The sequence below is a fragment of the Devosia algicola genome (genome assembly GCF_028816455.1).
Classification (GTDB): Bacteria; Pseudomonadota; Alphaproteobacteria; order Rhizobiales; family Devosiaceae; genus Devosia; species Devosia algicola.
This window is the reverse complement of the sequence record NZ_CP118246.1, coordinates 1,652,346-2,105,000: the sequence shown is the minus strand read 5'-3', so window position 1 is coordinate 2,105,000 and position 452,655 is coordinate 1,652,346. Positions and strand designations below refer to the sequence as shown.

The 452,655-nt window shown below is 56.9% G+C and carries 387 protein-coding genes, 4 tRNA genes, 2 rRNA genes, 1 other RNA gene and 72 pseudogenes (2 of these 466 running past the window's edge); 252 read left to right on the top strand and 214 right to left on the bottom strand.

Annotated elements, in window-relative coordinates; all coding sequences use genetic code 11:
- Both PSQ19_RS11120 and rrf read left to right on the top strand, forming a co-directional pair.
- Positions 1-2,141, top strand: a 23S ribosomal RNA gene (locus tag PSQ19_RS11120); it begins 587 nt to the left of the window's first position.
- A 250-nt stretch (positions 2,142-2,391) separates the two neighbouring features.
- Positions 2,392-2,507, top strand: a 5S ribosomal RNA gene (rrf, locus tag PSQ19_RS11115).
- A gap of 380 nt (positions 2,508-2,887) precedes the next feature.
- Here the strand turns inward: rrf and PSQ19_RS11110 are convergent.
- Together PSQ19_RS11110 and PSQ19_RS11105 are read right to left on the bottom strand one after the other, a co-directional pair.
- Positions 2,888-3,865: a transporter substrate-binding domain-containing protein gene (locus PSQ19_RS11110; RefSeq protein WP_282217785.1), complete on the bottom strand. Its 978-nt coding sequence runs from the start codon at positions 3,863-3,865 to the stop codon at positions 2,888-2,890.
- A gap of 3 nt (positions 3,866-3,868) precedes the next feature.
- Entirely contained in the window at positions 3,869-4,006 is a 138-nt protein-coding gene (locus PSQ19_RS11105) for a hypothetical protein (RefSeq protein ID WP_282217784.1), read from the bottom strand.
- Positions 4,007-4,713: 707 nt separating this feature from the next.
- On the opposite strand from PSQ19_RS11105, the pseudogene PSQ19_RS11100 reads away from it, so the two are divergent.
- From PSQ19_RS11100 to PSQ19_RS11065, 8 genes and pseudogenes are all read left to right on the top strand, one after another.
- Positions 4,714-6,022 (top strand): annotated as a pseudogene (locus PSQ19_RS11100) (nucleotide sugar dehydrogenase).
- Positions 6,022-7,083, top strand: coding sequence for a Gfo/Idh/MocA family protein (locus PSQ19_RS11095; protein ID WP_282217783.1), 1,062 nt, complete (start codon positions 6,022-6,024; stop codon positions 7,081-7,083). The pseudogene PSQ19_RS11100 and the gene PSQ19_RS11095 overlap by 1 nt, the downstream one beginning before the upstream one ends.
- A gap of 42 nt (positions 7,084-7,125) precedes the next feature.
- Positions 7,126-8,229, top strand: a complete 1,104-nt coding sequence (locus PSQ19_RS11090) for a DegT/DnrJ/EryC1/StrS family aminotransferase (protein ID WP_282217782.1) — start codon at positions 7,126-7,128, stop codon at positions 8,227-8,229.
- Between the two features lie 37 nt (positions 8,230-8,266).
- Positions 8,267-8,845, top strand: a complete 579-nt coding sequence (locus PSQ19_RS11085) for an acyltransferase (protein ID WP_282217781.1) — start codon at positions 8,267-8,269, stop codon at positions 8,843-8,845.
- A gap of 282 nt (positions 8,846-9,127) precedes the next feature.
- Entirely contained in the window at positions 9,128-9,973 is an 846-nt protein-coding gene (locus tag PSQ19_RS11080; RefSeq protein WP_282217780.1) for a glycosyltransferase, read from the top strand.
- Positions 9,951-10,400 (top strand): glycosyltransferase family protein, encoded by a 450-nt coding sequence (locus tag PSQ19_RS11075; protein WP_282217779.1) that lies wholly within the window; start codon positions 9,951-9,953, stop codon positions 10,398-10,400. Before PSQ19_RS11080 ends, PSQ19_RS11075 begins: the two co-directional genes overlap by 23 nt.
- Positions 10,401-10,488: 88 nt before the next feature.
- Entirely contained in the window at positions 10,489-11,241 is a 753-nt protein-coding gene (locus tag PSQ19_RS11070; RefSeq protein WP_282217778.1) for a DUF2793 domain-containing protein, read from the top strand.
- Positions 11,228-11,812, top strand: a complete 585-nt coding sequence (locus PSQ19_RS11065) for a hypothetical protein (RefSeq protein ID WP_282217777.1) — start codon at positions 11,228-11,230, stop codon at positions 11,810-11,812. The genes PSQ19_RS11070 and PSQ19_RS11065 overlap by 14 nt, the downstream gene beginning before the upstream one ends.
- 139 nt (positions 11,813-11,951) lie before the next feature.
- On the opposite strand, the gene PSQ19_RS11060 is transcribed toward PSQ19_RS11065, so the two are convergent.
- From PSQ19_RS11060 to PSQ19_RS11005, 12 genes and pseudogenes are all read right to left on the bottom strand, one after another.
- Entirely contained in the window at positions 11,952-13,325 is a 1,374-nt protein-coding gene (locus PSQ19_RS11060; RefSeq protein ID WP_282217776.1) for a hypothetical protein, read from the bottom strand.
- Positions 13,326-13,404: 79 nt separating this feature from the next.
- On the bottom strand, positions 13,405-14,271 hold the full coding sequence (locus PSQ19_RS11055) for a hypothetical protein (RefSeq protein WP_282217775.1): 867 nt from the start codon (positions 14,269-14,271) through the stop codon (positions 13,405-13,407).
- A gap of 57 nt (positions 14,272-14,328) precedes the next feature.
- Positions 14,329-14,640, bottom strand: a complete 312-nt coding sequence (locus PSQ19_RS11050; RefSeq protein ID WP_282217774.1) for a hypothetical protein — start codon at positions 14,638-14,640, stop codon at positions 14,329-14,331.
- Positions 14,641-14,733: 93 nt separating this feature from the next.
- Entirely contained in the window at positions 14,734-15,435 is a 702-nt protein-coding gene (locus tag PSQ19_RS11045; RefSeq protein WP_282217773.1) for a glycosyltransferase family 4 protein, read from the bottom strand.
- A 597-nt stretch (positions 15,436-16,032) separates the two neighbouring features.
- Positions 16,033-16,590 carry a sugar transferase gene (locus PSQ19_RS11040; RefSeq protein ID WP_282217772.1) on the bottom strand — a complete coding sequence of 186 codons (558 nt, stop codon included), beginning with the start codon at positions 16,588-16,590 and terminating at the stop codon, positions 16,033-16,035.
- Positions 16,587-17,594: an NAD-dependent epimerase/dehydratase family protein gene (locus PSQ19_RS11035; protein ID WP_282217771.1), complete on the bottom strand. Its 1,008-nt coding sequence runs from the start codon at positions 17,592-17,594 to the stop codon at positions 16,587-16,589. The genes PSQ19_RS11040 and PSQ19_RS11035 overlap by 4 nt, the downstream gene beginning before the upstream one ends.
- 54 nt (positions 17,595-17,648) lie before the next feature.
- Positions 17,649-19,515 (bottom strand): annotated as a pseudogene (locus tag PSQ19_RS11030) (polysaccharide biosynthesis protein).
- Positions 19,516-19,791: 276 nt separating this feature from the next.
- Complete coding sequence (locus tag PSQ19_RS11025; protein WP_282217770.1) at positions 19,792-20,784, bottom strand: LacI family DNA-binding transcriptional regulator; 993 nt, start codon at positions 20,782-20,784, stop codon at positions 19,792-19,794.
- A gap of 79 nt (positions 20,785-20,863) precedes the next feature.
- Positions 20,864-22,057, bottom strand: a complete 1,194-nt coding sequence (locus PSQ19_RS11020) for a sulfatase-like hydrolase/transferase (RefSeq protein WP_282217769.1) — start codon at positions 22,055-22,057, stop codon at positions 20,864-20,866.
- Between the two features lie 123 nt (positions 22,058-22,180).
- A complete protein-coding gene (locus PSQ19_RS11015; RefSeq protein ID WP_282217768.1) occupies positions 22,181-23,017 on the bottom strand; it encodes a carbohydrate ABC transporter permease in 837 nt (278 codons plus the stop codon).
- Positions 23,017-23,904: a carbohydrate ABC transporter permease gene (locus PSQ19_RS11010; protein WP_282217767.1), complete on the bottom strand. Its 888-nt coding sequence runs from the start codon at positions 23,902-23,904 to the stop codon at positions 23,017-23,019. Before PSQ19_RS11010 ends, PSQ19_RS11015 begins: the two co-directional genes overlap by 1 nt.
- 163 nt (positions 23,905-24,067) lie before the next feature.
- On the bottom strand, positions 24,068-25,228 hold the full coding sequence (locus tag PSQ19_RS11005) for an ABC transporter substrate-binding protein (RefSeq protein ID WP_282217766.1): 1,161 nt from the start codon (positions 25,226-25,228) through the stop codon (positions 24,068-24,070).
- Positions 25,229-25,782: 554 nt separating this feature from the next.
- Between PSQ19_RS11005 and PSQ19_RS11000 the strand changes: the two genes are divergently transcribed.
- Positions 25,783-26,543 (top strand): IS5 family transposase gene (locus PSQ19_RS11000; RefSeq protein ID WP_282217765.1). Its coding sequence is split into 2 segments (ribosomal slippage): positions 25,783-26,116 and positions 26,116-26,543, totalling 762 coding nucleotides; the frame shifts between segments, so codons are not numbered across the junction.
- A gap of 9 nt (positions 26,544-26,552) precedes the next feature.
- Here PSQ19_RS11000 and PSQ19_RS10995 read toward each other — a convergent pair.
- The 5 genes from PSQ19_RS10995 to PSQ19_RS10975 form a co-directional block, all read right to left on the bottom strand.
- Positions 26,553-27,287 carry an AprI/Inh family metalloprotease inhibitor gene (locus tag PSQ19_RS10995; protein WP_282217764.1) on the bottom strand — a complete coding sequence of 245 codons (735 nt, stop codon included), beginning with the start codon at positions 27,285-27,287 and terminating at the stop codon, positions 26,553-26,555.
- A 73-nt stretch (positions 27,288-27,360) separates the two neighbouring features.
- Positions 27,361-28,116: a hypothetical protein gene (locus PSQ19_RS10990; RefSeq protein ID WP_282217763.1), complete on the bottom strand. Its 756-nt coding sequence runs from the start codon at positions 28,114-28,116 to the stop codon at positions 27,361-27,363.
- A 31-nt stretch (positions 28,117-28,147) separates the two neighbouring features.
- Entirely contained in the window at positions 28,148-28,654 is a 507-nt protein-coding gene (locus PSQ19_RS10985; RefSeq protein ID WP_282217762.1) for a hypothetical protein, read from the bottom strand.
- A gap of 172 nt (positions 28,655-28,826) precedes the next feature.
- Positions 28,827-29,972, bottom strand: coding sequence for a CsgG/HfaB family protein (locus tag PSQ19_RS10980; RefSeq protein ID WP_282217761.1), 1,146 nt, complete (start codon positions 29,970-29,972; stop codon positions 28,827-28,829).
- Between the two features lie 15 nt (positions 29,973-29,987).
- Positions 29,988-30,431: a curli assembly protein CsgF gene (locus PSQ19_RS10975; protein ID WP_282217760.1), complete on the bottom strand. Its 444-nt coding sequence runs from the start codon at positions 30,429-30,431 to the stop codon at positions 29,988-29,990.
- An 817-nt stretch (positions 30,432-31,248) separates the two neighbouring features.
- Between PSQ19_RS10975 and PSQ19_RS10970 the strand changes: the two genes are divergently transcribed.
- The gene (locus tag PSQ19_RS10970; protein ID WP_282217759.1) at positions 31,249-32,472 is read left to right on the top strand and encodes a hypothetical protein; all 1,224 of its coding nucleotides are present in this window, start codon (positions 31,249-31,251) and stop codon (positions 32,470-32,472) included.
- A gap of 193 nt (positions 32,473-32,665) precedes the next feature.
- Here PSQ19_RS10970 and PSQ19_RS10965 read toward each other — a convergent pair whose 3' ends face one another.
- Positions 32,666-32,932 (bottom strand): hypothetical protein, encoded by a 267-nt coding sequence (locus tag PSQ19_RS10965; RefSeq protein ID WP_282217758.1) that lies wholly within the window; start codon positions 32,930-32,932, stop codon positions 32,666-32,668.
- On the opposite strand from PSQ19_RS10965, the gene PSQ19_RS10960 reads away from it, so the two are divergent.
- Positions 32,922-34,133: a hypothetical protein gene (locus tag PSQ19_RS10960; protein ID WP_282217757.1), complete on the top strand. Its 1,212-nt coding sequence runs from the start codon at positions 32,922-32,924 to the stop codon at positions 34,131-34,133. The genes PSQ19_RS10965 and PSQ19_RS10960 overlap by 11 nt on opposite strands.
- Positions 34,134-34,309: 176 nt before the next feature.
- Here PSQ19_RS10960 and PSQ19_RS10955 read toward each other — a convergent pair whose 3' ends face one another.
- Together PSQ19_RS10955 and PSQ19_RS10950 are read right to left on the bottom strand one after the other, a co-directional pair.
- Positions 34,310-34,741: a nuclear transport factor 2 family protein gene (locus PSQ19_RS10955; protein ID WP_282217756.1), complete on the bottom strand. Its 432-nt coding sequence runs from the start codon at positions 34,739-34,741 to the stop codon at positions 34,310-34,312.
- A gap of 80 nt (positions 34,742-34,821) precedes the next feature.
- The gene (locus PSQ19_RS10950; protein ID WP_282217755.1) at positions 34,822-35,457 is read right to left on the bottom strand and encodes a sulfotransferase family protein; all 636 of its coding nucleotides are present in this window, start codon (positions 35,455-35,457) and stop codon (positions 34,822-34,824) included.
- 113 nt (positions 35,458-35,570) lie between these two features.
- Between PSQ19_RS10950 and PSQ19_RS10945 the strand changes: the two genes are divergently transcribed.
- A complete protein-coding gene (locus tag PSQ19_RS10945; protein ID WP_282217754.1) occupies positions 35,571-36,527 on the top strand; it encodes a LysR family transcriptional regulator in 957 nt (318 codons plus the stop codon).
- 326 nt (positions 36,528-36,853) lie between these two features.
- On the opposite strand, the gene PSQ19_RS10940 is transcribed toward PSQ19_RS10945, so the two are convergent.
- From PSQ19_RS10940 to PSQ19_RS10910, 7 genes are read right to left on the bottom strand one after another with little or no spacing between them, the layout of a single operon-like run.
- Positions 36,854-37,255, bottom strand: coding sequence for a carbohydrate kinase family protein (locus PSQ19_RS10940; protein WP_282217753.1), 402 nt, complete (start codon positions 37,253-37,255; stop codon positions 36,854-36,856).
- On the bottom strand, positions 37,222-37,788 hold the full coding sequence (locus PSQ19_RS10935; RefSeq protein ID WP_282217752.1) for a carbohydrate kinase family protein: 567 nt from the start codon (positions 37,786-37,788) through the stop codon (positions 37,222-37,224). Before PSQ19_RS10935 ends, PSQ19_RS10940 begins: the two co-directional genes overlap by 34 nt.
- Before the next feature lie 4 nt (positions 37,789-37,792).
- Positions 37,793-38,809 carry an SIS domain-containing protein gene (locus PSQ19_RS10930; RefSeq protein ID WP_282217751.1) on the bottom strand — a complete coding sequence of 339 codons (1,017 nt, stop codon included), beginning with the start codon at positions 38,807-38,809 and terminating at the stop codon, positions 37,793-37,795.
- On the bottom strand, positions 38,806-39,618 hold the full coding sequence (locus PSQ19_RS10925; RefSeq protein ID WP_282217750.1) for a 2-hydroxyacid dehydrogenase: 813 nt from the start codon (positions 39,616-39,618) through the stop codon (positions 38,806-38,808). The genes PSQ19_RS10930 and PSQ19_RS10925 overlap by 4 nt, the downstream gene beginning before the upstream one ends.
- On the bottom strand, positions 39,593-39,802 hold the full coding sequence (locus tag PSQ19_RS10920) for a hypothetical protein (protein WP_282217749.1): 210 nt from the start codon (positions 39,800-39,802) through the stop codon (positions 39,593-39,595). Before PSQ19_RS10920 ends, PSQ19_RS10925 begins: the two co-directional genes overlap by 26 nt.
- A gap of 1 nt (position 39,803) precedes the next feature.
- Positions 39,804-40,868, bottom strand: a complete 1,065-nt coding sequence (locus PSQ19_RS10915; protein WP_282217748.1) for an ABC transporter ATP-binding protein — start codon at positions 40,866-40,868, stop codon at positions 39,804-39,806.
- 1 nt (position 40,869) lies between these two features.
- Positions 40,870-42,180 (bottom strand): class II D-tagatose-bisphosphate aldolase non-catalytic subunit, encoded by a 1,311-nt coding sequence (locus PSQ19_RS10910; protein ID WP_282217747.1) that lies wholly within the window; start codon positions 42,178-42,180, stop codon positions 40,870-40,872.
- 347 nt (positions 42,181-42,527) lie between these two features.
- Between PSQ19_RS10910 and PSQ19_RS10905 the strand changes: the two genes are divergently transcribed.
- The 6 genes from PSQ19_RS10905 (at position 42,528) to PSQ19_RS10880 (ending at position 47,345) form a co-directional block, all read left to right on the top strand.
- Entirely contained in the window at positions 42,528-43,799 is a 1,272-nt protein-coding gene (locus PSQ19_RS10905) for an ABC transporter substrate-binding protein (RefSeq protein WP_282217746.1), read from the top strand.
- Positions 43,800-43,847: 48 nt separating this feature from the next.
- Positions 43,848-44,822 (top strand): carbohydrate ABC transporter permease, encoded by a 975-nt coding sequence (locus tag PSQ19_RS10900; protein WP_282217745.1) that lies wholly within the window; start codon positions 43,848-43,850, stop codon positions 44,820-44,822.
- Between the two features lies 1 nt (position 44,823).
- Positions 44,824-45,720: a carbohydrate ABC transporter permease gene (locus PSQ19_RS10895; RefSeq protein ID WP_282217744.1), complete on the top strand. Its 897-nt coding sequence runs from the start codon at positions 44,824-44,826 to the stop codon at positions 45,718-45,720.
- A 3-nt stretch (positions 45,721-45,723) separates the two neighbouring features.
- Positions 45,724-46,020, top strand: a complete 297-nt coding sequence (locus PSQ19_RS10890) for a hypothetical protein (protein ID WP_282217743.1) — start codon at positions 45,724-45,726, stop codon at positions 46,018-46,020.
- Between the two features lie 393 nt (positions 46,021-46,413).
- Positions 46,414-46,710, top strand: coding sequence for a polysaccharide deacetylase family protein (locus PSQ19_RS10885; RefSeq protein WP_282217742.1), 297 nt, complete (start codon positions 46,414-46,416; stop codon positions 46,708-46,710).
- Positions 46,711-46,754: 44 nt separating this feature from the next.
- Positions 46,755-47,345 (top strand): polysaccharide deacetylase family protein, encoded by a 591-nt coding sequence (locus PSQ19_RS10880; RefSeq protein ID WP_282217741.1) that lies wholly within the window; start codon positions 46,755-46,757, stop codon positions 47,343-47,345.
- A 10-nt stretch (positions 47,346-47,355) separates the two neighbouring features.
- Here the strand turns inward: PSQ19_RS10880 and PSQ19_RS10875 are convergent, their stop codons facing one another.
- From PSQ19_RS10875 to PSQ19_RS10865, 3 genes and pseudogenes are all read right to left on the bottom strand, one after another.
- Complete coding sequence (locus PSQ19_RS10875) at positions 47,356-47,961, bottom strand: hypothetical protein (protein ID WP_282217740.1); 606 nt, start codon at positions 47,959-47,961, stop codon at positions 47,356-47,358.
- Positions 47,962-47,971: 10 nt separating this feature from the next.
- The gene (locus PSQ19_RS10870) at positions 47,972-48,787 is read right to left on the bottom strand and encodes a family 4 glycosyl hydrolase (RefSeq protein WP_282220683.1); all 816 of its coding nucleotides are present in this window, start codon (positions 48,785-48,787) and stop codon (positions 47,972-47,974) included.
- Positions 48,788-48,847: 60 nt separating this feature from the next.
- Positions 48,848-49,341 (bottom strand): annotated as a pseudogene (locus PSQ19_RS10865) (family 4 glycosyl hydrolase); the annotation flags it as partial.
- Between the two features lie 166 nt (positions 49,342-49,507).
- On the opposite strand from PSQ19_RS10865, the gene PSQ19_RS10860 reads away from it, so the two are divergent.
- Both PSQ19_RS10860 and PSQ19_RS10855 read left to right on the top strand, forming a co-directional pair.
- Complete coding sequence (locus PSQ19_RS10860) at positions 49,508-49,711, top strand: DeoR family transcriptional regulator (protein ID WP_282217739.1); 204 nt, start codon at positions 49,508-49,510, stop codon at positions 49,709-49,711.
- A 10-nt stretch (positions 49,712-49,721) separates the two neighbouring features.
- Positions 49,722-50,264, top strand: a complete 543-nt coding sequence (locus PSQ19_RS10855; RefSeq protein ID WP_282217738.1) for a DeoR/GlpR family DNA-binding transcription regulator — start codon at positions 49,722-49,724, stop codon at positions 50,262-50,264.
- Between the two features lie 5 nt (positions 50,265-50,269).
- On the opposite strand, the pseudogene PSQ19_RS10850 reads toward PSQ19_RS10855, so the two are convergent.
- From PSQ19_RS10850 to PSQ19_RS10840, 4 genes and pseudogenes are all read right to left on the bottom strand, one after another.
- Positions 50,270-51,011, bottom strand: a pseudogene (locus PSQ19_RS10850) (SDR family oxidoreductase).
- Positions 51,008-51,121: pseudogene (locus PSQ19_RS20130) on the bottom strand (hypothetical protein); the annotation flags it as partial. The pseudogenes PSQ19_RS20130 and PSQ19_RS10850, both read right to left, overlap by 4 nt.
- A 62-nt stretch (positions 51,122-51,183) precedes the next feature.
- A pseudogene (locus PSQ19_RS10845) lies at positions 51,184-51,662 on the bottom strand (4-hydroxy-2-oxovalerate aldolase); the annotation flags it as partial.
- Positions 51,663-51,706: 44 nt separating this feature from the next.
- Positions 51,707-52,612 carry an acetaldehyde dehydrogenase (acetylating) gene (locus PSQ19_RS10840; RefSeq protein WP_456077510.1) on the bottom strand — a complete coding sequence of 302 codons (906 nt, stop codon included), beginning with the start codon at positions 52,610-52,612 and terminating at the stop codon, positions 51,707-51,709.
- A gap of 157 nt (positions 52,613-52,769) precedes the next feature.
- Between PSQ19_RS10840 and PSQ19_RS19840 the strand changes: the two genes are divergently transcribed.
- The 3 genes and pseudogenes from PSQ19_RS19840 to PSQ19_RS10830 all read left to right on the top strand — a co-directional run bounded on the left by PSQ19_RS19840 (position 52,770) and on the right by PSQ19_RS10830 (position 54,277).
- On the top strand, positions 52,770-52,925 hold the full coding sequence (locus PSQ19_RS19840; RefSeq protein ID WP_407648981.1) for a tyrosine-type recombinase/integrase: 156 nt from the start codon (positions 52,770-52,772) through the stop codon (positions 52,923-52,925).
- Positions 52,926-52,998: 73 nt separating this feature from the next.
- Positions 52,999-53,265, top strand: a complete 267-nt coding sequence (locus PSQ19_RS10835; RefSeq protein ID WP_282217737.1) for a hypothetical protein — start codon at positions 52,999-53,001, stop codon at positions 53,263-53,265.
- A gap of 122 nt (positions 53,266-53,387) precedes the next feature.
- Positions 53,388-54,277 (top strand): annotated as a pseudogene (locus PSQ19_RS10830) (IS481 family transposase).
- 123 nt (positions 54,278-54,400) lie between these two features.
- Here the strand turns inward: PSQ19_RS10830 and PSQ19_RS10825 are convergent.
- The 3 genes from PSQ19_RS10825 to PSQ19_RS10815 are packed head-to-tail and all read right to left on the bottom strand — an operon-like array spanning position 54,401 to position 56,231.
- On the bottom strand, positions 54,401-55,420 hold the full coding sequence (locus tag PSQ19_RS10825; protein WP_282217736.1) for a zinc-dependent alcohol dehydrogenase: 1,020 nt from the start codon (positions 55,418-55,420) through the stop codon (positions 54,401-54,403).
- A 59-nt stretch (positions 55,421-55,479) separates the two neighbouring features.
- Positions 55,480-55,695 carry an FCD domain-containing protein gene (locus PSQ19_RS10820; protein WP_282217735.1) on the bottom strand — a complete coding sequence of 72 codons (216 nt, stop codon included), beginning with the start codon at positions 55,693-55,695 and terminating at the stop codon, positions 55,480-55,482.
- Positions 55,696-55,727: 32 nt separating this feature from the next.
- The gene (locus PSQ19_RS10815) at positions 55,728-56,231 is read right to left on the bottom strand and encodes a GntR family transcriptional regulator (protein WP_282217734.1); all 504 of its coding nucleotides are present in this window, start codon (positions 56,229-56,231) and stop codon (positions 55,728-55,730) included.
- Positions 56,232-56,942: 711 nt separating this feature from the next.
- Here PSQ19_RS10815 and PSQ19_RS19835 point away from each other — a divergent pair.
- From PSQ19_RS19835 to PSQ19_RS10795, 4 genes and pseudogenes are all read left to right on the top strand, one after another.
- Positions 56,943-57,425, top strand: a complete 483-nt coding sequence (locus tag PSQ19_RS19835) for a sugar phosphate isomerase/epimerase family protein (protein WP_407648980.1) — start codon at positions 56,943-56,945, stop codon at positions 57,423-57,425.
- Positions 57,426-57,638: 213 nt separating this feature from the next.
- Positions 57,639-58,482 (top strand): annotated as a pseudogene (locus tag PSQ19_RS10805) (phosphogluconate dehydrogenase C-terminal domain-containing protein).
- Between the two features lie 70 nt (positions 58,483-58,552).
- A complete protein-coding gene (locus PSQ19_RS10800; RefSeq protein ID WP_282217732.1) occupies positions 58,553-59,578 on the top strand; it encodes a Gfo/Idh/MocA family protein in 1,026 nt (341 codons plus the stop codon).
- 115 nt (positions 59,579-59,693) lie between these two features.
- Positions 59,694-60,473, top strand: a complete 780-nt coding sequence (locus PSQ19_RS10795; RefSeq protein WP_282217731.1) for an SDR family NAD(P)-dependent oxidoreductase — start codon at positions 59,694-59,696, stop codon at positions 60,471-60,473.
- Positions 60,474-60,544: 71 nt separating this feature from the next.
- On the opposite strand, the gene PSQ19_RS10790 is transcribed toward PSQ19_RS10795, so the two are convergent.
- The 10 genes and pseudogenes from PSQ19_RS10790 to PSQ19_RS10750 all read right to left on the bottom strand — a co-directional run bounded on the left by PSQ19_RS10790 (position 60,545) and on the right by PSQ19_RS10750 (position 67,155).
- Positions 60,545-61,552: a succinylglutamate desuccinylase/aspartoacylase family protein gene (locus PSQ19_RS10790; RefSeq protein ID WP_282217730.1), complete on the bottom strand. Its 1,008-nt coding sequence runs from the start codon at positions 61,550-61,552 to the stop codon at positions 60,545-60,547.
- A gap of 39 nt (positions 61,553-61,591) precedes the next feature.
- On the bottom strand, positions 61,592-62,050 hold the full coding sequence (locus tag PSQ19_RS10785; protein WP_282220682.1) for an oligopeptide/dipeptide ABC transporter ATP-binding protein: 459 nt from the start codon (positions 62,048-62,050) through the stop codon (positions 61,592-61,594).
- Positions 62,051-62,071: 21 nt separating this feature from the next.
- Positions 62,072-62,628, bottom strand: a pseudogene (locus tag PSQ19_RS10780) (ATP-binding cassette domain-containing protein); the annotation flags it as partial.
- A 16-nt stretch (positions 62,629-62,644) separates the two neighbouring features.
- Positions 62,645-63,382, bottom strand: coding sequence for an ABC transporter ATP-binding protein (locus PSQ19_RS10775; RefSeq protein ID WP_282220681.1), 738 nt, complete (start codon positions 63,380-63,382; stop codon positions 62,645-62,647).
- 7 nt (positions 63,383-63,389) lie between these two features.
- A complete protein-coding gene (locus PSQ19_RS10770; protein WP_282217729.1) occupies positions 63,390-63,620 on the bottom strand; it encodes an ATP-binding cassette domain-containing protein in 231 nt (76 codons plus the stop codon).
- A gap of 123 nt (positions 63,621-63,743) precedes the next feature.
- Positions 63,744-64,064 (bottom strand): ABC transporter permease subunit, encoded by a 321-nt coding sequence (locus PSQ19_RS10765; RefSeq protein ID WP_282220680.1) that lies wholly within the window; start codon positions 64,062-64,064, stop codon positions 63,744-63,746.
- 346 nt (positions 64,065-64,410) lie between these two features.
- Positions 64,411-64,515 (bottom strand): annotated as a pseudogene (locus tag PSQ19_RS10760) (hypothetical protein); the annotation flags it as partial.
- A complete protein-coding gene (locus tag PSQ19_RS10755) occupies positions 64,512-64,853 on the bottom strand; it encodes an ABC transporter permease (RefSeq protein ID WP_282220679.1) in 342 nt (113 codons plus the stop codon). The gene PSQ19_RS10755 and the pseudogene PSQ19_RS10760, both read right to left, overlap by 4 nt.
- A gap of 19 nt (positions 64,854-64,872) precedes the next feature.
- Positions 64,873-65,493: pseudogene (locus tag PSQ19_RS19830) on the bottom strand (ABC transporter permease); the annotation flags it as partial.
- A 90-nt stretch (positions 65,494-65,583) separates the two neighbouring features.
- Complete coding sequence (locus PSQ19_RS10750; protein WP_282217728.1) at positions 65,584-67,155, bottom strand: ABC transporter substrate-binding protein; 1,572 nt, start codon at positions 67,153-67,155, stop codon at positions 65,584-65,586.
- A 466-nt stretch (positions 67,156-67,621) separates the two neighbouring features.
- Between PSQ19_RS10750 and PSQ19_RS10745 the strand changes: the two are divergent.
- Positions 67,622-68,017 (top strand): annotated as a pseudogene (locus PSQ19_RS10745) (DDE-type integrase/transposase/recombinase); the annotation flags it as partial.
- Between the two features lie 1,032 nt (positions 68,018-69,049).
- Here the strand turns inward: PSQ19_RS10745 and PSQ19_RS10740 are convergent.
- Positions 69,050-69,139 (bottom strand) — tRNA-Ser (locus PSQ19_RS10740).
- A gap of 244 nt (positions 69,140-69,383) precedes the next feature.
- On the opposite strand from PSQ19_RS10740, the gene PSQ19_RS10735 reads away from it, so the two are divergent.
- From PSQ19_RS10735 to PSQ19_RS10715, 5 genes are all read left to right on the top strand, one after another.
- Entirely contained in the window at positions 69,384-69,710 is a 327-nt protein-coding gene (locus PSQ19_RS10735; protein WP_282217727.1) for a hypothetical protein, read from the top strand.
- Positions 69,711-69,761: 51 nt separating this feature from the next.
- Positions 69,762-70,415 carry a peptide-methionine (S)-S-oxide reductase MsrA gene (msrA, locus tag PSQ19_RS10730; RefSeq protein ID WP_282217726.1) on the top strand — a complete coding sequence of 218 codons (654 nt, stop codon included), beginning with the start codon at positions 69,762-69,764 and terminating at the stop codon, positions 70,413-70,415.
- Between the two features lie 3 nt (positions 70,416-70,418).
- Positions 70,419-70,994 (top strand): MmcQ/YjbR family DNA-binding protein, encoded by a 576-nt coding sequence (locus PSQ19_RS19395; RefSeq protein ID WP_328517644.1) that lies wholly within the window; start codon positions 70,419-70,421, stop codon positions 70,992-70,994.
- Positions 70,995-71,082: 88 nt separating this feature from the next.
- Positions 71,083-71,157, top strand: a tRNA-Gly gene (locus PSQ19_RS10720).
- 600 nt (positions 71,158-71,757) lie between these two features.
- A complete protein-coding gene (locus PSQ19_RS10715; protein WP_282220678.1) occupies positions 71,758-72,906 on the top strand; it encodes an MFS transporter in 1,149 nt (382 codons plus the stop codon).
- A gap of 71 nt (positions 72,907-72,977) precedes the next feature.
- On the opposite strand, the gene PSQ19_RS10710 is transcribed toward PSQ19_RS10715, so the two are convergent.
- The 10 genes and pseudogenes from PSQ19_RS10710 to PSQ19_RS10665 all read right to left on the bottom strand — a co-directional run bounded on the left by PSQ19_RS10710 (position 72,978) and on the right by PSQ19_RS10665 (position 80,639).
- Positions 72,978-74,066: a Gfo/Idh/MocA family protein gene (locus PSQ19_RS10710; protein WP_282217725.1), complete on the bottom strand. Its 1,089-nt coding sequence runs from the start codon at positions 74,064-74,066 to the stop codon at positions 72,978-72,980.
- Positions 74,063-74,917 (bottom strand): sugar phosphate isomerase/epimerase family protein, encoded by an 855-nt coding sequence (locus PSQ19_RS10705; RefSeq protein ID WP_282217724.1) that lies wholly within the window; start codon positions 74,915-74,917, stop codon positions 74,063-74,065. Before PSQ19_RS10705 ends, PSQ19_RS10710 begins: the two co-directional genes overlap by 4 nt.
- A 3-nt stretch (positions 74,918-74,920) precedes the next feature.
- Entirely contained in the window at positions 74,921-76,327 is a 1,407-nt protein-coding gene (locus PSQ19_RS10700) for a CehA/McbA family metallohydrolase (RefSeq protein ID WP_282217723.1), read from the bottom strand.
- Complete coding sequence (locus PSQ19_RS10695) at positions 76,324-77,295, bottom strand: ABC transporter ATP-binding protein (RefSeq protein WP_282217722.1); 972 nt, start codon at positions 77,293-77,295, stop codon at positions 76,324-76,326. Before PSQ19_RS10695 ends, PSQ19_RS10700 begins: the two co-directional genes overlap by 4 nt.
- Before the next feature lie 43 nt (positions 77,296-77,338).
- Positions 77,339-77,437, bottom strand: a pseudogene (locus tag PSQ19_RS10690) (ABC transporter ATP-binding protein); the annotation flags it as partial.
- A 6-nt stretch (positions 77,438-77,443) separates the two neighbouring features.
- Entirely contained in the window at positions 77,444-78,163 is a 720-nt protein-coding gene (locus PSQ19_RS10685; RefSeq protein ID WP_282217721.1) for a carbohydrate ABC transporter permease, read from the bottom strand.
- Positions 78,129-78,275: a hypothetical protein gene (locus tag PSQ19_RS10680; protein ID WP_282217720.1), complete on the bottom strand. Its 147-nt coding sequence runs from the start codon at positions 78,273-78,275 to the stop codon at positions 78,129-78,131. The genes PSQ19_RS10685 and PSQ19_RS10680 overlap by 35 nt, the downstream gene beginning before the upstream one ends.
- A gap of 5 nt (positions 78,276-78,280) precedes the next feature.
- Positions 78,281-79,219: a carbohydrate ABC transporter permease gene (locus PSQ19_RS10675; protein ID WP_282217719.1), complete on the bottom strand. Its 939-nt coding sequence runs from the start codon at positions 79,217-79,219 to the stop codon at positions 78,281-78,283.
- A 69-nt stretch (positions 79,220-79,288) separates the two neighbouring features.
- Positions 79,289-80,029, bottom strand: coding sequence for an extracellular solute-binding protein (locus PSQ19_RS10670; RefSeq protein ID WP_282217718.1), 741 nt, complete (start codon positions 80,027-80,029; stop codon positions 79,289-79,291).
- Complete coding sequence (locus tag PSQ19_RS10665; protein ID WP_282217717.1) at positions 79,974-80,639, bottom strand: ABC transporter substrate-binding protein; 666 nt, start codon at positions 80,637-80,639, stop codon at positions 79,974-79,976. The genes PSQ19_RS10670 and PSQ19_RS10665 overlap by 56 nt, the downstream gene beginning before the upstream one ends.
- Before the next feature lie 290 nt (positions 80,640-80,929).
- Between PSQ19_RS10665 and PSQ19_RS10660 the strand changes: the two genes are divergently transcribed.
- Complete coding sequence (locus PSQ19_RS10660; RefSeq protein WP_282217716.1) at positions 80,930-81,970, top strand: LacI family DNA-binding transcriptional regulator; 1,041 nt, start codon at positions 80,930-80,932, stop codon at positions 81,968-81,970.
- A 10-nt stretch (positions 81,971-81,980) separates the two neighbouring features.
- Positions 81,981-83,906, top strand: coding sequence for a DUF5054 domain-containing protein (locus tag PSQ19_RS10655; RefSeq protein ID WP_282217715.1), 1,926 nt, complete (start codon positions 81,981-81,983; stop codon positions 83,904-83,906).
- Between the two features lie 62 nt (positions 83,907-83,968).
- On the opposite strand, the gene nanR is transcribed toward PSQ19_RS10655, so the two are convergent.
- Together nanR and PSQ19_RS10645 are read right to left on the bottom strand one after the other, a co-directional pair.
- Positions 83,969-84,691 (bottom strand): transcriptional regulator NanR, encoded by a 723-nt coding sequence (gene nanR, locus PSQ19_RS10650; protein WP_282217714.1) that lies wholly within the window; start codon positions 84,689-84,691, stop codon positions 83,969-83,971.
- A gap of 91 nt (positions 84,692-84,782) precedes the next feature.
- Positions 84,783-85,709 carry an SMP-30/gluconolactonase/LRE family protein gene (locus PSQ19_RS10645; RefSeq protein WP_282217713.1) on the bottom strand — a complete coding sequence of 309 codons (927 nt, stop codon included), beginning with the start codon at positions 85,707-85,709 and terminating at the stop codon, positions 84,783-84,785.
- Positions 85,710-85,853: 144 nt separating this feature from the next.
- Between PSQ19_RS10645 and PSQ19_RS10640 the strand changes: the two are divergent.
- The 13 genes and pseudogenes from PSQ19_RS10640 (at position 85,854) to PSQ19_RS10580 (ending at position 102,566) form a co-directional block, all read left to right on the top strand.
- A pseudogene (locus PSQ19_RS10640) lies at positions 85,854-86,874 on the top strand (substrate-binding domain-containing protein).
- 87 nt (positions 86,875-86,961) lie between these two features.
- A complete protein-coding gene (locus tag PSQ19_RS10635) occupies positions 86,962-87,756 on the top strand; it encodes an ATP-binding cassette domain-containing protein (RefSeq protein ID WP_282217712.1) in 795 nt (264 codons plus the stop codon).
- Between the two features lie 149 nt (positions 87,757-87,905).
- Entirely contained in the window at positions 87,906-88,499 is a 594-nt protein-coding gene (locus PSQ19_RS10630; protein WP_282217711.1) for an ATP-binding cassette domain-containing protein, read from the top strand.
- Positions 88,411-89,448: an ABC transporter permease gene (locus PSQ19_RS10625; protein ID WP_282217710.1), complete on the top strand. Its 1,038-nt coding sequence runs from the start codon at positions 88,411-88,413 to the stop codon at positions 89,446-89,448. The genes PSQ19_RS10630 and PSQ19_RS10625 overlap by 89 nt, the downstream gene beginning before the upstream one ends.
- Positions 89,445-90,503 (top strand): ABC transporter permease, encoded by a 1,059-nt coding sequence (locus PSQ19_RS10620; protein WP_282217709.1) that lies wholly within the window; start codon positions 89,445-89,447, stop codon positions 90,501-90,503. The genes PSQ19_RS10625 and PSQ19_RS10620 overlap by 4 nt, the downstream gene beginning before the upstream one ends.
- 216 nt (positions 90,504-90,719) lie before the next feature.
- Complete coding sequence (locus tag PSQ19_RS10615) at positions 90,720-91,958, top strand: hypothetical protein (RefSeq protein WP_282217708.1); 1,239 nt, start codon at positions 90,720-90,722, stop codon at positions 91,956-91,958.
- Positions 91,858-92,598 carry a hypothetical protein gene (locus PSQ19_RS10610; protein WP_282217707.1) on the top strand — a complete coding sequence of 247 codons (741 nt, stop codon included), beginning with the start codon at positions 91,858-91,860 and terminating at the stop codon, positions 92,596-92,598. The genes PSQ19_RS10615 and PSQ19_RS10610 overlap by 101 nt, the downstream gene beginning before the upstream one ends.
- Positions 92,595-93,827: pseudogene (locus PSQ19_RS10605) on the top strand (ribulose-bisphosphate carboxylase large subunit family protein); the annotation flags it as partial. The gene PSQ19_RS10610 and the pseudogene PSQ19_RS10605, both read left to right, overlap by 4 nt.
- Positions 93,828-93,851: 24 nt before the next feature.
- Positions 93,852-95,237 carry a four-carbon acid sugar kinase family protein gene (locus tag PSQ19_RS10600; RefSeq protein WP_282220677.1) on the top strand — a complete coding sequence of 462 codons (1,386 nt, stop codon included), beginning with the start codon at positions 93,852-93,854 and terminating at the stop codon, positions 95,235-95,237.
- Positions 95,238-95,249: 12 nt separating this feature from the next.
- Positions 95,250-96,098: a phosphogluconate dehydrogenase C-terminal domain-containing protein gene (locus tag PSQ19_RS10595; protein WP_282217706.1), complete on the top strand. Its 849-nt coding sequence runs from the start codon at positions 95,250-95,252 to the stop codon at positions 96,096-96,098.
- A 175-nt stretch (positions 96,099-96,273) separates the two neighbouring features.
- Positions 96,274-97,254: a hypothetical protein gene (locus PSQ19_RS10590; protein ID WP_282217705.1), complete on the top strand. Its 981-nt coding sequence runs from the start codon at positions 96,274-96,276 to the stop codon at positions 97,252-97,254.
- 25 nt (positions 97,255-97,279) lie between these two features.
- A complete protein-coding gene (locus tag PSQ19_RS10585) occupies positions 97,280-98,680 on the top strand; it encodes a hypothetical protein (RefSeq protein ID WP_282217704.1) in 1,401 nt (466 codons plus the stop codon).
- Between the two features lie 202 nt (positions 98,681-98,882).
- Positions 98,883-102,566, top strand: a complete 3,684-nt coding sequence (locus PSQ19_RS10580) for a VWA domain-containing protein (protein ID WP_282217703.1) — start codon at positions 98,883-98,885, stop codon at positions 102,564-102,566.
- A gap of 120 nt (positions 102,567-102,686) precedes the next feature.
- On the opposite strand, the gene PSQ19_RS10575 is transcribed toward PSQ19_RS10580, so the two are convergent.
- Positions 102,687-103,814: a hypothetical protein gene (locus PSQ19_RS10575; protein WP_282217702.1), complete on the bottom strand. Its 1,128-nt coding sequence runs from the start codon at positions 103,812-103,814 to the stop codon at positions 102,687-102,689.
- Positions 103,815-104,196: 382 nt separating this feature from the next.
- Between PSQ19_RS10575 and PSQ19_RS10570 the strand changes: the two genes are divergently transcribed.
- Genes PSQ19_RS10570 through PSQ19_RS10560 form a run of 3 tightly spaced genes read left to right on the top strand, consistent with a single transcriptional unit; the run spans position 104,197 to position 109,329 of the window.
- Complete coding sequence (locus PSQ19_RS10570) at positions 104,197-104,787, top strand: ImuA family protein (protein WP_282217701.1); 591 nt, start codon at positions 104,197-104,199, stop codon at positions 104,785-104,787.
- Positions 104,702-106,183, top strand: coding sequence for a Y-family DNA polymerase (locus tag PSQ19_RS10565; RefSeq protein WP_282217700.1), 1,482 nt, complete (start codon positions 104,702-104,704; stop codon positions 106,181-106,183). Before PSQ19_RS10570 ends, PSQ19_RS10565 begins: the two co-directional genes overlap by 86 nt.
- An 8-nt stretch (positions 106,184-106,191) precedes the next feature.
- Positions 106,192-109,329, top strand: coding sequence for an error-prone DNA polymerase (locus PSQ19_RS10560; protein ID WP_282217699.1), 3,138 nt, complete (start codon positions 106,192-106,194; stop codon positions 109,327-109,329).
- A 197-nt stretch (positions 109,330-109,526) separates the two neighbouring features.
- Here PSQ19_RS10560 and PSQ19_RS10555 read toward each other — a convergent pair whose 3' ends face one another.
- From PSQ19_RS10555 to PSQ19_RS10530, 6 genes are all read right to left on the bottom strand, one after another.
- Positions 109,527-111,725 carry a hypothetical protein gene (locus PSQ19_RS10555; protein ID WP_282217698.1) on the bottom strand — a complete coding sequence of 733 codons (2,199 nt, stop codon included), beginning with the start codon at positions 111,723-111,725 and terminating at the stop codon, positions 109,527-109,529.
- Positions 111,676-111,927, bottom strand: coding sequence for a hypothetical protein (locus PSQ19_RS10550; protein ID WP_282217697.1), 252 nt, complete (start codon positions 111,925-111,927; stop codon positions 111,676-111,678). Before PSQ19_RS10550 ends, PSQ19_RS10555 begins: the two co-directional genes overlap by 50 nt.
- Before the next feature lie 62 nt (positions 111,928-111,989).
- Positions 111,990-113,168: a hypothetical protein gene (locus tag PSQ19_RS10545; RefSeq protein ID WP_282217696.1), complete on the bottom strand. Its 1,179-nt coding sequence runs from the start codon at positions 113,166-113,168 to the stop codon at positions 111,990-111,992.
- Positions 113,169-113,422: 254 nt separating this feature from the next.
- Positions 113,423-114,163, bottom strand: a complete 741-nt coding sequence (locus PSQ19_RS10540) for a hypothetical protein (RefSeq protein WP_282217695.1) — start codon at positions 114,161-114,163, stop codon at positions 113,423-113,425.
- Positions 114,156-116,003 (bottom strand): RICIN domain-containing protein, encoded by a 1,848-nt coding sequence (locus tag PSQ19_RS10535; protein WP_282217694.1) that lies wholly within the window; start codon positions 116,001-116,003, stop codon positions 114,156-114,158. The genes PSQ19_RS10540 and PSQ19_RS10535 overlap by 8 nt, the downstream gene beginning before the upstream one ends.
- A 327-nt stretch (positions 116,004-116,330) precedes the next feature.
- Positions 116,331-116,981 carry a GntR family transcriptional regulator gene (locus PSQ19_RS10530; RefSeq protein WP_282217693.1) on the bottom strand — a complete coding sequence of 217 codons (651 nt, stop codon included), beginning with the start codon at positions 116,979-116,981 and terminating at the stop codon, positions 116,331-116,333.
- 252 nt (positions 116,982-117,233) lie between these two features.
- Here PSQ19_RS10530 and PSQ19_RS10525 point away from each other — a divergent pair, with 252 nt between their 5' ends.
- The 5 genes from PSQ19_RS10525 to PSQ19_RS10505 all read left to right on the top strand — a co-directional run bounded on the left by PSQ19_RS10525 (position 117,234) and on the right by PSQ19_RS10505 (position 122,667).
- Complete coding sequence (locus tag PSQ19_RS10525; protein WP_282217692.1) at positions 117,234-118,577, top strand: ABC transporter substrate-binding protein; 1,344 nt, start codon at positions 117,234-117,236, stop codon at positions 118,575-118,577.
- A 70-nt stretch (positions 118,578-118,647) separates the two neighbouring features.
- Positions 118,648-119,568, top strand: coding sequence for a carbohydrate ABC transporter permease (locus PSQ19_RS10520; RefSeq protein ID WP_282217691.1), 921 nt, complete (start codon positions 118,648-118,650; stop codon positions 119,566-119,568).
- Positions 119,568-120,458, top strand: a complete 891-nt coding sequence (locus PSQ19_RS10515) for a carbohydrate ABC transporter permease (protein ID WP_282217690.1) — start codon at positions 119,568-119,570, stop codon at positions 120,456-120,458. The genes PSQ19_RS10520 and PSQ19_RS10515 overlap by 1 nt, the downstream gene beginning before the upstream one ends.
- A gap of 46 nt (positions 120,459-120,504) precedes the next feature.
- Positions 120,505-121,551, top strand: coding sequence for a mannonate dehydratase (locus PSQ19_RS10510; protein ID WP_282217689.1), 1,047 nt, complete (start codon positions 120,505-120,507; stop codon positions 121,549-121,551).
- 36 nt (positions 121,552-121,587) lie between these two features.
- Positions 121,588-122,667 (top strand): ABC transporter ATP-binding protein, encoded by a 1,080-nt coding sequence (locus PSQ19_RS10505; protein WP_282217688.1) that lies wholly within the window; start codon positions 121,588-121,590, stop codon positions 122,665-122,667.
- Positions 122,668-122,712: 45 nt separating this feature from the next.
- Here PSQ19_RS10505 and PSQ19_RS10500 read toward each other — a convergent pair whose 3' ends face one another.
- The 5 genes from PSQ19_RS10500 to PSQ19_RS10480 are packed head-to-tail and all read right to left on the bottom strand — an operon-like array spanning position 122,713 to position 128,500.
- Entirely contained in the window at positions 122,713-124,293 is a 1,581-nt protein-coding gene (locus PSQ19_RS10500; protein WP_282217687.1) for a peptide ABC transporter substrate-binding protein, read from the bottom strand.
- A gap of 40 nt (positions 124,294-124,333) precedes the next feature.
- Positions 124,334-125,368 carry an ABC transporter ATP-binding protein gene (locus PSQ19_RS10495; protein ID WP_282217686.1) on the bottom strand — a complete coding sequence of 345 codons (1,035 nt, stop codon included), beginning with the start codon at positions 125,366-125,368 and terminating at the stop codon, positions 124,334-124,336.
- Positions 125,365-126,393 carry an ABC transporter ATP-binding protein gene (locus PSQ19_RS10490; protein ID WP_282217685.1) on the bottom strand — a complete coding sequence of 343 codons (1,029 nt, stop codon included), beginning with the start codon at positions 126,391-126,393 and terminating at the stop codon, positions 125,365-125,367. The genes PSQ19_RS10495 and PSQ19_RS10490 overlap by 4 nt, the downstream gene beginning before the upstream one ends.
- Positions 126,390-127,574, bottom strand: coding sequence for an ABC transporter permease (locus tag PSQ19_RS10485; RefSeq protein ID WP_282217684.1), 1,185 nt, complete (start codon positions 127,572-127,574; stop codon positions 126,390-126,392). Before PSQ19_RS10485 ends, PSQ19_RS10490 begins: the two co-directional genes overlap by 4 nt.
- Positions 127,571-128,500 carry an ABC transporter permease gene (locus PSQ19_RS10480; protein WP_282217683.1) on the bottom strand — a complete coding sequence of 310 codons (930 nt, stop codon included), beginning with the start codon at positions 128,498-128,500 and terminating at the stop codon, positions 127,571-127,573. Before PSQ19_RS10480 ends, PSQ19_RS10485 begins: the two co-directional genes overlap by 4 nt.
- A 391-nt stretch (positions 128,501-128,891) precedes the next feature.
- Between PSQ19_RS10480 and PSQ19_RS10475 the strand changes: the two genes are divergently transcribed.
- Positions 128,892-129,644 (top strand): SH3 domain-containing protein, encoded by a 753-nt coding sequence (locus PSQ19_RS10475; RefSeq protein ID WP_282217682.1) that lies wholly within the window; start codon positions 128,892-128,894, stop codon positions 129,642-129,644.
- A gap of 71 nt (positions 129,645-129,715) precedes the next feature.
- Here PSQ19_RS10475 and PSQ19_RS10470 read toward each other — a convergent pair whose 3' ends face one another.
- Positions 129,716-130,828: a Gfo/Idh/MocA family protein gene (locus PSQ19_RS10470; protein WP_282217681.1), complete on the bottom strand. Its 1,113-nt coding sequence runs from the start codon at positions 130,826-130,828 to the stop codon at positions 129,716-129,718.
- Positions 130,829-130,923: 95 nt separating this feature from the next.
- Between PSQ19_RS10470 and PSQ19_RS10465 the strand changes: the two genes are divergently transcribed.
- From PSQ19_RS10465 to PSQ19_RS10415, 11 genes and pseudogenes are all read left to right on the top strand, one after another.
- A complete protein-coding gene (locus PSQ19_RS10465; protein WP_407648979.1) occupies positions 130,924-131,763 on the top strand; it encodes a MurR/RpiR family transcriptional regulator in 840 nt (279 codons plus the stop codon).
- A 144-nt stretch (positions 131,764-131,907) separates the two neighbouring features.
- Positions 131,908-133,842, top strand: a complete 1,935-nt coding sequence (locus tag PSQ19_RS10460) for a bifunctional 5-dehydro-2-deoxygluconokinase/5-dehydro-2-deoxyphosphogluconate aldolase (RefSeq protein WP_282217679.1) — start codon at positions 131,908-131,910, stop codon at positions 133,840-133,842.
- 129 nt (positions 133,843-133,971) lie between these two features.
- A pseudogene (gene iolD / locus PSQ19_RS10455) lies at positions 133,972-135,817 on the top strand (3D-(3,5/4)-trihydroxycyclohexane-1,2-dione acylhydrolase (decyclizing)).
- 17 nt (positions 135,818-135,834) lie between these two features.
- Entirely contained in the window at positions 135,835-136,752 is a 918-nt protein-coding gene (iolE, locus tag PSQ19_RS10450) for a myo-inosose-2 dehydratase (RefSeq protein WP_282217678.1), read from the top strand.
- Positions 136,753-136,786: 34 nt separating this feature from the next.
- A pseudogene (gene iolB, locus PSQ19_RS10445) lies at positions 136,787-137,585 on the top strand (5-deoxy-glucuronate isomerase).
- 20 nt (positions 137,586-137,605) lie between these two features.
- Positions 137,606-138,610, top strand: a complete 1,005-nt coding sequence (gene iolG, locus PSQ19_RS10440; RefSeq protein WP_282217677.1) for an inositol 2-dehydrogenase — start codon at positions 137,606-137,608, stop codon at positions 138,608-138,610.
- Positions 138,611-138,697: 87 nt separating this feature from the next.
- On the top strand, positions 138,698-139,564 hold the full coding sequence (purU, locus tag PSQ19_RS10435) for a formyltetrahydrofolate deformylase (protein WP_282217676.1): 867 nt from the start codon (positions 138,698-138,700) through the stop codon (positions 139,562-139,564).
- Between the two features lie 82 nt (positions 139,565-139,646).
- Positions 139,647-140,669: an Ldh family oxidoreductase gene (locus PSQ19_RS10430; protein ID WP_282217675.1), complete on the top strand. Its 1,023-nt coding sequence runs from the start codon at positions 139,647-139,649 to the stop codon at positions 140,667-140,669.
- A 1-nt stretch (position 140,670) separates the two neighbouring features.
- Positions 140,671-141,899: pseudogene (locus PSQ19_RS10425) on the top strand (iron-containing alcohol dehydrogenase).
- Between the two features lie 12 nt (positions 141,900-141,911).
- Positions 141,912-143,389: pseudogene (locus tag PSQ19_RS10420) on the top strand (NAD-dependent succinate-semialdehyde dehydrogenase).
- A gap of 1 nt (position 143,390) precedes the next feature.
- Positions 143,391-144,071: a GntR family transcriptional regulator gene (locus PSQ19_RS10415; protein WP_282217674.1), complete on the top strand. Its 681-nt coding sequence runs from the start codon at positions 143,391-143,393 to the stop codon at positions 144,069-144,071.
- On the opposite strand, the pseudogene PSQ19_RS10410 reads toward PSQ19_RS10415, so the two are convergent.
- Positions 144,068-145,463: pseudogene (locus PSQ19_RS10410) on the bottom strand (L-serine ammonia-lyase). The gene PSQ19_RS10415 and the pseudogene PSQ19_RS10410 overlap by 4 nt on opposite strands.
- Positions 145,464-145,604: 141 nt before the next feature.
- Between PSQ19_RS10410 and PSQ19_RS10405 the strand changes: the two are divergent.
- From PSQ19_RS10405 to PSQ19_RS10395, 3 genes are all read left to right on the top strand, one after another.
- Positions 145,605-146,225 (top strand): alpha/beta hydrolase, encoded by a 621-nt coding sequence (locus tag PSQ19_RS10405; protein ID WP_282217673.1) that lies wholly within the window; start codon positions 145,605-145,607, stop codon positions 146,223-146,225.
- Positions 146,226-146,369: 144 nt separating this feature from the next.
- Positions 146,370-147,650 carry a HAMP domain-containing protein gene (locus tag PSQ19_RS10400; protein ID WP_282217672.1) on the top strand — a complete coding sequence of 427 codons (1,281 nt, stop codon included), beginning with the start codon at positions 146,370-146,372 and terminating at the stop codon, positions 147,648-147,650.
- Between the two features lie 34 nt (positions 147,651-147,684).
- Complete coding sequence (locus PSQ19_RS10395; RefSeq protein WP_282217671.1) at positions 147,685-148,110, top strand: GGDEF domain-containing protein; 426 nt, start codon at positions 147,685-147,687, stop codon at positions 148,108-148,110.
- 86 nt (positions 148,111-148,196) lie between these two features.
- Here PSQ19_RS10395 and PSQ19_RS10390 read toward each other — a convergent pair whose 3' ends face one another.
- Both PSQ19_RS10390 and PSQ19_RS10385 read right to left on the bottom strand, forming a co-directional pair.
- Positions 148,197-148,490 carry a GNAT family N-acetyltransferase gene (locus tag PSQ19_RS10390; RefSeq protein ID WP_282217670.1) on the bottom strand — a complete coding sequence of 98 codons (294 nt, stop codon included), beginning with the start codon at positions 148,488-148,490 and terminating at the stop codon, positions 148,197-148,199.
- The gene (locus tag PSQ19_RS10385; RefSeq protein WP_282217669.1) at positions 148,487-149,215 is read right to left on the bottom strand and encodes a DedA family protein; all 729 of its coding nucleotides are present in this window, start codon (positions 149,213-149,215) and stop codon (positions 148,487-148,489) included. Before PSQ19_RS10385 ends, PSQ19_RS10390 begins: the two co-directional genes overlap by 4 nt.
- Before the next feature lie 137 nt (positions 149,216-149,352).
- Between PSQ19_RS10385 and PSQ19_RS10380 the strand changes: the two genes are divergently transcribed.
- On the top strand, positions 149,353-149,730 hold the full coding sequence (locus PSQ19_RS10380) for a RidA family protein (protein ID WP_282220676.1): 378 nt from the start codon (positions 149,353-149,355) through the stop codon (positions 149,728-149,730).
- Positions 149,731-149,768: 38 nt separating this feature from the next.
- Here PSQ19_RS10380 and PSQ19_RS10375 read toward each other — a convergent pair whose 3' ends face one another.
- From PSQ19_RS10375 to PSQ19_RS10365, 3 genes are all read right to left on the bottom strand, one after another.
- Entirely contained in the window at positions 149,769-150,620 is an 852-nt protein-coding gene (locus PSQ19_RS10375) for a fumarylacetoacetate hydrolase family protein (protein ID WP_282217668.1), read from the bottom strand.
- 87 nt (positions 150,621-150,707) lie between these two features.
- The gene (locus PSQ19_RS10370; RefSeq protein WP_282217667.1) at positions 150,708-151,139 is read right to left on the bottom strand and encodes an RbsD/FucU family protein; all 432 of its coding nucleotides are present in this window, start codon (positions 151,137-151,139) and stop codon (positions 150,708-150,710) included.
- A 35-nt stretch (positions 151,140-151,174) separates the two neighbouring features.
- Entirely contained in the window at positions 151,175-151,930 is a 756-nt protein-coding gene (locus PSQ19_RS10365) for a GntR family transcriptional regulator (RefSeq protein WP_282217666.1), read from the bottom strand.
- A gap of 131 nt (positions 151,931-152,061) precedes the next feature.
- On the opposite strand from PSQ19_RS10365, the gene PSQ19_RS10360 reads away from it, so the two are divergent.
- The 4 genes from PSQ19_RS10360 (at position 152,062) to PSQ19_RS10345 (ending at position 154,971) form a co-directional block, all read left to right on the top strand.
- A complete protein-coding gene (locus PSQ19_RS10360) occupies positions 152,062-153,612 on the top strand; it encodes a UxaA family hydrolase (RefSeq protein WP_407648978.1) in 1,551 nt (516 codons plus the stop codon).
- 56 nt (positions 153,613-153,668) lie between these two features.
- Complete coding sequence (locus PSQ19_RS10355; protein WP_282217665.1) at positions 153,669-154,280, top strand: pyridoxamine 5'-phosphate oxidase family protein; 612 nt, start codon at positions 153,669-153,671, stop codon at positions 154,278-154,280.
- Between the two features lie 117 nt (positions 154,281-154,397).
- Entirely contained in the window at positions 154,398-154,769 is a 372-nt protein-coding gene (locus PSQ19_RS10350; RefSeq protein WP_282217664.1) for an NnrU family protein, read from the top strand.
- Positions 154,753-154,971 (top strand): NnrU family protein, encoded by a 219-nt coding sequence (locus PSQ19_RS10345; protein WP_282217663.1) that lies wholly within the window; start codon positions 154,753-154,755, stop codon positions 154,969-154,971. The genes PSQ19_RS10350 and PSQ19_RS10345 overlap by 17 nt, the downstream gene beginning before the upstream one ends.
- Before the next feature lie 33 nt (positions 154,972-155,004).
- Here the strand turns inward: PSQ19_RS10345 and PSQ19_RS10340 are convergent, their stop codons facing one another.
- From PSQ19_RS10340 to PSQ19_RS10330, 3 genes and pseudogenes are all read right to left on the bottom strand, one after another.
- Complete coding sequence (locus PSQ19_RS10340) at positions 155,005-155,514, bottom strand: DUF305 domain-containing protein (RefSeq protein ID WP_282217662.1); 510 nt, start codon at positions 155,512-155,514, stop codon at positions 155,005-155,007.
- Between the two features lie 152 nt (positions 155,515-155,666).
- Entirely contained in the window at positions 155,667-157,571 is a 1,905-nt protein-coding gene (locus PSQ19_RS10335) for a diguanylate cyclase (protein ID WP_282217661.1), read from the bottom strand.
- A gap of 136 nt (positions 157,572-157,707) precedes the next feature.
- Positions 157,708-158,626 (bottom strand): annotated as a pseudogene (locus PSQ19_RS10330) (SMP-30/gluconolactonase/LRE family protein).
- A 140-nt stretch (positions 158,627-158,766) separates the two neighbouring features.
- On the opposite strand from PSQ19_RS10330, the gene PSQ19_RS10325 reads away from it, so the two are divergent.
- A complete protein-coding gene (locus PSQ19_RS10325; protein WP_282217660.1) occupies positions 158,767-159,930 on the top strand; it encodes an alpha-hydroxy acid oxidase in 1,164 nt (387 codons plus the stop codon).
- Positions 159,931-159,934: 4 nt separating this feature from the next.
- Here the strand turns inward: PSQ19_RS10325 and PSQ19_RS10320 are convergent, their stop codons facing one another.
- The 3 genes from PSQ19_RS10320 to PSQ19_RS10310 all read right to left on the bottom strand — a co-directional run bounded on the left by PSQ19_RS10320 (position 159,935) and on the right by PSQ19_RS10310 (position 161,649).
- Entirely contained in the window at positions 159,935-160,735 is an 801-nt protein-coding gene (locus tag PSQ19_RS10320; protein ID WP_282217659.1) for an anti-sigma factor family protein, read from the bottom strand.
- The gene (locus PSQ19_RS10315; RefSeq protein ID WP_407649151.1) at positions 160,732-161,148 is read right to left on the bottom strand and encodes a sigma-70 family RNA polymerase sigma factor; all 417 of its coding nucleotides are present in this window, start codon (positions 161,146-161,148) and stop codon (positions 160,732-160,734) included. The genes PSQ19_RS10320 and PSQ19_RS10315 overlap by 4 nt, the downstream gene beginning before the upstream one ends.
- A gap of 114 nt (positions 161,149-161,262) precedes the next feature.
- The gene (locus PSQ19_RS10310) at positions 161,263-161,649 is read right to left on the bottom strand and encodes a COG4315 family predicted lipoprotein (RefSeq protein ID WP_282217658.1); all 387 of its coding nucleotides are present in this window, start codon (positions 161,647-161,649) and stop codon (positions 161,263-161,265) included.
- A 255-nt stretch (positions 161,650-161,904) separates the two neighbouring features.
- Here PSQ19_RS10310 and PSQ19_RS10305 point away from each other — a divergent pair, with 255 nt between their 5' ends.
- Both PSQ19_RS10305 and PSQ19_RS10300 read left to right on the top strand, forming a co-directional pair.
- Positions 161,905-162,423, top strand: a complete 519-nt coding sequence (locus PSQ19_RS10305) for a type 2 periplasmic-binding domain-containing protein (protein ID WP_282217657.1) — start codon at positions 161,905-161,907, stop codon at positions 162,421-162,423.
- Positions 162,395-162,931 (top strand): type 2 periplasmic-binding domain-containing protein, encoded by a 537-nt coding sequence (locus PSQ19_RS10300; protein WP_282217656.1) that lies wholly within the window; start codon positions 162,395-162,397, stop codon positions 162,929-162,931. The genes PSQ19_RS10305 and PSQ19_RS10300 overlap by 29 nt, the downstream gene beginning before the upstream one ends.
- Before the next feature lie 149 nt (positions 162,932-163,080).
- Here the strand turns inward: PSQ19_RS10300 and PSQ19_RS10295 are convergent.
- Positions 163,081-164,471, bottom strand: a pseudogene (locus tag PSQ19_RS10295) (TRAP transporter large permease).
- Positions 164,471-165,034, bottom strand: a complete 564-nt coding sequence (locus PSQ19_RS10290; RefSeq protein ID WP_282217655.1) for a TRAP transporter small permease subunit — start codon at positions 165,032-165,034, stop codon at positions 164,471-164,473. The pseudogene PSQ19_RS10295 and the gene PSQ19_RS10290 overlap by 1 nt, the downstream one beginning before the upstream one ends.
- A 224-nt stretch (positions 165,035-165,258) precedes the next feature.
- Here PSQ19_RS10290 and PSQ19_RS10285 point away from each other — a divergent pair, with 224 nt between their 5' ends.
- From PSQ19_RS10285 to PSQ19_RS10275, 3 genes are all read left to right on the top strand, one after another.
- On the top strand, positions 165,259-166,233 hold the full coding sequence (locus PSQ19_RS10285) for a carbohydrate kinase family protein (RefSeq protein WP_282217654.1): 975 nt from the start codon (positions 165,259-165,261) through the stop codon (positions 166,231-166,233).
- A 66-nt stretch (positions 166,234-166,299) separates the two neighbouring features.
- Positions 166,300-166,698, top strand: a complete 399-nt coding sequence (locus PSQ19_RS10280; RefSeq protein WP_282217653.1) for a hypothetical protein — start codon at positions 166,300-166,302, stop codon at positions 166,696-166,698.
- A complete protein-coding gene (locus tag PSQ19_RS10275) occupies positions 166,676-167,179 on the top strand; it encodes a c-type cytochrome (protein WP_282217652.1) in 504 nt (167 codons plus the stop codon). The genes PSQ19_RS10280 and PSQ19_RS10275 overlap by 23 nt, the downstream gene beginning before the upstream one ends.
- On the opposite strand, the pseudogene PSQ19_RS10270 reads toward PSQ19_RS10275, so the two are convergent.
- Together PSQ19_RS10270 and PSQ19_RS10265 are read right to left on the bottom strand one after the other, a co-directional pair.
- A pseudogene (locus PSQ19_RS10270) lies at positions 167,180-168,767 on the bottom strand (L-aspartate oxidase).
- Between the two features lie 23 nt (positions 168,768-168,790).
- Complete coding sequence (locus PSQ19_RS10265; RefSeq protein ID WP_282217651.1) at positions 168,791-170,104, bottom strand: chloride channel protein; 1,314 nt, start codon at positions 170,102-170,104, stop codon at positions 168,791-168,793.
- 206 nt (positions 170,105-170,310) lie between these two features.
- Between PSQ19_RS10265 and PSQ19_RS10260 the strand changes: the two genes are divergently transcribed.
- Complete coding sequence (locus tag PSQ19_RS10260) at positions 170,311-170,763, top strand: hypothetical protein (protein ID WP_282217650.1); 453 nt, start codon at positions 170,311-170,313, stop codon at positions 170,761-170,763.
- On the opposite strand, the pseudogene nadA reads toward PSQ19_RS10260, so the two are convergent.
- Positions 170,760-171,828, bottom strand: a pseudogene (gene nadA, locus PSQ19_RS10255) (quinolinate synthase NadA). The gene PSQ19_RS10260 and the pseudogene nadA overlap by 4 nt on opposite strands.
- A gap of 136 nt (positions 171,829-171,964) precedes the next feature.
- On the opposite strand from nadA, the pseudogene eda reads away from it, so the two are divergent.
- The 8 genes and pseudogenes from eda to PSQ19_RS10220 all read left to right on the top strand — a co-directional run bounded on the left by eda (position 171,965) and on the right by PSQ19_RS10220 (position 177,440).
- Positions 171,965-172,599: pseudogene (gene eda / locus PSQ19_RS10250) on the top strand (bifunctional 4-hydroxy-2-oxoglutarate aldolase/2-dehydro-3-deoxy-phosphogluconate aldolase).
- 1 nt (position 172,600) lies between these two features.
- On the top strand, positions 172,601-172,918 hold the full coding sequence (locus PSQ19_RS10245) for a winged helix-turn-helix domain-containing protein (protein ID WP_282217649.1): 318 nt from the start codon (positions 172,601-172,603) through the stop codon (positions 172,916-172,918).
- Between the two features lie 118 nt (positions 172,919-173,036).
- Positions 173,037-173,255 (top strand): hypothetical protein, encoded by a 219-nt coding sequence (locus PSQ19_RS19390; RefSeq protein ID WP_328517642.1) that lies wholly within the window; start codon positions 173,037-173,039, stop codon positions 173,253-173,255.
- On the top strand, positions 173,233-173,787 hold the full coding sequence (modA, locus tag PSQ19_RS10240) for a molybdate ABC transporter substrate-binding protein (protein WP_328517766.1): 555 nt from the start codon (positions 173,233-173,235) through the stop codon (positions 173,785-173,787). The genes PSQ19_RS19390 and modA overlap by 23 nt, the downstream gene beginning before the upstream one ends.
- 3 nt (positions 173,788-173,790) lie before the next feature.
- The gene (gene modB / locus PSQ19_RS10235) at positions 173,791-174,486 is read left to right on the top strand and encodes a molybdate ABC transporter permease subunit (RefSeq protein ID WP_282217648.1); all 696 of its coding nucleotides are present in this window, start codon (positions 173,791-173,793) and stop codon (positions 174,484-174,486) included.
- A gap of 76 nt (positions 174,487-174,562) precedes the next feature.
- Positions 174,563-175,534: an SPFH domain-containing protein gene (locus PSQ19_RS10230; RefSeq protein WP_456077519.1), complete on the top strand. Its 972-nt coding sequence runs from the start codon at positions 174,563-174,565 to the stop codon at positions 175,532-175,534.
- A 10-nt stretch (positions 175,535-175,544) separates the two neighbouring features.
- On the top strand, positions 175,545-175,994 hold the full coding sequence (locus PSQ19_RS10225; protein ID WP_282217647.1) for an NfeD family protein: 450 nt from the start codon (positions 175,545-175,547) through the stop codon (positions 175,992-175,994).
- A gap of 177 nt (positions 175,995-176,171) precedes the next feature.
- Positions 176,172-177,440: a DUF5777 family beta-barrel protein gene (locus PSQ19_RS10220; RefSeq protein WP_282217646.1), complete on the top strand. Its 1,269-nt coding sequence runs from the start codon at positions 176,172-176,174 to the stop codon at positions 177,438-177,440.
- Here the strand turns inward: PSQ19_RS10220 and galU are convergent.
- Positions 177,437-178,321, bottom strand: a complete 885-nt coding sequence (galU, locus tag PSQ19_RS10215; protein WP_282217645.1) for a UTP--glucose-1-phosphate uridylyltransferase GalU — start codon at positions 178,319-178,321, stop codon at positions 177,437-177,439. The two genes, PSQ19_RS10220 and galU, sit on opposite strands and share 4 nt — an antisense overlap.
- A 96-nt stretch (positions 178,322-178,417) precedes the next feature.
- Here galU and galE point away from each other — a divergent pair, with 96 nt between their 5' ends.
- Positions 178,418-179,404: a UDP-glucose 4-epimerase GalE gene (galE, locus tag PSQ19_RS10210; protein WP_282217644.1), complete on the top strand. Its 987-nt coding sequence runs from the start codon at positions 178,418-178,420 to the stop codon at positions 179,402-179,404.
- A 12-nt stretch (positions 179,405-179,416) separates the two neighbouring features.
- Here the strand turns inward: galE and PSQ19_RS10205 are convergent, their stop codons facing one another.
- The 4 genes and pseudogenes from PSQ19_RS10205 to PSQ19_RS10190 form a co-directional block, all read right to left on the bottom strand.
- Positions 179,417-180,484, bottom strand: a complete 1,068-nt coding sequence (locus tag PSQ19_RS10205) for a quaternary amine ABC transporter ATP-binding protein (protein ID WP_282217643.1) — start codon at positions 180,482-180,484, stop codon at positions 179,417-179,419.
- Positions 180,481-181,352: pseudogene (locus PSQ19_RS10200) on the bottom strand (ABC transporter permease). Before PSQ19_RS10200 ends, PSQ19_RS10205 begins: the two are co-directional and overlap by 4 nt.
- A gap of 75 nt (positions 181,353-181,427) precedes the next feature.
- A complete protein-coding gene (locus PSQ19_RS10195) occupies positions 181,428-182,057 on the bottom strand; it encodes a glycine betaine ABC transporter substrate-binding protein (RefSeq protein ID WP_282217642.1) in 630 nt (209 codons plus the stop codon).
- On the bottom strand, positions 182,029-182,445 hold the full coding sequence (locus PSQ19_RS10190; RefSeq protein WP_282217641.1) for a glycine betaine ABC transporter substrate-binding protein: 417 nt from the start codon (positions 182,443-182,445) through the stop codon (positions 182,029-182,031). The genes PSQ19_RS10195 and PSQ19_RS10190 overlap by 29 nt, the downstream gene beginning before the upstream one ends.
- Before the next feature lie 488 nt (positions 182,446-182,933).
- Between PSQ19_RS10190 and PSQ19_RS10185 the strand changes: the two genes are divergently transcribed.
- The gene (locus PSQ19_RS10185; protein ID WP_282217640.1) at positions 182,934-183,293 is read left to right on the top strand and encodes a DUF6481 family protein; all 360 of its coding nucleotides are present in this window, start codon (positions 182,934-182,936) and stop codon (positions 183,291-183,293) included.
- Here the strand turns inward: PSQ19_RS10185 and PSQ19_RS10180 are convergent.
- Positions 183,290-183,961, bottom strand: coding sequence for a spermidine synthase (locus PSQ19_RS10180; RefSeq protein ID WP_282217639.1), 672 nt, complete (start codon positions 183,959-183,961; stop codon positions 183,290-183,292). The genes PSQ19_RS10185 and PSQ19_RS10180 overlap by 4 nt on opposite strands.
- Positions 183,962-184,171: 210 nt before the next feature.
- Here PSQ19_RS10180 and ugpB point away from each other — a divergent pair, with 210 nt between their 5' ends.
- The 6 genes from ugpB (at position 184,172) to PSQ19_RS10150 (ending at position 190,872) form a co-directional block, all read left to right on the top strand.
- Positions 184,172-185,500, top strand: a complete 1,329-nt coding sequence (gene ugpB / locus PSQ19_RS10175; RefSeq protein ID WP_407648976.1) for a sn-glycerol-3-phosphate ABC transporter substrate-binding protein UgpB — start codon at positions 184,172-184,174, stop codon at positions 185,498-185,500.
- A gap of 69 nt (positions 185,501-185,569) precedes the next feature.
- Entirely contained in the window at positions 185,570-186,454 is an 885-nt protein-coding gene (gene ugpA / locus PSQ19_RS10170; protein ID WP_282217638.1) for a sn-glycerol-3-phosphate ABC transporter permease UgpA, read from the top strand.
- A gap of 10 nt (positions 186,455-186,464) precedes the next feature.
- Positions 186,465-187,313 (top strand): sn-glycerol-3-phosphate ABC transporter permease UgpE, encoded by an 849-nt coding sequence (gene ugpE, locus PSQ19_RS10165; protein ID WP_282217637.1) that lies wholly within the window; start codon positions 186,465-186,467, stop codon positions 187,311-187,313.
- A 2-nt stretch (positions 187,314-187,315) separates the two neighbouring features.
- Positions 187,316-188,368 carry a sn-glycerol-3-phosphate import ATP-binding protein UgpC gene (locus PSQ19_RS10160; RefSeq protein WP_282217636.1) on the top strand — a complete coding sequence of 351 codons (1,053 nt, stop codon included), beginning with the start codon at positions 187,316-187,318 and terminating at the stop codon, positions 188,366-188,368.
- Between the two features lie 68 nt (positions 188,369-188,436).
- Positions 188,437-189,645: a lytic murein transglycosylase gene (locus PSQ19_RS10155; protein WP_282217635.1), complete on the top strand. Its 1,209-nt coding sequence runs from the start codon at positions 188,437-188,439 to the stop codon at positions 189,643-189,645.
- 72 nt (positions 189,646-189,717) lie between these two features.
- Positions 189,718-190,872, top strand: coding sequence for an SGNH/GDSL hydrolase family protein (locus PSQ19_RS10150; RefSeq protein WP_282217634.1), 1,155 nt, complete (start codon positions 189,718-189,720; stop codon positions 190,870-190,872).
- A gap of 39 nt (positions 190,873-190,911) precedes the next feature.
- Here the strand turns inward: PSQ19_RS10150 and PSQ19_RS10145 are convergent.
- From PSQ19_RS10145 to PSQ19_RS10130, 4 genes and pseudogenes are all read right to left on the bottom strand, one after another.
- Positions 190,912-192,340 (bottom strand): annotated as a pseudogene (locus tag PSQ19_RS10145) (glutamate synthase subunit beta).
- An 11-nt stretch (positions 192,341-192,351) separates the two neighbouring features.
- A pseudogene (gltB, locus tag PSQ19_RS10140) lies at positions 192,352-197,069 on the bottom strand (glutamate synthase large subunit).
- A 552-nt stretch (positions 197,070-197,621) separates the two neighbouring features.
- On the bottom strand, positions 197,622-198,170 hold the full coding sequence (dps, locus tag PSQ19_RS10135) for a DNA starvation/stationary phase protection protein Dps (protein ID WP_407648975.1): 549 nt from the start codon (positions 198,168-198,170) through the stop codon (positions 197,622-197,624).
- A gap of 60 nt (positions 198,171-198,230) precedes the next feature.
- Positions 198,231-198,687 (bottom strand): annotated as a pseudogene (locus PSQ19_RS10130) (Hsp20 family protein).
- A gap of 390 nt (positions 198,688-199,077) precedes the next feature.
- On the opposite strand from PSQ19_RS10130, the gene PSQ19_RS10125 reads away from it, so the two are divergent.
- Complete coding sequence (locus PSQ19_RS10125; protein ID WP_282217633.1) at positions 199,078-200,052, top strand: alpha/beta hydrolase; 975 nt, start codon at positions 199,078-199,080, stop codon at positions 200,050-200,052.
- Here the strand turns inward: PSQ19_RS10125 and hisN are convergent.
- Together hisN and PSQ19_RS10115 are read right to left on the bottom strand one after the other, a co-directional pair.
- Positions 200,049-200,867, bottom strand: coding sequence for a histidinol-phosphatase (gene hisN, locus PSQ19_RS10120; protein ID WP_282217632.1), 819 nt, complete (start codon positions 200,865-200,867; stop codon positions 200,049-200,051). The genes PSQ19_RS10125 and hisN overlap by 4 nt on opposite strands.
- A gap of 50 nt (positions 200,868-200,917) precedes the next feature.
- Positions 200,918-201,811, bottom strand: a complete 894-nt coding sequence (locus tag PSQ19_RS10115) for an N-formylglutamate amidohydrolase (protein WP_282217631.1) — start codon at positions 201,809-201,811, stop codon at positions 200,918-200,920.
- Between the two features lie 190 nt (positions 201,812-202,001).
- Between PSQ19_RS10115 and cpdR the strand changes: the two are divergent.
- From cpdR to msrB, 5 genes and pseudogenes are all read left to right on the top strand, one after another.
- Positions 202,002-202,362, top strand: a pseudogene (cpdR, locus tag PSQ19_RS10110) (cell cycle two-component system response regulator CpdR).
- 96 nt (positions 202,363-202,458) lie between these two features.
- A tRNA-Val gene (locus PSQ19_RS10105) sits at positions 202,459-202,534 on the top strand.
- A gap of 91 nt (positions 202,535-202,625) precedes the next feature.
- A tRNA-Val gene (locus tag PSQ19_RS10100) sits at positions 202,626-202,701 on the top strand.
- A gap of 127 nt (positions 202,702-202,828) precedes the next feature.
- The gene (locus PSQ19_RS10095; protein WP_282217630.1) at positions 202,829-203,281 is read left to right on the top strand and encodes a PACE efflux transporter; all 453 of its coding nucleotides are present in this window, start codon (positions 202,829-202,831) and stop codon (positions 203,279-203,281) included.
- 74 nt (positions 203,282-203,355) lie between these two features.
- Entirely contained in the window at positions 203,356-203,760 is a 405-nt protein-coding gene (gene msrB, locus PSQ19_RS10090) for a peptide-methionine (R)-S-oxide reductase MsrB (RefSeq protein ID WP_282217629.1), read from the top strand.
- A 41-nt stretch (positions 203,761-203,801) separates the two neighbouring features.
- Here the strand turns inward: msrB and hrpB are convergent, their stop codons facing one another.
- Positions 203,802-206,264, bottom strand: a complete 2,463-nt coding sequence (gene hrpB, locus PSQ19_RS10085) for an ATP-dependent helicase HrpB (RefSeq protein WP_282217628.1) — start codon at positions 206,262-206,264, stop codon at positions 203,802-203,804.
- Positions 206,265-206,357: 93 nt separating this feature from the next.
- Here hrpB and PSQ19_RS10080 point away from each other — a divergent pair, with 93 nt between their 5' ends.
- Positions 206,358-207,227: an aldose 1-epimerase family protein gene (locus tag PSQ19_RS10080; protein ID WP_282217627.1), complete on the top strand. Its 870-nt coding sequence runs from the start codon at positions 206,358-206,360 to the stop codon at positions 207,225-207,227.
- Positions 207,228-207,250: 23 nt separating this feature from the next.
- On the opposite strand, the pseudogene PSQ19_RS10075 reads toward PSQ19_RS10080, so the two are convergent.
- Positions 207,251-208,761, bottom strand: a pseudogene (locus PSQ19_RS10075) (helicase HerA domain-containing protein).
- Positions 208,762-208,946: 185 nt separating this feature from the next.
- Here PSQ19_RS10075 and PSQ19_RS10070 point away from each other — a divergent pair.
- The 4 genes and pseudogenes from PSQ19_RS10070 to PSQ19_RS19825 form a co-directional block, all read left to right on the top strand.
- Entirely contained in the window at positions 208,947-209,426 is a 480-nt protein-coding gene (locus PSQ19_RS10070) for a GNAT family N-acetyltransferase (protein WP_282217626.1), read from the top strand.
- Between the two features lie 73 nt (positions 209,427-209,499).
- Entirely contained in the window at positions 209,500-210,177 is a 678-nt protein-coding gene (locus PSQ19_RS10065) for a GntR family transcriptional regulator (RefSeq protein WP_282217625.1), read from the top strand.
- Between the two features lie 95 nt (positions 210,178-210,272).
- Complete coding sequence (locus PSQ19_RS10060; RefSeq protein WP_282217624.1) at positions 210,273-213,182, top strand: insulinase family protein; 2,910 nt, start codon at positions 210,273-210,275, stop codon at positions 213,180-213,182.
- A 4-nt stretch (positions 213,183-213,186) separates the two neighbouring features.
- Positions 213,187-213,294, top strand: a pseudogene (locus tag PSQ19_RS19825) (UvrB/UvrC motif-containing protein); the annotation flags it as partial.
- A gap of 67 nt (positions 213,295-213,361) precedes the next feature.
- Here the strand turns inward: PSQ19_RS19825 and PSQ19_RS10055 are convergent.
- Both PSQ19_RS10055 and PSQ19_RS10050 read right to left on the bottom strand, forming a co-directional pair.
- The gene (locus PSQ19_RS10055) at positions 213,362-213,892 is read right to left on the bottom strand and encodes a MerR family DNA-binding protein (RefSeq protein WP_282217623.1); all 531 of its coding nucleotides are present in this window, start codon (positions 213,890-213,892) and stop codon (positions 213,362-213,364) included.
- On the bottom strand, positions 213,889-215,604 hold the full coding sequence (locus tag PSQ19_RS10050; protein WP_282217622.1) for a long-chain-fatty-acid--CoA ligase: 1,716 nt from the start codon (positions 215,602-215,604) through the stop codon (positions 213,889-213,891). Before PSQ19_RS10050 ends, PSQ19_RS10055 begins: the two co-directional genes overlap by 4 nt.
- Before the next feature lie 324 nt (positions 215,605-215,928).
- Between PSQ19_RS10050 and PSQ19_RS10045 the strand changes: the two genes are divergently transcribed.
- The 11 genes and pseudogenes from PSQ19_RS10045 to ykgO all read left to right on the top strand — a co-directional run bounded on the left by PSQ19_RS10045 (position 215,929) and on the right by ykgO (position 227,936).
- A complete protein-coding gene (locus PSQ19_RS10045) occupies positions 215,929-218,397 on the top strand; it encodes an acyl-CoA dehydrogenase (RefSeq protein WP_282217621.1) in 2,469 nt (822 codons plus the stop codon).
- 9 nt (positions 218,398-218,406) lie between these two features.
- Positions 218,407-219,201, top strand: a complete 795-nt coding sequence (locus tag PSQ19_RS10040; RefSeq protein WP_282217620.1) for an enoyl-CoA hydratase-related protein — start codon at positions 218,407-218,409, stop codon at positions 219,199-219,201.
- A complete protein-coding gene (locus PSQ19_RS10035; protein WP_282217619.1) occupies positions 219,128-220,372 on the top strand; it encodes a 3-hydroxyacyl-CoA dehydrogenase family protein in 1,245 nt (414 codons plus the stop codon). The genes PSQ19_RS10040 and PSQ19_RS10035 overlap by 74 nt, the downstream gene beginning before the upstream one ends.
- Position 220,373: 1 nt before the next feature.
- Entirely contained in the window at positions 220,374-221,654 is a 1,281-nt protein-coding gene (locus PSQ19_RS10030; RefSeq protein ID WP_282217618.1) for an acetyl-CoA C-acetyltransferase, read from the top strand.
- 9 nt (positions 221,655-221,663) lie between these two features.
- Positions 221,664-221,831, top strand: coding sequence for a hypothetical protein (locus tag PSQ19_RS10025; protein ID WP_282217617.1), 168 nt, complete (start codon positions 221,664-221,666; stop codon positions 221,829-221,831).
- Positions 221,832-222,061: 230 nt separating this feature from the next.
- A pseudogene (locus PSQ19_RS10020) lies at positions 222,062-223,676 on the top strand (peptide ABC transporter substrate-binding protein).
- A 105-nt stretch (positions 223,677-223,781) separates the two neighbouring features.
- Complete coding sequence (locus PSQ19_RS10015) at positions 223,782-224,705, top strand: ABC transporter permease subunit (RefSeq protein ID WP_282217616.1); 924 nt, start codon at positions 223,782-223,784, stop codon at positions 224,703-224,705.
- Positions 224,705-225,625: an ABC transporter permease gene (locus PSQ19_RS10010; protein ID WP_282217615.1), complete on the top strand. Its 921-nt coding sequence runs from the start codon at positions 224,705-224,707 to the stop codon at positions 225,623-225,625. The genes PSQ19_RS10015 and PSQ19_RS10010 overlap by 1 nt, the downstream gene beginning before the upstream one ends.
- A gap of 2 nt (positions 225,626-225,627) precedes the next feature.
- A pseudogene (locus tag PSQ19_RS10000) lies at positions 225,628-226,612 on the top strand (ABC transporter ATP-binding protein).
- Complete coding sequence (locus PSQ19_RS09995) at positions 226,612-227,631, top strand: ABC transporter ATP-binding protein (RefSeq protein ID WP_407648973.1); 1,020 nt, start codon at positions 226,612-226,614, stop codon at positions 227,629-227,631. Before PSQ19_RS10000 ends, PSQ19_RS09995 begins: the two are co-directional and overlap by 1 nt.
- Positions 227,632-227,809: 178 nt before the next feature.
- A pseudogene (gene ykgO, locus PSQ19_RS09990) lies at positions 227,810-227,936 on the top strand (type B 50S ribosomal protein L36).
- A 179-nt stretch (positions 227,937-228,115) separates the two neighbouring features.
- On the opposite strand, the gene pyk reads toward ykgO, so the two are convergent.
- Together pyk and PSQ19_RS09980 are read right to left on the bottom strand one after the other, a co-directional pair.
- Positions 228,116-229,552 carry a pyruvate kinase gene (pyk, locus tag PSQ19_RS09985; protein WP_282217612.1) on the bottom strand — a complete coding sequence of 479 codons (1,437 nt, stop codon included), beginning with the start codon at positions 229,550-229,552 and terminating at the stop codon, positions 228,116-228,118.
- Positions 229,549-230,151, bottom strand: a complete 603-nt coding sequence (locus PSQ19_RS09980; protein ID WP_282217611.1) for a DUF1036 domain-containing protein — start codon at positions 230,149-230,151, stop codon at positions 229,549-229,551. Before PSQ19_RS09980 ends, pyk begins: the two co-directional genes overlap by 4 nt.
- Before the next feature lie 144 nt (positions 230,152-230,295).
- On the opposite strand from PSQ19_RS09980, the gene PSQ19_RS09975 reads away from it, so the two are divergent.
- On the top strand, positions 230,296-230,562 hold the full coding sequence (locus PSQ19_RS09975; protein ID WP_282217610.1) for a DUF2312 domain-containing protein: 267 nt from the start codon (positions 230,296-230,298) through the stop codon (positions 230,560-230,562).
- Between the two features lie 42 nt (positions 230,563-230,604).
- Here PSQ19_RS09975 and dxs read toward each other — a convergent pair.
- The 5 genes and pseudogenes from dxs to PSQ19_RS20125 form a co-directional block, all read right to left on the bottom strand.
- A pseudogene (gene dxs, locus PSQ19_RS09970) lies at positions 230,605-232,537 on the bottom strand (1-deoxy-D-xylulose-5-phosphate synthase).
- A 150-nt stretch (positions 232,538-232,687) separates the two neighbouring features.
- Complete coding sequence (locus PSQ19_RS19820; protein ID WP_282217609.1) at positions 232,688-234,280, bottom strand: DUF882 domain-containing protein; 1,593 nt, start codon at positions 234,278-234,280, stop codon at positions 232,688-232,690.
- Positions 234,281-234,538: 258 nt separating this feature from the next.
- Positions 234,539-234,883 (bottom strand): L,D-transpeptidase family protein, encoded by a 345-nt coding sequence (locus tag PSQ19_RS09960; protein ID WP_282217608.1) that lies wholly within the window; start codon positions 234,881-234,883, stop codon positions 234,539-234,541.
- Positions 234,852-236,234, bottom strand: a complete 1,383-nt coding sequence (locus PSQ19_RS09955; protein WP_282217607.1) for a L,D-transpeptidase scaffold domain-containing protein — start codon at positions 236,232-236,234, stop codon at positions 234,852-234,854. The genes PSQ19_RS09960 and PSQ19_RS09955 overlap by 32 nt, the downstream gene beginning before the upstream one ends.
- A 127-nt stretch (positions 236,235-236,361) precedes the next feature.
- Positions 236,362-237,858 (bottom strand): sigma-54-dependent transcriptional regulator, encoded by a 1,497-nt coding sequence (locus PSQ19_RS20125; protein ID WP_456077509.1) that lies wholly within the window; start codon positions 237,856-237,858, stop codon positions 236,362-236,364.
- A gap of 193 nt (positions 237,859-238,051) precedes the next feature.
- Between PSQ19_RS20125 and PSQ19_RS09945 the strand changes: the two are divergent.
- From PSQ19_RS09945 to PSQ19_RS09925, 5 genes and pseudogenes are all read left to right on the top strand, one after another.
- A pseudogene (locus PSQ19_RS09945) lies at positions 238,052-239,880 on the top strand (M3 family oligoendopeptidase).
- A 60-nt stretch (positions 239,881-239,940) separates the two neighbouring features.
- Entirely contained in the window at positions 239,941-240,102 is a 162-nt protein-coding gene (locus PSQ19_RS09940) for an aa3-type cytochrome c oxidase subunit IV (RefSeq protein ID WP_282217606.1), read from the top strand.
- Positions 240,103-240,157: 55 nt separating this feature from the next.
- Positions 240,158-241,295 (top strand): annotated as a pseudogene (locus PSQ19_RS09935) (Re/Si-specific NAD(P)(+) transhydrogenase subunit alpha); the annotation flags it as partial.
- 342 nt (positions 241,296-241,637) lie between these two features.
- On the top strand, positions 241,638-242,000 hold the full coding sequence (locus PSQ19_RS09930) for a proton-translocating transhydrogenase family protein (RefSeq protein WP_282220670.1): 363 nt from the start codon (positions 241,638-241,640) through the stop codon (positions 241,998-242,000).
- Positions 242,001-242,007: 7 nt separating this feature from the next.
- Positions 242,008-243,411: an NAD(P)(+) transhydrogenase (Re/Si-specific) subunit beta gene (locus PSQ19_RS09925; protein ID WP_282220669.1), complete on the top strand. Its 1,404-nt coding sequence runs from the start codon at positions 242,008-242,010 to the stop codon at positions 243,409-243,411.
- A 27-nt stretch (positions 243,412-243,438) separates the two neighbouring features.
- Here PSQ19_RS09925 and PSQ19_RS09920 read toward each other — a convergent pair whose 3' ends face one another.
- Positions 243,439-243,795: a glyoxalase superfamily protein gene (locus PSQ19_RS09920; RefSeq protein ID WP_282217605.1), complete on the bottom strand. Its 357-nt coding sequence runs from the start codon at positions 243,793-243,795 to the stop codon at positions 243,439-243,441.
- A 12-nt stretch (positions 243,796-243,807) separates the two neighbouring features.
- The gene (locus PSQ19_RS09915) at positions 243,808-244,026 is read right to left on the bottom strand and encodes a SlyX family protein (protein WP_282217604.1); all 219 of its coding nucleotides are present in this window, start codon (positions 244,024-244,026) and stop codon (positions 243,808-243,810) included.
- A gap of 180 nt (positions 244,027-244,206) precedes the next feature.
- Between PSQ19_RS09915 and PSQ19_RS09910 the strand changes: the two genes are divergently transcribed.
- Positions 244,207-244,848 (top strand): DsbA family oxidoreductase, encoded by a 642-nt coding sequence (locus PSQ19_RS09910; RefSeq protein WP_282217603.1) that lies wholly within the window; start codon positions 244,207-244,209, stop codon positions 244,846-244,848.
- Positions 244,849-245,667 carry an alpha/beta hydrolase gene (locus PSQ19_RS09905; RefSeq protein WP_282217602.1) on the top strand — a complete coding sequence of 273 codons (819 nt, stop codon included), beginning with the start codon at positions 244,849-244,851 and terminating at the stop codon, positions 245,665-245,667.
- 186 nt (positions 245,668-245,853) lie between these two features.
- On the opposite strand, the gene rpsU is transcribed toward PSQ19_RS09905, so the two are convergent.
- The 4 genes from rpsU to PSQ19_RS09885 form a co-directional block, all read right to left on the bottom strand.
- On the bottom strand, positions 245,854-246,138 hold the full coding sequence (rpsU, locus tag PSQ19_RS09900; RefSeq protein WP_282217601.1) for a 30S ribosomal protein S21: 285 nt from the start codon (positions 246,136-246,138) through the stop codon (positions 245,854-245,856).
- 200 nt (positions 246,139-246,338) lie between these two features.
- Positions 246,339-247,424 (bottom strand): 5-(carboxyamino)imidazole ribonucleotide synthase, encoded by a 1,086-nt coding sequence (locus PSQ19_RS09895; RefSeq protein WP_282217600.1) that lies wholly within the window; start codon positions 247,422-247,424, stop codon positions 246,339-246,341.
- Positions 247,425-247,430: 6 nt separating this feature from the next.
- The gene (gene purE / locus PSQ19_RS09890; protein ID WP_282217599.1) at positions 247,431-247,925 is read right to left on the bottom strand and encodes a 5-(carboxyamino)imidazole ribonucleotide mutase; all 495 of its coding nucleotides are present in this window, start codon (positions 247,923-247,925) and stop codon (positions 247,431-247,433) included.
- A gap of 74 nt (positions 247,926-247,999) precedes the next feature.
- Positions 248,000-248,206 carry a YdcH family protein gene (locus PSQ19_RS09885; protein WP_282220668.1) on the bottom strand — a complete coding sequence of 69 codons (207 nt, stop codon included), beginning with the start codon at positions 248,204-248,206 and terminating at the stop codon, positions 248,000-248,002.
- Between the two features lie 172 nt (positions 248,207-248,378).
- Between PSQ19_RS09885 and PSQ19_RS19815 the strand changes: the two genes are divergently transcribed.
- Complete coding sequence (locus PSQ19_RS19815; protein WP_407649150.1) at positions 248,379-248,549, top strand: DUF465 domain-containing protein; 171 nt, start codon at positions 248,379-248,381, stop codon at positions 248,547-248,549.
- A gap of 60 nt (positions 248,550-248,609) precedes the next feature.
- Here the strand turns inward: PSQ19_RS19815 and PSQ19_RS09880 are convergent.
- The 4 genes and pseudogenes from PSQ19_RS09880 to PSQ19_RS09865 all read right to left on the bottom strand — a co-directional run bounded on the left by PSQ19_RS09880 (position 248,610) and on the right by PSQ19_RS09865 (position 253,169).
- Positions 248,610-249,364 (bottom strand): annotated as a pseudogene (locus PSQ19_RS09880) (sulfite exporter TauE/SafE family protein).
- 17 nt (positions 249,365-249,381) lie between these two features.
- Positions 249,382-251,217, bottom strand: a complete 1,836-nt coding sequence (locus PSQ19_RS09875) for a monovalent cation:proton antiporter-2 (CPA2) family protein (protein ID WP_282217598.1) — start codon at positions 251,215-251,217, stop codon at positions 249,382-249,384.
- Between the two features lie 49 nt (positions 251,218-251,266).
- Positions 251,267-251,995 carry a DUF1013 domain-containing protein gene (locus PSQ19_RS09870; RefSeq protein WP_282217597.1) on the bottom strand — a complete coding sequence of 243 codons (729 nt, stop codon included), beginning with the start codon at positions 251,993-251,995 and terminating at the stop codon, positions 251,267-251,269.
- 118 nt (positions 251,996-252,113) lie between these two features.
- On the bottom strand, positions 252,114-253,169 hold the full coding sequence (locus PSQ19_RS09865) for a zinc-binding dehydrogenase (RefSeq protein ID WP_282217596.1): 1,056 nt from the start codon (positions 253,167-253,169) through the stop codon (positions 252,114-252,116).
- 33 nt (positions 253,170-253,202) lie between these two features.
- Here PSQ19_RS09865 and PSQ19_RS09860 point away from each other — a divergent pair, with 33 nt between their 5' ends.
- The gene (locus PSQ19_RS09860) at positions 253,203-253,385 is read left to right on the top strand and encodes a DUF1192 domain-containing protein (protein ID WP_282217595.1); all 183 of its coding nucleotides are present in this window, start codon (positions 253,203-253,205) and stop codon (positions 253,383-253,385) included.
- A 536-nt stretch (positions 253,386-253,921) separates the two neighbouring features.
- Positions 253,922-254,482: a protease adaptor protein RcdA gene (rcdA, locus tag PSQ19_RS09855; protein ID WP_282217594.1), complete on the top strand. Its 561-nt coding sequence runs from the start codon at positions 253,922-253,924 to the stop codon at positions 254,480-254,482.
- 87 nt (positions 254,483-254,569) lie between these two features.
- On the opposite strand, the gene rpmE is transcribed toward rcdA, so the two are convergent.
- Entirely contained in the window at positions 254,570-254,794 is a 225-nt protein-coding gene (gene rpmE / locus PSQ19_RS09850; RefSeq protein ID WP_282210422.1) for a 50S ribosomal protein L31, read from the bottom strand.
- Positions 254,795-255,050: 256 nt separating this feature from the next.
- Between rpmE and PSQ19_RS09845 the strand changes: the two genes are divergently transcribed.
- Positions 255,051-256,877, top strand: coding sequence for an ABC transporter transmembrane domain-containing protein (locus PSQ19_RS09845; protein ID WP_282217593.1), 1,827 nt, complete (start codon positions 255,051-255,053; stop codon positions 256,875-256,877).
- Positions 256,878-256,898: 21 nt separating this feature from the next.
- Here PSQ19_RS09845 and PSQ19_RS09840 read toward each other — a convergent pair.
- The 10 genes and pseudogenes from PSQ19_RS09840 to tkt all read right to left on the bottom strand — a co-directional run bounded on the left by PSQ19_RS09840 (position 256,899) and on the right by tkt (position 267,985).
- Positions 256,899-257,925: pseudogene (locus PSQ19_RS09840) on the bottom strand (peptidoglycan -binding protein).
- 3 nt (positions 257,926-257,928) lie between these two features.
- Positions 257,929-258,925, bottom strand: a pseudogene (locus PSQ19_RS09830) (flagellar motor protein MotA).
- Between the two features lie 202 nt (positions 258,926-259,127).
- Positions 259,128-259,895 (bottom strand): inositol monophosphatase family protein, encoded by a 768-nt coding sequence (locus PSQ19_RS09825; RefSeq protein WP_407648970.1) that lies wholly within the window; start codon positions 259,893-259,895, stop codon positions 259,128-259,130.
- Positions 259,896-259,926: 31 nt separating this feature from the next.
- Positions 259,927-260,494: pseudogene (efp, locus tag PSQ19_RS09820) on the bottom strand (elongation factor P).
- Positions 260,495-260,611: 117 nt separating this feature from the next.
- A complete protein-coding gene (locus PSQ19_RS09815) occupies positions 260,612-261,637 on the bottom strand; it encodes a tetratricopeptide repeat protein (protein WP_282217590.1) in 1,026 nt (341 codons plus the stop codon).
- A complete protein-coding gene (locus tag PSQ19_RS09810) occupies positions 261,634-262,230 on the bottom strand; it encodes a thiamine phosphate synthase (RefSeq protein ID WP_282217589.1) in 597 nt (198 codons plus the stop codon). The genes PSQ19_RS09815 and PSQ19_RS09810 overlap by 4 nt, the downstream gene beginning before the upstream one ends.
- A 172-nt stretch (positions 262,231-262,402) precedes the next feature.
- Positions 262,403-263,431: a class I fructose-bisphosphate aldolase gene (locus PSQ19_RS09805; protein ID WP_282217588.1), complete on the bottom strand. Its 1,029-nt coding sequence runs from the start codon at positions 263,429-263,431 to the stop codon at positions 262,403-262,405.
- Positions 263,432-263,572: 141 nt separating this feature from the next.
- Positions 263,573-264,778 (bottom strand): phosphoglycerate kinase, encoded by a 1,206-nt coding sequence (locus PSQ19_RS09800; protein ID WP_282217587.1) that lies wholly within the window; start codon positions 264,776-264,778, stop codon positions 263,573-263,575.
- A gap of 182 nt (positions 264,779-264,960) precedes the next feature.
- Positions 264,961-265,968 carry a type I glyceraldehyde-3-phosphate dehydrogenase gene (gene gap / locus PSQ19_RS09795; protein ID WP_282217586.1) on the bottom strand — a complete coding sequence of 336 codons (1,008 nt, stop codon included), beginning with the start codon at positions 265,966-265,968 and terminating at the stop codon, positions 264,961-264,963.
- 45 nt (positions 265,969-266,013) lie between these two features.
- Positions 266,014-267,985, bottom strand: a pseudogene (tkt, locus tag PSQ19_RS09790) (transketolase).
- Positions 267,986-268,283: 298 nt separating this feature from the next.
- Between tkt and PSQ19_RS09785 the strand changes: the two are divergent.
- From PSQ19_RS09785 to PSQ19_RS09775, 3 genes are all read left to right on the top strand, one after another.
- Positions 268,284-268,559, top strand: a complete 276-nt coding sequence (locus PSQ19_RS09785; RefSeq protein ID WP_282217585.1) for a DUF4164 family protein — start codon at positions 268,284-268,286, stop codon at positions 268,557-268,559.
- Between the two features lie 25 nt (positions 268,560-268,584).
- Entirely contained in the window at positions 268,585-268,962 is a 378-nt protein-coding gene (locus PSQ19_RS09780) for a cell division protein ZapA (RefSeq protein WP_282217584.1), read from the top strand.
- A gap of 75 nt (positions 268,963-269,037) precedes the next feature.
- Positions 269,038-269,823, top strand: a complete 786-nt coding sequence (locus PSQ19_RS09775) for a potassium channel family protein (protein ID WP_407648969.1) — start codon at positions 269,038-269,040, stop codon at positions 269,821-269,823.
- Positions 269,824-269,832: 9 nt separating this feature from the next.
- Here the strand turns inward: PSQ19_RS09775 and PSQ19_RS09770 are convergent, their stop codons facing one another.
- The gene (locus PSQ19_RS09770; protein WP_282217583.1) at positions 269,833-270,705 is read right to left on the bottom strand and encodes a lytic transglycosylase domain-containing protein; all 873 of its coding nucleotides are present in this window, start codon (positions 270,703-270,705) and stop codon (positions 269,833-269,835) included.
- 168 nt (positions 270,706-270,873) lie between these two features.
- Here PSQ19_RS09770 and ssrS point away from each other — a divergent pair.
- The 4 genes from ssrS to PSQ19_RS09750 all read left to right on the top strand — a co-directional run bounded on the left by ssrS (position 270,874) and on the right by PSQ19_RS09750 (position 273,308).
- Positions 270,874-271,032: non-coding RNA, 6S RNA (gene ssrS / locus PSQ19_RS09765), on the top strand.
- Between the two features lie 28 nt (positions 271,033-271,060).
- Entirely contained in the window at positions 271,061-271,648 is a 588-nt protein-coding gene (locus PSQ19_RS09760) for a 5-formyltetrahydrofolate cyclo-ligase (protein WP_282217582.1), read from the top strand.
- On the top strand, positions 271,645-272,460 hold the full coding sequence (locus tag PSQ19_RS09755; protein WP_282217581.1) for a TIGR00282 family metallophosphoesterase: 816 nt from the start codon (positions 271,645-271,647) through the stop codon (positions 272,458-272,460). Before PSQ19_RS09760 ends, PSQ19_RS09755 begins: the two co-directional genes overlap by 4 nt.
- An 80-nt stretch (positions 272,461-272,540) precedes the next feature.
- Entirely contained in the window at positions 272,541-273,308 is a 768-nt protein-coding gene (locus PSQ19_RS09750) for a YebC/PmpR family DNA-binding transcriptional regulator (protein ID WP_282217580.1), read from the top strand.
- A 153-nt stretch (positions 273,309-273,461) separates the two neighbouring features.
- On the opposite strand, the gene PSQ19_RS09745 is transcribed toward PSQ19_RS09750, so the two are convergent.
- Together PSQ19_RS09745 and PSQ19_RS09740 are read right to left on the bottom strand one after the other, a co-directional pair.
- Positions 273,462-274,175, bottom strand: coding sequence for a GGDEF domain-containing protein (locus tag PSQ19_RS09745; protein WP_282217579.1), 714 nt, complete (start codon positions 274,173-274,175; stop codon positions 273,462-273,464).
- 83 nt (positions 274,176-274,258) lie between these two features.
- Positions 274,259-275,011 carry a GGDEF domain-containing protein gene (locus PSQ19_RS09740; protein WP_282217578.1) on the bottom strand — a complete coding sequence of 251 codons (753 nt, stop codon included), beginning with the start codon at positions 275,009-275,011 and terminating at the stop codon, positions 274,259-274,261.
- Between the two features lie 161 nt (positions 275,012-275,172).
- Here PSQ19_RS09740 and ruvC point away from each other — a divergent pair.
- The 4 genes and pseudogenes from ruvC to PSQ19_RS09720 all read left to right on the top strand — a co-directional run bounded on the left by ruvC (position 275,173) and on the right by PSQ19_RS09720 (position 277,733).
- A pseudogene (gene ruvC, locus PSQ19_RS09735) lies at positions 275,173-275,678 on the top strand (crossover junction endodeoxyribonuclease RuvC).
- Positions 275,675-276,292, top strand: coding sequence for a Holliday junction branch migration protein RuvA (ruvA, locus tag PSQ19_RS09730; RefSeq protein WP_282217577.1), 618 nt, complete (start codon positions 275,675-275,677; stop codon positions 276,290-276,292). Before ruvC ends, ruvA begins: the two are co-directional and overlap by 4 nt.
- Positions 276,289-277,332 (top strand): Holliday junction branch migration DNA helicase RuvB, encoded by a 1,044-nt coding sequence (ruvB, locus tag PSQ19_RS09725; RefSeq protein ID WP_407648967.1) that lies wholly within the window; start codon positions 276,289-276,291, stop codon positions 277,330-277,332. Before ruvA ends, ruvB begins: the two co-directional genes overlap by 4 nt.
- Positions 277,329-277,733, top strand: a complete 405-nt coding sequence (locus PSQ19_RS09720; RefSeq protein WP_282217576.1) for a YbgC/FadM family acyl-CoA thioesterase — start codon at positions 277,329-277,331, stop codon at positions 277,731-277,733. Before ruvB ends, PSQ19_RS09720 begins: the two co-directional genes overlap by 4 nt.
- 48 nt (positions 277,734-277,781) lie before the next feature.
- On the opposite strand, the gene PSQ19_RS09715 is transcribed toward PSQ19_RS09720, so the two are convergent.
- Positions 277,782-278,225 (bottom strand): CHRD domain-containing protein, encoded by a 444-nt coding sequence (locus PSQ19_RS09715; protein ID WP_282217575.1) that lies wholly within the window; start codon positions 278,223-278,225, stop codon positions 277,782-277,784.
- A 280-nt stretch (positions 278,226-278,505) separates the two neighbouring features.
- Here PSQ19_RS09715 and tolQ point away from each other — a divergent pair, with 280 nt between their 5' ends.
- From tolQ to denD, 12 genes and pseudogenes are all read left to right on the top strand, one after another.
- Positions 278,506-279,204, top strand: coding sequence for a protein TolQ (gene tolQ, locus PSQ19_RS09710; protein WP_282220665.1), 699 nt, complete (start codon positions 278,506-278,508; stop codon positions 279,202-279,204).
- A 12-nt stretch (positions 279,205-279,216) separates the two neighbouring features.
- Positions 279,217-279,660 (top strand): protein TolR, encoded by a 444-nt coding sequence (gene tolR, locus PSQ19_RS09705; RefSeq protein WP_282220664.1) that lies wholly within the window; start codon positions 279,217-279,219, stop codon positions 279,658-279,660.
- A 7-nt stretch (positions 279,661-279,667) separates the two neighbouring features.
- On the top strand, positions 279,668-280,834 hold the full coding sequence (locus PSQ19_RS09700) for a hypothetical protein (protein ID WP_282217574.1): 1,167 nt from the start codon (positions 279,668-279,670) through the stop codon (positions 280,832-280,834).
- Between the two features lie 29 nt (positions 280,835-280,863).
- Positions 280,864-282,187, top strand: a pseudogene (gene tolB, locus PSQ19_RS19810) (Tol-Pal system beta propeller repeat protein TolB).
- Between the two features lie 193 nt (positions 282,188-282,380).
- Positions 282,381-282,867: pseudogene (gene pal, locus PSQ19_RS09685) on the top strand (peptidoglycan-associated lipoprotein Pal).
- A 328-nt stretch (positions 282,868-283,195) separates the two neighbouring features.
- Complete coding sequence (locus tag PSQ19_RS09680; RefSeq protein ID WP_282217571.1) at positions 283,196-283,714, top strand: hypothetical protein; 519 nt, start codon at positions 283,196-283,198, stop codon at positions 283,712-283,714.
- Positions 283,715-283,723: 9 nt separating this feature from the next.
- A complete protein-coding gene (locus PSQ19_RS09675) occupies positions 283,724-284,065 on the top strand; it encodes a tetratricopeptide repeat protein (RefSeq protein ID WP_328517764.1) in 342 nt (113 codons plus the stop codon).
- Positions 284,050-285,093 (top strand): tRNA lysidine(34) synthetase TilS, encoded by a 1,044-nt coding sequence (gene tilS, locus PSQ19_RS09670; RefSeq protein ID WP_282217570.1) that lies wholly within the window; start codon positions 284,050-284,052, stop codon positions 285,091-285,093. Before PSQ19_RS09675 ends, tilS begins: the two co-directional genes overlap by 16 nt.
- Positions 285,094-285,237: 144 nt before the next feature.
- Positions 285,238-287,170: pseudogene (gene ftsH, locus PSQ19_RS09665) on the top strand (ATP-dependent zinc metalloprotease FtsH).
- A gap of 145 nt (positions 287,171-287,315) precedes the next feature.
- Positions 287,316-288,660 (top strand): annotated as a pseudogene (gene glmM / locus PSQ19_RS09660) (phosphoglucosamine mutase).
- 207 nt (positions 288,661-288,867) lie between these two features.
- The gene (locus PSQ19_RS09655; protein WP_282217569.1) at positions 288,868-289,614 is read left to right on the top strand and encodes an outer membrane protein; all 747 of its coding nucleotides are present in this window, start codon (positions 288,868-288,870) and stop codon (positions 289,612-289,614) included.
- Positions 289,615-289,721: 107 nt separating this feature from the next.
- Entirely contained in the window at positions 289,722-290,711 is a 990-nt protein-coding gene (gene denD / locus PSQ19_RS09650) for a D-erythronate dehydrogenase (RefSeq protein ID WP_282217568.1), read from the top strand.
- A gap of 133 nt (positions 290,712-290,844) precedes the next feature.
- Here denD and PSQ19_RS09645 read toward each other — a convergent pair whose 3' ends face one another.
- A complete protein-coding gene (locus PSQ19_RS09645) occupies positions 290,845-291,399 on the bottom strand; it encodes a DUF1697 domain-containing protein (protein ID WP_282217567.1) in 555 nt (184 codons plus the stop codon).
- A gap of 349 nt (positions 291,400-291,748) precedes the next feature.
- Here PSQ19_RS09645 and PSQ19_RS09640 point away from each other — a divergent pair.
- Positions 291,749-292,925: pseudogene (locus tag PSQ19_RS09640) on the top strand (phosphoserine transaminase).
- 117 nt (positions 292,926-293,042) lie between these two features.
- Positions 293,043-294,626: a phosphoglycerate dehydrogenase gene (gene serA, locus PSQ19_RS09635; protein ID WP_282217566.1), complete on the top strand. Its 1,584-nt coding sequence runs from the start codon at positions 293,043-293,045 to the stop codon at positions 294,624-294,626.
- A gap of 78 nt (positions 294,627-294,704) precedes the next feature.
- Here serA and PSQ19_RS09630 read toward each other — a convergent pair whose 3' ends face one another.
- Positions 294,705-295,667 (bottom strand): DMT family transporter, encoded by a 963-nt coding sequence (locus PSQ19_RS09630; protein ID WP_282217565.1) that lies wholly within the window; start codon positions 295,665-295,667, stop codon positions 294,705-294,707.
- A 154-nt stretch (positions 295,668-295,821) separates the two neighbouring features.
- On the opposite strand from PSQ19_RS09630, the gene PSQ19_RS09625 reads away from it, so the two are divergent.
- The 4 genes from PSQ19_RS09625 to PSQ19_RS09610 all read left to right on the top strand — a co-directional run bounded on the left by PSQ19_RS09625 (position 295,822) and on the right by PSQ19_RS09610 (position 299,368).
- Positions 295,822-297,111, top strand: a complete 1,290-nt coding sequence (locus PSQ19_RS09625) for an adenylosuccinate synthase (RefSeq protein WP_282217564.1) — start codon at positions 295,822-295,824, stop codon at positions 297,109-297,111.
- 46 nt (positions 297,112-297,157) lie between these two features.
- Complete coding sequence (locus tag PSQ19_RS09620) at positions 297,158-298,585, top strand: hypothetical protein (RefSeq protein ID WP_282217563.1); 1,428 nt, start codon at positions 297,158-297,160, stop codon at positions 298,583-298,585.
- Between the two features lie 344 nt (positions 298,586-298,929).
- The gene (locus PSQ19_RS09615) at positions 298,930-299,178 is read left to right on the top strand and encodes a hypothetical protein (protein ID WP_282217562.1); all 249 of its coding nucleotides are present in this window, start codon (positions 298,930-298,932) and stop codon (positions 299,176-299,178) included.
- Positions 299,168-299,368, top strand: a complete 201-nt coding sequence (locus PSQ19_RS09610) for a hypothetical protein (protein WP_282217561.1) — start codon at positions 299,168-299,170, stop codon at positions 299,366-299,368. The genes PSQ19_RS09615 and PSQ19_RS09610 overlap by 11 nt, the downstream gene beginning before the upstream one ends.
- Positions 299,369-299,390: 22 nt before the next feature.
- On the opposite strand, the gene PSQ19_RS09605 is transcribed toward PSQ19_RS09610, so the two are convergent.
- The 3 genes from PSQ19_RS09605 to PSQ19_RS09595 all read right to left on the bottom strand — a co-directional run bounded on the left by PSQ19_RS09605 (position 299,391) and on the right by PSQ19_RS09595 (position 302,504).
- A complete protein-coding gene (locus PSQ19_RS09605; RefSeq protein WP_282217560.1) occupies positions 299,391-300,029 on the bottom strand; it encodes an ATP-binding cassette domain-containing protein in 639 nt (212 codons plus the stop codon).
- Positions 300,016-301,611, bottom strand: coding sequence for an ABC transporter permease family protein (locus PSQ19_RS09600; protein WP_282217559.1), 1,596 nt, complete (start codon positions 301,609-301,611; stop codon positions 300,016-300,018). The genes PSQ19_RS09605 and PSQ19_RS09600 overlap by 14 nt, the downstream gene beginning before the upstream one ends.
- Positions 301,612-301,676: 65 nt before the next feature.
- The gene (locus PSQ19_RS09595) at positions 301,677-302,504 is read right to left on the bottom strand and encodes a thiamine ABC transporter substrate-binding protein (protein ID WP_328517640.1); all 828 of its coding nucleotides are present in this window, start codon (positions 302,502-302,504) and stop codon (positions 301,677-301,679) included.
- 372 nt (positions 302,505-302,876) lie between these two features.
- Between PSQ19_RS09595 and PSQ19_RS09590 the strand changes: the two genes are divergently transcribed.
- A complete protein-coding gene (locus PSQ19_RS09590) occupies positions 302,877-303,647 on the top strand; it encodes a thiamine diphosphokinase (RefSeq protein WP_282217558.1) in 771 nt (256 codons plus the stop codon).
- On the opposite strand, the gene rpoH is transcribed toward PSQ19_RS09590, so the two are convergent.
- The gene (gene rpoH / locus PSQ19_RS09585) at positions 303,607-304,491 is read right to left on the bottom strand and encodes an RNA polymerase sigma factor RpoH (RefSeq protein WP_282217557.1); all 885 of its coding nucleotides are present in this window, start codon (positions 304,489-304,491) and stop codon (positions 303,607-303,609) included. The two genes, PSQ19_RS09590 and rpoH, sit on opposite strands and share 41 nt — an antisense overlap.
- A 168-nt stretch (positions 304,492-304,659) precedes the next feature.
- On the bottom strand, positions 304,660-305,625 hold the full coding sequence (locus PSQ19_RS09580; RefSeq protein WP_282220662.1) for an RluA family pseudouridine synthase: 966 nt from the start codon (positions 305,623-305,625) through the stop codon (positions 304,660-304,662).
- A gap of 70 nt (positions 305,626-305,695) precedes the next feature.
- Here PSQ19_RS09580 and PSQ19_RS09575 point away from each other — a divergent pair, with 70 nt between their 5' ends.
- Positions 305,696-306,043, top strand: coding sequence for a DUF6476 family protein (locus PSQ19_RS09575; RefSeq protein ID WP_282220590.1), 348 nt, complete (start codon positions 305,696-305,698; stop codon positions 306,041-306,043).
- Here the strand turns inward: PSQ19_RS09575 and PSQ19_RS09570 are convergent.
- Entirely contained in the window at positions 306,040-307,191 is a 1,152-nt protein-coding gene (locus PSQ19_RS09570; protein ID WP_282220589.1) for a coiled-coil domain-containing protein, read from the bottom strand. The genes PSQ19_RS09575 and PSQ19_RS09570 overlap by 4 nt on opposite strands.
- Before the next feature lie 180 nt (positions 307,192-307,371).
- A complete protein-coding gene (locus PSQ19_RS09565; protein WP_407649149.1) occupies positions 307,372-307,884 on the bottom strand; it encodes a DUF1134 domain-containing protein in 513 nt (170 codons plus the stop codon).
- Positions 307,885-308,126: 242 nt separating this feature from the next.
- On the opposite strand from PSQ19_RS09565, the gene PSQ19_RS09560 reads away from it, so the two are divergent.
- The 4 genes from PSQ19_RS09560 to PSQ19_RS09545 all read left to right on the top strand — a co-directional run bounded on the left by PSQ19_RS09560 (position 308,127) and on the right by PSQ19_RS09545 (position 309,807).
- A complete protein-coding gene (locus PSQ19_RS09560) occupies positions 308,127-308,555 on the top strand; it encodes a YHS domain-containing (seleno)protein (RefSeq protein WP_282220587.1) in 429 nt (142 codons plus the stop codon).
- Positions 308,556-308,765: 210 nt separating this feature from the next.
- Complete coding sequence (locus tag PSQ19_RS09555) at positions 308,766-309,107, top strand: hypothetical protein (RefSeq protein ID WP_282220586.1); 342 nt, start codon at positions 308,766-308,768, stop codon at positions 309,105-309,107.
- Positions 309,016-309,369, top strand: a complete 354-nt coding sequence (locus PSQ19_RS09550; RefSeq protein WP_282220585.1) for a histidine phosphotransferase family protein — start codon at positions 309,016-309,018, stop codon at positions 309,367-309,369. The genes PSQ19_RS09555 and PSQ19_RS09550 overlap by 92 nt, the downstream gene beginning before the upstream one ends.
- Positions 309,370-309,441: 72 nt before the next feature.
- The gene (locus PSQ19_RS09545) at positions 309,442-309,807 is read left to right on the top strand and encodes a response regulator (protein ID WP_282220584.1); all 366 of its coding nucleotides are present in this window, start codon (positions 309,442-309,444) and stop codon (positions 309,805-309,807) included.
- Between the two features lie 173 nt (positions 309,808-309,980).
- Here PSQ19_RS09545 and ctrA read toward each other — a convergent pair whose 3' ends face one another.
- Complete coding sequence (ctrA, locus tag PSQ19_RS09540; protein WP_282220583.1) at positions 309,981-310,688, bottom strand: response regulator transcription factor CtrA; 708 nt, start codon at positions 310,686-310,688, stop codon at positions 309,981-309,983.
- A gap of 426 nt (positions 310,689-311,114) precedes the next feature.
- Between ctrA and fliI the strand changes: the two genes are divergently transcribed.
- Positions 311,115-312,476, top strand: a complete 1,362-nt coding sequence (gene fliI, locus PSQ19_RS09535) for a flagellar protein export ATPase FliI (protein ID WP_282220582.1) — start codon at positions 311,115-311,117, stop codon at positions 312,474-312,476.
- 24 nt (positions 312,477-312,500) lie between these two features.
- Positions 312,501-312,919 (top strand): annotated as a pseudogene (gene fliJ / locus PSQ19_RS09530) (flagellar export protein FliJ).
- An 8-nt stretch (positions 312,920-312,927) separates the two neighbouring features.
- Here the strand turns inward: fliJ and PSQ19_RS09525 are convergent.
- The 4 genes from PSQ19_RS09525 to PSQ19_RS09510 all read right to left on the bottom strand — a co-directional run bounded on the left by PSQ19_RS09525 (position 312,928) and on the right by PSQ19_RS09510 (position 316,424).
- Positions 312,928-313,854, bottom strand: a complete 927-nt coding sequence (locus PSQ19_RS09525; RefSeq protein ID WP_282220581.1) for a PRC-barrel domain-containing protein — start codon at positions 313,852-313,854, stop codon at positions 312,928-312,930.
- A gap of 194 nt (positions 313,855-314,048) precedes the next feature.
- Complete coding sequence (locus tag PSQ19_RS09520; protein ID WP_282220580.1) at positions 314,049-314,390, bottom strand: PRC-barrel domain-containing protein; 342 nt, start codon at positions 314,388-314,390, stop codon at positions 314,049-314,051.
- Between the two features lie 70 nt (positions 314,391-314,460).
- Complete coding sequence (locus tag PSQ19_RS09515) at positions 314,461-315,015, bottom strand: PRC-barrel domain-containing protein (protein ID WP_282220579.1); 555 nt, start codon at positions 315,013-315,015, stop codon at positions 314,461-314,463.
- A 335-nt stretch (positions 315,016-315,350) separates the two neighbouring features.
- Positions 315,351-316,424 carry a zinc-binding metallopeptidase family protein gene (locus PSQ19_RS09510; protein ID WP_282220578.1) on the bottom strand — a complete coding sequence of 358 codons (1,074 nt, stop codon included), beginning with the start codon at positions 316,422-316,424 and terminating at the stop codon, positions 315,351-315,353.
- A gap of 199 nt (positions 316,425-316,623) precedes the next feature.
- Here PSQ19_RS09510 and PSQ19_RS09505 point away from each other — a divergent pair, with 199 nt between their 5' ends.
- On the top strand, positions 316,624-316,935 hold the full coding sequence (locus PSQ19_RS09505) for a YciI family protein (RefSeq protein WP_282220577.1): 312 nt from the start codon (positions 316,624-316,626) through the stop codon (positions 316,933-316,935).
- A gap of 70 nt (positions 316,936-317,005) precedes the next feature.
- Here the strand turns inward: PSQ19_RS09505 and flhA are convergent.
- From flhA to PSQ19_RS09445, 13 genes and pseudogenes are all read right to left on the bottom strand, one after another.
- Positions 317,006-319,137 (bottom strand): annotated as a pseudogene (gene flhA / locus PSQ19_RS09500) (flagellar biosynthesis protein FlhA).
- A gap of 12 nt (positions 319,138-319,149) precedes the next feature.
- A pseudogene (gene flbD / locus PSQ19_RS09495) lies at positions 319,150-320,517 on the bottom strand (sigma-54-dependent transcriptional regulator FlbD).
- Positions 320,518-320,529: 12 nt separating this feature from the next.
- Positions 320,530-320,820, bottom strand: coding sequence for a flagellar motor switch protein FliN (gene fliN, locus PSQ19_RS09490; protein ID WP_282220661.1), 291 nt, complete (start codon positions 320,818-320,820; stop codon positions 320,530-320,532).
- 62 nt (positions 320,821-320,882) lie between these two features.
- Positions 320,883-321,305, bottom strand: coding sequence for a FliH/SctL family protein (locus PSQ19_RS09485; RefSeq protein WP_282220576.1), 423 nt, complete (start codon positions 321,303-321,305; stop codon positions 320,883-320,885).
- Complete coding sequence (locus PSQ19_RS09480; protein WP_282220575.1) at positions 321,253-321,525, bottom strand: FliH/SctL family protein; 273 nt, start codon at positions 321,523-321,525, stop codon at positions 321,253-321,255. The genes PSQ19_RS09485 and PSQ19_RS09480 overlap by 53 nt, the downstream gene beginning before the upstream one ends.
- A 2-nt stretch (positions 321,526-321,527) precedes the next feature.
- The gene (gene fliG / locus PSQ19_RS09475; RefSeq protein ID WP_282220574.1) at positions 321,528-322,616 is read right to left on the bottom strand and encodes a flagellar motor switch protein FliG; all 1,089 of its coding nucleotides are present in this window, start codon (positions 322,614-322,616) and stop codon (positions 321,528-321,530) included.
- Between the two features lie 5 nt (positions 322,617-322,621).
- Positions 322,622-322,810 carry a hypothetical protein gene (locus PSQ19_RS19370; RefSeq protein ID WP_328517755.1) on the bottom strand — a complete coding sequence of 63 codons (189 nt, stop codon included), beginning with the start codon at positions 322,808-322,810 and terminating at the stop codon, positions 322,622-322,624.
- Positions 322,770-324,194 carry a flagellar basal-body MS-ring/collar protein FliF gene (gene fliF / locus PSQ19_RS09470; RefSeq protein WP_328517754.1) on the bottom strand — a complete coding sequence of 475 codons (1,425 nt, stop codon included), beginning with the start codon at positions 324,192-324,194 and terminating at the stop codon, positions 322,770-322,772. Before fliF ends, PSQ19_RS19370 begins: the two co-directional genes overlap by 41 nt.
- Positions 324,195-324,545: 351 nt before the next feature.
- Complete coding sequence (gene sciP / locus PSQ19_RS09465; protein WP_282210485.1) at positions 324,546-324,824, bottom strand: CtrA inhibitor SciP; 279 nt, start codon at positions 324,822-324,824, stop codon at positions 324,546-324,548.
- A 159-nt stretch (positions 324,825-324,983) separates the two neighbouring features.
- Entirely contained in the window at positions 324,984-325,559 is a 576-nt protein-coding gene (locus PSQ19_RS09460; protein WP_282220573.1) for a flagellar hook assembly protein FlgD, read from the bottom strand.
- The gene (locus tag PSQ19_RS09455; protein ID WP_282220572.1) at positions 325,525-325,749 is read right to left on the bottom strand and encodes a flagellar hook capping FlgD N-terminal domain-containing protein; all 225 of its coding nucleotides are present in this window, start codon (positions 325,747-325,749) and stop codon (positions 325,525-325,527) included. The genes PSQ19_RS09460 and PSQ19_RS09455 overlap by 35 nt, the downstream gene beginning before the upstream one ends.
- A gap of 9 nt (positions 325,750-325,758) precedes the next feature.
- On the bottom strand, positions 325,759-326,202 hold the full coding sequence (locus PSQ19_RS09450) for a flagellar hook-length control protein FliK (protein ID WP_282220571.1): 444 nt from the start codon (positions 326,200-326,202) through the stop codon (positions 325,759-325,761).
- A gap of 178 nt (positions 326,203-326,380) precedes the next feature.
- Entirely contained in the window at positions 326,381-327,238 is an 858-nt protein-coding gene (locus tag PSQ19_RS09445; protein WP_282220570.1) for a hypothetical protein, read from the bottom strand.
- A gap of 228 nt (positions 327,239-327,466) precedes the next feature.
- On the opposite strand from PSQ19_RS09445, the gene mnmA reads away from it, so the two are divergent.
- The 5 genes and pseudogenes from mnmA (at position 327,467) to PSQ19_RS09420 (ending at position 333,489) form a co-directional block, all read left to right on the top strand.
- Positions 327,467-328,615 carry a tRNA 2-thiouridine(34) synthase MnmA gene (gene mnmA, locus PSQ19_RS09440; RefSeq protein ID WP_328517763.1) on the top strand — a complete coding sequence of 383 codons (1,149 nt, stop codon included), beginning with the start codon at positions 327,467-327,469 and terminating at the stop codon, positions 328,613-328,615.
- 393 nt (positions 328,616-329,008) lie between these two features.
- Positions 329,009-329,572, top strand: a complete 564-nt coding sequence (locus PSQ19_RS09435) for an RNA polymerase sigma factor (protein WP_407649126.1) — start codon at positions 329,009-329,011, stop codon at positions 329,570-329,572.
- A 215-nt stretch (positions 329,573-329,787) separates the two neighbouring features.
- Positions 329,788-331,599: a vWA domain-containing protein gene (locus PSQ19_RS09430; RefSeq protein ID WP_282220569.1), complete on the top strand. Its 1,812-nt coding sequence runs from the start codon at positions 329,788-329,790 to the stop codon at positions 331,597-331,599.
- Positions 331,600-331,805: 206 nt separating this feature from the next.
- A pseudogene (locus PSQ19_RS09425) lies at positions 331,806-332,814 on the top strand (hydroxyacid dehydrogenase).
- Positions 332,815-332,841: 27 nt separating this feature from the next.
- A complete protein-coding gene (locus PSQ19_RS09420) occupies positions 332,842-333,489 on the top strand; it encodes a ThuA domain-containing protein (RefSeq protein WP_282220568.1) in 648 nt (215 codons plus the stop codon).
- Between the two features lie 45 nt (positions 333,490-333,534).
- Here the strand turns inward: PSQ19_RS09420 and PSQ19_RS09415 are convergent, their stop codons facing one another.
- Entirely contained in the window at positions 333,535-334,485 is a 951-nt protein-coding gene (locus PSQ19_RS09415) for a ring-cleaving dioxygenase (protein WP_282220567.1), read from the bottom strand.
- Positions 334,486-334,688: 203 nt separating this feature from the next.
- Positions 334,689-335,099 (bottom strand): helix-turn-helix domain-containing protein, encoded by a 411-nt coding sequence (locus PSQ19_RS09410; protein WP_282220566.1) that lies wholly within the window; start codon positions 335,097-335,099, stop codon positions 334,689-334,691.
- A 1-nt stretch (position 335,100) separates the two neighbouring features.
- Here PSQ19_RS09410 and PSQ19_RS09405 point away from each other — a divergent pair, with 1 nt between their 5' ends.
- The 6 genes and pseudogenes from PSQ19_RS09405 to melA (PSQ19_RS09380) all read left to right on the top strand — a co-directional run bounded on the left by PSQ19_RS09405 (position 335,101) and on the right by melA (PSQ19_RS09380) (position 343,208).
- Positions 335,101-335,490, top strand: coding sequence for a hypothetical protein (locus tag PSQ19_RS09405; RefSeq protein ID WP_282220565.1), 390 nt, complete (start codon positions 335,101-335,103; stop codon positions 335,488-335,490).
- A gap of 290 nt (positions 335,491-335,780) precedes the next feature.
- Entirely contained in the window at positions 335,781-337,868 is a 2,088-nt protein-coding gene (locus tag PSQ19_RS09400) for an ABC transporter substrate-binding protein (protein ID WP_282220564.1), read from the top strand.
- A 73-nt stretch (positions 337,869-337,941) separates the two neighbouring features.
- Positions 337,942-338,958, top strand: coding sequence for an ABC transporter permease (locus tag PSQ19_RS09395; protein ID WP_282220563.1), 1,017 nt, complete (start codon positions 337,942-337,944; stop codon positions 338,956-338,958).
- 49 nt (positions 338,959-339,007) lie between these two features.
- Positions 339,008-340,145: pseudogene (locus PSQ19_RS09390) on the top strand (ABC transporter permease).
- Between the two features lie 15 nt (positions 340,146-340,160).
- Positions 340,161-341,822, top strand: a complete 1,662-nt coding sequence (locus PSQ19_RS09385) for an ABC transporter ATP-binding protein (protein ID WP_282220562.1) — start codon at positions 340,161-340,163, stop codon at positions 341,820-341,822.
- A gap of 18 nt (positions 341,823-341,840) precedes the next feature.
- Positions 341,841-343,208, top strand: coding sequence for an alpha-glucosidase/alpha-galactosidase (melA, locus tag PSQ19_RS09380; RefSeq protein ID WP_282220561.1), 1,368 nt, complete (start codon positions 341,841-341,843; stop codon positions 343,206-343,208).
- A 67-nt stretch (positions 343,209-343,275) separates the two neighbouring features.
- Here melA (PSQ19_RS09380) and PSQ19_RS09375 read toward each other — a convergent pair whose 3' ends face one another.
- Positions 343,276-344,820: a tryptophan 7-halogenase gene (locus tag PSQ19_RS09375; protein WP_282220560.1), complete on the bottom strand. Its 1,545-nt coding sequence runs from the start codon at positions 344,818-344,820 to the stop codon at positions 343,276-343,278.
- 84 nt (positions 344,821-344,904) lie between these two features.
- Positions 344,905-346,360, bottom strand: a pseudogene (gene melA, locus PSQ19_RS09370) (alpha-galactosidase).
- Between the two features lie 104 nt (positions 346,361-346,464).
- Here melA (PSQ19_RS09370) and PSQ19_RS09365 point away from each other — a divergent pair.
- On the top strand, positions 346,465-347,340 hold the full coding sequence (locus PSQ19_RS09365; protein ID WP_282220559.1) for an AraC family transcriptional regulator: 876 nt from the start codon (positions 346,465-346,467) through the stop codon (positions 347,338-347,340).
- Between the two features lie 34 nt (positions 347,341-347,374).
- Here the strand turns inward: PSQ19_RS09365 and PSQ19_RS09360 are convergent, their stop codons facing one another.
- On the bottom strand, positions 347,375-348,151 hold the full coding sequence (locus PSQ19_RS09360; RefSeq protein ID WP_282220558.1) for an SDR family NAD(P)-dependent oxidoreductase: 777 nt from the start codon (positions 348,149-348,151) through the stop codon (positions 347,375-347,377).
- Positions 348,152-348,341: 190 nt separating this feature from the next.
- On the opposite strand from PSQ19_RS09360, the gene PSQ19_RS09355 reads away from it, so the two are divergent.
- The 8 genes from PSQ19_RS09355 (at position 348,342) to PSQ19_RS09320 (ending at position 357,993) form a co-directional block, all read left to right on the top strand.
- Positions 348,342-349,547, top strand: a complete 1,206-nt coding sequence (locus PSQ19_RS09355) for an efflux RND transporter periplasmic adaptor subunit (RefSeq protein WP_282220557.1) — start codon at positions 348,342-348,344, stop codon at positions 349,545-349,547.
- Entirely contained in the window at positions 349,544-351,493 is a 1,950-nt protein-coding gene (locus PSQ19_RS09350; RefSeq protein ID WP_282220556.1) for a MacB family efflux pump subunit, read from the top strand. Before PSQ19_RS09355 ends, PSQ19_RS09350 begins: the two co-directional genes overlap by 4 nt.
- 254 nt (positions 351,494-351,747) lie before the next feature.
- Positions 351,748-353,646, top strand: a complete 1,899-nt coding sequence (locus tag PSQ19_RS09345; protein WP_282220555.1) for an autotransporter assembly complex protein TamA — start codon at positions 351,748-351,750, stop codon at positions 353,644-353,646.
- Positions 353,647-353,678: 32 nt separating this feature from the next.
- Complete coding sequence (locus tag PSQ19_RS09340; protein ID WP_282220554.1) at positions 353,679-354,494, top strand: hypothetical protein; 816 nt, start codon at positions 353,679-353,681, stop codon at positions 354,492-354,494.
- On the top strand, positions 354,400-355,824 hold the full coding sequence (locus PSQ19_RS09335) for an AsmA family protein (protein WP_282220553.1): 1,425 nt from the start codon (positions 354,400-354,402) through the stop codon (positions 355,822-355,824). The genes PSQ19_RS09340 and PSQ19_RS09335 overlap by 95 nt, the downstream gene beginning before the upstream one ends.
- Positions 355,742-356,140 carry a hypothetical protein gene (locus PSQ19_RS09330; protein WP_282220552.1) on the top strand — a complete coding sequence of 133 codons (399 nt, stop codon included), beginning with the start codon at positions 355,742-355,744 and terminating at the stop codon, positions 356,138-356,140. Before PSQ19_RS09335 ends, PSQ19_RS09330 begins: the two co-directional genes overlap by 83 nt.
- Complete coding sequence (locus tag PSQ19_RS09325) at positions 356,088-356,678, top strand: translocation/assembly module TamB domain-containing protein (RefSeq protein ID WP_282220551.1); 591 nt, start codon at positions 356,088-356,090, stop codon at positions 356,676-356,678. Before PSQ19_RS09330 ends, PSQ19_RS09325 begins: the two co-directional genes overlap by 53 nt.
- Positions 356,679-356,871: 193 nt before the next feature.
- Positions 356,872-357,993, top strand: coding sequence for a translocation/assembly module TamB domain-containing protein (locus PSQ19_RS09320; protein WP_282220550.1), 1,122 nt, complete (start codon positions 356,872-356,874; stop codon positions 357,991-357,993).
- 59 nt (positions 357,994-358,052) lie between these two features.
- On the opposite strand, the gene PSQ19_RS09315 is transcribed toward PSQ19_RS09320, so the two are convergent.
- The 4 genes and pseudogenes from PSQ19_RS09315 to PSQ19_RS09300 all read right to left on the bottom strand — a co-directional run bounded on the left by PSQ19_RS09315 (position 358,053) and on the right by PSQ19_RS09300 (position 363,839).
- The gene (locus tag PSQ19_RS09315) at positions 358,053-359,906 is read right to left on the bottom strand and encodes an extracellular solute-binding protein (protein ID WP_282220549.1); all 1,854 of its coding nucleotides are present in this window, start codon (positions 359,904-359,906) and stop codon (positions 358,053-358,055) included.
- 76 nt (positions 359,907-359,982) lie between these two features.
- The gene (locus PSQ19_RS09310) at positions 359,983-361,596 is read right to left on the bottom strand and encodes an ABC transporter ATP-binding protein (protein WP_282220548.1); all 1,614 of its coding nucleotides are present in this window, start codon (positions 361,594-361,596) and stop codon (positions 359,983-359,985) included.
- Entirely contained in the window at positions 361,593-362,735 is a 1,143-nt protein-coding gene (locus PSQ19_RS09305) for an ABC transporter permease (RefSeq protein WP_282220547.1), read from the bottom strand. The genes PSQ19_RS09310 and PSQ19_RS09305 overlap by 4 nt, the downstream gene beginning before the upstream one ends.
- Positions 362,732-363,839: pseudogene (locus PSQ19_RS09300) on the bottom strand (microcin C ABC transporter permease YejB). Before PSQ19_RS09300 ends, PSQ19_RS09305 begins: the two are co-directional and overlap by 4 nt.
- Positions 363,840-363,998: 159 nt before the next feature.
- Between PSQ19_RS09300 and PSQ19_RS09295 the strand changes: the two are divergent.
- Positions 363,999-364,334: a cupin domain-containing protein gene (locus PSQ19_RS09295; RefSeq protein ID WP_282220546.1), complete on the top strand. Its 336-nt coding sequence runs from the start codon at positions 363,999-364,001 to the stop codon at positions 364,332-364,334.
- Here PSQ19_RS09295 and PSQ19_RS09290 read toward each other — a convergent pair.
- Complete coding sequence (locus PSQ19_RS09290) at positions 364,329-364,958, bottom strand: hypothetical protein (RefSeq protein ID WP_282220545.1); 630 nt, start codon at positions 364,956-364,958, stop codon at positions 364,329-364,331. The genes PSQ19_RS09295 and PSQ19_RS09290 overlap by 6 nt on opposite strands.
- Positions 364,959-365,050: 92 nt before the next feature.
- Between PSQ19_RS09290 and PSQ19_RS09285 the strand changes: the two are divergent.
- From PSQ19_RS09285 to PSQ19_RS09265, 5 genes and pseudogenes are all read left to right on the top strand, one after another.
- Positions 365,051-365,667: pseudogene (locus PSQ19_RS09285) on the top strand (trimeric intracellular cation channel family protein).
- A 92-nt stretch (positions 365,668-365,759) separates the two neighbouring features.
- Entirely contained in the window at positions 365,760-366,974 is a 1,215-nt protein-coding gene (gene uxuA, locus PSQ19_RS09280) for a mannonate dehydratase (RefSeq protein ID WP_282220544.1), read from the top strand.
- 90 nt (positions 366,975-367,064) lie between these two features.
- Positions 367,065-367,796 (top strand): hypothetical protein, encoded by a 732-nt coding sequence (locus PSQ19_RS09275; protein WP_282220543.1) that lies wholly within the window; start codon positions 367,065-367,067, stop codon positions 367,794-367,796.
- Positions 367,774-368,979: an ATP-binding response regulator gene (locus PSQ19_RS09270; protein WP_282220542.1), complete on the top strand. Its 1,206-nt coding sequence runs from the start codon at positions 367,774-367,776 to the stop codon at positions 368,977-368,979. Before PSQ19_RS09275 ends, PSQ19_RS09270 begins: the two co-directional genes overlap by 23 nt.
- A 27-nt stretch (positions 368,980-369,006) precedes the next feature.
- On the top strand, positions 369,007-369,402 hold the full coding sequence (locus PSQ19_RS09265) for a response regulator (protein WP_282220541.1): 396 nt from the start codon (positions 369,007-369,009) through the stop codon (positions 369,400-369,402).
- A gap of 180 nt (positions 369,403-369,582) precedes the next feature.
- Here PSQ19_RS09265 and PSQ19_RS09260 read toward each other — a convergent pair whose 3' ends face one another.
- Together PSQ19_RS09260 and PSQ19_RS09255 are read right to left on the bottom strand one after the other, a co-directional pair.
- Positions 369,583-369,972: a response regulator gene (locus tag PSQ19_RS09260; protein WP_282220540.1), complete on the bottom strand. Its 390-nt coding sequence runs from the start codon at positions 369,970-369,972 to the stop codon at positions 369,583-369,585.
- Positions 369,973-369,990: 18 nt separating this feature from the next.
- Positions 369,991-371,352: an aminotransferase class I/II-fold pyridoxal phosphate-dependent enzyme gene (locus PSQ19_RS09255; protein ID WP_282220539.1), complete on the bottom strand. Its 1,362-nt coding sequence runs from the start codon at positions 371,350-371,352 to the stop codon at positions 369,991-369,993.
- A gap of 341 nt (positions 371,353-371,693) precedes the next feature.
- On the opposite strand from PSQ19_RS09255, the gene PSQ19_RS09250 reads away from it, so the two are divergent.
- From PSQ19_RS09250 to PSQ19_RS09240, 3 genes are read left to right on the top strand one after another with little or no spacing between them, the layout of a single operon-like run.
- A complete protein-coding gene (locus PSQ19_RS09250) occupies positions 371,694-372,572 on the top strand; it encodes a hypothetical protein (protein WP_282220538.1) in 879 nt (292 codons plus the stop codon).
- Complete coding sequence (locus tag PSQ19_RS09245) at positions 372,550-372,996, top strand: GGDEF domain-containing protein (protein ID WP_282220537.1); 447 nt, start codon at positions 372,550-372,552, stop codon at positions 372,994-372,996. The genes PSQ19_RS09250 and PSQ19_RS09245 overlap by 23 nt, the downstream gene beginning before the upstream one ends.
- Positions 372,989-374,041, top strand: coding sequence for a putative bifunctional diguanylate cyclase/phosphodiesterase (locus PSQ19_RS09240; RefSeq protein WP_282220536.1), 1,053 nt, complete (start codon positions 372,989-372,991; stop codon positions 374,039-374,041). Before PSQ19_RS09245 ends, PSQ19_RS09240 begins: the two co-directional genes overlap by 8 nt.
- Here the strand turns inward: PSQ19_RS09240 and PSQ19_RS09235 are convergent.
- The 3 genes and pseudogenes from PSQ19_RS09235 to PSQ19_RS09225 all read right to left on the bottom strand — a co-directional run bounded on the left by PSQ19_RS09235 (position 373,998) and on the right by PSQ19_RS09225 (position 376,153).
- The gene (locus PSQ19_RS09235; RefSeq protein WP_282220535.1) at positions 373,998-375,014 is read right to left on the bottom strand and encodes a sensor histidine kinase; all 1,017 of its coding nucleotides are present in this window, start codon (positions 375,012-375,014) and stop codon (positions 373,998-374,000) included. The two genes, PSQ19_RS09240 and PSQ19_RS09235, sit on opposite strands and share 44 nt — an antisense overlap.
- A 62-nt stretch (positions 375,015-375,076) precedes the next feature.
- A complete protein-coding gene (locus PSQ19_RS09230; protein WP_282220534.1) occupies positions 375,077-375,241 on the bottom strand; it encodes a DUF1328 domain-containing protein in 165 nt (54 codons plus the stop codon).
- 115 nt (positions 375,242-375,356) lie between these two features.
- Positions 375,357-376,153, bottom strand: a pseudogene (locus PSQ19_RS09225) (response regulator).
- A gap of 96 nt (positions 376,154-376,249) precedes the next feature.
- Between PSQ19_RS09225 and PSQ19_RS09220 the strand changes: the two are divergent.
- The 7 genes from PSQ19_RS09220 (at position 376,250) to PSQ19_RS09190 (ending at position 381,222) form a co-directional block, all read left to right on the top strand.
- Positions 376,250-376,507 (top strand): NepR family anti-sigma factor, encoded by a 258-nt coding sequence (locus PSQ19_RS09220; protein WP_407649125.1) that lies wholly within the window; start codon positions 376,250-376,252, stop codon positions 376,505-376,507.
- Positions 376,500-377,078 carry an RNA polymerase sigma factor gene (locus PSQ19_RS09215; RefSeq protein ID WP_282220533.1) on the top strand — a complete coding sequence of 193 codons (579 nt, stop codon included), beginning with the start codon at positions 376,500-376,502 and terminating at the stop codon, positions 377,076-377,078. Before PSQ19_RS09220 ends, PSQ19_RS09215 begins: the two co-directional genes overlap by 8 nt.
- Before the next feature lie 218 nt (positions 377,079-377,296).
- Positions 377,297-377,680, top strand: a complete 384-nt coding sequence (locus PSQ19_RS09210; RefSeq protein WP_282220532.1) for a CHASE3 domain-containing protein — start codon at positions 377,297-377,299, stop codon at positions 377,678-377,680.
- The gene (locus PSQ19_RS09205) at positions 377,680-378,603 is read left to right on the top strand and encodes a sensor histidine kinase (RefSeq protein WP_282220531.1); all 924 of its coding nucleotides are present in this window, start codon (positions 377,680-377,682) and stop codon (positions 378,601-378,603) included. The genes PSQ19_RS09210 and PSQ19_RS09205 overlap by 1 nt, the downstream gene beginning before the upstream one ends.
- Positions 378,604-378,907: 304 nt before the next feature.
- A complete protein-coding gene (locus PSQ19_RS09200) occupies positions 378,908-379,597 on the top strand; it encodes a diacylglycerol/lipid kinase family protein (RefSeq protein ID WP_282220530.1) in 690 nt (229 codons plus the stop codon).
- A 109-nt stretch (positions 379,598-379,706) separates the two neighbouring features.
- Positions 379,707-380,729, top strand: coding sequence for a GAF domain-containing protein (locus PSQ19_RS09195; protein WP_282220529.1), 1,023 nt, complete (start codon positions 379,707-379,709; stop codon positions 380,727-380,729).
- Positions 380,686-381,222: a sensor histidine kinase gene (locus PSQ19_RS09190; protein ID WP_282220528.1), complete on the top strand. Its 537-nt coding sequence runs from the start codon at positions 380,686-380,688 to the stop codon at positions 381,220-381,222. The genes PSQ19_RS09195 and PSQ19_RS09190 overlap by 44 nt, the downstream gene beginning before the upstream one ends.
- 12 nt (positions 381,223-381,234) lie before the next feature.
- On the opposite strand, the gene PSQ19_RS09185 is transcribed toward PSQ19_RS09190, so the two are convergent.
- The 7 genes and pseudogenes from PSQ19_RS09185 to PSQ19_RS09155 form a co-directional block, all read right to left on the bottom strand.
- The gene (locus PSQ19_RS09185; protein ID WP_282220527.1) at positions 381,235-381,675 is read right to left on the bottom strand and encodes a hypothetical protein; all 441 of its coding nucleotides are present in this window, start codon (positions 381,673-381,675) and stop codon (positions 381,235-381,237) included.
- Between the two features lie 3 nt (positions 381,676-381,678).
- On the bottom strand, positions 381,679-382,023 hold the full coding sequence (locus PSQ19_RS09180) for a DUF883 family protein (RefSeq protein ID WP_282220526.1): 345 nt from the start codon (positions 382,021-382,023) through the stop codon (positions 381,679-381,681).
- 205 nt (positions 382,024-382,228) lie between these two features.
- Entirely contained in the window at positions 382,229-382,381 is a 153-nt protein-coding gene (locus PSQ19_RS09175) for a DUF3309 family protein (protein ID WP_282210524.1), read from the bottom strand.
- A 37-nt stretch (positions 382,382-382,418) separates the two neighbouring features.
- A complete protein-coding gene (locus PSQ19_RS09170) occupies positions 382,419-382,586 on the bottom strand; it encodes a hypothetical protein (RefSeq protein ID WP_282220525.1) in 168 nt (55 codons plus the stop codon).
- 137 nt (positions 382,587-382,723) lie between these two features.
- The gene (locus tag PSQ19_RS09165) at positions 382,724-383,602 is read right to left on the bottom strand and encodes a transglutaminase family protein (RefSeq protein ID WP_282220658.1); all 879 of its coding nucleotides are present in this window, start codon (positions 383,600-383,602) and stop codon (positions 382,724-382,726) included.
- Positions 383,603-383,607: 5 nt separating this feature from the next.
- Positions 383,608-386,020 (bottom strand): annotated as a pseudogene (locus tag PSQ19_RS09160) (circularly permuted type 2 ATP-grasp protein).
- Positions 386,021-386,024: 4 nt separating this feature from the next.
- A pseudogene (locus PSQ19_RS09155) lies at positions 386,025-389,382 on the bottom strand (transglutaminase family protein).
- A gap of 280 nt (positions 389,383-389,662) precedes the next feature.
- Here PSQ19_RS09155 and PSQ19_RS09150 point away from each other — a divergent pair.
- The 4 genes from PSQ19_RS09150 (at position 389,663) to PSQ19_RS09135 (ending at position 394,792) form a co-directional block, all read left to right on the top strand.
- On the top strand, positions 389,663-390,922 hold the full coding sequence (locus PSQ19_RS09150) for an imelysin family protein (RefSeq protein WP_282220524.1): 1,260 nt from the start codon (positions 389,663-389,665) through the stop codon (positions 390,920-390,922).
- 159 nt (positions 390,923-391,081) lie between these two features.
- A complete protein-coding gene (locus PSQ19_RS09145; protein WP_407649123.1) occupies positions 391,082-392,590 on the top strand; it encodes a di-heme oxidoreductase family protein in 1,509 nt (502 codons plus the stop codon).
- Positions 392,590-393,699 carry an imelysin family protein gene (locus tag PSQ19_RS09140; RefSeq protein WP_282220523.1) on the top strand — a complete coding sequence of 370 codons (1,110 nt, stop codon included), beginning with the start codon at positions 392,590-392,592 and terminating at the stop codon, positions 393,697-393,699. The genes PSQ19_RS09145 and PSQ19_RS09140 overlap by 1 nt, the downstream gene beginning before the upstream one ends.
- Before the next feature lies 1 nt (position 393,700).
- Positions 393,701-394,792, top strand: coding sequence for a DUF1513 domain-containing protein (locus PSQ19_RS09135; protein ID WP_282220522.1), 1,092 nt, complete (start codon positions 393,701-393,703; stop codon positions 394,790-394,792).
- Here PSQ19_RS09135 and PSQ19_RS09130 read toward each other — a convergent pair.
- Positions 394,771-395,812 (bottom strand): annotated as a pseudogene (locus PSQ19_RS09130) (substrate-binding domain-containing protein). The gene PSQ19_RS09135 and the pseudogene PSQ19_RS09130 overlap by 22 nt on opposite strands.
- Before the next feature lie 463 nt (positions 395,813-396,275).
- On the opposite strand from PSQ19_RS09130, the gene PSQ19_RS09125 reads away from it, so the two are divergent.
- The 6 genes and pseudogenes from PSQ19_RS09125 (at position 396,276) to PSQ19_RS09100 (ending at position 402,520) form a co-directional block, all read left to right on the top strand.
- A complete protein-coding gene (locus tag PSQ19_RS09125; protein ID WP_282220521.1) occupies positions 396,276-397,541 on the top strand; it encodes an ABC transporter substrate-binding protein in 1,266 nt (421 codons plus the stop codon).
- An 83-nt stretch (positions 397,542-397,624) separates the two neighbouring features.
- Complete coding sequence (locus PSQ19_RS09120) at positions 397,625-398,605, top strand: carbohydrate ABC transporter permease (protein ID WP_282220520.1); 981 nt, start codon at positions 397,625-397,627, stop codon at positions 398,603-398,605.
- Positions 398,606-399,436 (top strand): carbohydrate ABC transporter permease, encoded by an 831-nt coding sequence (locus PSQ19_RS09115; protein ID WP_282220519.1) that lies wholly within the window; start codon positions 398,606-398,608, stop codon positions 399,434-399,436.
- A 3-nt stretch (positions 399,437-399,439) separates the two neighbouring features.
- Complete coding sequence (locus tag PSQ19_RS09110; RefSeq protein WP_282220518.1) at positions 399,440-400,444, top strand: ABC transporter ATP-binding protein; 1,005 nt, start codon at positions 399,440-399,442, stop codon at positions 400,442-400,444.
- A gap of 155 nt (positions 400,445-400,599) precedes the next feature.
- Positions 400,600-401,383 (top strand): annotated as a pseudogene (locus tag PSQ19_RS09105) (ThuA domain-containing protein).
- Between the two features lie 85 nt (positions 401,384-401,468).
- Positions 401,469-402,520 (top strand): annotated as a pseudogene (locus tag PSQ19_RS09100) (Gfo/Idh/MocA family protein).
- Positions 402,521-402,589: 69 nt separating this feature from the next.
- On the opposite strand, the gene PSQ19_RS09095 reads toward PSQ19_RS09100, so the two are convergent.
- Positions 402,590-403,135: a hypothetical protein gene (locus PSQ19_RS09095; RefSeq protein WP_282220517.1), complete on the bottom strand. Its 546-nt coding sequence runs from the start codon at positions 403,133-403,135 to the stop codon at positions 402,590-402,592.
- A 192-nt stretch (positions 403,136-403,327) separates the two neighbouring features.
- Here PSQ19_RS09095 and PSQ19_RS09090 point away from each other — a divergent pair, with 192 nt between their 5' ends.
- Positions 403,328-403,579, top strand: a complete 252-nt coding sequence (locus PSQ19_RS09090) for a GlsB/YeaQ/YmgE family stress response membrane protein (RefSeq protein WP_282220516.1) — start codon at positions 403,328-403,330, stop codon at positions 403,577-403,579.
- A gap of 60 nt (positions 403,580-403,639) precedes the next feature.
- Here the strand turns inward: PSQ19_RS09090 and PSQ19_RS09085 are convergent, their stop codons facing one another.
- Positions 403,640-405,247 carry a bifunctional metallophosphatase/5'-nucleotidase gene (locus tag PSQ19_RS09085; RefSeq protein ID WP_282220515.1) on the bottom strand — a complete coding sequence of 536 codons (1,608 nt, stop codon included), beginning with the start codon at positions 405,245-405,247 and terminating at the stop codon, positions 403,640-403,642.
- 229 nt (positions 405,248-405,476) lie between these two features.
- On the opposite strand from PSQ19_RS09085, the gene PSQ19_RS09080 reads away from it, so the two are divergent.
- The gene (locus PSQ19_RS09080; RefSeq protein ID WP_282220514.1) at positions 405,477-406,124 is read left to right on the top strand and encodes a ThuA domain-containing protein; all 648 of its coding nucleotides are present in this window, start codon (positions 405,477-405,479) and stop codon (positions 406,122-406,124) included.
- 62 nt (positions 406,125-406,186) lie between these two features.
- Here the strand turns inward: PSQ19_RS09080 and PSQ19_RS09075 are convergent.
- Both PSQ19_RS09075 and PSQ19_RS09070 read right to left on the bottom strand, forming a co-directional pair.
- Positions 406,187-406,777: pseudogene (locus PSQ19_RS09075) on the bottom strand (DUF1109 domain-containing protein); the annotation flags it as partial.
- On the bottom strand, positions 406,774-407,298 hold the full coding sequence (locus tag PSQ19_RS09070) for a sigma-70 family RNA polymerase sigma factor (protein WP_282220656.1): 525 nt from the start codon (positions 407,296-407,298) through the stop codon (positions 406,774-406,776). The pseudogene PSQ19_RS09075 and the gene PSQ19_RS09070, both read right to left, overlap by 4 nt.
- Positions 407,299-407,495: 197 nt before the next feature.
- On the opposite strand from PSQ19_RS09070, the gene PSQ19_RS09065 reads away from it, so the two are divergent.
- The 6 genes and pseudogenes from PSQ19_RS09065 (at position 407,496) to PSQ19_RS09040 (ending at position 412,077) form a co-directional block, all read left to right on the top strand.
- Complete coding sequence (locus PSQ19_RS09065) at positions 407,496-407,828, top strand: hypothetical protein (protein WP_282220513.1); 333 nt, start codon at positions 407,496-407,498, stop codon at positions 407,826-407,828.
- Positions 407,829-407,923: 95 nt separating this feature from the next.
- Complete coding sequence (locus PSQ19_RS09060; RefSeq protein WP_282220512.1) at positions 407,924-408,772, top strand: cytochrome b/b6 domain-containing protein; 849 nt, start codon at positions 407,924-407,926, stop codon at positions 408,770-408,772.
- Positions 408,769-409,561 (top strand): annotated as a pseudogene (locus PSQ19_RS09055) (molybdopterin-dependent oxidoreductase). The gene PSQ19_RS09060 and the pseudogene PSQ19_RS09055 overlap by 4 nt, the downstream one beginning before the upstream one ends.
- Positions 409,562-409,577: 16 nt before the next feature.
- The gene (locus PSQ19_RS09050; RefSeq protein ID WP_282220511.1) at positions 409,578-409,994 is read left to right on the top strand and encodes a GFA family protein; all 417 of its coding nucleotides are present in this window, start codon (positions 409,578-409,580) and stop codon (positions 409,992-409,994) included.
- A 297-nt stretch (positions 409,995-410,291) separates the two neighbouring features.
- The gene (locus PSQ19_RS09045) at positions 410,292-411,818 is read left to right on the top strand and encodes a DEAD/DEAH box helicase (RefSeq protein ID WP_282220510.1); all 1,527 of its coding nucleotides are present in this window, start codon (positions 410,292-410,294) and stop codon (positions 411,816-411,818) included.
- A gap of 106 nt (positions 411,819-411,924) precedes the next feature.
- Positions 411,925-412,077: a hypothetical protein gene (locus PSQ19_RS09040; RefSeq protein ID WP_282220509.1), complete on the top strand. Its 153-nt coding sequence runs from the start codon at positions 411,925-411,927 to the stop codon at positions 412,075-412,077.
- A gap of 3 nt (positions 412,078-412,080) precedes the next feature.
- Here PSQ19_RS09040 and PSQ19_RS09035 read toward each other — a convergent pair whose 3' ends face one another.
- The 4 genes from PSQ19_RS09035 to PSQ19_RS09020 all read right to left on the bottom strand — a co-directional run bounded on the left by PSQ19_RS09035 (position 412,081) and on the right by PSQ19_RS09020 (position 414,682).
- Entirely contained in the window at positions 412,081-412,704 is a 624-nt protein-coding gene (locus PSQ19_RS09035) for a nucleoside deaminase (RefSeq protein ID WP_282220508.1), read from the bottom strand.
- A 51-nt stretch (positions 412,705-412,755) separates the two neighbouring features.
- A complete protein-coding gene (locus PSQ19_RS09030; protein ID WP_282220507.1) occupies positions 412,756-413,532 on the bottom strand; it encodes an META domain-containing protein in 777 nt (258 codons plus the stop codon).
- Between the two features lie 117 nt (positions 413,533-413,649).
- Positions 413,650-414,135: an ureidoglycolate lyase gene (locus PSQ19_RS09025; protein WP_282220506.1), complete on the bottom strand. Its 486-nt coding sequence runs from the start codon at positions 414,133-414,135 to the stop codon at positions 413,650-413,652.
- A 211-nt stretch (positions 414,136-414,346) separates the two neighbouring features.
- A complete protein-coding gene (locus tag PSQ19_RS09020) occupies positions 414,347-414,682 on the bottom strand; it encodes an ArsR/SmtB family transcription factor (protein WP_282220505.1) in 336 nt (111 codons plus the stop codon).
- Positions 414,683-414,733: 51 nt separating this feature from the next.
- Between PSQ19_RS09020 and PSQ19_RS09015 the strand changes: the two genes are divergently transcribed.
- Positions 414,734-415,195 (top strand): SRPBCC domain-containing protein, encoded by a 462-nt coding sequence (locus PSQ19_RS09015; protein ID WP_282220504.1) that lies wholly within the window; start codon positions 414,734-414,736, stop codon positions 415,193-415,195.
- Positions 415,196-415,206: 11 nt separating this feature from the next.
- Here PSQ19_RS09015 and puuE read toward each other — a convergent pair.
- Positions 415,207-416,623: pseudogene (gene puuE / locus PSQ19_RS09010) on the bottom strand (allantoinase PuuE).
- A gap of 155 nt (positions 416,624-416,778) precedes the next feature.
- On the opposite strand from puuE, the gene uraH reads away from it, so the two are divergent.
- The 11 genes and pseudogenes from uraH (at position 416,779) to PSQ19_RS08955 (ending at position 431,282) form a co-directional block, all read left to right on the top strand.
- Positions 416,779-417,135, top strand: a complete 357-nt coding sequence (gene uraH / locus PSQ19_RS09005; protein WP_282220503.1) for a hydroxyisourate hydrolase — start codon at positions 416,779-416,781, stop codon at positions 417,133-417,135.
- A 1-nt stretch (position 417,136) separates the two neighbouring features.
- Positions 417,137-418,603: a xanthine dehydrogenase small subunit gene (gene xdhA, locus PSQ19_RS09000; RefSeq protein WP_282220502.1), complete on the top strand. Its 1,467-nt coding sequence runs from the start codon at positions 417,137-417,139 to the stop codon at positions 418,601-418,603.
- Positions 418,603-420,930: a xanthine dehydrogenase molybdopterin binding subunit gene (gene xdhB, locus PSQ19_RS08995; RefSeq protein ID WP_282220501.1), complete on the top strand. Its 2,328-nt coding sequence runs from the start codon at positions 418,603-418,605 to the stop codon at positions 420,928-420,930. The genes xdhA and xdhB overlap by 1 nt, the downstream gene beginning before the upstream one ends.
- Positions 420,927-421,793, top strand: coding sequence for a xanthine dehydrogenase accessory protein XdhC (xdhC, locus tag PSQ19_RS08990; RefSeq protein WP_282220500.1), 867 nt, complete (start codon positions 420,927-420,929; stop codon positions 421,791-421,793). Before xdhB ends, xdhC begins: the two co-directional genes overlap by 4 nt.
- A pseudogene (locus PSQ19_RS08985) lies at positions 421,780-423,331 on the top strand (ABC transporter ATP-binding protein). Before xdhC ends, PSQ19_RS08985 begins: the two are co-directional and overlap by 14 nt.
- Positions 423,315-424,400, top strand: coding sequence for an ABC transporter permease (locus PSQ19_RS08980; RefSeq protein ID WP_282220499.1), 1,086 nt, complete (start codon positions 423,315-423,317; stop codon positions 424,398-424,400). The pseudogene PSQ19_RS08985 and the gene PSQ19_RS08980 overlap by 17 nt, the downstream one beginning before the upstream one ends.
- Positions 424,397-425,326 carry an ABC transporter permease gene (locus tag PSQ19_RS08975; protein WP_282220498.1) on the top strand — a complete coding sequence of 310 codons (930 nt, stop codon included), beginning with the start codon at positions 424,397-424,399 and terminating at the stop codon, positions 425,324-425,326. Before PSQ19_RS08980 ends, PSQ19_RS08975 begins: the two co-directional genes overlap by 4 nt.
- Before the next feature lie 22 nt (positions 425,327-425,348).
- A complete protein-coding gene (locus PSQ19_RS08970) occupies positions 425,349-426,428 on the top strand; it encodes a BMP family ABC transporter substrate-binding protein (protein WP_282220497.1) in 1,080 nt (359 codons plus the stop codon).
- Positions 426,429-426,533: 105 nt separating this feature from the next.
- Positions 426,534-427,760 (top strand): urate hydroxylase PuuD, encoded by a 1,227-nt coding sequence (locus PSQ19_RS08965; protein ID WP_282220655.1) that lies wholly within the window; start codon positions 426,534-426,536, stop codon positions 427,758-427,760.
- Positions 427,757-429,068: pseudogene (guaD, locus tag PSQ19_RS08960) on the top strand (guanine deaminase). The gene PSQ19_RS08965 and the pseudogene guaD overlap by 4 nt, the downstream one beginning before the upstream one ends.
- A 33-nt stretch (positions 429,069-429,101) precedes the next feature.
- A complete protein-coding gene (locus PSQ19_RS08955; RefSeq protein ID WP_282220496.1) occupies positions 429,102-431,282 on the top strand; it encodes a malate synthase G in 2,181 nt (726 codons plus the stop codon).
- Here the strand turns inward: PSQ19_RS08955 and ade are convergent.
- A pseudogene (ade, locus tag PSQ19_RS08950) lies at positions 431,279-432,989 on the bottom strand (adenine deaminase). The gene PSQ19_RS08955 and the pseudogene ade overlap by 4 nt on opposite strands.
- A gap of 110 nt (positions 432,990-433,099) precedes the next feature.
- Here ade and PSQ19_RS08945 point away from each other — a divergent pair.
- On the top strand, positions 433,100-433,267 hold the full coding sequence (locus tag PSQ19_RS08945; protein WP_282220495.1) for a hypothetical protein: 168 nt from the start codon (positions 433,100-433,102) through the stop codon (positions 433,265-433,267).
- Here the strand turns inward: PSQ19_RS08945 and PSQ19_RS08940 are convergent.
- Both PSQ19_RS08940 and PSQ19_RS08935 read right to left on the bottom strand, forming a co-directional pair.
- Positions 433,264-434,520, bottom strand: a complete 1,257-nt coding sequence (locus PSQ19_RS08940; protein WP_282220494.1) for a putative bifunctional diguanylate cyclase/phosphodiesterase — start codon at positions 434,518-434,520, stop codon at positions 433,264-433,266. The genes PSQ19_RS08945 and PSQ19_RS08940 overlap by 4 nt on opposite strands.
- A complete protein-coding gene (locus PSQ19_RS08935; RefSeq protein ID WP_282220493.1) occupies positions 434,420-435,496 on the bottom strand; it encodes a CHASE4 domain-containing protein in 1,077 nt (358 codons plus the stop codon). The genes PSQ19_RS08940 and PSQ19_RS08935 overlap by 101 nt, the downstream gene beginning before the upstream one ends.
- Before the next feature lie 231 nt (positions 435,497-435,727).
- Between PSQ19_RS08935 and PSQ19_RS08930 the strand changes: the two are divergent.
- From PSQ19_RS08930 to PSQ19_RS08920, 3 genes and pseudogenes are all read left to right on the top strand, one after another.
- Positions 435,728-436,778, top strand: a pseudogene (locus PSQ19_RS08930) (NAD(P)-dependent alcohol dehydrogenase).
- Positions 436,779-436,884: 106 nt separating this feature from the next.
- The gene (locus PSQ19_RS08925; RefSeq protein ID WP_282220492.1) at positions 436,885-437,460 is read left to right on the top strand and encodes an MgtC/SapB family protein; all 576 of its coding nucleotides are present in this window, start codon (positions 436,885-436,887) and stop codon (positions 437,458-437,460) included.
- Positions 437,396-437,582, top strand: a pseudogene (locus PSQ19_RS08920) (DUF3008 family protein). The gene PSQ19_RS08925 and the pseudogene PSQ19_RS08920 overlap by 65 nt, the downstream one beginning before the upstream one ends.
- Before the next feature lie 15 nt (positions 437,583-437,597).
- Here PSQ19_RS08920 and murD read toward each other — a convergent pair.
- From murD to PSQ19_RS08900, 4 genes are all read right to left on the bottom strand, one after another.
- A complete protein-coding gene (gene murD, locus PSQ19_RS08915; protein WP_282220491.1) occupies positions 437,598-438,899 on the bottom strand; it encodes a UDP-N-acetylmuramoyl-L-alanine--D-glutamate ligase in 1,302 nt (433 codons plus the stop codon).
- A complete protein-coding gene (locus tag PSQ19_RS08910; RefSeq protein ID WP_282220490.1) occupies positions 438,889-440,214 on the bottom strand; it encodes a hypothetical protein in 1,326 nt (441 codons plus the stop codon). Before PSQ19_RS08910 ends, murD begins: the two co-directional genes overlap by 11 nt.
- A 70-nt stretch (positions 440,215-440,284) precedes the next feature.
- Positions 440,285-440,854 (bottom strand): metallophosphoesterase family protein, encoded by a 570-nt coding sequence (locus PSQ19_RS08905; protein WP_282220489.1) that lies wholly within the window; start codon positions 440,852-440,854, stop codon positions 440,285-440,287.
- Complete coding sequence (locus PSQ19_RS08900; RefSeq protein ID WP_282220488.1) at positions 440,802-441,176, bottom strand: metallophosphoesterase family protein; 375 nt, start codon at positions 441,174-441,176, stop codon at positions 440,802-440,804. The genes PSQ19_RS08905 and PSQ19_RS08900 overlap by 53 nt, the downstream gene beginning before the upstream one ends.
- A 110-nt stretch (positions 441,177-441,286) precedes the next feature.
- Here PSQ19_RS08900 and PSQ19_RS08895 point away from each other — a divergent pair, with 110 nt between their 5' ends.
- Positions 441,287-441,763, top strand: coding sequence for an NUDIX domain-containing protein (locus tag PSQ19_RS08895; RefSeq protein ID WP_282220487.1), 477 nt, complete (start codon positions 441,287-441,289; stop codon positions 441,761-441,763).
- Here the strand turns inward: PSQ19_RS08895 and PSQ19_RS08890 are convergent.
- The gene (locus PSQ19_RS08890; protein WP_282220654.1) at positions 441,760-442,716 is read right to left on the bottom strand and encodes a glutathione S-transferase family protein; all 957 of its coding nucleotides are present in this window, start codon (positions 442,714-442,716) and stop codon (positions 441,760-441,762) included. The genes PSQ19_RS08895 and PSQ19_RS08890 overlap by 4 nt on opposite strands.
- Before the next feature lie 334 nt (positions 442,717-443,050).
- Between PSQ19_RS08890 and PSQ19_RS08885 the strand changes: the two genes are divergently transcribed.
- From PSQ19_RS08885 to PSQ19_RS08875, 3 genes are all read left to right on the top strand, one after another.
- Entirely contained in the window at positions 443,051-443,602 is a 552-nt protein-coding gene (locus PSQ19_RS08885) for a GNAT family N-acetyltransferase (protein WP_282220486.1), read from the top strand.
- A gap of 67 nt (positions 443,603-443,669) precedes the next feature.
- A complete protein-coding gene (locus PSQ19_RS08880) occupies positions 443,670-444,335 on the top strand; it encodes a CoA pyrophosphatase (RefSeq protein ID WP_282220485.1) in 666 nt (221 codons plus the stop codon).
- On the top strand, positions 444,332-445,525 hold the full coding sequence (locus tag PSQ19_RS08875) for a CCA tRNA nucleotidyltransferase (protein WP_282220484.1): 1,194 nt from the start codon (positions 444,332-444,334) through the stop codon (positions 445,523-445,525). Before PSQ19_RS08880 ends, PSQ19_RS08875 begins: the two co-directional genes overlap by 4 nt.
- A gap of 20 nt (positions 445,526-445,545) precedes the next feature.
- On the opposite strand, the gene PSQ19_RS08870 is transcribed toward PSQ19_RS08875, so the two are convergent.
- The 3 genes from PSQ19_RS08870 to PSQ19_RS08860 all read right to left on the bottom strand — a co-directional run bounded on the left by PSQ19_RS08870 (position 445,546) and on the right by PSQ19_RS08860 (position 447,152).
- Complete coding sequence (locus PSQ19_RS08870) at positions 445,546-445,740, bottom strand: DUF1059 domain-containing protein (protein WP_282220483.1); 195 nt, start codon at positions 445,738-445,740, stop codon at positions 445,546-445,548.
- A gap of 72 nt (positions 445,741-445,812) precedes the next feature.
- Positions 445,813-446,685 carry an oxygen-dependent coproporphyrinogen oxidase gene (gene hemF, locus PSQ19_RS08865; protein WP_282220482.1) on the bottom strand — a complete coding sequence of 291 codons (873 nt, stop codon included), beginning with the start codon at positions 446,683-446,685 and terminating at the stop codon, positions 445,813-445,815.
- On the bottom strand, positions 446,682-447,152 hold the full coding sequence (locus tag PSQ19_RS08860) for a tRNA (cytidine(34)-2'-O)-methyltransferase (protein ID WP_282220481.1): 471 nt from the start codon (positions 447,150-447,152) through the stop codon (positions 446,682-446,684). Before PSQ19_RS08860 ends, hemF begins: the two co-directional genes overlap by 4 nt.
- A gap of 249 nt (positions 447,153-447,401) precedes the next feature.
- Between PSQ19_RS08860 and petA the strand changes: the two genes are divergently transcribed.
- From petA to PSQ19_RS08835, 5 genes and pseudogenes are all read left to right on the top strand, one after another.
- Positions 447,402-447,926 carry a ubiquinol-cytochrome c reductase iron-sulfur subunit gene (petA, locus tag PSQ19_RS08855; protein WP_282220480.1) on the top strand — a complete coding sequence of 175 codons (525 nt, stop codon included), beginning with the start codon at positions 447,402-447,404 and terminating at the stop codon, positions 447,924-447,926.
- A gap of 14 nt (positions 447,927-447,940) precedes the next feature.
- A pseudogene (locus PSQ19_RS08850) lies at positions 447,941-449,192 on the top strand (cytochrome b).
- Positions 449,193-449,209: 17 nt separating this feature from the next.
- Positions 449,210-450,052, top strand: coding sequence for a cytochrome c1 (locus tag PSQ19_RS08845; RefSeq protein ID WP_282220479.1), 843 nt, complete (start codon positions 449,210-449,212; stop codon positions 450,050-450,052).
- A 146-nt stretch (positions 450,053-450,198) separates the two neighbouring features.
- Complete coding sequence (locus PSQ19_RS08840; protein WP_282220478.1) at positions 450,199-450,393, top strand: hypothetical protein; 195 nt, start codon at positions 450,199-450,201, stop codon at positions 450,391-450,393.
- Between the two features lie 17 nt (positions 450,394-450,410).
- Positions 450,411-450,944, top strand: a complete 534-nt coding sequence (locus PSQ19_RS08835) for an adenine phosphoribosyltransferase (RefSeq protein WP_282220477.1) — start codon at positions 450,411-450,413, stop codon at positions 450,942-450,944.
- A gap of 2 nt (positions 450,945-450,946) precedes the next feature.
- Here PSQ19_RS08835 and PSQ19_RS08830 read toward each other — a convergent pair whose 3' ends face one another.
- From PSQ19_RS08830 to PSQ19_RS08815, 4 genes are all read right to left on the bottom strand, one after another.
- The gene (locus PSQ19_RS08830; protein ID WP_282220476.1) at positions 450,947-451,327 is read right to left on the bottom strand and encodes a GFA family protein; all 381 of its coding nucleotides are present in this window, start codon (positions 451,325-451,327) and stop codon (positions 450,947-450,949) included.
- Between the two features lie 59 nt (positions 451,328-451,386).
- Positions 451,387-451,779 carry a VOC family protein gene (locus tag PSQ19_RS08825; RefSeq protein WP_282220475.1) on the bottom strand — a complete coding sequence of 131 codons (393 nt, stop codon included), beginning with the start codon at positions 451,777-451,779 and terminating at the stop codon, positions 451,387-451,389.
- Positions 451,780-451,874: 95 nt separating this feature from the next.
- Positions 451,875-452,051 (bottom strand): hypothetical protein, encoded by a 177-nt coding sequence (locus PSQ19_RS08820; protein WP_282220474.1) that lies wholly within the window; start codon positions 452,049-452,051, stop codon positions 451,875-451,877.
- Between the two features lie 315 nt (positions 452,052-452,366).
- A protein-coding gene (locus PSQ19_RS08815; RefSeq protein WP_282220473.1) for a hypothetical protein crosses the window boundary here: on the bottom strand, positions 452,367-452,655 show its 3' portion. 80 nt of this gene lie beyond the right edge of the window; only the last 289 of its 369 coding nucleotides appear in the window; its start codon lies beyond the right edge, outside the window — the gene reads right to left on this strand; it ends in the stop codon at positions 452,367-452,369.

Here is a 452,655-nt window from a genome sequence, read left to right as displayed (position 1 = left end):
GGCGCAGCGAAAGCGAGTCTGAATAGGGCGTTAAGTTAGTCGGATTAGACCCGAAACCGAGTGATCTAGGTATGAGCAGGCTGAAGGTAAGGTAACACTTACTGGAGGGCCGAACCCACGTCTGTTGAAAAAGACGGGGATGACTTGTTCCTAGGGGTGAAAGGCCAATCAAACTCGGAAATAGCTGGTTCTCCGCGAAAGATATTTAGGTATCGCCTCGAGCGAATACTCTGGGGGGTAGAGCACTGGATGGGCTAGGGGGTCTCACCGACTTACCAAACCTAACCAAACTCCGAATACCCAGAAGTACTACTCGGGAGACAGACGGCGGGTGCTAAGGTCCGTCGTCAAAAGGGAAACAGCCCTAACCTACAGCTAAGGTCCCCAAGTGATAGTTAAGTGGGAAAGCATGTGGGATTGCTTAGACAACCAGGAGGTTGGCTTAGAAGCAGCCATCCTTTAAAGATAGCGTAACAGGCTCACTGGTCAAGCGATCCTGCGGCGAAGATGTAACGGGTCTGAAACTATCCACCGAAGCTTAGGGTTTACAACTTTGTTGTAAGCGGTAGCGGAGCGTTCCGTAAGCCTGCGAAGCGGTACCTGTGAGGGGCCGTGGAGGTATCGGAAGTGCGAATGATGACATGAGTAGCGACAAAAAGTGTGAGAGACACTTTCGCCGAAAGTCCAAGGGTTCCTGCGCAATGCTAATCAGCGCAGGGTTAGTCGGCCCCTAAGGTGAGGCAGAAATGCGTAGCCGATGGGAATCACGTTAATATTCGTGAACCAGATGGTAGTGACGGATCGCGCAGGTTCGTATCCCCTTAACGGATTGGGGGTGCGATGAGCCGGTTCCAGGAAATAGGCTCCATCGATATTGACCGTACCCTAAACCGACACAGGTGGACTGGTAGAGTATACCAAGGCGCTTGAGAGAACTATACTGAAGGAACTCGGCAAATTGCATGCGTAACTTCGGGATAAGCATGACTTCTATCGGGGCAACCCTTTAGAAGTGGCACAAAAGAGGGGGTGGCGACTGTTTACTAAAAACACAGGGCTCTGCGAAGTTGCAAAACGACGTATAGGGTCTGACGCCTGCCCGGTGCCGGAAGGTTAAAAGGAGAGGTGCAAGCCTTGAATTGAAGCCCCGGTAAACGGCGGCCGTAACTATAACGGTCCTAAGGTAGCGAAATTCCTTGTCGGGTAAGTTCCGACCTGCACGAATGGCGTAACGACTTCCCCACTGTCTCCAGTATAGACTCAGCGAAATTGAATTCCCCGTGAAGATGCGGGGTTCCTGCGGTCAGACGGAAAGACCCCATGCACCTTTACTATAGCTTTACGCTGGCATTTGTGTCGGCATGTGCAGGATAGGTGGTAGGCTTTGAAGCAGGGACGCCAGTCTTTGTGGAGCCAAAAGATGAGATACCACCCTTATCGTCATAGATGTCTAACCGCGGCATAACAGTGTCCGGGACAGCGTATGGTGGGTAGTTTGACTGGGGCGGTCGCCTCCCAAAGAGTAACGGAGGCGCGCGATGGTGGGCTCAGACCGGTCGGAAATCGGTCGACGAGTGCAATGGCATAAGCCTGCCTGACTGCGAGACTGACAAGTCGAGCAGAGACGAAAGTCGGTCATAGTGATCCGGTGGTCCCGCGTGGAAGGGCCATCGCTCAACGAATAAAAGGTACGCTGGGGATAACAGGCTGATAATGCCCAAGAGTCCATATCGACGGCATTGTTTGGCACCTCGATGTCGGCTCATCACATCCTGGGGCTGGAGCAGGTCCCAAGGGTATGGCTGTTCGCCATTTAAAGTGGTACGTGAGCCTGGGTTTAGAACGTCGTGAGACAGTTCGGTCCCTATCTGCCGTGGGTGTAGGAATATTGAGAAGAGCCTGACCCTAGTACGAGAGGACCGGGTTGGACGAACCTCTGGTGGACCTGTTGTGGCGCCAGCCGCATTGCAGGGTAGCTAAGTTCGGACGGGATAACCGCTGAAAGCATCTAAGCGGGAAGCCTCCTTCAAAACTAGTATTCCCTTGAGAGCCGTGGAAGACCACCACGTCGATAGGCCGGGTGTGGAAGCGTAGCAATATGTGAAGCTTACCGGTACTAATAGCCCGATTGGCTTGATCGTTCTCATTAATCAATGCTCGTAACGGCCTTGCCGTTACCATCTCTCTGCCTCACGGGTCAAAGACCCGCCGGTGGGGCGGCCAAAAAGTTGGCCGGGGTCGTTCGCTGCGCTCCTCCAGGAGCGCTGATGAAAGACCTGATACGCATTGTCGAAAACATCGGTCACAAAAACACCAGACCAACGCTTCTTGCATGGGAAAGCGTAGGTCCAAATAATATAACCAGAATTCACCTCAGCTGTTTTTCGCCGATCTGGTGGTTTTTGCGCGATGCTCAAAACCCGATCCCATCCCGAACTCGACCGTTAAACACCGCTGCGCCGATGGTACTAAGTCTTAAGGCTTGGGAGAGTAGGTCGCCGCCAGGTCTGCCAAAAACAGCTCAGTCTCTTTACAATCTCGAAATCAAAAACCCCGCCAGTGAAAACTGACGGGGCTTTTTTGTGCCCAAAAACCCCAAAATATAGCCAAATCCCCCATGTAGATAACGCGCAAAAGGCGCGCTGCTTAAGCACCGAGCGAAGGGAATGCCCTCGAGCGCCGCTATATCCATCCAATGGCCTCTGCAAAATCTGCCCGCCCCTTTGAGCCTGCAAGCCAACGAAAGCAATGAAGTCAAACCGCGGATGCCAATTTCGCGATATGATGGCGATAACCATAATTGGCGATGATCTGATCTGGCTGGGCGCGGGTGTTTAAGCGCCTGCTAATGGCTCCGTGAGGGTACTCGTCCGGTGAACCAGAGAATTTACTCGCCGAAATACTTCCTGTTCAAATCGCCTAACAGCCCATCCTCGTGAGCGCCGACCACCTCTACCGTCAGTGCCTTGCGCAGAACCGTGTCGGGCGACAGCGCGAAGGCATATTTGTCGGGATGAAAGACACTGCCCACAACCGACAGCGGCAGTTCGGGATGGATATGGGCATAATATTCGAGTACAGGCTTGTCGCCAATCAAGGCATCAATTTTGCCATCAGTCAGTGCCTTTGCCAACTCGGTCATGCCGCTGAACGGCACTGCGGTCAGGTTTGCCGCCTGAATAAAGCTCTGGGCTGTGCTGCCCTGGGCGACGCCGATGGTCTTTCCAGCCAAATCATCAAGACTGTGAATGTGATTGTTGAGAGAAAGAGTGGTCATAACGCTAGTAATACTGGAGGTCACATAGGCGAAAACCGCAATGCCGCAAACCAGCCATATGCCTTGCCAAAAGCGGCCAAGCCACCCGAAGAGATTTTTGCGGGAAGGGGGCCGGCCAGAGGTCGCGATGGACATGACTGTATAAAAACTTTCCGCCAGTCCCGCAGGCCAGTGTCTGGTAAAATTCTTGTCAAATCGGCGGTCAAAGAAGGTGAAACCGACAGTTGCCAGCACGATGACCAATGCAAGCCAGCCATAGGCCTGCAGATAGCCTGAATCGCGCAGTCCCGCCCATAGTCCCGTAAGACCGGGACCCTGATCCTCATTGACCATAATACGCAAGCCGGCATCGAACCAAGGCTGGGTGAAATCAATGCGGGCGGCGCGATCCTCGGTGACTGTCAAATTGGTCACGGCGACGTTGACCTGATTTTCCGCCGTCGCATCGACCAGATCACTCAGCTTTTCAAACGGTTTATAGTCATATTCAAGATTGAGGTTTTGGGCGAATGATTGCCATAGATCGATGGCCATGCCGGAGACCTGATCACCATCGATCATGACAAAGGGGGCTTTCGTATACGCCAACCGTCAGTCGCGGGCCTGGTTGGGGGTGCCCTCGTTTGGCGTAGAAGTTTGGGCCAGCGTGGCGTCGATATTGGCCAAGCCCAAAATAAGTGAAATGATAATGACCGCGAGAGCGCGAATTGGCATTGAATTATAGGTCATGGTTCGCCGACTAAAGAGGAACGGGGGTGGGCAGATGTCGCAATTGATCGGCTGCCGAACTCGGTACACCCCCGTATGACGGCTTGGGCGCCGCGTCGTAGCAGGCGAGTGATGGCGCAGATACACGTTTGGTGAAGTCAACATCCGGCATCATTACGTCCAGACCCCGGGGGATCAACCGATTTCGGTGAAATTCCGCCGCCATGATGAAGCTGGTGCTCATAAAGTCAGCGGTATCAAACCCATCCGCAATCGTTGACTCGGCATGGGTGTCAACTATCGCGCCTCCTGCCCCGCCGTGCCTGAGTAGTTAGTACAGCGACATTGTTGGCGAGCCTTTGCCTCTGCGTCCCACAGTGTACGGTCGAAAGTCGATACCAACGATTGCGGTGCCATTGGGATAACTCAAGAACGTCAGAGCCTTGGCGGGCGGATGTTGCGGAGGCGACGGCGAGGCGCCCATTGGCATGAGCCTATGGTCATTAAAAAATGGCGGCACTGGCGGCATTGGCGGCAACTCTGAAGGCAAATAGCTTGTCTAGGTCTGCGGTAAGCCGACGAAATCCTGGTTCGTTACGCCGACACCAAGTGCATGAACTGCCACATGGTGCCTAGGCACAGAATTAAGCGATCAGAGCGTTGATCTAACACACCAAATGATGCACTAACGATATCGAGCGTAGCCTCATATTTAGTTAAGGAATAATGTGCTTCAAACATTTATTGACAGGGTGGTTTCCCGTAAGTCGGTGATCGGTATTGTTGGCCTTGGCTATGTTGGTTTGCCGTTGGTTTTGCGTTTTGCCGAAGTCGGCTTCAAGGTCATTGGACTTGATATTGACGACAGCAAAATCGCCGCACTCGACGCCGGTCGTAGCTATATTGAGCATATTTCTGCCGGGCGTATCGCCAATGCAAAAGCCGCCGGTTTTGAGGCCACCAGCAATTTTTCCAGGGCACGGGAAGCCGACGTCCTGATATTATGTGTTCCCACCCCACTCGACAAGCACCGCGAACCTGATCTGAGTTATGTGACGGACACGACCGATTCCCTGTTGCCCCATTTGCGCCAAGGGCAATTGCTGTCGCTGGAGAGCACGACTTTCCCGGGCACGACGGATGAGGAATTACTGCCGCGCGTTCAATCGGTTGGTCTTCATGTCGGCGAGGATTTTTTCCTGGTCTATTCGCCCGAACGTGAAGATCCGGGCAATTCGAAATTCACCACTCAGACGATTCCCAAAGTCTGCGGCGGGGTTACTGAAAACTGCCTGAAGGCGGGTGTTGCGCTTTATAGCACCGTGATCGACAACGTCGTGCCGGTCAGTTCCACCCGCGCTGCCGAGCCTAACCAAACTGCTCGAAAATATCCACCGGGCCGTCAATATTGGTCTGGTCAACGAAATGAAAATTGTCGCGGACACAATGAACATTGATATTCATGAAGTGATCCGCGCTGCCGCCACCAAGCCCTTTGGCTTCGTGCCTTACTATCCGGGCCCCGGCCTTGGCGGACACTGTATCCCGATCGATCCGTTCTATTTGACCTGGAAAGCGCGCGAATTTGGGGTCAATACCCGCTTCATCGAGTTGGCCGGAGAGGTGAATGCCTCGATGCCCAATTATGTGGTGTCCAAAATCAGCACGGCGCTGAACCGTGCCAAAAAATCAATCAATGGCGCATCCATACTGGTGCTCGGCGTTGCTTATAAGAAAAACGTCGATGACATGCGCGAATCGCCTTCGGTGGTCCTGATGGAAAAGCTGTGCGACCTGGGCGCTGAGGTTTCTTATAGCGACCCTCACGTTCCGGTATTCCCCAAATTGCGCCATCACGCCCACTTTGATCTAAGCAGCGTGGTGTTATCCCCCGAGGTCGTTGCCAGCTACGATTGTGTGTTATTGGCCACCGGACATGACTTATTTGACTATGAGATGCTCAAGGCCAACTCCCGTCTCATTGTCGATACCCGCGGCAAATATCTTGAACCGGCCGACAATGTGGTGAAGTCATAATGTGGAATTATCCAGCACCGATCACCGATCGTAAAATCCGCTTCGCTTTGATTGGGTGCGGACGCATTGCTCAAAACCATTTTGGCGCGCTTCAGACGCATAGCGACAATGCCGAAATCGTTGATGTGTGTGACATCAATGAAGATGCCGCTGGTGCAGCCGGCAATTTAACTCGCGCCAAGACCTGGACAAATCTTAACGACATGCTGGCCAATAGTGCCGCCGATATCGTGATTGTCACCACGCCTAGCGGTATCCATGCCGAACAAGCCATGACCATTGCACGCAGCGGCAAGCACGTCGTTTCCGAAAAGCCAATGGCAACGCGTTGGGAAGATGGTTTGGCCATGGTAAAAGTCTGCGACGATGCTGCGGTTCGCCTGTTTGTTGTTAAGCAGAACCGGCGCAATGCCACGCTACAATTGCTCAAAAATGCCGTGGAGCAGGGGCGTTTTGGCAAGATCTATATGGTCAATATCAACGTTTTCTGGACGCGCCCGCAAGACTATTATGATGCCGCCAAATGGCGCGGCACCTGGGAGTTTGATGGTGGTGCGTTTATGAATCAGGCCAGCCACTATGTTGATTTACTTGATTGGATCGTCGGCCCGATTGAATCCCTGTGCGCTGATACAGCAACTCTGGCCCGCAAAATCGAGGCCGAAGATACCGGTGTCGTTTCCATTCGCTGGCGCTCGGGCGCACTGGGGTCGATGAATGTGACCATGCTGACCTATCCCAAAAATCTGGAAGGCTCGATCACCATTTTGGGCGAAAAGGGAACGGTGCGTATCGGCGGTGTTGCCGTCAATCAAATCGAGCATTGGGCGTTTGAAACCCCTCATGCCGATGATGCCAAGGTCGCCGATGCCAGCTATGCAACAACGTCGGTCTATGGATTTGGCCATCCGCTTTATTACGCCAATGTCATTGACGTGTTGCGGGGGCACGCCGAGCCTGAGACCGACGGCCGTGCTGGTCTGCGCTCGCTTGAGGTGTTGACTGGCATTTATCGATCGGCGCGTGATGGCAAACGGGTGCATTTGCCGCTCGACGTCTAAACTAGGCCAAATTTTTCGCCTCATTTATGGAGCGGTATTCAAGTGTCTGCTCGCCTCGCATTTATCGACCTTAAGGCCCAATATGCCCGGCAAAAGGCCAAAATTGATGCCCGTATTCACGCGGTGCTCGACCATGGCCAATATATCATGGGGCCCGAAGTGGCCGAGTTGGAAGAAAAACTTGGTCACTATACGGGCGTCGACTATTGCATCAGCGTGTCGTCGGGCACCGAGGCGTTGCTGATCGCGCTGATGGCCTTGGGCATTGGGCCAGGTGATGAAGTGATCACCTCGCCCTTTACTTTTGTCGCCACCGCCGAAGTTATTGCGCTGGTCGGGGCCATCCCGGTTTTTGTCGATGTCGAACCTGATACCTGCAATATCGACGTCAATCTGGTCGAGGCCGCAATCACCCCCAAAACCCGCGCCATCATGCCGGTGTCGCTTTATGGTCAGCCCGCCGATATGGCTGAACTCAACGCACTGGCGGCGCGCTACGGCAACATCGCCATCATCGAGGACGCTGCCCAAAGCTTTGGCGCGACCTATCAGGAACGGCGCAGCTGTGGCCTGTCCTCGGTTGGCTGTACCAGCTTTTTCCCCAGCAAGCCCTTGGGCTGCTATGGCGATGGTGGGGCAATTTTTACGACCGATCCCGACTTAGCCAAGGCCATACGTGAAATTCGCGTTCATGGTCAAGAGCGCCGCTATTACCATACCCGCATTGGCGTTGGCGGTCGTATGGATACAATTCAGGCCGCCGTTGTGCTTGCCAAGCTCGAAGAGTTTGATTGGGAAGTTGAACGGCGCCTTGACATTGGGCAGCGCTATCTGGACCTATTAAGCGGCATCAACACTGTGCAATTGCCCGTCATACGCGCTGACCGCACCTGCGTCTGGGCCCAATTCACCCTCCAGGTCGATGATCGCGACGCCGTTCTGGCCAAGCTAAAAGCTCAAAATATTCCAACCGCAGTGCATTACCCCGTGCCCTTGCACAATCAGCCCGCCTATCGCGATCTCTGCCGCATTTCCGGCAGCTTGGCGCGCACCGAATACGTCGCCAACCGCGTCTTTAGCCTACCCATGCACCCTTTTCTGGCCCCCGACGCCCAAGACCAAATCGTTGCAGCCCTCAAGGCGTAAATACGCAAAATGCTGATTAACGGCTAAGGACAACATTATGCCAGCCACAATCCATCCAACAGCCATTGTCGATGCCGGTGCAACTTTAGGTGAGGGCACGCAGATCTGGCACTGGGTCCATGTTTGCGCTGGCGCTCAAATTGGCGATCAGTGCAGCCTTGGGCAGAATGTTTTTATCGCCAATCGCGTGGTAATCGGCAATCGGGTCAAAATCCAAAACAACGTGTCGGTCTATGACAATGTGACGCTGGAAGACGATGTTTTTTGCGGCCCCAGCATGGTTTTTACCAATGTCTATAACCCGCGCGCCGCCGTTCCGCGAAAAGCTGAATATCGCGACACACTTGTCGGGCAGGGCGCCACACTCGGTGCCAATTGCACCATCGTTTGCGGCGTCACTATTGGCCGCTATGCCTTTGTTGGCGCTGGAGCCGTGGTTAACCGCAACATCCCCGATTTTGCGCTGGTCGTCGGTGTTCCCGCCCGCCAGATCGGCTGGATGAGCCGCCATGGCGAGCGGTTGGACCTACCTGTCAACGGCGTCGGCGATGCCCAATGCCCCGCGACCGGCGAGACCTATCGCCTTACTGGTAACGAACTTCATTTGGCCGATTAACGCACACCATAGATGTCAAAGAATATATCATGACGATCATGGAAAATATTGTTGGCGCCCAACCCCAGTTTATCAACGTTGCCTCGGTTAGCCAGGCATTGTGGCGCGGTGACAAATAGGCGCGATCATGGTGCATACTGACCAGCATTTCGTGCCAATTTGTGAGACGCTACGCCGGACCCGGTCGCCGTATATGGCGACATCAATTCAACCATTGCCGAGTTTTTGACCTAGCCGCGATTTTCCGTGGCCCACTACTTTTTAACAGGATCATATTTTCCAATGAATATCTGGTATTTTCATCATTACGCTGGCGGCCCCGGTATGGGCCGATTGACCCGCCCCTACCACTTGTCGCGCGCTTGGGCGCATACTGGACATACAACGACCAATTTTGTCGCAAGTTTTCACCATATGCTGGACATTAAGGAACCACTGCCACCTGAATTGACTGTGGACGGTGTGCGCTATGTGGCGCTGCCGGCACGTCCCTACTCGGGCAACGGGCTGGGCCGGATCAAAAACATGGGCGATTATTGCCGGGCAGTGCTTCACCTGCCCGCGCGGGTGCCGTCTGATTTGGCCAAACCCGACGCGATCATTGTCAGTTCGCCTCAGCCATTTGCGATCTTTCCGGCGGCCAAATTGGCCCGTCAATTTGGTGCGCATTTAACCTTTGAAGTGCGCGATTTATGGCCGCTGTCGCTGATCGAAATCAATGGTACCAGCAAGTTTCATCCCTTCGCGATATTGACCGCCTTTACAGAATGGTTCGCGTATCGCAAAGCCAACCTCGTCTCCTCGGTACTGGGTGGCGCAGAAGCGCATATGCGCGCCCATGGGCTCGGCCCGAACAAATTTGTTCATGTCCCTAATGCTGTTTCGCTCGCCCGCTTGACGATGCCCGAAGTGCCCACAACCGCGGCAGGGCTGACAGCAGCTGCCCAAATCGCTGCCTGGAAGGCCGAGGGTCGGCTGGTTGCGATTCATCCCGGTGCCCAGGGCGCGCCGAATGGACTGGATAAATTGCTTGAGGCCATGAGCCTTGATGAATGCGCAGGGGACAGAAGGCCGGTTCGGCGTTTTGCTGGTTGGTACTGGCGGTATGGCAGAACAACTCAAGGCTGATGCCGCACAACGACGATTATCTAATGTGCGTTTTGTCGATCCCGTGCCAAAAGCAGAGGCGCTTTGGCTCGTTGACGCGTGCGATATTGGCTATGCTGGCGGCAAGGACTTCCCCAGACTTTATAAGTTTGGCACGAGCTTTAACAAGATCGTGGACTTTATGAGAATGGGCCTTCCGGTGTTGCTTCCGTTTAGTTCTGCCAATGGTCCGGCTGCCCGATCAGGTGCCGGAATTTGTGCGGATAATGGCGAAGCAGAATCTGTCGCCAAGGTATTCACGCAATTGCTCGATATGTCGCCTGAAGACCGCGCTGCAATGGGCGAAAGGGGCCGCGCCTTTGTTGCTGAACAGCTCAACTATGACAAAGTCGCTGCTGACTATATTGCCGCGATAGAACGGACCCAAAAGCGTCGATCTGGAGCCTGACCGCGGGCTATGGTGGTTTGTCCCGCTTATGCCCGCTTCGTTGAAAGGCACTAATCTTGGTTGAAACCCATCAGCCAGGATCCGCGCCATGGACAGTACACCGCATCTTAGCCTTCCTTACATCATGCCAGGGCAGGCACAAAAATTCATCACCCATAATCAGGCGCTCAATGCGCTCGATGGGCTGGTTATGCTGGCCGTTTCCAGCCGCAACCTTTCGGTGCCACCCGCGACTCCTGCGTCGGGCGCCCGCTATATTGTTGCCAGCGCGCCTACCGGGGACTGGAGCGGCCATGCTAATGCGATTGCGCTATTCCAAGATGGTGCCTGGTCGTTCCTGACTCCGCAGGAAGGGTGGTTGGCATGGTGCAGCGACGAAACGCAAATGCTGGTTCTTACCGCCGACATCTGGACGCCATTGCGGCCCGACCAATATACCCATCTAGGCATCAATACAGAAGCGGATCTGAGCAATCGTCTGGCGGTCGCCGCGCCCGCCACGCTATTAACCCATGAGGGCAGCAGTCACCGTCTGGTGATCAACAAAGCCAGCCAAAGCGATACGGCAAGCCTGGTTTTTCAAGACAATTTTTCGGGTCGTGCCGAACTGGGCCTGACGGGCGATGATCGTCTTTCGTTCAAGGTGAGTGGCGACGGCAGCACGTTTGTCGAGGCCATGAGCGTTGATCCTACTACCGGCATTCCCAGCTTCCCCCAGGCCAAATACCTGTCCAACTATGCGCTCAATCTTTATCAGGATAGTGGCCGCTTTGGCGGCAATGGGGTCACGGGTACCGGCGTTGGGGCGTTTGCCTTTCCGAGCCTATTTGACGCCCTATAATGGCGCCGCTATCACCGGCCTGGCCAAATATATAACCAACAATAATGATTATGGCGGCAGCGCTGGCGCGCTCAATACGCACATTCGGAATTTGATCGATACAATTCGTGACGTCAGCTATCGTCGCTACGGTCCCGAATTTTGGGTGGCCCAGATCACCATGGGCAGCGGCACAGCGGTTGGTCCCGCTAGCGTTGATGGCCTTACGGGATATTATTGTCTGTTCGGCGCCTTGGCCGTCCAGGCACCCGCCATGACCTTTCATGCCTATCTGCGCGCTTTGGACCAGGCCATCCTTATCAAACTCTATCCCGGCCAAACCGCCAGCGTGAATGGCACAATCCACGACGAAACCTTTGCCATCGCCCCCGCCGACGATTGGGTGTCAGTGACGATTTTCCACGAACTGAACCCGCGGAGCAACTTTGGCTACAATCCGCCGCCTATTGGCATTTATGCCCAAGCGTCTGGCGACAAGTTTCTGCTCGCCTGCCCAGCGCTCATGGGCGGCATAACACCAATCGACGACAATATCGGCGTTGTTGCGGGCTATAATAGTTGGCCTGGATGATATAGAGGGGCAAAACTACCCAATGACTTCAGCATAGAACCGCAATAGCTTTTGCTCTTCTATGCCCCAATTATAGCGCTCAGTCACAGCCTTTCGGCCATTTTCGCCCAATCGCTGTGCCAGCGCCGGGTTATACTCATCATTGTTCTTGAGGTTTATTGAATATGCTGGCCGTAGTGCCCGCAATAAGCAGCCCAATAATGGCAATGCCAATACTGTTTTTCGGCAGGGCAGCCAACACGGAAACCATGCTGCCGGAAATCGCCTTAAACATGAAACCAACGCTCAATGCATAAATCAGCGCCGCGCCTGGATCAAAATTCGATGATTTGAGCCATTCATAGAGCGTGCGCCACATGGCCCCGAACAGCAGCGAGATAAAAACCACGCCGAACACGCCAAAATTCAGATAGGCCTCACTCAACCAGAAAAACTGCCGACCAATTTCAAGACTGCCTTCCTGCCCATAGTATTTTCGCACGTACCAGTGCGCAATCGTTTCTGGCCGGTCGGCCCAAATTGCCCTGGGCACCAGAAACAATGGCGATTCCAGATATGTTTTGCCGAATTTATAGCTGGTGTCAGTGCTGGTTGATTTGACTATCTGTGGCAATGTCTCGAACGGTGCCACGAATTCGCCAACCGTCAGCGTATAGAAAAAGCTCGAGCCCGGATTGATCAGACGTTGTTGTAACTTGCTCGATGTCTTTGCGACGAAATCGCCAAAATCATTGTACCCTGATCCTCTGGTTACCCCCAATAGATTGAGCGCCAAAAAACCGACGAGTACAAAGGCAATGATCGTCCGCGCCTTGAATCGGTAAATCTTGAGCAAGAAAAAAGTGCCAAAGCAGGCCAGAATATACAAAATTTCGGCGCGGCGTGCGATTACGACATTGAGTGCCAAATCGGCCATTAGTGCCAGTATGGCGACAGCCAAGACAATTTTATTGCCTGAGATCGCATAGGCGACAAACAAGAACATCACCGCGACAAACAACCAACCAAAACCAACGGCAAACAGTGCATTGTTGACCATCACCTTGGTTATGCCATAGCCATGCAGCAGGAGATCGCCAATTTGGTGTGGTCCCCCGGCCAGCGCTGCGATCATTGCCAGACTTATTGCCGCGATGATCGCCGCGGCAATGATGCTGCGCCTGGCCGACCTGGTTTCAATAGTTGGAATGTATCCCGCAATGGTTTGCGGTATCCGCGTGTAATAGCCAACGGTAAACATCAAAACTGCTATCGCCGAAAATACGACGCTAATGGGAATATAATCGACAAAATCAAGCAAGAAGGGTGAAACATTTCCCTCGATCTTGTTGGTAAATACAACTCTGATCGCCAATGGCAGCGTGAACAAGCTATTGAAGATCAAAAATTGTGAAAGTGGCTCAACCAGCGACAGTTGCCGTCGTTTTATTGCCCATCCGGCAACAGCTGTGACCACGACGACATAGGCTACGCACGCCCAAAATGCAGCCGGGTTAATTATCAATGTGCTCACGTCCCAACATCTCTTGATCTACTCTAAAACGAACCATAAGTGCTTATTTGGCCTTCATCTAATCGCATGGACAACCGATTTATGTAAACTCAGTGCGGTGCTTTCGTCTGGATATTTCAATTGCAGTGCCCGCAGACGCCGCCCACTCGCCAATCAGCCAGGCCGATGCGGCGGACACCACGAGACCCCAGCCAGATGCAATGAGTGCGCATAGCACTCCAATTGACACCACGAGCCGCAGCAACGACATGGTGGCAACCAATTTCGCCTGGCCAATGCCGTACAGCGCAGGGGTTATGACCCGGCTATAAAACAGCGCTGGTAATGCCAATGTTGTTAGTTGCATGGCGAAAATTGCGGGGGAATAGCGCGTGCCCAATATTGTTGGGACGAGAAATGGCACGAGTGGAATCACCAGCACGCAAAGTAGGACGACCAGCGCACTCAGCAGAAAAACCCTGGCTTCCAACCCAAAAAGTTGATGTGCCGCCAAACTTTTGCTCCACCGATTATAAAAGATCGGCGCGGCCATCGCGAATAGAGCGTTTCCGGCGACCATTGATAGTGTCGATATATTGACAAATCCGATATCAACGGTCGTCCCGCCAAACGAGCGCACAATGTAGTAGATCAGCACCGGTTGCGCAGCCGTCAAAACATTTTGGCTAAACATATTTCGCGATTGTGTCAGCAGCTCCCTAAACGGGATCCCGAGGTTTCCCAAGTCGGTGGCATGGCTTTGGATTCTACGGGAAACCGCCACGCTCGCGACGCCGCTCAAGCCAGCGGCGGCCAAAAATGCATACTCCAGCTTCGTGATGCCCCCGAGCAAACTTGCAGCAATTCCTGCAAACAGCAATATCGCCGGCACAATCGAGAAGAATGCGAACCCGGCCCCGTCGTTTTCAGTAAGCAAGAGACCGCGGATAAACCGGTGATAGATCAATAACGCACAGATTGCCCCGATCGTCAGAGCCTTCCAGCGCGATCATGTTATTACTGCTCAGGGTGACCACGCCGCTCCATAGGGTAATCGCGGTAACGATGGCCGCGCCCAGGGCCGTTGCCAAGGCGTATCGGGACGACCAATTGGCAAGTTTTTTCTATCTGCAAGGCCTTTGTTGACGACGTAAATAAACCCTTGCGGGATACCAAACTGTCCAATCACCACCATAAAGTCGATCCAGGCCTTCAGGCTTGCATATTCGCCCTGCAGTAGCGGTCCGCCGAACCGCGCAATGACAGCCAAAAGTGCGAACGAACTTAGTGTTCCTAGACTTTGTATGAGAACACTAAGTATAAGAATTTTACTCAAATCCCGGCACCATAATTGCGGCGGTGTGCATGAAGACTTCCTCGCGAACGGTCGGGATAGCACCGCCCGCGGCGTGCTACACATACACCGGATTTACTCTGCATGACCGCGCAAATAACGAGCAAGATAAGACAGGTTGGTTCTACTCGACGCCAGCTTTTCAACAATTGCCCGGTTGCGCTCAATTGCGTTAGCGCGTCTGGTCATGCCTCCATGCACCCGTTGAAGCGCCTCAGCGAGGGCGTCAACAGCGCCAACAGACACAAGCTCAATGTCGCAACCATGGTCAAGCCACTCTCGGTTTGCCGGTATGTCACTCACCACCGGGAAGCAACCCATTGCCATCGCCTGCAACAGTGCGGTCGACGCGCCGTCTGACAGCGACATGGAGACGTAAATCTCGGACGACGCGAACAAGCGCCGCAGGTGATCTGCATCGACCCCACCACCAATGAACTCAATCGATTTAGCCCCGTGTGGCGCAACCTCCGCCGCCAATTTCCGCGCGCCCTCTAGCAAGGTGCCATCGGCGGTAAAGGTAAGGGATAGACCCTGGCCACTGTCATGGCACTGGCCGAATGCTCTAATAATGGTGTCATTGTCGTAAATCGGTTCAAATCGTCGGGCGCACACTATCATGCCATGTTGTTTGTCTGCCCCGTTGGACCAGTATTGCGTGTCAATACCATGATAAAGCGGTAGCACGTTTTTGACACCAAACTGGTCTTTGGCCTTCCCAGCCAGCACACCGCCATTGGCGATATTGAAACGCGCATTGCGAGCCATAATACTCATTATCAGCCAGCGCGCCCGGCACGATATATTTACATCGCTCCCCACCCAGTAAATTGAGTAGGGGCGTATTCCTGACAGCCAAGCGGCAAGGGCAAAATTTCCACCATAAAGCGTTAGCAAATCATACTGTCCCAACGAGCCTTCGCAGCTGGCGCAGACCCATCGCCATACGGACGGAATTTGGTAGCAACGAATGCTGTTTTGGCAACGCAATCGTCGGCACGCCTATAGATTCCAACGCCCCCAAATTAGCCGCGACCGCAGCGCTAACATTGGCGTCTGCCGTATCCGGGTATGCAACCGCAATCTCCATTCCAGCATCCGCCAAGCCCTTAACGATATCGAATGACCAGGGCGAAAGAGCCGACATGAGGATGACTAGCATGGGATTATCGTTAGTTTTTTTGCAATATTCATCAAATTGTCTTTGTTTTGATATAGATTCACAAGTGTGTATAATCCAATATATATTCACACTATATTTGTGATCTCAAATTTGTGTTGTTGTTATATTTGTCAGACAATACCGTGTGATTGTATTAATTACGTCTTATGCTCACAATTGTCTACAATCGTAGAATTCCGAATAACTATAACTCAGGGTCGGGCGACCCTGTCCCCGCGCCCGGCGCCTGTTGCGGTGGCCCATATCAGGGCCATGTCGGCTTTAAGGGACATATCATCCAAATATGTCGCATCAAGTTTGGCTAGCCTCTCGGGGTCAGACATATCAACGCCTGCGATCTGGGCAATGCCGGTAATGCCAGGACGGACTTTGTCGAGGCCCTGAACGCGCCGCGCTTCGATAAGTTGGGTTTGGCTGGGCAGGCAGGGACGGGGCCCGACAAAGCTCATATCCCCGATCAAAATATTCCAGATTTGTGGCAGTTCGTCGATTTTAGTGCCGCGCATCAATCGACCCACCTTGGTGATTGCTGTGACACCGATTTCGTGACTGGGGGCGTCAGGTGTATCAATCCGCATGGTGCGAAGCTTCAGGCAGGTAAAGGGAACCTCGTGGTAGCCGATCCGTGTTTGCCTGAAAATTGCAGGTCCTGCCGACGTCAAGCGCACGAGGATGCCAAATATCAGCACAATCACCAGTACAAACGGGGCAGCGATCAGCGCCAATAATACGTCAAACAGGCGTTTCATCGCATGTCCTGGCGGTGTGAATTTGTTGATCTGGCTAATGAATTAAACCCTGCCCCGGAGATGCGAATAGCTTCATCCAGCGATAGCGTAGATTCGAACTCAAAAGTCTGGTTAAATCGTGTGGCGTCAATATGCAACGGGCCAGTCAGAGCCGCCAATTGCCGCCGCCGCCCAGTTGCGGCGCCAATCCAGTCAAACACAAATGGCGGGCAGGAGAACAGGCGCGGACCAAGCCCCATGCCGCGACGCAACTGGGTGATCAACGCGGGCAGGGTAATCGGTTGCGGATCCGCAATGCAATAGTTGCCCGATTGGTCGGGTCTTGCTGGTCGATCCAACAAATGACAAAGCGCCTCGATCAGCGTTTGAATGCTCAGATAATGGCGTTGATTGCGAATTGAGGCGAAAGGTAGCGGCAGACCCGAACGCGCCAGTTTTTGTAAGTTGGCCCAATTGCCTCTGGCGTCGGCACCAACAATCAGCGGTGGACGGAGCGAGATAGCCATGCAATGTCGTCCAAGTTGCTCGCTCACAATTCTCTCGGCGGCTAGTTTGGACTTCCCGTATTCGCCGTCAGGCGCTGGATTGGTGTCGTCGGTTATATAAACCGCAGACGTGTTTCCGGCCACGGATCGTATAGAACTAATATTGATGAATGTACGTAAGTCGTGCCGAAGTGACTCCATAACCAGCGATTTCGTCGCTGCGACATTGGCCTTTTCAAACTTGGCCGCGGCGCTATCCGCATCGGCTTTGGCGACATGGGCAAGCCCCGCCACATGTACGACCCGGTCAATATCGGTGAATGCCGACGACAACTCCGCATCCGCTAAATCGCCACAGCATATAACGCGCACCAATTCGTTAGACCGCACAATTGGGTCTACCCTTTGATCGCTTCGAACTGCGAGCGACAAGTGACTGCCGCGCGCCAGTAGCGCCGCCACCAAGTGACGACCGACAAATCCAGTCGCGCCAGTAACCAATATTCTCTTATTAGTCACTTAGAATCTCCCAAGATACGCGCGATCCGAGTACTGGCATCGGGATTGTCGCTCTCATCCTTGAATCAACTCAAACAATATCTGCCGTGCGTCCTGTTCGTTTTGCGCAACTAGGGCATTTTTGAGACTATCAATGCCTCCAACAATGTCCCGGTCAGTGGCGCCGCTGCGGGGCGAGCGCAATATTTTGGTGTGCAGGGTCTTTTCGGCGCTGGCGTCGTCGTAAAATAGGCTCTTCATAGAGCTTTTCGCCGGGACGTTTGCCCGTTTCAACAATTTCAATATCGCCATCGGGATTGTCTGGGTTGCGCAAGCTAAAGCCTGCCAGCTTGATCATGTTTTCTGCAAGGTCGCGGATCTGTATGCTCTCACCCATTTCAAGCAGGAACACATCCCCGCCCTTGGACAACGCACCGGCTTGAACAATTAACTCGGATGCTTCGTGGATGGACATGAAAAACCGGGTCATGCGATTGTCGGTCAAGGTGATTGGTCCACCGCGGGCAATCTGCTCCTTGAAGAGCGGCACGACCGAGCCGTTTGAGCCCAGTACATTGCCAAACCGGACCGCACAAAACAGCTGACCACTATTGGCACTGAACGCTTCCATTGCCCGCTCGCGCACAATCAGTTCGGCCCAGCGCTTGGTCGCACCCATTACGTTGGTGGGGCGAACGGCCTTATCGGTCGAGATCAGTACAAAGTTCTTGACCCCCAGATCGAAGGCCGCGTCGGCTACTGTTTTGGTGCCGAACACATTGTTCTTGATCCCTTCCAGGGCATTGGCCTCCACTAGCGGCACATGTTTGTGGGCGGCTGCATGAAATACGACATCAATGCGATTGTGCGTGATTGTATGTTCAACCAACGCCCTGTCGGTTACTGAGCCCAAAACGGGGACCAGCGACAAATCCCGACGCTCCGATAGTTCCTGGTCAATACGGTAAAGCGCAAACTCATTGGCTTCAAACAGCACCAGCCTTTGGGGGCGCCACTGAGCAATCTTGCGACACAATTCCGAACCAATAGACCCTCCCGCACCGGTGACCATAATGGTGCGGCCAACAATCATTTGGCGAACAAGCTCAAGATCCGGTGGTACCGATGAGCGACCAAGCAGGTCGTCAATATCAATCTCGCGCACTTGATTGATCAAATATTTGCCGGTGACCAAGTCCGTTATGGGGGGCAATGACTGCACCTTGATGCCTTGCCCACTTACATTTTCGACGATTTCCTTGCGGCGCTGGGCGCTGATGCTGGGTATCGACAGAATTACCTGTTTCACACCATAGTCACGTATGAGGGTGGGCAGGAAACTGGGCGGGAAAACCCGAATGCCGCTGACCTCGCGTTTGTGCAGCGCCGGATTGTCGTCCAAAAAGCCCGCAACATAATGGTCGGCTTTGAGCGAATTGGCCAGTTGCATACCCGCTTCACCGGCGCCATAGACCACCACCGCTTGCCGTTTCAACGCCGATTTTCGTGCCGTGGGCAGTAGCAACCACTTTGCGATAAAGCGGCTGCCGATAATCACGATCGCAGATAGGGCCCAGTAGATGATTGGCACGGAACGAGGAACAATGCCGCGTCCGGTCATTTCGGTCAAAAACGCCACGAACAACCACAGCAGGGTTGCTAGCGTAACAGCCTGAATCATGGTCCAAATGGCGCGTTCCGGCAGATACCGAACGACGGCTCGATATAATCCCATTCTGATAAAAATCGGGATAGCTACCAGCGGCGCGGAAAACGCGATTGCCCAATCATCCAGATAAAATAGGGAGTTCCAACTACCGAAGCGCAATCCAAAACTAAGCCACATGACAAAGGCGAGCGCAAAAAAGTCGAAGCCGATCAGAATCAATCGCTTCCACCGTCTTGGCAGACCGAGCAATCTTGTTCTGACGCTACTCGTCATCGGTTCAACAGACTTAAAATACCGCATTACCAGTCGCGTCCCAAAAATGTCGTAAAAGGTCAAACGACTGCCGACCCCATATCACAGCGTCATATCGGGTTGTAGTCGGTCACGCGCCCCAACAGAAGTAGTCTTTGCCGTCGCCGGTGTCGGCGCAGCGTATATTTCAACTAAATCCTCGAATCGGCTTGCGTCGTCAAGTTGGCGTCAGCACACGCGCAGAAGCGCGTACGATGAGGGCCGCGGTCGTACAATGACTATCACAGTCATTCGGAATCAGGCGCTTTCTCGTACATACAGTGTCCACGGTACGGTGAATTTGTGCGGGGTGGACCTGGTACTCCTGTCCAGGGCATTGATCAGATGCTCGCTGGCCTCGGTCAGCGAAAGGCCTCTCGGGCCGATTGTGGTGAGCCGGGGATTGGCATAATAGCCTTCAATCGCATTGCCGCAACCGATGACGGCGATATCGTCGGGTACCGAGACGCCGAGACGCGAAAATTCCTCAAGGACCGAAACGGCGCTGAAGTCTGACTCCAAAACAAGGGCGCTCGGTCGCTTGGGCATGGCGAGGATTTCTCGGGCGCGACTGGTCGCGGTGTCACGCGAGTCAGCGCCATCGAACATCGAAAAATGTAACTGCCCATTTGATTGGGCCGCGCGTTTTACTAGTGATTGCGTGCGAGAATTGACCAAGACCCCGCTGTTTTCCATATAGGCGATGTGACGGTGCCCGCGCGCCAGCAAGTGATCGATTGCCAAGTGCAGCGCGGCTTCGCGCTCATGGCAAAGAACTGAATAGGACCGTGGGGTGGCGGTAGGATGAATAATGAGGCAGGGGCGAGTGGAGCGGGTGTAGGGTCCAAAAATCTCATCGAGTTCAGCAAGTGTCAGACCATCGGCCTCAGCGATAAGCCCGTCAGCGAGCCCGGCTTCGACTTCGGCAAGAACACGTTGAAAGCCATTTTTGTCATTGCCCGTCAAGATAATGGTCAAAAGGCCGTGGCGTCTGGCAACGGTCTCTATATCGCTTGTCATCTTGTCGGCAAAAGGGGTGCCTAGCCTGGACAGCAGAATGCATATACGCTCGGTCCGTTGTCGGCGCAAATGACGCGCCGTCTTGTTTTGCACATAGCCCAGCTGGCTGACCGCTTGCTGAATACGTTCGCGCGCGGCAGGGCCAACGCGCAACACGTGCTCTTCCTGCTCGCTGAAGAAATAGGAAACGGCGGCCGTTGACACCTGCGCGAGCCGGGCAACATCTGCCATGGTAGGGCTGCGCGTCGCGGCGGTGGCGTTATTTTTAGTATAATCCAAACCCACCCGATCCAATGTTCAGGCGCCCGATTTATGCCTCACCGGGCACAATTTCGGGACGCTGTTGTTCTGCTCGATCAATGCGATCCAGTAGTCTTGCTCTTAGTTCCGCCCGCCTTGGCGCAAAATCGGGGACGCTCACCAGATTATTGAGTTCATAGGGATCAGCGACCAGATCGTAAAGGTGAGTTTCGACATAGCGCTGGCTATTGGGATGCAAATTGCCGTCCATGCCGGGCACGCCAACTTCATATTTCCATTGAGATGTACGCAGCGCCCGTCCCACATGATCTTCGCTGATCTGGACAAATACATCCTGATCATGGCGTTCATCCCAAAGTGATGCATTGAGCAGGGAGCGTCCCTGCATCTCCTCTGGTATTGGTAGGCCGGCTGCGTCGAGCAGGGTTGGCGGCAGGTCGATCAGGCTCACCATACCGTCAAATTCACCCTTGCCGGAAAACCCGGGGCCGTGCAGCAAGCTGGGTACGCGGATCGAGGCGTCGTGGCAGGACCGCTTATACTCACTATTTCGGGTCTTGAAATGACAGCCATGATCGGCGCTGAACAAAATGATGGTGTTGTCGAGCATGTCGAGGCTGTGCAGGGCGTCGACCAGGCGCCCGAACGCTTCATCCAGGCGCTGGACCATTCCCATATAACCGGGGAAATGGGCTTGGCTGGTACCGCCTAAAGCGGCCAGATCTGGCGGCAGGGTCATGGTGCGGCGAATGCGTTCCTCATAGCCAATCGGAGCGGGGTAGTCATCGTTCTGGTTCTGGTGATGAGGCTCCAGAAACGACAGGAACATGAAAAACGGACTGCCGTGTTGTTGGGCGACATAGCGGATCGCCGCATCAGTCAGGGCGTCCACCCGATAGCCGGGCAGTTTGATCTGATCATTATTGTCGTCATAGGCGACGGCGTCATAGGCCCAGGACGTAAATTCGAGAATATTGGCGGCGAGCCAATGCTTGTACCCGCCGCGTTCCGACTTGGGCACGGGTTCATTGTCAGCTAAATGCCATTTGCCAATATAAGCGGTGTCGTACCCTGCATCACTAAAGTGGTGTGCCAGCGTTCTGGACTCTTTCGGCAAGGGGATGCCGTTGCGGAAGCAACCGGTGGTGGTTGGATATTTTCCAGTCTGGAAGGCCGAGCGTGCCGGTCCGCACACGGGCTGGCAGGTATAGGAGTGGCGCAGAAACTGACCGGCTTTGGCCATGCGGTCAAAGTTGGGCGTGAGCCTGCATTGGACTGCCGTGAATGCCCACTGAATCCCAGCGTTGCTGGTCGGTAAAAAAGACGATGACGTTGGGTTTGGAACTCATTAGCGGCCCTCCAAGCGTTATTTCATGCCCGTCGTCATCACGGAGCGGACAAAATAGCGTTGCATGAAAATAAAGAGCAAAAGACTGGGTAAAAACAGGATGACGCCGCCCGTGGCGGTCAAATTCCACTGTGTGAAAAATTCGGAATTGAACAGAGTCAATCCAGTAGTGATTGGGCGCATTTCGGTGGTGCTGACGACAATCAACGGCCACAAAAATTCATTGAACTGGAAAACGAAGGTCAACAGGCCCAGGGTTGCGAAGGCTGGTCTCAACTGGGGCAGCACGATCGCTGTATAAATCTTTAGATCCGACGCGCCATCGATCCGCGCCGCGTCGATGAGTTCATTGGGAATTGGTAAAATGAATTGGCGCATCAAAAAGATGCCATAGGCGCTCATCGCAAAGGGCATGATGAGCCCTTGATATGTATTCAGCCATCCCATTTTGGCCGTCAGAATATAGAGGGGGATCATGCGAATGAAGAATGGCAGCATCAATGTCGATAGTAGCATGACAAACAATGGGCGTTTTCCGGGAAACTCCATTTTGGCAAATACATAGCCGATCAGCGGATCAAAAATCAGATGCAGGGCGGTGATGCCGCCGGCCAGAATGAAGCTGTTGAGAATGAAACGGGCAAAGGGCGCCTTTTCCCAGATGGTTAGATAGTTGGAAAATTGTAGAACCGAGGGAAACAGCACAGGCACGCCGCTATACATGTCCGCGTCGCTCTGGAGCGAGAGCGAGAGCATGTAAAAGAAGGGGAAAAGCGCCAAAATCACGCACAATCCCAAAACGAGATACATGCCGGCCTTAAGCCCGATAGGCGTTTGGTTTCTGCGTCGAGCCATTAGTACCTGACCTGTTTGTTGAGCAGGCGAAACTGCAGAAAAGTGATGAGAAGAATGGCAAGGAGCATCAAAAACGAGAGTGCCGAGGCGTAACCGATATTAAGTTCGGTAAAGGCTGTTTCATACACATGAAGCGAGAACAGCCGCGTCGCATCGGCCGGGCCACCGCCGGTGAGTAATATGGGGGCCGATACATCCTGCAAATGCCCAATGGTGGTGATAACCGCCAGGAACAAGGTGGTCGGCACCAGCAGAGGAACAGTGATTTCGAGGAACATTTGGTGACGCGATGCACCATCAAGTTCTGCCGCTTCATATAGATTTTCTGGAATGCCCTGGATAGCGGCAATGTAGATCAACATGGCATAGCCAATGTCTTTCCACACCACTATGCCAATCATCGCCGGCAGCGCGGTGGCCGGATTGCTCAGCCAGTTCTGAGTGGGCAAATTAAAGCTGATCAGAATATTGTTAAGAATGCCGGAATAGGGATCGAGAATGTTCTTCCACATCAGTGCGACGATCACGAACGAGATGATATAGGGGAAAAAGATCATTGCCCGTATGGCATTACGGCCCTTAATTGGCCCAGCCAGAATGGCGGCCAGGCCCAAGGCGGGGATAAGGGTGAGTATGGTGGCAGATACGCCAAAAATGATCGTACGAATAAAGGCGTCGCGCACTCGGGCGTCAGTAAACGCTTCGACATAGTTCGACAGGCCTGCAAACTGTGCGTCACCAATCAGGGGCTGTCCGCGAAAGAAGCTGGCGAAAAACTCAACGACGATTGGATAGAAAAAATAGAGACCGAAATAAATTATTGCGGGCATCAGAAGCGCATAGGCCAACAGCGCCTGACGCACTCTCCAATTGCGAAGCGAAGCCATGAACAGCACCTTTACAAGCCAGGTCCAACCACTAGAGGGCGCCATACCGCGACCTAGGGCGCGGTATGGCTGGGCTGTTTATTGGCCGGCCAGCACCTTGTTGGCTTCGGCTGCATAATGGGTAAGTACTTCCTGGGCGGGTTTGTTGTTGTAGAGAATGTCCTCAATCGCCGTGCCAAAGAGCCTCATCAACCCTGGCGCTCTTGCCGGTGAGGCGCAAGTCGGCAGTCGTATCGCGAGCATAGGCCAGGCATTGACCGAACTTACCCAAGATCGGGTCCGCCTGAATGTCCGCATCTGCGGCCCACGATTTGCGCGGCATGGTCATGCCGTTAGCCTTGGATGCCTCCAGCTCAGTTTCTAGCGACACAAACCGCTTAAGCAGATCCCATGCCTGATCGGGATGTTTGGCCGCTTTGGGAATCATCAAGCTAACCCCACCGGCGCTGGTGGCTTGAATTTTTTGGGTGAGAGCGGGCGCAATGTCCCAGTTCAGGTTGGGGTTGCCAGTTCTGATGGGGCCAACATCCCAAGGACCTGTAAGAATCATGGCGGCGCGCCCAGCGGTAAAGAGCTTTTGCGGGCCTTCATAGTCGGCGCCCGCAACAGGTAACGGCGCGGCTTTGTCTTTATGTATGAGGTCGGCTACAAACTGCACCGCCTCGGCGGCCTCAGGGCTGTCGAACAGTACCTTGTTGGTTTTGGGGTCGTAATAATCGCCGCCATTTTGATAAATCCAAGGCCAGTAATAACTGGCTACCTGGTTCGGCGCGAAACCGAATTTACCATTTTTGGCGGCTGCCATGGCAAAGTCCCGGAACTGGGTCCAGTTAGTGGGCGCCGCATCAAGACCAGCCTCTTCTAGCATGTCCTTGTTGTAGACCAGCGCCACGCAGGTCAGGTGAATTTGTACGCCGTAATAGGTGCCATCGACCATGTTGCGCGATACCGAAAAATCCTGCCAATCATCGGGATAGCCCATATCCGCGCCGTCCCGGGCGATGTAATCGTTTAACGGGGTCAAAAGGCCCTGCTGGCCAAATTCCTGTACCCAGCCACCGGGCTCGGCAACCAGATCCGGGGTATTGCCAACGGAGAAATCGGCAACCAGCTTGGTCCGCATATCGGGCCACTGAAAGCGCTCCCATTGCACATTCCAGCCCGGATTATCGGCTTCAAATTGCTTGATGACATTGGCATAAGCATCATATGCGTGCCCGGCATTCCAGTAGACCTTCAAGGTCTCTGCATTGGCCGCGCTTACCATTGCCAAGGCGGAGACGCCGATAATAGCGAGGCGCTTTACGTTAGTGGCATATCCCATAATTCCCCCTCCCAGGGTTTGCACAGGTAGACGTTATACGATTAACTTGTTTCTCTATCTTAATCGGTAATCATCGAAAAAGAAGGTTACTTACTCTGTTATAGCCTAAGTTAATGGATTAACTAAATGCAATTTCGAAGTCAATCCCCACAGCCAATCGCGCTGACAAGTCCATGCGTTCACACTCATCGGTGCGTTTTAAAGGTCAATATGCTTGTCGCGTTATTTTCGATGGCTCTGTCATCGCGTGCCACACGGGCAGGTTCTGGCGCGATCGCCATACGAGCCTTAGCAAGGCCCTAGGACGTCACGCGACCAAGGTGGATCGGGTGAGCGGTTGGCGCTCGTAGATGCGGCAGCCTGAACTAGATGGAAATAAAACCGAAGGCCATTGGGCCGGAGGCGAGCAGGCGTGAATCTCGCTATTCTGCCGATACGGGCCGGAAGCGCTACCACTGGTCGACAAAATAGAAATAGCCTAGGCTCAGGACCTATTAAATTGCTTGCAGAGCGGGCGATGAGTTGATTCATTGGCAGCGCGAGGAGGCGTTGCCATGAGTGACCTGATCTGGCTGTCGGAGGCGCAGATGCACCGGATCGAGCCATATTTTCCGTTGTCGCACGGAGTGCCGCGGGTTGATGACCGACGGATCATCAGCGGCATCATCTTTGTGATCCGCAACGGTCTGCGGTGGCGTGATGCGCCTGCGGCTTACGGTCCGCCGAAGACGATCTACAACCGGTTCATTCGCTGGAGCCGGATGGGCGTTTTCAACAAGATATTCGCGGCATTGGCGGCGAAGGGCGGCAAGCCGGAGCAACTGATGATCGACGCTACCCATCTCAAAGCGCACCGCACGGCGGCCAGCCTGCTTAAAAAGGGGCTGTTCCCAGACGTATCGGACGCACCAAGGGTGGCCTGAATTCCAAGCTGCACGCTGTCTGCGATGGCAAGGGCCGACCACTGGTCATGCTGCTCAGCGAGGGGCAGATGAGCGACTACAAGGGCGCAGCGCTGATGATCGACGCCTTACCCAAGGCCAAGACGCTGCTGGCAGACAGAGGCTACGATGCCGACTGGTTCCGAGCCGCCTTGGCCGAGCGCGGCATTGCCGCCTGCATCCCGTCAAAGATCAACCGCAAGGTCCCGATCGCTCACGACGCAGGGCTCTACCGCCAGCGCCACAAGGTCGAGAACATGTTCGGCAAACTCAAGGACTGGCGACGAATCCACACCCGCTACGACCGATGCGCACATACCTTCATGTCCGCCATCTGCATCGCTGCAACCGTCATCTTCTGGCTCAATCAATGAGTCCTGAGCCTAGTTGCTGGCTTGTTTGCAGGTATTGGCGAAGGCGACTACTGGCCAGCGATTTTGACGCAAGGTCAGTTTACGCAACCAACCCGTCGTGTCGCCAAATTTTGCCCGGCACCACGGCCCGTCGGAGGCCATGGTGCAACTGTCTACAACTACACAAGTGTCTTTTTGCGCTGTGCCAACAACATTTGCATCATTGCGAGGTTCGGTATGGACGGCCAAATTGGCTTGAAGCTGAATATGGACGCGACCGTCGGGGGCAGGAGCGGGCTCACCCAGTTCCGTGCGGGGTGCACAGGTTTGACTGTAGCCCAAATAATAGCATCCGCTCGCATTGTAGGCCGCCTGCAGCGTCGCTGCCATGCCGTCACCCCCCGCGCGTTCAATGATCAGCGGCATTTGGTCAGCGGTTTCGCCCGTAACGCGTTTCTGGTTGCCGCCGAGTGTCGCCACCTTGCTACCATCGGTCGCATAAAATACCAACTGACCGTCCTCGATCGACCAAGAGACGGTCGATGCCACAGGCTGCGCACAATGGCTGGTTGAGAGTTGAAGGTGCTCGCCTTTTTTTTCGGTCGAAAGCTCCAGCTTGCACATATTCGACCCATCGCCAAGGCGCTGTTCGTAAAGCTGCCAGCTCCCCGAAAAAGCGCTGACAAAATCTGCTTGCGATTGCGCCAGCGCAGGCATTGCGCCGGCACCAACAAGAGTGATCAGTGCACAGGCAAGTCGCTTCAATCCGGCCTCCATCGATAGTCAAATAAGCGGCGATCATACCGTCGGTGGCCCTACCGCTTTGGTATGCAGGTGTTTAAAAACTAATCTTGGTTACGTTGACGGAGCGCGTTGTCGAAATTGCGACGGGCGCCGCACTGGAACCATAGGATGCGTTGGCGCCGATCTGGGTGTACGACGAGACGGTGCCAGGAGCGGCGGTAATATCTAGACCGATGGTGTTGTTGATGCCGATCTGGTTGAGCGTAACGGTCGCGATCAAGGCCGAGGGTGTTAGCGGGGAGACATTGAGGCTCGCAGAATTGCCCAGACCGATTTGGTTTATGGCGCCGCTTGCGTCGTTGGCCACAATCTCAGCCTGATTGCCATAGCCGTATTGGCTGATGCTGGCAGCGGCATCGCCCCCGACGCCAATCGTCGCGGCATTGCCACCAAATGAATTGGCTGCTGCGTTCAGCGCTCCCGTAACAATCGGGGCATACCATTTCCCCTCAAGCCGCTCGCCAACCGCCGCAACATAGTCATTGTCCTGGGTCAGTTCCACGTGGCCGCAACTTGTCGAAACGAGCGCACACTGGCTGTCAATGGTGATGCGGGCGACGTCATTGGGGCCGCGCTGTACTGCCGGCGTGAGCGGTGTGCCAATCGACGAGAAATTGGACGTGCTTTGATCTGATGAAAAAGAGGCTCCGTCGGGCACCAGGCCGGATGATTCCTGAACGAGATAGAGGACATTGCCATTGCCGGCCATGCTGACCGGGGCTGCTGCCAAAGATATCCCGGAAGCCGCAATTACAGCAACGATGGCGGATCTGTTCAGCACCAATACCACTTTAGCATCCTCCAATAGCACGTTCGCATATTCAATATGCGCGTTGTATCACCGTCAAACTATTTCCGTTGCCATTTTGAGAAAACGACAAACTATTCCCGTATCCGGTTTGAGACACGGCTGATTGATTATTATTCCCCATCACCGAAGCGGTCAACATGTTGTGCGACCCAACTTGGCTTGCAGCAAATAAATTCCCCGTTCCCCGAATTGACATCGCCACACTATTGTCGTGGCCGGTTTGCACAATTTGACCTGGCTGCAGGCCGATCTCGGCGACTGTCGGTTTGAACGCGCTGGTAAGCGGTCCGCCGTTCAGATCGCCGATAATGTCGATATCCAAGCTGTTGGCGCCGCCCCGACCAGTGAAAATCTGTTGAACAGCGATGGCATTATCATCGCCCAGCGCGCTGACGCTCGCTACATTTCTGCTCGTTGATGCGTAATAGTCCGACGTAATATAAAGTGTGTCACTTGCTTTGGCCTGGCCGATAATTGCTGAACCGAGAAGTGCAAGTACTGCAAATATCTTGATCATATTTAATACCCCCTAATGATGGGAGCATCCTGACCGGTGCTTCTAAAAACATACCTCGAAGATTGAGTAAAATTTTATGCTTTTGGCTTCTTTCTGTCCTATTAGCAGTCTAGCGGCCCGCAACGGTTAAAATTTATACAAATTCGACCGAAACGAGGTCAAATTTCCTCATCTAGTTGAGCGTTTCGCCGTCAGCGCCTTGGGCTGGCGGCAGCGCCTTGTCGGCTGGCGCAGCGCCCGCGGTCGAGGGCGCCCCACCGGCTGGCGCTGGATAGGTCGTAACGCTGGCCACCGGCGCGGCCTTTGGCTGCGGTGTGCGGAAGCGGATCGGCTGGGTCTGAACAACTGCCGCCGCATTGCGTGTTACCGGCAAGGCTTGCGGCCGTGTGTCGGCAACCGCTGTTTCGCCGTATTTCTCAACATTATATTGAGCGATCAGTGCATTGCCCGCTGCCTTGTCCTTGAACGACCAGATATGAAGCTGCGCGCCTTCAATGATCAGAGACTTGACGGCTTTTTCGATGGCGCCTTGTACTGCAATTTGCTTGGGCTCGTTTTGAGTGTAGCCGGTTTCAGCCTGCAACAATTTGTCCATCTGAACATAGAGGAACATGTTGCCATCAAGGGCCACCGAAGCGATAACCTTGTTGACTGTTACACTTGCAAGCACTTCGCTGGTTTTTGTCGATACGGCCCGTAGCGTTACCGTGATCGTGTCCTGGGTCCATTTTGTACTGCCGCCAATACCGAGGAAGTTGGCTCCGGCGCCACCGGTCTGCACATTGGTGTCATAGCCGGTGATGCCGCCCTCGAGAATGATCGAGGCACTATTGAGCGGTGGCAAGACACCTGGATTGATGTTTTGCTCGCCGCGATAGACCTTGCGCATTTCGGTGACAATCTGGCGTTCCTTGAGCAGATCGTTGAGCGCGGCGCGGTCGAGAACGGTAAACCAATGCCGCTGCCCGGCGTCCTGCAACGCATTGATCAGCATCGACGAGCCGCCCTGACTGACCGCTTTTGACAGCGACTGAAAGTTGGTCTGATCCTTGAACTGGCCCGTAAGATCAGGAAAATCATAGACGGACACAGTAACCCGCTGGCTTGGCGGCGGGAGCGCGCGCAAATCGGCATTGATCGGCGTAATTGGCGCCAGCACGGGCTGATATCTGCCGGCAGTCAATGAGCCTTTCTGATCGAAAGGAGAGGCAACGCAACCGGTCAACACCACAACAAGCGCGGTACCCAACACGGCCATGGCGAGTTTGCGGGCAGACTGTAATGTATCCGTGACATGCACTTCACTAATATAAGACAATTTCAGCATCCTCGATCAGGGCGTCACAACCAACTGCGGCACGGAAATTACCGTAACGCCCGTCGGATCGGTGATGGTCAGGTTAATGGCGGAGCCCGTATTATCGAACACAACGGTGGTGTCGCCAAAAGTGACAGTCCCATGATTTTGCGGGTTGGCGCCGAAAATGGCATCAGTGACCTGACTGGCCAACGCGGACAATAACCGTCCCTGCAATTGAGAAACAAACAGCGACGCGCCGCTGGTGCTGGAGCCCGAACCGCTGCCTGACGAGCCGCCGGTGCTGGTCGATGTGATCGGCGCGTCACTCGCTGTTGCGGTTTTTTGCGCACCGGCAACGCTTAGCAGATGCGACGAATTGCCAGGATTGCCGCCAAACGCGGGATTGATGGGGGTATAGACCAGATCAGCAGCGAAGGCGCCGCTACTCATGCCGGCGACACATAACAATGTCAGCAAGCAACCACTCAGGACTCTATTCAATTTAACCCCCACAAAACTCAGCGGCGCGAACACGCCAAAATATACGCCGTTTTGTTCAGTCACGAACGCGCAGGCAAGCGCCGAATATCAATGTCGGTCTTTTGAAGCTACACCCCGGAAGTGTCGAGGCCTAACCCTACTGATGCTTAATTGACGTCAGAAATACAATACGCATTGTGACGCGGACTCTGCTGGCATCGCAAGCAAATTCTCGCCAATGGGGACATGGATGCCCGCGTTTTTGCTTCTTTGCGGCCAGCTGTGATGGCAAAGTCACAGAGTCCAAGCCATCAGGACGCCCGGAATCAGAGTTATCCCGGTACTGGCGACAATGAATATCAGAACAATGCCGAGACTTTCTTGTCATCGATGAAAAGCGCACTTGACGTTAATTTACTATTAATAGATTATTGACCTTGCCGTTTAAGTGTTTGTTGACCTAAAAAATGGGGGCGCACCGGGTTTTCTGGGGGCGACGTAGCGATACGAAGCGACGGCAACGAGGTTTTTTAAGTCATTGCGCCGGCCAACTATTTTGTAAGCCGACCAATTTGGGACTTGCTGCATCGGTCGTCGGCAGGGGGAATATTGACGACCACGATTGATGGAATGACAGGCCCCGCCGGGGCTTGGGAATGACGATATTGATGACTGATTACGCGGCAATCATTGGTGTTTTACCGGTGAGGTGCCGAGACTCTTCCCGCAACAATTGCTTTGGCGAGAACGATCTCTCGGTTTGCCCCAATTCATTGCATCGGCAGCGATGCCGCACAATTTGGAGAACAGAGAAATGAAACTCAAACTTGTATTCGTGGCTGCAACAGCGGTCGGTCTAATCATGTCGGCCCAGGCATTCGCCGACCCGAACACCTTGTATTTGACACAGACTGGGGCAGGCAACCAAGCTACGGTGCAGCAAGATGCCGGAAGTGGTGGCAACGATATTGCGAATTCGGGCGCGCACGCGCTGCAGCAGGGCGACAACAACAGATTTTCCGAGTTGCAGTTTACTGGCGGCGGGTTCAGTGGTGGCGACAACGACATTCTTGCAATGAAGCAGGTTGGGGACGGCAACGTGTTCGGTTCGTCCTATTCTAATCAACATTCTGGCGGTGATCGCATCAACAGCTTTTTGCAAAAGGGTAACTTGAACTGGGCTTCGATTGGTCGAAACGGCGCTTCCAGCGCGACTGTGGGGACATTCAATCAGACCGGCAGTTCAAACGCAGCTAAAATTGTACAGCAATCAGGTGCCAGCAACACCGTCACGCTGCTTCAGCAAATTGGCAGCAATAATGGCGTCGCGTTTGGATCTGGCGGCCCGCAAAATGCGAACCAGTGGGCAACATCAATTCTTCAGTCAGGAAGTAACAACTTAGTTAAAGAGTCCAGCATTTACGGTGATAACAATAAAAATAATTCACCTGTGAACAGCATCGTTCAAATCGGTGACTACAATGGTCGCACGAATTCGGTCGCGCGTACTCGTGGTTCTGTCGGCAACTTCATTCATGTCTCAGAAACCGGAAATTGGAACAATTTCAATGTTCTCCAGGGGATCAACACATCCTCGACCGGGAATCAAGTTACGCTTACCCAAATGGGTAGTTATAACTCGGGAAGTGTCACTCAATTTGGCAACGATAACTGGTTGACTGCGACCCAGATTGGCGACGGAAACACTGCCACCGCCAATTTTAGCGGCGACAGGAACGGAAATGGGGCGTTTTCGCTTTTTAACGGCCTACACCAGCCCGTCTTGCCCGTAAACGCTTACCTTGTTCAAGGCACAATCTATCAGGACTCAACCGGCGGCGCAGGCAACAGCGTCACTTACAATGTAACAGGATCGGACAACCTGTTTGCGATGGCCCAACTCGGTGGTTCAAACTCCATTACGGGCAAGGTTAACTCTGATAGCAACGAAGTTGCTGTGCTGCAGACTGGAAATAGCAACGTCACAAATTTTGTGCAGCAGGGCGGCAGCGCCAACGCTATTTCTGTTAGCCAATAACTGGCTAATTAGGGTCGAGCGGATATGTTCGACCCCAACTTTACATGATAGAGCGCTGGACCGCGGCGAAGTACGTCGCGGTTTTGCATTCTAAACTCAAATCCATGACCACGAGGCACGAGCGATGCAGCGGGCAATATCCATTCTCAACGCCAGTATTGTCGCATCGTTGCTCTTACCCTTCTCGGTTGCCCTAGCTGACGCCAACTATCTCAACATCATCCAGGACGGCAATACCCACGCTGGTGTTGTGGTTCAGACGGGACTTGGCAATAGTTCTGGTCGGTCGGATTTGCCGGTCCATCAGGAAGGGGTATTTAACGATCTGACCCTGACCCAATCCGGTGATGACAACGATATTGGCACCGCCGGGCGGGGGCTTGTGCAGCAGGGCACGGCATCGCTCGATGCGAGTGCTGCCAACAGGGCGACCATTGTCCAGAATTCCAATGACAATCATATTGGCGAGCCTGGTGCAAATGACGTTGGGTATCCATCCAACGACGGGCAACACGCTCGAAGTTACCCAGGATCTCAAGGGCACCAACACCATCGCCTCAATCGAGCAAATTCAGGACAATGCCAATTCGGCCAATTTTGCCACGATTACCCAAACCGGCCTTGGCAACTGGCTGCAGCAATTGTCCCAGCGCACAATTTCCGGCGAGGGGCCCAATCGGGTCACGCTGACTCTAACCGGCGACTATAATGGCATAAATGGTAGCACGCTTGCCGGGGCTGGGCCGCTGGCAATTTTGGCTGCCAGCGTGGGCGCTGCCGCCAGCGAAATTATCCAGAAGGGCGACCTGAGTGGTGGCGCCGGCAATATTGTCGAGTTGGCCGTCACCGGAGACTATAATCAATTTGGCGTGGTCCAGTGGGGTAGCGACAATAGCGTGTCGGAAACAATCACCGGCAGCGACAATTCCTTCGCCAGTTTTCAGTTAGGGCAACACAATCAAATCGTTTCGGGCGGCATTGCGGGCGATAGCAATGACATTGGTATTCGCCAGGTCGGTAACGCCAACAGCGCTTCGGCAGTGTTGAATTGGTCGAGCAGCGACAATCAGGTTGGCATCGGCCAAAATGGCGACGCCAATGATGCTCATGTTTCCGTAAAAGGCGATCATGCCCTGATCGGCGTCAGCCAGAGCGGCAATGGTCACGTGGCGGGCATTAATGCGGTGGGGCAGAATAATGTTGCCCTGGCAATTCAGATCAATGACGGCGCCACATCCAGCATTGGGAACACTTTGAATGTCGACATCAATGGTTCGGGCAATAATGCAACGGTAGGCGGCCGCGCAGCGTCATTCACAGGCGCGGCGCTAACCGCTTTGCCACTGATGCCGGCGTTGCCGCGCTCAAGGCTGATCTCGCCCGATGCAACATTGCTTGTTTCGCTGCACGGTGGCAACATCGAGGTCGTTCCAGGGCTGTTGGCGCAATGGGGCAGCGGCAATAGTATCGACATCAAGATTGGCGACGCGATTGCCTCAAATGACAATCTGTTTGCTGTCCTGCAACGCGGCAACGGCAATGCAATGTCGGCGCGCGTCAATGGCAATGGCAACCAGTTCCTTGTCGCCCAATTGAGCGACGCCAATATTGCCGCAATTGAACAGACTGGCAGTCAGAACGTGGCAATAATCTCGCAATAGCAATGTCCGTCAGCTGCATCTTTGTAACAGTCAGCTTCTGGCTCAATCACTGAGTTCTGAGCTTGAATCAGTGTGCCAACTGCAACTATTGGCAGAAGGGATGGGCTTGGTGTCTGACTTTCACTCGATTGAGAGAAGGGCGGTTTTCACCGCCCATTCCCGTTCAACAGATCCCTTCACGCCGCCTCGCTCAGACGCTTCAAGATATCCATCATGGCCTGGGACTGATCCGTGTGGTGATGGGACAGTTTCCAGTCCGCATTCACCAACCGATAGACGTTTGTCACCCGCTGATTGATCTGGGCCGTGTGGCCGCCGATGACAAGCGTTCCGACCTCGACGCCGGTCTCGACCCCCATGTCGGATCCGGCGACGATTTTTTGCTCCAGAAGCTCGAGTTTGCCGCCACCCGCGATCTCGGCGACCTTGGCGAAGCTACCAACAACGGCGTCATATCCCTGATCGCGCCCGCCGATTGGATGCTGTGCGGATACATCGTCGCTTTGGAGCCAAACGTCCGCCATCGGCGCGGCGTCGCCGGCAGCCATGCGGTTAAGGGCGCCGTAGAACCGGGCGGACGCGGCGCTGATCTCGTTCATTGCAGACATGGTTTGTTTCCTTTCCTGAGTGTGTGCAGAGTTGTTCCCGGTCTAAACCGGGTTCCCGTCATTCACATGAGCGGGATTGGTCAGTCGGCGATTTCTTTCGCGCCGGCCTTTGCCGCGGCGAAAAATTCCGCACGCGCGTTAGTCTTTGGGTACGGCTCGTCCGGAACCTCGACGCCGAGGAAGTCGCAAAGCGGCTTCCAGCCATCGCTGGAATGGAACACAAGTGCCCGCCCTTCAGAGGCGAGTTCACGGGCAGCCATCACGTTGGCCCTGTAGGCGGCAAGGACGCCGTCCCGATCTGTCCGCCCGCCAAGAGCCTTTCCGATGATCACCTTGTTGATCATTTCAAACCAGGGGCGACGCGCCTCGGGCCAGGATGCCTTGTCCAGGATCAGCGGCAGGATTGTCTGCGAAAAACTGGCATACCACTGGTCGGGATCCCGGTCCGACAGGATGACCCTGCCACCGGGCATTGCCGCGAGGACGTCCTTCCAGAAGGCTGAAACCGGGAAATCGACGGCAGCGCGGTATCCCTTGAATATCCGAGCGAAATCGGGGCGGCCCTCGGCGACTTCGCACCAGAGCCTGATCTGCTCGGCCCGGTCGATCACTTCGGACATGTGATGGCAGGGTCCGAAACCTAAACGTTCCAGCGCCGCCTTCAGGGAATAGGTGCCGGTACGGCCAAATCCCGCGCCGATAATTTCGAGTGTCATGGACCCTGATCTCCTGTATGAATATGATCTATCAAGACCATGAAATTCTCTGACCTTGAGGAGAATTTGGCAAAAAATGGCTTAATTTGTCCAACGAAACCATTTCATAGATCATGAATGAAATTGATCTTCATCGCGTCGACCTCAATCTGCTAGTGGTCTTCGAATCTCTTATGGAGACCCGCAGCGTCACCGCGACAGCCGAACAGATCGGGCGCACACAATCCGCCGTCAGCCATTCGCTCGCCCGGTTGAGAGACCAGCTGCAGGACCCGTTGCTTGTTCGGGTTGGCGGCACGATGCAGCCCAGCCCATTCGCCGTATTGATCGTGGAAGATGTTCGTCCGATTCTGCGCAGCATACGCAGGGTCATCGCACCGCGTGGCTTGTTCGATCCCGCCACGAGTGATCGAGTTTTCCGGATTGCCATGCCGACGCTGACGAAGATAATCGCGGAGGTCTCCGCACGGGTCGAGGCGGAAGCGCCGGGCGTGAAGATTGAGTGGCTTCCTGCGCATTATGATGTCTATGCGGCGCTCAGCGAAGGCCTTATCGATCTGGCGCATCTCGGCGGCGAACCGCGCCTGCCCGAAGGCCTTGCGCAGCAGGTGATGGAACCGTTCTCCTGGGTAACCTTCGCGCGACAGGATCACCCGGCCTGCGAAGCCTGGGGCCTTGATGCGTGGCGCAAATATCCGCACATTATGGTCAACGTCACGCGGTCTAGGTCAAATCCGTTCCCCGTCACGCCGCAAGATGGCGCCGGTGCACGGCGCGTCACCGCGATGATCGGGGATTCGGCTGGCGTGGCCTCCCTGCTTGCGAAGTCGGACTTCCTGGCAACATTCCCGGCCATGCTTCTCGCCTGGGACATGGAGGCCTTCGGCCTAAGGGCGATGAAGCCGCCTGTCGACCTCGACCCGGTTCTTGTCCGATTCTTCTGGAGTTCGCGACTCGCCAACGATGCCGGCAGCATCTGGTTACGTTCGATCGTGATCGAGGCGTACCGACATATGCAGTGCGATGCCGAACAACGTCTTTCCGGCACGGCTCTGCTGCAACCGGGTTGAAGCCGCATGCACCGATAAAACACCTGCCGCTTGCAATATCATTCACGATATCTCGGCACGCTCAAAGGCACAACAAATGAAACTGCCATCGTCAGCAGCTCGATCTCGGTCGTGAAAAGTGGCTGAGGGAAAGAGACTCGATCCCTCCGCTAAAGCCCAGCAAATCCGGCATTTTTATATAATCGGTTGCGCAATTTGTTGCGCAAAATGGCGCCCGGTGCCTACACATAAAAGGCCGCAACGTATCGACCAACCTGGTCGTTTCTCAACGACAATCCCGAGTCAAATCCAACTGACAATCAACAGGCTAGATCAAAGTCACTGTGTTAAGCTAAGTCCTCCGAAAACATCATTTGCGCCTGTGCAAGACTTTTCAAACCACCGGTTCCCCCGTTCGCGCCGGCGGTCAATGCACCACACGCATTGCCAAGCGCCAGCCGGTATTGCGGCGCCGCACCGTCCAGCATCGCCCGCAGATAGCCTGCGTTAAACGCATCGCCCGCACCGGTCGTATCTATAACCTGCACCGAAAAACCGGCATGAGTTTGCACATCGCCACCGCGGTACAGAAGCGATCCCTCACTGCCAAGCTTAAGCGCAATTGCAAAAGCGCCCATCGCATGAAGTTTTTGGAGCCCTGCCATCACATCTTGGGTGCCTGACACGCCCGCCAGTTCGACCCGATTGGGAAAGATCACCGATAAATATGGCAAGACCCGTGACAGCATGCTGGCGTCCCACGTTCCCGTGGGATCCCACCCCAAATCCAGCGATATGGTCTGCCCCTCGCTCGCGCAGAAGCAAAAAGATGGGGTAAATCGGGCCATAATCCTGACTGAATGTAAAACGATCCGATGTGCAAATGCCGCGCGTCGGCAATCAAATCATCGCTGATGTCGGCGACAGAAAACGTCGTCATTGTGCCGTAGCGAGTCAGCAGCATTCGGTCCGAGGGATATGACAATGAAACCGTGATTCCAGTCGTCAGATCGGGGTGTGTCTTTACGCCGCCAATGTCGACACCTTCCACAGTCAGTGCATCCCGGCAAAACTGCCCATACTCATCGTCGCCGACGAGGGCAGCCATTGCAGTGCGCAGCCCAAGTCGCTGCATCAACACGCATGAGATCGCTGTTGAACTGCCAAGCGTAAGGGTTTGTGCCCCAAAAACCTGTTCGGTCCCAATAACCGGACCGCTCACGTCAAACCCCGACAGGATCAGATCGGGATTCAATTCGCCAATCGCAAGAACATCATACATCGCGTCAGAACATAACAACTTTGGACAGGTTGGCAGGCGCGTCGGGATCCTGATCGCGCCGCAGGGCCGTCGCGAAGGCAAACATCTGCACCGTCAATAATGCTGCTACTGAGCCCGCTGCATCATCGGCGATACCCGTCGGAACCGTCATATCTGCCACCTTGTCATAGGCTACAGCGTCAGCCCCGATCGCAAGCAGCGTGACCCCCAACGATTTGAGGTCGCGAGCCAGCGCAAGTCCATGATCGCGCTCGGACAGGGTAAACAGGACAATTGCCGTGTTTTCATCGGCGCAGGCTTTGGGTCCGTGCCGATAATCAAGGCTGTGATATGCCTCCGAGGTGGCAATCGCCATCTCCTGAATTTTCAAGGCACCTTCCAACGTCAGCGGGTAGGTTGGCCCCGAACCCAGGAATACAAACCGGTCAAAGTTGCGGGCATTCGCCAGATCACTTAGCTGTGGTTCTAGCGCCAGCAAGTCGTGACCCTTTTCGGGCAACTTTGCGAGAGTAGCGCGATCGGCGGCGTCGCCAAAGAACCATTGCGCGGTAATCAGCATCGATGAAAACGAGCGTAGCATAACCAACCCGTCCTCGAACCCTTCGGAAATCAGCACCGGATGGTCGGTCTGGGTCAGTAGGTCGCTGCCATCGCTGCAACTGATTCCCATGGTCGTGAAACCGGCCGCAGTCAATTTTTTGTTGGCAAGGATCAATTCGCTGGAATATCCAGAACGGCTAAATCCGATGGCTAGCTGTCGGGCCGCTGAGCGACGACTTTCAAACGGGTCCAGCAGCGCTTCGCACGACGGAATAGCGCGGGCATTCATACCACGGCGCCGCATCCAGTCTGCGGCGGCCAATGCCAGATAATACGACGTTCCCGAGCCGAGTAATATTAATTCGTCGAAATCGGCCGGATTAACAGGCAGGCTCAACTTTCCGCCTTCCAGTCTGGATATCAAAGCCGCCCAGGCGTCCGGCTGGCTGATCAATTCGCGCCAGGTTAGATCTCCGCTCATGTATGTCTCCGGTTCTTAAATGGGGAATTTACAAGGTTCGGCGCAACCTCGCCCGCGAGGACAGCTAGCGCGTTCCGCACAGCGCCTAAGGCAGCGGCAGATTTGGCGCCATGGGTCAGGCCCGCCTGATGCGGCGTCAGGATCACATTATCCAGGGCAAATAGCGGGCTCTCGGTCAGCGGCTCAACTTCGAACACGTCAAGCGCCGCGCCGCCGATCCGGCCATTAGTCAGAGCGTCGGTCAGCGCCGCCTCGTCGATCAATTCGCCTCGTGCGATATTTACTATAAACCCATTTGGCTGCATCAACGCGATCTCTTGTGCGCCGATCATCCCGCGGGTTTGATCGTTCAGCGACGCATACACACTGACCACATCGGCCTGCGCCATTACATCATGCAAGGGCAGGTAAGTGATGCCCAGTTCGTGTCCAAAATCGAGGTCAGGTGTGCGGGTGTGGCAAATGATTTTCATGCCGAACGCATCGGCTCGGCGGGCGGCGGCCTTGCCGATTTTGCCCAGTCCGATCATGCCAAATGTCGCGCCATAGACATCAAGACTACCTTGAGTATCGGCGGCCCATCGGCCTTGACGGATTGCAAGATCACCACGCCGGATCTGGCGGGTGATGGCCAGCATCAGCCCGATGGAAAATTCAGCGCATTGTTCCGCGTTCACGCCTTTGACGTTGGTCACAGCGATGCCGCGCTCGCTGGCTGCCAACAGGTCAATGTTGTCCGTGCCGGAAGTGTGGTGTGCAATCACTCGCACCTTTGGCACCAGGTCAAGCGCTGCTGCGTCGGTGCCCATCACGCGTCCCATGACAATCGCGTCGGCATCGGCGAGCCTTGGCCAAGCCTTCAGAAGCAATCCGCGCGAAAGGAATGTTGTCGTTGAGATAGGTGACGGTGTGGCCCGATTGCACCAACGCGTCGACCGCACGCGGCAGGACATGCAAGCTGTCTGAAATCACAAGGATATTTCGTGTCGTCATCCTATTCCCCTGCGACGCGAATGCCATCGCCCCCAAAGTAATGGGCCTTAGACATGTCCGGTTTCAGCCAGACGGTATCACCAGCGGTAAGGTGCAATCGATCCTTGGTCACGACGGTCAGCGGTTGGTCCGCCTTGGTGACGAACAACATGGTCTCGCTGCCTGTTGCTTCGTATGATGCGACTTTGGTCGGGAATGCGCTCGATGTGCCCGGTTCGACAACTGTGATATGGTCGGGGCGAAAACCGACGGTGATATCGCTTCCGTTTTCTATCTTGCCCTGCACCGGAATCGCAAAATCAGCAAACAGCCGCGCCGTGTCCGAAGTGGCAGTTCCGGTAATCAGGTTCATGGCGGGCGAGCCAATAAAGCTGGCAACGAATGTATTCGCAGGTCGATCGTATAGGTCCAGCGGACTACCGATTTGTTCGACAACGCCACCGCGTAGAACCACTATCTTGTCGGCCATGGTCATCGCCTCGACCTGGTCGTGGGTCACATAGATCGAGGTAACACCCAAACGCTGCTGAAGACTGCGGATTTCGCTGCGCATCTGCACGCGCAGTTTCGCATCAAGGTTGGATAGGGGTTCGTCGAACAGGAACACTTTGGGATTGCGTACAATGGCCCGGCCGGTGGCAACGCGCTGCCGCTGACCGCCCGACAGCTCCTTGGGATAGCGTTGCAAATAATCGGTTAGGCCCAACGATTGTGCGACCGCGGCAACCTGTTTCGTGATCTGGTCTTTCGGGACACCGGCAAGTTTCAGCGAAAAGCCCATATTCTTTTCGACGGTGAAATGGGGGTAAAGCGCGTAATTTTGGAATACCATTGCGATGTCGCGGTCTTTGGGTGCAACATTGGTGATGACTTGCCCGTCAATAGCTACGTCACCGCCGGTCACATCTTCAAGTCCTGCAACCATTCGCAACAGTGTAGATTTTCCACAGCCTGAGGGCCCGACAAGAATAACGAATTCGCCGTCATCAATGTCGATGTTGACGCCTTTGATCACCTCGACCACACCAAAAGATTTTTTCAGGTTGCGTAACGTAACTGTGCCCATATCAGGGCTCCTTTCCGGATAGCGGGTGGGGTCGGGATGCACTGTAATAGGGAGACAATGCCCGCACGACGAAATCCTTGACGATGACGTCGCAGCGCGGAGCAAGTTTGGCATCTGCAATGGCGTCATACTGCTGTGGCAGATACTGGCTGACCAGTGGCAGCGGCCAATTGGTAGCATCCAGACGGGTAAACAGTTCCGTGACTGCCTTTTGCACTGACGGCACCGTCCAATAATACCTGATCCGGTCCGACCAGCTATAATGCCGCAATCGGGCCAGTTGGGGGGCGGCTGGTGCATAATGACCGGTCCAATGACGGGGATTATCCAGCATTGCACTGTCAAGAGCATCCCGCACATCTGGCCAGTCATCACCCTCAAGCTCGGCGGCCAGCATATTCAGACCATAAGTCGCCTCGCGCACCGCGAACGTCGCGGCGGGGCCGACCTTGAGAATCGCAAAATGCCCGCGCACCAAATCCGAGTATGCCTGTGGGCGTTGGTAGTCTGTCGAATGCGCCTCGAACACGGCCCCGCTCAAACTCGTGACCTTGGTCGACAGACGGCGCGCGGCGGACGCATCAAAATGCACGACGGTTTCGTTGCCAAAATCCAGTCCGGGCTGCACGACAATGGCGCAAACGCGTGCGAATGCCTCGCCCAGTCCGACCGCGTCAAAGGCAATGCGGTGCGCCTCCCATGTAGCGGCGACATGGTCCGGATCGGTAGCGATAATCGCGTGACCTTCACCCATCCCACCCGGTGGTGGCACCTCGGTTCCGATAACATAGATAGGGGCGACATCGCTTGTTGCATTTTCAGCAGCAACAGCAAGAGTTGCGGCACGCTCGGCAATCACGGATTCTGGTAGAATGTCGGGATCGTCGGCGCAGCGCATGGAGCAATCGAGGTGGATTTTCGCAAACCCGGCACGCACATAGGCGTCAACCATCATGCGGGCCTTGGCCATGGCAACTTCTGCAGGAGCGTCACGCCAAGGCTGCGGGCCCAGGTGGTCTCCGCCCAGCAGGATTGTATCGGGCGGCACATGCTCATCGGCAGCGGCATCATGAACCATCGCCACAAAATCAGCAGGCGTCATTCCTGTGTAGCCGCCATATTGATTGACCTGATTGCATGTTGCCTCAACCAACGTGATCTGCCCCGCCGCGCGTGCGGCGGACAAGGCGGCGCGCAAAGCCAACGGATGCGCAGAACACACCGACGTCAAAGCTTGCGCCTCTCCGCTCAGATTACGGGCCAACACGGCACGGGCAACCGCGAGCGGTTTTGTTTTGTCATTGGATTTCATGATCACAGGCTATGCTATAACGATCAAAAGTAAACAACAATCTGCACGATATTGCTTGATTTATGTTCTTACCTGCGACAAAGCTAGTTGAGCCTTGTGGGATCGTCATCATGCTCATATCCAACAAGCTGCCATTGTGAGAGCGGTAAGGCTGCGATGAAACGCCGGCTTCCCGTCTCACCGGTGACACCCCATGAAAGTCACAGGAACTACTGCTCGTCGTACTACCGTAGTGAAAGTGAGCAAAATCGCGCAAGAATCTGTTGGAATTTGATTCTTTCATGATACGCTCCGCGGCGGAGCCACTTGAATTCAGCGAACAAGCACACCAAAGGGAGACACAAATCATGACAAGAATATTGAGTAAAAGCAGCTTTGCCGCCGTGCTTGCATGCACGACTGCATTGACCGGCATGGCCAGCGCGCAGGACGTCAAGACCATCAAAATCGCCACGCATTACAACGATGCCCAGATGGCACCGCTGCTTAAATGTTTTGATGTCTACGAATCTGAACATCCTGACATCAAAATCGAGTTCCAGCAGGCGTCATATGGTGACTTCCTGCAAACCATCCTGACCAGTCGTGTGGGAGGAACCTCACCCGATATTTATAATATCTATTCAATCTGGGTGCCGCAATTGGCCGCCGCAGGTACGCTGGCGGAGCCGCCGGCGGACCTGCAGGACTGGATCAAATCATCATATGGAGAGGGCACGGTTGGGGCGGCAACAATCAATGGCACGCTATGGGGTATTCCCACCGAGTTGTCGGTCTATCAGCTCCTGTACAACAAAAAAATGCTGGCTGAGGCGGGTTTTGATGCACCGCCAGCCACATGGGACGAGCCTAAAAAAATCGCTGCCGCAATCACCACCACCAACGATCAAGGTGTCATTGATCGCGCCGGCTACGTGTACGGTCCGTCGGTCGCCAACGCCGTCCATGTTTATTATAGCCAGATGTACGCTGACGGTACCGCGCCTTATTCAGATGATCTACGCAGCACGAATTTTACGAGCCCTGAATCCATCCAGATCGTGAAACGACAGGGCGAATTGTTTTCCGAAGGCATCACATCAAACACCAACATCACGGATGATTTTGCCGCAGGCACCGCCGCGATGATGATCGCTGCCAACTGGAACAAGGCTGAGCTTCAGCAAAACTTCGGCGATGCCTTCGACTCCACAGTCGGGGTGGCCCCGATCCCCAACAATGGCGGACCAGCCGGTACAATGCTCTATTCGTTCCTGTGGGCCGTCGATAGTACCTCCCAAGTCAAGGACGAAAGTTGGAAATTGCTGCGCTGGCTGAACGAGGCGCAGGGCGGCGCATCGCTGTCCTGCACCGGACAAATGTTGTCAGATCTTGGTGCACTGACCGGCAACCTTGCGGACCTCAGCGCGATGGACACCGGTGACAGCTTCACTGCCCCGTTTATCGCCGCCACCGAAAGTGGCGCCGCAAAGTCCCAGCCAAATATTTGGCAGGCAGCCGAAAACGACCGTACATTGCGCAGCTATATTGAACAGGTCTGGGCAGGTAACATGACAGCCGAAGATGCGATGGCTGCCGCTGATGCTGAAGTGACATCGGTTCTATCCGAACAGCAGTAATCAAGACAGTGGACAATTGAGCGGCCTTACGCAGAAAGGGAAACTACCATGAGCGACACTTCCCCAGATGCAACGGGTCGCCAATTGCCCGCCACCCCGCACGAACTGATTTACCCAGAACCGCCGCGCAAAACGCTCGGCGCGTTGCTGGGTTCACAAAAAATCGCGCCTTGGCTGTTTTTGTCGCCCATGTTGGCCTTTGGGGCGATCTTTTTTATTCTGCCGCTGATTTATGCGTTCTATATCTCACTAACCCGGTGGGATAGCCTGTCGCCCCCCCGGTGGGTGGGGCTTGACCACTACAAATATGTCCTGACAATGGACCCCGTATTCTGGAAAACACTTTGGAATACCATGTATTTCGCCGCCGGCTCGATCGGCATAGGCGTGCCGCTGGCGATGGTGTTGGCTCATGCCTTCACACGGTCACGAGGTCAGACATTGTGGCGGTCAATCTACTGGTTACCGATGATTACCAACGTCGTCGCGGTCGCCTATATCTGGAAATTCGTGCTTGATGACCGTTACGGCCTGTTAAATCGCGCGCTAGGTGTTTTGGGCCTCGGTGCGCCGGGATGGCTAACCAGTCCAACTCTGGCGCTGACCTCCGTAGTGCTGATATTTGTCTGGATGCAGCTGGGCCATAATATGCTGCTGTTTTCTGCGGGTCTCGCCAATATAGACGAAAGCTGTTATGAGGCGGCGCGACTGGATGGTGCCAATGAACGTCAGTTGTTCACCGAGATTACCATCCCCCTGTTGATGCCGACAACACTATTCGTGCTGATCACCAATTTCATTTCGGGGCTGAGTTATTTTACCTTGATGCTGGTGCTCACCGATGGCAATGGCGGACCGCTGCGTTCCACCACCGTTACCGGCCTCTATATGTACCAAATGGCGTTCAGCGATCTGCGCATGGGGCGTGCTTCGGCGGTGGCCTATGTCCTGTTCGCGGTCATTTTAGTGATCACCCTGATACAGTTGCGCGTGTTCCGGCGCGGCGGCGTGGAGGCGCATTGACATGGCCATCGTTCAAGACCGCAAATTTCTCAGCAAAGCCGGCACCGTTTTGAAATATGTGCTGCTGATAGTCGGCGCTTTTATTATGATTGCACCTTTTGCGGACATGTTCCTTGGGGCACTGCGCACACCCGCTGAACGGATTGCCCAACCGCCTGTCTATTTCCCGCGAGATCCGCAATGGGGCAATTATCTGCGGGTATTCACCGAATTGCCGATGCTCCGCTGGCTGGGCAACAGTCTGTTTGTGACCGCAATGGTCACGGCACTACAATTGTTAACCTCAGCAATGGCGGGCTATGCCTTGGCCAAGTTTCAATTCAAAGGCCGCGATATCCTGTTCCGCTCGGTTCTGGGTGCGCAGATGTTCCCGTTCTTTTTGTTCCTGATCCCAATCTTTTTTATCTTGCGCTATTTCCCGTTATTCGGCGGCAACGATATTTTTGGGCAGGGTGGATCGGGCTTCCTGAACACCTATACCGCGATCATCCTGCCGTTTGCCGTCACATGGTATGGCATTTTTCTGATGCGCCAGTTCTTTATCGGCCTGCCAGACGAATTGCTTGATGCGGCGCGGCTAGACGGTGCCGGTGAATTCCGCATATTTTTTGTCATCGCCCTTCCCCTAGTTCTGCCGGGCCTTGCGACGCTGGGCATCTTTGTTTTTGTCTATCAATGGAATGAGGTCATCTGGACCATGACCGTTACTCGCACCGCCCCCGACTTGCAAACGATCCCCGTGGGCATCTATCTACTGCGCGGCGCGTTTATCGATCAGTCGACGCGGTCGCTGCAACAGGCCGCCCTGGGCATATCGATCCTACCGGTCATCGTCACCTTCTTGCTCTTACAACGCTATTATGTGCGCGGGCTCACTGCCGGTGCTGTCAAAGGATAGACCATGCAGATCGACGATGCATTTCTTGACGAGTTCGAAGCCGATATTGTGCGCCTGTCGCGCCGCACCTATGCCGAAGTCGGCGTGCCAATGTATCTGGTTCCTGAAGATTTGACCAACCAGACTGCGCACCACCAACCAAATGCACAGGGCCAGACGCTGCATGATACTTTCACCGCCGTCTGTGCCGCCCTGGCGGCACGAAACGGCGCATTGTCCAGCCAGGATATTGCCCATGTTCTTGAAGTACTGGCGGACCGACACTTCCTCGACCAGCCCTTCTCTGCGGTGGCGAGGTGATCATCCTCCCCCGCTCCCCCGCTGAAACGGCGTCTGAACTGGCTAACGGTTTTGCAACGGGCCGCGCGATCCATCTGGTTAATTATCACGCGACACCGAGCACCCGTGCCGCCCAATACCGCGCCCAAATTGAAGCGCTGGGAGCGCGCTACGCCTCGCTTGGCGATGCGGGGATTGATGGGTTGATGAATCCGACTGGCAACAAGCCAGTGCTGGTGCCCATTCTATTCGAAGGGTTTCGCGACAACTACGACGTGATCTTGCCCATCCTTGAGGAATACGGCTTTGCCGCGTGGTTCTTTGTCCCCTCACATTTTCCGAATGTTGAAGCGGATCGCCAACGGATTTTTGCAGCCCGACACAGCCTGCATTACGGTCCAGATGAATACGAAGGTGAGCGTATCGCCATGTCATGGGGCGAGCCTGCGCGACGCCAAGGCACGGGGCCATTTCTTCTCCTGCCATTCGCGCAATCATACGGCCCTGCATCCCGATACGCCCGAGGATATTTTGTACGATGAAATCGTCGTCTCAAAACAAGAGATCGAGGACGGATTGGGTGCCAGCGTAGACACTTTCTGCTACCTTTACGGTGCCGAATATGGGCTGAACCCGCGCGCTGATGAATTGGTGATGCAGGCAGGATATCGTTATCTTTTCTCGAATTTCAGGCTTCAGAAACTGCAATGAATGGACCAACCCTGCGGGTGGTAAACTACCATCTGACCCCTACTATGCGCGCCGATCAGTATGACCGCGAATTCGCCGCTCTGGCCGCGCGCTACGCCCCCGTGCGCGAAGACCACCTGCAGACCTATCTGAGAACAAACCGCTGGCCAATGGACCGCGAGGGTGTTCTACCCGTGTTCTACAACGGCTACCGCAACAATTTCGATGTCGCCCGCCCGTTACTGGAAAAACACGGGCTGGTCGGATGGTTCATGGCGGTGCCGGGATACACTGACTGCCCTTTCAACGAGCAGAGTAAATTCGCAGCTTCACACACGATCGCCACGGTGCCGGACGAATATTCAGACGGTCGGTCGGCGCTGTCGTGGGATGAATTGCGCGCACTTGACGGCCCACATGTGGTCGCCAGTCACACCCGCAGTCACACCCGCGTCGGGCTTGATGACGCGGCAGTGATGCACAGCGAGATCGTGGGCGCACAAGAGGACTTCACCCGTGAACTGGGCCATCCCGTGCGCTCATTCGCCTGGTTACATGGTGGGCGCTACGGTCACAATAGATTTGCCGATGCTGCGGTCGATCGCGCTGGCTACGAATTCTTATTTTCAAATTTTGCGGTGCAGAAATTGCGTTAGCTGCAACCTGTCACACCCAAACCACCAATAATTGCGTGGCAGCGCGAGCACGCACTGGTGCAATCTCTCCCATTGGCAACGCAATCGTCTGGGGGGCGTTCACGGTGGTTCCATCCACATCGACGGTCCCTGCAATCAGATGGATCAAACGTTCACCGGACAAATGCTGGTCCAACACATCGCCCGCCAACAAATTAACAAGCGCAAAGCGCAATGTCTCGGCCGCGTCTCCCCGCGTTCCCGTCACCGCATGGCTCGCAACATGTCCACTGGCTTGGGCACGGGCATAGGCCACTTGCACATGCGATTGCGGCTTTAACTTATACGCATGTTCCGGCGTCATATACAGAGCCTGCACGTCACCCGGACTTAGGGTCACATGCAACGGATGTGTTCCGCTGACGACCATATCGACAGCCCCGCCAATGGCGACAACATATACCTCATCGCCCTCGCTTTCGCCGTCAATCATCTGGCCTTTGGCGAAGGTATAGATGCGCAGCGATTTCAGTGTGGAAAACCCCGTCACCCGTTCGTCAATATCCACGGGGCGCGGGCAGGGCCCAGAGCCGGGCAAATCGATCATGCGGGTCGGATCGGAACCAATTATTTGCATCTGCGGTCTCTCAGGAAAACTGCGGTAAATGCCGACGGTGATCTGCAATAAGATCATCCGCCAGTTTCGCCGCGACGTCGGAGTCCGTCACCGTACCGTCGGCCAACATGGCTTGCACCATCAGGTCACGCGAGCCTTTGATTGCGGCATCAACGGTCATCTCGATCGCATCAATTTTCGCGCTCAGCTTGGATACCAGTTCGGCGTCCAACGCATCAGCCTGCAGTGCGGCAAAGCCACCTGCAACCGCACTGGCATTACATTCAAGGATTGCGTGCATCGGTAGATAGGGCGCCTGCCCGGTATTTGGCAGATTCACGCTGAACACGCCGCGCTGATCGTATAGCAATGAGTGCATGATTTCGAGCAATTGTTCGCTCTCGCCCGGCACGTTTTCATAATATTCCCTGGGCAGCGGATCAGGCGAATTGGCAATCGCCAGCATCTCGTCATACCATGTATCGCCCAGCCCGATGCGGGCATCGATAGGGAAGGCCTCGCGCCCCAGTAAGTGCCCGTGATACGCTCCGCCGGGGAAGCGTTCAGGATAGAATTCGACCGCGTGTCGGTCCATGGCGCAGGGAAACACCGACTTTTCGCGAAACAGTCCCCAACTGAACGGATCGTCCGACCAGCGCGGTGCACGGTTCACCACGGTGTTGTCCCATATTGTTTTGTGATCCAGTTCTGACTGCACCACACCCGACTGTTCATCCAGTTTTGCGTGCAACAGTGGCACGGCATCCTGCCCACCGGTCCGCAGACGGGTCAGGAACGTCAGGTGGTTCAGCCCGATCCCGAAAGAGGTGAATGTTTCCTCAGGCACTCCAAGGAACCGCGCGATGACACCTTCGACGTGATGCACGCCGTGGCATAATCCGACAACCGGCACGCCAGTTTCCCGTCGGATCGCGCGGCAAATGGCCGTCATCGGATTTGAGTAATTGAAGAAATGGGCATCGGGGCAAAGGTCGGCGACGTCTTTTGCAATTGCGATCATCTGGGGAATCATCCGCATCGCGCGCGAAATCCCCCCGGCATAGCTGTGTCACCGACGGGTTGGTAAATGCCATATTTACGCGGAATTTCAATGTCTCGCTGCCAGCCCCGGCGCCCGCCTACAGCAATCGTGGTGACGACAAAGTGCGCGCCTTTTAGCACCTCGCGCCGGTCGGTGGTGGCTGTGACCTGAATATTCACGTTCTTGGCTGTCAGCATCTTGCCAACCAGCCTGTTCACCGCATCGAGCGTAACGGGGTCGATATCGACCAACGCCAATTCCCAACGATGCGCCTCACCCGCCAGAATAATATCGGCGACCAATCGCTGGGTAAATACCGTGCTGCCTGCGCCGATCAGAACGAGTTTATAGGGCGCCATCTAGTCCTCCATACCAATACCATTTATCGGCCACGATACGCCGTAACGAGCAAAAGTCTATATTAGTATGATTGATTTTGAGTGTTTTGTGGCTGGAATAGCCAAAATAATTGCATTTAGATGACGCATGCGGCACTTGCTTTGAAACACCACTACGGAGTTACCCATGATCCGCGCTGAGCGACACGAACGTATCCTGGCAGAACTGGCCCGTCTGGGTACCATTAGCGCTCAGGATCTTGCCCGACTGCTTGATGCATCCCTCGCCACCATCCGGCGCGACATTGCCGAGCTTGATAGCAGTGGCGCTCTAAAACGGACCCACGGTGGTGCCTCCCTACCCAAGCGGCGCGAGGAGCCTACATTTTGACGCCAAGATTATGTCGCATCTATCCGAGAAACGCCGGATTGGGGCAAAAGTCGGCACCATGATTACGGAGGGCAGCAGCATCGGTCTGGGCGGCGGCACCACTGTGATGCAAATTCTTCCCGCGATCCGCAGAATGAAGCTTAAACTTATCACAACCGCCGTCAATGTGGCCCTTGACCTGCGGGACACCAAGACCATCAGCGTTACCCTGACCGGCGGTACCCTGCGCCGCCGCACAGCAGAAATGGTTGGCCATATCGCGGAAAGGACCTTGCGCGACGTCAATCTCGATGTCGCCGTAATCGGCGTTGACGGGATCGACCTGTTGGGAGGTCTGACGACATTTGATTCGTCCGAAGCCTATGTGAACCGCGTTATGCTGGAACAGGCCCGCGAGGTCTGGATTGTTGCGGACCATTCCAAGTTCGGGCAGGTGTTGCCCGCGTTGATCGCCCCAATCAACCGCACCACGCGCTTGATCACCGATAAGGCTGCAAATGAAAGCATCATCTCCAGCCTGATTGTTGCAGGTGTGGACGTCGTGCAGGTCTAAAATCCCTAACGTCCGCCGCTAACGGGCAGGATTGCGCCGGTGATATAGCTGGCAGCTTCCGACAGCAGGAAAATCGCGGCTTCGGCCACTTCACGCGCTTGGCCAACACGGCCCATTGGAACAGTACTGACCAGACGATTGGCGCGGTCGACATCCCCCGAGTCTCGCTTGCATGTCGGTTACGATCAGACCAGGACGGACCGCATTTACTCGGATGCCCCGACCGGCCACTTCTTCGGACAAACCAAGGGTCATGGATTCTACTGCCCCTTTGGAGGCGGCGTAATCTACGAATTCGTTTGCCGCGCCCAAGGGTGCCGCCATTGACGACATATTGACGATTGACCCCCCTAGTTCCGCCGCCAGCATCCGGCGCATCGCCTCGCGGGCAACCAAAAAACTGCCGGTGGCGTTGACCGCCAAAATCGCGTTCCAGCGTTCAAGCGTAATTGCGTCAAAGTTGCTGGCGACGTCCAAAATACCGGCATTGTTGATTACACCTGTCACCGGCCCAAATATTGTGGTGCAGGCATCAAACATTGCAATGACATCGGCCTCAATTGTGACATTGCCCGGTAATGCCACGGCGCGCCCGCCTGCGTTTTCGATCTGCCCGACAATTGCCTCTGCAGCACTCGCGGACGATTGATAATTGACGCCGACAGCCCAACCCCTGCTAGCTGCGAGCACGGCACAAGCGGCACCAATTCCGCGCGATCCGCCGGTGACAAGTACGACCCCGCTCACCGTGCCGACACCACATCATTGGCCAGATCAAGGGCAATGTCGATTAACATGTCTTCCTGTCCCCCGACCAGTTTGCGGCGTCCTGCCTCGGCCACGACGGCGCGGGGCGATACCCCATGTGCGGCGGCCGCCTGCTCGGCATGCCGTAGAAAGCTGGAATAGACCCCCGCATGACGCCCTTCATCCGCAGGGCGCCTGCGCTGTCAGTTATATAAATGCACCGTGCGCCATAGCTTTCCATCAGCTTGGCCTGCTGTGCGACATGGTCGGGCGGTGACATATGGTTCATCATTAAGAAGCCGGACACATCCAGCCCCATAGCAACAGCTGCGCATGCTGGGCAGTAACATCGGCCTCGGTACAGTGGGCAGCAATTCTGACCGAGCGCACACCCAAGTCAGCGGCGCGACTCAGGTCGTCAATGGTGCCGATACCGGGCAAAAGCAGCGTGGTCAGCACCGCCGTCTTGCAATGTTTCGCAGCTTCGGCGATCCATTCGGCGTCACTGTGCACGGCGAAACCGTAGGTGAAACTATCGCCGGACAGACCGTCACCGTGCGCTACTTCGATGGCGTCCACACCCGCAGCGTCAAGTGCCTGAACGATCTCGCGGACATGGCCCAGATCATATTGGTGACGGACAGCGTGCATGCCGTCACGCAGGGTTACGTCCTGAATATTCAATTTGCGGTCAGTCAATTGTTTTGCCCCACCATATACTCCGCCGCGCGCATCGCCGCCGACGTCATAATGTCCAAATTTCCGGCATAGACTGGCAGATGATGCCCAGCCCCTTCAATCTCAAGAAACACCGTTACTCTTGTCCCCGCAGGTGCGCCGGGCCACTGTCCGGCTGCAACATTTTCGATCTGTACATTCTGTTTCAAGCGATACCCAGGCACATAGCCCTGCACCAGTTCAATCATATTGTTTACCGATGCGCGGATGGCAGCGTGGTCCGCACCTGCACACAGACACACTACGGTATCGCGCATCATCAACGGCGGCTCTGCAGGGTTCAGGACGATAATGGCCTTGCCACGGCTCGCCCCCCAACGCTTTCGATGGCACGTGCGGTGGTCTGGGTGAATTCGTCGATATTTGCCCGCGTCCCTGGCCCCGCCGATTTGGACGCAATCGAGGCCACAATTTCGGCATAGTGGACCGGCGCGACCTGAGATACTGCCGCCACGATCGGAATGGTTGCCTGCCCGCCACATGTCACCATATTCACGACCCGTTCGCCCGCATGAGCCTGCCAAATTAACCGGCGGCACGACGAACGGACCAACAGCGGCAGGGGTCAGGTCGATGATCCGTGCGCGGACGTGTTTGAGCGCGTCCAAATTGGCCCGATGCGCGCCAGCGCTGGTTGCATCGAAGATGACGGCAATATCGTTCATTAACGGGCGCTTCAAAAGATCCTGCACGCCGTTGTCGACGACAGTGACCCCGTGACGACCCGCAAAAGCCAGTCCTTGGGACATGGGGTCAATGCCGACCATTACGGACGCCTCAAGCAAATTTGATGTGGGCAATATTTTAACAAGCAGATCCGTCCCGATATGCCCCGAGCCGATAATCGCCGCCTTCGCTTTCATAAGAAACCCTCGTGAATTTCTACCAAATATGACGAAGTCCGGTCAAAGAATCAAACAAAAACGCTCAAAAATATGATAGAATATGATCGATTATTTGATGCCGCGGTGCTGTTAAGTCGGTGTTCGCGGTACAGGCAAGCTGAGCGGTAAAGCCGCAATGATTCCGGCGGTGCGTTCTGGCGAAATACGCGGCATGAGCTGGGCGGAAATTGACCTGGAGCAGGCAATTTGGACCATTCCAGCCACGCGTATGAAAGCTAAGGTTAGCCACCGCGTCCCGCTATCAACTGCAGGCTCTCGCCATACTGAATGAGATCAAGGGTGAAAGCGCTGCCGAAGGCTTAGTTTTTTCATCGCGCAACGGCACACCCCTCAGCGATATGACGTTGACCAAAGTACTCCGTGACAACAAAGTGATCAGCGACACACCTGGTCGTCTTGCCACCGCCCATGGGTTCCGCTCCAGTTTTCGCGACTGGGCATCAGAGAACGGCTATTCTCGGGAAGTTGCCGAACGGGCCCTTGCCCACACCATCAAGAACACCGCTGAAGCTGCCTACCATCGTACCGACCTCATCGAACAGCGCCGCACGATGATGGACGCCTGGGGGAGCACGTGGTGGGTTAGAGGCAGCTGCCAAAAATCTGATTAAGACAAGCGTGGTCCAAATCACAGCGGCCTCAGATCGCGCTCAAACATACTTACCCTGTAGATATGCTGTTACTCGCGAGACATTTTCTTTAACCTTCCAGATTTGGGAAGATGGAGATATTCATGACAAAAGACCATCGAGAGATTCAACGCAAGTTACGGATACTTCGCTATGCTGAAAAGATCGGCCATGTGGCTAAGGCGTGTCGATATTTTGGGATCGGCCGCGCCAGTTTCTACCGGTGGCGCAAAGCCTATACCGAACACGGTGAAGCGGGTCTGATCAATGCGCCATTCCCAAATGGCACGCCAATCGGACGCCGCCTGAGCGTGAGGAAAAGGTCCTTTATCTTCGACGTAAATACCATCTCGGACCAATGCGGATCGTGTGGTATTTAGCGCGCTATCACGAAATAAAGATGTCTGACGCGACCGTCTCACGCATGCTACGTCGTCATGGGATGAACCGCCTGCCACGCGGCACCCGCATGCGCAAGGTGCACACAAAGCGGTATCAGAAACAGGTCCCAGGCCACCACATCCAGATGGATGTTAAGTTCCTGACTTTCATTGGCAAAAAGGGTGAGAAGGTGCGATGTTTCCAATATACTGCAATCGATGACGCGACGCGGGTCCGGGCGTTAAAGATCTACGAGAAACACACTCAAGCCAACGCGATCGACCTCGTGGACCATATCATCGAAAGGTTCCCGTTCCGCATCTGTCAGATCAGAACTGACAACGGCCATGTGTTCCAAGCGAAATTCCACTGGCACGTCGAGGACCTGGGTATCAGGCACGCCTACATCAAACGCGGCACGCCCCAGCTCAACGGTAAGGTGGAACGATCGCACCGCTCGGACGAGCAAGAATTCTATCAACTTCTCAGCTACAAAGGCGACGTCGATCTCGAAGCTAAACTGGACGAATGGGAGCGCTTTTACAACTTCCACAGGCAACACGGAGCACACAACGGAAAGACCCCTTACGAGGCGCTCAGGGAAAAACTATAATCACCGATATTAAACGTCTCGCGAGTAACCGCACCCTACACCACCTACGATACCACCACGCTACACGCCAAGGCGCTGATTGATGCGGCTTTGACGCAGGCATAGTCCCACCATCATACCAACTCAGCTCTGCCAGTCCGCGCCGTTTGGATAGAGAAATACCTTGCAGTCCTGGCATGATTGGAAGCTATCGAAGGCCGTGCGCCAGTCCGCGAGCGCATAGCGGCCGGTCAAGACCGAGGAAAAGTCGAACGACCCGCTTTGGACCAATTCGACCGCTCGGCGCCAAGTCTCTGGACCGTTCCAACTCCAGGAACCGCGAAGGTCCAGCTGATAGAGCGAAATGGCATCAGGTTGAACGGTGATAGGTTCGCCCCACAGGCTAATGACCGAAATCTTGCCGGCGCCGCCGCGGCCTTCTGGACTCCGGCGAGCACAATCTATTCCGTGCTGAAAGCCTGTCGCGGTGGCCGAACATTCGAGAACAAAATCGGCGCCGCGCCCCTCGGAAAGCTTAAATATCGCCGCCTCCGGATTGTCTTCCGAATAAAGAACGTGATTGGCGCCGACCTGTTTGGCTATGGCAAGACGGCGCTCGTCAATGCCTTTCCGTCCGATGACTACGATAGTCCCCGCGCCTTTGAACCGGGCCATCTGAACGCCAAGCAGCCCCATCGGTCCGGGGCCAACGACCACGACAAAGTCACCCGACATCACTGTGTGCCGCTCCTCCATGGCGTGCACGGTCGCAACCATGGGTTCGGTAAAGCAGATATCGTCGAGCGATACCGTTTCGGGATACACAAATATCTGGGCTTCGGGCACGCTCATATGCGAGGCAAAGGCACCGTTGCGGGTAACGCCCAACCAGCCCGAGCGCGTCTCGATGTCGGCGGCAATGCGGTCCCCGACCTTGACAGTGCGCACATCGGGTCCCACCGCCTCGATAACACCGGAAAATTCATGACCCAGGGTAACGGGCGCCTTATAAAAATGCCGGTCCTTTTCTATCAGTACATCGCTGCCACATATACCTGCCGACCATACTTTTACCAATACCTCGTCACCCTCGAGGACCGGGAAACTGCCTTCGACAAGGTCCAAATAGCCTGCTCCGGACTGGGTCTTTTTCAAAGCCAACATGTCTTGCGACTCCTCCGTCTGTTGATGGTACTGAAAAAATGGTCGTGCTGGCGCGTCGGTCAGGATTCAGGTGATAAATCCGCGCCCGCTTCCGATTGGAAAAAGCTATTGGCCCGGCGCAGATGGCCGGTCATCGCAGTCGCCGCCCCATCTGCATCGCCCGATGAGATCGCCTGGAATATGCGTTCGTGCTCTTCAGTGGTCACGCGCTCCGCCCCGGGCACGGCAACCAGGTCGTGCTTGAAGCGCGACAGCCATTCCAGAATGCCGCGCAACGTCGCGACAATGAGCCTGGTTGCCGCTCATTTCAGCGATCTTCACGTGGAAGGCGATGTCGGTAGCAACAAATTTCGGAGACTGCCTGGTCATCCCCTGAAAGGTCTTCAATATTGCGCCAAGGCTCTTCAATGTCGCTGGCAGTTGCACGCTTGGCCGCGAGCGCAACAAGGCCAGTTTCCATGAAAATTCTGGCCTCCTTCAAATCCTCCATGCCACGCTGGTTTGTTGCCAGCATCATGACCATCGCATTAGAGACCTGATCGATAATCTGATCGGCGGTTGGCTCAACGACGCGCGCCCGCTCACCATGCGAAATAATCACCAGGCCCATCTGCTGCAATGTCAGCATGGCTTCCCGAATTGCCGGACGACCGACCCCGAACCGCTCCATGAGCTCCCGCTCCGAAGGCAGTTGCGAACCGGCTGGATATTCCTGTGAGGAAATCGCCGCGATCAGCCGGTCGAGGATTTCCTGATAGAGTTTTTTCTTCTTGAGCGGCTCAACGCCAAGCCGACTATGGGTGATTGTCAATTCATGGCACCTTTCCAGTTCTGCAGTGTAACGACCTAGCACCTGACAACCAGATGCATAATAGCGCCACCTGAATAAAATTCCAACTGGTATGATGACACTATCTCGTGCTACCGCTAAACATGTCGGATCGGACGGATTGCTGCAAACACCGACATTTATGGGTTTATGCTGTCACGGTGGGAGGCGAGCGGCTGGATGGGCACTAGTGATGACTGGCAACAACGCAACAATAGTGCGTTTTGCGCATTGGGCCTTGGTGGTTGCGCCATTGAAACCGGGACCAACAGTTTTTGTGCAGTGTGTGGCGACACGCACTGGGACCGATCTGGTGATTTGTCATGACGCGACAAGTCTCGGTTTCAACGGCGGCCTATGATGGCTACAGCATGGATGTCGCTATCGCCGAGATTGCCACAACAGGGGCAAAATGGATCGAACCGGCGTTCATCAGCGGCTATGTCGCGTTTGATGAATCGATATTTTGTGAGCAGGAGGGCACGCGGCTTGCCAGCCGACTGGCAGCATCCGAGGTTGAGGCACTTGCGGTTTCCGCCCATACAGATCTCGGTGCCGATGGCGCGGCAGTTGCTTTACGCCGACGAATAGACTTCTGTGTCGCCGTCGGATCATCGATCCTGATCACCAACAGTTCTGACTGCCACCACCCGACCCAGTGCGTCGCCAACATCGAGGCAGTGCTCCCGGTCCTTGAACAGGCTGGAATTGTCCTGGCGCTTGAAAACCCTGGACACGGCACCGACAGCCTGCTGCCGGACGGAGCCTGCATTTGCCGTATTACTCGAAAAAATCGGCTCGCGATTTGTGAGGGCCAACTACGATATCGGCAACGCATTCACCTACAGCAATGAAGCCATTAATGTTCTCTCGGACCTTCGGATCGCCTTGCCATACTGCGCCCATCTGCATGTGAAGGACGTCACCGCGGACGACCATGATTGGCGATTCACCGCGATAGGTGATGGTGACTTACGATATGGCGCCGCATTCGACGTGCTCGACACGTTGGCACCAGAAGTGCCCATAGGGATCGAACTTCCACTGCGACTCAGTCGCCCTGGGCGCGGCGACCCGTCGAGACGATCCGAGCGCGTGCCAATACATGAAATACGCCAGGCGCTCTCGCGCTCGTTACGGACAGTCAATGGCGGCACTCGAGCCACTACAAGGTAACCTCCCGGCTGCGCTCACCGCAACCAGGATGGCGATGGCGCCGTTTTCAGCACCATCGTGTCAAAATCTCAACTGGCATGATGACATACTAATCATAACATGCTAGAGAATGACCTTCGCATCAGACGGAGTCCGCCGGCACAGGCCACTGTACCGCGGTCGGTGACCCTGCCTGACGATGCGTCAAACGCGGATATATTCCAGGAGTAAAAAATGAACCAGTCAGTGTCCGTTGCCCTGTTTGGAGCCTGGCGGCAAGATGGGGTTCCGGATCACCAGGAAACTGGTGGATGCCGGCTATGACGTCCGCGCGGTGGAGGTTTCCGAGTCAGGCCGCCAGCGACTGGCAGACGTCGGGATCAACACCCATGATACCGACATTGCTGTGAAGGGAGCCCGCGTCGTTCTGCTCGCCCTACCCGACAACCTCATTGGCACCGTCGCCGCCGACCTGTCGTCAAAATTACAGTCGGGCACCATGCTGCTGATCCTTGATGCCGCCGCACCCATGGCCGACGATCTGCCGACTGATCGTCCCGACCTGACCTATTTTGTGGGGCATCCCTGCCATCCGCCGCTATACGGTGATGAGACGGCGTGGGACGCCCGCCGCGACTATCATGGTGGCATCGCCAAACAGTCAATCGTTTGCGCCCTCATGCAGGGACCCGAAGAGCACTATGCGCTCGGCGAGGAAATTTGCCGGACCATGTGGTCCCCGATAATAAATTGCTATCGTCTCAGTCTAGAGCAACTCGCCATTCTCGAACCCGGTCTGTCAGAAATGATCGCCATGCCGTTCATCGACACAATGGTTGAGGCTGTGGACATCTGCGCCAGCAAATATGGCATCCCCCGCCAGGCCGCCTTTGAATTTCTGATCGGCCATCTCAACGTCGAAATCGCCATGTGGTTCGGATTTTCGCCAAAGGTGCCATCAGACGCTGCATTACGACTGATGGCGTTCGCCAAGCGGGTAGTCGTCAACGAGGATTGGCGCGATGCGCTTGATCCGGCCAAGGTCAAGGAAGCAGCCCAACTGATCGCCAACACCTGACCGAACGTCGACAGTGGAACGTGACAGAAGACGCTTGCGTGCCTTCAGTCACCACCTGGGAGGATATGCCTTGAGCAAGCTAAGAGGCGCCATGATTGGTGTCGGATTTTTCGCCGTCAATCAACTCAATGCCTGGCACGACATCGAGGACGTCGAAATCGTCGCCATCTGTGATCGCAATCCTGAACGCCTAAACAAGATGGGCGACCGGTTTGCCATTGCAGCAAGATATCAAGATGCGGCAGAGATGTTGGCGAGAGAACAACTCGATTTCGTCGATATTGCCACTACGGTATCAAGCCATCGAACATTAGTGGAGTTGGCGGCAGATCACAAAATGCCGGTGATCTGTCAAAAGCCATTTGCCACATCCTTGCACGATGCACGTGCCGTGGTGGCCACATGCAATGCGGCGGGGGTGCCGCTGATGGTGCATGAAAACTTCCGCTGGCAGACACCAATTTTGGCCGTTAAAAATATGTTGGCATCAGATCGCATTGGACGCCCATTTTGGGCCCGCTTCAGCTTCCGGACAGGCTATGACGTTTATGCCGGTCAGCCATATCTGGCGGAGGGTGATCGATTCATCATCGAAGACACCGGCATCCACCTGCTCGATGTCGCCCGCTTTCTGCTCGGCGAGGTGACTACCATTGCCACCAGCGTACAGCGGATCAATAATACGATCAGAGGCGAGGACGTGGCAACAATGCTGATGTCCCACGCCGCCGGCGCAACATCTGTGGTCGATTGCTCGTTCGCGAGCCGACCCGAGTTCGATCGATTCCCCCAAACCCTTATGGAGATTGAAGGCGAGAAGGGAAGCCTGCGTCTCGACAGGGACTTTTCACTGACCGTCGTGGATTCAGAAGGAACGTCGCGCGCCGACGTTTCACCCTTCTTGCTGCCGTGGGCAGAGCGACCATGGCATAATATCCAGGAGAGCGTGCTGAATATCCAAAAACATTGGGTCCAATGTCTGCGCTTGGGAACAGCCCCCGCGACCTCCGGACACGATAACCTCAAGACAATTGCACTGGTAGAGGCGGCCTATGAAGGAGCCAAATCAGGGACGACTGTGCGGCCAGGTCTTTGATACTACGAGGCGTGGCCAAGAAAATTTGTTGGTTAATGGCGCGCCCCACCAAACCCAAAATCCACCAGCAACTATGTCCAAAGTCAGACTTGATAGCCTTAACCAGGAAGCACCGATGTCACCAACCCGACCAACCATTCCCGATATATCGGGCACCGCAGTGCTTATCACCGGCGCCTCCACCGGGATCGGTGCCGCTCTGGCCAAAGCATTTGCAGCGCAAGGCGCGCGAGTAGGTCTACACTATAATAGTAGCGGAACTGCCGCACGGGCGATTGGCGCAGAAATTGAGGCCACCGGCGGGACCGTGTCCCTGATACAAGCCGATGCTACCAGGCCAGGCGAGTTGGCACGCGCTGTCGAAAGTACCGCCAAAACTTTTGGTCGGTTGGACGGATTGATCAACAATGCCGGCGGCATCGTCACCCGCCAACCCTATGAGGAATGGACCGACGTGACCTACGACGCCATATTGGATCTCAATGTGCGTTCGGTGTTGTCGGCCAGCAAGGCCGCGATCACACACTTGAAAACCCGGGGCGGGTTCATCATCAACACAACCTCAGTTGGGGGGCGCAATGGGGCAAGCGGCGGCGCGGGTCTTTATGGCTCATCCAAGGCCTTCATTACCAATGTTACGCGCGGCATGGCCAAGGAACTGATCCCGTTCGGCATTCGGGTCAACGCTGTATCGCCGGGCGTCATCAACACGCCATTTCATGAGCGCTATTCAACCAAAGCCCAGCTCGACGCCTTGGAAAAAGCCATTCCACAAGGCCGTATCGGTGTGCCCGAAGATTGCGTCGGCGCCTATCTTTTCCTCGCCTCGGCAACCCTGTCAGGCTATATCATCGGCCAGACTATTGAGGTCAATGGCGGCCTGATAATGCCCTGACAGAGCACGCAGTTTCGACACTGTCGCTGGTGCGTTGCTGCGGGCAGCCGACGACGGTTGACCAGGAGACATTACTCATCTTGCACGACAATGGCGATATTATTGCCACGTACGACCAGCCCCGGCGCTCGCCGACAGAATAGTATCCCCGATACTTGGTATCTGACCAGAACCGGTTCCTTCCTCGGATCGTCCAGAAAATGCACGCGGCCTGCCGGTTGCCCTGCCTCAACCGCCGAATAGAGGGCATGGAACGGCTCGAAAACGCCGTTCTCGGGTGCGTAGTGATGCCCATCCTGACCAGGAATATGAACCAGACGCGTTTTGATCGACGTTTTGTCACCCGCCTCCGATTGATCAATGACACCCAGATGTGCCAGCACGTTCCTGACGCCGTTGCGACACACCGCGACATCGTCAATCGACACGCTGCCCGCCCGTCCCATTTCCGTGCCAACAGAGATCAGTCCACGCTTGCGCGACGAATTGAGCGAGCCACCGCCATTGTCCGAGGGATGACGATTCACAACCGTCAATGGCGCATTGAAGGCAATGTTTGCCGCCATCGTCTTGGCATTCAGATCCGGGTCCGACGGGCAGTACACCATGCACGAGGTTGCAACATCCAGCGAGCTGCCGCCCGAGTGCAGGTCCAGGAAGGCATCACACATTGGCATGATAACTGAATCGAGATAGTGCGTGATCTGATAGGTCGGGCTACTCGAGGGATCACCCGGGAAGCATCTGTTCATGTTCTTGTCGTCCAGCGGCGACATGCGGTTTCCGGCGAGAACCGCAGGAAGATTGAGTGCTGGCAAGACGATCAACCGACCCTCGATCATTTTTGGGTCCCAGTCACGGATGATCTCACCCATGACAATCGGCCCCTCATATTCATCGCCATGAATGCCGCCAACGAGAAGCACCGTCGGCCCCGTCCCGTTTTTGAGCACCGCCATTGGTATCGGCACCACGCCCCAGGCGTCGGTGTGCGGTGAAAATGGCAAGTTCAGAAACCCGGCCTGGTGGCCGTCCTTGTCGAAATCAATCTTGGTATGAAGAGTCGTGGTGGCGGACATCTTGTCCCTTTCACATTTGCTTTTGTGATTGTGTATTGGTCAATCAATTGGATAGTGGCAGGCTACCTGATGGCTTTTCGACAACGTGCGAAGCACCGGTTTTTCGATCGTACATTTGTGCTGCGCCGCAGGGCATCTTGGATGAAACCGACATCCCGAAGGGATCGCAGCCGCATTGGGCGCTTCCCCCAACACCGCAACTTTGGGTCGACTTCGCCGCGCCATTTTGGGTACCGCTTCGAATAGCGCATGGGTGTAATGATGCCGCGGACGCGCGAAAATTTCCGATACGTCGGCGATTTCACAAAATTGGCCCATATACATCACCCCGACGCGCGAGGCGATGTTCCTGACCACCGACAGATCGTGCGAAATGAACAGATAGGTCAAATCCCGTTCGCGCTGAAGATCGATGAGTAAATTGAGCACCTGGGCCTGGACCGACACGTCCAGCGCCGACACCGGCTCGTCCAAAACCAGAAATGACGACTTGGTCACCAGGGCGCGGGCAATGACGATGCGTTGGCGTTGCCCCCGGAAAACTGATGTGGATATCTGTTGCCGTGCGCCGGGTCCAGACCGCATTCCCGACTAACTTCAGCAACACGCTCGCTTATCGATATCTTGCGTCCAAACGAACCTCTGGATTGTTCATTGGCCGCCGATCGATGCACCCTGAGAGGCTCGCCGATAATGTCGGCAACTTTCAGGCGCGGATTGACTGAACCATACGGGTTCTGGAACACCATCTGCATGTGCTGCCGATACGGCAACATCGCCCGGCGCGAGATCCGCGATATGTCATCGCCCTGAAAGATGATCTGCCCGGCATCGGGCGTCACAAGACGCATCAATAGGCGCGCCAGGGTACTTTTGCCGCAGCCGCTCTCGCCGACAACAGCGAATGTCTCTCCCCGCCGAATCGTCAGGTCCACACCATCAACGGCGGGCACGAACTGCGGCTCCCAGCGCGGCACCGGACCGTGCCACTTGAGGTTTTGGCCGATCCCCGAACTCAGTTGGAAGTGCTTTCGCAAGCCAGCGACTTCCAACGCCACATCATTGACTACGCTCATCTGTCGCAACCTTTCTTCAGCAAAGGGGCTTGTGACAGGCAACCGCCTGCCCATTAGCCGAAGTCGTCAATTTGGGTCTAACCGAACAAATCGCCGGATCGGCAAATTGACATCGATCGATAAATTTGCAGCCGGTTGGCAGATTGGCGAGGCTGGGCATGGCGCCCGGGATTTGATAGAGGCGCCCGGTACGCTGCTCGGTCGTCGGAATCGAATCCATCAATCCCTTGGTATAAGGATGTTTTGGGCGGTCCAGCACATCATTCTTGTTGCCGATTTCGATAATGCTGCCCGCGTACATGACCGCGATACGATCAGCAATTTCGGCCAGAATCGCCAGATTGTGGGTTACCAAAATGAGCGCGGTGCCATGCTGATCTTTCAAACGGCTCATCAAGTCCAGAATTTGCGACTGGATAGTCGGGTCCAGCGCGGTCGTAGGTTCGTCCGCGATAAGCAGATCGGGCTCCATGGCAAGTGCGGCCGCGATGCTTGCCCGCTGCTGCATGCCGCCACTCAATTCATGTGGATAAGCCTGCGCCCGTGCCTCCGGCGTGGGAATACCAACCTGCCGCATCGCGTCGATGGCGCGCGACATTGCCTCTGCTGTCGATAGCTTCCGGTGGTACTTTATCCCCTCGGCAATCTGGCGACCGACCCGGTAAACCGGATTTAACGTCGACATCGGATCCTGAAAAATCATGCAGATGCGGTTGCCTCGAATTTGACGGAGCTTCTCATCTGTAAGCGTCAGTAGATCGTCACCTTTGAAGATAACCTCGCCTGAGGTGATTTTGCCCGCAGAAGCCAGGAGCCTTGGTCAATGCAAAGGCAATCGTAGATTTTCCCGCCCCCGATTCACCGACGAGCCCAAGCGTTTCACCCGCACCCATCGAAAAACTCACATCGTCGACGCCAATCAGGTTGCCACGGCGGAGTTGGAATTCAAGCGTCAAATTTCGGACATCCAGAATGGAACCGTTATCGCTCATGTCTCAACCCTCGGGTTGAGGGTATCGCGAAGCCAGTCGCCAAACAGATTGACCGCAAGGACAAGCAGCACCAGCGACAGCCCGGGAAAAACCGAAACCCACCAATAACCAGAAAACAGAATTTCATATCCATTCAGGATCAGTCGCCCCAGAGACGGTTGTTCTGCCGGCACCCCCACCCCGAGAAACGACAAGGCTCGCCTCGAGAATAATAACTGAACCAAACCTGATATTGGCGATGACAATGATCGGCGGTAACACATTGGGCAGCAAATGCCTGGACAGTATGGTACTCGTGGACACGCCAATCGACTCTGCAGCCTCGATGTAGCCACGTTCCTTTTCGACCAGCACGCTGCCGCGCACGGTTCGGGCATAAAGCACCCATTCCACAATCACGATGGCTATGATGATGTTGATCACCCCCGGCGACCATATAGCCATGATGAATATTGCGATCAGAATGGCAGGAATACTGAGTCTCAATCTCCGCGATCTGCGTGATCGCGCTATCAACCCAGCCACCGTAATAGCCGGATATCAGCCCAAGCGTGACACCAACTACCATCGAGATCACAACACCGGCGACCCCCACCAGTACGGACACGCGAAGCCCGTAAATGATTGCCGACAACACATCGCGCCCCTGCTGATCGGTCCCTAGCGGATAGTTCCAGTCGCCACCCGGCTGAAAGGCGGTGGGTTTATAGGCGTCCAGCAGCTGCAGGCTCATCAGATCATAAGGATTATGGGGTGCGATCAATGGTGCAAATATCGCGGCAAACAGCATGATTAGAATGACGATGGCGCCAAATTTAGCGCTTGCCGAGCGATTGAAGTCGAACCAGATATCGCTGTCACGAAATTTTCTGGACAGTGCAAGTACGTCGGTCATTTTGCTGATCCAGTCGACAGAACACGAACCCGGGGGTCGAGAAATGCGTAGGTTACGTCGGTTAAGAGATTGACGAGTGAAAACATCACCGCAACGATCAGCAAATAACCCATAAGAACCGGTCGGTCGCTCACATAGATCGAGTCGATCAATAGTTTTCCCATACCGGGCCAGGCAAATATTTGCTCTGTAACCACGGCATAGGCAACGGTGTTCACAAAATTCAGACCGGTAAAAGTTACCACCGGAATCAGGCTGTTTCGAAAGGCATGCGCCATAATTACCTGCCCTGATGGCAGGCCCTTGGCGCGCGCGAAACGTACATAATCGGAGGCCAGGCTCTTCCCTCATGGTTGTGCGCAGGAGGCGCATCAACGTGGCGGTGGTGGCCACTGACAGGGATATGGCGGGCAAAAGCAGATGTTTGAGCCCATCCAGTGTTAGAGAGCCAAACCGCAAACCCCAAATTGTTACAATTTCGCCACGACCCGAGGAAGGCAACCAACCCAACATGACGGAGAATACCAGGATCAGCATGATCCCCAACCAGAATTGCGGCACCGATATTCCAAGTATCGACAGGCCCATCAAACCACGGGCGCCGGGTGCCTTGGGATATACCGAGGCATAAATACCGCCACACAGGCCAAAGACCAACGACAGAATTGTCGAGAATATGACCAGTTCCAATGTAGCTGGCATCCGCTCGAAAATCATCTGCAGGACCGGCGTTGACTGGCGCCAGCTCACGCCAAGATTGCCGTTCAGCACCTCACGTAAAAAGTGAATGTACTGAAGACCAATGGACTGGTCCAAGCCCATCGCACGGCGCATCGCGTCCATCTCCTGGGCAGTCGCATTCATGTCGACCATCGTAAAAACCGGATCGACGGAGCCAAAATAGTTCATCGCGAAAATGACGAGAGACACAGCGAGCAGCACAATGATCATCTGTAAAAACCGACGGATCAGGTACATGAGCATTCAAAATTACCCCAATACAGACAAAGCATTGTCGAAGGCGGCCCGCCCGTGGGCGAACCGCTATTACGCTAGAGCGTCCTGAGGTTAGTTTAGTGTGGCATCGGACATTGTCATGAACCCGTCAGCGCGGGGTTCCCACTGAACGCTGTCGCGCATGCCATAGATGTCGAACTGGTAGTGCAATGGAAGATAAACCGCATCCTCCATGATCAAGGAAACAGCACCCTCCAGATAGGCACGCCGGTCATCCTGGTCAGTGGTTTGATTGGAAAGTTCAATCAGCCTGTCGACCGCAACATTGGAATAGCCAGGATTGAAGGCACCGAATGTGCCGTCGTTGCTGTGAAAATTCGACTCAAGATTGCCTGAAATGTCGGCGGTGGGTGTTACATGGCTGAACACCCACATCGAACCGTCGCCCGCATCGCCTTGCTGGTAGATGGCGGGCCCGAAGACTGAAGCCGGCCGACCACGACACGTTGCCTGGATACCGATCTTGGTGATCATCTGGGTAACCGCCAGGCAGATCTGTTCGTCATTCACATAGCGATTATTGGTGCTATCGATGGTCAGTGGAAATCCATCGGCATAACCGGCTTCCGCCAGCAACGTTTTGGCATGCTCCGGGTCATAGGGGAGCCGTTCGATACGCGGATTGAAGCCCAGATGCTGACGTCCCGCCATCTGCGTATTGATCGTAGCCTTGCCATTCATGACAACTTTTATGATCGCGTCTTCATCGACAGACTCGATTATCGCCTGCCGAACCCGCCTGTCCAGCAGTGGATTGTCCATGCCGGGGATGCCCGGGGTTTGTGCTCGAATGGCGTCAAAGCGGTAGCCGACAGTTCTCATGCCTTCGACCGCAATCGACGAGACGCCGTCACTGCTCTGAAGCCGGGCTTCATTTTGAGGCGAAATATTGGATGCAATATCGACTTCGCCCGAGAGCAGTGCCGCTACCCGCGTCGGCTCACTGGATATTTCGCGGAAAGTCAGCTTTTCGATGCCGACATCGGGACCCCACCAGTCATCATTGCGCACGAGCGAGATATGATCACCCTTGATCCATTCGACAAACTTGAAGGCACCTGTGCCCATCGGGCTATTGCTCACCGCTTCGATGCCGCCATCGGCCATCAGTTTTTCGGTGTTTTCCTTGTTCATGATAAAAGTGGTGCGCAGCGACCGAAGCAGCGCCCCAAATGGCTCCTTGGTCTTGATTTCAATGGTCAATGGGTCAACCACCGAAGTCGAGGCAATGCAGCAACTGATATAGCCAACGCCACCAAAGCCACCCTCTGGCTCCCAATTCGCCACGCGATCAATCGAGAATTTTACGTCCTCAGCCGTCAAATCCGCGCCATTGTGGAATTTGACGTCAGGCCGCAACTTGAATACCCACGTGGTTGCGTCCGGCGTTTCCCAGCTCAGGGCCAGTGCCGGGACAACATTCATGTCCCGATCCATGCCGACCAGCGTATCGTATATATTCGAGCTGATACTGGCAGTCGGGATATTGTTATTTGCCTGTGGGTCCAATGTATTTGGGCTTTGCGCCTCAGCAATAATCAATTCGCCTTCGGCAAACGCCGAACTCGATGACATTGCAACACAAAGCACGATCGCGCCTATGCCAATCCATCTGTAATTCATTTTGATCTCCTCAATCGATCCATTTTTCAGAACTTTTTATTTGAATGCGGACCCAAAGAACTTGATTCGGTTGGTGTGCGATCATTTTAATGATCACCGTAAGAAACTGATGTTTTGGGCCAGCTAGGCTGGGCCGTTTTCAGCAACTGTACGCCGCCATGACGTCTAGTAGCACGTCGTAGTTATTATGTCATCATGCCAGTGGGCAATTTGTGCAATTTGTTACGCCTACCAGCGCGGCAGTGGCGACGACCCATGCGCAACCCCATGCCGGCCGCCTCACAAGACCCCCGGGGCTAGCGCCGGTGATTGCAATGCTCGATGAAGGTCGCTATCTGGGCCTCAAGGCCCTGAACGACTTCGTAAGAGAGACGAACCGCGTTGGCCAAAATATTTCTATTGCCGACCGAAGTGGGCTTACAGGGGTCTCAGTCACCTGACTTGAAGTCGATGTATAATAGTGGACCTAGGCTGGGCAACGAGCGACCGGCTGAAGAAAGGCCTGGCGCTGAACGCCCTGCGACGAGCAATTGCGCTACGCCAGCCAATGCCTGGGCTGATCCATCATTCGGACCGCGGCGGTCAATATTGTTCGCATGACTACCAGAAGCTGCTGAAGGCCCACGGCATGACCGCCTCGATGAGCGGCAAGGGAAATTGTTTTGACAATGCCATGGTCGAGACGGTGTTCAAGACGATCAAAAGCGAAATGGTCTGGAGAACGATATTCCAGACCCGTGCAGCCGCAGAATTGGCCCTTGGCCGATACATCGATGGCTTCTACAATCCCCATCGGCGACACTCCGCATTGGGATATAAATCGCCGGCATCATTCGAGGCCATGATGGCCATCACAGAGTGAAAGCCTCTCCACTAAATCCGGGCAAGTCCAATGCCGGTGGTGCAGCACATTGGCTAACTGAAAACCCTAAAGCCTAGCGCCTGCTTGTCTGGAAGAAAAATTCAGTTAACTACGAAAGACTTGCGATGAAAGTAATTTAGTATTGTCGAATCAAGCCCGAATTTCATTACCAGCACCAGTCTGGGACTTGACAAACGAAAACGAATAGGCCTGGACTTGTTTTTAGCATATAAGTATTTGATATTAATAGATTTTTATCGATATATAGCAGAGTTAAAATCTTTGGAAAAAGCAAGATTATAGACTAAGTCTCTTGCATCGCGGCACGTTTTGCACTACCAATTGGTCGTCGCTTAATGCGAACAAAAAGGCCCCACTCTTTCGAGCAGCGCCCTCCTAGTTGCTAGATTAGGACTTCTTGGGACTCCGCCTCTGTAAAGGCCGATTCCGGCAGTGGGAGCAAACGTGCTCCCGCTGTCCTGGTCTTTTCCGCCAGTAGTCCCGGACAGAAACAGGTCGATGGATAGAACATGCAACTCGCATGATGCGCTCCATAGCTTACGCTAGGTCTAAGCCCAACCACTCCCCCAGCGGACCAGTCCGCCGAAGCCATGCTCCTCCCCAGTCGTAAGTGCGCCGGGCAGTCGCGGAGGCGTGATTTCCATCATCGAATTCACTTTTAAGCCGATTCAAAACCCGCGGCAACAAATAAACGCGCAAAAACGCCACCTGGTGGCGCAAAACCTAAAACGGCCAAAGGGGTAGCCTCTATGCCTATCACAGCCATGCAGCCTTGCCAGCCAATTTGAGAGGTATGCAGGCGAGGGGTTCACCTGATGTTCAGCCTGTCGGGAGAAATGTCATGATGGATCACCCAACGGAATAGCGTTAAGAGTGGACGACCGTCACAACTTAGGCGGTTCCGTTACATCAAAAGAAGATATTGTGGGGGCACAAGTTGGGGGCAAAAAGGCTCAATGCCTTTGTAAATTATCTAATAAATATCATACACTTATCGAAATCAAATAGGGCTGGCGGAGAGAAAGGGATTCGAACCCTTGAGACGGTTCCCCGCCTACACACTTTCCAGGCGTGCGCCTTCGACCACTCGGCCACCTCTCCGCATCGTGGTTGGGTCCGGTGGAAGCGTCCGGTCCGTATCGGCAATGCCGGTCACGAGCGGGCGCACTATAACCATCGCGCGTCGCTTCGCAAGGGATCACGGCAAAGAGATTTATATTGTTTTTTTCGGCAGACGCACCCATTTTATACACAGTCTGATTGCAAGGTAGATGAATAGGCGCAGCTCGGGCCGAAATTACCCGGCGCTGAAGGAAATTTGCAAGCACCGGACCGTGAAGGGAAGATGATGCGGTTGTTTTTGCGGATATTGGGCACGTGGTTCCTGGGGCTGGCACTAGTGCTGTTGGTAATCGATGGCACAAAGTCCTTGGCTGCAAACGCTGTGTTTCTGACCTCGTTTGGCACCATTTGGTCCAGTTTGCATTCTCCCAGTCTTGACACTGTACACTCGTTTCTCGAGGGGCGTTTCTTTGCAAATTTTCTGGAGCGAATGTTTTCCGCGATTTTGACCTATCCAGCGTTTGCCGTGCTGGGCGTTCCGGGTTTGGCACTGGCGCTTTTGGGACGTTCGCGCAAGGCAACGCGCTATGAAATACCCGGCCAGTTCTGACCTATTCTCGCCGCAACACGACCTGACGATTTCTCGAAAAGGAGTTCCGCGATGTTTTTCAGATCAAGGCCCAATACGGTACCTGCCGCCAAAGATGCGCTGCCGGGGCGACAGTCGGACATGGACGTAGCGCCGTCCAACTTCGTTAATTCTCATCCACTCAAAGGGCCTTATCCCGATGGGATGGAAACCATCTATTTTGGCCTGGGCTGTTTCTGGGGGGCGGAGCGACTGTTCTGGCAATTGGACGGGGTTTATGTAACAGCGGTTGGTTATCAGGGTGGGGCAACGCCAAACCCGACCTATGAGGAAGTTTGCTCGGGACGAACCGGCCACACCGAAAGTGTGAAGGTGGTGTACGATCCGGCCAAAGTGTCGTTGGACACGTTGCTAAAGACGTTTTGGGAAGAGCATGATCCGACCCAGGGAATGCGTCAGGGCAATGACGTCGGCACTCAATATCGCTCGGCTATCTACACTACATCGGCAGCGCAGGCAGACGGGGTAAATTCCAGTCGGGCGGCGTATGCTCAGGCGCTAAAAAGCAAGGGACTGGGCACTATTACTACCGAGGTCGCCCCTGCCGGGCCGTTCTATTATGCGGAAACCTATCATCAGCAATATCTCGCTAAAAACCCGGCTGGATATTGCGGTCTTCGCGGCACCGGTGTTGCGTGCCAGATCGGCACTGGAGCGGTCGTCTAATCCATGGTTTCTCGCGCCGATTTTGAGCGGATTTGCATACAATGGCGGGGCGTTACCATCGTCGAGCAGTGGGACAGTTGCGTGGCCAAGGTGGGTGGAAAAGTGTTCGGCCTCAAGAGCGACGGCGGCAATGGCGCAATCTGCTTGAAGGTTCGTGAGACCAGCTTCGAAATACTGACCGCCATGCCCGATATTGGTCAGGCGCCCTATTTTGCCAAGCGCCAGTGGGTTAGCATCGCAGCCGACGCATTGTCTGTCGCCGACATTGAGGCTTATCTCAAGGCATCATATGATTTGGTTGCTGCTGGTCTAACCAAGAAGTTGCAGCGCGAGCCTGGGCTTGTTGGCCTGAACAATAGTTCGACGCGTTTACACGGTCTATTTGTTGAGACTCAACACTACTTGTCCAGCGTTTTGCGTATGGCCTACACCGCGATATGCTGCTCTGGCACCCATACTCCGACGGACCAAGGCATTCTGCTCTTTTTACGACGGCATCGGGCCATGTTGATAGTCCCCGACCTACAACCACCTCGTTGCGGCGCAGTCTCCTCAAGGTGGTTTTGGCGGCACGAATGAGGCGGTGTGTGTTGGAACCGGCGCGCTGTTAGCCTGAGGCCAAACCAGCTTGACGCCTCGCACTTTTTCGCGCATCTAGTGGCCCGCGGCGGGTGTAGCTCAATGGTAGAGCCTTTTGCTTCCCAAGCAAGTGACGAGGGTTCGATTCCCTTCACCCGCTCCAGTTGCCATTGCGACAGGTGCCAGTTTTGTTGGCGACTCTGTTGTTCCTTGAACATTCAAATATTGCCAATCTTGATGTAGATCTGGTGGACGACATCGTCGTTGAGGCGGCATAGGGTGGGCGAATAGCTGAAACCAGTTTACCGCGCGCTGAAGCCCTACCGTTCATGGGCACTTTTTGGCACCGCTTGGAATATACTCATGGCGTTCGGTCATGATTTCGCTGGGCCATGTGATGCTTGTCGTTGTGGCATAGGCGTGTCGAGATTTGGCCGCCATTCTGCAATTTGTGCAGATAGACGGCCTCCTGATTGAGAGATCGCCAGGTTCGTCTTTGAAGTTGTTGTCGAAGTAGGGCGGCACGGTGGATCAATACTGCCCCAAATTTCTTGTCAGGGTTCGCAATCGCCACGGTCCATATCAACTGCAATCTCATCATGCGGTGCGCCAAGGCGACGAAATTTATTCGCAACAGGCGCGACATAGGCGTAATGACCGTCTCAAAGTGGAGTCGATCGTGTCCAATCCAGCATCAAACACACAAGAAGTAGCGGCGAGCCAAGCCAGAGATCCCGCGAGCGAAACGACGTTCGTCATCATCATGGCTGTCAGTCTTGGCCATCTCCTCAATGACACGATGCAATCGCTTATCCCTGCGCTTTATCCAATGCTTAAAGATAGCTATGGGCTCGATTTTACCCAGATTGGCATACTGGGCTTTGTGTTCCAGATCACCGCCTCGCTGTTGCAGCCCGCGGTGGGCATCTATACAGACAGGCGCGCCCTGCCATACTCGTTGGCAGCGGGCATGGGAATGTCTCTTATCGGCCTTATTTTCCTCGCCTTTTCGACAACCTATTCGACCCTGCTGATCGGCGCGGCTTTTGTTGGCCTCGGCTCGGCTGTTTTCCATCCCGAAGCCTCGCGCGTGGCGCGGCTTGCCTCCGGCGGCCGGCATGGCGTGGCACAATCGCTTTTTCAGATGGGCGGCAATGTCGGGTCCGCGATCGGCCCGTTGTTGGCCGCGTTCATCGTGCTGCCGCGCGGCCAAGCCAGCGTTTCGTGGTTTTCAGTCATTGCGCTGATTGGCATGGTGGTGCTTTTTGGCGTGGGGAAGTGGTATGTGGCCCATCGCGCTGCCAATGCGACGCGAAAGGTGATGGCACCGCTCCAGACATTGCCGCGCACCGTCGTTATCAGAACGATCATAATCCTGATGGTGCTGACAATATCGAAGCATCTGTACCAGACGAGTATTGCGAGCTTTTATACATTTTACGTGATCGACCGGTTTGCTGTGTCCATTCAGGACGCCCAGATCCTGCTGTTCGTGTTTCTCGGTGCCATTGCCATCGGCACTATTGCAGGCGGACCGATTATGGATCGGTTCGGCACCCGTTTCGTTATCTGGTTCTCAATCCTGGGTGCGCTGCCGTTTACGCTCGCACTGCCCTATGTCGACTACACCTGGACCATCATCCTGACCTTCGTCATTGGCGCTATTCTGGCGTCGGCATTTTCGGCCATTGTGGTTTACGCACAGGAATTGGTGCCCGGCCGCGTCGGGCTGATTGCCGGTCTATTCTTTGGCGTGGCGTTCGGCATCGGTGGTGTGGGCGCGGCGGGTCTAGGCATGTTGGCTGATCACACCTCGATTGAGTTCGTCTTCAAGGTGTGTGCCTATCTGCCGTTCCTTGGTCTATTCGCGATATTTCTGCCGCCGATAGGGAAGGGACGCGGGCGCTGGTAATCGCGCCTTGTGAAACCGGATTTTTCGGCGAGGGCCGTCGCCGAATACCGCCTTTTCAGCGCGACAGGGCGTCAATCGCGTGTGTGCTGGGGCGGTATGAAATAGCGCGCTACGTCCTTGAAGATCAGCAGGTCGGCCAGTGAATCGCGCAGGGTGGTGCGGTTGGGTGTGCCGTTGACGATGCTGTCATGAAACGCGTCGAGTTCGATACGAAAGGGGTCCTCGTAGATGGGACCGATGATTTCGGTGTTGGTGTCGGTGTCGCTGGACGAGGTTATCTCAAGGCGCGTCGGCAAGTTACGAATGTAGGGCGTGTCGTAGTTCACCTTGAAATGCTGGTGCTGGGTCAACACTTCTATACCGGCGTCGAAGCGGGAAACCTCGTCGATCACTGCTTCGTAAAGGGCGCTGAAATGGCCGTAATCGAACACTGCCATCACCACTTCCCCACCATGCTGCACGGCATATGTACACGAGTTTGGTGGTCCCAGCAGATCCCTCATGGCCGAAAAACTGTGTGAGGATAATCCGGTCAGGACCTGGTAGGCGCGCAGCGCGTCGGGTGCGCAATGGTCACCCATGATCGAGCGGATCATCGCCTGGGTTCGGCTGCGGCCTTCGGCTAAAAGCGCGGCGGGGCTGTCGATGGGGCGGAAAATATTGCGCGTTTGTGCCACGTAAAATGGCGCCTCGCGGATGATGTCGCGGACACGGACGTGGCGGATATCGGCAAGCGAGGGCAGGCGCTTCTTGAGTTCAAGAAAAGGTCGCGAGAAGCGGCGCATGTAGCCCACGAACACAACTTGGCCTGAGCGCTGTGGGATGTCCAGAATAGGGCGCAGCTGGTCGGCGGTGAGGCAGGCAGGCTTTTCGACAAAAACATGCTTCCCGGATCTGATTGCCTTTTCCAGCAATTCAGCATGGAGATAATCGGGTGTGAGGATGAACACAGCATCCAGAGCCGGATCGCCGATGAGCGCGTCGGCATCGGCATGGCGCGCGGGTTCGCCATAGCGTCCAGCGACATAGTCAACAAGGCTCGGCGACACGTCCGTAATAGCTGATATGTCAAAACGACGATCATCGCTCAGGAGCGGTAGGTGCATCAATTGGGCGACCTCGCCAAGCCCGATGAGGCCCACTTTGACGGGAATGGTCATTTTGCGATTTCGTTCATGTAGGCGAAGTTGCGGATGGCAAGTTGTAACGGTGTTTCGGTGGCGTCGGTGGCGATATCCTGTTCGACGACGACCGGACCGGAAAAATCCCGTTCGGCGAGCAGGGACATTATCGACCCGATATTGACGACGCCGTCAGGCAATGGGCACATCACGCCAGCACCATAGGATTGTGCGACTGACAGGTTTCCGTCCAGCACGCGCTGGCGCACGGCGCTATCGACGTTCTTGAGGTGCATATAGGCGATGCGGGGAAATACGTGCCCCATATAAGCAAGCGGATCCTGATCCCAGAAGGCGTGGTGGCCGGTATCAAAGCATAGATCTATTTCTGTTTGGTCGAGAAGGCGATCGATCTGGTGCTCGCGTTCCACGGCAGTGCCGATATGAGGGTGGAAGCTGAGCTTGAGGCCGAATTCTCCTTCCACAAGGGTCTGGGCGTCACGTACCATGCGGGTCAGCCCGGCCCATCCGGCTTCGTCCAACTCGCCTTCGTGACCTTGGGGGTACCAATTGCTTTCGTCCATGATCACGAGATGATGGGCGCCCAATGAGACCAGAAGCGGTGCCAATTCGCGTAGCGTTTGCATCAGCACGGGTCCGGAGCCAGCGTCACCGAACGAATGGGCATGGGTAGCCCCGATCATCGTCAGATCGCGCTTGGCCAGTTCGTCCTTCAGCAAATTGGAATTTTTGGGCAGGAAGCCGAACGGTCCGAGTTCAGTGCCGCGATAGCCAGCCTGGGCGACTTCATCGAGATATTCCTGCCAGCTATAGTTATTGCCCGTGGGATAATTGATCCCCCAGGAACAGGGGGCATTGGAGATGATCATGGCTTAGGATCCAATATAGATGGGATTGCTTAGCGCGCGACGTATCGTTTGGTCGGCGAGGTTGACGTCCCTGAGTTGCCAGGGCAGTTCCCGCCCCGCAATCAGGGCCTGGAATTCTGTGCCGAGACGCTCTCGGCTGGCATCGGCAACGATCTCGGCACGCAGGAAACGCTGGGCGGTGGAAGCAGGAAATTCAAACTGCCAATCGTCTGTCTCAATCGGTGCCGAGCCGATTTCGCCGCTTGCATCGATCCATGACAGTTGGTCGCCCCTAGCGCCACTGACTGTAACTTGCGCCATGGCAGGACGAACAATGCGCGATCCCATTGGCTGGCCATCGACCGTCACGACGAGGGAAGGACCGTTCGGACTCTCAGTGATATAGCCGTGTCCCGTCTTCATGGCCGCGAGGACCGCGTCTTCACTGAGTTCGGGCAGCCACAACACGGTGGTCGGGCGCGCCAACACCAGCGGTCCCTCCGGCATCAGTCGGGCGGGTTGATGGTAATCAGAGCCACCGATGGCCGATATCCGGAGGCCTGAGGCCAGCCTTTGCTGCCAGCGCTCGAGCGCGATCCAGTTCCAGGCCAGCCAAGTTGACTGCCATACTTCCTGACAATCGGCCTCTGGCAGCTCATAGTCCCAGGCGATGGGTGGTTTGTCGTGGTTGATCGACAATAGCCCGCCCTTGTCATGAACCAATCGTGTCAGGGTGTGGGCGTCGCTCGGGCGGGTCATGCGGAAGTCGATCCACTCATCAACGCCAAACACATTGGCGTGTCCCTCGGCGGTGGTTACTTCCATGGCCCGAACGAATACCAGGTCCGCTGATGATTTGGGGTGGAAATAGCGACGCTGGCTGGTGGTGTTGTGATCGGCAACGGCGAGAAAATCGAGGCCGGCTTGCAGCGCTGCCGCGTGCAGCACTTCTGGTGCGCCCTTCGCATCAGAATGGAATGTATGGCAGTGCAGATCGCCCTTGTACCAACCAGCCTGCGCGCGCACCGGAAATGTGCGCACCGGTTGTGGCGCCACCGACCGGGGCGCGGCGTCGATGGCAATGCTGACGCTGATGTCAGTGTCGCCGTCGGGCAGTTTGTAGAACCCAAGGACGATGTTCCAGCGGCCCGGGTGAATGTCGCCGTGCACATAGCCGGGCGTCGCGTCGTCGGTCGCGATGAAAAAGCTATCGCGCGCACCGCCGCTCCAGCCGCGAAAACCCACATTGGTGGGATAGCCGGTGTCGCGGGGATCAAAGACGCCAAGGTCGATGATGCAGTTCTCGGCTTTGGGATAGGCAAGGGTGACGTCGATACGCGTGGTACCCGCAGGTACCTCGAACGGAATATAAAAATAGGGATTGGCGGCTTGGTCGGCGCGAGTGACCTTGGCGGCTATCGTCTGGCTCACAGCGCTCTCTCCCCGTCCTCGACAATACGGTTGCCGGTGTTGTCGAACAGATGCACGTGCTCGCGCGAGAAACCAAGCGTCACCGACTTGTCCAGCGCGATATGGTCATCGGTAAAGATGCGAGCCGTGACACGCGAGCCATCTTGGCGCTCGATGGTGACCAGGCTCTCGGGCCCCATATTTTCATTGGCGAACAATTCGCCGTTTAAGGTGTTTAGCGCGCCGGTCTCGGCAATGGCGAGGTGTTCTGGACGGATACCCAAGGTCAGAGTCTTCCCGGCGGCAAGCGCCGTGGCAATGTCGGCGGACATCGGCAGTCCGCCTAGCGTCAGGCCGTCTGCAGACAATTTCAACTGCCCATCGCCTTGTGTGGCCTCTACCGGCACCAGATTCATCGGCGGGTTGCCAACAAAGTTGGCAACGAAGGTTGTCGCGGGGCGACGATAGATTTCGATGGGGGAGTCGTATTGAACGATGCGGCCCTGATCCATCACCGCAATGCGTGTGGCCAGCGCCATGGCTTCGGCCTGATCGTGGGTAACGTACACTGCGGTCATGCCCATATCGCGCTGCAAGTGGTTGAGAAAGCCGCGCGCCTCGAGGCGCAACTTAGCGTCGAGATTGGAGAGCGGTTCGTCAAACAGATAGACTTGGGATGGATAGACAAGCGCCCGCGCCAGCGAGGTGCGCTGCTGTTGGCCGCCCGAAATCTGGCTCGGCAACCGGTCAAGCAGATGCCCGATCTTGAGAACATCGGCCACTTCTCTGGCACGATCATGACGCTTGGCCACCGACTCCCCGCGAACCTTGAGTGGATAGGCGATATTGTCGGCAAGGTTCATGTGCGGATAGAGCGCATAATCCTGAAATACCATCGAGATTTGGCGGTCCTTGGGATGAAAACCGGTCACGTCCTTTCCCCCGATCATCACCTGTCCGGAGGTCGGCGTTTCCAGCCCCGATATCATGCGCAAGGCTCGTCGTCTTGCCGCAACCAGACGGTCCGAGCAGACAGACGAACTCACCGTCGCCAATGGAAAAACTCACATCAGAAACGGCCTTGAAGGTGCCGAAGGCTTTGGTGATGTTGCGAAATTCGACTGATGCCATGATACGTTAGGCCTTGATGCCGCCAAAGAACCGGAAGCCGAACTTCCAGCTGACGAAGAGATAAAGTGCGATGACGGGGAGGGAGTAAAGCAATGAATAGGCTGCCAGCAGGGTGACGATGGGCGTGCCTGCTTCGGAATAAAACGAATAGATGGCCACCGAGGCGGGCATGTTGGTATCGCTTCGCAGCAGAATGAACGGGATCAGGAAACTGCCCCAGATGTTGACGAAACCCCAGACAACTATCACCACGATGCCCGGGCGAATGACGGGTAGCGCGACGTCAAAGAATGCCTGTACGGGCGACGCACCCGCGACCATAGCGCTTTCCTCATAGGATTTGGGAATCGAGTCGATGAAGTCGCGCAGAATGAACATGGCGGTGGGCAATAGCCCGCCTGCAAAGGTCAGAATGACGGCCAGGTGAGTATCGATGAGCCCGGCGGCTGATACGATGAGGAAAATCGGCACCATGGCTGCTGAGCCGGAAACAACAGAGGAAAATAGCAGCAGAATGTAAGTAACGGCCCCCTTGCCCGGCAGCGATGAGCGAGACAGTGCATAGGCGGCAAGTGTTGCGGTGGCCCCGACCAATATGACGCCGCCAACCGATTGGAGTACGCTGTTCCATAGCGCCCTTACGGCGAAACCATTGCCGAAGACGGTAACAAAATTGGCGAGTGTCCAAGGATCAGGCATGGCGAGGCCAAGGCTCTGCCCGGGCATTGAACGGCGCGAACAGAAACCACAATAGCGGCAATGCGAAAACGGCACCGATCAACGCGGCCAGGGCTGAAAAGGCAATGCGGCCTACAAAGGCGGGCACGGTGAGCTTCATGATCCTCAGCCTTTCTTCTTGCGGCCGATGCTGAGATAGATCAGTGCAAAGGCGAGATTGATCAACATCATGATGACGCCCACAGCCGCGCCCTTGCCAAACTGGAAGTCGTGAAAAGCAACACGATAGTTATAGATGGACACCAACTCGGTGCGGTAGCTGGGTCCGCCATTGGTCAGCAGGAACGGGGTGAAGGTATTGAAAGTCCACATGGTGATGAGGATCAGATCAGTGACAATGTGTCCCCGGATCAGCGGCAGGCCGATATCACGAAATTTCTGCCATGAGGTGGCACCGGCCACGTCCGCCGCCTGGAAATAGCTGGGCGAGATCGAGGAAAAGGCGGACCCGAACAGCATCATGGAGAAAGCAGCGCCGCGCCAGGTGTTGAACACCACGATGACCCAGAAAGGTTGATCGAGCAGAAAATCGCCTCGGGGCAAGCCGACACTGGTCAACATGGCATTGAGGGTTCCCTGATCGCGATCCAGGAAGGCGAACCAGGCAAAGCCGATGACCACTTCGGGCAGAATCCAGGCGGCGATGACGAATGTTTCGGTGATGCGCTTGACCCATGGCGGTACGGTTTGGATCAGCCATGCCAGTAGCAAACCGAGTAACGCCTGACCAATCAGTGCCGAGGCGAGCACGAACTGAACGGTGAGGATTAGCGAAAAACCGAACTGTCCTCGCTGTAAAAAATTGCCGGGATCGAACAGCGAAAAATAGTTGGCCAGCCCGACAAATTCGGGATTGAGGGCGGTTTTGCCCAGCAACGTCCGATTGGTGAACGAAACAAAAATCACCCAGAAGAAGGGAACGATGACAAAGACCGACACCAACAGTCCAGCTGGTGTCAGGAAGGCTGCGCCTGCCCTGTTTGACAGGAGGGCGAAGTTCCTGACCTTTCGACGAGGTCGGTCGGAGGCGGGTTCTGAAGTCATCTGGACCTGCGTGATGGGTGATGTGCAGCACCCGGCATCGCATGGGACGCCGGGTGCCAGAGGGACGCGTTAAAGCAGGCTGACGGTGTTTTCTTCGCCTACAATGCCAATGACCGAAGCCTTGTATTGGGCCATGGCTTCCTCGGGCGACAGTTCACCGGACACGACGGCTTCCGTCATGCGCTGAATCTCTGCCGACACCGCATTATAGTTCTCGTCATTAGGACGAGCCGTGGTGAGTGGCAGGAGAGTTCGACTGGTTTCAGTCAGGAAGGGGCTGTCGGGGATTTCAACATCGGTGCGGGCCGTGATGCGCGGCTGAATGGCCTGAAATGCGTTCTGCATTTCCGGCTCGTTCATGAACGAGAGCAGGGCCCAGGCTTCCTTGGGTGCATCCGTTGCCGGGTTAAGAACGAACCCCGTGCCGCCGGAAATGGTCACGAAATCCTGCCCGCGAATGCCCATGCCGGGTTTTTCGGCCGGCACCTTTGCCCAACCCATGACCTTGTCGCGATCCGCCACGGCGAACTCGGAACCTTCAGCGGTCACAGAGCGGTAGAAATAGTCACCTTCGAACAATAAGGCGGTCACACCGTCTCGGAAATTAGCAAAGGAGCGATTGCGACCGTCGGCCAGGAGTTGGGCACGCTGGTCGCCAAGTTGCTCGTCGACATAAATGGTCTTGTAGAGGTTGAGGGTATCCAGGATGCCCTGGCTGGAAACGATATATTTCCCGCTGTCGTCCATCACGCCTTCACCGGTGCCCAGTAGCGCCAACCAATACCCCTGCATCGTTGTGGCTTCGCCCATCGCCACGCCAGCATTGAGCCTGGATGGGGAAGCTATCCGGGCGAACTTTTTTAATGGCGCGGCCCGCGTCGAGAACGTCTTCCCACGATTTAGGCTGCCAAGTGTCGGCGTCGATGCCCGCTTCGGTCAAAATATCCTTGCGGGTATAAATCATGCGCACATCCGTACCCAGCGGAATGCCGTAATACTTGCCCTGGTATTGCATCAGGGCCTTGGAGCCATCCGACAGTGCGGCCCAACCGGACCAGTTGTCGACGTCAGGACCAGCGACCTCATCGAGTGGTTTGAGCAGTCCACCTTCAACGAAGCTGGGGATGAGAAAGCCGTCAAAGGCGGTGACGTCAGCGCCAGCACCGGTGGAGAAGTCGAGCGCCAACTGCTGGGTAAGCTGGGCATCCTCGCCACCGAACTGGTTGAGATTGACCTTGATGTCAGGATGGGCGGCCTCGAATGCCGGAATGACGCTGTCCTGAATCCACTGGGCTGTACCACTGTTGGTGCCGCCAATGACGCAGCGACAGGTAATGTCCAGATCGACAGCGAACGCGGGCCCAACAAGGGCCGCAGCGCTAACGAAGCTGAGCGCTAGACAACGCAGACGATTGCTCATCGTAATATTCCTCCCGTTTGATGGCTCCGATTTAGTCGGTAGCCAGTGTTGGCTCTCCCGTTGGGGATGCAGCATCGTTAGAATGAACACGTTTTCACTTCGCGTCAATGTGGAGAATTAGATAACCGAAATTCGATGTCGAACTCGACGTCAAGTGCTCAATATTTGCGGCAAATTGTGGTAATGGCGCACTTTGCGGGCATTCTGGCCTCTATGTGGCTTGACTCGTCGCCGCAAGCGAGGTCAGAAAGTTGTACACGATTTCATCGTTGCAGGTGCGGGGCAGAAGTGTGAACGAAGACACGAGGTTGACACAGGGTCGCGTCACGGCCGCGATGATTGCGGATCGCGCCAATGTGTCGCGCGTGGCGGTATCGCGAGCCTTTAACCCCCACACCTCGCTCAAGGCAGAAAAACGCGAGTTGATCCTGCGCATAGCCCAGGAACTGAATTATACGCCCGATCGGGCGGCTCGCGCACTGGTCAGTGGTCGGTCGCATCTTGTCGGTGTTATCGTGCCCGATGTTTGCAGCCACTGGGAAAGCCAGGAAATCGATGCGCTGACAACAGCGCTTCAGAATGAGGGTTTTGCCACGCTCCTTTTCAAGACGCGCACCGACTTCAGCATGGACGAAAAATTGCTGGCCTATATGCGCGGCTTCAATCCGGACTCGGTGGTCGCCTTTGTCGAGAACGTCAAGCCAGCGACACTCGCCAGATTTCTGGATCGCGCGGTGCCAATCTATGTGCACTATCCCAGTTCCGATGAGGACGATCAGCCCGAGACGGGCCCGTTGCACGACCGCATGAACGTGTTGCAGCGCGCGGGAGTTGAGCAGGCGGTGGCGCTGCTGCAGGGCTATGGCGCCAGACGCATCGCCTATGTTTCGGGCGTCAACAAATCACGCGCCAACACCGCCCGCGAGCAGATGTTGCGTTTGGTAATGGCCGAGCGGGGGTTGCCGCCGCCGATCATCGCCCCCAGCGACTTCAGTTATGACAGAGCCTATGGCGCCACGCTCGACCTGTTTCGCCTCGAGGGCGGGGCGGACGCGATTTTTGCTGCCAATGACGTCGGTGCCTTCGGTGTTCTCGACGCCTTACGGCATGAGCTGGGGCTGCGCGTGCCCGAGGACGTCAAAGTCGTCGGCTTCGATGATATCGCTCAGTCGCACTGGAAAAGCTACAACCTGACCACTGTCAAATTTGACCTCAAGGATCGGGTAAGCGCCCTGGTCCGCTTGATCCTCCGGCGGTTAAACAACCCTGATGCACCCGCGCTTCAGGAAACTCTGCAAACCCGGCTCGTGGTGCGCGGTACCGTGGGTTGATGGAGCGGTTATGATGGGCAAACGCATCCACTTGATCTTCAAGACTCACCTCGATATCGGCTTTACCGACCACGCCGCACGGGTTCGGCAGCAATATCATGAGCAGTTCATCCCGCAGGCAATTGCGACAGGCGAGCATTTTTTTGCCGAGAATGCGCGGCATCCGGCCTTTATATGGACAACGGGCGCGTGGCTGATCTGGGACCACCTCAACACTCAGGATGCTGCCAAAGTCAGGCACCTGGAACAAGCAATCGAGCGCGGCCTCATCACCTGGCATGCGCTGCCGTTCACCACCCATACGGAATTGATGTCACCAGCCTTGTTTCGGGCCGGGCTGAGTTATGCGCAGGAGTTGGATAAGCGCTTTGGTCGGGCCAGCGTCGCCGCGAAGATGACGGACGTTCCGGGCCATACAATCGGCATGGTGCCGCTTATGGCCGACGCGGGAATCAAATTCTTGCATCTCGGCGTCAATACCGCGAGCCCGGTGCCGGAGGTGCCGCCGATCTTTCGCTGGCGCGCGCCGGACGGATCGGAGTTGGTGGTGATGTATCAAGCCTCGTACGGTGCGACCGATTTCCCCGCCGGGCCAGATATCGGCCTGAGCTTTGCCCACACCAATGATAATATTGGTCCTCAGAGCGTCGGCCAGACAGTTGATGCTCTGCGCGCGCTGCGTCATGCCCATCCAGACGCGGATATCGCCGCCTCGACGCTCGATGCATTTGGTCTTGAGATGTGGTCCCGTCGCGAGCAGTTTCCCGTCCTGGAACAGGACATCGGCGATAGCTGGATACATGGTACGGCCAGTGATCCACTCAAGCTGGCGCAGTTCCGCGCCTTGCAGCGGCTCTATGACGGTTTTGAAACGCTGACGCCACCGCGTCGTGCCTTTGGTCGCGGCCTGACGCTGGTGGCCGAACATACGTGGGGCGTCGATATCAAGACTTATCTGCGCGACGATACGGCTTGGGACCGGCCAGCTTTTGAGGCGGCGCGGCGGGGTGACTATCGTTTTAGCTACGCAGAAAAGTCGTGGGTCGAGCAAAGAGACTATATTTCACGGACAATCGAGGCTTTGAGCGGAGCGGATCGCGCGGCGGCAGAGTCATCTCTGGCAGAATTGATGCCGGCGCCGGCTACGGCGTTCAAGCCCGGTACGCGGTTGGTCGACAATGGATGGACCGCGACGCTTGATCCATCGACTGGTGATATTGACCGGCTGGTGGCACCCGACGGCCGTGCCCTTGAGGGCCGATCCAGATCGTTGATGGGATACCGACACGAAAGCTATGATTGGAGTGAACTGCAACGGCATCTCGATAGCTATTTGCAGCACCGTGAGGAATGGGCGATTCTGGACCATGACAAACCGGGCCTTGCCAAGGCACGAACCGCCCATACAGGCAGCTTTGCGCCGATCCATGATGGTGTTGGCGCAGACGGGCGGACGGCCGTTTCGAGGTTGCCAGAACAGGCCCGACAGCAGCTGGGTGGATCTGACCGTCATGAACTTTCTGTCCGTGGCGTTGATGCGAACACGGTCGAGATAAGTCTGGTTCTGCGGGACAAACCCGCCAATCGCATGCCGGAAGCGGGATTTCTTACCCTGACCCCTGCGCTCGCAGAACGCTGGCAATTGCACAAATTGGGGCTATGGAATTCTGGTGACAATATCGCCCGGCGCGGCGGTGGGCAGTTGCAGGCGGTGGACGCGGTGCGTGCCGACACCCCGTCGGGGCAGCTGACCGTCAGTCTGCTCGACAGCGCCTTGGTGGCGGCCGCGTCGGCACCCTTCATGCCGTTCCAGCAAGACGTACCGGATTATGACCAGGGCCTGCGCTTCAATCTCTACAACAACAAATGGGGGACCAACTTCCCCATGTGGTGGGAGGGAACGATCATTTTCAGGGTGCTTCTGACGCTGACGTGAGCGCCAATCGCCGGGTTTGGAGGCGGGTGTTGCGGGCGCGGTAACTGCCGATGACCGTTGGTCTAGTTTGCCTGGCTATAATTGTCCTGATGATACAATCGGTTGGCGCGGTTCAGGTGGGCTTCTGTAACCCTCGCCGTTTCCTCCGGATCACCTTTTTTGATCGCCTCAACAATTTGCCAATGTTCGTCAAGCGTGATGCGTTCGAGGCCAGGTTTGCGAACCAGGTCGAAATGGAATTGTGCCAACCACCCGAACAGCGACTGGCTTAGCGAGGAAAAGATCGGGTTGCCACTGATAAGCGCGATGCGATGATGAAAATCACCATCCGCCTTGAGGAATGCGGGGGCATTTAATCGGACGCTGTCCTGTCGCGCCAATATCGCCTCCAAGTCCTCAATGTCGGCCGGTGTTCGCTTGCGCGCGGCGATCCGACCGACCTCCATTTCGAATGTGGCACGGGCCTCCTTGAGGTGGCTCAGTGAGGTCGAGGAGTGGATGAGCAGGTGTCGCATGGTCTCGCTCATCTGGTCGACCATCCGGTCGAACGATGGCTCGGCAATGCGTGGCCTCTCGCCATGCTTTATCTCGATGAGCCCCATGCGCTTGAGGTTCTGCATCGCCTCGCGAATTGCCGGTCGTCCTACGGAATAGGTTTCCATCAATTCGCGTTCGGACGGGAGCGGGTCGCCGGGGCGCAGCTTCTCAGCATGAATGAACGACAGCAGTCGACTCTGAACCTGGTCAGAGAGTTTTACGCGCGCAATGGGTTTATCGATACTCATGATACCTGCTGTCTAGTCGCGATCACGGATTCCCGCAAGTTGAGAGCGTTGTGCTGTCCTGTTTCGCGGCGGCAAAGGTTGCCTACGGATCTCATCCCAAGGCGGCGCCCCTGGTCATCAGGAAAACCGAGTACAATGAGCTGGTTCCGCAAATGAACAGTCTGTTGCGCTTTTCGCCACCAAAAGTCAGGTTACCGACCCGTTCTGGCAGAATGATCTTGCCGAGCAGGGTCCCATCTGGATCGAAGCAGTGAACGCCGTCAAAGGCGCTCGTCCATATCCTGCCATCCTGGTCAATTCGAAATCCGTCGAAAAATCCCGCGTCGCAGGTCGCGAATACATCACCGCCCGTCAGCCGACCATCGGAATTCACGATAAACCGGCGAATGTGTGCCGGGCCGTTTTTCTGGTGTGATGCGCCTGAGTCAGCAACATATAGAGCCTGTTCGTCAGGCGAAAACGCCAGCCCGTTCGGTTGCACGAAATCGTCGGCAAGCTTGTTTACGACACCGGTATTGGGATCAATTCTATAGAGATTGGACCGACCGATCTCCGATTCTGAGATGCTACCCTCATAATCGGTGATGATGCCGTATGTGGGATCGGTAAACCAAATCGACCCGTCGGAGTGACATACAACATCGTTGGGGGAATTGAGCTTTTTGCCGTCGAAGCTATCAGCCAGTACCGTGACGGTGCCATCATGATTGGTTCGGGTCAGCCGTCGCGTCAGCTGTTCGCAGCTGACCAAACGTCCCTGTCCATCTACTGTGTTACCGTTCGAATTGTTCGCTGGCGTGCGAAAAACCGAGACCACATCGTTGGTTTCGTCCCAGCGCAGCATTCTATTGTTGGGAATATCTGACCATATGAGATAGCGACCTGCTGCAAACCAGGCCGGCCCCTCGGACCAGCGGGCACCTGTCCAGAGCCGCTCAATATATATGTGCGCCGCGATCAACGCCGCGAAACGCTGGTCGATGATTTCGTACCGTGTTCCTTCAAGTTGTCCGAACATATTGTCCCTCCCGGTACCGCGCGCCGCCACGCAATGCCCGGACGCAATCAATCGGGCTTGTCATGTTAGTACTGGTATAATATGTATCTCACATGGCGTCTACTTCGAAGTGTTTTCGACGTCGATCAAAACGGGAGGAAAAAAATGAAACTTGGTTTTGCAGTGGCGCTAGGCGCCTCCATGGTTGTTGCCACCGCGGTGCCAACTTTTGCCTCGCCGGATGCGCCGGTGATTGCACTGACCAACGCGTATTTCGGTAACACTTGGCGTCACCAGATGGTTGATGCATTCGAGGCTGCTGCCAATGAGGCCAAGGCCAATGGCGAGATCGCCGACTTTATCACGATGAACGGGGATGGTTCGGTTGCGCAGCAGAATAGCCAGATTGCGAGCCTCATTCTCAAGCAGGTTGATGTGATCCTGGTTGATGCGGCGTCCGAGACCGCGGTCAATGGCGTGATTGAGAAAGCCTGCGCGGCCGGCATTATCGTTATCTCGTTCGACTCGATTGCAAATGCGCCCTGCAACTATCAACTCAATTTCGACTTCGAGGGCTACAAAGCTACTCAGGCCGAGGCTGTGTTCAAAATGCTCGGTGACAAAGGCAACGTCATTCAGGTGCGGGGCGTGAAGGGTTCGGCGCCTGACAATTCAATCTTCAATACCCAGCAGGCGGTCCTCGAAAAGCACCCAGACATCAAGGTTGTTGCAACGGTCTATGGCCAAGCCACTGCCTCTGTGGCGCAGGACGCGATTACTAACGTGCTGCCCAGCTTGCCTCATGTAGATGCCGTCCTTGCCCAGGGTGGCAGTGATGACGTCGGAATCGCCCAGGCTTTTGTCCAATATGGCGGTGAGTATGAGGGGCACATGCCGATCATCGAAGGCGGCGGTGGTACCGACTTCGTCAAGTGGTGGGCTGAAGAGAATGCCAAGAACGGTTACCAGACGATCTCGATGAACACGACCCCCGGTATTGGCGGTGCAGCGTTCTGGCTTGGCCTGTCGCTTTTGAAGGGTGCTGACGCGCCGAAAATGATGATCATGCCAGTGGCGACGGTCGATGAGAGCAACCTTGCCGAGTACGCCAAGCTACCCGGCGGGCAAATTATCAGCCCGAGCCTATTCGCTGGATTGGGTCAAGGACAACCTTCTCAACAAGTAAGGCATGACTGCCTTGCGGACCAGCATGTTTCCAGGACGCGCCATCGCTGGTGCGTCCGACTCCTGATACCGCCCCGTGGAGGAAGACTTGGCCAACAGCCCTATTGCCGAACGCCAGCTTGAAGGGGATGAGCCCGAGTTCGTGGCATCGAAGCGTGTCGTTAGCCTGACTAATATCACCAAGGCCTTCGGAGCCACTCTTGCCAATAGCGGGATTGACCTGGATGTCCGCGAGGGGGACGTGATCGGTCTCGTCGGAGGGAATGGCGCTGGCAAGTCGACGCTCATGCGCATTCTGAGCGGCGCGCTCGCACCGACCCTTGGCACTATCGCCTTCAATGATGATGAGTTGGATTTTCTGGACTATGGGACCACCGAAGCGCAGCGGCGCGGCATCCGGATGGTTCACCAGGAATTCTCGCTTTGCACCAATTTGTCGGTGGCCGAAAATTTCTTTGTCGAGGCTCCCGACGAGGCACGGTTGCAGCCTGGTTGGCGGCGGCGCTATCAGCACAGGGCCCGGCAGGCACTCGACGCGGTGTTTCCAGACGCTGGCATAGACGTCAATGCCAAGGTTGGTCATCTTGGAATAGGCGAGCGGCAGATGGTCGAAATCGCTCGGGCGACTGCCACCCCTGGCGTTAGACTGATTGTGCTGGATGAGCCGACCTCATCGCTCGATCAGGAGCGGTCGCGCCAATTACGTACCTTTATGCATACAAAGTCGCGCGAAGGGCTCGCCTTCATTTTTATCAGCCACAAGCTGCATGAGATCGTTGATATTGCCACCAAGACGGTTGTGCTACGCAATGGTAGTCTTGCATGGCAAGGGGCGTCCACGGATGCCTCTATAGATCGGCTTGTCGAGGCTCATGGGGGGTGATGTCGACGTCATCCCGAGGAACGCGGCAAATACAACCAGGCCCACTGGGGATACCGTAACGCGCATCGGCGGCCGCTTCACCGAGGGTCTCGGCCGGGATATTGAACTGCATAAGGGCGAAATCGTCGGCCTTGCCGGGCTTGAAGGCGGTGGGCAAAAGGAGCCTTCTTCACGCCCTTTTCGCGGTTACAAAAGGTGACGAGGGCGATGTTACCCGAGAAGGCGAAGCAAGTTTCATTGCTGGAGACCGCCGCAAAGAGGGTGTATTTCCACTTAGCAACGTTCTGTTCAATATCAGCGTTGGGCGAATTGCCAAGCGGGGCTTTCTGAGGTTGGTCTCCCAGAAAGACGAGGCAACTGCGGTCGAGGGACACGCCGCGGACCTTAAGCTCGACCGGGAACGTTTTGAGTCCAACATTCTCGAATTGAGCGGCGGCAATCAGCAAAAGGCACTGGTGGCCCGGGCGCTGGCCACGGAAACGCCGATTGTTCTTCTCGACGATCCTACGCGCGGCGTGGACATCAGCACCAAGCAGGATTTTTATCGTCTTTGCGATCAGGCAGCGAAGGCGGGGCATACACTTATCTGGCACACGACGGAGGATGCAGAGCTACTGGCCGCTGACCGGGTACTTGTGCTGGCGGACGGCAAGATTGTTAGCGAGCCTGACGGGTGCCCAGATCAGCGAAGAGGCGATTGTCGGCGCGTCCTTTGCGCACATGAACAAGTCCAACGATGCTGAAATCCAGTCAGGAGCGGGTATGGGCCGGGTTGCGCGCTCGCTTGTGCAGTCCGCGCCCTTTATCGGGCTTGCGATCGTGCTGTTGGTCATGATGTTGGCGAACCCCGCCATTGCGTCGGTTTTTGGTCTCGATCTCCTCCTGATGCCTGCCCTGTCGCTGGTCCTGGTAGCGATGGCACAGATGTATGTCGTCGGCGGTAGTGAAATTGACCTCGGGGTAGGGGCGTTTGCCGGACTCGTCAGTGTGCTGAGCGCAACGCTCCTATTCGATCAGCCGATTTACGGCGTCGCAGCGATTGTCGTGGGCATTTTGGCCTATGCCGGGATGGGTTGGCTAATTCAGGCGCGACGCATACCAGCGATTGTGGTGACGCTCGGCGCGTCCTTTATCTGGGCGGGTATCGGCTACTCGGTTCAACCGACGCCGGGAGGGGCCAGTCCCGAATGGCTGAGCGCGGCCGTGAATTGGTCGCTCCTGGGACTGCCGACGTCCGTCATCCTGATCGTGTTGGTCGCGGCCATTGCCGCTGCTATCAACCAGATGCCGCTTGGGGTCGTTCTGCGAGGATTTGGCAATAATGCGGGAGCGATGGTGAACTCTGGCTGGTCTGCGGCGCGCTTCGCCATGATCAGATATTTGATTTCGGGCGTATTTGCTGCTGCGGCGGGCATGTCGTTGACTGCGATTAACACGGCCAGCGACATCAACTCTGGCAATTCCTACACCCTGTTGAGTGTGGCGGCGGTGGTCATGGGCGGGTGCGCGCTGGCCGGCGGCATCGTGGCGCCCGTCGGTGCGGTCGCCGGTGCCGTCACCCTGGCGTTGATCGGGGCGCTCCTCGGCGTGCTCAATGTCAGCAGTGATTTCAATGCTGCGACGCAGGGTCTTGTGTTGATCGCGCTGCTGGCCATGTGGTCGTTTGTGAACAGGCAGGAGGGTGAAGAATGAACTGGTACCCGGCCTTCTCACGCTGGACGCAAGCCAACCGCTGGTTCTGGTCTGCACTGGCTGTGGCGATCCTATGGTTGGTTCTGTCAGTCGTCACCAACAGGTTCAGCATCGCCAGCCTGTCCGGCATCCTGTTGTCTGCGTCCTTCCTGACCATCGTCGGGTTGGGCCAGATGTTCGTGGTTACGACCGGCCGGGGGAACATCGATTTGTCTATCCCCTCGGTCATTACGCTCAATGCGTACCTGGCACTTCTTACCATCCAGGGCGTTGACGCCAACCTCGTTGTGGGTGTGCCAGTGGCAATCGGCGTGGGCCTTCTTGTTGGGGGTTTTAATGCCATGCTCGTCGTGATGCTGCGCATTCCCGCGATCATAGCAACGCTCGCCTCGGGATATGTTTTGGCAACTGCTACCCTACTCGCCAACAGCGCCATTTCGGGCTTCGCCGTGAGTGGTGTGCTCAAGGCGATTGCAGGGGGACGGGTTTATGGCATCCCGGTCATGGTGATGGTTGCAATTGTTTGCGTTGCGGCTGCGTCTTTTGTGCTCCGGTTCACCGCCTATGGGCAGATGTTGGCGGCGGTAGGCCAGAACCGGGCCGCTGCGCGACTTGCCGGGATCAAGACCGGTGCCGTAATTGCGACGGCGTTTCTGATTTCCTCGGTGCTCGCGTCATGCACGGGCCTTGTGCTCGGGGCGTATGTCGGTGGCGCATTTCTTGAAATGGGCCAGCCGTACCTGCTGCAGTCTGTCGCCGCAGTGGTCGTTGGCGGCACGCTGATTTTTGGTGGTGCCGCGACGGCCGTCGGCACCTTTATTGCCAGTGTGCTGCTCATCCTTATCGTTACGACGATGCAAATCATGGGACTGCCACCGGGGACCCAGGACATGGTCCAGGGCGTTGTCGTCATACTGGTTTTGGCATTGGCAAGCCGGGACAGCGCTGTTCCCCAGATACGCAAGGCCTTCGACGCGCCGCCGCCTCAAGGCGAGGCAGATGGGAATCCCCATAACAAAATCGTACCGGGTGGCACGAGTATTATTGATGGCTAGATTTCGAGTGCAGTATCGCGCTGGTCGTCGGCATCAAAAGTGAGTAACATAGGATACCAGTGGAGCGCTTCGGGCAAGGATTAATAGTCGATAGCGAACACAGATTGGCTATAAATCAAGCATAAGTGAGAGCAATGCTGCGCATCTCGGCGTGCGGGTGTTGCCGTTCAGATTCAACTGGTATAATAACTATATCAGACGTACAACGGAGTGATTGTGTTCGACGATATTGAGAACATATTCGGAACGCGTGAGGCAGCGGTCGCTGGGGAGGCAGTGACGCTGGGCCCGCTGACGTTCCATATTGGCGAGTCGGGCCCGCGGAGCATTGCCTGGGCAGGCGTAGAGCTCGTGCGCGCCGTCGACTTCCCGATACGCGATGATGAATGGCGTACCGTCCCGACGCGCACCTTGGAAGCCGCCGCTATTGGCGGCGAGGGTGAGTATCAATATCGCCGCACGTTCGCGTCCAAGGACGGGAGTATTGAGGGCAGGTTCGTGCTCGAGGCGTCCGCCACCGGTCGAGTGCGGTCTCGCCTGGAACTGACGATAATGAAGGACGTGCGGCTTTGTCGTGCGGGCTTTACCATACTTCATCCAATAGCTGGATTGGCTGGGGAGCCGCTTACGATCCGGCAGCATGACGGATCGCGGACCGAGACACGGTTTCCACTCATGATCCAGCCATCACAGCCGGCGACGGATATTGTCGGTATGCACTACGCGATCCAGGGTTGCGAAGCTGACATCACCATGGACGGTGACGTGTTCGAGATGGAGGATCAGCGCAACTGGTCGGACGCGTCTTACAAGACATATGGTAAAACGGAGTCATTTCCGTTGGCCTATGATGTTCGAGCGGGCGAACGGATTGATCAAACGCTGACGTTGGACTTTAGGGGCGCGCATTCGTCCGCAGGGGCGGCTACGCGGTCGCCGCTGCAATTGACACTCGAATCGCTTCCTCAGGCAGAGGATTTTCCTGAGTTGGCAATTGCCATGGACGAGGACTGGGACGAGTCTGCAGTACCAAGTCCGCTCGACAATTTACGCCGTCTGGTCAGGATCGATCTACGAGAGGACTATCAGGTAGAGGGCTTGCGCGGAACGAGCCTGCCACCAATCGACCTCGAACTTATTGTCGCCGATGATCGAGAAGAACTTGCAAATGAACTTCAGACTTTGCGCCAGCGACTTGACGCCATCAGTGTCCACCCCGCACATGTCATGGCGTTGCCAGCGGCATATCTCAAGAGCCTATCAGCCTGGTGGCACGTGGCCCGAAGGCGCGAGTCCGGCCGAGACCACTTCGGCAGCACGGCGCGTCTTTCCAGAAGCGCGGATCGGGGGCGGGGTGCTTACAAATTTTACCGAGTTCAATCGCTGCCGTCCCGATCCGTCGACCGTCGATTACGTCACCCATGGGACGACCGCAATTGTTCATGCCGCCGATGATCTGTCCGTGTTCCAGACGCTTGAGGCGCTGCCGCAGATTTTTGAAAGTGCACACGGACTGGCGCCGGGAAAACCGTATCGGCTTGGCCTTACATCCATCGGAGCGCGTTCTAACCCGTATGGCACGACACTGACGCCCAATCCCGGCAGGAAACGCCTTACTCTGACCGATTGGGATCCGAGGGCCAACGCCCTATTCGGCGCGGCATGGCTGGTTGGCGTTGCCGCCGCAGCGGCGGATGCGGACATAGAGTTGTTGACCCTGGCGGGCGCCGGTGGGCCATTTGGAGTTCTTCGCGGCCCCGGGAAGGTGGCGCCGAGTTTCCATGTCTTAAGTCGACTATCCTTGATGCAGCAGCACCGGCGACTGCACGCCAAAGTGAGCGACCCGAACATATATGTGGTGGCAACCACCTCTGACAAACGGGCCTCCATTATTGTGGCGAACGGATGTGCACAGCCTAAGCAGATTCAATTGACTAGCAGTGGACGCGTGGCGATCCTCGACGCCGGCACCGTGCCAAGCGCAGCCAGTGCAGACTGGGTGGAACGCAGTTTGGCAGCGCAGTCCGGCCTGCTGGATTTGCAGCCCTATGCTGTTGCCTTCATCGAACTGGATGCTTTGGAAGAAACTTCATGAACGCCACCCGCATCGAAGCTGACTATCTAATTGAAACCGCTCATGACCCGCGTCGCGCTATCGCCGCGATGGCCGGCGAGCAGTCGTCGGGCACCTTTGTGCCAATACCGGGCGAAACCGAGGAATTGAAAGCCCGATCTGCAGCGCGGATAGAAGCGCTAGAAATTGTCGGCGAGACCGAAGAGCCCAGCTTGCCTGGGTCTAGCGCCTCGTCTACCGGATCGACCCGAGTGAGGGTCAAGACGACGCTGTCGTGGCCGCTCGACAATATTGGCCCATCGCTTCCCAACCTGATGGCGACGGTTGCCGGAAACCTGTTCGAGTTAAAACAGTTCTCAGGTCTACGTCTGCTCGATATTCGGCTACCGCAGGCATTTGCCGATAGTTATCCAGGGCCGAATTTTGGTGTCTCGGGGACTCGCGAACTCTCTGGTGTTGTGGGTCGCCCTCTGATTGGCACAATCATCAAGCCTTCGATTGGGTTCTCGCCAACCCAAACTGCCGATCTCGTTGATAGGCTATGCGCGGCCGGGATTGACTTCATCAAGGATGATGAATTGCAATCGGACGGTCCCGACTGTCCGTTCGAGGACAGGGTCCGTGCCGTGATGTCAGTCATTGACCAGCACGCCGATCGGACCGGTCGAAAGGTCATGTTCGCATTCAATATTACGGGCGAAATTGACGAAATGCGTCGGCGACATGACTTGGTGAGCCAACTTGGCGGAACCTGTGTGATGGCAAGCCTAAACTCGCTCGGTGTGGTCGGCATGATCGCGCTTGGGCGGCACTCACAACTGCCTATTCACGGCCATCGAAACGGCTGGGGTTACCTTTCGCGGCATCCAGCGCTTGGCTGGTCCTACGTTGCCTGGCAGAAACTTTGGCGCCTTGCAGGTGCCGACCATTTGCATGTCAACGGGTTGGCCAACAAGTTCTGCGAGCCCGATGACAGTGTGATTCAGTCGGCGCGCACTTGTCTGACGCCGATGTTTGACACCAAGCCCTGCATTGCAATGCCGGTTTTTTCGTCGGGTCAGACCGCAAAGCAAGTGGCCGATACTTTTTTGGCGTTGGGGTCGACCGACCTGATTTTTGCGGCTGGCGGCGGCATCATGGGTCACCCAGGCGGGCCCGGGGACGGCGTGCTGGCCCTTCGCGAAGCCTGGGACGCGGCATTGGCCAACATACCGGCGCCACGCTACGCCCAAAGCCATCCCGCGCTTGCCGCAGGCTCTTGCGGCCGCAGGCTGATGGCCACGGCGGCATCGCTTCCCGAGGGGCCGTTGCTCGCCTTCTATGGCGACGACTTCACTGGATCATCCGCGGTAATGGAAGTGATGACCTTCGCCGGGTTGCCAACAGTCATGTTTCTCGAGCCGCCAACGCCTACGACGATGCGCCAATTCAGCGGCTATCGCGCCATTGGCATCGCCAGCGTTGCCAGGGCGCAGTCGCCGGCCTGGATGGATGTCAACCTGCCTCCGGCATTTGAAGCCCTGGCGGCGCTCGGCGCACCCATCAATCATTATAAAGTGTGCTCGACGCTGGATTCATCGCCCACAACGGGATCAATCGGACGCGCTATCGATATCGGGCTGCCGATCTTTAGCAGGCGTGCGGGCGCGGCTGCATGGCATCCACTGGTCGTTGCTGCGCCCGGTATTCGACGATATCAGGCGTTCGGCAACCTCTTTGCCATCCATAATGGGGCGGGGTATCGCCTCGATCGGCATCCAGTAATGCGTAACCACCTGGCGACGCCGATGCGGGAGGCCGATGTTCGCCGCCATATCTCGGCGCAAACAGAAACCGCGATTGGGCTTATAGACCTCGTCGCCATCAAAGAGGGCACTGGGCAAGATTGCCTCGAACGGGAAATTGCGGCGGGACGAACGGTTGTCGCCCTCGATGTTATCGATGAGGAAACGCTGCGTCGCGTAGGCGCACTTGTTTGGGAAAATCGTGGCAGCGGCATGTTTGCGATTGGCTCTCAAGGCATTGAGTATGCGCTGGTTGCCTATTGGCGGGCATCTGGCATGTTACCTGCTAATGCATCTGCGCAAACGGCTGTGCCGGTCGACAGGATTGTTGCCGTTTCGGGGTCGGTGTCTTCGGTGACAGCGGCGCAAATCGACTGGGCCGAGGCCAATGGCTTTGCCGTTATTCCACTCGACGCGGCACTGGCAGTCGATGAACCATCATGGGTCGCGGCCCTGACTGAAGCCACAACGCGGGCTCGGGCCGTCCTTGATCGTGGTCTCTCTCCCCTCATCGCAACCGCACGTGGACCCGATGATCCGGCGGTGGCACGCCTGACAGCCGTCACGAGCACGCGTGGGGAGGTTGGCGTGAATGCCCGCATCGGCAGTGGCCTTGGCGCCATTGTCGGTGATCTGGTGCACTCTGGAGACATAAGTCGGGTCGCTGTGGCAGGCGGGGACACCTCGGGTTATGCCGCCGCGGCGTTGGGCATTTATGCCCTAGAAGCGACATCTCCCGTGGCACCGGGTGCTCCGCTGTGCAGGGCATTTGCCAATGCGGCGAAAATTGATGGACTCCAGATTGCCCTCAAGGGCGGGCAAATGGGGCCAGTGGATTTTTTTGGATCAGTTCGCGCAGGTCGCGCGATCGGCTAATGGAGAGACCAAATGACAAAAATTGCACTATTGGGCGCAGGCGGAAAAATGGGGGTACGTCTTGCCACCAACCTTAAGGATACCCGGTTCGATGTGGATCATGTTGAGGTTTCCCCCGAAGGGCGAGATCGCCTGAAAGCGGCCGTTGGCGTCGGCTGTATGGACCAGGGGCAAGCGGTTTCAGGCGCGGATGTCGTAGTCATGGCGGTGCCGGATCGTTTGATCGGCAAAGTGCTCAAGACTTTCGTGAACGATTTGCGCCCTAACACCAAGGTAGTGATGCTCGACGCGGCCGCGCCCCATGCGGGCGAATTGCCGGAGCGTGACGATATTACGTATTTTGTCACCCACCCATGCCATCCGCCAATTTTCAACGATGAGACCGATCCGCGTGCCCAAGCTGACCATTTTGGCGGCATATATGCAAAGCAGCATATCGTTTGCGCGCTGATGCAAGGTCCCGAGGAGCACTATGACCAATGTGAGGAAGTTGCTCGCGAAATATTCAAGCCGGTGATGCGGTCCCACCGCTGCACGGTTGAGCAATTGGCGATCCTTGAACCCGCCCTGTCGGAGACTGTCGGCGCAACATTTTGCATGGCTATTCGAGACGCAACCGATGAGGCCGTTCGGCGTGGCGTGCCGCAGCAGGCTGCGACCGATTTCATCCTCGGTCACTTGAATGTCGAACTTGCCATTGCGTTCCAGCTTTCCCCCGACGGCAAGTTCTCCGATGGAGCGCTGCAAGCCATTGACCAGGCGAAGCCCGAGATTTTCCGCGATGGCTGGCTTGAACGCGTCTTTGATCCCAAAGCCGTGATGCAGTCAGTCAAGGACATCTGCGAGCCGCCGATCAGGTAAATGGCTGTTGGGCGCAGCAAGCCAATCAGCCATGAAAACATCCGGTAAAATTTGCCAAGAATATTGGACGCTCAAGGCCGGCAACGGGCAGTTGCTTGTCATGTCAGCACCAGTGCCATAACCTCATGGTGAGCGCTTCCTACATTTGTTGATGTAGCTGCCGGGAGGATTTTTGGTGAACAACTTCGTCATGGCGGGATTTGCCGCCGCTTTGTGTCTCGTCGGTGTCGGCGCGGCACGAGCCGACGATGTTTCGGTGGCAACTGATACCCTGGCACTTGAGAAGCTCGAAAATGTCGCTGAATATTTGCAGGATCGCCTGTCTGATGAGGTCTATGACATTGATGGCGTCGCGCGAGCGGTCGGTGCAGACCCTCAGGATGTTGTGCAGTATGTACGACACAACATCGCCTACAGGCCCTATTGGGGCGCCTTAAAGGGCGGTGCCGGAAGCTTGCTGGACAGGACCGGCAATGCGCTGGACCAGAGCCTGTTGACCGCGCGATTGATGAAATTGCACGGCAGTGAGGTGCGGATCGGCTACGCCAAATTGGGCGATACGGCGGCGGCGAAAGTGTTGGCGCTCAGCCGCACCGAGGTTCCCGCTCCTCTCGACACTATTGATCTGGATGCTGAATTGCTTGCAGCGTTTCTCAATGAGGGCGGGTTGACGCGGGGCGATATTCAAGACAGCGTGAGCGGTCTGGAGGGAGCTGTAGAGGCGCGCACTGCCGAACTGGCCACCAAGCTGCCGAACTTTGTGCGCGGTGTCGAAAATGGCCTTTCGCCAGTGGCGGATTTTCTGGTTCCGCCCAGGCGTGACGCGGCTGCCGTGCGCATCGCGGCGGCTTATTTTTGGACTGAATATCGAGACCCTCAGGGCAAATGGCAGGTGCTTGAGCCTTTGCCGATGAACTTGGCGCCTGACCTGCGTGCCGAAGCCGAGTACTTTGATATTGACGAAATCCCTGTGGTTTGGGTTCACGAGGTCGCTGTCGCGGTGTCGCTTCGCATGAATGACGGTAGTCAGAAAATGCTGGCAAGCGCCGTGGTCCCATCGACACTTGGCCTTTATGCGCCGCTCGGCATGATGCACAGGCCAATTTTGGCCACCGAACCAGCAAGCGTGTCCGAAGGCTCTTGGGATTGCGCCTGAGGCGCCGGATCAGTTGCAGTTTGCAATGTACATTAATGGTCACGAGCTGGCATCGGTACATTACAAGTCGGATGGTACGGTTTTGGCGGAGGCGGATCTCATGGACAGTACGTCCGGCGGCTTCGGCGGCTTGGGCGACGCGCTCAAGGATATTGGAACAACGCAGGAAGCGGCAGCAAAATCTGTAAAAGGGTTGGCAGTTACCTACACGGTCACCAACAGTAAAGGGGTCGATCAGCCGCGTCACAGTCAGACTTTTGAACGCGTCATCATCCCCCACACTCTCCATGCCGGATCGAAATTTGTTAACGCCGGGTTCCGGGCACCGTGGATGGCCCGGATGTGGGTTATACCGTTCGCGGTTGAGCCCGCCTATTTCGATCGCCGCGTCTTAGAGGCTGATCTGGCACAAGTGAGGTCAAGCGTTGCAGCCCTGGACGGCAGGGCCGTTCCCCTGGAAGATACGCCCCACACGATGATCTCCCATTCATCGCTGGGGCACCGGACAGCGATGTTGGCGCGGGAAATGGACAGAATGTCGCGCGACGGCAACGCACCATTTGCTGACCGAATGGCTGTGATTGTGGAGGAAACGGGCATTTTTGCAGGCGATGAAACGCCAATCGTCACTACGTCCGTCGATTTGATGCAGATTTGGGGTGGCACATTGCCGGGCACACCACCGGTCAACGGATTGAGCTGGACATTGGCAGAAAGTCTGGCGCTGGCGCATACGGGTGCGTCAGAGCGCGTTGGCTTTGGCACCACCTTTGCAACTCTTCAAACTTCGGCCGGCCTGTCGGTTTCGCCCGTTGGTTCGGCGGAACAGGCGGCGCGGTACCAGACAGACCTAGCCGATGCTCTCTTGAACGACATCGAGAATGGTCGTCAAGTCATGGTGTTTTCGCATCTCGGCAACGGCATCTATTTAAGCCGCGAGCCGGAAACCGGGTTGATAGTAGGCCGCATGCCCGGCGGGCGGGGTCAGAGTGTTGCCTCGAGAACGATACTGGAGGCAGAGACGCCAGCCAGGTTGAAGGCTGCCGAAGATCTGGCGCTGGGAATCGAATTTCTCATGAATACTGCTGAAGCGGGTGTGTGTCTGGCGGCTTCCCCCGGCTCAACTGATCCAGACGCGATGCTTCGACACAATGTACGGTGTCTTGCAATCTATGCGTCCAACATCGCCACTCTGGGCGGGCCGACGGTCGCCGCTGCTGTCCTGCTCGGCCAATTTGCCGATTGCATTTACCGCACCCCTGAAAAGCCGATCCAATGCGGGATCGCAGGCGTGTCAGCCGGGATCGGGCTGGTAAGTGGTTTGCAAACCCGTGGAGCCGAGCGTGTTGTTGGATCGCTATTTACCAGTAGCGTGAAGGGTCTGAGCACCATCAAAGATGCCAGCTCGATTCCATCCGCGGAGTAAGGAGCTGCCCACATGACGATATCGAGTTCGATTTGTTTGCCAAAATGGCTACGGATGCTGCTTCTCGCGGGATGTCTGTCTTTTTTGTCCGGCGCTAGCGCCGTCACAGGCTCAGGACAGTGATCTGGGCGGACTTCTTGACCTTGCAGAAACGGTCGAAAGCCCCCTGGCTCAGCCTTATATTTGTCCAGTGGACGCTACCGTGCCCCGCCGCCCCGATGTCGCCAACGGTATTGTTTCGATCCGGTTGGAACGTGTGTGCCTTGATCCCGATGGTGATGAATCCCGGCTCATTGTCGAAGGTCGACTCACCAATCCGCACCAGACTGACAGTTTGGACGTCCTGCCTGCTGCCCGTTTGTTTCAGGTTCGGGGCGAGGGCGTCATATTGGCAGCTGACGCGGCATTGGACGATATCTTGATATCGGAATTTGCCCAACCGCTCGGCCCACTGGCTAGCCGGGAGTTCGTTGTGGCATTTCCTCTGACTGAAACACGCCCGGACCTGGACTTTGTTCACCCCGCTCAAGCTGGCATATTGTCATTTCCGGTTGTGCGAGACGGCGTGCTCATAACCGGCAAAACGCTTCCTCCGGTTCAGGTGCCAGTCGCAGATGCGCCCGAGGAAACTGAAGCACCTCAAGCGGACGCCACCATGCCGGTACCATCCGTGCCGATTAACGAGCCTGTATCGGCGGCGCCCGAAATATCGACGGCGACAGGTTGTGTCGCCATGGGCGACAGCTGTGTCGAACGATTGGATGGCGTCTACGACGCATCGGAAATCGTAATCTCCCGTGCCGATTTTGGCGGTACCATTACGCGTCTGGATCACCCATCACAGGACGTGGACGAGATCTTTCTGAGGTATGAGGACGCCAGCTTCATCGATGGGGACACCTACCATACACATCGTGTTCACGCCGATACACCGGACCAACCTGTCTCATTTGCGATGACCTTCGCCGGCGGCGCAACGGCCAAAATTGCGGCTGTCAGGGTGCATGGTTATCCGACCAAGGAATTCAGTTATCACCAGCAGAAAATGGCGGTGTATGTGTCGATGGATGGTGTGGCCGGACCGTGGACAATGGTCGGGTTGCCAGTTGCTGGTAACAAGAATGCCACTATCGAGGAGCTTCGTCTTGCCGTTCCAGTTGCGGCGAGCGCGGTTCGCATCGACATGTTTCCGCATCCAGACTCCAACTATTATCGCAGCGCCTACAACGTCACGCTGTCGGAAATCGAGGTCGTGGAAGCCGAAGAAGCGGCAACTGACGCGAGCGTCCTGTCGCCCGTCAAAGTTAATGCGCTGGACATGACCTTTGATGGGCACGCCGTCGCTTTCACATCACAACTGGACGAAACCACAAATAGCATCAGCGCAACGCTTAACCAGCAGGAAGAAACCTTCTGGCAGCCCGCGACCAATTTGCTGCCGCAGGAATTGACCTATGCATTCCACGGGCACGATGTTCAGCACATCGATGAACTGACGTTGACGATGACGGGGCAGACAGCGTTTCCGACCGATTGGGCGCCCAATATTCGGGTGGAGGTCAGTGCCGACGTCTCGCCGCTATCGCCCTATGAAGGTCTGGGGGCCATGCGTGCAGATCCGGCTACCGGGCAATTGAGCCTGAATCTGTCCAATGCTGTTGCCGCGCGTTATGTCAGGTTCATCATTGTCGATCCGGGGGTTCTGCCGTTTGGTGTTTCCAAGGTCACCGCCCGTGGACGGCTTTTGGACTTCGTGCGCGCCGACAATGTTTCGACCCGAGAGGGACGACAGACAGCCAGTGTCGACGACGATGAACGCGAACCAACGAATGACACAATGGCCGGAGCGACCTTGCTGCCGCTGGGCGTTGCGATAACCGGACGCCCGAACTCCGAGACCGATGTCGATTTCTACCGCTTCGTTGTCTCGGGTCCGGAAACGTCGGCAGTTACGGTCCGGTTAGCTGGATTGCCGCGCGTCAAAGTCAACCTCACCTTGCTCAGTGCCGAGGGTGTTCAGATTGCGACTACCCCGGCCGGGGGTGCCGCGACGGAACGCCTGTTCACCTGGGTATTGGCACCGGGAGAATATATTCTCGAGTTGGCGCAGCACCCGGCCACGGTGGCGATGTTCGTTGATAACAGCGGTAGCATGGGTTCGGCGATTTACGACGCACTGGATGCGGCCGACACCTATGTCGAAACCAAGATGGCCGACGAAATGCTGTCGCTGTTTAGTTTTTCGAGCCTGCCGGAGCGCCTGGTGGAGCGTACGTCGGACTCGCAGGCGTTGTTTAGTGCCATCAAGACGTGGCGAGCGGCGTCTGACGCTGGCGCGCAAAATGGAACGTCGCTGTATGATTCTCTGATGGCGGGACGAGATGAACTGAAGGACGCGGAGGGTAACAAGGCGATTATTTTGCTGACTGATGGTGCCGACGCCACGTCTGATCGCAGCCTTGAAAGGTTCTGGAGCGAGATATCCTCCTTGGATGTGCCCGTTTTTTCCATCGGGTACGGTGGCAGCATGGCAGATTTCGCCGAAGCTGAAGGCGCCCGTGGTCGTGATGTGATGCGGTCGATTTCTCTGGCAACCGAAGGTGCGTTTTACGAGGCGCCGACATCTGCTGAACTTGGCGGGGTCTTTGCGGCGATCGCTGACCGTATTCGAGGTCTGAACGGCTATCGGATTAGCTATGACGTCTCACCTGGGACCGGCACTTTGGAGGTGCTGGAGGTTGGTGGTGAAATGGTTGCTGCGGGCTCTGTTGGAACCACAATGGTCATTTTTGATGCGTCGGGTTCCATGAAGGCGCGTACCGATGCCGGGCGGGGGCGTATCAATGTTGCCCGAACCGTGTTGTTTGATCTGTTGGAACAGGTGCCCAAAACCGTTCCCATGGGCCTTTGGCTCTATGGCCATTCGCGTCCATCGGAGCCGAAAGATCTTAGTTGCCGCGACGTCTCGCTGATGGTGCCGCCCACGCCCATGAACCGTGACACCATCAAGGAGGTCGCCAAGGGCATCACACCACAGGGGCAAACACCGATTGGCTATGCGTTGCACCTTGCTGGTGAGAGCTTTGCCGAGGGGCAGAAGGGACTGGTTATTCTGCTGACCGATGGCGAGGAAACCTGCGATGCCGAGGCGGATGCGCCCTACAATCCAGAAGCCATCGTTCAACAACTGATTGATCGGGGGGTGGACCTGCGCGTGAACATTGTGGGTTTCGATGTATCGGACCCTACTGTGCAGGCAGAGTTGGCGAGTGTAGCAGGGCTAACAGGGGGCAATTTTTATTATGGCGAGGGACAGGACGGTCTTCGCGAAGCGATGACCTCAGCTTTCGCGGCACCGATCGACGTTTTGGACGATACGGATCGGGTCATTGCGTCGGGTCTGGTAGGCGGCGGGCCGATCACGTTGCCGCAAGGGCGTTATCGAATCCGCGTTGCTGGCACTGATTTCCTCTCGGAACGCCAATCGGTAACGCAAGACCGCGCGACACGGCTTTATCTCCGGCAGGAGGCCAGCGCCGTCCGGTTGCGGGTTGAGGAAACATCAATCGGTGCGTCCTATTCGCCTGACAATGGCGAAACGGCGCAGCAAGACGATGTGCGTGTGGCATTTGACCCAACAACCAGAGTCCCCGAAATGCCGGAAGAATTGGTGTTCAAGACGCAAAGCCTTCTTGTTGATCTGGGGTACGATCCAGGTCCATTGGACGGTGCTATGGGTGGCAAGACGCGGCAGGCGGCCCAGGCGTTTCTGGATAAGAACGGCCCGATAATGGCCGGGACACCCTTTGACGCGCGCGGCAATCCAACCCTGATGCTCTGGATCGAATTGTTGGCCGCATCTTTGGAAGCGCGCCGCGCAGATTGAGTCAGACGCTGGGCGATAATATCGGTGCGATCGCGCAGTTCGTCCAGCGGGCTCTCGTCCCTGGATAGTGAGCGCTCGAGATCGGCGTGCCGTGGCGTAGTTTTAGTCGGGGTATGTCAGTCAAATCAGCGGTCGGGCAGGTGCCGCGCCGAGTTTGAGTCGCCGCGCAATTCGGGGATAAGATTTCTGGATATACTGGCGCATCGGATAGCGCACGAATTCATGTCGTGTGTGCGCTATAAAGCTCCCAAAACGTCGGTAGAGTTCTCCGCCCCCTTCGGTTCCGGCGTCAGTGTCAAGTTTCTTGCCAAGGCGCGCCGCCGTCGCACCGCCCTCCAGAATGAGAAGCTTGGTTCCATGCTGATGGGCGTTTCGGCCGTAAGTTATTCTGAAAAGCTTGACCAGTCCGTCGTTACCCCAAGTGAGTGCAATAGCGGACTCAAAACGTTTTGGATGCGGATTTTCCGCCGTTGGTTTGCGGCGCGCCGCAATTAGCCGCGCTTGTGGCGGGTTACGCGTGATGGCGTTGGTAAGCAGGGCATGGTCAATCGCTGGACTACAATGATTGTGCTTTCCCGCTGCCTCCAGATTTCTGACGAAAAAGCGGACAAATTCGGTGGGCGAAATCTCGATCACATCGAGGTCGCGTTTGGCGGCCCGCAGCATGGATTTGATGCGTTTGCCTTTCATTGAGGCGACCAAATCGCTGCCGTCGGTGGGGGGTGAATATACATAGGTCGTCTGCGCCCATCTTCTGAATCCGGCGCCTGCGAATGCTCTTTTCAGGATATCAATGTCTTTTGCGTGGGGGCCCGCAGTCAAGCCAAATGTCACGTTTCCGGGAAGCTGCGCTATGAGTTGCCGGACAATTCTAAGTTTTTGTGCCTCGGTTGCACTTTTGCTGACGACAAGATTGTGCAGATAGGATGAAGGAGGATGGCCGCCACGCCGGGCACCGGCTTCATCGACTGCGGCATAATACTCAAGCATGCCAATGAGCGTGCCCTGCTTGGTGATGCGGATTTGACGCAGAATTCCATTGGGGCCAGCGTTTAGGGTAATAGCGGTAGTGCCTTGAACTATAGGGTTGAAACGCGAATAAATTGCCTTGTTCAGCGCAAATCGACATTGTTCGCGAACAACGCGTCCCCACTGGCGTTGTGCCTTTTGTTCGGCGTCGGGTGTTGCTGTTGTGGGCTTGACTGCGTCGGTTGAATATTCGCGCTCTTGGGAAATATTGCTGTCCAAAATCGACCTCCTCTTACAGTCCGGCCCGCAATTTTGGCTCGAATGGATGCGCTTGCGATATGCTGCGTGGCGTCGGATCGTTACGATGGGCAGGGCAGGATAAGGCTCTGAATTTTGGTGCAGAAAAAGGTCCTAGTGTCCTCTGAATCCGAGGTAATTTCCTGCATTGCAGTAGTTTTCATTGTCTCCTGCCAGTCTTTAGCATATTTTATTCAATTCTTCCACCGAGGAGATGCCTAGGTGACGGTTAAGTCACAGCGGCGGTATTCGGAGGTTGCAGATTAAGTTGCCAGGGCCTGTGTAGTCAGCAAACCGATGTTTCGCGCATGGCCCATATTGCAGACGGTTTATTTCTGGTCCCCGCTACGTTATTGTGTTGATTATGCCTTCAGTTCTGAACCAATCATTCCCCCTGCGTCGCGCGCGCGTCCATGAAGTATGTGGTCCTTCAGCGGCAGGCTTTGCGGCAGCGGCTTGCGCACAGCATGAGCTGGGACTTTTTTTATGGGTGAAAGAAGCTTGGCATTCCGAGATTTTGAATCCAATCGGGCTGATGCCGTTTTTTGATCCGGCACGGCTGCTTCTTGCCCGACCACGGGATCAGGCTGATGGACTTGCGGTGGTCGAAGACGGTCTTAAGGATGGTGCATTGGCATTTGTGGTGATTGAAATTACCCGCCCTCTGGATTTGCGTGAAGGGCGGCGATTGCAGCTTGCTGCCAAAATTGGAAATACCACGGGGCTATGCATTATCCCCGAAGGCATGGGCAGTAATGCGGCTGAGACGCGTTGGCGCGCTACACCATTTCTTGATCCGCAGAGGAAAGACTCGACTCTTATGCAGTGGGAAATTATTAAGAACAAATCAGGAACATTAGGAACCTGGAATGTTCAATGGGATCGAGAAATGCGTCGTCTTCATGTGGTTTCCCCGGCTGGCCTCCGACCGGGTTTTGCGGGCACGTCCGGTTGATGCCCCTTTTGCGCTGACGCTGAAACAGAATAACACTGAACGCCTTTATTGCCTGAATACCGAGGCCGAAGCGTTGGGGCTTCATCGTGGGATGAGTTGTGCGGATGCCCGCGCTTTTTGCCCTGATCTGGTAAGTCATCCGGCCCGGCCCGATCTTGATGCCAAATTTCTTTCCATACTACGCCGTTGGGCCACCCGCTATTGCCCCTGGGTCGGGCGCCAGGATGGGGATGGTCTGGTGCTTGATGTCACCGGCTCAACGCATCTATGGGGTGGCGAAGAAGCCATGCTCGCCGATATGCGTACCCGCGCTGCACGGGCGGGACTGACGCTGCGGTTGGGCTGTGCGCAAACATTGGGCGCGGCGTGGGCGCTTGCCCATTATGGCCAGGACAATGCCGTGACAAGCGCGCATTCGAACGCGCTTGCTGCTCTGCCCGTGGCCGCTCTACGGTTGGATGAACGCGTTGTCACCGCGCTGCAGCGGCTTGGCTTGCGAACCATTGGGGATATTAGCGCAACAGCCCGTGCGCCGCTGGCCCGCCGGTTTGGGCCAGAATTGCTTTTGCGTCTTGATCAGGCGCTGGGCAATTTTCCTGAAGCGCTGGCGCCTGAAGCTGATCCACCCCATTACGGGGTGCGCCTGAGTCTACCCGACCCGATCGGTCTCGTCGCAGATGTGATGGGAGCTACTGCGCGGCTGCTTGAGCCATTGTGTAAAAAACTCATGGCGCATGAGTGCGGTGCACGACATCTGACCCTAACCTTGCGTCGGGTCGATCAAGACAGTCAGCAGGTCGAGTTGCGCCTTGCGGCTGCCATGCGCGATCCGGTCCGTATCCTGCCTTTGTTTGAGCGCGGCGTAAGCGAGGTGGATGCAGGATTTGGCATTGACCAGATGCGGCTGGAAGCGAGTGTGATCGAGCCGCTCCCCGTGGAACAGATCGGCGCCACTTCCGAACTGACCAGCCCAGAGCAGCTAAACGATCTTATTACCCGGATCGGCACCCGGATCGGGCTTGAGAATGTCCAGCGTTTTCTGCCCGCTGATAGCCACATTCCTGAACGCAGCTTTATCATCGCCGCTGCTGCCTACACATCTGCCGAGGGCGGTTGGGCAAGCCCTCGCCCGCGCCCGTTGCGTCTTTTTCCGCCAGAACCTATCGCGGGTGCAGGCAATCGTCCTCCCGAGCGGTTTCGCTGGCGACGCATGGCGCTTTCTACCGCTCAGGCTATGGGACCGGAACGAATTGCACCAGAATGGTGGTTGGACGATGAAAATTGGCGCTCAGGGGTGCGCGATTACTGGCAGGTGGCGACCCGGCAGGGTCGTCGACTCTGGCTTTATTACACTCCACAAAATCCCGGCTGGTTCGTGCAGGGAGAATTCACTTGAATTGTCTCATGCCCCCGATCACCCAGCGTTATGCCGAATTATGCGTTACCTCCAATTTCACCTTTCTGACGGGGGCATCGCATCCTGAAGAACTGGTTTTGCGCGCTGCAGAATTGGGGCTTGAGGCCATCGCCATCACCGACCGTAATTCTTTGGCCGGCGTGGTGCGAGCCTATAGCGCTTTGAAGACCCTGAAAAAAGAAGCCGAAGAGACGTTGCGCATCCGCTCGACCCATAGGGTCGATTCCTGTTCGCGTCAGCAAATTGGTCAGCCACAGGATTTGACCTATCCGCCAATCCCTCGTTTGCCCAGACTCATTGTCGGCGCCCGCCTGATGCTGCGCGATTGTTCGGTGGAATGGGTTGCGCTACCCACTGATCGCACTGCCTATCATCGACTTGCGCGTCTGCTGACCCTGGGCAAACGCCGGGCCGGAAAAGCTGAGTGTTATCTTGATTTGCATGATCTTGTTGAGGGATGCCAGGGCATGATCCTGATCGCTCTGCCTGCGGATATTTCCTCCGCGATCAGCCCGATTCAGAAACTGCAACGGCGTTATCCTGGTCATGTTTTTCTTGGTGCCGCTCCTCACTATGACGGTTCCGATCAGGCATGGTTCGATGGCTGCGCGCGTCTTGCGTTGCAAACTTCGGCTCCAATGGTGGCGGTGGGCGATGTGCTCATGCATCGGGGCGGGCGACGCCAACTGGCGGATGTGCTCACCTGTCTGCGTGAAAAAATCACGATTGATGCGATTGGCACGCGTGCCCTGCCCAATGCCGAGCGGCGCCTCAAGTCAGCAACGGATATGGCGCGACTTTACGCCAGCCATCCCGCAGCCATCCGGCGTACCCTGGAGATCGCAACGCGTTGCAGTTTCGATCTTTCTGATCTCAGTTATGAATATCCCGACGAGATTTCCGATGGCGAAACACCGCAAAAACGTCTTGAACGGCTGGCGCGGGAAGGGTTGGTTCGGCGTTGCCCACAAGGCATCCCCGAGCGCTATAACGCTCTTGCTGCAAAAGAATTAAGCCTTGTGGAGGAGTTGGGTTATGCCGCCTATTTTTTGACCGTTCATGACATTGTTCAAGAAGCGCGTTCTCGTGACATTTTGTGCCAGGGGCGCGGTTCAGCCGCCAATTCGATCCTGTGTTGGGCGTTGGGGATCACCGATGTTTCCCCCGACATGATCGGTATGGTTTTTGAACGTTTCATCTCCCGCCATCGCGGCGAACCGCCCGATATTGACGTGGATTTCGAGCATGAGCGCCGCGAAGAGATCATTCAGTGGATTTATGAAAAATATGGTCGTCACCGTGCCGGACTTTGCGCCACCGTCATCCATTTTCGCACGCGCGCCGCCATCCGCGAGGTGGGCAAGGTAATGGGGTTGTCTCAGGATGTAACGGCGGGCCTGTCCAGCCAGATCTGGGGCATGTCGGACGATGGTGCCGATTCAGAGCGAATCCGCGAGTTGGGGCTTGATCCAAACGACCGCCGTCTTTTTCAAACCATCCGCCTGATTGACGAGATGGTCGGTTTTCCCCGTCATCTGAGTCAGCATGTCGGCGGCTTTATCATTACCCGCGGGCGGCTTGATGAATTGTGCCCCATTGAAAATGCCGCGATGGAGGATCGCACGGTAATCGAATGGGACAAGGATGATATTGATGCTCTGGGCATTCTTAAAGTCGATGTGCTCTCGCTTGGCATGCTGACCTGTATCCGAAAGGCATTTGCGCTTCTGGAACACCATGAAAGGCTTCATATGACGCTCGACACCGTGCCCCAGGAAGACGCGGTGACTTACGAAATGTTGCAACGCGCTGATGCTGTTGGGGTGTTTCAGGTCGAAAGCCGCGCCCAAATGAATTTTCTGCCCCGTATGAAGCCCAAAACATTTTATGACCTAGTGATCGAGGTGGCGATTGTGCGCCCCGGTCCCATTCAGGGCGGCATGGTCAAACCTTATATCAGGCGACGGCAGGGTTTTGAGGAAGCTGAACCCTTCGGCCCTGCGCTCGCTGAAGTCACCAGCAAGACCCTGGGTGTGCCATTGTTTCAAGAGCAGGCAATGCAGATCGCGGTAGTAGGCGCGGGGTATACCGCCGAAGAGGCCGATCAGTTGCGGCGTTCCTTGGCCTCGTTTCGGCGCATGGGCACTATCAGCACCCATCGCGACCGGTTCATTAGCGGCATGTTGTCAAATGGCTATAGCCAGCAAATTGCCGCGCAATGTTTTTCCCAGATTGAAGGCTTTGCCGATTATGGTTTTCCTGAAAGCCATGCGGCAGCTTTTGCGATGCTGACCTATGTTTCTTCATGGCTCAAATGCCATCATCCTGCGATTTTTACCTGCGCCTTGATGAATTCTCAGCCGATGGGATTTTATGCGCCGGCCCAACTCGTGCGCGATGCACGTGATCATGGAGTGGAGGTACGGCCTGTTTGTGTGAACAAAAGCGAATGGGACAACATATTGGAGCGCCGTACGGATGGAAATTTTGCACTTAGGCTTGGCTTTCGCCAGATCAAAGGCTTTCGCGAGGAAGACGCAGACTGGATCGTGGCGGCGCGCGGCAATGGTTATCCTGATTGCGAAAGCCTATGGCTGCAGGCGGGGCTGCTTCCCTCAGTGCTGGAACGGTTGGCGGAGGCGGATGCCTTTGCCGATATGGGGCTGACCCGTCGCGATGCGCTGTGGCAGGTTCGCGCCATTCGTGCGCCCGCGCCCTTGCCGCTCTTTTCCGATCCACTCGATGGCGAGGGCATACGCGAACCCGAAATTATACTGCCGACAATGCATCTGGGCGAGGAGGTGGTGGAGGATTATGTGGCATTGCGCTTAACCCTGCGCGCCCATCCGATGGAGCTTTTGCGCCCCACAATCGTGGGGCTGACATCGCACGATCAATTGTCCATAGCCCCGTTAAAGCGCACTTCGGTGTGCGGACTTGTCATCACGCGCCAACGTCCGGGCACTGCTTCAGGTGTAATCTTTTTGACCCTGGAAGATGAAACGGGGGTATCAAATGTGGTGGTCTGGCCAAAGGTCTATATGCGCTTTCGCCGTATTGTCATGGGGGGCGGCTTTTACGTGTCACGGGGCGGTTGGAACGCGAAGGCATTGTTGTTCATCTGATTGCGGATCATATCGAAGATCTCTCCCATCGTCTTTCGGACCTTGGTCACTCTCTTGACGAAGCAGTCGGGGTTACCCAAAAACAAGCCGACGACGCCCCCCGCCCACAGCGCTACCCCGCCAGTGCCCGACATCCACGGGAACAAGCCAAACGCCTGTTCCCGAGCCGGGATTTTCACTAAATCGAACGCCACCCACTAGTTGGCGCGGCAAGACACCGCAATGCCGGGCGCCGACAGCGCCAGGTTTCCCGCGTTAATGGTCAGGTTGGCGGTGCCATCGGTATAGCGTTCGCCAAATGGGGCGGGCGCGCTATCCAATTGAAATGCTGCCCCACCATTCCGACTGACGCTGGCCACCGTGCCGGGTCCCGCCTGCGCGACAGCGACGCGCATGGTTGTCCCGTCATTGCACGTAAAGTCAGTCGATTGTCCGGTCGGCGTCTGGCCGGATGGGGGTTGGTTTGAACCACTCTGGTTGGCGGGACGCTGACGTGGCGACTGATTAGTCAAAGCAGGATTAAGTTGGTTTGAGGGCGCCGCCGATTGGCACGCCGGCAGAAATTTTCCAATCGCGTCGGTCGCACCCTGGCTTGAGCCGACCAACCGTCCACCACCAATCATGCCGAACGTGGCAGAGGGTCGTGCGCTCGAGAGTGCCTGCCACATGGGATCATTCGGAGATGTGCGGATCAACACCCCCGCCGATTCCTCACTCTGAATGAGCACTTGTCCGGAATACTGAAATGTCTGGCCCAATGCCTGCACATAGGCAGAGGTCTGGGCACCATTTTGTAAATTTCCGAAATCAACACTCATAACGGCCTCGATCCGATCGCTACCGGGAAGGCACAACGCACTGAACCCGATCGCATCGGTTTCAGGAATGCCATAGGTCAGAGAGTGGACCAAACGACCCGATCCGTCAGTGTATTGTCCGGCAAACCAGATCGGGTTCGATTCGGCGGGCTGAGCAGAGACGGGACTGTCATCGGCGATGTTGTTCCAGCCGCAGTGGGCTTTGAATATATCGAGCGCTGAACGCGAGCCTTTCAGACCAATATTGGCCTCGGCACCATCAAATGACACGCGTGCATTGGCGCCGGCCTGAAGAGCCCCAACAAAGGGGTCGTCTGGATTAACGGTGAAACTGGGAATGTGGCCAACCAATCCGTAGTTGCCGATATGGGCGGTATATTGAAACCTCTGACCGTCGACATTGAACGTGATCGGTCCGGTGCGACCCGCGGGCCCCTGTTCGGTGCTGACCCAGGGGATATCAACCGAGGCCGGAAGCCCCAAGCCCGTACACATGAAAATAATGCCGATGTCTTCCTCGCAATCATCACGGCAATCGAGTGCAGTAACGGTTTCGTATGCGCCGCCATTTGACCAGACGCGACTGGTCGCGGGCGAAGGTGCCGGCGCTGCGGGTTGCCCGACATCGGCCGCGCCTCGGGCGACGCGCACGTCATAGGTCACCAGGTAATTCGCACCATCGCCGGTCAGCGTCTGGGTGAAGCGCCCGGTTCCCTGGCTGGCATTGATGGCGATATTTCCAATCAGGTCACTGGCCCCGATGGAGTCCCATTCGCGCAGGTCCACTGAGACGGCCCCATATCCGTCGACATGGGCATTTGGAGCCCATTCTTCGCCCCGATTTATGTCCTGTGCTGCGCCTGGATCATTGGGAAAACGGGCACCATTGCTGAACAGCAAGAAGACCTCGTCGCCACCAAAGCCGAAAGTGGTATCGTTGGCCCGCACCGAAATAATGTCGACGCCAAGCATACCCTGTTCTCCAACGGCATTGGCGCCTGGTGCCGGTGCTTCAGTGAATAATTGATCAACCACTTCATTGGCAATAACTGCCGCACCAGCTAACCCCGCTCCAACAGCGAGACCTTGAACAAACAATGAATCCTGATCGTTCGCGACTCCGATCAATTTGCCCTGATCCTGTGCCGGGGCGTCGTTATTGACCAATGCGTTGGCTTGGGCGGGTTGAGTGTCCCGGTCCGGTGGAGCAGTGGGCACAACAGCCTGTGCGGTATGGCCTGCAGCGGGTGTGCAGTCGGCCAGGAAGCTGGTCGCCGCAACGGTGTCTACATTGCTCAATACTGCAAGCACCGCGCCCTTGGCGGATATTACGATATGATTGCTCCCGGCAAGGATCTTCCACGCGGGGTCGCTTGCAGATGTTCGCACGAACATGCCCGGCGCCCGGCTCCTGTCAATTTTTTGCGCGCTGACCACGGCGGTGCCCGACGCGCCCTGCACGCGTATGGACACTGTTTCGTTCATCGCTATGCCCGACAGGTCGCCGTAGAACTCGGCAGATATTTGCTCAGGCAGGCTCAGGCTGACACCAGGCCAGAAACCGATCCAACTGGTCACTACCAAGGCCATGGAGCGAGGCGTTCAATGCCTCTCCGTTCTTGAGCCATGAAACAGTGCCAACCTGGGCCTGACTGACGCTGGTCAATGCCAATGCAAACACGGCACCGGTTGCCAAGCATTTGGTGAATTTTGGAATGTTCATCATACGCCCGATCATATTGGATTGGTTTTGAGAAACTGGGTCATCAGATTCAGTCATCGTTCAGCCGATTGGCGCGCGAGCGCTCAACATCATGATGTTGCGAGCGCCCGGGTGCGATGTCAATTTTGCTGGCCCACCAGTGGTGGCGGTAATGGATACGTGCCCACGGCCGCCGGTTGAGAGTTGACTTGGCTATTTTGATTGATCGGGATGGCAGCCGGTGGAGGCGGCAGGAAGACACCACCGCCGGGCAAGGCATCACCGAACCGGTACTGGGGTTGAATCAGTTGTGTATCGGATTGGAGCTGGCCAAACGCTCGCGTTCCATTCGGGTTTCCTGTCGGAATGGCGCCATAGATGGGACCCTGGTTTCCCGAGGGGACAGCGCCATATTGTCCATTTTGCGTCGCAGCAGGCGGCGGGGCAACGCCGTAGTTGGCGGCGGCACCATTAATATTGCCATTTTGCAGCACAGGCAATGCGCCATAGATGGAGGTACCGGGGCTCGCCGCGCCATTTGGCTGCAGCACAGGCGCAGAGCCGTAAATCTGCCGTCGCTGTGGCTGTTGCAGTATCGGGGCGGCGCCATAAATCTGTTCGCGCTGCGGTCTCGGGGCGGATGGCACAAGGTTGGTTTGTCCATATCCACGTCTCAAACTTGGCCTTGGCGCATTGCTAACCGTCACACTTTGTTGCAAGGGCACGCGCCCGTAACCGCCAGTGGGCGAGCCGAGATTTGTAAAATTCTGTGTTCCGCCGACCGTTCCATAAGGCTGTGCGGCGGGGGGTGCCGCGCCATATTGATTTGCTGGCGCAGGCAGAACGGCATAGTTGCTCGGCGGCGCTGCATTTGCGTTATATCCGGGTTGACCAGGCGCGGGTGGCGGCAACTGTCCGTAGTTGCCATTGCCGTTGAGCAAGACGTTGGTCGGAGTCGGGTCGGGAGGCGGCGCGTTCAAAAAACTCGCATTGCTGTCAAGCGTTGAATAAGTGCTGGACTGGGTGCCATAATTGTTTGCTGGCGCGGGTATGCGATCATAGATCCCGTTGCCGCCACCTTGGTCGGCGCCATTGTTCAGATCCGGCACACGATCATATATGCGGTTGACCGCAGGCGCCTGCTGGCTGTTGTTGTTCAAAAGTGAAGCATTGCCTGGTTGGCTGCCAAGTCCGTTGCCATTGGGAATGGCGCCATAAGGGCTACCGTTCTGGTTATTGTTCGTGCCCTGGTTGGCGTTGTTGGAGCCGCTGGAGCTACTGTTGTCATCCCCTCGGCTGCGACGGCGTGCTAGGCTCAAGTGGCGTAGTGCCTGCTGCCAATCGTACAACGTGGTCGTCAGTTGGCCTTGTGTGATTGAACCCTTGTTGCCCGGGATTATACAACCCATCAAGCGACGCGTGGGCAGGGGTGGCACTAGCTGGCACGAACATGAATGCCGCCACCATACTGGTTCCAAGCAGTGCCGTTCGGGCTTTTGCTGCCGTCCGGGAAACTGACCTAAACATTTTCGTCCCCTTTGCATTTCAAGGTTCGGGATATGCACGTCGGTGACTAAGACTTCAGTTGTGAAATATCGAGTTCAATCACGAACTGGAAGCCGCGCGTCTGTGTTGACTCAACCACTTCGGTCGAGGCACGGGAAATCGTGGTATCACTGGACTCAAACATTCGTTCCCACGCCTCAGCGGAATAAAACAGCTTGAAGCCTTCCGCGCTGCCAAATGGCATGCTTTGGCGTCGCAGTTCCTCCTCGGACTTCGGCCGAATGGCAACCGCGCCAAGATTGGCACCAATATAGGTCGTCAGATTGAGTTTGTCGGGCAGATTTTCGACTGGGCCGAGTTTGAACAATGTATCGGTCTGCATCAATGTCATGGAGGTCGCAATCGGCTTGATCGCTTTCAATGCAACGGTGTCATCGTCGTAAAGATCAATTGGCGAGCGATAGAGGCAGTAGTCGACGACCGCAGTCGTTTCAGCGAGACCGCAACCTTGCCAATCATATTTCGCGCCACCACGATCGGATACACCCGTGACCTGATAGTCATCGATTTGCCGATCGAGAGATGAGCCCTCGCTCTTTGAATAATCGCCGCCAAATTCGCCAAGTGACAGGTTCAGCCCCGTGGTCGAGTCTGAGTTCGATCCGGAACTTGTTGAGGTATTGGCATTGACCGGCCACCATCTTTCAACAGTCCCGAACTGTAGCCATGACTGCATGGTTGCAGCGGCGAGGAAATATGTGCCGTCGGTTGAGGATCGCTCGGTGTCGGTCCAACTGGAACTAGGCATACCATTCGACTGTAGGCTCAATCCCGGTCACGCCCCCGGTTTTCATGCGCACATAGGCGACGCCGTTATTCACGAAGGCATATATTTCGGGTTTGAAATTGAGATGTACGCTTTGTGTGCGGCTGGTATCGAAATCGAGAAGTGTCTGCATGATGTCCGGCATGCTGACCCGATCGAAAGTGTAGGTGATGCCCTTGCCCGCCGGATTGCTCGCATCGACCGGACCCTGGGCGGGGTGAACCCAGAAATAGCCGGGATCATTAGGGTCTGTTGCCGAATAGGGATGGGCCAGCAAGGCAATGCGGTCTGCCTCCTCGCTCGCCGCCTGTTCAGCATCATGCTGCGCTTGCAGCGCGGCATAATCCTGTTCGGCCTGTTCGATGTTCTCGCCGAGCGCCGATACTATGCCGCGAAGGCTCAGCCAGTCGGCCACGGTGTCCACATACCAGATGTCGTTGACCGTCGCTGCCCGAGCGGTTTTAGTGGGTCGCATTTCCACGGTGCCATTATTTTCAAACATCATCAGGTCTGGTCGCGCCACGTTGACGATAAGATTTGCGCCGATATCGGCGTCGCTGACGCGCCAGTGAGCCGTTGGCGCATTCAAATCTGTCTCGCCAAACAGAACGGGCGATCCGCTTACAGAATCGGGATCAATGTACAAATATTTTTTGGTTTCACGGGCGCTGCGGAATAGGTACTCGCCCCTGTTGCCCGTCGGCTCAAGATACCAATTTGCCGCGCTGGTTGCGGTGTCCAGTCCGCTCGCACCTACCTGCCCATTCTGATCGGTAAATAATGACCTGCCGGATTTGAGCGTGGAGATGAGACGCATGTCCTTTTGACCCAGTTCCCAGGTGTCGCGCACCCAATCGGGCCGGAAGGGTACCAGAGCCTGGCCTTGATTGGTCGATTGGGGAATTGGTACATCCGCGCGTGGACCAGCCGGTAACATTGTAGGGTCGGAGACAGCCGGCGCCGTCGGTAATGGTCGTTGCAACTGCGCCTGTTGGGCCTGTTGAGCCTGCTGGACGGCGTTTGTCTGTGCGGCGGGCGCTGTCGGTGCCGTTTGCAGGGCGGCGCTGACAAGATTTTCATCCAGCACGAAATACTGATCGGGCTGCTGGGTCGTTTGGTATTGGGCGACGATGGTCTGCCCGCCGACGCCGAAATACCAAATAAACCCCGCCTGGCTCGGTAATATCAAGCGATTGCCACTGGCCAATAGCTGATAGGGCACGAAGTTGCCTGACTGGTCGACATAGAGCACGTCAACGTCAACACCGGTGGTGTTGTCGATGGTAATCTGGGGCTCGATTGCCTGTTGCTGAGCGGGCGCTGGTTGCGGGGGTTGGGCTGCTTGAGCCGGTGCTCCGCCGATACCCGCTTGGGCCAGGATATTTTCATCGAGAAGCAAATATTGGGCGGGATCTGCGCTCATCTGGCGATTGCCAATAATCGCACTGTTGCCGATACCAAAATACCAGACAAAGTTGGTTTGACCCTGCAACAAAAGTCGAGTGCCGGTCTGCATGGTCTGGTAGAGGACGTAATTTCCGCCCTGATCTGTGTAAAGCACGTCGACAGGGTACCCTGTCGTATTATCTACGGTCAGCGTCGGCTGCTGGGCATTTTGAGCGACCAATAAACGGGCTGTCGTCGCACCAACCTTTGAGGTCAAAAGCGCCGGCGATGCTGCGCTGGGTCGAAGATTACTAGGCGATAATAGTTGGGAAATGTTGGCGGCGGATGCTGGCGCGATTTGCGATATCGCCAATGCTGAGGCTACTAAAATCGGCGCCGACACCGACTGCAAAAAGGCGGGTTTTGGGGCAACCATCTGTGTGTCCTCGTCAATAGCAATGCCAAAGTCATAGGTGCACGCCCTAAATTACTGGGCCCGGATGATCGAAGCTACGCCGTGATAACTTCAGAGTCGAGCGTTTTGAAATAGATAATTTGGCGGTGTAGTCGATCTATTCCAGTATCCATACGAACCGTCAGTATGTCGGCACCATCGGATTGTCCATATAGTGTATGCGTGGTGGTTCGACTGGACATTTCGATCAGAGGGTCAAACAGTTCTGATTTACTGCTGGACAATGACTAATCGGCAAGAGCGCTGCTGTAGCCCAGATCACGGTCGGCTTGGGCTTGTGCCCGGTGTCTAATGCGTGAGCACCCGGTGTAAAACACTCCGGATGTGACGCTGGAGCGCGTCGACGGCTTCAGCTTCGTTGCGGTCCCGTAGCGCTTCCACAACACGAACATGTTCGGACAGCGATTTTATGGTGTTGCCCGGACCAACCGCGTCGGGGTTCAGTAATCGTAATAGATAGGTTTTTTGCGAGTTGCGGCGGTAGTTGATCAGGATCTGGTCGTTGCCAAAAGCGTGGATAAAGCTGTGGTGAAAGTCGTTCTCCAGCAAACGCACGGGCGTAGCATAAATGCGGGCGTCGTTGTTTGTGCGGACGAATTCGATCATGGTTTCGTGCGCCCTGGTCGTGCGGTCGATCCACTCGTTGGTGACCATTTCGACGAACCGCCGGAGACCCTCGGTTTCCAACACTTCCCGAAACTGAAAAGTGCCACCTACAAAGTTGACGTCGGGATAGAAAATGGTCACGCCGCGCCGCTTTTGAACCTTGATCATGCCTTCGGCCTCAAGCAGCACGGCAACATCGCGCATACGCGACAATGTCAGGCCAAGCACATCGCACAGTTCAACCTGGGTTATGGTTTGACCAAGCTTGAGTCTGCCATCCACCAGTGCTTCAAAAAAACCGATATATCCAGTGTTTTCCAGGCCGCCGTGCAATATCTTGTCTCCTAATACTCGTGGCACTTGTAGGGCCGGTTCGACCAAATGTCACGCTGGACAACGTCGCGTCCGGCAGTTGACAGGGGTATTTTAATGATGATGATAGCTATCATAATCCAGAATAAATATATTTATTTGTGGATTAAGTGACGATATGCGTGGATGAGACTGCCGGACGGCGCACAATGTGTCCGTCCCAACGCAGCGCACGCATGGAGCGTCGGAACGCGCAACGGGAGGAGCAGGTTGATGAGTGCAGAGTATAAAACTGACTTGAAGTGGAAGAATTGGTCGCGGCGCCAAGTGTTGGGTGTTGCAGTGAGTGCAATGGCGCTCACAACGGGCATCAGCGCTTTTAGTCCCGCGATGGCGCAGGACAAGCCGTTTGATGGTAGTAAGCTAACCTATTGGGGTGGACTGATTTTCGCCGATGAAGCGAACAAACTGCTGGTCGACACGATCAACCAGTGGGGCGCTGACAATGGCGTCGAAACCGAAGTGGTCATGATCAACCAGAATGAGACCATTCAGAAAGTGTCTGCGGCGGTTGAATCCAACACGTTACCCGATGCGCTCGACCTAAGCGTTGACCTTTTGCTGCTAATGTCGCGACAAGGCATTTTCATCAATATTGACGATCTCTATAAATCGGTCGGCGATGCACATGGTGGCTGGTACGATGCCATTGATCTGGCAACGGACACGACCGATGTTGCAGGCGGGCGGACAGGATTGCCATTCGGCGCGTCGGGCAATTTGCTGTTGCGGCGGACAGATTTGCTGGAACCTGCCGGTTTTTCCAGCGCGCCCACGACATGGGACGAATTAGTGGAGCAGGCTGAGGCTGTAAATGCCATGCCTGTATCAGGGCTCGGCCTGGCGTTGTCCAATGTTGGCGATGCCAATGTGCAATTGTCGGTGCTGCAATCTTATGGCGGACGCATGGCCGACGATACAGGCACCAAGGTCACGATCAAGTCGGAAGAGACGCGTGCCTATCTGACGTGGCTGAAAAATGCTTGGGACAAGGGACTGTTTCCTCCTGGCAATGCCACTTGGGACGGGGCAGGCGACAATCAGGCATATCTATCTGGCCAGGCAGCGTTTATCGCCAATACCGGATCGGTGGGCATTGCGGCCAAAAGTCAGGACCCAGAACTCTATGACGACACCGCCTATTCTGCACTTCCAGCCGGTCCAATGGGCACCGTTTCGCCAATGACCCCGCAGGTTCGCGCGATACCGGCAACGAGCACCAATCAGGAGGCGGCAAAGGCGCTGCTCGAGTATCTCTCTCAACCTGAGTTTCTTGATGCGTATTATGCCTTGGCCATCTATGGCCCAGTTCTCAAGGACAGTGCTAACGCCGAGGCGTTCAATGGGGAGGACCCCATTCATGCCGGATTGCTGAACCTGGTCGAGAACGGCACGGCGCCTGGCTATCCTGACGTCTACAACGCGGCCTATGCTGATGCGTCGTCAAACTTCATCGTGCCCAAAATGGCCCAGCGCGTCGTTATTGACGGATGGGATTTTGACCGTGCGATGGACGAGGCCCAATCCCAGGCGCAGGCGATCTACGACAAATATTGATCCCTACTGACAATTATTCATCTGACGGCGCATTTGTGCGCCGTCAGCACTGACTTGAGGTGCGGATTGGATGTCGGAAGTTCAAGAGACTCAGCCCCAACGACCGGGCATGACGTGGCTCAATGCGCATCGCCGCATACAGATATTTGCCTATATTCTAGTGACACCGGTCGTGCTGCTGATCCTGGGGCTAGTGGCCTATCCGTTTCTATTCGCGATCTATGTCGCGTTTACAGATCGTGTTATCGGCAGTGTCGGCAACTGGATTGGATTTGCCAACTTCCAGTATCTGTTCCAGACAGCGACATTTTCCAGCGCCATATGGAACACCATCACCATTGTCGTGGTGACCGACGTCTTCAAGCTCTTGATCGGACTGGGGTTGGCGCTACTGGTCAACCAGAACATTCCTGGACGCGGTCTGTTGCGTTCGCTGCTGATCCTGCCCTGGGCAATGCCGGCTTTTGTTGCCTTTCTGACCTGGCGTGTTCTGTACCAGCCAATTGGTGGCGGGTTGAACCTGATCCTGACCCAGACTGGCATTTATCCTCATGTGATAGATTGGCTCGGCCAGCGCCAGACCGCCATGCCATCGGTCATTCTGGCGTCGATCTGGCGCGGATTTCCGTTCTGGTTCATCAGCATTCTCGCAGCGCTGCAATCCATTCCCAAAGACCTTTACGAGGCGGCGCGGGTTGATGGCGCCAATGCTTGGGAGCGCTTCTGGATGGTTACTTTTCCAGGGATCAAACAGGTCGTTATCATCACTACTTTGCTGTCCTCTATCTGGACTGCAAATGCCTTTGAACATGTCTGGTTGTTGACCCAGGGTGGTCCATCGGACGCGACAATGGTGTTTCCGGTGCTGGCCTATTTCGGCATGCAGACACAGCGAATAGGGGAGGCGGCAGCAGTCTCGGTCGCGATGCTACCTGTGCTGGCCATTCTGGTGATCGTGGCGACGTCGCTGATGCAAAAGGACGAAGACTGATGAGCGCCAGCCAAGCAGATCCGGTTCCAGAGACAAAAAAGTCGGGCTCCGTTCTAGATGAGCGGTCCAAGTTCATGCTCGGTCGGGTCCTGACCTATGGCATTCTGGTCTTGGCGGTAGTGCTCATCGTCTTCCCGATGTACTGGATGATCAGCATTTCTCTGAAGCTGCCGCGCGAAATCTACCGCACGCCATCACTTTGGCCGCAGGTATTCACGCTTGAAAACTATCGCATCCTGATCGCCGACAAGGGGTTTTTGAGGCCGATATTGAACAGTCTGCTGGTATCGACGGTCGTGACTGTCATTTCGGTATTGATCTCGTCATTTGCCGCCTATTCGATGGTTCGGTTCCGATATCGGTTCAAGGGGGTTATCGGCCGGATCATCCTGTTTGCCTATCTGACGCCCACTTCTCTGCTGTTCATTCCCTTATCGATCCTGATGGCGCGGCTACAGCTTGGCAACTCCCTTCACGGGCTGATTTTGGTCTATCTGACGTTTTCACTGCCACTTAGTACCTGGCTGCTGCAGGGATATTTCAGGGGTGTGCCGCGAGAGTTGGAAGAGCAGGGGATGATAGATGGATTAAGTCGCCTTGGCGCTCTGCTGCGCATCGTACTGCCGCTCTCGGCGCCAGGGATTGCAGCGGTGTCGATCTTTACGTTCACTGGTGCGTGGAACGAATTGTTGCTGGCACTGGTGCTGGTAACTTCTGAAACGGAACGGACCGCGCCGCTGGCGCTCAATTACCTGATCACCAGTGATGTGCTGCCGTGGGGCCCGCTGATGGCGGGGGCTGTTATTTCGTCGGTACCACTCATGGTCCTTTATTTCATCGCCCAGCATTTCATGGTGCAGGGGCTGACCGCTGGGTCGGTAAAAGGATGATCAGGAACCGTTATCGATCTCGACAATCTCAAGAGGACCAAAGTTGATGAATATTCGTATTGCTGTGGGGCAGTTTAATGAACTGACCGAAGAAAAGCTGCGTTTTGCCGCTCAAATCGGCGTTGGCGGCATTCAAATGAATACGCCAAAACTACCCGGCGAGGCGCGATGGGAGGCAGACGATCTGCGTGGCTTGGTCACCAAGACAGAAGCAGCCGGCCTCAAGCTTGAAGCCATCGAAAATGTGCCGGTGCACTTTTATAACAAGGCCATGCTTGGCCTGCCTGGTCGGGACGAGCAGATCGAAAACTATTGTGCGACCATTAAAAACGTCGGGGCAGCCGGTATTCCGGTCCTTGGCTATCACTTCATGCCCAATTCTGTTTGGCGGACGGATCGATCTGCCCCCGGTCGCGGTGGCGCTGGCAATACGCAGTTTCGCATGAGCGATGTTGAGCAGGCAAAAGACGCTGAGGAGCTCCGCAAGTTCCTGCCGACCTCGCTCGGCCATCAGTCGGCGATGCCGCTCATTCTCGATGGCGGGACGGAAATTTCAGAAGAGCAGATGTGGGGCAATTATACCTATTTCATGGATGCTGTACTGCCGATCGCCGAAGCGGCGGGGGTCAAGCTGGCGCTGCACCCGGACGATCCTCCGGTGCCGATGCTGGGCGGCGTGGCGCGATTGTTCTATCGGCCCGAAGGCTTTATGCGGGCGTTGGAGATCAGCAAGGGCAGCCCGGCCTGGGGGTTGGATCTGTGTCTGGGATGTTGTTCTGAAATGACCGGCGGGAAGGACGCTGTCCGCCAGATGATCGAATATTTCGCGCCAAAAGGTCGGATATTCTATGTTCATTTTCGTGATGTGCAGGGCACCGTACCCGACTTCATCGAATGCTTCATCGGCGAGGGAAATTATGATCCCGGTGAGGTTATGATCTTGCTGGCCAAGCACGGATTTGACGGGTTTTTGCTGGATGACCACGTGCCCCAGATGGACGGCGATACCCCCTGGAACCATCGAGGCCGCGCGCATGCCATCGGCTATATGCAGGGTCTCATTCGCATGGCGGAATATCTCAAGGCGGCGTGAGCGGCAGGCCGATTTTTACGACCAAGACAGGACACCATGGCAAAACTTAATCTGAACAATGTGCGCAAGTCCTATGGCAAAGTGCCGGTTATCCATGGGGTCTCGATCGATATCGAAGACGGTGAATTTGTTACCTTGGTTGGGCCCTCCGGTTGTGGCAAGTCGACCTTGTTGCGGATGATTGCGGGGCTGGAGCCCATTACAGGTGGCGAGATTTCGATTGGTGATCGGATCGTCAATGATCTGGCACCGCGCGATCGCGATATCGCCATGGTGTTTCAAAGCTATGCGCTATATCCGCACAAGAATGTTGCGGACAATATGGGCTACGCGCTCAAGCTGGCAAAACGACCGCAGCAGGAAATCGAGCGTCGCGTAAATGAGGCTGCCGAAGTTTTGGACCTGACGCCCCTGCTGGGGCGGAAGCCCGCACAATTGTCGGGCGGGCAGCGGCAACGCGTTGCCATGGGACGCGCTATCGTGCGGGATCCGAAGGTGTTTTTGTTTGATGAACCACTGTCCAATCTAGACGCCAAATTGCGTGTCGCCATGCGGGCGGAAATCAAGGAACTTCAGCACCGGTTGAAGACAACAACGGTTTATGTGACCCACGACCAGATCGAAGCGATGACGATGGCCGATCGCATCGTGGTCATGCGTGCCGGTATCGTCGAGCAGGTGGGGCGTCCGCTCGAACTTTATGACAGCCCTTCCAACGTCTTTGTCGCCAGCTTCATGGGGTCGCCCGCGATGAATTTGATCACTGGCAGCGTTGCGGAAGAGGCGGGTAAGTTCGAATTTGTCAGTGAGGGGGGCGCCCGATTGCCTCTGGACGGATCAGTGCCCGCCAAGCGTCGTGACAAACTGGTATTGGGCGTTCGTCCCGAACATATCAGTCTGGTCGACGCAGGCACCGTCAACAGTTTTACCAGCAAAGTCGTCGTAACTGAGCCAACCGGCGCTGAAACATTGATTTCGAGCCGGATCGGTTCGACCGAGATCGTGGTGGCAGTGCGTGACCGGTTTGAGGTGGCGATGGGGGACGAAGCGCAGTTCGCGTTCAATTTCGAGCGTTTGCACTATTTCGACGCGGAAAACGGGCAGCGATTAAGTTGAAAAAAGCCGCCGCGAGGTGTCGCGACGGCCAGAAATCAAGTCTGGCTATTCGGCGATGGATGCATCACGGAAATAGGGCACGTTCAGTGTCGAGCGCCAGAACCCTGTCACTTTCGGGCTCATCATCATGTAGTTGTTCCGATGATATTCGGGCAGGATCACATGGTCATTCATCATGATTGCCTCGGCCTTGCGCATCTCGGCGAGTGACTCGGCCTCATCGCCGGTTGCCTTCGCGGCGGCGATGGCGGCGTCGTAGTCGGGGTTGGACCAGTTGGCCAGATTGTTGGGGCTACCGGTGACGAAATTGTCGAGGAACGTCATTGGGTGTGGATAGTCCGCACCCCAACCCATCTGGGCAATCTGGTATTCGACCTTTTGCACTTCGGGGTAGAAGACCTGCCACTCGGTGGCTTGGATCTTGACGTCAATATTGAGGTTCTTCTTCCACATCTGCTGGATGGCTTCGAGCAACTTCTCGATGGGTGGGGAGGAATAGGTGACGAACACCGTATCAGGGAAGCCCTCGCCATCGGGGTAGCCAGCATCGGCCAGAAGCGCCTTGGCTGCTTCAGGTTGCGCCGTGGTTTCAAGGCCAAAGTTGTCGGTCCCGTCGCGGAAGTCCTCGCCATTGATATTGATGCCGTATGGTACCAGAGCGATGGCGGGCACATCGGCGGACTGCAGCACGAATTCAACAATTTCCTCGCGATCGATCGCCATCGACAACGCTTTGCGAACGCGTACATCGTCAAGAGGCGCCTGGTGCGGATTGAAAAACGCATAGGTTGTGCCCAATGCTGGCACCACCATAAAGGCATCGCTTTCCACCGAGAGGCGTGGAATTTCCGGTGCTGGTACCGATTCAATGCCATCGACCTGACCCGCTTCCATAGCCGCCAAAGCTGTGGCGGGGTCGGGGATTAGCCGAAAGGTCAGCTTGTCGAGGCTAACGGCGTCAGCGTCATAGTAATTCGGGTTCTTTTCAAAAACGACCGATTTGCCAGTATTGAATTCGGTCACGCGGAACGGACCGGTACCAATGAATGTGGCCGGATCACGTGTCCAGCCTTCCGGATCGGCCTCTATGACGTCTTTGCGCACGGGAAAGAACGTCGTGTAGGTCAATAATTGCATCATATAGGGGACGCGCGCCTTGAGGGTGAATTCAAGCGTCTTGTCGTCGGGCGCGCTAATGGCGATATCGCCCTTGCCGGCGGCCGCATAATGTTCCTCGGCGCCAACAATAGGATAAAGCATCGCTGAATTCATGGCGCCGGTCGCGGGATCAAGCACCCGATCCCATGCATAGACGAAATCACCCGCGGTCACGGGCTTGCCGTCCGACCATTTTGCGTCGCGCAAATGGAATGTGTAATTCAGGCCGTCCTCGCTGACCTCCCAGCTTTCTGCCAGCGCCGGAATAACTTCGCCGTCCTTGTCGAACCGAACAAGACCTTCAAATGTGTTGCCAATGATTGGGGCGGCAAAGGTTTCGGCGGTCGTGCCGGGGTCGTACTTTGCCGATTCATTGTTGACAACATAGGTCAGTTCACCCGCGGCCAGAACCGCGCCGGTGCTGGCCAGCAGTGTGGCCGTCAGCAGTGGCAATATCAGTTTGTGCATGCTTTTCTCCTGTTGTGGGGCACGGTTAAATCCGGCCCATTCAGACTATCGGCGCTGGCGGGTTGTGACCAGCCATCGTCGTGCTCGATGCCGGATCGCCGGCGTAATGACAGGCGGCCAGATGTCCGCCGCCAATATCTTGAAGTTCTGGTTCTTGCGCTGTGCATAGATCGGTTGCCAGCGGGCACCGCGTGCGAAACCGACAACCTGTTGGAATGGCGGTCGGACTGGGAATTTCGCCGACCATCGGCTCGCCGTCGGTTCGAGCACTTGGATCGGGCACTGGAATCGACGCCAGCAGGGCGCGGGTGTAGGGGTGACTTGGGCGGGCATAGAGCGCGTGGTTCGGCGCCAGCTCGACGATCTTGCCGAGATACATTACCCCGATACGGTCCGATATATGGCGAACCATCGACAGATCGTGGGTGATGAACAGATAGGTCAGCCCGAGTTCGTCCTGCAAATCCTCAAGCATGTTGACGACCTGGGCCTGGATAGAAACGTCGAGCGCCGAAATGGGTTCGTCGCAAATTACCAGTTCCGGGCTCAGGGCTATGGCGCGGGCAATGCCGATACGCTGCCGCTGACCGCCGGAAAATTCATGGGCAAAACGGGTGGCGTGATTCGGGTTGAGGCCGACGCGCTCCAAAAGTTCAAACACCCGTATCGTGCGACTTGCGGTGTTGCCGATGCGTGCAATTTCCAGTGGTTCAGCGATCAGATCGCGGACCGTCATTCGCCCGTTCAACGAAGCATATGGGTCTTGAAAGATCATCTGCATGCGCTGTCGATACGGCGACAGTTGTGCCTCGTTCATTTGCGCAATATCAATACCGTCAAAGTTCACCTCGCCAGAACTCGGATCGTAGAGCCTGATCAGGGTGCGCGCCAAAGTCGACTTGCCGCAGCCGCTTTCGCCCACCAATCCAAGCGTTTCGCCGCGCCTTATCTCAAGATCGACGCCGTCTACCGCGCGCAGGGGCGGACGTTTAGGGCTCAAGAGGCCGCCCCCCATCGAAAAGTGCTTTTTCAACTGGCGCATCGAAACCAGTGGATTTTCTTCTGCCGTCATCATGCCACCTCGGCGGTTGGGGCGTTGACACCGGCAACCCTGGGTGCTTGTGCATGGTGCAGCCAGCATCTTGCGGTTTGATCGCTGGCCTCCGCCATCGGATAAAGTGGCGGTATGGCAATGTCGCACTGCTTCATGGCATGGACGCAACGTGGCGCGAACGGACAACCTGGTGGTGGCTGGATCATATCAGGTGGCGTGCCAGCGATGGGTGTCAGGCGCGTATGCTCGCCATCTCGCAGATCAGGGACCGAACGCAGCAGCCCTTGCGTATAGGGATGGCGGGGGTGCGCGAACAATTCTGTGACGCTGCCCTGTTCCATGACCATTCCTCCATACATCACGACAATCCGGTCAGTGACTTCGGCAATGACACCCAAATCGTGGGTAATCAGGATGACGGCCATGCCGAGGCGGTTTTGCAGTTGTTTGAGCAGCAATAGAATCTGGCGCTGGATGGTCACATCAAGGGCGGTTGTCGGCTCGTCCGCTATCAGCAGTTTTGGATCGCAGGACAGTGCCATGGCGATCATGACGCGCTGCCGCATACCGCCGGAAAATTCATGTGGGAACGACTTCAATCGTTGCGCGGCCGAGGGAATGCGAACCAGTTCAAACAGTTCGATGGCACGCTTTCGCGCTTCCGCTCGACTGATACGGCGATGGCGAATGATGGTTTCCACGACCTGTTCGCCGACCGAGAGCGTCGGGTTCAAACTGGTCATCGGGTCCTGGAAGATCATGCCGATGTCATTGCCACGCAAATCCGCCATGGCATTTTCATCCAGCTCCATCAGGTCCTGACCGTCAAAGATGGCCTGGCCGTCAACAATTCGACCGGTGGATTTGAGCAACCGCAATATGCTCATGCAGGTAATTGATTTTCCCGAACCACTTTCCCCGACAATGCCAAGAATTTCGCCGGGCGCAACGTCAAAGCTAACGCCGCGTACAGCCTGAACCTCACCGCGCTGGGCAAAAAAACTGGTGCGCAGATTGCGAACAGACAGGATGGGAGGGCGGCTCATCTGCGCATCCGTGGATCAAGGGCGTCGCGCAGCCCGTCGCCAAGAAAATTGAATGCGAACATGGTCAGGCTGATTGCGGCAGCGGGAAAGAACAATTGGTGGGGATAGGCCCGCATGGTCTCGACCGCCTCGCTGGTCAATGTGCCCCAACTGGCCATTGGCGGGGTAACCCCCAGGCCGATAAAGCTCATGAAGCTTTCAATGAAAATAGCGCTGGGGATCAACATGGTCAGGGTAACAAGTATCGGCCCGATGCTGTTAGGCAGCAGATGGCGCGTCAGTATCCGGCCGGTGCCGGCCCCCATTGTGCGGGCGGCCGCAACATAATCCTGTTGCTTGAGTGTCAGTATTTGTCCACGCACCATGCGCGCCATATCAACCCAAAACACCGAACCGATGGCCACGACGATGGAAATCAGCCCACTATTGAGCACCACCATGAGCAAGATGACATAGAGCATCAACGGAATCGTGGAGATGATCTCAACTATGCGCATCATCACCGCATCGGTCTTGCCGCCAATATAGCCGGCGATGCCGCCATAAAATATGCCGATGAAGAAATTGACCAGGGTTGCGACAAACGCCACCAATAGCGAAATCCGTGCACCGTACAATTGGCGGACAAGCACATCGCGCCCCAATTGATCGGTGCCGAACACATAGGTCATGTTCCACTGCCAGCCTTCGGGGCGAAGCGTCGTGCCATCGGCGCGCAGGAGGCGGGCAGGGCGACTGGAATAGTCCAGCACTATGTCGGTGTTACCAAATTCAAAGCCCTGACGCTTCTTGAGGATGTCCTTGCGCCCGCCCCTTAACAACCCCTCAACTTGGCCGCCCTCGGAAACCTGATAGAGGTTGAAATTGCTGGCATTGAGAAAAAACCTTGTGTTGTTTCCCGTATCATCAGAGACACGGTAGGTCTCGAAAACCGGCGGAATATTTGACAGGCGCAAATTCTGTTCGAAATAGCTGAATGGGCTGATGAGCGGCCCGAATATTGCGGCCAGTATCAGAACGACAATAAACCCGATGCTAATCACGGCAGGCTTGTTTGCCCACAGACGCTGGCGCACATCCTGCCAATAGGTCAGGCTTGGTGTTGCAATGGCTTCACCGGCAGTTGTGCTGCGGTCCGGTTTTTCCCACATGGACGGGGCAATGATGGGCTCCGGGTTCATTGCGCCGTTTTCCGCAGTTTGATGCGCGGGTCGAGCCACACATATAGCAAATCAACAATCAGGATCATCACCATGAGCAGCGCTGCATAGAAAATGGTGATGCCCATGATGGCTGTGTAGTCGCGATTGGTAATCGAGAGCACGAAGTGCCTGCCAATGCCGGGCAGAGCGAAGATCTGCTCGATAACGAATGATCCGGTGATCAGATTGGCCACAACCGGTCCCAACACGGTAACCACGGGAATGAGCGAATTGCGCAGGCCATGCTTGAACAGCACCTGGCCGGGACGCAACCCCTTGGCGCGTGCCGTGGTCATATAATCCTGCTCAAAGGTTTCCAGCAGGCTCGAGCGCGCCAAGCGCGCCACAAATGATATCCAGAAGCCGGAGAGCGCAAATACCGGCAAAATATAGCCGCGCCAGTCGTCCAGTCCAAACGTTGGCACCCAGCCCAGTCGGAGCGCGAACACATAGAGCAGTATGGTGGCGATGACATAGGAGGGGATGGCAACTCCTATCGTGGCCAGCATCATCACGGCCGTATCTGGCCACTTGTTGCGGTTCAACGCCGCCACGATACCCATAGGGACGCCTAGTGCCACCACGCAAATCACCGCCAGCACACCGGTGCGCAGGGTTACTGGTAGGCCGTCGGCGATCATCTCGTTGACCGTAACGCCGGGATAGCGAAAAGAGGGACCCAGATCGAACGTCAGGATACCGCGCAGATAGTTCAGATATTGCAGCCAGATCGGGTCGTTCAAGCCGAACTTGTCATTGAGCGCCGTAGCGATTTCAGGCGCCAGCATACGTTCGGATACAAACGGCCCGCCCGGTATGGCGTGCATGAGGAAAAATGTCAGGGTGGCAATGGCCAACAACGTCAGCAACATCTGTCCAAGGCGCTGCAACACATAGCCCGCCATGGATCAGGTCGCCCCTGATGTCGCCGTCGCGGCGGCCGAGCAGATTGGGTTATGGCGGGGACGGCGTCGCTGAAGTTGCATGATCGCATTCGAGCACCGAACCCACGGACAATCAACCGGTAGTAAAGATTTTTTAGCGCTACTAAAGTCGGAAGTCGAAAGTCGGAAGTCGGAAGTCGGAAGTCGGGAGTCGGGAGTCGGTAGTCGGTAGTCGGTAGTCGGTAGTCGGGCCCACGTCGCATTCACTCGCGACTGCTTTGTTGTAAACACTGGTGCTCGCTTTGGTAGCCGGTTTCCTCCCAATGAACTCAATGTCATGGTAAGGTGTCGTTAAGACGCTAGCGACTGCTTGTTGTGTATCAGGCGGACAAATTTTCGAGGGGTATGAAGCATGAAAAAGCTCTTGCGCGGCGCGTTTGCTATTTCGGTACTGATGGCTGGCCCCGTTGCCGCCCAGACGAATATGCCATCAGAGCCCATCGTATTGCCCGCCGGTTCGAGCAGCGCGGTAATTCGGGATCGGGTCGATAGCAGGGATTCGCTCGTATATGATCTGGCGGGCAGCGCAGGCGAAGCCGTAACCATCACTCTTAGTGCGGTCACGTCCTCGGCCAATTTCAATGTCAATACACCTGACGGTCAGGCTGCCCTGTTCGTTGGCTCGCGGGATGGTCGCATGTTCAGCGGTGTGCTTCCCGAGAATGGAGACTACACCATTCTCGTTTATCTGGTGGGCCAGGCGTCCGAGACTGGTGGTGCCGACATTACATTGACCGTTACGCGCGGTGACGAGCCCATGGCGTCGGAAGATGCAATAGCTTTAGATGCCATGGGCGCTGACTTCGCTGACGGCCTTGCCGGTGGGCCAGATTTTTGGGAGGTTCATAGCCTTAGGGACGACGATACGCTCAATATTCGCACTGGTCCCAGTCTAGAGAATGCAGCGATTGGCAAGGTGAGCAATGGCACGGTCATGCGCAACCTTGGCTGCGAGAAGCCGCGGTCAACGATCTGGTGTCAGGTCGAGGCAACCGATGGGACGATGGTAAAGGGTTGGGCCGCCAGCCGCTATCTCCGCGAGGCTGCCGCGCCGACCGGAGACGCTGGGGCCGGAGGTCATCCAGGAACGAGCCGACCACGATGAGGCCGGATCGTGGGAGAGGATGGCGCGGGTGAGGGCTAAAGTCCGAGGCGCAATCGCGTTCGTTTGTTGGCCTATGGCACCGACACCCAACGTTGCTCGGCGTGGGACCTGGCCATGGCGTGGACAGCTTTTTCTATAGACAATCCCGTCGCAAAATCGATGGTGTGAGCGGGGTGGCCCGCCAGCTGGTTGAGAAGTTCATGGCATTCGATGATTTTTAGATCGTTGAATCCAAGTCCATGACCGGGCGCCGGCATGAAGCGGTCGTAGGGGGCGTGAACGGGGCCGCAAAGGATTGTGCGGAAGCCCTGGACGGCCAGGTGGTCGTCGCGCGTATAAAGTTGGAATTCGTTCATCCGCTCCTGATCGAACAGGATTGCCCCAGTGGAGCCAAAAATCTGCAGGGCAATGCGGCCCTTGCGACCCCACGCCGCGCGGTTGAGCGCCAAAAGGCCCGAGGCACCGGATTCCAAGTCGAACATGATGGTCGCGATGTCAAACGTTTCAACCTCGCGCGGGCCTTCGGACATGGTTGGTCGGGTGGCAAATGGTTTGCTCATGTGGGCCGACACTCGCGCAATGTCGCCAAGCAGGAAATGTAGCAGTGAGATTGGATGCACGCCGAAGTCATCAAGGGCGCCATAGCCAGAGCTTTGCTCGCTTTTCCAGGTGAACAATGCTGCTGGATCGGCCATGAAATCCTCGTCCATTTCGATACGAACATGGGAGATGGCACCGATGGTGTTCTCCGCCAACAGGGTTCGGATCTGGCGGATTATCGGGTTCTGGATATAGTTATAGCCAAGTATCGCCAGTTTCCCGGAGCGTGTGGCTGCCGCCTTCATGGCCTGGGCTTCGACAATGGTAGGGGCCATGGGCTTTTCGCACCAAACGTGTTTGCCCGCCTCGAGCGCGGCGATGGCCATTTCGGCATGGAAGGCGTTGGGCGTGGTGATGGAGACGATGTCGACGGCGGGGTCGGCGATCAGGGCGCGCCAGTCGCCAGTGGCGCGGGCAAAGCCGAATTCGTCGGCGCGGCGGGCAGCCAAGGCCGCATCGACTTCGGCCAGATGGGCCAGAACCGGGCGCTCGAGGTCGCCAAAGACAGAGGCGACCGCATTCCAGGCCAAGGCGTGGCACTTGCCCATATAACCGGTGCCAATCAGTCCAATTCCCACTGCCATGTGTTGTTTCCCAAGTTTAACTGCTGGTATTCAATCGCAATGTGAATGCGGCTACAATCGGGTAGCAGAAGGAGCGGGTGGAATTGTCGGATATTATGAAAAACAGAATCCCGCAGGATTTTGAAGCCCTGCGCCAGGCGATCGTGGAGCGGCGGGACGATCTGCCCAAGCGACTGATCCAGGTGGCGATATATAGTCTTGATAATCCCGATGAAATCGCCTTTGGCACTGTCGCCAGCATTGCAGCGTCGGCGGCGGTGCAGCCTTCGACGCTGGTGCGGTTTGCCCAGCAGTTTGGCTTTGACGGTTTTTCCGGGCTGCAACAGATTTTTCGGGCGCGGCTGAAGGAACGCAACTCAACCTATGAAGAACGCCTCAAAGCGCTTGAGGCCGATAGCGCTGAAGTGTCTGAGAATATTGGTATTTTGAACGGCTTTCTATCGGCCGCTGGCCGGTCGGTCGAGAGCCTGTCTCATTCTATCGATCCGGCGATATTTGAGCAGTCGGTGGAGATATTGGCCAAGGCCGATACGATCTATCTATTGGCCAAGCGGCGGGCGGCACCGATCAGCACCTACATGGCATATGCTTTTGGAAAATTGCGGGTACGGAACCAATTGATCGCCACATCAGTGGGGATCGATGAGGATCTGGTGGCGATGGCCGGGCCAAATGATGCGGCAATTGCCATTTCATTTTCCCCCTATTCGCCCGAAACAGTGGGGCAGGCCAAGATGATGACCGATCGCGATATCCCATTGATCGCCATAACAGATTCGGCGTTTTCGCCACTGGCTGGTGGGGCGTCAGCGTGGTTTGAAATCGTTGAAGCCGATCATGCCGGGTTCCGCTCGCTCTCGGCGGGGATGGCGCTGGCCATGGCGTTGACGGTCGCGGTGGCCGAGTGGCGGCGGCGGCACCAAAAAAACATGTGAATCCTGTTCGACAGGGAAATTCATTATAGAATAAACGTTCCATATTGACTATGACATAGAACTCGTGCTGCGTTTTAGGTGCGACCAAATGTTAGCGTCACGCTAACGTTGAGATTAGCACAGCGTGAATCGCAGGAGGACGCCATGGATAATTCAGCTGACGGCAAGATTGGTGTCACACTCGAGCTGATTACCATCGGCCGATCTTCGGTTGATTTATACGGCCAGCAAATCGGCACCAGACTGGAGGACGTCGCCAGTTTTTCCAAGGCTGTGGGTGGTTGTCCCTCCAACATCGCCATTGGCACCTCGCGACTGGGACTCAAGACGGGGCTGATTACGCGCGTCGGCGACGAACAGATGGGCGGCTTTATTCGCGAGCAGATGCTGCGCGAAGGGGTCGACGTCACTGGAATCGTCACCGACGCAGAGCGGCTGACGGCGCTGGTGTTGCTGGGCGTTGAAAATGACGCGTCATTTCCGATGATTTTCTATCGCGAAAATTGTGCGGACATGGCGCTCGATGAGAGCGATATTGATGAGTCATTCGTGGCCAGCGCTGGCGCGGTGCTGGTCAGTGGTACGCATTTTTCAAAGCCCAATACCGAGGCGGCACAAAACAAGGCGATTGCGATTGCCAAGGCGCGCGGGCGCCAGGTGATCTTTGATATTGATTATCGGCCTAACCTTTGGGGGTTGGCGGGGCATGCGGCGGGCGACAGCCGCTATGTAGCTTCTGATTTTGTGACCAGCAAACTCAAGCCAGTACTGGGCAACTGCGATCTGATCGTGGGGACCGAGGAAGAAGTGCTGATCGCAGCCGGCGAGAGTGACCTGCTAGCGGCGCTCAAGGCCATTCGGGCGGTCTCGGCGGGCACCATTGTGCTCAAGCGCGGACCGATGGGTTGTATCGTTTATGAGGGCGAAATTCCTGACGATCTTGAAGCGGGGATCGTGGGCACAGGTTTTCCTATTGAAGTTTTCAATGTGCTGGGGGCCGGGGACAGTTTCATGTCCGGTTTTCTGCGCGGCTGGCTGCGCGGGGAAAGGCACGAGGTGTCGGCGACATGGGCCAATGCGTGTGGCGCATTTGCCGTGTCGCGGCTGTTGTGCTCGCCCGAAATTCCGACCTTTGCCGAACTTGAATATTTTCTGGAGCATGGCAGTCCGGAACGGGCACTACGCAAGGATGAGGCGATCAATCATGTGCATCGCGCGACGACGCGGCGCAGCGAGCAACCGCGACTGATGGCGCTGGCGATAGATCATCGCATTCAGCTTGAGGAAATGGCAGCGGCGGCGGGGCGTGATGGTGCCGCGATCAGCGCGTTCAAACAGTTGGCGGTCAAAGCGGCGGCGCAGGTGGCCAAGGGGCGGCCGGGCTATGGCATGTTGTTGGACGACAAGTATGGCCGCGAGGCGCTGTTTGCGGCGCAAAAGCAGGGATTTTGGATCGGAAAGCCGTTTGAGGAACCCGGTTCGCGACCGTTGCAGTTCGAATTCTCTCAGGATGCGGGTAGTCGGCTGATTGACTGGCATATCGACCATTGCATCAAGGTCTTGTGCTTTTATCATCCCGATGATCCACCAGCGACGAAAGCGACACAGATCGCCAAATTGACCAGTCTGCAGGAGGCGGCCCGTAAAGTCGGGCGGGAATTGCTGATTGAGATCATTGCCGGCAAGAACGGGATTTTGGCGGACGATACGTTGCCCCGCGCCTTGGAAGAACTTTATGAGGCCGGGCTCGTGCCGGACTGGTGGAAGCTTGAGCCGCAGGCGTCCGAGACGGCCTGGCGGGGCGTTGATGCCACAATTGAGCGGCACGATCCCTGGTGTCGGGGCGTTGTGCTTTTGGGATTGGACGCGCCAATGGCTGAACTGGAAGCCGGATTCCTGGCGGCGCAAGTGGCGCGCACAGTCAAGGGATTTGCTGTGGGTCGCACGATCTTTGGCGATGCGGCGCGCAGCTGGCTGGCAGGGACGATGAGTGACGCCGAGGCAATTGAGGACATGGCGCGCCGGTTTGAAGCGCTGACGCGGATATGGGAACGGGTGGCGGGTCGCGTGGCGGCTTAGCGACGTATGATATTGTCGAGCACCCGTTCCGTGCCTCACGGGGCGGTGAAATGTTGAGGGTAGGACGGCCTGGGAATAAGCCGGCGATTTCGGGTTGAGCCGGAACCAGAAGACAGGAAGAAATTGGGTATGAGCCAGAAAACAGTTCGATTGACGATGGCGCAGGCGCTGGTGCGGTTCATGGTGGCGCAAAAGGTCGAAATCGATGGCGAGGTGCTGCCGATCTTTGGTGGCGTGTTTGCCATTTTCGGGCATGGCAATGTCGCGGGGCTCGGTGAGGCGCTTTTTGGCGTGCGCGAGCAGCTACCGACGTTTCGAGGCCAGAACGAGCAGGGTATGGGCAATGCGGCCGCAGCCTTTGCCAAGGCCAGTTTTCGACGCCGGTTCATGGCGTGCACCTCCTCGATCGGGCCGGGGGCACTCAATATGGTGACCTCGGCGGCGGTGGCGCATGTCAATCGTTTGCCGATGTTGCTGTTGCCAGGCGATGTGTTTGCCAATCGCCGCCCCGATCCGGTGTTGCAGCAGGGTGAAGATTTTGGCGATGGCACGATGACGGTCAATGATTGTTTCAAGCCGGTCAGCCGCTATTTTGACCGCATTGCCCGTCCGGAACAAATCATGGCGGCGCTCAATCGGGCCATGCAGGTTTTGACTGACCCCGCCGAATGCGGGCCAGTGACATTGTCGCTCTGTCAGGACGTGCAGGCCGAAGCCTATGACTATCCGACGCGATTTTTTGAGGAGAAGGTGTGGCGGCAGCGCCGGATAATGCCAGATGCTGAGGAATTCGCCGATGCCGCAAGGGTTTTGATGCAGGCCAAACGGCCGGTGATCATTGCTGGTGGCGGTGTGCTGTATTCAGGCGCCAGCGCAGCGCTGGGGCGCTTTGCACAAAGCCATGGTATTCCGGTGCTGGAAACGCAGGCGGGCAAGTCGGCACTGTCTCATGATCATGCGATGAATATGGGGTCGGTCGGGGTGACTGGCACATCGGCCGCCAACCAGCTGGCCGAAGACGCCGATGTCGTGTTGGCGGTGGGTACGCGGTTGCAGGATTTTACCACCGGTTCATGGGCGCTGTTCAAGAATGAAGCGCTCAAGATCATTGGACTCAACACACAGATTTTCGATGCCGCCAAGCATCGCGCCCTGCCGCTGATTGCCGATGCGCAGGTGGGGCTGGATGCGCTCAACACCGCGATGATGGGTTGGGAAGCGGAAACCGACTGGACCAACAAGGCACGCGACGGCAAGGCGGATTGGCTGCATGAAGCCGACAAGGCCATGGCACCGGGAAACGCCGAATTGCCGTCCGATGCACAGGTCATCGGGGCGGTATTGCGGACGCGCGAGGATTCGGTGCTGGTGTGTGCGGCAGGCGGATTGCCAGGAGAACTGCACAAGGCTCTGGCAGGCCAAGAAACCGGGCAATTATCACATGGAGTATGGTTTTTCGACCATGGGCTATGAGATTGCCGGGGGCCTGGGTGTCAAGCTGGCGCGGCCCGATGATGACGTTGTCGTCATGGTCGGGGATGGCAGTTATCTGATGCTCAATTCCGAGATTGTTTCGTCGATCATGTTGGGCGCGCGGCTGACCATTGTTGTGCTCGATAATGCCGGGTACGGCTGCATCAACCGACTGCAGATGGAGACGGGCGGGGCCAACTTCAACAATCTGCTCAAGGACACTCAGCACGTCGCCTTGCCGCGGATCGATTTTGCAGCGCATGCGCGCTCGCTGGGGGCGGTGGCGCGCAAAGTCAGTTCGACTGGTGATCTGGAGGCAGCCCTCAAAGAGGCAGAAGGCGATGCGGTGACCAGTGTGATTGTGATCGACACTGACCCGCTGGTGACGACCGACGAGGGTGGGCATTGGTGGGATGTGGCGGTGCCTGAAGTTTCAGCGCGCAGCGAAGTCAATGTGGCGCGCGAAAATTACGAACAGGCGCGCAAGCAGCAGCGGCCCTAAAATTTCAGGAGAGCCCCGTGAAGGCAAAACTTGGTATGTCGCCCATCGCTTGGTGGAACGACGATCTAGTGGAATTGAGTGACGATGTAACGCTGGAAGAATGCCTGCGCCAATCACGCTCGGCCGGTTTTACCGGCATGGAAAAAGGGCGGCGATTTCCCGATGATCCAGCGGTGATGCTGCCGATCCTCAAAGCGGCGGACGTGACGCTGTGCGGCGGCTGGTATTCGGGCACGTTGGTCGACGAAGAATTGGCGGTCAACAAGGCGCGGATCGCGCCGATGATCGAGTTGTTCAAGGCGGTGGGGGCGCCTTGCATAGTTTATGGCGAAGTGGGACGTTCGATCCAGGGGGATCGCTCGGTGCCGTTGGCGCACAAGCCGAAACTTTCCGATAGCGAGATGGCAGCCTATGCCAAAAAAGTCACTGAATTTGGCGAATGGTGCGCGGATGAAGGCATGCCGCTTTCCTATCACCACCATATGGGGGCAGTGGTTGAGACCGGGCCGGAACTGGATGCCTTTATGAAGGGATCCGGCGCGGGGATACCATTGCTGTTTGATGCGGGGCATCTGGCCTTTGCAGGAGGCGATGTGTTGGGGGCAATCGACAAGCACCACGCGCGGATCAACCATGTGCATGTAAAAGATGTGCGCATGGGCGTGATCGACGGGTTGGATCGGTCAAAACAGTCGTTTCTGGACGCGGTGGCGCTGGGGGCTTTTACCGTGCCCGGTGATGGAACGCTGGATTTTGAGGCGATTGTGCAGAAATTTGCCGATCATGGTTATGAGGGCTGGTTTGTGGTGGAAGCGGAGCAGGACCCTAAGGCCAACCCACCGCTCAGGATGGCCGAGGTTGGGCACAAGGAACTGATGCGAGTGATGAATGCGGCGGGTTATTCGGTGGAAACGCAGGGCTTTGCCAAGCAATAGTAGCGGCCAGACGCCGCAAAAAGGAGGTCGGACCATGTCGAAACTGTTGATCAAGCCGCAGGCGGGCAAGGGGCGAGTGCATCACGTAACCCCCACAACGGCAGGTTGGACTTATGTGGGGTTCGACCTGCATCAGCTTGGGGCGGGTGAAACAGTTTCGGGTGGTGAAACGGGGCGTGAAGTGTGTCTGGTTTTTGTCAGTGGCAAGGGCACGGCGCAGGCGGGGGACAAGGATTTTGGCGAATTGGGCCAACGGATGAGCCCATTTGAGGGCAAGCCATTTTCGCTTTATGTGCCAGCGGGCGCCGACTGGTCGGTTACCGCGACGACGGCATTGACGCTGGCAGTCTGTTCGGCGCCGGGGGCGGCGGGCAATTTTGTAGCGCGGGTGATTGCACCAAAGGATGCTGAAGCGCTGACGCGCGGCAAGGGCAGTAACGTGCGTCATGTGGTGAATATATTGCCTGAGACGGAGCCGGCAGAGTCATTGCTGGTGGTCGAGGTGATCACGCCGGGCGGCAATACGTCGTCCTACCCGCCGCACAAGCACGATATGGATAATCTGCCGCATGAAAGCCAGGCTCGAAGAGACCTATTATCATCGCATGAACCCGCCGCAGGGGTTTGGATTTCAGCGGGTCTATACCGATGATCGATCGCTCGATGAAGCCATGGCGGTGGAAGATGGCGACGTGACGCTGGTGCCCAAGGGCTATCATCCGGTGGCGGCGACCCATGGTTATGATCTTTATTATCTCAATGTAATGGCCGGACCGAAGCGGATCTGGAAATTTCACAATGCGGCCGAACATGAGTGGCTGCTCAAGGCCTGATCCAGATGGAGTTATTGTGAATGAGCGTTCGATTTGCACTGTTGGGAGCGGGCCGGATTGGCAAGGTGCACGCCAAGGCGATTGCCGCCAACCCTGACGCCGAACTTGTGGTGGTGGCCGACGCCTTCGCGGTTGCAGCCGAAGATCTGGCGGCAGCCTATGGCTGCGGGATCGCCGATATCGACACTATTGCCGATGACAAGAGCATCGATGCGGTGGTGATCTGCACCCCGACGGACACCCACGCTGATCTGATCGAACAGTTTGTCGTGGCTGGCAAGGCGGTGTTTTGCGAGAAGCCGATAGATTTAAGCGTGGCGCGCGTGCGCGCCTGCCTTGGGGTTGTGGCCAAGCACAAGGGCACATTGATGGTCGGGTTCAACCGCCGGTTTGATCCGCATTTCATGGCGGTCAAGCAAGCGATTGCCGAGGGGCAGATCGGCAAGGTGGAAATGGTCAATATCGTTTCGCGCGATCCGGGGCCGCCGCCGATTGATTATATCGGACGGTCGGGTGGGATTTTCCGCGACATGACCATTCATGATTTCGACATGGCGCGATTTCTACTGGGTGAGGAGCCGGCATTGGTAACGGCGCATGCCTCGGTACTGGTCGACAAGGCGATTGGCGCGGCGGGGGATTTTGATAGCGCCAATATCATTCTGGAGACGGATTCGGGGACGCAGGCGTCAATATCCAACTCGCGGCGGGCCAGCTACGGTTATGATCAACGGATCGAAGTGTTGGGGGCACAGGGTTTGGTGAGCGCTGAGAACCAGCGGCCGGTCTCGATCGAGATTGCCAATGGCAACGGCTTTACGCGGCCACCGCTGCACGATTTTTTCATGACGCGGTATACCGAGGCCTATGGCAACGAGATCGCCAGCTTTATTGCGGCGATTGGTAGCGGCAAGGCGGCGACGCCATCGGGCGAGGACGGGCTCAAGGCGCTCATATTGGCCGAAGCGGCCCTCAAATCGGTGGCAGAGCGGCGCAGCGTCAAGGTGAGCGAAATCGCGCCCTAAGGTTTGGCTTGTGAATGGCGGCCAAGCGCTTTATCCAAAGGCCGAATTTGGTCGCGCGATCCCTCGCGCAGCCATGCTTGCAAGCCGATGGAGAGCATTTTGGAGCCGCTAAGTTTTGTGCTGACGCTATCATGCGAGGACAGGCCGGGCATTGTGGCGTCGGTGACGACCGAATTGGCGGCGCGAAATGCCAATATTGCTGAGAGCAACCAGTTCTGGGATCGCCAGACTGGGCAGTTTTTCATGCGGCTGGCGTTCAATGCGGCGGCGGACACCAGCCGGGAAGCGCTTGAACTGGCCTTAAAGCCTTCGGTGGCCAGGTTTGGCATGAAAACGCAATTGGTCAATCAGGCGAGCCGTCCGCGCATCGTGGTGATGGTTTCAAAATTCGACCATGTGCTGCTGCATCTGCTCTATCAGATCAAGGTGGGGTGGCTGGACGCCGAGGTTGTCGGAATCGTTTCCAACCACGCCGAGGCGGGCCCGATTGCGGCGGCGGAGAATATTCCATTTTATCACTGGCCGGTGAGCAAGGACAGCAAGGCCGAACAGGAAGCGCTGGTGATGGATCTGGTGCAGCGCAAGAATGTCGATCTGGTGGTGCTGGCACGTTACATGCAGGTGCTGTCCGACACAATGTCGACGCGCCTGTTTGGGCAGATCATCAATATCCACCATTCGTTCCTGCCCAGTTTCAAGGGAGCAAAACCTTATCACCAGGCCCATGATCGCGGGGTCAAGCTGATCGGGGCGACAGCGCACTATGTAACGCCAGCGCTGGACGAAGGCCCGATCATCGAGCAAGAAACGGCGCGGGTCAGCCATTCGATGAGCGCCGAGGATCTGGTAGCGGCGGGGCGCGATATCGAAGCGCGGGTTTTGGCCCGGGCGGTCAAGCTGCATTGTGAAAACCGGGTCATGCTCAATGGGCACAAAACCGTGGTGTTTGGATAGCGCGACAATTTGCACCCGAGCGGTTGACAGTGCGGGCGTGCGACGGGCAGGTTGCTGTATCTGATATCGTATAGGATTTGTCATGCCGCTGGTCGAAGCTGCCGAATTGCGAGATGTGGCGACGGCGGTGCTGGTCGGCGCCGGTGTGCCTGATGAACACGCAAAGCTGCAAGCAAATCTGTTGCTTGAGGCGGAACTGCGAGCGGTGCCGTCACACGGATTTTTGCGCCTGGAACGGCTTGTGGCCCGCATTGGCAATGGGGTTGCGAGCGCGACGGCAAGCGGTAGTCATGATTGGCGCGGAGCGGGATTTTTAACCGTTGACGGGCAGAACGGTTTGGGACCGGTGGTGGCCGAGGCGGCACTCGAGGCCATCTGTCCAGCAGCCAAAAGCCACGGGATCGCGGTCGCGGCGGTGGCCAATTCCAATCATATTGGCATGCTGGCCTATTATGCAGAAGCGATTGCAAAAGGGGGGCAGGTCGGCATTGTGCTTACAACCAGCGAAGCGCTGGTGCATCCCTTTGGCGGGCGCCAGGCGTTGATCGGCACCAATCCGATTGCCATCGGGGTGCCAAGCGCCGATGGGCCATTTGTCATCGATCTGGCGACCAGCCTGGTTTCCATGGGCGAGATTCACGATCGGGCACATCGCGGGCAGGCGCTACCCGAAGGCTGGGCGCTGGACAGAGAAGGCAAGGCAACGACGGACGCGGAAGCGGCAAAAGCCGGGGCCATCGCGCCTTTTGGCGCGGCAAAGGGCTATGCCCTGGGATTGGCGTTTGAGTTGTTGGTGACAACACTGACAGGGGCGGCGTTGGGGCGCGACGTGGCGGGCACTTTGGACGCCGACCAATTGTGTAACAAGGGCGACGTGTTCATCGTTGTCGATCCGGTGTCGGGACAGGGCGAAGCCATTGCGCGCTATCTCGATCTGTTGCGTCATGCGGCACCGGCGGACGGCTTCGATCAGGTCTTGATTCCTGGCGAGCGCGGACGGGCGCTCAAGGCGGAACGGCTGGCATCAGGCGTGCCAGTGGCCGATTCGGTGTGGACGAACATGAAGCGGCTGCGCGACGCGGCGCTGACCAAGAGGGGAATATAACATGGCCATTTTTGCTACCGGTCGGTCGCCGCGCAATATTGTATTCGGACGCGGTCAGCGTCAGTCGCTACCGGCCTACGCCAGCCAATTGGGTCGCCGGGCACTGGTGGTAACCGACGAGCGCATGGGCGCCGAAGCAGATTTTGTGGCGATGATGGACGGTCTGCGCGCAGCGGGGCTGGCGTGCGAAATATTTGACGCGACGCCGCCCGAAGTGCCGCTAGCCGCGATTGAGCAGTGCGTTGCCAGAGGGGAGGCGTTTGGACCCGATGTCATTGTCGGGGTTGGGGGGGGTCGTGCCTTGATATGGCAAAAGTCACGGCGCTGATGATCGCGCATGGTGGCTCGCCGCGCGATTATTTCGGCGAGTTCAAGGTCCCCGGACCAGTGGTGCCGCTGATTGCAGTGCCGACGACGGCTGGCACCGGCAGTGAGGCCACGCCAGTCGCTGTGGTGGCCGATAGTGAGCGCATACTCAAGGTTGGAATCGCCAGCCCGTTCCTTATTCCTCATACCGCCATTTGCGACCCGGAACTGACTTTGACTTGCCCCGCCGGGCTGACAGCTATTGCCGGGGCTGATGCCTTGACCCACGCTATTGAAGCCTTGACGGCACTGGCCCGGCCAATTGACGGGCAGACAACCCATGAGCATGTGTTTGTTGGCAAAAATGCGCTGAGCGATACCTATGCACGGCAGGCGATCAGCCATATCACCGACGGGCTGGCGCGTGCGGTCAAGTCCGGCGATGACATGGCGGCGCGGGAAAGCGTAATGCTGGGCGCGCTATTGGCCGGGATGGCTTTTGGTGTGTCGGGTACGGCGGCCGCGCATGCGCTGCAATATCCGGTCGGCGCGGTAACGCACACAGCACACGGGGCCGGGGTTGCCTGTCTATTACCCTATGTCATGCATTTCAACCGTTCGCACGCCGTCAAATCGATGGCAGAGGTTGCCGTTGCAATGGGTGCGGCGGCGGGCCACGATGATGCCGCCAACGCCGAGCGGGCGATCGCGGCGGTGGCATCACTTTTTGGCGCGATAGGCATCCCGCGCGATCTTGCGGCGTTAGGTCTGTCAGAAAATCAGCAGGATTGGTGCGCCGAGCAATCCATGGGCGCAGCGCGTCTGGTCAAAAACAATCCAAGGCCGCTAGACGTTGCGGCAATGCGCACGATTATCGGGGCGGCCTTCGCTGGACGCCGCGACCTGCTCGACGCAGACAATTGAAAGGCAGGCAAAATGCTCAATATTCCAAATTCACTCGAGGGATTCGGACTGATGGACGGCGTCAGGACTGATCTGCTGATTGGTGGCGAGTGGCGGCAGGGAGCGGAGGGCAAGCGCATTGACGTCATTGATCCCTCGACCGGCAAGGCCATTGCCGACGTGGCCGATGCCAGTGTTGATGATGGCTTGGCGGCCGTCGAGGCAGCGGCGGACGCAGCAGCAGAATGGGCAGCTATGCCGCCGCGCCAGCGTGGCGAAATTTTGCGAAAATGTTTTGAGCCTGATGGTGGCGCGGCGTGAAATGCTGGCGCGGCTAATCAGTCTCGAAAATGGCAAGGCGCTACCCGACGCGCGCGGCGAGGTCGCCTATGCAGCGGAATTTTTCCGCTGGTTCTCCGAAGAGGCGGTGCGGATCAATGGTGATTTCTCCCTGGCACCAAGCGGGAATAACCGGATCATGGTGCAATATCAGCCTATCGGGGTCAGCGTCCTGATTACACCGTGGAATTTTCCTGCGGCAATGGCGACCCGCAAGATCGCTCCAGCGCTGGCGGCGGGCTGCACCGTGGTGTTGAAACCGGCAACCGAGACGCCACTGACGGCCTATGCAATGGCTGTTCTGATGGAAGAAGCAGGTTTGCCGAAGGGTGTTGTCAATGTGGTTACATCCTCAAAAACCGGCAAGCTGATCAGCGCCATGCTGCATCATCCCAAGGTGCGCAAATTATCGTTTACCGGTTCGACCCAGGTGGGACGGATCCTGTTGCGTGAAGCAGCGGATCAGGTCATCAACTGCTCGATGGAGCCTGGGCGGCAACGCGCCATTCGTCGTGTTCGATGATGCGGATCTTGAAAAGGCTCTTGATGGCGCGATGATCGCCAAAATGCGCAATGGCGGGGAGGCGTGTACGGCGGCCAACAGATTTTATGTACAGGCCGGCATTGCGGACATGTTTGCGCGCGGTCTGGCCGAGCGAATGGGCGCCATGAAACTGGGCGCCGGTTATGAAGATGGTGTCACCTGTGGCCCGATGATCAATCTGGCGGCGATCGAGCGGATTGACGAATGGGTGCGCGAGGCGGTGGAAGATGGCGCTCAGGTGCTTGTGGGCGGTGAAATGGGCAAGGGCGACGGCTTTTTTTACCCACCGACTGTCGTCACCAAAGTGCCCGGCGACGCCAATCTGGTCCGCGACGAGATATTTGGGCCGGTGGCACCGATCACGGTATTTGAAACACTGGACGAGGCAGTTGAGTTGGCCAATGACAGCGAGTATGGGCTGATCGCCTACGTCTATACCGAGGATATGGCCAAGGGATTGCGTGTTTCGGATCGGTTCGAAGCGGGCATGGTGGGGCTTAATCGCGGCTTGGTTTCGGATCCAGCTGCCCCATTCGGCGGGGTCAAGCAAAGCGGCTTGGGCCGAGAGGGGGCACATCACGGGATTCTTGAGTTCTGTGAAGCCAAATACACCGCAGTAAGCTGGTAGAATGGCGGTTCCGAGCGCCGTAGCGGGGCTACTGCAGCGACCAGCGCGCCTGGGCGACGAGGTCTATGGGCGAATATTTTCCCAGATCATGTCGCTCGATATCGCGCCGGGTGGCAAAATATCGGTCGATGCACTAGCGCGTGAACTTGGCGTCTCGCAGACGCCAATTCGCGAGGCGCTGGGGCGGCTTGAGGGCGAAGGGTTAGTTACTAAAACGCATCTGGTCGGCTATCGCGCGGCGCCCCGCCTCAGTGCGCAACAGTTTGATGATCTGTATGATTTGCGGCTGGTGCTGGAGCCTTACGCGGCGGCGGCTGCAGCGCGGAAAATCAGCGATAGTGATATTGGTCATCTGTTGGCACTCAGCGGCCGGATGGATGGGGCAGGCGAGTGGGGCGGGCGTGATGAATATGCCCATTTTGCCCGCTTTGATATGGAGTTTCACGATCAGGTAGCGGTCAGTTCGGGCAACGCCATGGCCAGCGAAGCGCTGGGACGGCTGCATACGCATGTGCACTTGTTCCGACTGGTCTATCACGAGCAGGCCATTGCAGCAGCGCTGGCAGAGCACGCGGTCATTGTCAGCGCCATCGCGGCGCGCGACGCGGGGGGTGCCCATGAGGCGATGCGATTGCATATCGAGAAGTCGCGAGAGCGCTTTGTCAGCCGAATCGAGCGTTAGCAGGCCGGGAAATTGACGGCGAGGCCGGCCTGGCTGGTCTCCTTGTAACGGTCCGACATGTCCATGCCAGTCTGGCGCATGGTTTCAACACAGGCATCGAGGGGCACGGCGTGGACGCCGTCGCCTTTCATGGCCAGTGACGCGGCGGTGACGGCCTTGACCGCACCAAAGGCATTGCGCTCGATGCAGGGAATTTGCACGAGGCCACCGACCGGATCGCAGGTCATGCCCAAATGGTGTTCGAGCGCGATTTCGGCGGCGTTCTCAACTTGTGTCGGCGTGCCGCCCATGATTGCGCAGAGGCCTGCCGCCGCCATGGCGGACGCCGAGCCGACTTCGCCCTGGCACCCCACTTCGGCACCTGAAATTGATGCATTGTGCTTGATAATGCCGCCAATGGCGGCGGCGGTGAGAAGATAGTCGCGAATATTGGCGGGCGACGCACCGGCATTGAATTTGAGGAAATAACGCAAAACGGCTGGGATCACTCCGGCGGCGCCATTGGTGGGGGCGGTGACGACACGGCCACCGCCAGCGTTTTCCTCGTTGACCGCCATTGCGTAAACACTGAGCCAGTCATTGGCCATAAGCGGCGTGATTTCGTTGCGCTGCCACTGCGCGTCGAGTTGGGCATGAATGGCTTTTGCGCGTCGCTTGACCTTAAGCCCGCCGGGCATAATGCCGTCCTGGGAGAGACCACGATCGATGCAGGCGGACATGGCGGTCCAGATGGCATCGACGCCCGCATCGAGCCGGGTGCGCGGCGTGGTTGCCTGTTCGTTGGCGCGTTTTAATTGCGCGATGGAAAGCCCCGCATCGTTGGCCATGACGAGCATGTCGTGGGCATTGGCGAATGGATAGGGCACGTCGGCGTCGGCAGGTGAGGCCGACTTGACGCTTTCGAGTTCGCCATCAGAGACTACGAAGCCGCCGCCGATGGAATAATAGACACGGCGCAGCAGGAGGCCGCCATCACTATCAAAGGCGCCAAATTTCAGACCATTTGGATGGCCGGGGAGCCTTGGTATGCTTGTCAAATGTCAGGTCACGCTGGGGGCGGAAACCGTATTGGGGATGGCCGGGTGGATGGACTTGGCCGCTTGTGTTTACAGCATCGACCAGAGCATCCATTTCGTCGGGATCAACGGTATCGGGAGACTGGCCGCAGAGGCCCAGAATAACGGCGCGGTCGCTGCCATGTCCGACGCCAGTGAAGGCCAGCGAGCCATGCAGACTTGCCGTGAGGGCGGCGGGCTGGGCATTGCGGGCTCGGGGCCAGTCGCCATGGGCCAGTTCATCAAGGAAACGGTTGGCAGCGCTCATCGGCCCCATGGTGTGGGAGCTTGAGGGGCCTATGCCAATCTTGAATACGTCAAAGACTGATAAAAACATCGCTAGATTGTGCGTTATTGCATCGGGCGGGGCAATCGCGATTGTTGCCAGATGCGAAACAATGCGGCGCGCTCGCGCGTGCTTGTTTTGGCGCGTGGCGTGCCGATATGGGGGCGATTAGGTAATAATCAGGAGTGGCAGATGACCCAATATTATTTTCGTGAAGCCAAGGGGCGTGACGCTGCCGCACCCGTGCTGTTCCTGTTTCATGGCACCGGCGGCGACGAGAACCAGTTTTTTGATCTTGGGGTGCAAATGATGCCTGGCGCGCGGGTTATCGCGGTCCGGGGGGATGTGTCTGAAAGCGGCGCGCTACGTTATTTCAAACGGACCGGCGAAGGCATCTATGACATGGATGACCTCGCTCTGCGCACCAAGGCGTTGGCGGAATTTGTCAGGACGCAACTGTCAGGACGTAAAGCATCGTCGGTGGTGGGGCTCGGCTATTCCAATGGTGCCAATATTCTGGCTTCGATGCAGTTTGAAACGCCGGACCTGTTTGATGCCAGCGTGCTTATGCATCCGCTGATACCGTTTGCGCCCAAGTCACAGCCGGGGCTTGCGGGACGCCGGGTGTTGATCACGGCGGGGCGGCGGGACCAGATCTGTCCGGCAGCGGCAACTGAGCAGTTGGGCCGGTATTTTGTTGAGCAGGACAGCGAGACGGAGGTCTGGTTTCACGATGGTGGGCATGAAATTGTTGCCGCCGAGGTTAGCCGGGTGCAGCAATTTTTGGGCCGCTATAGCGTGCTTGCCGCTTAGGACGCGTGGCAAATCGTGATGGCATTGGAGGGGATATGGCGTTGTTTGTTAACATAGTTTAGACGGCTGGGCGCTAGATATGGCAGGCCGATGTGGTTGATCGTGCACTGAACCATCGGGATGGAGGAGCGCGCTATAGGCCAGTTGCGACACAGAATTGCTGCCAGTCTGCGCGCGCGGGTGCTGTTGTTGGTGCTGCTGGGGTTTGCCGCCGTGGCGGCGCCGGCCTATCTGGCATTTAACTGGATCGTTAGTTCGACCATTGTTCAACTCGGCACACTATTTGCTGAAAAGCAGATATTGTATGATCGGTATCGTGGTCTTGAAGCGCTCAATCGGGAGGTGTCCCTAGCCGAAACGCTTGCTGGCGCCCAGGCGGTGCGCGATTGGGCGGTGGACGAAAATGATCCTGAGCGACGGCGCCGAGGCCTGGGCGAGTTGGAGCATTATCGGCAGGCATTTGCCGACAAGAGCTACTTTTTCGTTGTCGGTGACTCAGGCAACTACTATTTTAACAATGCCGCCAACAGTTATGCCGGTGAGCAGTTTCGCTATACGATCTCGCCCGATAATCCGCGTGATAAATGGTATTACACGACGGCTGCGCTCGGCGAGGGCTGCCACCTGAATGTGGACAATGATCGCACGCTTGGGGTGACCAAGGTGTGGATCAATTGTGTGATCCGCGAGGGGCGCCGGGTGTTGGGCATTCTCGGCACGGGCATAGATCCGACAGAATTCGTCAAGGACGTGGTCAATGTGCCGCAAAAGGGTGTCACGGCCATGTTTGCCGATCGTAGCGGGGCCATACAGGCGCATCGCGACCGCAATCTGGTAGCTTATCAAAGCCTTGGCCACGATGTGGACGCCAAGAAAAGCGTTTTTTCGTTGTTTGAAAGACCGCAGGACCAGGCGCAGGTGCAGCATCTGATGGACCAGGTTGTCGCTGGTGGACCGCTGGTGCGTTCGGCGTTCGTAAAGGTTGACGGACGCGACATGCTGGTTGGCGTTGGATATCTGGACAAGCTCGGCTGGTTCAATGTCACGCTGATGGACATCGACCGGATCATAGATCGTCGACTGTTCTGGCCGATCGGGTTGTTGCTGGGATTGGCGGTGCTTGGTGTGGCGCTGATCCTGTCGATCGTATTTCGTCGCCAGGTCGTGGACCGGGTGCGCCGCCTGGAGCGGGCTGTTCGTGCCGTGCAAGGGGGCAACTTCGGCGCCGCCGGCATTGGCAGCCAGAGTCCAGACGAAATCGGGCGGTTGTCCCGAGGATTTGCCGAGATGGTGCAAAGCGTCGGTGCGCATACAGAGGAACTGGAGCGACGGGTGCGCGAGCGCACCGCTGAACTCGAGCAACTGGCATTTCGGGACGGGCAGACAGGGATGTTGAACCGACGCGGATCTCGGTGCAACCTTTGACAAAAGATCGCCTGATCACCAGCACGGCTTATTGTTGATCGATGTTGATTTGTTCAAACAGGCCAATGACAGTTTTGGTCATGCCGCTGGCGATGCGGTGATTATCGAGGTCGCCCGGCGTATCGCGGCCGCCATCGGGCCAGGCAATTATTGCGGTAGATGGGGTGGGGACGAGTTTATTGTCCTGCTTAGCGAGGGCGCGACGAACCGGCTACAGGCGGGCGCATATGCGGTAATGGCGGCGGTGTGCGACACGCCCATCGCCCTGCCCGATGGCAAAAGCATCAGCGTCACAATTAGTGTGGGTGCGTGTCTGGTTGAACCGGACGAGGCAATAGAGCACGCAACCGACATGGCCGATACCGCGCTATATATGGCCAAAGGCGAAGGTCGCAGCCGCGTGGTAATGTTCGATCCCAATACTGCGCTGCCCCAATTCGCGCCAAAAACACGGGCCTGATCGCAGTCGGGTTAATATCGATATTTCAAGATTTGTCTAACCCGGCTTGGTGCAGAGCCGGTTGAATCATCATCGATGGGCCAATGCTAGGCACGCAAATCGGACCATTCGGGGTGGCGTTTGAACTGGGCTGCCACATAGGAGCATAGCGGGACGATACGGAAACCCTCACTGCGCGCGTCGGCGATGGCGGCGTGAACCAGTTGGGCGGCAACACCTCGGCCACCGAATTTGGTCGGCACGCCAGTGTGATTGATGCTCATGACCTTCGGGCTGGTCATGCGGTAGGTCATCTCGGCCTCAAAGCCGTCACCAAGATCGATGACGTAACGTCCATGGTCGGACTGGCTCTGGCGTTCGATTGTATAGGTGTCGTTCATAAGGGTCTCGTGGTGTTTGACTGTTGCTTGCCAACATCGGGCTCGCGCCAGCGATTTTCAATGTTGCGGCCAAAGCTGCCAAGCCAAGGCGCAAGCGCCAGCAAAATGGTGCGATGATAGTGCACGAGGATGAAGAGCACGGTCAGGACCAATGTGCCGACAACAATGACCAATTCAAGCGACAGCCCGATGGATTTGAGCCAGGCGGTCAACAGCATGCCGGGCAGGATATGAGCCGCTGCCCAGACGAAGGCGGAGGTGACATTGATGACGGTGAAGCGTTGATATGGCATGCCCATGATACCGGCGACACCGGGTATGACCGCCTTGACGCCGGGAATGAACCGGCCGATGAAAACACTCTTGCCGCCGTGAAGCGCAAAGAATTTTTCGCCCCGGACTATCAAATTTCGATGGTATTTGAAGGGCCAGACCTCCTTGATCCTGTCGCTGAGTAGATGGCCAATACCATAGGACAGGGCGTCGCCGATAATGGCGCCGACCACAGCGGCGATATAGACCTCCCAAAAGGGCAGGCGACCTTCAGCAATGATACCGCCGACCAGCAGCAAGACCGGGGTCGAGGGCACGAAAAGTCCGACAACGAACAGCGCCTCACCAATGGCAACGGCAAAGATAAAGAAGAAGGTGAGCCAAAAATTCCCCGAAATCGCCGTAAGGAAACTCTCTAGAAAGGCTGAAATCTCGTGGAAAATATCAATCATGAGTATTGGGGGCACTCCGCTGGCGCTGCACCTTTAACCTGCTGGGGGACATTGGACAATTGACTTTTCCCAATCTTGGCGGAACGTTGGACGCTAACATGATTGGAGTCCAGCCTTGAGCCTCAACCTTGCACCATATGATTGCTACAGGCCCACGACCGGTGGCGCCCTTTTCTCACGCGGTGGAGGCGGATGGCTGGGTGTTTGTCACCGGGCAGATGCCAACGGATCCGGACGCCCCTGACGCGCCGCTTCCACCGGGCATTGAAGCGCAAACCCGGCGAGTGATGGAAAATCTCAGAATCGTTCTGGCTGGCATAGGGCTCGACCTTGAACATATAATTTTTGCGCGGATTTACCTGACGCAATTCGAACGCGACTATGCGGCCATGAACGAGACTTATCAGGGATATTTCGAGAAGGGCAAGCTGCCGGGACGCACAACCATTGGTGTGACTGGATTGGCTGTCGGGGCGCTGGTGGAAATCGATCTGGTGGTCAAGCGCCCCGACTAGGTGGCCCGCAAGCGTCGTGGCGTTGCGGGCCAATTCAATCAGGCCGAGTAGGCCTTGGTCAGTTGGCGCTGTTCGCCCAGTCCATCGATGCCCAGACGCATGACATTGCCGGGCTTGAGCCAGACAGGGTTTGGCTTGATGCCCATGCCAACGCCCGGAGGCGTGCCGGTGGTGATGATATCGCCGGGCTGCAGGCTCATGAACTGGGAGATGTAGTGGACCAGGTGACGCACGCCAAAGACCATGGTCTTGGTGGAGCCGTCCTGATAGCGGTGACCATCCACTTCAAGGAACATCGACAGGCTCTGCGGATCGGCGACTTCGTCGGCTGTGACCATCCACGGACCGATGGGGCCGAAGGTATCGGCGGATTTACCCTTGACCCACTGACCGGACCGTTCGGTCTGGAAGTGGCGCTCGGAAATGTCGTTGACCACGCAATAGCCAGCCACATGATCCATGGCGTTGGCTTCATCCACGTAACGCGCTTCCTGGCCGATGATGATGCCGAGTTCGACTTCCCAGTCCGGCTTGATAGAATTTTTGGGAATGATCACATCGTCATTGGGTCCAACAATGGCGCTGGTGGCCTTCATGAACAGCACCGGCTCGGCAGGGACATCCATGCCGCTTTCGGCAGCATGGTCAGCGTAATTGAGGCCAACGCAAATGAATTTGCCAACATTGCCGACGCAAGGCCCGATGCGGCTTTCGCTGTCGAGTTTGGGCAACATGGAGATATCCGCGGCGCGGATCTTGGCGAGACCCTCAGGAGTCAAAGCGGTGCCGGCAATATCGCCGACGACGCCGGACAGATCGCGATAGGTGCCTTCGGCATCAAGGATTGCGGGCTTTTCGGCGCCTTTAGCGCCAACGCGAAGCAGTTTCATAGTGTTTTGCCTTTGAGTGGTTAAAGTAGGTTGGAGGGGTTGGTTGGAGTATTTTGGGATCGTTGTGGGATCGCGAGCAGACAAACGCTAGCTTGCGCGGATGACGCCCTTTTTGAGGATGATGTTGCCGTAGAGGCGGGCTTCGCCGGTTTGGACAATGGCATAGGCATTTTCGACGCGCTCATAAAAGGCAAAACGCTCGAGCGATGTCAGGGCCATGTCGGCCTCGTGGCGTACGATGATTGCCTCGAATTCGTCCATGATGGGTTCGCGCTGGTCGGGGTTGCCAACGACCTGCATGCAGATGGCCTGTTCATCAACAAAGCTGTCGAGCGGCATTAGCGACAGGATGGCGTCGGTTACCTCGGTTGCGCTCTGACCATCGAGGCGAACGACCTGCGGTCCCGACGATTCGGCGGGATAATTGGCATCGACGATGGCGATCTCGTCGCCATGGCCCATGGCGCGAAGGATATAGAGCAATTCCGGGCCAAGTATTGGCGGGATCGATTTAAGCATCAAAAGCACTTTCTGGTAATGGATGCGGCGGGGAATCAGCCAAAGGGGAAACTGTCGAGTTCTCCTGCCTTTCCTAGGGTTTCGCCATCGGCAAACAGATCTGGATTTTGACGGGCGAAGGCGAAAAGTTCGACCATTACCGCGTCGATATGGGCGCGGATGGCCTGGGCTGCCCTTGTATTGTCGTTGGCCAGAATGCCATCGAAAATCGCCTGATGTTCGGCAATGGTCAGATTGAGGCGGCGCGGTGTGATGATCAGGCGGCGGGCTCGGTCGAGATTGGCGCGGGCACCATCGATGATATTCTTGATACGGGTAAAGCGCATGGCGCGAAAGATGATGTCGTGAAACTCGATATCGATGGCATGAAAGCCATCAGCGTCATCCCGACTGGCGGCGGCGCGCTGGGCCGCCATATTGGCATGCAAATCCTCGATCAGGCTGGCATTGTGTGAGCCAATAAGAACCCGCAACGCTTCACTTTCCAAACCCTTGCGGATCAACATATATTCGCGCACGTCAGCGATGCGCACCAACGACACGGTTGAGCCGCGCTGGGGGGCGATGTCGACCAAACCATCAACTTGCAGGCGCGCAAGGGCTTCGCTGACCGGAAATCGCGATACGCCGAGGCGCTCGCAGACGGCACCCTTGTCAATAGTCTGGCCGGGGGCCATGGCCAAGGTCACGATGGCCTGCCGCAGCGCGTTGGTAACGTCCACGGTGACGCTGCCACGCGACAAAGTGGTGGGGCGTTCAAGAAATTGATAAGGATCGGCTTCCGTTCTCATGCTAACATGTTAGTAAGACCCGTACAGCATTACAACCTGAATGATAGGGTGAACCGCAAAAGTGCGGGAGTGCCCGCCAACCGAACGCTCAACACGCTTTTGCCCAGAGCCTCGCACCGAAAGCAATAATTATGTCCCAGACCATGATTCGTCCTGAAACCAGAACGCTGGTGCTGCACGCCGACGACAATATCGCGGTGGCGCTGGCCAATCTTGATGCCGGTACGCAAACGCCACAGGGCACGATTGTGGCCAAGCGCGTGCCCAAGGGACATAAATTTGCGACCCGGACGATCAGCGCTGGTGATGCAGTGGTCAAATTTGGCCAGATCATTGGCTTTGCTACCACTGACATTGCGGTGGGCGAATGGGTGCACGAGCATAATTGCGGCATGGGCGAACATCACGGAGTCTTCGAGCGCAACTATGATTTTTGCGCCGGCGTGGTCGCGCCGGAGATGGTGCCTGTCGCCGAACGGGCAAGTTTTCAAGGCTATCGGCGCGCCAATGGCAAAGTGGGGACACGCAACTATATTGGTATTCTGACCAGCGTGAATTGCTCGGCGACCGTGGCCAAATTCATGGCCGAAGCGATCAACGGGTCGGGTATTCTGGATGATTATCCCGAAATCGACGGCGTGGTACCCTTTGTGCACGGCACCGGATGCGGCATGGAAAGCCGGGGCGAAGGGTTTGACATCCTGAAGCGCACGCAGTGGGGCTATGCCTCCAACCCCAATCTGGGTGCGGCGCTGCTGGTGGGACTGGGGTGCGAGGTCTTCCAGATCGGGCGGATGAAAGAGACCTATGGCATCGCCGACAATGAGACGTTCCAGACCATGACCATCCAGGAAAGCGGCGGCACCAAGAAAATGGTGGAATGGGGCGTGGAAAAAATCAAGGAAATGCTGCCGGTGGCAGCAGCTGCGCGGCGGGAGGCGGTAGATGCATCTGAACTGACGCTGGCGCTGCAGTGCGGTGGATCGGACGGCTATTCGGGGATAACAGCCAATCCGGCGCTTGGCCATGCCGCTGATTTGCTAGTGCGCAACGGCGGGACGGCGATCCTGTCTGAAACGCCCGAAATTTATGGGGCTGAGCATTTGTTGACCCGGCGGGCGATCAACCGGGAAGTGGGCGAGAAACTGATTGAGCGTATCCATTGGTGGGAAGATTATACCGCGCGCAATCATGGTGAGATGAATAATAATCCATCGCCCGGCAACAAGCTGGGCGGGCTGACGACCATTTTGGAGAAATCACTCGGCGCGACGGCCAAGGGCGGATCAACACCTCTGACCGCGGTTTATGAATATGCGGAACTGGTGCGCGAGAAGGGTTTTGTGTTCATGGACACGCCTGGATTTGATCCGGTATCGGCCACAGGGCAGGTGGCAGGTGGAGCCAACGTCTTGACCTTTACCACCGGGCGCGGCTCGGCCTATGGCTGCAAACCGGTGCCATCGATCAAGCTGGCGACCAATTCGGACATGTATGAGCGCATGAGCGGGGACATGGACATCAATTGCGGTGAAATCGTTGAAGGCGTATCGATTGAAGACAAGGGGCGCGAGATCTTCGAGACAATCCTGCGGGTCGCTTCTGGCGAGCGCACCAAGTCCGAGGAACTGGGTTATGGGGACAATGAATTTGTGCCCTGGCAGGTCGGCGCGACGATGTAGTGGATTGATGTTGAAACGGATGGCGGTGCATCCGCAAGCCAAGGCGTGATGGTTTAATGGCAAAACAGTTTTCCGGTCTTGAACCCCATCATCATCGCTTCATTGCCGCACAGCACATGTTTTTTACGGCGTCTGCGGCGCCCACAGGGCACGTCAATGTGTCGCCCCGCAGCACCGACATGTTCCGCGTTTTGGGCGATAATACGGTGATCTATCTGGATCGCACAGGCAGCGGCAATGAAACTGCCGCGCATCTCAATATCGGAAGCCGACTGACGATCATGTTTTGCGCCGTGGCCGGGCCACCGCTTATCATGCGTCTTTATGGTGACGGGCGTGTCATCCACCGGCAGAGCATTGAGTTCGCGGCGCTGCTAACGGACCAATTCAATGGGCAGGCACCATTGGGTGCGCGACAGATCATTCGTCTCGATTTCAATCTGGTGCAGACGTCGTGCGGCTATGGTGTGCCGCTGTTCGACTATCTGGACGAACGTCCGCAGATGGATGATTGGGCCGAGGCCAAGGGTGTTGATGGGATCGAAAATTATTGGCGCGACAAGAACCAGACCAGTCTTGATGGCTTTCCGACCGGAATTTTGGACCAAAGCGCCGATGGGGATGCGGCGCGGGTGTCAACCGCTGGCGCCAGCGAATCCGAGGAATGAACGTAGGCGCCAATACTTGGTGCATGGCGGGGCGGTGCCGGCGGGCGTGACCGACGCCCAGGCATATTGGCGAGTATCGCGTTTGGGGTTAGGCTCGGACCGAAGCGGAGGTGCTAAATGCTAGTCTTGCTGTTGGGGTTGTTTCTGTTCTTTGCCATTCATAGCGTCCGCATGGTCGTCCCGGCGTTTCGCGCCGACCAGCTTGCATCCAATCCCCGGCGATGGAAGGGCATATATGCGCTGGTGTCGGCCGTCGGCCTTGGTCTGGTTGTCTGGGGCTGGTGGCTGTTTCGCCCGGTGGCGGATCAACTCTATGAGCCGCCCAGTTGGGGGCGTCATCTCGCCATGCTGCTGGTCTGGGTGGCCTTCATCATGATCGTGGCGTCCGACATCCATATGCCAGCAGGACGGATCAAACATTGGGTCAAGCATCCGATGCTTGTGGGCGTTGGTCTGTGGTCAGCAGGCTCATTTGCTGGCCAATGGTGATATGGCCTCGGTGTTGCTGTTTGGCAGTTTTCTGGTTTTTGCGGTGGTCAATGGCGTGTCAGCGTCGGGACGCGGTGATCCAGCCCCAGTTGTCGTCGGGCCACGCGGCGATGTAGTGGCGCTCGTCGCGGGAACGGTGCTCTATGGTGTTTTCTTGGTGTGGCTGCATGGTTTCCTGTTTGGAGTCAGTCCCCTAGCCTAGCGTGAGGGGCGGGCCGCTGGTGCAGGTGTGGCGCTAACCGCCCGACGAGACGCTGGCCGGGTCTTTGGGTGGTAGATCAGGGGCGTCGGCGGGCAGTGGATTTTGCTCCAGATCGGTGATGAGTTGCTTCATTTCACCAATTTCGCGCACCTGGGCCTCAATGATGCCATCTGCCAATTTGCGAACCCGAGGATCGCGGATATGGGCGCGTTCACTGGTCAGGATGGCAATCGAGTGGTGGGGAATCATGGCCTTCATGTAGGATAGGTCGTCGACAGTTTCCTGGGACCGGACCAGCCAGAGCGACAAGGCGAAAACCACGACACTGGCGACAATTATCCCGGCATTGACGGCGCGGTTGGTATACATGGACAACATGAATGCCAGCATTAAGGCAGCCATGGTGGCACCCATAAGCAGCGCCATCCATGCTCGTGTCTGACTGAAAAAGATGTGATCGAACGCGTAGGTATTGAGATACATCAGACCAAACATCACCAGTGTGGCGGTCACGATCATGGCGGCAAAACGGGTGTAACTCATCGCATTGTCCTCAAGCCTATCAACATGACGACGTAAACGCGGTGGGAGCGAAATTGTTCATCGTGCCACCATCATCCATCGATTGGTGGTCATTCGCGCAGCAGCAGTAGGGTGGACTTTAGGCAGAGGACTTCAGAGTCCTGAAGCGGGCGCTAACTGGTGCCGGTTGGCGATTGGATATCATGGCGCCGCTGCCAGCCGGTGACGCGGTCACGACCAGCTGCCTTGGCGTCGTAAAGCGCCTCGTCGGCGCGGGTCAAGATTTCCGAAGCGCGGCGATGAATGGCAGAAGGAGGGTACGTGGCCAGACCGATACTCACCGTGATGACGTTTTTTTTGCTGCCCGAGTGAGGGATGGATAGCGCTCGCAACGATTGTCGGATTTTCTCGGCACTCTGGTAGGCCTGATCCTCGTCTATGCCGGGCAGGATAACCGCGAATTCTTCGCCCCCATAGCGCGCTGCTATGTCGGTGGATCGTGTCAATGTCGAGCGTAGACACTGGGCGACGACGCGCAGGCACTCGTCGCCGGCGGGGTGGCCGTAAGTGTCGTTATAAGGTTTGAAATGGTCGATATCGATCATCAATACGCTGAAATCGGTGCGCGCACGCGCTGCGCGGCCCAACTCGATATCGATGGCGTTGTCAAAAGCGCGGCGGTTGAGCAGATTGGTCAGGCCGTCCGTAGTGGCGAGTTGTTGCAGTTCGACATTGAGATCGACCAGTTTTTGTTCAGCCTGCTTGATCTCGGAAATATCAGAAACCACCACCATGGCACTGCCATCGGGCGTGGGGCGCGTGCGTATATAGAGCCAACTGCCGTCGCTGAGACGGGCCTCTTCAACACTATCCTTGCCAAGATTTGTGAGAATTTTTTCCATCCAGGCGTCGCCGGCGTTTTCGGGAATGTTGGTTTGTTCGCCGGTAGCAATCACAGCCTTGAGGATATCTCGCAGGTGAACACCGGGCACACGCATGTCGGAGGTGCTCGGAAATATCGAGCGATAGCGGTCGTTGGAGAATATCAAAACGCCGGATTTGTCGAACATGGCCAGACCGTCAGACATTTCGGTCAGCGCATAAGACAGCAGGTTTCGGCTGTCGCGTAGTTCAGTTTCCAATTGTTTGCGCGTCGTCACGTCCTGTGTAACACCGGCCAAGCCGATGACACCGCCATCACGATTGTAAAGTGGCACTTTGGTGGTGGTAAACCAGCGCTGGTCACCATTGGCCCCGGGCAACACCTCTTCGTTGTCAGTGATGGGTACGCCTGTGCGCATAATCTCTTGTTCAGCGACAATCAGGGCCTGGGCGCGGTCAGGGGGCACGAGGTCGAAGTCGGTCTTGCCTTCCATGTCGTCGGGCGTTGCGAAGCCATTTATGGTGGCTACGCCTTGATTGACAGCGACGAATTCACTCTTGGCGTTCTTGATGTATTGAAAGTTCGGTGCCTGAGCTAGGGCCGCGCGAAGCAGATATTGTTCGTGCGCGGCATTGCGGCCGTGCAGGATTGCAGCGCCTGCGAGCATGACGGCCACGAAGATCATAACTGCTGCAGGTAAGGCAAAGTTGTCCCACATCAGCGTCGCCGAGTCTTTTGGCAGCATCTTGATGGATGCCAAGGTTGTCCCTGCCACGAGCAGGGCCAGCGCGAGTACGTCAGTATGGCGAATGGCGCGACGGCGTATCAATGCCAGCAGCACAAGTCCCAACGCCGATGCCAGGGCGATGGACATCGCGCCAGCCATCGCACCGTCGCCACCGATGAAAAGGCGGTAGGCGATGGCAATTGCGGAGGCAACCAGCGCCGACAATGGTCCGCCAAAAAGTGCGGCAACCGCCAATATGGAGGTGCGAAGGTCAATGAAAACGCCCGGCAGCAGTTCAACAGACAGGATCATTGTAGCAACCGCACCGATACCCATGAGTGCGCCAAACAGAATATTGCGGAGTATGGGCGTGCGATTTTCAAGCCAGTACTGTGCGTGCGTCCACACCGAGAGCAGCAACGCGACGACAGCCAGATTTGCATAAAGATCGTACCAGGCGGTATGCATCGCAGCCTACTCAAGCGCAAAGTCGAATTTCGATTGAGGGCCATTTTACCCGCAGGCGGACAAGCAAGGATTAACGCGGGCGTCCGAAATACACCTTTCAGAGTGATTTGTGATCGAACCGTGTACCGCGCGGGCTTCAGGGGTGCTGGATACCTCTGGCGTTGACGTCCAGCGCATATACCATTTCGCTGGCGGTGATGAACAGGCGCTGACGTGTAGGGCCGCCGAACGTGAGATTTGAGGTTTTCCGGTTGGTGATGATGCGACCCAACAGGGCGCCCTGAGGATCAAAGATATCTACGCCCTGACCAGTGCTGGTCCACAGATTTCCGGCACTGTCGAGCCGGAAACCATCGGCAAGGCCAACCTCAATATCGGTGAATATCGCGGGATTGGTCAGGGTGTTGGCGCTGGTAACATCAAATTTGCGGATATGGCTTGGCCAGTCGGGGTCATGGCTTCGCCCGGTGTCGGAAATGTATAATATGGATCTCGTCAGGCGAAAAGGCCAGCCCATTGGGCTTGGCGAAATCGTCAGCAACAACGCTGAGCGTATTTTCGGCGGGGTCAAAGCGGAATACGTAGCAGGCGTCCTGCTCGCTGTCGGCCTGATAGCCCTCGTGATTTGACAGGATGCCGTAGGGCGGGTCGGTAAACCAGATGGTGCCGTCGGACTTTACCACCACATCATTGGGTGAATTGAGCCGACCGCCCTTGTGGCGATCAACCAGGGTTGTGATGGTCCCGTCGGGCTCAGTGCGCAGCACCGCACGAGCGCCATGGGAGCACGATATCAAGCGGCCGGTCAGATCGCGGGTATTGCCATTGATGAAATTGGAGGGGTTTCGAAAAATCGAGACCCCCTGGTCAGGCACATAACGCAGCATGCGATTGTTGGGGATATCGCTCCAGAGCAGATAGTTTCCGTCGGCAAACCAAACCGGACCCTCAGCCCAAATACACTGATCAAACAGGAGTTCAAGCGACGATAGAGGCTTGATCAATTTGGTGAAGGATGGATCGACGATGTCAAAGTGTGCCGCAGTGTCGGTCATGGTTACCCCCGTAGTCCCAGTTTGATCCAACAGGAACCCAGGCAATCGGGCAAGCCCAGAAATTGTCTGGCCGGGTGCATTGACGACTAACATGTTAGTGGCTAGAGCATGGTAACCGTTTTTTGAAGGGGACACCCACCATGGCCGCGCTCGACAAAATGCTCACCATTGCCGATCTCAAGGAGCGTGCACGTCGGCGGGTTCCCAAGATGTTTTTCGACTATGCCGATTCAGGCAGCTATACCGAAAGCACCTATCACGACAATGAAAGCGACTTTCAAAAAATCAGGCTGCGCCAGCGCGTTGCCGTCAATCTGGAAGGGCGCAGCCTAGCCTCAACGATGCTGGGCCAATCCATCGCCATGCCGGTTGCGGTGGCACCGGCCGCAACGGGGGGCATGCAGGTAGCTGACGGCGAAATCAAGGCGGCAAAGGCCTGCGAAAAATTCGGTATTCCCTTTACGTTGTCGACAATGAGCGTGTGTTCGATCGAGGATGTGGCGGAGAACACTACCGCGCCGTTCTGGTTCCAGCTTTATGTTATGCGTGACCGCCCTTTTGTGGAGCGACTGATCGATCGGGCCAAGGCGGCCAATTGCGGTGCGCTCGTGTTGACGATGGATTTGCAGATTCTTGGACAGCGACACAAGGACATCCGCAACGGTCTGTCGACGCCACCGAAATTCAATGCCAGCAGTCTTTGGCAGATGATGCAACGTCCAGAATGGTGCATGGGCATGCTGGGGACGAAGCGGCGTACCTTCCGCAATATTGCGGGCCATGTGAGCGGTGTTGTTGATCTGGGTTCGCTGTCGCACTGGACGGCGACGCAGTTCGATCTGACGCTCAACTGGAAAGACGTGGCCTGGGTCAAAGCGCGGTTTGGCGGCAAGGTGATCATCAAGGGCGTATTGGACCCTGAGGACGCCAAGTTGGCGGTTGAACATGGCGCTGATGCGGTGATCGTTTCCAACCATGGTGGGCGCCAGTTGGATGGGGCGCCTTCGACCATTCGCGTGTTACCCGAGATTGTTGATGCGGTGGGTAGTCAGACCGAAGTGTTTATGGATGGCGGCATTCGCAGCGGGCAGGACGTTATCAAGGCACTCGCGCTGGGGGCCAAGGGGACCTTTATTGGTCGCCCGATGCTTTATGGGCTGGGGGCCGGTGGCGAGGCCGGCGTGACCCGGGCGCTCGATATTATCGCCAAGGAAATGGATACGACCATGGCGCTGATGGGCGAACGCGACATTCTCGATATTGGTCCCAAGAACGTCTATTCGAACGATATGGTACGCAACTAACCCATTAGGCTGGCTGACTTTTGGCCTCCTCAAGAGCGGTCAGTTGCTCGAAGACCGCGCGGCCAATGGTTTTCATCTGCGCGTCGGGCAGCGCGCCGACAACCGTGCAGGTGATGTAGGGATTGGTCCAGAACAAAGCCTCGGTCTGATTGCGGGTGGTGTGTTCATAAATATTACCCTCACCCGGTACCGCGGCGGTTATATAGACCGTGACGCGCTCGGCGGCGGCGTTTTCATACATGATCTGGGCGGCGCGACCGGTCTTTTGATCGCCGGGCAGCAAGCGGCCACCAACGAGGTCAAAGCCTTCGGCACTCAGGTCTGGTGTACCGATCGGAGTCGCGAGGCGATTGGACAGCCAGGTGACCAGATGGTCCTGTTCGGCGGCAGCGACCTCAACCGCATGGCGTTTTTCAGCGACAAAGACGTCGTGGGCGTATATGGCGCTGGCGATCAACTGGTCATTGGTACTGGGCAACCGATCCAGATAGGCGCGACCAAACCATCCAGTGCCAAGTCCCAAACCAACTAGAACGACGGCGGCGACTGCCCAGCGGACCGTGTGGATGCGCTGGCGCGATTTTTCGGCGACCAGACGCTGGACCTTGAGCCGAGCGGGTACCGGTTCGGCGGCGGCTGGCGCATAAAGCGTTGCAATGGCATCGCGCTGGCGCTGCCACAACGCCACATCGGCGGTGTCGTCGGGATTGGTGTCGAGATGGGCTTTGACGGCTGTGGCATCGGCTGCGGACAATTGTCCATCGGCATAGGCCATCAGCATTTCACGGGTAATCGGAGCGCTCATTTGACGGTCCTTAATCGTGGTTTGCTGGTATTGCCACCGCTGGCGCGCAAGGCGGCGCGAGCGCGACCAAGGCGCGACATCAATGTGCCCTGGGGGATGCCGAGTATCTGGGCGGCCTCGCCATAGGAAAAGCCCTCCAATGCGATCAATAGCAATGCCTCCTTTTGCTCGGATGGCAGGGTTTCGATGGCGCGGGCCAGTTCGGCTAATTCGATGTGACCGTGCTGAGGCGCCGGGGTAGTGAGTTCGACGGCCAAATCGTCAAGACCTACCGACGTGCCATGACGCCGTTCGGTGCGCAGATTGTTGCGGAACAGGTTGAGCAGGATGGTGAAAAGCCAGGGGCGCACCGGGCCGCGCGGGCGAAACAGGCGACGGCGGGCAATGGCGCGCTCCAGACAGTCCTGAACCAGATCATCGGCCAGATCGAGGTTTCGTGTCAGCGCCCGCGCATAGCGGCGCAGAGCCTGGCACGGCCTGTTCGATCTGGTCGAGAAAATCGCTCAAGGTCTTGTGGGGTCCAAATCCTATTCGATGGCAAGATGCCAGACACCGCCAACGCCGTCGCCTGAAATGTCACCTGCCGCGACATCGTCTTTCCAATAATAAAGTGGCCAGCCTTTGTATGCCCACATGGCGGTGCCGTCGGTGCGGTCAACAATTGTGAAGTCGCCGCTTGCCGTCGCGCCAGTTTCGGCCATCAAGGGGGGCCAGTTGACGGCACATTTTTCATAGCAATTGGTGACGCCCGGCGCGTCCTTGTCGAAAATGTACAATGTCATGCCATTGGCATCGGTCAATACCATCTTGCCGCCAATGTCGACGGATTTGACGGCGCCGTCCATATAGTCTTCGGCAAGAGCGGGGGCAGCGAACAGGGATAGTGTCGCGGCCGTCAGCAGTATGGATTTCATCAGCATGGGGTGTCCCTCCGGTTCGGAGCCGGGATTTCGGCTCTCAACTGGTCAACACCGGGGGGACGATTTTAATCCTGATTGATAAAAAGAAATGTCTTGAAGCAAAATTTGCGTTCCGGGACAGCAACATGGCTGGACATATTGGCGCCATACTGGTTGTCTGACGGCCAGCGAAATGCGCTGTTGTCCAATTGGGCAAATGGCGATTTCGACGCAGCAGGCTATATGTTCTGCAATTTTCGGGAGGTATTTATGAAAAGACGCGAATTTTTTAAATCGGCATCGGTCGCAACCATAGGCGCGGCAGCGGCCACGACACTGGCGACACCGGCGATCGCACAGGGCAATATTACCTGGCGCATGGTAACGACGTGGCCCAAGAATTTTCCGGGTCTGGGCGTTGGCGCGCAACGGCTGGCTGATCGGATCACCAAGGCCTCCGGTGGCCGGTTGACCATCGAAGTGTTCGCCGCAAACGAAATGGTGCCGCCCCTGCAGGCGCTGGATGCGGTGATCGATGGTTCGGCTGAAATGAGCCATGGCGCAGCCTATTACTGGCAGAACAAGAGCCAGGGCCTGAGCTTTTTCACCGGTGTGCCCTATGGCATGACCAGTCGTGAACTGGCGGCATGGGTGCGGTATCTGGGCGGTCAGGAAATCTGGGACGAAATCTATGATCAGTTCGGCGTTCAGGGCTTTCTGTCGGGCGATACCGGTACTCAGGCTGGTGGCTGGTTCAGAAATGAGCCTGACCGGCATCAAGGACATTGAAGGATTGCGCTTCCGTACGCCGGGTCTTGGTGGCCAGGTTTGGAGCAAGCTTGGCGCGACAGTGACCAATATGGCAGCGGGCGATATCTTTGCGGCGTTGCAGTCGGGTACGCTTGATGCGGCTGAATTTGTTGGCCCCTATAATGATCTGGCGCTGGGCTTTTATCAGGTTGCCAAGAATTATTATTTCCCAAGCTTTGTTGAGCCCGGGTTGGCGACTGAGCTTGCGGTCAACAAATCCAAGTTGCTGGAATTGCCCGAAGACTTGCAGGAGTTGGTCAAGGTCTGCGCGCAGGCTTCCTATGACGATGTGTCCTCGGACATGTATGCCAATGACCCACGGGCACTCCAGGCCCTGGTGAGCGAGCATGATGTCAACGTCAGGCGCTTCCCGGACGAAATTCTGGAAGCGGGCGCCAAGGCGGCGATGGAGTTGATCGGGGAAATTCGCGACAGCGGCGACGCGCTGACCAAGAAGACCGCCGAGAGCCTTCGTGACGAACCTTAACCTGTTGCGTACGCGCACAGAGGGCACGGATATGCCTTTCCTTGTGGCTCGCGAGAAGTATATTTCCTACAAGTAATATTTCGGCAAAAACCTTTGCGAAAGCCCGGGCCATGTGCCCGGGCTTTTTGCTGTTCGTTGATTGGTCCGCCCTATTTGTAGAGCAGATCGGGCAGCCAGGTGATGAGTTGGGGGAAGATGAACAGGATCGCCAAACCGGCCATTTGCAAGAGTACGAAGGGAATGACACCCTTATAGATGGTGCCGGTGCCAATACCGGCAGGGGCAACGCCACGCAGATAGAAAAGGGCGAAGCCAAAGGGGGAGTCAGGAAACTGGTTTGCAGGTTTACCCCGACCATGACGCCGAGCCAGATAGGGTCAATGCCCAAGGTCAACAGCACTGGGGCGGTGATCGGGATCACAATAAAGATGATCTCGAACGTGTCGAGAATGAATCCCAGCAAGAACATGATCAGCATGACGATTATGGTGGCACCAATTGCTCCGCCTGGCATGGATGACAGGAACGCGTGGACCAGATTGTCGCCACCCATCATGCGGAACACCACTGAAAACACGGCCGCACCAAACAAGATGATAAAGACCATTGAGGTGATGGTTGCGGTGGAGACCACGGCCTGACGCATGACGGAGAAGCTGAGTCTGCGTCGAGCGGCGGCTAGTACCATGGCGCCAACCGAACCCACCGATGCCGCCTCGGTAGGGGTGGCGACGCCGCCCAATATCGAGCCGAGCACCGCAACGATCAGCAGAAGCGGGGGCACCAGTGCCACCATGACCTCGCGCATCAGATCCTTTTTTTCGTCAGCGGGCACCGGTGTGGCGGGGCAGGATTTGGGATCGGTGATGGCTTTGAAAATGACCCAGCTGGCATAGAGCCCGACCAATAGGATGCCGGGCAGGATGGCGCCGGCGAATAGCGCGCCGACCGAAACCGGTTCGGGCGCGAAGTTGCCTTTTTCCATCTGTACCTGGGCATTGATGCCCGAGAGCATGTCGCCCATGAAAATGAGAACGGTCGAGGGCGGAATGATCTGACCGAGAGTGCCCGAGGCGCAGATCACGCCGGAAGCAAGTTTCGGGTCGTATCCGGCACGCAGCATGGCGGGCAGCGAGATGAGGCCCATTGTGACCACCGTCGCGCCGACAACACCGGTGGATGCCGCCAGCAAGGCGCCAACGATGATCACTGACAGGCCCAGTCCGCCGCGCAAATTGCCGAAAAGCTTGCCCATGGTGAGCAGCAGTTGCTCGGCGATGCCGGAGCGCTCCAGCATCACACCCATAAAGACAAAGAGCGGCACGGCAACCAGCACCTCATTGCTCATCAGCCCGATATAGCGACCAACGAGCGACCCGAAATTTGACGGGTCATAAACGCCAAACAACATGCCGAGTACCGAGAACACCAAAGCGGTGCCGGCCAGTGAAAATGCGACAGGGAAGCCAACCAGAAGGACCCCGATGACGCCGACAAACATCAAACCGGAGAGAATTTCGCCAATGAGTACGGGATCCATTAAACTGCTTCCTCGGCGACTTCGCTTTGATAGCGCAGGTTGGCGGGCAGGAGATCATCGCGATTGGCCAGAACCAGGATTGAGCGGCAGGCCATGGCGATGCCCTGCAGCCCAACCAGCACTGCAAAAACAATGATAAAGCTCTTGAGGACAAACAGTCCCGGCATGCCGCCGATATTGCCCGAGCCTTCCCAATAGCTCCAGGAGCGCACAACGGCGGGCCAGGCATAGGCCAGCACCACATAAATATAGGGCAGCAGGAAAAAGGCGACGCCGAACAGATCGGCCTTTGCCTTGGTCCGCGTCGAGGCGGGACGGTAAAAAATGTCGACGCGCACATGATCGTCTCGCATGAGCGCAAAACCAGCGACCCCGGTAAACATGGCTCCAGCGAGCCAAACGTAAAGATCTTGCAGCCACAGAAAACTGATGTGGAAGAAGTATCGTTGCACCACGACGGTGAAGCAGACCAATACAGTTGCCAATGCCAACCAGGACAATATTTGGCCAACAACCCAGTTGACGGCGCTGATGCCCTTTACGAGCATGGCGAGAGTTTGCACAAATATCCTCCCTGCTGGCTGTTGGTCGCCAAAGCATTTGTTGGTTTTGGTGGTGACGTAAAAAAGTATCGATTTCAAGCCAAAAGCGGTTTTTGCTACGCTCATTGGCATTTGGAGGGGCATTGGTGTCGTCTTGCGCCGACATCAGCGCCGCGAACAGGTGACAATCGGGCCAAAGATGATATTGGGCGGTAGAAACTTATTTTTTGGGTTGAGGAGCGGGCATGTTTGTTGTGGGCGGCGAAAGCCTGATTGATCTGGTTTCGGCACCACGGGGGGTAGATGGCAGCATTCATATGCAGGCCCATCAGGGCGGTTCGCCCTATAATTGCGCCATCGCGCTATCGCGGCTTGGCCATGATACCGGCTATTTGTGCCCGATCAGCAAGGACGGCTTTGGCAGTTATCTGCTGGAGCCGCTGGAAGCAGCAGGCGTGCGCCAGTTGCTCCCCCGCCGGGTGAATGTGCCGACAACGCTGGCGGTCGTGACGCTCGATGCACAGGGCAAGGCGCAGTATGAATTTTACCGGGGGGCGGACCGGGCGATCGAGAGCAAGTTGCTGACGGCGGCGCTGCCGGATGAACTTGAACTCTACCAGATTGGCGGATTTTGCCCGATCCTGCCCGATGACGCGGAAAAATGGCTTGTTGCAGTCGAGGCGGCCATTGCGAAGGGCGCCACAATTTCGATTGATCCGAATGTGCGACCGTCACTGGTCGAGGATTTTGACGGTTACAAGGAGCGGTTAGGACGGTTTCTCGATCTGGCGCACGTTATCAAGGTTTCCGAGGAAGATCTGGAAGCGCTCGATCCGTCACAATCGATCGAAGCGCATGCGCAGGACTTGTTGGCGCGACCGAACTGCGAATTGGTGGTGGTAACGTTGGGCGAGCATGGATCGCGGGCGTTTACGTCTAATGGGCGGGCAACGACGGGTGTGTACGCGCCACCGCAATTTGGTGACACCGTCGGGGCAGGTGATAGTTTGATGGCTGGCATATTGACCCAGTTGGGTGCGCTCAAGGCACTCAAACCGGGGACATTGAAGCAATTGGATGATGCAGCCCTCATGACGGTGTTGCGATTTGGCGCGGTAGTTGCGGGTCTCAACTGCGGCCAAAAGGGCTGTAATCCGCCGACACGACCCCAAGTCGAGGCTGTGTTGGGTGGCGCCGAGGGCCAGATCGGCAACACCTAACAATTTGGTTAGTTGTGTCCAAGGGCCATGGTTGGTTGTATGGCGCAAACAATTTAGGGATTGGCCATGGCGCGGCGATGGATTGGTGCGGTAGCGATTGCTGCCCTAGTGGGTGTTGGCGTCGGCCTCTATATGTTCAAGGCCGTTGCCGGTCCGCCCCGCGATCTGACGCTGGTTGGCGATGCTGCGCGTGGGGACTATTTGATCAGGCTGGGTGGGTGTGTGGCCTGCCACACTGACGCCAGCACTGGGCGAGCTCCCTTGTCGGGCGGCGCGCCGCTCCAAACCGACTTTGGCAGTTTTGTGCCACCCAATATTACCTCGGACAAGTCCGCTGGCATTGGTGGTTGGTCGCTGGCGATGTTTTCGGACGCGATGAGCAATGGCATGGGGCCGCAGGGGCATCTCTATCCCGCTTTTCCCTATGAGAGCCTACACGCTGATGAGCGATCAGCAGATTGCTGATCTTTATGCGGCGCTGATGGCCAGTGAACCGGTGCCGGCGCCAGCGGCGGCAAGCGAAATCAATTTTCCGTTCAATATCCGCCTGTTGATGGCGGGCTGGCAGAACATGTTCTTTGAGCCAAAACGGTTTGAACCCGATCCGGAGCGGTCGGACGAGTATAATCGAGGCAAGTTTCTGGCCTTTGGCCCGGCGCACTGCGTGGCTTGCCATACGCCGCGAAATCTATTGGGGGCGCTGGACTGGGACAAGGCGTTTACCGGCAGTCCGGGCGGTACTGGTGGCAAGGCACCAGCGCTGACTCGAGCGGCGCTGATTGAGGACGGCTATGATGCGGCAACGCTAGTACAGACGCTCAAGGACGGGTTTACGCCGGGTTTTGACGTGCTGGGTGGGCCAATGGGCGAAGTGATCGCCGAGGGCACATCGAAGTGGCGCGACGAAGATTTGCAGGCGGTGGCCAACTATCTGCTGGCGGAATGATCAGACGTCGGCGCGGATGGCCAGCGCCTCTTCGAGTGTCATGGTTGTATGATGGAGCCATTTGGGATTGGTGTCGGGGAAATCGGTGCGGAAATGGCCGCCTCGGCTTTCAGTTCGCTTGAGCGCTGCGGCGGTAACCAGCGTCGCCGACGTGGTCATGTTGAGATAAGCACGCGTGACCTGCTGGGCATTGGCTTCCAGATCGGCAATGTTGCGCAGGGCCTGCCGTAACCCATCAGCGTTGCGTTCGACGCCGACCAGATCGGTCATGGTGGCGCGCAGGTCCTTGACGGCCTTGAGATTGCGCAGCACGAACTCGGCCTGTTCACCGGCGGCATCGTCCCAACCCAGGCCCTTGAAGGGCGCGAGCGCGCGCACCGGTTCAAGTCCGCCGATGTCTTCGGCGATACGGGCACCATATACTGTCGCTTCGAGCAGGGAGTTGGAGGCCAGGCGATTGGCGCCGTGGAGGCCGGTGCAGGAAGCCTCGCCACACACCCAAAGGCCAGGCAGGCTGGATCGGCCACGTTCGTCGACCTTGACGCCGCCCATATGGAAATGCGCAGCCGGGGTGACCGGGATCATGCCGTTGACGGGATCAATGCCGGCGTCATGGCAATAGGCAGCAACCGTCGGGAAACGAGTCAGAATATCGGCGCCAAGCACTTTGCGGGTGTCGAGAAAAACCTGGTGACCAGCCTGAATCTGGCGGAAATTGGCGCGGGCAACTATATCGCGCGGCGCCAGTTCCGCGTCAGGATGTATGGCGGTCATGAAGCGTTCACCCAACTCATTGACCAATATGGCGCCTTCACCGCGCAAAGCTTCGGTGGCGAGCGGGGCAGGATCGGCGCCGGTGGCGATGGCGGTTGGATGAAACTGGACGAATTCGGCGTCCGCGATCAAGGCGCCAGCGCGCGCCGCCATGCCCATGGCGTGGCCACGTACACCTGGTGGATTGGTCGTGACGGCGTAAAGCCCGCCCAGTCCACCTGCCGCCAGAATAGTGGCACGGGCGCGAATGAGTACGGGTTCGGTGTACCGGTCGCCCAGCTTGCGGCAGATGACGCCGACAATGCGACCATTTTCGCGCGCCAGATCGACCGCCGTAATGCCCTCAACTACCCGGATTGAGGGCGTACGGCGCACTTGCGCGATGATGGCTTGCATGATGGCCCAACCGGCGCGGTCGCCCTCAACCTTGACGATGCGGTTGGCCGAATGGGCTGCTTCCTTGCCGAGCGCGTAATTGCCGAAATCGTCGCGATCAAACGGAGTGCCCCACTGCGCCAGATCTTCGATGCGGGCAGCGGCTTCAGCGGTGACGGATTCGGCGATGCCGTGATCAACAATACCGGCACCGGCCATTTCTGTATCGAGGGCATGGGCATGGGAGCCTATCACCCTGACCTACGGCGGCAGCGACACCGCCCTGTGCCCAAGCCGAAGACGCGCCTGTGCCCAGTGGCTTGGGTGACAGTACCGTAACCGAGCGCGGCGCCAGTTTGAGGGCGCAGAACAGGCCGGCAAGACCGGCGCCGACGATCAGGGCACCATCTGCATCAAGCGTGTTGTCAAAAACGGCCATTGTTGTTCCTCCGCCTCGGTGGTTTACCGGGGTCGCTCAACCAATGCCTTGCCCTTGGTGAATTTGGTCGCCAGCACATGATAGACGCCTTCAGGACAAATCAGTTTGGAAACCGCCGATGCAATCAGGGCGCTGACCATGAGCGGGAAGATCAGGGCATGGTCGCCGGTCATTTCCGAGACGATGACAAACGACGTCAGCGGGGCCTGCACGACGCCAGAAAGATAGGCGGCCATGCACAGAATGACCAGTGCGGAAATCGGAATATCGGGCAGGATGGGCGCCAGATTTTGTGCAATACCGGCACCAACCGCCAGCGAGGGCGAAAAGATGCCGCCGGGAATGCCGCTGATGGCGGTCAACCATGTGGCGACCAATTTGAGAATACCGAACAGGGGGTGGATAGCTTCGCCTGCCAGAACAGCCTTGGACTGTTCATATCCGGTACCGAAAATGGTGCCGCCAGCCGCAAGGCCACAGATGGCGACAAGAAGGCCGCACAAGGCGGCAAACCAGACTGGCCAACGTTTCATCCAGATGCCAGGGCGACCCGGTAAACCCATGGAAAACAGGATGACGAGGCGACTGAACAGGCCACCGAGCAATCCGCCAGCTACGCCCGCGGCCAAGACAGCGAGCCATTGCCAACCCCAGACGATGCCCTGTGAGGAAACGCCGAAATAGGTGTAGTTGCCCAGTGCCGCTAGGGACGTAAGACCGGCGATGATGACAGTGACAATGACCAGGATACTGGAGCGGCTTTCGAACGAGCGGCTCATTTCCTCGATGCCGAACATGATACCGGCAAGCGGTGCATTAAAGGCGGCGGCAACACCAGCCGACGCGCCTGCGAGCAACAGGCCGGGCTGGCGATGGGGTGCAAACCGGCCCAGGGCGAACATCAGGGCGGCGCCTACCTGCACGGTTGGCCCTTCGCGCCCGGCCGAGGCGCCGATGCCCAGACCCAACACCATCAGGACAATCTTGCCGAAGGCCATGCGCAGCGTCACCAGACGACCACGCTCGCCTTGATCAGACAGTTTGCGGGCCGCCATGACCTGGGGAATACCACTACCTTCCGCGCCGTCGAAATAGGTGCGGGTGACCCAGGCAATCATGGCGAAGCCAAGGGGGGTAACCAGCATCGGCAGATAGGGATAGCGGTTCTCGAAGCTGAAAAATACGACCTGAGCCCAATCGGACAGCATGGTCATGAGCACGGCGCCAAGACCAATCATGATGCCGCCGAACACAAACAGCGTGCGACGTTGCAAACGGGGCAACATTACGCGACGCGTCCTCAAATAGAGCGCTCGACGGAAAGTTCGTTGGGTCATCGGTGGGCAGTCCGGGTGGTCAGCGTGGTCTTGCTAGCAAGTTGGCGAGACTGATACCACCCTTGGCCGCGGTTTTTTTGTACTTGCAAGGGCGCCATGTGCTGACGGGGTACGCCAGCGACCGTACGATTTTTCCCTTCATTGGCGTTTGAAATAGGTATTAGTATGGTTGGAGAAACTACGCGATATTAGGGCGGCAACCGAATTTGGGCGAGGATGACGACAAGGATTGGGGGGCGGAAGAAGCGGCGGCGTGGTTCGATCCAGCACCCGAGATGGAAGCGCATCTGGCAATTTATCAGCAGGTACTTGTCGCCTATGGATTTCATTGCGCGCTGACCGGGCAGAAGTTTGATTCCATTTCAGATGGTGTGCACACAGCATTGCAGGTTGTCGCCATTCGTCCCAGAGCGCTCGGCGGTCCGCTTCACGTAAGCAATTATCTATGTCTGGCCGATATGGCCGCGCGGGCGTTCGCGCGGGGTCACTGGCTGGTTGACGATGATTATGGTGTTGTCGCTGATCGCAGGGTCATGGTGCCTGAACTGGCAAGGGCGCTTCGGGTCGAGGGCAGACTGCTGCTGCCCGAAGATCGGCTCTATCATCCGGACCGGACGCAATTGGCCTGGCATCGTACCCGGATTTTGAACGGGGCCTAGTCGCCCTTGCGGCTCATTTCGATCATCCGTTCCACTGCCCTGCGGGCGTCGGGGATGATGGCCGGATCGACAATGACTTCCTCGGTATTGGTGTGGAGCGACCACAGGATATTTTCGAGATTGATGCGCTTCATGTGCGGGCAGATATTGCACCCGCGCAGGAAATCGACGCCAGTGGTTTCGGAGGCGACATTATCGGACATCGAGCATTCGGTGACCATGACGACGCGGGGTGGCTTTTCGGTCTTTACCCAATTGATCATGGCGGCGGTGGAGCCCGAAAAATCGACTACATCGATGACTTCGGGGGGACATTCGGGATGGGCAATGATCTTGGCAGTGGGATAAGCGTGGCGCAGGCTCGGAAATGTCGTCGGCGGTAAAGGTTTCGTGGACCTCGCAGGCCCCGGCCCAAGTGATGATCTTCTTGTCGGTTTTCTTGGCGGTGTTTTGAGCCAGAAACTGGTCCGGTATCATGATGACCGTGTCGCCTTCGACGGCATTGACGATGTCGAGCGCGTTGGACGAGGTGCAGCAGACATCGGTCACCGCTTTGACGGCAGCGGAGGTGTTGACGTAGGTGACAACAGGGACACCGGGATACATGTCGCGCATGGCGGTGACATCGGCAGCGGTGATCGAGGATGCCAATGAACACCCGGCGCGACTATCGGGGATCAGCACTGTCTTGCCGGGATTGAGCAGTTTGCTGGTTTCGGCCATGAAATGCACGCCGCACTGCACAATTACCGATTGCTTGACCTTGGTGGCTTCGACGGCCAACTGTAAACTATCGCCAACTATATCGGCGACGCCGTGGAAAATTTGCGGCGTCTGGTAGTTGTGCGCCAGAATGACCGCGTCCTTTTCCTTCTTGAGCACGTTGATCTGAAAGATCAGCGGGGCGTAGAAAGGCCATTCGATTTCGGGTATCTTGTCCTTGACGCGTTCGAACACTTTTTCTGTAGAGCGCTCGACCGCCTTGGAAAAGCTGAGATCGTAGTTCTGGGCAAGAATAGCGCGCGCGTCCTGCAAGGGAGTGAGCGCATTGATGGTTTGAACCATGGACATAGCCTCTCGTGTGCCAACAAGGCCCGGCGGAACCTAGGGATTTTTTTGTAGGATTTCAATGAACTGCGTTGCAGGTTTTTTCCCGAGCCACTAACCGTTCACTATCGCCCACACCACAAAGAGAAATTTCATGCCCCAAGACGCTGCTGCCATTCGCTCCATTTTGTCCATGGCGCCGGTTATTCCAGTGATCATCCTGGACGATGTGGCCAAGGCCAAACCGCTGGCCGAGGCGTTGGTAGCGGGGGGCTGCCAATCCTTGAGGTGACCTTGCGCACACCCAACGCGCTCAAGGTGATGGCGGAGATGGCCAAAGTGTCGGGCGCCATTGTTGGTTCGGGCACGGTCCGCAACGCCCAGCACATGCAACAATCGGTCGATGCCGGGTGCCGGTTCATGGTGTCGCCCGGCGCGTCGCCGCGCTTGCTGGATGCGGCCGACGATGTGGCCATTCCGCTGTTGCCGGGTATCGGAACGCCCACCGAGGCAATGACTGCGGCGGAACGTGGCTACTCGTTCCTCAAGTTCTTTCCGGCCGAAGCGCTGGGCGGTGCACCGGTGCTCAAGGCCTTTGCATCGCCACTGCCCGACATCACTTTTTGCCCGACCGGTGGGATCAATTCCGACAAGGCCAAGATTTATCTTGGCCTGTCGAACGTGATTTGCGTTGGTGGCTCCTGGATCATGCCGAGCGATGCGATCGAGGCAGGTGACTATGGTCGGATCGAGGCACTGGCGCGCGAGGCGTCGGCGCTACGCGGCTAATATGGCGACTGTGCCCGACGATGGGCTGACCCATTTGCGCGTGACACTGAGCGAGACGGCCTATATCGGGCCGGGTCGGGCGGACCTTTTGGAGCAGATTGCGCTCTGCGGGTCGATTTCGGCTGCGGGCAAGGCCATGGGGATGAGCCTACAAGCGCGCCTGGGGGCTGGTGCAAGCGCTCAATGCCGGTTTTGGGCGGGAATTGGTGGTGGCGCGTCGCGGGGGTCGTGCGCAGGGGGGCGCCGAACTCAGTGTCTTCGGCCAGGAGGTTTTGGACCGTTATCGGGCGATGCAGGCCAAGACGCGCCTGGCGATTGACGAGGATGTAATGGCATTGCGCCTGTCAATATCCGATATGTCTGAACGGAAATAACGCTTGCTGGTTCGGCGGTAGTTTGCGACAAGGATATGTTTGGACAAACATATCGAGTTGCTGATGAAGTTGTGGCTGGCTCTGGCGTCAGGTTTGATGATTGCGTGTGCGGCGGGCCCCGCAATGGCGGGGTCGGTGACGGTGGCGGTTGCGGCCAATTTTACCGCCACGGTGGAGCGGCTGGCGGCCACCTTCACCGCGCGAACTGGAGACGAACTGGTATTGAGCCTTTGGTTCGACCGGAGGTCTTTACGCCCAGATCAGCCAAGGCGCACCGTTTGAAATTTTTCTGGCAGCGGACGATGCACGCCCCGCCTTGGCCATGGCCGAGGGACTGGCGGTGCCGGGGAGCGCTGTTACCTATGCCGTTGGGGCGTTGGCGCTTTACAGCACAACATTGGATCTTAGCAATGGGGCGGCGGCGCTCGATGCCGTGTTTGACCGCTTGGTCATTGCCGATCCGGCAAGTGCGCCCTATGGGCGGGCGGCGGTGGAAACGCTGACGGCACTAGGCAAATATCAGGCGATATCGGCAAAGCTGGTAACCGGCGCGAACATCAGTCAGGCGCTGCAGTTTGTTGAAAGCGGCAATGCTGAACTGGGATTTGTTGCGGTGAGCCAGCTTGGTGACCGGCAAAATTTCTGGCTGGTACCGGCAGCGCTTCACCAACCAATCAATCAAGATGCGGTTTTGCTAGAACGGGGTAAGCAAGATCGGGTGGCCTTGTCGTTCATGAGGTTTTTGGAAAGCGAAGAAGCGCGAGCGATCATAAGAGCAGATGGCTATGGCCTGCCGGATCGGGCGGGGCCTTAGCGGATGGGGTGGCGCGATATCGAAGCGATCTGGCCGCCGGTCATTCTGACGCTGGCACTGGCGGGCGTGACGACGATCATTTTAATGGCGGTGGGTACGCCAATTGCCTGGTGGCTGGCCAGAAGCCGGTGGCGAGGCAAGGAAGCCGTAGCGGCGGTCGTGGCGCTGCCGCTTGTGTTGCCGCCAACGGTGCTTGGGTTCTATCTGTTGCTATGCTTGGGTCCGTTTGGTCCGGGTGGCTGGATCGCCGGACTTTGGGGCGGGCGCACGCTGGCGTTTTCATTTTCAGGTCTGGTGATTGGTTCGGTGGTCTATTCGCTGCCCTTCATGGTCCAGCCATTGCGCAATGGATTTGCCGCGATTGCGCCGGAACTCGTGGACGCGGCGAAAACGCTTGGCGCGTCATCGTGGCAAGTGTTTTGGGCGCTGGCGGTGCCGATGGCCAGACCCGCCTATGTGGCGGGGGTGGTGTTGAGTTTTGCCCATACAGTAGGTGAGTTCGGCCTAGTGCTGATGATTGGCGGCAATATTCCGGGGCAAACCAAAGTACTTTCGGTTGCCATCTATGAATCAGTTGAACGGCTGCAATGGGGGCGGGCGCACTTATTGTCGTTGGGACTGGTGGGCTTTGCATTTGCTGTAATTCTTGTGGTGATGTTGGCGGATCGTCGGACGGCTCGCGGGATGCCCGCTGGGTGATTGCGTCGGCAGCGTTAGCCCAATAGTGTCTGGCTATAGCGTTGGCGGGAGAATCAGCATGGGACTATTTGGTGATATGGGTCTGGATGGCTCCGGGGTAGCGCTGTTAGCGATTGGCGTGCTGGCCATTCTGGTGTTGTTTGCGGGTGCCAAGCAGGTGGCGCAGGGGTATAATTATACCGTCGAACGGTTCGGTAAATATACGCGCACGCTCAAGCCAGGACTTAATCTGATTGTGCCGTTCATCGATACCATCGGCAAGAAGATCAATGTCATGGAGCAGGTGCTCGATGTGCCGCATCAAGAGGTCATTACCAAGGACAATGCCTCGATCACTGCCAATGGCGTGACTTTTTATCAAATTCTGGATGCAGCGGCGGCGGCTTATGAAGTTTCGGACCTGCAGAACGCTATACTCAATCTGACGATGACCAATATCCGCACGGTAATGGGGTCGATGGATCTGGATGAACTATTGTCCAACCGAGACGAAATCAACAAGCGTTTGCTGCACGTTGTGGATGCGGCTGTGTCTCCCTGGGGCGTCAAGATTACCCGTATTGAAATCAAGGATATCGATCCACCCAAGGATCTGGTGGAGTCCATGGGGCGGCAGATGAAGGCGGAGCGCGAAAAGCGCGCGACAATTCTTGAGGCCGAGGGGCGTCGCCAAAGCGCGATCCTGCAGGCGGAGGGCGCCAAGCAGGCCCAGGTGCTCGAAGCGGAAGGGCGCAAAGAGGCAGCTTTTCGCGATGCCGAGGCGCGCGAGCGTTCGGCGGACGCAGAAGCCAAAGCCACAACGTCGGTGTCGGAGGCCATTGCCAGCGGCAATGTGCAGGCGATCAATTATTTCGTTGCCAACAACTATATCAAGGCTCTTGAAGGCATTGCCACGTCGCCCAACCAGAAGGTTCTGATGCTGCCATTGGAGGCGGCCAGTGTTATCGGTTCGATCGGCGGCATTGCCGAAATCGCGCGCGAGACATTTGGTGGTGGCGCGCCAAGTGCACCGCGTCCGACCGGCCGACCACCGACCGCCGGTCAATAGGCAGTCGGTCATGGAAGTGGTGGATTTCATCGGCCAATATGGGGCCTGGTCGTGGATTGTCGCAGGGCTCATTCTGTTCGCGCTTGAGTTGATGGTGCCCGGCGGCTTTTTGCTGTGGCTGGGCATTTCGGGCATCGTGACCGGCGTGATCGTTATGGTGCAGCCGATGGATTGGCCGTGGCAATGGCTGGTTTTTGGTGTGCTAGGGCTTGTCAGCATTTCGCTTTGGGTGCGTTTCAACCGCAATCGCCATCAAAATAGCGACCGACCTTATCTCAATCGGCGTGCTGAGCGGTTCGTGGGGCATGAGGGTGTGCTGGAAGAGCCGCTGATGAATGGCTATGGGCGGCTGGCGCTGGGGGACACTGTGTGGCGCATTTCGGGGCCGAATCTGCCGATTGGGACACGCGTGCGTATCGTCGGCAGCGAAGGGGCGGTGCTCAAGGTTGAGCCAATCTGAGGCCCGTGTCCGTGACGTGTGAATGCGGCCCGAATTGGTACGGGTCGGCAAGGTTTCGTTAACCATAAGCTGGCATCATTAGTGCGAACAGGGACAGGTCGCAGCCTGTCTCACGATCACTTGGTGCCGCGCTGTGTGAGGTGGCACGGCACGCATTGGGCGGCCATGGAGCAGATATTGTCCCGGCGGCTAAATATATTTTGCTGGGCAGGCCTGGTTCCAGCCACTATCGCGGTGCTGGTGGGAACTGGTTCGGCATTGGCTGACCCATCAATCAGCGACGCGCGATTGCCTGCGGGTCAATATCCGCTTGCCCCGGACCCGTTGCCGAACGGGCCACAATTGCGCGAACCCTATACGCCATTTTTCGTGACCGACTGGAGCCTGTCGCTCAGGGGTACATATCGCCGTGACGGGACTGGTGAACGCTATGAGGTGATTGGCGCGCCCGAAGTCAGCCTCAAACACCAGGGCAGTCGGGCCAAACTTGATATCAGTGCCAGCGCCGAATTGCGCCAGCCGGTCAACGATCAGATCAATGTGAGTGGTTTGCGACTTGGTCTTGATAGCGGCTATCAGCTGGATCAGGATACCAGCATCGTCGGTACGCTGGCGCTCGCCATCGACAAGCCTGAGACCGGAACGCGGGGGCAACCAAGTGGTGTGGCGATTGCGCCGACCAGTATCTCAGGTGGCGGCAGCATTGGCATAACCCGCCAGTTCAGTCGCTTTAATGTTGGGGTGAATGGGGCGATTAATCGCACGATTTATGGGCAGAGCACGCTGACCTCGGGTGCCGTCGTCGATAATGGTGATCAGAATATCTGGAGTTTGGACGGCACGCTACGCGTCGGTTACCGCGCGACGCCGATCATCGAGGTGTTTGCGGAGGCGGGCCTGGGGCGTGACGTGTTCGATTATGCCTCGCCGGGCCTGTTGGTCAAGGCTGATGCCACCTCGGCGAGCCTGAAAGCGGGCGTCAAGGGTAAATGGGGCAGTACGCTTGAGGCCGAGGCTTCGGCAGGTGTCGGGCTTCGCCGGTTCGATGCGGCCAGCCTTGGCGAGGTGCGCAGTACGCTCTACGACGCGAGCGTGAGTTACATGCCCTCTCCATCGCTGAGGCTGACAGGTGGCTTCACCACCAGCGTCGAGCCGCCAGGACCGGATTCGAGCGGCACCACCCGCACCGAATATGCGGCGCGTGGCACGATTGATTACACGATCAATTCGTGGCTGGCGGTGAACGGGTTGGCAAGTTGGCGGACGGCGCAGTTCTCCGGATCGACCAATACCGAACGTGGTTTCGGCTTGGGAGCCGGGGCGCAGTACAAGCTCAACAAGCAGACCTCGGTTTCAGCCGACTACGCCTATGATCACAGTGAAAGCACCAGTGACGGCACACAGGATAGCCACACGGTCAGCCTTGGGGTAACCCTTAAGCGCTAGTCGCTGATATTGATGTTGAGTTTCTTCAGTTCGGCCAAAAAGCCATCGCGGATATCATCGCGATCCAGCGCAAAGACGACGTTGGCGGTCAGAAAACCGATCTTGGCACCACAGTCGAAGGAACGGCCCTGGTATTTGACCCCGGTGAAGGGCTGGGACCGCAACAGGGTCTGCATGGCGTCGGTGATCTGAACCTCGCCGCCAGCACCACGAGGCTGATCCTCGAGCAAGTCAAAAACCTTGGGTTGCAGGATATAGCGGCCCGAGATGATAAGGTTGGATGGTGCGTCGGCGGGTTTGGGCTTTTCGACCATTTTGGTGATGGCAAAACCGGTATCGTCGCCATCGCCGCGGGCGATGACACCGTAGCTGGAAACCTCGCTGTGCGGCACTTCCTCAACCGCAATAATATTGCCGCCCATTGTTTCATAGGCACGCATCATCTGCTTGAGAACGCCGGGCTCGGCCTTGAACACCATGTCGGGCAACAAGAGGGCAAAGGGTTCGTAACCGACCAGTTCACGGGCGCACCAGACGGCATGGCCAAGCCCCAATGGCTCTTGCTGGCGGGTGAAACTGGTGCGGCCAGCGGCGGGAAGATCCTGCCGCAGTCTTTCAAGAGTATCGGTCTTGCCGCGCGCTTCGAGCGTTGTTTCGAGTTCAAACTGGCGGTCAAAATGGTCTTCGATGATGTCCTTGTTGCGACCCGTTACAAATACGAAATTTTCAATGCCGGCTTCGCGCGCCTCATCGACGGCATACTGAATCAGGGGTCGATCAACCACCGTCAGCATTTCCTTGGGCAGGGCTTTGGTCGCGGGCAAAAAACGCGTGCCCAGGCCAGCAACGGGAAATACGGCGGTTCTGACACGTTTTTGCAATCGACTGCTCCGCAAGGAATGGGCGTGTAAAGGTATCTCAATACCTAGAGAATAGCATCGCGTCAAAATTGCTCATATGCGACAGGGGTTAATAGAATGGCGGTTCTGGTGACAGGCGGCGCGGGATATATTGGCAGCCACATGGTGCTGCGGTTGGCCGATGCAGGCGAAGAAGTCGTCGTTCTAGACAATCTGGTCACCGGGTTCGATTGGGCGATCGATGGGCGGGCACAATTCGTCATGGGCGCCGCCAACGACCAGACGCTGGTCAGTGACGTCATCGCGACGCACAAGATTTCGGAAATTGTGCATTTTGCCGGTTCGATCGTTGTGCCGGAATCCGTTGTTGATCCCCTCAAATATTACGGCAATAACACCGCGACGTCGCGCGACCTGATCGCGGCTGCGGTCAAGGGCGGCGTCAAGCACTTCATCTTTTCCTCGACCGCCGCAGTTTACGGCATGACGGGGTTGGCACCGGTGGTGGAGCAGACCCCGCTCAGCCCCATGTCTCCTTATGGGCGCTCCAAACTGATGACAGAATGGATGTTGGCGGATGTGGCTGCGGCGCATCCGATGACCTATGGTGTGCTGCGTTATTTCAATGTGGCGGGTGCCGATCCGCAAAAGCGCAGCGGGCAGTCAACACCCTTGGCTACGCACCTTATCAAGGTAGCGGCGCAGACAGCGTTGGGGCAGCGCCCGAAGATGGATATTTTCGGGACAGACTATGAAACTACTGATGGTACCTGTGTGCGCGACTATATCCATGTGACCGATCTGATCGAAGCGCATGCGTTGCTGCTGACATATCTGCGTGGCGGCGGCGACAGCTCGACGCTCAACTGTGCCTATGGTCAGGGTTATTCGGTGCGGCAGGTGATCAATACCGTCAAGGCGGTGTCGGGTGTCGATTTTCGGGTCGATGAAGGACCGCGTCGAGCCGGCGATCCGGCCTCGATAACGGCGACCGGGGAAAAAGTGCGATCCGTGCTGGGGTGGGTGCCCCAACACGATGATTTAACCGAGATCGTCACATCAGCCTATGAGTGGGAACGTCACCTGATGATGCGCAATCGGTAGGCGAAATCAATTTCAGGGGACGCCCGGCGTGTGGCGGGCGAGAGCCTTGATGACCTGTTTAGCCGTGATCCTACCGACCTGCTTGCCATCCCGATCCTTGACGCCGATCCACTGGTTTTCGGCGAACATTGGCAGCACATCTTCACAGCGCGCGTCTGTGTCGACGCTTAGCTCACACGGCTCGTGCTCGCCTTTTTCCATGATCGATCGCACATGGATGGCGCGGGCCTTGTTGACCTGGGCGACAAACTCTTCAATGTGCTCATTGGCGGGACGCAGAACGATATCCTCGGGTTTACCTTCCTGAACCAGGGCGCCGTCCTTGAGTACCGCAATGCGGTCACCGATCTTGAGTGCCTCATCAAAGTCGTGGGTAATGAACAGGATGGTCTTGTGCAGAGACTTTTGCAGGGCGATCAATTCGTCCTGCATGCCCGCGCGGATCAGCGGATCAAGCGCTGAGAAGGCCTCATCCATCAGAATGATATCGGTATCGAGCGACAGCGCTCGCGCCAGGCCGACACGCTGTTGCTGACCGCCGGAAAGCTGACGAATACGCGAGTTTTCATAGCCCTTGAGGCCGACGGTCTCGATCCATTTTTCTGCCGTCTCGAGACGCTGTTTGCGCCCGACACCGCGTACCTCGAGCCCATAGGCGACATTATCGATTACCGAACGGTGGGGCAAAAGGCCGAACTTTTGAAAGACCATGGCCACTTTGGTGCGCCGGAAGGCGCGTAGTTCTTCCAGGCTCATCTTGAGCACATCAATGCCGTCGACGATGATCTCGCCCGCTGTGGGATCGATCAGGCGATTGACGTGTCGGATCAGGGTAGACTTGCCTGAACCCGAAAGCCCCATGACCACAAATATCTGGCTGCGTGCAACATCGAGCGAGACATTGTTGAGCCCGATGACGTGACCGGTTTCGGCCTGCACATCGGTCTTGGAACGCCCGGACTCGAGCATGGAGAGCGCGCTTTGGGGATCATCACCAAATATCTTGGTCAGTCCGCGCATTTCGATGGCGTTGGCGGGTGTGCCGTCGGTCATCGTGGTTTTGTCGGTCATTGCGTTCATGTGCGCGCCTCGGTGATGCCGATTTTTGCCTGAAGCTGCTTGCCAAAGGCTTGGGTGGTGCGATCAAAGACAATCGCCAGCACGACGATGCCGAGACCGGCAAACAGGCCACGACTAACTTCAAGGCGGCCGATGCCCTGGAGCACCTGATAGCCGAGGCCACCGGCGCCAATCATTGAAGCAATCACCACCATGGCCAGAGCCATCATGATGGTCTGGTTGACGCCCGCCAGAATGGTGGGCAGGGCCAGCGGTATTTGCACGCCAAACAGACGTTGGCTTGGATTGGTACCAAAGGCCCGCGAGGCTTCCATGACGGCCGGATCGACTGAGCGCAGACCGAGATCGGTCAAGCGCACCAAGGGTGGTGCTGCGTATACGATGGTGGCGATGAGCGCCGGAATCTTGCCCGGGCCGAAGATCATCACAGCCGGGATGAGATAGACGAAGCTGGGTAACGTCTGCATCAGATCAAGAAGGGGGTCAGTATCTGGCGCACGCGGGTGGAGCGCGACATGAAAACTCCGACCGGAATAGCGATGACGATTGTGGTCAGCGTGGCTGCGATCATGAGCGCCATTGTGATCATGGAATCTTCCCACAGATCCATTAATCCAAGAAAGAACATGGCTCCAGCTACCAACAGCGGGAATTTCCAGCTTCGCGTGGCGAGCCAGGCAATGGCGCACAAAATGGCAATGATGAGCCACCAGGGGGTGGCGATCAACAGGCCCTGGATAAGGTTGAGCAGGACCAGCAAGGGATGGGCTATGGCCTCAAACGTCTGGCTCCAATTGCTGACGACCCAATTCAGGCCTTCGTCAATGGATTTGCGCAGCGGGCGCGTGTCGATAATTTCAGGGAACATTGTTTAGTCCTCGTGACGTACCAATTGCGGCCGGGCATATACCCGGCCGCCGTGATTGTCGGTAATGGCAGTCCACTAGAGGCTGGCTTCGACTTTTTCAGCAATCTCAGGCGAAACCCATTTAGTCCAGGTGTCCTGTTCGGTCTTGAGGAAGTTTACGGCCGTTGCTTCGGCGTCAGCCTGGTTCTCATCGCCATAGACCAACAACTTGCTGATTTCGGCATTGCTCAGGCCGGCCTTGCCAAGATATTCGGCAACATTTGGAGCCTCTTCAGGAATCCACGCTGCTGCGCCAATAATGGCGGGCGAAGACGGGTAAGCGGTCTTGACAGGTGGCTTGTCGCAGTCGGCATTGGTGTTGCAGGCGTAGCCTTCCTTGTCGACCGGGCCCATGTCGAGTTGAACAGCGTCATACTTACCCAAGATGGCGGTTGGTCCCCAATAGTAGAACAGGATGGGCTCGGTGCGCAGGAAGGCACGCGAGATCGAGGCATCAAGCGAACCGCCCGAACCGGGAGAAAACAGGTTCCAGGTGTCCTGCATACCGTAGGCCTTGTATTCTGCTTCGGTTGCAATCTCACATGTCCAGCCGGGAGGGCAGGAATATAGGCGTCCTTTTGAGGTGTCCTCCGGATCGGGAAACAGGTCCGGACGGGCAACGACATCATCGACGCTCTTAAGGCTCTGGATGATCGGCAACCACATAGGCGGGCACGAACCAACCTTCGACTGTGCCGTCGGTGATGGCATCTGCGAGTTTGACTACCTTGCCGTCAGCCACGCCCTTTGCCCAGGGTTCCTCGATCGAGCTGGTCCAGAGTTCTGGCGCAATGGCGGGCGTGCCGCGCGACAGCATGGAGGAAGAAGTGGGTACGGTGTCGCCGCTGACGATTTCGACGTTACAACCAAAGCCTTTTTCAAGAATGGTTGCGTGGATGTGGGCCAAGGCGGCCGCCGAGGGCCATGTCATCTCAGCGATATCAATCTTGCGATCGGTGCCACATGCGGTGTCTTGGGCCTGAACAGGCAGACTAAGGGGAATGGTCACGCAGAGTGCCGTGACAATAGCTGCGCGTTTCCAGCTGAATATCATAAGGTCGTTCCTGTATATATTTGGGAAGGGCTGAACATAACGGCGTCATACCGATAAGTCAAACCGTTGACCTAAGCGTAAGTTAAAACAACAAACTCGCCGAAATAACGCGTATACTTTGAAAGTTTAGAAATGAATTAGACAGTTTGCGTTTAGCTTATTGCCTGTGGATAGATATTTTTACAGTTTATCGCGAATTTTGCACTTGAATGGCAAGTTTAATGCCGAATATTATTGGTTTGTCTGATTGAGACTGTAGGGAAAACAGTATGCTTAAGGACGGTGTGGCGCGCCACATCGGAGGCGATTCATACGGTTTTGTCGCGTGCGCGGCGAATTTTGGCATGGAAATTCACCTGCTAACGGTGCTATGTCGGCCCACCGAACGGCAATGACACGACATATACAGCGACGGGCCGCACTTCATTGCGGGCCCGGGCCAATGTGTCATGAGGCCGGAAACCACATGATCGACAAGGACAAACTATATGACGAAGCCCGGAGACACCGGCTTTTCCGAACGCCGCCAGACAGCACTGGAAGCCAAGAAACGGCTTCTGGAAAAATTCAAGGCCGCGCCGAAACCGGATGATCCCGAAATGATTGCGAAGCGGGCCGAGCGCGAGGCTCTTGCAGCAGCGCGGGCCGAACGGCAGCAATTGCGCGAGCAGGAAAAACGGGAAAAGGCCGAGCGTCAGGCAGCTGAAGCGAAAGCGGCGGCTGATGCGGCAGCAGCGGCGGATGCGTCAGCCAAGGCTGAAGAGAAAGCAAAAAGAGCGCGCACTGAAGAAGAGAAAAAGGCCGAGCGTGACCGGCGCTATGCCGCGCGCAAGGCCCGCAAACGCTAAAGCTTTTCGGCCAACCAGATGACATGACGCGCGCCACGCTTGCCGTTGGCGCGCGTTTTTATTTCCTCGACCTTGAAGCCGGCATTGCCAAGCCGTTTGGTAAAGGTATGATCGGGCGCTGAGGACCAGAGGGACAAGATGCCGCCGGGACGCAATGCTTTGTGGGCGGCGCGCAGGCCGGCGGTGGCGTAAATATCGTCATTGGCACGCCGGGTCAGGCCTTCGGGGCCGTTGTCGACATCGAGCAGGATGGCATCGAACATCGCTGCACTTTTCCCGATAAGGCGGCCAACATCTCCCTGCCAGAGTTCGGTGCGCGGATCGTCAAGGCAATCGGCAAATACCGGCTGCATGGGGCCGCGCGCCCAGTCGATGACGGCGGGCACCAGTTCGGCAACAATTATGCCGGCGTCGGGTGGCAATGCCGCTTGTGCAGCACGAAGGGTGAAGCCCATGCCTAGCCCGCCAATGAGAATATGCGGATGCCGACGCTGTTTTAAGCGCTCGCAGGGCAGGGTCGCCAGGGCCTCTTCGGAACCGCTAAGTCGGCTGTTCATCAACTCGGTCGTGCCGAGCATGATGGAAAATTCGCTGGCACGCTGCATCAAGCGCAGTTCGCCGCCGTTGCCGGGCATTTGGGTTGCGTCCAATTGTCGCCATGGGTTCATCACGAGTCCTAAGGGTAATTGTCAGACGGCAACGGCACTTTTGATGGACCGGCGGGCCTGTTTGTTCAAGCTAGTTTCAACCCGCAAGTAGTCATCAAATAGATACAAAAAGGCCATGAACGCGAAATGCGCCATTGCTAGGCTCGATTTGCCCGCATATCGTGAGGCCGACGGGGGAGAACCGTCGCATATCGTTATAGGAGAAATACAGTGATCAAAACAACATTCACTGCGGGGCTGGTTGCCTTGGTGACCGCCTTGACCTCGAGCGCCGCGATGGCGCAGACCGAGGTGACCTGGTGGCACGCCATGGGCGGAGAGAACGGCGCCAAGCTTGAAGAAATCGCCGCAGGCTTCAATGCCAGTCAGTCCGACTACAAGGTCGTGCCCGTTTATAAAGGCAGTTATGCAGAAACCCTGACGGCTGCCATTGCCGCGTTTCGTGCCAATGAACAACCGACAATCGTGCAGGTTTTTGAAGTTGGCACCGGCACCATGATGGCTGCAAAGGGCGCCGTCTATCCAGTCTACAAATTGATGGCCGACAATGGTGAGCCCTTTGACAAGAGCGCGTATCTGGCGCCGGTCGTGGGCTATTATTCCGACTCCGAGGGGAACATCCTGTCGATGCCGTTCAATTCATCGACCCCGATCCTTTATTATAACAAGGACGTATTCAAAAAGGCCGGTCTTGATCCCGAAGTCGCACCCAAGACCTGGGCCGATGTTGAAGACTTTTCCAAGAAAATCATGGATTCAGGTGCCGCCAAATGTGGCTTTACCAGCGGCTGGATTTCATGGGTGCAGCTGGAAAACCTGTCGGCTATCCATGATCAGCCCTATGGCACCCTGCAGAACGGTTTTGGAGGGCTCGGCACTGAATTCACCTTCAATGGCGAGGTACAGGTCAAGCATTGGGACAATCTCAAGAAGTGGGCAGACGCTGGCATTTTTGAATATGGCGGGCCTGTTGGTGGTAACGATGCACCGCCGAAATTTTATACCCAGGAGTGTGCGATGTATATGAACTCATCGGCATCGCGCTCCGCGGTTGTTGCCAATTCGGCGGACTTCGAGGTCGGTTTCGCGCCGCTCCCCTATTATGACGATGTCATTGCCGAGCCCAAAAATTCGATTATCGGTGGGGCAACGCTCTGGACGCTCAATGGCCGTCCGGCCGACGAATATAAGGGTGCCGCCAAGTTCTTCAGCTATTTGTCACGACCAGAAGTTCAGGCCGACTGGCACCAGTTTACCGGCTATCTGCCGATCACCAATGCCGCCTATGATCTGGGCAAGTCCGAGGGCTATTATGACAAGACCCCTGGCGCCGACGTTGCCATCAAGCAGATCACACGCGGCACGCCAACCGACAATTCCAGAGGCATCCGCTTTGGCAATCTGACTCAGGTTCGCGACGTAATCGATCAGGAGTTCGAAGCCATGCTGGCCGGATCGGTGACCGCCAAAGAAGCGCTTGATACCGCCGTTGAACGCGGCAACGTTATCCTTCGGGACTTCGAAGCCGCCAACCAATAGATTTTGATCAAGTCAGGGTCCGGGCAATACCGCCCGGACCCACTGTTTTTTGCTGTCGTTGGACCGTACATGCAGACCAAACGAACGATCTTTCCAAATCGGGTGCTGCCATATTTGCTGCTGACCCCGCAAATGCTGATAACGCTGATCTTTTTTATCTGGCCGGCGGGCCAGGCCGTAAAATCCTCGTTTGAGCGCGAAGACCCATTCGGGTTCAAAACCCAATTCATCTGGTTTCAGAATTACACCAAGCTGTTTGCCGATCCGTCCTATCTCAATTCGGTCGGGCGCACGGCAGTGTTCGCAGTGTCGGTGACGGTGATCTCGATGTCGGTGTCGCTGCTGCTGGCGATCGCGGTCAACCGGCTGCTGCGCACGGGGCGAATTTATACAACGCTTTTGGTGTGGCCATACGCCGTGGCGCCCGTGGTGGCAGGCATATTGTGGTGGTTCATGTTCAATCCGAGCATCGGCATCCTGCCTTATCTTTTGAGCTTTGCGGGCATCGACTGGAACCATCGCGTCAATGCGGGCAACGCCATGACACTGATCGTGCTGGCGTCGAGCTGGAAGCAGATTTCCTACAATTTTCTGTTCTTCGTGGCCGGGTTGCAATCGGTGCCACAATCGCTGTCGGAGGCAGCGGCTATTGATGGGGCAGGGCCGTTCAAGCGCTTCTGGACAATTATTTTTCCGCTATTGTCGCCCACAACATTCTTCCTGATGATCGTCAACATCAATTACGCCATGTTTGATACCTTTGGCACGATTGACGCGACAACCTCGGGCGGACCGGCGCAATCGACCAATATCCTGGTTTACAAGGTGTATTCCGACGGTTTTCTGGGATTGAATATCGGGTCGTCCTCGGCACAATCGGTGCTGCTTATGGGCATTGTCATCGTTTTGACCGTTATCCAGTTCCGCTGGGTCGAGCGTCGCGTTCAATATTAGGAGGCCGGATATGGTTGAAAATCGCCCCTGGCTCAATGTCCTGACCCATTGCGTACTGGTTTTGGGCGTTATCATTGTGGCGCTGCCGGTCTATCTGGCATTCATTGCCTCGACCCATGGGCCGACTGAATTTTTGCAAGGCATCGTGCCACTGTTGCCCGGTCCGCACCTGCTGGAAAATTATGGGGAGGTTCTCACACAGGGCATGACCACTTCGGGCGCACCACCGCTGCTCAACATGCTGGCCAACTCCACGCTGATGGCATTGATCATCGTGGTGGGTAAAATATCGATATCGATCATATCTGCTTATGCGATTGTCTATTTCCGCTTTCCGCTTCGCACCTTGGCGTTCTGGGTCATCTTCATCACGCTGATGTTGCCGGTGGAAGTCCGGATCATTCCGACTTTCAAGGTGGTAGCAGATCTGGGCATGCTCAATTCTTATGCAGGCCTGACGATTCCGCTGATCGCCTCGGCAACGGCTACATTCTTGTTCAGGCAGTTCTTTTTGACAGTGCCGGACGAATTGATGGAAGCAGCCCGTGTCGACGGTGCCGGGCCGCTGAAGTTCTTCCGAGATATCCTTTTGCCTCTGAGCCGCACCAATATCGCGGCCTTGTCGGTGATCCTGTTCATTTACGGTTGGATCCAATATCTGTGGCCGCTGCTGGTGACCACTGACCCCAAATATTACACCATCGTCATGGGCATCAAGCGAATGGCAACGGTTGCAGACTCAGACCCCAAATGGAACCTGGTGATGGCTGCCGTGGTGCTGGCGATGATACCGCCGGTATTCGTGGTCATCGCGATGCAACGCCTTTTCGTCAAAGGTCTAGTGGAAACGGAGAAATAATCATGGCAACCATTGATCTGGTCGATGTGCGCAAGACCTATCCTGGCGGTGCCGAGGTGATCCATGGTCTTGATCTAGCCATTGCCGATGGCGAATTACTGGTGCTTGTCGGGCCCTCTGGATGTGGAAAGTCGACACTGCTGCGCATGATAGCGGGCCTCGAAACCGTGACTGGCGGTACGATTGCGATTGGCGAGCGGCCGGTCAACAAGGTCGAGCCGGCGGATCGCGACATAGCCATGGTGTTTCAGAACTACGCGCTTTATCCGCATATGAGCGTGCGTGGCAATCTCGAATATGGTCTCAAGAACCGCAATACGCCGCGCGACGTCATTGATGCGCGTGTGGCCGAGGCGGCTGAAATGCTTGAAATCACCCCGTTTCTCGACCGCAAGCCGCGGCAATTGTCGGGCGGTCAGCGCCAGCGCGTGGCAATGGGACGGGCGCTGGTGCGGCAGCCCAAGGCGTTTCTGTTCGATGAACCGCTGTCCAATCTCGATGCCAAGCTGCGGGGGCAGATGCGCATTGAAATCAAGCGGTTGCAGCGCGCTCTCAAGACCACCAGCGTTTATGTGACCCATGATCAGATGGAGGCTATGACGCTGGCCGACCGCTTGGTGGTGATGAATTCAGGCAGGATAGAGCAGGTTGGAACACCCATTGAGCTGTATGAACGCCCTGCAACCGTGTTCGTCGCCGGTTTTATCGGGTCGCCACCGATGAATTTCATCGAATTGGGTGCATTTCCTTCTGATGTACAATCATCTCTGAGCCGGCAGGCGACGGGCGCCGATCTGGTGGGTGTGCGTCCCGAGACCATTGTGTTCGAAAGCCCCGATAGCGACGCCATCAGGCTAGAATGTCAGATCGAACTGATCGAACCGGTGGGGGCGGAAAGCCACGTGCATGTGCGTTGGAACGAGCAACGATTGGTGGTCGAGTGTCGCGGGCATCCCGGGTTCAGTGAGGGACAGACGCAGGCATTTTATCTGAACCCCAGCGCATTGCATTTCTTTGACCAGGCCAGCGGGCAGGCGAGTCGGGCAGCGTCGTAAACGCCGTTTGCCGCTTTTCATTGCGGTTCTTGTCTGGGATGGTGGCGTGCGTCTTAGGGAGCCACACCATGCGGATTAGATTTGTGTTGGCATTATTAGGGTTGTCCTGCGGCGCCGCCTTGGCGCAACCCGTGGAAAGTTTTGACGCATTTATTGCCGGATTTGCGGTTACGGCAAAGGCCGCAGGCGTCAGTGATGCAACCTATCGCGATGCCATGGTGGGACTGACACCAGACCCGAAAACGCCGGCCCTGGTGAGCAGTCAACCAGAGTTCACTACCCCGATGTGGGACTATATTGATCGCCGCGTGAGTTCGGGACGGATTACGCGCGGTAGGTCGGCAATGGCGGCAAACTCGCAATTATTTGACGCTGTGGGCGCGCACTATGGTGTCGATCCCTATATTCTGGGCGCAATATGGGGTATGGAAACCGACTATGGTGCCGTGCTTGATAACACAAGTCTGATACGTCCGGTCGTTCGGTCACTGGCAACATTGGTGCATCAGCGGCGCTCGCGTCTGAAAGAGGATATGGCAGACTTGATCGCCGCACTGCAACTGGTGCAGCGCGGACCCTTGGACGCCCGGCAATTGGTCGGATCCTGGGCGGGTGCCATTGGGCATTTGCAAGTGAATCCGTCAAGCGTTGTCGCCTATGGCACCGACGGCGATGGGGATGGCAAGGTGGATTTGCACCATTCCCTGGCGGATGCATTGGCGACCAGCGCACGGTTCCTGCTGGCGCTTGGCTACAGGCCCGGACAGGACTGGGGATTTGAAGTGCAGTTACCCGATGGGTTCGATTATCTGTTGGCGGACCGTGAGCAATTGCGACCGGTGGCATTTTATTCGGAGCGCGGGGTGAGCAGGGTCAAAGGACGACAGTTCGGTGATTTGTCGGAGCCGGTGTTTTTGTATGTTCCGGCGGGCAAAAACGGCCCCAAGTTCTTAATGACACAGAACTATTTGGCGCTAAAAGGTTACAATTTTTCCGATAGCTATGCGCTTTCGGTGGCGCACCTTGCAGATCGGTTGAAGGGGAGCGGCGGCTTTATAAGCGATTGGCCGCGCGGCACGAAATTTCCTGATCTGGCACAGCGTAAGGCAATTCAACAGGCGTTGATTAGGCTTGACCTCTATCAGGGTGCCGTCGACGGGCGGATAGGGCCGATCAGCCAACGTGCCTATGCAAAATTCCAGGCGGCGCGCGGCGAGGTCGCCGATGGTTTCATCACCCGCGCCAGCTACACCGAACTAACAGCGGCGACCCGGTAACTTTGACGCAATGACATTGGCCAAGACAAATGGCATGGGATAGACTGGGCGGAGTATTATTCCCGAGACGCCATGTTCCGAGTTCTGTTTTTTGCTGTGCTGGCCAGTTTCATTTTGACCGACCTGGCGCCTGCGTGGGCCCAGGATCGGGTTGAGTTGGCACAGACGGAAAAGCGACGCACGCTTTTTGATATGTTGTTTGGCGAAGAAGAAGCGCCGCCCCCACCGCCCCCGGTACGCCAACAGCGCACACGCAAGGCCGCGCCTGCGCCCAGTGCTGCTGTCAGTGTGCCCGCCCCTACGATTGAGAAGACCCAGAGTGCCACGCGGGTGGCAGTAATGGGCGATTCTCTGGCTGTGGATTTGGCCAAGGCGCTGGAGCGGCGCTATGCGGACGACCCAAATTTACAGGTGATTGGCATGGGCGTCGGCTCGTCGGGATTCGTCCGGGACGATTTTTTTGACTGGAACCGCGAGGTGAGTGAGCAGATCGCTGCCGACAGTTTTGATCTGGCAATCGTCATTATTGGCATCAACGACCGGCAGGACATTCGCGAGAACGGCCAAAACTATCGCCCGCTCACCGAGGGCTGGTCGGCGATTTATAAGGATCGCATTACCAGATTTCTCAATCAATTGCGCGCGGCGGGCAAGCCGGTAATCTGGCTGGGCCTGCCGCCGATGTCAAAATCCAACTATTCGAGCGCCATTGGAGAAATTAGTGCCTTGCAGCGCCTTGCCAGCGTTTCAGGTGGGGCAGAATTTCTCGATATTTACGAGCGCTTTCTGGGTGAGGATGGCAAATATTCATCTTATGGACCGGATGTGAACGGGCAGAATGCGCGGATGCGCAAGGATGATGGCATCCATTTTTCCAGTGCTGGTGCGGACAAGATTGCGTTTTACCTGAACCAACCGATCCGGAATTTTTATCGAGGTGGGGCTGTGACTGTGGCGGTATCGGATCCGCTGAGGGGCACAGATGCGGGGGCGATGGTGCGGCTACCCTATCAAGGGTTGGGACAGACGCGGTTGCTTGAAGTTGCGGGCGCGGTGATACCGCTCGGCCGTTCGGCAGCCCCTGCCGGTACTCTGTTGTCCGCCAGCGACGTGCCGCGATCTCAGCCATTTCCGATAGAGCAATTGGTCGGGGCGCCTGTGGGGCGTGTTGATTCCTTTGGCGTCGGGATTGAGCCCGACGAGATCAGCCGGGCTGCAACGCCTTAGTGGCGATTGGGCGCTCGCGGGCGCCCAATATATATATGATTAGCGCGGCAAGTCGGTGCGGCCCATCAGTTCGAGATCAATAGCACGGGCGGCCTGGCGGCCCTCGCGAATTGCCCAGACAACCAGCGATTGGCCGCGGCGCATGTCTCCAGCAGCAAACACCTTGTCGACCGTGGTTTTGTAGCTGAAGGTGTCGGCAAGCAAATTACCACGCGTGTCATGCTTGGCGCCGAGTTCTGCGAGCATACCCTCATGGACAGGGTGAGCAAATCCAATGGCCAAAAGCACCAGATCGGCCTTGATGACAAACTCGGTGCCTTCAATGGGTTGGCGCTTGCGATCGACGCGGGCGACTTCAACGCCGGTCACCTGCCCCTTGGCGTTGCCAATGATCTTCATAGTGCCCGCAGCGAATTCGCGAATTGCGCCTTCGGCCTGTGACGATGAGGTGCGCATCTTGACTGCCCAATTTGGCCAGTTGGTCAGTTTGTTCTCCATGTGAGGCGGTTGGGGACGCACATCGAGCCTGGGTCACGGCAATAGCCCCCTGACGGAAGGAGGTACCAACACAGTCCGACGCGGTGTCGCCGCCACCAACCACCACAACATGCTTGCTGGCCGCAATCAGTTGAGCCCGTCCTGATATGTCTTCGCCACCGAAGCGGCGATTGGCTTGCACGAGGAACGGCATGGCATAGTGCACGCCTTCAAGATCAACGCCCTCGGCGTCTACATCGCGCGGATGCTCGGAGCCGCCGCAAAGGAGCACGGCGTCGTGCCGGTTCTGCAGGTCCGAGAGAGGGCGGGTGACGCCAATGTTTTCGCCGTAGTGAAAGGTGACCCCTTCGGCGCTCATTTGCTCGATGCGGAAATCGACGTGTTCTTTTTCCATCTTGAAGTCGGGGATGCCATAGCGCAGCAGTCCGCCCGCTTTGGGTTCACGCTCATAAACATGCACATCGTGACCGGCGCGGGCCAGTTGCTGGGCGGCGGCCATGCCGGCGGGGCCCGAACCGACAATAGCGACCGACTTACCGGTCTTGTTGGGATTGATCTGCGGCTTGATCCAGCCACTCCGAATGGCGCGATCAGCGATGGCCTGCTCAACCGTCTTGATAGCAACAGGAACATCTTCGAGATTGAGTGTACAAGCCTCTTCACATGGCGCGGGGCAGATGCGGCCGGTGAATTCAGGGAAATTGTTGGTCGAGTGGAGATTGCGCGTCGCCTCTTTCCAATCGCCATTATAGACCAGATCGTTCCAGTCCGGAATCTGGTTGTTGACCGGACAGCCGGTGTCGCCGTGGCAATAGGGCACGCCGCAATCCATGCAGCGCGCGGCCTGATCGATGATCCGCCCCTCGGACATGGGGATAGTAAATTCACCAAAGTGACGGACGCGATCCGAAGCCGGCTCATAGCGCGGTTCTTCGCGATCGATCTCGAGAAAGCCTGTTACTTTTCCCATTTTGCTCTCTCCTATTCTGCGGCCGCGGCGCCAAGACCGGAACCGCGCTTTTTTTCCATTTCGCGGATGGCGCGGCGATATTCGACCGGCATGATCTTGACGAATTTCGGACGCATCTCGACCCAGTTGTCGAGGATATATTTGGCGCGGGTCGAACCGGTATAGTGCAGATGGTTTGAGATGAGCTGATGCAGGCGCTCATCATCGTGCTTGGTCATGTCGCCCGAAATATCAACGCGGCCATGCCACTCCAGGTCCCCACCGTGATGGTGGATTTTCTGCATGAGGTTTTCTTCTTCGGGCACGGGTTCGAGATCGACCATGGCGAGGTTGCAGCGCGACCGGAAGGTTTCGTCTTCATCGAGCACATAGGCGACACCACCCGACATGCCCGCAGCAAAGTTGCGGCCTGTCTTGCCAATGACGACCACGGCACCACCGGTCATATATTCGCATCCGTGATCGCCTGTGCCTTCGACAACCGCGATAGCGCCAGAGTTGCGCACTGCGAACCGTTCACCAGCAACGCCACGGAAGTAACATTCGCCGGCTATGGCACCGTAAAGCACGGTGTTGCCGACAATGATCGATTCTTCGGGCTTGATGATGGCCTTGTCGCCAGGGCGCACGACAATGCGGCCGCCAGATAGTCCCTTACCGACATAGTCATTGGCGTCGCCCACCATATCGATGGAAATGCCCTGGCCAAGAAAGGCGCCAAAGCTCTGGCCAGCGGTGCCGGTCAGTTTGATGACGATGGTATCGTCAGGCAGACCCTCGTGACCATATTTGCGTGCCAGTTCGCCCGACAGCATGGCACCGGCAGAACGGTCGCGCGAGCGGATCGGCAGATCGATCTGGACGGGGGTGCCGTTTTCGAGCGCCGGCTGGGCCAGTTCGATCAGCTGACGATCCAGCACCGACTCCAGATGATGGTTCTGCAGGCTCCGAATGGTAGAGCGTATCGTCGCCTTGTGGCTCGGGCTTGTAGAACAGCTTGGTAAAGTCAATCCCCGCAGACTTGGAATGATCGGCCAGACGACGCTGGTCGAGCAGGTCGGATCGCCCGATCAGTTCATTGAGCGTGCGGGCACCAAGCCCGGCCATCAGGCCGCGCAGTTCCTCGGCGATAAAGAAGAAATAGTTGATGACATGTTCGGGGGTGCCCTTGAAGCGCTTGCGCAGGACCGGGTCTTGCGTGGCGACGCCAACGGGGCAGGTATTGAGGTGACATTTGCGCATCATGATGCAGCCGGCCGCGATCAATGGTGCGGTTGAGAAGCCGAATTCGTCGGCCCCGAGCAGTGCGCCAATCAATACGTCTCTACCAGTCTTGAGGCCACCATCGACCTGCAGGATAACGCGCGACCGCAAGCGGTTGAGCACCAGGGTCTGGTGGGTTTCGGCAAGGCCAATTTCCCATGGACCACCCGCGTGCTTGAGCGAGGTCAGGGGCGAGGCGCCTGTGCCTCCATCATAGCCAGACACGGTGATGTGGTCGGCGCGCGCCTTGGCGACGCCCGCCGCGACGGTGCCGACACCGACTTCGGACACCAGCTTGACCGAAACATTGGCCCGCTCGTTGACATTTTTGAGATCGTAGATTAGCTGCGCCAGATCCTCGATCGAATAGATATCATGGTGCGGTGGCGGCGAAATCAAGCCAACGCCGGGAGTTGAATGGCGGGTCTTGGCGACAATCCAGTCAACCTTGTGACCCGGCAATTGTCCACCTTCACCGGGCTTGGCACCCTGAGCCTACCTTGATTTGCAAGGCGTCGGCATTGACCAGATATTCGGTGGTAACGCCAAAGCGGCCCGATGCAATTTGCTTGATAGCCGAACGGAGCGGATTGGACGAGCCGTCTGCCAAAGGCTTATAGCGATCTGGTTCTTCCCCGCCTTCGCCGGTATTGGACTTGCCGCCAATCCGGTTCATGGCCATGGCAAGAGTGGTGTGAGCCTCGCGTGAAATCGAGCCAAACGACATGGCGCCCGTCGCGAAACGCCGGACAATATCGACTGCGGGTTCAACCTCGTCCACTGCAATCGCGTCACCGAGAGGCCGGATGTCGAACAGATTGCGAATTGCCAGATAACCGTTTTCGCCCGTGTTCAAGCGTTCGGCAAAGCTATTGTAGCGTTCCTGAGCCGTTTCCGGACTTTGGTCGTGGAAGCGCACCGCATGCTGAAGGTCGGCCACGACATCGGGTGACCACGCATGCTTTTCACCGCGTATGCGGTACATATATTCACCGCCAACATCGAGTGCCTTGCGTAGCACGGCATCATTGCCGAAAGCGCCCTTATGACGGTTGACAGTTTCAGAGGCGATTTCGGGTAGACCAACACCCTCAATGGTGGTTGCCGTGCCAAAGAAATACCGCTTTACGAAGGGGGTCGACAGGCCAATCGCGTCGAATATCTGAGCGCCGCAATAGGACTGATAGGTCGAGATGCCCATCTTGGACATGACCTTGAGCAGGCCCTTGCCGACCGACTTGATATAGCGGTGAATAACTTCATGGGCATCGACCTCGGGCGGATATTCGCCCTCGGCGTGGAGCGCGGCCAGCGTTTCGAAGGCGAGATAGGGGTTGATGGCCTCGGCGCCATAGCCCGCAAGCATGGCGAAATGGTGCATTTCGCGGGCCTCACCGGTTTCAACGACCAGCCCGGACGAGGTGCGCAGGCCTTTGCGGATCAAATGGTGGTGCACGGCAGCGGTCGCCAATAGCGCTGGAATGGCGATGCGATCTGCGGCAACGAGACGGTCCGACAAGATGATGATGTTGTATTCGCCACGCACAGCGGTTTCCGCCAGTTCGCAGACAGCGTTGATCGCAGCTTCCATACCCGGTGCGCCCTCGGTGGAAGGGTAGGTAATGTCCAGCGTCTTGGTCTTGAACTGATTGTCAGCCATGTCGCCAATGACGCGGATCTTTTCGAGATCCTCATTGGTCAAAATGGGCTGACGCACTTCAAGGCGCTTCTGCTTGGCGACACCTTCAAGGTCGAACAGATTGGGCCGCGGTCCAATGAACGACACAAGGCTCATCACCGACTCTTCGCGGATCGGGTCAATCGGAGGATTGGTGACCTGCGCGAAATTTTGCTTGAAGTAGGTATAGAGCAGCTTTGATTTTTCGCTGAGGGCGGAAATGGGCGTGTCCGTGCCCATGGACCCTACGGCTTCCTGACCGGTGGTGGCCATTGGCGCAATCAGGATTTTCAGATCTTCCTGCGTATAGCCAAACGCCTGCATACGGTCGAGCAGGCTCTCCGAGGTTTTTGGCGCCTTGGGCTCGGCTTCGGGCAGGTCTTCAAGCACGATCTGGGTACGGGCCAGCCATTCCGCATAGGGATTTTTGGTGGCGAGCGTCTGCTTGATCTCGTCATCGGAAATGATGCGGCCTTCTTCAAGGTCGATCAACAGCATGCGCCCCGGCTGCAGGCGCCAGCGTTCGACAATGTCCTCGTCGGGAATGGTCAAGACACCGGATTCAGAGGCCAGTACGACGTGCCCTTCGCGGGTTACCAGATAGCGCGCCGGGCGAAGCCCGTTACGGTCAAGGGTTGCCACGACATAGCGACCATCGCTCAAGGACATCGCCGCCGGGCCGTCCCATGGCTCCATCAGGGCAGCGTGATATTCATAAAAGGCGCGGCGCGTCTCGTCCATGAGTGGATTGCCGGCCCATGCCTCGGGGATCAGCATCATGGCGGCATGGGGCAGCGAATAGCCACCACGCACCAGAAACTCCAGTGCATTGTCAAAGCAGGCGGTGTCGGATTGGCCCTCATAGGAAATAGGCCAAAGCTTGGAAATATCGTCGCCGAACAGCTTTGAGGACACCGAGGCTTGACGAGCGGCCATCCAGTTGACGTTGCCCCGAATGGTGTTGATTTCACCATTGTGGGTGGTCATGCGATAGGGGTGAGCCAAGCGCCAACTCGGGAAGGTGTTGGTGGAAAAACGCTGATGTACCAGAGCGATGGCGCTCTGGAAGTCTTCGTCATGCAGATCGGCGTAAAAGGCGCCCAGTTGGAAGGCCAGGAACATGCCCTTGTAAACGATGGTTCGAGCCGACATGGAGACAACATAAAAGCCATTGTCATCGTTGGATTCGGGAATGCTGGCGTAGACAGTATTGGATATAACCTTGCGCACGATCAAGAGCTTGCGTTCAAACTCGTCAAGACTTAACCCCTCGGGACGGGCGAGGAAAAGCTGCTCGATAATCGGCTGCGTGTCGGTGACGCCCACTGGCAGGCTTGTGTTGTCGACGGGGACGACGCGCGTACCAAGAATGGTGAGCCCTTCACGCTCGAAACAGCCAAGGATTGCCTCGGCGCAACGGTCGCGCATGGCAGTGTCGTTGGGATAAAATAGCATGGCGACGCCATAATGGTGCTTGGCGGGCAGCGCGAAATCAACTGATTTGGCAAGAAATTCATGCGGAATCTGAACTAGAATCCCTGCACCGTCACCCATGAGCGGATCAGCACCGACGGCGCCGCGGTGTTCGAGATTTTCCAGAATTTCCAAGCCTTTTTGCACAACCTCGTGGCTGGGCTTGTTCTTGATATTGGCAATCATGCCGATGCCACAGGCGTCGTGCTCGTTGGCGGCAGTATATAGTCCCTGGTCGACGGGACGACCGCTGGTTTTGGCAATGGCGTTGCTGGTGCTGACGGGTTGCGGGAAGCCGGTCAATTCATGTGCCATGGCGCAATTCCTTGTCTTTCTGAGGGGCCGCAATCTGTCTGTTGCACAGCGATGCGGGCCAAAGTCCTGTTCGTTCACACCTTTGCCATAGTGCCGCACGCGGCAGGCAGGATGCTGGCATTTGTCCTTTCGCGGACGTGATATTGTTCCGGGTCGTACAGCGTACGGCTCGAAAGAGCAATTACGTCCATTCATTGGGGAGCGGCTCTGCATCCAAATGGCCGCTCGTTCGGGCAATAATAGCCCCGCCATCCAGTTGCCGCCATACTTGCGGTCCAACCCGAACGGCGTGTGTCACTGGACCGGGGAGACCGGGGTGTCACCTCTGATAAGGACAATAGTGTTGTCCTATCTTGGGCACAATCGCATAATTTTTGGTGCCGGGCAAGCGGGGCGACGCATATTTGCAACCGTTGAATAGGCGACTGCCAATTCTGGATCGGAATTTATAGGAAAATTGGATCGTTTGTTAGAAACACTTTGGCAATTTAGTCCGCCACAACGCAAAAAAAGCACGTCAAGCGCGCTTTTCCTATTCAAAAATTGTTTTGCCTATTCCAGATGGGATTTAATGAACCATAGGTCTTTATCGAGTTCACGCGAAAAGGCGGTGAAGATATCGGCGGTATCAGCATCGCCCGCTTCGTCGGCGGTGTCGATGGCCTTGCGCACCTGTTCGGCGGTTGCCGCATAGCGTTCAGCCAGTGCCTGAAGATGGTCCGTTACCTTGCGTATGTCATTCGGATATGGCTTGAGACTGGTTGCCTTGGCGACATCCTGCGTGGTTCCCAAGGCAATACCGTCCAACTGAGCCACGCGCTCGGCGACTATATCGACATGAGTATCAAGGGCGGCACGAAATTTATCGAGCAGTTCGTGCACGGCGATAAACTGGATGCCCTTGAGATTCCAGTGGGCCTGTTTGGTCAATAACGCCAAGTCGATTGCCTCGGCCAGACGCGCATTGAGCAGGTCGACCATGGCAGACTTGGTATTGGATTTTATATCAATGGAGGGGGTTTTCATGAGATCACTTTCCTTGACGCTGTGCCAAATGCGGCGCTTGGTAAGGCAATGATCAAATGCGGTGACCGGTTCCATCCACCAGAGTCAAAAGCGCGGCCCTTCGGACCGCGCCCTGTGTATTATCCAGTGCCGGTATTAGTTGACGGACTGGTCGTCGATGCTCTTGGCACCACCATTGATAGCGATCTGGCGCGGCTTTTTGCTTTCGGGCAATTCGCGCTTCAGTTCGAGATGCAATAGCCCATTCTCAAGATTGGCGCCGGTCACTTCGACATAGTCAGCCAGTTGAAAGCGCAGGCTCGAATGCGCGCTCGGCTATGCCGCGATGAAGGAACTCGCGGGTCTTGTCGCCTTCGTCAGCGGCCTTGGCGCCTTTAATGGTCAGGCTGTTTTCCTTGCTTTCAATGGCAATGTCGCCATTGGAAAAGCCGGCAACGGCTATCGAGATACGATAGGCATCGTCACCGAGGCGCTCGATATTATAAGGGGGGTAGGTTTTTGCTTCCTGTCCCGACACACTATCGAGCCGCGAGAACAGCCGGTCAAAGCCGACGGTGGAACGGTAAAAAGGCGAAAAATCAAGGGTCTGCATGTCACATTCTCCTGTGAGCAACGTGGATTTTCGCGCTGCCGGATGATGCCCCCAATATTAGGCGAGCATTGCATTGTGGCAGGCGATCCCCGGAACATCCGGCGGACAAGCAATATTTAGGTGACGAAAATCGGGGTTCAAGAGGCGGTGAAGCTGCGGTGCTCATGAACGCAAACTGAACGTGGCGCTCCAGTCGTGTTCAGGCATGGCCTGCTATATCGTAAAGATGTGCACCGAGAAATTTTGGGGCGGTGCACACTTCCCGCGGTTCCGTCACCCGCCCCCCGCACGGACCGCGTCAAGGAAAGCCAGTGTTCCGCAAGGAATGCTGGTTTTCTTTCATATGTGCGTGGTCTAATGGCGTTCAAAGCGCCAAGACACGAGTTATTCATGACGACAATTGTAGATCCCGATGGGCCCAAACTGGTCAATATCACATCCAATCCGATCCCGGAGGGCGTGCGGGTCGGTTATTTCAGAACCAGCGACCAGGTTCGGTTGCGTTACGCATATTGGCCGCGAACAGGCGATGTGCATCAGGGCACGGTCTGCCTTGTGCATGGCCGCACCGAGTATATCGAAAAGTATTTTGAAACGATCGCGGACTTTCGATCGCGCGGCTTTGCCGTGGCGACGTTCGATTGGCGCGGGCAGGGCGGCTCGGACCGGCTGATCAGCAATCGCAGCCTTGGTTATGTCGATCGGTTTTCTGACTATTGGTGTGACCTCAAGAGCTTTCACGCCGAAATTCTACTGCCCGATTGTCCTCCTCCATTCTATCTTGTGGGGCATTCGATGGGCGGACTGGTGAGTTTGTTTGCCGGTGCGCACGACCGATTGATGTTTGACAGAATTTTTGTGTCCGCGCCGATGGTGGCGCTGGATCGACAGCCGTTGAGTATGGGCGGGATGGCCAAGGCGGCGTCCGTCCTGAGCTTTTTGGGACTGGGGCAACTACCGGCCGGGCGGCGGGCAGACAAGCCGATGTCGGAAAAGACCTTTGCCAACAATCCGCTGACCTCGGACAAGGTGCGCTATATGCGATCTGTCGATGTTGTACGCGCTAACCCGAGGCTGGGTATTGGCAAGCCGACCATCAATTGGGTGGCAGCGGCGATGGCGGCGATGGCCGAAGCGGGGCGTGATGATTTTCCGGGCCGGATCAGAGTGCCGCTCTTGATGCTCGCCGCGGCTCGCGACCAAGTGGTGTCGAGCGCCGCAATCGAGCATCTTGGGTTGCGCCTGCGAACCGGTAGCCACGCTGTTATTGCTGGCGCGCAGCACGAAATGTTCGTCGAAAACGACTTTATTCGCGGTCAGGTATTTGCCGCGTTTGACGCCTTCATTACGGACCAGAGCGCCTAAGTTTGTGCGTCCCGCAGAACCTTGAGCGCTGCGTCGTGCAATTCGCGGGTGGCTGCGGCGACGCAATTACCGCCTTTTTCGGCGTGACCGCCATCCCAGGTGGTGACGATGCCACCGGTATTCTCGATCAAGGGGATCAACGGGCATATGTCTACGTCCTTGAGGCCCGCTTCGACAACGAGGTCGATATGGCCTGCTGCCAAAAGGCAATAGCCGTAGCAATCCAACCCGTAGCGGGTTTGGAGAACTTTGGACCGAAGGGCGTTCCAGGCGTTTTCGGTGTCGGTTTTGGCGAATAGGTCCGGCGTTGTCGCGGTTAGTTTGGCCTGTGATAGTTGGGTGATATTTGAGGTGTGCAGCGGGCGGGTTTGATCGTGACGCCGAAATTCGGCGTTGCCGGGCATGGCAAGAAATGTTTCACCGGTGAAGGGTTGGGCCATCAGTCCGGCGGCGGCGCGGCCATCGATCATCAGCCCGATGAGTGTTCCCCACACGGGTACGCCGGAAATATAGGCGCGTGTACCGTCGATAGGATCAACAATCCACTGGAAACGGCCCTTGGTGGCTTTTTCGTCCCACTCTTCGCCAATGATGCCGTGGTCGGGAAAACGGCTGGCAATCAGGTCACGCACCGCAATTTCGGCCTGTCGATCCGCCTCGGTTACCGGATCAAAACCCTGTGACCATTTGTTGTCGACGGCAAGCGCCGTGCGAAATCGGGGCATGGTGTGGGTTGCGGCGGCTTCGGCTGCGTCGAGCAGGGTCTGGCGGACGCGTATCGGGTCGAGACCGGCCAGCGAGGAAGGGCTTGTCATGGGCTGCCTGTTTTTATGGGTGGATTGTTGGCGCGGCCAGGCTCGAGGCGTTACTCGGCGGCGGCTTTGAGGGCGGTTGCGGGACCGCACAGGGCGGCAAGATCGAGGCCGATCAGGGTATAGATCAATCGCTCCATCAGCAGTCGAATAGCGGCGAAATTTTCATTCTTGGTCAGGGTGGTTTCATTCATATAAAGATGTCGACTGACCTCGATTTGCAGGGCATGAACGCCGTGCGGGGGGCGCCCGTATGAGCGCGTGGCAAAGCCGCCCGCATATGGTCGATTGCGCGCAACACGCAGTCCCGCGGACGAAAAGACGGTTTCAACCAGATCAACCAGTCCGGGCGCGCAGGTGGTGCCATAGCGATCACCAAGTACAATGTCGGGTGATGGCCGGTCGCCCGAGCGGGTCAAGCGCGGCATTGAATGACAATCGATCAGCACGGCAACGCCAAAAGTCGCCATGGCCTCACTCAACAGTTTTTGCAGGGCGGTATGATAGGGGTGATAGATACCCTCGATCCGCATCTGCGCATCGGCAATGTTCAGGCGCTCGCGATAGATTGGTTTGTTTTCGGCAACGACACGGGCAAGGGTGCCGAGGCCCGCTGCAACGCGCGGCGAGGTGGTGTTAAAGCGATCTGATAGCGGCTCGTTGAACATGGCGGGGTCGAGTTCCCACGGTTCACGGTTTACATCGAGATAGGCGCGGGGGAAATGCGCCTGCAAGAGTGGTGCTCCCAAATGAGGCGCGCGCGCGAACAATTCATCGACCCATGCATCTTCCGACTGCCTGATAGAGAGGTGATCAAGGCGAGTCATGGCCAGAAAGCGCTCAGGATAAACGCGTCCGGAATGACCGGAATTGAACACGACTGGCGCCACCAGACGGCGCGGGCGTATCGTTTCAAATGCGGGCTTATCCCAATAGTCGGACCGCACCTTGTCTCCCCGAAATTGTAATCGCGGTGCGCGATATTTTGCCTGCTAAGTTTGCCCTTGTTCGCCAACAATGTCCACAATACCGCTAAAATGCACAGATCACGCATAAAGCGTGGTTGCGGATTTGGTCAGTTGGACTAAACATCGCACATCAAGGCCGACTCACTACCCCATGTGCCGGAGGAAATTGATGAAACGCATTCTGCTCGCAGAAGACGATAACGATATGCGCCAGTTTCTGACGCGCGCGCTCAAAAATGCCGGCTATGACGTGGTGTCGTTCGACAACGGCCTGTCTGCCTATGAGCGACTGCGCGAGGAACCGTTTGCACTGTTGCTGAGCGACATTGTGATGCCGGAGATGGACGGGATCGAGCCTGGCACGGCGCGCAACCGAACTGGACCCCGACCTCAAGGTCATGTTCATCACCGGGTTTGCCGCGGTGGCGCTCAATCCCGACAGTGATGCACCAAAGGACGCGTCGGTGCTGTCCAAGCCTTTCCACCTCAAGGATCTGGTCAATGAGGTGGAGCGTTTGTTGGCGGCATAAATTGAAAATCGCCGATTGGCCTCTTGACCCATTGTGTGGTTTTATGGTCTATCCGCGCCACTGGCGAGGACAGGTGCCGCGCCAGCCCGGAGAGATGGGCGTATAGGCTCAGCGGGAGAGCACTACGTTGACATCGTAGGGGTCACAAGTTCGATCCTTGTTACGCCCACCATCTCTCTCCCTGTCTGACAGGGGCTTCGCACAGCCGTGGCAGCGCCACCTTGATTTACAAGGTGGAGAAATCTGCGGGTCGCATTGTGTCTGGGAGTATAGGCTCAGCGGGAGAGCATTCGCTTCACACGCGAAGGGTCACAAGTTCAATCCTTGTTACTCCCACCATTTATTGCTGCATGCCGGATTGTTGGCGCTTGCCATGCTGGGATGCAGACCTATATTGACGCCAAGCGAGGACGACCTCCCCCATTTGGGACCTGTTCGGGACGACCCGAGAATTTTGGGGAGCACCATGCGCACAACCAGTGATCGCATTCGTCACGCCTTAAGCTTTGAAATAATCGGCTTACTTCTAGTCACGCCATTGGGCGCGGTGGTGTTTGCCAAGCCGTTGCACGACATCGGCATTATCAGCCTCGTCGGGGCGAGTGTCGCGACATTGTGGAACTACGCTTTCAACCTGATGTTCGACCATGCCATGGTTCGCATACGCGGGCGTGTGCACAAGACACCAATGATCCGACTTGTTCATGTGGCGCTGTTTGAGCTTGGACTGTTAGCGATATTGCTGCCATTTATCGCCTGGTACCTGGGTATCTCGCTACTTGATGCCTTGGTGATGGATGCGTCATTTGCGCTGTTCTATATGGTCTATGCTTATTGTTTCAACTGGGCCTACGACTTGCTATTCCCAATACCGGAACCCGAGTCACAGGTTGCGAAAAACCGGGTCACAAGCGCTTGAGATATATTGGCGTGGGGTGTTGGTCGACGCGCTACGACACTATATTTCCGGCAGAATAAATAAAGGAGAGCCTCATGGACGCCCACAAATTTCCGGTAACGCGGACGGATGCGGAATGGCGCGTGCGTCTGACGCCAGAGCAATATGCGGTGATGCGTGAGCACGGCACCGAGCGACCGGGTAGTTGTGCATTATTGCAGGAACATCGGCAAGGCGTCTTTTCGTGTGCGGGCTGCGATCAACCACTGTTTGAATCCACCCTGAAATTTGAAAGTGGCACGGGATGGCCCAGTTTTAACGATCCATTGCCCGGCTCCACCGAAAACACTGTTGATCGCAACCATGGCATGGTGCGGACCGAAGTGCACTGCGCCAATTGCGGCAGCCATCTTGGACATGTGTTTCCAGATGGGCCACCGCCAACCGGGCAACGCTATTGCATCAATGGTGTTGCGCTTGATTTTTCGCCGAACAGTTAGTTTGTGGCGGCACCAAGAGACGGCGCCGATGGTGGCACTGTTCAAGTGCCGCGTGGCTTGGCGCGGTTGGTCGGCTGGGTATTGAGGGGATCGTCGGGCCATGGATGGCGCGGATAGCGACCCTTGAGGTCCTTGGCGACTTCCCGCCACGAGCCCTGCCAGAAGCCGGGCAGGTCACGGGTCGTCTGGATCGGTCGATGGGCAGGCGACAGCAGGATGATCAGCAATGGCAGTCGCCCACCGGCAATGCTCGGATGCCGGTTCAAGCCGAATAGCTCTTGCACCCGCACCGCTAGTGTCGGCCCATTCTCGGCTTCATAATCGATCGGCAGGCGCGATCCCGACGGCGCGTCGAAGTGGCTGGGCAGCAGACGGTCGATTTCCTGGCGTCGGTTCCAGGGCAGCAGGATATCAAGAGCGTTTCCTAGATGACCGGCGCCGATCTGCCCGCATTGGGTGAGGCCCAACAGATGCGCCGACAGCCAGGCACGATCCTTGTCCAAACCCTCGTCGGAAAGATCCGGCCATTCCTTTCCCAGGGTCGCGTTCAGGAAGGTGGCGCGGGCGCGCAGGGACTTTTGGTCTTTTGTCCATGGCAGGCTGGCAATGACACAGTTGGCCGCGAGTAGAGTGGCGGCCCGCTCGGGTTGTTCTACCGCTACTGGCTCGTCGGACAATTTCAAGGCGTTGAGTCGCTGCAGTCGCCGCGCCCGCACGCTTTGCGAGGCGTCGTCAAAGGCCAGGACGGTGTCGCTGACAATATCAGTTGCGAACAATTGATCTATTGTCGTGCGGTCGATGGCGACGGCGGCGCGGATGCGACCGCTGGCGGCGGCACCAGTGATGTCGGTGACGACGAGGAACGGTTCGGCGGCGAGTGGATCGGCGACATCGAGGCTGGCGGCGCGTCCATTGGCCAGTCGGAACCTACCGGGCGCCCCGGAGCGCTGGGCCAATCGGTCGGGATAGGCACGGGCCAGGTGGCGACCGATGTCAGCGTCGGCGATTGGCTGATGGTTTGCCGATTGCCTGTCACCGGCAAGTCTGGCCCAGCGTTTTGCCAGGATTTTGGCCTCATCGGCACTCCTGCCGCGTTCGCGCCGGAAATTGCCATAGCGGTGCGCCAGATCGGTGCTGTTGCCACCCAGGCCGCGCTCGGTCAGCAATATGGCGATTTCAGTTGCCAACGTCGGCGTGCCCTCGATCGCGGCGCAGTGGATCATGTGCGCCAAACGTGGATGCAGCGGCAGGCGCGCCAGTGCCTTACCTGCGGGTGTTATGCGCGCGGTATCGTCAACAGCGTCAAGGCTTTTGAGCAGGGCGATTGCTTCGTTCCAGGCGGGTTTTGGTGGCGGGTTGAGAAACCTCAATTGTGTTGGCTCGGTAACGCCCCAACTCGTCAGGTCAAGAGCCAGGCGAGTCAGGTCTGCGCCCAGGATTTCGGGCTGATCGAACGGTTCAAGCGCGGCAGTCTGGCCCTCGGCCCACAAACGATAACAGACGCCAGGACCCGTACGGCCAGCGCGCCCCCGCCGTTGGTCTGCGCCTGCACGGGATATTTTGCGCGTCTGAAGGGTTGTCAGACCGGTGGCCGGTTCATAGGCGGGGATGCGCCGCAGGCCGCTATCGATAACAATCGTGATCCCCTCAATGGTCAGCGAGGTCTCGGCAATCGCGGTGGCCAGAACGATCTTGCGACGATCTGCCGGTGCGGGCTCGATGGCACGGTCCTGCTCGATCGTTGTGAGTTGGCCATAGAGCGGGGCTATGTCGATATCGGCTGGTACACCCGCGCGCAGGCGCTCGGCGGTGCGGGCGATTTCTGCCTGACCAGGCAGGAATACCAGGACGGAGCCGGGATGATCGCGCAGGGCGGTGCGAATAGTTTTGGTGAGTTGATCCTCCAGTCGGATGAGCGGATCGCGATCGACATGAATAGTTTCAACATCAAAGGCGCGACCCAAGCTTTCGATGATCGGTGCATCATCGAGTAGCGAGGCGATCCGGGCGCCATCGATGGTAGCCGACATGACAAGGATCCGGAGATCTGGCCGCAGCGCGGTGGCATCCAGCGCCAATGCCAATCCCAGATCGGCGTCGAGACTGCGCTCGTGAAACTCGTCAAACAAGACGGCGGCGATGCCGGAAAGTTCAGGATCATCGAGAAGCATGCTGGTAAAAACGCCCTCGGTTACCACTTCAATTCGGGTCTGGGCCGAAATTTTGGTGTCGAGCCGGACGCGATAGCCAACGGTTTGACCAATCGGCTCGCCAAGGGTTTGGGCCATGCGATGGGCAGCCGCTCGGGCGGCGAGGCGACGCGGTTCAAGGACGATGATCTTGCGACCGGATCGCCAGGGTGCGTCCAGCAACGCCAGTGGCACGACGGTGGTCTTGCCTGCCCCGGGCGGCGCCACCAATACAGCTTTGGTGCTGCCCACCAAAGCGGCGAGCAGGTCAGGCAGGGCCACATGAATCGGCAAATTGGCGGGGCGGAGCGTCATGGCACTGTCATGGCCAAAAAGGGCCATGAGAACAAGAGGCCCTGTTTTATCGAGTTGATATGTGTTCAATAGCCGCGGGCAAGAGGACACGGAATGGACCAATCAGTTCGGCTTGATAACGGGCATATCAGCGTTGCCGTCGCGGCGTTGGGTGCGGAGTTGCAATCGATTACCGGAGCCGATGGCAGCGAATGGCTATGGCATGGCGACGAGAAATATTGGACGGGTCGTGCGCCAGTCCTGTTTCCGATCGTGGGAAAAACCCCGAGCGACATGATCGGGATTGAGGGTAAAAATTTTGCCATGGCCTCGCATGGGTTCGCTCGCCGCAAAAATTTTGAACTAATTCAGGCTGATGCCGACTATTGCCAATATCGGCTTGAAGCTGACGATGAAACGCTGGCGCAATATCCCTTTCAGTTTCGCCTGCAGGTTGAGTACCGGCTGGTTGGTGCTGGCATATCGGTCACGTCCACGATCACCAATATGGACGAGCGGGGGATGCCATTTCAGTTTGGTTATCATCCCGCTTTTGTGTGGCCGCTGCCGGGGGCAGAAGGAAAAGTACATGAGATCAGATTGTCGGGCGATGCGGCACCTGCCTTGCAACGCCTTCACAATGGTTTGCTTACCACGCAACGCCAACCCTCTCCGTTTCGGGCTGGACGTTTGAGGCTGGAGGCGGGATTGTTTGCCGAGGACGCCATGATCTTTTCTGAAGGCGCAGGCGACAGTCTTGTCTATGGGGTAGCGGGCGGACAGCGCATCGAGTTCTCGTGGTCGGGTTTGCCCAATCTGGCTCTGTGGACCAAGCGCGGGGCGCCGTTTTTGTGCATTGAACCCTGGCATGGCACGGCGGCAAAAATGAATGGAAGCAACGATATTATGCACCGCCCCTATGCGCTGATGCTCAAACCCGGCACCGCGCGCACGTTTGGCTATAAGGCACTGTTCAAACGCTGACTAGATCGGGCTCGGGCATGGCGCTATTCTGCTGCGGAGCGATCCTCGGCCAGATTATCGGGGCCGTTGGGATCGCCGGGGGCCGTCTCGCAGTCAAGATCGGGTAGGGCAACGACCCGGTTGTTACGGAAATCGAGGCGAATCACGAGCAGACCGCGCTCCTCGAAATAGGTTAGCAAACGCCGAGCCCGACTGGCAGAATGGCTGCCATAAATGCGCGCCAGCGTGAGATCCGACGGGCAGGGCGCGCTGGTAACGGCGGCCTGTGCCAGGACCAGGAAAACGCCCTGAATATCGTCGGTTAGTGACTCGGAAAGTGCCAGCGCCTGCTGCCAGGTCTCGCTGGTCGCGGTTTCCTGATCCAGATCGACGCGCGCCATGGCAAGGCGGCGCTTGAAGGCGGGCAGGTCGATTGTTTCTCCGGGCACGCGCCGGATGCGGCAGCGGACGAGAAAGTCCTGATAGAGCACTGCGACCGTGCGGAAGCTGGCATCTGGATCGCTGAGCAGGCTCGACCATGACCGCGTCAATAAGCGCATCGCGTTCAGCTTGGTCAATTTCGGGGAATAAAGTCTGGGATTGGGTTGTTACATCGACGCGCGGCTTGTTGAGCTGGGCGAGGATATCGGCAGTTGGCGTTGGCGCAGGCGGTGGTGGACGGCGCACCATGGCGCGGGTTTCTTCGGGGCCGGGGGTGAAAATCAGATCCTGGGCATCTATTGGTGCATTGGGAAGCGGTGTGAGCCTTGGGGCTGGTGGAACGTGCCGAGGTTTCGACCGCCCCAATGGTGATCGGCAACGGGCGTCTCGATAGTGCAGGCCCAAGAGCGACAAAACAGCCGCGTGCCAAATCGCGGAACTGTTCTGCCTGTCGCCGCTCCATGCCCAGCAAGTCGGCGGCGCGCGCCATGTCGATATCAAGAAATGTGCGGCCCATGAGGAAATTGGAGGCTTCGGCCGCGACATTCTTGGCCAATTTGGCCAGGCGCTGGGTGGCGATGACACCGGCCAGACCGCGCTTTCGCCCGCGACACATAAGATTTGTCATCGCGCCAAGCGATAGTTTTCGCGCTTCGTCGCTCACTTCGCCGCCAACAGCGGGTGCGAACAATTGGGCTTCATCGACAACGACGAGTACCGGATACCAGTAGTCACGGTCGGCATCAAACATGCCGCCCAGAAATGCGGCAGCGGCGCGCATTTGTTGCTCGACGTCGAGCCCTTCAAGGTTGAGGACCACGGAAACACGATGCTGGCGGATACGGCCAGCGATGCGGGTCAGTTCGGCCTCGGTGCGCGCGGCATCAACAACCACATGACCGAATTTTTCGGCCAGGGTTACAAAATCGCCCTCGGGATCAATGATGGCCTGCTGAACCCATGGCGCGCTTTGTTCAAGCAGCCGGCGCAACAGGTGCGATTTCCCCGAACCCGAATTGCCTTGTACCAACAGTCGTGTCGCCAGCAACTCTTCGAGATCGAGCATGGCGGACGCGGCGACCTTGGTTGCGCCCATGTCGATATCGACTTTCATTGCATCTCCGTCTGCGGCTATCAGGTCCCGCCGGGAGACTCAATGCACGGCTTGGTTCGATCTGATCCTAGCAGCTGTTAGCGGGGTTGAGGACCACCAAAAGGGCTCAACTCACAGTTGGCTTGGTCGCTCTTTCGGTGAACGCCGCCACCATGATATCAGTGCCTGTGTGTTTGGAGGGTGTGATGAGCGATTTACTGGTTCGGCTATATGATTTGCCGGTATTTGAAGCGGAGGCAAGGGTGCGCGACGCTGGCGTGGTGATCCGCAGGGCGTTGCCGCCCGAGGGCCATGTGGTTTTGGCTTGGATTCGGGAGCACTTCAGTGAGATCTGGGCGTCGGAGGCAATGCACGGTTTGGCGCAGATGCCGGTTACCTGCCTATTGGCGGTTCGCGGCGGGCAGATTTCAGGTTTTGCGTGTTACGACACAACGGCAAAGGGATTTTTCGGGCCAACGGGGGTGGCGGAGGATCAACGGGGGCAGGGCATTGGCGAAGTGCTGTTGATTGCCACGCTGCGCGCCATGCGCGAGGCGGGGTATGGCTATGGCGTCATCGGCGCTCCGGGCCCAGTCGCCTTCTACCAGAAGCGGCTTGACGCGATGATCATTCCGCATTCAACGCCAGGTGTTTATGCTGGCATGCTTGCGTCGGTCGAGGACTAACCCTGTCGACCTGCAAACCGATCTGGGCTAAGCCTCTGGCTCATCTTGAATGGAAGGGTCGGCAAGGTGCTGAGTGAGACTCCCTGAAACCATGGCCGGTCGCATTGTTGCTTCATTGCGGGACGACATAGTCACCATGGCGCTCAAGCCCGGTGACGTGATTTCCGAGAGTGATATTGCCAGTCGGCATGGCGTATCGCGCCAACCGGTGCGTGAGGCGTTTATTCGCCTTTCCCAGCAAGGGCTATTGATGATCCGACCCAAGCGGGCGACAGTCATCAAGAAGATTTCCGCCGATGGCGTGCGTCAGTCCCGCTTTATCCGCGAGTCGATCGAGGTGGAAATCGTTCGCCGGGTGGCGGGTGATCCCCACGCCGACACAATCTCGATATTGACCAATATCATTGCCGCGCAACAGGCAGCATCGGATGCCGGCGATATTCGGGGCTTTCACGGACTTGATGAAGAATTTCATCGCCAACTGGCACTTCTGGCGGGGGTGGAATATGCTTGGCATCTGGTGGCAGATCACAAGATTCAACTGGATCGGGTGCGGTATCTGACCCTTGGCCGGGCGTCGTCGGAATATGCCATCGCCGAGCATAAGGCGATCACTGCAGCGGTCGGGGCGGGCGATGTGGTGCTGGCCGAAAAAGAAATTCGCAAGCATCTGGCGCGCGCGGAGGTGCTCCTGTCACAAACTATCGCCGATTTTCCCGACTATTTTGAATGCGCCGATCGGGCACATTAGCAAGGTTGGGCCGAGACATATCAATCAGGCGTTACTGGCAATGTGCCTGGCCCGTGCCTACTTCAAAGTAATAATTCAATTTCAGTGAGCCTTTCATGTCCAACCATCCAGCATTTGAACTTTTGCGCGATGAGCATATTGCCGAGGTCAATTCGCAGGCGCAGCTTTTCAGGCACAAAAAGACCGGCGCAGAGGTCTTGTCGCTGGTCAATGATGATGAAAACAAGGTGTTTGGTATTACCTTCAAGACACCGCCGGAAGATTCGACGGGCATTGCTCATATTCTTGAGCATTCGGTGCTGTGTGGCAGCCGCAAATATCCGATCAAAAAGCCATTTGTCGAATTGATCAAAGGCTCGCTGAACACCTTTCTCAACGCAATGACCTTTCCCGATAAAACCGCCTATCCGGTGGCAAGCCAGAATTTGCAGGACTTTTACAATCTGGTGGATGTCTATCTCGATGCTGTCTTTTTTCCGCTGATATCGGAGGACACATTTCGGCAGGAGGGCTGGCACTATGAGGCCGAGGCGCCTGATGCGCCCCTGATCTACAAGGGCGTGGTTTTCAATGAAATGAAGGGGGTATTTTCTTCGCCGGATGCGGTGATGCGTGATATCTCCCAGCGCTCGCTTTATCCCGATGTGACTTACGGCAAGTCGTCGGGTGGTGATCCCAAGGCCATCCCAGATCTCAGCTACAAGCAGTTCAAGTCCTTCCACGAAAAATACTATCACCCCTCCAATGCCCGGGCATTTTTTTCGGGCGACGATGACGCACATGAGCGCCTGTCAATTCTGGACGCCTATTTTTCGCAGTTCGACCGGGCGCCGGTCGATGCCGAGGTGCAATTGCAGCCGCGGTTCAATTCGCCGCGCCAGGTGGTTGCTACCTATGCGGGCAGCAAGGATGAAAGCAAGGCACGTGACGGCATGGTGACGGTCAACTGGATGATCGAGCCGCCATCGGACCGAATAGCGGCGCTCTCCAATGCGCTCCTGTCCTATATTCTGGTTGGCAATTCGGCCGCGCCATTTCGCAAGGCGCTTACTGACTCCGGGCTTGGCGAGAGCCTGATCGGCGGGGGCATTTCGGGCGGCCTGCGCCAGCCGATGGCAAGTTTCGGCCTCAAGGGGATCGATCCGGCAGATGCCGACAAGGTGGAACCTCTTATCCTCGATACGCTAATAGCACTGAGCGAACGTGGGTTGGACCGGCAGACCATCGAGGCGGCAATCAATACGTTTGAATTCTCCCTGCGCGAAAACAATACCGGATCGTTCCCGCGCGGGATCGCCATGATGTTTTCGGCATTGAGTACATGGCTACATGACGATGATCCACTGGCGCCGCTGGCATTCGAGGATGCGCTGGGCGCGATCAAGGCCAAGGCGGGGGACGGCTATTTTGAGGCGCTGATCAAAGCGCGCTTCCTTGATAACCCGCATCGCACAACAGTTATCCTGTCTGCGGACGACAAGCAGGATGCGCGCGAAGCCGAGGCTGAGGCGGCGCGGCTCAAGGCTGTGCAAGTGGCGATGAGTTCGGATGATATTGAAGGCGTAATTGCCGGAACGCAACGGCTCAAGGATATTCAGGATGCGGTCGATGATCCCGATCTTGTGGCCAAGATACCGACACTGACACTGGCGGACCTGCCGCGAGAGGTACGCACGGTGCCAATTGAGCGGAGCACCATGGCTGGCGCGAAACTCTACTATCACGACCTGCCAACGCTTGGTGTGTTCTATCTCGACCTCGGTTTTGATCTGCATTCGCTGGATCAGGATCTGTTGCCCTATCTGCCGCTGTTCGGCCGGGCGCTGCTACAAATGGGGACGGCCAAGGAAGATTTTGTGTCGTTGACGCAACGGATTGGGCGCTCTACCGGCGGCGTCGGCCAGCATCGTGGCCTGTCGGCGCGGCAGCACGGAACAGATAGCGCCGCATGGTTTTTCCTCTCGGGCAAAGCGGTTCTGGCCAAAATACCGGAGTTGCTGGATATTTTGCGGGATATGATCCTGTCAACGCGCCTCGATAATCGCGACCGGTTCAAGCAAATGGCGCTTGAGGAAAAGGCCGGCTATGAGGCGCGGATTGTGCCGGCGGGTAATTCGATCGTTGATACAAGGCTCAAGTCGGGCCTTGCAGAGGCCAGCTTTGTTGCCGAGTTGACCGGGGGCGTCAGCTACCTCAATTTCGTGCGCGACCTGATCAAGCGGATCGATAGCGATTGGGCGTCCGTCGAAGCGGCGCTGGAGCGCGTTCGAAGCAGCCTGTTCAATCGTTCACACATGGTGGTCAATGTTACAGCAGATGCTAGCATCTGGAGCGACACCCGCGGTGAAGTGGGTGCGTTTGTCGAGAGCCTGCCCCAAGGCGGCGAATCTCTGAAAACCTGGACCAATGGTTGCGAGCCACAGTCGGAAGGGTTGATCATTCCGGCCCAGGTCAATTATGTCGGCAAGGGCGCAAACCTCAAGGCACTGGGCTTTGAATTGAGTGCCGCATCCAGCGTCGTGCTCAAGTTTCTCAATACGACATGGTTGTGGGACAAAGTTCGGGTGCAGGGCGGGGCCTATGGCGGATCGAGTCGATTTGATCTGATGTCGGGCAATTTCTCCTTCCTCAGCTATCGCGATCCGAATCTGCTCAAGACACTGGATACCTATGATGGCGCGGCTATGGCGCTGCGCACCCCTGTGAGCGATGCTGACCTTGCCCGTTCGATCATTGGCGTGATCGGGGATATGGACGGCTATGAATTCCCCGATGCCAAGGGTTACTCATCGATGTGGCGAGAGTTGGTCGGGACGACTGACACGCTGCGGCAACAACGTCGCGACGAGGTCCTCAATGCCGGGCGGGTGGATTTCGCGGCGATGGCGGATGCACTTGAGGCGGTGGCACAAAATGGCCATGTCGTTGTGCTCGGCGGCGAAGCGGCGATCTCTCAGGCCAATGCGCAGCGGCCCGGTCTGCTCACTGTCAGCAAGGTGATGTAGCGGCATGTCAACGGCGTCGATCCATCGCAGGATTGTGGCATTGGAAAAGCGTATGGGCGTCGCAGCGGCGGCGATGGATTTTGAATTGGCAGCGCAGTGCCGTAACGAAATTGCGCAACTGCGTGGCGAACGGCCCGACATCAGTTCGCCGACAGACGCCGACAGAGAGGTTACTGTCGTCAGCCAGCCGCCGCCTGGTGCGATGGGGCTAGGTACCAACATGCCAGTCGTTGAGCCGCCCAAAGGCTGGAAAAAACCAAAAAAACCAGACCCGCTGACCGCACATCATCGCAGCCGGGACGGGCGGAGATAATGATCAGCTGGCCTTGGCGATCCGTTCCTCGGCCAGTTTGCGGATTTCCCTGAGGCTCCTCAATGGTGGTTTGCAAATCCACCATCTGGCGTTCCAGAGAGCCTAATCGCTCATCGACCATTTCAACCAGGAGATTGACCTGACGGTCGCGATTTGCGTCATAAAGGCTCAAATAGTCAGATATGTCGCGCAGCGAAAAACCCAGCCGCTTGCCGCGCAGGATGAGAATGAGCCGGGCACGATCGCGACGGCGGAAGACGCGGGTGGCGCCGAGGCGCTCTGGGGCTAACAGGCCCTTGGATTCATAAAACCGAATGGCGCGCGTCGAAATGCCAAACTCCCTGGCAAGATCGGCGATGGAAAACAGGTCACGATTGTCGTTCCCGGAGAGACTCATGACTTTTCTGCTTTCATGCGGGCATAGTCGTCGCGCAGTTCCTTCTTTGACAATTTACCAACGAGCGTCTTGGGCAGGGCGTCACGGAAGATAAACTCCCTTGGCATCTCGATCTTGTTCAGCTTTTCCTCGAGGAATTGCTTGAGTTGGGCGGGCGTGGTCGATTGGCCCTCCTTGAGCTTTATATAGGCCACCGGCGCTTCGCCGCGGTAATTGTCGGGTACGCCGATGACATTGGTTTCGTCGACGGCTGGATGGGTCATCAGCGCTTCTTCGATGGTACGGGGATAGACATTGAAGCCCGAACAGATAATCAGGTCCTTGATGCGATCAACGAGGAACACATAGCCATCCTCGTCCATATGGCCGACATCTCCGGTGCGCAGCCAACCGTCCATAAAGGCACTCTGGTTGCCCTCGTCATCCTCGAAATAGCCTTTCATGACCTGCGGGCCCTTGACCTGCAATTCGCCATCCGCGCCAATGCCGACAGGTTTACCGGTATCGACATCAACAAAGCGGATGTCGGTGCCAGGAATAGGCAGGCCAATGGACATTGGCTTGCTTGGAACGCGCAATGCCGCACAGCAGACGACAGGTGAGGCTTCGGTTAATCCATAACCCTCGGCTAGCGTGGCCTTGGAAAGCTTTCCAAAACTGTTGCGAATTTCGTTGGGCAGGGCGGCGCCGCCCGATATGGCAACCTCAAGGCTGGCCAATTGTTCGGGCGTTGTCGATTTGTCGCGGGCCAGTGCTGCCAGCAGTGTCGGTACGGCGGGCATGACATTGGCGCGGGTTCGCGTCAGCAGATTGAGCAGCGATTTTAGCTCAAAGCGGGGGAGCATGATGACCGGCGTGCCATTGCTCAGGGGCACGTTCATGCACACGGTCATGGCAAATATGTGAAAAAAGGGCAGCACCGCCACGACTTTTGAGGGTGGGGCGAACACACCACAACCCCAATGGTCGATCTGACTCATATTGGCGGCTATATTGGCGTGGGAGAGGAGCGCGCCTTTTGGCAGGCCTGTGGTACCGCCGGTGTATTGCTGGACCGCAATGTCGTTCTCCGGATCGATTACGACAGGGCTTGGCGGGGCGCCGCGCGCCAGCATGTCGGCGAATTTTACGATTTTTCCGGCAACATTTGATTTGGATATCGAGGCCAAATCCTTGCGTTTGACGACTGTGTAGAGCAGTTTCTTGACCAGTGGCAGGGCGTCCGGGAAATGACAGACAATCATGGATTTGACATGGCCAGCGCTGATCAGTGCTTCCGCCTTTTCAAATATCTGGGCCAGGTCGAGGGTGATCAACACATCGGCTTCGGCATGGCCGACAATGTGAGACAATTCGTGAACGGTATAGAGCGGATTGCAGTTGACTACGGTGCCGCCCGCACGCAGCACTCCATAATAGGCGATTGGGTAAAAGGGGGTGTTCGGCAGCATCAGGGCGACGCGACTGCCTTTTTTAACACCAAACTGCTGTTGTAATGCGCCAGCAAAGGCCGTGATTCTTTTGGCCAGATCGCCAAAGCTCGTGGTGCCGCCGAGGAAATCAAGCGCCAGCGCGGCAGGATTTTTCGCGCACGCTGCCAATACCTGTTCATGGACCGGACGGGTGTCGATTTTTGCGTTCCATGCAATACCCTCGGGATAGCTGGCGATCCAAGGCCGCAGAGCCTTTACGGCGGTGCTGTTCGTTCCCATCGCTATCCTCCTGAGCATTGTGCCCGTTTGGCCCACGCGGGATGGGCCGCTAAACTATTCCATGGCTTTACGTTAGCGTCAAATGGTTGCCGAAATATCAGAAACTGTTCGTACCCAAAGTAATTTCACGGTAGTTCCGCAATAGGCATTTTGTTGACGTATGCGTAAATCTGGCTAAACTGGCTTAAATCATTAGGCGCCATCAGCTAGTCTGGTAGCAGCCATGGCTGGCATCGACGCGGGTACGCGGCCTAGTCGTGGATGTGAATAGTGACCGACCTCCGGCGGCTGCCAGAGCGGTGCGGGTGGTCAATGGAGGCGAATATGGGCTTGGCACTGTTTCTGTTTGGATTGGTAGCCTTCGCAACACTAGCGGTGCGTCAGTCTCCATTGTGGCAATGGGGGCTTCTGGCGCTAGTTCTGGGTTTGCTGAGTCGGGTCAGCTTCCCCGACCAAGGCATCAGTGTCGCAACCGGGTTTGGCGGTCTAGTGTTGGTGCTGTTGCCGGGGATAATCCTTTTGGCGCTGGCGATCAAACCGGTGCGCCTGGCAGTTGTCAGCGGCCCGGCCTATGGCATGGTCAAGAAAATCCTGCCCAAGGTCAGCCGCACCGAGCAGGAAGCGCTGGACGCAGGAACGGTGGGCTGGGACGCTGAATTGTTTTCAGGCCGACCGGACTGGACCAAATTGACCTCGATCCGTCCGCTGACGCTGAGCGCCGAGGAACAGGCGTTTCTCGACGGTCCGGTCGAACAGGTTTGCGCCATGATCAATGATTGGGATACGCGCAACAATCTTGCCGACCTTACGCCCGAAGTCTGGCAATTCCTCAAGGATAACGGCTTTTTGGGCATGCTGATTGCCAAGGAATATGGCGGTCTTGGCTTTTCGGCGCAGGCTCAATCGATGGTTGTGTCCAAAATCTCAAGTCGTTCGGTTGCTGCGGGTATCACCGTTATGGTCCCCAATTCGCTCGGGCCGGGCGAACTTTTGGAAAAATACGGCACGACCGCACAAAAGGACAAATATCTGGCACGCCTGGCCAAGGGGCTTGAAGTGCCATGTTTTGCTCTTACCGGGGTTCATTCGGGTTCCGACGCAGGCGGTATGCGCGATATTGGTACCGTCATCAAGGGCACCTATCAGGGCAAGGAAACCCTGGGCGTCCGGCTGAGCTGGGACAAGCGCTACATCACGCTGGCACCGATCGCCACGCTGGTGGGGCTGGCATTTATCCTGCATGATCCAGATAATCTTTTGGGAAAGGGCGAGCGTATCGGCATTACGCTGGCGCTAGTGCCACATGATCATCCCGGTGTTGAAATAGGTCGTCGGCATTACCCTTCGCGGCAGGCCTTCATGAATGGCCCAACCACGGGCGAAGATGTGTTCATCCCGATGGAGTTCTTGATCGGGGGCACTGACTATGCTGGTCAGGGCTGGCGCATGTTGATGGAGTGTCTGTCGACCGGGCGGGCGATTTCATTGCCAGCGATTGGCTCAATCTCGATCAAGCAGTCGTTGCGGGTCACCTCCGCTTACGCCCGCATCCGTCGACAATTCGGTATCCCGATCGGCATCATGGAGGGTGTGGCCGAGCCATTGGGCCGGATGCTCAAGAATGCCTATACCTATGAGTCGGCGCGACGGCTGACAGCCTCCATGGTCGACGAGGGGCAGCGTCCCGCGGTGATTTCGGCATTGCTGAAATATCGTACCACCGAGGCAATGCGCGAGAGCATGGATGATGCATTTGACATTCACGGTGGGCGGGCGATTCAGGACGGACCGAGCAATTATCTGTTTGGGGCCTATATGGCCCTGCCAGTGGCGATCACGGTCGAGGGCGCCAACATATTGACGCGGACGCTGATGACCTTTGCGCAGGGCGTACTGCGGGCGCATCCGTTTCTGTATTCGGAAATATCGGCGGCTCAGAACCCGGACAGGCGCCAGGGTATCGAACAATTTGACCAAGCGTTCGCCGGGCATACCAGTTTCATGTTGCGCAACATTGCCGCCAGCTTTCTGCATGGCATTTCGGGCGCGGCCTTTGCATCAACTCCCAACAACGGGGAGATGGCCCATTGGTATCGCCAGTTGCACCGATATAGCCAGGCCTTTGCGCTGGTGGCGGACTGGACGACGGTCATTCTCGGCGGCGATCTCAAGCGCAAGCAGAAGATTTCCGGACGCATGGCTGATCTTCTGGGCGACCTTTATTTGATGTCGGCAACGCTCAAGCGCTTTGACGAGGAAGGCGCGCTGACTGAAGACAAGCCTGTGGTCGATGCGATCATGGCGGACCATATCGCCAAGATGGAAGCCAGTTTCGGTGAGGTGTTTGCCAATTTCCCCAACCGGTTTGCTGCCTATCTCATGGCGTTTCTGTGCTTTCCATTGGGTCGGCACGCCAAGCCAAGTGCTGATCGGATCAATTACCGGCTAGTGCGCGCCATCCTGCGCCCCGGTACGTTCCGTGACCGAATGACAACCGGTGCCTATGTATCGATGGACCCAAATGACATTACCGGCGTTCTAGAAGATGGTTTTGCCAAAGTGACCGAGGCCGAAGACATTGAGACACGCTTTGTCAAGGCGGCGCGCAAGGGCACGATTGAACGGCGCCTGGACCGCGATGCCATTGATGATGCAGTGGCGGCGGGTGTATTGAACGCCAATGAGGCTGGCATCATGCGGGCCGCCGATGAAGCAACCGACCGAGTGGTGAAGGTTGATGATTTTGCGCCCGGGGTTTTGTCGGAACACCGTGCCAAAAGCGCAGCGGAATAGGAGAGAGCAGTGGCCCCCCAACCGCAACTGACCGAAACCAAGAATTGGAACTTCCATACCGATGTGGAAGGATTGGGCTGGTTGACGATCAATACACCCAACTCGCCGGTCAACACGCTCAGTCGCGAAGCGATCATGGAGCTGGAGACACTGGTGGCGCGTTTTGAGGATTTGGCCAACAGTAAGGACTTGGTCGGGGTCATCCTGCTATCGGGTAAAGACAGCGGTTTTATTGCTGGCGCGGATATTTCAGAATTCGATGCCATGTCCGATTTTTCGGTATTGCCTGAAGCGCTCAAACGCACTCATGCGCTGTTTCAACGGATTGAGAATCTAAAAATCCCGATGGTTGCCGGGATTCATGGGTTTGCGCTGGGTGGCGGGTTGGAATTGGCGCTCGCCTGCCATTATCGCGTGGCGGTCAATGACGACAAGACGCGGATCGGCTTTCCCGAGGTCAATCTAGGAATATTTCCGGGTTTTGGCGGCACCGGCCGCTCCATTCGGCAGGCGGGGCCGGTTGATGCGATGAGCATCATGTTGAGTGGGCGGTTGCTGCGGGCGGGTGCGGCGCGCGGCCTAGGGTTGGTCGACAAGCTGGTACGCCATCGCGACATGTTGCGGTGGGAGGCGCGGAAAGCTGTGTTGCAGCATCGCAGCATCCAAGCCCGCAGGTCTGTTCAAGCGCGTCATGGGTATGGGCCCGCTGAGGGGCTACGCGGTATCGAAAATGCAGGAACAGGTCGCCAAAAAGGCCCGCAAGGAACACTATCCGGCACCTTATGCATTGATCGATCTGTTTGAGAAGCACGGTGACGACTGGCAGGCGATGATCCGCGGCGAGATCGACGCCTTTGTGCCGCTAATGGGATCGGACACAGCATCCAATCTGCGGCGTGTATTCTTTTTGTCTGAGGGCTTGAAAAAGCAAGGTGCCAAGGGCGTCAAGTTCGCGCGAGTCCATGTGATCGGGGCCGGGGTCATGGGGGGCGATATTGCCGCCTGGTGCGCATTGCGTGGCATGGCGGTGACGCTGCAGGATCTGGACATGGACCGGATCAAGCCAGCGCTTGATCGTGGCAAGAAACTGTTCAGAAAACGGCTCAAGAAAAAATTCGAAGTCGATGCTGCTGTTGCCCGGCTTGAAGCTGATCCCGAAGGCAAAGGCGTTAGCCGTGCCGATGTGATTATCGAGGCGGTGGTGGAAAATCTCGAAATCAAGCGCAAGATATTCGCTGGCCTTGAGGGCAAGTTGAAGCGGGGCGCAATTCTTGCGACCAATACCTCCTCGATCGAACTGGAGCGGATCGCAGAAGGGCTGAACGACCCGGCACGGTTGATCGGATTGCATTTTTTCAACCCAGTAGCACAATTACCGCTGGTCGAAATTATCCGTTCAAGCTTCAACAGTGACGAGGAAATTGGCAAGGGCGCAGCATTTGCGCTGGCGATTGGCAAGAGTCCGGTTGTGGTCAAGTCAGCGCCGGGGTTTTTGGTCAATCGGGTGTTGATGCCTTACATGCTGGGCGCCGTGCAACGGGTGGAAGCGGGGGAAAACAAGGAATTGCTCGACGCCGCTGCCGTTGCGTTCGGTATGCCGATGGGGCCGATTGAATTGATGGATACAGTGGGGCTGGATGTTGGGGTTTCTGTCGCGACCGAGCTTGGCCATGAGGTGCCGGACGGGTCGAAATTTGCCAAGCTGGTGGCCGCCAAGAAACTGGGCCGAAAGTCGGGCGAAGGCTTTTACAAGTGGGCTGACGGCAAGGCCCAGAAGGGACCGGTTCCCGACCACAAAAACCTCGCCGAACTCGGGCGTGAGTTGGTCAAGCCATTGGTCGACATGAGTGAGGTTGTGGTCAGCGAAGGTGTGGTTGCCAATGCCGATCTGGCCGATATCGGCGTGATCATGGGAACCGGATTTGCGCCGTTCCTGGGTGGTCCGTTGCAGGCGCGCAAAGACGGGAAGGCGTAAGATGACTGAGCTGAGAACAATCGCCATCGTTGGCTCGACCCGTATCCCGTTCGCGCGCGGGCACACGGCCTATGTCGAACAGACCAATTTGTCGCTTATGGCCACGACGCTGCGCGGTCTGGTCGAAAAATTTGATCTCAAAGGCGCCAAGATTGACGAGGTGATGGGCGGTGCGGTCATTGGCCATAGCCGCGACTTCAATCTGGCACGCGAAGCACTGCTCGATGCTGGCCTGTCGCCGCGCACACCCGGTACTACCATGCAAATCGCCTGTGGCACGAGCCTCCAGGCTGCGCTGGCTTTGGGTGCCAAGATTGCGACCGGCGAAATCGAGTGTGGGATAGCAGTTGGTTCCGATACGGTCAGTGATAGTCCGGTGGTGTTTGGCAACAAATTCCAGCATCGGATGATCAATCTGTCGCGCGCCCGGAGCCTGGGTGAGCGTTTCAAGGTGTTCAAGGGATTTTCGTTTGGCGAACTGACCCCGGTTGCTCCATCGGTTAATGAACCGCGCACTGGCCTATCGATGGGCCAGCATGCTGAATTGATGGCGCGCGAATGGGGTATATCCCGTAAAGCGCAGGACGAGTTGGCTCTCGCAAGCCATCAGAACGCCGCTAAGGCCTATGATGAAGGCTTTCACGATGATCTGCTGGTGCCGTGCGCTGGGTTGGTTCGCGACAACAATGTGCGTGCCGATACGACGCTGGACAAGATGACAACGATGAAGCCTGCCTTCGACAAGGCCTCTGGTCACGGTACGTTGACGGCCGCCAACTCGACGCCGCTTACTGATGGTGCCGCATCAGTGTTGCTGGCCAGCGAAGAGTGGGCGCGTGAACGTGGACTGCCGGTTCTGGCCTATCTGAGCATGGGGGCAGTCGCGGCTAATGACTTTGCCGGTGGAGAAGGGCTGCTTATGGCCCCAACGATTGCAGTATCGAACATGTTGGCGCGGGCGGGACTCGGGTTTGAGGACATTGACCTGTTTGAAATTCACGAAGCTTTTGCTGCGCAGGTCCTTTGCACACTCAAGGCCTGGAATGACCCATCCTATTGCAAGGATGTGCTGGGACGTGACGAGGTGTTGGGTACCATCGACCCGGCCAAGATAAATATCAAAGGTTCAAGTCTGGCCTATGGCCATCCATTTGCGGCAACGGGTGCCCGTATTTTGGGGTTGACGGCAAAATTGCTCAATACGGAAGCCAAAAAGCGGGCACTTATATCCGTGTGTACCGCTGGTGGTCAGGGCGTTGCGGCGCTCGTCGAGCGGGCGTAAGGTCCAAGCATGAGCGACAATGTTATCAAATTTCGGCAGATCAAGAAAAAACCTGAGAAAAAGCCGGAACGACCACCCTTCAGGTTGCGCACGGTGCCGAGTTGGCTGGCCTGGACGGCACTGATAGTGTTGGGGTGCCTGCTAAGCGCCGGTCAGTATTGGGACTTATTCGGCTGATTGCGCCGTCGTTGGTCGCGCCGGCAAGCTGTTCCCGCTTATCGTTTGCACAGATTCCGTGGTTGGATTGACGTTTAGGTCAATCTTTTGCTTGTCAGTGGACGGATTTGCACGATACCGTCCAGCCAACCTGGCCACCAGATCAAGAATTTGCTGGCGATCAGGCTTACCGTTTGCAGCGCAAAGACTGCAAACTAAAAAGAATAAGTTTTTCAGGAGGTGGGACACTAATGAAATTTGCTCAAACCCTTACCGCGGTAGCGACCGCAGGCGTGATGGCGCTGATGATGAGCACTGCCGCTTCGGCGGTGACATTGCAGATGCACAATGGTGCCGATCCGGGCTCGCTCGATCCTCACAAGGTATCGGGTGACTGGGAAAACCGAATTGTCGGTGATTATATCGAGGGTCTGGTAACCGAAGACGCCAAGGCCGATGCCATTCCGGGACAGGCCGAAAGCTGGGAAATTTCCGACGACGGCACCGTCTACACATTTCACCTGCGCGATGGCATCAAATGGACCGATGGCGAGCCAGTGACCGCAGAAGATTTTGTTTTTGCGTTCCAGCGTCTGATGAATCCTGCAACGGCTTCGGAATACGCGTATCTGCAATATCCGATCAAGAATGCCGCCAAGATCAATTCTGGCGAAATCACAGATTTCAGCGAGCCTGGGGGTCAAGGCGCTAGACGACAAGACCGTCGAAATCACGCTCGAAGCGCCGACACCGTTCTTCCTGCAGGCCCTGACGCACTATACCGCCTATCCGGTGCCAAAACATCTGGTGGACGAGTATGGGGATGCATGGACCAACATGGATCACATCGTTGCCAACGGCCCTTACAAGATCACGGAATGGCTGCCGGGCTCGTATGTTCACTCGGTCAAAAATGATGATTACTACGACGCTGCCAACGTCCAGATCGACGAAGTCTATTATCATGTGCTCGAAGATCAGGCAGCTGCGCTCAATCGCTATCGGGCCGGTGAGTTCGATATCCTGACTGATTTTCCTGCTGACCAGTATCAGTGGATCCAGGACAATTTGCCCGGACAGGCTCATGTGGATCCATTCCTCGGGGTCTATTATTATGTGCTGAACCAGGAAAAGCCCCCGCTCGATAATCCTAATGTTCGGGAAGCCCTGTCGATCTCGATCATGCGTGACGTGATCGGGCCCGATATTCTGGGCACCGGAGAACTACCTGCCTATGGTTGGGTGCCCGAAGGCACCGCCAACTATGAAGGCGCGGCTTATATGCCCGATTGGGCGAAAATGCCCTACGACGAGCGTGTCGCCAAAGCCAAAAAGCTGATGGAAGCCGAGGGCTATACGCCGGACAATCCTCTGACCCTGCAATTGCGTTACAACACCAATGACAACCATCAGCGGATCGCCGTGGCTATTGCGGCCATGTGGGAACCCATTGGGGTCAAAATTGAATTGTTCAACGCTGAAACTGCCGTGCATTACGATGCCCTGCGGGCGGGCGACTTCCAGATAGGGCGCGCCGGCTGGCTGCTCGACTACTCCGATGCGTCCAATACGCTGGACCTGCTCAAGACAGGCACCATGCAGGGCGACACCATGAACTGGGGCAACAATTATGGCCGCTATTCGAACCCTGAGTTCGACAAGCTGCTTGCTGCCGCGTCCAGTGAACAGGACCTGACCAAACGTGCCGGCGAGTTGCATGAGGCTGAGGCCCTCGCCATGGACCAGTTCGCGGCGATCCCCATCTATTGGTATGTTTCAAAGAACATCGTGTCGCCCAAGGTGACCGGGTTTGAGGACAATGCCAAGGATGTGCACCGCACACGCTGGCTGACCAAGTCTGAATAGGCCGTATTGGTGATTTGACCGTGGGGGCCGCTGCCCCCACGGTCAATCTATATCCGGTGAGCGCGCCGAGGCTGTGACGTCCGGATCACATAAGGTATTTGCATCATGCTGGGTTATGCCCTGCGGCGCGTGCTGTCGGCGATCCCGATTGCGTTGATTGCCGTAACCGTCTGCTTTTTCGTGCTCCGACTGGCGCCGGGTGGCCCCTTCGATGGTGAGCGGGCCCTGCCACCGACCGTGTTGGCCAATTTGCGGGCCCACTATAATCTCGATCAACCGCTAATTGTGCAGTATCTGATCTATATCTGGCGGCTGTTGCAGGGCGACCTCGGCCCCTCGATGGTGATTGACGGGTTCAATGTCAGCCAGCTTATCAGCATCGGGTTTCCTTTTACCCTGACGGTGGCAATGACGGCCTTCGTAATTGCCACGGTGATCGGTGTCATTGCTGGCATGATCGCGGCGGTGAACCAGAATAAGTGGCCGGACTATGTGTTGGTACTGGCCGTGATGCTCGGCGTCGTCGTGCCAAATTTTTTGATGGCCGCACTTTTGCAATTGTGGTTTGGCGTATATTTGGGTTGGCTACCAGCGGGCGGTTGGGTTGCCGGATCCATTCCGCATCTAGTATTGCCGGTGACGGTGCTGGCATGGCCGCACGCGGCGCGAATTTCCCGTTTGATGCGTGGCTCGATGATCGAAGTGCTCGGCACCAATTTCGTGCGCACCGCGCGCTCCAAGGGACTGGGGCAGCGGCTGGTGCTGGCGCGGCACGCGATCAAGCCCGCACTTTTGCCGGTTGTGTCCTATCTCGGCCCCGGGCTCAGCTATCTGTTGACCGGGTCGCTGGCGGTCGAGCAGATTTTTGGACTGCCCGGGATCGGCAAATATTTCGTCACTGCGGCGCTTAATCGTGACTACGGCATCGTCCTTGGCACCACGATCCTCTACATGTTCATCATTCTGGCGCTAAACCTGATTGTTGACCTGGTCTATGCCTGGCTTGATCCCAAGGTGAGGTATCGCTGATGGCCGGGATCACAGGCAAGGACGAAGTCCTCACCGAATATGCGCAACGTCTGGAAACGCTCGAAGCGCCCAAAGGGCGCTCGCTGACCCAGGATGCGATACGGCGCCTGGCACGGAACAAGGCGGCGGTCATCTCCATCGCCATCGTTGTGTTCATTTTGCTGGCCGCCTTTATCGGACCCTATTTCGTGCCATGGGGATATTCCGAAGTCGACTGGACGTCGATCCGCAAGCCGCCCGATTTTTCCAAGGCGCATTATTTTGGTACTGACCAGAATGGTCGCGATATGTTGGCGCGCGTGCTGCAAGGCACGCAGATGAGCTTGATCGTGGCGGGCGTTGCAACAATTGTGTCGGTGGTCATCGGTATCATCTATGGCGCCGTGGCGGGTTATCTCGGCGGCCGGGTTGACGCCCTGATGATGCGTATCGTCGATATCATGTATGCACTTCCGTACATTCTGTTTGTCATCATTCTGGTGGTGATGTTCGGACGCCATCCAGTGCTGCTTTTTGTGGGCATAGGGGCTATCGAATGGCTGACCATGGCGCGCATTGTCCGTGGCCAGACCTTGTCGATCAAGGAGCGCGAATTTGTCGAGGCCGCGCGGGCAGGCGGGGCCAAGCCGTGGACGATCATCAGCCGCCACATCGTTCCAAATCTGACGGGACCGGTGGTGATTTATGCGACGCTGACCATTCCCGAAATCATCATTGCCGAGAGTTTCCTCTCCTATCTGGGGCTGGGTGTGCAGGAGCCCCAGACTTCGCTTGGAACCTTGATTTCCTTCGGCGCGCCGGTGGCTGAAGTGTTGCCCTGGATGTTGTTGGCACCTGCCACGGTACTGGTCACGCTATTGCTTTGCCTCACCTATATTGGCGACGGGTTGCGCGACGCCCTTGACCCCAAGGATCGATAGACATGACAGCAGTCCTTAAAGTCGAAGATATGTCGGTAACGTTCGATTTGCATGACAGTGAAGTGCAGGCGGTACGTGAGATGAATTTCACACTGGCGGAAGGCGAAACCCTGGCCGTTGTGGGGGAATCGGGTTCGGGCAAAAGCCAGGCATTCTTGTCGATCATGGGGCTATTGGCCAGGAACGGCCGTGCAACCGGCCGTGCCATAATGGGGGATGTCAATCTGATCGGCATGCCACCGAACCAGGCTCGATATCTATCGTGGCAAAGACATCGCGATGATTTTTCAGGATCCGATGACATCGCTAAACCCAACTCTCAGGGTCAAGACGCAATTGGCCGAGGTATTGGTCACGCATCGTGGTTTTGACAAGCAGACAGCGGTCAAGACGTCTATCGAGATGCTGGAGCGGGTGGGCATTCCCGAACCGGTCAAACGCGCCAGCGCTTATCCCCATGAGTTGTCGGGTGGCATGCGTCAACGCGTCATGATCGCCATGGCCCTGTTGTGCCAGCCAAAAATCCTGATTGCCGACGAGCCGACTACCGCACTTGATGTGACGGTGCAGGCGCAGATGCTGGATTTGTTCAAGTCGTTGACCGAGGATTTTGGTACGTCACTCGTGCTGATTACCCATGATCTCGGCGTGGTGGCCGGAATTGCTGACCATATGATGGTCATGTATGGCGGCCGGGCCGTGGAAAAGGGCAAGACGGACGATCTGTTTTATGATCCGCGGCATCCCTACACCCTCGGCCTGCTGCATTCGACGCCGCACATCGCCAAGCGGGCGGAACGGCTTGATCCGATCCAGGGATTGCCGCCAAGCCTTGAACATCTGCCGCAGGGATGTTCGTTCAATCCGCGTTGTGCCTTTGCGTTCGAGCGATGTCACGCCGAACGCCCGCCTCTGACGGCGACGGGGGTCGACAGGGAAAAGGCCTGCTTTTATGAAGGTCCGATGAAATATGGTGAGGTCGCCTGATGAACAAGATGTCGGCCGATCTGCTCGAAATCAGGGATCTCAAGAAAACCTTCTCGATTGCCCATGGTCTGTTTGCGCGACCGTTGACGCTGACGGCGCTTGAGGACATCAATTTTACCATCCATCAAGGAGAAACCTTGGGCATTGTTGGCGAGAGTGGCTGTGGCAAGTCGACGCTTGGCCGCTGTATCCTGCAATTGCTGGCGCCTGATGAAGGGCAGGTCCTGTGGCTTGGGCAGGATTTGATGCGCCTGCCAGCCGAAGAGATGCGCAAGCGACGCCAGGACTTGCAGATCATATTCCAGGACCCGCTGGCATCGCTCAATCCACGGATGACGGTGGGTGAAATCATTGCCGACCCGCTGCGCACGCTGCGCCCCGAACTCGACAAGAGTGCCCGGCGGGCACGGGTGCTCAAGACCATGGAGTCAGTTGGGCTCCTGCCTGAAATGATCAACCGCTATCCGCATGAATTTTCTGGTGGGCAGGCGCAACGTATCGGTATTGCCCGGGCGCTGATTACAGAGCCAAAGCTGATCGTTTGTGATGAACCGGTCTCGGCACTTGATGTTTCGATCCAGGCGCAAATCCTCAATCTGCTGTCGGAACTCAAGGATGAGTTGGGGCTGACGCTGATTTTCATCTCGCACAATCTTAGTGTGGTGCGGCATGTGTCCGACCGCATCCTGGTGCTCTATCTTGGTCGAATCGTCGAACTGGCCACGGGGGACGAAATTTATGAGGATCCTCGCCATCCTTACACCCGCGCCCTGCTGACGGCGGTGCCAATACCGGATCCCAAACTGGCGCGGCAACGCAATATCGATGCGCTGGAGGGCGAAATACCCTCGCCGATTAATCCACCCTCCGGGTGCACGTTCAGGACCAGATGTCGCCACGCGCGCGACATATGTGCCCAGCAACGGCCACTGCTCGAGACTATTGAAGATGATCGGCTGGTTGCCTGCCTGCGATGGCAGGAGATTGAATTGGAGGGGGCGGGAACGCCGCCGGATTAAGATTGGTTGTGCCCGCCACTTTGGTGGGTAGGTGCACGATTTTCTGGGCGTTTGGTGCCGTGTCGGAAATGGGGAAAAGCCTGCGAATGGCGCGTTGACAGGGTCGAGGCTAATTCCTTATGTTCCGGCCAAGTTTTCGGGCGCTCTGGCGCCCCTTTTATTTAACTGAGGTTTTACGATGAAAGTCCGCAACTCGCTAAAGGCGCTGATGACTCGCCACCGCGCGAACAAGACTCGTCCGCCGTCGCGGTCGGGTTTATATCATCAACAAGGTCGACAAACGCTTCAAGGCACGCCAGGGCTAGGCCCAGTTGCCAGATCGACGTTGAAGGAGCCCGCGTTTTGCGGGCTTTTTTGTGCCTGAACCAAGCGTCGTCGTAATTGGAACCGGTGCCCAGTCAACAAAAACCCGGTCGCAATAAGCGTCCGGGTTCTAGCTCTTGAGCTACTCGGAACTCCAGGTCCCACATTTCCGCATGAGGCGTTAGCTGGAGCCGGCGCCGTCCTGCCGGACAAAGGCGATGCGCAGCATGTTGGTAGCGCCAGGCGTGCCAAGTGGCACGCCGGCGGTTATGGCGATGCGGTCGCCGGGGCGGGCAAAACCCTCCTGATAGGCAATAACACAAGCCCGATCGACCATATCCTCGAGGCTAATGGCGTCTTCTGTCTGCACGCAATGAATGCCCCACACCACTGATAGCCGACGGATGGTGCGCATGTTGGGCGACAGGGCGATAATCGGCTTGGATGGCCGTTCGCGGGCGGCGCGGATGCCGGTGGAACCCGATGCGGTATAGGTGACGATGGCGGCCAGATCGAGCGTTTCGGCCACCTGGCGGGTCGCAGCCGAAATGGCGTCGGCAGCGGTGGCTTCCGGCTCGGTATGGGCGGCGCGAATAATGCCGCGATAGTTCGCATCATCTTCAACAGCAATAGCCACCTTGTTCATGGTGGTGACGGCTTCGACGGGATATTGGCCCGACGCCGACTCGGCCGACAACATTATCGCGTCGGCGCCTTCAAATACGGCTATCGATACGTCCGAGACTTCGGCGCGGGTCGGTACAGGCGCGGTAATCATCGACTCCAGCATCTGGGTTGCGACTACGACCGGTTTGCCGTACCGGCGCGCCATGCGGATCATGCGCTTTTGCAGGCCTGGCACGGTTTCCAGTGGCAATTCAACACCAAGATCGCCTCGCGCCACCATGATAGAGTCGCAAAGCTTGATGATTTCTTCAAGCCGCTCAATGGCTTGGGGCTTCTCAATCTTGGCCATGACGCCCGCGCGACCCTGAACAATCTTGCGGACGTCAATAATATCCTCGGGGCGCTGTACGAAGGACAGTGCAATCCAGTCAGCGTCGTTTTTGAGTCCTTCGAGCAGGTCGGCGTGGTCTTTTTCGGTCAGCGCACCGGTCGGTAACAAGGTATCTGGAAGGGAAACACCCTTTTTGTCCGACAGTTGGCCGCCATAGATGACTTCGGTTTCAATAGCGCCATTGCCAACTTTGGTCGCCTTAAGCTGCAGTTTACCGTCGTCGAGCAGGAGCCGGTCGCCCACCGAGACGTTTTCGATGATCTCGGGATGCGGCAGGAAGACCCGGTCAATGGTGCCCGGTGTTTCTGAACTGTCGAGGATGAATTTCTGACCCGCCACCAGATGAACGGCGCCTTCGGCAAATGTCGAGACGCGCAATTTAGGGCCCTGCAGGTCGACCAGTATGCCGAGGGGATGGTTGAGACGTTTTTCAACATTGCGGATACGTTCGACCGTTTGGCGCAACACATCATGGCTGGCGTGGCTCATGTTGATGCGGAACACATCGGCGCCGGCGCGGGCAAGTTCTTCGATCATATCTTCTTCCTGGCTTGCCGGGCCCAGGGTCGCAAGGATCTTAACTCGTCTCATCCGTCTCATTGCGTGTCCGTGCTTTCGCTATCTTGCGTGGCGTTCGTAGGTTCATCGGCTGGTGCTGCGGCAGGATTGACAGGCTGATCCGGGTTATCGAGGATTTCGGCGTCGTCGGGGCCGACGATTCCGGGTTCACCAGTCTTGTCTGTCAGTTTCAAAGTCCAGTCGGTTCGTTTTTGGGTATCGATTTCAAAGAACCCGGTGCGCTCATAACCGCGTGCGAGACAATCCTCAACCCCAAAGATTGTGAAGGTTTCGTCACGGGTGCACATGAAGACTGATCCGTCCCACTCACCGCCGCCGATGTCGTCGACGGCATAAATGTAATAATAGGAGCGGTCTGCGAGACTGCCTTGGTAGAGGACCTGACAGTCGCCGGGCTGGGTCTGCCACCAACCTTCCGATTGCCAGCCACGCTCGGCGCGATAACCCATGGCAACCGACACCATATTGCCGGTTTCATTGCAAACGCGCAGATCCGCCATGGCGGGCGCCGAAAAGAAAAACATGCCTGATAATAGCGCGCCGACAAGGGTTACGCCGTGACGGAAAAAATGCAATTGCCTGCCGGAAATCATTGAAAAATCTGCCTTGGTTTGAGCCATCGGACGGTGCGGTGTCAACCGCTAAACGCCTGATTTGACCGAAATGAGGGGATCGGTGGCACCGGGATGTGGATTGGGCAACAAAGGCCTTGAACCCGCGGCCCGGCTGATGTTGAAACATGGTCCCAACGAAGAGGAAGTTTTATGGCCGAAGAAAGTGTTGCCCAGGATCAGCTGCGGGCGTTCATCGAACGCATCGAGCGCATGGAAGAAGAAAAAGCCGCCATCTCGGCCGATATCAAGGAAATCTATGCCGAGGCGAAAGGCAATGGCTTTGATACCAAGGTCATTCGACAGATCGTGCGTATTCGCAAGCAGGATGCCAATGAGCGTATGGAGCAAGAGGCGCTGCTCGAACTCTATATGTCGGCACTGGGCATGGTCGCAGCCCCCGCCAACGACGACGATTGATGGTGGAACACCTGCCTGACGGCTGGTGTCAGGGCAAGGCGGTTATCGCGCCTTGCCAAGGGCTGCGAGCATTGATGCCTCATCATAGCCCAAGGTCGACAGCGCCGTGCTGATGATGCCTGCACGGTCCAACCCGGCATCGGTATACATATCGGCCTGACTGGCGTGCTCGACAAATCTGTCGGGTATCATCAATGGGCGAAAGCGCAGTTTGCCATCAAGCAAGCCGTTGCTGGCCATGAACGTCGCCACGTGGCTGCCGAATCCGCCGATCGACCCTTCCTCGACGCTGAGCAGGACATCATGATTTTGCGCCAGTTCGGCGATCAGTTCCTCGTCGAGCGGCTTCATGAAGCGGGCGTCTGCAATCGTGGGATTGAGGCCGAGTGCTGCCAGGCGTTCTGCGGCTGCGAGCACTTCAGCAAGGCGGGTGCCGTAGCTGAGAATGGCAATGGTTGATCCCTGTTGTACGATGCGTCCCTTGCCAATTGGCAACACCTGGCCGCGCTCGGGCATTTCCACACCGCTCCCTTCGCCGCGTGGATAACGAAAGGCGATAGGGCCGAGGTCGTAAGCTGTGGCGGTGGCGACCATATGGCGCAATTCCGCCTCGTCGGCGGCAGCCATGTGCACCATGCCGGGAATGGCACCGAGATAGGCGGCATCATAATTGCCAGCATGGGTGGGGCCATCGGCGCCGACATAGCCGGCGCGATCGATGGCGAAGCGTACTGGCAAATGCTGGATGGCAACATCGTGCACGACCTGGTCATAGGCACGCTGCAGGAAAGTGGAATAGATGGCGCAGAAGGGGCGCATACCTTCGCTAGCCATGCCGGCGGCAAAGGTGACCGCATGCTGTTCGGCAATGCCGACGTCAAATATGCGATCAGGAAATATTTCGGCAAATTTGTCGAGACCAGTCCCCGAGGGCATGGCCGCGGTGACGGCGACGACGCGCGGATCGTCTTTTGCTTCCTGGATCAGGCTCTGCGCAAACACATTGGTATAGGAGGGTGCATTCGAGGGGGCCTTGGACTGGGCTCCGGTGATGACATTAAATTTGGACACACCGTGATATTTGTCCGCCGCGTCTTCCGCCGGTCCATACCCCTTGCCCTTCTTGGTCACAACGTGAACAAGGATCGGCCCTGTGTTGGCGTCGCGAACATTTTCGAGCACCGGTAAAAGGTGGTCAAGATTGTGCCCATCGATGGGGCCGACATAGTAAAAGCCCAATTCTTCAAACAGGGTACCGCCGGTAAAGAAGCTGCGAGCGAACTCCTCGGTTCGGCGCGCAGGTTCATGCAGGAACTGGGGCAGTTTCATTGTGACGGACTTGGCGGTCTCGCGCATCCCACGATAGACCGGGCCTGAGACAAGCCGCGCCAGATAGGCGCTCAGAGCGCCCGTCGGTGGCGCAATGGACATGTCATTGTCGTTGAGAATAACGATAAGTTTGGCATCCATGGCGCCAGCATTGTTCATGGCTTCGTAGGCCATCCCGGCGGACATGGCGCCATCGCCAATAATTGCGACGACATGGCGCGGCGTCTGTTGGAGATCGCTTGCAACCGCCATGCCCAGACCTGCCGAGATCGAGGTCGATGAGTGTCCGGCACCAAATGGATCAAATTCGCTTTCGGCACGCCGGGTAAAGCCCGAGAGGCCATTCTTCTGGCGTAGGGTGCGGATACGATCACGCCGCCCGGTCAAGATCTTGTGGGGATAGGCCTGATGGCCGACGTCCCAAATGATGCGATCATGAGGGGTGTCGAAGATCGTGTGCAACGCCACGCTCAATTCGACGACGCCAAGTCCAGCCCCCAAATGCCCGCCGGTTACCGATACAGCGTCGATCATCTCGCTGCGCAACTCATCGGCGAGCCTGACGAAGCTGGTCGCGCGGCAGCGCCCGCAATTTGTCGGGCGCGTCGATAGTATCGAGCAGTGGTGTTTGCGGCTTGTCGGCCAAGGCAATTGTCCTTCAAGGGGCGATGGCAACGGGCGTGGACACGCACTATCACCGTGATATCGACGCAATTTAGGCGCGCCGAGCATAGATCAGCAATAGTGAGAGGGGCGCGTCATTGCAACCACAATGGCCCAACCGATTTGGGCCAGGTCAGCGCAATGCGACGGTCATTGGCGCGTTGCTCACGAATTTTTCGTGGCTGAAGGCAGGCGGTTCGTCACCAACGCCCATGCGGGTAACATCGGCCCCGAGTTCGGTCTCGGGACTGAAATCGGCTTCGTCATGATCGTAAATGACAGCGAAATGTTCGGAGGTCATCACAACCGGGGTCATGAATACATCGGCGACATGCTCAAGATCGGGCGCGATCAGTTCGACTTCGCGGGGCTTGCCGATGGTCCGCTTGGCCAGTGCAAGGGCGATAGGGGTGGTGGAAGCGTCGTCTTCAACTGCCCCCCACGTCAGGTCAAACAGGTTGGCAAGTGCGCCCAACTCGCTGCCGCCTGCCAGTGAGGCAGTGCGCAAGCCATCCGCGCCGGTCATTGTAACTGCGGGTTTCACTGTGTCGGGAGCCGACCGGATCGAGGCGGTATTGGTGCGATCAATGATCATTTCAACCGCGCGCTGAGCGCCAGGTTCGGCCGGAGACGGCGCATAGGCGGTAACAATGTCGGACTGACCAGCGGACATCAGAACCCGCGCCGCGGGAATTGGTGCGCCCAGTTCGGCCAGTGCGGTTAGGGCCGTTTCGCCGGTCTGATCAGGCGGAAGTGCGGCGGCGGTCGCAACAAGCATGGCGCTCGACTTCATCGCGGGTTGTGGCGCTTCGAGGGGTTGGCTGCCGGTCCGAGAGAACGGCATGTCGCCGGGTTCTGGCGCTGCGGCGACCTGTATGACCTCGCCGAGCCCTGCAGGGCGCATGAAGGGCGTTGGCGCGATACGAGGTTGGCTCACACTCGCGGATTGAACCGGGGACGCGGACGTCGCCGTGACTTGATCTTCGTCGTCACCAGCATCATCACCGAAAAACAGATCCATCAATGTGGTGCCGGAGCGTTTCGGCTCGGCGCTGGCAACTTCGGTGCGACTGCTTGTGCCATTGCACGGCACCATATGGCAGCGTTGCCACTGCGCCAGGGCATATTGCCTGCCGGTGTTGGACAGAGGTTTGCCGTCAGTGGGCACATGCAGGGTCTTGCCATCGGGAAAGACCTGTTTGAGTTGGGCGCGAGTCATGCGTGGCCAGGCGCGGACATTACCAGTGTCCAGATGCACGAACGGACTGCCCGATGTTGGATAATAGCCGACGCCACCGACCTGCTTCTTCATGGCAACCGCACGCAGTTTGGTCAGGGAAATGCCTGGAATAAAGAAATCCATGGCGTGGCCCTTGGTATGCTGGGAATCCTTGGCGACTCCGGAACCGGCTCTTGAGCGCAGCATCTCATTGGTTGCGGGCGCCCGGTAAGCCGATACAACGTTGATCGGCTGGGTCGCACCAACTTCCTGGTATACTTCCCAGATCAGGTCGAACAGCTTCGGATCCATTTTTGCCGGCTCGTTTCGGCGCCAGTCGCGCAGGAAATAGTTGAGCTGGCTCAGGCCCGAGGTCACGTAACGTCCGTTGCGCTTGAAGACGATCCGGGCGGTTTCCTTGGTGTGCGTATAATAGAGGAAAAGCGAGCGCTCGCTCGCGGCCTGGACAGGCACGATGGCGGTACCCAGCGTCAGCGCAATGCTCATGATTGCTGCAACCAGCAATCGCGCAATATGGATATGCCTCAAAGGTGATGTCCCCGTCACGCCAACACTACTCGCACTACCAATTCAATACTGGAAGATGTTAGCGTAATTTCGATTAGAACTTGTTAACGCTAAACAGTGATGTTTTGACCCATTTCGGCCCCAAGGCAAGTTCATAGGGGCAAAAATGGACAGAACCAAGGCGAATTCCTTAAGACAAGGTAAACTCGGCGGCCTGTCGCAGTCGGTGCAAGCGTTCTATTTGTTGAGTGCGGAAATCAGTTTGGCGTTGTGGCCATAAATATCGGCATAGGAAGTAATGTTGCCGTCGGGCTGCACCCGCAGGGTGAAATATGCGATGTGAACCGGAATCTTGTGCTCGGGATTAACCCAGCGCTCGCTCGAGCCGATCATGGATTCAAGCGAGGCGCGACTGATATTGGGCTCGTTTTTCATCAGGGCGTCGGCGAAATCCATGGGATCCTGCACCCGGACGCAGCCATGGCTATAGGCGCGATAGCTACGCGAAAACAATGATTTGGACGGGGTATCGTGCAAATAGACGTCATGCTTATTGGGGAACAGGAACTTGATCCGACCCAATGCATTGCTCGCACCGGGACGCTGGCGTACGCGGAACGGAAAGCTGTTGCCTAGGCTCTGACCAGTTGACCTGGTTGGCGCTGATCACATTACCATTGTAGATCAGATCCATGTTCTGGCTGGCAATATAGTTGGGATTGGCCAGCGTCTTGCCGGCGATCTCGTTTTTGATGATCGAACTGGGCACGTTCCAGTATGGATTGACCACCAGATGACGAATATTGTCCGAAAAAATCGGTGTCGGATGGGCCTTGCTGCCGACAACGACACGGGTGGAATAAATCGACTTGCCATTCTGATTAACGGAAAGACGGTACTCAGGAACATTGACCAGCACGTTGAAATCGCCCAGATCGGTCGGCATCCAGCGCCACCGTTCCATGTTCGCGATAATGTCATCGCGGGTAACGGTGGGGCCGCCATTCAACGCAGCGATCGTTGCTGGACCAGCGATGCCATCTGCAGTCAGACTTTTGCTGGCCTGGAAATCTTTAACCGCCGCGACAATCGCTGCGTCGTAAATCGACGGATCGTCGACCGTGTCGGTCAAATCGAGGCGTTGACGCAGCAACTGAACGCGCTCGTCGCTCATTCCCAAACGCAATGAAGGTCCGCTCGGAATCGAGACTTTGTCGTTTTTGGCGTCGGCATCAAAATTGGCGAGGGCAGACTTGAGCTGCAGAAACTCGCGGTGCTTGGGCTCAAATTTCGCAAGCACAGTTTTGGGATCCTGACCCTTGGCGATATCGAGAAGCAATTGGGTCGCGTCGAGTGACTTGGGGGCGATGTCGAGATCGGAGGATATCGATCCCGGCCGAATGCGCCCATTGAGAAGATTGTCGGCATAGCGCACCAGCGCTGCTGAAAACGCTGTCTCAAGCGCCGCCATTTTTGCAGGATCGCCAGCGGCAGCCGCCACATCGAGGTTGGGCGTAAGATAATCTGTTGGGCGCAGTCCCTCTTTGGCGGCATCGGCAAAGATCGAGACGATAGCTTGAGCGGTCGGAGAAAAAGCCAAACTACCGTCGGCAGCCTGATTTAGCCAAAGTGGCTCAAAGTGGCGCTCGCCATAGAAGAAGTAGAGCTTTTGAGCCTCGTCATAGGCGGCGGTATCGCGTCTGGCGCCATAATAGGCAGCGGACAGTCCGGTCTTGATGGTTCGCGCTAGTGCTGTCTGGGGCGGCGCAATGACAATACGGGTCAAGGTCGTGCTGGCAACTTTGACATCCTGGGCGGCTGCAGGAAGAGCCATTCCCAGGCAAAGCGTGCTGGCGAGCAGGCAAACTGACAGCTTGATCATGAAATCTTTACCCCCGTGCGGACCAGCGTGCCCTGAAAACGCCGCGATCATGCGCCGATTCCGAGCATTTTACCTACTCCGGAAAGGTTAACAGGTGCAATCGCTCGCGATGTTGTGAGTGCGTGCTGTGGCCTTGTTGCAACGGTGACCACACCGCTCGGCGGTCCCGCACCATGTTTCACCAGTCAAGCGGCATCGCTTTGAACGGAGTCGGCCAATCCATATTCGTGTAGTTTGCGGTAGAGTGTGGACCTGCCAATCTTGAGGGCGCGTGCCACGCGCGACATTCGTCCACCATAGTGGGCAATGGCAAAGACGATGGCAGCCCGCTCGATTTCAGCCAGCGCGGTGATCTCGCCGCTGTCATCCAGAAAGCGGTCCGGATGCGGTTGCTCATCGGGGGGGGCAGCGTGCGCGTGCGGGCAGGGGCGTTGTCGATGTGAGTCGGTGCGGCGGGCACATTGACCTTGTTCAGCGATTGCATTGCCTGATCGCGCCCCGCGGTGTGGGCAATAATTTGCGGGAAATCGACCGTCTCGAGATAGGCGCCATCCGACAAAACAGTGGCGCGGTAGATGGAGTTTTCGAGTTGGCGGATATTGCCTGGCCAGTCATAGGTCTGCAACAGAGCCAGTCCGTCGCCCGATATGCCGAGTATGCGCTTGCCTGTTTCGGCGGCAAAGCGCGCAATGAAGTGGGAGACTAGTTCGGCGATGTCCTGCTTGCGTTCGCGCAGGGGCGGCACATAGATGGGAAAAACATTGAGTCGGTAGTAGAGGTCTTCACGAAACTCGCCGGTTTTTGCCAGATTGAGCAGCCGTCGATTGGTGGCGGAAATCAGTCGCACATTGACGCGTTCAGGTCGGGTCGCGCCAATCGGCTCGATTTCACCTTCCTGCAACACACGTAACAGTTTGACCTGCATTTCAGGCGGTAGTTCACCGATCTCGTCCAGAAACAGGGTGCCATTGTGTGCTTCGGCAAATTTTCCGGTTCGGTCGGCGTGGGCGCCGGTAAACGAGCCCTTCTTGTGGCCGAACAGTACGGATTCAACAAGATTGGGAGGAATGGCGCCGCAATTGACGGTGATAAAGGGTTTGCCTGAACGGTCGCCGGTGCCCTGGATAATGCGCGCGATCAGTTCTTTGCCAACGCCCGTTTCGCCCTCGATCAATACCGGAATGGTGCTTTTGGCGGCCTTGGCGCACAGCTCGAGAACACGCGTCATTGCAGGCGCTCGTGCAATCATGTCTGCGGCCGTGAACGTACCGCCACGTCGGGAGCGTTCTGCACGGACTGCTGACTCAAGTGTGTCGAGCTTGATCGCGTTGCGCAGTGATATGATCAGCCGTTCCGGCGCCACTGGTTTGACAAAATAGTCAGCCGCACCCTGACGCATGGCGGTAATAACTGTCTCCAGCGAGGAATGGGCGGTCTGGATGATGACAGGGGTGCGCAACTCTTCGCGGCTCATGGCTTCCATGACGGCCATGCCATCAAGATCGGGCATGACCAGATCAAGAATGACCGCGCCGATCGACCGGTCGTCGCGCAAGATAGACAGCGCCTGTTCGCCGCCGGTTGCGGTAAGCGGCTTGAAACCGGCGCGATTGGCCACTTCGGCGGTGAGGCGCAGTTGCACCGGATCATCGTCGACAATTAGAACGCGCGTCATCTGACCTCTTGATAATTTCTGGTCGTGCACGAATCGTGCTGTGCCGTTTTGGGATGATGATGAACAAAGGGCCTTAAGAGGGGATTAATCATACCGAAGTTGCCCTTTGGCGCGCAGAAAATTGCCAGCCTTGGCAGGGGCGCGCTGTCTGGCTATGGTCCGGCACAAATTCAAGCCGTCCAGGAGCGCCTTCATGATCAATTTTGCTCAAGCCAGCCAATCCGCAAGTCAGGAAGGACCGGACAAATTCGGCAAATTGCCGGTATGGGACCTGAGTGATCTTTATCCGGGTCGGGACAGCGCCGAATTCAAAGCGGACCTGGAAAAAGCCAGTGTGGATGCGGCCGCATTGGAGGCCCGATACAAGGGCAAACTTGCCGAACTGACCAAGGCGGGCAAGTTGATCGAGGCGATTGCCGATACCGAGGCATTGGGTGATCTCAGCGGTAAGATCGGCTCCTATGCTTTTCTGCAATATGCGCAGAACGCAACTGACCCGGACCGCGCCAAGTTTATGGGCGATGTCAATGAGGCGCTGACCAAGCTTTCAACCCGGGTGCTGTTTTTTGAACTTGAGGCTCAACCGGATCGAAGATAGCGTACTTGAGAAGGCTTTTGAGGGCGACGCGGCTTTGGCGCGCTATCGGCCATGGTTTGAGGAACTACGCAAAGCAAAGCCCTATCAGTTGGAAGACCGTGTGGAGGAACTGTTTCATGACAAGTCGACCACCGGGTTTTCTGCCTGGAACCGCCTCTACGACGAGACGTTGGCGGCACTGACGCTTGACGTTGACGGGGAAACGCTCAGCCTTGAGGCGACGCTACATCGCCTTTCTGATCGCGATGCGAAAACACGCGAGACCGCGTTTCATGCGATCTCGAAGGTGCTGACGGACAATGCCCGTCTTCTGACCCACATCACCAATGTGCTGGCAAAGGACAAGGAAATTTCGGATCGCTGGCGCGGTTATGGCGACATTGCCGACAGCCGCCATCTGGCCAACTCGGTTGAGCGCGAGGTGGTGGATGCGTTGCAGAGCGCGGTACGCGAGGCTTATCCGCGTCTGTCGCATCGGTACTACAAAATGAAGGCCAAATGGTTCGGGCAGGAAAAGCTCAACGCCTGGGACCGCAATGCGCCGCTTCCAACGTCCGATGATCGGGTTTTCGACTGGGAAACCGCCAAGACCACCGTGCTTGATGCCTATGGTCAGTTTTCACCAAAACTGGCCGAATTGGCCATGCCGTTTTTTGACGGTGGCTGGATAGATGCACCTACCGGCAAGGGCAAATTGTCTGGCGCATTTGCCCATCCTACCGTGCCGAGCGCCCATCCCTATTTGATGCTCAACTATATGGGGCGCGCGCGAGATGTGATGACCCTGGCTCACGAATTGGGCCATGGCGTGCATCAGCGCCTGGCCGCCGCACAGGGGCCGCTTCTGGCTAATACGCCATTGACGCTGGCGGAAACCGCAAGCGTATTTGGTGAAATGCTGACCTTCCGCTCGATTCTCGACAAGACCACCGACAACAAGCAGCGTTTCGCACTATTGTCGTCCAAAGTCGAAGACATGCTCAATACGGTGGTTCGTCAGATTGCCTTTTATACCTTTGAGCGCGAGGTACATCTGGCACGACGCAAAGGCGAATTGCGCACCGAAGAAATCAATGCGCTCTGGATGGATGTACAGCGGGAAAGTCTCGGTGATGCCATAGAATTCAATGAAGGCTATGATGTGTTCTGGAGCCTACATTCCGCACTTCATCCACTCACCGTTCTACGTCTATGCCTATGCGTTTGGTGATTGCCTTGTGAACTCACTCTATGCGCAGTATGAAAAGGCATCGGATGGCTTTGCGGAACGATACTTCGATCTGCTAAAGGCAGGTGGGTCCAAGCATCATTCCGAACTGTTGGCGCCTTTTGGCCTTGATGCGAAGGATCCGCAGTTCTGGTCACTGGGCCTGTCGATGATTGAGGGATTGATCGATGAGCTGGAAGCGACCAGCGGCGCTTAGTGCGATTTGAAGCGCAGTCGGCGTGCCTAGACTAAAGACTAATTCAAAATTGAGGACAAAATGGCCAATAAGCACGAACCACTACCCCCATTGGTTCACGAAAGCGCAATGGACTACAAGCAGCACGAGCAGACCTACAATGGGTTTGTGTCGCTGATCAAATATTCGATCATCACTACGGCTGTCGTCGTGGTGATCCTTTATTTCCTGGTCCAGCCATAAGCGCTGATCCAGGTAACACCCGAGCCTGCCGTCCGGCGGGCGGCAGGAGACGTTCATGAACATCGCAATAGTGCGCGAGCGCTTCGACGGCGAAAATCGCGTTGCGGCCACACCGGAAACGGTGGGTAAACTGGTTGGGCTTGGCGCCCAGGTCAGCGTCGAGAAAGGTGCCGGTCTCGGATCGCGCATGCTGGATGCCGAATATGAGGCTGCGGGCGCCAAGATTGCGGCTACAGCTGGCGCAGCGCTCAAAGGTGCTGAGGTGGTTTTGTGCGTACGACGGCCAGACGCCGCCAGCCTTTCAGGTGTCGCCAAGGGAGCGTTGGTTATCGGTGCCCTCGATCCATATGGCAATGACAAGGATATCGCCGCACTGGCCAAGGCGAATGTGACAGCAATGTCCATGGAGTTCATGCCGCGCATCACGCGTGCTCAGGTCATGGATATCCTGTCGTCACAAGCCAATCTGGCTGGCTATCAGGGGGTTATTGACGCCGCGGCAGAATTTGATCGGGCCATGCCGATGATGATGACGGCAGCAGGCACGGTTCGACCAGCCAAGACCTTTGTCATGGGCGCGGGCGTTGCCGGGCTGCAGGCAATCGCGACGGCCAAGCGCCTCGGCGCCGTCGTTTCCGCGACCGATGTTCGGCCGGCTGCCAAGGAACAGGTCGAGTCGCTGGGCGGCAAGTTTGTTGCGGTTGAGGATGAAGAATTCAAGCAGGCTGAGACTGCTGGCGGCTATGCCAAGCAGATGTCGGCGGCCTATCAGGCCAAGCAGGCCGAACTGACCGCCTCTCACATTTCCAAGCAAGATATCGTAATCACTACCGCGCTGATTCCTGGACGTCCGGCGCCGCGACTGGTCACCAAGGCGATGGTTGAATCCATGGCGCCAGGCTCGATAATTGTCGATCTGGCCGCCGAGCGCGGCGGCAATGTGGAACTGACAGTTCCGGGCAAGATCGTCGAGCACAACGGTGTCAAGATCATTGGCTATACCAATGTGCAGGGTCGCATTCCGACGACGGCGAGCCAGGCTCTACGCGCGCAATCTGTTGGCGTTCCTGACCACATTGATCGATGCCAAAACTGCTGGATTGGCAATTGATTGGGACGATGAACTGGTCAAGGCGACCGTGCTGACACGCGACGGTGCGGTGGTTCATCCCAACTTTGTCTCGGGAGAGACGGACAAGGCCAAACCCGCCTCGGCTGCTGCCAAGTCTGGAGCCGCCAAGACTGCGACGGCAAAGACTGCGACGGCAAAGTCTACGTCAGCCAAATCGAGCGCCACCAAGGCAAGTACGCGTAAGGCACCGGCCAAAAAGGCTAGGTCGGGCGCGGCAACTACAAAGGCCAAACCGCGCGCGGCCAAGCCTGCCAAGACGCCGTCCCAGCACGCGGCCGTTCGCAAGGCAACCGCGGTGATGGACACGGCGGCTGCCGTTCCTGCCAAAACTGCAACAGCGCGAAAGTCGACCTCGACGCGCAAACCGGCGGCCAGTAAATCAGGCTCCGAAGGACACCAAATAATGGAAACAACGGCAGAACAAACCGCCGATGCGCTCGCCGCTGCGGCCCACGCTGCCAGTGGCGGTGCGATCGATCCATTCACCTTTCGCCTGGCGATTTTCGTGTTGGCGATCTTTGTGGGCTATTTCGTTGTGTGGTCGGTTACACCGGCGCTGCACACACCGCTGATGAGCGTTACCAATGCGATTTCCTCGGTGATCGTTGTGGGGGCACTTCTGGCCGTTGGCGTGCAACTAGCGGCCGACAGCAACTGGATATCGAAGGTGTTTGGCTTCATTGCGCTGATCTTTGCCAGCGTCAATATTTTCGGCGGATTCCTCGTCACCCAGCGGATGCTGGCAATGTACAAGAAGAAGGGCTGAGCCGATGATCTCTGCAGATATTGCAGCCATTCTTTACCTGATTTCAGGCGTTCTGTTCATTCTTGCGCTGCGTGGCCTGTCTAGCCCCCGTTCAGCCCAGCAGGGCAACCGCTTCGGCATGATCGGTATGGGCATCGCCATTCTGACGACGCTGGCACTGGCGGCGCCGTCAGATTTTATCAGCTGGTTCCTGATCATTGGTGGTATCGGCATCGGCGGTGCAATTGGCGCATACATGGCGCGCACCGTCAAAATGACAGACATGCCGCAACTCGTTGCCGCATTTCACTCGCTGGTTGGTCTGGCGGCGGTCTTTGTCGCTGCCGCGGCGCTCTATGCGCCTGAGGCGTTCGGTATCGGTGAAACCGGCGCCATCCATGCCCAGGCCCTGATCGAAATGAGCCTTGGCGTTGCCATTGGTGCTTTCACTTTTACCGGTTCAGTCATCGCCTTTGCCAAGCTCAATGGCAATATGAGCGGCAAGCCTATTATTTTGCCATCGCGCCATATGATCAACATCGCCATTGGCGTGATCCTGGTCATTCTCGTTATTGCGCTGACCATGACGGCCAACCCGGTTTATTTCTGGTTGATCACGATTTTGGCCCTGGTGCTGGGCGGGTTGATGATCATCCCGATTGGCGGGGCGGATATGCCGGTGGTGGTGTCGATGCTCAATTCCTATTCGGGTTGGGCGGCGGCCGGTATCGGCTTCACGCTTGGCAATTCGGCTCTGATCATTACCGGGGCGCTGGTGGGCTCATCGGGTGCCATTCTGTCCTACATCATGTGCAAGGCGATGAACCGCAGTTTCATCTCGGTGATTCTGGGCGGTTTTGGCGGCGACGCGGCAGCAGCCTCGTCGGGCGTTGAAGATGATCGTCCCGTCAAGCAGGGCGCGGCGGACGATGCTGCATTCCTGATGAAAAACGCCACCAAGGTCATTATCGTGCCGGGCTATGGCATGGCCGTGGCGCAGGCTCAGCATGCGCTGCGCGAAATGGCCGACATGCTCAAAAAAGAAGGCGTCACCGTCAAATACGCCATTCACCCGGTGGCCGGTCGTATGCCTGGGCACATGAACGTACTTTTGGCTGAAGCCAACGTGCCCTATGATGAAGTGTTCGAGCTAGAAGACATAAACTCCGAATTCGCTCAGACAGATGTGGCCTTCGTTATCGGCGCCAATGACGTGACCAATCCTTCGGCCAAAACCGACAAGACATCGCCGATTTATGGCATGCCGGTGCTCAATGTCGAAGATGCGGGGACGGTATTGTTCATCAAGCGCGGCATGTCAGCGGGGTATGCTGGCGTGCAGAACGAATTGTTCTTCCGCGACAACACCATGATGCTGTTTGGCGACGCCAAGAAAATGACTGAGGACATCGTCAAAGCCCTTGATCACTGAATACCAAAGCCCGCTTCGGCGGGCTTTTTACTGGCTGTGGGACAGGATGTTGACGATGTTGCCAAAGGGATCACGTACGAAAAATCGGCGTACACCCCAAGGCTCATCGGTTATCGGATAGACAATTTCAAGGTCGACCCTGCCGGCACGTTGATACAATTGGTCTACATCGTCCACTTCGATGGATATTGCTGGCACCGGTGTATCCGAGCCACCTTGGCTGGCGACGCTCATCTGCGGGGTCATTGTGGCGTCCCCGGAGACGAACGTTTTTATCCAGCCGTGATCCATGGCCAGTTCCAGTCCCAAAAAGTCCTGATAAAAGCTTTGCGCCTGTTGGGGATCATCGGCGAACATATTTGCAACGATGCGGCGAACGGTCACGGCTGCCCTACTCTAGTAATGGGGTGGTGGCGGTTCGGCACGTGTATCTCCAGCGCCACCGCCGGTCAATTTGGCTTGTTCTTCCAATAATGTCAGTTTACGCGTCAGCAGGTCAATAACGCGCCATTGCTTGGTGATGGTGCCGTTTAGCTCATCAATCGTGTGATCCTGATAGGCGATGCGCATTTCCAGCGCATCGAGTCGCTCGGAAAGGTTGGTCGGGTCGGTCATGATCAGGCTCCAGCCGGGGAGAAGCGCTGTTATTGAACCGCAGACCGTTATTGGTCAAGCGAGGCGACTTGACGCTGGTGGACTAGCCCGGTTAGGCTCACGCCATGTTCTTGCATGCGCCGGCTTGGTGTCCCATGTGAGGGGCGAACGAACAGTGCCTGCGAGAAAAAGGATTGCGGTATGGGCAAGACTCTCAAGATCGACATATTTACCGACGTGGTGTGTCCGTGGTGCCTGGTGGGTTCGGTGCGTCTGGACAAGGCGATTGCGACGCTCCCCGACGAGATTGAGGTGATTGTCGATAATCATCCATTTTACCTCGATGCCAATACACCCAAGGAGGGTGTTTTGGTAGCCGATGTGTTGCGGGCGAAATATGGCAAGGACCCGCGGGAAATGTGGGATCGGGTCGAAGCGGAGGCGCGAAAGGACGGTGTTGACCTGGACCTTGCCAAGCAGCCGATGCGCTATCCAACGGCGAAAGCCCATACCTTGACGCGCCTCGCCAAACCGTTGGGCATTCAGCACGAGTTCGCCAATGCTATCGCCGAGGCCTATTTTCTCGAACACCGTCAAATCAACGACGATAATGTTCTGGCCGATATTGCGGTCGAATTCGGCTTTGATCGAGGCGACGCGATGGATGCGATCAACGATGAGCACGAGCTGGCAATCACTGAGCAATTGGCGACACAAGCGTCGGAGCAGGGCATTACCGGCGTTCCGTTTATCGTTCTCGGCCAAAAATACGCACTCTCAGGGGCTCAACCCCAGCAGGTGTTTGAGGACGCGATAGCCCAGACGCTGGCGGAGATGGACTGAATGAGGTGGGTCAAACGCGTTGGCATTGGGCTAATCGTCCTCGCAGTTCTGGCTTATGGCGGCGTGGTTTTGGGCATGTCGGTCATGCAGCGGTCGCTGCAATACGACACTGAAGGGGCAATAACAGAGCTGGCCAGTACGGACATAGTTGGCGCTGAGGACGTAACAATCCCATCAGGCGATGGCACCTTGGCCGCGTGGTATGCGCCGCCGCAGACGGGCAAGCCATTGATCCTGTATTACAAGGGCAATTCAGGCAGCTTTAGCCACGAGCACGAACGCTTTGCGCGCTGGACGCAAGATGGCTTTGGCTTTTTGGCTTTCGATTATCGTGGATTCCCGGCCTCTCCGGGTAACGTCTCGCAAGCGGGTATCCTTGAGGATGCACTAGCAGCGTTTGACTGGGCAGATACCAAAGGCTTTCCGATTGTTATCTGGGGACGTTCGCTCGGGTCGGGGCCTGCCAGCTACGTTGCCAGCGTGCGCGATGCCGACGCATTGTTGCTTGAAACCCCGTTCTTTTCAGCCGTCAATGTTGCCGCCGAGCGCTATCCGCTCCTGCCGGTCTATTGGGTGATGCAGGATCAGTTTCCTGTTAACGAGTGGATCACCAAGGTCAGCGAACCGGTGTTAATTGCCCATGGGACGGCGGACACAACGATTGATGTTTCAAACGCGGAACGGCTCTATAAGCTGGCGCCGAACAAGGACGAACTGTGGATAGTGCCGGATGGCACACATTCAAGCCTCTGGGACGCTGGCATCTGGTACCATGCCGCAGCATTTTTCCAACGGGCAGAGGCTGGGGAGCACGGGTAACGGCCGCTTTGGGCACAGAGAGCCATCTGAAATTGCCCTGTGGTCGACGCAACAAGGCATGCAACGTCTATATGACATTGTCGGACAGTGATGGTAGCCGCGGCCCTGCGGATCAATCAATATCGCAAACGAAAACGCCGTTCGCGGGGAACGGCGCTATCAAAATTCGCTGTTGCGCTGGTCGACTTAGGTGCGCGGCGTTGCCGCCGGTGCCGCAGCGGCTGCTGATGGGCGCGGTGCACTTGGACGACCTGAAGATGGTGCGGGCAGACCGCTTTCGCGTTGAGCGCGCTTACGAGCCAGTTTACGGGCGCGGCGGATAGCCTCAGCCTTCTGGCGTGCCTTCTTTTCAGAGGGCTTTTCGTAATAATTGCGCAGCTTCATTTCACGGAAGACACCTTCGCGCTGCAGCTTTTTCTTAAGCGCGCGCAGCGCCTGGTCAACGTTATTATCGCGAACGACTACTTGCAAAGGTCAACCGCCCTTTCGAAGCTTGGACAATGTGTGAATGATAGCGCCAAGGCCAAAAAGCCTCATCGCCGACCAGCTGAGCTAGTCATCGTGGCGCGCTGTATAGCCCAAGCGTCGGCACTTGTCCACACTTGGCGCCGGAAAATCATGTTCTGGCCGGAATATTGCGCCAATGGCGCGGCGGATCACCGTGTCGCAGCTTATTTGGGCACAATCCTATTGAAATGACCCATCTTGCGGCCAGGACGCGGCGCAGTTTTACCGTATAGGTGGGGCTGCGAACCTGCCGCCAACAGCTCTTCAAGGGCCAGCGATTCGTCGCCGATCAAGTTCTGCATCACCACGTCAGCCAAACGGGTCGGATCGCCGAGTGGCCAGCCGAGAATGGCGCGAATGTGCTGCTCGAACTGATCGGTCAGGCACACTGCTTCGGTCCAATGGCCGGAGTTATGTACGCGCGGGGCAATTTCATTGACGATAAGGTTGGGACGATCCTGGCCGGGCACAACAAAAAACTCCACGCCGAGCACGCCGACATAGTTCAGAGCGATGACGATTGCCTTGGCGGCCATGCCGGCGTGTTTTTCGAGTGTCGGGGAAATGTTGGCCGGAACAGTGCTGGTGTGCAGAATGTGGTTTTTATGCAGGTTCTCGGCGGCGTCGAAGGTTTTGACCTGGCCCTGAACATTACGGGCGACGACAACCGAAATTTCCTTATCGAAGGGGACAAACGCCTCGAGAACCAGCGGTTTGGGGGTGAGTGTGGCGAAGGCGTCTGCGGCATCATTCAGTGACTTGATCAGCCGCTGGCCCTTGCCATCATATCCAAGACGCGTGGTTTTGAGCACGGCGGGCGTGCCGAGGTCTGCCAATCCCTGCCGCAGCTGATCGAGGGTTTCGACGGCGCGATAGGGTGCCACAGCAATATTGCGGGCCGCCAGAAACGACTTTTCTGCCAACCGGTCCTGTGAGATGGCCAGCGCATCGGCGGCCGGATGCAGCGGTTTGCGCGCCGCTAGGAATTCAGCAGTGGCAGCGGGCACGTTCTCAAATTCATAGGTAACAATATCGATTGTGTCGGCGAAGGTCGCCAGCGCGCTGTCGTCGTCATAAGCGGCGATTGTTTTATGTGGGGTGACCTCAAACGCCGGACTTTGTGGATCGGGGCAAAAAATGTGGGTGCGCATGCCCAATCTTGCGGCGGCCAGCGCCAGCATCCGGCCCAACTGGCCGCCGCCAAGAATGCCGATCATGGTGCCCTGGGGCAGTGGCAAATTGTTGGACAAGCAAAACTACTCGGTATCGGAGGGAAAGAACGGCACTTTGGTCGTCTGATTGGCGCGGAACTGGTCCAACCTGTCAGCCAGTTCCTCGTCGTTGAGTGCCAAAACCGCGACCGCCAGCAGGGCAGAATTTATAGCGCCGGCTTCGCCGATCGCCAAGGTGCCGACGGGAATGCCGCCCGGCATTTGGACGATAGACAGCAAGCTGTCCTGACCGGACAGGGCCTTGGATTTTACCGGTACCCCAAATACGGGAAGGGGCGTTAGCGCGGCGAGCATGCCAGGCAAATGGGCTGCCCCACCGGCGCCGGCGATTATGATGCTGAAGCCATCGGACTTGGCACTTGTGGCAAATTCGTAGAGGCGTTCGGGGGTGCGATGGGCCGAAACGATTCGCGCCTCATATTCGACTTCGAGGGTTTCAAGCGTTTCGGCAGCATGGCGCATGGTGGGCCAATCGGACTGGCTACCCATGATGATTGCTACAAGTGGTTTGGTCAGCATGGAGCCGTTCCCTCAAGCTGCACAAAGCGCGCATTTAGCCCAAAAATTAACATGGTTCAAGCCATGCGGCATGTTTAGGCGATGATGTCGGGAATCAGGATGGTTTCCAGTTCGACAATTCGATCCTTTAGCGCCAGCTTGCGTTTCTTGAGGCGCTGAATAAGCATTTGGTCAGTGGTGTGTGACTGGGTAAGCGTGGCAATGGCGGCGTCCAGATCGGCGTGCTCCTGACGCTTGGTCGCGAGCTCCAGACCTAGGCTGGCTTCTTGTTCACGGGTCAGCGGCAGCATATGAAAACGCACTCTTCATGTCGCAGAATGTTATCATTGGTTAACCGATCACGCCGCGTTTTGCACCCAATTTTCACTTTGCGTGGAAAGAGTGTCGACAACGCACGAAATATTTGGGACCATCAGCTCTGTCTGCAAAGCGCTAGAGGAGTTGTTATGACGACTGAAGGCCACATCGCTGCTTTGGAGCGGCGCCATCAAGAGCCTGGATCGGCAGATCCAGTCGGCAATGCAAAGCACCCAACAGGACGCCCTTATGTTGAGCGAGCTCAAACGCAAGAAACTGGGTATCAAGGACGAACTGTCAAAGCTAACTGGTTTAGCGCGACAGTAGGGAACGCAATTATCCAGCATGTAAGGCCACGGCAATCGCCGCGGCCTTTTTTTGTGCCTGTCAGGCGAGAAGTACGCTGAGGCTATCCCAGATCAGTTTGAGCGCCAGGGCGAACACCAGCCAATAGGCAATGCGATAGAAGTGTTTGGCCGAGATGCGGCGTACCAGAAAGACACCGACTAAAACGCCCAGCATGCCAATTGGTGCCAGCGCGGCCGAAAGCTGAAGGTTGTGCAGCGAGAGCTGGCCCAGGAAAAAGTAGGGGACGAGCTTGGCGGTGTTGACAATTGCAAAGAAGAACGCGGACGTACCCGCATAGAGCGCTGGTTGCAGGCGCTGTGGCAGCACGTAGATCTGAAACGGCGGGCCGCCGGTATGGCTGACAAAGCTGGTGAAACCCGCAAACGCCCCCAAAATCGCCCCCAGGGCGTAGACGGCGGCAGTCCTTCGAGCTTTTTGCGGATCGGCAATATGGCGTCGATCACGAACAGCAGCGTGATGACGCCGACCATCAGCAAAACAACAGCATCGCTGACAAAGGCCCAGATGGCCCAGCCAAAGAGCATTCCAACCGCCGCGCCCGGCAGCATGATTTTTAGAATGTGCCAATCCACCTGCTTGCGGTACGCGTAGATCGCAATCGCATCCATTGCCAGCAGCACCGGTAATAGCACTCCGGCGGCCTCGCGGGCGGGCATGATCAGCGTCAATAGCGGCACTCCGACCACGCCCAGACTGCCCAACAGGCCAGATTTAGCCAAGCCAACGATAATAATGGCGGTTACGGCAACCGCGACAAACCATGGATCAAACATCATATATTCCGGGTGGGCTACGAGTCGGTGGGGGGACGATCGGGCTTGTCGACCTTGTGGGGTGTATCGGCGTTCATGGCGTCGCTGAGCAGACCCATGGATTTGCGCAACATGCCGACATAGGCACTTTCGTCGTTCCTGACGCTGAAAGAATCGGCGAGCAGGTTATTATCGTGCAATTCGAAGTCGCGAGCCAGCCTAAGTGCTTCCTCTTCGCTATAGCCCAGGGCTACCAACGCTTTTGTGCCCAGGCTCAGCGCAGAGAGGAAGGTTTCGCGCTCGAATATTTCGACGCCGATGTCCATCAGATCGTGGGCATGACCACGGTCTATCGCCCGGGCGGCGATGCGAACATCGGGAAAATTTCGACGCACCAATCGGGCGATGGTAGAGATGCGCTCGCCCCCGCCTACGGCAATGACCACCAGTTTCGCCTTGGCGACCCCGGCGGCATGCAATAGTTCGAGCCGCGAGGCGTCGCCGTAAAACACCTTGACGCCATAGCGCTTTACGAGCTCGATCTGCGCCGGATCATCGTCGATCAGCGTCATGTCAAACCCCTGCGAGCGCAGCATGCGGGTCACGATCTGGCCAAAACGCCCATAACCGAGGACGACAATGTCCTGGTTGGTGTCGATCTCGTCGCTCTGACGGTTCAAGTGGCGGGCATCGAGGCGTGGGGCCATGAGTTTGTCGAAGGCAAAGAGCAACAGCGGGGTGGTGGCCATCGACAGCGCCACCGCGACCGTGAGAATCGAGAACGTGTCGGGCCTGATCGCCCCTTCATGCTGGGCAAATTGGAGGATGACGAAGGCAAATTCGCCCGCCTGACTCATCAGGAACGCCAGCAGCAGGCGGTCGGCGAGGTGCATGCGGAAGAAGCTGGCCAGCACGAACACAACAACGATCTTGACCAGAACGAAACCGAGCACCAGCGCCACGACGCGAATAGGATCGGACCAGAGCACGGAAAATGCGATAGACATGCCGACCGAGATGAAAAACAATCCCAGCAGCAGGCCCTGAAACGGTTCGAGGATGCTTTCGAGTTCGTGGCGGTATTCGCTGTCAGCGAGCAATACGCCACCGATGAATGCGCCGAGCGCCGGTGACAGGCCGAGGAGTTGGGTAATCAGGGCCGCACCAATAACCAATGCGAGGCCGAAGGCGGTGAAAACTTCACGCAGCCCAGTTTGAGCCACCAGATGCAGCATGGGGCGGACGACGTAGCGGCCCGCCAATATGGCGGCGGCAAAGGCACCAATAAGGGCAATGGGGGTCAGCCAGTCGAGCGGATTTTGCATGGATTGCACCGCTTCGCTGACTTCACTGCTGATCTGAAGCGGGCCCCTTGCATAAGCCAGCACCGGGATTGCCGCCAGAATCGGGATGACTGCGACATCCTGAACCAACAGAATTGCCAGGCTGGCGCGCCCGGTATCAGTTTTGGTAATGTCGCGTTGGGCCACCGATTGCATGGCGATGGCGGTAGACGACATGGCCAAGGCAAGCCCGAGAATGAGGGCGGGGGCCCAGGCAATGCCCGACCAATACAGCAGTCCCGCTATCAAGGCGCTGGTGGCGGCCAACTGGGGCACCCCAAGGCCAAGCAATTTATGGCGCATACGCCAGATTTCGGACGCCTGCAGTTCAAGCCCGATAAGGAACAGCATCATGACAATGCCGAACTCGGCAACGGCGCGAATGGTTTCGCTGTCCGAGACCATTCGCAACCCGTAGGGACCGATGACGACGCCGGCCGCGAGATAGCCCAATATGGTGCCAAGACCAGCATATTTGGCCAGTGGCACCAAGGCGACACTAACCACCAGCAGCAAAAAGATCGCGAGCAAGAAATTTTGTTCCAGGGTGGTCTCCTGCTCGTACTATTTCAGATCAGGCCTATTCCGAGTCTGGGTCGGGCGTCACTGACTTCAATTTGGCAAAGACATTGTCGGCATTGAATTCTTCCTGATGTTCGGGAGCGTGGTGGCCACCGACATCGTCTTCGCCATCCTCTGCACCGTGCGGTCTTGCGCCGGAGCGGGCAAGGGCTTCCTCAGCGGTCATCAGGGTTGTGCCAGAATCGGCTTCGTCGGGACCAGGTGCGCCCTTGGAGGCACGTCCGACCTCGAGATCAAGATCGATCTGGCTGCACAATCCCAAGGTCACCGGATCCATGGCAGTGAGATTGGCCGCGTTCCAGTGGGTGCTTTCGCGCACCGAATCAATTGTGGATTTTGTGGTGCCCACTAGTCGCATGATCTGGGCATCTTTTAATTCAGGGTGGCTGCGGACCAACCACTTGATGGCATTTGGCCGTTCGTTACGCCGAGAAATCGGGGTGTAGCGTGGGCCTTTGCGCTTGGCGGCGGCGACCTGAACCTTGGGCTCGGACAATATCAGGCGATAATTGGGATCAGCTTCGGCCTTTTCGATTTCCTCGCGGGTCAACTGTCCGTTCTGGATGGGGTTGGCGCCCATGATGCCGCCAGCAACGTCGCCATCGGCGATGCCCTGCACTTCCAGGGGATGCAGCGTGCAGAACGCGGCAATCTGCTCAAACGACAAGGCGGTATTGTCGACCAGCCAGACGGCGGTCGCCTTGGGCATCAACAGGGGTGCGGCCATGATAAATTTCTCCTGCGGGCGCGGCCGGTTTTCCTCCGGTCCGCTCCGCCTCTTTTCTAAATGCTGAGGGGAACTGTTGCGAACATAGGATTTTTTAGTCGGTTTCGCAACGAATTTGTCACGCTGTCAGACGGTTTCCATATGGCGTTATCAGCAGTATCTTTCCATAGTTGTCCGGGCATTCGAGTGCCTGATGGGCAGCAGCGGCTGCTGTGAGTGGAAATTTTTTGATTCGAGGGTGGGGCCAATCGGGGCGCGACAGGGCAGGCCAAAGATGGGACTTAATGTGCTGGGCGATTGCAGCCTTGGTTTGCGCCGACTGTGGCCGCAGGGTTGAACCGGAAAGGGTCAGTTGCCTGACCATGAGTTCGGACAATGGCACTGTCGCCTTGCCGCCGCCGAGAGTGGACAGCAGCACGATGTGACCGAAACGGGCCGCTGCAGCGATATTGATAGCGGCTGTATCGCCGCCAACGATATCAACGATCCGGTCAACACCATGACCGTTAGTCAGGACCCCGACGCGTTCGGCAATATTCTGGCCGGTGCGATCAATGGTAGCGGAGGCACCCAGCGACATGGCATAGGCCGCTTTTTGTGCATTTGAAACTACCGCAATGGGATTGGCGCCGATAACCGTGCAAATCTGAATCGCGGCGCCACCGATGCCACCCGCACCGCCATGAATCAGCACGTTCATTCCCGCTGCCAACTGCGCACGCATCACTAGGGATTGGGTGACGGTAAACCAGGTTTCGGGTAGGGCCGCTGCGTCAACCAGTGACCAGTTGGGAGGTGCCATCAAGACCTGTCCAGCCGGCACGCTGACAAATTCAGCATAGCCGCCGCCATTGGTGAGTGCGACAACGGCGTCGCCAACCTGAAATTGACCAATAGACTTGCCTACCGCCGCAACGTGACCAGAGACTTCGAGGCCGGGCAAGGGTGACGCGTCGGGTGGGGGTGGATAGTGACCTCGTCGCTGGGCGATGTCGGGGCCATTGAGTCCGGCAGCTGCAACCTGAATGAGAATGTCGTCCGGCCCAATTTCGGGGATCGGGTGATTAACAGCGGCAAGTACCTCGGGGGCGCCTGGGGTCGAAATGGCAATGGCAATCATGGATTTGGTCATGGCGAGAATTTGGGCCAGCCCGGCTTGATCCGCAAGACGCACGCGCTAGACTATTTTGCCACACAGGAGTCACCAATGGACGAGGATCAAGTCAACAAACCCAAGGGCCATGAGGTCGGCATGATGATCGAAACAATGTCGGTCGAGGAACTGGAGGCGCGGATAGTGTTGCTGAATGACGAGATCGAGCGGTTACGCGCGGCTATTGCGGCTCGGCATCAGACCCGAAGTGCTGCAGATTCTGTGTTCAAGTTCTGATCATCTGCGCGACATGTGATGCTTGCCAACCGGTTACTGGGGACGCGGGTTGACGGCTGATAGCCGGGGCCAGTATCGGGCGTTGTCGCACGCTTTTCTGGGTGTCGGGGATGTCCGCTTGTCGCGGCCGCACAAGACAGGCTGAGCATGAGCAGTGTTGCAAGGCTTGTGTCGGACTGGATTGACATGTCGCGTATCCTCGGCAGGTGTCTGTCACATCCCACCAGACAATTATTCACATGGATGGTTCCGGAACGCGCTGTTCATCGGTGATTCATCCATCCCGGTCGCCATTGACGATTTCTCAGGGTTAAGAAATCGACTCCTGTTAACAGATAATTAAACTCTGTTCGGTAAGGTTTGGTTATTCAGATCTTCTGGATTTTTCAGAGCGGTTTCTCCCTCTGTTTGACGCCTCCCTGTTAACTTCGAGGGCCGTTTCGACGGCTCTTTTTTCTTGCCTGATTGGTGGGAACGGCGGGCATATTAAACCTCTTTTCAGTGTTTGGGTTCACCAAGGATGACGGGACGCCCGAATGGGCGTATTGCTTAACCGGGCAGAGCAGGAAGAGCGCGTGGCAGATATTGGCGACGGCAAGCAGGCAGTAGCTATAGGTCCGCGCATTGTTGCGTCCGGCGGTTTCGAACTGCTCTATCGCGAAGGCATGACGCTGATCGAGGAGGTCGCGGCCTATCTTGATGGCGATGGTCGGCAGGACAGCAAATTGTTGCCCCGCGAAGCATCGTTTCTCTATGCAACCGAATCCATGCGGCTAACGACGCGCCTGATGCAACTGGCATCGTGGCTGCTATTGCAGCGTGCGGTCAATGAGGGTGAAATTACCGCCGAGAATGCGCGGTCGGAAAAATCCAAGGTAAAGTTTTCGGCTACGCCCTCGGAACGCGGCGGACCGGGTTTTGACCATTTGCCGCCACGGCTTCTTGAGTTCATTGCGAAGGGAGACCGGCTGTTCGACAAGGTAATGCAGTTCGATGCGCTCGAGCGCGGCAAAATGCCGGAACTGGATGTGAGCGTAGCCAATGGAATTGCTGACCAATTGTCCCGGCTCAAGGCCGCGTTTGGACGGCCCGACTAATTGGCTCTAGTTGGTGCATATCCTCCATGATCGGCACCACGAAAAAACCCGGCACTGGGCCGGGCTTTAAAGTCATGTTGATTAGGCTTACGAGCCGAGGATGCCCTTGAAGCGTTCCTTAAAGCGCGATACACGACCGCCACGATCGAGCAACTGGCCCGAACCACCGGTCCAGGCAGGATGGGTCCGGCAGTCGATATCAAGCTGGATGGTGTCGCCTTCTTTGCCGTAGGTCGACTTGGTCTGATATTTGGTGCCATCGGTCATGACAACATTGACCAAATGGTAATCGGGGTGGATGTCGTTCTTCATAGCCATCGCCTCAAATCAAACGGGCGCCGCAGCGCCCGGAGAGCATTCAAATAGGTATTGGGCCGCTTTCTAGCGAAAACGCGGCATATCCGCAAGTGGGAGATGATGCCAATTTCACCGGGGCAAAACCGGTTGCGGGGCTGTAGATGAGTGCCTATGTAGGGGCGGTCCCGGCGAATTGCAGTTTTTTCGGGGCATTGCCGAGACGTCGGCGCCCAAAGTGCCCGCTCCAATGCCAGAGGATGGCTGTATTCCCATGACTGAACCAGCCACCACCAAATCCGATCTGCCGCCTGAAAAGGAAGCCTTCATGCCATTGGGCAAGGACGCGGTACGGCAGGTGCGACCGTTGAAAAAGCTGCTGCCATTTATCCTGCGCTATCCGGTCCGCCTATCATTTACATTACTGTTCCTGTTGCTGTCCGCCGCGGCATCGCTGTCGATTCCTGTTGTCATGGGTGGTGTAGTTGATCAGGGATTTGTTGCACAAAACCTTGACAAGGTCGCCAGTTATGGCTGGGCGATCGTTGTTATTGCGCTGGTATTGGCGTTGGCCAGCGGCGCCAGATTTTATTTCATATCGGTGATTGGCGAGCGGGTGCTCGCCGATATCAGGGTCGCGGTATTTGAGCATCTGTTGGGGCTCGACGCCAAATTTTTTGATACGCACCGAGTCGGCGAACTGACATCGCGCCTTAATGGTGATGTCGTGACCATCCGTTCGGCGGTGGGATCGAGCGCCTCGTTGGCACTCAGGTCGATGGTGACGATTCTCGGCGCCCTGGTCATGATGTTCCTGACCAGTCCATCGCTGACGCTTGCGGTGGTAATTGCGGCTCCCGCAATCGTGTTGCCGGTAGTGGCATTCAGCAAACGTCTACGCGGTATGTCACGTCGCACCCAGGATGCCATGGCGGATCTCTCGGCAATGGCGACCGAGATGTTGGGGGCAACCCGCACGGTCAAGGCGTTCACCCAGGAAAGCGAACAGTCACGTCTCTACGAGCAGCGCAGCGAAATGAGCTTTGGCGCTGAAGTCAGTCGCCTTTTGGCGCGGTCGGTACTGGTGGGTATGGTGATCTTTCTGGGCACCGCCGCGGTGGTGTTTCTGGTGTGGTGGGGCGCCCGCTCAGTATTTGAGGGATCTGTTACGGCGGGGCAACTGACCCAGTTTTTGATTTATGCCTTGATGGCCTCTGGGGCGTTGACCAATGTGTCCGAGGTCCTCGGCATCTTGCAGTCTGTGTCGGGCGCCACCGAGCGACTTGCAGAACTATTGGAGACCGAACCCCAGATCAGGATAGCCGAGCCAACCTTGCCGATGCCGCAGCCAGCACTGGGAACGATGGCGTTCGAGCATGTCGATTTCAGCTATGAGACGGGTAACGACACAGTATTACGAGACCTCAGTTTTGTGGTGAACACCGGACAGACGGTCGCGCTGGTGGGAGCCTCGGGTTCGGGGAAGTCCACGATTCTGTCACTACTTCAGCGGTTTTACGATGTCAGTGCCGGCGTCATTCGGGTAGATGGGCTTGATGTACGCGACGTGCATCCAACCCAGCTGCGCCAGCGCTTTGCCTATGTCGAGCAGGAACCTACAATTTTTGCCGGCACGGTAAGCGACAATATTCGCTTTGGCAAACCGGCGGCGAGCCAGACGGACATCGTGGCGGCTGCCAAGGCGGCGCTGGTTGATGATTTTGTGCGCGAGCTTCCGGCGGGCTACGACACTGTGGTGGGTGAGCGCGGTGTGATGTTGTCTGGCGGGCAGAAGCAACGACTGGCAATTGCGCGGGCCATTCTCCGTGACGCGCCGATTCTGTTGCTGGATGAGGCAACCTCGGCGCTGGACGCGCGCAGTGAAAAGCTGGTGCAAGTGGCGCTCGAACATTTGATGCAGGGGCGTACCACGCTGGTCATCGCACATCGGCTGGCAACGATCCGTGATGCTGACGCAATTCTGGTGATGGACAAGGGTCGGATCATGGATCAGGGCACTCATGAAGAATTGGTGCTCAGGGACGGGCGCTATGCTGAGTTGGCCAAGCTGCAATTCCGCCTGGAGGGCATAGCCAGCTGAGCTGACGCGGATGCGGCGGCTTTATCCCTCGGTCAGCTTGAACTCGATGCGGCGGTTGCGGCGATAAGCCTCCTCGGTATCGGCGGGATCAAGCGGGCTGAATTCGCCGAAGCCAGCGGCGACCAGACGATTGGGTGAAACGCCTTTTGTAACAAGATATTTCGCAACCGAAATGGCGCGGCTGGCCGAGAGTTCCCAGTTGGAGGGAAACTGCGCGTTGGAAATCGGCCGCTTGTCGGTATGCCCGTCGATGCGCAATACCCAATTGATGTCGGTGGGGATCTCGGTTTCGAGCTGCAATATGGCATCTGCGAGTGCGTCCAGATCGGGCGTACCAGCATCGGAAATGCTGGCCTGACCGGGCGCAAACAGCACCTCGGACTGGAATACGAACCGGTCACCAACGACCCGAACATCGGCGCGGCCTTCCAGAATCTGGCGTAGTCGACCAAAGAAGTCGGACCGGTAACGGGTAAGGTCCTGAACGCGTTGTGCCAGCGCCACATTAAGGCGCTTGCCCAGATCGGCAATCTGGGTGCGGCTTTCAGCATCGCGGCTCTCGGACGCTTCCAGTGCCGCCTCAAGGGCACCAATTTGCTGACGCAACGCTGCAAGTTGCTGGTTAAGCAGTGCCACTGCGGCATTCGCCTCGTCGGACATTTGCTGGGCATCTATCAGATCGCCCTGCAATTGGGCGATGGTGTCGTCCTTGCCCTCCAATCCCGTGCCAATACCGGCAAGGCGCGTGGACAGTGCGGTCTTGTCGGCTTCGGCGCTGGAGAGAGTTGCCGTCAGGTTGGCGATGGTCGATTCCAGATCGTCGGCGTTGGCACGCTCAAGCTGCAACTGATCTGTAAGGCTCGGCAATCTGGCTATTGAGCCGGGAAAGTGCATCGTCCTTGCCCAGAATTTCTTGGCCCAGGAAGAATTGGGTCAGCATGAATAGGGACAGCATGAAAATGATGACGAGCAGGAGGCTCGAGAGCGCATCAACAAATCCAGGCCAGTAATTTGCCTCGACGCGGCGACGGGAACGCGTGCCGACCATGGGCTAGTTCCGCCGCTCGGTGTCGTTTTCGACCAACAGGGCCTCTATGAGATCGCGCAGTTTCTTGTTGGTATCGCCCTGTTCATGGATATGTTTGCGCAAATCGTCCTGTTCAGTGCGGATATGTTTGACCAGCCCGTCAATGCCGCGGGCCAGTTCGGCCATGGCGCGAATGGCATTCTGGGACGAGTTGGAGTTTTGCATGGAGCTATCGAGCCGCTCGAACATGGCCTGCATTTCAGGCCCCTGAACGCCAAGTCCATTGGCCTGCATCGCGGTAACGGGATGATCGAGACTCAGTCATTGAGGTCATCCAGTCTTCAAGATCGGTATAGAAGGCATTTTGCGACTGGCTGGTTTGAAGATCAAGGAAGCCAAGGATCAACGAACCGGAGAGGCCAAACAGGGAGGATGAAAAGGCGGTGCCCATGCCTGCAAGCGGGGCGGTGAGGCCCTCTTTCAAATTGGCGAACAGGGTGGCGCTGTCGCCCGAGGTCACATCGAGCGCGTTGATGACATTGCCCACAGAGGTCACGGTCTGAAGCAGGCCAAAAAACGTACCCAGCAGCCCGAGAAAAACCAGCAGTCCGGTCAAGTAGCGCGAAGTATCCTTGGCCTCGTCAAGACGATTGCCAACGCTGTCGAGGATGGAGCGCATCGAGGACGGGGTGATGATGGCTTCACCAATGCGTTCGCGCAAAATACCGGCAACGGGCGCGAGCAGAACAGGTTGGCGGGCGCTGGAGTTCGTGCCGTCCTGCAGGGAATTGACCCATTGTACTTCGGGAAACAGGCGAATGACCTGGCGAAAGCTCAAAAAGACGCCAACGGCCAGAGTAAAGCCGATCAACCCATTGATAAAAGGATTGGCCCAGAAAAATGTGATGATGGTATTGTACAGAATGGCGCCGACCAGCAACACCAGAACCAAGAAGATTACGATCTTGATCAGGTAAACGGTAGGGCTGGCGAGATGATAAGGATCATAGTCTTGCGTCATATCGGCCTAAACTCTTCCCATGCCAGTACCAAATCAGCCTTGAGATTAGTCAGACCATGATGGCCTGACAATGACAAAGGTTGGCAGGCGGCGTCTGGCGCCAGTAAAATTAGCTGCCAGTCGTGTCGACCCTGGGGCATCGGTTGTTGCCCCCTAATATCTACTGGCAGTCCGGAGCGTGTCGGTTCAGCGTTGGAAGCGATTATTTGATTGACTGGATTTGCTTGAGCAGCAGGGACTGCAATATTTCATTTCCGGCAACCACCTGACCATTCCAGACATGTCCGGGTTTGCCCGAATAATCAGTAACAAAACCACCAGCTTCCTTGACCATCAGGGCGCCCGGGGCGACGTCCCACGGTGACAGGCCCGCTTCCCACAGACCATCAAACCGGCCCGATGCCAGCCAGGCCAAATCAACTGAAATCGAGCCCGTACGCCGAATGCCGGCGACGGCTGGATTGATGTGGGAAACTTGGCGCATGCCGAGTGTGTCGTTGGGCGTGCCCTGGGTCTTGATGCCGGTAACCAGCACACTGTCGGCCAGATGGCGGCGGCCGCCGACGCGGAGGCGTTTGCGATCATTCATCCAGGCACCGTTGCCTTTTTCAGCGGTATAAAGCTCATCGAGCACCGGATTATATATTACCGAGGCTACAATACCGTCGTTGCGCTCCAGCGCGATGGCGACAGCAAACAGCGGGATGGAATGCAGAAAATTGGTGGTGCCGTCGAGAGGATCAACGATCCAGCGGTGGGTGCCATCAGTGCCGGCGACCTCGCCGCCTTCTTCCATTAAAAATGCATAAGTGGGGCGGGCCTTGCGCAGTTCGTCAAAGACGATCTGTTCGGCCCGCAGATCTGCCTTGGAGACAAAATCGGCGGGCCCCTTACGGGACACCTGCAGACTTTCTACCTCGCCGAAGTCCTTGGTGAGCGATTTTCCGGCCTTGATGGCGGCCTGAACCATGACGTTGAGGAGAGCCTGAACGTGCCATAAATTAATCTGCCCGACGCAAGTAAGTGACTTCTGTAGTGTCGACGACGATGCGTTCGCCAGCGGCGACGAACTGGGGTACCATGACCTTGAGACCATTGGCCAGCTTGGCGGGCTTGAACGAGTTGGCTGCGGTTTGTCCCTTGAGGGCTGGATCAGCTTCGATAACCTCAAGCACGACATTGGGCGGCAAACGAATGCCAAGTGGGGTATCCTCGTGCATTTCGAGGGTGACTTTCATGCCGTCCTGCAAAAATGCGGAACGGTCGCCGACAAAGTCCCTGGCCAGTTCGATCTGGTCATAGCTTTCCTGATCCATAAATACCAAATTGTCGCCCTGCTCGTAGAGGTACGTGAAGTCGCGAATCTCGAGGCTCGACCTGTTCCAGCGTTTGGGCTGAGCGAAAACGCTCGTTCAGCTTGGTGCCACCCAGAATGGCCTTGAGTTCGACTTGGGCGTATGCGCCGCCCTTTCCGGGTTTGACGTGATCGACCTTGACGGCGACCCACAGGCGATCCTGATGCTGCAGGACAAAGCCGGGGCGGACTTCATTGCCGTTTATTTTGGCCATTGATGTGACTTCTTGCTGAAGTGTCAGGCGGTGGCAGCCTATAGCGGCGGCAGTGCGCTGGCACGAATGGTTTGCCCATGATGGGATGGCGCTTATTGCCCCAGAATGCGCTGCGGATCAAGGCTCTTGGGGTGACGATCCCGTCGGCCCCGGCAGGGATGGCGTCGGTTCTGAGGTGGCAGTGGCTGTTTCACTGGGTGGATTGCTTGGCCAAAAACGGGCGCGTTCTTCGGCTTTGGCAAGTGCCCGTGGCGTAATACTGGCTAGCAGTTCGTCAAGGTCGGTGTCGTTCAGGCCCTGACGGCGGGCGAGCGCACGCCACATCGCCGCGTCTTCGAGATTGGCTGTTACGCCTTCCCCCACCGCCAGTAGTTTGGCGTAACGGTTTTGCGCGACGGCGTTGCCGGCGTTGGCAGCTGCCGCGTACCAACGCACGGCACCTTCCAGATCACGGGGAATGCCCTGACCAAGATAGAGCAAGGTGGCATAGTCTATCTGCGCACTGATCAGGTCTTGTTCTGCCGCCAGTTGAATATAGTGGGCGCCTTCGGCTGCATTGGGGGCAACACCGGCGCCATCAATCAGCATGGTGCCGTAATCATATTGGGCCTCGGCCAGTTCGGCCTCTGCTGCCTGTTTCATCATCTTTGCGGCCACCATCAGGTCGGGGGATGCAAAGCGCCCTTCGACATGAAGCAGGGCGACATTGTAGACGGCGGGAATGTAGCCGGCATTGGCAGCGGTCTGGAACAGTTTGGCTGCCCGTTCACGGTCACGTGGGACACCGGTTCCGTTTTCATAGAGCAGGGCCAGTTCGAACGTGGCCAGTATATCGCCATTGTCACTGGCCAATTGGTACCAACCGGCGGCGCGCTCGGTGTTTTGCGGCACACCCTGGCCCTTGGCGTAAATTTCGGCTATCAGGGTTTGCGCTGCCGGGTCTTTCTTTTCGGCGCGCGGCAAGGCCAACGAGAGCGCTGTCAGATAAAACCCACGCTGGTAGGCGCCATATGCGTCGTCCACCCGAATGCGCGGACCAAAAACAGCGGAACTGACGGTTTCAGCATTGTCGGGCTGGGCTGACGCTGGAGCGACCAGCGTCAATAGCACCGCTGCGGCGATATTGAGGTGCGCGCGCATCATGCATCCTGTTCCTTGGCAAAGGCGGCGATGTATGCTGAAGGGTCTTTGTGCTGCCAGAGACTTTGCGACAGGCACATGAATTCGGCTCCGATGACGTCGACCTGATCCGGTTCGGCATCGGGGTCGCTAAGAACGGCGGGAACCTCGAAGGTTTGGGCCCACCATTGCGCCAGATCCGAGTCATTGGATCTGGCCGACGATCGCAGCGGTCCGAACAGCAGATAGTCGACATCCAACTCGCCCACGCTCATGGCCTCGTGTCGGCTGGTGCAAGGACCGACACCGACAATCATGGCAGGCTTGAGGGCGGCAATGGCAGATTTGACCAATTTGATATCGGGGTCGACATGGACGCCATCGGCACCCAGGGCCGCGGCGAGCGAGAAATCATTCTCCACCAGCACGGCACAGGCGGCAGGCTGGGCAATCGGCAAAATTGCACGGATCAGAGCGGCGTAGTCTGCCGGACTGCGATCATCCATGCATACCAACAGTGCCGACACCGGGGCTGCGGACAATATTGTCTTTAGCAGCGCCGGAAATTTCGTCGGCTCCGCGGTTGGCGGTGTCAGCAGATATATTTGTGCGACCATGGGCTTTCAGATCATTGGGTGCGGCAGCTATGACGCCGCATTTGGGCAACAAAAGGGAGATCAGTGCATAGAGCCAAAAGGGTCTGAAACGCAATCATTGGCGCAACAAAACAAAAAAGGCGCAACCCTTGGCGGGTGCGCCCAGTATGACGTTGGGACGTCATTTAAGATATCAGGCCGCTTTGTCGATCTCAGGCCGCCATTTGCCCAGTGCTGCCAGAGCGTTCATCTTGGCGCGATGCGTAAAGGCCAACTGCGCGGGTTCGAAGTTCTCGCGGCGACCGGCCCAAGTGCGCAAAGCGACATTTTGTAGCGCGCGACCATAGGAGAAGGTAAGCGGCCAGGGCTTGTTGTCGATCTGGTTCATCGCCGAAAGATGCGCTGTGGCTTCTTCGTCAGTCTGGCCGCCGGATAGGAAGGCAATGCCGGGCACTGCTGCTGGAACGTGCTCGCGCAGCACCTGGACGGTGCGGCGAGCGACGTCCTCGACAGTTGGTCGGTCGCGCGAGTTGACGCCGGAAAGCACCATGTTGGGCTTTAGCAGCATGCCTGACAAATCCACGCCGGAGAGGCGTAATTCCTTGAATACGGTTTCGAGAACATCGCCGGTAACATTGGCACAACGCTCGAGCGAATGATTGCCCGGCTCACCATCGCCGACTACTTCGGGTTCAACGACGGGCACTATGCCCGCTTCCTGACACAGAATGGCATAGCGGGCCAAGGCATGGGCATTGGCGCGAATGTTATTGCGAGTGGGCGCAATGTCATTGATGGTGATGACAGCGCGCCACTTGGCAAATCCTGCACCAAGCTGGGCGTAGCGCTCCAGGCGCTGGCGCAGTCCATCGAGGCCCTCGGTGATTTTTTCGCCGCTGTCACCGGGCATGGGAAAGGCGCCACGGTCGACCTTGATGCCGGGAATGACATCGGTTTCGGCCATTATGGCGCGGAACTCAGTGCCGTCGGCTGCACGTTGTTCCAGCGTTTCCTCGGTCAGGATTGCGCCGGAAATATAGTTGGTCATCGCCTCGGTTGAGCGGAACAGCATCTCGCGATAGTCGCGCCGCAAATCAAGGGAATTGGGCAGGTTGATCTTGGCAAATCGCTTGGCGATTGTGTTCTCGGACTCATCGGCGGCCAATATTCCCTTGCCAGGCGTCATGAGTTTTTGAGCAATGGCGTTCAGCGACTTTGTCATCTAGATCAAACCTCAATTGTCCGGGTGGATTGATGTTAGACTTTAGTGGCGCAAAGTCGATTATACGAATGGCTATGAGACTAAAGGCGAATAATAATCCTGTTCTGAAACTTGTTCAAATATTACTTTATTTATAGTGACTTAGGTTGACTTCAGCGCTTCAACGCCGGGCAGGGGTTTGCCTTCCATCCATTCGAGGAATGCCCCGCCGGCGGTGGAGACATAGGTAAAATCGTTTTTGACCCCGGCGTGAGCCAGTGCGCCTACCGTGTCGCCGCCGCCGGCTACTGATACCAGTTTGCCATCATGGGTACGCTTGGCAACATGTTTGGCAATCTCGACGGTGCCGGCGTCAAACGGGCGCATTTCGAAGGCGCCAAGGGGGCCGTTCCAGATAATTGTCTGAGCATCGTCGATGGCCCCTTTTATCCGTTCAATCGAGGAAGGACCGACATCCAGGATCATGCCATCGGGGTCGATTGCGTCCACACCATAGAGACGAGTTGGCGTATCGGCCTTGAAATGCCAGGCGACAACCGCATCGATTGGCAGGATGATGGCACAGCCGCTGTCGACGGCCTTGTCCATTATGCGTAGGGCCGTTTCAGCCAAATCCTTTTCGCACAGTGATTTACCAATCCCAACGCCTTGCGCGTGCAAAAAAGTGTTGGCCATGCCACCGCCGATGACCAGACCATCGACCTTGGCGACCAGATTTTCCAGCAGATCAATCTTGGACGACACCTTGGCACCACCAACGATGGCGACCACAGGTTTTTTAGGCTGACCGAGGCCCTGTTTTAGCGCACTCAATTCTGTCTGCATTGCGAGCCCGGCGGCGGCAGGCAGCAGATGGGCCAATGCTTCGGTCGACGCGTGGGCACGATGAGCGGCTGAAAATGCATCGTTCACATAGATGTCGCCAAGCGAGGCCATGCGCTTGGCTAATTCTGGATCATTGGTCTCTTCGCCGGGATGAAATCGCGTGTTTTCCAACACCAGCACGCTGCCTGCAGGTGCTTGGTTGATGGCCGTTTTGGCGGCCGAAACGTCGACCCAGTCGGTCTTGACGAAGTCAACCGGGTGCCCGGTAAGGTGCGCCAGGCTCGGCACCACGATCTCGAGCGAGTAGTCTGGATCAACCTTGCCTTTTGGGCGCCCGAAGTGCGAGAGCAGGATGGCCTTGCCACCATATTTTACGATTTCTCGGATTGTCGGGACAAGGCGCTCGATCCGGGTCGCATCGGTCACTTTGCCGTCGCTGACTGGCACATTAAGGTCAGCACGAAGGAGCACGCGCTTGCCCTTGAGGTCGAGATCAGAGAGGGTTTTAAACGATGCAGACATGTGACGCCTCCGGATTAAGCAGGTGCAGAGTGCCTAGCAGAGTGGGGGGTGTGGGGGAAGTGGAAACGCCACCCAAACGGGTCGGCAATGTGCCGCAACGAACCGTGACCTAGTTGGGTCGCGAAGCGGAAAAAAGGCGCCCCTGGGGGCGCCGTTTTTACATCGTACGGCAATGGAGCGGCTTAAAGGGTCTTGCCCAATGCGACTGCTGTATCCGCCATGCGGTTTGAAAATCCCCACTCATTGTCATACCAGGACAATACCGCGATAAAATTACCATCCATGACTTTGGTCTGGTCGAGCGCAACCGTTGACGAATGCGGATCGTGGTTGAAGTCGATCGAGACGTTGGGCTGGGTGGTGTAGCCAAGGATGTTCTTGAGCTTGCCATCGGCATATTTGCGTATGATCTGGTTTATTTCGTCAGCCGTGGTGTCGCGCTTGGCGATGAACTTGAAATCAACCAAGGACACGTTGGGAGTGGGAACGCGGATCGAGACGCCGTCCAGCTTGCCTTTTAGTTCGGGCAAAACCAGGCCAATGGCCTTGGCAGCACCGGTTGAGGTGGGGATCTGCGACATGGCGGCAGCGCGACCGCGATAGAGATCCTTATGCATAGTGTCGAGTGTTGGCTGGTCGCCGGTATAAGAGTGCACGGTGGTCATCATGCCGCGTTCGATACCAACGGTTTCGTTGAGCACATAGGCTAGCGGAGCGAGACAGTTGGTGGTGCAGGAAGCGTTGGACACCACGATGTGCTCTTTAGCGAGCTTGTGGTGATTGATACCATAAACAACCGTCAAATCGGCACCATCGCCAGGAGCAGAAATCAGAACTTTCTTGGCGCCGGCCTTCAAATGGGCAGAAGCCTTTTCCTTGGAGGTAAAGATACCCGTGCACTCGAGCGCGATGTCGATGCCCATATCGGCGTGGGGCAATTCGGCGGGGTCGCGAACGGCGGTTACCTTGATCGGTCCACGCCCTACATCAATGGTATCACCGTCAACGGTCACCGTGCCGTTGAAGCGGCCGTGGACGCTATCGAAACGGAACAGGTGTGCGTTGGTTTCGACCGGGCCGAGATCGTTGATGGCCACGACTTCAATGTCGGTCCGACCGCTTTCGATGATGGCTCGCAGGACGTTGCGACCAATACGGCCAAAACCATTGATGGCGACACGAATTGCCATGGGAGACGCTCCTAATAGTTGAAATCAGGGAAGAGTTGGGTTCTCTTACAACTGTGCGGTGACAGCTTCAACAACGGCCTGAGGCGTAATACCAAAGAATTGATAGAGATCATCAATTGGTCCCGAGGCGCCGAAAGACTTCATGCCTACGAAACGCCCCTTGTCGCCAAGCAGCTTGTCCCAACTCATGGAGATGCCGGCCTCGACCGCAACGCGCGCTTTGGCCGCACCCGTGATCTCGGCACGATAGGCGTCGGATTGCTGGTTGAACAGTTCGAGCGATGGCACCGATACAACGCGGGCAGTGATGCCTTTTTCACGCAACGCCTTCATGCCTTCAAGCGCGATAGCCACTTCGGATCCGGAGGCAAAGATTACGGCGTCCGCATCAAGGTCACCGGCAAGGGTGTAGGCACCCTTGGCCGACTTGTTCTCCATCGTGTAGTCAGTGCGTACCGTTGGCAGGCCCTGACGCGACAGTGCAAGTATTGATGGGGCGGTGGTGCTTTCGAGTGCCAATTGCCAGCATTCGGCGGTTTCAACGGCGTCGGCAGGGCGGAACACCAGTAAATTGGGAATGGCACGCAGTGCAGAGAGGTGTTCGACGGGCTGGTGGGTCGGACCATCTTCGCCAAGACCAATAGAATCATGGGTCATGACATAAATGACGCGCTGCCCCATCAGCGCCGAAAGGCGAATTGCAGGGCGGGCGTAGTCGGTAAAGACGAGAAATGTGCCGCCATAAGGAATCAGCCCACCGTGCAGGGCAATACCGTTCATCGTGGCCGACATGCCGTGTTCACGGATGCCATACATCATATAGCGACCGGTGCGGTCCTTGACGGTGAAGGGTTTGGTTTCCTTGGTATCTGTCAGGTTCGAGCCCGTCAGGTCGGCAGACCCCCCAGTGTTTCAGGCAGGACGGCATTGATGACGTCGAGCGCCATCTGACTTGATTTGCGGGTGGCAACCTTGGGCTTGTCTTCGCTTAATTTGCGCTTGTGGGCATCCATAGCCTCCAGGAACCCGGTGGGAAGTGTGCCGTTCTGGCGACGCTCGAACTCGTCCTTGCTGGTACTGGCGGCCAGACGCGACTGCCATTCGCCCCGGATATTTTGCGAACGCATGCCGGCGGCGCGCCACGTTGACAAAATATCAGCTGGAAGTTCAAAAGCTGGATAGGTGATCCCGAGAGCCTTTTTCGCGCCAGCCAGTTCCTCGGCACCGAGCGGGGAGCCATGGACTTTGTTGGTGCCCGCTTTTTTGGTGCGCCGAAGCCGATTGTGGTCTTGGCCGCAATCAGGGTTGGCTTGGTGGATTTTTTGACTTGAGAAGCGCGGCTTCAATGGCTTCCTGATCATGCCCATCGATTTCGATTGTATTCCAGCCCGACGCCTTGAAACGGGCGATTTGATCGGTGGAGTCCGAATTAGACACAGCACCATCGATGGTGATGGAATTATTGTCCCAAATCAGGGTGAGCCTTGCTGAGTTGGAGGTGACCGGCAAGTGCGATGGCTTCTTGGGAAATGCCTTCCATCAGGCAACCATCACCGGCCAGGCACCAAGTGTGATGATCGACCAGATCGTCACCAAATTCCGCGGCGAGCTTGGCTTCCGCGACCGCCATGCCGACAGCGTTTCCGATGCCCTGGCCCAGCGGGCCGGTGGTGGTTTCGATGCCCTGGGCAAAGTGATATTCGGGGTGGCCTGCGGTCTTGGAATTGAGCTGGCGGAAGTTCTTGATCTGCTCGATGGTCATGTCTTCATAGCCGAGCAGGTAAAGCGAAGAATATAGCAGCATCGAACCGTGCCCCGCAGACAGGACAAAGCGATCGCGGTCGGCCCATTTGCTGTCGGCGGGATCAAACTTCATTACTTTGGTAAACAAGACCGTCGCGATATCAGCGCAGCCCATTGGCAGGCCAGGGTGGCCTGAGTTGGCTTTTTCAACGGCGTCCATCGACAGAGAACGGATCGCGTTGGCCAAATCGTTTTGGTGGGCTGTGTTCGTCATGGGGAATTGTGCTCTGCTGCTGGACTTCAAATAGGAGGGAGAAGGTCATCCGACCTCCTGATAGTGGCATAGTGGTGGCATAACAGGCGGACATGTCGCTGTTCAAGCCACAGCGTTAGTCAATTAGGTGAATATAGCGCTGGATCAGCCCGCAAAAATATTTTTTGACGAACGAGAGCGTGATATAATGTGTCGTACCAGAAATTGACGTTAGATGGCCATAGTTGCAATGCAATCGGGGCTGGGGCTTACTGATTGAGCGGCGGTTGGGTGCGGACGAGAAAAGAAGGCGATGAGCATGAGCCAGCTTGAAGACGGGGTAGAGGCCTCCTCCGCACGGTTCGATCGGGCGCTGGCACGACTGGATGCCAGCATGAAGAATTTCAATGCACGGGTCAGCGAGTTACACCGGGTAGAGGTTGATACACAGCGCCTCGTGTCGGAGCGGGCGAAGCTGGCCGGTGACCTGGACAAGGCTTCAGCCAGGGCCAAGCGCCTTGATGACAGTGCTCACGATGTCTCGCGGCGGCTGGTCGAGGCGATGGAGACGGTTCGCGACGTGCTGGCCAAATAAGATTGCAAGTTAGAGGTAGGTGTCGATGCCAGAAGTCAATGTCGAGATCAATGGGCGCAAATATCGTATGGCCTGCGAAGATGGGCAACAAGAGCACCTGCAAGGACTGGCGCAGCGGTTTGATGGGCAGGTCGAAGGCCTCAAAGAGGCGATCGGGGAGATCGGCGACAATCGCCTGACCGTGATGGCGGGTATCGCGGTGCTTGACGAACTGGTTGAAGCAGAACGCCAGATTGCGGCGCTCAAGGCGCAGGTAACCGAGTTAGGGCGCGACGGCCAGAAAATGCATGACAAGACAGTTGCGCTGGAGCAGAGGCTGGCCAGCAAGCTGGGAGATGCGGCGCAAAAGCTGGAGGCGGTGGCCAAAGCGATCGATGCGTCAGCCCCGGTGCCACAAAATTAATATGCAGCCATGGTTGAGTATGCTGGTCTTTGGCTGCCGCGATCGAGCTGGGTGGCGGCATGGCCGATAGCGCCAATGGCGCGCCCGACTCGGGCTTCAAGCGTTTCCGTTCGACTCTGCGGTTGCTCTACCATAGCCAGTCGCCGACAGGCTCAGCGGTTTCAGTTTTCGGTGCTGGTCGTTGATCTAGCAATCATCGTGTTCTTTGTGGCGTCGCCATTGTTGCGCGACGATGCTTCATTCCTATGGATCGATTATTCGGTTGCCCTCATCCTGGGCATGGATCTGGGGGCCCGTGCGCTGGCGTCGACGGATATACGGCGCTGGCTCAAGCAGCTGACCGTTGTCGTCGATATTTTCATCTTGCTGACACTGCTGGCGCCGACACTGTTTTTCAATTTGGGGTTTTTGCGCATATTGCGGCTTTGGACGATGTCCCGGACGAGCATCATGTGGCGCCCACTTCGCCGTCATGGGTTCGGAGAATACCGCGAAACCATTCAAGCGGTCATCAATCTGATGGTGTTTCTGTTTGTCGTGACCAGTTTTGTCTATACCGCCTTTGCCGATCGCAATGGCGGTATCGCTGGTTATGTTGACGCGCTATATTTTACCGTGGCGACGGTGACGACTACGGGATTTGGCGATGTGACCCTGCCGGGCACGTTTGGCAAACTGGCCTCGATCGTTATCATGATTATTGGCATTTCGCTGTTCGTGCGATTGGCACAGGCGATTTTTAGGCCCAACAAGGTGCATTTTCCATGTCCGCAATGCGGGTTGCAGCGGCACGACCCGGATGCGGTGCATTGCAAGGCCTGCGGGATTATTCTCAATATTCCCGATAGTGGCAATTACTGAGGCCGGACGTTAACGGCCGTTTTTCTGGACTATGCAATTGCCGCCTCGAGCCATTAGTTGCGTGCACAGTTTCTGGGCTTCGGCACGAGTGGCACGGCCAACCATGGCCGAATAGCGCGTTCGGCGGCCGAAACTGGGATTGCGCACACTGATCAGCAACATTTGTTCGTCGCCTAAGACCGCATCGTAGGCTTGTTTGGCTCGAGTGAAGCGACGGGAGGCGAGTTTGCGGGAGAAATTTTGTGCGATGAGAACGCCCCATGGCTGCCAGTGTGCACTATCGGGTAATAGTTCGATCAATGGAGCCGCCTTGGCCATTTCGATACAAGACTGGTCGAATTTTTCGGTGGGATGCAACGCGAAATTGATGGGTTCTGGGGTGTCCCGGAGCCAATAATCAATGGATTGGCCGGTAATGATGGCAACGTATTGGCGGGTTTCTGCGGGAATGTAACCTTGAGCATTGATGGCGCGGCTAATACGATTCTCGCCAGCGTTGTAGGCGGCAGCTGCAAGGCCTAGATTGCCGAATTTGTCGGTAAGTTCGGCCAGGTATTGAGCGGATCGGGCCAGGGATTCTGCCGGATCGAAAGGGTCTTTCAATTGGCGGATACGGGCAGTGCCAGGCATGAACTGGGCAATCCCCTCGGCACCCGCCGGACTGACCGCGCTCGGTTCAAAACGGCTTTCCTGCCAGATCAAACGCGCAAGGAAGGCGTCAGGCAGGTGCCAAAAATCGGCTACGGCAGCAATAAAGGTGCACACATCGGCAGTGTAGTTTGCGGACCCAATACATCGGTTGTTGCCCTCCAGTTCGACACAGTAGCCCGGACTTGCCTTATCGGCAGGCGCCGCGTGGGCGTGCGAACAAAGTTGGGCCACAACGAGCGCCAAGACAATCGGCCAAATTAAGCGCTGGTGCATCGACTTACCATGGTTGATCACGCCAGCTTAGGGGGCAATAAAACGCTGGCAAGCACGCCCACACAGGTGTGTTTAAGTGACATATCTGAATGTGGCTTTGCAGAGCGCTTCGGAAGCACTATATGGGTGGGGCTGCCCGGTGCGTGCTGGATAACATTTCCTTGGGGCCTTATCGATCTTAAGGGAGCCTGTCCCTGACCGAGCTCCTGGGCTTGGATATACGGCGCCCACCTACGTAAAGTAGGTTCCCAGGATCGCATATCCCACGGCCGGGGCGGCACCTAAATTTTAGTGATTGGACCAACAGGTCGGCATGGTTGACGAGAAAATCGAAGAGGCCAAGGCGGCGCTGAGGCTTGATGCCCACCTCCGGCGCGCTGCGCTGGCGGCTAATTGGCGCGCAGACGCGGCGCGCGCCGTATCCGATCACTTCTTCGATGGCATCGCATTGCACCCTGGCGATATCGTTGCCGGCTACTGGCGCATTCGCGATGAGTTGGACTGCCAGCCGATCCTGGTGCGGTTGATGGACAGTTTGCAACCGGTGGTGCTGCCTGTGGTGATGGGCCCCAATGAGCCGCTTGAGTTGCGGGTATGGGAACAGGGCGCAGCTTTATACCCCGCCGGATTTGGCACACTTGCGCCGGCGGACCTGGCGCCACGGGCGGAGCCGGACATTGTCCTGATGCCGCTACTGGGTTTTGACGCCAAGGGTACCAGGCTCGGGTATGGCGGCGGTTATTATGATCGCACGCTGGCGCACTTCAAGAAACGCCCCCGGCTGGTTGGGTTGGCCTTTTGCGCCCAGGAACTCGATGACATTCCCCGTGAAGATCATGATATGCCGCTAGATGCCGTGGTGACCGAAGACGGTGTCCGCCAGTTTGGCGATGCGGCATGAAATTATTGTTTCTGGGCGACGTAATGGGCCGGAGCGGTCGTGATGCCGTGGCCGAAAAACTGCCGACGATTATTGCAGATTACGGATTTGATTTTGTTGTAGTCAATGGCGAAAATGCCAGCCATGGCAGGGGATTAACCGAATCCCATTTCAATGGGCTCCGCAATGCGGGCGCTGATGTTGTGACGCTTGGTGACCACGCGTTCGACCAGCGTGAAACGGTCAGCTATATTGAGCGTGAACCCACATTGTTGCGGCCGATCAATATGGTTGCGGGCACACCGGGGCGTGGTGCCATGCTGGTCGAAGGACGTAATGGCCACCGTGTTCTGGTCATAAATGCGCTGGGCCGGGTGTTCCTGCAACCTATCGACGATCCGTTCAGGGCGGTAGAGGCAGCGATTGCAGCGTGTCCGCTGGCCGAACAGGCTGATGCGGTCATCGTGGATTTCCACACCGAAGCGACCTCGGAAATTCAGGCAATGGGCATGTTTCTGGATGGACGCGCGAGTTTGGTGGTCGGAACGCACACCCATATTCCCACAGCGGACCATCGCATACTGGCTGGCGGGACGGCTCTTATGGCTGACGCGGGTATGTGTGGGGATTTTGATTCCATTATCGGGGTCGATGCGGACGAACCGCTGCACAGGTTCCTGACCGGTATGCAGAAGGGACGGTTCACCCCCGCAGAGGGCGAAGCGACCCTGTGTGGCGTCGCCGTTGAGACGGATCCGCACAGTGGACTGGCGACAAAGGTGCTGCCGGTTCGTATCGGCGGTACTCTGGCTCAGGCCGTGCCAAGCTTCTAGGAGCCTGGCTGGCACCTTTATTTTTTGGGTTATGCCCCCTATAAGCGGGCAAAATCCATTTAGCGACATTGGGGGATCGAATGGCAGGCCATTCACATGCCAAGAATATCATGCACCGCAAGGGCAAGAGCGATGCGGCGCGCTCCAAAGTGTTTTCCAAGCTGGCCCGCGAAATTACCGTGGCGGCGAAGATGGGCATGCCCGATCCGGCATTTAACTCACGTCTGCGCCTGGCCATAACCAATGCCCGCGCCCAGTCCATGCCCAAGGACAATATCGATCGCGCCGTCAAAAAGGCGAGCGGCAGCGACGGCGAAAATTATGAGGAAATCCGTTATGAGGGCTACGGTCCGGGCGGGGTCGCTATTATTGTCGAGGCGCTGACCGACAATCGCAATCGTACGGCCTCGAATGTGCGATCATATTTTTCCAAGAATGGCGGTGCGTTGGGAGAAACCAATTCGGTCGGCTTCATGTTCGACAAGATTGGCGAAGTTGCCTATCCCGTTGATGCGGGCAGCGCGGACGACATCATGGAAGCGGCAATCGAAGCGGGTGCCGATGATGTCGAAAGCAATGAAGACGGCCATTGGATCTACACTACTTTTGAAGCCATGGTGGATGTCGCGGCGGCACTTGAAACAAGCCTGGGTGAGGCCGAATCGGTCAAGGCAATCTGGCGTCCGCAAAACGACACGCCCATTGATGCAGAGAAGGGTGGGACGTTGTTGAAACTGATTGCCATGCTCGAAGAAGATGATGACGTGCAAAACGTATATTCGAACTTCGATATAAGTGATGAGGAGATGGCCAAGCTCGAGAGCCTAGCGGGTTTGCCAATCTCTTGACCGGTAGGACGAAACCCATGCCGGGTAGCGTTGTTCCATGGCCGCCAAGGTGATCAGAGCGACCGGCGATCGGCGTTGGGATGCATGCCCATTGCCGCAACGCCTGTGACGAGGTCACTATCGGCCTGAATGATATTGATGCAGTTCCGTCCATCATTCTTGGCGCCGTAGAGGCGATGATCTGCCATGCTGAACAGGCAGGCAAAAGTAATTGGGGTATCGAAGGCAACACCGCCGACGCTTATCGAGAGCCTGGTGTGGGGCGGGGCCGGGCGCAAATACCGCCAAATTGACGGCGCGTCGTATGCGTTCGGCCACAACGGCTGAGTCGGCGAGTGTGGTTTGGGGAAGATAGACGCCGAATTCTTCGCCACCCATGCGCCCAATGAGATCGTTGGGGCGTAAAATAGCGCGAATCGAACGAACGATTATCCCAAGGGCTTCATCGCCGGCGTCATGGCCATACTGATCATTGATCGCTTTGAAATTGTCGGCGTCGATCATCAAAAATGTGCCTGATGCGGTGTCATCACCGGCACCGGCCAGCAACTGCTCCACGCAGTCAGCGAATGCGCCCCGGTTCAGGCACTTGGTCAAACTGTCAGTACGGGCGAGATTGCCTAGCCGATGGTTGGCCAGTGCCAGCTTTCGCCAACGTGACGCGATAACGAAGAACAGCGGCGCGCCAATCAACAACGGAGGAAGAAGGGCACTGACCAGTGAGCGTTCGAGTGTTCGTTGATCAAGGTCGCCAAATGCCAGTGCATGGACAATCAGCGAGACCAGCAAGCTGGCGACTGTGGCCAGAATTGTCCAACGGGCGACTGATGACCAGGTTTTGGGCGATGAGAGCATTGTGTTGACCAAGATTTGCTCCACGGCGCGTTGGCGGTCGGCCGCGTAACCTTGCAGCGACCGGCAGGGGCATTGTAGATGATGACGACGGCGGTTCAGGCGGCTCTGGCGATGGCGACGCAGTCGCGGCCGCGATTCTTGGCGCTGTAAAGGCGCTGGTCGGCAAGACGGTACAATTTTTCGAAGTCGCCCGACTGCATGAAGCAGGCGCCACCGATACTGACCGACAGCGGGCAGGTTTCGCCGTTCGGACTGAAACTGAGATTTGCAATTGCGCCCCGAATACGCTCGGCGATCGCGTCGACCACCACCGGTGTGGCATGATCAAGATAGATGCAGAATTCCTCGCCGCCAACCCGGCCGACCAGATCGGTGCTGCGAACCGAGGCCGAAATAGTCTGCGCGAGAAGACGCAGGGCATCGTCACCATGATTATGGCCAAAACGATCATTGATGGTCTTAAAACTGTCGGCATCAAGCAGCAGGAGCGCACCCCCTTCAGGCCCGACCGAGGATTGTGCAAGACGACTTGTAGCATGGGCGGTAAAGGCGCCGCGATTCAAGCAGCCCGTCAGCCAGTCGGTGGTGGCGGCCAGATCAAGCAACTCGTTCAAAGTGCGCAGCTGTTCCTGACGCAAGGACATGAATAAGAGCATCGGCGTACCCAAAACCAAAGGCATGATGAAAGCGATGATCGTGCCTTGCAGGTTCACGCCATTGGCGAACAAATTCAAAAAAATATGGGTCGCAGCAACCGAGGCCAGAGCAGACACTACGCTGATGAAACCGGTTATGCGGAAAATCCGGCCCCAGGACTTCTTGGTCAACTGATGCTCTTGGTAGTTCATGGATGCGTTCCCAGTTGGTAGGTGCACCTTAGGAGCTGGGTCTAAACAAGGTCTTGACGGGCAGTCGACAATTGATCCTTCAACCGGTTTTCCACTGGCATGGTTTCTGGTTTGTTCACATTGTGTTTGTTAGGTTGGCCGAGGACGGCTAAAGGTGAGGCATGGCGGATACAATACGAATCATCGGGATCGATCCGGGCCTGCGTCGTTGCGGCTGGGGGGTGATAGAATCCACGGGCAATCGGCTCAGCTTTATTGCTTGCGGTACGCTGACCCCCCTACTGACATCGCATTGGCCGAAAGGTTGGTCCATCTGTTCAACGGCATCACGGCGCTGGTAGATGAATATCGCCCCGATGAGGCAGCGGTAGAAGAAACCTTTGTCAGCAAAGGCGCGCAATCAGCGCTTATATTGGGACAGGCGCGTGGCGTAGCGCTGATGACCCCGGCGGCGCGCGGTGTGCCGGTTTCTGAATATGCGGCTAATCTGATAAAGAAATCGGTCGTGGGTACCGGCCATGCAGACAAGGGGCAGGTCGCGGCGATGATCCGGATTTTGTTGCCCAGTGCCAGCTTCAAGGGGGCTGACGCGGCCGATGCGCTGGCCATTGGCATATGCCACGCACATCACCGGGTTGCGGCTATGAGAATTAAGGCCAGCGCATGATCGGCAAGCTCAAGGGAATTGTTGAAAGTCTCAATGACGACAGCGTGCTGTTGGATGTGCAGGGCGTCTGTTATCAGGCGTTTTGCTCCACGCGGACCCTGCAGAACCTGCCGCGAGTCGGCGAAGGGGCGGTGCTGTTCATTGAAATGATGGTACGCGAAGATTTTATCCGGCTTTACGGTTTCGGCAGTCTGGGCGAGAAAGTCTGGTTTGAATTACTTACTTCAGTGCAGGGCGTTGGTGCGCGTGTGGCGCTGGCCATCCTGTCGGCGCTTGCACCAGCGGAGATATCCAGCGCCATTGCCTTGCAGGATAAGGCAATGGTGGGGCGCGCCAATGGCGTGGGTCCGAAGTTGGCCGTTCGAATCATTACCGAGCTTAAGGGCAAGGTTCCTGCTGGGGGCGCCGTCGATGCCGGGGTGCTGGGGCTGCAGAGTGCGCTGGGCGAAGGGGTGGCCAGCGGCACGGTAGCTGACGCGGTATCGGCGCTGACCAATTTGGGCTATTCAAGCGCCCAGGCGTCGTCGGCGGTGGCGCGGGTGATGGCCAGGGAAGGCGAGGACACGCCGACCGAAAAACTGATCCGGCTGGGTCTTCGGGAGTTGAGTAGTTGACCGATTTGACCTCTGGGGCAGCCGGGCGTGATGAGCCACTGGATGTGGCACTGCGCCCATCTGGATTTTCCGAGTTCATCGGCCAGGCGGCAGCACGGGCCAACCTTGAAGTCTTCATCGAAGCGGCCAAGCGGCGTGAAAGTGCGCTCGATCATGTGTTGTTTGTTGGTCCACCGGGGCTTGGCAAGACAACATTGGCGCAAATCATTTCGCGCGAACTGGGCGTCGGGTTTCGCGCAACTTCAGGGCCGGTCATCGCCAAGGCTGGTGATCTGGCGGCCTTACTGACTAATCTTGAGGACCGCGATGTCCTTTTTATTGACGAGATACACCGGCTGAACCCGGCGATCGAGGAAGTTCTCTACCCGGCAATGGAGGATTTTCAGCTTGATTTGATCATCGGGGAAGGGCCGTCGGCGCGGTCTGTGCGGATTGATCTGGCGCGATTTACTTTGGTTGGCGCGACAACTCGCGCCGGATTGCTGACCACGCCCTTGCGCGACCGGTTTGGCATTCCTGTCCGGCTAAACTTTTATACACCCGAAGAATTGGTGCAGATCGTGACACGGGGCGCTCGGCTCATGGGCACCTCAATGGGCATGGATGGGGCAATGGAGATTGCGCGGCGGTCGCGGGGGACACCGCGGATAGCTGGTCGTCTGCTGCGCCGCGTTACCGATTTCGCGCTTGTCGACGGGGTCGCAGAAATAACCCGCGCTGTTGCGGACAAGGCTCTGCTGCGCTTGGATGTCGATGCGCGCGGTCTGGACCAGCTGGATCGCCGCTATCTCACAACTATTGCCGAATTTTACGGCGGTGGACCGGTTGGTATCGAAACCATCGCCGCTGCTTTGTCCGAACCGCGCGACGCGCTCGAAGAAATCGTCGAGCCTTATCTTATCCAGCAGGGATTTGTGCAGCGAACACCCCGCGGCCGGATGCTGACCGGGGCGGCGTTCCAGCATATTGGACTTGTCGTGCCGCAGGGCTTTGTTGGACTGCAGGCGAATTTGTTTGAGGAACCAGAGGGCGAGGATTGACACGAGCACATCAGACCCTGATCAGGGTCTACTACGAAGACACGGATTTTTCAGGTAATGTTTATCACGCCGCGTATCTAAAGTTCTTTGAACGCGGGCGGACAGAGTTTTTGCGTGATGCAGGCATTCATCACCAGGAACTGGCAGCCGAAGGATTGGCATTCGCGGTCCGATCCATGCAAATTGAATTTTTGGCTGCGGCCCACATTGACGACCAGCTGCTTGTCACCACCGATGTTGAGGTGATTGGAGGCGCTCGACTGGTGTTGGTGCAAAAAATATCAAGAGACGCCGTGCTCTTGACGGAGACCAGGGTTGTTGTGGCTGCCATAAAAATGGGGGGCGGGGCAGCCCGGATGCCTGATAAATTGCGCGTGGCACTTCGCGCCAACAGTCCATAAAAAAGGGACCGCTTGGCGGTCCCTTAATGTTCAGAAGTGCAGGTTGCCCTACATGGCGCTCTCGGCCATGACCTGGCCGCGCAACTCGCCGCCCTTGTTAGCGTCAGTATGAATATTTACATACCACATACCGTCTTGAAGTTGACTGGCCTGGTCTTCGGTCAACGTCGCCTCCCCCTTGATGGGGCTTGCAAGATCGCCATCGATGGGTATGACCGGGTCCGCATTTTCCCCTTCGGCTGCTGGACCGTGGAAATGGGCGGCAGTGGCGTCGCCTGTGAGCCCCTCATAGCTAATTGTCCAGGCAAATTTCATCGAATCAGTATCAAAGGTAGCCTCGAGTTTGCCGGTGGCAGACGAGTTATTTGGCGGTACCTCGGCCTGACCGGAAAGATCGGCGGTCATATTTACCACCTCGGCAAACGCCGGGACGGCGGCAAACATCAGGCTAGCGGCGGCGACAGTAGCAATTGTAGCGGATTTGATGGTCATGTCGTTTCTCCGAAAGTGTCAGCAAATAGGCTGGCTGTGTGAAAACGAGGGGGCAAGCCGTCAGTTCCTTCACAAGTTGTTTGATCGACCCCAACGTGAGCCTTTGTTAACCAATTCTTGACCATAATTGCGGCAAAGGGACAAATGCTGGAGGTCTGGGCCGCCAATGACCGGATATTCAGGCAATTTCTCTTAAATTTGACAAATTTCGACCTCATCGCATCAGCGTCAGGGGTCGGTCATTGTAGGCCGGGCCAAAAAGGATCACTTCATGGAAGCCATGGATGCTGTGGGAGCGGTTGCTCCACACGTCGACTTTTCAATCTGGGGTTTGTTCTGGTCAGCCGATTGGGTGGTCAAGTCCGTCATGCTTGGCCTGCTAGGCGCCTCGATCTGGTGCTGGGCTATCATTATCGACAAGTCGCTGCACTACCGACGTGCCGCCAGCGAGATGAACCGGTTTGAACGCCAGTTCTGGTCAGGGCAATCGCTGGAAGAGCTTTACCAGGCGCAGTCCGAGCGTACTTCGGGTGGCCTGGGCGCCGTCTTTGTTGCCGCAATGAAGGAATGGAAGCGAAGCCATGAGCAGAACGCCTCGTCTTACGTCGGTATGCAGCAACGACTCGACAAGGTGCTTGATGTTGCCATTGCGCGCGAGAGCGAAAATCTCGAAAAACGATTGACGTTTCTGGCGACAGTAGGTTCGGCGGGGCCGTTCATCGGCCTGTTTGGCACCGTCTGGGGTATAATGAACGCCTTTACCGCGATTGCGGCGTCCTCGAGCACCAATCTTGCCGTTGTGGCCGCGCCAATCGCCGAGGCGCTATTCGCTACGGCAATTGGTCTGGTCGCCGCCATCCCAGCGGTTATTGCTTACAATAAACTGTCATCCGATGCCGGCAAGATGATCGGACGGCTCGAGGGTTTTGCTGATGAGTTTTCGACGATTCTGAGCCGCCAACTCGAAGGCTCGGGGTAAATAGCCGTGGGTATGGGAGCAACCGGAGGCGGTCGCGGCGGTGGACGGCGTGGCAGGCGCGGCAGGCACGGCGGCGTGATGAGCGAAATCAATGTAACGCCGCTGGTCGATGTGATGCTGGTATTGCTGATCGTTTTTATGGTCGCGGCGCCAATGATGACGGCGGGCGTACCGATCGATCTGCCGCAGTCAGCGGCCAACGATATTAACAGCGAAACGCAGCCGATTACGGTCTCGGTGACGCCCGAAGGCCTAATCTATGTGGGCGACGAACAGGTTGCGGAAGACAATCTGATTTCCACCCTCAACACTCAATCGGCCAACGGTACGGAGTCGCGGATATTTCTTCGCGGCGATACCACGGCCAATTATGGTTCGGTTATGAAAGTCATGGGCCTGTTGTCAGCGGCTGGTTATGCCAAGATCGGGCTGATCACGGAACAGGCTCCGAGGTAGGAGACTCATGCGTATCGGCCTGGCCGCATCGGCAATTGCCCACATCGCCTTGTTGACCGTTGGCCTGATCAGCTTGGGGGCAAGTAAACTTGATCCGGTCGTGGTGGACTCCATTTCTGTTGATCTGGTGCCAATTTCTGAGGTTTCCAATATCCGGGCGGGATCGCTTGACAGCCAGATAGTTGACACCGAGACACCCTCGACCGTCACGGATGATAATCCGGCAGAGCCCGCACAGCCCACGGGTAATACCGAAAAAGACCAGGTGCAGCCAACGCCCGCCGATACACCGACACCTGCTCCAGTGACCAAGACGGCACCGGCACCCGCTACACGCCCCGAACCGATACCGGAGCCAGAACCGGAGCCAGCACCAGCGCCAGAACCCCTTCCGATACCGGAGCCGGCGCCAACACCGGCACCGATACCACCGACACCGGCACCAGTTCCGGCGCCCACACCAGAACCAGCGCCAACGCCTGCGCCGGAACCGGAACCAGTGTTGGCGACCGAGCAAAGTGTACCTGCCGCTGTTGCACCCGTTCCAGTTTCGCGGCCAGCGTCGCTGGATCAAAAACGGGCAGATTACAAAAAACAGCAGGAAGCGGCTATTGCCGAGGCAAGGAAACGGGCGGAAGAAGAAGCGAGGAAATTGGCTGAAGCCAAAGCTGCCGAAGCAAAAAAAGTGGCGGCAGCTGCCGCAGCGGAGAAGGCCAAACGCGAGCGCGATGCAACTACACAGCTGGATGCGTCGTTGGCTGATGATATTTCGGCCATTATCAACAGGGATAATTCGACGGGGGCTACAACCGGTCAAGGAGGTCAGCCGTCCCTGGGTAAGCAGTCCGGTCGGTCCGTCACATTGTCGCAATCAGAACTGGACGGACTATCGGCAGCGATGAAGCAATGTTTCTTTCCACCTGTCGGATCAGCCGATGAAGGCGCGTCAGCGGTGATCGAAGTCAAATTTACTCAGAGTGGGATGGTGCAGGGTCAACCAACGATTATATCTGTGACCGGCGCGAATACGGGCGCGGCGACGGGCAGTGCTGCCGTTCGGGCCGTGATCAGATGCGGTGAGAATGGCTATACCATGCTGCCGCCGGAGAAATATGCGGGCGATGCCGGCTGGAATACAGTGCGCGTAAATTTTGACGCCAGAGAGCAACAGTGATTGCCCGGCGCAATCGACACATTGAACTGATGGATAAAACGATGATGCTATTCAACCGCCGTACTGCACTGAAGCTCGGACTGGCAACCGGGGCGACGCTCGCGGCTAGCCGGGCGGCCTCGGCGCTGGTCGAAGTCAATGTCAGTGGGGGCAATTTCCAACCCTTGCCAATCGCCATTCCAGACTTCGCGTCGTCCGATCCAGCGTTTGGGCAGGAAATTGCCGGCATCGTACGCAATAACTTGCAGCGTAGCGGCTTGTTTCTGCCGCTTGACCCCGCATCGCTGCCAATCCGGGTGGGTGATGTGGCAGCGACGCCAAACTTTGATAATTGGCGCCAGATTAATGTCGACGCACTTGTAATGGGCCAGGTGGAACGCGGCGGCCAGATCCAGTCTTCGGTACGAGTCTGGGACACCCAGCAGGCGGCGCAAGTGGTGGGCAAGCGATATAACACTGACCCCAATAGGCTCGCGGCGGGTTGCCCACATTATCTCGGACGCGATTTACGAGTCACTGGCAGGTGGGTCTGGTTATTTCGATACACGGGTAGTTTACGTGGCCGAGAGCGGCCCGAAGGCCAATCGTGTCAAGCGGCTGGCGATCATGGATCAGGATGGGGCCAACTCGCAGTATCTGACAGAAGGCCGCACGCTGGCGCTGACGCCGCGTTTTTCGCCCAACAATGATCTTGTCAGCTATATGAATTTCGACGATGGCAACCCGCAGGTGTACCTGCTGCAATTATCGACCGGGCAACAACGCCGCCTTGGCTCGTTCGGGGCGATGACGTTTGCGCCTCGGTTCTCGCCCGACGGCGGGCGGATTGCATTCTCGGTCGAGGCCAGCGGGGCCACCAACCTGTACTCCATAGCGGTGGCTGGCGGCCAGCCGACCCAGCTGACCAGCGGGGGTGCTATTGATACCGGACCAAGTTACTCTCCCGATGGCAGCCGCATCATTTTTGAGAGCGACCGCGGCGGTTCACCGCAACTCTACATGATGGCGGCAGGAGGCGGCCAGGCGCAGCGGATAAGCTTCGGCCAAGGGACCTATTCGACACCCGTGTGGGCGCCAAAGGGTGATTTGATCGCCTTTACCCGGCAGTCGGGCGGGCAGTTCAGCATCGGGATCATGAACCCCGACGGGTCAGGCGAGCGGATGCTTTACACCAGTTTTCATGCCGAGGGGCCGACTTGGGCACCCAATGGCCGCGTGATCATGTTCTTCCAGGACCCCGGGGGCAATGATGGCCCCCGACTGAAATCTGTGGACATATGGGGACGCAATGTCTTGACGATTCCCACCGAAACCTATGCGTCCGATCCGGCATGGTCGGGATTGCGGTCCTAACAGACTGAGTTTCTTAACCTTATGGCGCTGTGCCAGACCTCAAGTGACCAATATGCAACAGTGTGAAAGTGCCTTAATTTCTGCCATATTCGCGCCGGAAAAGGCATTGATTAACCACGCTGGAAAACCCGGCCTTAATATTAAGTGCGGTAAATGTGGTGCTTAAGATTTTCGTCTTTAGGAGCCTAACCGGATGCCTACCCATGCACCCATCAATTATGGCCTTCGCGCGCTTGCGATGGTTGTCCTACTCGTCGCGGTCGCGGCGTGTTCGCGCACCCCGGCCACCGGTGTCGGCAATCTCGGCCCTGGCGGCGGCGCGCCCGGCAGCCAGCAGGAATTCCTCGTATCGGTTGGCGACCGCGTATTTTTTGAGACCGACTCGTCATCCCTGACCTCGACGGCGACAGCGACGCTGGACAAGCAAGCGGCCTGGCTAAATCAGTATGGTAATTATCGTATTCTGATCGAAGGGCACGCCGACGAGCGCGGTACGCGCGAATATAACATCGCCCTTGGCGCCCGCCGAGCCTGCGATTGTGGTCAATTATCTGGTGTCGCGCGGCGTCAGCGCCCAGCGCATCACTTCGAAATCGTTCGGCAAGGAACGGCCAGTGGCCATCTGTAACGACATCTCCTGTTGGAGTCAGAATCGTCGTGCGGTGACAGTGGTACAATAACCTGACCGGCCTAATGGGCCGCTCAGAGCGAACCAGTGAAAACTGGAGGCAAGAGCGCCGGGTACCCTAAAAGGTCCCGGCGCTTCTTTTTGACCAAATTTCGGCTGTAATGAGCGCGCATTAGCGGTAGAATCGCGGCTAGTGGCCAGCACTATGGAGTAACAAGGTGAAATTATCAGTGATCCGACCCAAGGGCCGAATCAATTTGACGGTTGCAGTGCTGCTTATACTGGGGGTCGCAAGCCCGGTGACTGCATTGGCGCTTCCCACGGTGCGGCCGCCAGCCGATGTGAGACAATCCGCGGCTGTAAACGCCGGGGCGCCCAGGATGTTGGTGGCCCAAACGCAGGAGGAAGCGCAATTGACTTTGCGCATCCAGCAACTCGAAGAACAATTGCGCACCCTCAACGGGCAGATGGATGGGCTTACTTTTCAGCTTACCCAGATGCAGACTCTGATCGATCGCATGCAGCAGGACAATGAAGCGCGGTTTGAAGCGCTCGAACGCGGTGCTGGGGGAAAAAATGATGCGGCAACCCAATCGGAGGGCGTGACGCCCGACGGCGCGTTGCCGCAGGACCCTAGCAATGTGCCGATGACCGATATCCCCGAACAAGGCGTTGTGCCGTTGCCGGGGAAGCTGAAGTTGACCCTACCTTCACGGACGGGTCTGGCGCACCAATGGACGATATCGGTGCGTCGGGTGATCCGCTTGTCGGAACCGGAGCGGGTGGGAGCACCGAACTGGGCACGGGCGCGCCGCTCGATCTCAATTATAGTCCGGGTCAAGTCAGCACCGACAATGCAGATGCTGATGCCCAATATCAAGCGGGTTATGAGGCAATAATGCGCGGCGATTATCTGTTCGCTGAAGATCAGTTTTCGCAATATATCGAGCCTGTATCCCGATAGCCCGCAATATTCGGATGCCGCCAACTGGTTGGGTGAGGCGCTCTTGCAGCGGGGGGCTTATGATGAGGCGGCCGATGTCTTGTTGACTGCTTTTCAGAAAACGCCGGATTCGCCACGCGCGCCGGATCTCCTGCTGCGGCTGGGCATGTCATTGTCTGGCGCAGGTGAGCGCGACACGGCCTGCCGCACATTGGCCGAGATTGACAAACGCTATACGGATCCGACGCCTGCGTTCGCGGCACGGCTCAGTCAGGAACAGGCCAAGGCACAATGTCCGCCCGCCTGACATTTGGCGACGAGGTCGCGACGCTTGGCCAGCTGTTTGGCCCGGTCGCGGCGTTTTCCAGCCTCGGGCTTGCGGTATCGGGGGGCGCTGACAGTCTGGCACTGATGGTTCTGGCTCACCGCTGGGCTGCGCAGCAGGGGCGGGGCGTTCGGCTGGTGGTTTATTCGGTCGATCATGGTCTACGTCCCGAAGCGGCCGCGGAAGTAGCGATGGTCCTGGCCTGCGCAAACGCCATGGGACTTGAAGGGCGCGGTTTGGTCTGGCCGGCCCCCCACCCAAAGAGCGGTGTGCAGGAGGCGGCGCGTAACGCCCGTTATGGCTTGATCAAATCGGCGATGAAAGAAGATGGCGTTGAGGTGTTGCTCACAGCTCATCACCAACAGGATCAGGCAGAAACAGTTCTTATGCGCCTGGCGCACGGCAGCGGCGTTGCAGGATTGGCCGGCATGACGCCATTTTCCAACGTTGGAGGCGTAAAGATTTTCCGACCGCTACTGTGTGTAGATCCAGCAGATTTGGGCGAGGTTGTCAGTATGGCCGACCTTACACCGGCGCAGGATCCGTCCAATGAGGATAGCCACTATGAGCGGGTCCGGTGGCGCAAGCTGATGCCGCAACTGGCGGCATTGGGCCTCGATGGGAACCGTCTGGGCGACTTTGCCCAACGGATGGGGCGGGCAAGGGAGGCGCTGGAGGTGGCCGCTGAATCGGCACTCGGGTCGCTCGTGACCAGTCGAACAAGCGAAGAGGCGGTGATCGTCCGCGAGGGATTCACCCAACTGCCGCAATCGGTGGCGGTGCTGATGCTCTCCACATTGTTGGCCGAGATGGGGACTGGGAAGAAATCGCGGGCTCTTGGTACAGTCGAAGCGCTTTATCAGGTGCTGGTCTCCGAGCAGGAATTCAGCGGTCGCACACTCCATGGCTGTATGGTGCGACGGCGGGCAGATTCCATCATCGTCCGCACCGAGACCGGGCGACGCGGCAAATTGCTTTCACATTTGGCGGTTGAGCCAAACAAATCGTGATGACGTATTAACCCAATAGTGTCAAAGACACTGGACGAAAGGCGCAAAGGGCCGCAGGGCTTGCCCTTGTAACGCTAGGAGCGGGCACATACATTGCCCACAGACACCGGCCGAGGACGCGCCGGCCATCCGGGACAGGATTTGATGAACGGAAACTTCCGCAACTTTGCCATCTGGCTAGTCATACTTTTCATGCTGATGGGCCTGTTTCAGGTTTTCCAGTCGTCGACGCGCGCCGTTTCGGTGGCCGACAAGAGCTATAGCCAGTTTATTACCGATGTTGATGCGGGACGAGTATCCAGCGTAACCATCACCAATGATACTGTAACGGGACTGCTCAGCGACAATTCACGCTTTGAAACGATTATTCCCAACGGTGCTGATGTTATCAGCCGCCTTGAGAAAAAGGATGTTTCGATCACCGCGCGCGAGCCGGAATCCAGCCCGTTTTGGACAATCTTATTGTCATCATGGCTTCCGTTCATTGTCATTATTGGGGTATGGTTCTTTTTCATACGACAAATGCAGGGTGGTGGCAGAGGCGGCGCGATGGGCTTTGGCAAATCGCGGGCCAAGCTGTTGACCGAAAGCCACGGCAAAGTAACGTTTGAGGACGTTGCAGGGGTTGATGAAGCCAAGCAGGATCTTGAAGAGATTGTCGAGTTCCTGCGCGATCCAGGCAAGTTCCAGCGTCTTGGTGGTCGTATTCCGCGCGGTGTGCTGCTGGTGGGTCCCCCGGGCACTGGTAAGACATTGCTGGCGCGCTCGGTCGCGGGTGAAGCCAATGTGCCGTTTTTCACCATTTCGGGTTCCGACTTTGTGGAAATGTTTGTTGGCGTCGGCGCGTCACGTGTGCGCGACATGTTTGAGCAGGCCAAGAAGAACGCGCCCTGCATTATCTTCATCGACGAAATCGATGCGGTGGGTCGTCAGCGCGGAGCCGGTCTTGGCGGCGGCAATGACGAGCGCGAGCAGACCCTCAACCAGCTGCTGGTTGAAATGGACGGGTTTGAGGCCAATGAAGGCATCATTCTGATCGCCGCGACTAACCGCCCCGACGTGCTTGACCCGGCACTACTCCGCCCGGGTCGTTTCGATCGCCAGGTCGTGGTGCCGAACCCGGATGTGTCGGGCCGCGAAAAAGTTCTCAAGGTGCACGTGCGTAAAGTACCATTGGCGCCGGACGTGGATCTCAAGACATTGGCCCGTGGTACGCCCGGATTTTCGGGAGCGGACCTGATGAATTTGGTCAATGAGGCCGCACTGCTGGCAGCCCGCCGTAACAAGCGATTTGTTACCCATGCAGAATTTGAGGACGCCAAGGACAAGATCATGATGGGCGCTGAGCGTCGCACCATGGCCATGTCTGAAGACGAGAAGAAGCTGACTGCCTATCACGAGGCTGGTCACGCCATCATTGCGCTCAAGGTCGCGGGGATTGACCCGATCCACAAAGCAACGATCATTCCACGGGGACGGGCGCTGGGCATGGTGATGACATTGCCGGAGAGTGACAGTTATTCGTTCAGCCACGAAAAGGCGGTTGCGCGACTGGCCATGTTGTTCGGCGGTCGTGAGGCCGAAATATACAAGTTCGGACCAGAAAAGGTCACGAGCGGTGCGTCCGGTGATATCCAGATGGCAACCAGCCTGGCGCGTTCCATGGTCATGGAATGGGGCATGTCAGAAAAGCTGGGCCGAGTGCGTTACAAGTCAAGTGAGCAGGAAGTGTTCATTGGTCATTCGATGACCCAGTCCAACAATATGTCGGATGACACGGCCAAGCTGATCGACCAGGAGGTGCGCCAATTGATCGAGGACGGCGAAAAGGCCGCCCGCGACATAATCAATGGCAATATCGAGCAATTCGAAGCTGTCGCCCAGGCGTTGCTGGAATATGAAACGCTGACCGGGGATGAGCCTGCGGGCATTGATGGAGGGCAAGCAGCCAATCCGTCCCGATGATAGTGACGGGGCTGCGCCCAAGCAAAGTGGGGTGCCAACGGCGGGCAAGGCGAGCAAAAAGCGACCCGATAGTCCTCCCGAAGGGGGCATGGAGCCACAACCCGAAAGTTAATTGTATTGACCGAATCCAAGGGGCCGCCATCAAGCGGCCCCTTTTTCATTGCTGCTGGTTCTGCTAGACCGCGCTGACATCGTTCAGGCGGTCGCAAGTATTATTTGTGATACTTGCCTGAGATATCAGATTTCACGAGGGCGGTATGGCACGGAAATATTTTGGAACCGATGGCATTCGCGGACAGGTGAACGGGGCAAAGCTTACCCCCGAACTGGCGCTGAAGCTGGGCATGGCCGCAGGCCAGAAATTCGTTCGTGGCAGCCACAAACATCGGGTGGTGATCGGCAAGGACACAAGGCGGTCCGGTTATATGATCGAGAACGCCCTGACCGCAGGTTTTACGGCGGTTGGCATGGACGTCTATCTGCTCGGGCCGATGCCGACGCCTGCTGTAGCAATGCTGACCCGATCGCTGCGGGCTGACCTTGGCGTGATGATTTCAGCCTCACACAATCCCTTCGAGGACAACGGGATCAAGCTGTTTCGGCCCGACGGTTTCAAATTAAGTGACAAGGTCGAGGCGGAAATCGAGCGGCTCGTCGATAGTGATATGAGCCATTTGCTGGCTCAGGGGCGCGACATCGGCCGGGCTCATCGCGATGAAGAGGCGCGTACGCGTTACATCGAATATGCCAAACGGACGCTGCCGCGCAGCATCGATCTGACCGGACTACGCGTGGTGCTCGATTGTGCCAATGGTGCGGCCTACAAGGTCGCGCCGATTGCCCTATGGGAGTTGGGTGCGGATGTGGTCACTATTGGCGCTGAGCCTGATGGCTTTAATATCAACTATAAAGTTGGCTCGACCGCACCGGAGGCAGTGGCAGCCAAGGTCAAGGAAGTGCGTGCCGACATAGGTATTGCGCTGGATGGTGATGCGGACCGCGTCATTATTATCGACGAGAAGGGCGAAGTCGTTGACGGCGACCAGTTTATGGCCGTGATAGCCCAAAGCTGGATGCAGCGCGAAATGCTACTCGGTGGTGGTATTGTTGCCACGGTAATGTCCAACCTGGGACTGGAGCGTTATCTTGGTTCTATTGGGTTGACGCTGGAGCGCACTCAGGTTGGCGACCGATATGTGCTCGAGGCGATGCGGGCCAAGGGTTATAATGTCGGTGGTGAGCAGTCAGGCCACATCATTCTTTCGGATTTCACAACGACAGGTGACGGTCTGGTCGCGGCTCTGCAATTGCTGTCGGTACTCAAGCAGGCTCGATCGACCGATCTCCGAAATCTGTTCGCGATTTGCCAAGGTGCCCCAGTTGCTGCGAAGTGTGAAATTTACGACCGGCAAGCCGCTGGAAAGCAAGGCGGTCAAACAAGCTATTGCCGAGGGTCTGGCACGCCTTGGTGACGGCGGGCGTCTGGTCATCCGCGAATCTGGCACTGAGCCGGTCGTGCGGGTCATGGGTGAGGCGGACGATGCGTCGCTGGTGCAGTCGGTGGTCGGTGATATCGAAGCGGCTATTAGTCAGGTCTCCTGACATCGCTCAACATTTATCGTGATTGTCACCCCGGATGCGCACCTATTGGTGGTTATTTCCTTACGTAGTAACCTGTCTAGCTTTGTTAAGAAGTGGTAACAATTACACCGAGTTACGGTTAAATATTTAGGTTAAGTGAGATTTAACAAAGTTGCCGGATATTAAATGTCAATCGACTGGTGTCGTGGCAACTTTAAGGAATGTCTCATGCGTAAGCTCATCGCTGCGATGCTGGTGGCAGGGGCCGCCAATATCGCACTCCCCGTAATCGCGGCCGACTTGCCCGTTTATTCCCCGATAATCGATATTCCCGATGTGGACTATGGTGTTCAGGGCTCGTTTTATTTACGTGGCAGTGCTGCCGCTAATGCCTTGTGGTCCAAGGAAGTCAAAGCCGACGAGTGCGGTTGCGGTGACGTGACCTATCCGGTTAATGATTGGGGATACGGTTATAGCGTTGGTGCCGGCTTTGGCTATGAAACCGGGACCGGCTTGCGATTTGACGCAACCGTTGACTATCTGGCCAATGATGGTGTTTCGATCACCAAGACCGCGCCGGGCGTTGCTGGCAAATATTCGTTAAAACTGCGCTCGACCATTGCGCTGGCCAATGCCTATTATGATTTCTCATTCGGAAATTCTGGTATGGGTTCCGGTTACTCCGCTGCGGGCGGTGCTTTTGGTTATGTCGGTGCTGGTATCGGCGCCGCGTTCAATCAGGTTAGCGTCGACGCCCCGGCAGGTAACCCCATCACTGGCGGTTCCAATACCAGCCTAGCGGCCGCGGGTATGGTCGGTATCGGTTATGATTTTGGCGCCTTTACCGCGGATGTGGGCTATCGCGCCATCTATATGGCCAAGATCGCCAACACCCAGCCCGCGCCAATGGGCTTTTCGACCTCCAACAACTGGATCCACGAGGTCCGCTCGACCTTGCGGTATCGGATCAACTAATTTCGATTTGATAGCTTAAAATGCGGCGTCCTTCGGGGCGCCGTTTTTTTGTACTCACTGGACTGCGGTCTGCTGCCCCTCCATAGTATGGCAGCGGAGGGGACATCATGAAAATTCTGATTATCGGTGCCGGTGGCATGATTGGGCGCAAGCTGACAGCGGCGCTGCTCAAGGACGGCAGCTTGAACGGACGCTCGATTGCCGCGCTCACCCTGGCCGATATTTTCGCGCCGGAGGTGCCGCCCAGCCAGATTGATATTGTCAGCGTTGCCAACGATCTGAGTGCAGAGGGCGCGGCCGCTGAACTGATCAAGGACCGTCCGGACGTCATCTTTCATCTCGCGGCCATTGTGTCGGGGGAAGCGGAAGCCGACTTTGAAAAAGGCTACCGGATCAATTTGGATGGCACTCGATTGCTGTATGAGGCTATTCGACAGGCGGGGCAGGCAGAAAGCTATTTCCCCAAACTAGTTTTCACGTCGTCCATAGCGGTCTTTGGCGAACCGTTGCCTGCAGTGATCCCGGACACGCAGGTGCTGACACCCTTGACCAGCTATGGGACGCAAAAGGCGATCGGCGAACTGTTGCTGGCTGACTATTCGCGTCGCGGCATTTTCGATGGCATCGGCATCCGCTTGCCGACAATCGTGGTTCGCCCGGGCGCGCCGAACAAGGCAGCGTCCGGCTTTTTCTCAGGGATAATTCGCGAGCCTCTGGTTGGGCTGGAGGCGGTGTTGCCGGTGGCTGAGACTGTCCGGCACTGGTTCGCCAGTCCACGGGCCGCCGTCGGGTTTCTCATACACGCGGCGGCGCTGAATACTGAATCTCTTGGGCAACGCCGTTCGCTCAACATGCCTGGTCTCAGCGCGACGGTGGGTGAGCAGATTGAGGCCCTTGAGCGTGTGGGGGGCAGCGACGCGGTCGCTCTGATCCGTCGCGAACCGGACGCAAAAATCATTGAAATGGTGGCGGGATGGCCCAAAAACTTTGATGCGCAGCGCTCAATCGATTTGGGATTTTCCGGTGACAATAATTTTGACGACATCATTCGTGCGCATATCGCTGACGAGCTGAATGGCAGGATTGGCAAACCATAAGGCTTTAGTAGAATCGCTCAGTCCCAATTTTCTGCCCATTCGAGAATTCGGCAATGGACTTGATTGTTTGTGGTGTCGTGGCGTGACTACTTACGGCCTTATCGAGGACTCCATATCGCACTGTTGAGGTAATTCACGACCGTAAAACTGAATCAATGGCGCGCGCGGTGTTCCAGTTACGGATGGTGCCGACGCCCAGTTTCTGACGGGTCAGGAGCGGTAGCAGCTTGGACCGGCTGGGTGCCTCTGCAAAGCTGATCCATAAATTGCCACTAACCGTTGCCAGCCGCTCCCCGTCGCGTGCCGCAGATGCGATGTCGGCTACCTTTTCCTTGGATAATGGATTGCGCATGACGCGCACCATTACATTGCTTGCATTTTGCTCCGCGGCGTCAACAAACGGGTTGGTTGCCACTATATTTTTCCAAGCCAGTGTGTCGCGCACGAGAAAATCAACGTGACGTCCGAACGTCGCGGCGTATGCCGTTTCAAGCCGAGCCTCCAGATTGTTGATTTCAGTTTGCTGGGTGGTGAATAGCAGGTTTCCCGTGGACAAAAGTGTATGTGGGGCTTCAAGCCCGATCGATAGCGTCATCTGCTTGAGATCCTGCATAACAAGCCTGCGGCCAGCAGGAAGGCTGATCGAATACAGGAGTGCCACATAACGTTGTTGAACGGCCTTTGGCATCAATTTCCTCTTGGTACGCTCGAATTGGTACGCACATAGGTGAATATCGTCCGTGATCGAGATGTTGGATCAGCTCACTGCCATTGCGCTGGGCCAATCGACCTAGTGAATTGTCCCACAAATATAGGCCTGGGAGACATGGGTGCAAGTTCCCGCCTATACTGGGGCCCGATCCTGCCCTTTGCCAAACCTATGGGTTAGGCTCGGCATAATTCCCGTTTCCGGCGCCCGACGCACAATTGTCGAAAAAGATGGATTGACGGACGGTCGGGTCGGGCGTATGCCGCTCCTCAGGACACCTTGCCCTAACGCAAGGCTATCGACCTGGGAGGGTCGCAATATGACTGATATGCCCCACACCGCACCGGCGGTTAAACCGGCTAACCCTAATTTTTCATCTGGTCCCTGTTCGAAACGTCCTGGTTGGACGGTCGAAGCGCTTGAGCATGCGTTGGTTGGACGTTCGCACCGCTCAAAACCTGGGAAGGCTCGCATTCAGCGAGCGATTGAGTTGACCCGCGCGTTACTCGAGGTGCCGGACGACTATGTGATCGGCATTGTTCCTGCCTCCGATACCGGCGCTGTCGAAATGGCGCTTTGGTCGATGCTGGGCGAGCGCGGCGTGGACATGCTGGCGTGGGAAAGTTTTGGGGCTGGTTGGGTCACCGACGTGGTCAAGCAACTCAAGGCTCGACGACGCGCGGATCATCAAGGCTCCATATGGCGAATTGCCTGACCTTGGTGAGGTTGATTGCGACCGTGACGTTGTCTTTACATGGAACGGCACGACGTCCGGTGTGCGGGTGCCCAATGCCGACTGGATCGCAGCGGACCGCAAGGGCCTGACCATTTGCGATGCGACATCGGCTGCGTTCGCGCAAGATCTGGATTTCCCCAAGCTCGATGTGGTGACGTTTTCCTGGCAGAAGGCACTAGGGGGCGAGGCCGCTCACGGCGTTCTGATCCTGAGCCCGCGCGCAGTGGCGCGCCTGGAAAGTTATAAGCCAGATCGTCCGCTGCCCAAGATTTTCCGTTTGACCAAGGGTGATAAGCTGCTGGCCGAGGTGTTCGACGGCGCGACGATTAATACGCCTTCTATGCTGTGCATTGAAGACGCGATTGACGCGATGGAATGGGGTCTGGAGCAGGGCGGCCTGAAAGGTTTGCAAGGGCGCGCTGATGCCAATTTCGAGGTGCTGGCGGACTGGGTGAGTAAAACGGACTGGGTGGCATTTCTGGCCAAGGATGAAGCCAATCGATCCAACACTTCGGTGTGCTTTTCAATTGTCGATCCGGCGGTTACAGCGCTTGCGGCGAACAAGCAGGCAGCCTTTGCCAAGGCCATGGTTGCTCGACTCGACCAGGCAGGTGCGGCGTACGATATCGGTGCCTACAAGGACGCGCCTTCGGGGCTTCGTATCTGGGCCGGTTCGACCATTGAAGCTGATGATCTCAAAGCATTGACGCCCTGGCTGGATTTCGCATTCGCAGCCGAAAAACTGGCGCTGACTGCAGACGCAGCCTGACATTGTCCTGACCTTCCGACGATCGGGTGGGCGTGTGAGATTCGGATCAACATCCTATCAGTCTCGCACCACATTCGTCGGGAGGGCACCTATCCATTTCTCATCAAGGAGGGCGTCATGCCCAAGGTACTCGTTTCCGATAAGCTCAGCCCGACCGCCGTTCAGATTTTCAAGGACAATGGCGTTGAGGTCGACTATCTGCCCGATCTGGGCAAGGACAAGGAAAAACTGCTCGAGGCAATCGGGCAATATGACGGTTTGGCCATTCGTTCCGCAACCAAGGTGACCGAAAAGCTTCTCGCTGCCGCCACCAACCTCAAGGTCATCGGCAGGGCCGGCATCGGCGTTGACAATGTCGATATTCCGGCGGCGACCAAAAAGGGCATCATTGTGATGAATACGCCCTTCGGCAATTCGATCACGACCGCTGAACATGCGATTTCGATGATGTTGTCACTGGCTCGACAGATCCCCGAGGCCGATGCTTCCACTCGCGCCGGCAAATGGGAAAAGAACCGTTTTATGGGCGTCGAAGTGACAAACAAGGTGCTGGGTATTGTCGGTTGCGGCAATATCGGGGCGATTGTAGCGGACCGCGCGCAGGGCCTGCGAATGAAGGTCATTGCATTTGACCCCTTTCTCACGCCAGAACGGGCGCTGGAAATTGGCGTCGAGAAAGTCGAACTGGACGATCTGCTGGCTCGAGCCGATTTTATCACGCTGCACACGCCGCTGACCGAGCAAACCCGCAATGTGATTTCTGCTGAGGCAATTGCCAAGTCCAAGATGGGTGTGCGAATTATCAATTGTGCGCGGGGCGGACTGATTGACGAGGCAGCGTTGGCTGATGCCCTGAAATCTGGCCAGGTCGCTGGCGCCGCGCTGGACGTATTTCTTGAGGAACCGGCATCGGCCAATCCGTTGTTCGATCTGCCCAATGTCATTGCGACGCCGCATCTGGGGGCCTCGACTTCCGAGGCGCAGGAAAATGTGGCGTTGCAGGTTGCCGAGCAGATTTCGGCGTACCTGATGAGCGGCGAAATCACCAACGCGCTCAACTTTCCCTCGATTTCGGGCGAAGAAGCGCCGCGTCTGACGCCGTTTATCAAACTGGCGGAAGTGCTTGGCTCATTTGCCGGTCAGTTGACCGAAACATCCATTCAAACGATCAAGATCGAGTTTGAGGGCAATGTCGCGGCAATGAACACCAAGCCGATGGTGGCAGCCGCATTGCACGGTGTGCTCAAGCCATTGTTGGCTGAAGTCAACATGGTCTCGGCGCCGCAGGTGGCCAAGGACCGCGGTATGGCAGTGGAAGTGGTGACGCGCGAGCAGCAGGGGGCGTATGAAAATTACATCCGCCTGACCATTGGCACGGAGCGGCAGGAACGGGCGGTTGCCGGAACGGTATTTGCCAGCGGCAAGCCACGCGTCATTCAGGTCAAGAACATCAATATGGAAGCGGAACTGACACCGTCCATGCTCTATGTGACCAATGAAGACAAACCGGGCCATATTGGCCGTCTAGGTACACTGCTGGGTACGTTGGGAATCAATATTGCCAACTTCAATCTTGGTCGTGATCAGGTTGGCTCGGACGCCATCGCGCTGGTATCGATTGATGGTACTCTTGGCGACAAGCAGTTGGCAGAGATACTGGCGCTACCGGGTGTCAAGCAGGCCAAAGCGCTAAAATTCTAGGGTTGTAACCACTTTGATGCTGAAAGGCCGACGCTAACGCGTCGGCCTTTTTCATGGAGAAATATTCAACTCGACGCGCTAGTTCTGAGGCGATCCAAGCGCGCGCCGCGCGCTGAACTCGGCGAGGAAAATGCCCGCAATTACGAGGACTGCTGCGACCATATGATAGGGTTGGAGTGTTTCGCCCAATACCAGAATTGCCAGGGTAGCTGCGAAAATCGGTATCAGATTGATGAACAGGCTGGCGCGGTTGGCGCCAATCAGTTCGACGCCGCGGACATAAAACATCTGCGAGACTACCGAGGGCAACAACATGGTGTAGACCGCGACCAGCCAACCCTGCGGGGTTACCGTTGGCAGTGCTGTAACGAAAGCGCCGATGCCACCTCCCAACGCCAGCTGATAAAATATTGATGCAATGATCGCCCCAAGGAACGTTGCGACCAGATAGCTGAGCCAACTGGTCACCGGGCGAAAGCGCAGGGATACTGAGTAAGCGGCATAAGCTGCGCAGGCGACTAATACCAGCAGGTCACCGAAACCAATATCGAGCGCCAAAAGGCGAGCCACCTCCCCATGGGTCGCGGTAATCAACACACCCGTAGCCGTTAGTGCGACACCAAGTAACTGCAAGGCACGGACGCGCAAACCAAACAGGGCGAAGTTTGCCAACATGACAAACATGTTAATGGTGACCTGTTCTAGGCCAATATTGATGCCAGGGGCGTAGTGGGCGGCAATGTAGATGAAAATATTGAAGGTGACATAGCCGACGCCCCCATAGAACAGGAATAGCCACCATTTCGCCAATAGCGTTGGCAGGTCGCGTCGTAGCGGGCGAATCGCAAAGGGCAAAACGATGAGAAGAGCGCCAATCCAGCGCAGCAAGGTGAGGGTATAGGGATCGATGTGACCAACAGCGAGTTTGCCCGCCACCACATTGCCACCCCAGAAAAGCGTGGTCAGGATCAGCAATACATAGGGGCGATCAAGAAGTTGCGCGGAGATGCCGCGATTTTGCGATGAAGGCGGCTTTGTCATTGTGGCTCTACTAATGTAATGAACTCGGACTTATCAGCAATTCGGCCGCCAACAAATCACAAAGGGCGGTCGGTGAACAAAGATTTATGGCCAAACCACTTTCGTCGGATGGCGGCGAAAGCTGATTGGTGTGCCTAACTCTGAGGACAAGCGAATGGCAAATGTGGTGGTCGTCGGCTCGCAGTGGGGCGACGAAGGCAAAGGCAAAATTGTGGATTGGCTTTCCGAGCGCGCCGACGTGGTGGTGCGTTATCATGGCGGCCACAATGCCGGCCACACGCTGGTTATCGACGGCGTCAGCTATAAACTCGCGTTGCTACCGTCGGGTCTGGTGCAAGGCAAACTCAGCGTCATTGGCAATGGTGTCGTGGTTGACCCACACCATTTCGTGCAAGAAATGGAAAAGTTGCGAGGGCAGGGCGTCAAGATTACGCCAGAGGTGCTGCGGATTGCCGACAATGCACCGCTTATTCTGTCATTGCACCGCGAACTGGACGCGATTCGCGAAGATTCAAATTCGGGTCTCAAAATTGGTACCACCAAGCGGGGTATCGGCCCAGCGTATGAGGACAAGGTTGGTCGTCGCGCCATTCGGCTGGTTGATCTCTCGGAACCCGATACGCTGATGCCAAAGATCGAACGTTTGTTGGCGCATCACAATGCGCTGCGACGCGGGATGGGGTTAGTCGAGATCGCGGCGGACGGCATTTTTTCCGAACTTACATCGATCGCCGATCAGATACTGCCGTTCATGGACCGGGTGTGGAATATTCTTGATGAAAAGCGTCGCGCTGGCGCTCGCATCCTGTTTGAAGGTGCGCAGGGAGCGTTGCTGGACAATGATCATGGCACTTATCCATTTGTGACGTCCTCCAATACGGTCGCGGGGCAGGCCGCGGCGGGATCAGGTCTTGGACCGACGGCAATCGGCTATGTTTTGGGGATCACCAAGGCCTATACAACACGCGTCGGCGAAGGGCCGTTTCCATGCGAACTGGACGACGAAATGGGCGCGCATCTAGCCACGGTCGGACGTGAGGTGGGTGTCAATACCGGCAGGGCACGACGCTGTGGCTGGTTCGATGCGGTCCTTGTGCGCCAGACCGTCAAGACCTCGGGCATATCGGGCATTGCGCTGACCAAGCTGGATGTTTTGGATGGGCTCAAGGAAATCAAGATATGTGTCGGATATGAGTTGGACGGATCACGAATCGATTATTTGCCTGCCTCAATGGGGGCGCAAGCGCGCGTTAAGCCAATCTATGAGACGCTGGAGGGCTGGTCGGGCACGACGGCTGGCGCCCGGAGTTGGGCGGAATTGCCCGCACAGGCGGTCAAATATGTGCGCTATATAGAGGAAATGATTGGGGCGCCGGTGGCAATGCTTTCCACAAGCCCGGAGCGGTTGGATACGATCTTGGTTCATGACCCGTTTCAAGATTGAATTTATTTGCTAAAAGACACCAGCAATTGTGAGTACCAAGTAGCGAATGGCGGACTACAAAGAGCTGTTGCGCAGGGCGATATCCGCCCTGCCAGAAAATAATGGAGCCGCACGTCGGGCGGTTTATGAGAAGGCGCGGTCTGCTCTGGTTGGACAGTTGCGCGCTATCAATCCGCCTCTGCCTGCTCGCGATATCACGCAACACCGATTGCAACTCGAAGATTGCATCCGTCAGGTAGAACAGGAAGCCAGCGAAGCGGTTATTTCGCTGCGTCGCGATTTTGCGGCACCGCCAGAGCGGTCTGTCGAGACTAAATTCGCCGCTGACGAAACCCCTGCAACCCAGGAAGTGCCGGAGCCCGAACCCGATCCAGTTGCAGAACCAGAACTGCCGAAAGAGCACGGGACGACACGTGCCTCAACCGATGACGCTGCAGAACTCGATGCCAAACCCACTGATAAGGTGAAGACCAAGCATGCGGCGCCACCCGCGCCCGCTGAACAGTCCGAAAATGCAGGCACTGGCAGTATCGCTGAACCGGTCGTGACGCCTCCTACCCAACCGCAATTTGCGTTCGACGCATCAGCTAAATCGGCGTCGTCGGCTTCGATAGAGGACATTATTAGTGCAGCTGAGGCTGCTGGCGGTGAGGTTGACCAATCAGCGCCACAGTCAAATACCACTGTTCCTGACGCCGCTGACAATCCAGACGCGGTGTCTGAACCCAACCCCGCGGTCGAACCCGAGATTAACACCCATCCCGCCGTTGCCCCGCCCAATGGGCAGTCGCCAGTGGCTGCCCCAAACGTGGATGTCAGCGCCGCTAAACCCAGCCCACCAGATCCGGTTGCGGACGTTGGCACACCGGCGGTCGAGCGACGCCCCCCATCGGACGGCGGCTTTTTTGGATCGAAGGGCAACGGCAAAACCGCCAATTTGGCAGCAGCCAATCGGGTAGAACCGGCAATGGGTGCCATGGAGCGCGCCCGCGACGGGGTCGTCGAGCCTGTCGTGATAAAGGACGCGGGAGCCGTCGAAAGTGCGCTTTCGAGCGAGCGCGAGGTTGATGTAGATGCGGGGGCGGGGAAATCCAACCCGCTGGAAGCCGAGGGCGTTATTGAGCGCGCCATCGAAACCCTTGATCGGGAAGCACGCGGCGAAAAGTCCGCGGCGCTGCCTGATGCGGCTGCCTCTGACGGTGATGGTAAACGGGACGACGCGGGTCCCAGCGGAGCGGTTGGAAGTGGCGACGAGCCTTGGCGAAGAGCGGCGCGGCGCGGGACTGACGATTTTTCTTGTGGTCTTCGCTTTGCTCCTCGTTGGCGTTGGCGGCGCTGGATTTTGGGCCTGGCGAGAAGGCTATGTCGATCTGGACCAGATGTTCGGGCGCTCAACGGCGGTTGCAACAGACACGGGCGCCACGAGTGCACCGACCACAGAGGGGGCCCCAAAGACGCCAACCCTCGATGGTAATGTCACCGCACCAGATATCGCTGGGCCAGGCAATACTGCATCCAGTCCGACGACGGGCGAAGCAACAACGGCATTGCAAGGGCTCGAACCGGAACCAGAAGCACGATTGACGCCTGATCCGGGCGCAGCAGGTGCCGGGACCGAGACAACGGCACCCGATACGACAACTGCCGAGGAGCGCTTGCCGGCCGAAACCACGCCTGAGATTGCGACGAATGATCCGGCAGCTTCTGTTGATCCGGCCGTGTTGGCCGGCAGTCAGTCGCTTTTGCTCGAGGCGTCATCGGATGGGCAGACTGGTGCTGTGCCATTCTCGGGTACGGTGGAATGGAGCGAGGGTACAGATGAGCCTTGGTGTGCCGACGATCAAGGCGACGGCCAGCATTCCAGCGCGAAATCTCAGCGTTGATGTGACTATTCGCAAGAATGCCGACGCGACCCTGCCTGCCAGCCATCTGATGGAGATCAATTTCCAGGTCAGTGACAGCTTTATCGGCGGTACAATCGCCAGTTTGCCAGGGGTACTGCTCAAGAATGAAGAGCCTGGTACAGGGCACGCCTTTAGTAGGGGCTTCCGCCCGCGTGGTGGGTAGTTCATTCCTGTTTGCCCTGAGTGCCGCCGAAAAGGACCTGCCGACCAATATCGAACTGCTGACTGAGCGCAAGTGGATGGATTTTGCGGTGATCTATGGCACCGGAACCCGTGCGATCATCACTTTGGAAAAAGATGATAGCGCAGAAGCCTTGTTCAAAAAGGTTTTTGCTGAGTGGGCAAAGTCGTGATGAAGGATGTGGCCTTCGCGATCTAAACCAGTGCCAGCTTCTGGTTGTCGAGTCGATAGTGGCGGTGGGCGACCGCATTGATGTCGTCGATATGGTGGCTGACCAATATAGTGTGCCAGCAATGAAAGCTGGTGAGCCGCACGACCAATGATCGTACCTGTCCACGCGTCCCATCATCTAGCGCCGAAAATGGCTCGTCCAGAAGCAAGACCGGGCGGGCGCGCAAGAGCGTCCGTGCAAGCGCTACGCGCTGTTTTTGGCCACCAGACAGGCCGGCGGCCAGGCGCGCACCGAACCCGGACAATCCAACTTCGTTGAGGGCAGCGTCTACGGCAACCTTTGTCTCGGTGCGAGGCGTTTTGGGCGACAACCCCAGCGCAACATTGCGCGCCGCAGTCAGATGCTCAAACAGGCTCTCGGTTTGCAGAAGCAGAGAAACAGGACGTTGTTCGGGCGGCAGCCGGACGATGTTGGTGCCATTGGTCGCAATTGTGCCTGATACAGGGGACAAGAACCCGGCAAGCAGGTCGAGCAACGTCGACTTGCCCGATCCACTCGGCCCCGAAATTGCGGTGATTTCGCCGGGCTTGGCGTCAAACGAGAACTGATAAGGAGTGGCCTGATCCCGATAGGCAAATGTCAGGCGGTCAACGACGAGCATGGGCAAGTCTTTCGAACAGTCTGGGCAAGGCCTCAAAGGCCGCGATGGTGCCGATGAGAAGGATGGCGGCAATCGCAGCCGCGTCGTCGGAGCGGTAGGCTCCCAACGCTCGGAACATCAAGAGTGGCAGCGTGGTGAAGTCCTGAGTTCCGAACAGGGCGATAACGCCTAAATCGCCAAGTGAAAAGCAAAATGACAGCGCCAGAACCACGCCGACGTCCCGGCCAAGTAGTGGATATTCGATCAGCTTGAATTGCTGCCAGCTAGAAAGACCGAGCGAGCGAATGAGTTTTCCACGCGAGCGCGCAATAGTGTCTAGTGGCGGACCCAGCGTTGCAACAGCAAAAGGTAAGGCCAACAGCGCATTGGCAAAAACGACGACATAGGGGGCCGCGGCACCCGGCGCGATGCCCATTGAGCGAACGAGCAGGAAACCTCCGAGGGACAGCACGACCGCCGGAACGGCCAGATAGGCGTATGCCGGCAGTCCCAACACGATGCGCAGTTGTTGACTGGCCGAGGCGCTGCGACCAAGAGATAGCGCCAGGGTAAATGTCAAAGTCAGAAGTGCGGAGATCGATCCGACAATCAGGCTCGTAGCGCTGGCGTGCCAAAAGCTGACAGTCGACAGGAGGTTGATCAGCCCAGCGGCCAAGCCATCGACAAGCACAGACGCCAGTGGCAGGACGAAACCCAACGTGGCAAGACCAAGTACAATCCAAGCCAAACCTAGTGCCCAGGCTCGGTCCCGCCACGATTTGGTGCTGGATGGGCCAAGGCTGCTGGGCACTGCCGGCAACGCCGCTGCCGAAAAAATGATGATTGAGCACACGCCGATCTGGGTAAGCGCCAACAGCACCGCGCCACGCAGATCAAAATCCTGCCGTACCGCTGCATATATGGCCACTTCGAGGGTCTGGTTGGCGGGACCCCCACCCAGCAGCAGAACAATTGGGAAGCTGGTGAAGGCCAGAAGGAAAATAATGGCGGCAAGGCCGGGCAGGGTGCCGCGCATAGCTTGCCAATCAAGGATGATAAATCGCGTCCATGGTGACAGGTTCAGGCTTTGGCCGGTCTTGAGGCGTTCTTGGGGAATGGAATCAAGGCGCGCGAGCAGGATGCGAGCGGCAAAGGCGCCATCAAGGATGACATGGGCCAACAATATTCCCGAGAGACCAAAGGCAGGATTGCCGATGGAAACGTTAAACATGGCAAGGCTGGCTTGATTGATCCAGCCGCTTCGACCCCAAATCGAAAGCATGCCGAAGGCAACGACCATGCCCGGTGTAACAATTGCCGCAGAGAAAATACCGATCAGCATATTACGGCCGGGAAAGCGCAATCGATTGAGCGCCCACGCCAACGCCGTGCCGACCAGCAAGGAGATTAGCGTAGTCAAACCTGCCTGAATGCTGGTCATACGCAGCAGATGCAAGATATCGATACGGCTTGATCCAGAGTCCGACACCGTAGTGGCGGCAGCGAGAATTGCCCAGAGAACAGCAGCAATCACGCCGGTGATCAGCGCCGCCAGAGTAAGACTTATAACGATGCGATTGCGGCGCTGGGGCAGACTTTGCATGGTGCTCCGGTTCGGCGGCATTGCCAGAGCCAGTCCGGCAATGCCATTGCAGTCGGACTACCCGACTATTGGATGGTGGTAAGCGCCTCATCAATCCATTGCCTGGCGTGCTTAGCGATATCCTGATCGCTAATAGTCAGGGTTTTGGCTGGTTGCGGCAGAGTTGCAAATATGGGGTTCATATCGGCGCCAAGATCGACGACAGGAAACATCCAATTGGTCATCGGAATGATTTTCTGACCGTCGACCGAGGTCAGATAGGCTAGAAAATCGCGTGCCAATTGTTGGTGTTCGGAGGATTTCAGAACGCCTGCCACTTCGATCTGGGCAAGATGGCCTTCCTCAAACAGTGCGGCCTTAATGGTCTCATCATTGTCTTCGATGATGTGATAGGCGGGCGAGGTCGTGTAGGAGAGCGTTAGATCAGCTTCGCCCTTGAGAAACAGATCGTAGCTTTCCGACCAATCACGCGTCATCGTCAGAATGTGCGGCTTGAGACCGGCCCAGATTTCGGGCGCACGGTCACCATAGGCAGCCTTGATCCAAAGCACGAGGCCAAGGCCGGGCGTTGATGAGCGGGGGTCCTGGAGGGCAATCTTGATATTTGCTGGAAGCGCGATCAGCTCTTCAAAGGACTTCGGCGGGGTTGGGATAGTATCGGTATCGTACATGATGGCAAAATGGGAATAGTCGAAGGGAACGAACTGCTTGTCGGTCCATGGTTCGGGCAGTTTCAAGCCTGACAGATCGAGATGGTGATCAGCAAACAGGCCGGTGGCGCGGGCTTCACCTGCAATTGCGGTGTCGAGTCCGACAATCACGTCCGCGGCGGTGGTGTCGCCCTCAAGCTGAACCCTGCGCAGCGCGCCGATGGAGCCTGTCAGCGGCGACAAAATTGACGACGCAACCGCAAGTTGCCTCGAATCCAGATTTGAGAGGACCGCCCGGGCCCCATTCGGCAGCGAAACCATCGTAAGTATAAATTGTGAGCGTGGGTTTATCCTGGGCAATAGCTGGCGTGGCAGCCAGTCCCAAGGCGACCGCAAACGCCAGAAAGCAAGTTGGCTTGACCATTTCGTCATTCCCTTCGGGTTGCGGTCATGTGAAGGGGAATGTGTCAAATGGTCGGGCCGAACGAGTGGCCTTGCCATCTCGAACTTCCTCCGCCAGCATGACCTGGTTCAGGTTCAATGGGTAATTCTCAGGCTCTGCGTTGGCAGAACACCCCAGCGAGACCTCATACACATAGTTGGAGTGAGCCAGTCGTGCAAGAGACTTTGCCAAACACGTCAGACGATCTGCCGCTGGTTTTCTCGGGGACAATCGCAATTGTAGGGGGCGGATCGGTGGCGCCGGGCCTACTGAACGATTTGCACGCGCGCGGCGTGGCGCTTGTCGGGGCCGATGGTGGCGGCGACGTGATTGGTGGCGTAGGGTTGGTTCCCGAGGCCATTATCGGCGATCTGGATTCTCTGGGCAATCGTTCGGTTTGGGAACAGCGCACGCGTGTCGTGGAGGTGCCCGAACAAATCACCACCGATTTTGAGAAGGCAATCTGTTGTACGCGCGCGCCAATGACATTGGCCGTGGGGATGACCGGCAAACGGTTTGATCACACGATGGGCGCGCTCCATGTCTTGACAAAATTTGCCGCCAGCCGCCGGATCATATTGATCGACGAACATGATATCGCAATGGCGGTCAGCGGGCCCCTGCGGTTTGACGCCAAAGTCGGGGAGCGCGTGTCGATGCATCCATTGGGCACGGTTCAGTTTGCGCGGTCCACGGGGCTGGTGTACCCGCTGGATGGACTGACGTTGGCGCCGGGCGTATTGACCGGCGTTTCCAATGCGGGGCTTGGGGGAGATATCATCATTGAGCCAATGGCGGGAGAACTGTCGCCCTGGTTACTAATTCTTGATAAAGCGCGACTGTGGGATTTGGTCGACCTGCCCCCCTGGGATAAGGCGGGCGCAATGCCCGCTCGTTCAAATGTCAGGCGTCGGCACCAGCCTGCTGGCTTGCCGCGTCCTTGACCGCAACCTGAACTTTTTCAAATGCCCGCACTTCGATCTGACGGATTCGCTCGCGGCTGACATCGTACTGTTGGGCCAATTCTTCGAGCGTTGAAGGATTGTCCTGGAGACGGCGCGCCTGGAAAATTGCCTTTTCGCGGTCATTGAGTACATCCATGGCATTGTTCAACAACCCCATCCGCTCCTTGTATTCCTCGCTGTCGCCCAGTGTCGTCTCGGCGCTTGGCGTATCGTCGACCAACCAATCCTGCCATTCAGAGGTGCCCTCGTCGGCCCGCATTGGCGAGTTGAGTGAGGCATCGCCTGAAAGACGTGCGTTCATCGAGACCACATCCGCTTCGGTGACTTTCAGGGTCGTAGCAATCTGCTTGATCTGATCGGGGTGCAAGGCCCCATCGTCAAGCGCGGCGATCTGACCCTTGACCTTGCGTAAGTTAAAAAACAGGCGCTTTTGGGCGGCGGTAGTGCCGATCTTGACGAGCGACCAGGAGCGCAGAACATATTCCTGGATAGCGGCACGAATCCACCACATGGCATAGGTGGCGAGCCGGAAACCCTTGTCGGGCTCAAAGCGCTTTACTGCGTGCATCAGCCCGACATTGCCTTCCGAAATAACTTCGGAAATTGGCAGGCCATAGCCACGATACCCCATGGCAATCTTGGCTACGAGACGCAAATGTGACGTAATCAAGCGCTGCGCGGCATCGGGATCAGTGTGTTCTTTGTAGCGTTTGGCCAGCATAAATTCTTCATCCGGCTCAAGCATGGGGAACTTGCGGATTTCCTGAAGATAGCGGCTCAGTCCGCCATCGGCGGACAGTACTGGTAAATTGGACACGGCCATCGTCGCACCCCTTATGGTTTCCCTCGCACAATGCGAGCAGAGGATCGGGCCAGCGCCCTTGCGGCACGCCGGTTGATTTGGCTCCTAATATAGGGTGGTATATGGCAAATGTAAGAGCCGCGCGAATAGAACAAACGCGAACACATCGTTTCGGTTCCGCGTCTGTCGTTATTTGGCAAATGCCTTATCATAGGGCTCCAAACTATCGAGCAATTGGGTCAGGTCAGGCGGTAATGGCGCCTCAAAGAACATTTCCTCACCCGTTTTTGGATGCTCGAAACCAAGTTCGGCGGCGTGGAGTGCCTGTCGTTCAAGTCGTGCGATTGCGGTCGCCGGTTCAGCAGGCAGCCTATTGACCTTGGTAGCGAAACCGGGTGCATAGACCGGGTCAGCAACCAGCGGGTGGCCGACATGGGTCATGTGAACCCTGATCTGATGGGTGCGACCTGTTTCGAGTTGGCACTCAAGTTGGGTAATGTCCCAGCCCTCGCCGCCAAATCGGCGCTTAGTCAAATAGTGGGTGATTGCCTCGCGACCGTCACGGCGTACGGCCTGCTTGAGTCGGTTGTTCTGATCCCGGCCCAGCGGCGCATCAACGGTACCACGCGCGGTTTCGGTATGACCCCAGACAAAGGCGGTATAGGCGCGATGCAGCGGACCGGTACGCCCATGGTCGGCAAATTGCTCTGAAAGATGTTTGTGAGCCCGTTCATTCTTGGCGGCAACCATAACCCCGGAGGTATCGCGATCCAACCGATGCACGATGCCGGGGCGCTTTACACCGCCAATGCCTTTGAGCGTATCGCCGCAATGATAGATTAGAGCATTGACCAGGGTGCCGCTATTATTCCCCGGCGCGGGGTGTACAACCATGCCAACCGGCTTATTGATAACGATAAGGAATGCGTCCTCATAGAGGATGTCGAGAGGGATGTTCTCGGCCTGTGGCTCTGGATCTTCTGGGGGCGGGGCAAGAAGAAAGATTGTCTCGCCGGCGCTTACGCGGTATTTGGGCTGGCTGATCGGTGTGCCATTGACCGTTACAGCACCGGCAAGGATCAAGTCCTTCAGGCGATTGCGGCTCAGCACAGCATGTGCCTTGGCCAGTACTGCATCAAGCCGTCCGCCTGCCATGGCGTCGTCGATCTGGAACTCGACGGCGCTACTATCGCCGAATTCATAATCTTGACTGGATGAGTCCCGCATGAGCGATCCTAACGTGAATGAGCCAAACAAGTCCGAAGCGCTTTCGCCCGAAGCGCTGGCGATCATGGCGAAAGCCCGTCGATCATTTATGATTTCGATGGGAATATTGTTGCTGGGCTTTATGGCGATTGGTTTCGCACTTGTCTATCGCGTGATGCGCGATCAGCCGTCAATCGAGATGGTGGCGAGCGTTTCCCTGCCCCAAGGGGCGGAAGTGGTGTCCGCCATGGTTGCAGAGGGGGCAATCAATATCACGTTTTTCGCCGACGGCGTCATGCACCTTCGGCTCTACGATCAAACGAGTGGCGAAATAACGCGCGATATCGTGTTGCAAAACGAGCCTTAACGGCCGCTAATTTCGCGCCGCGCCGCCACGCGATCGGACGCTTTTGAGGCGCTATTCGCCGGTTTTGGGAAATGGGCGGTCTTGGGCTGTAATGTTTCCACATTCAGTTCGTCATCGGCAAATTGCTGCACGCGGTCAAAAAGACTTACCTCACCGGTGTGCGGTGCCGATTTCTTGATGTCTCCATCTTGAACAAGCGTGATGACATTGGTGGCTATATCGCTCAGGCTTTGGCGCAATAATTGCTGATCGGCGTGACCGATGACCCAGTCTTGCTCAATTGAGTTCTGGACGGCGAAAACTTGCTGGCGGAGATGTTCGAGGCGCTGGTCCTGGTCGACTATGTCTGCAGGCGCGAGATCAACCGGTTGTGTGCTGGTGTCAACAATGTCTTTGGTTTCGGCCAGAATTGCGTTCAGGCGATTTTCTGCGCTCGCGATGCGCGCCTCGGCTGACACCAAATTCTGGGTGGCTTTAAGCGCTTGATCGCCTTGTCCCGCCATTGCGGAACGCATTTCGGCGATTGCCGCATTGGCTTCTGCCCCCTGCTGATCGGCGGCTTCGAGCCGGGATAGCAGCGCATGGGCCTGATCTTCGAGAAAACTGCTGCGCTGACGTTCCTTGTCCAGAGTTGCCAGAATGCGCTCGACGTCAGGGGCGTAGATGCCGGTGAGTGGTTCAGACTCGCCCAAAGTAAGTGCTGCCTGGCTAGCCAGTTCGGCATCGCCCGTTTGCCGCACTCTGAGTTCTTCGGTTAATTGGGCGACCTGCGCCTGGAGTTCGGCGATGTCGGTTTCAAGTTCTGATTGGCGGGTTTGGTGTGCGGTCAGGAGTTCCAACAGTTCGTCGCGTTCCTCTCGCAGGGCACCGGCGTCTGAAAGGCTCTGGTTTGCATCGCCAAGCTGGGCGGCCAATCGGGCACGCAAAGACTCGATGGTCATCTCCAGACGGCGGGTGGCGAGGGCAAATTCGGCGCGAAGCTGGTCTTTGTCAGCGCGGAATTCTGCAAGAGTAATTGGTGTTGCCGCTTCGATGCGACGTTTGGTGAGGCGAACCGCGCGCTTCCATACGGCGGGCATGATGATCAGTGCCACAAGTCCCGCTACGAGCAGACCAAGCGCAAAGTACATGATATTTTCAATACCCATATACCAACTCCGACGCCAACCGGGACAATAGCAGCCCGAAGACGCACTCCTAATCTGGCAGCAATAGGTGTTTTCCGCTTTCAGCGCCAGAGCCTATCCCTAACGGATAATGGGCCGTACGTCACGATAACAGGTGTGAGTTTGTGCCATGTGTGGCGCGAGAAAACGCCGATATTTGGCCTAAAAGGGGTTCCAGGTCGGCTCGGCCGTGAATTTGAGGTAGCCAACATTTATGCCGAGGCGAGCGCCTACACCTGACCGGATCGGCACCATGACAACATTGCGGTACTTAATCACTGTCATGCCCAGTCCGCCTACAATGTAGGCGGAACCGTCTACGCCGGCGAAGCGCCCAAACATGTCATTGGTGGAGCTAAGGTTGTAAACCAGCATCATTACCTTGGAGCCATCGCCGCCGACGTCAAAGCCGATGCTGGGGCCTTGCCAGTATACCGGCACTTCGCCGGCATTACGCGTATATAGACGGCCCTCACCATAGCGGGCGCCGGCGAAAAGAGCGCCTCCAGCATCCTGACCCAATATATAGCCATTGGGCAGGCCGAATTGGCTCACTGCGCGCTCAACAACCGAAGCCATCCCTTGGGCTACAGAGCCGAAAAATGCGCTGCCGGTCGACACTAGTTCGTCACCCGAAAACGTGTCCGATACCGAACCAACCTGAGCCACGACCATTTGGGTGGGCACCAGCAGGGCGCCGAGCGTGGCAAGGATTAAGGCGAGGCGCTTGAACATGGTGAGCCTCTCCAGTGCGGGCATTTCGGCGCAGGCTTATGAAGCTTTAAGACTATGGCGTTAGCGTTGGGTAGCTGCAGCGGGCCGGGCGTCGATCAATTGACTCAATGATGAAGCAAACCTCTAAACAAATCTTAACCATCCTTGCCTTTGTTTTGCCGTTATTGGGCGGCGCCGGAGGTGTGTGGGTACCGTCGGCCATTGCCCAATCGCTCAATGGCACGATAATTACCGATCCGTTGACGGGTATGGCACTCAACGGCATGGATCCAGTGTCATATTTTTCCGAAGATGCGCCGCTGCCTGGGAAGGCGCAATATGAAGTGGTTTGGGGTGGCGTGCCCTGGCACTTCGCCAACGCCGCCAACAAGGACGTATTTCAGCGGGCGCCTGATATCTACGCTCCTCAATATGGCGGACACGGCGCCATGGGCATGGCGCGCGGATTTTTGTCGGATGCCGATCCTAGCATTTATACCGTGTTCAAGGCTCGGTTGTATCTGTTTTACTCGGCGGCCAATCGCGAAGCGTTTCGATTGGCGCCGGACGCCGCGGCGAGCGCGGGCACCCAGCATTGGCCCGAACTATTACCGCTGCTGACCACCAAATAGGGCGCTGGGCAGATTTTACGCTCCAAATGGTCCATACCCGCATTAATGTTCAACAAGTGATTCTTTGACCGGCATTGCGCCGCTTCGAACGGAGACAATTCATGGCCGACATCATCGAGTCTCAATGCAACAGATCTGGCGGCCATGCTGTGCTCGCGCGTTTGCCATGACCTGATCAACCCCATCGGCGCCATTGGCAATGGACTGGAGGTGCTGGCAGATCCAGCTCAGTCGGAAATGGCTGATGGTGCGCGCGATCTGATCGCCAGTGCGGCCAAGCAATCGCGCGCCAAGCTGGAATTTGCCAGGCTCGCCTACGGCGCGTCCTCTACGTCCGGCACTGATATCGACACGCGTGAGTGCGAACGTGTCGCGCGCATATTGTTCGAGATCGAGAAAGCCGACCTCGAATGGGATGTGCCGCTAATACTTTTGCCCAAGCATAAGGCCAAGGCTCTTCATGAACCTGTTGCTAATTGCGGCAAACTCGGTGCCGCGCGGCGGCCAGGTTTCTGCTTCGATCAGTGGCGATGCCGGCGCGGAGAAGTTTGAATTTACCACCCGGAGCGATCCCGAAAAGCGCCAGCGCACGCTGGTACCTTCCGGCGTGGCGGGGCTTCTATCTGGTGAGCCGGAAGAAGGGGCCGTCGATGCGCGTGGCATCCAGCCATTTTATACCGGACTGTTGGCGCGACTGACCAACATGGCGCTGGATATCGGCCTTAAGGACGAGACGTTCTTCCTGACCGCTATACCTGCGGGGCCGGATGTCGATGTCGACGGCGGCGGCGAGACCGAACGCGGGGTCGAGTAAGCGCGCGCTAACCATTTTGTAGGCAGTTGCGCTCATTATTGGTAAACCACACAATATTGGTTAGAGGCCATTATGAAATCCTGTCTTATTGTTGATGATTCCAGCGTGGTCCGCAAAGTTGCCCGCCGTATCCTTGAAGATATGGACTATGTGGTTGATGAGGCCGAGGATGGGCAGGAAGCTATCGACAAGTGTCAGCAGGAAATGCCCGACGCCATTTTGCTTGATTGGAACATGCCAATCATGAGCGGGCTGGAATTTCTCAAATTGTTGCGCACCTACGAGGGTGGGGAAAAACCCAAGGTGGTCTATTGCACGGTCGAGAATGATATTGGCGCGATCGCGCTCGCCCTCAAGGCTGGTGCCAGCGACTATATGATGAAGCCGTTTGACCAAGCGATCCTTGAGGCCAAGTTCCAGCTGTCAGACGCCGCCTGAGTTTGCGAACATTTCGCGTCTCAACGAGCCTTTGTTACTTCGGCGCTGATCCTCGATTTCCCTTTTGGACCACATGGTCGCCTTGCACTGGCTGACAATCGAGGCAAACAAAACAAAAAACCCCACGCCAACCGGCGCGGGGTTTTTTCGAACTCTGTGGAGGAGTCGATTGGTCAGGCGACGCTTTCGGAATAGCCTTCGTTTTCATCAGGTTCGCGCAATACGTAGCCGCGACCCCATACGGTTTCGATGTAATTCTTGCCACCAGTGGCAACGCTGAGTTTCTTGCGAAGCTTGCAGATGAACACGTCGATGATTTTGAGTTCGGGTTCGTCCATCCCGCCATAGAGGTGGTTGAGGAACATTTCCTTGGTCAGTGTCGTGCCTTTGCGCAGCGAGAGCAATTCGAGCATCTGGTATTCCTTGCCGGTCAGATGCACGCGTTGGGTCTGGACCTCAACCGTCTTGGTGTCGAGATTGACGGTCAACTCACCGGTGGTGATAACCGACTGGGCATGTCCTTTGGAGCGACGGACAATGGCGTGGATGCGGGCCACGAGTTCGTCCTTGTGGAATGGCTTGGTCATGTAGTCGTCGGCACCAAAACCAAGGCCGCGAACCTTGTCTTCAATGCCCGCCAGGCCGGAAAGGATCAAGATTGGAGTCTGCACCTTGGCGACACGCAGGGTGCGCAGCACCTCGTAACCGCTCATGTCAGGCAGGTTCAGGTCCAAAAGGATAATGTCGTAGTCGTATAGTTTTCCTAGATCGACGCCTTCCTCACCCAGATCGGTGGTGTAGACGTTAAAACTCTCTGATTTGAGCATCAGTTCGATGCTCTGCGCCGTGGCGCTATCGTCCTCTATAAGGAGTACCCGCATTATATTCCCCTTGCCATTCGTTCCTGCTGGAACATGGAGGCCCGCATTGCTGACTGCGGCCTCACTCCAACCCTACTGGATATGACCAAACCCTAGCCCCTAATAGTTAACAAAGTTTAATTCCGCTCTGCAATACGCAAACGACAGTAAGGTGAATTAATATTAACTTATTGAAATATAAAGACTAATTGCAAGAAATATTCTTAATAAAATGGTTTAAGTAGCCGCTGGAACCGATTCAATCGACTCATGCAATTACCGAATATGTGGGGGAAAGGGGCTGTTGTGCCGACCGGCAGAAAAAACATCCCAATGACACCTATTAACGCTTTTAGCTTAACGTATTGTTACTTTCCGATTCGCGGCGAGGCTCGATTCGAGGACGGCTGTTAAGGTTGACCATTTACTCACAGGGAAGGCGAAACATTGAAAGCGCTGACCTCAGCCATCGAGGCGATCGACGATGTCGAAGTGTTCGGCCGGGTCAAGGCCGTGCAGGGACTGTTGATCGAAATCGTTGGTCCCGTTCGGGAGTTGCGCGTTGGCGGGCGCGTCATCATTGAGACATCGGGCGCTGATCCGTTGCCGTGCGAAATCATCGGCTTCAAGGACGGGCATGCGCTGTGCCTGCCGTTCGGGCAATTGGCGGGGGTAAGGCTGGGATGCAAGGCCGTGTTCCAGCGCCATGATGGTGCAATGTTCCCTTCGGCTGGCTGGCTGGGACGTGTGATCAATGCTGGTGGCGAACCAATAGATGGGAAGGGCCCGTTGCCGCGTGGTGGCGAACCTTATGCCTTGCGGCAGTCGCCCTTGGCCGCCCATGACCGGGTTCGCGTTGGCGAACCTCTGGATCTTGGGGTGCGTGCACTCAATACATTCACAACGGTGTGCGAGGGCCAGCGATTAGGCATTTTTGCCGGGTCCGGTGTCGGCAAGTCGGTGCTGATGAGTATGTTGGCCCGTAACACCGATGTCGATGTGGCGGTGATTGGTCTGATCGGAGAACGTGGACGCGAGGTACACGAATTCATCCAGGAATATCTGGGAGAATCGGGCATTGAAAAAGCAGTCGTGATCGTGGCGACTTCAGATGAGGCGGCACTGATGCGGCGGCAGGCGGCGTTTCTGACGCTGGCCGTATCGGAGTATTTTCGCGATCAGGGCAAGCGCGTGTTGTGCATGATGGACAGTTTGACCCGCTTTGCCATGGCGCAGCGCGAGATCGGGTTGGCAGTGGGGGAACCACCCACCGCAAAGGGCTATCCACCAACGGTTTTCACAGAATTGCCACGATTGCTCGAACGTGCGGGCCCGGGCATGGTAAATTCGGGGTCTGTTACCGGCTTATTTACCGTTTTGGTGGAAGGTGATGATCACAATGAGCCCATTGCCGATGCCGTACGCGGTATTCTTGATGGACATATTGTGATGGAGCGCGGGATTGCCGAGCGGGGACGCTATCCGGCGGTAAACGTGCTTCGGTCCATATCGCGCACCATGCCAGGGTGTGTGCCGACCGATTTCCGGCCGGTTCTGGTTAAAGCGCGAGAACTCATGTCGATATTTTCCGACATGGAGGAACTGATCCGGCTGGGGGCTTACCGGACGGGGTCAGATCCGAAAGTGGACCGCGCCATCGCGATCAACCCGGCGCTTGAGGCTTTCTTGAGCCAGCAACGGGAAGAAACGACTACAATTGCTGCGGGCTATGATCAGGCTCAAGGCAATTGTGGACGCCGCGGCGACGACGGACTGAAGGAGCGCCATGTGTCCGCGTTCCGGAACTGACTTGGTGTGTAAGGAGTACAGGTCGTGAAATCGAGAAGCGAGAGCCTAATCCGGCTCAAAAAGTTCCAAGTCGACGAGAAGCGACGCCAGGTCAGCCAGATCGAAATGATGGTCAATGACTTTGTCCGCATGGCGACAGAGCCTTGATCAACAGATCGAGATTGAGCAAACCAAGACCGGCATTTCCGACGTCGCCCATTTTGCCTATTCGACTTTTGCCAAGGCCGCCATGGTGCGTCGTGACAATCTGCTGGCATCAGCCAATGATATGCGCGAAAAACTCGAGGCTGCGCAGGACGCGCTGGCTGAGGCGCTTGAGGACCTGAAAAAGGTCGAGCCTACTGGACCAGCGCGAAAACCAGCGCGAAGCGGCAGAGCAACTCAAGGTCGAGCAGTCAGAATATGACGAAATCGGGCGCCTGCGGTTTCGCAACGCCAAGTAAATCAGGTTTTACGGCGCAATTACCATGCGTTGATTGGTCCGGTCGGCTTCATAGCTTGCCGGATCATAAGCTGTTTGGGCCTCGAGTTGTGCCTTTGTTGTATTAAGAAACACATATCGCGTGTCGTTGACGTCCATTGAGACGTTCATGTTGTCGACGCCAACTGCGACCGGTTTTGCGCCCAGCCCCAGAAATCCGCCGACGTCCACAATGATGGCATCGATGGTGCCGTCTGGATTGCTGACCACATTATTGACCGTGCCGATCTGCTGGTCGATCCCATAAACCGCGATACCATAAAGCTGATCAGGGTTCATGGTGGCAATGTCCGTGGGCGTCGGTTTGGCACCATCGACATTGTTGCTGGTGCCGATATTGCCTTCGGTTTCCGGCTGGTCAGTGGTGATTGTTGGGTCAACCGCGGTAGCGTTTGGATCGCCGTCGACCATTTGAGAGGCCTCCTGCTCGGGCGTCATTGACGATCCGATTGCTGCTTCGCTGTCGGCCCAGATAAAGGTGGGTGCGGCGGTCATGGCGTCCTGGCTCGTCGAGGCAACATAGCGAAGGCCGCCATCACTGGAGGTGACCAACTGCAACTGCGAAAAGTCGACGGCGACAAGCTTGGAGTCTTCACCGACAAACTTTCCGACATCAATTACCGCAGCCGACACGGTGTTGCCGCTGCTCAATACGAGATCGGTAATGGTGCCGAGTTCCTGGGCATCCCTGCCGGCCGAATTGTAGACCGTCTGCCCGACAATAACAGAGGTCAACTGATCGTCGGGTTGGGCCTCATAACCTTGCGAAACGACTGTTGGCGGGGTCAAACCCACCTTCTCCAACTCAGTGGAGGTGGCTATGGGTGCCTCCTGCGCGAGACTTAGGCCAGCAAGGCTAGCGATCAACACTGTTGCTCCGAGTAACTGACGGATCATGACCTGTTCCTGTTCTAGACGCATCGCGCGGCGGGACCATATAGCAACGTCGAACGAACTTTGGTGGTTCCAAACATGGTGAAGGCCGCACCATTGGTGCGGCCTTGCTCGAACTCTTTAGTCTTTGGTTGACCTATTATTGAGCGACCATGCGCTGATCATCACGCGTGGTGGCGTAAGTGTCGGCATTGTATTCAGGTTGCTGTTCGAGGCTGTTCCTTGGTGAAATCGACATAGACAAAATACTGCCCGCCTTCGTCCGTGGCGAACTTGAGATTATCCATGCCCACGGCAACGCGCTTTTGGCCCATGCCAAGGAAACCACCAAAGTCGATCAGCATGGCATCAACCTTGCCGTCTTCGGTCAGAACCATGTCGCCTACCTCGGCTATGTCCTCACCGTCGGTGCCGACAACCTTGGCACCCTGGAGATTTTCCGCTGTCAAATCTTCAACTGTGACAGCCGTATATCCAGTGGGCAGATTTCCGGCGTTGTTGGTCACGGCGGTGTTGTCCGCTGGCGTTACTGGAGCCATGGCCCCTGCGTTGTCTGCTGGTGCGGCAGGCGCCATTGCTCCGGCGTTGTCTGCTGGTGCTATAGCGCCATTATTGGCATCGGCGGGTTTGTCTTCTTTCCAGACAAAGTCCGGTGCTGCGGTCAGCCTCGTCGGCAGTGGTGGGCAGTACCCAGCGCTCAGTGTTGTCCGACGCAACGGTAAAGTCCAGCGAACCAAAATCAACGGCGACGGACTTTTCACCGATACCAAGGAAGCCGCCAACGCCAATGACAGCGGCAGTGATGCGCCCGTCGTCCGAGAACACCAGATCGGTAACATTACCAATTTCTTCAGCGTCATCGCCGGTCGAGGAATAGACAGGCTGGTCAATCAAGCGCGTTGCCAGATTATCGGTGTCGGCAACTTGATAGCCTTGCGCCATGTCGAAAGATTTTGCCATGCCGGCGTCTGCAGGTGTCGCCATCTTGTCGGCGGGCGCAGCATTGTCGGCAGGTGTTGCATTGTCTGCAGGCGCTGTATTGTCTGCGGGCGCTGCATTCTCAGTTGGCGTTGCCATATTATCAGCGGGTGCCTTTTCCTGGGCGATGGCGCCGGCACTGAGCAACATTGTGAGAGCGGTAGTAGCCAAAAGGGTGCGGATCATAATATCCTCGTCAGGTTCATTGTTACTTTTGAACGGGGCCGCATGATGCAAAACTTTGCCGGTGGAGCATTGTGCGGCCTGTTAGCGATGGTGAGACAACGCGAGTATTCCGCAGTTGTTCCAAGGCGTTTTTTCAACTTGGCATAAATAAAAAGGCCAGCCATTGACTGGCTGACCTTTCCGCCTCCCTGGCGGGTATCATTGGGGAGCCTGCACTATTAGCGCGCACAATTGCCCACGTGAACGACGATAGCGCAGGATTGAGGGCAGGGGTAACTCTGTTTGCCCAAGCGGTTAAGAGCATACTAAGTGGTTAACGGAACCCACGTCGCTGCTCAGGCGCCGGGCTGCTGATTGTGTTTGAACGATGTACAATATCGTGCACGAAATCGAGCCTTGGCAATCACGTTGGGACTGAGAACAAACGGATAGGCATCGGGATGCCCCATGGTGCGATTGAGATTGTTCAACAGCGACGCCAGCGGCACCCAATGTTGCATGATGGAAGCAAAATCGGGGACGGTGTAGGGATCAAAATTTGTGGGCATTGTTAATGTTTGGTCTGAGCCGGCACCAGACTGAATACCAAAGGCGCGAGCCATCTCGACCGTATCGACAATGTGCAAATAGTGCGCCCAGGTTTCGGCAAAATCTTCCCAGGGGTGGGCGCTTGCGTAGGCGCTGATATTATTGTCGGGCCAGGTGACGGGGGCACCGTTGGCATAATATTGGTCCAACGCGTGCTTGTAATCCTGTGAATCATCGCCGAAGAGGGTGCGGAACTGGTTCAATGCCGGTGTCTCTGAAACCAGTAAATCCCAGTAATGATGGCCGGTTTCGTGCCGAAAGTGACCCAGCAGGGTGCGATAGGGTTCACCCATGGCGCTACGGCGCTGTTCGCGCTCGGCGTCGTCGGCTTCGGCCAATGCGATTGTGATGACGCCATGGTCGTGGCCGGTCATTACCGGACGGGAATGGGCATTGCCTTGCGCCAGAAATTTGAAGCTCAAACCATGCGCTGGGTCCTGACTGCGGGTCGCAAGTGGTAAATTCAGACGCAGTAGCGAATAAAACAACCGCTTTTTGGCGTGTTCGATTGTCCGCCAGCGGCTAAGGTTGGTGGGATCGTCTATGTCGGGGATGGTCTGGTTGTGACGGCAGGCTAAACAGTAGATGTCACCATCCTCTTCTGCCTCGATCAACCAGTTGCACGCGGCATGGCGCGCATTGTCGCAGTAGATAAATGCCTTGTCGGCAAGTTGAGGACTGATCCATGTATGTTGGTTCTCAACCAGAGATAAAAGTTGGTTTGCTTGCGGATAGTAGCCCAGTTGGTGGCCACAACGCTGACACTGGGTATTTTCAAAATAGAGCGTGTTGCCGCAGTTGCTGCAAGTGAACAGTTTCATATGGAAGATTCCGGCTGAGTGGTGAGCATCAATGATTCAAGCTACGAGACGTTCCACCGCAATTTTATGCCACCACTATGCCGATGTGATGACCGATCAGGGTCCAAAGGATTAATTGGCAACCCGTCGGTCCTGTGCAACGCTATGGCTTGGTACCAACCGCGCAATGAGCAGCCAGATCAGAAACGGGAGAACGAGAATGGCCAATTACGTCCTCGCCTATCATGGTGGCAAAATGCCCGAAACACCCGAAGAAGGTGCCAAGGTCATGGAACAATGGAATGTGTGGATCAAGGGATTGGGCGATTCCATGGTAGATCCCGGCAATCCAGTGGGTATGTCGAAGACAGTCAGTGCCAAGGGGGTCACCAATGATGGCGGCGCCAATCCATTAAGTGGCTTTTCAATCGTCAAGGCTGAAAGCATCGACCAGGCTATCGAGTTTGGCAAAGGCTGTCCGCAGTTGGATGCTGGCGGTACAATTGAGGTGGCTGAAGTTATTGAAATGTAGCGAGCATCTGCGATTGCGATGACTTCCATGATGAGCCCGCCACCTGTGGCGGGCTTTGCCTTACCCCGTTTTAGATACTGCCGACGGTTTTCAGCTTGATGCGAGGGTGCACTTCGTTCTGACTCATGACCACGGTTTGGGGGCGGAATCGGTCAATGATCGAGCGAATATGCGGTCGCACCGAGGGCGAGGTGATAAGGACGGGAATTTCGCCCATTTGCGCGGCTTTCTCAAATCCTTGCTGAATGGCGGCGATGAATTGCTGCAACCGGGATGGCGCCATGGCCAGATGGCGGTTATCGCCGTCACCGACCATGGCTTCGGCAAAGTCTCGTTCCCACTGTGGCGATAGCGTCAATAGGGGCAGATTGCCATCGGGTCCAAGATTGGCGGCGCAAATCTGGCGCGACAGACGCGAGCGGATATGTTCGACAATGGTTTGCGTGGAGCGCCCGCCGCCAGCGATTTCGGCCAGTGCTTCGAGGATAGATGACAGATCGCGGATCGAGATTCGCTCATTGAGCAGCGATTGCAACACGCGCTGGATGCCCGACACGCTGATCAGGCCGGGTACAATGTCCTCGACCAGCTTTTGCTGTTCCTTGGGCAGGCCCGACAACAACGACTGCACGTTGGTGTAGCTCAAGAGATCGGCGACATTGGCCTTGAGCACTTCTGTCAGATGGGTCGAGATGACGGTCGAGGGATCAATGATCGATAGACCCTGGAGTTCGGCTTCGTCACGCAGCGCCGGATCGATCCAGGTCGCGGGCAGTCCGAATGTCGGCTCAGTGGTGTGATGTCCGGGCAGGCTGATCTGGTTGCCAGAGGGGTCCATGACCATCAGTTGATTGGCAAATATCTGGCCAGCCCCGGCCTCCACCTCCTTGATGCGGACTTTATAATCGTTTGGTTCGAGCCTGCATGTTGTCCAGAATGCGGACGGGGGGCATGACAAAGCCAAGATCGACGGCCATCTGGCGACGGAGTGCCTTGATCTGCTCGGTCAGGCGATCCGAACCATTTTCATCTTCCTTGACTAGCGAAAGCAGGCCATAGCCCAGTTCGAGTTTGAGTTCATCGATTTTTAGGCTGTCGCTGATTGGTGCTTCTGTTGGCTGGGCCGCCTCGGCCTCGCGAGCCTGCCTGTTCAGCCGGATTAGGCTGCAGCGCTGCAGCATCCCTCGCTTTCATTGAGCGGTAGGCCATGTAGCCGACGCCACCTGCCAGCGTGATAAAGGGAATAAACGGCATGCCGGGCAAGAATGCCAGAAGCGTCATAACCGCCGAGGACATGCCCAACGCCTTGGGATAGCCGGTAAACTGGCGTGCCAGGGCTTTGTCCGCTGACCCGGTTACGCCTGACTTGGACACCAGAATGCCCGCGGCCGTCGAAACGATCAGGGCGGGAATTTGCGAGACAAGTCCATCGCCAATGGTCAGGAGCGTATAAACATTACCCGCTTCGGAAAATGTCAAACCTTCTTGCATGACGCCAATGATCATGCCGGCAATGACATTGATAAAGGTGATGATCAGCCCGGCGATGGCGTCACCGCGCACGAATTTGGAGGCACCGTCCATGTTGCCGAAGAAGGCGCTTTCACCTTCTAGTTCGGCACGGCGGGACTTGGCCGTGTCCTCATCGATGAGACCAGCGCTCAGATCAGCGTCGATGGCCATCTGTTTGCCGGGCATGGCATCGAGGCTGAAGCGGGCCGCGACCTCGGCAATGCGCCCCGAACCCTTGGTAATGACGATAAAATTGACCACGACGAGAATAGCAAAAACCACGACGCCAATAATAAAATTGCCACGCATGATAAAATGGCCAAAGGCCTGAATGACATTGCCGGCGGCGTCGGTGCCGGTATGACCTTCTGACAGGATCAGGCGCGTTGTGGCCAGGTTCAGGCCGAGCCGCAACATTGTGGCGATCAGCAAGACGGTTGGGAAGGATGAGAATTCCAGCGGTTTTTGAATAAAGAGCGCGGTCATCATGATCATGACCGAGAAAACGATAGAAATGGCGAGCAGCCCGTCGAGCAGCATCGGTGGCATCGGCAGGATCAGAATGACGATTATCGCCATGACGCCGGTGGCGAGCGCGATGTCGCCAGACCGCAGCGTTGCTGAAACGGTCTGGAAGGAGGGTAATTTGAACCCGCCTAGTGGGCCATTGCCGGTTGGAATGTCAGCCACTTTATGGCTCCCTTACGCGACCGAGCGCTGTTCGCCGGGGCCAGGCACAGGTGTGCCCTCATCGGCATATTGGTTGAGCCTTGTTGCGCAGGGTGCGAATGGAAATACCCAGAATATTGGCCGCATGGGTGCGGTTGCCTAGTGTATGGTCGAGTGTATCCAGGATCAGATCACGTTCGACATCGGCGACTGTGCGCCCGACCATGGCACGCGACATGGTTTCAGCTGTCTGTGCCAATTGGGCCGACAGTGAATGAGCCGCCGTCGCTTCGTTCAACCCCGTGCCGTCGGGTAAGGAAATAGCATCTGGACCGATAATATCGGTCTGTGACAGCAGCACGGCACGATGGAGGGTGTTTTCCAACTCGCGCACATTGCCCGGCCAAGGGGCGCCGAGCAGGGCTGTATGAGCCTGAGGCGAAAGCGTGCGGGCGGGCAGGCCGTTGGCCTTGGCGTATTTGGCAACGAAATGGTCGGCCAGCGCGACGATATCACCTGGACGGTCTCGCAGGGCAGGCAGCTTCAAATTAACCACGTTGAGCCGGAACATCAGGTCCTCGCGGAACGAACCTTCGCGGACCGCTTCGTTCAGGTTGCGGTTGGAGGTGGCCAGAATGCGAATATCAACTGGCACTGGTTTGTTGCCGCCAACGCGATCTATCAGGCGCTCCTGAATGGCGCGCAAGAGTTTTGACTGTAGGCGGAAATCCATTTCCGAGATTTCGTCTAGCAGTAAGGTGCCGCCGTTGGCTTCCTCGAACTTACCAATGCGCCGCCCAATCGCGCCAGTGAATGCGCCCTTTTCGTGTCCGAAAAGTTCGCTTTCAAGCAGAGCCTCGGGAATGGCTGCGCAATTGATGGAAATGAAGGGCTTGGCGGCGCGTTTGGAATGGGCGTGGAGATATTTTGCGACAACCTCCTTGCCAGTACCGCTCTCGCCGGTGATCAGGACGCTGGCGTCGGAGCCGGCAATCTGGTCGGCCATTTTGACCACCCGTTCCATCGCCGGGTCGCGAAACAGGAACTCACTGGCATCACGCGCGACGGCGGCGATGACGGCGGCAATGAGATCCGCGTCGGGGGGAGCGGTATATATTCCTTGGCGCCGGCCCGGATGGCATTGACGGCGGCCGCGGCATTGGTTTCAACGCCGCAGGCGACCAGCGGAATGGCAATGCGCTCGGCGGCGAGCCCGGCGATCAGTCCGGCAATGTCCATCATAACATCGACGAGCAGCAGGTCGGCGCCGCGCCCGGCACGTAAGGTGGCCAGTGCAATTTCAATGGATGGGGCGTGCGCAACCTTGGCGCCGCCCTGCATTGCCAGCTTGGTTGCCTCGCTCAGTTGCCCTTCCAGTGCACCAACAATCAGTAATCGCATTATGATGCCCTCCTAGGCGGCTTTGATGACTTCGGTCATTGTGACGCCGAGGCGTCCCTCGACGAGGACGATTTCCCCGCGCGCTACCAATCGCTCATTGACATAGATTTCGACGGCCTCGCCGACCTGCCGGTTCAACTCGATGACCGTGCCCACATCCATTTTCAGCAGATTGGAAACCGGCATTTTGGTGCGCCCCAGGACGACAGAAATGCGGACGGGAACGTCGAAAACCGCCTCAAGATCGGCCGCGGATTTTTCCTGATATGGCTCGCTACCACCGCGCCGCGCCGATGGCGCCATCTCCTCGAGGTTCATGGGCTCCTGGGCTGTCACGTCATTGTCGAGCGTGCTGTCGGAATTACTCATTGCTCAGTCTCCTGGGGTGGGGTGCCGCTTCGGCTGGCAAGATAGGCATTTATGCGTTCATCGATTGATTGGGAGATGGCGTTAATATCGCGCACCAGACCGCCGTCGACCCACTCCAGTCTGCCGTCGCCGGGCTTCTGTTCGGGATCACCCATGACCACGAGCCTGCCGGTAAATCCTGAAGTTGTCATGTTTCCGGCGGCAATCTCGCGCACAGCATCCGCCACCTCTGGATGACAGCGAATGACCAGATGCGGCACGTCCTCAAGATTTGCCATGCATTCGGTGATCAGCGCCTCAAGTTCAGCGGTGGGCTGCTGTGACAACAGATTGGCAGCAAGTTTACGGCCAATGCTGGCCGCCAACTCAACCGCCTCGCGAAGATTGGTCTGGCTGGCCTGGTCTATGCTGGCGCTCATGGCGGCGGTTCGCTCGGCGATAGAGCCTGGCGGCGTTGGCGATGGTTGTTGCAGCTACCGCGGTGGCACTCTTTTCGCCCTCAGCAAGGCCTTGGGCATAAGCTTCCTCTCGCGCCTGTGCTACCAGTTGGCTGACCAGATTTTCCGGCACGTTCGGCTGGCGTGTGGACGAGTGCCCTCCAAGGTCGAGATCGAAGGTAAAGCGAGCGGGTGCGGCCATAACTACGCCACCATCTGTTCGTCAGAGTTGGACTTGACGATGATTATTTCGCCGCGTGCCGCCATATCCTTGGCAGTTGAGACCATGCGTCCTTGTGCTTCGTCGACATCCTTCAGGCGCACCGGCCCCATGGCTTCCATGTCGTCCTTGAGCAGTTTGGCGGCGCGTGCTGACATGTTCTCGAAGAAGAATTCCTTGACCTGTTCATTGGCCCCCTTGAGTGCCAGGGCAAGATCCTTCTTGTCCATTTTTTGCAGCAGCGTTTGAATGGCGGAGGCTTCAAGCCGCGACAGGTCTTCAAAGGTGAACATTAGTGCCTTGATGCGCTCGGCATCGTCGCGGCTATTCTCTTCGAGCGTTGTGAGGAAGCGGGCTTCGGTTTGGCGATCAAACGAGTTGAAGATCTCTGCCATCTGCTCGTGGCTGTCGCGTCGCTTGGCATGGCTCAAGGTCGACATGAACTCGGTCCGCAGGGTGGTTTCGATTTTTTCGAGGATTTCCTTTTGTACCGGATCGAGCCCGAGCATGCGCTGGACCACATCCATGGCCAATTCCTCAGGCAGGGCGGCCAACACCTTGCTGGCGTGGTCAGTGGCAATTTTGGACAGTACAACCGCAATGGTCTGCGGGTACTCGTTCTTGAGGTAGGTGGCCAGTACGTCTTCTTGCACGTTGGATAGCTTCTCCCACATGTTGCGACCGGCGGGGCCACGAATTTCTTCCATGATGGAATCGACCCTTTCAGCGGGCAGAAACGACAGGAGCAGGCGTTCGGTGGTGTCCGTATTGCCGGCCAAGGTTCCTGTTGTTGAAACGCTGGTAACAAATTCGATCATCAACTCGTCCAGCATCTGTTGGGTTATCGGTCCCAGACGCACCATTGCGCGCGACAGGCTTTTGACTTCGAGTTCATCCAATTCGTCGAATATCGGCTTGCCATAGTCCGGCCCAAGCGCCAGCAGCAGCGCCGCGGCTTTTTCGTCGCCGCTGAGGACGCGATATCGTGCGTCGGTGCCGACGACCAAACCTGCACCAGCGCCAGCGGCGGCAGACTGGGCGGGACTTGCGTTAGATTGTGAGACCAATGCCATGACTATTACGCCGCGTTACCAAGCCAGTCGCGCACGATAAGCGCGGCTTGCTTGGGGTTTTCTTCGACCAGTGAGCCAACCGTCTTTAGTGTCTGGGACTGGGATTCTCCCGCGGATTTGGCATTTGATACCCAATCCTGGGCAGGATCACTTTTACCCACCTGATCGGGTACCAGTTCGCCATCTGCGTTCATGACCGAATGATTGCCGACAGTGGCCCCCGAAGGGAGCGGCAGGACTTCGGTTTCGGGAGTCAGTACGCGCTTGAGAAGGGGCCGCATGACAAAGAACACCAGTGCCAAGGCTATCAGCAACGTAACCGCCATTTCCGCCCCGTTCATGATATCGTCGCGTGTAAAGTCCAACAGACCGCTGGAGCCTGTCACCGGGCAGGCTGAGGTCGGGACGTGATGCAAACTGCAGATTAACCACTTCGACCGTATCGCCGCGCGCTTCGCTATATCCAACAGCGGAGCGCACCAACGTGGTCAGTTGCGCGATTTGCTCTGGTGAACGCGGCGAATAGACCTGATTGCCCTGACCATCATCGCTATAGACGCCATCGACTACCACTGCGACCGAGAGGCGCTTGATGCTGCCCGCTTCGGTAACGGCTGTTTGTGTGACCTTTGAAATCTCGTAGTTGGTTACTTCCTGACTGTTACTGCCTTGTTCGGTAGCGCCGCCGGTGCCGTTATTCTGGCTGGCACCGGGCAGTTCATTGGCCACTGTAACCTGACCATCAGCGCCGCCGGAGAGGTTCTTGGATTCGCTGACTTGGGTCGAGCGGACAACCTGACCGTCGGGATCGAACTTTTCCGACGTAGTCGTTGAGCGATTATAATCCAGTTCGGCGCTGACTTCGACGCGCGCACGGCCGGGACCGACAACATTGGTCAGCATTTCCTCGACCCGCGATCGCATCTGGTTTTCATAGCCACGAGTTCGCTCGGCTGATTCCCCGGCAATGGCGCCCTCGCCAGTGTCGTCGCCGCCGGAGGCCAATAGCGTGCCTTTGTCATCGACGATCGAGATATTGGCCGGTGTCAGCCCTTCAATGGCCGAGGCAACAAGGTGCTGTACAGCACGAATTTCGCCCGATGACAGGTCACCGCGCACGCCCACTACGATCGAAGCCGAAGGCGACTGGGTCTGCCGACTGAACAGCTTACGCTCGGGCAGGACCAGATGCACCCGTGCGCTTTTGATCCGGGCCAGCGAGGTGATGGTGCGGGCGAGTTCGCCTTCCAGCGCACGCACATTGTTGATATTCTGAACAAAACTGGTCGCACCCAATGTGTTCTGCTGGTCAAAAATCTCGTAACCGACCTGGCCACGAGTTGGCAGGCCCGATCCAGCCAAATTCATGCGCAGGGTGGTAATCTGATCACGGGGCACCAAGATCGTGTCACCCTCTCCACGCAGTTCGAAGGGCACGTTCTGACTTTGCAGTTCGGTGACGATGGCGTTTGAATCTTCAAGGCTCAGCCCCGTATAGAGCGGGGCCAGTGTTGGGGTTGATGCCCGCATGACTAGGAAGGCGAAAAAGCCCAGCATCAGTACCGCAACGGTGGCCATGGCGGCAACGCGCGGCAGGCCTAGGCGGTTGAGAAATTGAGCCTATATTATTCACGCCTGCACTCTATTCCTGAACTGGGCAGCGCCTGCGGATTCGGGACACATCGCCATAGGCAAAAATTACCTAGCTGATGGTAAAGATTGTCTTAACCGTTGGAACCAGAATGCAAATTTCGGCAAAAAGTGCCGATCTGGTTAAGGGATTGATGAATCAATCGAATCAAAACCATCGGGCAAGACAAGCTCCTTTGACGTCGCGGAGACGAATAGGGAACGGGCATTCCAGAAACAGCAAAACCCGCCCGGGCATCCCCGGGCGGGTTTTGAACAGTCTGGGCTGGGAATTACCCCTTAGCCTTCGCGATAGTGCTGGATCCAGGTCGTGCGCAATCCGGCAAGCCCGTGCTTGTCGATGGCAGCCTGCCAGTTCAGAAACTCATCGACGCTGAGCGTATAGCGGGCGCAGGCCTCTTCGAGGCTCAACAGCCCACCGCGCACAGCGGCAACGACTTCTGCTTTACGGCGGATGACCCACCTCCGAGTATTTGTCGGAGGCAAATCTGCAATCGTGAGCGGACTTCCGTCCGGTCCGATAACGTACTTAACGCGTGGTCGCATCTGTACGGTCATTTTACTCTCTACTCAACCTGACCATAGTAGCCAAAGAGTAGGGTAATGAACTTAAAATAGCCCTAAGGGGAAACTTACAACAGGTTAAGAATGATCAGTGAATTCATATCATTGCGGAAATCTCTATGAGAGACGCGTAACGTCCTGTTTCCGCTTGAATCACAGCGCCGTGAGCAAATACTCACGGCGTAATTCAATGGCAGTTGACCTGTTTTGGGTCAGGTTCAGCTGTTGGGATCGGCGGACGTCGTTCCTGTCCCGGCGATTTTCACATTGGTTACGGACGACAGCTTGAGCCTTGGATTGTCCAACGGTAAGGACCGGCTCGGCACCCGAAAAATCGACGCCCGACACAATGCCGGTGGTGGAGGTGCTGATGGCAACATTCTGGCCAGCCAGATTTTTGCCGTCGATGGAAATGGTATAGGTCCCATCGGGTTTGATGGTGCCGTCCGAGCCTTTGCCATCCCAGAGGAAATTTCCCGGACCTTGGGCCAGTGAACCGGTTTCGGAATAAACCACGTTGCCTTGGGCGTCCTTGATCGTGACGATGGCGCTGGCGGCTTGTGCCTGGGCGTTGTAGGCCCACGTGGCACCACCATCCTTCAAGTCGGCCTGAACGCCTGCTGCGGTGACTTCCTTGCCAATATAGGAAACGGCATCAGTGTTGACCGAACTCTGGCTCGAAAGCATCAGCGATTCAAGAAACTTGTTGGTCTTGAGCCTGTTGTTCAACGCCGCTGAATTGTACCAGTTGCTGGGTGAACGCGTTGGTATCCATCGGGTCCAGCGGGTTCTGGTTCTTCAGTTGGGTGGTCAGGATATTGAGAAAGGTATCGAAATTGTCGGCAAGCCCGGCGCTCGACCCCGCTAACGAAGAGGACGAATTGACCGAGGTGGTGTTGGATACGCCGCTGATTGCCATGGGTTTCTCCTAAGCGAAAATGTTGATGCCGCTGGCAGACAGACTGCCACGGAATAGTTTGACACTCGGCGCCTGCAGTTCGTCGGGCGCTTCTGTGCTGAACACAGGCGTGGCGTCGCCCGATTGTTGGTTTTGCTGTTGACCGGAATTATTCTGGCGCAACGAGAACTCAAGGGTGGTTTTGCTCGAATCCAGACCGGCCTGTTGCAAGGCCTGCTGCAGGGCACGCTGATCCCGCTGCATCAGATCGAGTGTTTCGGCTTTATCAACGATCAGGCGCGCGTTGACGGCGCCGCCCTTGTCGATATCAAGCCGCACATCAACGCGTCCCAACTCGGCAGGGTCGAGGCGGATCTGGAAGCGCGAATTGCCATGCTGGACCTGTCGTACCATTTCAAAGGCAATCTGGGGCAGATTGATCTGCTGTTGATTGGTTTGATAAACCGTTGGCACAAGTCGCGCCGTTGCTGGCGCATCCTGACGCGCCGGCGGCTGGGCACCGATCTGGTTAGTATTGGTCGTCGGATCGGACTTGCCGTCTGTGGGAGCAGATTTGCTACCGACGCCAATTGCCTCGTGCGACTTCTTGTGGTCCGTGCCCGTCTCTCCGCCATCGGTCCTGGTATCAGCGCTATTTGCATGGGGCGTCGCCGCGGGTGTGCTGCTCGCTGTCGAACTGGCTGCATCGGCGGATTTTCCGCTCAGCGTTGATTGGGTGAGCCTTCAGGTTTGGCGTAGCGAGGACTGTCGCGGGCGCGTCGTGCCCCGATGTTGGCTTGAGGAGCCGGGTCAAGGCGTCTGCCAGTGCCGGGTCGAGCCTGGTTGTTGTCGTCGCGTCAAGTTCTGGCAAAACACCGGGCATCGCTTTGGCCGCACCAAGGTCACTGAGAAATGCCGCCAGTTTGGCGCCGAGCGCTTGAGTCTGACCTTTTCCATCGCCAAGTGATTGTGTGATAGGGGCCAAAACCTTGGCGAGTTGATCGGACAGGGTCGCATCAGCAGGCAGCGCTTGGGTCGTCAAAGCCGCAAGTTGTTCGGCGTTTAGTGGGTTGTCCAACGACAATCCGAACTTGTCCGCCAATTTCTCGAGCGCCTTGGCAATGGCATCGAGTTGTTCGGGCGTTGGTGTGTCGCCTTTGTCCAGGGTCGCGCGCAAATCGCTCAGGTCATCAATCAAGCGCGTTAGATCGGCGTCGGGTGGGGCGTTGTTTTCAATTGGCTTTGGTGCCTCAATCGAAGCGGCGGTCGGATTTGCGTCCGGGCGTTTGTCATGCGCGTCGGGTTGTGTTGTCGCGGCTGATGCGCTTTTGGGCGATGGTGCCTCGCCTCGGTCCGGTGGCGGCAATAAGGCCGCAAATTTGTCTACCATGTCGCTCGCAGCCGCGACGGTGCGATCCAGTGTGGCGCCGGACTGCCTTGCCGTTGATATATTGTAGGTGGAATTGACCTGCGACACGGATGGCCCTTTGGCTGAAATGATCCACGCCATACCAAGCAAGGAGCCTTGCCAACTAGCGTAAGAATATATTTGTTGTGTAAAAACAATGGTATACGTAATTTCATACCTCGACTACAAATGCGGCGTGCGGGCACATTTGGCCTGAATTCATTCTCAGGCGGCAAAAGCTGCCGGGCGATCGGGTGCTTGCCCTGACTGACCGGCTGGCGTAAAAGCGCGGTTCCGCTGGCCCTTGAACCCAACCGGAAGAGAGAAATGTTGAACTCGCTTGATATTGCCAAGCGCCCCGAAGATACGCGTGTTGTTGTCGCGATGTCCGGTGGCGTTGATTCCTCTGTTGTTGCCGGTGTGCTGGCCCGTCAGGGCTATGATGTGCTCGGCGTTACCCTGCAACTCTATGATCACGGTGAGGCCACCCATCGCAAGGGCGCCTGTTGCGCTGGACAGGATATTCATGACGCGCGCCGGGTTGCAGCAGCGTTGGATATTCCACACTATGTTCTCGACTATGAGCAGCGCTTCAAGAATGCGGTGATCACCCCATTTGCCAACGCCTATCAGCAGGGGGAGACCCCGGTGCCGTGCATTGCCTGCAACCAGTCGGTCAAGTTTGTAGACTTGATGGCAGTGGCGCAAGATCTTGGTGCTGATGCGCTGGCCACCGGGCACTATGTACAAAGCCGGTTGGGTGAGGATGGCCAGCGCCAACTGTTCCGCCCAGTTGATGCCGAGCGGGACCAGACCTACTTCCTGTTTGCGACGACCCAAGAGCAGTTGGCGTATTTACGCTTTCCGCTTGGAGGTCTGAGCAAGGCCGAGGTGCGCGAATTGGCGCGTGACATGGGTCTTGAGATTGCTGAAAAGCATGACAGCCAGGACATTTGTTTTGTGCCACAAGGTAAATATGCCGACATTATTCGCAAAATGCATCCCGAGGCGATTCAGCAGGGTGAGATAGTGCACATGGACGGGCGCGTGCTCGGCACCCATGAGGGCATTGTCAATTACACAGTTGGGCAGCGTCGGGGGCTGGGCATTGCCGCTAGCGATCCACTTTACGTGGTCAAGCTTGAGCATAGGGACAGTCGTGTGATTGTCGGGCCTCGCGAGGCGCTGAAGACACAGACCGTGCGCTTGCGTGACGTCAATTGGTTGGGACCACAGCAACTGGAAGCGATGGCGGCCGGAAATGGTGTGCCGGTTGAAGTCAAGGTGCGTTCAACGCGAAGTCCGCAACCAGCGGTCATCCAGATGCGCGAGAATGGTGTCTATGTTACGCTCGTCGAGGGCGAATATGGGGTATCGCCCGGGCAGGCGTGCGTGTTTTATGCCGATGATACACCGACATCAGAAGTGTGGGGCGGCGGCTTTATTGCTGAGGCGGTGCCGATGGCGCTGGCTGGCTAGTTTCAATAGCCTTCTTGGCGGCAATTTCTGCGTCATATTGATCGTTGTCCTGCCAGGTACGGAAGCTGGCGATGATTGTTGAACCGATCATCACAAGTGCTAACAGGCCCAAAACTGACAGAAAAATTCGAGCCTTGCAGTTTGTTGTTGGACTGCCTGTTGGACATAGTGTGACTCCCTTGACGCCGGCTCAGCGCCGGCCCCAAGCCACCAGATGACGCCAATTGCATCATAGTGCAACAGGCGGGGATGCGACAAATTCCGCATTCGGCACATTTTTTCCAAGGATAGTTTGGCCGCGGACGTCCTAAAGTTACGATTGCCAGTTTGCGGTCGCGTGTGATCATGATCTGAGAACAATAGCTGACCATGTTGACGGCCTGGGGATCAAATTTGGACGAGGCTGGACCGATAGAAAAGCCCGAAGCGATCTCAAATGAGGCGCTGATTGATGATCTGGTTCGGCGCGCCCAAGCCGGGGAGGCCGATGCATTTGGCCAAATTCTTGCCCACCATTATGACCAGATCTATCGAACCGCTTACAAATGGTGCGGCGACAAGGCGGATGCGGAGGACGTGACACAGGATGTATGCGTAAAACTTGGTAGTGCCATTGGCTCGTTTGACGGGCGAGCGCGGTTTTCCAGCTGGCTCTATCGGGTTGTGCTCAACAGCGTGCGGGATTTACAGCGGGCACGAGCGAGACGCGTACGGCATGTGGATGCGTTGGCGCAGGTCAGCGCGCATCAGACACCGCCGGATCAGGAGGCGTCGGCGACCGCCAGTCAACTCTGGAAGGCGGTGCGAACCCTGCCTGAAAACCAGCGTGATGCCGTACTGCTGGTTTATGCCGAGGAATTAAGTCATGCCGCTGCGGCCAGGATAATGGCATGTCGTGAGGCCACGGTCTCCTGGTATGTCCATGAGGCCCGCAAGACGCTCAAGGGGCTGTTATGAGCCAGGATAACCACAACGACAAGCTCGACGCCTTGCGAAGGGTCGATATCCCCGAGCCCTCGGCAGCGGCACGTCAGCGAGCCTTTAGCGTCCGGCGCGGCGGCGTTTTCGGCTGCCCAAAAGCAAGAGTCAGAAAAAATTCTGCGCCGCTCCAAGGAAATCCTGTGGCGCAGCGTCTTAGGTCCATAATCACTTCCTTGAAGGGAATTTCGATCATGGATCTGCGTATTACGGTAGGCGCCGCCGCACTGGCGCTCATATTGGCCCCCCTTGGCTACCAGTTGTATTCAAGCACCGCTCTGACGCCGCCAAAGGACGAACCGGTTGGCGCGCGCACTACGGGTGCGCCGGCGCCAGAGTCGGAGGCGCCCGCAATATCGCGGCTGCAGGAACAGGATGCTCGTGCCAAGACTGAGCCAACGCCAACGGCGACGCCGACCCCAGCACCCGCAGAGGCAGTCGTCAGCAGCGAACCACGCCAAGCTCGCAAGATGGCCGCTGATAGCGGTGCGATGAATGATATGGCAGCGCCGGCCGTGGAGTTGGCAAAGCCATCCGCAGCTGAGTCAATGGGGTTCAGTAACACGGTGGTTGCCGCGCCGTCGGGGTCAGTTGCAGTGTATGGAGGCGCTGTGGCACCCACACAATTGAGTGGTGACAGCTTTGCCTCATTTGATGAGTCTCCGGTCAAACTGGTGAGTACCGATCCGGTTTCGACCTTTTCAATAGATGTGGATACCGCCTCCTACTCATATGTCCGCCGCATGCTCGAAGACGGTATGGTCCCGCCGCCCGATGCGGTGCGGATCGAGGAAATGCTGAATTACTTTCCCTATGATTATGCCGCTCCCGAAAGCGCGGCGATGCCGTTCAAGCCCAGCATTGGGATCTATCCGGCGCCATGGAGTGCGAAGAACCAGATCGTACAGATCGGTATCAAGGGCTATGTGCCGCCTGCGACGTCGAAAAGTGCGGCCAATCTGGTATTCCTGATCGACACGTCGGGATCAATGGATGCGCCCGACAAGCTGCCGTTGCTCAAACGCGCGTTCGGGCTGCTGCTCGATCAATTGTCGTCCGATGACACTGTCGCCATTGTAACATATGCCGGTTCGGCTGGCGTCGCACTTGAGCCTACATCCGCTGGCGAAAAGAGCACTATTCTGGCCTCGCTCGATCGGTTGGCGGCAGGCGGCAGCACGGCTGGCGCTGATGGCATTGAACTGGCTTATCAATTGGCTGAGGAGCACAAGCTGACCGATGGTACCAATCGCGTCATTTTGGCGACGGATGGAGACTTTAATGTCGGGATCAGCGATCCGGACGATCTGGAAGATTTTATCAAAACCCAACGGCAAAGTGGCATTTCGCTGTCGGTGCTTGGTTTTGGTCGGGGCAACCTTGATGATGCAACAATGCAGGCGCTGGCGCAGAACGGCAACGGCAATGCCAGCTACATTTCGAACTTCAAGGAAGCACGCAAAGTTTTGGTCAGCGAGGTTGGTGGGACGCTCCAGACCATAGCGCAGGACGTTAAGATCCAGGTTGAGTTCAATCCCGCCATGGTATCCGAGTACCGTTTGATTGGCTATGAAACACGGGCACTCAATCGCGAGGATTTCAACAATGACGCGGTGGATGCTGGCGACATCGGCGCCGGGCATACAGTAACGGCGCTTTATGAAATAACTCCGGCTGGATCCGGTGGTGGGCTGGTTGATCCGCTACGTTACGAGAACGAACAGGCACCATCTGCGAATACCAGCGATGAAATCGGATTTCTCAAGATGCGATACAAATTGCCGGGTGAACAGGTAAGCCAATTGATTGAGCAGTCGATTACACCGGACCTTGTATATGACACGATAGAAGACGCACCCACCGAGATGCGGTTCGCCGCGTCGGTTGCGGCATTTGGACAAAAACTCAAGGGTTCGCAATATGGTGCGATGGATTGGGACGCGATCAGGTCGCTGTCGCAATCGGGGCGCGGGGCGATCCGGACGGCTATCGGGCGGAATTCGTAAATCTTGTCGGTATCGCGTCGGTTCTGCTACCAGATGCGCCCCCACCCGCTAGCGTCCGCTAATGTACTGCCCCAGCCTTGGTTGGGGCAGTCGTACGACACCGCATGCGGACAAAAGTGCACATAACGGCCAGAACTGACGCGACATCGATATTGTTATGGTTTGCAACATTTTGGCGGTTTGGTCCACGTTGGGAGAGAGTTGATATGCGGCCAAAATTGGCATTCGCGATGGCGCGGGCCGGCACCAAATTTGTCCTCGACGATCAGGCGATGAATCGGCTTGGTCGACTTTGCGATATTGTATCGGGCGATTATATCGAGGATTTTGCGACGCCAGCTTCTCGGCAAATTCTCCGCGAGGCCAATATATTAATGACCGGCTGGGGCTGCCCGCGCATTGACTCCGATGTATTGGCAATGACCCCACGTTTGCAACTTGTTGCCCATGCGGCGGGTACGATCAAACCGTTGCTCGATCCGGCGGTATTTGCGGCGGGCGTCGCAGTCACTAGTGCGGTGGACGCCAATGCGACGCCCGTAGCCGAATTTACACTTGCCGCCATCCTGTTCGCCAATAAACGCGTGTTCGAGTTTCGCGACCTATATCGTCGCGATCCCGACCGTGGCAGCAGTCGGGCGCTGATGGATCAGCCGATCGGCAACTACAAGCGCACCATAGGACTGGTCGGCGCATCACGCATCGGACGTAAGGTTGCCAATCTGTTGCGGGCGTTTGACTATACCGTCCTGATATTCGATCCTTATATTGATAGCATAGACCCGATCGGCCAAAGCTGCGAAATCGTGGCGCTTGATGCGTTACTTGAGCGATCCGACATCGTATCGCTGCATGCGCCCAGCCTGCCGACTACCCGGCACATGATCGGCCCAGCGGAGCCTGGCACGGATGGGTGATGGCACAACCTTGATCAACACCGCGCGCGGCGCACTTGTCGATGAAACAGCGCTAATTACCGAACTGACCAGCGGACGGCTGCATGCAGTTATCGATGTGACTGAGCCGGAGATCGCCGCCAAAAATTCTATGCTTCATAGCCTGCCTAATATTTTTCTGACGCCGCACATTGCCGGAGCGGTGGGTGTCGAGCGGTCACGCTTGGGCGTCTCCATGGTGGACGAGATCGAGCGTTTTATCGCCGGATTGCCACTTCAGCATGCTGTGGCCTTGGCAACACTTGATCGAATGGCCTGACGGTTGGGTGACGCGAGAGGAAAAAGTATGAGCAAGTCAGCGCTGATTGTTTTTGGCGGGATGGAACTTCACACGCCCAAGCGAAGCGCCGAAGTTACGGCAAAATTGCTGGAGGAATGCGATTTTCGCGCCACAGTTACTGACGACTATCGTGCATTGGGCGCTGATGATGTCGGCCAACATGACCTGATTGTACCGGTCATCACGGATGGTCAGTTGGAGAAATCAAGAATGGCCAATCTGGTGGCCGCGGTGCAAGCGGGCACCGGCCTTGCCGGTTTTCACATGGGCCTGGCTACCAGCTTTCGCGACAGCGTGCCATTTCGATATGCCGCCAGTTGTTACTGGGTATCGCACCCGGGCGGCATAATTCCCTACCGAGTCGAAAACGTCGCGCCCGAGCATGAAATCATGGCGGGTATCGACAGTTTCGAGCATGTCTCCGAGCAATATTATTTGAACTTTGATCCGGCGGTTGAAGTGCTTGCGACAACGGTATTTTCGGGTGAGGTGCATCCATGGCGCAAGAATGTGACCATGCCGGTGGTTTTCACCACCCGGCACGGCGAGGGGCGGGTGTTCTATTCGTCGCTCGGGCACAGGGCTGATGAATTGGCTCTCCCGCAGGTTCGCACGATATTGCAGCGCGGGCTGCTGTGGGCGGCGCGTTCATAGTGACAGGAGAAGGGGCGATGTTGACACTCTTCTCCTGTAGCTCTCTTAAACCAACGGCTTCAGGTTGGCTTCGATGCTGCTGCGACGCGCTTCAAGGAATGGCGGCAGCGACAGGGTTTCGCCCAGGCTTTCCAGTGGCTCGTCGGTCGCAAATCCGGGTCCGTCGGTGGCGATTTCAAACAGCACTCCATTGGGTTCGCGGAAATAGAGCGAAGTGAAATAGTAGCGCTCTACCTCGCCACTCGAGGGCAGACCAAGTTCACCAACCCGTCGCACCCATTGGCGAAGTGTATCCTTGTTTTCGGTTCGGAAGGCGACATGATGCACGCCGCCTGCGCCTGGACGCGTTACTGGCATTGTTGGATCTACTGCAACATGCAATTCAGCCGATGGACCACCTTCGCCCATTTCAAATACATGGGTCTCCCCGGTGGTGCTTGTTGCTGTGTGAGTGCGTATTTTGCGCATATTCATCACCTCGGTGAGTACGGCTTCGGTCCGGTCGAGCCGTGGAACGGTTATGGTGATGGGACCAAGCCCGATGATTTGACGCTCTACCGGAATCGGGCTGTTGGCCCACGGCTTGACCGTGTTGGCTGTGTCAATCACCATGCGGAAGCGCTGTCCTTCGGCGTCCTCGAAATCGAGCGACTGGTGTCCGGCTCGTTCCTTGATCGCGCTGGTGCCAACATTATTGTTCTGAAGGTGATCTTTCCACCACTTGAGCGACTCCTCGCTGTCGACCCGCAGGCCTGTACGGGTTACGGCATTGTTGCCGCGCCGTTCGCGCGCCGTATCGAAGTCGAAGAAGGTCAGGTCGGCACCAGGGGAAGCAACACCATCGCCGTAAAACAGATGGTATGCGGTGGTCTCGTCCTGATTGACGGTCTTTTTTATAAGCCGCATGCCCAGCGTTTTGGTGTAAAATTTCAAGTTCGCTACTGGCCGAGCGGTTACGGCGGTGAGATGATGAATTCCCTTGAGATTAAGTGTCATGGCTTTACTCCGTTTGGTGGCGCAGCTGTTGACGCCGTTGGTGCATGAGGTGAAAATAGGTGGGCGGCACAGGGACGACGAGTGGGCAAAGGACGACAAACTGTTGTAATAAGGCGAACGGTTAGTAGTGGTCGTTCTCCAGCTGGCGACGACTATGATGCCCGTGGGCTTGCAGCTCGTAATCGTGGCGAGTGAATTGCTTACTAGGCCACCACGTCGCGCCGAAGTTCGCGAGGCGTTGTGCCATATGCCTTGCGAAAATGCTCGTAGAACTGGGTCAATGAGGTAAAGCCACACTGGTAGGCGATGTTAGCGATGGACAGGTTGCCGTCCATCATAAGGCTACGCGCCCAGATCAGGCGCATCCGAACCACGAATTTTTGTACGGAGATCTGCATGACCTTCGTAAACAGGTTGAGGGCGTAATTGGGGTGCAGGCCGACTACGGCGGCAATAGACTTGGCATCGAGCGGTTCGCCAAGATTTTCAACAATGTGCCGGACCATGGCAACGACGTAGCGCACCGGTGTGGCGGTGCGATGCCGTTCGCCCGGGGCCTCGATCCAGGCGGGTAGGAGAACTTCCCAGCCAGTGAGCGCCGCGCGGCGGAACATCGTGGCAATTTCGAGCCTTGGCAATGTCGGTGCGCAGGGCCCTGCCGCTGCGGTAGTCCTGATGCCAGCGACTAAGCATATCAAGGCTGACGGAATCGGGTTCCAAACAAATCAGGCCACCCCCCATCATGGTTTCGGGCAATCGACCGAGTTGGGGCATGAGCAGAAATACGTCCACTGGCAGATAGATGTTGATCTGTCGGCCCTGCTCGATCGCGACCTCATCCAAACGGATGGTCTGGTGGGGCAGGCCCGCCCAGAACGCCAACAACCGTTTGGTGGGCACGCTGACGCGTTGGCCGTCGAAATCATATTCCATTTCGCCTTCAGTAAGCCAGTTGAGTCTCGATATGGCCATGACGGTGTGGAGCGGCCATCAATTGAGGCGTGAACGAACGGATGCCGAAGCGACCAAACGCGCGGTTGGCACCGTAAAACCGTCGATCGGCACGTGGCGTGGGTTTTGGCGCGGCGCCAAATCGTAGCTGGCTTTCGTTTCGTCGGCTTGCGGCGTCGTTGGTCACGTTGCAACTTTCTTTAGATACCGGAATAAGTCTTTAGATAACCGGATTGCACTTTGGTGTGCAAGGCGTAACTTTTATTAAGCACGGGCCAATCCGGCCGGGAGGAAGCGCCTCATTGAACGAGCGCTTGCGGCCAGCCCGGAGCAAAGGAGGAACCATGAGTAAACACGCCATTGCCCTTGGCGGGGCAAGTCTGTTGCTAGGCGTTTCGTTGATCGCCACCCAAGCCCAGACCGTTGCGCCAACCACGCCGCCCGATCCACCGACATTCGCCGCGCAAGGCACGCCGAATTTTGTCGGGATCAGCGACATCCAGGAATTCAAGGCACTGCCAGAATATCACGAGCCTTCGTGGGTTACCGAGAAGTTTGTCGATACCGGCAAACTGCCGCCGGTTGCTGAACGCCTCCCCAAGGAGCCTTTAGTCTATAAGGCGTCCAATATGGCCGATGGTATTGGCGTCTATGGCGACGTGATGCGTCACGTTATTGGCGGGCGTCCAGAAGGCTGGAACTATTCAGCTGGTCAATCGCAAGGTTGGGGCGGTATTGATATCGGTCTTTCGGAATGTCTGACCCGAACTGGCCCGCTGTTTGAGGTCAAGGCAGACGAACTGGCACCAATGCCGAATCTAGCCAAGAGCTGGGATTGGTCCGAGGATGGTCATGAGTTGACCATGCACCTGATCGAGGGGGCTAAATGGTCTGACGGCGAACCATTCACCTCTGACGATGTGATGTTTTATTGGAACGACGAAGTTCTGGACCCCAATGTCACCCCGCTGAACGGCGCAACGCCTGAAACCTTTGGTGAAGGCACTACGCTCGAAGCACTTGATGACTACACCATCAAATGGACATTCAAGGACGTTCGGCCTGAACAATATCTGTATCAGATGGCCTATGGCACCTTCTGTCCAGGACCGGCTCACCTGCTCAAGCCCCAACATCCAAAATATTCCGACAACACCTATGAGCAGTTCAAGAACGCGTTCCCGCCCGAATATATGAGCATGCCGACGATGGGTGCCTGGGCGCCGGTAACATATCGGCCCGACGATATCATCGTCTTGCGCCGCAATCCCTATTACTGGAAGGTTGACGATCAGGGCAATCAATTACCCTATCTTGACGAACTGGAATATCGCCTTTCGACTTGGGCAGACCGCGACGTACAGGCGGTCGCAGGTACGGGCGATTTCTCCAATCTCGAGCAGGCAGAAAGCTATGTCGAAGCGCTCAAGCGTTCGGCAGACCCGTCCGCGCCGGCTCGTCTGGCATTTGGTGCGCGCACCATCGGCTATACGCTCTATCCAAATCTCTCGGCCAATGGCTGGGGTGAGCCGGATGAGCGAGGTCAAGCCGTTCGTGAGTTGAATCGAAATCTTGATTTCCGTCAGGCCGTGACCTCCGCCATTGATCGGCAGTCATTGGGTGAAGCGCTGGTCAAGGGGCCATTTACCGCGATCTATCCCGGTGGGCTTTATGCCGGCACCACCTACTATGACAAGGATTCGACGGTCTATTATCCGTTCTCGCTGGAAACTGCCAAAGAACATCTGAAGGCCGCCGGTCTTGAGGACACTGATGGCAATGGTTTAGTCAACTTCCCTGCCGGCACAGCTGGTGGTGGTGACGTCGAAATCACACTTCTTGCTAACTCGGACTATGCGACTGATAAAAACCTCGTCGAAGGCGTGGTGGCACAGATGGAACGGCTTGGTCTTCGGGTCATTCCCAACACCTTGGCTGGTACGCAGCGCGATGCGACGGAACAGTCGGGCAAGTTTGACTGGACGATCCGACGCAATCAGTCCGAATTGATCACTGTGGTCAAGAACACGGTGGCACTGGCGCCGACGGGCCCGCGTATCAGCTGGCATCACCGTGCCGGTGCGGATGACACGCTCGACCTGCTGCCATGGGAGCAGGAGATGGTTGATGTGGTGAATAAGTTCATCGCGACGAACGATTCGGAAGAGCGGATCGGGCTGATGAAGCAGTATCAGAAGCTTTACACCGAGAACGTCAATGGCATCGGGCTTACCCAATATCCGGGCGCGTTGATCATCAACAAGCGTTTCGCCAATATTCCGGCGGGCACTCCAATCTTCATGTTCAACTGGGCCGAAGACAATATCATCCGCGAGCGGGTTTTTGTGCCTAAGGACAAGCAGTCCGATTTTGAACTGTTCCCACAGACACTACCGGGTGCACCTGGAATTGGTAACGGACCGGTCAGCTAACCGCTGCAGTCAAATGATCCTCGGCGGGGGCGTTGCCCCCGCCTTCAAAAATCGAAACAAGGCCTGACAGCAGATGGTACGTTTTCTCATCTCGCGCATACTCTCAGCTATTCCGATATTGTTTGTTTTGAGCATTGTGACATTTGCCGTGATCCAGGCACCGCCAGGCGATTATGGCGACTACATTCGCTCAATGCTGATGAACCAGGGCGGTGCCACTGCAGAACAGGCCGAAGCGCAGGCTGAGGCGTACCGTGAGGCCAACGGTCTCAATGACCCGCTGCCTGTCCAATATGTGAACTGGATGGTGGGCATTGTAACCCGGTTCGATTTCGGACAATCGCTCTATTTCAACAAGCCGGTGGGCGATGTAGTGGCCGAGCGATTGCCACGCACCATTTATTTGGCACTAACCTGTCATCTCCTGGCATCAATCATTGGCATTACACTGGGTGTTGTAGCGGCGACGCGGCAATATTCCTGGGTCGATACCCTGTTTGGGTTCATCTCGTTTCTGGGCATGACCATCCCTCGATTTCTGCTGGCGATCATCATTTTGTATGTTCTGGTCTTCCGAATAGGGGTTCAGGAAATTGGCAGTTTCAATTCGGTGCGCTTTGGCGGACAGCCTTGGTCCTGGGCCAAGTTTGTTGACCTGCTGCATCATATCTGGCCGGTGATCTTCATCGCCACCTTTGGCGGCCTAGCCTACAATATGCGGGTGATGCGTGCCAATCTACTCGATGTGCTCAACGCTCAATATGTCGAAACCGCACGCGCCAAGGGTCTGCCCGAAAGTGCCGTCATTCTCAAGCACGCCGTGCCTAATGCCCTACATCCGCTGATCGCTTATCAGGGGGTGGTGCTGCCTTACATGCTGACCGGCGAAATCGAAGTGGCCATTGTCTTTGGTCTGGCCACCGTCGGTCCCGCGATCGTAGGCTCTATGGCGGTGGGTGACGTTTGGGTTACTGCGACCTTCGTTCTGGTCCTTGCCACGACGCTGATCATTGGCAACATCATTGCGGACCTGTTGTTAGCCGTCGTCGATCCGCGGGTAAGAATTGGGGGGAACACTGCCCATGAGTAAAGATCACATCGGTTCCTCGATTCCGCTGCCGCCTGATGTGGGAGGGCCTGTGCCAACTGCGGCCGAGGACGTCCACGAAACTGATGCAGTAGGCAGTTCCGGTCGGTTTGCGCTCGGCAATGAAGGCTACATGACACTGGTATGGCGGCGCTTTCGACGCTCCGTAATGGGCATGATTGGCCTGGTTCTGGTCGGATCCTTATTGTTTATTTCGGTTTTTGCCGACTTCTTCGCGCCAATGGACCCAAAGCTACCCGATATTGGATTTGCGCCACCCGATTCTGATCACCTTCTTCGCGCCAGATGGCGGATTTTCGGTGTTTCCGTATGTATATCCAATTGTTGAGACAGGCGAATTTGATCCAATCACGTTCCAGCCGCTGACGGGTCCGGATCTTGCCAATCCGACCCAGCTGGGTTTTTTCGTCAAGGGATTTCGCTATCACGCGCTTTGGTTTATTCCCTCCAATATTCACTTTTTCGGCGCGGTTGACGGTCGACCGTTCCATCTGTTGGGTACCGACAAGTTTGGACGGGACATCCTGTCGCGCGGTATAATAGGATCCCGCATTTCGTTGATGATTGCCCTGATTGTGGTGACGTTGACGACCACCGTTGGCACCATGGTGGGGATCACCTCAGGCTATCTGGGCGGGCGGATAGATGCGTGGACGCAACGGTTTGTTGAACTGGTACTAGCCTTTCCGCATTTGCCGCTCTATCTGGCGCTGACCACGCTGATACCGGTGACCGCGCCCTCCAATGTGTTCCTGGCTTTTGTCATCGGGGTGATGGCTGTATTGGGCTGGGCGCAGTTGAGCCGGGAGGTGCGCTCGAAAACCCTGTCGTTGGCGCGGATCGAATATGTGCGCGCAGCGATTGCCGTTGGGTCTAGCGACCTGCGTATTATTACCCGTCACATCCTGCCCAATGTGCTAAGCCATGTTATTGTTGCGGTAACGTTGGCAGTACCTTCCGTGGTGCTGCTAGAGAGTTTTCTAGGGTTTCTGGGCTTTGCGGTTAAGCCACCGCTGATCTCATGGGGACTGATGCTTCAGGACACCGGGACATTCTCGGTGATCGGGTCCTACCCCTGGATATTGACGCCAGTCGTTTTCGTGCTGATCACCGTGTTTGCGTTCAACGCATTGGGCGACGGTTTGCGCGATGCCATTGACCCCTATTGAGCAGGAGTCCAAGCCATGTCACCAACGCCATTTGCTCCCGAAGAGCGCCTCGACCTTGGCGAACACGGTCGTGAGTTGATCCTTGATGCGCGCCATGTGGCGGTGGATTTCAAGGTTGAGGGTGGAATTGTCCACGCTGTACGAGATGTCTCGTTTCAGCTGCACAAGGGAGAAACCATCGCGCTGGTAGGCGAGAGTGGTTCGGGCAAATCCGTAACGGCGCGCACGCTGATGAAATTGTTGACGAAGCGTGCAACGATTGCGCCTCAGACCAAGGTCACGCTCAGCGGCAAAGACATTGTGGCAATGAGCGACAAGGCCATGCGCAAGCTGCGTGGCAATGATCTATCGATGATCTTTCAAGAGCCTATGAGTTCGCTCAATCCGGTATATACGATTGGTCAGCAGCTTTGCGAGATTTTGCATCTACACAACAAGATCAGCCGCAAGGAAGCCATGGAGCGAGCCGAGGCTCTGCTTGAGGAGGTCCAGATTCCCGAGCCGGGCGCGCGGCTGCGGCAATATCCACACCAGATGTCAGGCGGGCAGCGTCAGCGTGTGATGATTGCCATGGCGCTGGCCAATCGACCGGATGTTCTCATTGCCGACGAGCCAACGACGGCGCTCGATGTGACGGTTCAGGCGCAGATCCTCAATCTGATCAAGGATCTCAAATCCAAATATGGCATGGCAGTGATCCTGATCACCCATGATCTGACCATCGTCCGGCAGTTTTCCGACTACGTTTATGTCATGCAAAATGGTGCGGTGCAGGAGCACAATGCGACCGAGACACTGTTTGAAAATCCGCAGCATTCCTACACACGGCACCTGCTGGCGTCCGAGCCCAAGGGGGTCGCCAATCCTCTCGGTGATATGCGCGAGACGATGCTAGAGGGCAAGGACGTCAAGGTTTCCTTCACGCTCAAGCGCGGCGGGTTCTTCAAGCCCGACTTTTTCGAACTTGTAGCCGTTGATAGACTGAGCCTCAAATTGCAGCGCCACGAAACGCTTGGCATTGTAGGCGAAAGCGGGTCGGGAAAGACCACGTTCGGGCAGGCGATGATCCGGCTGATTTCCAATCAGGGTGGCGAAATATATTTTGACGGGGAACCGATCCACAACAGGAACCGCCAAGGCATGCGACCGCTACGCAGCCGGATGCAGATCGTGTTTCAGGACCCGTTTGCGTCGCTCAATCCGCGCATGTCGATCCGGCAGATCATCGAAGAGGGCCTGATCGTCAACAATATTGGTGCCAATGGGCGCGAGCGACTGGATCGGGTGCGACAAGCGCTTGAGGACTCAGGATTGCCGAGCACGATATTGCAGCGCTTTCCGCATGAATTTTCTGGCGGGCAACGCCAGCGCATCGCCATCGCCCGCGCGGTTGCGATGGAGCCGGAGTTCATCCTGCTTGACGAACCTACTTCTGCACTTGATCTGTCGGTGCAGGCACAGATTATCGACCTGTTGCGCAAACTTCAGGACGAAAAAGGCCTCAGCTATCTGTTCATTTCGCATGACCTCAAGGTGGTGCGGGCACTGTGTCACCGAGTGCTGGTGATGCAGAACGGCAAGATCGTCGAGCAGGGGCCGGTCAACGAGGTTCTGGTCAATCCCCAGACCGACTATACGGCGCGTCTGGTGCGCGCTGCATTTGAAATTGCTGCATAGCATTTTGGAGAGTTTTCCATGTCACAGCCTAAACTAACCGTTATCGGCGCCGGCTCGGCCGTCTTCATGAAAAATATCGTTGGCGATATTTTGCAGCGCCCGGCGCTCAAGGGTACACATGTGTCCCTGATGGACATCAATCCGGTTCGGCTTGCCGAGAGTGAAACCATCGTGCGTAAGATGATTTCAACCCTTGATGTGCCGGCAACGGTTTCGACCCATTCCAATCAGCGCGAAGCACTAGATGGTGCCCATTTCGTTCTGGTCTGTTTCCAGATCGGTGGGTTCAAGCCCTCGACCATGGTCGATTTCGACGTGCCCAAAAAGTACAAGCTCAACCACACAATTGCAGATACGCTGGGCGTTGGCGGTATCATGCGCGGCCTACGCACGGTGCCGCATCTATGGAGCATCTGCGAGGACATGCTGCAAGTCTGCCCGGATGCCACCATGCTGCAATATGTTAATCCGATGGCGATCAACACATGGGCGATTGCTGAAAAATATCCAACGATCAAACAGGTCGGCCTCTGCCACTCGGTGCAGGGGACGGCCATGGAACTGGCCCATGATCTGGATATACCCTATAGCGAAATCCGCTATCGCTCCGCGGGTATCAACCATATGGCGTTTTACCTGAAATTCGAGCATCGCCAACCCGATGGCTCCTACCGTGATCTCTATCCGGATCTGCTCAGGGGGTATCGCGAAGGCCGCTTTCCCAAAGCTAGCTCGAATCCGCGCTGCCCCAACAAGGTGCGCTATGAGATGCTGACGCGTCTTGGCTACTTTGTCACCGAAAGTTCGGAACATTTTGCCGAGTACACGCCCTATTTCATCAAGGAGGGGCGCGAGGACATCATAGAAAAATTCGGTATTCCGCTGGACGAATATCCGCGCCGGTGCGTTGAACAGATCGCCAAATGGGAAAAACTCTACGGCGACTATTCCAAGGCGGACCGGATCGAGGTGGCTCAATCCAAGGAATATGCATCCGAAATTGCCAACGCTATCTGGACCGGCGAGCCAACGGTTATTTATGGGAATGTCGTCAACAAGGGCGTGATCACCTCGCTGCCGAGCAATGCCGCAGTGGAGGTTCCTTGCCTGGTTGACCACAACGGACTGCAGCCAACCTATATCGGCGAGTTGCCGCCCCAATTGACGGCGCTGATGCGCACCAACATCAATGTGCAGGAATTGACGGTCAAGGCGATCATGACGGAGAACCGGGAGCATATTTATCACGCTGCCATGATGGATCCGCATACGGCGGCAGAACTCGATCTCGAACAGATATGGAATCTTGTTGATGATCTGATCGAGACGCACGGAACGTGGTTGCCGGACTGGACCCATGGAAAGAAAAAACAGCGCGTCGCCTGATCGAACGCTGTTTATCTTCGCTTTGAATGACCCCGATACACTGTGTCGGGGTCATTTGTTTGGTCGATCAGTTGGTGGTGTCGATCAGGTCGTAAAATGCTGAGTGCGGCAGGGCTGCGTTAGCGGCGGCGCGATATTCGCGGGTCAGACTATCGACCGTCTGGCGGGCGAAGTTGCGCAGCTTTGGCACATTGGCCATTTCCTGACGAGCTAGGTTTTGATCCAATAGCCCCAAACCGTCCAACACCGGATAATGCAACTGGGATTCAACATGCGGGAGCCCACCGAGAAACGGGGCGAAATGCTCGTGCCGAGGCATGGCGCGTTTCCAGTGCTCGAGCCGTTGCCGGGTTTCGTCGTGAATGCGATTGGCGGCAACATCGCGCCAGAACGGGGTGTCGTCGCGCTCTGTTACATAGTGCAAATTGACGAAAGTGCGGAAGTCGTCGACCTGCCGCGCGATACGAGTATTGTAGTCGGTGCGATGGGCTTGGGTCATGGCGTCGGGGGCACGCAGAAAGTGCTGCGCAAACAACATCATTTGCACGATAGTGCCGTGAATTGATGTGGATTCGAGGGGTTCCAGAAAACTCGAACTCAGCCCGACTGCCAGGCAATTGCCGATCCAGACATTTTCAAGCCGCCCGGCGTCAATTTTGATGTCTCGGCGCACTTCGATCTCGTGACCGAGGCTGGCTTCGATTTCCGCTTTTGCATCGTCGGCGCTGATAAAATCGTCGGAAAAAACATAGCCGCAGCCATAGCGATCCTGGGTCGGGATCTTCCACATCCAGCCATTATTCTGGGCCCAGGCTAATGTATGATTGGGGATAGCCTCGTCTTTCGGGATTGGCAGCCAGAACGGCAACGCCCGGTTGACGGGCAGGGCATCGCCGAAACCTATCCATTGCGCCTGCATTTCCTTGAGGATCAAGCGTTTGCGAAAGCCGGTGGCATCAATAAAAAAGTCGCCTTCCAGGCTTTGGCCATTGTCCAATTCCAGCGAAACAATATCGCCGGTTTCGGGGTTGCGCGATATTTCGGTGACAATGGCGTCGGCCATCTCAATGCCTTTGGCTTGCCGCTTGAGATATTGGCCAACCAGTGCCTGATCGAACTGATAGGCATAGTGAAAAGGACCCAACGCAATCAGCGAGCCATCGGGCTTTGGCGCATAGGGGGCCTTGTTGGCCCGCAGCAAATGCTCGAACAAATGGGTGTCCTGAACCGGACGACCGGCGGCAACGCTAAAAACATTGAGATAGTCCGATGGAGAACCTTCGGGCGCTGCTACGACCTGATGCGGATCGTCTATGGGGCCAAAATAGCTATGGCCCTTGCGGCGCCAGTCCTGATGACGAATACCGAGCCTTGATCGTGGCCCGCGTTTCGCGCAGGAAGGCGAACTCATCGAGCCTTGAAATGCTTGAGGAAAATGCGGAAGGCGGCGGTGGTAGACTCGCCGACGCCAACAGTAGGAATTTTCGAGGATCTCGACCACCGAGAAGCGCGCGTTGAGTTTTTGCCGCGTGGCGGTATCTTGCAGGATGAACGCCGCCAACCAGCCAGCGGTGCCGCCACCAACGATTATGAAATGACTCGGTTTTTCCATGCGTTAGGCACTCCATAGCGCACTTTAAGGGCAAGTGAGGCGCCCCACAAGGGGCGCCAGCGTGGAGCCGGGAATTTGACGAAACTAGTGGTGACCGCCGGTTACCTCGCGCAATTCCTCAACCGAGCGCACCCGCTTGCGCGCGGCACCCTGCCAGTCACTGGTTTTTACCGTGGCATTGGCCAGTCGAGCTTTGGCCGCTGGCACAGCGTCGGCATATTGGGGCAGCCACTGGGCCTGCGTAACCACCAATTCATCAACCATTTGCCAGACTTCGTCCGGGGTGCAGATGGCACCAACCAGTGGGTCGTGCAGAACCGCAAGTTTGAGCAGGTCGATATCGCCAGTCATCGCCGCTTCCACTGACATGCGCTGCACCGAGATCGACGCTGAACAGGTCGCAGCACAGGCCAGCGGCAGGGTTATACCTTCGACCATGTTGAGGCCGAAACGATCAACGAAGCCGGGACTTTCTATGATGGCGTCGTCAGGCAGGTTGGTAATGATGCCATTATTGCGAACGTTGAAATGGCCACGGTAGGTACGACCGAGTTCCATAGCCTCGACAATATAGGAGGCGTGTTCACTGGTACGCTTGTGCTCGCTCAGCGGTTTGGCGGCCTGTTCGAGGAACATTGGAAAGTCGGTTTCAAACCAATTGCGCCGCTCGGTGGAGTAGCGCAGATAGCCGCCGGTCTCGCCATGGATCCATGAAGACATGTCGATCCATTTGTTTATTTCCTCTGGGCGCTTGCGGTACCAAGGCAAATATTCGGAAAGATGGCCGTTGCTTTCGGTCGAATAGACGCCAAAGCGCTTGAGCACATCGATGCGCACCTTTTCCTGCTTGGAGTATGTAGGATGGGCCTCAAAAGCGGCAACCAGCTCGTCTTTTTCGATCTTGCGACCGTTGGCGCGGATGTCGATGTACCAGGTCTGATGGTTGATGCCTGAGCATACATAATCCAGTTCGCTGTCTTCGACACCCAAGGCACGGGCGATCTGGTCAGCACCGTGCTGAACGCCATGACACAGGCCAATGGTCTGAACGCCGCCATAGGCATTGGCGGCCCAGGTGTTCATGGCCATGGGATTGGCATAGTTGAGGAAAACCGCGCCAGGCTCGGCCACTTCCCGGATGTCTTTGCAAAAGTCGAGGATCGCCGGGATGTTGCGCTGGCCGTACAGAATGCCGCCGGCACACAGCGTATCGCCAACACATTGATCAACGCCATACTTGAGCGGTACCGATATGTCGGACGCAAAGGCTTCCAAGCCGCCGACGCGTACGCAGGCTCATGATGTAGCGTGCGCCGGTCAGCGCCTCCCGCCGGTCCGTTGTGGCGGTCACTTTGGCCGACAGCTGGTTAACGTCGATGATCTTGGCGATGATCTGCCGGATCATATCCAAATTGTGCGGGTTGATGTCAGTCAAGGCGAATTCAACGGTGCCAAATTCGGGCACTTTTAGCAGGTCTGAAATAAGGGTTTTCGTAAAGCCGACCGAACCGGCTCCAATAATGGCAACCTTGAACGACATGGTAATCCTCCGATCTGCGGGCCGTGCCCCGATATTGCTACTCCATGTGTAGCCGAGCGTAGCGAATTGCTGTAGAGAAAGGTCGTGCTAAGGAGGGTAATATTGTGCTCAAAGACCTGATTGAGTATGGCCACTCGGTGCGCTCGGTGGACGCACCAATTGGAGAATTGAGCCTGCATTGCATGGTGCGCCATGCCGGGTACGAGCAGCGCATGAACGAGGTTTATTCATGGGACGGAATGAAGAGGGGCAACGCCCCGTTTCTCGTCATTCAGCACACACTCGCTGGTCGAGGGCATCTGGACTATTCAGGCGTGCGATATTTGCTCGTACCCGGGCAGACGATGGTGCTGACCTTTCCTCATGCCAACCGATATTGGCTGGAGCAGGGGGAAAGCTGGGACTATTTCTGGTTGCTGCTGAACGGCCGTGAGGCTCTTAGGCTGGCCCATGGGGTGATTGACCGCTCGGGTCCCGTCCTTGAGATGGGTGGCGACGCAATCGACCGTATGGCGGCTGCTTGTCTCGGCATTATCAAAAATGAGGACTGCCAATCGGGGGAGGCATCGGCGGCGGCCTATGCGGCGGTCATGGCGCTTCATGACGGCATGCTGGCGGGACGTCATGCGTCGACGCAGGCGTTACCGCCCGCCGTCGCGCGGGTCAAAGCCTATATCGACGCCAATCTGGGGACGATACTGGATGTCGACAGAATGGCCCGTATCGCCGGCATGAGCCGGTGGCATTTCGCGCGGCAATTTTCGGCATCGGTGGGGGTGGCGCCATCGCGCTATCTGTTTCGTGCTCGGATAGAGCGCGCCAGTCGGTTGCTGCTGGCGACCGATATGAGCATTGGCGCGATTGCAACGGCCTGTGGTTTCGCCAATGGTAATTATCTGGCCAAGTCGTTTCGGCGGATAAATGGTATGGCGCCGATGCAATATCGGGCAGCCCATCGCGACGCCGCACTGGGCAATTAGGGTGGCGCGCCAGGCGCGACACCCCAACTCATGATCAGTCTTCGCGATAGATGTTGAGAGGCCCGAACGCCTGTGTCGTTGCCATCATCTGCAAGCGGTTGACGTTGAAATGGCGCGGCAGGATGGTCGTCCAGAAGATCGATTCTGCGATATCGTCGGCGTTCATGGCGACGGTATTAACGTAGGGCTTGCCGGCCCGGTCAGCGTCGCCCTTGAAACGCACCAGGGAAAATTCGGTTTCGGTCAGCCCAGGCTCGATATTGGTGACACGTACATTCTTGCCTTGCAGATCGGCTCGCAGATTGAGCGCGAACTGTTTGACAAAGGCTTTGGACGCGCCATAGACGCCACTGCCGGGATAGGAATAATCACCCGCCACGGAACCAATGGTGACGACATGGCCGCCGCCGCGTTCGATCATGCCGGGCAAGAGTGCCCGAACGGTGTAGAGAAGACCATTTATATTTGTGGCCACCATAGTGTCCCAGTCGTCCTCGTCGGCTTCGAAGGCAGGTTGAAGCCCGAGGGCCAGACCCGCATTGGCCAGAACAACATTAATGTTGGCGAAGGGGGCGGGAACGGCGGCAATTGCCGCCTTGAGCGCGGCGCGATCCTGAACGTCGAGGGTGATGATGTGGCATTTGTCGGCGCCCAGTTCCGCCTTCAAGTCCTCAAGTCGCTCGGTACGGCGACCGGTAGCGATGATCTTTGCTCCCTCTGCAACATAGCGGCGCGCTGCGGCTGCGCCAAAGCCGGATGTGGCACCGGTGATAAAAACCGTCAGTTCGGCGGGGTCGAGCATTTTGTACATGAGTGGGCTCCGATATAATAATTCAGTTGCCGGTTAGCATGGCGCACCGGTCGATGGCAAAAAAACTGCACCATTGGTTGACTCATGGACCTATCAACATTGCGAAAATGAAAGGCAACCTTACCAAAATCTAACAAGACCCAGCGCGGCGGTACGGCTATATTTCCGGCTCACTCTAAGGGATTGGGCCTTGAAGACAGTTGCTCGAGTATTGGTATTGCTGGTGGTGGTTGGTGGAGCAGGCGCGGCCTGGTGGTGGAGCTTTGAAAAACCACAGGCAGCGGTGGTGCCGCAAACCGTGGAGGTGACGCGCGGCCGGATTGAAAGCACGGTGCTCGCCTCTGGTGTGTTGGAAGCTAATTCACTGGTCAGTGTCGGTGCTGAGGTCTCAGGGCGCATCGAAAGCCTTGACGTCAATTTGGGCCAGGAAATCGCCAAGGGCGATCTGATCGCCACCATCGACTCCCTTAATCAGGAAAATGCGGTCAAGGCGGCGGAGGCGGCGCTCAAACAGATCAATGCGCAAAAGCGCGTGCAGCAGGCTAACCTGTCACAGGCCGAAACCGCCCTGACGCGGGCGAACCAGATGTATGAGAAAAACCTGATTGCCCAAACCGAGTTAGAGACCGCCAAGGCAGCAGTGGAAACGGGCAAGGCGCAGATTGACGGGTTGGACGCCCAGATCACCCAGGCCACGCTGGCGGTCGAGTCGGCGCAACTCAATTTGAGCCGTACAAAGATTGTGGCACCGGGCGCCGGTACGGTAGTGGCTGTGCTTGTGGAAGAGGGGCAGACGGTCAATGCATCGTCGGCAACGCCGACTATTGTCAAGATTGCCGATCTCGACACCATGGTGATAAAGGCCGAAATTTCGGAGGCCGATGTCACAAGGGTGCAGCCGGGGCAGCAGGTCTATTTCACCATTTTGGGTGAGCCTGACAACAAGATTGATGCGACGCTGCGCGAAATCGAACCGGCGCCTACTTCAATCAAAACCGATGGTAGCGCTAGCGATACTGCGATTTATTATAACGGGTTGTTCGAAGTGCCTAATCCCGATCACAAGTTGCGCATTTCAATGACCGCGCAGGTCACGATCGTCTTGGCAGCCGCTGACAATGCGCTGCTGGTGCCCAGTTCGGTGCTGCGGCAGGGTGCCAAAGGTCGCCAGACGGTGATGATTTACGATCCGACCAGCGAAGAGCGTCGCCCGGTCCCGGTAAAGGTTGGCATAAACAATAATATCCGAGCGGAAATTACCGAGGGGCTCTCGGAAGGCGAGCAAATTATCCAGAGCGGGCAGGGGGCGGTGCGAGGCACCGGCAGCAATGCTGCTGCTGGCAATGGGCGAGGTCTGGGTGGTCTTGGCGGCGTCGGCGGCGGTCGGCCGCGATGAGTGACCCTGTCATTTCACTCAAGGGGCTGAACCGCTGGTTCGAGACCGGCGCGGAAACCGTCACCGTGCTCAAGGATGTCGACCTTGACATTCGCGTCGGTGAAATGGTGGCGATCATTGGCCAGTCGGGCTCTGGCAAATCGACATTGATGAATATATTGGGGTGCCTGGACCGGCCGTCGGCTGGTACCTATAATTTTTCCGGACGAGAGGTCGCCCGACTCGGGCCAGACCAGTTAGCGGAATTACGTCGTGAGCATTTCGGTTTTATTTTTCAACGCTATCAGTTGCTGGCTGATCTGGATGCGGTGGAAAATGTTGAAATGCCCGCGATTTACGCGGGTGTGGAGGCGAGCGTGCGGCGGCGGCGGGCGATCGCGCTACTGACCCGACTTGGACTGGGTGAGCGACTGGACCATCGTCCTGCTGCACTATCGGGTGGTCAACAGCAACGCGTCAGCGTGGCGCGCGCCTTGATGAACGGTGGCGAGGTCATTCTGGCCGATGAACCGACCGGGGCACTGGACAGCCACTCTGGCAAGGAATTGATGGCCCTACTGGCTGAATTGCATGAAAATGGCCACACCATCATCATTGTGACGCATGACCCGCTAATTGCGGCACAATGCGACCGGATCATCGAAATTGCAGATGGTGAAATCATTGGTGACAGCCGCGATGGTCAAACGCGAGAGTTGCACACGAACGCGAGCGAGCCGATAGCGCGCAGTGCACCCTGGCGCGAGGGCTTGGACCGGGCAGGGGAAGCATTGCGCATGGCCATGCGGGCCATGATTGCCCACAAATTGCGAACGTTTCTGACCATGTTGGGGATCATTATCGGGATCGCGTCGGTGGTTTCGGTGGTGGCGCTGGGGCAGGGTAGCCAGCAGGACGTGCTGGAACGTATTTCTTCGATTGGCACCAACACGATCAATGTTTATCCAGGCAGCGGCTTTGGCGATCGCAGCTCCAACCGTATTCGAACGCTCAAAGCCAGCGATGCAGAGGCCATTGCCGAACAGGGTTTTACCGATAGCGTGTCGCCGCTGGTTAGCGCCAACGCCACGGTACTTTATCGCAATACCGCCTCGAACGCCTCTGTCACGGGGGTGAGCGAGGGCTATTTCAGGGTCAATGGACGTGAACTTGTTGAAGGGGTGCCATTGTCCGAGGCTTCGATCCGGCAACGCACCCAGGACGCGGTGATCGACGAAACGGCTCAGGCGGCGATATTTCCCGATGGGGAAGATCCGCTTGGTCAGGTTATAATGCTTGACAGGGTGCCGATGCGCGTCATCGGCGTTGTCAAAACTGTCACAGGCTTTGGCCGCGGCGGCGACAGTGCCAATATCTACGTGCCTTACACAACAGCAATGGACCGAATTTTGGGGCGGAACTATCTTAATTCCATCTCGGTCCGGGTGCGCGATGACGTCGATATGGATCAAGCGGAAACCGAACTTCAGACGTTGATGAACCGCCTTCACGGCACCGATGACTTCTTCCTACAAAATACCGCTACTATTCGCGACACCATCGAGGGGACCAGCGCCACTTTGACGCTGCTGATATCTACCATTGCAATCATCTCGCTGATGGTGGGCGGTATCGGGGTGATGAATATCATGCTGGTTTCAGTCAGCGAGCGAACCAAGGAAATCGGTATTCGCATGGCGGTCGGTGCACGGCGTGGCGACATATTGCGCCAGTTTCTGATCGAGGCAGTATTGGTCTGTTTCTTTGGGGGCGGTGCTGGCGTTGCATTGTCGTTCGGGCTGGGTGCGGCGCTTACCCAGATGGTTGCGGGCGCACGACTGGCCTATTCCACAGAGTCCATCATTCTGGCAATAGTGTCATCAAGCCTGATTGGCGTGGTGTTCGGCTTCATGCCCGCCCGCTCGGCAGCACGGCTCGACCCGGTTGAGGCCTTGGCGCGGGAATGATCCCGGTGCGCAAGTGTCGCCGATTGGCAACGAACCGCGATCACAATTGTGTTCGAGGAGACAGCCCCCTATATCTTGCCATGCGGTAGCCGTAATATAGCAACATAAAAGGCGCCTGAGGGTTTGTTGGCGAGGCGTCGGAGGAGCAGTTCCGGCAACTTAACTGAATATTTGTCACAAATGCCCAGATTGGGCGCATAATGAAAATCCGGACAATCGGTGGGGACAGACAACTGCATATTGCGCGTTTTGTAATGAGTATCTGCGCCCGTAGTGTGCTTGTGATTGTTGCCGGAGTGGCGCTGACACAGCCGAGCCAGGCCTTTGACCTATTTGGCCTCAAATTGTTTGAGGATCAGAGCGATATTGACGCTGAGGCGGTCATCGCTGATCCCCAGCCCTATGTACTGGAGGTGAGTGTTGCGCCTGACGAGGGGCTGGAGGGTGTCGTTCGGGGCGCCTCGGGGCTCGTGTCAGGCGAAGGCAAGCCAGCTTCTGGCGCCGCCGGGCTTCTGGCCCAGGCGCGCGGTGACTACCGCCGGATTACCGCTGCGCTCTATGGCGAGGGTTATTATGGCGGCGTCGTCAATATTCTGGTTGGCGGTCGCGAGGCTGCAACTCTTCGACCCGATATCAATTTGCCGGATCCGGTGGCGGTCCAGATTATCGTCAATCCCGGTCCATTGTTTCGTTTCAATCGTGTGAGCGTGCTCAATCAGGCGCCGCCCACTGATGATCCCGATGATTTTGTCGAACCGCCGCTGGGCATTGGCTATGGTGCGGGCGAGGTTGCCGGATCTGGCGTGATCCTCAAGGCCGAACAATTGGCGCTACGCGCCTGGCGGCAACAGGGTTATGCCAAGGCCGCCATCGCCAAGCGCGATGTGGTGGCCGATCATTCCAACAATAGTGTGGATGCGACTATCACCGTCAATCCTGGTGCCAAGGCCGCATTCGGGCCGGTGGCGGTGCAGGGAACCGAGCGCATGGACCCGGATTTCGTGCGGCGACAAACCGGGTTGGCGGAAGGGGAGGAATATGACCCCGATGCGCTGGCTCGGGCGCAAAAGCGCCTCGACCGGCTTGAGGTCTTCCGGGCAGCACGGCTGGAGGCTGCCGATGCCATTCAGACCAACGGACTTTTGCCCTACACCCTCATCGTTCAAGAACTGCCTGGGCGGCGCTTTGGCGCTGGAGCGACCTATTCGACAGTGGACGGATTGGGGCTGGAAGGCTTCCATTTGTGGCGTAATCTGTTTGGTCAGGCTGAACGATTGCGGCTTGATGCCAAGGTTGCCAGCATCGCCTTTCCCATTGACACAGCCCAATTCGACTATGCCTTTGGTGGCACCTTTACCAAACCCGGTTTCCTGACGCCCGATACCGATCTGGTGGCGGCAATATCGGCCGAGCGTACTATTGTGCCGAAATATACCGAAACCTCGATTGGCGGTCGCCTGGGGCTGACCCATTTCTACTCAGATCAACTCACTCTGACGGGTGGCGCCAGTTTTGAGCGCAACCGGTTCGACGACAGTTTCGGCACCCGCGATTTTACGACTGCCGGGGTCTATGCGGGGGCGGTCTATGACGGCCGTGATGACAAGGTTGATCCCGCAAGCGGCATTTATCTGGCCGGTAATATCGAGCCGTTCTACGAGTTCTTCTATGGCAAGCCGGCGGTGCAGGCGACCATCGAGGGCCGTACCTATTTCGGCTTTGGCGAGGACGACAAGTTTGTCTTGGCGGGTCGGGTCAAGGCCGGAGCGCTGATCGGGCCGCAGCTCAATGAAATTGCGCCTGACAAGCTGTTTTTCGCGGGCGGCGGCGGTTCAGTGCGTGGCTATGGTTTCAAAAGTATTGGCGTCGATAATGGTGCTGGCACGGTGACTGGCGGGCGTTATCTGCTTGAAGCTTCGCTTGAAGCTCGGGCCAAGATCAACGAGCAGTTCGGCGCGGTCGGCTTTATTGATGGTGGCTATGTTGCCGCTGACACCTTCCCCAGCCTTGATGAACTAAGGCTCGGGGCGGGCATTGGCGTTCGCTATTATACTGGATTGGGGCCGTTGCGCGCCGATATCGCCATTCCCCTGAACAAGCGCGCCGGAGATCCCGATTACGCGCTCTATATCGGCATTGGACAGGCGTTTTGAGCGGGCGATTTGAATTAATGTGCAGATGGATCATGGCGTTGGCGCTGGCAGTAATGGCACTTGCTGTCGGTGCGCCGGCGTTGGTTGGAGCGTTGGCGCAAGACGTCGCCAATATGAGCGAGGATCAACAAAAAGACTGGCTCACCAGCTTTGTGCAGGACAAGCTTTCGACTCCCGAGCGCAAGATTGAATTGTCCAATATCGACGGTGCGTTGGGATCGGACGTGTCGATACGCGAAATCACCATTTCGGACGCCGAAGGGGTGTGGCTGCGGGTGAACAATGCCCGGCTGACCTGGAACCAGGCCGCACTGTTTCTGGGGCGTCTGGAAATCAAGTCGCTCACGGCTGACTCCATCGATTATCCGCGCAACGCCGTTCCGAACGACCAGATGGATTTGCCACCTGCCGAGGCTGGTACGCTGGAAGTGCCGCAATTTCCAGTCGCCATCATACTTGAGGAACTCAATGTTCCAAAGGTGAGGTTTGGCCAGAGCGTTTTCGGGTTGGCCGCGGAGGTGTCGCTCGATGGCTCCCTGACCCTTGAAAATGGCGACCTGACGACCAAGCTGGATATTGTTCGGCTTGATGGACCCGGCGGACAACTTGGTCTCGATGTCGCCTATCAAAAACAAGATAATGCGATTGATCTGGGACTGGATCTGACTGAACCAAGGGACGGTGTGCTCTCCAATCTGCTCAATATCGAGGGGCGCCCGGCGGTTGAGCCTGACTATCAATGGATCGGGGCCGGTGGCCGATCTTACTACGCAGCTGGAATTGACAGCGGACGGTCAGCAGGCATTGGCCGGGACGACAACCATTGCGAAATCCGGCGACGGTTATGAACTCAAATCCGATCTGGGCGGGCCGTTGGCTAGCCTTGTCGCAGCACCCTATCGACCCTTTTTTGGTGCCAATACGGCATTGCAAATCGATGCGTTGTTGCGCGATCAAGGCGGTGTATCGGTCAGAAATCTGAACTTAAGCGGTGGACAGCTTTCGCTGAAGGCCAACGCTGAAACGACCGCCGATTTCTTTCTGTCTCAGCTAACGCTTGATGCGATAATTGCCGACCCTGCAGGGGGCGCGGTAACCCTGCCCGTTGCTGGAAGTGCCACGATTTTGCAACGCGGCGAGTTGACCATTGATTTCGGTAATGATGCTTCGGAAAACTGGCGCAGTGTCCTGACAGTTGAGGGTTTCCAGTCGGCGGGATTTGCTGCTTCGCAAATAGGCTTTAATCTAGGCGGCGTGGCGGCCAATCTGGCCGACGCCAGCGCACGGCGCGTTACCTTTAATGGTGACGGCGACATATCGGGCATTGTGGCCTCGGAACCCGTCGAGGCGGCGTTGGGGGACTCGATCGGGATAGGTGTTGCGGGACTTTGGAATGCCGGACAACCCGTGCAATTGGCGCAATTGCGGGTTGTTGGCAAGGCGCTGACAGCGGCGCTCAGTGGCGAGATCGACGGTGTGGTTTTCAAAGGCGACGTCGCTCTGGACACCAGCAATATTGCAGCCTTTTCGGGCCTTGCCGGACGCGACTTGTCAGGTGCGCTCAGCCTTTCCGCCAAGGGCACGATCAGTCCCGCTGCGGGCGGATTTGATTTAACGCTGGATGGCACTGGCGAAAATTTGGCGATCAGCGACAAGATTGCCGATGGTCTGTTGGCGGGAAATGTTGACCTGTCCGGACGTATTGCACGCACCGAAAACGGCCTGTTGGCCGACAATTTCAGTTTGGGCAACCAACAGGTGCAATTGGCAGCGGATGGCAATTATTCAAACGCCGTGGCCGACTTCGGATTTTCGCTTGACCTATCTGATCTGGCACTATTGTCGGACGCGGCGAGCGGCGCGGCAAATGTTGTTGGTACCGCGAAGGGCGAGGGCGGCAAGTTGGCCCTCAATCTTGATGTCACCGTGCCGCAGGGGCAGCTTTCGGGCAAAAATTTGCAGGACGCAAAACTTAGATTTACGGGGTCGACGCTGGACAACCGCTTGGACGGCAGAATTGCGGGGCAGGCATCGCTCGATGGATTCCGGACTGATTTGAAGGGTAATGTCAGTGTCTCCAACGATCAACAGAGCCTTGAGCGATCTGGACTTTCAGGCCGCTGGCACCCGCCTCACCGGCACTTTGACCCGAGGCAGCGATGGGCTGACCAATGGTAGTTTGAAGCTGATGGCGCCTGATGTTTCGGTGGCTGCGGCACTATTGCTGGCCGAGGCGCAGGGGGCGATCAACGCTGACATCACGCTCGTGGGCGCCGACGGGCAACAGAACGCGAATGTCGTGGCCAACGCCAAGGAACTGGTTTTCAACGATATTCGGGTTGGCAGCGCCGATATTTCGGCCCAGCTGAGTGATTTACTCGGGGTGCCGGTCATCAATGGTTCGGCCAAAGCGCAAAGCGTATCTGCGGCGGGGGTCGACGTTGATCAGGCTCAATGCAACAGCGACCCAGACCGGCACTACAACCGGATTTAACGCTAACGCGCGCCTTGCGAACGGCAGCGATATTGCTGTGGCAGGTACGCTGGCGCCGGTGGATGGCGGCTATAGGCTGGGGCTGGATAGAGCCGAACTCGAGCAAGGTGCATTGGCCGCGCGTTTGGCTGCGCCAACTGTACTCAGCGTTGCAGGCAGCACGGTGAGCCTGGATGCGGTGAAGTTGAATGTCGGGGCAGGCAGTGTAACTGCATCGGGCACGGCGGGCGAAGCGCTCGATATCGGCTTGGACATTAATGCACTGCCGCTGGTAATTGCCAATGCCGTGATGCCTGAGCTTGGGTTGGCTGGCACGCTTAGTGGCAACGCGACGATTTCGGGCCTAAGCAGTGCGCCACAAGTTACATTTACGGCCGATGCCAATGGGATAAATGCGGCAGCAATCGGCGACTATGGCATTGCGCCGCTGCACGCCAGCGTTAGCGGCAGTTATGCGGACAATGTTGTCACCTTGGCCGCGCTGCGCGCCGACGGAACGGGGGGCTGCAGATATCGGGCTCCGGCACCATACCCCTGAGCGGTGGTGGGCTAAATGTAACAATTGCTGGAACGGCGCCATTGTCGCTGGCCAATCGTTTTGTGGCTGATCGTGGTGGACAGGCCAGCGGAACGGTTTCGCTGAATGCCAAGGTAACAGGGGCCATTGCTGCGCCAGCCTTCAGTGGCTCGGTTTCGACGCGGGGGCCAGCTATGTTGACCCCGAAGCGAATTTGCGCGTCCAGAATATTTCCGGTTCGGCCAATCTCGACGGCGACCGCGTTGTCATCCAGTCCTTGTCGGCGGGTCTGGCAACCGGCGGCACGGTCAATGCTACCGGCTCGATTTCATTGGCCAATGGTTTCCCCGCCAATGTGCAGGTGGGTTTGAATTCGGCGCGCTATGCGGATGGTAATCTGTTCGTCGCCACGGTGTCCGGCACGTTGGCGTTATCGGGCAATTTGACCGGCAATCCATTGCTTTCGGGCAATGTGCGGGTCGAGAAGGCCGATATTACTGTGCCTGAGAGTTTTGGTGGGGGATCAGCGCTCATAGATGTCAAGCATGTTGGTACGCCAAAAGCCGTGGCTCGAACGCTGGCGCGCGCTAAAGCCGACGAACGCGCTGCTGCGCCAACACCGGCCAACAGGTCGAGCGGATTACTGCTGGATGTCAGCATAGATGCGCCAAACCAGATTTTCATTCGGGGCAGGGGCCTCGATGCAGAGGTGGGTGGTTCGGTGCGCGTTACCGGCCCGCTCAACAATATCCAACCTGTAGGCGGGTTCTCGCTCAATCGTGGCCGACTGGCGATCTTGGGCCAGCGCATAACTTTTGACAGCGGCACGGTGACGTTGGTGGGGGATCTCAATCCCTACCTCAATCTGGTGGCACGTACACAGGGTGAGGGGATTACGGTTTTTGTCACCGTGTCCGGTCGCGCGTCCGATATTTCGGTCGATTTTTCATCGTCCCCGGCATTGCCACAGGACGAGGTCTTGTCGCGGCTGATCTTCAAGCGCTCTGTAGGTGAATTGTCGCCATTGCAACTGGCCAAGCTTGCCGGGGCGGTGGCGGAACTGGCCGGGGGTGGCGGTAACAATGGCTTGCTCGATAGTTTGCGCGGTGCCGCGGGGTTGGCCGATCTGGACATTGTAACAGACGCCAATGGCAATGTAGCAGTACAGGCCGGTGCCTATTTGCAGGACAATATTTATCTCGGCGTGCAGGCTGGTGCGGACGGGCAAAGTCGAGTGACAGTCAATCTTGATATTACGGATGATCTGACCGCCAAAGGGTCTACCGGGGCCGACGGCAATTCCAACATCGGCGTGTTCTACGAAAAAGACTATTAAGGCCGGGCGCTGCTTCGCACCTAGCGCCCACGGCCAGAATTGTCCGCCAACATGCTGACCTAGCCAGCGTCTGTGGCCTTGGCCTTGTCCTTGTCGAACCACCAGATTGAGGGGAAGCCGATACCGAACTCGGGCAGGTTTTCGGGGTGGCTGAAGCGATCCCAGCGGGCAACGCGGGCCTTGCGCAGCGTATAGGCCGGCACCACGTAGTTGTGGGCTAGAAGCACGCGGTCCAGTGCCTTGGTTGCCGCCTCCAAGGTTTCCCGGTCCTTGGCAAAGATCAGCTTGTCGATGATGGCATCAACACCCGGATCAGCGATACCCGCGTAGTTGCGGGAGCCTTGCTGTTCGGCAGAGCCGGATCCGAAGAAATAGCGCTGCTCGTTGCCGGGCGAGAACGATTGGGTCCAGGCCCCATAAATCATGTCGAAATCAAAGCTGCGCGTGCGATTGATATATTGTGGTCCATCGACGGTGCGCAGGGTGACATTGATGCCGATCTTGGCAAGATTGGTGACAAGATTGGCAGCGACCGGTTCGATGGTGGGACCATCGAGCAGGATTTCAAAACTCAGTTGTTCGCCGTTGGCGTCAACCAGACGACGACCGTCGAGTTTGTAGCCGGCGTCGGTCAGCAGACCCAGCGCTATGCGTAGGTTAGCGCGCAATTTTTGGGGATCGCCGTTGACAGGATTGGCGTAGGGCTCAGTGAAAACCGAGGCGGGTACCTTGTCCTTGACCGAGTTTAGGATTTCCAGTTCCTTGCCCTCGGGCAATCCTGATGAGGCAAAGGGAAGGCCATAGAAATAGCTGTTGATGCGCTCGTACTGCCCGAAGAAAATCGTCTTGTTCAATTCTTCAAAATCAAAGGCATAGTTGAGCGCCTTGCGCACGCGTTCGTCCTGAAACTTGGGTTCGCGCAGATTGGGAATGAAGCCCACCATCAGACCTAAGGCATTGTAAGGCTGGGGAAAAGGCTCTTTGATCACACGGCCATCCTTGGCAGCGGGAAAGTCATATCCGGTGGCCCAGCGGCGGGCGCGATTTTCCTGCCACCAGTCGAACTGATCGCCTTTGAAGGCTTCGAACTGAACATCCAGATCGCGGAAATATTCGACTGTATATTCATCGAAGTTGTTCTGGCCAACCTGGGTGGGGTGATTGATGCCCCAATAGTCCTTGACGCGTTTGTAGGTGATGGTGCGGCCCGGTTCGAAAGTGCCGATTTCATAGGGGCCCGAACCCAGTGGCGGTTCCAGGGTGGAGGCGCCGATATCGCGCTTGTTGCCCTTGGCGTCGGTGCCTTCCCACCAATGGCGGGGCAGGACCATGAGCTGTCCAAGAATTTTGGGCAGTTCGCGATTGCCAGTCTGGTCGAATGTGAAGGTGACCTCGCTGGGCGCGGTTTCGGAGACGCCGGTAACATTGGCATAATATTGGGCAATCAGTGGGTTAAGCTCTTTTTGCTTTTCATAAGACCAAATGACATCGTCCACAGTAACGGGTTCGCCATCGTGCCATTTGGCGGCAGGGTTCATGCGAAATGTCACCGACGAATAGTCGTCGGGGTATTTCATTGCCTCGGCCAGCAGACCGTAGTCGGTCAATACTTCGTCCTGGGAGGGGGTCATCAGGGTTTCGTAGATCAGCCCGATATTGCCCTCAACCTCGCCCTTCGGCAGGATGGGGTTGAACGTATCGAAACCGCCCATGGCGCCGAGGCGGACCTGACCGCCTTTGGGCGCGTTAACATTGACATAATCGAAGTGCGAAAAGCCCTCGGGATATTTGGGTTCGCCAATGGCGGAATTGGCGTGGTGCCATTGCCCGTTCTCGGCCAGAACCGGCTGTGCGAGACTCGCCAGCAGCGACATAACCAGCCCGGCAGCGACGGCGAATGCGGGTAACTTCATGGGTTCACTCCGGACGTATTTTGGTTGTTGCGCAACAGTCTAAGCGGATCGGATCGGTTGGAACAGGGGCGCATTGTCACGATCTATTTTCTGATGGTGCGCCGATAGGGGTTTGGTCGAAGGCGGCGGCGATCAGTGTTTTGGTGTAAGCTACTGTCGGACTTGCGAAAATCTGCTCAGTGGGACCTTGTTCGACTACCTTGCCATCGCGCATGACGATCATGGTATTTGCCAGCGCGCGCACGACTTTGAGATCGTGGGAGATGAACAGATATGTCAGCCCGTGGCGGGCCTGAATGTCGCGCAGCAAGTCAACGATCTGGGCCTGAATGGACACGTCGAGCGCCGAGGTCGGCTCGTCCAACACGACAAATTTGGGCTCCAGCACCATGGCGCGGGCGATGGCGATCCGTTGACGTTGGCCGCCGGAAAATTCGTGCGGATAGCGGTAGCGAAGGTCAGCAGAAAGACCCACTTCTGTTAACACCTTGCTAACCTTGAGGTCGCGTTCTGTGGCATCGATGTGCGGAAAATGCACCTTGAGACCTTCGCCGATAATGTCGCCGACCGATAGACGCGGATTGAGCGAGCCGAACGGGTCCTGAAAGACAATCTGCATCTGGGCGCGGCGGGGACGCATTGCCTTCCAGGACAGGTGTTGGATATCCTCACCAAGAAAGACAATTCGCCCCTTTGATGACAATAGTCGCAACAGCGCATAGCCAAGGGTGGATTTTCCCGATCCGCTTTCGCCGACGACCCCGAGCGTTTCGCCCTCACGCACGCTCAAATCGACCCCATCTACAGCCTTGATGTGGCCGACCGTGGTTTTGAACAAGCCACGTTGGATAGGGAACCAGATGCGCAAATCTTCAACTTCAAGGATTTTGGGCGCGTCCGGGCGGGTTTCGGGTGGCTGGCCGCGCGGGGCGGCGGCGATCAGATGTTTGGTATAGGCGTGTTGAGGATTTTCGAAGATGGCGCTGGTGCTATTGGTTTCGACGATCTCGCCAGCGGTCATGACGCAGGTACGCTCGGCGATGCGGCGCACAATGCCCAGATCATGGGTGATGAACAGCATGGCCATGCCGAGACGCTGCTGAAGGGATATCAGAAGCTCCAGAATCTGCGCTTGCACCGTGACGTCGAGGGCGGTGGTGGGTTCGTCGGCAACCAGAAGGTCGGGTTCATTGGCCAGCGCCATGGCGATCATGACGCGCTGGCGTTGACCACCTGAAAGCTGATGCGGAAAAGCGGCGAGGCGGCTGGCGGGGTCGGGGATGCCGACCTGATCGAGCAGTTCGATGGTGCGGGCGCGCGCGGCGTTGGTGCGCAGGCCTGCGTGGATAGCCAATATTTCGCCGATCTGGCGCTCGACGGTATGAACCGGATTGAGCGAACTCATCGGCTCCTGAAAGATCATCGAAATATCGTTGCCGCGCACTTTTCGAAGATCCGCCGGGTTGGCCTTCAACAGGTCCTGACCCTTAAAATGGATATGGCCGGACAGGGTGGCGGTTGGGGGCAGGAGTTGAAGGATAGACAGGGCGGTGACGGATTTGCCCGAACCGCTTTCCCCGACCAGGGCCAGCGTCTCGCCCGGGGCAATGTCAAAGCTGACATTTTTGGCCGCGTCGGCATCGCCGAAACGCACGCCGAGATCGCGAACCGAGAGAAGTGACGCGCTCATGCCAGGGTCTTTCTTGGATCAAAAGCGTCGCGCACGGCTTCACCGATAAAGACCAGAAGGGTCATCATGATTGAAATGGTCAAAAAGCCGGTGAGACCAAGCCAGGGTGCCTGGAGATTGTTTTTGCCCTGGGCCAGCAGTTCACCGAGTGAAGGGGAGCCGGAGGGCAGGCCGAAACCGAGGAAATCGAGTGAGGTCAAGGTGCCGACCGAACCCGACAAAATGAAGGGCAGGAAGGTCAGGGTGGCAACCATGGCGTTGGGCAGGAGATGGCGCAGGATGATGGTTGGATTGGAGACCCCGAGCGCGCGGGCGGCATTGACATACTCAAAATTGCGGGCGCGCAGGAACTCGGCGCGAACGATGCCGACGAGCGAGACCCATGAAAACAGCAAAAGGATTCCAAGCAATACCCAGAAGCTGGGGGCAATGACGCTGGAGATGATCAGCAGCAGGTAGAGCGCGGGAATAGAGGTCCACACCTCGATGAAGCGCTGGAACAGCAGATCGACCCAACCGCCGAAATAGCCCTGCACTGCCCCTGCTGATACCCCGATAATTGATGAGACGATGGTCAGTACCAGCCCGAAGAGTACGGATATGCGAAAGCCGTAAATCAGGCGGGCCAGAACGTCTCGACCGCGATCGTCGCTGCCAAGCAAGTGATAGTTTGACCAGATGCAATCGGGATCGTCGACCCCCAGGGAGTAACTTTGGCAATTCTGTTCGCGGGTCAAAAGCCAACTGGGTTCAACCGGCGCGGAGTGCGGCAGGGCGTCATCGACGGTGGCATAGTTGAAGCGGATTGGTGGCCACAATGACCAACCATTGGCGGCAATTTCGTCCGCGATATAGGGGTCACGGTAGGTTGTGGTGGCTAGAAACCCGCCGAACCTGGATTCGGGATAGTTGACCAGCGCCGGGATGAGCAATTCGCCCTTGTAGGAGACGAGAATGGGGCGGTCATTGGCGATGAACTCTGCACCCAGCGTCACAATGAATATGGCAAGGAATATCCATAGTGACCAGTAGCCGCGCTTGTTGGCGCGAAAGTTGGCCCAACGACGGCGGGCGATAGGGTTGCCTGGTTTGCGGGGCGTGGGATTGGCGGTTGCCGGTGCCGCAGCGAGATCGCTCATACTTCGCGACTTTCAAAGTCGATGCGCGGATCAATCCACATATAGGCGAGGTCGGAAATCAGGGCGATGACGAGGCCGAGCAGAGAGAAGATATAGAGGGTGGCAAAGACCACTGGATAGTCACGATTGGACACCGACTCAAAGCCAAGCAGGCCCAGACCATCAAGGTTGAAGATGGTTTCAATCAAGAGCGAGCCGCCGAAGAAGGCGCCGATGAAGGCACCGGGAAAACTCGATATCACCAGCATCATGGCGTTGCGGAATACGTGGCGATACAGCACCTGAGTTTCGGTCAGCCCCTTGGCGCGGGCGGTGGTGACATATTGCTTGTTGATTTCATCGAGGAAGGAATTTTTGGTCAACAGCGTCGTGGTGGCGAAAGCGCCGACGCCCATGGCAATGATGGGCAAGACCAGATGCCAGAAATAGTCCAGAATCTGCTGGTACCACGGGAAACTGGCAAAGCCGGTCGAGGTCAGGCCGCGCAGGGGGAAGATGCTCCAGAAACTGCCACCCGCGAACAGCACGATCAGGGCAATGGCAATGAGAAAGCCCGGCACAGCATAGCCGATGACGACGACGGTTGATGTCCAGATATCAAAGCGCGAACCATCCGATACGGCCTTGCGGATGCCCAATGGAATTGAAATGCCGTAGGAAATCAGCGTCATCCACAGGCCCAGCGAAATCGACACCGGCATCTTGTCCTTGATCAGGTCAATGACCGAAATGTCGCGATAATAGCTGTCGCCAAAATCGAACCGCAAATAGTTCCACAGCATTTGCCCGAACCGCTCCAGCGGAGGCTTGTCGAAACCGAACTGCTTTTCGAGCTTGGCGATGAGACTCGGGCGAGAGGCCGCGCGACCCGCGATAAAGCGAGCCTGAATTATCGTCTGTCTGAGGCGAAGACTGGCCAGCGAGATCGCCCTGGGCGCTGCCGGTAAAGCGTTCGCTGAGCGACGAATTGACGCCGCTCATCCGGGCGATGGCCTGTTCGACAGGCCCGCCAGGCGCAAATTGGATTACGAGGAAGGAAATTGCCATGATGCCAAAGACGGTCGGGATCATCAGCAGCAGGCGGCGAAGTATGTAGGCGCCCATCTTAACTCCACTTTGGGCTTTGACCTGAAGCTAAGCCTACGGCAACATGGCTACGCAAATCACCATGCAGTGAAACCGAGTGCAGCATTAACCTGTGCTTTTAGCAAGGCTCGTCGTGCTGGTGTCGTCTGGCGGGCCAAATCGATTGGAGACAGGTCAATGAGTGAGCACAAATTGTTTGGCAAGGCCGATAGCGTGGCATGGATGGACGTGGCGCCGGGCACGAAGCGTCGGGTGTTGCTGCATCTGCCCGAATTGATGCAAGTGGAATTCAAATTTGAAAAAGGCGCCGGTGGTGCCCTGCATTCGCATCCGCACATACAGGTCAGCCATGTGCTCGAGGGGCGATTTGATGTGACCATTGATGGCACCACACAAACACTGGAACAGGGCGGCAGTTTCATCGTTCCCAGTGGCCTGATGCATGGCGCCAAGGCACTGATAGCGGGCCGCTTGATCGAGGTCTTTACCCCTCAGCGGGATGAATTTTTATAATTTTCGGACAATTTCGGCGAGCGCGGCTGCATAGTGATCGGCATGACTGCCGGCGTGATTGGTCATGCCGGGTTTGGTAAGGCGACCGCGACGTGGCGGAACGTAACTATAGATTTGCCGCTCCGGCATTTCGCGCCATTGCAGGTTGAAGGCGGCGAAACGGGGAAAGAACTCCATGTCGTGATAGGGCAGGTGGTCGTGCACCCACCATGCCATGGCCTCCCAGTGACCGGTCCGTTCGTAATAGGGAATGAAGCTATTGACCACGACGCAGGCGGTTGCACCCATTCGGCCGACCTCGTCGCGCTGGTCCCAGATATGACCGGCATAGTTGGCAGTGTTGACGGCGCAATTGAGTTTATGCTGATTGCCAAAGTGGTTGATTTCGGCGGCACGGAAGGCTGACCGGATCGATATCTGCCCGAACCGGGCCCGCAAAGGCTCTAGCAAATTCTCGCACAAGGCGGTACCGGCGGCGATAGCCAAATCGGGATCATCTGGAATATTGGCCAGCCCGTTGATCGCGGCAATCTCGGAATAGAGAAAGTCGCGCATGAAAAAATTTTCGGACAGGCGGGTTCGGCCAAAGGTCTCGAGGGCTTTGACACTGAGGGGTTTTCGCATAGCAGAGCCTACCTTGGGGATGGACGCAAAATCATGCTCCTGTACCCTAGTCACGACAACCCGTTTTCGCTCCGCCTTGCAGGACCAGTTTTATGCTCAATTTCATATTTTACGTCGCCCTCGTGGTGGAGGCGATGACGGCGGCGCTGGCGGCGGGGCGGCGCAAGATGGACTGGTTCGGGGTATGCGTTCTGGCCTGCGTGACAGCGCTGGGGGGCGGGTCCGCGCGGGACATCCTTTTGGGACATTATCCCCTGACATGGGTCGGCAATCCGTATCTATTGCTGCTGGTATGTGCGGCGGCGCTATTCACCATTGCCATCGCGCGGGTGGTGGACAAATTGCACTGGCCGTTCCTGTTGCTCGATGCGCTGGGGTTGGTAGTTTTTACCATCATTGGCTGCAATGTAGGGCTGGAAATGGGCCATCCGCCGCTGATTGTCATCGTATCGGGCATGATTACCGGGATCGTTGGCGGCATTTTGCGCGACGTCTTGTGCAATGACGTGCCGCTGGTGTTCAGTGGCGAGCCTTTATGCGACGGTCTCGATCGTGACTGGCGTGATCTATTATTTCGGCTTGCAATTTGGCTTCAACAACGAGCCTGGTGATCAGTGTCGCCATGACTGTCGGCTTTTCGCTGCGTGTGCTGGCGATTGTTTTCAAGTGGGAAATGCCGAAGTTTGTTTATGACAAGGATTTGCGCTGAGGGTGGCAAGACCGGTCAAGATTGTCGAGATTGGGCTTTATCGGCGGACGCGATTGTGGCATTGATCTACCATACAAGATGGGGAGCGGGCGTTGCGAGAAACTTGGCGGTGGTTTGGACCTCAGGATCTGGCCAGTATTGATGATGTCATCCAGACCGGCGCGGTGGGGATCGTCAGCGCGTTGCATCACATTCCCAATGGCGTGGTGTGGAGCCCGGCTGAAATCGCCAGGCGACACACCGAAATCGGTACGCGCAAGGATGGTTCGGCGTCGGGGCTGACCTGGGACGTCGTTGAAAGCCTCCCGGTCAGCGAAGATATCAAGAAGCAAAAGGGCGACTGGCGGGCCCATATTGATAATTACAAGACGTCCCTGCACCACATCGCCGACAGTGGGCTGGAGGTGGTCTGCTACAACTTCATGCCGGTGCTGGACTGGACGCGGACTAATTTGCGGTGGGACCTGCCCAATGGCGGCTCGTGCATGCGGTTCGATATCAATGATTTTGCCGCGTTCGACATTCATGTGCTGGAGCGGCATGGCGCGGGCGCCGACTATACCAATGCCATTGCCGACGAGGCGGGGCGGCGATTTACCGACATGGATGAGTCGCAAAAGAAAACGCTGGCGCGTAACGTCACCATGGGACTGCCGGGTTCCAGCGACAGTATGACGCTCGAGGATGTGCGCGGCCATCTGGCTGAATATAGCGGTATTTCGCGCGAACGGTTGCGGGCCAATTTTGTCGATTTTCTCGAAGCGGTGATACCGACGGCTGAAAAGGTCGGGGTGCGGATGTGCTGCCATCCTGATGACCCCCCGTTTTCACTGCTGGGGTTGCCACGGGTCATGTCAACTGAGGATGATTATCGGTTCGTGATGGAGGCTGTGGACAGTGCGGCCAACGGTATGACGCTGTGTACCGGGTCGCTGGGCGTACGGCCCGATAATGACCTACCTGGTATGGTCGAACGATTGGGCAATAAGGTGCATTTCCTGCATTTGCGCAATGTGCGACGCGACAATGGCGATATTGTCGGTTCGTTCTTCGAGAGCGAACATCTGGGGGGCGATGTCAATATGATCGCGGTGATTGCGGCAGTATTGCGCGAGGAGCGGCGGCGGCGTACGGCCGGGCGGACTGACCATACTATTCCGATGCGGCCCGATCATGGGCAGGATATCCTCGATGATCTGGGGCGGCGTTCGCAGCCGGGCTATCCGACGATCGGCAGGATGAAGGGTCTGGCGGAACTGCGCGGGGTTGCCAGAGCGCTCGAACAAACGCTGTTGGGCCAGAATTGACCCGAATTTTGGATTAATTTCGACAGTATTAACCAAGCCTTTGCTGATTGGGCGCCAAATTGTCGCTGGATTCTGGCACGAGGCGGGCCCATGACGGCATTGGCAGTATTTCAGCGATTCATCACCTGGCTAACGCCAGAGGTATTGTTGCATGATCTCCATACGCGCAAGCGTGTGCAAATGTTCATTGTCAGCCATTTGTTCGGACCGTTCATTGCGGCACCGATTCCGATCTTTTTGTGGATCGCAGATCCCAATCCATCGCCGCATGTGCAGATACTGGCACTATCGATCTTCGGATTCTGGCCGTTCTTGCTGCTGGTCAAGATGTTTCCGCGCGCCTACACGCCACTTGCCATGGCCAGTGTGCTCAATCTGACGTTTGCGGTGCTCTGGGGCTCGTTTAATTATGGCGGCACCTCCTCGCCATTCCTGATGTGGCTGGTGCTCATGCCGCTATTGGCATTCATGTATTTTGGTTCGACGTGGGCGGCGCGAATATTTGTATTTGTCCAGATCATCGTCGGACTTGGGGCGTTTTATGCGTTTTACCTGATATCCAGTTTCCCCCAGAACATTCCCGTCGAGAAGATGGTGGTGGCCGGCATTCTGTCGGCGCTTGGCTCCAATATCTATGTGTTCATGATGGCGGCCTATTATTCCAGTGTCGTGGACAGCCAGTCCGAACTGATCAAGGAAGTCGAGCGGCACCAAGGCACGCTCAAGATGCTGTTGACCTCCAAGGAAGACGCGGAGCGGGCAAACGGGGCGAAATCCGAATTCCTCGCCAAGATGAGCCATGAGCCTGCGCACGCCGCTTAATGCCGTGCTGGGCTATTCGGAAATTCTGCTTGAAGATGCTGAATTGGATGGACGCGGCGAGCAGATTGCCGATCTGCAAAAGATCAGCGCGGCGGGCAAGCATCTGTTGGCAATGGTCAATGATATTCTCGATATTTCCAAGATCGAGGCCGGCAAGATGGCGCTTCATCTGGAGGCGGTTGATCTTGACATGCTGATCGATGAGATTGACTCGACGGCGCGACCACTGGCGTTCAAGAACACCAATACATTCAGTATAGAGCGTGGCGACAATCTGGGTACGATCCGGGCCGATGCCACCAAGCTCCGGCAGGCGGTATTCAATCTGTTGTCGAACGCTGCCAAGTTCACCCAGAACGGGCATATTACCCTTTCGGTTGAACGGCGAACTGAAATTGACGGGGACTGGGTGGAAATTGCGGTGCGTGATACCGGCATCGGGATTTCAATGGAGCAGCAGAGAACGTTGTTCAACAATTTTGCCCAAGCCAGTTCACAGATATCGGCTGTTTATGGCGGCACTGGACTTGGCCTGTCGCTTAGCCAGAATTTGTGCCGCCTGATGGGCGGTGAAATTCTGATTTCCAGCGAGTTGGGCAAGGGATCCCGGTTCGCCATAAGGCTGCCAACCAAAGTGGTTCAGACCGTAACACCAAGCCAAGCAGTTGCTGATGAAAGTGCAGAGGCAGAAGCGGTTCAGGACGCCATGGTGGCCGAAGCGGAAGCCGATGCGCTTGAACGCCAGGTCGGTGCGTCCGGCCTGACCGGCCACTTGGCCAATCACGACAAGCGCAAGCGCCTGCTGCTGGTCGATGATGATCGTAATTTTCTGGAGTTGGCCGAGCGCCTGTTCGTCAAGGCCGGTTATACCCCGATTTGCACCGATGCGCCGCAATCGGCGTTGCAGATCGCGCGGGCCGTGCGACCGGATGCGGTGTTTCTTGACATATTGATGCCGGGTTTTGACGGTTGGGATGTGCTTGCGGCTCTGCGTAGCGATCCTGCTACGGCGGATATACCCGTATTCATGATCTCAATATTGTCCGAACGCGCCAAGGCGATGGCGGCGGGCGCCGATGGCGTGGTGATGAAGCCGCTGGATGCGGCCAAGGTCAAGGCGGCCATAGCAGGCATCAAGGCGGCAAAACCGGCAACGGAAAAGGGCGAGGCCAAGGCCTCCTAGTTTAGAGTTTGGAAGGGAGCGATCAACATGGCTCTGGTACTGATCATCGAAGATAATCCGATCAATCGCGATGTCCTTGGACGGCGGCTTGAGAGGCGCGGTTTCTCCATACGGTTTGCTGTTGATGGGCCAAGTGGTATCGCGGAAGCCAAGGCGCTGAAACCGGATGTTATCCTGATGGATATTGGCCTCGGGGAAATGGATGGCTGTGAGGCGACCCGGCGGATTTGCGCCATACCCGAAACGGCGGACATTCCCATTATCGCCCTGACTGCGAGCGCCTTTGAGTCAGATCGGGCCAAGGCACTGGCGGCAGGGTGCATTGACTTCGACACCAAGCCGGTCGACCTGCCGCGCTTGCTGGGCAAAATGCAGCTGGTGCTGAAAGACAAAATGCCCCTGTCCGCTAAGGGTGCCGCCTGATCCTGACGCCTTTAACGTGTTTGGTAATCGCTCGTCGCGTTTGGGCGTTGCCATAGCTTGTCGGTATAGTGCCCAGCTTGCGGCTCGAGCCGGGCGAGCGCAGGTTGGATAAATCGCACAGGCAAGTATAAAAAAGCCCCGCCGGGCGGACCGGGCGGGGCTTTTTTGGTCTTGATCGGCTCAGCTGGCCTGTGGCATTTCCAGGTAGTGACCCAGCGTTTGCCGCAGTGCCTGGAAATTCAGCGGCTTTTGGTGAATATGGGGCTTGTTCAACCCCACCGCTTCGGCTGCATGTTGGGCGGTTTTCAACGTTGCCTCGTCCTGGCCCGATACAATGATCAACTGACCTGCGTATTTGTGCTCGGCCAGCAAGGCGAAAAGCTCAAAAGCGTCGATATGGGGCATGGTCAGATCGACCGCCATGACATCAGGCTTCAGCGCCGCCACCAGATTGATGACACCGCGCGGGTCTGATGTTGCAAAGGCTTCGTAGCCGCATCGCTCGGCGACGCGTACAATCAGGCTCTGCTGAGGGCGCATCGTCGTCAACGGCGAGCAGTTTTGGCGCATTCGACACGTCTGATCTCCCTACGCTGCGTGTGTGTCAGCCGCACGGCCGCGAACTGTGTCACCATTATCGCCTTCATGACCCAAGCGATATTCGAGGTCGGCGTCACGCATGGCCTTGCCTAGAATTTTTACAACCTGATCAATGTCAGCGCGGTTGTGCGATGCCATGACCTGGAAGCGGAATCGGGCACCACCCTGTGGAACCGCTGGATATTCCACCAGATTGGCAATACCACCAAGCGCCGACAGATGCCGAGAAGCAAACCGGCCCATGGCCTCGGTGCCGATGCGCACCGGCACGATCGGGGAGGGATCGCCCATGGCTTCGAGACCGGCGGCAACCATTTGGGCCCGCAGATACAAAATGTTGTCCATAAGCTTGCGGCGCAAATTCTGACCCTCGCTGGAGCGTACGATTTCAATGGCCTTCAACACGATGGCGGCCTGAACTGGCGAGAGGGCATTGGAGAAGGTATGGGTGGCGCTATAATATTTCAAATATTCAGCGGTCGCCTTGTCCTTTACCGCAATGAAACCGCCGTTTGAGGCAAAAGTCTTGGAAAAACTGCCGATAATAATGTCCGCAGCGCCAAGCATGCCCTGCAACCCAAGGTGACCGAGCCCATTATCGCCGATAGAACCCAGATCATGGGCGCAATCGACCAGCAGCGTGGCGTTGTATTGATCGCAGATGGCGCGCATGGCGCCCAGGTTCGGGGTATCGGAGTGCATGGAAAACAGGCTCTCGGTTACCACGAGAATGCCGTTTTCATTGTCGTTGGCGCGGATGCGCTCAAGTTTACGGGTCAGTGCGTCGAGATTGAGATGACCATGATAGTGGATGTTCTGGGTAGCGGCCTTGGAGCCTTCCTGAAGGCACGAGTGCGCCAGAATATCAAGAACGACATGGTCGTTGGCGCGTACAAATCCCTGCACCGAACCGTAGCCCGCCGACCAGCCCGTCGGATAGAGGACAACTTCACGACCGCCCATGAATTCTGACAGTGCCTGCACAAGGCGCAGCGAATTTGATGTATTGCCAAGTAGCGCACCAGAACCGGCGCTGTGAACGCCAAATTCGTCGATGGCCTCGACCGCCGCCTGCTTGATAGCGGGGTGGGAGGACAGGCTCAGATAATCCTGGCTGGCAAAATTGATGCCGCTGAACTGTTCGCCCGAATCGCTCATGGCATCGCACCGTGCCTTGGGTGCGGTGGCGGTTGAACGGGCATAGGGCCAGAGGCCGTGCTGGCGGCGATCATTCTGCCAGGCGTAAAATGGTGCGACGCGCCCCAACAGATCACTGCCTTCTGGTGCGCGGAAATCGCGCAGGCTACCAGTCAATACACTTTCGGGGACGGGACTTACATTCTTGTTCATGACGCTCTCCATAGCATGCGGCCTTCCTGGCCATCTGGAGAGCAGTTTAGGTTTTGACTTTAAAAATCGACTTAAGCGCCGAGGTTTATTTTTGGTAACTTCGAAAAACCGTGTGAATGCTTAACAATGCACTATTGTGCCGACATTTCGCCTATATAGATTTTCTGATGGTAGTTATGCATACCTATTCTTAATCGGTGTCTGGCAATTTCGAACCATGAAATTGAGCTTTTCAAGCGCCATATCTAAAATTGGCACAGCAATTGACCGCTTGATCGACCGCGCCATCGGCGCGGATCTCGCTCAAGCCGCACGTACGAGAGCGTTTGCTTCAGGAGCAGATGACTTCACTTTGGGCGGTGCTGCCGGTCGTCGTTTTTGCCTCATTGCTGGCGTCGGTGGCATTTGTCATCGCCTGCCAGAACACGCCAGCCTTTGCGCCAGTCCTGGTATGGGCGGTGGTTGTGTGGCTGATAAATATCCCGATCCTACATATATATCTGGCCCGCCGCGACAATATTACCGAGTTGGACGCCACTACTGCCCAATGGATATCGCGGATGGTGGTAATTTTTGCTGTTATATGCGGGGCAATGTGGGGCCTCGGTTTCCATGTTCTGCCGGTTGGCGAGAGCGCCACCATACGCCAGGTCGCGACGGTCGGAATTGGCGGTATCCTGTTTGTGGGGATGGTGGCCCTGCTCAATTATCCCCAGGCGCTGCTCGGATTTGTCAGCATGGTACTTGCAGGCGCCATGATGGCGCGACCGCACCTGAGTGTTGTCGACGACTTTTGGCTACGCGGCTTATTGTTGCTCGGCCTAGTGTGCTCCGCCTTTATGATCTGTCTTTGGCATGTCCGGCATTTTGTAGCGCATCGGGCCTCCCTCAATCAGATTCAGGAAAAGGGCGAGATCATCGGCCTGTTGCTCCGTGAATTTGAATCGAGTGCCTCAAACTGGGTTTGGGGTTTTGACAAGAATGGAGACATTGATCGGCTGTCGGTTGGCTTTACCACCGCGACCGGGCTTAGTGAAGCGGAGCCTGATGGGCGCGGATTTCCTGCACTTCCTGCGCTGCATTACCCCCGCCAACGACCCCTTCATGGCGCAGGTGGCACTGGACTGCAAGGAACGGACAACGTTTCAGGATGTCGAACTTCAGGTGCTGTCGGGCGGGCAGGCGTGCTGGTGGAGCATGACCGGCAAGCCGATTTTTGACGATACGGGCAACTATCTCGGCTATATTGGCACTGTGGCGGATGTATCGGCTCGCAAGGCCGCCGAACAGCGCATTACCCGGCTGGCGCATCATGACGTGATGACCGGCCTGTTGAACCGCACCAAGTTTACCGAGCATCTCAATAATTGCGTGGCGCGGCTCGAGCGATACGGTGCGCCGTTTTCTGTGCTGTTCCTGGATCTCGACCAGTTCAAGTCAGTCAATGACAGCCGCGGCCATATGGTGGGTGACAAACTGTTGGCGGCGGTTGCCAAGCGCATTACCACCGCGGCCAGGGACACCGACATCGTGGCGCGTTTGGGCGGTGACGAGTTCGCAATCATCCTGCCCAACGATTGCAGTCCGGAAGGGAACGCATCACTGGCGCAACGATTGATCGATCTCGGTTGGCCAAGTGTTTGATATCGAGGATGAAGCGGTCAATATCGGCATAAGTGTCGGTATCGCCATGGCCCCTATCAATGGAACGCGCCCCGACCAGATCCTGCGCAATGCCGATCTGGCGCTTTATCGCGCCAAGGCGGATGGGCGTTCGGTCTACAGATTTTTTGAAAGTCAGATGGATTCGGATGCGCGCGAACGCCGCATGCTCGAAGTCGAACTGCGCGACGCACTCAAGAACAATGAGCTTGAGCTCTATTATCAGCCGCTGGTTTCGGCGGCGGATCGGCGACCGATGGGATTTGAGGCGTTGATCCGCTGGAACCATCCGATCCGTGGATTAGTGCCGCCCGCAGAATTCATTCCACTGGCCGAGCGATCAAGCCTGATCGTTGAAATTGGCGACTGGACCATCGAGCAGGCGTGTCGGGCCGCTGCAAGTTGGCCGACGGGGCTGACGGTGGCGGTCAACATGTCGGCCAAGCATTTCCGGATTTCCGACATCGCCCAGGTGGTGAAAAAATCACTGACCAAAAGCGGGCTGGAGTCCAACAGGCTGGAGATTGAAATCACCGAAGGTCTGCTGATGGAAAACCCCGACGAGGTGACCGTCAAACTGGCCGAAATTCGCGATCTTGGTGTCATTCTGGCCATGGATGATTTTGGCACCGGTTATTCCAGCCTGAGTTATCTGCTGAAATTTCCGTTCGACAAGATCAAGATCGACAAATCATTTATCGATGCTTCGACGCAGGAACCGGCGGCGCGTGACATTTTGAAGGCCATCGCCTCGCTGGCAAAGACGCTCAATCTCAGGATTACTGCTGAAGGTGTGGAGACAGCAGACCAGGCTGATTTCCTGTCTGGTATCGCCTGCCACCAGTTGCAGGGTTTCTATTTTTCGCCGCCGCTGGACAGTATCGACATGCCGCGGTACCTGCTGGCCAATGTGCCGACGCGGGAGGCGGAGGTGCGGGCCGAAGTTGAGTCAGTGTTGATGAAGAGGCGCGCGAGCCTAGGTGCTAGGCCTCGAACTGGTCTGGCGGCACGACCAATCGGTAACTGACCAGATCACCGTTGATTTCATAGTGCGAGCGACCACCGACCGCGAGCGGTACGATGCGCTTGACCACCGTGGTGCCGAAACGTGGCTCTGAAACGGGCAGGTTGCGCTGTCCACCGGTTTCCTGCCACTGCACAATTAGCGCACCAGGATCGGTATCACTATCGAGATCGCAGATTTTCGCATCGATCCATATCTGGCCATTGTCGTGGTCGGCCAGGGCACCGTAAAGTAACGCGTTAGCCCCCAACTCATGCAGGGCCAGACCAATATGAAGGGCGGCGTTCGGGGAGAGCAGGGGATTGTCACCAGTGATGCGAATGGCATCAAGGCCGGCAATGCCGAGGCGGGCCACCTGGGTGGCAACAAGGGACTGAAACAAGGTGCCGCGCCAATCGCTGTCGGTGACCATGTCCTGAGTGCTGGCGAGCGATTGCAGACGACCGCGAAAGCGGTTGAGAAAATCGTCGATATTGCCGGTATGCTGGGCGGTCTGGGCTGCGACGCTCTGAACGATGGCCAGCAGGTTTTTTGAGCGGTGGCTGACCTCGCGCATCAGGCTCGAGATCGCCAACTCTCGGGCACGCTGCTCGGTGACGTTACTCATTGTAATGATGGTGCCGACAAATTTGCCATCAATGCGGTCGGTCGTGAACCAAGCCTCAAAATGCTCGCGGCGACCGCGTCCGGCCAAGTCAAATTCAACAAGTTGGGACTCGTTTGTCTGCAGCGTTAATGCGCGCGCGTCGGCAAAGTGGGCCGCAATGGATTTGGGCAAAATGTCATCATCGGCCTTGCCGATCAGGTCCGACGTTGGCCACTGTGGGGGCAGGTTTTGCGCATAGTCATAGCGTCCATCAATTCCCAAGTGCAAAACGGCGGTGCCGACCTGCGCCAAACTTGCCGTGAGCGTGCGCATTGCCAAGGCACCCGTAGCGCTGGAGGAAGGCATGGAGAACCCTTGATATTCGGACAAGTCAGACGCCGGACTCATCGCTTTTCAGGCTGGAGCACGTGCTCCAGAACACGCATCAGCGTCTAGCCGCGTCTGACCAGTCCCATGACCAGCGAAATAACCAGAAACACCAAAAACAAGAAGAACAATATCTGGGCAATTCCAGCCGACGCGCCAGCGATGCCGGTAAACCCAAGCACCCCGGCTATCAGCGCAATAACCAGAAATACGAGTGTGTAATAGAGCATCGGACCAGCCTCCTTGTGTCTGTAACCACAACGATTTCAGTGATGTGGAGTTCCGCAAGCCGACAAAAAAAGGCCCGGTTTCCCGGGCCCAATGGTAAATCGAATGTCTGGACGCTCACGCCGCGGCGCGAGAGCCTTCCTCAAAGAACAGGGCCTGGCTGATAAGCGCCTTTACCATGTCGGGATTAAACGGTTTGGTAACCAGGAAAGTGGGTTCTGGGCGCTCACCGGTCAACAAGCGCTCGGGGAAGGCGGTGATGAAAATGACAGGCACCGAGTGCTCATTGAGAATGTCATTTACCGCATCAATGCCGGAGCCTGCCGTCGGCCAACTGAATATCGGCCAGTATCATTTTGGGCTTGCTTTGTTCAAACAGCGCGACCGCTTCCTTGTGGGTCCGGGCGACACTGACAACCTTGTGGCCGAGGCTTTCGACCAATTGCTCGATATCCATGGCGATCAACGGTTCGTCCTCGATGATCATGATTTCGGTGGCGACCTGACGCGAAATTTCCATGGATGCATCGTCCAGCAATTTGGAAAACTCAGTGCTCGAGACGTCAAGAATTTCGGCCGCCTGAGACTGGCTGAAACCTTCGACAGCGACGAGCAGAAACGCCTGACGGGCACGCGGCGCCAGGCTTGCAAGATTGGTTGCAGCCCGCTGTTCCCAGGCAAAACTGGAAACGGGTTCGGGAACCCTGATGCTGGTGGTGGAAAAGATGGCGGCAAAGAGCCTTGTATAGCGAGATGCGATCATTTGATGCTTCGGGGAACAAAGACACATCTGCAATCAATGCTTCCAGAACCGCTGCGACATATGCGTCCCCAGAAGTTTGAGAGCCGGTGCTCGCACGGGAAAAACGACGCAAGTATGGCAGGTGCGGTGCGATCCGCGTGGATAAAGACATCAACAAAACTCCCCAGGTGACGCTATGGTACAAGTTTGCAAACGCGGCGCTACAAATAACGTTCCGTTTGAATGGAACTTTTTTGTCGCTTAATCATTGAGTGAGGCGATCCAGACATTCGGGCAATATTTCATGATGATAAAGGACCACGCAGTGGGTGACCAGCGAACGCGAATAGGGGAGGGGCAATCCGACGACGGTCTTGGCCCAAATACGGACATCGGGTCGCGTCTGCGCGCGCTCTATGGATCAGTTCAGGACGAAGGTGTGCCTGATCAATTGCTGGACTTGCTGGAAAAGCTCGACAGTGCTGAAAAGTTGCAAGGTCGTGATGATGAGGCACACGATGAGTAAAGGGGCCGGTGATGAGCAGGCACCTTCGTTCAAGCGTGAGATGTTGGCAACGCTGCCAAGTCTGCGGGCCTTCGCGGTTTCGCTGACCGGCAAACACGACAAGGCCGACGATTTGGTGCAGGACACGGTAATGAAGGCATGGGCGAAGCAGTCGAGCTTTGAAATGGGCACCAATATCAAAGCGTGGTTGTTTACGATCCTGCGCAACGAATTTTACAGCCAGATGCGCAAGCGCGGCCGTGAGGTGCAGGACAGTGACGGTGCATTTACCGAGAGACTTTCGGTACACCCGGCCCAATATGGCTCCATGGACATGCAAGACTTCAAGAACGCTTTGAGCAAGTTGCCCGACGATCAGCGCGAAGCGATCATCTTGATCGGGGCATCAGGCTTTTCCTATGAGGATGCGGCGGCGATCTGCGAGTGTGCAGTAGGGACGATGAAAAGCCGGGTCAGCAGGGCACGCATTCGCTTGCAGGAAATTCTCCAGGTAGCGGGGCAGGCCGATTATGGCCCCGATGCAGTCTCGACACAGGTAACGACGACAACCCTGTCGCTCGGCAATCGATAATAATTGCAGCTGATCAATCATCTGGCACTGGTAAGGGCGCCCAAAAGCGGTCACTACTTGATGCTAGGTGCCCGCTCGGGTGCTGCATACAGTCACGAGACCGATGGGCCAGAATAGCGCTATGAACGAGGCCGCCGGCCAAACCGAGAGCGATATCGTCAACGAACGGCAGGCTCCTGCGTCGGATTGCCATTCTGGCAAGCCTGGCGCTAGTATTCGTGGCCGGGTGTGCGGCGCTGCTTCTGGCCCAAGGTGTCAATCGCCAACTCATGGACGTGCAACATACGTTCGACATGCGTACGGCGGCACGCGATATTTCCATTGCGCTCGTGGACGCGGAAAGCGGTCAACTGGGGTACGTTCTGACCCAGGATGAATCCTATTTGCTGCCTTACGAAAAGACCGTCCACACCATCGATGAACGATTGCTGGCGCTGCGGGACATGGCAAAAGGCGACGCCGAGCAGAGTGCCAGAGTGGACAGGGTGGCTAAGGCGGTTCAGAGCAAAATCGCCGAAATGGCGTCGACAGTGACGCTGGTTGCCAACAGTCATGAAGCCTTGGCCACCTCGATCGTCAAGGGGGTGGCGGGGCGCGTTTGATGGAAGATCTGCGCAACACACTGAATGCCTTCATCGCCGAGGAGGACAAGAACCTTTTGATGCGCAACGATGCTATCGGCCGAACCCGCCTGTGGATTACCATAGCCATTCTGGCGGCATTAGGGGGCGCAGTTGTGTTGGCCTATGTGCTGTTCAGCCGAACTGAGCGGCAGGTTTCGGCGTTGACCCGAAGCCGAAGCGAACTTAACACCCAGCGTGACGCGCTTGCCCAGCGGGTTTTGGAGCGCACGGCTGCGCTCGAGGAATCCCAAGCCCATGCGCAACGTGAGCGCGAACGGGTGGAAACCCTGCTCAAAGATACCAATCACCGGATTGGCAATTCGCTAGCGACGGTGTCCTCGCTCCTTGGTTTGCAAATGATGCGCAGTAATTCGGTGGAGGTCAAGAACGCCCTTGAGGCGGCGAGATTGCGCGTTCATGCCATTGCCTCGTCGCATCGACGACTGCGACTTGGGGACGATCTGGAATCGACAAGAGCGGACGAGTTTCTGCACGCGGTGCTTGATGATCTGGAATCGACGCACGAGGGCACCGACCCGGTCAAGTTTGAGCATGAATTCGCCGATATCTGGATCAGGTCGCGCGATGCGACGACTTTGGGGATCATACTGGGTGAGTTGGTTACCAATGCGCTCAAGCACGCGTTTCCCGAGGGTCGGGGTGGCACAATAAGTGTGCGGCTGTTTCGCGACGAGGCTGGTATTGCCACATTGGAGGTCAGTGACGATGGGCTCGGACCGTCCGATAAGGCCAATTTCGACGATGGCGGACTCGGCTCGGTCATCGTTCGACAATTGGCGCAGCAGTTTGGCGGCAACCCGGTTTACGAGAAAAGCCCGACCGGCGGTCTGCGCGTCAGCGTGTCATTGCCCAAGATCACGACGGAAACAACGCCGGCCTAGAACCGATTGGCTGCTGGCGCGTTGGTTGGTGCGAGACTGAACCAAATTATCAAATTACCTAATGGGACAAGCCATTGCGCTATGCGGCTATTCTAAACCGCCATGGCGGAACACTCCGCACGATGGATTTGGACGATTTTTGTGCCAGGGCCGAGGTGATATTTGCCCGGCATGGTCATAATCTGACCTGCCGCATTGTTGCCGGTAGCGAGATTGTCAAAACCCTCGAGCAGGCAGGGGGGACAGTAATGTCGATGTCATTCTGGCGGGCGGCGGCGATGGTACGATCTCGGCAGCGGCGGCCATGGCGTTTGAATGTGGCAAGCCGCTGGCTGTGTTGCCTGCAGGCACTATGAACATGTTTGCGCGGGCATTAAACCTGCCGCTCGAACTTGAGGCGGCGCTGGAAGCGCTGGCTGGGGGTGACGTCAAGTCAATCGACATTGCCACGGCCAACGGGCGGCCATTTGTCTATCAGTTCAGCGTTGGCGTTCACGCGCGGTTGGTGCGTATTCGTGAGACCATGACCTATCGGAGTCGGATCGGCAAAATTCTCGCCAGTGTACGCGCCATCGCATCAACGGTATCGCGACCGCCCAACTTCGAGGCCGAAATTCATTATAATGGAACGGTGGAGAAGCGGCGCGCTTCGGGCATTGCTGTGTCCAACAATATGCTGGCCGAGGGACATTTGCCCTATGCCGAGGGTTTGGATGGCGGGGTGCTGGGGGTATATGTAGCGGCACCAATGGGCCCGTGGGCTTTGATCAAGCTGGCATTTAACCTGATGCGCGGCCATTGGCGCGAAAGCCCGATGGTTTCCGAACGGGTGGTGCCCGAATTGCGCCTGACATTTCCCCGACGGCGCGGATCGGCCAAGGCAGTTATCGATGGCGAGTTGATGAAATTGCCGCCCGAAACGGTGTTGAAGGTGCATCACAAGGCGTTGCGCGTGATCGCGCCCAAACCCGAGGCGGTGGCCGTACGTCGCTGAGTTGCGGTTTTTTAACGCGAATTTGCAACCATTTCGGATCAAAAGCGTTTGCGCGGATGACACGCAACCCGTGGGCGTGTGCGAGTAATTTGATTTGACTGGACATTGAGTGAGTGAGCCTGGCAATCCACTGCCACATGCCGTTCGTGATGCAGTGGCAGACATTGGACGATTGGAGGTGCTGAATGTGCTCGATGTCCTTCCGTCCCAACCTGACCCGGATTTTGATCGCCTGACCCGATTGGCGGCGAGTGTGTTCGATAGCGAGTTTGCGTTGGTAACGCTGGTCGACGAGACCACACAGTTTTTCAAATCGTGCTTTGGCGTCGATGATCTGGAGAAAAGCCCTGTCGACGCATCGTTTTGCGCCCATACGATCGCGGCGAAAGGGCAGGATTATCTACTTGTTCCCGATCTTGCCGCCGACGTCCGGTTTGCGAACAACCCCTTTGTTACCAATACACCCTATGTGCGGTTTTATGTTGGCGCGCCAATCGTGGTGCACGGGCAACGGCTGGGGTCGCTGTGCGTGCTGGCGACCACGCCCCGCAATGACGTCACACCAGCCCAGATCGAGCAGCTGATTGATCTGGCCAATGTAGCCTCGACTTTGTTCTTGCTCAAAGAGGAAGCGCGAATACGGGCAAGAACCTCCTCGGCACTGATCCGTGAAGAATGGCGGCACGCCTTGACGCTGGAAGCGGGCAAGGTGGGAAGCTGGGTCTGGGACGTGCCGAGTGGTGAGGTAACCTGTAACGAGACATTTCGGCATATGCACGGTTTAGCTGAGCAGGGCCCAATATCGAGGGATCAGGTGTTTGACGCTATTCATCCCCGCGATCGCGACGCCATGAAAAAGGCACTGGTGGCGGCGTTTGATGATGGTGTGGACTTTGAAACCGAGGCACGCGCGCTGGAGACCGGGCGGTGGCTGATCACGCGCGGTCGTGTCTATCAACGTGACGGGCAGGGTCAGCCGATTACGCTTATGGGCGTTAGCCTGGATGTTACTGAAAACAAGAAGACCGCCCAACAGACCGAGCAGTTGTTGCGTGAGACTCAATCACAGGGTCAAGAACACACTGGCGATGATCCAGTCCATCGCACGCCAGACCATCCGGCAAAATCCTGACCCCCAAGGGTTTATCAACGCGTTTTCAGGTCGTTTGCGTACGATCTCGGAGGTGCATGTGTTGCTGGCGGATCGTGATTGGAGCGGGGTGCAGCTGTATGAAGTGATCGGGGCGCAGTTCGGTCCGGATTTTTTGACCAATCCACGACAGGCGGTCATTGAGGGAGACGATATTTTTCTGCCTGCCGATCATGCGCTGGGGCTGGGTCTGATCCTGCATGAACTAACGACAAATGCTGGAAAATATGGCGCCTGGACCGACGGGCAGGGGCTGGTGGAACTCACATGGACCCTGATCGAAGGGGGAGATCGCGGCATCGACATGTGCTGGAAGGAGCGCAACGGACCAAGGGTCACATCGCCCGAAGATGTCGGATTGGGGGTTAAGCTGATCGAACGCAGCCTCGCCAAAATTCTGGAGAGCCAGGTCAATCTGAAATTTGACCCAGATGGGGTTACAGCGCGAATCTGGCTTCCCCTGCCGCCGCTTTAGCAGCGACAGGGTTCAGTCGTTTCTGTCGTTATCCTTATCGTTGCCGAGAATGAAAAAGGCGGCGACGGCGGCAAGAGGAAGACCGATTGTGCGCGCGACGGGGGAGCGCAGCAATAGAGGGAGCGCTGAAATGGCGGCGGTGGTGATCAACGCGCTGGATTCGCTGGAGTGGCGGCGTTCAACTTCCTGTCGCTTGCGCGACCCTTGCCCGATGAGACTGCCCAGATAGACGGCCAACGCCAATATAAGGGCGCCGCCGGACATGGCCAGCGCCGCGATCAGAGGGCCGAATTTTGCCGCCAGCGCGATATAGCCGGCGGCCAAGGCAAAGCCCAGGGCAATCGTTACCAAAATGCCGATCAAGACGCTGATGATGAGCGTGCGCTTGAGCTTGTCGGTCAGGGATTCGAGTTGAATGCCCATAAGACCGGCGAGCGATGACATGATATGCATGGACTATGACCGCGACAACAGAGCCAGGATAAAGCCTATGCCGATGGCGCTAGCCACTGCAGTCAGGGGTTTGTCGCGGATGGTGTCCTTGAGCTGTTTCTCGATATTGGTGGCCTGATCCTGCACTTCCTCAACCACGTGCTGGCCCTGGCGACGAAGTTGGGAATATTCGGCCTTGGCAGTGTGCTTGGCCTCGGAAACCTTGTCGCCACTGATCCGAGTCAGGGTCGAGGCAATCTCTTTTAGGTCAGTTTGCAATTGGGCAATCTGATCCTCAAGATGCTGTTCGCGTTCGGTGGCGTTGGTTCGTGCGGTCTTGGCTTTAGCTAGATCGGATGTGGTAGCCATATGGCGCTCCTATAACAAGTGTTGGCGGTTGGCTGCCCAATAGCGCTCGTGAGCGGGTCTCGCCTCGAGCGAGAAACTCACCCCGGCGCCACAAGTTGGGCCGGGGTGAAAGGTGCGGGCTCAAAGTGGGGCGACCTTGAACCCGCGAGGCACTTGACCGTTTAATGGTCAATCGGCTTACGCCGAGCGTGCCCTTCTTGTGGACCTATAGTCGGCCGAGCAGCATCAAGATCAACACGATCACCAAGATGGTGCCGAGAATGCCCGATGGGAAGTAGCCGAAGCCGCGCGAGTAACCCCAAGTGGGCAGGGCGCCGATCAGCAGCAGGATCAGGATGATGATGATGATTGTGGTCATGACGCATTTCCTTTTTCTTGTTTTGGTTTCGGCGACGTCAGCTAATGAAAAGCAGCAGCGCGGTGGTGGCGCTCAATAGTGCCAGCGCTGGCACCATTGCCCAGAGCAATGCGTTCAGGTGTGTGTGGCCGTCATAGCCCTGAATAATCGATGAGGCGGTGAAACGGTTCGAGTGGGCAGCTGTCATGGGTCTGAACTGGGTCATATCTCGCTCCGCCAAGGTCTTTTCAATCAAACCAAGCGTAATTCGCCTATTTGGTTACGCGTTGTTGCGCTTGCCAAATGAACGGGGAAGATATGATTTTGGTTCCCGACAAGTTCTATGAGATTTGCAGGAAAACCCTATTCGAGTCGCAAAACATCGACTGACTGGCTGGTTTCCTGGCTGCCGGTGGTCTTGAGAACGCCAACAATAGGGGCGATATCGGCGTAGTCGCGACCGTGCCCGATGGTGATGTGATCGGGACCAGCGAGCATGGCGTTCGTGGGGTCAAATTCGATCCAGCCGGCGGCGCGACCACACCATGCGCGAACCCAGGCGTGCATAGCATCGGCGCCTTCCAGACGTGGCTTGCCGGGCGGGGGGTTGGTGCGCAGAAAGCCCGAGACGTAACCAGCAGGGATGCCGAGGCTGCGCAGGCCCGAGATCATGACTTGCGAAAAATCCTGACATACGCCTTTTTTCAGAGCAAAGGCCTCGGCGGGGGTGGTTTCGACGTCGGTTGCGTTACTGTCATAGGCGAAATCGGCGTGGATAGCGTTGCACAGCGCCATGGTCTTGGCAAAAATTGAGGTGTGTGACGCCATGATGGGGCGTGCATAGGCAGCGATTTCGGGGTCAAGCGGAATGCGTCGCGAGGCCGCCAGAAAATGGTGCGGACTATCGGGTGCCAGCGACCATAATTCGGTGATTTCGGTTTGCAGCACGGCAAGTGTCGGGGAGAGATTAGCGGGGCGTGCCGGTTCTTCGATCATGACGCGGGCGACCAATTTGACGTCAAGGTGCTCGTGGGCGTTGGAATAGGCAATGGTGCTGACGTCGTTGCCAAAAAAATCCTTGAAATTGCTAGACTGATCCGGCGGTGGATCGAAACTCAGCGACGCGGCGACGACCCGCTGAAGGTTGGCGATGGCGCCGGGGCGGACGCGGACCAGGTGACGGCCACCCTGCACCGGCGCGTCATATTCGTAATGGAGCTGCAAACGAATATCGTAGAGCATGGCGGTCATGCGAAATAGGCCGAGGCGACAAGGCCCGCCAATGCGCCAATGTCATTAGCAAGGGTTTCCAAACGCTCGGGCCGCATGTCTTCGGGATCGGCAATCACCAGTTCGGTGCGTAGTTGCAGCGCCGCTTTCGCAGCGGGAGACAATTGGCCATTGTAATTGCCGCCAGGCAATTTTTCTATCTGCCTGCCCAGTTCAGCAAGCTGAAACAGTACTGATCGGGGATTGAGGGGGTCAAGGACCAGTAGGTCGACGGCGCTCAAGGCACCAGCGCTTACCGAGTATCTGCGGCGGTGTGTCATGACGCTATCGCCAATTTCGAGTAACATTTCGAGCGAGCCATCAGGGGCGTCGAGATCGGTCAGCCAACCAGTGATCCGGGCAATCTGGATGCCGCGTTCCAATCGTCGTCCCAGTTCGAGAAAACGCCAGCCGACGAAACGGTACATGTTTTCGTGCACCAGGCCGGAAAATCCCGCGAGTTTGCGCAGGATAACGGTCATTGCGCGGGTGGCGTCGTCGCCGGGGCGGACCCGTTCGGCCAGTCGCCGAGTGCTTTTCTGCAAATCGTTGAGGGCCAGCCAGCCATCGGGCGAGAAGCGATCACGGATCTGACTGGCACTTTGAACGGCGCTATCGATGGTGGCCAGCAGGCCAGCCGGTAACGGCTCGTCCGCGTCAACATCAATGGAGGTCAGGTAATCGCGGCAATGCTGAAGGATCGGCAGGTCGGGATTGGAGAGTTCGGCCAGCCGGGCGTTGTAGGCGCGAAGGATCCGTACTATTGCCTCGCAGCGTTCTGCATAGCGGCCCAACCAGATAAGATTATCGGCGGCGCGACTTGGCAGGTTGCCCGGCATGCTGCGCACCAGCTTGTCACCGTCCTTGGGCAATAGCGAAATCGGTTCTACCGGCGTTGAACTGACCACCCAGACATCGGCCGCCTGGCCGCCGCGCTGCATGGCTATGGCGGCTGTATCAAGGGTTGAGCCGACACGAGCAAACCCGCCGGGCATCACCGTCCAGCCTGTTTCGGTGCGGGCAGCATAGACTCTCAAGGTAACGGGTCGCGGCTGCAATTTGCCATCGACATAGACGGGCGCGGTGGAGAGTTGAACCGGCTCCTGGCCAACATAATCGAAACCCTGTGCCTGGATGCGCTCGATCAGGCCCGCACGGTGTTCGGGCGAAATGGTGGCGCCCAAGGCCGTGCCGCGCTGATCGTCAAACGGTAGGCTGGTAGAAAAAGCAGGGCCAATCATCAGATTATCGAAATTATCGATGACATAATCGCGTTCGGTGGGTTGCCCACACCACCACGTGGCAATTTCGGGCAATGCCAATGGTCGGTCGAGTAGCGCCTTGGCCAGCCTCGGCATGAACGCCGCCAGTGCCCGTGTTTCAAGGATACCAGTGCCCAGGGCATTGATCATCGAAATGGAGCCATTGCGCAGGGCGTCCACCATTCCGGGCGTGCCGATGCGGCTATCGGATCGCAACTCGAGAGGGTCGACGAATGATGCATCCATGCGGCGCCAGAGCACGCTGACCGGTTTCAGTCCCGCCACCGTACGCACCATGACCTGACCATTGTCGATGGTCAGGTCTTCACCTTCAAGCAGCATGAAGCCCAGATAGCGGGCAATATAGGCGTGTTCGAAATAGGTTTCGTTGTGCTGTCCAGGGGTCAATATGCCAACGCGCCCGCCATCCTTTCGCGCCTCTGCAAACAGGGAGTCGCGGAAGCCGCGGAAAAATCCCGCCAGCCGATGCACATTCATGCCGGCGTAAACATCGGACAGGGCGCGAGTTGTGGCGACGCGATTTTCGAGTGCAAATCCGGCGCCTGAGGGGGCTTGGGTGCGATCACCAAGTACCCACCAATCGCCGTTGGGTCCGCGGCCCAATTCGAAAGCACAAAAATGCAGGAAATGGCCGTCGGCGGGTTTGATGCCCATCATCGGACGTAAAAATTCGCGATTGCGGGCCACCAGTTCGGGCGGCAGCAGGCCACGCTGGACCAATTTGTTGTCGCCGTAAATGTCTGCAACCACAGTTTCAAGCAACTCGGCGCGCTCAATCAGACCGTTAGAGATTTTTGCCCATTCCACCTCGTCGATCAGCAGCGGAATGTGGGCCAATGGCCAGGCGCGCTCCTTGCCTTCAGCGCCATCATATTTGCGATAAAATACGCCAGCGTCGCGCAGATACTGATCGGCGCGCTCAAACCGAGCGCCCAGGCTCGATTGGTCCCAATGCGTCAAAAGCCGACATCAGCGCGGCCCAGCCGGGGCGCACCGAACCGTCCGCCGCGATCATCTCGTCGGGCACGCCTGGCTTCAGGACGTAATCGGCAATCAGGCTGGTGGTGGACGGCGAATCATCGCCGCCCGGTTCTGTACGTGTATCCATGGCGCTAGGTGAAGCTTGCCGGGCGGCGCAGGTCAAGCGTTAGTGGAAATTCGTCCGCAGGCTTTTCAGCGATCAGGTCAAATCCGCCCGCCGAATAATTACGTGGTTCGAACCGGGCGAGCCGTCGGGCTTCGGCTTCATTGCCATTGACAGGGAAGGTGTCGTAGCTGCGCCCACCCGGATGGGCTACATGATAGATGCAGCCGCCGACGGGGCGATGCGACCACATATCATAAATATCAAAGACGAGCGGCGTGTTGACCGGTAGGCGCGGGTGCAGGCCCGAGGCTGGCTGCCAAGCCTTGAAGCGAACGCCAGCGACCGAAACACCGGCAGTGCCGGTTGGGCGCAGCGGTACCTGCCGCTTGTTGCAGGTGACGGCATACCGTTCGGGATTGAGGCCCTCCAGTTGAACCTGAAGGCGTTCAACCGAGGAATCGACAAATCGCACGGTGCCGCCAATGGCGCCCTGTTCGCCCATGACATGCCACGGCTCCAGAGCCTGGCGCAGTTCGAGTTTCAGACCCTCATATTCGACCTCGCCGCAAAAGGGGAAGCGGAATTCGAGTTGGGCTTTGAACCACGCCGGATCAATGACGAAACCGGCCCGATCAAGATCGGCCAGAACATCCAGAAAATCGTGCCAGACATAATGGGGCAGCATGAATCGGTCATGCAACGTGGTGCCCCAGCGGCTAAAGTGGCCGGTGAGTGGATTGGCCCAAAAGCGGGCGATCAAGGCGCGGATCAAAACCTGCTGCGCCAAAGACATGCGGGCATTTGGCGGCATTTCGAAACCGCGAAACTCAACAAGGCCAAGGCGTCCAGTGGGGCCATCGGGTGAAAACAGCTTGTCGATGCAGATTTCGGCGCGGTGTGTGTTGCCGGTCACGTCGGTCAAGAGATTGCGGAACAGCCTATCGGTCAACCATGGCGAGGGGTTTTGGCCCTGACCAGTTGAGGGTACCTGCGCCATGGCGATTTCAAGGCTCGTAGAGACTATCGTGCCGGGCCTCATCGAAACGCGGGGCTTGGCTGGTGGGCCCAATGAACAGCCCCGAGAACAGATAGGACATCGCCGGGTGGCGCTGCCAATGCAGTACCAGCGATTTCAACAGGTCCGGGCGGCGCAGGAACGGACTATCCTTGGGGGTGGCACCACCAACTACGACATGATTGCCGCCGCCAGTGCCCGTGTGGCGACCGTCGATCAGGAACTTGTCGGCGCCAAGGCGACAATTGCGGGCCTCATCATAGATTGCCGTGGTTGTGGCCACACAATCATCCCAGTTGGAGGCGGGGTGAATATTGACTTCGATGACGCCGGGGTCCGGGGCAACGCGAATGACATTGAGGCGTGGATCGTGCGGGGGGAATAGCCTTCGAGGTGGACGGGCAGACCGATAGCTTTGGCGGCAGCTTCGGAGGCAGCAACCAGTTCGAGATAATCCTCAAGCTTTTCGACCGGCGGGAGAAATACGCACAGCCGGTGATCACGCACTTCGACAGTGACGGCGGTGCGTACTTCGCCTTCGATCTCGCTAATTTCCTGCTCGGTGCGATCCTGCTGCTCAGTGGCCGCGGTGAACGACGCGGTGGCCTGAGCACGCGGATCGGCGGCAACGCCAGGTTCGCGGTGGCCGGTGCGGTTGAGCAGATTGTCGGGGTCCGGCAAGTCGCCGCGCTCTTCGCCCGGATCCTGTTGGACCACATGAGGGAAATCGGTGGCATCAAGGTGCTTGAGCGCGGCAAGCGGCAGGCGGTAGCCCGCGGCGCTATCGCCGGGGGCGAGAAACAGTTTGCCGCGTCGGGTTTTCCATAGTTCGGTCAGCCATGGGCTGGAGGCCTGGGCGTTCCAGCGCTGGACCGGCAGCACATAACCGGTAGGACTAGTCAGGCCACGTTCAAATACTTTGGCGATGCGGGCGCGGGCCTCAGGATCAGCCAGTTCGGAATTGGCCGGATCGACATTGGGCGGCAGGTTGGCTTCGCGTAGCAACCACTCGCCGGGATCTTCGTAGGCGGCAGCAATGGTTTCGCCGGTCAGACCCAGATTGGTGGCAAAGGCTGCAAGGAAGGCTTTGGCGTCGTCTGGCGTTGCGGCGGTTTTTTCGCCCTCGCGGGCGATCAGCGCCGCATCGGACCAGACTGGTTTGCCATCGACGCGCCAAAAAAGCGAAAAGGTCCAGCGGGGCAGGGTTTCGCCCGGATACCATTTGCCCTGACCATAGTGGAGCAGGCCATTAGGCGCGAAGCGCTCGCGCAGGCGTCGAATCAAACGGTCGGCGAGGGCGCGCTTGGTCGGGCCAACCGCATCGGTATTCCACTCCTCGCTTTCAAAGTCATCGATCGATACAAAGGTGGGCTCGCCGCCCATCGTGAGTCGGACGTCATTGTCGGCCAGGGTTTTATCGACCTGATGGCCCAGTGCGTTGAGGGCGTCCCAGTCCTGATCGGAAAATGGTTTGGTGATGCGGGGGTGCTCGGCGACGCGATCAACACGCATGTCGAAGTTGAAGTCGACATTGGCGAAGCTGGCAAGGCCAGAGATCGGTGCGGCGTTTCGAAAATGCGGCGTGGCAGCAAGTGGGACGTGGCTTTCCCCGGTCAAAAGCCCCGATGTGGGGTCGAGACCGACCCAGCCGGCACCCGGCAGATAGACTTCGCACCATGCGTGCAGGTCCGTGAAATCATGATCAGTCCCGGCGGGACCATCGAGTGAAACCAGATCGGGTTTGAGCTGGATGAGATAGCCTGAAACAAAGCGGGCAGCGAGGCCGAGATGGCGCAGGGTTTGGACGAGCAGCCAGGAGGAATCGCGGCATGATCCCTTGGCAGCGCTTAGCGTTTCCTCGGGTGTCCAGACGCCGGTTTCCATGCGCACGATGTAATTGACGTGCTGCTGTATCGACGCGTTGATGGCGGTAACGAAATTGACGGTATTGGCAGGCGTCTTATCGATGCCGGCGAGAAATTGGGTCAGGAGCGGGCCAGCGGGCTCAGGCTCCATATAGATCGACAGATCGGGCTGAATGTCCTCGGGATATTGAAACGGCCAGATCTCGGCGCTTTCCTCGACGAAAAAATCGAAAGGATTATAGACCGACATATCGGCTACCAGATCAACTTCGATCTTGAACTCGGTGACCGGTTCGGGAAACACGAAACGCGACAGGTAATTGCCGTACGGGTCCTGCTGAAGATTGACGAAATGATCAGTCGGGGTCACGCGCAAGGAATAGGCTCAAAACTTTGGTCTTGCTGTGTGAAGCCGGTTGCAGCCGGATAATCTGGGGCTGCAGATAGACGGGTCGATCATAACGATAGTGGGTGAGGTGATAGACGGCGGCTTTAATTGACATGCCTAGGCGTCTCTCGCTGTTTGAGCCACAATTTCAACTTCCCCGCATCAGTTTAACTGGAGAACTGGTTCTGCGATAGGCTTGGCGAACAGGCTCAATGGTTTGACTCCGCTACACTTTTTAGTTTGGCACCAAATGCTGTTTGTCGGGTAGTTTAGACTTCTTCTAAACTATTGAATTTATTGTTGATTTTTAATGTTGATGTTGTTAGTCCGCTTTCACCGTGGCGACCCGGTCGGGCGCAAATGCAATTCTCAAGAACTTTCGGAGCAGGCCTGTAATGCGTAAATCCAGAACTCTATTGGCGACGCTGAGCCTGGCATTGAGCCTATTTACGGCACCAGCGGCGGTTCGGGCACAAGAGGTTAACACTGGGGGTGTTTTGACCACTTATGCCGATATCGCCCAGGCGGGTTTTGAAGATGCGCTGAGCCGGGCAAAGGAACTTGAAACTGCTGTTGATGCCCTGATTGCGGCGCCGAGTGAGGACACACTGGGGGCAGCGCGTCAGGCCTGGATTGCGTCGCGCCCCGCTTATCAGCAGACTGAGGCCTATCGGTTCGGCAATCCGCTGGTCGATGCCTGGGAGGGACGCGTCAATGCCTGGCCGCTAGATGAGGGATTGATTGATTATGTCGATGCTAGCTACGGCACCGAGAGCGATACCAATTCGCTCTACACCGCCAATGTCGTCGCTAATAGCACACTGATGGTGGATGGGGTCCGTGTTGATGCCAGCAATATCACGCCGGACTTTTTGCAGAACGATTTGCAGGAAGCGGGTGGAATCGAATCCAATGTCGCGACGGGCTATCATGCCATCGAATTCCTGTTGTGGGGGCAGGACCTCAATGGCACCGGGCCGGGCGCGGGCAATCGCCCCGCCACTGATTATTCAACGGCGCCGCACGCGGATCGACGCGCCGCCTATCTCAAGGCCGCTACCAGTCTGTTGGTCAGGGACCTTGCGGAAATGGTGGGGGAGTGGCAGGCAGACGGAGCCGCACGCGCTGCGCTACCGGACCTTGGGATTTCCGCCATTTTGACCGGTATGGGGTCGCTATCGTTTGGCGAATTGGCCGGGCAGCGCATGAAGCTGGGTTTGATGTTGCACGATCCAGAGGAGGAGCATGATTGTTTTTCGGACACCACCGCGACCTCCTACCTCTATGACGGGGTCGGGGTGCGCAATGTCTATCTGGGCAACTATATCCGGATCGATGGCAGTGCGGTGACGGGGGCTTCGATCTCGGATCTGGTCGCGGCCAAGGACCCGGCACTCGACGCTGAAATCCGGGCCTTGCTTGATGACAGTGTCAACAAGCTGCAGGTGCTTGTCGATCGCGCTGCCGGTGGGGAATCCTATGATCAGCAGATCGGGGAAGGCAACATCGCAGGCAATGCGGCAGTACAGGCAGCAATCGATGCTTTGATGGCGCAGACGCGCGGCGTTGAACGGGCAGTGGCGCTGCTCAATCTGGCTGGAGTTTCGATTGAGGACAGCGATAGCCTTTCAAACCCCGAGGCTGTGTTCCAATAGTTTGCAGGGTGGGGAAAATTGTCCCCGGCGCGGTTGTGCGTCGATCCTGCGCAGAAAACAGAGCGGCGGGTGCATTGTGGGTGCGAGACGCGCTGAATAGAAAATTGCGACCAGTGGGGCCTTGTGGCCTCATTTTGCGTATGGAGGATAGTGGGTCCGATGCAGGTGCGTTTGACGATATTGCTGGCGGTTACGCTGATGTCGGGGATTGTTCTGGCACAGGACAATATCGGGGTGCGCAGCGATCTTTCCGCCAATGATATGGCAAGAGTTCGCGCCGTTACCGCGCCGACGACCGATTTCAGCAAGCCTGAGAAGTTCGAGAATATGCAGGCGGGCGCCGCAACAACGAAAAAAGTCGTTGATGCCAATGTCTATTCGCACTTCCAGGCCAATTTGAGTTTTGCCCAACAAGCCGATTTCGGTGTCGGGGATGCGCTGTTCCGCAAGTTGTGGATTTCGGCGCCCTCCTCGACCCAGGCATCGGACGGCCTAGGTCCGCTGTTCAATTCTCGGGCCTGCCAGAGCTGCCATGTCAAGGATGGTCGCGGGCATGCACCGGGCCCGGACGAGGTCGCCGAATCCATGTTCCTGCGCCTGTCCGTGCCGCCGGGTGAGAAGGACACGCGCCAATCTCTTGATGGCGTGTTCGCTGGTGAAGTCGGTGACCCCACCTACGGCACCCAATTGCAAAATTTTGCTGTCGGTGGCCTGCCCGCCGAGGGGCGCATGGTGATCGACTATACCGAAATGACCGCTACGCTCGGCGACGGCAGCGTCGTGAGCCTGCGTAATCCACACTATTCGGTGAGTGATCTTGGCTATGGGCCGATGGCAGACACTGTAATGATGTCGCCACGCGTGGCGCCACCGATGATCGGCCTGGGGCTGGTCGAGCAAATTCCGGCAGAGGATATTTTGGCGCACGCGGACCCCGCTGATAGCGACGGCGACGGCATTTCGGGCAAGGCCAACTACACAATTGAACCCGTGAGCCAGACAGTGATGTTGGGCCGGTTCGGCTGGAAGGCGGGGATGGCCACAATCCGCTCACAGGCGGCCGCAGCCTTTGCAGGTGACATCGGTATTGCCACCCCACTGGTCAACAAGCCGTTTGGTGATTGCACCAGCAACCAACCGGCGTGCCTGGCAATGCCAACGGGTGAGCAAAAGCGGTTGGGCCTATCAGAGGCACCTGATCCGGTGCTGGAGATGGTCACCGCCTATTCTCAGACTTTGGGTGTACCGGAGCGCCGCAAGGTTGATGATCCGCAGGTTTTGCGCGGCAAGCAGGGGTTTTACGAGATCGGGTGTGCGTCGTGCCATGTGCCCAAGTTCGTAACGTCGCGCGATGCGGATAGCGCGCATAAATTTCAGTTGATCTGGCCCTATTCGGACTTTTTGCTGCATGACATGGGTGAGGGATTGGCGGATCATCGGCCAGAGGGGCTAGCAGATGGCTATGAGTGGCGCACGCCGCCGCTTTGGGGCATCGGGCTGAACGAGACTGTGGCGGGGCAGGCGCAGTTCCTGCACGACGGTCGGGCCCGCAGCCTGAGCGAAGCGATTTTGTGGCACGGCGGGGAAGCACAGAAAGCACGTGATAATTTTGCCAAACTGTCAGAGTCGACTCGCGACGATCTGATCGCCTTTCTGGAGTCCCTGTAATGCGCTTAATTCTGGCTCTGATATTGTTGGCAATGGCAGCGCCGGTAATGGCGCAGGAAGGAAAATTGCTGCCCCCTAATGCGGAGGCGGCAAAATATCCGCTGGTGACACGTTCGAGTGTGCTGGAGCGTGCCGTCGATCAGGTGATCCGCCCGGCATTCCAGAACTTCAAGGACAAGGCGGATGCGTTGACGGTTGCGGTCGATGGCTTGTGCGCGGCGCCCAGCACACCTAATCTGGATGGTGCCAAGCTGGCGTTTGCCGATGTGGTGGACGCCTATTCGCGCGTCGAGTTTTTCAAGATCGGGCCGCTAGGGCAGGACAATCGCGCCGAACGTATCTTTTTCTGGCCAGACCGCAAGGGCATTGGGTTGCGGCAGGTCCAGCAGCTTCTGGCCGAGCATGACGCCGCAGCAACGACGCCCGAGGGTCTGGCCAGCAAAAGCGTCGCCGTGCAGGGGCTGGGCGCCCTGGAATATGCACTCTACGGAACCGGCAGCGATGCGCTGAATGATAATGATGGCAGTTTCCGTTGTCAGTTCGGACTGGCGATTGCCAAAAACATGGCAGGGATCGGCGCCGATCTGGTCGCTGACTGGATGGCACCGGACGGGATAGCCTCCCATCTTATGGCGCCGCGCGAAGATTATGCTGATTATCGCACCGAGATCGAGGCACTGGAAGAACTTGTCGGCATCATGTCCCATGGCATGGAAGCTATCCGGGACACCCGTCTGCTGCCATTCATCGGCCGAGAGGGCTCGGCCAAACCCAAACTTGCCCCGTTCTGGCGTTCCGGCCTGACGATGGCGGCGGTGCAGGCCAATATCGAGGGTTTGCAGAAGTTGTTTGACCAATCCCAGATTGCCGATGCGGTGGGGCCGACCGACATGGGACTGAAAGCCTCGACCGAGTTCGAATTTTCCAATGCTTTTCGTGCCACCGATCTGGTCACGTCACCCATCGATGAGGCGGCGACCACGCCCAAGCAATTGTCGGCGCTCAACTATCTGGTGATTGTCACGCAATCGCTACAGACATTGTTTGGAGAACAATTGTCAGCCGCCCTGTCGCTGTCGGTGGGCTTTTCCGCCCTGGATGGAGATTGATATGTGGCAACGCCGGGCGTTTCTGCGGGCAGCGGGTGTAGGTTTTGTCGCCAGCCTGCTGCCAGCGCAGACAGAGGCACTGGAGCGCGCCGATATGGTCGTGGCCTCCGCCATCCGTACCGGCACGGGTCATTATGGCGCGGCGCTGGTAAGCGAGCGTGGTGAGGTGGTCAGCAAGTTGGTGCTGCCGGACCGCGGGCATGACATTGTTTTTGCGCCGGACGGTGGGCGAGGCGTTGTGTTTGCGCGTCAGCCGGGCACATTTGCGGTGGTGTTCGATCCCGCCGGCAATGCAGCGCCGCTGACGTTGACCAGTGCGGCAGGGCGGCATTTTTATGGCCATGGCGTATTCTCGCCAGATGGGCGATTGCTCTATGCGACCGAGAGCGACTTCGAGGCCGCGAAGGGGGTTATCGGGGTCTATGACGGCACCAGTAATTATCGTCGTATTGGCGAATTTCCGACTTATGGCACCGGGCCGCATGAACTCTTGCTGATGGGCGATGGCAAGACGCTGGTTATTGCCAATGGCGGTATTGAAACCCATCCCGACTATGGGCGCGCCGAGCTTAATCTCGAGAGCATGGACCCATCAATAGTGTTTGTGGACACCGAGAGCGGCAGCTTGATTGGGCAAGTGCGGCTGGATGCAGGGCTGCGCCAACTGTCGATCCGGCACATGGCCATCGATGGACGCCAGCGTGTCTGGTTTGGATGCCAGTACAAGGGCGATCAGACCGATCAGCCGCAATTGATCGGCTATGCGACGCTGGACGGCGTGATTGAGCTCGTCGAATTGCCCGGTGATTTGCTGTCCGACCTGCGCAATTACATCGGTTCAGTCGCCGTATCGACTGATGGCGGGATGATCGGAATTTCTTCGCCAGTGGGCAATCTGGCGGTAACAATTGACGCGGCGAGCCGCAAACCGGCGGTGATCAAGTCAATACGGAATGGCTGCGGACTGGCGCCGCAGGGTACAGGGTTTGTTGCCTCAAGTGGCAATGGCGAATTGCTCGGCCTTGCAGGCTCCAAGGTCGCCGATCAGACATTTGACTTTGGTTTCGACAATCATCTGGCGGTCTTGGCCTGAATATGAGTGGGGGCGGGGCCAGAGGACTGCCGCAGGACCAGATCGACGGGCCAGAGACTCGTGAATGGAGTCAACTGGTTTGCCCGTCAGCAATTGCTGGAACAGTTCGGCAATTCGGACCCCCGCCGCCCGCATTGATGAGCGGGTGGTGGACATGGATGGCACCATGTTGTCGGCGTTGAGATAGGGAAAGACATCGTCGTGAGCGATCATTGAAACATCCTGACCCAGCGTAAGACCGGCGATGCGCAAGGCCCGGAATACGCCAAGCGCCGTCATCATGGAGCCAGCGAGAAACGCTGTCGGTGGTTGTGGCAATTCCAGCATTGACTGGGTAATGCGGAAGGCTGCCTCGTCGGTAAAGCTGGAATTGGCGATCAGGTCGGGATCAATGGCGAGGCCGCGTTCCATCATTGCCGTCCGGTAGCCGGTTTCGCGATGCTCAGCGAACGTGCGGCCCTTGAAGCCATTGAGAAGGGTAATCCGGCGATGGCCCAGATCAATCAGATGGGAGGCGGCGCGTTCCATGGCGCCCTGATTGTCAATGTCGAACCAGGCATGGGGTTCGTCAATTTCGGTGCGACCATGCAGGATATAGGGCAGGCGCAGTTTGCTCAGGAGCCTGGCGCGGTCATCGTGCAGGGTAGGAGAATGCAGCAACACAGCGTTGACCGATTGGCTGGCGGCGAGGCGGCGATAGGTGGCCACCTCTTCGTCGTGGCTACCCACGGTGGAGACCAGAATATCCATTTCCTTATGGGCGAGGCCGGTGCCCATGCCGGCGAGAAATTCGGTCATATGCGGTCCGAATTCGGTCGACCCGTGCAGGACAAGGCCGATGGTGCTGGCGCGTCCGGTGGCGAGGCCCAAAGCATTGGCGTTGGGGCGATACCCCAAGCGGTCAGCGGTTTCGGTGACGCGCCGACGCGTCGCCTCATTGACCTCGGGATAGCCATTCAGGGCACGGCTGACGGTGGTCTGAGACAAGCCCAGATGTTCGGCGAGGTCTTTTAGTCTCATCTTTGTATTGGCCCTGCAATGTGCCGGTCGAACTTTGGCAAACGCTGTGGCGATAGGGCGCGCAGGTCGCCATCAAGATAGGGGCCTGGCATTCTCCTCCGTGGTTATTCAAAGCGATTTCAAATTATTTCGCAACCCGGAAAATGGATTGCCAATTTTTGAGGTGCGTTCATCAACGATTTTGACGTCCCCGGGCAGTATCGCGGCGGCGCGATTATATAACTAATTGATATATATAGATGTTACGCGACTTTTGGTGAAAGGCCTGACGAAAATCGGAAATGCATGCTTGACAGAAAATCCGTCGTCTGGTTGTTTTTGGTTCAAAGCGCTTTGGAAGGTGACTGGCGAGTGCCAGATCAGCCGGGGGCTTTCGGAAGGGAGCACAGATCTGGAGGAAGTGCGTTGCATGTCCGATCGATCATGTGTGTCTTCCGGCATTTTGTATTCGGGAGGAATTTTCATGAAATTCAAATTGTTACTAGCCGGATTGATGGCCACGGTTGCCTTGGGCGGCGTCGCCCAGGCGGCCAGTCTTTCGATGGTTTCGGGCGATACGGGCAATGGGCTGGCATTCCTGCGCACCCAGCTTGATCGCTTTGAGGCTGAAACCGGCAACACCGTGACCATCGTGCCAATGCCATCGTCGACCTCTGATCAGTTCGGTCAGTATCGCTTGTGGCTCGCCGCTGGCAACAGCGACATCGATGTGTACCAGACGGATGTGATCTGGGCGCCGCAGTTGGCGGACCAGTTTCTCGACCTGACCGATGCCGCCAAGGATGTGATCAAGGATCACTTCCCGTCAATCATTGAAAGTCAGACCGTGGACGGCAAGCTGGTGGCGCTTCCAGCCTTCACCGATGCGCCGGCCCTCTACTACCGCACTGACTTGCTGAAAAAGTACAACAAGACCCCGCCCAAGACCTGGGAAGAAATGGCCACCACAGCAAAGGAAATCATGGATGGTGAGCGGGCTGACGGCAACAAGGACATGTATGGCTTCGTGTTCCAGGGTAACGCCTATGAAGGGTTGACCTGCGACGCGCTCGAGTGGGTTAAATCCTCGGGTGGTGGCCAGATCGTGGAAGCTGACGGGACGATTTCGATCAATAATCCAAAGGCTGCCGCGGCGATTGACCGGGCGGCAAGCTGGGTAGGCTCGATCGCGCCCGAGGGCGTGCTGGCCTATCAGGAAGAGGAAAGCCGCGGCGTGTGGCAACTGGGCAATGCCGTGTTCATGCGTAACTGGCCCTATGCCTATCAGTTGGGCAATAGCGCGGACTCGGCGGTGAAGGACAAATTCGACGTGGTGCCACTACCCGCTGGTGCTGGTGATGGCAACAGTTCGGCCGCTACACTCGGCGGTTGGAATGTCGCGGTTTCGAAATATACGAAATCGCCAGATGAAGCGATCAAGCTGGCATTGTTCCTGTCCTCCAAGGAGGTCCAGAAGGAACGCGCCATTGATCAGTCGAACCTGCCAACTATCGTTTCGCTCTATGACGATCCTGATATTGCCAAGGCTCAGCCCATCATTCCACGGTGGAAGGATGTATTCCTGCAGGCTGTGCCACGTCCATCGGCGCCAACCAAGGTGAAGTACAACGAGGTGTCGTCGCTGTTCTGGAGCGCCGTGCATGACACGCTGTCGGGCAATGGCTCGGCTGCGGACAATCTTGAAGTGCTCGAAGCCAAGTTGACCGACCTCAAAGGTGACGGCTGGTAAGACCTCCACCCAGCCAAATGGCTGCGGGGACCGGGCTATCCGGCCCCGCAGCCATCCCTGAACCTTTGTCGCAGAGGATCAATATGTCGAGCGAAACAATCGTGCCGCCGGCCGTGGTGCTGGCCAAGCCGATAAAATCAGAACTCCTGTCGCAACGGGTCGCTGCGGCACGGTGGTTTCTCATTCCAATGCTGGTTGCGCTGGCTATCGTTGCCGGATGGCCGCTACTGCGCTCGATCTATTTTTCCTTCACCGACGCGTCGTTGACCGATCTCTACAACGCCAAGTTCGTCGGATTCAAAAATTACATATCGTGGACCACGCTCAAAAGCGGTCGTACCATCTATTCGGGGCTGTTGGTAGACCCGGTTTGGTGGAATGCGGTCTGGAATACGCTGCGATTTGCCGTGGTTTCGGTGTTTTTCGAGGCTGTGCTGGGGATGATCGTGGCGCTGGTGCTCAATGCCGAATTCAAGGGGCGCAGCATCGTGCGCGCCGCAATTCTTATTCCATGGGCGATCCCCACCATTGTCTCGGCCAAAATGTGGGCCTGGATGCTCAATGACCAATTCGGTATTCTCAATGATCTGGGGCTGCGGCTTGGGTTGTTGAGTGAGAAGGTGGCATGGACGGCCCAACCCGATACAGCCATGACGGCGGTGCTGATCGTGGATGTCTGGAAGACCACGCCATTCATGGCCCTGCTGGTGCTTGCCGGATTGCAGATGATCCCCAAGGATATTTATGAAGCGGCGGAAATTGACGGGGTTCACCCGGTCAAACAGTTTTTTCGCATTACCCTGCCGCTGGTTCGCCCGGCGCTGATGGTGGCGATCATATTCCGCCTGCTCGACGCGATGCGCATTTTCGATCTGATCTATGTGCTGACGCCCAACAGTTCGGCGACCAAGACCATGTCAGTGGTTGCGCGCGAAAACCTGTTTGATTTTGACAAGTTCGCCTATGGGTCGGCGCAATCGACACTATTGTTCCTAATCATTGCGGTGATGACGGCGCTTTATATATGGCTGGGTCGGGTGCGCTTCGACGGGGGGGATCGATAGATGCTCTGGAGCTATACCAAGACAACAGCCTTTTATGCGCTGGTGCTGGTGATCGTCGTTATCTCGGTGTTTCCATTCTACTACGCCATTCTGACGAGTTTCAAATCCGGCACGGCGCTGTTTCAGGTGGATTACTGGCCAACCTCGTTTTCCTGGGACAACTATATTTCGGTTTTCAGTCAGGGCGCGTTTCCGCGCAATCTGCTGAATTCGGTGTTTGTTGCGACAACCACTGTACTGCTGGCGCTGTTCCTGGCGGTTACGGCGGCGTTTGCGCTGAGTCGGGTTCGATTTCGGGGGCGCTCGCTGTTGTTGATGACAATTCTCGGCGTTTCGATGTTTCCCCAGATTGCCGTGTTGGCGGGGCTGTTTGAGGTTATCCGGGCGCTGGGCATCTACAATACGCCCTGGGCGCTGATTTTCTCCTACACGATCTTTACGTTGCCGTTCACCGTTTGGGTATTGACCACGTTCATGCGCGAATTGCCCATTGAGATCGAGGAAGCAGCGATTGTGGATGGGGCCACGCCCTGGGTGATCATCACTCGCGTATTCCTGCCATTGATGTGGCCCGCACTGGTGACCACGGGATTGCTGGCGTTTATTGGCGCCTGGAACGAGTTCCTGTTTGCGCTCACTTTCACATCGTCAAATTTGACACGCACAGTGCCGGTGGCCATCGCGCTTTTGTCGGGTGGCTCGCAGTATGAAATACCTTGGGGCATAATCATGGCGGCCTCGGTTATCGTGACGGTACCGCTTGTCGTGCTGGTGCTCGTCTTCCAGCGTAAAATTGTGTCCGGCCTGACCGCCGGCGGGGTTAAGGGGTAGGCAATGGCCAATATTCAACTCAAGGACGTGCGCAAGTCATTTGGCGCGGTCAATGTGATCAAAGGGGTCGATCTCGAGATCAGGTCGGGCGAGTTCATGGTGTTTGTGGGCCCGTCGGGATGTGGCAAGTCAACATTATTGCGGTTAGTGGCCGGGCTTGAGGATATTACCTCGGGGGAGTTGCTGTTTGACGGCGAAGTGGTCAATGGGCTGACACCATCCAAGCGCGGCATTGCCATGGTGTTTCAGTCTTATGCGCTTTATCCGCACATGACTGTTTACGACAATATGGCGTTCGGGCTGACGCTGGAAAAGGGCAGCAAGCAACAAATCCGCGAGCGCGTGACCAAGGCGGCAGACCTGTTGCAGATTGGGCAATATCTGGATCGCCTGCCCAAGCAATTGTCTGGTGGGCAACGGCAGCGCGTGGCTATTGGACGGGCTATTGTGCGCGATCCCAAGGTGTTTCTGTTTGATGAGCCGCTGTCCAATCTCGATGCGGCCCTGCGCGTGGCGACCCGGATCGAGATCGCCAAGCTGCATGAAGACATGAACAATGTCACGATGATTTATGTGACCCATGATCAGGTCGAGGCGATGACGCTGGCGGACCGGATCTGCGTTTTGCGCGATGGGGTCATCGAACAGGTGGGCACGCCGATGGAGCTTTATGAGACGCCCGATTCCCTGTTTGTCGCAGGGTTTATCGGCTCGCCCAAAATGAATTTCCTCAGCGGCGACGCGGCCAAGGCCTATAACGCCCACACTTTAGGTGTTCGAGGCGAGCATCTGAACATTGTACCAGAGGGCGGCAAGTGGCAGGGCAAGGTCATTCACACCGAGAATCTTGGCGCAGACTCCTATGTCTATCTTGAGATGGGCATGGAGGAGCCGGTTGTTGTCCGGCTGGATGGCACCAACAGCTATCATACCGGCGACGTTGTCCATATTTCGCCGATGGAAGACAAACTCCATCGATTTGACGATAAGGGTAAGCCAATCCGCTAGAACGCATGGTCGGTAAGTTTGACCGGCCGCCACAATCAGTATTTACAAGCCGGATCAGCCGACGGGGTTGGTTCGGCGCTTGGCTGAATCGGGGACGGAGATATCCATCGATGCCGGTCAGGTGACACCAACATCAGAATTGCAGGAGTTTATTGATGGCTATTCGCACTTTGGTTTGGGGCGAGAACGTCCACGAGCATTTGAACAAAGTGGTGCACGACACCTATCCCGAGGGGATGCACACCCAGATTGCAAAATTGTTGGGGAGCGACGCCAACATATCGGCGAGTACCGCAACTCTGCAGGAGCCAGAGCACGGATTGACCGAAGCCAAGGCTCGCCGAAACCGATGTTTTGGTTTGGTGGGGGCACCGGGCTCACGGCGACGTTGCCGACGAAGTTGTCGAGCGCGTGGCCAAGCGGGTTTGGGAAGGCATGGGGCTGATCGTTTTGCATTCGGCCCATTTTTCCAAGATATTCAAACGCCTGATGGGGTCTCCTTGTGCACTGAACTGGCGCGAGGCGGGCGAACGGGAGCGACTGTGGGTTGTCAATCCGGGACATCCGATAGCCAAGGGTCTGCCTGCCCACTTCGAGCTGGAAAATGAGGAAATGTATGGGGAGCCGTTTTCGGTGCCGGAGCCGCTGGAAACCGTGTTCGTCTCGTGGTTTCAGGGCGGCGAGATTTTTCGCTCGGGGCTGACTTATCGTCGCGGTGCGGGCAACGTATTTTACTTCCGACCCGGCCACGAAACCTATCCCACTTACTATGATGAGATGATAGGAAAGGTCCTGCGCAACGCGGTCAACTGGGCCTATAATCCCAATAGATATCCCAATATCACCGAGGCACCCAACGTGCCCGTCGACAAGGCGCTAGAGCCGATTGTCGCGCGCGGTGAGGGTCTGCACAGCGCCGGTGAAGAAGGTTTCAAATAGGTCCGCGCCAACTTTTTAGAATTGGGCATTCGCGTGGTCGCGGCAATGCTCGATTTTTCATTCTATCGGTTCAAGGATTTCACTTATGCGTCTGCTCATTTTGGGAACTGGTGGCATGGCCAACCAGCACGCCAAACATTTTTCCGCTATCGAGGGGGTGACGCTGGTCGGTGGCGTCGATGTCGATCCGGCACGGGTCGAGGTGTTTGGCAATGCCCATAATATCGAGCGCGGATTTGGCTCGCTCGATGCGGCCCTGGCGTGGGGCGAGTTTGACGCCATTGCCAATGTGACCCCGGACAGCGTGCATTATCCGACGACGATGGCGGCGATCGCGGCGGGCAAACATGTGTTTTGCGAAAAGCCGCTGGCGACCGACCATAACAGGGCCATGGAAATGACCGAGGCAGTTGAAAAAGCTGGTCTTGTTGGCATGGTCAATCTGACCTATCGCAATGTTGCCCAGTTGCAAAAGGCGCGCTCGATCGTGCAGGCCGGAGAAATCGGGGCGGTAAAGCATGTCGAGGCGAGGCTACTTGCAGAGTTGGCTGGTCTCAAAGGCTTGGGGCGATTGGCGGACCGAGAGCAAGTGGCTGTGGCGGTTGAGTAAAAGCCACGGTTCAAACGGGGTCCTGGGCGATATTGGAGTGCATATTCTCGATTTTGCCGTATATGGCGCGGGATCGGATATTGACCGGGTGTTCTGCCGTTTGCAGACTTTTGACAAAGCGGAAAACAATCGTATTGGCGAATATGAGTTAGACGCCAACGACAGTTTTGCCATGTCGGTTCAGTTGGAAAATGGCGCGCTGGGCGTGGTGCATGCGACGCGCTGGGCGACGGGGCACATGAATGAATTGCGCCTGCGCGTCTACGGCGAAAAGGGATCGGTTGAGGTGCAGCACCGTCATGATGGCAGGCTCGCTGCGAACATGCCTTGGGGCAGACGCGGAAACCGGCACCTGGAGCACTGTTGAGTGTGATCCGGTGCCAACCAATTACCAGCGGTTTTATGAGGCAGTAAAAGCGGGCAAGACGATGGAGCCCTCGTTCCGCCATGCGACCAATCTGCAAAAAGTGCTGGATCTGGCGACGGTCACCGACACCGACCGGTGTGAGCACCAGGTCGATGGTTGATAAGTCTGGTTACGGGGGCGCAAAAAAGAACCCCAGCCATTGGCTGGGGTCCGTATATGGTAACCGCGCTTATGAGCGGTCATCTACATAAACGATGACCGAACTATCAGCGGCGCTTTTGACGGCGACAACGTCGCTGGCTACATAGCCATCGGCCTCGAGCTTGGCCATGATTGCCGCGTTACCCTCAATGTTGGAGTGCAGCGTGGTCATGGCATCAGCACTTGCCGTCAAGGCTTGGTCAAGACTGGCTGCGTCGGCTTCGGCATTGCCCTGAAGCGACGACAATAGCACAATCGATACCTGTGAAGCATCGGCAATGGCCGACAGGTCCACGTCGCTCGATGTGGAAACGGACGACATCACGGCGCCAAAAGTATTGTCCGACATTGCGTCTGTAGTGGCGCCAGCGCCAGCCTTCGCATCGGTGCCGACCCCAGCCTTGGCGTTCGCATCGGTCGACGCACCTGCAGCGGCATCGACGGCTGGCGTTTCGGCACCAACGGCAGCACCAGCATCTACTCCAACCGAAACGCCGGTATCCTGTGCAATAGCGGGAACGGCGCTCGAGGCGAGCAGGGCGATAATGGCAGTGGTGATGATGGATTTTTTCATTTTTAGTCTCCTTGGTTGTGGGATGTGCCCCCCACTTGGACAGCCAAGGAACGATGTCTCCGACGCTTGGTTGCGAAATTTTGCGATCACAAAATTTGCGACAGGCGAGCCGTTGCAAATTCGTCACGCGGTACTTGCAACCTGTTGCGACAGTTCTGACTTATTTATGTAGCGAACAACAGGAGCGTCGACATGGGTATTCTCTGGGCCATCATTATTGGTTTTCTCGCAGGCATGATCGCCAAGTGGATCACGCCGGGTGAGAACAAGCCGTCCGGGTTCATCTTGACTACTGTTCTTGGGATCGTGGGATCACTGTTGGCCACATGGCTGGGGCAGGCGATAGGCTGGTATGGTCCAAACGACGGGGCCAATTTTATCGGCGCCATCGTGGGGGCGGTAATAATTCTTCTGGCCTGGAGCCAGATTGCGCGCAGAGCGTGAACTCGGAAAAGAAGAAGGGGCGCCGCCAGGCGCCCCTTGTGATAATTTGGTGACCGAAATCTATTTGATTTCAGTGATGCGACCATCGGTGTAGGGCGTGTATTCGCCGCCGAGCTTGGCGATATAGTCAGCCAGAATATTTTCTAGCGGTGGTCCGAAGTCGTATGGATTGTCGCCTGAAGCGAAGGTTTCATAACCGTCGCCGCCGCCACGCACATAATTGTTGGTGGCAAGCGTGTAGATGGCTTCCTGATCGATTGGAGCGAAGTCGTCGCCGCTACCAACCATCACCTCGCTAACGCGCGACCCGGGTGGTTTGGACAAGTCAAACGAGAATTTGAGGCCAGCAACCTGCGGGAAGCGACCGGCACCGTTTTCAACATCACTGACGCCATTTTCCAACGCTTCAATGACATCGGCGCCGGAAACCTGAACCGTTGCCAACGTATTTGAGAATGGCAGAACAGTGACAACTTCACCCATGGTGATGTCGCCCTGATCAATCGAGGCGCGCAGGCCACCGCCATTGGCGAGGGCAATGGTGACGCCCTGTTCGGCGGTGCGGTCAAGCATGGCATCGGCCATGAGATCGCCCATCTCGCACTCCTGAGCCCGGCAGGTTTCACGCGAGCCATCGATAGCTGCGGTGGTGGTGCCGATGACCTTACCCATGGCTTCCTGGATCGGGCCGGCAAGGGTGCCCAATTCGTCGGCGAATTTTTGATCGCCCTTGACGGAAGCATCAATCAAATAGGGCGCGCCAGTAGCAGAGGTCACGTTGCCGTCGTCGTCCCAGGTAACTGCAATCTCGCCGAGATATTTGCCATACTCATTGGCCTGAACCACCGGAACTTCAACGCCCGCGGGGTTGGTAACCATGGTCGGGTAAGGGCCAGCAGCTTTTTCGTCGGTGTTGGACAGGAGCGTATGAGAGTGTCCGCCAACAATTATGTCAACGAGTGGCAGCGATGCGGCGACCTGTTGATCGATAGTGTAACCGATATGGCTGAGCAGGATGATTTTGTTGATACCAGCGGCATCGAGTGCTTCTGAGGCGCCACGGACATATTGAATGACGTCGTGAAATTCGACTTCGCCCGGTGACGAAATTTCGGGCGTATCCTCGGTTGTCGCCCCAATGATGCCGATCTTTTCACCGCCGATATCAACGACGATAGAGCCTTTGATCTTGCCGGCCAGGTCGGGGGATCGGGATACGTCGAAATTGCCGCCAATGATCGGGAAGTTTGCGGCTGCAATGAATTTGGAGAATTCTGCCGGGCCATCATCAAATTCATGGTTGCCAGTGGCCACCACATCAAAGCCCATCTGGTTGAAAAATTCGGCTACAACCTTGGATTTGTAAGTGGTGTAATAGAGCGAGCCCTGGAAATTATCGCCAGCAGAGAGAAGCAGGACGTTGCCACCATCCTTGCTGAGTGAGTCCCGGGTGGTGTCGATGATGGTCTTGAGTCGCGCTATGCCGCCGAAGCACTCGCCCTTGGCATCTGTCTCGGCATTGCAGTCAGAATTTGAGCCGGTAATAGGCTCGAAGCGCGAGTGAAAATCGTTGATGTGCAAGATGTTGAGTGTGTAATCGGCGTATGCGGTGCCGACCATACCGGTAAACAGCGTTAGCGCCGTGGCACCAAGGAGTAGCTTTTTCATCCCGTTTTCCCTCATTTTGTAAGCATTGGCGACGCCGGGCCTGCTATTATTGTTCTGAAGTGAACCAGCATCGCGAACTGTCAGTTAATCAGTAAATGGTGACAGTGAAAAGTGGACCAGACGGTCAATTTTTAAATTTTGCCACGGTCAAAGACTGGTCAGCACAGGGGGCTTTCAATCCGGCTTCATTGCGCTAAGTTCCCCCGGTTGATTTGCGAAGGAATTATTCATGCGTAGCGCTTTGATCGTTTATGGGGGTTGGGCCGGTCACGAGCCCGAAGAATGTGCAACGATTTACCGCCGCTGGTTACATGAAGACGGGTTTTCTGTCCGTACAGCAACAGAAACGGCAGCGTTTGCCGATCCGTCAATTCATAACCTGTCACTGATTATTCCAATTTTCACCATGTCAAAAATCGAGAAGGACGAAGCGACCAATCTGGCCAAGGCGGTCGAGAATGGCGTAGGGCTTGCCGGCCACCACGGCGGCATGAGTGACGCGTTCCGTGACTCGGTTGAGTATCAGTTCATGGTCGGGGGGCAGTGGGTCGCCCATCCCGGCAACATTATTGACTATCGGGTGGACGTGGCAAAACCCGACGATCCGATCATGGCTGGGGTAAAATCATTCGACTACACATCCGAGCAATATTACATGCATGTCGATCCCTCGATCGAAGTGCTGGCCACGACAACATTCTCGGGCGAGCATAATGACTGGATCGACGGCGTCGTCATGCCGGTCACCTGGAAACACCACCATGGCAAAGGGCGCGTGTTCCACACCACGCTGGGGCATGTGGCCAAGGAATTCGAGGTACCTGAAATGGCGACGATGCTGCGCCGTGGCATGAACTGGGCGGCGCGAGACGAATAGCCGGCCGGGGGCGCTACCAGCGTAACAGATAGCGTCCCAGAATGGCGCCAGGCTCCGGCGACAAGTGCAATGCCCAGCGTGTACCAGATCAAGAGGAACGCCAGACCGTTTTCCCCGCAATGGAATGAATAGACCCAGGCGCCAGCGCCACCGGCAAACAGGCCGGCGGCAAGGCCAGCCAGCGTTGGATTAGCGGGCGCCAGTTTGCGCATTGCAATCAATAATGCGGCCAGAATGGGCGCGGACAGTGCCACGATCAGCCAAGGGCATACCAAGGCTGAGCCGCCCAGAATATAGACCATGGCGGTTTGCTGGTCAGTGCCAATCAATTGCGTTGCGGCGGCCAAGGCAAGAACAATTGCCAGTATTGGCGCTGCAAACCATGGCCATATGATTCGCCCTTCGGGTCGCGCCAAGGTCAGCGTGAGTATCGCGCCCAGCAATGCCAGGGCCATGGTGTAGCCCGATTTTATCCAGAACACCGGGCCATGCATGGCGCTGTCGATATCGGCACGGAATCCGAGTTGCATCAGTAAAGCGGATACGGCAATAACCCCGCCTACAGCCAGTGCGCCAAGTATCAATAGTTGCACGGCGTTGCGCGGTACGGGCTTGAGATCACCGCTGAGGCGGGCAATCAACTCATCGCTCATTTGCTGCCTCCTGAAAATCTCGCGGTAAGGGCTTTTAGGCCGCGGTGGATCGAAACCTTGGCCGCCGTCTCGCTCATATCGTTAGCCTTGGCGGCTTCGGCAATGCTGGCTCCTTCAATACGTACTTTGCGAATCAAGGTTTCGGTTCGCTTAGGCACTGTATGCAGAACGGTATCAATATCCATGCGCGTGGCCGCATCGGCTGTGTCGTCGCGGGCAAATACCGGTGCGTCATCATCGAGGGGCACAGTTGGTCGCAGGGCATAGCGGCGCACGTGATCGACGAACTTATGGTGTGCGACGGCATGTAACCACGCGGTAAAAGGTCGTTTGCGGTCATAGGACATTCGCCGCGAATGAATTGCCAGCAATGTCTCCTGCACAAGATCCTCCGCGTAGGCGGCATGGGCGGCATGCAGCCGCCGGGTGAAATAGCGATGCAAATGTTGGCGTAACTCAGAGAGCAACGCACGGTAAGAGGCCGCATCGCCATCGAGCGATGCCAGCATCAGCGCGCGCAACTGCGTCTCGATGGTGTCAGGTTCGCTCATTGCCGCTCATTCGCTCAGATCATGCATATGGTTACAGTGTGGGCGCCTTGACGTGGAGTATATAGGGAGGTCACGACGGTGTGAATGTGTAACCGGGCAGACATAGGGGGCGAATTGGTGTGCATGTATCATGGCATGGTGCGCATGATACCCTAAGGAGAATTTTTATGACCTTCCAATTCTGCCATGTGTCAGTGCCGCTTGCCGCAATAATGATGTTGGCTGCGACCGCCGCTGGCGTCAATGCTCAAGATGCCATGAAAGCTGATGCAATGAAGGGCGGTGCCATGGCAACCAACGCGATGGCCGGCGATGCGATGGGCATGATGAGCGATGACGACTTCAAGATGTGCATGGACCAAACGAGCGCCATAACCTTTCCAGAGGTCATGAAAGTCGCGCAGGACGCGTGCAACACCATGCACGATGGCATGATGGGCGGTGCCATGTCTTCAGGTGGGGCTATGTCGTCCGGCGATGTGATGGCGCCGAAGAAATAAAAAATATGTGACCGACGACAATTGTTCCGCGCGACACCGTTACTCTAGGCAGAGTGTAGAGCAATTGGCTTTCGGCACCGGCGAGGGGAGACATAATGGCAGACGCAGTTGAGACAGTGCCAACCAAGGGGCCGCTGATCTATCGGCAGTCGATTTTTACCCGCGTCACGCACTGGGTCTGGGCAATATGCCTGTTCTTCCTGTTGCTGTCCGGGTTGCAGATATTCAATGCCCATCCCTCGCTTTATATTGGCCAGCAGTCAGGTTTCGAGTTCGACAATGCAATTTTGGAACTCTATGCGGTCAATACCGACGATGGACCCCGCGGTCGCACGAGGCTGTTCGGACAGGAATTTGATACCACCGGTGTCCTGGGGATGAGTGGTTCGGCTGATCGTCCAGCATTTCGGGGTTTTCCCGCGGCATTGACCATTCCCTCGTTTCAGGATCTGGCAACGGGGCGGGTAGTGCATTTCTTTTTTGCTTGGCTGTTCGTCCTGACCATGTTCATCTGGTTTCTCGCCAGTTTCATTAACGGTCATATCAGACGCGACATTGTGTTGGGGCCCAAGGACATCAAGGGTATTCCCAAGGATATCAAGGATCATGCAACGCTGAAATTTCACCACGGTCGCAGCTACGGGCCGCTACAGAAATTGAGCTATTTCGGCGTGTTCTTCATCCTGTTTCCGCTGATCATCTTAACCGGACTGACCATGTCGCCGGGCATGGATAGTGCCTGGCCGTGGTTGCTTGATGTGTTTGGCGGTCGTCAGACAGCGCGAACAATCCATTTTGGCGTCATGGTGCTGCTGGTTTCGTTCTTTATCATTCACATCATCATGGTGCTGGCTGCGGGGCCGATCAACGAGTTGCGGTCGATGATTACCGGTTGGTACCGCGCCAGTCCGGGTACGACGACCAATGAAGGAGAACAGAAATGAGCCGATTGCAATTGACGCGTCGCCGTTTTCTGGGGGCGTCCGCCGCCACCGCGTCTTCGCTGGTGCTGGCGGGATGCGAGCAGTTTGATTTTCTGGGGTCGCGCGACAACGAAGTGCGCAATGTGCTCGAAATGGCCAATACTCTGACCTACAAGGTGCAGCGGGGGCTGATCGGGCAGCAGAGTCTGGCTCGCGAATATTCGGCTAGTGAAATCCGGCAGGGCCAGCGGCCAAACGGGTCGACCGACCCGACGACGGAGGAATACAAGGCGCTGGTAGCGAGTAATTTTGCCGATTATCAGGCTCAAGATTACCGGCATGGTGGAGCAGGAGGTCAGTTTTTCGCTGGACGAATTACGCAATATGCCGGCGCGAAGCCAGATTACCCGTCATGACTGCGTTGAGGGCTGGAGCTGCATTGCCAAATGGACCGGCACGCCACTTTCGGGGCTGTTGGATCAGGCCAATGTCATGCCGGAGGCGCGGTTTGCCGTCTATCATTGCTTTGACAACATCCAACGCAGTCTGAGTGGCGACATTCTTTATTATGAGAGTTCGGATCTGGTGGATGCCTATCATCCGCAGTCCATTCTGGCCTATGGGCTCAATGATGAGACATTGCCGATATCCAATGGCGCACCAGTCCGGCTGCGTATCGAGCGGGCGTTGGGCTACAAACAGCCAAAATATCTGCATACCATCGAGTTGGTCGATGACCTCGCCCCATTCGGCAAGGGCAAGGGCGGCTATTGGGAAGACAATGGCTATGACTGGTATGGCGGCATCTAACGCATGAGGGAGCGCGATGGGCGATCTGGGAGAAGCACAATTATCGGGCGGATGTCTTTGCGGCACGGTGCGCTACAGCGTGGCGGATGCCTTTGAATATGCCGCCAATTGCCACTGCGCGAATTGCCGACGTGCGACGGGATCAGCATTCAAGCCCTTCGGCGGGATCCGGGCAGGCCTGTTTGCCCTGATCGCGGGGAAGGACAGTTTGCTGATTTATGGCGATCCATTGGCAAGTCACGATGTCCATTGCGGCAAATGCGGGTCACTTATCTATTCGCTGGTGCGTGAGCAGGCCTATGTTCATATTCCGCTGGGGACCCTGGCCGATGCGCCAACCATGCGCCCCACAGCTCATATTTTCGTTGGTTCCAAGGCACCCTGGTATGAGATTTCCGATGGGCTTGCACAATATGAAGAACATGCTCCCTGAACTGGCCGTGCAGGGCAGGCATGCGGCGATTACAGCAAATTGGCTTGCTATTTGAACGGTTCTACCCCATATCACAGCCATCGTCCGTGGCAGCAGCGCGCCTAACAGCGCAATATAGCTGCGAAACAAACGTGACGGACTTCTCTTCTTATCGACCAATGCGGTGAGCGGCGAAGTATCCCGGCAGACGACCAGCCGGGCCAGCCAGCACCCGCGCGATAGTTTTCTCATATCGCCGTATGCGTATTTATGAACCCGCCAATCCAATGGGATTGGCGTCGGCGGTGCCCGCTTTGGATGGCGCGCCATTTGAAAGACCTTATATTGACTAATTTTGCTGAACTCGGATTGCCTGAATTGCTTGTCAACTCGCTGGCGCGCGCCGGTTTTAACGAGCCGACCAAGATACAGTCCGAAGCTATACCGCCTCTGCTAACCGGCAAGGATTTGATGGGCATTGCCCAGACAGGATCGGGCAAGACTGCGGCATTTGCCATGCCAATTCTGGCCGGTATCCTGACGTTAACCGGGCGCCCGCGTCCGCTGACCACACGCGCCTTGATTCTGGCGCCGACACGCGAGTTGGCAGTGCAAATTGACGAGGCGATCCGAAAGTTCGCCGGATCCGAAATGCGCCTGCAGACTGTGCTCGTGCTCGGTGGCGTGTCGCGCTACCATCAGGTGCAGCGGATCGCCAGAGGCGTCGATGTGGTGGTGGCGACGCCCGGTCGCCTCAAGGACCTGATTGACGACGGCAAACTCAAACTCAACGAAACGCGCTGGTTTGTGCTCGATGAAGCCGACCGGATGCTGGACATGGGCTTTATCGCGCCGGTCAAACATATTGCGCGGGCCATCGGGCCACGCCGCCAGACGATGCTGTTTTCCGCCACCATGGCGCCTGAAGTGGCCAATTTGGCAAAGGGTTTGTTGAACGAGCCCATTCGCGTCGACGCCAATCCGCAAGGCCAGACGGTGGTCAAGATTGATCAGCGGGTGATCCTGTCTGGATCCAAGGCTAAGCGCGGGGTGTTGAACGAATTGTTGGCCGAACCTGAAATGGAACGGGTGATTGTGTTCTCGCGCACCAAGCATGGGGCTGACCGCGTCGCCAAGAACCTGAATATTGACGGGCACAAGGCTGCCGCAATTCATGGCAACAAGAGCCAGAATGCCCGTCAGGCAGCGCTCAAGGGGTTTTCCTCGGGGCAGGTACGCCTGTTGGTTGCTACGGACATTGCCGCTCGCGGTATCGATGTGCCCGGCATTACCCATGTCATCAATTATGAATTGCCCGATGATCCTGAGAACTATGTGCACCGTATTGGTCGCACCGGGCGCAACGGTGCGTCGGGCATCGCGATTACACTGTGCGACGGCAGCGAGCGGATCAAACTGCGCGATGTCGAGCGCCTGATTCGCAAAAGCCTGCCGGTTTCCGGCGAGTTGCACCTGGCCAATGATACCGGTGTGGTTGAGGCACCGCGTTCGGCCTATAAAGCCAAGGGCAATCGTGGACAGCAGAAACCGCGTGGCGCGCAAAATCCCAAAAAACAGGGCGACCGGCGTTCGCCGGCTGAACGTCGTCCGTTCGCCGCTTTTGGGGACGGGGCGGGCCAGCCGCAACGTCAATCCAAGCCTGTTGAGGTCAATAGGGCCGATGGTCAAGTCACGCGTGTGCGTCGCGATAGCGAGACGGGCAAGCCGGTCGGTGCCAAGCCTGCGGCCAACAAGCAGCGTTGGGGCAAGACCCAGAAAGATGCGGCCAAATCTACGCGCCGTCCCGAGGGCGGTCGTCGGCCGCGCGGCGAGCGCGTCGCTTAACCTTAAGTTAAAGAAAGGGCGGCGCAATGCCGCTCTTTTTCATCAAAGCATAATGATTAATGTATTATGAACGGGTCGGGCGGACCTAGTTCAGAGGCGGAGCAGTATGAGTCAGTTAGTATTTCAAGGACTTCGCACCATGCCCCAGTTTTTTTTAACCGCCCTGTTTATTCTCGCCTTGAGCGTTTTGACCTTTGCCGCATCTTTTGCCGACGTTCCTCGGAGCGAGATGGTGGCAAGTGCGGTAGTTACCGAATAGGCGTTATGCCAGCGGAATGCCTTTTTCGCCTTTGTCGGCCTGATAGATGGCCGACAAGTCGGCGTACAGCGCCGTAATATCATCAAATCGGCCTAACAGGGCCTCGCGTCCGCCACGATCCAGGCTGGCGATCAATTGCGCAATATTGTGGCTTTGCCAATATTGGTTGGTTCGGTTGTAGAGTGGTCGATCTGCCGAGACGATGCCGGTTTCGGGCTCAGGGACCGCATAAACCGCTTTGAGAATGGCGATGTCATAGGGGATAGCAAAGCTGTCGCGGGTGTCTTCGTAACTGAACAAATAGTAGAAATTGTCGAACCCTGACCACGTTATGCCCGACAGGCACAGCGAGCATGGTTCGTGCGTGGCAAGGAAAATGCAGTCCTTCACATCCGGCCGCGCTGCCGGGTCGAGTTCGAAAAATCGTTTGATGGCGTGCATCTCGCCGTGCCACAGCGGATTTTCGGTCTCATTGTTGGTTTCAGCGATGACAACGGACAGGTCGGCTTTTCGCAGGATCGCCGCGCCGAAAACCTTGTTCCCCGTTTTAACGCCAATTCGAGTCTTGGGCGCGATTTCGGTTTCGATGACATCGAGTAGCCGATCAATCAAGTCACTGGTCTGCATGGCTACCTCTGAAGCTGATTTGCTCCAGTCAGCCAGCGAGCGCCGACAATGTCAATTCCGTCTAGCGTGCAGTTTGAGCAGGACGGCCCCGTCGGTCCCGAGCAGGACGAGTTCGGACTTGGTGAGTTTGTAGGTCCAGACATTTTCCAAAGCGGCAAATAGGGCCGCTTCCTGCACCATTACGGCGGGCGCACAGGCCATGCGTGTCGCGGCGATCGGGCCGACAGTCAATTGCTGGCCATCAATGTTGATTTGGGCAAAATAGCTGTTGCATCCGGCGTTGCCGCCACCACGATGATCTGTCGCAATCGAAAAGCTCAGATCGGTTTCACCGATAACCGGATTACCCGCGATGGTGACAATCTGCCACTGAGTATCAAAAAGTTCACCTGAGACGGCAAGCCTGACGCTTGGACTGTTGGCCGCAAGGGTGACATTGGTGTTGCTGGTGTCGGCCATGGAGAGGGTCAGTAACAGGGCGGGTGTCGAGCCGGACCGGATAGGAACCGGGCGCGCAGTGGCAAACCACACCTGATTATCGGCGATGATCTGGGCCGTGACGCCGAATTGGCCGTTGGCATTGAAGAGGCGGGACTGAACCGAGAAATCAAACTGCAATGGCACCTGGCCAGTCGGGGATATGGCGGCGGTTGCCACGACAATCTCGGGAAAGTCAGGCTTTGCAATATCAACAATGGCCATGCGCAAGCTGGAATTTGGAGGCAGGGCGACGCGTTCCCGGTAGGTTATTTGACCGGTAACATGCTGGGAAAGGCTCGGCAGCGTATGTTGGCATCCAAGCCATAATGAGCAAGGCCACGGCGGCAAGGTTCGTTGCTAAAATTTGGCGGGCCATGGTGATTGTCCTCCCAGGTTGGCCGATATCATAGGCATTGGTTGGGGCGAGGCCAAGGATAAGTAACTGCCGTCGTTAATCGGGGCAGGTCAGGCGGTGCTGACGATCAGGTAGGTGAACCCGAAATGATGCTCGTCCAGATTATTGCCCTCACCACCACGGTCGACGACAATAAAGTCGCTGATCTGATGTAGCGGTGTCAAAACGCCATGCCAAACGTTCATGGCGATGTTGATGCCCTGGCCCGGCGTGGTGAGAAAGGCTAGCGGACGGGCCGGTTGGCCTTGATTGTCGGGCGCCACGATGACGATAAAGGGTTGGTCCGACAATGGGTAAAAGGCCTGGCTGCCCAGCGGATGGCGTTCCATCATTTTCAGTTCGAGCGGCATTTGATAGGGCTGGCCGCGAAAGATCGAAATCATGGGTCTGGAATTTTCGCCAGCCAGTTCGATCGTTGCCAGATCGTGGTAACGCTCGGTCATACCCTGATTGATGGGGTAATGGGTGGCGCCGTCGCATTGAATGAGTTGCCCGAACGGCGCAAATGCTCTGGCTGTCAGCGGTTGCAGGCTCAATTCTGGGCAATCGGTTTTCAGTCATGGCGCGACCCTGCCGAACAGTTGCATGCGGGACATGCGGCCCGTTGGGACCAGTTTGACTTTATGGCGGACGAGGGTTGGCAATTCAATGTCAGCGGGTGGCGCGATGAGGATGTTCATGAGGCTCGTGCTTTCTCGAATAACTGCGGGCAGTTAGCCGTAGCTTTGGCCTTGCTGCAAGGGGGTATCAGGAAACTGGAACTCTATTGAGGTCCTTCTCGAGCCGTGCCAGCATGGATGCAGCATAAGCGGCATATGGGCCGATCCAGCGCTCGTGCAGGGCGTGAATGGGCAGGGCATCAAGATAGTTCCAACGCTGACGGCCGCGGCGCTCGGCAATGATCAGGCCCGCCTGCTCCAAGACCTTGAGATGCTGCATGACTGTGCAGCGGTCCAACGCGGGCAGCAACTCGCACAATGTTCCGGTGGTGCGCGGTTCTGCCTTGAGCAGATCTAGCAACTGGCGTCTGTGGCGGTGCCCCAGAGCCTTGAATATGGCATCGTCGTGCTCATCGTTTGACATGTTATAGAACTATAACATATTGTTGTTTACGTCAATGTGGAGGATTACCAGATGAGCTATGGATTCAAGGTCGCTGGTCGGATCAACAAGCCGGTTGGCGAGGTGTTCGAGGCGGTGGTCGATCCGCAACAATTGAGCAACTATTTTACTACCGGCGGCGCCAAGGGGCGCCTCGAAACCGGGGCTACCGTTAGTTGGGACTTTCACGATTTTCCGGGGGCGTTTCCGGTGCGCGTCGAGCGCGTGATCAAGGACAAGGAAATCGTTTTGCACTGGGCGGCAAGCGAAGGCGAGGGTGAGGCGGCGGTTCAGTATGAAACGACCGTGACCTTGACCTTTTTGGCGCTCGAGGATGGACGGACGCTGGTGGGCATTGCCGAAGAAGGCTGGCGGGAGACCGCATCGGGCCTCAAATCATCCTATGGCAATTGCGAGGGCTGGACCGGCATGTTGTGCGCACTCAAGGTCTATCTTGAGCACGGCATCATGTTGCGCGAGGGATTCTACAAATAAGCAACTGCCCCCTAAGGCAGCAGGGCATCAAGGCGAAGTCGGGCGATTCGTTCGACCTGACTGCAGGCGGCGTTGAACTCGATTTCGGGGCTATTGTTGAGCCGCTGCTGAAATGCCGCAAGGATTGAGGCCTTGGTATTGTCCTTGACTGCAATGATGAAGGGAAAACCAAATTTTTCGACATAGGTGGCGTTGAGGCGGGTGAAACTGTCGCGCTCGGTATCGGTCAGCGCATCGAGGCCGGCGGACGCCTGCTCGGCGGTGGACGCCTCGGTCAGCCGTTTTGCGGCCGCGAGTTTGCCGGCAAGATCGGGGTGGGCGCGTAGTACGCCGCGTTTTTCGTCATCGCTGGCGAGGCGAAATTGTGTGCGCAAGGCGAAATGCAGGCCTACAGCGGTATCGTTGGCAGGGGCGAGGCTCGCTTTCCCATGCGCGCTCGGCAATCCAGGCAGAATGCTCGAAAATGGAGCCGAAATGTTCGACGAAACCGGCTTTGTCGAGTTTGCTGGGTTGCAACGATGGTCGTTGATAGGGGTGGTTGATGGCCCAGTGACGAGCAATATCGAGGCGGGTCGGCACCCACACTTTATCCTTGCTGGCGATGTAGTCGAGAAACCGCTGCAGCCCCATGGCGCGGCCGGGTTGGCCGACAAGGCGGCAATGCAGGCCGACACTCATCATTTTGGGTCGACCGGCCTGGCCTTCGGCATATAGGCAATCAAAACTGTCCTTGAGAAACTGGAAATAGGCTTGGCCATTGTCAAAGCCTGAGGGCGTGACAAAGCGCATGTCGTTGGCGGAAAGCGTATAAGGAATTATCAGTTGCGGACGATCATTGTGGACCCGCCAATAGGGCAGATCATCGTCGTAGGTGTCCGAAATATAAGAAAATCCACCCTCTTCGGAGACCAGATCAACCGTATTAAGCGAGCAGCGTCCCGTATACCAGCCCAATGGGCGTTCGCCGGTTGCTATGGTATGTAGATGAATGGCCTGTTGGATCTGGTCGCGTTCGATCTCGGGCGGCATATCCTTATGCTCGACCCATTTATAGCCGTGGCTGGCGATTTCCCATCCTGCCGCCTGCATAGCCTCCAATTGGGCGGGGGCACGCATCAAGGCGGTGGCCACGCCATAAATAGTCAACCCAAAATTGGCTTTGGTGAACATGGCATGCAGACGCCAAAACCCAGCGCGGGCGCCATATTCATACATCGATTCAATGTTCCAATGGCGCTGGCCGGGCCAAGGCGCGGCACCAACAACGTCGGCGAGAAAAGCCTCGGATGCCGCGTCGCCATGCAAAATGTTGTTTTCGCCACCTTCTTCATAATTGAGCACGAACTGCACGGCGACATGGGCGCCGCCGGGCCAATTTACCTCTGGTGGGTTGGCGCCATATCCATGGAGATCGCGGGGGTAACGCATCAATTTGTCTCGCTGTTTGTGGCCGAGTTTAACCAACCCGTCGCCAACGGCAAGATGTACAAAATAGACCAAATGGTAAAAATTTGCGTCGCCCCCTTGGAACAGACGAAATTTGCGATAGTCTGCGACGTTGGGGAAACCGAAGGATAGCAGTAATGGCGGGATCTGGGCGCCTGACGACGCACGTTCTGGACACCATGCATGGCAAGCCGGCACGGGGAATGCGTCTTGATCTGCTCTATGTGCATGGCGACCACAATCATCATATCGCTGAAAGCTTCACCAATGCGGACGGTCGAGTTGACCAGCCGCTGTTGGAAGGGGAGCAGTTCGACAAGGGCGTGTTCGAGATCCAGTTTCATGTTGGGCAGTATTTCGAGCGGCTTGGCGTTGCGCTTGAAACTCCGTTTCTGGACGTTGTCCCCATCCGCTTTTCGATCAGCGACGAGAGTCACTATCACGTGCCGTTGCTGGTGAGTCCCTTTGCCTATTCCACTTATCGGGGTAGTTAAGATGGCCAATATACGCGGCGCGATCCGGTTTATTCTCAACAACGAGGAAATCTCGCTGACCGAGGTGTCGCCGACGACCACCTTGTTGGATTTCCTGCGTCTCGACAGGCGCTTGCGCGGCTCCAAAGAGGGCTGTGCGGAAGGCGATTGTGGGGCCTGCACCGTGCTGGTGGGACGGTTGTCGGGCGACGAGATCATCTATGATTCGGTGACCGCGTGTATTCGTTTTGTCGCCAGCCTCGATGGTTGCCATGTGGTGACCGTGGAGCATCTGGCGGCCAAGGACGGCACTTTACATCCGGTGCAGCAGGCCATGGTGGATCATCATGGCAGCCAATGCGGGTTCTGCACGCCCGGCTTTGTCATGTCGCTTTACGGGCTCTGGATGCGCGATCCCAACCCGACGACGGCGGCGATTGAACGCGCCTTGCAGGGCAATCTTTGCCGGTGCACCGGCTACGCGCCCATCATTCGGGCGGCCAAGGCGATTTCCTCTTATGGTGCGCCCGAGGCCGATCCCTTGCGAGCCGAACGCATTAAGATCAAGGCGCGACTCGAGACACTCAATGACGGTTCGCGGGTTGAGTTGGGCGAGGATGCCGAAAAATTTATCATACCGGCGCATCTCGACGAGCTTGCCGAAATTTATGCCGACATGCCCAGGGCGCGCATTGTTGCGGGGTCCACCGACGTTGGATTGTGGGTTACCAAGTTCATGCGCGACATCGGCCCGGCCATCTTTATCGGCAATATTCCCGAGCTGCGCCGCATTGCCGAAAACGACAGTGAGGTCCGCTTTTACGCTGGCGTGAGTTATTCAGAGGCGCTGCCGATCATTACGAACTACTTTCCGCAGCTGGGGGAACTGTGGAACCGGTTTGCCGGTGAACAAGTGCGCAATATGGGCACGATTGGCGGCAATATTGCCAACGGTTCGCCGATTGGCGACACGCCGCCGCCGTTTATCGCGCTCGGGGCCAAGCTGCATTTGCGGCAGGGGGAACATCGGCGCGAGATCAAGCTGGAGGATTATTTTCTCGATTACGGCAAGCAGGACCGGCGCCCGGGTGAGTTCGTGGAAAGTGTCACCATCCCCCACCTCCCGGCGGGCGAGCAGTTTGCTACCTACAAAATTTCCAAACGGCGGGATGAGGATATTTCGGCGCTTTGTGGGGCATTTCGAGTGTTTGTCAACGACACGGGTCATGTCGGCATGGTGCGAATTGCCTTCGGGGGCATGGCGGCGACGCCCAAACGTGCCAAAGCGGTGGAAGCGGCGCTCGATGGCCAACCCTGGACAGTTGAAACAATCGAGGCGGCGGTCGGGGCATTTGCCAGTGATTTTCAACCGATCGGCGACATGAGGGCCTCGGCGGCATATCGTTTACTGGTCGCGCAAAATCTGTTGCGACGGTTTCATGCTGAAACAACCGGGGCCGGGCAGCGGCTGGTGCGAGGGGCCGCCTGATGAACAAGCATCCCAGTGTCGCCCGCTCGCAAATGCATGAGGCAACCCGGCACGATAGTGGACCCAAGCATGTCGCGGGTGCTGCCGAATATATTGACGATATTATCGAACCAGCGGGCACGATGCACGCCTATCTCGGCTTGGCCCAAAGTGCCCATGCCGAGATTGTCGATATTGACTTGAGCGCTGTCAGGACCGCGCCGGGGGTAATCGGGGTCTTGGGCATTGACGATATTCCGGGCCACAATGATGTGAGCCCGAGCCACAAGCATGATGAACCGATCTTTGCGTCGGGCGAAGTGCAATTTTGGGGGCAACCGATGTTTGCCGTGGTCGGGGAGACCCGCGAGGCGGCGCGGCGGGCCGCTCAACTGGCCAAGATCGAACTGCGACCATTGCCATTCATTGCCGACGTCAAGTCAGCGCAGGCGGCAGGCAGCAGACTGGTGACTGAACCGCTCAAACTTGAACGGGGGGATGTTAACAAAGGCATGGCCGAGGCGCCGCGGCGGGTCGCTGGCAGCATGGCGATAGGTGGGCAGGACCATTTCTACCTTGAGGGCCAGATTGCCATGGCCATTCCGGGTGAGGACGAGGATGTTACGGTCTTTTCGTCGACCCAGCACCCCAGCGAAGTGCAGTTGATGGTGGCCAATGTGCTTGGCGTGCAGCAGCATGCGGTTACCGTCAATGTGCGGCGTATGGGGGGAGGCTTTGGCGGCAAGGAGACGCAGGGCAACCTTTTCGCGGCTGTCGTAGCGCTTGCCGCCAAGAAATGGCGGCGCGCCTGCAAGGTTCGCCCGGATCGCGACGATGACATGAGCGCGACGGGCAAACGTCACGACTTCGTCGTAGATTATGACGTCGGCTATGACGAAAGCGGCAAGATATTGGCGGTCGACGCGGTCTATGGCGCGCGGGCGGGGTTTTCGTCTGACCTGTCGGGGCCGGTAACCGATCGGGCGCTGTTTCATGCTGACAATGCCTACTGGTATCCGGCAGTGCGGGTGCGTTCGGAGCCACTGTACACCAACACGGTTTCCAACACGGCGTTTCGCGGTTTCGGCGGCCCACAGGGGATGTTGGCGGCGGAGCGCTGGATCGAGGATATCGCCTATGCGCTTGACCGCGATCCACTCGATATTCGCAAAGCCAATTTCTACGGTACCGACGACAATAATATTACGCCTTACCATCAGACGGTCAGCGACAATATCATTGCTAGAATTGTCGATGAGTTGGAGCGATCCTCCAACTATCAGGCGCGCCGGGCGGCGGTCAAAAAGCACAATGCGCAAAACGCCGTACTCAAGAAGGGCATTGCGCTGACCCCGGTTAAATTCGGCATTTCTTTTACGGCGACCTGGTACAATCAGGCGGGGGCGCTGGTGCATGTCTACAAGGATGGGTCAATCCATTTGAGCCATGGCGGTACCGAAATGGGGCAGGGGCTTTATATCAAAGTTGCCCAGGTGCTTGCCGACGCGTTCGGGGTGGGGCTCGATAGCATCAAGATCATGGCGACGTCGACGGGCAAGGTGCCTAACACGTCCGCTACCGCCGCATCATCGGGATCAGATCTTAATGGCATGGCGGCTCATGACGCGGCGCGTCAGATCAAGGAACGATTGGTGGTGCATGCCGCTAAAATCTACCAATGTGCTGAAGAGGCCGTGGTTTGGGTGCCCGGCGGCATTCAGGCAGGTGACGAGTTTGTGTCATTTGAAGCGTTGATTGCCTCTGCCTATCTCAATCGGGTGCAATTGTCGGCGACAGGTTTTTATACGACGCCGAAGATCCATTGGGACCGGGCGACGGGGCGCGGGCATCCGTTTTACTATTTTGCCTATGGCGCCGCTGTGTCCGAAGTGACCATCGACATTTTAACCGGTGAATACCAGGTTGACCGCGTTGATATTCTGCACGATGTCGGCACATCGCTGAACCCGGCGGTAGACATGGGGCAGATTGAGGGCGGCTTCATTCAGGGCATGGGCTGGCTGACCACGGAGGAGTTGGTTTGGGACGACAAGGGGCAGTTGCGCACGCACGCGCCCTCGACCTACAAAATCCCGCTGGCGTCCGATGTGCCGCCGATCTTCAATGTGGAAATCGCAGAATGGTCGGTTAACACCGAGCCGACGATAGGTCGGTCCAAGGCCGTGGGCGAACCGCCGCTTATGTTGGCGATGAGCGTTGTCGAGGCGCTCTCGATGGCTGTTGCCAGCGTGGGCGACTACAAGGTTGCACCAAGACTGGACACACCAGTGACGCCGGAGCGGGTCCTGATGGGATGCGAGCGGGTTCGACGCGAGGTGCGCGGATGAAAGCCAAGGCTGCCGAGATCGCAAATTTTTTTGAGCGCGAACCGGTAGCCGTCTTGGCGCAATTGAGTGATGTGCGCGGTTCGAGCCCGCGCGCGCAGGGCACTTTCATGCTCGTGGGCGGTAGCAGTGAGTTCGGGACCATCGGGGGCGGTGCGCTCGAATATATGGTCATGGATGAAGCACGTCGGCTGATCCGTGATGGGGTCGCAAAGCATTGGCTCGACGTGCCGCTTGGTCCTGAGATCGGCCAGTGCTGCGGCGGTCGGGTAGCTGTTGCCCTGACGCTGGTGACGGCGACGGTTCGTGAGGCACTGGTGCAAGAGGCTGCAGCGGTAGACGCCGCCCGGACGCCGGTTTTCATTTTTGGTGCCGGTCATGTCGGGCGCGTACTGGCGCGCATTCTGGACTTGCTACCGGTCAAGGTTTGCGTGGTTGATACGCGACCGGACGCATTGGCGCTGTTGCCGCACGATGTCGAAACAAGACGGGTGGCAATGCCCGAGGCAGTTGTGCGGCAGGCTCCGGCTGGCAGTGCCTATGTTATTTTGACCCATGATCATGCGCTGGATTTCCTGATCGCGCAGGAGGCATTGGCCCGATCCGACAGTGCCTATGTTGGTATGGTGGGTAGCAGGACCAAGCGCGCGAAATTTTCCAGCTGGTATCTGGATGAGGGCGGGGACGCTTCGGCCCTGCAGCGGCTGGTTTTACCTATTGGCAATCAAGGGCTTGTGGACAAACGTCCCGAAATAATAGCCGCGCTGGCGGCAGCGGAACTAATGGTCCATATTGGCGCGTGGGAAGCTAAGAGGTTGGGCGTGCAAGGCACCGACCAATGGGGGGCTGCCAATGGACGCCAGTAGGCCGTTCAGGTTGGAATTGAGGGGAATTACCAAACGGTTTCCCGGGGTTGTGGCTAATGACAAGGTCAGTTTTTCGGTCAAGCCAGGTGAAATTCACGCGTTGCTCGGCGAAAATGGTGCCGGCAAATCAACTTTGGTCAAGATGATCTACGGGATCATGCAGCCTGACGCCGGCGACATTCGCTGGGACGGGCAAAAGGTCGTCATGACTAACCCAAAAATGGCGAGAAAGCTGGGAATCGGCATGGTGTTCCAGCATTTTTCGCTGTTTGAGGCGATGACGGTGCTGGAAAACATCGCCCTCGGTATGGATGCGAAAATACCGGCGCGCGAACTCGAAGCCAGTATTCGCAAGGTGATGGACCAGTATGGACTAGTGCTTGATCCACATCGGGTCGTGTCGACGCTGTCGGTTGGCGAGCGCCAGCGCATTGAAATTGTACGGGCCCTGTTGCTCGATCCCAAACTGCTGATCATGGACGAACCGACATCGGTGCTGACGCCGCAGGAGGTCGAACAGTTGTTCGACGTATTGCGTAAGGCTCGCCACCGAGGGCTGCTCCATCCTCTATATTTCCCATAAATTGCATGAAATCAAAGCCTTGTGCCACACTGCCACGATCCTGCGCGCGGGGAAAATGGTCGATACCTGTGATCCAACGGCCGAAACATCGCGCACCATGGCCGAGAAAATGATCGGCACGGGCCTTAAGGATATTGTGCGGGGCGAAGGGCGACAGATGGGCAACGCCAAATTTGTGGTGTCGAACCTTTCGACCCGCAAATTGGGGCATTTCGATGTTGCGGTCGAGGGGGTGAGCTTTTCGGTTCGGGCGGGCGAAATTCTTGGAATTGCGGGGGTTGCGGGCAACGGGCAGAATGCATTGCTTGATGCGCTGAGTGGCGAAGTGGAGGCCCACGCGGCCACCGCGATAGTGCTAGATGGGCAACCTCTGGGGCAGTTGGGCACGACGGCACGCCGAAAGCACGGCCTGTGCGCGGTACCTGAGGAGCGCAACGGCCACGCGGCAGTCGGCGATTTTTCCCTGGCAGAAAATACGATTTTGACCGCGCGCGACCGTATGAGCATGGTGGTCATGGGTTTGATCAATTCGGGTGCCGCGCGAACCTATACCGGCAAGGTGATTACCGAGTTTGCGGTCAAGGCGTTAGGGCCGGCATCGCTGGCCGGGTCGCTTTCGGGGGGAAATTTGCAAAAATACATTATGGGACGCGAAATATTGCAGCGGCCAAGCGTGCTTGTGGTTAGCCAGCCGACATGGGGCGTCGACGCAGGTGCGGCAGCGGCGATCCATCAGGCACTGGTGGATCTGGCGGCGGAGGGGTCGGCCATTGTGGTAATTTCGCAGGATCTGGATGAATTGCTGGTGCTGTGTGACACGATGGCCGTGATCAATAGTGGCCGACTGTCGGCGAGCAAGCCGGTGGGGACGGTGACCGTCGACGAAATCGGCTTGCTGATGGGTGGCGTTCACGGCGACAAAACGGCGGAGGGCGCGCATGCAGTTCCGGCTTGAAAAACGGCAGGAACCAAGCCGGTTCATGCTCTATGCCACCCCGGTTGCAGCCGTAGTGCTGACCATGGTGCTGGGCGCCATCATTTTTTCGCTAATAGGTTTTGACGGTCTGGGGGCGGTGCGCGAGATTTTTCTGACGCCATTGATCAATCCGTTGAAATGGCAGGATCTGGCGGTCAAGGCATCGCCACTGATCATTATTGCCGTCGGGTTGTCTATCGGCTATCGCGCGAATGTCTGGAATATCGGGGCTGAGGGGCAGTATATTGTGGGCGGGCTGGCCGGAACCGGGGTGGCGCTGGCAACTTGGGAAATGACCGGCTGGTGGCTATTGCCGCTGATGATTATCGCCGGTATTGCGGGCGGCATGGCCTATGCGGCGGTGCCAGCTCTGTTGCGGGTAAAATTCAAAGTCAACGAGATTTTGACAACGCTGATGCTGACCTATGTGTCGGTGCAATTGCTCAACTATCTGGTGCTTGGTCCATGGATCAACCCGACCGGGTACGGCCAGGCGCAGACGCGACTGTTCAATGCGGACCAGACATTGCCCTATATTATTCCAGGCACGATCGTTCAATTGGGGACGCCAATAGCCCTGTTGGTGGCGCTGGTCGCCTGGGTGCTGATGTCCAAATCGATGTTCGGATTTCAAATTCGGGTGGTTGGGTTGGCGCCGCACGCGGCGCGCTATGGCGGGTTTTCAGAAGGCAAAACCATCTGGCTCGCTCTGCTGGTCGGGGGCGGATTGGCGGGACTTGCGGGCGTGCTGGAAGTCGCGGGGCCGTTTGGGCGCATGGTGCCGAGTTTTCCCACAAATTACGGGTTTACCGCGATTATCGTTGCATTTCTCGGGCGCCTAAATCCGCTGGGCATCGTAGTGGCCGGTATTGTCTTGGCGATTACATTCGTGGGCGGACAAGTGGCGCAAACTACTATCGGCCTGCCGTTTCCGGCGGTCGGTCTGTTTCAGGCGATGATGCTGTTCCTGCTGCTGGCTGGTGATATACTGGTGCGCTATCGGTTGCGCCGGGTGGTGCCGCTGGCGGTGGCGGAGGATGTGGCATGAGCCCCGACCTGCTGATCGGTCTCATTATCACGCTGGTCGGCGCGTCGACACCGATCCTGCTGGCGGCGCTTGGCGAGTTGGTTGCCGAAAAAAGCGGTGTACTCAATCTGGGTGTCGAAGGCATGATGCTGGTCGGGGCGGTTATCTGTTTTGCCGTCACCTACAATACCGGCAACCCATGGCTCGGCATTGTGGCGGCAGCGCTTGCATCGACTGCCGTTGCCATGATTTTTGCGGTATTGACGCTGGGCCTGTCCGCCAATCAGGTTGCGACCGGACTGGCATTGACCATTTTTGGCACGGGCTTTTCAGCCCTGTTTGGCCGTGCCTATACAGGCAAGCCGCTGGCGCTGTTCAAATCGATTTTTCCTGATTGGCTTGCTACGCATCCGGTTCTGAAGGTGCTGTTTGGCTATAGTCCGCTGGTATATTTTTCATTCGCCATGGTAGCGCTGGTCTGGTGGTTTCTAGCAAAAACCCGCGGTGGCCTGATATTGCGAGCAGTGGGGGAGAGTGATATTTCGGCGCACTCGATGGGCTATTCGGTTATTGGTGTTCGCTACGGGGCGGTCGCATTTGGCGGGGCCATGGCCGGTATCGCCGGCAGTTGTTTTCCGCTGATGCTGACGCCACAATGGGTCGAGGGCCTAACCGCCGGGCGGGGCTGGATTGCGCTGGCGCTTGTGGTGTTTGGCGCCTGGCGCCCGATCCGCCTGTTGGGCGGCGCCTATCTGTTTGGTCTGGTGATGACCATCGAACTTTATGCAAAAGCTGGCGGCGGTGTCGCCCATGTGTTGCCGTCACAATTCTGGGCGGCGCTGCCCTATCTTGCAACCATCCTCGTTCTCGTGCTGATCTCGCTCAGACAATCGAGCAATACGAGTGCCCCGGCGTGCCTCGGCAAGCCGTTCCTGCCTACCAATTAATGAGTCTATTTGGGAGACCAATATGAGCATGCTTTCTCGTCGTAATATTTTGAAGATCGGTGGCGCCGCCGCCGCCCTGCCTCTACTTGGCCGGGGGGCTTATGCCCAGGAACCGCTCAAGGTCGGTTTCGTGTTGATCGGTACGCCCGATGACAATGGCTGGAACCATGGGCACGACATGGGCCGCCAAGCCATGGAAGACGCATTGGGCGACAAGGTAACCAGCACCGTGGTGACCAATGTTGCCGAAGGCCCCGACAGCGAGCGCGTATTCCGCGAACTGGCACAGCAGGGCCACAAGCTGATTTTTGGCACCAGTTTTGGGTTTGGCGACTATATGCTTAAGGTTGCAAAGGAATTTCCAGATGTGAAATTCGAGTGGGCGACAGGCAACGCAACCGCCCCCAATCTCTCGACCTATAATGCCAAGTTCCATGAAGGGCGCGCTGTGCTTGGCACGATCGCCGGCATGATGACGGAAACCAACAAGCTGGCCTATATCGGTTCGATCCCCATCCCCGAAGTGCGCATGGGCATCAATTCGTTCGCTATTGCGGCGCGCAAGGTCAATCCGGATGTGTCGATCAAGGTGGTTTATATTGATAGCTGGTTCGATCCAGCCAAGGAGGCCGATGCGACACGCGCCTTGATCGATCAGGGCGTTGATATTTTTGCCTCCCACATGGATGGCCCGGTCAGTCTGCAAATCGCGGAAGAGCGCGGCATCATTGGCGGGTTTGGTCAGGGTGCGGATATGAGCGCTTTTGCGCCCAAGGCGCAGCTAACGTCCATCATCGATGTGTGGGGTCCGCATTATATCGAGGCGGCCCAGCAGGTTCTTGACGGTACCTGGGTGGAAAGCAGCACCTGGCCGGGCCTTAAAGAAGGCGAAGTGGTTATCGGTCCCTACAACGAAAAAATTCCGGCTGACGTCGTTGCTGCCGCTGAAAAGGTTCGCATGGGCATTATTGATGGCTCGTTGCACCCGTTCGCTGGCCCGATCATGGACAATGCCGGGACTGAACGCGTCGCTGAAGGCGATATTATTGACGACGGCGAATTCTGGGCCGTCGACTGGTACGCTGCAGGCGTTGAGGCCTAAAGGGGCCAGACTGCGCGACTAGCGTGAGGAGGCGGGTTATCGCCCGTCTCCTTTTTGTTGCCGCACCGGGCGGTATGTCACGCGTGCGGCAAACAGGGGACGATGATGGGCGATTTTGCGATTTTCTGGGAATGGCTGAGCTTTGCGGCGCGCTGGCTGCATGTCATTACGGCGATCGCATGGATCGGTTCGTCGTTTTATTTCATTGCGCTGGACCTTGGCTTGCGCAAAACGCCAAGCCTGCCACCTCTGGCACATGGGGAAGAGTGGCAGGTGCATGGCGGTGGATTTTACCACATTCAGAAATATCTGGTGGCGCCCGAGTTCTTGCCCGAGCATCTGACGTGGTTCAAATGGGAAAGCTATGCGACATGGCTTTCGGGGTTCGCGCTATTGGCCATCATTTATTATGTGGGGGCAGATCTCTATCTGATTGATCGCCACGTGCTGGACGTGCCGCAATGGGGCGCAGTGGCGATCTCGATAGCCTCGATCGTGGTGGGGTGGATTGCCTATAACGCACTCTGCCGCTCGCCCATCGGCAAGAGTCAGAACGGGCTCATGGTGGTGTTGTTCGGCATTCTGACAGCGATGGCGTGGGCTTATACCCAGGTATTCACAGGCCGTGCCGCGATGCTGCATATGGGGGTTTTCACCGCCACAATCATGACCGCGAATGTGGCGATGATTATCATTCCCAACCAAAAAATCGTGGTGGGCGATCTCAAGGCAGGCCGCGTTCCTGATCCCAAATATGGGGCCATAGCCAAGCAACGTTCATTGCATAACAATTACCTGACCTTGCCGGTGATCTTTTTCATGCTGTCGAGCCACTATCCATTGGCGTTTGCGACCCAGTGGAATTGGCTGATCGCCAGCCTGATTTTTCTGGTCGGCGTGGTCATCCGGCATTATTTCAACACGCGGCACGCGCGAAAAGGCAACCCGCACTGGACCTGGCTGGCGGCGGTGGTGCTGTTCCTGATCATTGCCTGGCTGTCGACCGGCCCGAAACTGGCCAATTCGGCTGGGGAGGAGGTGGCGTCGCGGGCGGCCGAGCCCTTTCTGGCAGCCAGCAATTTCGCCGAGGCGAGCTTGACCGTGCAAACGCGGTGCGCAATGTGCCACACAATAGAGCCGGCTTGGGAGGGCGTGCATGAGCCGCCCAAGAACGTCATTCTGGACAATGATATTGCCATTGCCAATCACGCTAAAGACGTTGCCATGCAGGCCGGCTTTTCTCACGCCATGCCGCCGGGCAATGTCACCGATATTACGCCCGAAGAGCGTGCGCTGATTGTTGCCTGGTTCCGCGAGGGTGCCGGGCAATGAGCGCAAGGATTTTGCGCGGACGGGTGCTGAGTTTCGTTCGCGAACCGCAGGGCGCCGACGATCACGACGCCTATGTATATTATGAGGATGGGGCGGTCACCATTGCGGATGGCAGGATCGTTGCGGTTGGCGTCTTTGACGCCGCCGCAATCGGGGATGTGGTCGATCATCGGCCGCATTTGATCCTGCCGGGATTTATCGATCTGCATCTGCATTATGTGCAGGCGCAGATCATCGCATCCTACGCCGGATCGCTATTGGAATGGTTGAATAACTACACCTTCATCGAAGAGCAGAAATTTGGCCAGCAGGGTCACGCCGGGGCAATCGCCAGCGCGTTTTATGATGAGTTGATCCGTAACGGCACGACCACAGCCGTTGCCTATTGTTCCAGCCATCCGTCCTCAGTCGACGCTTTTTTCGCCGAGGCGGAAAGGCGCAACATGCTGATGGTGGGCGGCAAGGTAATGATGGATCGCAATGCGCCTGAGGCTTTGTGTGACAGCGCTCAATCCAGTTACGACGATAGTCGAACGCTGATTGATCGTTGGCATGGGCGCGGGCGCGGGCTCTATGCCATATCGCCGCGTTTTGCCATCACCTCGACGCCTGAACAGTTGGCGGCGGCGCAGGCGCTGGCGCAGGAATTCCCCGATTGTTACGTGCAGACGCACTTAAGCGAAAATGACGATGAGATTTCGTTTTCGATGCAGGCTCTATCCCGATGCCAAGGACTATACCGGTATCTACGAGGACTATGACCTGTTGGGCGCAAAAACCCTTCTTGGTCATTGCATCCATCTCAACCATCGCGAGGCACGGGTGCTTGCGGAAACACGCTCGGTAGCGGTTTTTTGTCCGACATCAAATCTGTTCCTGGGCAGCGGGTTATTTGATCATGCCCGGCTGGCGGCGGACGGCGTGCGGATCGGTGTCGCAACCGATATTGGCGGGGGAACCGACTATGGCATGCTGGCAACGATGGCAGAGGGGTACAAGGTGCTGCAGTTGCGTGGGCAGAGGTTGAACCCGCTACAGTCGTTTTTCATGATGACGTTGGGCAATGCGCAAGCGCTGTCACTGGAGGGGGCGATTGGCCAGATCGCGCCCGGCAATGCGGCGGATCTGGTGGTGCTTGATGCCGGTGCGACCCCGGCGATGGCGCTTCGACAGCAGACAATATCGAGCTTGAGCGAAGAACTGTTCCTGTTGCAGACTCTTGGTGATGATCGCAGTGTTGTTGAAGTTTATGTAGCAGGCGCAAACGCCAAGACCAGTCTAGGTGACTTGGCAGACGCTTCGGCTTGACTTAAAACGGCCGGACACAACAAGGAATTATCTATGCGCCAAGACCAGAAGAAATCCGGGCTGTCCATCTCTCCCCTTCTGGCAGATTTTATTGAAAACGAGGCGTTACCGGGCCTTCCCGTTAGTCCGGACCAGTTCTGGGACGGATTGGCGAGCCTTGTGGCCGAGCATGGCCAGACCAACGCCAAGCTATTGGCAAAGCGCGACGATTTGCAGATGAAGATCGACGACTGGCACCGGAAATACGGGCCCGTGAGCAGTAACCGGCAGGGTTATGAGTTGTTTCTCAAGGATATCGGCTATCTGGTGCCGGAACCCGACGATTTTATTATTGAGACTGATGGGCTTGATCCAGAAATCAGCACTCTTTGCGGACCGCAGCTTGTGGTGCCGGTGTCGAACGCCCGATATGCTCTTAACGCCGCCAATGCGCGCTGGGGTAGCCTTTACGACGCGCTTTATGGCACCGATGTGATTGATCGTACCGGTGATCTGGCGCCCGGCCAGGGCTTCAATCCGACACGCGGCGCTGCTGTGGTCGCGCGGGCGGCGGCGTTTCTTGATGAGGCATTCCCGCTGGCCTCGGGCAGCCATGACGCCGTCACCTCCTATATGGTTGGTGTGCAGGGCGGATCAGCGGCATTAGCGATTGCGACCAGCGCCGGGCCAACGACACTCAAGGACCAGGCCGGCTTTGTTGGCTATGCCGACAAGGGGGATCGTGCCGAAATCGTCTTGCGCCATCACGGTTTGCATGTGGTTCTGTTTATTGACAAGGCCAATCCTATCGGGGCGACGCATCCTGCCGGTCTGGCGGATGTGCTGATCGAGGCGGCGATGACCACGATCCAGGATTGCGAGGATTCTGTCGCGGCGGTCGATGCTGCGGACAAGGTCGACGTCTATCGCAACTGGCTGGGTCTGATGAAGGGCGATCTAAAGGACAGCTTTGACAAGGGCGGCAAACAGATAACCCGAACCCTGAACGCGGATCGGCACTATACGGACGTCGCAGGGGCACCATTGGTGCTCAAGGGGCGAGCCCTGTTGCTGGTGCGCAATGTCGGGCACTTGATGACGACGGACGCGGTCCAGGACAGGGCCGGTAAACCCATCGGCGAGGGGCTGATGGACGCGATTGTCACGGTGCTGTGCGCCATGCACGACGAACAGAACAGCCGTACCGGCGCTGTTTATGTTGTCAAACCCAAGATGCATGGGCCCGAAGAGGTGGCGTTTGCCTGCGCCATTTTCAGCACGGTTGAACGCGTACTGGGGCTAAAACCGCTCTCGATCAAGATCGGCATCATGGATGAGGAACGGCGAACATCTGCCAATCTCAAGGCGGCGATCCATGCGGCGCGTGAGCGGGTGTTTTTCATCAATACCGGGTTCCTTGATCGTACGGGCGACGAAATCCATACCTCAATGGAAGCGGGCCCCGTGCTGCGCAAGGACGAGATCAAGAGCGAACGCTGGATCGGCGCCTATGAGGACCGTAACGTGCTGATCGGGCTTGCGTGCGGGCTCTCCGGCCGGGCCCAGATCGGCAAGGGCATGTGGGCGCGCCCCGACGATATGGCGGCCATGATGGCGGATAAAATCGGTCACCCCAAGTCGGGTGCCAATACCGCCTGGGTGCCTTCACCCACCGCCGCGACGTTGCACGCCCTGCATTATCATCAAGTCGATGTGTTCGAGGCGCAAAAACGTCGACACAATGAAGCGACACCCGGCCTTGAAGAGTTGTTCTCAATGCCGGTTCAGGAGCCGTTTTCGCTCAGCCGCGAGGAGATTATTCGCGAGTTGGAAAACAATGCGCAGGGCATTTTGGGCTATGTCGTACGCTGGATTCAGCAGGGTGTCGGGTGTTCAAAAGTGCCGGACATCAACGATGTGGGTCTGATGGAGGACCGCGCAACCTGCCGGATATCGTCCCAGGCCGTGGCGAACTGGTTGCGCCATGGGTTGGTCAGCAAGGACGAAATTACGTCCACGTTCGAGCGGATGGCAAGCGTGGTCGACGAACAGAATGTCGGGGATCCGCTCTATCGTCCGATGGCCGAAAATTTTCAGTCGGTCGCGTTTCTGGCGGCACTCGACCTGGCGCTGCATGGCGCCGACCAGCCTGCCGGTTACACCGAACCGATTCTTCATGCGCGACGGCTTGAAGTTAAGGTTCGAGAAGCAGGCAAGGCAGGCGCTCGGGCCTAGTCGACGAAGTCGAACTTATCGACGTCAAACAGGCCGCGGTCGGTCATTTTGAGATGCGGAATGACCGGCAGCGCGAGGAACGCGACCTGCAGGAACGGCTCGGGAAGAACGCACCCTAGGGCATCGGCGGCATCACGAAGCCGGACGAGTTTGCTGGCGACGGTTTCAAAGGGTTCCTGGCTCATCAAACCGGCGATCGGCAGGGCCAGTTCGGCGGTTATCTCACCATCCATGGCCACGGCGAATCCGCCGCCCAAGGCAATCAGTCGATTGACCGCCAGCGCCATGTCGGCGTCGTTGGCGCCGATGACGGTAATATTGTGACTGTCATGTCCAACAGAGGACGCAATGGCGCCCGATTTTAGGCCAAAGCCGGTAACGAAACTGCGCCCGATATTACCGTTGCGGCCGTGACGTTCGACAACAGCGAGCTTGATGACATCGGCGGCAAGGTCGGGTTGCAAACCCGTTTCTGTCTGTTCGAGGGTGGCACTTTCGCGAAAAGTCAGAATCAGGCCGGGCTTTACCCCGATAACGGGCGTTTCGTTTCGGCCGGGCTTGGCGGGGGTATCAAAACTAGCCGGGGTTACTGTTGTGGCCTTCATCGACTCCAGACCTACGGGCGCGATGATTTTTCGCGTGTCGAACAATGCGGGCGTGACCAGCCGACCAGCGGATATGGTGTCGGACACGTGGCAATCCTCAAGAGTGTCGAGCAGGGCTATATCGGCGCGCCAACCCGGTGCAAGGAGTCCACGATCTGTCAAACCGAACAGGCGCGCGGCTGAGTGGGAGGCGACACGATAGACGTGATGCAAGGGGCGTCCCATGTCGATCAGGCGTCGAATTGAGCTATCAAGGTGGCCTTCCTCGGCAATGTCGAGCGGGTTGCGATCATCTGTGCATAGGGCGACGAAGCTGGAGGAATTTTCGTCGAGAATTTCGGCCAGTGCGGCGAGATCCTTGGAAACCGAACCCTCGCGGATCAGGATGGCCATACCCTTGGCGAGCCTTTTCACGGGCTTCGGCGGCACTCGTTGCTTCATGGTCGGTTCTAATCCCTGCGGCCAGATAACCGTTGAGCGGCAGACCGCGCAGCAGCGGCGCATGGCCGTCAATATGATCGCCCTGAAACGCCAACAACTTGGCAATGATGCCGGGATCGGCGTTGAGAACACCGGGAAAGTTCATCATTTCGGCCAGGCCGATAGTTTTCGGATGATCGCGGAACGGCTCGAGATCATCGATTTCGAGTCTGGCCCCCGATGTTTCAAAGGCGGTGGCAGGCACGCAGGACGAGAGGTTGACCCGAATGTCCATGATGGTTTGATCGGCGCAGTCGAGGAAGTAACGGATGCCATCGGCGCCCAGCACATTGGCGATTTCGTGCGGATCGCAAATGACGGTTGTGACACCATGGGGCAGGACGCAGCGATCGAATTCGAACGGGGTGACCAGAGAGGATTCAATATGCAAGTGGGTGTCGATAAAACCCGGCACCGCGAAACGGCCCGTGCCATCAATTATATTCTTGCCCTCGAAGCGCGCATGTGTGCCAACGATGCGGTCGGCGACAATGGCGATGTCGGTTGTGGTCACCGCACCGGTAATGACGTCGAGCAGACCGACATTGCGAATAACGAGATCAGCGGGTTCCTTGCCCTGTCCGGCGGCAATCATGTGGCTGAGCGTTTGAGTTGAAAGCATTGAATATCCGTTCACTAGCAATAGAGCAAAGTCGGCTGCCGCGACGGCTGCGTCAAGTCGGGGAACCGCAGGTGGATCGGTATCGTTGGTTAGTGAACGGAGTTCGACACATGGAAACCTACGATCCTCACAAAAGTACCAATGAGGCCCGGCAAGGCAATCGACGAAAAGCCAATCTACGGGTGCTGGTCATATCCATGGCACTGATTGTCATCGCGTTTATCGTACTGTATGCGATCTACACCATGACACAGCCGGGTACGGCAGGCGCAGTCTAAGCGACCTGCCGGCTACCTGATACCTCAGGGTCGCCCGCAAACTTGGCGACAATCTCATCAGCTTTGACGGGCCGCGAGAACAGATAACCCTGTAGGGTATTGTTGCCCAATCGTCCCAGAATATCGGCCTGTTCCTCAGTTTCAACGCCTTCGGCCGTGACTTGGATATTCATGGCGTGGGCCAGTGTGATGATGGCCTGAACGATGGCGACAGAATCATGGCCGTCGCTGAGTTGGCTGACGAAGGAGCGATCGATCTTTATACGGTCGACCGGGTAGCGCCTAAGATAACTCAGGGACGAATAACCGGTGCCGAAGTCATCCAGGGCGATGTGAATGCCTGATGATCGCAGGGTTCGCAGGTTTTGCGCTGACACATGTTCATCATCAAGCAAAATGCTTTCAGTGATCTCCAGCTCAAGATCGGTGGCGCGCATGCCGGTTTCATACAGGAGATCAAATACGCGGGCGGCAAAACCTGGATTGCGCAGTTGGGTTGTTGAAATGTTGACCGCGATCGTCCGACCGGGCACCTCAGCACCCAATGCGCAGGATTTTCGCAGGACAAAATCGCCAAGGTCCTCGATTAGCCCCGAATTTTCGGCGACGGGTATGAACTTGACGGGTGAAATACTGCCGAATTTGGGATGGTGCCAGCGTGCCAACGCCTCGGCGCCGACAATTTTGCGCGTTTTTTGGGCGACGAGTGGTTGAAAATGGACCGAGAGTTGGTCCGTCGTGCGCAGTGCCTCGCGTAGTTCTGCTTCGATCGTGCGCTCAAGTTGCAAAACTTCGTTCATGTGCTCCTGGTAGACCACAGCGCGATTGCGTCCGCTCGTCTTGGCCTTGTAAAGGGCAATATCGGCTTTGCGCAGCAGTTCGCGTGGTTCGGATTCGCTGGTGGAGGTGCTGACGATACCAATGCTGGCACCGACAAAAGCTTTACCCCGCTTGGTTTCAAAGGGTGTTTGGAGCGCCTCTATAACCTTTTCCGCTATTTCCGTGCAATTGCAGGTGCTCGGGCATGTTTGGTAAAGAAAAGCGAACTCGTCACCGCCGAAACGGGCGATGATGCCCTTATCCGATATTGTCTGGCGCAATCGCTCGGCAACGGCGCGTAACAACTCGTCCCCAGCCTGATGGCCCAGCGTGTCATTGACCTGCTTGAACCGATCGAGATCGAGCATCATGAGCGCTACCCGTCCCCCTTCGACGTCGCGACGCGTCAGTGCAGCCGCGAGACTCAGTGTCAAATTTTGTGCGGTTGGGCAGGCCGGTCAATCGGTCAAAGTTGGCCTGATGCATGGCGATCAGCCGTTGAGCATCAAGTTCATTGGTTGATCTGCGTAGGCGATACAACAGGTAGAAAACCAGAACCGCGGCAATCGAAAAGCCGCCTGCAAGAACGGGCGCGGTTTGAACCAGCAGGTGTGCGCCGGGCCGTTCGGGCGTCCATTCAAAAAAACCCTGCAAGCGTCCCGCAGCATTGATCAGCGGAAATGCCGATTTATCCGGATCGTGCCCGTCGATGCCGGTGAAACTGGCATTTTCGAACAATGTACCGTTCATTGTCCAACTGTTGGGTTGGCTGATATTGAGTGAAACCAGGCTGACAAAGATCAATTCGGTCCCGAGTTGCTGGGGAATTGTGCGTGTGTCCGACACGATGGGTATGACGCTGACAAGGGTGGGTTGGCCATCGATGATGGCGATGTCGGACAATTGCAACGGGGTATCGGATTGACCGGTATTGTAAGGGGTCAGCCCGCCGGTGGCGATTTCGCCGCGCAATTTTCCGACCATAGAGGCAACGGCGGGGGGAATGGCGGTGCGCCTGTCGGCTGGCACGCCTTGTCCACCGGCCATTGTGTAGAGTCGCTTGTTATCTGGACCCAGCAGTATCGAGCCATCATGTCCAAAAAATGCGAACATGCATGTGCCCAACTGCTGTTCCACCCAGACGGGATCGAAGTCAAAGCGGGTGTGGAGCAGGGTGTCATCACGCATTGCGATGCTTTGTTGTTCTTTCAGCAGACTGTCGCGACGCGCCGACAGCACCTTGGCGGCAACTTCTGTTTGCTGTGCAAGCGCGCGATTGTCGATATTGGATGTCGACCAGACAACAAAACCCATGACGCTGGCTGCTGCAATTAAGAGAGCCAGAACCGCCGAGAGCATTATGCCGGCGGACGAGTGCCGGGTTTGAATTGGTATTTTGGTGTCGCGCATTTGCCGTTCGATTAAATCTTAAACACGCATGTTATCCACCTATGGTTGCTGACTTGTTACCATCCAGGAATTCCTGTTCCATGGACGGCATGGGTGGAATGTTTGCTCCGACCATGCGCGGGTGACGGGTCGTGCTTCACTTACTGGACAATGGCGCGGGTGGCTGGTTGAATATGTTACCCGCGGCGTATTGTCGGCCAGACGTCAGGCGCGACACATAGAGGAATTATCATGACCAAAGTGAGAGCACTGGTGCTTGAGCGCCAGCACGAACTGGCGTTGCGCGACATTGAGCCTGCCCATGTCGGTTGGGCCGGGCATGGTCAGGATCGCGATCCATACCGTGGGGGTTTGCGGATCGGATGTGCATTATTACACCCATGGCAAGATTGGCCCGTTCGTGGTCAAGGCGCCAATGGTGCTGGGCCATGAAGCCGCGGGCACGATCGTTGAGGTTGGCGACGGTGTCAGCCATCTCCAGGTGGGTGATCGGGTTTGCATGGAACCGGGCATTCCTGATCCCAATTCGCGCGCATCGCGACTCGGCCTTTATAATATTGATCCTGCTGTGGAATTCTGGGCGACGCCCCCGGTCCATGGCGTCTTGACGCCAGAGGTCGTACACCCGGCCAATTATACTTTCAAATTACCCGATAATGTCAGCTTTGCAGAAGGCGCGATGGTAGAACCGTTTGCCGTCGGCATGCAGGCCGCTTACAAGGCGGGTATCAAGCCGGGCGATACGGCGGTGGTTCTGGGCGCCGGGCCGATTGGCACCATGGTTGCGATCGCGGCGTTGGCAGGCGGCTGTGCGAGGGTGATCATCGCGGATCTGGCGCAACCCAAACTGGACATCGCAGCGCGCTATCAGGGCGTTATTCCGGTCAATATAAGCAAGCAAAATCTTGTAGAAGAGGTCAGGAAACTCACCGATGATTGGGGCGCCGATTTGGTGTTTGAATGTTCGGGCTCGCCGCGTGCGTGGGAAAGCATCATGGCGTTGCCGCGCCCGGGTGGCACGATTGTGGTGGTCGGCCTGCCCGTCGAACCGGCGCCGTTTGATATTGCCACCGCCTCGACCCGAGAATTGCGGATTGAAACGGTATTTCGCTATGCCCATCAGTATGATCGGGCGCTTGCCCTGTTCGGCTCAGGCCGGGTTGATCTCAAACCGCTGATATCGGCGACATTCGATTTCGAGGACTCAATTGTCGCGTTTGACCGGGCTGTCGAAGCGCGACCGACCGATGTGAAGTTGCAGATCCGGATGGCAAAAGACTAGGCTTGCTGACGCGCGATGTCGCGTGGTTGGGTGGGCGCGATGCCAGGGAGATCGGAACCATTCGCCTGGATTCTGGGTTGTTGAAACAACTCGGAAGGGACGTGATATGGATTTCGGCAACGGTGTGGGATTGGTGGAAAGTTACCTGCCGCTGCACATTGTATTGATCCGTTTGTTTATCGCAGCGGTATTGGGCGGCGTCATTGGATTTGAACGTGAAGTCCACACCGCTGAAGCTGGATTGCGTACCCACATTCTGGTGGCGGTCGCGGCGGCGCTGTTTACCATTTTGACCTTCGAAATATTTCATACGATTTCAGAAAACGGCGAGACGCCGCGCGCTGATCCCATTCGCGCGATCGAAGCTGTTACCGCCGGAATTGCCTTTCTGGGTGCAGGCGCAATTTTCAGGAGCGGGGCAGGTGTTCAGGGGCTAACGACCGGCGCCGGTATGTGGCTCGCCGGAGCGGTGGGCGTAGCCTGCGCGCTCGGTTACTATCTGATTTCGCTCGCAGTTTCAGTGTTTGCGATAGTCATTTTGGCGGCGCTGCGGGCGTTGGCACATAACTATATCCGTCGCCAGGATGAGCTGAAAAAACAGAACGACGGAGATGAAAATGCCAGCACAGTCGAAGGCCCAGCAAAAGGCAGCGGGCGCGGCCCTGTCGGCCAAGCGCGGTGAGACCAAGGTCAGTGAGACTCAAGGGCGCATCGAAATCGATGTATAAATCGATGAGCGAGAAGGAACTGGATGAGTTGGCCAGCACGGAGCGAAAATCGCTGCCTGACAAGAAAGACAGCTAGCGACGCGCATTTTCGCTAACTCTTGACACGGTCGTCGAACAATTGATGGGCCAGATCGATAAAGCGTTTGCCGCGCTCTTCGAAATTCTTGAACTGATTGTAGGACGGTGCGCCCGGTGACAGGATGATGGTGTCAAAGTCGTCCCTGTCGGCAAGCGCCTGCATGGCGGCCTCAAGGTCAGTCGCGCGGATAATCTCGACCCGGGCACCAACATTGCTGGTGGCGACGGCCAACCGATCCCCTGTTACCGGCAGGCAGACCAGGACCGTCACGCCTCGACTATCGAGCAGGCTTGCCAGTTCATCATAGTCCTGTTCGCGTTCGTGCCCACCGGCAATCAGGGCGATTTTCCGATTTGGATAGGCGGCAAGCGCGGCCTTGGTGGCCTCAGGCGTCGTGGAAATTGAATCATTGACGAATGTGAGATCGCTAATTCGATGTTCTTCGAGGCGATGGGGAAGGGGCATAAAGGCTTCGATCCCCGCCACAACGCCCTCGATAGTCGCCCCAGCGCCCAGCGCAATTTGAGCCGCCAGCTGGGCGTTGTCGCGATTATGGCCGCCCTTCAGACGCGAACTATCGATGGCGTCGTTGACGATCCGCCGCTGTTCGTCGCTCAATCGGGGCAACAGTCGGTCGGTGCCGCCCAGCGCCGCCAATACCAGACTATTGGTCTGGGCGGCGGCGCCAAGCGCAATCCTTATTGGCCCTTCCCGATTGATCAGGTGCAGCTTGTCCTTGTAATATTGTCCCACGCTGCCGTGCCAATCGACGTGCTCTGGATAAAGATTGGTGATCGCGGCAATATCGGGCAGGAAATTCATGTCAGCGGTTTGATAGCTGGACAGTTCCAATACAACGACCGGATAGGCGTCGGCCATGTCGAGCGGGGCAACGCCGACATTGCCACCCAGTCCGGCATGGATGCCGCTTTCGGTCAGCATCAGATGAACCAGGGTTGCGGTTGTCGACTTGCCCTTGGTGCCGGTAATGGCAATGACGCTTCGGTCCTGCCGAAAACTGGCGCCCCAAAGATTAAGGTTAGAGGTTACGGTGATGCCGGCCCGTTCGGCGACATCGAAAACCGGTTTGTAGCGCGATACGCCGGGACTTTTGACAATGTGGCCGAATTTTTGGGCAGCAATAGCGCCATCGATGTCCTCCGGCGGGATGAAATGAGTGTCGGCAATATCGGCTTGACCATTGTCGGCGGTGACATAGACGCGCAACTGGGGTTGTTGGCGCGCAAGGAAGGACCGCGTCGAAACCGCCTCCCGACCGGCACCATAAAGCAGGATCGGGGCTTCAAAGTGCATGGGGCGCTACCCGGGCGACAACAGCGGCTGGTATGTGATGATCATCGGCATCGTCGAGCAATGCCTGACGGGCGGCGGTCAATGTTGCGGCGCCGTACTGGGCTTTCAGATCGACCCTCAATGTTGCGACAATGACGTCGTGTTCCCAATCAGGGGTGGTGGTCAATGCAAATAGACAGGCGGCAGCTTCGAGAATTTCGCCCACGCATTCCCAGGGTTTTTGTCCTGCCAATCCGGTCAGTTCGCGGAATGAAGCCTCGTGGTCGGGATCGTTGAGCAGGTTGCGTCCGAAAATCTCGATTAATCTCTGTTTGTCCATGACGGGGGCAAAGATCAAAAAGACGAAATGACATTTTGGGCATTCCCCGCACCACAAAGGTCCGTCGTGACCGGACAGGCGGAAATTGCGATTGCAGCTGGAAAACACTTTGTCATAGCGCGTCTGGCGCACGAACAATGCCGCGATGCGGGCCTCCGAATAGGGGCGCAGCAAGGAAAAATACTGCAATGCGCCAGCGGTGGCGTCGGCTAGGACTTCGGCAATCAGTCGCTCAAATCCGAGCGATTTTGAATGCTGATGATTGGCTTGGCGACCGTCGAATTCGACATTGCCTTCGCTGGCCGAGCGCTCATTGGATAGAACAATCTGATTGAAACCAAACAATAGCGCACTAAGCGCTGCTATCATCGAATTGATTGCCGTCGACGGCACGTGGCCGTTGAAATAACCCGGCTGGCCGGCAAGGCGCATCATTTCAGCGTCAAGCGTACGAGTGACATAGATTGGTGGTGCGCCGATTTTGGCGACGCTGGTCAGGATTGGTCCCTTGGGGTTGACGGCAAACGGCGTAAAATCGATCCCGGCCGCCTGCAGCAGTTCGACACTGACGAGGGAGTCCTTGCCGCCGCCAATGGGCAGCAGCGCGCGATTTGGCAATGAGGGTACGTCCGTAACGGGGGCATCAGCGGGTGGTGCATCAAGGACCAATCGGCCAAAACGCCGCAAATTGTTGCGGGCGTAAAATTCGCCAAGGCCATTTTCATAGATATCAATGATGAATGCTCGTTGGCCATCATTCAACGGCAGGTCAGGCGCTACAATATTCAGCGGCGCTTTCAATTTGAAGTAACTCACGCCAAGCACGAGCGCCGTCAAGTTGAGCAACTGCGAAAATGCCGGGGAGTCGACATGTTCAAACGCTTGGGTGCGTGGAAACGCCAATGTTTCGACAAAATGCATGTCATCAAGGCGATAGCCAAATCGGGCCACGCCGATGGCAGCGTCAAATTGGGGGCGTTCGACCAGAAATTGCATATCGGGATGAGGTCCAGCTGGCGTCCGACGATGATGTCGCAACTTTATATAGCGATTGAAACCGGATTCGTCAGTAGATGCGCATTTGAAGGCGCATGACAATGTCGGTGCCCAACCGCTGGTAGCCATATTCACGCATGGTACAGGTCCAGCCATTGCCGCTTTTTTCAATGCGGAACAGGTTGTAGCGCGCCGGATCATCCAGTCCGCTGCCCTGGGCGGCGCTGGCGGCGGCAACGCCAATGACGGGTACTTCGTGTTTGAGTCCCGAGATTGAATGGATCGAGGAGCGATGGGTGTGACCGTGCAGGATCAGCTCGGCGCCGTGTTCTGCAATAATCTTGCGGAAAAGTTTGTGACCCTTGAGGCCGAATGAGGGATGCTGCAGTTCAGGGTTGGGTGGGTGGTGGATCATGACGACGCGAAAAAGTCCAGCCTTACCTGTCTCGGTCAACAGGCGAGCCAGTCGCGACGCCTGTTCATCGTCAAATCGCCCGGTGGCGAGCAGTGGCCGTGTGGGCACTGCGCTGGAGCAGGAGATGACGGCGATGTCGTCCAGACGGCGAATGAACGGAAAGGCACTGCCGTCAGAGCCTTTCCCCTTCGATATACGGCCCCCATTCGTGTTGGGCTCGCTCAAGGGCGCCGGGCACATAGGCATCATGATTGCCGGGGCAAACGCATACGGTTTCGGCCGGGCCAACGGTTTTGAGCCATTCGCCGGCCCGGGTGATCTCGGCCTTGAGCGCCAAATTGGTCAGATCGCCGGTGACGGCGACAAAATCCGGTTTTTGCTCACGCATATGATCAATGAGCGCCTTCAGGCCCTCGCCGCTGAGCGTGTCGCGGCGCATGATCTTCCAATTAAGGAACCCGGTCAGCCGTTTTCCCATCAGATCCTTTAAGGAAACATGGGGTAGTGGCGCGAGATGAATATCGGAAATATGGGCAAGTGTTGTCATTGCAGCGGTAATGGCACGCTTGCGCGGTCAAGAAAATGGGCAATTGGCGTCACTGACAATTTTGTCATGCCACGGTTCCTGATATCCATGGTGCAAAGCAGGAGCCAATCATGCAGATGAATCGCTTTCAAAGAGTGCGCGCCAAAGTCTATTTGAACGTCATGGGTCTGTGGCGGCGTATGACGTTGGGCACGCGAACCATGCTGGTGGATGGCGACAAGGTGCTGCTGATTCGACACGCCTATATTCCGGGGTGGCAATTTCCAGGGGGCGGGGTGGAGCCTGGAGAAACGCTGGCGGGTGCTGCGGCACGTGAATTGCAAGAAGAAAGCGGCTATCGCGTGATTGGGCCGATGCAGTTATTTGGCATGTATCATAATTGCAGCCCGATCACTGATCGTGATCATGTTGCCTTTTATGTCGGCCACAAATTTGAAAAGGCAGTCGAGTTCAAGCCCAGCTATGAGATTGCCGAGATTGGCTGGTTTGATCGGTCCAAGTTACCCGATAAGGTAACGCCCGCCACATCGCAGCGCATCGACGAATATTTTGACGATGCGCCGCGCCGGGACATTTGGGGCTACTAGCCGAGAAACGCCAATTGTGGACCGATGGGAATGATCCGATGCGGGTTGATCGTGGGATGGCTCCAGTAATAGTGGGTTCGAATATGGTCCAGATCGACGGTCTGTTTGATGCCGGGTACCTCGTATAGCGCTTTTAGATAATGAGACAGGTTGGGATAGTCCGCGATGCGCTTGCGGTTGCATTTGAAGTGGCCGACATACACCGCATCGAACCGCACGAGAGTGGTGAACAGGCGCCAGTCCGCTTCGGTAATGGCATCACCCGCAAGATAGGCGGTCTGCCCGAGAATGTCCTCGACCCAGTCTAAAGCCGCGAACAGATTTGCTACCGGTTCGTCATAGGCTTCCTGGGTGGTTGCAAACCCGGCCTTGTAAACACCGTTGTTGATGTCGTCATAAACCCGCGCGTTGATCTGGTCGATGCGTTCGCGTTGAGCCTCAGGGTACAAATCCTCTGAATTGCCGGTCAACTCGTTGAAGGCCGAGTTGAACATACGGATGATTTCCGAGCTTTCATTGGACACTATGGTGTTGGTTTTCTTGTCCCACAAGACAGGAACGGTGACGCGACCGGTGAATTCAGGGGCGGCCTTGGCATAAATTTGCCAGAGATGGTCCAGACCGTACAGGGCGTCCCCAGTTGAGCCTTCGTCAATAAAACTCCAGCCGGTTTCGTCAGGCATTTTTGGCGCGACGATGGAGACTGAAATCAGGTCTTCCAACTGGCGCAATTTACGCACGATCAGGGTGCGGTGGGCCCAGGGGCAGGCGAGCGAGACATAGAGGTGATAGCGGTCCGCTTCGGCCACATAGCCGCCTTCGCCGCTGGGACCGGCGCTGCCATCGGCGGTAATCCAATTGCGAAAACCCGATTGGCCGCGCACGAATTTGCCGCCGGTCTTTTTGGTGTCGTACCATTGGCTGGACCATTGTCCATCAATCAGCATGCCCATCTTGTACCCTGTCCTTGTCATTTGGTTTGCCGGTGTGCCGCGTTTCTGGAACGCTTGCGACGATATCCCGTTCACTTAGGAACACGGTGCCGAAAAGATTAGATGCGACATCGGCAACACATTGTTGCCTGCATTGAATTGGGGGCATCAATATTCTGGCCGATCGAACGAGGCTTTATGTTTACGTGGAGATTGTGCGATGCTATGCGGAAATCAGGCGTGGAGGCGCCCAGGATGGCGAAAGTTAACTTACGGACACGACGACCCTGATGGGACTTTAGCGCACGATTTGGTGCGCCCGTAGATGTTTTCTGCTTTGCTACTGGATCACCCCATGATCGTTCCCGATGCCGCTTCTGCCGTCGCTGAATCTCACATTGTACCCAATTCGCTGATCGTCCGGCCTGTTGATGCTGATGACGAGGCGTTTGTAGAGGACTTACAAGCCTTGGCATTTGGCCCGGGTCGCTTTTCACGCACGGCGTTTCGCGTGCGCGAACAATTTCCCATCGATCCCAGCTTGTCCATGATTGCAGAGGTCAATGGCACGCGTTGTGGTTCGGTGTGGATGACGCCTATCAGTGTCGGTGGCGTCAATGGTTACTTGCTGGGACCGCTGGCAACACACCCCGACTTTCGCAAACGGGGAGCCGGAAAACTGCTGGCGCGCGAGGTCAGCGCACGTGCATTGGCGCGCGGGCAGGGCCGGTTTGTGCTTCTGGTCGGCGATCAGGATTATTATTGCCCCTTGGGCTGGGAAACCACCACGCAGGGGGCCATCCAGTTTCCGGGGCCCGTCGATCCGACACGGGTGCTGCTGTTGTCTCCTGAAACCGGGCTTAGCAAGTCGCTGTCAGGGCCGATTGCATCCTATCAGGCCGATTAGTGCCTTTATCTCCCCGGCGTGACAAAAGGGTTGCTTGTCGGGGGTGTAGATTTGACAATCATTGGCTATGTTAAGGTCGACTGAGTTTGGTGATGTGGGACGCGCCGTGCTGATGGACGCCAGCATTATTGACAGTATCACAGGGCGTTTACTGGCGCATCCGCCTGGCTATGATGCCCATGGCGAATTGATCCCCGACTGGGCACCGAACCGGCCGTTTGATCGCCCACCCGTATATGCGGCTGTGTTGATCAGCCTGATCGCCCGGCCCGAGGGCCATACGGTACTCTATACCGAGCGTGCCTCCGGTCTTAGATCTCATTCTGGACAAGTCGCATTCCCGGGCGGCAAACTTGATCCAGAGGATTTTGATGCAGCAGATGCGGCGCTGCGCGAAGCGAATGAGGAAGTAGGCATGGCGCGTGATGAGACGCGCGTTTTGGGATATTTGCCGACATACTATACCGGCACCAATTATCTGATCACGCCGGTCGTGGCGGAGGTGTCACCAACGCATCCGTTCGTTCCCAATCCCGACGAGGTTCAATCCCTATTCGAAGTGCCGCTGACCCGTATTCTTGACGCGCGGACCTATGGGGCTTTTCGGGTCCGGCGCGACGGAAGGGAGCATCGCACCTGGCAGATCGACCATGATGGTCACAAGATCTGGGGTATTACCGCCAATCTAACGCGCCAGTTCTGCGACCGGGTCAACGGTGGCATGGCTCGATGAGCATTCCGGCGGAAAGCCGCCTTCATCAGGCAAACTGGCTACGCCAACGCGAGGTGCAGGACATTTTTGCCATGCTGGATGGCAAAAAGAGTCGAACGCGTGCGGTTGGTGGTATTGTCCGGGATACTATTCTTGAACGATTGACGAGCGACAACGACATCGACATGGCCACTGAATTGTTGCCTGACGAGGTTATGGCGCGTGCCAGATCCGCAGGGATCGCCGTCTACCCGACCGGGGTCGAGCATGGCACCGTGACGCTACGTCACGGCGAGGTAAGTGTCGAGGTTACGACGCTTCGCCGGGACCTGGTAACCGATGGCCGTCATGCCGAGGTGACGTTCGGGTCGAACTGGCGAGTTGATGCAGAACGGCGCGATTTTACACTCAACGCACTGTACGCGGACATGGATGGTGACTTGCTCGATCCGCTCGGTGGGCTCGGGGACTGTTTGAGCGGCCACGTAAAATTTATCGGGAACGCCAACGAGCGCATCGCCGAAGATGGGCTGCGGGTGTTTCGGTTTTTCCGGTTTTCCGCCAGCCATGGGAAACAAAATTTCGATGGGGCAGGGTTAGCGGCCTGTGGCGCTGCGGCGGGGCGTCTATCTCATCTGTCAGCTGAGCGCGTCGGGTCCGAAATGCTCAGAATGCTGGGCTTGCCGCGTATTGCGGTGACATTGGCAAAGATGAATGCAATCAGCCTGTTGTCGCTACCCGAGTACGCTATCGCGCCATTGCAAAGCTATGAGCGGCAGGTGAACAAGCCACTTTGCGCTGCTCGACTGGCCCTGATACTCGGGGCAGTTCCGGGGGACGGATTGCAGCGGCAATGGCGGCTGTCGAACGAGACGATGACGCAAGCGCAACTATTGCGACGCGCTGCGGCCCTGATCACTGCAATGAAATTGCACGAGGCGGCCTATCGGTATGGTTCTATCGTTGAGTCAGCGCTTGACGTTGCGGCCGCCGAGGCTGGTTGGGGCGAGGCGGGGAAAGCTGCAGTATTAGGCAATCTTGAAAAGATCACGCCGCTCCCCCTGCCGATCAGCGGGCGCGACCTGCTCGATGCTGGTTTTGCCCCGGGGCCATCTCTGGGACAGGCGCTCAATCGCGCCGAAACCGCATGGATATCAAGCGAATTTTCACTCGAACCAGCATCGCTGCTGTCGATTATACAATCTGATTAAACCAGTCGTTACTGGTTCGATTAGTGTGTACTGGGCCGCTCGTCGATGTCGACGATACGCTCCTTGATACGCTCAATCATGTCCGGGCGCACTTCGGTTTCCCCATGCATGTTTTTAAGATTTTCGACTGCGCGGCGAACAACTTCGGCCTCATTGTCAGCCTCGGCGCGCCATGTCGAACCCGGAATAAGCGAGCCTGAATCAAAACGCTTCATCTGCATCACCTCATTCGATTGTGGTCTATTCAACCACAACGCGCGCGGGTGCCGGTTGGTTCCCTAAAAATATCAGGGCCAGCGAACCTCCGGGGGCATGGATGAAAGAATCGCCTCAACATTGCCGCCGGTCTTGAGGCCGAAGGTTGTGCCGCGATCATAGAGAAGATTGAATTCGACGTAGCGCCCGCGCTGAACCAGTTGTTCGTGCCGTTCGGCATCGGTCCATGGTGTTTCGAAGTTGCGCCGCACCAGTTGCGGATAGATATCAAGAAAGGCCCGGCCAACGTCCTGGGTAAAGGCAAAATCGGCGTCCCAGTCGCCAGAATTGTGCTGATCGTAAAAGATGCCGCCGGTGCCGCGGGGTTCATTGCGGTGGGGCAGATAGAAATATGTGTCGCACCATTGCTTGAAATGCTCATAGTCGGCGCCCGGATGGGCGTCGCAGACGGTGCGCATGGCCGCGTGAAAGTCGATAGTATCAGGATCGGACTGACGCCGTCTGCCTGTCAGTACAGGTGTCAGATCGGCACCGCCGCCGAACCATTGCTTGCCGGTCACGATCATGCGGGTGTTCATATGAACGGCAGGAACGTGGGGATTGCAGGGGTGAACGATGAGTGAAATGCCAGCGCTCCAGAAACTGGCGCCAGCCTCGGTGCCGGGCATCTGCCTGGCGAATTCCTCGGAAAACTCCCCATGCACTACTGAAATATGCACACCTGCCTTTTCGAATACGCGGCCATTTAGCATCGACATTTCGCCCCCGCCGCCGGCGGCACGCTCCCACGGCGTTCGGGCAAAGCGACCGGCTGGGTGATCGCCAAATGGTCCCTGCACGTCGGCCTCGAGGGTTTCAAACGCTGCGCAAATCTGGTCGCGCAACTGGCGGAACCAGGCGGCGGCCATGGATTTCTTGTCTTCGATGTCGGCGGGCAGGGTCATGATAATGTTTTGAATCCATCTGTCTGACGTTTTGCTTCGCCAATAATAAGCGTCGCGGACAGCGCGACATTGATCGAACGCAAACCCGAACGCATTGGAATGCGGACGTGCAGGTCAGCACTGTCGGCCACATTACTGGGCACGCCGGCGCTCTCGCGTCCCAAAAGGAGGATGTCGTGCGCCGCATAGGTGACATCATAGGCCGATTGGCTGGCCTTGGTGGTCAACAATACCAGCCGCCTGTTGGCCTGTTTTCGCCAAGCATCAAATTGGGAAAAGCTGTTGTGCTCGTCAAAATCGGCATGTTCGAGATAGTCGAGGCCACTGCGTTTCATGGCGGCGCGCGAAAAATGAAAGCCGGTGGGGTGAATAATATGCAGGCGCACGTCAAGACAGGCGCCGAGCCGCAACAAGGTGCCGGTGTTGAGGGCGATGTCGGGCTGATACAGGGCGATTTCAACAGGCAATGTGCTGTTCCGGAACAATGGCGAGAGGCTGTGAGGTCGGGGTTTACGCCGATAGTGAGGCGGAGAACATGGGTATAGTGTCGCAGATATGCCTTGTCACGCCGGGGCGCTCTGGACAAGTGTCGGGGACAGTGCAAAAAGAACCGCGAATGACGGGCCGCTTGCGAGCGGACGGCAACCGATTCTGCGTGTGGGTAGAATCGGGTCCGCAGCTGGCGCGTCTTGAAGGTTTTGGACGGGGATCGCACCTTGGCTACGCAAGCAGAACATCAATCGACGCGGCGGGATTTTCTTTTCGTCGCAACTGGCGCGGTTGGCGCCGTGGGCGTTGGCGCCGTAGTCTGGCCGCTGATAAATCAAATGAATCCGGATGCCTCGACACTGGCTTTGGCCAGTATCGAATTTAGTCTGGTCGGTATCGAAGTCGGTCAATCCGTTACGATCCTGTGGCGCGGTCTACCCGTTTTCGTGCGCAACAGAACGCCCAAGGAGATCGAGGAAGCCAAGGCTGTGCCTTTGAGCGAACTCAAGGATCCAGCGACTGATGCGGAGCGCACCAAGGAAGGCCATGAAAATTGGCTGATCATGATTGCCAATTGCACCCATCTTGGTTGCATTCCCGTCGGTGAATCAGGGGATTATGACGGGTGGTTCTGCCCTTGCCATGGCTCGCAATACGATACGGCTGGCCGGATTCGCAAAGGACCGGCGCCCAAAAACCTGGTCTTGCCGCCGTATGAATTTCTCAGCGATACGCTGATCAAGATCGGTTAATGGGGGCGTTTCCGATGTCTGAACATTCGACTTATATTCCAGGCAGCAGCGTCGAGAAGTGGATCGACGATCGCTTGCCAATCATCAGGTTCTCCAAAGAGCATCTGATGGATTTCCCGACGCCAAAGAACCTCAACTACTGGTGGACCTTTGGCGGAATTCTGGCAATCATGCTGGTGGTGCAGATTATTACCGGCGTTGTGCTGGCGATGCACTATACGCCCAATATTGCGATGGCTTTCAATTCGGTTGAGCATATTCGCCGAGACGTCAATGGCGGTCGCATCATTCAGGCGGTGCACTCGGTTGGTGCGTCGATGTTCTTCGCGGCGGTTTATGTCCATATCTTCCGCGGCATGTATTTCGGGTCCTACAAGGCGCCGCGCGAAATACTTTGGCTGCTGGGTGTTCTGATTTTCGTCTTGATGATGGCGACAGCGTTCATGGGCTACGTATTGCCCTGGGGACAGATGAGCTTTTGGGCGGCTACGGTTATTACCAATATTTTTGATGCCATACCGGTGATCGGCGGACCAGTTCTTGAGCCTGCTGCGTGGTGGATTTGCGGTTGGCAATCCGACATTAAACCGCTTCTTCTCGTTGCACTATCTGCTGCCCTTCATCATTGCCGCCGTGGTGGTGTTGCACATCTGGGCTCTGCATGTCCCGGGCAACAACAACCCGGTGGGCGTCGAGGTCAAATCCGATCGCGATACCTTGCCGTTTCATCCCTATTATACGATGAAGGACCTTTACGGGATTGTACTGTTTGCCATTCCGTTCGCATGGTTCGTGTTCTTCATTCCCGATATTTTAGGGCATCCCGACAATTACATCATGGCGAACAGCCAGGTGACTCCGGCTCACATCGTGCCCGAGTGGTATTTCCTGCCGTTCTACGCGATCTTGCGCGCCATCGATTTCAATATCCTGTTTATCGATAGCAAGCTGGGCGGCGTGATCTTTTTTGCCGGTTCGATTGTTATTCTGTTCTTCCTGCCGTGGCTCGATAATGCCAAGACACGGTCGGGTACGTTCCGTCCGATGTTCAAATGGTTCTACTGGTTGTTTGTCGCAAACTTTGTCAGCCTGGCCTATTTGGGTGCGGCACCAGCCGAGGGAATATATGTGGTTTTGGCCAAGATCTGCACGGCCTACTACTTCATCCATTTCCTCATAATCCTGCCTGTACTCTCTCGCATTGAAACGCCGCGGCCCTTGCCGACCAGCATTTCCGAGAGTGTGCTCGGCAAAGCGCATTCTTGATGGCGGGGACCAGTCGTATGTTGAAGATCAAGACCATCCTCGCCGCTGTCGCCATGAGCGCCCTGTGCGCCGCACCAACGGTCGCTCAGGAGCATGATACCCCGCATATCGAGAAGCAGAACTGGAGCTTTGCCGGCATTTTTGGAACCTATGACACCAATCAGTTGCGTCGCGGTTTTCAAGTTTTCCGGGAAGTTTGCTCAAGCTGTCATAGCGCCAACCTGATCGCGTTCCGCACCTTGTCGGACGAGGGCGGGCCGCACTTTACCGAGGGGCAGGTCAAGGCGTTGGCTGCCGAATATGACATTGCGGATCCATCGACAGATAGTGGCACACGCCCTGGTGTAGCCGCTGACAAGTGGCCTGCGCCGTTCGTCAGCGAGCAGGAAGCACGCGACGCCAATGGTGGTTCGTTGCCACCCGATTTCTCGGTTCTGGCCAAGGCGCGTGGCGTCACCGACGCCTTTCCATGGTGGATAACCAATTATTTCACGGGCTATGCCGAGGGTGGTCCCGACTATATACATGCGTTGATTACCGGGTACAAAGAAACGCCGCCCGAGGGCGTCGATATCCCCGAAGGCAAGCATTACAACGCGATCTTTCCCGGCCACGCCATTGGTATGGCACCGCCACTTGCTGATGGTGTCGTTACCTATGTTGCAGAAGAGGGCCAGGAGCCGGTACCCGAGACTGTCGACCAATATTCAAAGGACGTGGCCGCCTACATGATGTGGATGGCTGAACCGGGTCTGGTTTCGCGCAAGGAGACCGGGTTCAAGGTCATATTGTTCCTCATCCTGTTTGCCGGATTGATGTATGCTACCAAGCGCAAGCTTTGGTCGGGTATAGAACATTAGACCGTTCGAACTTCTGGATGCGATTTGATCAGGGGGCCAATGGCCTCCTGTTTCGTTTGTTGAACGCAAAATAGATGGGGGCACTTGTCATTGGTTCTCAGGATTGCCAATGATGTTGTTAGTGCGGGTCCGCAAGGAGAGTCGATATGTCAGCCATGCGCGTTGCCGTCGTCGTTCTTGGCGCTGCCATTACTGTCAGTCGCAATCCTGCGATCCGCGCGGGTGTGCGGGCGGTGATGACAAATGACAAGGCGCGCGACACGGCTATCCATTTTACGCGACGGGCCGCCTACACCGCTGGCGTTGCGGCGCGGCACATTGTGGGCCGCCGGATTCAATAATTTCATCAGGTTATTCAATGACACTCGATCTAAAATCCCTCGTACGGACTATTCCCGACTATCCAAAAAAAGGCATTCTGTTTCGCGACATCACCACGCTGATTGAACATCCCGAAGGCTTCAAAGAAAGCGTTGAACGGATCGCTTCTGCACATCGGGGGTTGAATATTACCCATGTTGCCGGGATAGAGGCGCGTGGTTTTATTTTCGGTGCGGGTGTTGCGATTGCGCTTGGCGTTGGGTTCGTTCCTATCCGCAAGAAGGGCAAGTTGCCGGGCGAAACGATCGGGCAGAATTATGCGCTCGAATATGGCGTGGACACCATTGAGATCCACGCCGACGTGCTCAATGCGGACGACAATGTCCTGTTGGTTGACGATCTGATCGCGACCGGTGGAACCGCGATTGCGGCGGTAAGTCTGCTACGACGAACCGGCGCAACCATCAGCCGGGCAGCGTTCGTTATCGACTTGCCCGACCTTGGTGGCGCGTCAAAGCTGCGGGACGAAGGGGTCGAGGTCGACGAGCTGATCAGTTTTTCGGGCGACTGAGTTCACCACAAATTCCGTCCATCTATCTCCAGGACTGGTAACTTCGCCAAATCGAAGTCGTTGAAAAGCCGGACATTGACGCCGATCTTGCGCGCCTCAGGCACCGTTGGCGTGTCGCTTCCGATATCGGCTTCAGACCAGTCCGGTGTGTCGCCATAGGTGTTGGTGCCGCAATGGGCGCAGAAGTGGTGCAGGTTGAGCCCATTGGGCGCGTAGACCTTGTCGCTATCGGCAGCGAGGATGCGCACTTCGTCGGGTCGATAATAGGCCCAAAGGGCGCCTGCCTTGGAACAATAGGTGCAGTTGCAGGCTGTGGCGTTATCGGGCGCGCGGTCGACTTCGATACGGGTGGCGCCGCAATGGCAGGTGGCAGTCAGGGGCATGGCAGTTCTCCTTTGCCATGCAGCATATTCGGTGGATGCGTCAATTTTTGACAGCAGTATCAGGCCGCGATGTCCTCGCGCGCATCGACCAGGCAAAATTGATTGCCCTCTGGATCTCGCAGGACAGCGTAGGTTGGCAGCATCTGGACGATTGCGGCTCCTGCAGCAGTGAGGCGTTCGACCTCCTGAGCGCGGTCCGCGACCAAAATGTCGAAATGGACGCGATTATTGTCAAAACGTCGCCCCTCGACATTCTGAAAACATATGCTGGGACCGGGGCCATCAGCAAAAACCACCGTGTCCGTTTCCGGATTGAAGCCCAGTGTGGCGAGACGATCGACTGCGAATTGATCATCGTCGCGCACATGATAACCCTCCAGAATCTCGGCCCAGAAACTGGCCAGATTGGCGGGATTTTCACAGTCAAAGACAATTTCCTGTATCGAACCCATAAGTGGTCTCCTTTGGCGATCCACAATAGTTAACGACAAATTGCGGCAAGACTGGAGCAAGGAAAACCGGCGCGAGATTCGCGCCGGTCCGATCGTCAGTTCGGTGCTTTTTTGCCCAGCAAATCACTGAGACTGGGTAAATTCGTCTTGTATGTCTTGGATTTAGCGTTCTTGCGACCGCCTGGTTTGGCCGTCGGTAATCTGGAGCCGTGGCGCGGCACCTTGTTGTTGTGCGGCACATTGGTTGGACGTTGGAAGATGTTTTTTGGCATGATAAAGCCTTTCGCTCCGTGCCTCGTGCAGTGAGGCGAACGTTGTTCGATAGACGCGCGTGCCCGTAAGCCGCGCGGTGAGCATGGATTTTGGTTGGACGTCCGAATCAGGTCGGTGAAGCCACAGGATTGCGCCGCTGTAACGCATAAGCCTGAAAGTTCATCGTCGGAACGAGGCCATGCGCCATGGGCCACATTGAGATGCGGGCAGGGCACTAGCGGGCGTCCGGGGCGATGATCAAATCATTTCAGGCTGAACCTCCTATGGGGAGCCATAAAATAGCCCGGTGAACCAGATTTGGTCAATGGCGTGGATCAGCGTCGTGTGCACACCATGACAATGGCGCTGGAACTTTCCAACTGCATGGAGGGGCCACGGGCTGGATCGTTGACCAATCTTCCGGCCACAATACCGGCATTTGCAACCAATGGTCCATCGGCGAAACCGACACCATCGGTGTAACCGGTTATTGCGCCTATTCCCGATGATTTGTCGCCAAAGCTGCTCGAGGCAAAACCATAGCCGTCGCCGTAAATCGAGAGCATGCCCGCCGTTATGCCATTGGCGGTGCATCCCCAATTGCCAACATAGGATTGTGCTGAC

Excerpts from the sequence above, each read along its gene's own strand:
- PSQ19_RS11105 (WP_282217784.1), bottom strand. The coding sequence starts at position 4,006 with ATGACCTATAATTCAATGCCAATTCGCGCTCTCGCGGTCATTATCATT.
- PSQ19_RS11095 (WP_282217783.1), top strand. The coding sequence starts at position 6,022 with ATGTGGAATTATCCAGCACCGATCACCGATCGTAAAATCCGCTTCGCT.
- PSQ19_RS11085 (WP_282217781.1), top strand. The coding sequence starts at position 8,267 with ATGCCAGCCACAATCCATCCAACAGCCATTGTCGATGCCGGTGCAACT.
- PSQ19_RS11080 (WP_282217780.1), top strand. The coding sequence starts at position 9,128 with ATGAATATCTGGTATTTTCATCATTACGCTGGCGGCCCCGGTATGGGC.
- PSQ19_RS11075 (WP_282217779.1), top strand. The coding sequence starts at position 9,951 with ATGGCAGAACAACTCAAGGCTGATGCCGCACAACGACGATTATCTAAT.
- PSQ19_RS11070 (WP_282217778.1), top strand. The coding sequence starts at position 10,489 with ATGGACAGTACACCGCATCTTAGCCTTCCTTACATCATGCCAGGGCAG.
- PSQ19_RS11045 (WP_282217773.1), bottom strand. The coding sequence starts at position 15,435 with ATGAGTATTATGGCTCGCAATGCGCGTTTCAATATCGCCAATGGCGGT.
- PSQ19_RS11040 (WP_282217772.1), bottom strand. The coding sequence starts at position 16,590 with ATGAAACGCCTGTTTGACGTATTATTGGCGCTGATCGCTGCCCCGTTT.
- PSQ19_RS11025 (WP_282217770.1), bottom strand. The coding sequence starts at position 20,784 with ATGGCAGATGTTGCCCGGCTCGCGCAGGTGTCAACGGCCGCCGTTTCC.
- PSQ19_RS11020 (WP_282217769.1), bottom strand. The coding sequence starts at position 22,057 with ATGGCCAAAGCCGGTCAGTTTCTGCGCCACTCCTATACCTGCCAGCCC.
- PSQ19_RS11015 (WP_282217768.1), bottom strand. The coding sequence starts at position 23,017 with ATGGCTCGACGCAGAAACCAAACGCCTATCGGGCTTAAGGCCGGCATG.
- PSQ19_RS11010 (WP_282217767.1), bottom strand. The coding sequence starts at position 23,904 with ATGGCTTCGCTTCGCAATTGGAGAGTGCGTCAGGCGCTGTTGGCCTAT.
- PSQ19_RS11005 (WP_282217766.1), bottom strand. The coding sequence starts at position 25,228 with ATGGGATATGCCACTAACGTAAAGCGCCTCGCTATTATCGGCGTCTCC.
- PSQ19_RS10985 (WP_282217762.1), bottom strand. The coding sequence starts at position 28,654 with ATGATCAAGATATTTGCAGTACTTGCACTTCTCGGTTCAGCAATTATC.
- PSQ19_RS10970 (WP_282217759.1), top strand. The coding sequence starts at position 31,249 with ATGAAACTCAAACTTGTATTCGTGGCTGCAACAGCGGTCGGTCTAATC.
- PSQ19_RS10960 (WP_282217757.1), top strand. The coding sequence starts at position 32,922 with ATGACAATCATATTGGCGAGCCTGGTGCAAATGACGTTGGGTATCCAT.
- PSQ19_RS10965 (WP_282217758.1), bottom strand. The coding sequence starts at position 32,932 with ATGATTGTCATTGGAATTCTGGACAATGGTCGCCCTGTTGGCAGCACT.
- PSQ19_RS10955 (WP_282217756.1), bottom strand. The coding sequence starts at position 34,741 with ATGTCTGCAATGAACGAGATCAGCGCCGCGTCCGCCCGGTTCTACGGC.
- PSQ19_RS10950 (WP_282217755.1), bottom strand. The coding sequence starts at position 35,457 with ATGACACTCGAAATTATCGGCGCGGGATTTGGCCGTACCGGCACCTAT.
- PSQ19_RS10945 (WP_282217754.1), top strand. The coding sequence starts at position 35,571 with ATGAATGAAATTGATCTTCATCGCGTCGACCTCAATCTGCTAGTGGTC.
- PSQ19_RS10940 (WP_282217753.1), bottom strand. The coding sequence starts at position 37,255 with ATGCTGTCACGGGTCTTGCCATATTTATCGGTGATCTTTCCCAATCGG.
- PSQ19_RS10935 (WP_282217752.1), bottom strand. The coding sequence starts at position 37,788 with ATGTATGATGTTCTTGCGATTGGCGAATTGAATCCCGATCTGATCCTG.
- PSQ19_RS10930 (WP_282217751.1), bottom strand. The coding sequence starts at position 38,809 with ATGAGCGGAGATCTAACCTGGCGCGAATTGATCAGCCAGCCGGACGCC.
- PSQ19_RS10925 (WP_282217750.1), bottom strand. The coding sequence starts at position 39,618 with ATGGGCACCGACGCAGCAGCGCTTGACCTGGTGCCAAAGGTGCGAGTG.
- PSQ19_RS10920 (WP_282217749.1), bottom strand. The coding sequence starts at position 39,802 with ATGACGACACGAAATATCCTTGTGATTTCAGACAGCTTGCATGTCCTG.
- PSQ19_RS10915 (WP_282217748.1), bottom strand. The coding sequence starts at position 40,868 with ATGGGCACAGTTACGTTACGCAACCTGAAAAAATCTTTTGGTGTGGTC.
- PSQ19_RS10910 (WP_282217747.1), bottom strand. The coding sequence starts at position 42,180 with ATGAAATCCAATGACAAAACAAAACCGCTCGCGGTTGCCCGTGCCGTG.
- PSQ19_RS10905 (WP_282217746.1), top strand. The coding sequence starts at position 42,528 with ATGACAAGAATATTGAGTAAAAGCAGCTTTGCCGCCGTGCTTGCATGC.
- PSQ19_RS10900 (WP_282217745.1), top strand. The coding sequence starts at position 43,848 with ATGAGCGACACTTCCCCAGATGCAACGGGTCGCCAATTGCCCGCCACC.
- PSQ19_RS10895 (WP_282217744.1), top strand. The coding sequence starts at position 44,824 with ATGGCCATCGTTCAAGACCGCAAATTTCTCAGCAAAGCCGGCACCGTT.
- PSQ19_RS10890 (WP_282217743.1), top strand. The coding sequence starts at position 45,724 with ATGCAGATCGACGATGCATTTCTTGACGAGTTCGAAGCCGATATTGTG.
- PSQ19_RS10880 (WP_282217741.1), top strand. The coding sequence starts at position 46,755 with ATGCGCGCCGATCAGTATGACCGCGAATTCGCCGCTCTGGCCGCGCGC.
- PSQ19_RS10875 (WP_282217740.1), bottom strand. The coding sequence starts at position 47,961 with ATGCAAATAATTGGTTCCGATCCGACCCGCATGATCGATTTGCCCGGC.
- PSQ19_RS10860 (WP_282217739.1), top strand. The coding sequence starts at position 49,508 with ATGATCCGCGCTGAGCGACACGAACGTATCCTGGCAGAACTGGCCCGT.
- PSQ19_RS10855 (WP_282217738.1), top strand. The coding sequence starts at position 49,722 with ATGTCGCATCTATCCGAGAAACGCCGGATTGGGGCAAAAGTCGGCACC.
- PSQ19_RS10840 (WP_456077510.1), bottom strand. The coding sequence starts at position 52,612 with ATGAAAGCGAAGGCGGCGATTATCGGCTCGGGGCATATCGGGACGGAT.
- PSQ19_RS19840 (WP_407648981.1), top strand. The coding sequence starts at position 52,770 with ATGATTCCGGCGGTGCGTTCTGGCGAAATACGCGGCATGAGCTGGGCG.
- PSQ19_RS10825 (WP_282217736.1), bottom strand. The coding sequence starts at position 55,420 with ATGTTGGCTTTGAAAAAGACCCAGTCCGGAGCAGGCTATTTGGACCTT.
- PSQ19_RS10795 (WP_282217731.1), top strand. The coding sequence starts at position 59,694 with ATGTCACCAACCCGACCAACCATTCCCGATATATCGGGCACCGCAGTG.
- PSQ19_RS10790 (WP_282217730.1), bottom strand. The coding sequence starts at position 61,552 with ATGTCCGCCACCACGACTCTTCATACCAAGATTGATTTCGACAAGGAC.
- PSQ19_RS10770 (WP_282217729.1), bottom strand. The coding sequence starts at position 63,620 with ATGAGCGATAACGGTTCCATTCTGGATGTCCGAAATTTGACGCTTGAA.
- PSQ19_RS10765 (WP_282220680.1), bottom strand. The coding sequence starts at position 64,064 with ATGGCTATATGGTCGCCGGGGGTGATCAACATCATCATAGCCATCGTG.
- PSQ19_RS10750 (WP_282217728.1), bottom strand. The coding sequence starts at position 67,155 with ATGAATTACAGATGGATTGGCATAGGCGCGATCGTGCTTTGTGTTGCA.
- PSQ19_RS10735 (WP_282217727.1), top strand. The coding sequence starts at position 69,384 with ATGATGCGGTTGTTTTTGCGGATATTGGGCACGTGGTTCCTGGGGCTG.
- msrA (WP_282217726.1), top strand. The coding sequence starts at position 69,762 with ATGTTTTTCAGATCAAGGCCCAATACGGTACCTGCCGCCAAAGATGCG.
- PSQ19_RS19395 (WP_328517644.1), top strand. The coding sequence starts at position 70,419 with ATGGTTTCTCGCGCCGATTTTGAGCGGATTTGCATACAATGGCGGGGC.
- PSQ19_RS10715 (WP_282220678.1), top strand. The coding sequence starts at position 71,758 with ATGGCTGTCAGTCTTGGCCATCTCCTCAATGACACGATGCAATCGCTT.
- PSQ19_RS10710 (WP_282217725.1), bottom strand. The coding sequence starts at position 74,066 with ATGACCATTCCCGTCAAAGTGGGCCTCATCGGGCTTGGCGAGGTCGCC.
- PSQ19_RS10705 (WP_282217724.1), bottom strand. The coding sequence starts at position 74,917 with ATGATCATCTCCAATGCCCCCTGTTCCTGGGGGATCAATTATCCCACG.
- PSQ19_RS10695 (WP_282217722.1), bottom strand. The coding sequence starts at position 77,295 with ATGATATCGGGGCTGGAAACGCCGACCTCCGGACAGGTGATGATCGGG.
- PSQ19_RS10685 (WP_282217721.1), bottom strand. The coding sequence starts at position 78,163 with ATGCCCGGGCAGAGCCTTGGCCTCGCCATGCCTGATCCTTGGACACTC.
- PSQ19_RS10680 (WP_282217720.1), bottom strand. The coding sequence starts at position 78,275 with ATGAAGCTCACCGTGCCCGCCTTTGTAGGCCGCATTGCCTTTTCAGCC.
- PSQ19_RS10675 (WP_282217719.1), bottom strand. The coding sequence starts at position 79,219 with ATGACTTCAGAACCCGCCTCCGACCGACCTCGTCGAAAGGTCAGGAAC.
- PSQ19_RS10670 (WP_282217718.1), bottom strand. The coding sequence starts at position 80,029 with ATGGGCGAAGCCACAACGATGCAGGGGTATTGGTTGGCGCTACTGGGC.
- PSQ19_RS10665 (WP_282217717.1), bottom strand. The coding sequence starts at position 80,639 with ATGAGCAATCGTCTGCGTTGTCTAGCGCTCAGCTTCGTTAGCGCTGCG.
- PSQ19_RS10655 (WP_282217715.1), top strand. The coding sequence starts at position 81,981 with ATGATGGGCAAACGCATCCACTTGATCTTCAAGACTCACCTCGATATC.
- nanR (WP_282217714.1), bottom strand. The coding sequence starts at position 84,691 with ATGAGTATCGATAAACCCATTGCGCGCGTAAAACTCTCTGACCAGGTT.
- PSQ19_RS10645 (WP_282217713.1), bottom strand. The coding sequence starts at position 85,709 with ATGTTCGGACAACTTGAAGGAACACGGTACGAAATCATCGACCAGCGT.
- PSQ19_RS10620 (WP_282217709.1), top strand. The coding sequence starts at position 89,445 with ATGAACTGGTACCCGGCCTTCTCACGCTGGACGCAAGCCAACCGCTGG.
- PSQ19_RS10600 (WP_282220677.1), top strand. The coding sequence starts at position 93,852 with ATGGCCACGGCGGCATCGCTTCCCGAGGGGCCGTTGCTCGCCTTCTAT.
- PSQ19_RS10595 (WP_282217706.1), top strand. The coding sequence starts at position 95,250 with ATGACAAAAATTGCACTATTGGGCGCAGGCGGAAAAATGGGGGTACGT.
- PSQ19_RS10585 (WP_282217704.1), top strand. The coding sequence starts at position 97,280 with ATGTACATTAATGGTCACGAGCTGGCATCGGTACATTACAAGTCGGAT.
- PSQ19_RS10570 (WP_282217701.1), top strand. The coding sequence starts at position 104,197 with ATGCCTTCAGTTCTGAACCAATCATTCCCCCTGCGTCGCGCGCGCGTC.
- PSQ19_RS10565 (WP_282217700.1), top strand. The coding sequence starts at position 104,702 with ATGTTCAATGGGATCGAGAAATGCGTCGTCTTCATGTGGTTTCCCCGG.
- PSQ19_RS10560 (WP_282217699.1), top strand. The coding sequence starts at position 106,192 with ATGCCCCCGATCACCCAGCGTTATGCCGAATTATGCGTTACCTCCAAT.
- PSQ19_RS10550 (WP_282217697.1), bottom strand. The coding sequence starts at position 111,927 with ATGACTGAATCTGATGACCCAGTTTCTCAAAACCAATCCAATATGATC.
- PSQ19_RS10540 (WP_282217695.1), bottom strand. The coding sequence starts at position 114,163 with ATGCCTAGTTCCAGTTGGACCGACACCGAGCGATCCTCAACCGACGGC.
- PSQ19_RS10535 (WP_282217694.1), bottom strand. The coding sequence starts at position 116,003 with ATGGTTGCCCCAAAACCCGCCTTTTTGCAGTCGGTGTCGGCGCCGATT.
- PSQ19_RS10525 (WP_282217692.1), top strand. The coding sequence starts at position 117,234 with ATGAGTGCAGAGTATAAAACTGACTTGAAGTGGAAGAATTGGTCGCGG.
- PSQ19_RS10520 (WP_282217691.1), top strand. The coding sequence starts at position 118,648 with ATGTCGGAAGTTCAAGAGACTCAGCCCCAACGACCGGGCATGACGTGG.
- PSQ19_RS10515 (WP_282217690.1), top strand. The coding sequence starts at position 119,568 with ATGAGCGCCAGCCAAGCAGATCCGGTTCCAGAGACAAAAAAGTCGGGC.
- PSQ19_RS10510 (WP_282217689.1), top strand. The coding sequence starts at position 120,505 with ATGAATATTCGTATTGCTGTGGGGCAGTTTAATGAACTGACCGAAGAA.
- PSQ19_RS10505 (WP_282217688.1), top strand. The coding sequence starts at position 121,588 with ATGGCAAAACTTAATCTGAACAATGTGCGCAAGTCCTATGGCAAAGTG.
- PSQ19_RS10500 (WP_282217687.1), bottom strand. The coding sequence starts at position 124,293 with ATGCACAAACTGATATTGCCACTGCTGACGGCCACACTGCTGGCCAGC.
- PSQ19_RS10495 (WP_282217686.1), bottom strand. The coding sequence starts at position 125,368 with ATGATGACGGCAGAAGAAAATCCACTGGTTTCGATGCGCCAGTTGAAA.
- PSQ19_RS10490 (WP_282217685.1), bottom strand. The coding sequence starts at position 126,393 with ATGAGCCGCCCTCCCATCCTGTCTGTTCGCAATCTGCGCACCAGTTTT.
- PSQ19_RS10485 (WP_282217684.1), bottom strand. The coding sequence starts at position 127,574 with ATGAACCCGGAGCCCATCATTGCCCCGTCCATGTGGGAAAAACCGGAC.
- PSQ19_RS10480 (WP_282217683.1), bottom strand. The coding sequence starts at position 128,500 with ATGGCGGGCTATGTGTTGCAGCGCCTTGGACAGATGTTGCTGACGTTG.
- PSQ19_RS10475 (WP_282217682.1), top strand. The coding sequence starts at position 128,892 with ATGAAAAAGCTCTTGCGCGGCGCGTTTGCTATTTCGGTACTGATGGCT.
- PSQ19_RS10470 (WP_282217681.1), bottom strand. The coding sequence starts at position 130,828 with ATGGCAGTGGGAATTGGACTGATTGGCACCGGTTATATGGGCAAGTGC.
- PSQ19_RS10465 (WP_407648979.1), top strand. The coding sequence starts at position 130,924 with ATGAAAAACAGAATCCCGCAGGATTTTGAAGCCCTGCGCCAGGCGATC.
- PSQ19_RS10460 (WP_282217679.1), top strand. The coding sequence starts at position 131,908 with ATGGATAATTCAGCTGACGGCAAGATTGGTGTCACACTCGAGCTGATT.
- iolG (WP_282217677.1), top strand. The coding sequence starts at position 137,606 with ATGAGCGTTCGATTTGCACTGTTGGGAGCGGGCCGGATTGGCAAGGTG.
- purU (WP_282217676.1), top strand. The coding sequence starts at position 138,698 with ATGGAGAGCATTTTGGAGCCGCTAAGTTTTGTGCTGACGCTATCATGC.
- PSQ19_RS10430 (WP_282217675.1), top strand. The coding sequence starts at position 139,647 with ATGCCGCTGGTCGAAGCTGCCGAATTGCGAGATGTGGCGACGGCGGTG.
- PSQ19_RS10415 (WP_282217674.1), top strand. The coding sequence starts at position 143,391 with ATGGCGGTTCCGAGCGCCGTAGCGGGGCTACTGCAGCGACCAGCGCGC.
- PSQ19_RS10405 (WP_282217673.1), top strand. The coding sequence starts at position 145,605 with ATGACCCAATATTATTTTCGTGAAGCCAAGGGGCGTGACGCTGCCGCA.
- PSQ19_RS10390 (WP_282217670.1), bottom strand. The coding sequence starts at position 148,490 with ATGAACGACACCTATACAATCGAACGCCAGAGCCAGTCCGACCATGGA.
- PSQ19_RS10385 (WP_282217669.1), bottom strand. The coding sequence starts at position 149,215 with ATGATTGATATTTTCCACGAGATTTCAGCCTTTCTAGAGAGTTTCCTT.
- PSQ19_RS10380 (WP_282220676.1), top strand. The coding sequence starts at position 149,353 with ATGATTGCTACAGGCCCACGACCGGTGGCGCCCTTTTCTCACGCGGTG.
- PSQ19_RS10375 (WP_282217668.1), bottom strand. The coding sequence starts at position 150,620 with ATGAAACTGCTTCGCGTTGGCGCTAAAGGCGCCGAAAAGCCCGCAATC.
- PSQ19_RS10370 (WP_282217667.1), bottom strand. The coding sequence starts at position 151,139 with ATGCTTAAATCGATCCCGCCAATACTTGGCCCGGAATTGCTCTATATC.
- PSQ19_RS10365 (WP_282217666.1), bottom strand. The coding sequence starts at position 151,930 with ATGAGAACGGAAGCCGATCCTTATCAATTTCTTGAACGCCCCACCACT.
- PSQ19_RS10360 (WP_407648978.1), top strand. The coding sequence starts at position 152,062 with ATGTCCCAGACCATGATTCGTCCTGAAACCAGAACGCTGGTGCTGCAC.
- PSQ19_RS10355 (WP_282217665.1), top strand. The coding sequence starts at position 153,669 with ATGGCAAAACAGTTTTCCGGTCTTGAACCCCATCATCATCGCTTCATT.
- PSQ19_RS10350 (WP_282217664.1), top strand. The coding sequence starts at position 154,398 with ATGCTAGTCTTGCTGTTGGGGTTGTTTCTGTTCTTTGCCATTCATAGC.
- PSQ19_RS10340 (WP_282217662.1), bottom strand. The coding sequence starts at position 155,514 with ATGAGTTACACCCGTTTTGCCGCCATGATCGTGACCGCCACACTGGTG.
- PSQ19_RS10335 (WP_282217661.1), bottom strand. The coding sequence starts at position 157,571 with ATGCATACCGCCTGGTACGATCTTTATGCAAATCTGGCTGTCGTCGCG.
- PSQ19_RS10325 (WP_282217660.1), top strand. The coding sequence starts at position 158,767 with ATGGCCGCGCTCGACAAAATGCTCACCATTGCCGATCTCAAGGAGCGT.
- PSQ19_RS10320 (WP_282217659.1), bottom strand. The coding sequence starts at position 160,735 with ATGAGCGCTCCGATTACCCGTGAAATGCTGATGGCCTATGCCGATGGA.
- PSQ19_RS10310 (WP_282217658.1), bottom strand. The coding sequence starts at position 161,649 with ATGAAATCCATACTGCTGACGGCCGCGACACTATCCCTGTTCGCTGCC.
- PSQ19_RS10305 (WP_282217657.1), top strand. The coding sequence starts at position 161,905 with ATGAAAAGACGCGAATTTTTTAAATCGGCATCGGTCGCAACCATAGGC.
- PSQ19_RS10300 (WP_282217656.1), top strand. The coding sequence starts at position 162,395 with ATGAGCCTGACCGGCATCAAGGACATTGAAGGATTGCGCTTCCGTACG.
- PSQ19_RS10285 (WP_282217654.1), top strand. The coding sequence starts at position 165,259 with ATGTTTGTTGTGGGCGGCGAAAGCCTGATTGATCTGGTTTCGGCACCA.
- PSQ19_RS10280 (WP_282217653.1), top strand. The coding sequence starts at position 166,300 with ATGGCGCGGCGATGGATTGGTGCGGTAGCGATTGCTGCCCTAGTGGGT.
- PSQ19_RS10275 (WP_282217652.1), top strand. The coding sequence starts at position 166,676 with ATGAGCGATCAGCAGATTGCTGATCTTTATGCGGCGCTGATGGCCAGT.
- PSQ19_RS10265 (WP_282217651.1), bottom strand. The coding sequence starts at position 170,104 with ATGACCCAACGAACTTTCCGTCGAGCGCTCTATTTGAGGACGCGTCGC.
- PSQ19_RS10245 (WP_282217649.1), top strand. The coding sequence starts at position 172,601 with ATGGCGACTGTGCCCGACGATGGGCTGACCCATTTGCGCGTGACACTG.
- PSQ19_RS19390 (WP_328517642.1), top strand. The coding sequence starts at position 173,037 with ATGAAGTTGTGGCTGGCTCTGGCGTCAGGTTTGATGATTGCGTGTGCG.
- modB (WP_282217648.1), top strand. The coding sequence starts at position 173,791 with ATGGGGTGGCGCGATATCGAAGCGATCTGGCCGCCGGTCATTCTGACG.
- PSQ19_RS10230 (WP_456077519.1), top strand. The coding sequence starts at position 174,563 with ATGGGTCTGGATGGCTCCGGGGTAGCGCTGTTAGCGATTGGCGTGCTG.
- PSQ19_RS10225 (WP_282217647.1), top strand. The coding sequence starts at position 175,545 with ATGGAAGTGGTGGATTTCATCGGCCAATATGGGGCCTGGTCGTGGATT.
- galE (WP_282217644.1), top strand. The coding sequence starts at position 178,418 with ATGGCGGTTCTGGTGACAGGCGGCGCGGGATATATTGGCAGCCACATG.
- PSQ19_RS10205 (WP_282217643.1), bottom strand. The coding sequence starts at position 180,484 with ATGAACGCAATGACCGACAAAACCACGATGACCGACGGCACACCCGCC.
- PSQ19_RS10195 (WP_282217642.1), bottom strand. The coding sequence starts at position 182,057 with ATGTGGTTGCCGATCATCCAGAGCCTTAAGAGCGTCGATGATGTCGTT.
- PSQ19_RS10190 (WP_282217641.1), bottom strand. The coding sequence starts at position 182,445 with ATGATATTCAGCTGGAAACGCGCAGCTATTGTCACGGCACTCTGCGTG.
- PSQ19_RS10185 (WP_282217640.1), top strand. The coding sequence starts at position 182,934 with ATGACGAAGCCCGGAGACACCGGCTTTTCCGAACGCCGCCAGACAGCA.
- PSQ19_RS10180 (WP_282217639.1), bottom strand. The coding sequence starts at position 183,961 with ATGAACCCATGGCGACAATTGGACGCAACCCAAATGCCCGGCAACGGC.
- ugpA (WP_282217638.1), top strand. The coding sequence starts at position 185,570 with ATGCAGACCAAACGAACGATCTTTCCAAATCGGGTGCTGCCATATTTG.
- ugpE (WP_282217637.1), top strand. The coding sequence starts at position 186,465 with ATGGTTGAAAATCGCCCCTGGCTCAATGTCCTGACCCATTGCGTACTG.
- PSQ19_RS10160 (WP_282217636.1), top strand. The coding sequence starts at position 187,316 with ATGGCAACCATTGATCTGGTCGATGTGCGCAAGACCTATCCTGGCGGT.
- PSQ19_RS10155 (WP_282217635.1), top strand. The coding sequence starts at position 188,437 with ATGCGGATTAGATTTGTGTTGGCATTATTAGGGTTGTCCTGCGGCGCC.
- PSQ19_RS10150 (WP_282217634.1), top strand. The coding sequence starts at position 189,718 with ATGTTCCGAGTTCTGTTTTTTGCTGTGCTGGCCAGTTTCATTTTGACC.
- dps (WP_407648975.1), bottom strand. The coding sequence starts at position 198,170 with ATGGAACCGGTCACCGCATTTGATCATTGCCTTACCAAGCGCCGCATT.
- PSQ19_RS10125 (WP_282217633.1), top strand. The coding sequence starts at position 199,078 with ATGACGACAATTGTAGATCCCGATGGGCCCAAACTGGTCAATATCACA.
- hisN (WP_282217632.1), bottom strand. The coding sequence starts at position 200,867 with ATGACAAGCCCTTCCTCGCTGGCCGGTCTCGACCCGATACGCGTCCGC.
- PSQ19_RS10095 (WP_282217630.1), top strand. The coding sequence starts at position 202,829 with ATGCGCACAACCAGTGATCGCATTCGTCACGCCTTAAGCTTTGAAATA.
- msrB (WP_282217629.1), top strand. The coding sequence starts at position 203,356 with ATGGACGCCCACAAATTTCCGGTAACGCGGACGGATGCGGAATGGCGC.
- hrpB (WP_282217628.1), bottom strand. The coding sequence starts at position 206,264 with ATGACGCTCCGCCCCGCCAATTTGCCGATTCATGTGGCCCTGCCTGAC.
- PSQ19_RS10080 (WP_282217627.1), top strand. The coding sequence starts at position 206,358 with ATGGACCAATCAGTTCGGCTTGATAACGGGCATATCAGCGTTGCCGTC.
- PSQ19_RS10070 (WP_282217626.1), top strand. The coding sequence starts at position 208,947 with ATGAGCGATTTACTGGTTCGGCTATATGATTTGCCGGTATTTGAAGCG.
- PSQ19_RS10060 (WP_282217624.1), top strand. The coding sequence starts at position 210,273 with ATGTCCAACCATCCAGCATTTGAACTTTTGCGCGATGAGCATATTGCC.
- PSQ19_RS10055 (WP_282217623.1), bottom strand. The coding sequence starts at position 213,892 with ATGAGTCTCTCCGGGAACGACAATCGTGACCTGTTTTCCATCGCCGAT.
- PSQ19_RS10050 (WP_282217622.1), bottom strand. The coding sequence starts at position 215,604 with ATGGGAACGAACAGCACCGCCGTAAAGGCTCTGCGGCCTTGGATCGCC.
- PSQ19_RS10045 (WP_282217621.1), top strand. The coding sequence starts at position 215,929 with ATGGGCTTGGCACTGTTTCTGTTTGGATTGGTAGCCTTCGCAACACTA.
- PSQ19_RS10035 (WP_282217619.1), top strand. The coding sequence starts at position 219,128 with ATGCAGGAACAGGTCGCCAAAAAGGCCCGCAAGGAACACTATCCGGCA.
- PSQ19_RS10030 (WP_282217618.1), top strand. The coding sequence starts at position 220,374 with ATGACTGAGCTGAGAACAATCGCCATCGTTGGCTCGACCCGTATCCCG.
- PSQ19_RS10025 (WP_282217617.1), top strand. The coding sequence starts at position 221,664 with ATGAGCGACAATGTTATCAAATTTCGGCAGATCAAGAAAAAACCTGAG.
- PSQ19_RS10015 (WP_282217616.1), top strand. The coding sequence starts at position 223,782 with ATGCTGGGTTATGCCCTGCGGCGCGTGCTGTCGGCGATCCCGATTGCG.
- PSQ19_RS10010 (WP_282217615.1), top strand. The coding sequence starts at position 224,705 with ATGGCCGGGATCACAGGCAAGGACGAAGTCCTCACCGAATATGCGCAA.
- PSQ19_RS09995 (WP_407648973.1), top strand. The coding sequence starts at position 226,612 with ATGAACAAGATGTCGGCCGATCTGCTCGAAATCAGGGATCTCAAGAAA.
- pyk (WP_282217612.1), bottom strand. The coding sequence starts at position 229,552 with ATGAGACGGATGAGACGAGTTAAGATCCTTGCGACCCTGGGCCCGGCA.
- PSQ19_RS09980 (WP_282217611.1), bottom strand. The coding sequence starts at position 230,151 with ATGGCTCAAACCAAGGCAGATTTTTCAATGATTTCCGGCAGGCAATTG.
- PSQ19_RS09975 (WP_282217610.1), top strand. The coding sequence starts at position 230,296 with ATGGCCGAAGAAAGTGTTGCCCAGGATCAGCTGCGGGCGTTCATCGAA.
- PSQ19_RS19820 (WP_282217609.1), bottom strand. The coding sequence starts at position 234,280 with ATGAGCATTGCGCTGACGCTGGGTACCGCCATCGTGCCTGTCCAGGCC.
- PSQ19_RS09955 (WP_282217607.1), bottom strand. The coding sequence starts at position 236,234 with ATGATCGCGGCGTTTTCAGGGCACGCTGGTCCGCACGGGGGTAAAGAT.
- PSQ19_RS20125 (WP_456077509.1), bottom strand. The coding sequence starts at position 237,858 with ATGACGCGCGTTCTAATTGTCGACGATGATCCGGTGCAACTGCGCCTC.
- PSQ19_RS09940 (WP_282217606.1), top strand. The coding sequence starts at position 239,941 with ATGGCCAATAAGCACGAACCACTACCCCCATTGGTTCACGAAAGCGCA.
- PSQ19_RS09930 (WP_282220670.1), top strand. The coding sequence starts at position 241,638 with ATGGAAACAACGGCAGAACAAACCGCCGATGCGCTCGCCGCTGCGGCC.
- PSQ19_RS09915 (WP_282217604.1), bottom strand. The coding sequence starts at position 244,026 with ATGACCGACCCGACCAACCTTTCCGAGCGACTCGATGCGCTGGAAATG.
- PSQ19_RS09910 (WP_282217603.1), top strand. The coding sequence starts at position 244,207 with ATGGGCAAGACTCTCAAGATCGACATATTTACCGACGTGGTGTGTCCG.
- PSQ19_RS09905 (WP_282217602.1), top strand. The coding sequence starts at position 244,849 with ATGAGGTGGGTCAAACGCGTTGGCATTGGGCTAATCGTCCTCGCAGTT.
- purE (WP_282217599.1), bottom strand. The coding sequence starts at position 247,925 with ATGCTGACCAAACCACTTGTAGCAATCATCATGGGTAGCCAGTCCGAT.
- PSQ19_RS09870 (WP_282217597.1), bottom strand. The coding sequence starts at position 251,995 with ATGGCCGCACCCCTGTTGATGCCCAAGGCGACCGCCGTCTGGCTGGTC.
- PSQ19_RS09860 (WP_282217595.1), top strand. The coding sequence starts at position 253,203 with ATGGACGAGGATCAAGTCAACAAACCCAAGGGCCATGAGGTCGGCATG.
- rcdA (WP_282217594.1), top strand. The coding sequence starts at position 253,922 with ATGGGCGTATTGCTTAACCGGGCAGAGCAGGAAGAGCGCGTGGCAGAT.
- rpmE (WP_282210422.1), bottom strand. The coding sequence starts at position 254,794 with ATGAAGAACGACATCCACCCCGATTACCATTTGGTCAATGTTGTCATG.
- PSQ19_RS09845 (WP_282217593.1), top strand. The coding sequence starts at position 255,051 with ATGACTGAACCAGCCACCACCAAATCCGATCTGCCGCCTGAAAAGGAA.
- PSQ19_RS09825 (WP_407648970.1), bottom strand. The coding sequence starts at position 259,895 with ATGGTTCAGGCCGCCATCAAGGCCGGAAAATCGCTCACCAAGGACTTC.
- PSQ19_RS09815 (WP_282217590.1), bottom strand. The coding sequence starts at position 261,637 with ATGATGCGCGCGCACCTCAATATCGCCGCAGCGGTGCTATTGACGCTG.
- PSQ19_RS09810 (WP_282217589.1), bottom strand. The coding sequence starts at position 262,230 with ATGGTCGCACAAATATATCTGCTGACACCGCCAACCGCGGAGCCGACG.
- PSQ19_RS09805 (WP_282217588.1), bottom strand. The coding sequence starts at position 263,431 with ATGACAAAGTCGCTGAACGCCATTGCTCAAAAACTCATGACGCCTGGC.
- PSQ19_RS09800 (WP_282217587.1), bottom strand. The coding sequence starts at position 264,778 with ATGTCTGCATCGTTTAAAACCCTCTCTGATCTCGACCTCAAGGGCAAG.
- gap (WP_282217586.1), bottom strand. The coding sequence starts at position 265,968 with ATGGCAATTCGTGTCGCCATCAATGGTTTTGGCCGTATTGGTCGCAAC.
- PSQ19_RS09785 (WP_282217585.1), top strand. The coding sequence starts at position 268,284 with ATGAGCCAGCTTGAAGACGGGGTAGAGGCCTCCTCCGCACGGTTCGAT.
- PSQ19_RS09780 (WP_282217584.1), top strand. The coding sequence starts at position 268,585 with ATGCCAGAAGTCAATGTCGAGATCAATGGGCGCAAATATCGTATGGCC.
- PSQ19_RS09775 (WP_407648969.1), top strand. The coding sequence starts at position 269,038 with ATGGCGCGCCCGACTCGGGCTTCAAGCGTTTCCGTTCGACTCTGCGGT.
- PSQ19_RS09760 (WP_282217582.1), top strand. The coding sequence starts at position 271,061 with ATGGTTGACGAGAAAATCGAAGAGGCCAAGGCGGCGCTGAGGCTTGAT.
- PSQ19_RS09755 (WP_282217581.1), top strand. The coding sequence starts at position 271,645 with ATGAAATTATTGTTTCTGGGCGACGTAATGGGCCGGAGCGGTCGTGAT.
- PSQ19_RS09750 (WP_282217580.1), top strand. The coding sequence starts at position 272,541 with ATGGCAGGCCATTCACATGCCAAGAATATCATGCACCGCAAGGGCAAG.
- PSQ19_RS09740 (WP_282217578.1), bottom strand. The coding sequence starts at position 275,011 with ATGAACTACCAAGAGCATCAGTTGACCAAGAAGTCCTGGGGCCGGATT.
- ruvA (WP_282217577.1), top strand. The coding sequence starts at position 275,675 with ATGATCGGCAAGCTCAAGGGAATTGTTGAAAGTCTCAATGACGACAGC.
- PSQ19_RS09715 (WP_282217575.1), bottom strand. The coding sequence starts at position 278,225 with ATGACCATCAAATCCGCTACAATTGCTACTGTCGCCGCCGCTAGCCTG.
- tolQ (WP_282220665.1), top strand. The coding sequence starts at position 278,506 with ATGGATGCTGTGGGAGCGGTTGCTCCACACGTCGACTTTTCAATCTGG.
- tolR (WP_282220664.1), top strand. The coding sequence starts at position 279,217 with ATGGGAGCAACCGGAGGCGGTCGCGGCGGTGGACGGCGTGGCAGGCGC.
- PSQ19_RS09700 (WP_282217574.1), top strand. The coding sequence starts at position 279,668 with ATGCGTATCGGCCTGGCCGCATCGGCAATTGCCCACATCGCCTTGTTG.
- PSQ19_RS09680 (WP_282217571.1), top strand. The coding sequence starts at position 283,196 with ATGTTGGTGGCCCAAACGCAGGAGGAAGCGCAATTGACTTTGCGCATC.
- tilS (WP_282217570.1), top strand. The coding sequence starts at position 284,050 with ATGTCCGCCCGCCTGACATTTGGCGACGAGGTCGCGACGCTTGGCCAG.
- PSQ19_RS09655 (WP_282217569.1), top strand. The coding sequence starts at position 288,868 with ATGCGTAAGCTCATCGCTGCGATGCTGGTGGCAGGGGCCGCCAATATC.
- denD (WP_282217568.1), top strand. The coding sequence starts at position 289,722 with ATGAAAATTCTGATTATCGGTGCCGGTGGCATGATTGGGCGCAAGCTG.
- PSQ19_RS09645 (WP_282217567.1), bottom strand. The coding sequence starts at position 291,399 with ATGCCAAAGGCCGTTCAACAACGTTATGTGGCACTCCTGTATTCGATC.
- serA (WP_282217566.1), top strand. The coding sequence starts at position 293,043 with ATGCCCAAGGTACTCGTTTCCGATAAGCTCAGCCCGACCGCCGTTCAG.
- PSQ19_RS09630 (WP_282217565.1), bottom strand. The coding sequence starts at position 295,667 with ATGACAAAGCCGCCTTCATCGCAAAATCGCGGCATCTCCGCGCAACTT.
- PSQ19_RS09625 (WP_282217564.1), top strand. The coding sequence starts at position 295,822 with ATGGCAAATGTGGTGGTCGTCGGCTCGCAGTGGGGCGACGAAGGCAAA.
- PSQ19_RS09620 (WP_282217563.1), top strand. The coding sequence starts at position 297,158 with ATGGCGGACTACAAAGAGCTGTTGCGCAGGGCGATATCCGCCCTGCCA.
- PSQ19_RS09615 (WP_282217562.1), top strand. The coding sequence starts at position 298,930 with ATGAGCCTTGGTGTGCCGACGATCAAGGCGACGGCCAGCATTCCAGCG.
- PSQ19_RS09605 (WP_282217560.1), bottom strand. The coding sequence starts at position 300,029 with ATGCTCGTCGTTGACCGCCTGACATTTGCCTATCGGGATCAGGCCACT.
- PSQ19_RS09600 (WP_282217559.1), bottom strand. The coding sequence starts at position 301,611 with ATGCAAAGTCTGCCCCAGCGCCGCAATCGCATCGTTATAAGTCTTACT.
- rpoH (WP_282217557.1), bottom strand. The coding sequence starts at position 304,491 with ATGGCCGTGTCCAATTTACCAGTACTGTCCGCCGATGGCGGACTGAGC.
- PSQ19_RS09580 (WP_282220662.1), bottom strand. The coding sequence starts at position 305,625 with ATGGCAGGCGGACGGCTTGATGCAGTACTGGCCAAGGCACATGCTGTG.
- PSQ19_RS09575 (WP_282220590.1), top strand. The coding sequence starts at position 305,696 with ATGAGCGATCCTAACGTGAATGAGCCAAACAAGTCCGAAGCGCTTTCG.
- PSQ19_RS09570 (WP_282220589.1), bottom strand. The coding sequence starts at position 307,191 with ATGGGTATTGAAAATATCATGTACTTTGCGCTTGGTCTGCTCGTAGCG.
- PSQ19_RS09565 (WP_407649149.1), bottom strand. The coding sequence starts at position 307,884 with ATGGTCGTGGCTCAGGTTGGTTCGGTATCGGACACGTTTTCGGGTGAC.
- PSQ19_RS09550 (WP_282220585.1), top strand. The coding sequence starts at position 309,016 with ATGAACCTGTTGCTAATTGCGGCAAACTCGGTGCCGCGCGGCGGCCAG.
- PSQ19_RS09545 (WP_282220584.1), top strand. The coding sequence starts at position 309,442 with ATGAAATCCTGTCTTATTGTTGATGATTCCAGCGTGGTCCGCAAAGTT.
- ctrA (WP_282220583.1), bottom strand. The coding sequence starts at position 310,688 with ATGCGGGTACTCCTTATAGAGGACGATAGCGCCACGGCGCAGAGCATC.
- PSQ19_RS09525 (WP_282220581.1), bottom strand. The coding sequence starts at position 313,854 with ATGATCCGTCAGTTACTCGGAGCAACAGTGTTGATCGCTAGCCTTGCT.
- PSQ19_RS09520 (WP_282220580.1), bottom strand. The coding sequence starts at position 314,390 with ATGGCTCCAGTAACGCCAGCGGACAACACCGCCGTGACCAACAACGCC.
- PSQ19_RS09515 (WP_282220579.1), bottom strand. The coding sequence starts at position 315,015 with ATGATCCGCACCCTTTTGGCTACTACCGCTCTCACAATGTTGCTCAGT.
- PSQ19_RS09510 (WP_282220578.1), bottom strand. The coding sequence starts at position 316,424 with ATGAAACTGTTCACTTGCAGCAACTGCGGCAACACGCTCTATTTTGAA.
- PSQ19_RS09505 (WP_282220577.1), top strand. The coding sequence starts at position 316,624 with ATGGCCAATTACGTCCTCGCCTATCATGGTGGCAAAATGCCCGAAACA.
- fliN (WP_282220661.1), bottom strand. The coding sequence starts at position 320,820 with ATGGCGCCATCGGCGCGGCGCGGTGGTAGCGAGCCATATCAGGAAAAA.
- PSQ19_RS09485 (WP_282220576.1), bottom strand. The coding sequence starts at position 321,305 with ATGAGCGCCAGCATAGACCAGGCCAGCCAGACCAATCTTCGCGAGGCG.
- PSQ19_RS09480 (WP_282220575.1), bottom strand. The coding sequence starts at position 321,525 with ATGGCCGCACCCGCTCGCTTTACCTTCGATCTCGACCTTGGAGGGCAC.
- fliG (WP_282220574.1), bottom strand. The coding sequence starts at position 322,616 with ATGGCATTGGTCTCACAATCTAACGCAAGTCCCGCCCAGTCTGCCGCC.
- PSQ19_RS19370 (WP_328517755.1), bottom strand. The coding sequence starts at position 322,810 with ATGAACGCAGATGGCGAACTGGTACCCGATCAGGTGGGTAAAAGTGAT.
- fliF (WP_328517754.1), bottom strand. The coding sequence starts at position 324,194 with ATGGCCACCGTTGCGGTACTGATGCTGGGCTTTTTCGCCTTCCTAGTC.
- sciP (WP_282210485.1), bottom strand. The coding sequence starts at position 324,824 with ATGACCGTACAGATGCGACCACGCGTTAAGTACGTTATCGGACCGGAC.
- PSQ19_RS09455 (WP_282220572.1), bottom strand. The coding sequence starts at position 325,749 with ATGGCAATCAGCGGCGTATCCAACACCACCTCGGTCAATTCGTCCTCT.
- PSQ19_RS09445 (WP_282220570.1), bottom strand. The coding sequence starts at position 327,238 with ATGGCGTGGATCATTTCAGCCAAAGGGCCATCCGTGTCGCAGGTCAAT.
- PSQ19_RS09430 (WP_282220569.1), top strand. The coding sequence starts at position 329,788 with ATGGATCTGCGTATTACGGTAGGCGCCGCCGCACTGGCGCTCATATTG.
- PSQ19_RS09420 (WP_282220568.1), top strand. The coding sequence starts at position 332,842 with ATGAGCAAGTCAGCGCTGATTGTTTTTGGCGGGATGGAACTTCACACG.
- PSQ19_RS09415 (WP_282220567.1), bottom strand. The coding sequence starts at position 334,485 with ATGACACTTAATCTCAAGGGAATTCATCATCTCACCGCCGTAACCGCT.
- PSQ19_RS09410 (WP_282220566.1), bottom strand. The coding sequence starts at position 335,099 with ATGTTCCGCCGCGCGGCGCTCACTGGCTGGGAAGTTCTCCTACCCGCC.
- PSQ19_RS09400 (WP_282220564.1), top strand. The coding sequence starts at position 335,781 with ATGAGTAAACACGCCATTGCCCTTGGCGGGGCAAGTCTGTTGCTAGGC.
- PSQ19_RS09395 (WP_282220563.1), top strand. The coding sequence starts at position 337,942 with ATGGTACGTTTTCTCATCTCGCGCATACTCTCAGCTATTCCGATATTG.
- PSQ19_RS09385 (WP_282220562.1), top strand. The coding sequence starts at position 340,161 with ATGTCACCAACGCCATTTGCTCCCGAAGAGCGCCTCGACCTTGGCGAA.
- melA (WP_282220561.1), top strand. The coding sequence starts at position 341,841 with ATGTCACAGCCTAAACTAACCGTTATCGGCGCCGGCTCGGCCGTCTTC.
- PSQ19_RS09375 (WP_282220560.1), bottom strand. The coding sequence starts at position 344,820 with ATGGAAAAACCGAGTCATTTCATAATCGTTGGTGGCGGCACCGCTGGC.
- PSQ19_RS09360 (WP_282220558.1), bottom strand. The coding sequence starts at position 348,151 with ATGTACAAAATGCTCGACCCCGCCGAACTGACGGTTTTTATCACCGGT.
- PSQ19_RS09350 (WP_282220556.1), top strand. The coding sequence starts at position 349,544 with ATGAGTGACCCTGTCATTTCACTCAAGGGGCTGAACCGCTGGTTCGAG.
- PSQ19_RS09345 (WP_282220555.1), top strand. The coding sequence starts at position 351,748 with ATGAGTATCTGCGCCCGTAGTGTGCTTGTGATTGTTGCCGGAGTGGCG.
- PSQ19_RS09340 (WP_282220554.1), top strand. The coding sequence starts at position 353,679 with ATGGCGTTGGCGCTGGCAGTAATGGCACTTGCTGTCGGTGCGCCGGCG.
- PSQ19_RS09315 (WP_282220549.1), bottom strand. The coding sequence starts at position 359,906 with ATGAAGTTACCCGCATTCGCCGTCGCTGCCGGGCTGGTTATGTCGCTG.
- PSQ19_RS09310 (WP_282220548.1), bottom strand. The coding sequence starts at position 361,596 with ATGAGCGCGTCACTTCTCTCGGTTCGCGATCTCGGCGTGCGTTTCGGC.
- PSQ19_RS09305 (WP_282220547.1), bottom strand. The coding sequence starts at position 362,735 with ATGAGCGATCTCGCTGCGGCACCGGCAACCGCCAATCCCACGCCCCGC.
- PSQ19_RS09295 (WP_282220546.1), top strand. The coding sequence starts at position 363,999 with ATGAGTGAGCACAAATTGTTTGGCAAGGCCGATAGCGTGGCATGGATG.
- PSQ19_RS09290 (WP_282220545.1), bottom strand. The coding sequence starts at position 364,958 with ATGCGAAAACCCCTCAGTGTCAAAGCCCTCGAGACCTTTGGCCGAACC.
- PSQ19_RS09275 (WP_282220543.1), top strand. The coding sequence starts at position 367,065 with ATGACGGCATTGGCAGTATTTCAGCGATTCATCACCTGGCTAACGCCA.
- PSQ19_RS09270 (WP_282220542.1), top strand. The coding sequence starts at position 367,774 with ATGAGCCTGCGCACGCCGCTTAATGCCGTGCTGGGCTATTCGGAAATT.
- PSQ19_RS09265 (WP_282220541.1), top strand. The coding sequence starts at position 369,007 with ATGGCTCTGGTACTGATCATCGAAGATAATCCGATCAATCGCGATGTC.
- PSQ19_RS09260 (WP_282220540.1), bottom strand. The coding sequence starts at position 369,972 with ATGCGCCAAAACTGCTCGCCGTTGACGACGATGCGCCCTCAGCAGAGC.
- PSQ19_RS09255 (WP_282220539.1), bottom strand. The coding sequence starts at position 371,352 with ATGAACAAGAATGTAAGTCCCGTCCCCGAAAGTGTATTGACTGGTAGC.
- PSQ19_RS09250 (WP_282220538.1), top strand. The coding sequence starts at position 371,694 with ATGACTTCACTTTGGGCGGTGCTGCCGGTCGTCGTTTTTGCCTCATTG.
- PSQ19_RS09245 (WP_282220537.1), top strand. The coding sequence starts at position 372,550 with ATGACCGGCAAGCCGATTTTTGACGATACGGGCAACTATCTCGGCTAT.
- PSQ19_RS09230 (WP_282220534.1), bottom strand. The coding sequence starts at position 375,241 with ATGCTCTATTACACACTCGTATTTCTGGTTATTGCGCTGATAGCCGGG.
- PSQ19_RS09215 (WP_282220533.1), top strand. The coding sequence starts at position 376,500 with ATGAGTAAAGGGGCCGGTGATGAGCAGGCACCTTCGTTCAAGCGTGAG.
- PSQ19_RS09205 (WP_282220531.1), top strand. The coding sequence starts at position 377,680 with ATGGAAGATCTGCGCAACACACTGAATGCCTTCATCGCCGAGGAGGAC.
- PSQ19_RS09200 (WP_282220530.1), top strand. The coding sequence starts at position 378,908 with ATGGCGTTTGAATGTGGCAAGCCGCTGGCTGTGTTGCCTGCAGGCACT.
- PSQ19_RS09190 (WP_282220528.1), top strand. The coding sequence starts at position 380,686 with ATGATCCAGTCCATCGCACGCCAGACCATCCGGCAAAATCCTGACCCC.
- PSQ19_RS09185 (WP_282220527.1), bottom strand. The coding sequence starts at position 381,675 with ATGCATATCATGTCATCGCTCGCCGGTCTTATGGGCATTCAACTCGAA.
- PSQ19_RS09180 (WP_282220526.1), bottom strand. The coding sequence starts at position 382,023 with ATGGCTACCACATCCGATCTAGCTAAAGCCAAGACCGCACGAACCAAC.
- PSQ19_RS09175 (WP_282210524.1), bottom strand. The coding sequence starts at position 382,381 with ATGACCACAATCATCATCATCATCCTGATCCTGCTGCTGATCGGCGCC.
- PSQ19_RS09170 (WP_282220525.1), bottom strand. The coding sequence starts at position 382,586 with ATGACCCAGTTCAGACCCATGACAGCTGCCCACTCGAACCGTTTCACC.
- PSQ19_RS09165 (WP_282220658.1), bottom strand. The coding sequence starts at position 383,602 with ATGCTCTACGATATTCGTTTGCAGCTCCATTACGAATATGACGCGCCG.
- PSQ19_RS09150 (WP_282220524.1), top strand. The coding sequence starts at position 389,663 with ATGCGTAAATCCAGAACTCTATTGGCGACGCTGAGCCTGGCATTGAGC.
- PSQ19_RS09145 (WP_407649123.1), top strand. The coding sequence starts at position 391,082 with ATGCAGGTGCGTTTGACGATATTGCTGGCGGTTACGCTGATGTCGGGG.
- PSQ19_RS09140 (WP_282220523.1), top strand. The coding sequence starts at position 392,590 with ATGCGCTTAATTCTGGCTCTGATATTGTTGGCAATGGCAGCGCCGGTA.
- PSQ19_RS09135 (WP_282220522.1), top strand. The coding sequence starts at position 393,701 with ATGTGGCAACGCCGGGCGTTTCTGCGGGCAGCGGGTGTAGGTTTTGTC.
- PSQ19_RS09125 (WP_282220521.1), top strand. The coding sequence starts at position 396,276 with ATGAAATTCAAATTGTTACTAGCCGGATTGATGGCCACGGTTGCCTTG.
- PSQ19_RS09120 (WP_282220520.1), top strand. The coding sequence starts at position 397,625 with ATGTCGAGCGAAACAATCGTGCCGCCGGCCGTGGTGCTGGCCAAGCCG.
- PSQ19_RS09115 (WP_282220519.1), top strand. The coding sequence starts at position 398,606 with ATGCTCTGGAGCTATACCAAGACAACAGCCTTTTATGCGCTGGTGCTG.
- PSQ19_RS09110 (WP_282220518.1), top strand. The coding sequence starts at position 399,440 with ATGGCCAATATTCAACTCAAGGACGTGCGCAAGTCATTTGGCGCGGTC.
- PSQ19_RS09095 (WP_282220517.1), bottom strand. The coding sequence starts at position 403,135 with ATGAAAAAATCCATCATCACCACTGCCATTATCGCCCTGCTCGCCTCG.
- PSQ19_RS09090 (WP_282220516.1), top strand. The coding sequence starts at position 403,328 with ATGGGTATTCTCTGGGCCATCATTATTGGTTTTCTCGCAGGCATGATC.
- PSQ19_RS09085 (WP_282220515.1), bottom strand. The coding sequence starts at position 405,247 with ATGAAAAAGCTACTCCTTGGTGCCACGGCGCTAACGCTGTTTACCGGT.
- PSQ19_RS09080 (WP_282220514.1), top strand. The coding sequence starts at position 405,477 with ATGCGTAGCGCTTTGATCGTTTATGGGGGTTGGGCCGGTCACGAGCCC.
- PSQ19_RS09065 (WP_282220513.1), top strand. The coding sequence starts at position 407,496 with ATGACCTTCCAATTCTGCCATGTGTCAGTGCCGCTTGCCGCAATAATG.
- PSQ19_RS09060 (WP_282220512.1), top strand. The coding sequence starts at position 407,924 with ATGGCAGACGCAGTTGAGACAGTGCCAACCAAGGGGCCGCTGATCTAT.
- PSQ19_RS09050 (WP_282220511.1), top strand. The coding sequence starts at position 409,578 with ATGGGCGATCTGGGAGAAGCACAATTATCGGGCGGATGTCTTTGCGGC.
- PSQ19_RS09045 (WP_282220510.1), top strand. The coding sequence starts at position 410,292 with ATGGCGCGCCATTTGAAAGACCTTATATTGACTAATTTTGCTGAACTC.
- PSQ19_RS09040 (WP_282220509.1), top strand. The coding sequence starts at position 411,925 with ATGAGTCAGTTAGTATTTCAAGGACTTCGCACCATGCCCCAGTTTTTT.
- PSQ19_RS09035 (WP_282220508.1), bottom strand. The coding sequence starts at position 412,704 with ATGCAGACCAGTGACTTGATTGATCGGCTACTCGATGTCATCGAAACC.
- PSQ19_RS09020 (WP_282220505.1), bottom strand. The coding sequence starts at position 414,682 with ATGTCAAACGATGAGCACGACGATGCCATATTCAAGGCTCTGGGGCAC.
- PSQ19_RS09015 (WP_282220504.1), top strand. The coding sequence starts at position 414,734 with ATGAGCTATGGATTCAAGGTCGCTGGTCGGATCAACAAGCCGGTTGGC.
- uraH (WP_282220503.1), top strand. The coding sequence starts at position 416,779 with ATGGCGGGATCTGGGCGCCTGACGACGCACGTTCTGGACACCATGCAT.
- xdhA (WP_282220502.1), top strand. The coding sequence starts at position 417,137 with ATGGCCAATATACGCGGCGCGATCCGGTTTATTCTCAACAACGAGGAA.
- xdhB (WP_282220501.1), top strand. The coding sequence starts at position 418,603 with ATGAACAAGCATCCCAGTGTCGCCCGCTCGCAAATGCATGAGGCAACC.
- xdhC (WP_282220500.1), top strand. The coding sequence starts at position 420,927 with ATGAAAGCCAAGGCTGCCGAGATCGCAAATTTTTTTGAGCGCGAACCG.
- PSQ19_RS08980 (WP_282220499.1), top strand. The coding sequence starts at position 423,315 with ATGCAGTTCCGGCTTGAAAAACGGCAGGAACCAAGCCGGTTCATGCTC.
- PSQ19_RS08975 (WP_282220498.1), top strand. The coding sequence starts at position 424,397 with ATGAGCCCCGACCTGCTGATCGGTCTCATTATCACGCTGGTCGGCGCG.
- PSQ19_RS08970 (WP_282220497.1), top strand. The coding sequence starts at position 425,349 with ATGAGCATGCTTTCTCGTCGTAATATTTTGAAGATCGGTGGCGCCGCC.
- PSQ19_RS08965 (WP_282220655.1), top strand. The coding sequence starts at position 426,534 with ATGGGCGATTTTGCGATTTTCTGGGAATGGCTGAGCTTTGCGGCGCGC.
- PSQ19_RS08955 (WP_282220496.1), top strand. The coding sequence starts at position 429,102 with ATGCGCCAAGACCAGAAGAAATCCGGGCTGTCCATCTCTCCCCTTCTG.
- PSQ19_RS08945 (WP_282220495.1), top strand. The coding sequence starts at position 433,100 with ATGGAAACCTACGATCCTCACAAAAGTACCAATGAGGCCCGGCAAGGC.
- PSQ19_RS08935 (WP_282220493.1), bottom strand. The coding sequence starts at position 435,496 with ATGCGCGACACCAAAATACCAATTCAAACCCGGCACTCGTCCGCCGGC.
- PSQ19_RS08925 (WP_282220492.1), top strand. The coding sequence starts at position 436,885 with ATGGATTTCGGCAACGGTGTGGGATTGGTGGAAAGTTACCTGCCGCTG.
- murD (WP_282220491.1), bottom strand. The coding sequence starts at position 438,899 with ATGCACTTTGAAGCCCCGATCCTGCTTTATGGTGCCGGTCGGGAGGCG.
- PSQ19_RS08910 (WP_282220490.1), bottom strand. The coding sequence starts at position 440,214 with ATGCAATTTCTGGTCGAACGCCCCCAATTTGACGCTGCCATCGGCGTG.
- PSQ19_RS08900 (WP_282220488.1), bottom strand. The coding sequence starts at position 441,176 with ATGACAACACTTGCCCATATTTCCGATATTCATCTCGCGCCACTACCC.
- PSQ19_RS08895 (WP_282220487.1), top strand. The coding sequence starts at position 441,287 with ATGCAGATGAATCGCTTTCAAAGAGTGCGCGCCAAAGTCTATTTGAAC.
- PSQ19_RS08890 (WP_282220654.1), bottom strand. The coding sequence starts at position 442,716 with ATGGGCATGCTGATTGATGGACAATGGTCCAGCCAATGGTACGACACC.
- PSQ19_RS08885 (WP_282220486.1), top strand. The coding sequence starts at position 443,051 with ATGATCGTTCCCGATGCCGCTTCTGCCGTCGCTGAATCTCACATTGTA.
- PSQ19_RS08880 (WP_282220485.1), top strand. The coding sequence starts at position 443,670 with ATGTTAAGGTCGACTGAGTTTGGTGATGTGGGACGCGCCGTGCTGATG.
- PSQ19_RS08875 (WP_282220484.1), top strand. The coding sequence starts at position 444,332 with ATGAGCATTCCGGCGGAAAGCCGCCTTCATCAGGCAAACTGGCTACGC.
- PSQ19_RS08870 (WP_282220483.1), bottom strand. The coding sequence starts at position 445,740 with ATGAAGCGTTTTGATTCAGGCTCGCTTATTCCGGGTTCGACATGGCGC.
- hemF (WP_282220482.1), bottom strand. The coding sequence starts at position 446,685 with ATGACCCTGCCCGCCGACATCGAAGACAAGAAATCCATGGCCGCCGCC.
- PSQ19_RS08845 (WP_282220479.1), top strand. The coding sequence starts at position 449,210 with ATGTTGAAGATCAAGACCATCCTCGCCGCTGTCGCCATGAGCGCCCTG.
- PSQ19_RS08840 (WP_282220478.1), top strand. The coding sequence starts at position 450,199 with ATGTCAGCCATGCGCGTTGCCGTCGTCGTTCTTGGCGCTGCCATTACT.
- PSQ19_RS08835 (WP_282220477.1), top strand. The coding sequence starts at position 450,411 with ATGACACTCGATCTAAAATCCCTCGTACGGACTATTCCCGACTATCCA.
- PSQ19_RS08830 (WP_282220476.1), bottom strand. The coding sequence starts at position 451,327 with ATGCCCCTGACTGCCACCTGCCATTGCGGCGCCACCCGTATCGAAGTC.
- PSQ19_RS08825 (WP_282220475.1), bottom strand. The coding sequence starts at position 451,779 with ATGGGTTCGATACAGGAAATTGTCTTTGACTGTGAAAATCCCGCCAAT.
- PSQ19_RS08820 (WP_282220474.1), bottom strand. The coding sequence starts at position 452,051 with ATGCCAAAAAACATCTTCCAACGTCCAACCAATGTGCCGCACAACAAC.